Origin of the sequence: Tardiphaga sp. vice154, from assembly GCF_007018645.1 — a bacterium.
Classification (GTDB): Bacteria; Pseudomonadota; Alphaproteobacteria; order Rhizobiales; family Xanthobacteraceae; genus Tardiphaga.
The window spans coordinates 340,449-787,845 of the sequence record NZ_CP041399.1 but is presented as its reverse complement, the minus strand read 5'-3'; the positions used below and the strand labels follow the sequence as shown (position 1 = coordinate 787,845).

Annotated in this window: 433 protein-coding genes, 5 tRNA genes, 8 pseudogenes and 1 riboswitch (2 of these 447 only partly in view); of the genes and pseudogenes, 205 read left to right on the top strand and 241 right to left on the bottom strand. The window is 64.0% G+C overall.

Going from position 1 to position 447,397, the window contains the following annotated elements; translation table 11 throughout:
• The 3 genes in view from FIU28_RS03720 to FIU28_RS03710 are tightly spaced (at most 56 nt apart) and all read left to right on the top strand, a layout consistent with a single transcriptional unit that may run on beyond the window.
• On the top strand, window positions 1-652 hold the 3' portion of the coding sequence (locus FIU28_RS03720; RefSeq protein WP_143571747.1) for a fumarylacetoacetate hydrolase family protein. It extends 236 nt beyond the left edge of the window; 652 of the gene's 888 nt are visible here — the last part of the coding sequence; its start codon lies off the left edge, out of view; its stop codon occupies window positions 650-652.
• Between the two features lie 28 nt (window positions 653-680).
• A complete protein-coding gene (locus FIU28_RS03715) occupies window positions 681-1,577 on the top strand; it encodes a polysaccharide deacetylase family protein (protein ID WP_143571746.1) in 897 nt (298 codons plus the stop codon).
• Between the two features lie 56 nt (window positions 1,578-1,633).
• A complete protein-coding gene (locus FIU28_RS03710) occupies window positions 1,634-2,608 on the top strand; it encodes a Bug family tripartite tricarboxylate transporter substrate binding protein (RefSeq protein ID WP_143571745.1) in 975 nt (324 codons plus the stop codon).
• Window positions 2,609-2,617: 9 nt separating this feature from the next.
• Here the strand turns inward: FIU28_RS03710 and FIU28_RS03705 are convergent, their stop codons facing one another.
• The 10 genes from FIU28_RS03705 to FIU28_RS03660 form a co-directional block, all read right to left on the bottom strand.
• Window positions 2,618-3,589: a S1C family serine protease gene (locus FIU28_RS03705; protein WP_143571744.1), complete on the bottom strand. Its 972-nt coding sequence runs from the start codon at window positions 3,587-3,589 to the stop codon at window positions 2,618-2,620.
• A 117-nt stretch (window positions 3,590-3,706) separates the two neighbouring features.
• Window positions 3,707-4,414 carry an ABC transporter ATP-binding protein gene (locus tag FIU28_RS03700; protein ID WP_143571743.1) on the bottom strand — a complete coding sequence of 236 codons (708 nt, stop codon included), beginning with the start codon at window positions 4,412-4,414 and terminating at the stop codon, window positions 3,707-3,709.
• Complete coding sequence (locus FIU28_RS03695) at window positions 4,401-5,144, bottom strand: ABC transporter ATP-binding protein (protein WP_143571742.1); 744 nt, start codon at window positions 5,142-5,144, stop codon at window positions 4,401-4,403. Before FIU28_RS03695 ends, FIU28_RS03700 begins: the two co-directional genes overlap by 14 nt.
• Window positions 5,141-6,070 (bottom strand): branched-chain amino acid ABC transporter permease, encoded by a 930-nt coding sequence (locus tag FIU28_RS03690; protein ID WP_143571741.1) that lies wholly within the window; start codon window positions 6,068-6,070, stop codon window positions 5,141-5,143. Before FIU28_RS03690 ends, FIU28_RS03695 begins: the two co-directional genes overlap by 4 nt.
• Before the next feature lies 1 nt (window position 6,071).
• A complete protein-coding gene (locus FIU28_RS03685; protein WP_143571740.1) occupies window positions 6,072-6,926 on the bottom strand; it encodes a branched-chain amino acid ABC transporter permease in 855 nt (284 codons plus the stop codon).
• A gap of 70 nt (window positions 6,927-6,996) precedes the next feature.
• The gene (locus FIU28_RS03680) at window positions 6,997-8,217 is read right to left on the bottom strand and encodes an ABC transporter substrate-binding protein (protein ID WP_143571739.1); all 1,221 of its coding nucleotides are present in this window, start codon (window positions 8,215-8,217) and stop codon (window positions 6,997-6,999) included.
• A gap of 400 nt (window positions 8,218-8,617) precedes the next feature.
• On the bottom strand, window positions 8,618-9,175 hold the full coding sequence (locus FIU28_RS03675) for an HNH endonuclease (protein WP_143571738.1): 558 nt from the start codon (window positions 9,173-9,175) through the stop codon (window positions 8,618-8,620).
• 229 nt (window positions 9,176-9,404) lie between these two features.
• Entirely contained in the window at window positions 9,405-9,956 is a 552-nt protein-coding gene (locus FIU28_RS03670) for an HD domain-containing protein (RefSeq protein ID WP_143571737.1), read from the bottom strand.
• Between the two features lie 154 nt (window positions 9,957-10,110).
• Window positions 10,111-10,815 carry an SDR family NAD(P)-dependent oxidoreductase gene (locus FIU28_RS03665; protein WP_143571736.1) on the bottom strand — a complete coding sequence of 235 codons (705 nt, stop codon included), beginning with the start codon at window positions 10,813-10,815 and terminating at the stop codon, window positions 10,111-10,113.
• A gap of 115 nt (window positions 10,816-10,930) precedes the next feature.
• Entirely contained in the window at window positions 10,931-11,569 is a 639-nt protein-coding gene (locus FIU28_RS03660; RefSeq protein WP_143571735.1) for a DNA-3-methyladenine glycosylase family protein, read from the bottom strand.
• Window positions 11,570-11,606: 37 nt separating this feature from the next.
• Between FIU28_RS03660 and gluQRS the strand changes: the two genes are divergently transcribed.
• Both gluQRS and FIU28_RS03650 read left to right on the top strand, forming a co-directional pair.
• Window positions 11,607-12,482: a tRNA glutamyl-Q(34) synthetase GluQRS gene (gene gluQRS, locus FIU28_RS03655; protein WP_143571734.1), complete on the top strand. Its 876-nt coding sequence runs from the start codon at window positions 11,607-11,609 to the stop codon at window positions 12,480-12,482.
• Window positions 12,483-12,575: 93 nt separating this feature from the next.
• The gene (locus FIU28_RS03650) at window positions 12,576-13,826 is read left to right on the top strand and encodes an ATP-binding protein (RefSeq protein WP_143571733.1); all 1,251 of its coding nucleotides are present in this window, start codon (window positions 12,576-12,578) and stop codon (window positions 13,824-13,826) included.
• Here FIU28_RS03650 and FIU28_RS03645 read toward each other — a convergent pair.
• Window positions 13,753-14,646, bottom strand: a complete 894-nt coding sequence (locus tag FIU28_RS03645; RefSeq protein ID WP_143571732.1) for a YihY/virulence factor BrkB family protein — start codon at window positions 14,644-14,646, stop codon at window positions 13,753-13,755. The genes FIU28_RS03650 and FIU28_RS03645 overlap by 74 nt on opposite strands.
• A gap of 144 nt (window positions 14,647-14,790) precedes the next feature.
• Between FIU28_RS03645 and FIU28_RS03640 the strand changes: the two genes are divergently transcribed.
• The 5 genes from FIU28_RS03640 to FIU28_RS03620 all read left to right on the top strand — a co-directional run bounded on the left by FIU28_RS03640 (window position 14,791) and on the right by FIU28_RS03620 (window position 18,506).
• The gene (locus tag FIU28_RS03640; RefSeq protein ID WP_143571731.1) at window positions 14,791-14,985 is read left to right on the top strand and encodes a twin transmembrane helix small protein; all 195 of its coding nucleotides are present in this window, start codon (window positions 14,791-14,793) and stop codon (window positions 14,983-14,985) included.
• A 121-nt stretch (window positions 14,986-15,106) separates the two neighbouring features.
• Complete coding sequence (locus FIU28_RS03635) at window positions 15,107-15,679, top strand: cob(I)yrinic acid a,c-diamide adenosyltransferase (protein WP_143571730.1); 573 nt, start codon at window positions 15,107-15,109, stop codon at window positions 15,677-15,679.
• Window positions 15,680-15,816: 137 nt separating this feature from the next.
• A complete protein-coding gene (locus tag FIU28_RS03630; protein WP_143571729.1) occupies window positions 15,817-16,566 on the top strand; it encodes an electron transfer flavoprotein subunit beta/FixA family protein in 750 nt (249 codons plus the stop codon).
• The gene (locus tag FIU28_RS03625) at window positions 16,566-17,510 is read left to right on the top strand and encodes an electron transfer flavoprotein subunit alpha/FixB family protein (protein WP_143571728.1); all 945 of its coding nucleotides are present in this window, start codon (window positions 16,566-16,568) and stop codon (window positions 17,508-17,510) included. The genes FIU28_RS03630 and FIU28_RS03625 overlap by 1 nt, the downstream gene beginning before the upstream one ends.
• Before the next feature lie 114 nt (window positions 17,511-17,624).
• On the top strand, window positions 17,625-18,506 hold the full coding sequence (locus tag FIU28_RS03620) for a 3-hydroxybutyryl-CoA dehydrogenase (protein ID WP_143571727.1): 882 nt from the start codon (window positions 17,625-17,627) through the stop codon (window positions 18,504-18,506).
• A gap of 76 nt (window positions 18,507-18,582) precedes the next feature.
• Here the strand turns inward: FIU28_RS03620 and FIU28_RS03615 are convergent, their stop codons facing one another.
• Window positions 18,583-18,966, bottom strand: coding sequence for a tautomerase family protein (locus tag FIU28_RS03615; protein ID WP_143571726.1), 384 nt, complete (start codon window positions 18,964-18,966; stop codon window positions 18,583-18,585).
• Window positions 18,967-19,073: 107 nt separating this feature from the next.
• Here FIU28_RS03615 and FIU28_RS03610 point away from each other — a divergent pair, with 107 nt between their 5' ends.
• Together FIU28_RS03610 and FIU28_RS03605 are read left to right on the top strand one after the other, a co-directional pair.
• Window positions 19,074-19,925, top strand: coding sequence for a LysR family transcriptional regulator (locus FIU28_RS03610; protein ID WP_143571725.1), 852 nt, complete (start codon window positions 19,074-19,076; stop codon window positions 19,923-19,925).
• Window positions 19,926-20,049: 124 nt separating this feature from the next.
• Window positions 20,050-21,063: an LLM class flavin-dependent oxidoreductase gene (locus FIU28_RS03605; protein ID WP_143571724.1), complete on the top strand. Its 1,014-nt coding sequence runs from the start codon at window positions 20,050-20,052 to the stop codon at window positions 21,061-21,063.
• 3 nt (window positions 21,064-21,066) lie between these two features.
• Here FIU28_RS03605 and FIU28_RS03600 read toward each other — a convergent pair whose 3' ends face one another.
• The 9 genes from FIU28_RS03600 to FIU28_RS03560 all read right to left on the bottom strand — a co-directional run bounded on the left by FIU28_RS03600 (window position 21,067) and on the right by FIU28_RS03560 (window position 29,680).
• A complete protein-coding gene (locus FIU28_RS03600) occupies window positions 21,067-21,696 on the bottom strand; it encodes a hypothetical protein (RefSeq protein WP_143571723.1) in 630 nt (209 codons plus the stop codon).
• Window positions 21,697-21,788: 92 nt separating this feature from the next.
• On the bottom strand, window positions 21,789-22,034 hold the full coding sequence (locus FIU28_RS03595; protein WP_143571722.1) for a hypothetical protein: 246 nt from the start codon (window positions 22,032-22,034) through the stop codon (window positions 21,789-21,791).
• Between the two features lie 143 nt (window positions 22,035-22,177).
• Window positions 22,178-24,172 carry a hybrid sensor histidine kinase/response regulator gene (locus FIU28_RS03590; protein WP_246660852.1) on the bottom strand — a complete coding sequence of 665 codons (1,995 nt, stop codon included), beginning with the start codon at window positions 24,170-24,172 and terminating at the stop codon, window positions 22,178-22,180.
• A gap of 59 nt (window positions 24,173-24,231) precedes the next feature.
• The gene (locus tag FIU28_RS03585) at window positions 24,232-25,725 is read right to left on the bottom strand and encodes an ATPase domain-containing protein (RefSeq protein ID WP_143571720.1); all 1,494 of its coding nucleotides are present in this window, start codon (window positions 25,723-25,725) and stop codon (window positions 24,232-24,234) included.
• Between the two features lie 88 nt (window positions 25,726-25,813).
• Window positions 25,814-26,587, bottom strand: a complete 774-nt coding sequence (locus FIU28_RS03580; RefSeq protein ID WP_143571719.1) for a thioesterase family protein — start codon at window positions 26,585-26,587, stop codon at window positions 25,814-25,816.
• Window positions 26,588-26,809: 222 nt separating this feature from the next.
• Window positions 26,810-27,778, bottom strand: coding sequence for an NAD(P)H-dependent flavin oxidoreductase (locus FIU28_RS03575; RefSeq protein ID WP_143571718.1), 969 nt, complete (start codon window positions 27,776-27,778; stop codon window positions 26,810-26,812).
• Between the two features lie 139 nt (window positions 27,779-27,917).
• Window positions 27,918-28,490, bottom strand: coding sequence for a hypothetical protein (locus tag FIU28_RS03570; protein WP_143571717.1), 573 nt, complete (start codon window positions 28,488-28,490; stop codon window positions 27,918-27,920).
• Between the two features lie 46 nt (window positions 28,491-28,536).
• Complete coding sequence (locus FIU28_RS03565; RefSeq protein ID WP_143571716.1) at window positions 28,537-29,118, bottom strand: YqaA family protein; 582 nt, start codon at window positions 29,116-29,118, stop codon at window positions 28,537-28,539.
• A gap of 169 nt (window positions 29,119-29,287) precedes the next feature.
• Complete coding sequence (locus FIU28_RS03560; protein WP_143571715.1) at window positions 29,288-29,680, bottom strand: hypothetical protein; 393 nt, start codon at window positions 29,678-29,680, stop codon at window positions 29,288-29,290.
• A gap of 235 nt (window positions 29,681-29,915) precedes the next feature.
• On the opposite strand from FIU28_RS03560, the gene FIU28_RS03555 reads away from it, so the two are divergent.
• The 5 genes from FIU28_RS03555 to FIU28_RS03535 all read left to right on the top strand — a co-directional run bounded on the left by FIU28_RS03555 (window position 29,916) and on the right by FIU28_RS03535 (window position 37,009).
• Window positions 29,916-30,965, top strand: coding sequence for an ABC transporter substrate-binding protein (locus FIU28_RS03555; RefSeq protein ID WP_143571714.1), 1,050 nt, complete (start codon window positions 29,916-29,918; stop codon window positions 30,963-30,965).
• Between the two features lie 97 nt (window positions 30,966-31,062).
• On the top strand, window positions 31,063-32,856 hold the full coding sequence (locus FIU28_RS03550; RefSeq protein ID WP_143571713.1) for a glucan ABC transporter ATP-binding protein/ permease: 1,794 nt from the start codon (window positions 31,063-31,065) through the stop codon (window positions 32,854-32,856).
• 205 nt (window positions 32,857-33,061) lie between these two features.
• The gene (locus tag FIU28_RS03545; RefSeq protein WP_246660851.1) at window positions 33,062-34,498 is read left to right on the top strand and encodes a D-alanyl-D-alanine carboxypeptidase family protein; all 1,437 of its coding nucleotides are present in this window, start codon (window positions 33,062-33,064) and stop codon (window positions 34,496-34,498) included.
• A gap of 112 nt (window positions 34,499-34,610) precedes the next feature.
• Window positions 34,611-36,299: a long-chain fatty acid--CoA ligase gene (locus FIU28_RS03540; protein ID WP_143571711.1), complete on the top strand. Its 1,689-nt coding sequence runs from the start codon at window positions 34,611-34,613 to the stop codon at window positions 36,297-36,299.
• A 224-nt stretch (window positions 36,300-36,523) separates the two neighbouring features.
• Entirely contained in the window at window positions 36,524-37,009 is a 486-nt protein-coding gene (locus FIU28_RS03535; protein ID WP_143571710.1) for a peroxiredoxin, read from the top strand.
• Between the two features lie 202 nt (window positions 37,010-37,211).
• On the opposite strand, the gene rnhA is transcribed toward FIU28_RS03535, so the two are convergent.
• From rnhA to ispH, 3 genes are read right to left on the bottom strand one after another with little or no spacing between them, the layout of a single operon-like run.
• Complete coding sequence (rnhA, locus tag FIU28_RS03530) at window positions 37,212-37,655, bottom strand: ribonuclease HI (protein WP_168202852.1); 444 nt, start codon at window positions 37,653-37,655, stop codon at window positions 37,212-37,214.
• On the bottom strand, window positions 37,652-38,632 hold the full coding sequence (locus FIU28_RS03525) for a homoserine kinase (RefSeq protein ID WP_143571708.1): 981 nt from the start codon (window positions 38,630-38,632) through the stop codon (window positions 37,652-37,654). The genes rnhA and FIU28_RS03525 overlap by 4 nt, the downstream gene beginning before the upstream one ends.
• 5 nt (window positions 38,633-38,637) lie before the next feature.
• A complete protein-coding gene (gene ispH, locus FIU28_RS03520) occupies window positions 38,638-39,600 on the bottom strand; it encodes a 4-hydroxy-3-methylbut-2-enyl diphosphate reductase (RefSeq protein ID WP_143571707.1) in 963 nt (320 codons plus the stop codon).
• 259 nt (window positions 39,601-39,859) lie between these two features.
• On the opposite strand from ispH, the gene FIU28_RS03515 reads away from it, so the two are divergent.
• Window positions 39,860-40,558: a DUF1013 domain-containing protein gene (locus FIU28_RS03515; protein WP_143571706.1), complete on the top strand. Its 699-nt coding sequence runs from the start codon at window positions 39,860-39,862 to the stop codon at window positions 40,556-40,558.
• A gap of 211 nt (window positions 40,559-40,769) precedes the next feature.
• Here FIU28_RS03515 and FIU28_RS03510 read toward each other — a convergent pair whose 3' ends face one another.
• The 6 genes from FIU28_RS03510 to FIU28_RS03485 all read right to left on the bottom strand — a co-directional run bounded on the left by FIU28_RS03510 (window position 40,770) and on the right by FIU28_RS03485 (window position 46,056).
• Complete coding sequence (locus tag FIU28_RS03510; RefSeq protein WP_143571705.1) at window positions 40,770-40,988, bottom strand: alkylphosphonate utilization protein; 219 nt, start codon at window positions 40,986-40,988, stop codon at window positions 40,770-40,772.
• Between the two features lie 265 nt (window positions 40,989-41,253).
• Window positions 41,254-41,955, bottom strand: a complete 702-nt coding sequence (locus FIU28_RS03505) for an OmpW/AlkL family protein (protein ID WP_143571704.1) — start codon at window positions 41,953-41,955, stop codon at window positions 41,254-41,256.
• 168 nt (window positions 41,956-42,123) lie between these two features.
• Window positions 42,124-42,390 (bottom strand): hypothetical protein, encoded by a 267-nt coding sequence (locus FIU28_RS03500; protein WP_143571703.1) that lies wholly within the window; start codon window positions 42,388-42,390, stop codon window positions 42,124-42,126.
• 223 nt (window positions 42,391-42,613) lie between these two features.
• Window positions 42,614-44,539, bottom strand: a complete 1,926-nt coding sequence (locus tag FIU28_RS03495; protein WP_143571702.1) for a propionyl-CoA synthetase — start codon at window positions 44,537-44,539, stop codon at window positions 42,614-42,616.
• Between the two features lie 69 nt (window positions 44,540-44,608).
• A complete protein-coding gene (locus FIU28_RS03490; RefSeq protein ID WP_143571701.1) occupies window positions 44,609-44,995 on the bottom strand; it encodes a tetratricopeptide repeat protein in 387 nt (128 codons plus the stop codon).
• 116 nt (window positions 44,996-45,111) lie between these two features.
• Window positions 45,112-46,056 carry a TAXI family TRAP transporter solute-binding subunit gene (locus FIU28_RS03485; protein WP_143571700.1) on the bottom strand — a complete coding sequence of 315 codons (945 nt, stop codon included), beginning with the start codon at window positions 46,054-46,056 and terminating at the stop codon, window positions 45,112-45,114.
• Between the two features lie 200 nt (window positions 46,057-46,256).
• Between FIU28_RS03485 and FIU28_RS03480 the strand changes: the two genes are divergently transcribed.
• From FIU28_RS03480 to FIU28_RS03470, 3 genes are all read left to right on the top strand, one after another.
• Window positions 46,257-48,281 carry a TRAP transporter permease gene (locus FIU28_RS03480; RefSeq protein WP_143571699.1) on the top strand — a complete coding sequence of 675 codons (2,025 nt, stop codon included), beginning with the start codon at window positions 46,257-46,259 and terminating at the stop codon, window positions 48,279-48,281.
• Between the two features lie 87 nt (window positions 48,282-48,368).
• Window positions 48,369-49,337, top strand: a complete 969-nt coding sequence (locus FIU28_RS03475) for a TAXI family TRAP transporter solute-binding subunit (protein ID WP_210245461.1) — start codon at window positions 48,369-48,371, stop codon at window positions 49,335-49,337.
• Window positions 49,338-49,390: 53 nt separating this feature from the next.
• Entirely contained in the window at window positions 49,391-50,362 is a 972-nt protein-coding gene (locus FIU28_RS03470) for a TAXI family TRAP transporter solute-binding subunit (protein WP_143571698.1), read from the top strand.
• A 219-nt stretch (window positions 50,363-50,581) separates the two neighbouring features.
• Here the strand turns inward: FIU28_RS03470 and FIU28_RS03465 are convergent, their stop codons facing one another.
• Window positions 50,582-50,872 carry a HigA family addiction module antitoxin gene (locus FIU28_RS03465; protein WP_246660850.1) on the bottom strand — a complete coding sequence of 97 codons (291 nt, stop codon included), beginning with the start codon at window positions 50,870-50,872 and terminating at the stop codon, window positions 50,582-50,584.
• Between the two features lie 121 nt (window positions 50,873-50,993).
• Between FIU28_RS03465 and FIU28_RS03460 the strand changes: the two are divergent.
• Together FIU28_RS03460 and FIU28_RS03455 are read left to right on the top strand one after the other, a co-directional pair.
• Window positions 50,994-51,362: pseudogene (locus tag FIU28_RS03460) on the top strand (MFS transporter); the annotation flags it as partial.
• A gap of 186 nt (window positions 51,363-51,548) precedes the next feature.
• Entirely contained in the window at window positions 51,549-52,541 is a 993-nt protein-coding gene (locus FIU28_RS03455) for a Bug family tripartite tricarboxylate transporter substrate binding protein (protein WP_143571696.1), read from the top strand.
• A gap of 191 nt (window positions 52,542-52,732) precedes the next feature.
• On the opposite strand, the gene FIU28_RS03450 is transcribed toward FIU28_RS03455, so the two are convergent.
• On the bottom strand, window positions 52,733-53,215 hold the full coding sequence (locus FIU28_RS03450) for a hypothetical protein (protein WP_143571695.1): 483 nt from the start codon (window positions 53,213-53,215) through the stop codon (window positions 52,733-52,735).
• A 196-nt stretch (window positions 53,216-53,411) separates the two neighbouring features.
• On the opposite strand from FIU28_RS03450, the gene FIU28_RS03445 reads away from it, so the two are divergent.
• From FIU28_RS03445 to FIU28_RS03435, 3 genes are all read left to right on the top strand, one after another.
• Window positions 53,412-53,693: a hypothetical protein gene (locus FIU28_RS03445; RefSeq protein WP_441351655.1), complete on the top strand. Its 282-nt coding sequence runs from the start codon at window positions 53,412-53,414 to the stop codon at window positions 53,691-53,693.
• A 93-nt stretch (window positions 53,694-53,786) separates the two neighbouring features.
• Entirely contained in the window at window positions 53,787-55,028 is a 1,242-nt protein-coding gene (argJ, locus tag FIU28_RS03440) for a bifunctional glutamate N-acetyltransferase/amino-acid acetyltransferase ArgJ (protein WP_143571693.1), read from the top strand.
• Complete coding sequence (locus FIU28_RS03435; RefSeq protein ID WP_246660849.1) at window positions 55,025-55,423, top strand: (deoxy)nucleoside triphosphate pyrophosphohydrolase; 399 nt, start codon at window positions 55,025-55,027, stop codon at window positions 55,421-55,423. Before argJ ends, FIU28_RS03435 begins: the two co-directional genes overlap by 4 nt.
• 97 nt (window positions 55,424-55,520) lie before the next feature.
• Here FIU28_RS03435 and FIU28_RS03430 read toward each other — a convergent pair whose 3' ends face one another.
• Complete coding sequence (locus FIU28_RS03430; RefSeq protein WP_143571691.1) at window positions 55,521-56,366, bottom strand: methyltransferase domain-containing protein; 846 nt, start codon at window positions 56,364-56,366, stop codon at window positions 55,521-55,523.
• A gap of 75 nt (window positions 56,367-56,441) precedes the next feature.
• Here FIU28_RS03430 and FIU28_RS03425 point away from each other — a divergent pair, with 75 nt between their 5' ends.
• From FIU28_RS03425 to FIU28_RS03405, 5 genes are read left to right on the top strand one after another with little or no spacing between them, the layout of a single operon-like run.
• Window positions 56,442-57,251 (top strand): ComF family protein, encoded by an 810-nt coding sequence (locus tag FIU28_RS03425; RefSeq protein ID WP_143571690.1) that lies wholly within the window; start codon window positions 56,442-56,444, stop codon window positions 57,249-57,251.
• 33 nt (window positions 57,252-57,284) lie between these two features.
• Window positions 57,285-57,560 (top strand): glutaredoxin 3, encoded by a 276-nt coding sequence (gene grxC, locus FIU28_RS03420; RefSeq protein WP_143571689.1) that lies wholly within the window; start codon window positions 57,285-57,287, stop codon window positions 57,558-57,560.
• A complete protein-coding gene (locus FIU28_RS03415) occupies window positions 57,557-58,438 on the top strand; it encodes a carbon-nitrogen hydrolase family protein (protein WP_143571688.1) in 882 nt (293 codons plus the stop codon). The genes grxC and FIU28_RS03415 overlap by 4 nt, the downstream gene beginning before the upstream one ends.
• Window positions 58,435-58,908 (top strand): DUF1178 family protein, encoded by a 474-nt coding sequence (locus FIU28_RS03410; RefSeq protein WP_143571687.1) that lies wholly within the window; start codon window positions 58,435-58,437, stop codon window positions 58,906-58,908. Before FIU28_RS03415 ends, FIU28_RS03410 begins: the two co-directional genes overlap by 4 nt.
• A gap of 3 nt (window positions 58,909-58,911) precedes the next feature.
• On the top strand, window positions 58,912-59,352 hold the full coding sequence (locus FIU28_RS03405; RefSeq protein WP_143571686.1) for an EamA family transporter: 441 nt from the start codon (window positions 58,912-58,914) through the stop codon (window positions 59,350-59,352).
• Here FIU28_RS03405 and FIU28_RS03400 read toward each other — a convergent pair whose 3' ends face one another.
• Window positions 59,353-60,252 (bottom strand): EamA family transporter, encoded by a 900-nt coding sequence (locus tag FIU28_RS03400; protein ID WP_143571685.1) that lies wholly within the window; start codon window positions 60,250-60,252, stop codon window positions 59,353-59,355. It abuts the gene before it with no gap.
• A gap of 197 nt (window positions 60,253-60,449) precedes the next feature.
• Here FIU28_RS03400 and FIU28_RS03395 point away from each other — a divergent pair, with 197 nt between their 5' ends.
• Complete coding sequence (locus tag FIU28_RS03395; protein ID WP_143571684.1) at window positions 60,450-61,268, top strand: MBL fold metallo-hydrolase; 819 nt, start codon at window positions 60,450-60,452, stop codon at window positions 61,266-61,268.
• 10 nt (window positions 61,269-61,278) lie between these two features.
• Here the strand turns inward: FIU28_RS03395 and FIU28_RS03390 are convergent, their stop codons facing one another.
• From FIU28_RS03390 to FIU28_RS03355, 8 genes are all read right to left on the bottom strand, one after another.
• Entirely contained in the window at window positions 61,279-61,530 is a 252-nt protein-coding gene (locus tag FIU28_RS03390; RefSeq protein ID WP_143571683.1) for a hypothetical protein, read from the bottom strand.
• Window positions 61,531-61,589: 59 nt separating this feature from the next.
• Window positions 61,590-62,498 carry a response regulator gene (locus FIU28_RS03385; RefSeq protein WP_143571682.1) on the bottom strand — a complete coding sequence of 303 codons (909 nt, stop codon included), beginning with the start codon at window positions 62,496-62,498 and terminating at the stop codon, window positions 61,590-61,592.
• Window positions 62,499-62,627: 129 nt separating this feature from the next.
• Window positions 62,628-63,341 (bottom strand): response regulator, encoded by a 714-nt coding sequence (locus FIU28_RS03380; RefSeq protein WP_143571681.1) that lies wholly within the window; start codon window positions 63,339-63,341, stop codon window positions 62,628-62,630.
• Window positions 63,338-65,245: a PAS domain S-box protein gene (locus FIU28_RS03375; RefSeq protein WP_246660965.1), complete on the bottom strand. Its 1,908-nt coding sequence runs from the start codon at window positions 65,243-65,245 to the stop codon at window positions 63,338-63,340. The genes FIU28_RS03380 and FIU28_RS03375 overlap by 4 nt, the downstream gene beginning before the upstream one ends.
• On the bottom strand, window positions 65,238-65,885 hold the full coding sequence (locus FIU28_RS03370; RefSeq protein ID WP_143571679.1) for a LuxR C-terminal-related transcriptional regulator: 648 nt from the start codon (window positions 65,883-65,885) through the stop codon (window positions 65,238-65,240). The genes FIU28_RS03375 and FIU28_RS03370 overlap by 8 nt, the downstream gene beginning before the upstream one ends.
• Window positions 65,882-66,298: a response regulator gene (locus FIU28_RS03365; protein WP_168209927.1), complete on the bottom strand. Its 417-nt coding sequence runs from the start codon at window positions 66,296-66,298 to the stop codon at window positions 65,882-65,884. Before FIU28_RS03365 ends, FIU28_RS03370 begins: the two co-directional genes overlap by 4 nt.
• Before the next feature lie 595 nt (window positions 66,299-66,893).
• Window positions 66,894-67,652, bottom strand: a complete 759-nt coding sequence (gene ubiG / locus FIU28_RS03360) for a bifunctional 2-polyprenyl-6-hydroxyphenol methylase/3-demethylubiquinol 3-O-methyltransferase UbiG (RefSeq protein WP_143571677.1) — start codon at window positions 67,650-67,652, stop codon at window positions 66,894-66,896.
• A 14-nt stretch (window positions 67,653-67,666) separates the two neighbouring features.
• Complete coding sequence (locus FIU28_RS03355; RefSeq protein WP_143571676.1) at window positions 67,667-68,134, bottom strand: PH domain-containing protein; 468 nt, start codon at window positions 68,132-68,134, stop codon at window positions 67,667-67,669.
• A gap of 156 nt (window positions 68,135-68,290) precedes the next feature.
• Between FIU28_RS03355 and FIU28_RS03350 the strand changes: the two genes are divergently transcribed.
• The 4 genes from FIU28_RS03350 (at window position 68,291) to prmC (ending at window position 74,522) form a co-directional block, all read left to right on the top strand.
• Entirely contained in the window at window positions 68,291-69,544 is a 1,254-nt protein-coding gene (locus FIU28_RS03350) for an aspartate kinase (protein WP_143571675.1), read from the top strand.
• 489 nt (window positions 69,545-70,033) lie between these two features.
• Window positions 70,034-72,301: a phosphoenolpyruvate--protein phosphotransferase gene (ptsP, locus tag FIU28_RS03345; RefSeq protein WP_143571674.1), complete on the top strand. Its 2,268-nt coding sequence runs from the start codon at window positions 70,034-70,036 to the stop codon at window positions 72,299-72,301.
• Window positions 72,302-72,368: 67 nt separating this feature from the next.
• Entirely contained in the window at window positions 72,369-73,451 is a 1,083-nt protein-coding gene (gene prfA / locus FIU28_RS03340) for a peptide chain release factor 1 (protein ID WP_143571673.1), read from the top strand.
• Window positions 73,452-73,631: 180 nt separating this feature from the next.
• Entirely contained in the window at window positions 73,632-74,522 is an 891-nt protein-coding gene (gene prmC / locus FIU28_RS03335; RefSeq protein WP_143571672.1) for a peptide chain release factor N(5)-glutamine methyltransferase, read from the top strand.
• Window positions 74,523-74,670: 148 nt separating this feature from the next.
• On the opposite strand, the gene FIU28_RS03330 is transcribed toward prmC, so the two are convergent.
• Window positions 74,671-74,883: a hypothetical protein gene (locus FIU28_RS03330; protein ID WP_143571671.1), complete on the bottom strand. Its 213-nt coding sequence runs from the start codon at window positions 74,881-74,883 to the stop codon at window positions 74,671-74,673.
• Window positions 74,884-74,988: 105 nt separating this feature from the next.
• Here FIU28_RS03330 and FIU28_RS03325 point away from each other — a divergent pair, with 105 nt between their 5' ends.
• On the top strand, window positions 74,989-75,813 hold the full coding sequence (locus FIU28_RS03325; protein WP_143571670.1) for a DUF4167 domain-containing protein: 825 nt from the start codon (window positions 74,989-74,991) through the stop codon (window positions 75,811-75,813).
• Window positions 75,814-75,933: 120 nt separating this feature from the next.
• On the opposite strand, the gene FIU28_RS03320 is transcribed toward FIU28_RS03325, so the two are convergent.
• Together FIU28_RS03320 and FIU28_RS03315 are read right to left on the bottom strand one after the other, a co-directional pair.
• On the bottom strand, window positions 75,934-77,061 hold the full coding sequence (locus FIU28_RS03320) for a hypothetical protein (protein ID WP_441351649.1): 1,128 nt from the start codon (window positions 77,059-77,061) through the stop codon (window positions 75,934-75,936).
• A 247-nt stretch (window positions 77,062-77,308) separates the two neighbouring features.
• Window positions 77,309-77,935 (bottom strand): NUDIX hydrolase, encoded by a 627-nt coding sequence (locus tag FIU28_RS03315; protein ID WP_143571668.1) that lies wholly within the window; start codon window positions 77,933-77,935, stop codon window positions 77,309-77,311.
• A 99-nt stretch (window positions 77,936-78,034) separates the two neighbouring features.
• Between FIU28_RS03315 and FIU28_RS03310 the strand changes: the two genes are divergently transcribed.
• The 3 genes from FIU28_RS03310 (at window position 78,035) to FIU28_RS03300 (ending at window position 80,744) form a co-directional block, all read left to right on the top strand.
• Window positions 78,035-78,511, top strand: a complete 477-nt coding sequence (locus FIU28_RS03310; RefSeq protein ID WP_143571667.1) for a PaaI family thioesterase — start codon at window positions 78,035-78,037, stop codon at window positions 78,509-78,511.
• Between the two features lie 116 nt (window positions 78,512-78,627).
• The gene (locus FIU28_RS03305) at window positions 78,628-79,071 is read left to right on the top strand and encodes a response regulator (protein ID WP_143571666.1); all 444 of its coding nucleotides are present in this window, start codon (window positions 78,628-78,630) and stop codon (window positions 79,069-79,071) included.
• Window positions 79,072-79,142: 71 nt separating this feature from the next.
• Window positions 79,143-80,744, top strand: coding sequence for a response regulator (locus FIU28_RS03300; RefSeq protein ID WP_441351648.1), 1,602 nt, complete (start codon window positions 79,143-79,145; stop codon window positions 80,742-80,744).
• Window positions 80,745-80,827: 83 nt separating this feature from the next.
• Here the strand turns inward: FIU28_RS03300 and FIU28_RS03295 are convergent, their stop codons facing one another.
• The 3 genes from FIU28_RS03295 to FIU28_RS03285 all read right to left on the bottom strand — a co-directional run bounded on the left by FIU28_RS03295 (window position 80,828) and on the right by FIU28_RS03285 (window position 83,454).
• Window positions 80,828-81,613, bottom strand: coding sequence for an ABC transporter ATP-binding protein (locus FIU28_RS03295; protein WP_143571665.1), 786 nt, complete (start codon window positions 81,611-81,613; stop codon window positions 80,828-80,830).
• Entirely contained in the window at window positions 81,610-82,383 is a 774-nt protein-coding gene (locus FIU28_RS03290) for an ABC transporter permease (protein WP_143571664.1), read from the bottom strand. Before FIU28_RS03290 ends, FIU28_RS03295 begins: the two co-directional genes overlap by 4 nt.
• Before the next feature lie 126 nt (window positions 82,384-82,509).
• Window positions 82,510-83,454 carry an ABC transporter substrate-binding protein gene (locus tag FIU28_RS03285; RefSeq protein WP_143571663.1) on the bottom strand — a complete coding sequence of 315 codons (945 nt, stop codon included), beginning with the start codon at window positions 83,452-83,454 and terminating at the stop codon, window positions 82,510-82,512.
• 256 nt (window positions 83,455-83,710) lie between these two features.
• Between FIU28_RS03285 and FIU28_RS03280 the strand changes: the two genes are divergently transcribed.
• Entirely contained in the window at window positions 83,711-84,124 is a 414-nt protein-coding gene (locus FIU28_RS03280; protein ID WP_143571662.1) for a DUF1810 domain-containing protein, read from the top strand.
• Window positions 84,125-84,182: 58 nt separating this feature from the next.
• Window positions 84,183-84,617 (top strand): pyridoxamine 5'-phosphate oxidase family protein, encoded by a 435-nt coding sequence (locus FIU28_RS03275; RefSeq protein ID WP_143571661.1) that lies wholly within the window; start codon window positions 84,183-84,185, stop codon window positions 84,615-84,617.
• 39 nt (window positions 84,618-84,656) lie between these two features.
• Here FIU28_RS03275 and FIU28_RS03270 read toward each other — a convergent pair whose 3' ends face one another.
• Window positions 84,657-85,334, bottom strand: a complete 678-nt coding sequence (locus FIU28_RS03270) for a TetR/AcrR family transcriptional regulator (RefSeq protein WP_143571660.1) — start codon at window positions 85,332-85,334, stop codon at window positions 84,657-84,659.
• A 113-nt stretch (window positions 85,335-85,447) separates the two neighbouring features.
• On the opposite strand from FIU28_RS03270, the gene FIU28_RS03265 reads away from it, so the two are divergent.
• From FIU28_RS03265 to FIU28_RS03255, 3 genes are read left to right on the top strand one after another with little or no spacing between them, the layout of a single operon-like run.
• Window positions 85,448-86,710: an efflux RND transporter periplasmic adaptor subunit gene (locus tag FIU28_RS03265; protein ID WP_143571659.1), complete on the top strand. Its 1,263-nt coding sequence runs from the start codon at window positions 85,448-85,450 to the stop codon at window positions 86,708-86,710.
• 3 nt (window positions 86,711-86,713) lie between these two features.
• Window positions 86,714-89,869, top strand: a complete 3,156-nt coding sequence (locus FIU28_RS03260) for an efflux RND transporter permease subunit (RefSeq protein ID WP_143571658.1) — start codon at window positions 86,714-86,716, stop codon at window positions 89,867-89,869.
• A complete protein-coding gene (locus FIU28_RS03255) occupies window positions 89,866-91,416 on the top strand; it encodes an efflux transporter outer membrane subunit (RefSeq protein ID WP_246660848.1) in 1,551 nt (516 codons plus the stop codon). Before FIU28_RS03260 ends, FIU28_RS03255 begins: the two co-directional genes overlap by 4 nt.
• Window positions 91,417-91,435: 19 nt before the next feature.
• Here the strand turns inward: FIU28_RS03255 and FIU28_RS03250 are convergent, their stop codons facing one another.
• From FIU28_RS03250 to FIU28_RS03230, 5 genes are all read right to left on the bottom strand, one after another.
• Window positions 91,436-92,608, bottom strand: coding sequence for an NnrS family protein (locus tag FIU28_RS03250; protein WP_143571657.1), 1,173 nt, complete (start codon window positions 92,606-92,608; stop codon window positions 91,436-91,438).
• Between the two features lie 196 nt (window positions 92,609-92,804).
• Window positions 92,805-93,611, bottom strand: coding sequence for an NAD-dependent protein deacetylase (locus FIU28_RS03245; protein ID WP_143571656.1), 807 nt, complete (start codon window positions 93,609-93,611; stop codon window positions 92,805-92,807).
• A gap of 40 nt (window positions 93,612-93,651) precedes the next feature.
• Window positions 93,652-95,241: a gamma-glutamyltransferase family protein gene (locus FIU28_RS03240; RefSeq protein ID WP_143571655.1), complete on the bottom strand. Its 1,590-nt coding sequence runs from the start codon at window positions 95,239-95,241 to the stop codon at window positions 93,652-93,654.
• A gap of 88 nt (window positions 95,242-95,329) precedes the next feature.
• Entirely contained in the window at window positions 95,330-96,148 is an 819-nt protein-coding gene (locus tag FIU28_RS03235; protein WP_143571654.1) for an aspartate dehydrogenase, read from the bottom strand.
• Between the two features lie 74 nt (window positions 96,149-96,222).
• A complete protein-coding gene (locus tag FIU28_RS03230; RefSeq protein ID WP_143571653.1) occupies window positions 96,223-98,919 on the bottom strand; it encodes a bifunctional acetate--CoA ligase family protein/GNAT family N-acetyltransferase in 2,697 nt (898 codons plus the stop codon).
• Window positions 98,920-99,047: 128 nt separating this feature from the next.
• Between FIU28_RS03230 and FIU28_RS03225 the strand changes: the two genes are divergently transcribed.
• Window positions 99,048-99,881, top strand: coding sequence for a universal stress protein (locus FIU28_RS03225; RefSeq protein ID WP_143571652.1), 834 nt, complete (start codon window positions 99,048-99,050; stop codon window positions 99,879-99,881).
• A gap of 62 nt (window positions 99,882-99,943) precedes the next feature.
• On the opposite strand, the gene FIU28_RS03220 is transcribed toward FIU28_RS03225, so the two are convergent.
• The 3 genes from FIU28_RS03220 to phbB are packed head-to-tail and all read right to left on the bottom strand — an operon-like array spanning window position 99,944 to window position 103,068.
• Window positions 99,944-101,776, bottom strand: a complete 1,833-nt coding sequence (locus tag FIU28_RS03220; RefSeq protein WP_143571651.1) for a PHA/PHB synthase family protein — start codon at window positions 101,774-101,776, stop codon at window positions 99,944-99,946.
• Window positions 101,777-101,820: 44 nt separating this feature from the next.
• The gene (locus tag FIU28_RS03215) at window positions 101,821-102,303 is read right to left on the bottom strand and encodes a CBS domain-containing protein (protein ID WP_143571650.1); all 483 of its coding nucleotides are present in this window, start codon (window positions 102,301-102,303) and stop codon (window positions 101,821-101,823) included.
• Window positions 102,304-102,342: 39 nt separating this feature from the next.
• Window positions 102,343-103,068, bottom strand: coding sequence for an acetoacetyl-CoA reductase (gene phbB, locus FIU28_RS03210; protein ID WP_143571649.1), 726 nt, complete (start codon window positions 103,066-103,068; stop codon window positions 102,343-102,345).
• A gap of 414 nt (window positions 103,069-103,482) precedes the next feature.
• Between phbB and FIU28_RS03205 the strand changes: the two genes are divergently transcribed.
• Together FIU28_RS03205 and FIU28_RS03200 are read left to right on the top strand one after the other, a co-directional pair.
• Window positions 103,483-104,133, top strand: coding sequence for a BON domain-containing protein (locus FIU28_RS03205; RefSeq protein ID WP_143571648.1), 651 nt, complete (start codon window positions 103,483-103,485; stop codon window positions 104,131-104,133).
• Window positions 104,134-104,206: 73 nt separating this feature from the next.
• Entirely contained in the window at window positions 104,207-104,743 is a 537-nt protein-coding gene (locus FIU28_RS03200; RefSeq protein ID WP_143571647.1) for a hypothetical protein, read from the top strand.
• Window positions 104,744-104,795: 52 nt separating this feature from the next.
• Here the strand turns inward: FIU28_RS03200 and FIU28_RS03195 are convergent, their stop codons facing one another.
• The 9 genes from FIU28_RS03195 to hisD all read right to left on the bottom strand — a co-directional run bounded on the left by FIU28_RS03195 (window position 104,796) and on the right by hisD (window position 111,053).
• Window positions 104,796-105,200: a BA14K family protein gene (locus tag FIU28_RS03195; protein WP_246660847.1), complete on the bottom strand. Its 405-nt coding sequence runs from the start codon at window positions 105,198-105,200 to the stop codon at window positions 104,796-104,798.
• Window positions 105,201-105,380: 180 nt separating this feature from the next.
• Window positions 105,381-105,833 carry a baeRF12 domain-containing protein gene (locus FIU28_RS03190; protein WP_143571646.1) on the bottom strand — a complete coding sequence of 151 codons (453 nt, stop codon included), beginning with the start codon at window positions 105,831-105,833 and terminating at the stop codon, window positions 105,381-105,383.
• Between the two features lie 24 nt (window positions 105,834-105,857).
• Window positions 105,858-106,586 carry a CBS domain-containing protein gene (locus tag FIU28_RS03185; protein ID WP_143571645.1) on the bottom strand — a complete coding sequence of 243 codons (729 nt, stop codon included), beginning with the start codon at window positions 106,584-106,586 and terminating at the stop codon, window positions 105,858-105,860.
• Between the two features lie 161 nt (window positions 106,587-106,747).
• Window positions 106,748-106,823: transfer RNA gene (locus tag FIU28_RS03180), tRNA-Phe, on the bottom strand.
• Window positions 106,824-106,960: 137 nt separating this feature from the next.
• Window positions 106,961-107,134, bottom strand: coding sequence for a DNA gyrase inhibitor YacG (gene yacG, locus FIU28_RS03175; protein ID WP_143571644.1), 174 nt, complete (start codon window positions 107,132-107,134; stop codon window positions 106,961-106,963).
• Window positions 107,124-107,747 (bottom strand): Maf-like protein, encoded by a 624-nt coding sequence (locus FIU28_RS03170; RefSeq protein ID WP_143571643.1) that lies wholly within the window; start codon window positions 107,745-107,747, stop codon window positions 107,124-107,126. The genes yacG and FIU28_RS03170 overlap by 11 nt, the downstream gene beginning before the upstream one ends.
• Window positions 107,748-108,724: 977 nt before the next feature.
• A complete protein-coding gene (locus FIU28_RS03165; protein WP_143571642.1) occupies window positions 108,725-109,192 on the bottom strand; it encodes an arsenate-mycothiol transferase ArsC in 468 nt (155 codons plus the stop codon).
• Between the two features lie 74 nt (window positions 109,193-109,266).
• On the bottom strand, window positions 109,267-109,761 hold the full coding sequence (locus FIU28_RS03160) for a UPF0262 family protein (protein WP_143571641.1): 495 nt from the start codon (window positions 109,759-109,761) through the stop codon (window positions 109,267-109,269).
• Window positions 109,758-111,053 (bottom strand): histidinol dehydrogenase, encoded by a 1,296-nt coding sequence (hisD, locus tag FIU28_RS03155; protein ID WP_143571640.1) that lies wholly within the window; start codon window positions 111,051-111,053, stop codon window positions 109,758-109,760. Before hisD ends, FIU28_RS03160 begins: the two co-directional genes overlap by 4 nt.
• 228 nt (window positions 111,054-111,281) lie before the next feature.
• Here hisD and FIU28_RS26270 point away from each other — a divergent pair, with 228 nt between their 5' ends.
• Both FIU28_RS26270 and FIU28_RS27160 read left to right on the top strand, forming a co-directional pair.
• On the top strand, window positions 111,282-111,467 hold the full coding sequence (locus FIU28_RS26270; protein WP_168202849.1) for a hypothetical protein: 186 nt from the start codon (window positions 111,282-111,284) through the stop codon (window positions 111,465-111,467).
• A gap of 11 nt (window positions 111,468-111,478) precedes the next feature.
• Window positions 111,479-111,844: a transposase gene (locus tag FIU28_RS27160; RefSeq protein WP_168202848.1), complete on the top strand. Its 366-nt coding sequence runs from the start codon at window positions 111,479-111,481 to the stop codon at window positions 111,842-111,844.
• Window positions 111,845-111,897: 53 nt separating this feature from the next.
• On the opposite strand, the gene FIU28_RS03145 is transcribed toward FIU28_RS27160, so the two are convergent.
• The 5 genes from FIU28_RS03145 to FIU28_RS03125 all read right to left on the bottom strand — a co-directional run bounded on the left by FIU28_RS03145 (window position 111,898) and on the right by FIU28_RS03125 (window position 114,517).
• A complete protein-coding gene (locus tag FIU28_RS03145) occupies window positions 111,898-112,386 on the bottom strand; it encodes a F0F1 ATP synthase subunit B family protein (protein ID WP_143571638.1) in 489 nt (162 codons plus the stop codon).
• A gap of 3 nt (window positions 112,387-112,389) precedes the next feature.
• Window positions 112,390-112,959 carry a F0F1 ATP synthase subunit B family protein gene (locus FIU28_RS03140; RefSeq protein WP_143571637.1) on the bottom strand — a complete coding sequence of 190 codons (570 nt, stop codon included), beginning with the start codon at window positions 112,957-112,959 and terminating at the stop codon, window positions 112,390-112,392.
• Between the two features lie 62 nt (window positions 112,960-113,021).
• The gene (locus FIU28_RS03135) at window positions 113,022-113,249 is read right to left on the bottom strand and encodes a F0F1 ATP synthase subunit C (protein WP_143571636.1); all 228 of its coding nucleotides are present in this window, start codon (window positions 113,247-113,249) and stop codon (window positions 113,022-113,024) included.
• 59 nt (window positions 113,250-113,308) lie between these two features.
• Window positions 113,309-114,058, bottom strand: coding sequence for a F0F1 ATP synthase subunit A (locus tag FIU28_RS03130; protein WP_143571635.1), 750 nt, complete (start codon window positions 114,056-114,058; stop codon window positions 113,309-113,311).
• Window positions 114,059-114,145: 87 nt separating this feature from the next.
• A complete protein-coding gene (locus FIU28_RS03125) occupies window positions 114,146-114,517 on the bottom strand; it encodes an AtpZ/AtpI family protein (RefSeq protein ID WP_143571634.1) in 372 nt (123 codons plus the stop codon).
• Between the two features lie 274 nt (window positions 114,518-114,791).
• On the opposite strand from FIU28_RS03125, the gene FIU28_RS03120 reads away from it, so the two are divergent.
• From FIU28_RS03120 to FIU28_RS03110, 3 genes are all read left to right on the top strand, one after another.
• Entirely contained in the window at window positions 114,792-115,415 is a 624-nt protein-coding gene (locus FIU28_RS03120) for a 2-hydroxychromene-2-carboxylate isomerase (protein ID WP_143571633.1), read from the top strand.
• 28 nt (window positions 115,416-115,443) lie between these two features.
• The gene (locus tag FIU28_RS03115) at window positions 115,444-115,923 is read left to right on the top strand and encodes a hypothetical protein (RefSeq protein WP_441351266.1); all 480 of its coding nucleotides are present in this window, start codon (window positions 115,444-115,446) and stop codon (window positions 115,921-115,923) included.
• Between the two features lie 205 nt (window positions 115,924-116,128).
• Entirely contained in the window at window positions 116,129-116,416 is a 288-nt protein-coding gene (locus FIU28_RS03110; RefSeq protein WP_143571631.1) for a hypothetical protein, read from the top strand.
• 53 nt (window positions 116,417-116,469) lie between these two features.
• Here FIU28_RS03110 and FIU28_RS03105 read toward each other — a convergent pair whose 3' ends face one another.
• Window positions 116,470-116,634: a hypothetical protein gene (locus FIU28_RS03105; protein WP_246660846.1), complete on the bottom strand. Its 165-nt coding sequence runs from the start codon at window positions 116,632-116,634 to the stop codon at window positions 116,470-116,472.
• 76 nt (window positions 116,635-116,710) lie between these two features.
• Here FIU28_RS03105 and FIU28_RS03100 point away from each other — a divergent pair, with 76 nt between their 5' ends.
• On the top strand, window positions 116,711-117,184 hold the full coding sequence (locus FIU28_RS03100; protein WP_143571630.1) for a secondary thiamine-phosphate synthase enzyme YjbQ: 474 nt from the start codon (window positions 116,711-116,713) through the stop codon (window positions 117,182-117,184).
• Between the two features lie 221 nt (window positions 117,185-117,405).
• Here the strand turns inward: FIU28_RS03100 and FIU28_RS03095 are convergent, their stop codons facing one another.
• Window positions 117,406-119,097, bottom strand: coding sequence for an MFS transporter (locus FIU28_RS03095; RefSeq protein ID WP_143571629.1), 1,692 nt, complete (start codon window positions 119,095-119,097; stop codon window positions 117,406-117,408).
• 342 nt (window positions 119,098-119,439) lie between these two features.
• Between FIU28_RS03095 and FIU28_RS03090 the strand changes: the two genes are divergently transcribed.
• Window positions 119,440-120,114 carry a response regulator gene (locus tag FIU28_RS03090; protein WP_143571628.1) on the top strand — a complete coding sequence of 225 codons (675 nt, stop codon included), beginning with the start codon at window positions 119,440-119,442 and terminating at the stop codon, window positions 120,112-120,114.
• Between the two features lie 9 nt (window positions 120,115-120,123).
• Here FIU28_RS03090 and FIU28_RS03085 read toward each other — a convergent pair whose 3' ends face one another.
• From FIU28_RS03085 to FIU28_RS03060, 6 genes are all read right to left on the bottom strand, one after another.
• Window positions 120,124-123,642, bottom strand: coding sequence for a PAS domain-containing hybrid sensor histidine kinase/response regulator (locus FIU28_RS03085; protein WP_143571627.1), 3,519 nt, complete (start codon window positions 123,640-123,642; stop codon window positions 120,124-120,126).
• 375 nt (window positions 123,643-124,017) lie between these two features.
• Window positions 124,018-124,347, bottom strand: coding sequence for a GlpM family protein (locus FIU28_RS03080; RefSeq protein WP_143571626.1), 330 nt, complete (start codon window positions 124,345-124,347; stop codon window positions 124,018-124,020).
• 25 nt (window positions 124,348-124,372) lie between these two features.
• On the bottom strand, window positions 124,373-125,602 hold the full coding sequence (gene hemA / locus FIU28_RS03075) for a 5-aminolevulinate synthase (protein WP_143571625.1): 1,230 nt from the start codon (window positions 125,600-125,602) through the stop codon (window positions 124,373-124,375).
• Between the two features lie 194 nt (window positions 125,603-125,796).
• Window positions 125,797-126,861, bottom strand: a complete 1,065-nt coding sequence (locus tag FIU28_RS03070; RefSeq protein ID WP_143571624.1) for an MBL fold metallo-hydrolase — start codon at window positions 126,859-126,861, stop codon at window positions 125,797-125,799.
• A gap of 17 nt (window positions 126,862-126,878) precedes the next feature.
• A complete protein-coding gene (bioB, locus tag FIU28_RS03065) occupies window positions 126,879-127,907 on the bottom strand; it encodes a biotin synthase BioB (RefSeq protein ID WP_143571623.1) in 1,029 nt (342 codons plus the stop codon).
• A 199-nt stretch (window positions 127,908-128,106) separates the two neighbouring features.
• Window positions 128,107-128,838, bottom strand: coding sequence for an outer membrane protein (locus tag FIU28_RS03060; protein ID WP_143571622.1), 732 nt, complete (start codon window positions 128,836-128,838; stop codon window positions 128,107-128,109).
• A 372-nt stretch (window positions 128,839-129,210) separates the two neighbouring features.
• On the opposite strand from FIU28_RS03060, the gene FIU28_RS03055 reads away from it, so the two are divergent.
• Entirely contained in the window at window positions 129,211-129,696 is a 486-nt protein-coding gene (locus tag FIU28_RS03055; RefSeq protein WP_143571621.1) for a hypothetical protein, read from the top strand.
• Between the two features lie 110 nt (window positions 129,697-129,806).
• On the opposite strand, the gene selD is transcribed toward FIU28_RS03055, so the two are convergent.
• Together selD and FIU28_RS03045 are read right to left on the bottom strand one after the other, a co-directional pair.
• The gene (gene selD / locus FIU28_RS03050) at window positions 129,807-130,853 is read right to left on the bottom strand and encodes a selenide, water dikinase SelD (RefSeq protein ID WP_143571620.1); all 1,047 of its coding nucleotides are present in this window, start codon (window positions 130,851-130,853) and stop codon (window positions 129,807-129,809) included.
• A gap of 37 nt (window positions 130,854-130,890) precedes the next feature.
• The gene (locus tag FIU28_RS03045; RefSeq protein WP_143571619.1) at window positions 130,891-131,226 is read right to left on the bottom strand and encodes a hypothetical protein; all 336 of its coding nucleotides are present in this window, start codon (window positions 131,224-131,226) and stop codon (window positions 130,891-130,893) included.
• A gap of 643 nt (window positions 131,227-131,869) precedes the next feature.
• On the opposite strand from FIU28_RS03045, the gene fdnG reads away from it, so the two are divergent.
• The 13 genes and pseudogenes from fdnG to FIU28_RS02985 all read left to right on the top strand — a co-directional run bounded on the left by fdnG (window position 131,870) and on the right by FIU28_RS02985 (window position 144,264).
• Window positions 131,870-134,950 carry a formate dehydrogenase-N subunit alpha gene (fdnG, locus tag FIU28_RS03040; protein WP_143571618.1) on the top strand — a complete coding sequence of 1,027 codons (3,081 nt, stop codon included), beginning with the start codon at window positions 131,870-131,872 and terminating at the stop codon, window positions 134,948-134,950.
• A gap of 13 nt (window positions 134,951-134,963) precedes the next feature.
• Complete coding sequence (gene fdxH, locus FIU28_RS03035) at window positions 134,964-135,899, top strand: formate dehydrogenase subunit beta (protein WP_143571617.1); 936 nt, start codon at window positions 134,964-134,966, stop codon at window positions 135,897-135,899.
• Window positions 135,896-136,576 carry a formate dehydrogenase subunit gamma gene (locus tag FIU28_RS03030; RefSeq protein ID WP_143571616.1) on the top strand — a complete coding sequence of 227 codons (681 nt, stop codon included), beginning with the start codon at window positions 135,896-135,898 and terminating at the stop codon, window positions 136,574-136,576. Before fdxH ends, FIU28_RS03030 begins: the two co-directional genes overlap by 4 nt.
• A 94-nt stretch (window positions 136,577-136,670) precedes the next feature.
• Window positions 136,671-137,588 (top strand): formate dehydrogenase accessory protein FdhE, encoded by a 918-nt coding sequence (gene fdhE, locus FIU28_RS03025; protein WP_143571615.1) that lies wholly within the window; start codon window positions 136,671-136,673, stop codon window positions 137,586-137,588.
• 7 nt (window positions 137,589-137,595) lie between these two features.
• Window positions 137,596-139,008: an L-seryl-tRNA(Sec) selenium transferase gene (selA, locus tag FIU28_RS03020; protein ID WP_143571614.1), complete on the top strand. Its 1,413-nt coding sequence runs from the start codon at window positions 137,596-137,598 to the stop codon at window positions 139,006-139,008.
• Complete coding sequence (locus FIU28_RS03015) at window positions 138,998-139,777, top strand: tetratricopeptide repeat protein (RefSeq protein WP_143571613.1); 780 nt, start codon at window positions 138,998-139,000, stop codon at window positions 139,775-139,777. Before selA ends, FIU28_RS03015 begins: the two co-directional genes overlap by 11 nt.
• A pseudogene (gene selB / locus FIU28_RS03010) lies at window positions 139,774-141,606 on the top strand (selenocysteine-specific translation elongation factor); the annotation flags it as partial. The gene FIU28_RS03015 and the pseudogene selB, both read left to right, overlap by 4 nt.
• Before the next feature lie 123 nt (window positions 141,607-141,729).
• Window positions 141,730-141,825 (top strand) — tRNA-Sec (locus tag FIU28_RS26265).
• Window positions 141,826-141,841: 16 nt separating this feature from the next.
• Window positions 141,842-142,303 (top strand): hypothetical protein, encoded by a 462-nt coding sequence (locus FIU28_RS03005; protein ID WP_143571611.1) that lies wholly within the window; start codon window positions 141,842-141,844, stop codon window positions 142,301-142,303.
• Window position 142,304: 1 nt separating this feature from the next.
• Window positions 142,305-142,685, top strand: coding sequence for a hypothetical protein (locus FIU28_RS03000; protein WP_143571610.1), 381 nt, complete (start codon window positions 142,305-142,307; stop codon window positions 142,683-142,685).
• Window positions 142,686-142,842: 157 nt separating this feature from the next.
• Window positions 142,843-143,520, top strand: a complete 678-nt coding sequence (locus FIU28_RS02995; RefSeq protein ID WP_143571609.1) for a Crp/Fnr family transcriptional regulator — start codon at window positions 142,843-142,845, stop codon at window positions 143,518-143,520.
• A gap of 77 nt (window positions 143,521-143,597) precedes the next feature.
• Entirely contained in the window at window positions 143,598-143,789 is a 192-nt protein-coding gene (locus FIU28_RS02990) for a YgaP family membrane protein (RefSeq protein WP_143571608.1), read from the top strand.
• 127 nt (window positions 143,790-143,916) lie between these two features.
• Window positions 143,917-144,264, top strand: coding sequence for a carboxymuconolactone decarboxylase family protein (locus FIU28_RS02985; RefSeq protein WP_143571607.1), 348 nt, complete (start codon window positions 143,917-143,919; stop codon window positions 144,262-144,264).
• Window positions 144,265-144,332: 68 nt separating this feature from the next.
• Here FIU28_RS02985 and FIU28_RS02980 read toward each other — a convergent pair.
• Window positions 144,333-144,407 (bottom strand) — tRNA-Thr (locus tag FIU28_RS02980).
• Between the two features lie 260 nt (window positions 144,408-144,667).
• Here FIU28_RS02980 and FIU28_RS02975 point away from each other — a divergent pair.
• The 6 genes from FIU28_RS02975 (at window position 144,668) to FIU28_RS02950 (ending at window position 149,758) form a co-directional block, all read left to right on the top strand.
• Entirely contained in the window at window positions 144,668-144,856 is a 189-nt protein-coding gene (locus tag FIU28_RS02975) for a hypothetical protein (RefSeq protein ID WP_143571606.1), read from the top strand.
• A 37-nt stretch (window positions 144,857-144,893) separates the two neighbouring features.
• Window positions 144,894-146,585 (top strand): FAD-dependent oxidoreductase, encoded by a 1,692-nt coding sequence (locus FIU28_RS02970; protein ID WP_143571605.1) that lies wholly within the window; start codon window positions 144,894-144,896, stop codon window positions 146,583-146,585.
• 36 nt (window positions 146,586-146,621) lie between these two features.
• Window positions 146,622-146,927, top strand: coding sequence for an EthD family reductase (locus FIU28_RS02965; protein WP_143571604.1), 306 nt, complete (start codon window positions 146,622-146,624; stop codon window positions 146,925-146,927).
• Between the two features lie 64 nt (window positions 146,928-146,991).
• Window positions 146,992-147,870 (top strand): alpha/beta fold hydrolase, encoded by an 879-nt coding sequence (locus FIU28_RS02960; protein ID WP_168202847.1) that lies wholly within the window; start codon window positions 146,992-146,994, stop codon window positions 147,868-147,870.
• Window positions 147,871-147,987: 117 nt separating this feature from the next.
• Window positions 147,988-149,277, top strand: a complete 1,290-nt coding sequence (gene murA / locus FIU28_RS02955) for a UDP-N-acetylglucosamine 1-carboxyvinyltransferase (protein WP_143571602.1) — start codon at window positions 147,988-147,990, stop codon at window positions 149,275-149,277.
• 37 nt (window positions 149,278-149,314) lie between these two features.
• Window positions 149,315-149,758, top strand: coding sequence for a DUF2948 family protein (locus FIU28_RS02950; RefSeq protein ID WP_143571601.1), 444 nt, complete (start codon window positions 149,315-149,317; stop codon window positions 149,756-149,758).
• 69 nt (window positions 149,759-149,827) lie between these two features.
• On the opposite strand, the gene FIU28_RS02945 is transcribed toward FIU28_RS02950, so the two are convergent.
• The 13 genes from FIU28_RS02945 to FIU28_RS02885 form a co-directional block, all read right to left on the bottom strand.
• The gene (locus FIU28_RS02945) at window positions 149,828-150,493 is read right to left on the bottom strand and encodes a hypothetical protein (RefSeq protein ID WP_143571600.1); all 666 of its coding nucleotides are present in this window, start codon (window positions 150,491-150,493) and stop codon (window positions 149,828-149,830) included.
• 291 nt (window positions 150,494-150,784) lie between these two features.
• Complete coding sequence (locus FIU28_RS02940; protein WP_143571599.1) at window positions 150,785-151,372, bottom strand: GNAT family N-acetyltransferase; 588 nt, start codon at window positions 151,370-151,372, stop codon at window positions 150,785-150,787.
• 38 nt (window positions 151,373-151,410) lie between these two features.
• Entirely contained in the window at window positions 151,411-152,700 is a 1,290-nt protein-coding gene (locus FIU28_RS02935; RefSeq protein WP_143571598.1) for a M16 family metallopeptidase, read from the bottom strand.
• The gene (gene thrC / locus FIU28_RS02930) at window positions 152,700-154,115 is read right to left on the bottom strand and encodes a threonine synthase (protein WP_143571597.1); all 1,416 of its coding nucleotides are present in this window, start codon (window positions 154,113-154,115) and stop codon (window positions 152,700-152,702) included. Before thrC ends, FIU28_RS02935 begins: the two co-directional genes overlap by 1 nt.
• A gap of 118 nt (window positions 154,116-154,233) precedes the next feature.
• Window positions 154,234-154,986, bottom strand: coding sequence for an SURF1 family protein (locus FIU28_RS02925; RefSeq protein WP_143571596.1), 753 nt, complete (start codon window positions 154,984-154,986; stop codon window positions 154,234-154,236).
• The gene (locus FIU28_RS02920; protein WP_143571595.1) at window positions 154,983-155,378 is read right to left on the bottom strand and encodes a DUF983 domain-containing protein; all 396 of its coding nucleotides are present in this window, start codon (window positions 155,376-155,378) and stop codon (window positions 154,983-154,985) included. The genes FIU28_RS02925 and FIU28_RS02920 overlap by 4 nt, the downstream gene beginning before the upstream one ends.
• A gap of 218 nt (window positions 155,379-155,596) precedes the next feature.
• The gene (locus FIU28_RS02915) at window positions 155,597-156,454 is read right to left on the bottom strand and encodes a cytochrome c oxidase subunit 3 (protein WP_143571594.1); all 858 of its coding nucleotides are present in this window, start codon (window positions 156,452-156,454) and stop codon (window positions 155,597-155,599) included.
• An 81-nt stretch (window positions 156,455-156,535) separates the two neighbouring features.
• Window positions 156,536-157,159 carry a cytochrome c oxidase assembly protein gene (locus tag FIU28_RS02910; protein WP_143571593.1) on the bottom strand — a complete coding sequence of 208 codons (624 nt, stop codon included), beginning with the start codon at window positions 157,157-157,159 and terminating at the stop codon, window positions 156,536-156,538.
• Between the two features lie 4 nt (window positions 157,160-157,163).
• The gene (locus FIU28_RS02905; protein WP_143571592.1) at window positions 157,164-157,331 is read right to left on the bottom strand and encodes a CoxF protein; all 168 of its coding nucleotides are present in this window, start codon (window positions 157,329-157,331) and stop codon (window positions 157,164-157,166) included.
• A 4-nt stretch (window positions 157,332-157,335) separates the two neighbouring features.
• The gene (locus FIU28_RS02900; RefSeq protein ID WP_143576004.1) at window positions 157,336-158,277 is read right to left on the bottom strand and encodes a heme o synthase; all 942 of its coding nucleotides are present in this window, start codon (window positions 158,275-158,277) and stop codon (window positions 157,336-157,338) included.
• A 94-nt stretch (window positions 158,278-158,371) separates the two neighbouring features.
• Window positions 158,372-159,997, bottom strand: coding sequence for a cytochrome c oxidase subunit I (gene ctaD, locus FIU28_RS02895; protein ID WP_143571591.1), 1,626 nt, complete (start codon window positions 159,995-159,997; stop codon window positions 158,372-158,374).
• 89 nt (window positions 159,998-160,086) lie between these two features.
• Window positions 160,087-160,929, bottom strand: coding sequence for a cytochrome c oxidase subunit II (coxB, locus tag FIU28_RS02890; RefSeq protein ID WP_143571590.1), 843 nt, complete (start codon window positions 160,927-160,929; stop codon window positions 160,087-160,089).
• Between the two features lie 95 nt (window positions 160,930-161,024).
• On the bottom strand, window positions 161,025-161,276 hold the full coding sequence (locus FIU28_RS02885; protein ID WP_143571589.1) for a hypothetical protein: 252 nt from the start codon (window positions 161,274-161,276) through the stop codon (window positions 161,025-161,027).
• Window positions 161,277-161,385: 109 nt separating this feature from the next.
• Here FIU28_RS02885 and FIU28_RS02880 point away from each other — a divergent pair, with 109 nt between their 5' ends.
• Window positions 161,386-161,946, top strand: coding sequence for an invasion associated locus B family protein (locus FIU28_RS02880; protein ID WP_246660844.1), 561 nt, complete (start codon window positions 161,386-161,388; stop codon window positions 161,944-161,946).
• A gap of 16 nt (window positions 161,947-161,962) precedes the next feature.
• On the opposite strand, the gene FIU28_RS02875 is transcribed toward FIU28_RS02880, so the two are convergent.
• Window positions 161,963-162,457, bottom strand: a complete 495-nt coding sequence (locus FIU28_RS02875) for a GNAT family N-acetyltransferase (protein ID WP_143571588.1) — start codon at window positions 162,455-162,457, stop codon at window positions 161,963-161,965.
• Between the two features lie 25 nt (window positions 162,458-162,482).
• Complete coding sequence (locus FIU28_RS02870; RefSeq protein ID WP_143571587.1) at window positions 162,483-162,746, bottom strand: hypothetical protein; 264 nt, start codon at window positions 162,744-162,746, stop codon at window positions 162,483-162,485.
• Between the two features lie 254 nt (window positions 162,747-163,000).
• Between FIU28_RS02870 and tldD the strand changes: the two genes are divergently transcribed.
• A complete protein-coding gene (gene tldD / locus FIU28_RS02865) occupies window positions 163,001-164,425 on the top strand; it encodes a metalloprotease TldD (RefSeq protein WP_143571586.1) in 1,425 nt (474 codons plus the stop codon).
• Window positions 164,425-165,201, top strand: a complete 777-nt coding sequence (gene lepB, locus FIU28_RS02860) for a signal peptidase I (RefSeq protein WP_246660843.1) — start codon at window positions 164,425-164,427, stop codon at window positions 165,199-165,201. The genes tldD and lepB overlap by 1 nt, the downstream gene beginning before the upstream one ends.
• A gap of 147 nt (window positions 165,202-165,348) precedes the next feature.
• Here lepB and FIU28_RS02855 read toward each other — a convergent pair whose 3' ends face one another.
• Window positions 165,349-166,215, bottom strand: coding sequence for a caspase family protein (locus tag FIU28_RS02855; RefSeq protein ID WP_143571585.1), 867 nt, complete (start codon window positions 166,213-166,215; stop codon window positions 165,349-165,351).
• A 349-nt stretch (window positions 166,216-166,564) separates the two neighbouring features.
• On the opposite strand from FIU28_RS02855, the gene FIU28_RS02850 reads away from it, so the two are divergent.
• The 3 genes from FIU28_RS02850 (at window position 166,565) to FIU28_RS02840 (ending at window position 169,339) form a co-directional block, all read left to right on the top strand.
• Complete coding sequence (locus FIU28_RS02850) at window positions 166,565-167,290, top strand: thermonuclease family protein (RefSeq protein WP_143571584.1); 726 nt, start codon at window positions 166,565-166,567, stop codon at window positions 167,288-167,290.
• Window positions 167,269-168,096, top strand: coding sequence for an LssY C-terminal domain-containing protein (locus FIU28_RS02845; protein ID WP_143571583.1), 828 nt, complete (start codon window positions 167,269-167,271; stop codon window positions 168,094-168,096). The genes FIU28_RS02850 and FIU28_RS02845 overlap by 22 nt, the downstream gene beginning before the upstream one ends.
• Window positions 168,097-168,160: 64 nt before the next feature.
• Window positions 168,161-169,339 (top strand): pyridoxal-phosphate-dependent aminotransferase family protein, encoded by a 1,179-nt coding sequence (locus FIU28_RS02840; RefSeq protein ID WP_143571582.1) that lies wholly within the window; start codon window positions 168,161-168,163, stop codon window positions 169,337-169,339.
• A 55-nt stretch (window positions 169,340-169,394) separates the two neighbouring features.
• Here the strand turns inward: FIU28_RS02840 and FIU28_RS02835 are convergent, their stop codons facing one another.
• The 4 genes from FIU28_RS02835 to FIU28_RS02820 form a co-directional block, all read right to left on the bottom strand.
• Entirely contained in the window at window positions 169,395-170,633 is a 1,239-nt protein-coding gene (locus FIU28_RS02835) for an MFS transporter (RefSeq protein ID WP_246660961.1), read from the bottom strand.
• A gap of 81 nt (window positions 170,634-170,714) precedes the next feature.
• A complete protein-coding gene (locus FIU28_RS02830; RefSeq protein ID WP_143571580.1) occupies window positions 170,715-171,254 on the bottom strand; it encodes a PRC-barrel domain-containing protein in 540 nt (179 codons plus the stop codon).
• A gap of 198 nt (window positions 171,255-171,452) precedes the next feature.
• Complete coding sequence (locus FIU28_RS02825) at window positions 171,453-173,654, bottom strand: amylo-alpha-1,6-glucosidase (RefSeq protein WP_143571579.1); 2,202 nt, start codon at window positions 173,652-173,654, stop codon at window positions 171,453-171,455.
• Window positions 173,655-173,726: 72 nt separating this feature from the next.
• Window positions 173,727-175,493, bottom strand: coding sequence for an ABC transporter ATP-binding protein (locus FIU28_RS02820; protein ID WP_143571578.1), 1,767 nt, complete (start codon window positions 175,491-175,493; stop codon window positions 173,727-173,729).
• A gap of 295 nt (window positions 175,494-175,788) precedes the next feature.
• On the opposite strand from FIU28_RS02820, the gene FIU28_RS02815 reads away from it, so the two are divergent.
• Window positions 175,789-176,856: a glycosyltransferase family 4 protein gene (locus FIU28_RS02815; RefSeq protein ID WP_143571577.1), complete on the top strand. Its 1,068-nt coding sequence runs from the start codon at window positions 175,789-175,791 to the stop codon at window positions 176,854-176,856.
• A 368-nt stretch (window positions 176,857-177,224) separates the two neighbouring features.
• On the top strand, window positions 177,225-178,805 hold the full coding sequence (locus FIU28_RS02810; RefSeq protein WP_143571576.1) for a Na+/H+ antiporter: 1,581 nt from the start codon (window positions 177,225-177,227) through the stop codon (window positions 178,803-178,805).
• Here FIU28_RS02810 and ccoS read toward each other — a convergent pair whose 3' ends face one another.
• From ccoS to FIU28_RS02760, 10 genes are all read right to left on the bottom strand, one after another.
• The gene (gene ccoS / locus FIU28_RS02805) at window positions 178,806-178,985 is read right to left on the bottom strand and encodes a cbb3-type cytochrome oxidase assembly protein CcoS (RefSeq protein WP_143571575.1); all 180 of its coding nucleotides are present in this window, start codon (window positions 178,983-178,985) and stop codon (window positions 178,806-178,808) included. It lies immediately after the preceding gene.
• Window positions 178,985-181,177, bottom strand: a complete 2,193-nt coding sequence (locus FIU28_RS02800) for a cation-translocating P-type ATPase (RefSeq protein ID WP_143571574.1) — start codon at window positions 181,175-181,177, stop codon at window positions 178,985-178,987. Before FIU28_RS02800 ends, ccoS begins: the two co-directional genes overlap by 1 nt.
• A 9-nt stretch (window positions 181,178-181,186) precedes the next feature.
• Window positions 181,187-181,684, bottom strand: a complete 498-nt coding sequence (locus tag FIU28_RS02795) for a FixH family protein (RefSeq protein WP_143571573.1) — start codon at window positions 181,682-181,684, stop codon at window positions 181,187-181,189.
• A 19-nt stretch (window positions 181,685-181,703) separates the two neighbouring features.
• Complete coding sequence (ccoG, locus tag FIU28_RS02790; protein WP_143571572.1) at window positions 181,704-183,173, bottom strand: cytochrome c oxidase accessory protein CcoG; 1,470 nt, start codon at window positions 183,171-183,173, stop codon at window positions 181,704-181,706.
• A 109-nt stretch (window positions 183,174-183,282) separates the two neighbouring features.
• On the bottom strand, window positions 183,283-184,158 hold the full coding sequence (ccoP, locus tag FIU28_RS02785) for a cytochrome-c oxidase, cbb3-type subunit III (RefSeq protein WP_143571571.1): 876 nt from the start codon (window positions 184,156-184,158) through the stop codon (window positions 183,283-183,285).
• A gap of 7 nt (window positions 184,159-184,165) precedes the next feature.
• Window positions 184,166-184,330 carry a cbb3-type cytochrome c oxidase subunit 3 gene (locus FIU28_RS02780; RefSeq protein WP_143571570.1) on the bottom strand — a complete coding sequence of 55 codons (165 nt, stop codon included), beginning with the start codon at window positions 184,328-184,330 and terminating at the stop codon, window positions 184,166-184,168.
• Between the two features lie 10 nt (window positions 184,331-184,340).
• Window positions 184,341-185,075 carry a cytochrome-c oxidase, cbb3-type subunit II gene (gene ccoO, locus FIU28_RS02775; protein WP_143571569.1) on the bottom strand — a complete coding sequence of 245 codons (735 nt, stop codon included), beginning with the start codon at window positions 185,073-185,075 and terminating at the stop codon, window positions 184,341-184,343.
• An 11-nt stretch (window positions 185,076-185,086) separates the two neighbouring features.
• On the bottom strand, window positions 185,087-186,745 hold the full coding sequence (gene ccoN, locus FIU28_RS02770; RefSeq protein ID WP_441351647.1) for a cytochrome-c oxidase, cbb3-type subunit I: 1,659 nt from the start codon (window positions 186,743-186,745) through the stop codon (window positions 185,087-185,089).
• A gap of 245 nt (window positions 186,746-186,990) precedes the next feature.
• Window positions 186,991-187,821, bottom strand: coding sequence for a universal stress protein (locus FIU28_RS02765; RefSeq protein ID WP_143571568.1), 831 nt, complete (start codon window positions 187,819-187,821; stop codon window positions 186,991-186,993).
• Between the two features lie 45 nt (window positions 187,822-187,866).
• Window positions 187,867-188,298, bottom strand: coding sequence for a CBS domain-containing protein (locus tag FIU28_RS02760; protein ID WP_143571567.1), 432 nt, complete (start codon window positions 188,296-188,298; stop codon window positions 187,867-187,869).
• Window positions 188,299-188,577: 279 nt separating this feature from the next.
• Between FIU28_RS02760 and FIU28_RS02755 the strand changes: the two genes are divergently transcribed.
• The 7 genes from FIU28_RS02755 to FIU28_RS02725 all read left to right on the top strand — a co-directional run bounded on the left by FIU28_RS02755 (window position 188,578) and on the right by FIU28_RS02725 (window position 193,718).
• Entirely contained in the window at window positions 188,578-190,044 is a 1,467-nt protein-coding gene (locus tag FIU28_RS02755; protein WP_143576000.1) for a sensor histidine kinase, read from the top strand.
• Window positions 190,034-190,651, top strand: coding sequence for a response regulator FixJ (fixJ, locus tag FIU28_RS02750; protein ID WP_143571566.1), 618 nt, complete (start codon window positions 190,034-190,036; stop codon window positions 190,649-190,651). The genes FIU28_RS02755 and fixJ overlap by 11 nt, the downstream gene beginning before the upstream one ends.
• Window positions 190,652-190,726: 75 nt before the next feature.
• On the top strand, window positions 190,727-191,146 hold the full coding sequence (locus tag FIU28_RS02745; RefSeq protein ID WP_143571565.1) for a response regulator: 420 nt from the start codon (window positions 190,727-190,729) through the stop codon (window positions 191,144-191,146).
• 81 nt (window positions 191,147-191,227) lie between these two features.
• Window positions 191,228-191,923, top strand: a complete 696-nt coding sequence (locus FIU28_RS02740; RefSeq protein ID WP_143571564.1) for a helix-turn-helix domain-containing protein — start codon at window positions 191,228-191,230, stop codon at window positions 191,921-191,923.
• 160 nt (window positions 191,924-192,083) lie between these two features.
• Window positions 192,084-193,040, top strand: coding sequence for an iron exporter MbfA (gene mbfA, locus FIU28_RS02735; protein WP_143571563.1), 957 nt, complete (start codon window positions 192,084-192,086; stop codon window positions 193,038-193,040).
• Between the two features lie 15 nt (window positions 193,041-193,055).
• Window positions 193,056-193,286, top strand: a complete 231-nt coding sequence (locus tag FIU28_RS02730; RefSeq protein ID WP_143571562.1) for a hypothetical protein — start codon at window positions 193,056-193,058, stop codon at window positions 193,284-193,286.
• A 117-nt stretch (window positions 193,287-193,403) separates the two neighbouring features.
• Window positions 193,404-193,718, top strand: coding sequence for a c-type cytochrome (locus FIU28_RS02725; RefSeq protein ID WP_143575999.1), 315 nt, complete (start codon window positions 193,404-193,406; stop codon window positions 193,716-193,718).
• Window positions 193,719-193,748: 30 nt separating this feature from the next.
• Here the strand turns inward: FIU28_RS02725 and FIU28_RS02720 are convergent, their stop codons facing one another.
• The 4 genes from FIU28_RS02720 to FIU28_RS02705 form a co-directional block, all read right to left on the bottom strand.
• Window positions 193,749-194,852, bottom strand: a complete 1,104-nt coding sequence (locus FIU28_RS02720; protein WP_143571561.1) for an ABC-type transport auxiliary lipoprotein family protein — start codon at window positions 194,850-194,852, stop codon at window positions 193,749-193,751.
• 3 nt (window positions 194,853-194,855) lie between these two features.
• The gene (locus FIU28_RS02715) at window positions 194,856-195,632 is read right to left on the bottom strand and encodes an ABC transporter ATP-binding protein (RefSeq protein ID WP_168202846.1); all 777 of its coding nucleotides are present in this window, start codon (window positions 195,630-195,632) and stop codon (window positions 194,856-194,858) included.
• 2 nt (window positions 195,633-195,634) lie between these two features.
• A complete protein-coding gene (locus tag FIU28_RS02710) occupies window positions 195,635-196,771 on the bottom strand; it encodes an MlaE family ABC transporter permease (protein ID WP_143571559.1) in 1,137 nt (378 codons plus the stop codon).
• A 127-nt stretch (window positions 196,772-196,898) separates the two neighbouring features.
• Window positions 196,899-198,239, bottom strand: a complete 1,341-nt coding sequence (locus FIU28_RS02705; RefSeq protein WP_143571558.1) for an EAL domain-containing response regulator — start codon at window positions 198,237-198,239, stop codon at window positions 196,899-196,901.
• Between the two features lie 79 nt (window positions 198,240-198,318).
• On the opposite strand from FIU28_RS02705, the gene FIU28_RS02700 reads away from it, so the two are divergent.
• Together FIU28_RS02700 and FIU28_RS02695 are read left to right on the top strand one after the other, a co-directional pair.
• Entirely contained in the window at window positions 198,319-198,837 is a 519-nt protein-coding gene (locus FIU28_RS02700; protein ID WP_246660842.1) for a response regulator, read from the top strand.
• Window positions 198,834-201,473 carry a hybrid sensor histidine kinase/response regulator gene (locus FIU28_RS02695; protein ID WP_143571557.1) on the top strand — a complete coding sequence of 880 codons (2,640 nt, stop codon included), beginning with the start codon at window positions 198,834-198,836 and terminating at the stop codon, window positions 201,471-201,473. The genes FIU28_RS02700 and FIU28_RS02695 overlap by 4 nt, the downstream gene beginning before the upstream one ends.
• A 48-nt stretch (window positions 201,474-201,521) precedes the next feature.
• Here FIU28_RS02695 and FIU28_RS02690 read toward each other — a convergent pair whose 3' ends face one another.
• Together FIU28_RS02690 and FIU28_RS02685 are read right to left on the bottom strand one after the other, a co-directional pair.
• The gene (locus FIU28_RS02690; protein ID WP_143571556.1) at window positions 201,522-204,683 is read right to left on the bottom strand and encodes a PAS domain S-box protein; all 3,162 of its coding nucleotides are present in this window, start codon (window positions 204,681-204,683) and stop codon (window positions 201,522-201,524) included.
• A 194-nt stretch (window positions 204,684-204,877) separates the two neighbouring features.
• Window positions 204,878-205,501, bottom strand: a complete 624-nt coding sequence (locus tag FIU28_RS02685) for a response regulator transcription factor (RefSeq protein WP_143571555.1) — start codon at window positions 205,499-205,501, stop codon at window positions 204,878-204,880.
• Window positions 205,502-206,024: 523 nt separating this feature from the next.
• On the opposite strand from FIU28_RS02685, the gene FIU28_RS02680 reads away from it, so the two are divergent.
• From FIU28_RS02680 to FIU28_RS02645, 8 genes are all read left to right on the top strand, one after another.
• Window positions 206,025-206,543 (top strand): hypothetical protein, encoded by a 519-nt coding sequence (locus tag FIU28_RS02680; protein WP_143571554.1) that lies wholly within the window; start codon window positions 206,025-206,027, stop codon window positions 206,541-206,543.
• A gap of 167 nt (window positions 206,544-206,710) precedes the next feature.
• Entirely contained in the window at window positions 206,711-206,989 is a 279-nt protein-coding gene (locus tag FIU28_RS02675; RefSeq protein WP_143571553.1) for a ribbon-helix-helix domain-containing protein, read from the top strand.
• A gap of 189 nt (window positions 206,990-207,178) precedes the next feature.
• A complete protein-coding gene (locus tag FIU28_RS02670) occupies window positions 207,179-207,901 on the top strand; it encodes a CBS domain-containing protein (RefSeq protein WP_143571552.1) in 723 nt (240 codons plus the stop codon).
• A 22-nt stretch (window positions 207,902-207,923) separates the two neighbouring features.
• A complete protein-coding gene (locus FIU28_RS26260; protein WP_168202845.1) occupies window positions 207,924-208,091 on the top strand; it encodes a hypothetical protein in 168 nt (55 codons plus the stop codon).
• Between the two features lie 46 nt (window positions 208,092-208,137).
• A complete protein-coding gene (locus tag FIU28_RS02665) occupies window positions 208,138-209,694 on the top strand; it encodes a bifunctional aminoglycoside phosphotransferase/ATP-binding protein (protein WP_143571551.1) in 1,557 nt (518 codons plus the stop codon).
• Entirely contained in the window at window positions 209,691-210,524 is an 834-nt protein-coding gene (locus FIU28_RS02660; protein WP_143571550.1) for a CHAD domain-containing protein, read from the top strand. Before FIU28_RS02665 ends, FIU28_RS02660 begins: the two co-directional genes overlap by 4 nt.
• 175 nt (window positions 210,525-210,699) lie before the next feature.
• Window positions 210,700-211,248 carry a hypothetical protein gene (locus FIU28_RS02655; RefSeq protein ID WP_143571549.1) on the top strand — a complete coding sequence of 183 codons (549 nt, stop codon included), beginning with the start codon at window positions 210,700-210,702 and terminating at the stop codon, window positions 211,246-211,248.
• A 586-nt stretch (window positions 211,249-211,834) separates the two neighbouring features.
• Complete coding sequence (locus tag FIU28_RS02645; protein WP_143571547.1) at window positions 211,835-212,536, top strand: hypothetical protein; 702 nt, start codon at window positions 211,835-211,837, stop codon at window positions 212,534-212,536.
• Here FIU28_RS02645 and FIU28_RS02640 read toward each other — a convergent pair.
• From FIU28_RS02640 to FIU28_RS02625, 4 genes are all read right to left on the bottom strand, one after another.
• Complete coding sequence (locus FIU28_RS02640; protein ID WP_143571546.1) at window positions 212,523-213,668, bottom strand: hypothetical protein; 1,146 nt, start codon at window positions 213,666-213,668, stop codon at window positions 212,523-212,525. The genes FIU28_RS02645 and FIU28_RS02640 overlap by 14 nt on opposite strands.
• 39 nt (window positions 213,669-213,707) lie before the next feature.
• Window positions 213,708-214,604: a hypothetical protein gene (locus FIU28_RS02635; RefSeq protein ID WP_143571545.1), complete on the bottom strand. Its 897-nt coding sequence runs from the start codon at window positions 214,602-214,604 to the stop codon at window positions 213,708-213,710.
• A gap of 10 nt (window positions 214,605-214,614) precedes the next feature.
• Complete coding sequence (locus FIU28_RS02630; RefSeq protein ID WP_143571544.1) at window positions 214,615-214,824, bottom strand: hypothetical protein; 210 nt, start codon at window positions 214,822-214,824, stop codon at window positions 214,615-214,617.
• A 221-nt stretch (window positions 214,825-215,045) separates the two neighbouring features.
• Entirely contained in the window at window positions 215,046-216,200 is a 1,155-nt protein-coding gene (locus FIU28_RS02625; protein ID WP_143571543.1) for a hypothetical protein, read from the bottom strand.
• Window positions 216,201-216,355: 155 nt separating this feature from the next.
• On the opposite strand from FIU28_RS02625, the gene FIU28_RS02620 reads away from it, so the two are divergent.
• A complete protein-coding gene (locus FIU28_RS02620; protein WP_168202844.1) occupies window positions 216,356-217,027 on the top strand; it encodes a thymidylate kinase in 672 nt (223 codons plus the stop codon).
• A gap of 91 nt (window positions 217,028-217,118) precedes the next feature.
• On the opposite strand, the gene asnB is transcribed toward FIU28_RS02620, so the two are convergent.
• The 9 genes and pseudogenes from asnB to FIU28_RS02575 all read right to left on the bottom strand — a co-directional run bounded on the left by asnB (window position 217,119) and on the right by FIU28_RS02575 (window position 228,521).
• Window positions 217,119-219,056, bottom strand: coding sequence for an asparagine synthase (glutamine-hydrolyzing) (gene asnB / locus FIU28_RS02615; protein WP_143571541.1), 1,938 nt, complete (start codon window positions 219,054-219,056; stop codon window positions 217,119-217,121).
• Window positions 219,057-219,059: 3 nt separating this feature from the next.
• Entirely contained in the window at window positions 219,060-219,755 is a 696-nt protein-coding gene (locus tag FIU28_RS02610) for a phosphocholine cytidylyltransferase family protein (protein WP_143571540.1), read from the bottom strand.
• 51 nt (window positions 219,756-219,806) lie between these two features.
• On the bottom strand, window positions 219,807-220,736 hold the full coding sequence (locus tag FIU28_RS02605; RefSeq protein WP_168202843.1) for a TauD/TfdA family dioxygenase: 930 nt from the start codon (window positions 220,734-220,736) through the stop codon (window positions 219,807-219,809).
• Window positions 220,737-221,032: 296 nt separating this feature from the next.
• Window positions 221,033-221,980, bottom strand: a complete 948-nt coding sequence (locus tag FIU28_RS02600) for a methyltransferase (protein WP_168204632.1) — start codon at window positions 221,978-221,980, stop codon at window positions 221,033-221,035.
• Between the two features lie 186 nt (window positions 221,981-222,166).
• The gene (aepY, locus tag FIU28_RS02595) at window positions 222,167-223,306 is read right to left on the bottom strand and encodes a phosphonopyruvate decarboxylase (protein WP_143571537.1); all 1,140 of its coding nucleotides are present in this window, start codon (window positions 223,304-223,306) and stop codon (window positions 222,167-222,169) included.
• A gap of 1 nt (window position 223,307) precedes the next feature.
• Entirely contained in the window at window positions 223,308-224,606 is a 1,299-nt protein-coding gene (aepX, locus tag FIU28_RS02590) for a phosphoenolpyruvate mutase (protein WP_143571536.1), read from the bottom strand.
• Between the two features lie 396 nt (window positions 224,607-225,002).
• Window positions 225,003-226,397 (bottom strand): annotated as a pseudogene (locus FIU28_RS02585) (ISL3 family transposase); the annotation flags it as partial.
• A gap of 132 nt (window positions 226,398-226,529) precedes the next feature.
• On the bottom strand, window positions 226,530-227,069 hold the full coding sequence (locus FIU28_RS02580; protein ID WP_143571535.1) for a hypothetical protein: 540 nt from the start codon (window positions 227,067-227,069) through the stop codon (window positions 226,530-226,532).
• Between the two features lie 9 nt (window positions 227,070-227,078).
• Window positions 227,079-228,521 carry an LVIVD repeat-containing protein gene (locus tag FIU28_RS02575; protein ID WP_143571534.1) on the bottom strand — a complete coding sequence of 481 codons (1,443 nt, stop codon included), beginning with the start codon at window positions 228,519-228,521 and terminating at the stop codon, window positions 227,079-227,081.
• A gap of 874 nt (window positions 228,522-229,395) precedes the next feature.
• On the opposite strand from FIU28_RS02575, the pseudogene FIU28_RS02570 reads away from it, so the two are divergent.
• Window positions 229,396-229,671: pseudogene (locus FIU28_RS02570) on the top strand (terminase TerL endonuclease subunit); the annotation flags it as partial.
• Between the two features lie 70 nt (window positions 229,672-229,741).
• On the opposite strand, the gene FIU28_RS02565 reads toward FIU28_RS02570, so the two are convergent.
• Both FIU28_RS02565 and FIU28_RS26255 read right to left on the bottom strand, forming a co-directional pair.
• Window positions 229,742-230,713, bottom strand: a complete 972-nt coding sequence (locus tag FIU28_RS02565; protein WP_143571532.1) for a Bug family tripartite tricarboxylate transporter substrate binding protein — start codon at window positions 230,711-230,713, stop codon at window positions 229,742-229,744.
• A gap of 459 nt (window positions 230,714-231,172) precedes the next feature.
• Complete coding sequence (locus FIU28_RS26255) at window positions 231,173-232,174, bottom strand: DUF6538 domain-containing protein (RefSeq protein ID WP_168204631.1); 1,002 nt, start codon at window positions 232,172-232,174, stop codon at window positions 231,173-231,175.
• Between the two features lie 926 nt (window positions 232,175-233,100).
• Between FIU28_RS26255 and FIU28_RS02555 the strand changes: the two genes are divergently transcribed.
• Window positions 233,101-233,700 carry a recombinase family protein gene (locus FIU28_RS02555; RefSeq protein ID WP_368039457.1) on the top strand — a complete coding sequence of 200 codons (600 nt, stop codon included), beginning with the start codon at window positions 233,101-233,103 and terminating at the stop codon, window positions 233,698-233,700.
• A 136-nt stretch (window positions 233,701-233,836) separates the two neighbouring features.
• Here the strand turns inward: FIU28_RS02555 and FIU28_RS02550 are convergent, their stop codons facing one another.
• The 9 genes from FIU28_RS02550 to FIU28_RS02510 all read right to left on the bottom strand — a co-directional run bounded on the left by FIU28_RS02550 (window position 233,837) and on the right by FIU28_RS02510 (window position 246,038).
• Window positions 233,837-234,826 (bottom strand): hypothetical protein, encoded by a 990-nt coding sequence (locus tag FIU28_RS02550; protein ID WP_143571530.1) that lies wholly within the window; start codon window positions 234,824-234,826, stop codon window positions 233,837-233,839.
• 99 nt (window positions 234,827-234,925) lie between these two features.
• The gene (locus FIU28_RS02545) at window positions 234,926-235,300 is read right to left on the bottom strand and encodes a hypothetical protein (protein ID WP_143571529.1); all 375 of its coding nucleotides are present in this window, start codon (window positions 235,298-235,300) and stop codon (window positions 234,926-234,928) included.
• Between the two features lie 1,064 nt (window positions 235,301-236,364).
• Window positions 236,365-238,215, bottom strand: coding sequence for a DUF2357 domain-containing protein (locus tag FIU28_RS02540; RefSeq protein ID WP_143571528.1), 1,851 nt, complete (start codon window positions 238,213-238,215; stop codon window positions 236,365-236,367).
• A 111-nt stretch (window positions 238,216-238,326) separates the two neighbouring features.
• On the bottom strand, window positions 238,327-240,330 hold the full coding sequence (locus FIU28_RS02535; protein ID WP_143571527.1) for an McrB family protein: 2,004 nt from the start codon (window positions 240,328-240,330) through the stop codon (window positions 238,327-238,329).
• A gap of 11 nt (window positions 240,331-240,341) precedes the next feature.
• The gene (locus FIU28_RS02530; protein WP_246660841.1) at window positions 240,342-241,367 is read right to left on the bottom strand and encodes a DNA-methyltransferase; all 1,026 of its coding nucleotides are present in this window, start codon (window positions 241,365-241,367) and stop codon (window positions 240,342-240,344) included.
• Window positions 241,368-241,745: 378 nt separating this feature from the next.
• Complete coding sequence (locus tag FIU28_RS02525; RefSeq protein WP_143571526.1) at window positions 241,746-243,119, bottom strand: DUF6538 domain-containing protein; 1,374 nt, start codon at window positions 243,117-243,119, stop codon at window positions 241,746-241,748.
• Between the two features lie 125 nt (window positions 243,120-243,244).
• Window positions 243,245-243,334, bottom strand: a tRNA-Ser gene (locus tag FIU28_RS02520).
• A 219-nt stretch (window positions 243,335-243,553) separates the two neighbouring features.
• Window positions 243,554-244,693, bottom strand: coding sequence for an ROK family protein (locus FIU28_RS02515; protein ID WP_143571525.1), 1,140 nt, complete (start codon window positions 244,691-244,693; stop codon window positions 243,554-243,556).
• Window positions 244,694-244,784: 91 nt separating this feature from the next.
• Window positions 244,785-246,038 carry an ATP-grasp domain-containing protein gene (locus FIU28_RS02510; RefSeq protein ID WP_143571524.1) on the bottom strand — a complete coding sequence of 418 codons (1,254 nt, stop codon included), beginning with the start codon at window positions 246,036-246,038 and terminating at the stop codon, window positions 244,785-244,787.
• A 364-nt stretch (window positions 246,039-246,402) separates the two neighbouring features.
• Here FIU28_RS02510 and rplU point away from each other — a divergent pair, with 364 nt between their 5' ends.
• The 4 genes from rplU (at window position 246,403) to FIU28_RS02490 (ending at window position 248,258) form a co-directional block, all read left to right on the top strand.
• The gene (gene rplU / locus FIU28_RS02505; protein WP_143571523.1) at window positions 246,403-246,795 is read left to right on the top strand and encodes a 50S ribosomal protein L21; all 393 of its coding nucleotides are present in this window, start codon (window positions 246,403-246,405) and stop codon (window positions 246,793-246,795) included.
• Window positions 246,796-246,894: 99 nt separating this feature from the next.
• Window positions 246,895-247,167, top strand: a complete 273-nt coding sequence (gene rpmA / locus FIU28_RS02500; protein WP_143571522.1) for a 50S ribosomal protein L27 — start codon at window positions 246,895-246,897, stop codon at window positions 247,165-247,167.
• 125 nt (window positions 247,168-247,292) lie between these two features.
• Complete coding sequence (locus FIU28_RS02495; RefSeq protein WP_143571521.1) at window positions 247,293-247,886, top strand: GNAT family N-acetyltransferase; 594 nt, start codon at window positions 247,293-247,295, stop codon at window positions 247,884-247,886.
• Window positions 247,887-248,075: 189 nt separating this feature from the next.
• Window positions 248,076-248,258, top strand: coding sequence for a hypothetical protein (locus FIU28_RS02490; RefSeq protein ID WP_143571520.1), 183 nt, complete (start codon window positions 248,076-248,078; stop codon window positions 248,256-248,258).
• 46 nt (window positions 248,259-248,304) lie between these two features.
• Here the strand turns inward: FIU28_RS02490 and FIU28_RS02485 are convergent, their stop codons facing one another.
• Window positions 248,305-249,216, bottom strand: coding sequence for a DMT family transporter (locus FIU28_RS02485; RefSeq protein ID WP_143571519.1), 912 nt, complete (start codon window positions 249,214-249,216; stop codon window positions 248,305-248,307).
• Between the two features lie 168 nt (window positions 249,217-249,384).
• On the opposite strand from FIU28_RS02485, the gene obgE reads away from it, so the two are divergent.
• The 3 genes from obgE (at window position 249,385) to FIU28_RS02470 (ending at window position 252,086) form a co-directional block, all read left to right on the top strand.
• A complete protein-coding gene (obgE, locus tag FIU28_RS02480) occupies window positions 249,385-250,434 on the top strand; it encodes a GTPase ObgE (RefSeq protein ID WP_143571518.1) in 1,050 nt (349 codons plus the stop codon).
• Window positions 250,435-250,665: 231 nt separating this feature from the next.
• Window positions 250,666-251,796, top strand: coding sequence for a glutamate 5-kinase (gene proB, locus FIU28_RS02475; protein WP_143571517.1), 1,131 nt, complete (start codon window positions 250,666-250,668; stop codon window positions 251,794-251,796).
• Window positions 251,797-251,870: 74 nt separating this feature from the next.
• Entirely contained in the window at window positions 251,871-252,086 is a 216-nt protein-coding gene (locus tag FIU28_RS02470; protein ID WP_143571516.1) for a hypothetical protein, read from the top strand.
• Here the strand turns inward: FIU28_RS02470 and FIU28_RS02465 are convergent, their stop codons facing one another.
• Window positions 252,087-253,772: an MFS transporter gene (locus FIU28_RS02465; protein ID WP_143571515.1), complete on the bottom strand. Its 1,686-nt coding sequence runs from the start codon at window positions 253,770-253,772 to the stop codon at window positions 252,087-252,089.
• Between the two features lie 156 nt (window positions 253,773-253,928).
• Here FIU28_RS02465 and FIU28_RS02460 point away from each other — a divergent pair, with 156 nt between their 5' ends.
• The 5 genes from FIU28_RS02460 to FIU28_RS02440 all read left to right on the top strand — a co-directional run bounded on the left by FIU28_RS02460 (window position 253,929) and on the right by FIU28_RS02440 (window position 259,819).
• Window positions 253,929-255,308, top strand: coding sequence for a hydrolase (locus FIU28_RS02460; protein WP_143571514.1), 1,380 nt, complete (start codon window positions 253,929-253,931; stop codon window positions 255,306-255,308).
• Window positions 255,309-255,350: 42 nt separating this feature from the next.
• Window positions 255,351-256,727, top strand: a complete 1,377-nt coding sequence (locus tag FIU28_RS02455) for a cytochrome P450 (protein ID WP_143571513.1) — start codon at window positions 255,351-255,353, stop codon at window positions 256,725-256,727.
• Between the two features lie 197 nt (window positions 256,728-256,924).
• On the top strand, window positions 256,925-258,334 hold the full coding sequence (locus FIU28_RS02450) for an adenylate/guanylate cyclase domain-containing protein (protein WP_143571512.1): 1,410 nt from the start codon (window positions 256,925-256,927) through the stop codon (window positions 258,332-258,334).
• A gap of 113 nt (window positions 258,335-258,447) precedes the next feature.
• The gene (locus FIU28_RS02445) at window positions 258,448-258,921 is read left to right on the top strand and encodes a TerB family tellurite resistance protein (protein WP_143571511.1); all 474 of its coding nucleotides are present in this window, start codon (window positions 258,448-258,450) and stop codon (window positions 258,919-258,921) included.
• 118 nt (window positions 258,922-259,039) lie between these two features.
• Window positions 259,040-259,819 (top strand): SDR family NAD(P)-dependent oxidoreductase, encoded by a 780-nt coding sequence (locus FIU28_RS02440; RefSeq protein WP_143571510.1) that lies wholly within the window; start codon window positions 259,040-259,042, stop codon window positions 259,817-259,819.
• 119 nt (window positions 259,820-259,938) lie between these two features.
• On the opposite strand, the gene FIU28_RS02435 is transcribed toward FIU28_RS02440, so the two are convergent.
• Window positions 259,939-260,014, bottom strand: a tRNA-Ala gene (locus tag FIU28_RS02435).
• Window positions 260,015-260,207: 193 nt separating this feature from the next.
• On the opposite strand from FIU28_RS02435, the gene FIU28_RS02430 reads away from it, so the two are divergent.
• Genes FIU28_RS02430 through folD form a run of 3 tightly spaced genes read left to right on the top strand, consistent with a single transcriptional unit; the run spans window position 260,208 to window position 261,734 of the window.
• Complete coding sequence (locus tag FIU28_RS02430) at window positions 260,208-260,498, top strand: YggT family protein (protein ID WP_143571509.1); 291 nt, start codon at window positions 260,208-260,210, stop codon at window positions 260,496-260,498.
• 7 nt (window positions 260,499-260,505) lie between these two features.
• Window positions 260,506-260,853 carry a DUF167 domain-containing protein gene (locus FIU28_RS02425; RefSeq protein WP_143571508.1) on the top strand — a complete coding sequence of 116 codons (348 nt, stop codon included), beginning with the start codon at window positions 260,506-260,508 and terminating at the stop codon, window positions 260,851-260,853.
• Window positions 260,850-261,734 carry a bifunctional methylenetetrahydrofolate dehydrogenase/methenyltetrahydrofolate cyclohydrolase FolD gene (gene folD / locus FIU28_RS02420; protein WP_143571507.1) on the top strand — a complete coding sequence of 295 codons (885 nt, stop codon included), beginning with the start codon at window positions 260,850-260,852 and terminating at the stop codon, window positions 261,732-261,734. The genes FIU28_RS02425 and folD overlap by 4 nt, the downstream gene beginning before the upstream one ends.
• A gap of 121 nt (window positions 261,735-261,855) precedes the next feature.
• Here the strand turns inward: folD and ppa are convergent, their stop codons facing one another.
• Window positions 261,856-262,392, bottom strand: a complete 537-nt coding sequence (gene ppa, locus FIU28_RS02415; protein ID WP_143571506.1) for an inorganic diphosphatase — start codon at window positions 262,390-262,392, stop codon at window positions 261,856-261,858.
• Between the two features lie 103 nt (window positions 262,393-262,495).
• A complete protein-coding gene (locus FIU28_RS02410) occupies window positions 262,496-263,005 on the bottom strand; it encodes a GNAT family N-acetyltransferase (RefSeq protein WP_143571505.1) in 510 nt (169 codons plus the stop codon).
• Window positions 263,006-263,340: 335 nt separating this feature from the next.
• On the opposite strand from FIU28_RS02410, the gene FIU28_RS02405 reads away from it, so the two are divergent.
• Window positions 263,341-263,748, top strand: a complete 408-nt coding sequence (locus FIU28_RS02405) for a thiol-disulfide oxidoreductase DCC family protein (RefSeq protein ID WP_246660839.1) — start codon at window positions 263,341-263,343, stop codon at window positions 263,746-263,748.
• Window positions 263,749-263,755: 7 nt separating this feature from the next.
• On the opposite strand, the gene FIU28_RS02400 is transcribed toward FIU28_RS02405, so the two are convergent.
• On the bottom strand, window positions 263,756-265,009 hold the full coding sequence (locus FIU28_RS02400; protein WP_143571503.1) for a flavin monoamine oxidase family protein: 1,254 nt from the start codon (window positions 265,007-265,009) through the stop codon (window positions 263,756-263,758).
• Window positions 265,010-265,150: 141 nt separating this feature from the next.
• Here FIU28_RS02400 and maiA point away from each other — a divergent pair, with 141 nt between their 5' ends.
• The gene (gene maiA, locus FIU28_RS02395) at window positions 265,151-265,813 is read left to right on the top strand and encodes a maleylacetoacetate isomerase (protein WP_143571502.1); all 663 of its coding nucleotides are present in this window, start codon (window positions 265,151-265,153) and stop codon (window positions 265,811-265,813) included.
• Window positions 265,814-266,010: 197 nt separating this feature from the next.
• Here maiA and typA read toward each other — a convergent pair whose 3' ends face one another.
• Both typA and FIU28_RS02385 read right to left on the bottom strand, forming a co-directional pair.
• Window positions 266,011-267,834, bottom strand: a complete 1,824-nt coding sequence (gene typA / locus FIU28_RS02390) for a translational GTPase TypA (protein ID WP_143571501.1) — start codon at window positions 267,832-267,834, stop codon at window positions 266,011-266,013.
• Window positions 267,835-268,062: 228 nt separating this feature from the next.
• A complete protein-coding gene (locus FIU28_RS02385; protein ID WP_143571500.1) occupies window positions 268,063-269,616 on the bottom strand; it encodes an alkaline phosphatase D family protein in 1,554 nt (517 codons plus the stop codon).
• 181 nt (window positions 269,617-269,797) lie between these two features.
• Window positions 269,798-270,006: riboswitch (cobalamin riboswitch) on the top strand.
• Between the two features lie 106 nt (window positions 270,007-270,112).
• Here FIU28_RS02385 and FIU28_RS02380 point away from each other — a divergent pair.
• Together FIU28_RS02380 and FIU28_RS02375 are read left to right on the top strand one after the other, a co-directional pair.
• On the top strand, window positions 270,113-272,383 hold the full coding sequence (locus FIU28_RS02380; protein WP_143571499.1) for a TonB-dependent receptor: 2,271 nt from the start codon (window positions 270,113-270,115) through the stop codon (window positions 272,381-272,383).
• A gap of 1 nt (window position 272,384) precedes the next feature.
• Window positions 272,385-273,833 carry a PepSY domain-containing protein gene (locus tag FIU28_RS02375; RefSeq protein WP_143571498.1) on the top strand — a complete coding sequence of 483 codons (1,449 nt, stop codon included), beginning with the start codon at window positions 272,385-272,387 and terminating at the stop codon, window positions 273,831-273,833.
• Between the two features lie 127 nt (window positions 273,834-273,960).
• On the opposite strand, the gene FIU28_RS02370 is transcribed toward FIU28_RS02375, so the two are convergent.
• A complete protein-coding gene (locus FIU28_RS02370; protein ID WP_246661054.1) occupies window positions 273,961-275,289 on the bottom strand; it encodes a TAXI family TRAP transporter solute-binding subunit in 1,329 nt (442 codons plus the stop codon).
• 294 nt (window positions 275,290-275,583) lie between these two features.
• Between FIU28_RS02370 and FIU28_RS02365 the strand changes: the two genes are divergently transcribed.
• From FIU28_RS02365 to FIU28_RS02355, 3 genes are all read left to right on the top strand, one after another.
• A complete protein-coding gene (locus FIU28_RS02365; RefSeq protein ID WP_143571496.1) occupies window positions 275,584-275,889 on the top strand; it encodes a 4a-hydroxytetrahydrobiopterin dehydratase in 306 nt (101 codons plus the stop codon).
• 86 nt (window positions 275,890-275,975) lie between these two features.
• Window positions 275,976-276,356 carry a YkvA family protein gene (locus FIU28_RS02360; protein WP_143571495.1) on the top strand — a complete coding sequence of 127 codons (381 nt, stop codon included), beginning with the start codon at window positions 275,976-275,978 and terminating at the stop codon, window positions 276,354-276,356.
• A 104-nt stretch (window positions 276,357-276,460) separates the two neighbouring features.
• Window positions 276,461-276,856, top strand: a complete 396-nt coding sequence (locus FIU28_RS02355; protein WP_143571494.1) for a host attachment family protein — start codon at window positions 276,461-276,463, stop codon at window positions 276,854-276,856.
• A gap of 162 nt (window positions 276,857-277,018) precedes the next feature.
• On the opposite strand, the gene FIU28_RS02350 is transcribed toward FIU28_RS02355, so the two are convergent.
• A complete protein-coding gene (locus FIU28_RS02350; protein ID WP_143575995.1) occupies window positions 277,019-277,993 on the bottom strand; it encodes an NADPH:quinone oxidoreductase family protein in 975 nt (324 codons plus the stop codon).
• 232 nt (window positions 277,994-278,225) lie between these two features.
• Between FIU28_RS02350 and FIU28_RS02345 the strand changes: the two genes are divergently transcribed.
• The 6 genes from FIU28_RS02345 (at window position 278,226) to FIU28_RS02320 (ending at window position 285,072) form a co-directional block, all read left to right on the top strand.
• Window positions 278,226-278,810, top strand: coding sequence for an invasion associated locus B family protein (locus tag FIU28_RS02345; RefSeq protein WP_246661053.1), 585 nt, complete (start codon window positions 278,226-278,228; stop codon window positions 278,808-278,810).
• A 191-nt stretch (window positions 278,811-279,001) separates the two neighbouring features.
• The gene (gene rlmN / locus FIU28_RS02340; protein WP_143571492.1) at window positions 279,002-280,258 is read left to right on the top strand and encodes a 23S rRNA (adenine(2503)-C(2))-methyltransferase RlmN; all 1,257 of its coding nucleotides are present in this window, start codon (window positions 279,002-279,004) and stop codon (window positions 280,256-280,258) included.
• Window position 280,259: 1 nt separating this feature from the next.
• Entirely contained in the window at window positions 280,260-280,727 is a 468-nt protein-coding gene (locus FIU28_RS02335; protein ID WP_143571491.1) for a hypothetical protein, read from the top strand.
• A gap of 115 nt (window positions 280,728-280,842) precedes the next feature.
• On the top strand, window positions 280,843-281,640 hold the full coding sequence (locus tag FIU28_RS02330; protein WP_143571490.1) for a phosphatase PAP2 family protein: 798 nt from the start codon (window positions 280,843-280,845) through the stop codon (window positions 281,638-281,640).
• A gap of 72 nt (window positions 281,641-281,712) precedes the next feature.
• Window positions 281,713-283,050: an argininosuccinate synthase gene (gene argG, locus FIU28_RS02325; RefSeq protein WP_143571489.1), complete on the top strand. Its 1,338-nt coding sequence runs from the start codon at window positions 281,713-281,715 to the stop codon at window positions 283,048-283,050.
• A gap of 267 nt (window positions 283,051-283,317) precedes the next feature.
• Complete coding sequence (locus FIU28_RS02320; RefSeq protein WP_143571488.1) at window positions 283,318-285,072, top strand: alkaline phosphatase; 1,755 nt, start codon at window positions 283,318-283,320, stop codon at window positions 285,070-285,072.
• A gap of 248 nt (window positions 285,073-285,320) precedes the next feature.
• Here FIU28_RS02320 and FIU28_RS27260 read toward each other — a convergent pair whose 3' ends face one another.
• From FIU28_RS27260 to FIU28_RS02305, 3 genes are all read right to left on the bottom strand, one after another.
• The gene (locus FIU28_RS27260) at window positions 285,321-286,244 is read right to left on the bottom strand and encodes an OmpA family protein (protein ID WP_368039456.1); all 924 of its coding nucleotides are present in this window, start codon (window positions 286,242-286,244) and stop codon (window positions 285,321-285,323) included.
• Window positions 286,245-287,491: 1,247 nt separating this feature from the next.
• Entirely contained in the window at window positions 287,492-287,713 is a 222-nt protein-coding gene (locus FIU28_RS02310; protein ID WP_143571486.1) for a hypothetical protein, read from the bottom strand.
• A complete protein-coding gene (locus FIU28_RS02305; RefSeq protein WP_143571485.1) occupies window positions 287,713-288,198 on the bottom strand; it encodes a pyridoxamine 5'-phosphate oxidase family protein in 486 nt (161 codons plus the stop codon). The genes FIU28_RS02310 and FIU28_RS02305 overlap by 1 nt, the downstream gene beginning before the upstream one ends.
• A 115-nt stretch (window positions 288,199-288,313) precedes the next feature.
• On the opposite strand from FIU28_RS02305, the gene FIU28_RS02300 reads away from it, so the two are divergent.
• Window positions 288,314-288,688, top strand: a complete 375-nt coding sequence (locus FIU28_RS02300) for an MAPEG family protein (RefSeq protein ID WP_143571484.1) — start codon at window positions 288,314-288,316, stop codon at window positions 288,686-288,688.
• Between the two features lie 110 nt (window positions 288,689-288,798).
• Here FIU28_RS02300 and FIU28_RS02295 read toward each other — a convergent pair whose 3' ends face one another.
• From FIU28_RS02295 to FIU28_RS02220, 16 genes are all read right to left on the bottom strand, one after another.
• Window positions 288,799-289,383, bottom strand: a complete 585-nt coding sequence (locus FIU28_RS02295; RefSeq protein WP_143571483.1) for a DUF1989 domain-containing protein — start codon at window positions 289,381-289,383, stop codon at window positions 288,799-288,801.
• Complete coding sequence (gene gntA, locus FIU28_RS02290; RefSeq protein ID WP_143571482.1) at window positions 289,380-290,054, bottom strand: guanitoxin biosynthesis heme-dependent pre-guanitoxin N-hydroxylase GntA; 675 nt, start codon at window positions 290,052-290,054, stop codon at window positions 289,380-289,382. The genes FIU28_RS02295 and gntA overlap by 4 nt, the downstream gene beginning before the upstream one ends.
• Before the next feature lie 124 nt (window positions 290,055-290,178).
• Complete coding sequence (locus FIU28_RS02285; protein ID WP_143571481.1) at window positions 290,179-292,134, bottom strand: ABC transporter ATP-binding protein/permease; 1,956 nt, start codon at window positions 292,132-292,134, stop codon at window positions 290,179-290,181.
• A 250-nt stretch (window positions 292,135-292,384) separates the two neighbouring features.
• The gene (locus tag FIU28_RS02280; protein WP_143571480.1) at window positions 292,385-293,155 is read right to left on the bottom strand and encodes an ABC transporter permease; all 771 of its coding nucleotides are present in this window, start codon (window positions 293,153-293,155) and stop codon (window positions 292,385-292,387) included.
• The gene (locus FIU28_RS02275; RefSeq protein WP_143571479.1) at window positions 293,152-293,940 is read right to left on the bottom strand and encodes an ABC transporter ATP-binding protein; all 789 of its coding nucleotides are present in this window, start codon (window positions 293,938-293,940) and stop codon (window positions 293,152-293,154) included. The genes FIU28_RS02280 and FIU28_RS02275 overlap by 4 nt, the downstream gene beginning before the upstream one ends.
• Window positions 293,941-293,967: 27 nt before the next feature.
• The gene (locus FIU28_RS02270; protein ID WP_246660838.1) at window positions 293,968-295,017 is read right to left on the bottom strand and encodes an ABC transporter substrate-binding protein; all 1,050 of its coding nucleotides are present in this window, start codon (window positions 295,015-295,017) and stop codon (window positions 293,968-293,970) included.
• Window positions 295,018-295,348: 331 nt separating this feature from the next.
• Window positions 295,349-296,239, bottom strand: a complete 891-nt coding sequence (locus FIU28_RS02265) for a LysR substrate-binding domain-containing protein (RefSeq protein WP_143571477.1) — start codon at window positions 296,237-296,239, stop codon at window positions 295,349-295,351.
• 188 nt (window positions 296,240-296,427) lie between these two features.
• The gene (locus FIU28_RS02260) at window positions 296,428-299,658 is read right to left on the bottom strand and encodes an efflux RND transporter permease subunit (protein WP_143571476.1); all 3,231 of its coding nucleotides are present in this window, start codon (window positions 299,656-299,658) and stop codon (window positions 296,428-296,430) included.
• A 3-nt stretch (window positions 299,659-299,661) separates the two neighbouring features.
• On the bottom strand, window positions 299,662-300,774 hold the full coding sequence (locus FIU28_RS02255; protein ID WP_168202841.1) for an efflux RND transporter periplasmic adaptor subunit: 1,113 nt from the start codon (window positions 300,772-300,774) through the stop codon (window positions 299,662-299,664).
• Between the two features lie 109 nt (window positions 300,775-300,883).
• Window positions 300,884-301,216: a hypothetical protein gene (locus tag FIU28_RS02250; RefSeq protein ID WP_143571474.1), complete on the bottom strand. Its 333-nt coding sequence runs from the start codon at window positions 301,214-301,216 to the stop codon at window positions 300,884-300,886.
• Between the two features lie 690 nt (window positions 301,217-301,906).
• Window positions 301,907-303,424, bottom strand: coding sequence for a methyl-accepting chemotaxis protein (locus FIU28_RS02245; RefSeq protein ID WP_210245604.1), 1,518 nt, complete (start codon window positions 303,422-303,424; stop codon window positions 301,907-301,909).
• Between the two features lie 558 nt (window positions 303,425-303,982).
• Window positions 303,983-304,765, bottom strand: coding sequence for a succinate dehydrogenase iron-sulfur subunit (locus tag FIU28_RS02240; protein WP_143571472.1), 783 nt, complete (start codon window positions 304,763-304,765; stop codon window positions 303,983-303,985).
• A 21-nt stretch (window positions 304,766-304,786) separates the two neighbouring features.
• Entirely contained in the window at window positions 304,787-306,610 is a 1,824-nt protein-coding gene (sdhA, locus tag FIU28_RS02235; protein WP_143571470.1) for a succinate dehydrogenase flavoprotein subunit, read from the bottom strand.
• Window positions 306,611-306,613: 3 nt separating this feature from the next.
• Window positions 306,614-306,988, bottom strand: coding sequence for a succinate dehydrogenase, hydrophobic membrane anchor protein (gene sdhD / locus FIU28_RS02230; RefSeq protein WP_210245509.1), 375 nt, complete (start codon window positions 306,986-306,988; stop codon window positions 306,614-306,616).
• A gap of 41 nt (window positions 306,989-307,029) precedes the next feature.
• A complete protein-coding gene (sdhC, locus tag FIU28_RS02225; protein ID WP_143571467.1) occupies window positions 307,030-307,428 on the bottom strand; it encodes a succinate dehydrogenase, cytochrome b556 subunit in 399 nt (132 codons plus the stop codon).
• Window positions 307,429-307,494: 66 nt separating this feature from the next.
• The gene (locus FIU28_RS02220) at window positions 307,495-307,743 is read right to left on the bottom strand and encodes a hypothetical protein (RefSeq protein ID WP_143571466.1); all 249 of its coding nucleotides are present in this window, start codon (window positions 307,741-307,743) and stop codon (window positions 307,495-307,497) included.
• A gap of 2 nt (window positions 307,744-307,745) precedes the next feature.
• On the opposite strand from FIU28_RS02220, the gene FIU28_RS02215 reads away from it, so the two are divergent.
• The 6 genes and pseudogenes from FIU28_RS02215 to FIU28_RS26745 all read left to right on the top strand — a co-directional run bounded on the left by FIU28_RS02215 (window position 307,746) and on the right by FIU28_RS26745 (window position 311,438).
• A complete protein-coding gene (locus FIU28_RS02215; RefSeq protein WP_143571465.1) occupies window positions 307,746-308,708 on the top strand; it encodes a cation diffusion facilitator family transporter in 963 nt (320 codons plus the stop codon).
• Between the two features lie 45 nt (window positions 308,709-308,753).
• Complete coding sequence (locus FIU28_RS02210; protein ID WP_143571464.1) at window positions 308,754-309,116, top strand: ferrichrome ABC transporter substrate-binding protein; 363 nt, start codon at window positions 308,754-308,756, stop codon at window positions 309,114-309,116.
• Between the two features lie 122 nt (window positions 309,117-309,238).
• Window positions 309,239-309,418: a hypothetical protein gene (locus tag FIU28_RS02205; protein ID WP_143571463.1), complete on the top strand. Its 180-nt coding sequence runs from the start codon at window positions 309,239-309,241 to the stop codon at window positions 309,416-309,418.
• Window positions 309,415-309,726 (top strand): hypothetical protein, encoded by a 312-nt coding sequence (locus tag FIU28_RS02200; RefSeq protein ID WP_143571462.1) that lies wholly within the window; start codon window positions 309,415-309,417, stop codon window positions 309,724-309,726. The genes FIU28_RS02205 and FIU28_RS02200 overlap by 4 nt, the downstream gene beginning before the upstream one ends.
• 179 nt (window positions 309,727-309,905) lie before the next feature.
• Window positions 309,906-311,053, top strand: a pseudogene (locus tag FIU28_RS27415) (efflux RND transporter permease subunit); the annotation flags it as partial.
• A 34-nt stretch (window positions 311,054-311,087) separates the two neighbouring features.
• Window positions 311,088-311,438 carry an efflux RND transporter permease subunit gene (locus tag FIU28_RS26745; protein WP_246661052.1) on the top strand — a complete coding sequence of 117 codons (351 nt, stop codon included), beginning with the start codon at window positions 311,088-311,090 and terminating at the stop codon, window positions 311,436-311,438.
• Between the two features lie 70 nt (window positions 311,439-311,508).
• Here the strand turns inward: FIU28_RS26745 and FIU28_RS02190 are convergent, their stop codons facing one another.
• Window positions 311,509-313,032, bottom strand: a complete 1,524-nt coding sequence (locus tag FIU28_RS02190) for a malonate--CoA ligase (protein ID WP_143571461.1) — start codon at window positions 313,030-313,032, stop codon at window positions 311,509-311,511.
• A 291-nt stretch (window positions 313,033-313,323) separates the two neighbouring features.
• On the opposite strand from FIU28_RS02190, the gene FIU28_RS02185 reads away from it, so the two are divergent.
• From FIU28_RS02185 to FIU28_RS02175, 3 genes are all read left to right on the top strand, one after another.
• Window positions 313,324-313,911, top strand: a complete 588-nt coding sequence (locus FIU28_RS02185) for a fasciclin domain-containing protein (protein WP_143571460.1) — start codon at window positions 313,324-313,326, stop codon at window positions 313,909-313,911.
• A gap of 206 nt (window positions 313,912-314,117) precedes the next feature.
• A complete protein-coding gene (locus FIU28_RS02180; protein ID WP_143571459.1) occupies window positions 314,118-314,747 on the top strand; it encodes a cytochrome b/b6 domain-containing protein in 630 nt (209 codons plus the stop codon).
• Between the two features lie 10 nt (window positions 314,748-314,757).
• Entirely contained in the window at window positions 314,758-315,540 is a 783-nt protein-coding gene (locus FIU28_RS02175; RefSeq protein ID WP_143571458.1) for a molybdopterin-dependent oxidoreductase, read from the top strand.
• A gap of 51 nt (window positions 315,541-315,591) precedes the next feature.
• On the opposite strand, the gene FIU28_RS02170 is transcribed toward FIU28_RS02175, so the two are convergent.
• Window positions 315,592-316,764: a YbfB/YjiJ family MFS transporter gene (locus FIU28_RS02170; RefSeq protein ID WP_246660837.1), complete on the bottom strand. Its 1,173-nt coding sequence runs from the start codon at window positions 316,762-316,764 to the stop codon at window positions 315,592-315,594.
• Between the two features lie 141 nt (window positions 316,765-316,905).
• Between FIU28_RS02170 and leuB the strand changes: the two genes are divergently transcribed.
• Complete coding sequence (gene leuB, locus FIU28_RS02165; RefSeq protein ID WP_143571456.1) at window positions 316,906-318,012, top strand: 3-isopropylmalate dehydrogenase; 1,107 nt, start codon at window positions 316,906-316,908, stop codon at window positions 318,010-318,012.
• A gap of 176 nt (window positions 318,013-318,188) precedes the next feature.
• On the opposite strand, the gene FIU28_RS02160 is transcribed toward leuB, so the two are convergent.
• Complete coding sequence (locus tag FIU28_RS02160) at window positions 318,189-318,605, bottom strand: hypothetical protein (RefSeq protein ID WP_143571455.1); 417 nt, start codon at window positions 318,603-318,605, stop codon at window positions 318,189-318,191.
• A 170-nt stretch (window positions 318,606-318,775) separates the two neighbouring features.
• Window positions 318,776-319,045, bottom strand: a complete 270-nt coding sequence (locus FIU28_RS02155) for a hypothetical protein (protein WP_143571454.1) — start codon at window positions 319,043-319,045, stop codon at window positions 318,776-318,778.
• 168 nt (window positions 319,046-319,213) lie between these two features.
• Here FIU28_RS02155 and FIU28_RS02150 point away from each other — a divergent pair, with 168 nt between their 5' ends.
• Window positions 319,214-320,248, top strand: a complete 1,035-nt coding sequence (locus FIU28_RS02150; protein WP_143571453.1) for an aspartate-semialdehyde dehydrogenase — start codon at window positions 319,214-319,216, stop codon at window positions 320,246-320,248.
• Window positions 320,249-320,434: 186 nt separating this feature from the next.
• On the opposite strand, the gene FIU28_RS02145 is transcribed toward FIU28_RS02150, so the two are convergent.
• On the bottom strand, window positions 320,435-321,070 hold the full coding sequence (locus tag FIU28_RS02145) for a carbonic anhydrase (protein ID WP_143571452.1): 636 nt from the start codon (window positions 321,068-321,070) through the stop codon (window positions 320,435-320,437).
• A gap of 131 nt (window positions 321,071-321,201) precedes the next feature.
• Here FIU28_RS02145 and FIU28_RS02140 point away from each other — a divergent pair, with 131 nt between their 5' ends.
• Window positions 321,202-322,077: an HpcH/HpaI aldolase/citrate lyase family protein gene (locus FIU28_RS02140; RefSeq protein ID WP_143571451.1), complete on the top strand. Its 876-nt coding sequence runs from the start codon at window positions 321,202-321,204 to the stop codon at window positions 322,075-322,077.
• 157 nt (window positions 322,078-322,234) lie between these two features.
• Here the strand turns inward: FIU28_RS02140 and FIU28_RS02135 are convergent.
• The 3 genes and pseudogenes from FIU28_RS02135 to FIU28_RS02125 all read right to left on the bottom strand — a co-directional run bounded on the left by FIU28_RS02135 (window position 322,235) and on the right by FIU28_RS02125 (window position 324,169).
• A pseudogene (locus FIU28_RS02135) lies at window positions 322,235-323,024 on the bottom strand (hypothetical protein).
• A 67-nt stretch (window positions 323,025-323,091) separates the two neighbouring features.
• Window positions 323,092-323,697, bottom strand: coding sequence for a 3-isopropylmalate dehydratase small subunit (gene leuD / locus FIU28_RS02130; protein WP_143571450.1), 606 nt, complete (start codon window positions 323,695-323,697; stop codon window positions 323,092-323,094).
• Window positions 323,698-323,767: 70 nt separating this feature from the next.
• Entirely contained in the window at window positions 323,768-324,169 is a 402-nt protein-coding gene (locus FIU28_RS02125) for a metallopeptidase family protein (RefSeq protein WP_143571449.1), read from the bottom strand.
• 116 nt (window positions 324,170-324,285) lie between these two features.
• Between FIU28_RS02125 and FIU28_RS02120 the strand changes: the two genes are divergently transcribed.
• The 4 genes from FIU28_RS02120 (at window position 324,286) to FIU28_RS27245 (ending at window position 326,593) form a co-directional block, all read left to right on the top strand.
• Window positions 324,286-324,594 carry a hypothetical protein gene (locus FIU28_RS02120; protein ID WP_143571448.1) on the top strand — a complete coding sequence of 103 codons (309 nt, stop codon included), beginning with the start codon at window positions 324,286-324,288 and terminating at the stop codon, window positions 324,592-324,594.
• 182 nt (window positions 324,595-324,776) lie between these two features.
• Entirely contained in the window at window positions 324,777-325,076 is a 300-nt protein-coding gene (locus FIU28_RS02115; RefSeq protein WP_143571447.1) for a hypothetical protein, read from the top strand.
• Between the two features lie 189 nt (window positions 325,077-325,265).
• Window positions 325,266-325,790, top strand: a complete 525-nt coding sequence (locus tag FIU28_RS02110) for a hypothetical protein (RefSeq protein ID WP_143571446.1) — start codon at window positions 325,266-325,268, stop codon at window positions 325,788-325,790.
• Between the two features lie 200 nt (window positions 325,791-325,990).
• Complete coding sequence (locus FIU28_RS27245) at window positions 325,991-326,593, top strand: hypothetical protein (protein WP_168202840.1); 603 nt, start codon at window positions 325,991-325,993, stop codon at window positions 326,591-326,593.
• A 65-nt stretch (window positions 326,594-326,658) separates the two neighbouring features.
• On the opposite strand, the gene FIU28_RS02100 is transcribed toward FIU28_RS27245, so the two are convergent.
• Both FIU28_RS02100 and FIU28_RS02095 read right to left on the bottom strand, forming a co-directional pair.
• Entirely contained in the window at window positions 326,659-327,306 is a 648-nt protein-coding gene (locus tag FIU28_RS02100; protein WP_246660836.1) for an NrsF family protein, read from the bottom strand.
• A gap of 2 nt (window positions 327,307-327,308) precedes the next feature.
• Window positions 327,309-327,878, bottom strand: a complete 570-nt coding sequence (locus FIU28_RS02095; RefSeq protein WP_143571443.1) for a sigma-70 family RNA polymerase sigma factor — start codon at window positions 327,876-327,878, stop codon at window positions 327,309-327,311.
• A 135-nt stretch (window positions 327,879-328,013) separates the two neighbouring features.
• Between FIU28_RS02095 and FIU28_RS02090 the strand changes: the two genes are divergently transcribed.
• The 4 genes from FIU28_RS02090 to FIU28_RS02075 all read left to right on the top strand — a co-directional run bounded on the left by FIU28_RS02090 (window position 328,014) and on the right by FIU28_RS02075 (window position 330,204).
• Window positions 328,014-328,391 carry a thioredoxin family protein gene (locus tag FIU28_RS02090; RefSeq protein ID WP_143571442.1) on the top strand — a complete coding sequence of 126 codons (378 nt, stop codon included), beginning with the start codon at window positions 328,014-328,016 and terminating at the stop codon, window positions 328,389-328,391.
• A gap of 1 nt (window position 328,392) precedes the next feature.
• The gene (locus FIU28_RS02085) at window positions 328,393-329,118 is read left to right on the top strand and encodes a cytochrome c biogenesis CcdA family protein (RefSeq protein ID WP_246660835.1); all 726 of its coding nucleotides are present in this window, start codon (window positions 328,393-328,395) and stop codon (window positions 329,116-329,118) included.
• 35 nt (window positions 329,119-329,153) lie between these two features.
• Window positions 329,154-329,399, top strand: a complete 246-nt coding sequence (locus FIU28_RS02080) for a hypothetical protein (protein ID WP_143571440.1) — start codon at window positions 329,154-329,156, stop codon at window positions 329,397-329,399.
• Window positions 329,400-329,487: 88 nt separating this feature from the next.
• A complete protein-coding gene (locus FIU28_RS02075) occupies window positions 329,488-330,204 on the top strand; it encodes a DUF6969 family protein (protein WP_143571439.1) in 717 nt (238 codons plus the stop codon).
• Between the two features lie 135 nt (window positions 330,205-330,339).
• Here the strand turns inward: FIU28_RS02075 and FIU28_RS02070 are convergent, their stop codons facing one another.
• Window positions 330,340-331,506 carry a winged helix-turn-helix domain-containing protein gene (locus tag FIU28_RS02070; RefSeq protein ID WP_143571438.1) on the bottom strand — a complete coding sequence of 389 codons (1,167 nt, stop codon included), beginning with the start codon at window positions 331,504-331,506 and terminating at the stop codon, window positions 330,340-330,342.
• Between the two features lie 163 nt (window positions 331,507-331,669).
• Window positions 331,670-333,085: a 3-isopropylmalate dehydratase large subunit gene (gene leuC / locus FIU28_RS02065; protein ID WP_143571437.1), complete on the bottom strand. Its 1,416-nt coding sequence runs from the start codon at window positions 333,083-333,085 to the stop codon at window positions 331,670-331,672.
• A 51-nt stretch (window positions 333,086-333,136) separates the two neighbouring features.
• On the opposite strand from leuC, the gene FIU28_RS26245 reads away from it, so the two are divergent.
• On the top strand, window positions 333,137-333,385 hold the full coding sequence (locus FIU28_RS26245) for a hypothetical protein (RefSeq protein WP_168209926.1): 249 nt from the start codon (window positions 333,137-333,139) through the stop codon (window positions 333,383-333,385).
• An 8-nt stretch (window positions 333,386-333,393) separates the two neighbouring features.
• Here the strand turns inward: FIU28_RS26245 and rplS are convergent, their stop codons facing one another.
• The 5 genes and pseudogenes from rplS to ffh form a co-directional block, all read right to left on the bottom strand.
• Window positions 333,394-333,792, bottom strand: coding sequence for a 50S ribosomal protein L19 (rplS, locus tag FIU28_RS02060; RefSeq protein WP_143571436.1), 399 nt, complete (start codon window positions 333,790-333,792; stop codon window positions 333,394-333,396).
• Between the two features lie 109 nt (window positions 333,793-333,901).
• Complete coding sequence (gene trmD, locus FIU28_RS02055; protein ID WP_143571435.1) at window positions 333,902-334,657, bottom strand: tRNA (guanosine(37)-N1)-methyltransferase TrmD; 756 nt, start codon at window positions 334,655-334,657, stop codon at window positions 333,902-333,904.
• A gap of 201 nt (window positions 334,658-334,858) precedes the next feature.
• A complete protein-coding gene (gene rimM / locus FIU28_RS02050; RefSeq protein ID WP_143571434.1) occupies window positions 334,859-335,389 on the bottom strand; it encodes a ribosome maturation factor RimM in 531 nt (176 codons plus the stop codon).
• A gap of 137 nt (window positions 335,390-335,526) precedes the next feature.
• Window positions 335,527-335,850, bottom strand: a pseudogene (gene rpsP / locus FIU28_RS02045) (30S ribosomal protein S16); the annotation flags it as partial.
• A gap of 46 nt (window positions 335,851-335,896) precedes the next feature.
• Complete coding sequence (gene ffh, locus FIU28_RS02040) at window positions 335,897-337,414, bottom strand: signal recognition particle protein (protein WP_143571432.1); 1,518 nt, start codon at window positions 337,412-337,414, stop codon at window positions 335,897-335,899.
• Window positions 337,415-337,811: 397 nt separating this feature from the next.
• On the opposite strand from ffh, the gene FIU28_RS02035 reads away from it, so the two are divergent.
• Together FIU28_RS02035 and FIU28_RS02030 are read left to right on the top strand one after the other, a co-directional pair.
• Window positions 337,812-338,726 (top strand): hypothetical protein, encoded by a 915-nt coding sequence (locus tag FIU28_RS02035; protein WP_210245456.1) that lies wholly within the window; start codon window positions 337,812-337,814, stop codon window positions 338,724-338,726.
• 289 nt (window positions 338,727-339,015) lie between these two features.
• Window positions 339,016-339,993: an MBL fold metallo-hydrolase gene (locus FIU28_RS02030; RefSeq protein WP_143571431.1), complete on the top strand. Its 978-nt coding sequence runs from the start codon at window positions 339,016-339,018 to the stop codon at window positions 339,991-339,993.
• 100 nt (window positions 339,994-340,093) lie between these two features.
• On the opposite strand, the gene FIU28_RS02025 is transcribed toward FIU28_RS02030, so the two are convergent.
• Together FIU28_RS02025 and FIU28_RS02020 are read right to left on the bottom strand one after the other, a co-directional pair.
• Window positions 340,094-340,795 (bottom strand): SIMPL domain-containing protein, encoded by a 702-nt coding sequence (locus FIU28_RS02025; RefSeq protein WP_143571430.1) that lies wholly within the window; start codon window positions 340,793-340,795, stop codon window positions 340,094-340,096.
• Between the two features lie 54 nt (window positions 340,796-340,849).
• Window positions 340,850-341,635, bottom strand: a complete 786-nt coding sequence (locus tag FIU28_RS02020; RefSeq protein WP_143571429.1) for a GyrI-like domain-containing protein — start codon at window positions 341,633-341,635, stop codon at window positions 340,850-340,852.
• Window positions 341,636-341,831: 196 nt separating this feature from the next.
• Here FIU28_RS02020 and dapF point away from each other — a divergent pair, with 196 nt between their 5' ends.
• Window positions 341,832-342,698: a diaminopimelate epimerase gene (dapF, locus tag FIU28_RS02015; protein ID WP_143571428.1), complete on the top strand. Its 867-nt coding sequence runs from the start codon at window positions 341,832-341,834 to the stop codon at window positions 342,696-342,698.
• A gap of 126 nt (window positions 342,699-342,824) precedes the next feature.
• A complete protein-coding gene (locus tag FIU28_RS02010) occupies window positions 342,825-343,526 on the top strand; it encodes a hypothetical protein (protein WP_143571427.1) in 702 nt (233 codons plus the stop codon).
• Between the two features lie 26 nt (window positions 343,527-343,552).
• On the opposite strand, the gene FIU28_RS02005 is transcribed toward FIU28_RS02010, so the two are convergent.
• Window positions 343,553-344,311, bottom strand: coding sequence for a pseudouridine synthase family protein (locus FIU28_RS02005; RefSeq protein WP_168202838.1), 759 nt, complete (start codon window positions 344,309-344,311; stop codon window positions 343,553-343,555).
• Window positions 344,312-344,339: 28 nt separating this feature from the next.
• Here FIU28_RS02005 and ftsY point away from each other — a divergent pair, with 28 nt between their 5' ends.
• Window positions 344,340-345,284, top strand: coding sequence for a signal recognition particle-docking protein FtsY (gene ftsY / locus FIU28_RS02000; protein WP_143571426.1), 945 nt, complete (start codon window positions 344,340-344,342; stop codon window positions 345,282-345,284).
• A gap of 13 nt (window positions 345,285-345,297) precedes the next feature.
• Entirely contained in the window at window positions 345,298-345,909 is a 612-nt protein-coding gene (locus FIU28_RS01995; RefSeq protein WP_143571425.1) for a septation protein A, read from the top strand.
• A gap of 56 nt (window positions 345,910-345,965) precedes the next feature.
• Here the strand turns inward: FIU28_RS01995 and FIU28_RS01990 are convergent, their stop codons facing one another.
• The 6 genes from FIU28_RS01990 to ccmA form a co-directional block, all read right to left on the bottom strand.
• A complete protein-coding gene (locus tag FIU28_RS01990) occupies window positions 345,966-346,337 on the bottom strand; it encodes a ComEA family DNA-binding protein (RefSeq protein WP_143571424.1) in 372 nt (123 codons plus the stop codon).
• Between the two features lie 306 nt (window positions 346,338-346,643).
• Window positions 346,644-347,228, bottom strand: a complete 585-nt coding sequence (locus tag FIU28_RS01985; RefSeq protein WP_143571423.1) for a DsbE family thiol:disulfide interchange protein — start codon at window positions 347,226-347,228, stop codon at window positions 346,644-346,646.
• Complete coding sequence (ccmD, locus tag FIU28_RS01980; RefSeq protein WP_143575993.1) at window positions 347,225-347,404, bottom strand: heme exporter protein CcmD; 180 nt, start codon at window positions 347,402-347,404, stop codon at window positions 347,225-347,227. The genes FIU28_RS01985 and ccmD overlap by 4 nt, the downstream gene beginning before the upstream one ends.
• The gene (locus FIU28_RS01975; protein WP_143571422.1) at window positions 347,404-348,141 is read right to left on the bottom strand and encodes a heme ABC transporter permease; all 738 of its coding nucleotides are present in this window, start codon (window positions 348,139-348,141) and stop codon (window positions 347,404-347,406) included. The genes ccmD and FIU28_RS01975 overlap by 1 nt, the downstream gene beginning before the upstream one ends.
• A 92-nt stretch (window positions 348,142-348,233) precedes the next feature.
• On the bottom strand, window positions 348,234-348,905 hold the full coding sequence (gene ccmB, locus FIU28_RS01970; RefSeq protein ID WP_143571421.1) for a heme exporter protein CcmB: 672 nt from the start codon (window positions 348,903-348,905) through the stop codon (window positions 348,234-348,236).
• A 199-nt stretch (window positions 348,906-349,104) separates the two neighbouring features.
• Complete coding sequence (ccmA, locus tag FIU28_RS01965) at window positions 349,105-349,707, bottom strand: heme ABC exporter ATP-binding protein CcmA (RefSeq protein WP_143571420.1); 603 nt, start codon at window positions 349,705-349,707, stop codon at window positions 349,105-349,107.
• Window positions 349,708-349,935: 228 nt separating this feature from the next.
• Here ccmA and acnA point away from each other — a divergent pair, with 228 nt between their 5' ends.
• From acnA to FIU28_RS01950, 3 genes are all read left to right on the top strand, one after another.
• A complete protein-coding gene (acnA, locus tag FIU28_RS01960) occupies window positions 349,936-352,653 on the top strand; it encodes an aconitate hydratase AcnA (RefSeq protein WP_143571419.1) in 2,718 nt (905 codons plus the stop codon).
• A 171-nt stretch (window positions 352,654-352,824) separates the two neighbouring features.
• Entirely contained in the window at window positions 352,825-353,577 is a 753-nt protein-coding gene (locus FIU28_RS01955) for a DUF1223 domain-containing protein (protein WP_143571418.1), read from the top strand.
• A gap of 488 nt (window positions 353,578-354,065) precedes the next feature.
• Complete coding sequence (locus FIU28_RS01950) at window positions 354,066-354,425, top strand: DUF2794 domain-containing protein (protein WP_143571417.1); 360 nt, start codon at window positions 354,066-354,068, stop codon at window positions 354,423-354,425.
• Here the strand turns inward: FIU28_RS01950 and FIU28_RS01945 are convergent.
• From FIU28_RS01945 to FIU28_RS01930, 4 genes are all read right to left on the bottom strand, one after another.
• Window positions 354,422-354,970: a GNAT family N-acetyltransferase gene (locus FIU28_RS01945; protein WP_143571416.1), complete on the bottom strand. Its 549-nt coding sequence runs from the start codon at window positions 354,968-354,970 to the stop codon at window positions 354,422-354,424. The genes FIU28_RS01950 and FIU28_RS01945 overlap by 4 nt on opposite strands.
• Window positions 354,971-355,264: 294 nt before the next feature.
• The gene (locus tag FIU28_RS01940) at window positions 355,265-356,053 is read right to left on the bottom strand and encodes a Bax inhibitor-1/YccA family protein (protein ID WP_143571415.1); all 789 of its coding nucleotides are present in this window, start codon (window positions 356,051-356,053) and stop codon (window positions 355,265-355,267) included.
• Between the two features lie 282 nt (window positions 356,054-356,335).
• Window positions 356,336-358,906: an ABC transporter permease gene (locus tag FIU28_RS01935; RefSeq protein WP_143571414.1), complete on the bottom strand. Its 2,571-nt coding sequence runs from the start codon at window positions 358,904-358,906 to the stop codon at window positions 356,336-356,338.
• On the bottom strand, window positions 358,906-359,616 hold the full coding sequence (locus tag FIU28_RS01930; protein ID WP_143571413.1) for an ABC transporter ATP-binding protein: 711 nt from the start codon (window positions 359,614-359,616) through the stop codon (window positions 358,906-358,908). Before FIU28_RS01930 ends, FIU28_RS01935 begins: the two co-directional genes overlap by 1 nt.
• On the opposite strand from FIU28_RS01930, the gene FIU28_RS01925 reads away from it, so the two are divergent.
• The 7 genes from FIU28_RS01925 (at window position 359,615) to FIU28_RS01895 (ending at window position 367,664) form a co-directional block, all read left to right on the top strand.
• Window positions 359,615-360,313 carry an arylesterase gene (locus FIU28_RS01925; RefSeq protein WP_143571412.1) on the top strand — a complete coding sequence of 233 codons (699 nt, stop codon included), beginning with the start codon at window positions 359,615-359,617 and terminating at the stop codon, window positions 360,311-360,313. The genes FIU28_RS01930 and FIU28_RS01925 overlap by 2 nt on opposite strands.
• 203 nt (window positions 360,314-360,516) lie before the next feature.
• A complete protein-coding gene (thpR, locus tag FIU28_RS01920; RefSeq protein ID WP_143571411.1) occupies window positions 360,517-361,053 on the top strand; it encodes an RNA 2',3'-cyclic phosphodiesterase in 537 nt (178 codons plus the stop codon).
• 140 nt (window positions 361,054-361,193) lie between these two features.
• Complete coding sequence (gene zapE, locus FIU28_RS01915; RefSeq protein ID WP_143571410.1) at window positions 361,194-362,378, top strand: cell division protein ZapE; 1,185 nt, start codon at window positions 361,194-361,196, stop codon at window positions 362,376-362,378.
• A 234-nt stretch (window positions 362,379-362,612) separates the two neighbouring features.
• Window positions 362,613-363,581 carry a malate dehydrogenase gene (gene mdh / locus FIU28_RS01910; protein ID WP_143571409.1) on the top strand — a complete coding sequence of 323 codons (969 nt, stop codon included), beginning with the start codon at window positions 362,613-362,615 and terminating at the stop codon, window positions 363,579-363,581.
• Window positions 363,582-363,775: 194 nt separating this feature from the next.
• Window positions 363,776-364,972: an ADP-forming succinate--CoA ligase subunit beta gene (gene sucC / locus FIU28_RS01905; protein ID WP_143571408.1), complete on the top strand. Its 1,197-nt coding sequence runs from the start codon at window positions 363,776-363,778 to the stop codon at window positions 364,970-364,972.
• Between the two features lie 4 nt (window positions 364,973-364,976).
• Window positions 364,977-365,861 carry a succinate--CoA ligase subunit alpha gene (gene sucD / locus FIU28_RS01900; protein ID WP_143571407.1) on the top strand — a complete coding sequence of 295 codons (885 nt, stop codon included), beginning with the start codon at window positions 364,977-364,979 and terminating at the stop codon, window positions 365,859-365,861.
• Between the two features lie 681 nt (window positions 365,862-366,542).
• A complete protein-coding gene (locus FIU28_RS01895) occupies window positions 366,543-367,664 on the top strand; it encodes a sensor histidine kinase (protein WP_143571406.1) in 1,122 nt (373 codons plus the stop codon).
• A 237-nt stretch (window positions 367,665-367,901) separates the two neighbouring features.
• On the opposite strand, the gene FIU28_RS01890 is transcribed toward FIU28_RS01895, so the two are convergent.
• The 3 genes from FIU28_RS01890 to FIU28_RS01880 form a co-directional block, all read right to left on the bottom strand.
• Window positions 367,902-368,783: a sulfurtransferase gene (locus FIU28_RS01890; protein WP_143571405.1), complete on the bottom strand. Its 882-nt coding sequence runs from the start codon at window positions 368,781-368,783 to the stop codon at window positions 367,902-367,904.
• Between the two features lie 70 nt (window positions 368,784-368,853).
• Window positions 368,854-369,975, bottom strand: coding sequence for an acyl-CoA dehydrogenase family protein (locus tag FIU28_RS01885; RefSeq protein ID WP_441351646.1), 1,122 nt, complete (start codon window positions 369,973-369,975; stop codon window positions 368,854-368,856).
• 96 nt (window positions 369,976-370,071) lie between these two features.
• Window positions 370,072-370,614, bottom strand: a complete 543-nt coding sequence (locus tag FIU28_RS01880) for an OsmC family protein (protein WP_143571403.1) — start codon at window positions 370,612-370,614, stop codon at window positions 370,072-370,074.
• A 231-nt stretch (window positions 370,615-370,845) separates the two neighbouring features.
• Here FIU28_RS01880 and FIU28_RS01875 point away from each other — a divergent pair, with 231 nt between their 5' ends.
• From FIU28_RS01875 to FIU28_RS01845, 7 genes are all read left to right on the top strand, one after another.
• The gene (locus FIU28_RS01875) at window positions 370,846-371,529 is read left to right on the top strand and encodes a TetR/AcrR family transcriptional regulator (protein ID WP_143571402.1); all 684 of its coding nucleotides are present in this window, start codon (window positions 370,846-370,848) and stop codon (window positions 371,527-371,529) included.
• Window positions 371,530-371,689: 160 nt separating this feature from the next.
• Window positions 371,690-374,659, top strand: a complete 2,970-nt coding sequence (locus FIU28_RS01870) for a 2-oxoglutarate dehydrogenase E1 component (RefSeq protein WP_143571401.1) — start codon at window positions 371,690-371,692, stop codon at window positions 374,657-374,659.
• A gap of 116 nt (window positions 374,660-374,775) precedes the next feature.
• Entirely contained in the window at window positions 374,776-376,026 is a 1,251-nt protein-coding gene (gene odhB / locus FIU28_RS01865; protein ID WP_143571400.1) for a 2-oxoglutarate dehydrogenase complex dihydrolipoyllysine-residue succinyltransferase, read from the top strand.
• A gap of 93 nt (window positions 376,027-376,119) precedes the next feature.
• Window positions 376,120-376,866 (top strand): SDR family oxidoreductase, encoded by a 747-nt coding sequence (locus FIU28_RS01860; protein ID WP_143571399.1) that lies wholly within the window; start codon window positions 376,120-376,122, stop codon window positions 376,864-376,866.
• 42 nt (window positions 376,867-376,908) lie between these two features.
• Window positions 376,909-378,312, top strand: a complete 1,404-nt coding sequence (gene lpdA, locus FIU28_RS01855) for a dihydrolipoyl dehydrogenase (RefSeq protein ID WP_143571398.1) — start codon at window positions 376,909-376,911, stop codon at window positions 378,310-378,312.
• A 34-nt stretch (window positions 378,313-378,346) separates the two neighbouring features.
• A complete protein-coding gene (locus tag FIU28_RS01850) occupies window positions 378,347-378,880 on the top strand; it encodes a hypothetical protein (protein WP_143571397.1) in 534 nt (177 codons plus the stop codon).
• A gap of 20 nt (window positions 378,881-378,900) precedes the next feature.
• Entirely contained in the window at window positions 378,901-379,785 is an 885-nt protein-coding gene (locus FIU28_RS01845) for an alpha/beta fold hydrolase (RefSeq protein ID WP_143575992.1), read from the top strand.
• A 172-nt stretch (window positions 379,786-379,957) separates the two neighbouring features.
• On the opposite strand, the gene FIU28_RS01840 is transcribed toward FIU28_RS01845, so the two are convergent.
• Together FIU28_RS01840 and FIU28_RS01835 are read right to left on the bottom strand one after the other, a co-directional pair.
• Window positions 379,958-380,548: a DUF4337 domain-containing protein gene (locus FIU28_RS01840; RefSeq protein WP_143571396.1), complete on the bottom strand. Its 591-nt coding sequence runs from the start codon at window positions 380,546-380,548 to the stop codon at window positions 379,958-379,960.
• Window positions 380,549-380,634: 86 nt separating this feature from the next.
• Window positions 380,635-381,615 carry a tyrosine recombinase XerC gene (locus FIU28_RS01835; protein WP_143571395.1) on the bottom strand — a complete coding sequence of 327 codons (981 nt, stop codon included), beginning with the start codon at window positions 381,613-381,615 and terminating at the stop codon, window positions 380,635-380,637.
• A gap of 182 nt (window positions 381,616-381,797) precedes the next feature.
• On the opposite strand from FIU28_RS01835, the gene FIU28_RS01830 reads away from it, so the two are divergent.
• On the top strand, window positions 381,798-384,011 hold the full coding sequence (locus FIU28_RS01830) for a primosomal protein N' (protein WP_143571394.1): 2,214 nt from the start codon (window positions 381,798-381,800) through the stop codon (window positions 384,009-384,011).
• 265 nt (window positions 384,012-384,276) lie between these two features.
• On the opposite strand, the gene FIU28_RS01825 is transcribed toward FIU28_RS01830, so the two are convergent.
• Window positions 384,277-384,816, bottom strand: a complete 540-nt coding sequence (locus FIU28_RS01825) for a septal ring lytic transglycosylase RlpA family protein (protein ID WP_143571393.1) — start codon at window positions 384,814-384,816, stop codon at window positions 384,277-384,279.
• 606 nt (window positions 384,817-385,422) lie between these two features.
• Here FIU28_RS01825 and FIU28_RS01820 point away from each other — a divergent pair.
• From FIU28_RS01820 to FIU28_RS01800, 5 genes are all read left to right on the top strand, one after another.
• Window positions 385,423-385,983 carry a F0F1 ATP synthase subunit delta gene (locus FIU28_RS01820; RefSeq protein ID WP_143571392.1) on the top strand — a complete coding sequence of 187 codons (561 nt, stop codon included), beginning with the start codon at window positions 385,423-385,425 and terminating at the stop codon, window positions 385,981-385,983.
• Window positions 385,983-387,518 (top strand): F0F1 ATP synthase subunit alpha, encoded by a 1,536-nt coding sequence (gene atpA / locus FIU28_RS01815; RefSeq protein ID WP_143571391.1) that lies wholly within the window; start codon window positions 385,983-385,985, stop codon window positions 387,516-387,518. Before FIU28_RS01820 ends, atpA begins: the two co-directional genes overlap by 1 nt.
• Before the next feature lie 185 nt (window positions 387,519-387,703).
• A complete protein-coding gene (locus FIU28_RS01810; protein WP_143571390.1) occupies window positions 387,704-388,585 on the top strand; it encodes a F0F1 ATP synthase subunit gamma in 882 nt (293 codons plus the stop codon).
• Window positions 388,586-388,642: 57 nt separating this feature from the next.
• Window positions 388,643-390,082 carry a F0F1 ATP synthase subunit beta gene (gene atpD / locus FIU28_RS01805; RefSeq protein ID WP_143571389.1) on the top strand — a complete coding sequence of 480 codons (1,440 nt, stop codon included), beginning with the start codon at window positions 388,643-388,645 and terminating at the stop codon, window positions 390,080-390,082.
• A 139-nt stretch (window positions 390,083-390,221) separates the two neighbouring features.
• Window positions 390,222-390,629 (top strand): F0F1 ATP synthase subunit epsilon, encoded by a 408-nt coding sequence (locus FIU28_RS01800; RefSeq protein WP_143571388.1) that lies wholly within the window; start codon window positions 390,222-390,224, stop codon window positions 390,627-390,629.
• Between the two features lie 69 nt (window positions 390,630-390,698).
• On the opposite strand, the gene FIU28_RS01795 is transcribed toward FIU28_RS01800, so the two are convergent.
• The 11 genes and pseudogenes from FIU28_RS01795 to FIU28_RS01745 form a co-directional block, all read right to left on the bottom strand.
• Window positions 390,699-391,472: a tellurite resistance TerB family protein gene (locus tag FIU28_RS01795; protein WP_143571387.1), complete on the bottom strand. Its 774-nt coding sequence runs from the start codon at window positions 391,470-391,472 to the stop codon at window positions 390,699-390,701.
• A 100-nt stretch (window positions 391,473-391,572) separates the two neighbouring features.
• Window positions 391,573-392,093 (bottom strand): annotated as a pseudogene (locus FIU28_RS01790) (RNA pyrophosphohydrolase).
• Window positions 392,069-392,572 (bottom strand): RNA pyrophosphohydrolase, encoded by a 504-nt coding sequence (locus FIU28_RS01785; protein ID WP_143571385.1) that lies wholly within the window; start codon window positions 392,570-392,572, stop codon window positions 392,069-392,071. The pseudogene FIU28_RS01790 and the gene FIU28_RS01785 overlap by 25 nt, the downstream one beginning before the upstream one ends.
• A 78-nt stretch (window positions 392,573-392,650) precedes the next feature.
• Complete coding sequence (locus tag FIU28_RS01780; protein ID WP_143571384.1) at window positions 392,651-393,850, bottom strand: divergent polysaccharide deacetylase family protein; 1,200 nt, start codon at window positions 393,848-393,850, stop codon at window positions 392,651-392,653.
• A gap of 251 nt (window positions 393,851-394,101) precedes the next feature.
• On the bottom strand, window positions 394,102-395,487 hold the full coding sequence (locus tag FIU28_RS01775) for a S41 family peptidase (protein ID WP_143571383.1): 1,386 nt from the start codon (window positions 395,485-395,487) through the stop codon (window positions 394,102-394,104).
• Complete coding sequence (locus FIU28_RS01770) at window positions 395,484-396,863, bottom strand: murein hydrolase activator EnvC family protein (protein ID WP_143571382.1); 1,380 nt, start codon at window positions 396,861-396,863, stop codon at window positions 395,484-395,486. Before FIU28_RS01770 ends, FIU28_RS01775 begins: the two co-directional genes overlap by 4 nt.
• A gap of 30 nt (window positions 396,864-396,893) precedes the next feature.
• Complete coding sequence (rlmH, locus tag FIU28_RS01765; RefSeq protein ID WP_143571381.1) at window positions 396,894-397,376, bottom strand: 23S rRNA (pseudouridine(1915)-N(3))-methyltransferase RlmH; 483 nt, start codon at window positions 397,374-397,376, stop codon at window positions 396,894-396,896.
• A 229-nt stretch (window positions 397,377-397,605) separates the two neighbouring features.
• Entirely contained in the window at window positions 397,606-397,974 is a 369-nt protein-coding gene (gene rsfS / locus FIU28_RS01760) for a ribosome silencing factor (protein WP_143575991.1), read from the bottom strand.
• 376 nt (window positions 397,975-398,350) lie between these two features.
• On the bottom strand, window positions 398,351-399,001 hold the full coding sequence (locus tag FIU28_RS01755) for a nicotinate-nucleotide adenylyltransferase (RefSeq protein ID WP_246660834.1): 651 nt from the start codon (window positions 398,999-399,001) through the stop codon (window positions 398,351-398,353).
• 18 nt (window positions 399,002-399,019) lie between these two features.
• A complete protein-coding gene (locus FIU28_RS01750; protein WP_143571380.1) occupies window positions 399,020-400,312 on the bottom strand; it encodes a glutamate-5-semialdehyde dehydrogenase in 1,293 nt (430 codons plus the stop codon).
• Between the two features lie 140 nt (window positions 400,313-400,452).
• Window positions 400,453-401,241: an alpha/beta hydrolase gene (locus FIU28_RS01745; protein WP_143571379.1), complete on the bottom strand. Its 789-nt coding sequence runs from the start codon at window positions 401,239-401,241 to the stop codon at window positions 400,453-400,455.
• Window positions 401,242-401,510: 269 nt separating this feature from the next.
• On the opposite strand from FIU28_RS01745, the gene infC reads away from it, so the two are divergent.
• Window positions 401,511-402,050, top strand: coding sequence for a translation initiation factor IF-3 (gene infC / locus FIU28_RS01740; protein ID WP_143575989.1), 540 nt, complete (start codon window positions 401,511-401,513; stop codon window positions 402,048-402,050).
• A gap of 217 nt (window positions 402,051-402,267) precedes the next feature.
• Here infC and FIU28_RS01735 read toward each other — a convergent pair whose 3' ends face one another.
• Window positions 402,268-402,699 carry a hypothetical protein gene (locus tag FIU28_RS01735; RefSeq protein ID WP_143571378.1) on the bottom strand — a complete coding sequence of 144 codons (432 nt, stop codon included), beginning with the start codon at window positions 402,697-402,699 and terminating at the stop codon, window positions 402,268-402,270.
• A 309-nt stretch (window positions 402,700-403,008) separates the two neighbouring features.
• Between FIU28_RS01735 and rpmI the strand changes: the two genes are divergently transcribed.
• The 6 genes from rpmI to FIU28_RS01705 all read left to right on the top strand — a co-directional run bounded on the left by rpmI (window position 403,009) and on the right by FIU28_RS01705 (window position 408,600).
• Entirely contained in the window at window positions 403,009-403,209 is a 201-nt protein-coding gene (gene rpmI, locus FIU28_RS01730; protein WP_044405954.1) for a 50S ribosomal protein L35, read from the top strand.
• Between the two features lie 70 nt (window positions 403,210-403,279).
• Window positions 403,280-403,639 (top strand): 50S ribosomal protein L20, encoded by a 360-nt coding sequence (gene rplT, locus FIU28_RS01725; RefSeq protein ID WP_143571377.1) that lies wholly within the window; start codon window positions 403,280-403,282, stop codon window positions 403,637-403,639.
• Between the two features lie 72 nt (window positions 403,640-403,711).
• Window positions 403,712-404,359, top strand: a complete 648-nt coding sequence (locus FIU28_RS01720) for a hypothetical protein (protein WP_143571376.1) — start codon at window positions 403,712-403,714, stop codon at window positions 404,357-404,359.
• Window positions 404,352-405,434, top strand: coding sequence for a phenylalanine--tRNA ligase subunit alpha (gene pheS, locus FIU28_RS01715; RefSeq protein WP_143571375.1), 1,083 nt, complete (start codon window positions 404,352-404,354; stop codon window positions 405,432-405,434). The genes FIU28_RS01720 and pheS overlap by 8 nt, the downstream gene beginning before the upstream one ends.
• Window positions 405,431-407,836: a phenylalanine--tRNA ligase subunit beta gene (gene pheT / locus FIU28_RS01710; protein ID WP_143571374.1), complete on the top strand. Its 2,406-nt coding sequence runs from the start codon at window positions 405,431-405,433 to the stop codon at window positions 407,834-407,836. Before pheS ends, pheT begins: the two co-directional genes overlap by 4 nt.
• On the top strand, window positions 407,833-408,600 hold the full coding sequence (locus FIU28_RS01705) for a sulfite exporter TauE/SafE family protein (RefSeq protein ID WP_246660833.1): 768 nt from the start codon (window positions 407,833-407,835) through the stop codon (window positions 408,598-408,600). The genes pheT and FIU28_RS01705 overlap by 4 nt, the downstream gene beginning before the upstream one ends.
• 168 nt (window positions 408,601-408,768) lie before the next feature.
• On the opposite strand, the gene FIU28_RS01700 is transcribed toward FIU28_RS01705, so the two are convergent.
• Complete coding sequence (locus FIU28_RS01700; RefSeq protein ID WP_143571373.1) at window positions 408,769-410,142, bottom strand: flavin monoamine oxidase family protein; 1,374 nt, start codon at window positions 410,140-410,142, stop codon at window positions 408,769-408,771.
• Between the two features lie 187 nt (window positions 410,143-410,329).
• On the opposite strand from FIU28_RS01700, the gene FIU28_RS01695 reads away from it, so the two are divergent.
• Entirely contained in the window at window positions 410,330-411,223 is an 894-nt protein-coding gene (locus tag FIU28_RS01695) for a YiiX/YebB-like N1pC/P60 family cysteine hydrolase (protein ID WP_143575987.1), read from the top strand.
• 180 nt (window positions 411,224-411,403) lie between these two features.
• Here the strand turns inward: FIU28_RS01695 and FIU28_RS01690 are convergent, their stop codons facing one another.
• The 3 genes from FIU28_RS01690 to FIU28_RS01680 all read right to left on the bottom strand — a co-directional run bounded on the left by FIU28_RS01690 (window position 411,404) and on the right by FIU28_RS01680 (window position 414,701).
• Window positions 411,404-412,255, bottom strand: a complete 852-nt coding sequence (locus tag FIU28_RS01690) for a carbohydrate ABC transporter permease (protein ID WP_143575986.1) — start codon at window positions 412,253-412,255, stop codon at window positions 411,404-411,406.
• 16 nt (window positions 412,256-412,271) lie between these two features.
• Window positions 412,272-413,147, bottom strand: a complete 876-nt coding sequence (locus tag FIU28_RS01685; RefSeq protein WP_143571372.1) for a carbohydrate ABC transporter permease — start codon at window positions 413,145-413,147, stop codon at window positions 412,272-412,274.
• Between the two features lie 171 nt (window positions 413,148-413,318).
• Window positions 413,319-414,701 (bottom strand): ABC transporter substrate-binding protein, encoded by a 1,383-nt coding sequence (locus FIU28_RS01680; protein ID WP_143571371.1) that lies wholly within the window; start codon window positions 414,699-414,701, stop codon window positions 413,319-413,321.
• A 152-nt stretch (window positions 414,702-414,853) separates the two neighbouring features.
• Here FIU28_RS01680 and FIU28_RS01675 point away from each other — a divergent pair, with 152 nt between their 5' ends.
• A complete protein-coding gene (locus FIU28_RS01675) occupies window positions 414,854-415,606 on the top strand; it encodes a sulfate transporter family protein (RefSeq protein ID WP_143571370.1) in 753 nt (250 codons plus the stop codon).
• A gap of 127 nt (window positions 415,607-415,733) precedes the next feature.
• Here the strand turns inward: FIU28_RS01675 and nth are convergent, their stop codons facing one another.
• The gene (nth, locus tag FIU28_RS01670) at window positions 415,734-416,465 is read right to left on the bottom strand and encodes an endonuclease III (protein ID WP_143571369.1); all 732 of its coding nucleotides are present in this window, start codon (window positions 416,463-416,465) and stop codon (window positions 415,734-415,736) included.
• Window positions 416,466-416,487: 22 nt separating this feature from the next.
• On the opposite strand from nth, the gene FIU28_RS01665 reads away from it, so the two are divergent.
• Both FIU28_RS01665 and FIU28_RS01660 read left to right on the top strand, forming a co-directional pair.
• A complete protein-coding gene (locus FIU28_RS01665; protein WP_143571368.1) occupies window positions 416,488-417,006 on the top strand; it encodes a DUF2244 domain-containing protein in 519 nt (172 codons plus the stop codon).
• Between the two features lie 75 nt (window positions 417,007-417,081).
• Window positions 417,082-417,969: a methylated-DNA--[protein]-cysteine S-methyltransferase gene (locus FIU28_RS01660; protein ID WP_246660832.1), complete on the top strand. Its 888-nt coding sequence runs from the start codon at window positions 417,082-417,084 to the stop codon at window positions 417,967-417,969.
• Window positions 417,970-418,130: 161 nt separating this feature from the next.
• Here FIU28_RS01660 and FIU28_RS01655 read toward each other — a convergent pair whose 3' ends face one another.
• The 8 genes from FIU28_RS01655 to dnaK form a co-directional block, all read right to left on the bottom strand.
• Window positions 418,131-418,754: a 2,3-bisphosphoglycerate-dependent phosphoglycerate mutase gene (locus FIU28_RS01655; RefSeq protein ID WP_143571367.1), complete on the bottom strand. Its 624-nt coding sequence runs from the start codon at window positions 418,752-418,754 to the stop codon at window positions 418,131-418,133.
• 67 nt (window positions 418,755-418,821) lie between these two features.
• Entirely contained in the window at window positions 418,822-419,637 is an 816-nt protein-coding gene (dapB, locus tag FIU28_RS01650; protein ID WP_143571366.1) for a 4-hydroxy-tetrahydrodipicolinate reductase, read from the bottom strand.
• A gap of 73 nt (window positions 419,638-419,710) precedes the next feature.
• On the bottom strand, window positions 419,711-420,013 hold the full coding sequence (locus tag FIU28_RS01645) for a DUF1330 domain-containing protein (protein ID WP_143571365.1): 303 nt from the start codon (window positions 420,011-420,013) through the stop codon (window positions 419,711-419,713).
• Between the two features lie 18 nt (window positions 420,014-420,031).
• Window positions 420,032-420,742: an orotidine-5'-phosphate decarboxylase gene (gene pyrF, locus FIU28_RS01640; RefSeq protein WP_143571364.1), complete on the bottom strand. Its 711-nt coding sequence runs from the start codon at window positions 420,740-420,742 to the stop codon at window positions 420,032-420,034.
• 6 nt (window positions 420,743-420,748) lie between these two features.
• Window positions 420,749-421,327: an NADPH-dependent FMN reductase gene (locus FIU28_RS01635; protein ID WP_143571363.1), complete on the bottom strand. Its 579-nt coding sequence runs from the start codon at window positions 421,325-421,327 to the stop codon at window positions 420,749-420,751.
• Between the two features lie 220 nt (window positions 421,328-421,547).
• Window positions 421,548-422,150, bottom strand: coding sequence for a class I SAM-dependent methyltransferase (locus FIU28_RS01630; RefSeq protein ID WP_143571362.1), 603 nt, complete (start codon window positions 422,148-422,150; stop codon window positions 421,548-421,550).
• Between the two features lie 92 nt (window positions 422,151-422,242).
• Window positions 422,243-423,385 (bottom strand): molecular chaperone DnaJ, encoded by a 1,143-nt coding sequence (gene dnaJ, locus FIU28_RS01625; protein ID WP_143571361.1) that lies wholly within the window; start codon window positions 423,383-423,385, stop codon window positions 422,243-422,245.
• Between the two features lie 150 nt (window positions 423,386-423,535).
• Window positions 423,536-425,434, bottom strand: a complete 1,899-nt coding sequence (gene dnaK, locus FIU28_RS01620; protein WP_143571360.1) for a molecular chaperone DnaK — start codon at window positions 425,432-425,434, stop codon at window positions 423,536-423,538.
• Between the two features lie 360 nt (window positions 425,435-425,794).
• Here dnaK and FIU28_RS01615 point away from each other — a divergent pair, with 360 nt between their 5' ends.
• The gene (locus FIU28_RS01615; protein WP_143575984.1) at window positions 425,795-426,745 is read left to right on the top strand and encodes a hypothetical protein; all 951 of its coding nucleotides are present in this window, start codon (window positions 425,795-425,797) and stop codon (window positions 426,743-426,745) included.
• Between the two features lie 8 nt (window positions 426,746-426,753).
• Here the strand turns inward: FIU28_RS01615 and FIU28_RS01610 are convergent, their stop codons facing one another.
• Complete coding sequence (locus FIU28_RS01610; RefSeq protein WP_143571359.1) at window positions 426,754-428,265, bottom strand: hypothetical protein; 1,512 nt, start codon at window positions 428,263-428,265, stop codon at window positions 426,754-426,756.
• A gap of 135 nt (window positions 428,266-428,400) precedes the next feature.
• Between FIU28_RS01610 and pncA the strand changes: the two genes are divergently transcribed.
• The gene (gene pncA / locus FIU28_RS01605; RefSeq protein ID WP_143571358.1) at window positions 428,401-429,114 is read left to right on the top strand and encodes a bifunctional nicotinamidase/pyrazinamidase; all 714 of its coding nucleotides are present in this window, start codon (window positions 428,401-428,403) and stop codon (window positions 429,112-429,114) included.
• A 194-nt stretch (window positions 429,115-429,308) separates the two neighbouring features.
• Here the strand turns inward: pncA and grpE are convergent, their stop codons facing one another.
• Together grpE and hrcA are read right to left on the bottom strand one after the other, a co-directional pair.
• On the bottom strand, window positions 429,309-429,902 hold the full coding sequence (gene grpE, locus FIU28_RS01600) for a nucleotide exchange factor GrpE (RefSeq protein WP_143571357.1): 594 nt from the start codon (window positions 429,900-429,902) through the stop codon (window positions 429,309-429,311).
• 89 nt (window positions 429,903-429,991) lie between these two features.
• Window positions 429,992-431,080: a heat-inducible transcriptional repressor HrcA gene (hrcA, locus tag FIU28_RS01595; RefSeq protein ID WP_143571356.1), complete on the bottom strand. Its 1,089-nt coding sequence runs from the start codon at window positions 431,078-431,080 to the stop codon at window positions 429,992-429,994.
• Between the two features lie 156 nt (window positions 431,081-431,236).
• On the opposite strand from hrcA, the gene rph reads away from it, so the two are divergent.
• The 3 genes from rph (at window position 431,237) to hemW (ending at window position 433,863) form a co-directional block, all read left to right on the top strand.
• On the top strand, window positions 431,237-431,962 hold the full coding sequence (gene rph, locus FIU28_RS01590; protein WP_143571355.1) for a ribonuclease PH: 726 nt from the start codon (window positions 431,237-431,239) through the stop codon (window positions 431,960-431,962).
• 109 nt (window positions 431,963-432,071) lie between these two features.
• Window positions 432,072-432,713 (top strand): RdgB/HAM1 family non-canonical purine NTP pyrophosphatase, encoded by a 642-nt coding sequence (rdgB, locus tag FIU28_RS01585; protein WP_143571354.1) that lies wholly within the window; start codon window positions 432,072-432,074, stop codon window positions 432,711-432,713.
• On the top strand, window positions 432,703-433,863 hold the full coding sequence (gene hemW / locus FIU28_RS01580; RefSeq protein WP_210245508.1) for a radical SAM family heme chaperone HemW: 1,161 nt from the start codon (window positions 432,703-432,705) through the stop codon (window positions 433,861-433,863). Before rdgB ends, hemW begins: the two co-directional genes overlap by 11 nt.
• Window positions 433,864-433,917: 54 nt before the next feature.
• On the opposite strand, the gene FIU28_RS01575 is transcribed toward hemW, so the two are convergent.
• Complete coding sequence (locus FIU28_RS01575; protein ID WP_143571353.1) at window positions 433,918-435,117, bottom strand: penicillin-binding protein activator; 1,200 nt, start codon at window positions 435,115-435,117, stop codon at window positions 433,918-433,920.
• 233 nt (window positions 435,118-435,350) lie between these two features.
• On the opposite strand from FIU28_RS01575, the gene rsmI reads away from it, so the two are divergent.
• From rsmI to gshB, 3 genes are read left to right on the top strand one after another with little or no spacing between them, the layout of a single operon-like run.
• Window positions 435,351-436,298 (top strand): 16S rRNA (cytidine(1402)-2'-O)-methyltransferase, encoded by a 948-nt coding sequence (gene rsmI / locus FIU28_RS01570; protein WP_143571352.1) that lies wholly within the window; start codon window positions 435,351-435,353, stop codon window positions 436,296-436,298.
• Entirely contained in the window at window positions 436,285-436,707 is a 423-nt protein-coding gene (locus FIU28_RS01565) for a YraN family protein (protein WP_143571351.1), read from the top strand. The genes rsmI and FIU28_RS01565 overlap by 14 nt, the downstream gene beginning before the upstream one ends.
• A 33-nt stretch (window positions 436,708-436,740) precedes the next feature.
• A complete protein-coding gene (gshB, locus tag FIU28_RS01560) occupies window positions 436,741-437,682 on the top strand; it encodes a glutathione synthase (RefSeq protein ID WP_143571350.1) in 942 nt (313 codons plus the stop codon).
• Window positions 437,683-437,820: 138 nt separating this feature from the next.
• Here the strand turns inward: gshB and FIU28_RS01555 are convergent, their stop codons facing one another.
• A complete protein-coding gene (locus FIU28_RS01555; RefSeq protein ID WP_143571349.1) occupies window positions 437,821-438,855 on the bottom strand; it encodes a sensor domain-containing diguanylate cyclase in 1,035 nt (344 codons plus the stop codon).
• A gap of 174 nt (window positions 438,856-439,029) precedes the next feature.
• On the opposite strand from FIU28_RS01555, the gene FIU28_RS01550 reads away from it, so the two are divergent.
• The 4 genes from FIU28_RS01550 to FIU28_RS01535 all read left to right on the top strand — a co-directional run bounded on the left by FIU28_RS01550 (window position 439,030) and on the right by FIU28_RS01535 (window position 444,657).
• Window positions 439,030-440,568 carry a YifB family Mg chelatase-like AAA ATPase gene (locus tag FIU28_RS01550; protein ID WP_143571348.1) on the top strand — a complete coding sequence of 513 codons (1,539 nt, stop codon included), beginning with the start codon at window positions 439,030-439,032 and terminating at the stop codon, window positions 440,566-440,568.
• 155 nt (window positions 440,569-440,723) lie between these two features.
• Window positions 440,724-441,194, top strand: a complete 471-nt coding sequence (locus FIU28_RS01545; protein WP_168202835.1) for a hypothetical protein — start codon at window positions 440,724-440,726, stop codon at window positions 441,192-441,194.
• A 161-nt stretch (window positions 441,195-441,355) separates the two neighbouring features.
• On the top strand, window positions 441,356-443,593 hold the full coding sequence (locus FIU28_RS01540; RefSeq protein WP_246660831.1) for an ATP-binding protein: 2,238 nt from the start codon (window positions 441,356-441,358) through the stop codon (window positions 443,591-443,593).
• Window positions 443,594-443,712: 119 nt separating this feature from the next.
• Window positions 443,713-444,657, top strand: coding sequence for a GNAT family N-acetyltransferase (locus FIU28_RS01535; protein WP_143571347.1), 945 nt, complete (start codon window positions 443,713-443,715; stop codon window positions 444,655-444,657).
• Between the two features lie 134 nt (window positions 444,658-444,791).
• Here FIU28_RS01535 and coaA read toward each other — a convergent pair whose 3' ends face one another.
• From coaA to hisA, 4 genes are all read right to left on the bottom strand, one after another.
• Window positions 444,792-445,745, bottom strand: a complete 954-nt coding sequence (coaA, locus tag FIU28_RS01530) for a type I pantothenate kinase (RefSeq protein WP_143571346.1) — start codon at window positions 445,743-445,745, stop codon at window positions 444,792-444,794.
• Between the two features lie 32 nt (window positions 445,746-445,777).
• Window positions 445,778-446,101 carry a phosphoribosyl-ATP diphosphatase gene (locus tag FIU28_RS01525; protein ID WP_143571345.1) on the bottom strand — a complete coding sequence of 108 codons (324 nt, stop codon included), beginning with the start codon at window positions 446,099-446,101 and terminating at the stop codon, window positions 445,778-445,780.
• Between the two features lie 63 nt (window positions 446,102-446,164).
• A complete protein-coding gene (hisF, locus tag FIU28_RS01520) occupies window positions 446,165-446,941 on the bottom strand; it encodes an imidazole glycerol phosphate synthase subunit HisF (RefSeq protein WP_143571344.1) in 777 nt (258 codons plus the stop codon).
• A gap of 8 nt (window positions 446,942-446,949) precedes the next feature.
• Window positions 446,950-447,397, bottom strand: the 3' portion of a protein-coding gene (gene hisA, locus FIU28_RS01515) for a 1-(5-phosphoribosyl)-5-[(5-phosphoribosylamino)methylideneamino]imidazole-4-carboxamide isomerase (RefSeq protein WP_143571343.1). It continues 293 nt past the right edge of the window; the window shows 448 of its 741 coding nt (coding positions 294-741); its start codon lies off the right edge, out of view; the stop codon is at window positions 446,950-446,952.

Below are 447,397 nucleotides of genomic sequence, written 5' to 3'. Positions count from 1 at the left end.
GAAGAACGTGTTCTGCGTCGGCCGGAACTACAAGGAACATATCGACGAAGGCATGCGCGCGCAGGGCAAGGCCCCGGTGCCGCTGCCGGCCGTGCCGGAATTCTTCACCAAGCCGCCGACCGCGGTGATCGCCGACGGCGAGACCATTCCGCAGCACGCCAACGTCACCGCGCAGCTCGACTACGAGGTCGAACTCGCCGTCATCATCGGCACCAAGGGCTCCAACATTGCAGCCGCCGACGCCTATTCCCACATCTTCGGCTACTCGATCATCAACGACATCACCGGCCGCGACACGCAGCGCCGCTACGGCCAGTGGTTCAAGGGCAAGGGGCTGGACCGCTCCTGCCCGTTCGGGCCGGTGGTGGTGCACGCCTCGGCGCTGCCCAACGTCGAAGATCTCCGCATCTTCAGCACGGTCAATAGCGAGCTGCGCCAGGATAGCCGCACCAGCCGGATGATCTTCGATATTCCCGCCATCATCGAGCACCTGTCGCGCGGCCTGACGCTGGAGCCCGGCGACGTGATCGCCACCGGCACGCCGTCCGGCGTCGGCTATGCGATGGAGCCACCGCGCTTCCTGGTCGACGGCGACCGCGTCACCGCCGAAATCGAAGGCATCGGCATCCTCCACAACACGATCACCGCCTGAACAACAATAAAAACGAGAGGAAACGACCATGAGCAACGCCGAAACCTTTCGCATCAAGCGCGCGACGTCGGATTTTCGCTGGCCGAACGGCGCGAAGATCGCAGTCGTGTTCAACCTCGCTTATGAGGCCTGGTCGCCCGGCAAGGCGCCGGGCATCGGGCCGATGGGCAACGTGCTGCAGCCGGGCTATTTCGATACCAACGCGCATTCCTGGGCGAGCTATGGCGCGGTGCGCGGCATCCAGCGCCTGACGCGGATCGCCGCGGCCAACAAGGTCAAGACCAGCATCATGGTCAACGGCGTGCTGGCGGAGACGCATCCCACGGTGCTCGCCGAACTGCACGCTGCCGGCCACGAGATCGTGGCGCATTCCTACGGCATGGACGTGATCCCGGTGTATTTCGACGAGGCCGGCGAGCGCGCCAACATCCGCCGCACCGGCGACCTGATCGCGGGCATCACCGGCGAACGGCCGCTCGGCTGGATCAGCCCGCGCGGCACCGGCAGCCTGATCAGCCCACGGCTGCTCGCCGAGGAAGGCTATGTCTGGTTCGGCGACTGCAACGACGACGACCTGCCGGCGATCATCTCCTCGGGCGACGCCTCCGGTCCGTCGATCGTCGGCATTCCGCTGACCATGGACGTCAACGACCTGCCGCATTCGATCCGCTACGGCAATGCGCCGGCCGCTCTGGTCGAGCAATTCCGCGCCATCCTCGACAACGCCCCTGATGCCGACGATGCGCCGTTCATGCTCGACGTCACCGCGCATACCCATGCCTTCGGCCGCCCGGCCGGCGCCTGGGCCTATGACGCCATGATCAAACTGGCGCTCGCGCGCGATGACATCTGGATCGGCACCCGCATCGAGATCGCCCGCCACGCGCTCGCGCATGGTGAGTTGTTCAAGGACCAGACGACCTAAGCTCCCGACAAGACCAGCGGCGCCCAAGCGCCCGATCAATCCCAGGAGGAAACGCCATGTCATCCGCCGTCACCCGTCCGGCTTTCGCCGCTCTGCTTGCCGCTGTCACGATCGGCTCCACCCTGCCGGCCGCCGCGCAGCCCTACCCCTCGCAGCCGGTGAAGCTGGTCGTGGCCTTCGCGCCGGGCGGCCCGGCGGACCTGATCGCCCGCATCCTCGGCCAGAAGCTCAACGAGCAGTGGAAGCAGCCGGTGGTGATCGAAAACCGCGGCGGCGCCGGCGGCAACATCGCCGCGGGCGCGACCGCCAAGGCGGAGCCGAACGGCTATACCGTGCTGGTGACAACCAGCGCCTTCGCGGTCAATCCGAGCCTGTCGTCGAAGGCCGGCTACAATCCTGCCGATTTCACCACCGCGATCGTGGCGGCCACGACGCCGAACCTGATCGTCGGCGCGCCAAGCCTGAAGGCGAAGACGCTGCGCGACGTGATCGAGGCGTCGAAGACCGAGAACTACACCTATGGCACCGCCGGCGTAGGCACCACGCCGCACCTGTCGGCCGAGAAGATCTTCCGCCTCAATGCCAAGGTGACGATCGTACATGCGCCATTCACCGGCGCCGGCCCGGCGCTGAACTCGGTGATGGGCGGTCACACCGCGCTGGCCAGCGTGGCGCTGCCGGCGGCGATGGAACTGGTCAAGGGCGGTCAGGTCAAGGCGCTGGCCGTCACCAGCAAGGACCGCATGAAGTCTCTGCCGGACGTGCCGACCGCGCGCGAACTCGGCCTCAGCGACGACGAGGACGCCACCTGGGTCGCCTTCATGGTGCCGGCGCAGACGCCGCCCGCCGTGGTCGCCAAGCTGAACGACGACATCAACACCGCGCTGGCCGATTCGGGCATCCGCGAACAATTCGAGCGCATCGGCTTCAGCACGATCGGCGGCTCATCGTCGGACTCGCAGGGCTATGTGAAGTCCGAAATCACCAAATGGGGCGAGATCATCCGCAAGCTGGATCTGAAGCAGGAATAACCGCCGGCCTCAATGCATCCGCGGCGCCTTGAGCATCCGGTTGCGATCGGTCGAGACCAGCTCGACGTCGAACGTGTCGCCGCCACGGTACAGCGTGAGCGGCACGTCGATGCCGGCGGGGCCGAGCGCCCATAGCGCGCGGTAAAACTCCGCCGAATCCGTCACCTCCTCGCCATTGACGGCGAGGATGACGTCGCCGGTCTTCAACTCGGCGCGCGCGGCGGGGCCGCGGGCGGCGAGGCCGACCACGACCACCTTGTCCTCGACCTCGGCGGCATAGAGCCCGAGCCACGGCCGCGCCGGGCGGTTGACCTTGCCGAACTTCCTGAGGTCGTCGAGCACCGGCTTCAACAGATCGATCGGCACCACCATATTGAGGTGCTCGCTCCGGCCGCCGAGGTCGCGCTCGATCTGCAGCGACCCGATGCCGATCAACTCACCCTTGGCATTGATCAGCGCAGCGCCGCCCCAATTCGGGTGTGCGGGATGCGTGAAGATCGCGTCGTCCAGCAGATATTCCCAGTAGCCGGCGAATTCCTGCACCGCGGCGATCTTGCCGGCGACCGAGCGGGTGCGCCCGCCGACGCCGCCGACCACCACGGCATCGCCGATCTTCGCCCTGCCGGAAACGCCGAGCGGCAAGGGGGCAATATCGATCTCGCCGAGCGCCTGCACCAGGCCGAAGCCGCTCTCCGGATCGACGCCAAGCGCATGGCCGGGCACCACGCGGCCGTCGCCGAGATGCACCCAGATCGTCTCGGCCTCGGTGATCAGATAGCCGATGGTGAGGATCAATCCCTTGTCGATCAGCACGCCGTTACCGGCGCGCTCGGTGCCGAGCGTCTGCGCGGTGAAGGCGTCTTCCGGGACGATGCAGTGCAGCCCGACCACCGCCTCGAGCGTGGCCTCCAGATCGAACGCAAATTCGTCCGCGCGCGGCTGCACGGCGGCCGGCACCTTCCATTCGGTCAGGGATGGCATGCAGGGTCTCCTTCTGATCGCGGCGTGGACGTGCATATAAGATGCGATGGCAGCCTTGGAAGTCCAGCCCCGGCCGGATTTCCGCCGGGCCGCGCGCACCGCGATGGCCGGCCCGGCCTACACGCCGAGATAGACCTGACGGATATACTCGTCACCGGCGAGTTCGGCGGACTTGCCCTCGCGGATGGTACGGCCGTGTTCCAGCACATAGACCCGGTCGGCGATGCGCAGCGTCGAGGTGGCGTCCTGCTCGACGATCAGGATGGCGGTGCCGTCGCGACGGATCTGCTGGATCGAATCGAAGATCAGCCCCTTCAGCTTGGGTGCGATACCGACCGAGGGTTCGTCGAGCAGCAGCAGTTCGGGACGGCCCATCAAAGCGCGGCCGATCGCCACCATCTGCTGCTCGCCGCCGGACAGGGTGCTGGATTGCTGCCACTGCCGTTCACGCAGCACCGGAAACAGCGTGAAAACACGCTCCAGATCAGCGTTGATTTCGGCCTTGTTGCTGCGCAAATAGGCGCCGAGTTGCAGGTTCTTCAGCACCGACAATTCGGAAAACAGTTTCCGTCCCTCGGGGCAATGGCAGATACCGCGCGCCACGACATTGTAGGGCTCGACGTCATGCAGCGACTGGCCCTTGAACGCCAGCGTGCCGGAGGAAGCGATCGAGCGCGAGATCGCCTTCAGCAGCGTGGTCTTGCCGGCGCCGTTGGGGCCGAGCACACCGACCAGCTCGCCCTTCTCGACCCGGATCGAGACCGACTCGATCGCCAGCGCCTTGCCGTAACTGACCTTGAGATCGGCGACTTCAAGCAGAGGCATGTTCGTCCTCCGTCTTGCCGATATAGGCCTCGATCACCTTTGGATTTTTCACGATCTCGTCGGGCGGCCCGACCGCGATGATCTCGCCGAAATTCATCGCGATGACGCGCGACACCAAGGCCATGAACTCGCGCAGCTTGTGTTCGATCAGGAGGATGGTGAGGTTTTCCTCGCGGTGCAGCCGGCGGATCAGTTGCGCCAGCTGCTCGATCTCGCTGCTGCCGAGGCCGGCGAAGGGCTCGTCGAGCAGCAGGAGGTCCGGCCTCGTCGCCAGCGCGCGGGCGATTTCGAGCCGCCGCAGGTCGCCGTAAGGCAGCGTTTCCACCGGCTCCTTGTCGCGACCGCCGAGGCCGACCTGACCGAGCAGATAGCTCGCGCGGGCCTCCTTATCCTTGTCCTGATGCGCGCGTGGCGACATGCAGGCCACCAGCACGTTCTCCAGCAGGTTCATGCCGAGGAACGGGCGCGTGAGCTGGAAAGTCCGCGCCATGCCGCGATTGACCACCTTGTACGGCGCCAGCTCCCGCACCAACTCGCCGTTGAAGTGGATGGCGCCGGAGGTCGGCGGCATGAAGCCGGTGAGGATATTGAACAAGGTGGTCTTGCCGGCGCCGTTAGGCCCGAGAATGCCGGTGAATTCGCCTTTCTGCAGCGTGAAGCTCACGTTCTTGACGGCGGTCAGACCACCGAAGCGTTTTGTGACGCCATCGACCTCGAGCAGCACGGTCATCGCAGCCGCTCCGTCACCCGGCGCCACAGCGGCGCGATCAGCCCGTTGGGCAGGAAGAACAGGATCAGCATCAGCGTAAGGGTGTATATCCACAGCCGGTACTCGCCGAAACCGCGCAGCATTTCGGTAAGCAGCGTCAGCAAGATCGCCGCGACGGCGGCGCCGTAGATCGAGCCGATGCCGCCGACATAGACCATGATGATCACGGTGATGGAGACGACCACCGAGAACAAAGGCGGCGAGACCTGCAGCTGATAGTGCGCGTAGAGCGCGCCGCCGAGGCCGGCGAAACCGGCCGAGATCATCAGGGATGCTATTTTGTAGAAGGTGACGTTGATGCCGGCGGCCTGACAGGTCGCCTCATCGCCGCGAATGGCCCGCAGCAGCAGGCCCCAATGCGACTGCGCCAGCAGCGTGAGAACGATCACGGTGACCACCAGCACGCCGAGCACGAACCAGTAGTAGTGCAGCGGGTTCTTGATCAACGGGTCGAGGCCGTACAGCCCCTCCTCGCCGCCGGTATATTCCCAGAAGATCAGGCACAGCCGCTGCAGGATGGCCGAGGCCGACAACATCGCCAGCGCGAAATACGGGCCGCGCAGCCGCAGCGTGGGAAAGCCGACCAGCAGGCTGAAGGCCACCGCGATCACCACCGCCAGCGGCAGGCTGAGCCACGGATTGGTGAACCAGATGGTGGCGAGAAAACCCGCGGTATAGGCCCCGGCGCCGATGAACAGCGAGTGGCCGAAATTCTCCCGGCCGGTGAGGCCGGACATGAAGTCCCAGCTCGAGGCCCAGATGCCGTAGACGGCGCAGACCGTCAGCACGCCGGTGAGATAGTTGCTGGATACCAGCATCGGTGCCACCGCGAGGATGGCGACAAGCGCGATGCCGCCGGCGATATCGATCGGAGCGATGCTGCGCATATCAGAACGCCGCCCGTCGGCCGAGGATGCCGGAGGGCCGGATCATCAGGGTGACCACCACGGCGACCAGCGAGACCAGTTCGGTCCATGAGGTGGAGATCATGTAGGCGACGATGGTCTCGGAATAGCCGAGGATCAGGGAGGCGATGATGCTGCCCGGGATCGAGCCGAGCCCGCCGACGATGACGATGGCGAAGGCCTTGACCATCGGCAGCAAGCCCATGGTGGGCTGCACCGTCAGGAACGGCGACACCAGCACGCCGGCCAGCGCGGCGGTGCCGGCCGAAATCGCCATGACGATCGAGAAGATGCGGTTGGTCGGAATGCCCATGTACTGCGCGGCTTCCGGATCCTGCGACACCGCAAGAATGGCTGCGCCCAGCCGGGTGCGCTGGATGAACAGCCACAGCAGCAGCAGCACCAGCACGCCGGCGACCAGCGCCAGCAGACGCTGCCCGCCGATATCGACGCCGCCGATCGACAGCTTGTCGGCGACGAAGGACGGCACATTGCGGTATTCCGAGCCGAAGGTGATGAACAGCGCCTGCTCCACGGCCAGCGACACCGCCAGCGTGATCATCAGCACCGCCAGTTGCGAGGCGCGCAGCGGGCGCACCAAAAAACGCTCCATCAGCACGCCGAAGCCGGCAACCAGCAGCACGGCGATGGGGGCGGCGAGAAACAAGGGCACGCCCAGCAACGAGGTCAGCACGTAGGCGGCGTAGGCGCCGAGCGCATAAAACGAACCATGGGCCAGGTTGAGGATGCGGGCGACGCCGAAGATGAGGGTGAATCCCACGGCTAGCATTGCGTAGATCGCGCTGGAGACCGCGCCGTAAATCAGAATTTGAAGCATGAGGTCCCGCTGTTGGTGCCAGGAAGGGGGAGGCCGAACGTTACGGTTCGGCCTCCTGACTCGACGACAGCTAGTTGCTCATCCAGGGCGGCGAGATCATCGGGCCGGTGGCGGCTTCCTTCGGCCACACCACGACGCGTTCGCCGTTCTTCTGCCACTGCACGAACAGCAGGTTCTGCATGCCCGGCCCGGTTTTCACGTCGTGCAATTCATCGAACACGAGCTTGCCGGCGATGCCGACATGATCGGTCTTCTCCAGTTCCTTGATGACCGCGTCGGGCTCGATCGAATTGGCGCGCTTCACCGCATCGGCATAAATGTAGACCGCGTCATAGGCGCCGATCCCGGTATAGACCGGGGCGGTGCCGAAGCGCTTCACGAACTCGTCCCAGAACGGGATCGTCTTCGGCGTCAGTGGCGCGCGGATCGCGAACATGCCGACGGTTTCCGCATTGGCCTTGCCGCTGACGCGGGTGAAGAAATCGGCGTCCTGGCTCTTGACGTCGATGCCGCCGATCGGGATCGGCACCTGCGCGTCATGCCACTGCTTGACGAAAATGTCCGACGAGGCATGCGACAGCACGACGATGAGATATTGCGCGCCCGAGTCCTTGACCTTGGCGAACAGCGGCGAGAAGTCCGACGTCGAGGTATCGAAGAATTCCGCCAGCTTCACCTCGGTGCCGCCATCGGTGGCGCCCTTCTTCAGGATCGGGACCAGGTCCTGAACCCATTTGGCATTCTCGCCGACGATGGCGATCTTGGTCATCTTCAACTCGCCCTTCAGCTTGCCGTTGATGAAGTCGACCAGCGCGCGGGCCTGGTGCGCAGCGTTAATGGGAAATGCGCGGAAAATGTACTTGTAGTTGTCGTAGTCGGATTTCACCTTGGCGGTGATGGCCGGCGAGGCGGCTCCCACGCCGATATAGATCGTCTTGGCGCTCGAGATGTGCGGCAACTGGGCGAGGGTAACGCCGCTGGTGTAACCGCCGATCAGCACATTGACCTTCTCGTCGGCGGTGAGCTTCTTGATCGCGGCGATACCCTGTTCGGGGTTCTCGGTTTCGTCGGCAACGACGATCTCGAGTTTGCGTCCGAGCACGCCGCCCTTGGCGTTGATCTCCTCGGCGGCCAGTTTGGCGGCGTTCTGGGTATCGCGACCGACCTGCAGCTGCACCGAGGTGGGCACGCCGATCTTGATGGTCTGCTGCGCGGTGGCGGGATTGGTGATGGCAAGGGCGCCGGCAACGATCAGACTCGCAGCCGAAAGCGGCCTCATAAATGAGCTCATGACGTCTCTCCCTGATGCATCCGGATCGTTGTCCGATGCGTTCTTGGTCACGCCAGACTGCCTAGTTCCGTGATACCAAGTCAAGGAGGTTTGAAAGAGCGAACTACACTTCGCTGCAGAGGGCGCTGCAGCATGCGAATGGTGCGGGCATTGCTGCGACGCGGCCGGACGAGGCTACTGGCCGCCGCGCCCGTTGTTGCCGATCGACGCTGCAATCAACTCTGCGCAGCGGCTCAAATCGAAGTCCGGCGCAAGCAGATCGTCGAGACTAAGAGGGCATTCAGACGGCAACGTGAGCGCCGGCAGAGCGACCTGCTCCTGCGTCCAGGCATAAAAGTCGGCATCATACGCGCTGGCTTGCGCCGTCGCGTGCTCGAGAACAGATTTGAAGATGTCCTCCCTACGGATCCAGCTCAGTATCCCAGTACAGGTAGTCGACCCAGCTATCGTGCAGGTAGTTCGGCGGGAACAGCCGGCCGTTGCGGTGCAACTGGTGCACGGTGGGGGAGAACGCGGTCTGCCGCGGGAACATGCGAGCCTGCTGGGTCGTCATATCGGCCTTGCGCAGGTTGCAGGGCGAGCAGGCCGCGACGACGTTTTCCCAGGTGGTCTGGCCGCCCTTCGAGCGCGGGATGATGTGATCGAAGGTGAGGTCGTCATGTGCGCCGCAATACTGGCAGGTGAAGCGGTCGCGCAGGAATACGTTGAACCGGGTGAAAGCGGGGTGCGTTGTCGGCTTGACGAAGGATTTCAGCGACACCACGCTGGGCAGCTGGATCTCGAAAGACGGGCTGTGCACCAAGTGATCGTAGTGCTCGACGATATTGACGCGGTCGAGGAACACCGCCTTGATCGCATCCTGCCACGACCACAGTGACAGTGGATAATAGCTCAGCGGCCGGAAGTCCGCGTTGAGGACCAGGACCGGCCAACCACCCTGCGAGACGTGTGCGTTCAAGTAACGCTCCTGACCCCACCCGACGCTGCGACGCAGCCAACACTGTCATACTACAGGCAGCGTGACGGCGTTGTGAAGGGTGTTGAACGGGATATCCCGGAAGGTGGCAGGACCCCGGATGGTCGCCTTGCCCTCGGACCGTACCGGGCCACTCCCGGTCTGCACTTGCGTCGTATTCGCAGTCCTTGCAGCGGCGCGGATTCCCCGACGGCGCGTTGACCGGCGCCGCTCAGACAGCGTGGTCGCTGACCGACGCGATCGCCCGTTCCGCAGCCGCATCGAACTGCGCCTCCAGCCAGGGCGACACGCCACGACCCTGCGCAACCACCTCCCGTGCCCACTGCACGTAATCGAGACGTCGCTGAACCGACCAGTCGGGCGCAGGGCTAGCGCTTATCGTGCGCAAGTTGCTGGTCTTGTCGGCGAGCTTTATCATCTTGGCCTCGCGGCTCTTGTGGCTGGTGGACGCGACCTGCCGAAGCTTGCGTTCAGCCTTCGGCAGGCTCTTGTCGTCGGTCACCTCCATGACGATGCCGGCGATCCTGGCGCCGAACTGCTGCGCAACCTGCTCCTCGGTCACGCCGACATCTTCCACCGCGTCGTGCAGGAGGGCGGCAATGACCAGATCCGGCTCTCGCCCGCCGGTCGCCTCGGCGACCAGGCTGGCGACTTCCAGCAGATGGTTGAGGTAGGGCTCCTGCGCGGCCCCCTTGCGGCGCTGATCGACGTGCCAGCGTGCGGCGGCGTCAGCGGCTTTCATAACGCGTACGAGATCGTTCATTCAAACTCCCTTGGACAAACGCCGTCGGCCAGCAACGGAACGTTGCTGTTGTCAGGCTTTGCGATGTGATGATGCCGGCACTATACGAAGCGCACGATAGCGATGCAATGGCGTGACTACGCAAACGGCAATGAAATGCCTGAAACGCCAAGTCTCACCAGGGAATGGATTGGCCGAACCGATCGAGAAACCCGCCGGAATCGTCGGGTTGCAGCCCGTCGATCGCAGCCAGCAGGCAAGCGGCAGCGTCTGCCGGGGTTTGCACGTCGAGCCCGGTTTTCGAGAATGGTCCGGTGAGCGCGGTCGCGACGGTGCCTGGATGCAGCGCGACGCAGATCGCTTGCGGCCTGCGTCGCTTCAATTCGACCGACGCCGTTTTGACGAGCTGGTTGAGCGCGGCCTTGGCGGCGCGGTAGGCGTACCAGCCGCCAAGCTCGTTGTCGCCGATGCTGCCGACCTTGGCCGACAGCGTGGCAAACACCGCCCGGCCGTCAGCGGCGAGCAGCGGCAAAAAATGCTTCATCAGCAGCGCCGGGCCGATCGCATTCACCGCAAAGGATTTCTGCATGTGATCGGGATCGATCTCACGCCAGCTCTTTTCGGGCTGGAAGTCGTCGTCATGCAGGAAGCCGGTGGCGTCGAACACCAGACGCAGCTTGCCGCCGCGCGCTGCAACCGCCGCAGCGGCCTGTGCGATGCCCGGCTCCGACGTGATATCGAGCGCCGGCGTACCCGAGCGGCTGAAGCGGACAACCTCGGCAAAATGGCCGCTGCTCTCCAGCAGTTCTGCGAGGGCGCCGCCGATCCCGCCGGAGGCACCGATCAAGACTGCAATGCCGCCTGCGGGGAATGAGTTCACGTTGCTGCTTCCATTCTTGTCGCCCGGATGACAATCCGGGGTCGGCTCATTTACCAGCGTCTCCCCCCGGATTGCGTCGATGCGCGCGGCGGGCCGACTTCATCCGGGCTACTGATTACACGCCTTCGCGCTTCTTGATCGCGTGATAATAGCTCCACCACAGATGCGCCGCCGCACCCCGCAGCGGGCGCCAGGGCTCGGCGAGCGGGGCCATCTGCTTTTCGGTCGGGCGTGCCGCAAGACCAAGGCCGACCTTGATGGCTTCCTGCAAGGCGACGTCGCCGGCCGGCCAGGCGTCGCCATGGCCGAGGCAGAACAGCAGATAGACGTCCGCGGTCCACGGGCCGATGCCGTGCAGCCGGGTCAGCGTCGCATGCGCGGCGTCGGCGTCTTCTTCCGCCAGTACGTCGAGATTGAGCCGTCCGGCGACCAGTTCGCGCGCGATGCCCTTCAGCGTCCGGATCTTCGCCGCCGAGAGACCAAGGCGGCCGAGCCGGTCGGTGCGCGCGCGGCGCACGGCGTCGTGGTGAAACGGCACAAACGCGCCGGTCAGCCGGCCCCAGATCGCCGAGGCCGAGGCCACCGAGAGCTGCTGGCCGCAGACGATCTGCGCCAATCCTTCGAAGCCGGGGGCGCGGCGCCGCAACGTCGGCGGGCCGGCAATCTCCAGCACCGGCGCAAGGCGGGGGTCGAGCCTGACCAGCGCCGCCACGGCGTCGTCGAGATCGGCCTGGCTGTTGAGGTGCACGGTCATCGCGATCTAGGATCATCACGTCCCGGACAAGAGTTCAATGCCACCCGTTTTCAGATTTGCGCCGAGCCCCAACGGCTACCTGCATCTCGGCCACGCCTATTCGGCGCTGCTAAATGCCGAACTGGCGCGGCAATCCGGCGGCCGCCTGCTGCTGCGGATCGAGGATATCGACCGCGCGCGCTGCAAACCGGCGTTCGAGGCGGCGATCTATGAGGACCTCGCCTGGCTCGGCATCGAGTGGGAGACCCCGGTGCGGCGGCAGTCGGAGCATTTTGAGCAATACCGGGCGGCCACCGACCGGCTGAACGCGCAGGGCCTGCTGTATCCCAGCTTCGAGAGCCGGGCCGAAATCGCCAGGCTGGTCGCGGCCGAACAGATCAGGGGCAAGTGGCCGCACGATCCGGACGGCGTGCCGCTGTATCCCGGCATTGCCAGATCGCTGACGCCTTCGGCGGTCGCCGAATTGCGCCGGGCGGGTGCTCCGACCGCGCTGCGGCTCGACATGGCGGAAGCCAGCCGCCGCGCCGGCGCGCTGCAATGGACGGAGTTCGGCGCCGGCCCGTCCGGCGAGAGCGGCGCGGTGGCGGCGCGGCCGGAGGCGTGGGGCGATGTCATCCTGGCCCGCAAGGAAATACCGACCAGCTATCATCTCTCGGTGGTGATCGACGACGCCCTGCAGGGCGTCACCGACGTGGTCCGTGGCCAGGACCTGTTCTGGTCGACCAGCGTTCACCGGCTATTGCAGACGTTGCTCGGGCTGGAGCCGCCGACCTACCGGCACCACCCGCTGCTGCGCGATGAGGGAGGCGGCAAGCTGGCGAAGTCGACCGGCGCCACCGCGCTGCGCGAGCTGCGCGCCCGGGGGGCAGGCCCGGCCGACATCCGGCGAATGATCGGCCTGCCAGCCGCCTGACTCGCTGCAAGCTTTCCGGGGGACGCACGGGGTCGACTACGTGACTCTTGAAGTCCCGCCATGCATGGTGATCGGGGATTGGGTGGAAGATACATGGCGCCAGTAAAGCGCCCGCCGCAGCCGCTGCGGAAGCGCACCAAACGAGTTGTGAAAACGCGCGTCGCCAAGACGGCGGCGGCGAAGTCGTTCGCCAAGCGCGGCGCGGTGCGTTCCGGGTCGATGGTCGAGGCCGCGCTTGCCGCCTTCGCCCACGAGGTTCGCACCCCCCTCACCGGCATCCTCGCGGTCAGCGACCTGCTCGCTACCTCGGATCTCGGCGAACGCGAGCGGCGCTGGGTCGACACCATCAAGGCCGGCGCCGAGCATCTGGCCGGGCTGGCGACGCTGTTCGTCGATGCTGCGCGCAGCAGCAATTCGCGGCTCGAGGTGCGCCAGGACTTCTTCGACCTGCGCTCCCTGGCGCGTAATTCCGGCGACTCGCTGGCCGGCCGCGCCGCCGCCCGCGGCCTGCAGTCCACCGTCACCATTTCCGAAAAATTGCCGGTCTTCGTGATCGGCGACCCGGTGCGGCTGCGCGCCGCGCTGGAGAACCTGATCGACAACGCCGTCAAATTCACCGATCGCGGCAGCGTCACGCTCAAGGTCGCGCCGGTGCGAGTGGCCGGCCGGGTCGGCGTCTCGTTCAAAATTGCCGACAGCGGCATCGGCCTGTCGCTGGCCGAGATCAAGAAACTGTTCCGGCCGTTCTCGCAAGCCAATGTCACCATCGCCTCGCGGTTCGGCGGCGCCGGGCTCGGCCTGTCCTCGGTGAAACAACTGGCGCGCGCGATGGGCGGCGACATCGTGGTGGCGCAGCGGCCGGGCGGCGGCACGATCTTTACCCTGACCGTGACGCTGGCCAAAGCGAGCGGCCCGGTCAGCGCGGCGTCGGACACCGACGATGACGACCCGTTCGGGCCGCGCGAGACGCTGCGCGTGCTCAGCGTCGAGGACAATCCGTTCGGCCGCGTCGTCCTGAACACGATCCTCACCGAGCTGGGCCATCAGGCCGAATTCATCGGTCGCGGCGAGGCCGCCGCCGAACGGGTGGCGCAGGGCGCGTTCGATGCGGTGCTGATGGACATGGTGCTGCCGGGCATCAACGGCGTCGAGGCGATCAGCCAGATCCGCGCGCTGGACACCCCGCAGGGCCGCGTCGCCATCATCGGGGTGTCCGGCCGCGGCGACGACGAGGCGGCCTCGCTGGCCGCCGGCGCCGATGCATTCCTGACTAAACCTGTGTCTCCACGGGGGCTAGCGACTGCGCTGCTTGAAGCGAGACGCCGCGCGGTAGCCGTGACTTGATGATGGCGGCGTTGAGTTCGCCGCCATAGACGAAGATCGCGGCGATGAAATACAGGAACACCAGCGCAATGATCACCGAGGCCAGACCCGCATACATCGTGACGTAATTGTTGGCGAAGCGCGCCAGATACAGGCCGAAACCGATTCCCGATACGAGCGACGCCAGCATCGTGAACACGATGCCGGGCAGGATCTGCATGAAACTGCGCCTTCCTGCCGGCAACCAGGCATGCAGCATGAACAGCACCACGATCATCGCCGTGATGGTAATTCCGTAGCGCGCGATGTTGAGCGGCGTCTCATTACTGGCCACCACCAACGGCACATAAAGCCGCACGATCTCCAGGATCAGCGGCCCGAGCACGATCAGAAACGCCATCGCCAGTGCGGTGACCGCGGCGAGCAGCGTGTAGCCGATCGATTCCAGCCGCAGCCAATACCAGCGCCGCGGCTCGATGACGGCATAAGCGCGGTTCAGCGCTACCCGCAAACTCTCGATGCCGTTGGAGGCGAAATAGACCGCCAGCACCAGGCCGATGGTCAAGGCGTCGCCGCGGGTGGTGGTCAGCACGTCATGGATCTGGCTGGACAGCGTGCTGGCGACCTGCTCCGGCCAGACCTGCAGCAACAGCCCGGCGGCCTGGTCGGCAAGGTCCTCGGAACCGAAGAATCCCGCCAGCGAGGCCAGCACGATCAGAAACGGAAACAGCGCCATCAGCGACGACAGCGCGATATGGCTGGCGATCGCCCAGCCATCATCGGCGAGAAACGTATAAAAGGCGTCCAGCCCGACATCGTAGACGTAGCGAATCTGCCTCACATATCACCTGGTTCGGGCGGCAGGGGCGCGCTGCCAGCATGACGCTAGTATTTGATAATTACGGATAAAACGCCAGATCGTTGCACTGCGGCGGGGATTTTCCGGGCGCTGGCGAAGCGCGGCTGGTGGTGATATGGAGCTGATATGACATCCTTCCTGAGCCAATTCCTGCTGCCTATCGCGGCCGGCGCGGTGGCCGTGGTGCTGCTGCTCGGCCTGTTCAACATGATGCGCGGCGGTTCGCCGAACCGCTCGCAGAAATTGATGCGCTGGCGCGTGGCGCTGCAGTTCGTCGCCATCGTGCTGACCATGGCCACGGTGTGGGCGATGGGAAGATAAAGCGAGATTTCGTAGTGTGGGCAAAGGCGCACTTGCGCCGTGCCCACCATCCCAGCGGCGAGCGCAACGGTGGGCACGCTGCGCTTTGCCCACCCTACAGCCTGCATTCCGGAATTCATTCATGGTCGTTCTCAACAAGATCTACACCCGCACCGGCGATGACGGCACCACGGCGCTGGGCTCCGGCGAACGGCGGCCGAAATATGATCTGCGGATCGAGGCCTACGGTACCGTGGATGAGACCAATGCCGCGCTGGGCGTGGTCCGGCTGCATCTGGCGGCGGCGCCCGCGCTGGACGCCATGCTGATGGCGATCCAGAATGATCTGTTCGACCTTGGGGCCGACCTCGCGGTGCCGCAGCGCGACGGCCGCGCCGAGCGGCTTCGAGTGCTGGCTAGCCAGGTCGACCGGCTGGAGCGCGATATCGACGCTTTGAACGAGTCCCTGACCGAGCTGACCTCTTTCGTGCTGCCGGGCGGCACGCCGGCTTCGGCGCATCTGCATGTCGCCCGCACGATCTGTCGCCGCGCCGAGCGGCTCATGGTGGAACTCGCCGCCCGGCCGAACGAGCCGGTGTCTGATGCCGCGATCCAGTACATGAACCGGCTGTCGGACTTCCTGTTTGTCGCCAGTCGGTCGCAGAACGACAACGGGGCCGGCGACGTGCTGTGGGTACCCGGCAAAAATCGATAAACTGCCGGCAAAAGCGGGCAGCTCCCACCCGCCCTTTTCGGTTTTCGCGCGTTGACCCCGGTTGGCCGGCGCTTTAGGTTCCGCGGCCAAGCTTCAAGTGCTGCGTCAAACGAAGAAACTCACACGAAAGAGGATCGATGAAGATTCTGGTGCCGGTCAAGCGAGTGGTCGATTACAACGTCAAGGTTCGCGTCAAGTCCGACGGAACCGGGGTTGAACTCGCCAACGTCAAGATGTCGATGAATCCGTTCGACGAAATCGCCGTCGAGGAAGCCCTGCGCCTGAAAGAGGCCGGCAAGGCGACCGAAGTGGTGGTCGTGTCCATCGGGCCCGCGCAGGCCTCGGAAACCATCCGCACCGGCCTCGCGATGGGAGCCGACCGCGGCATCCTGGTCAAGGTCGACGGACCCGTCGAGCCGCTGGCCGTCGCCAAGATCCTCAAGGCCGTCGTCGCGGAAGAACAGCCCGGCCTGGTCATTCTCGGCAAGCAGGCGATCGATGACGACTCCAACCAGACCGGCCAGATGTTGGCCGCCTTGCTCGGCTGGTCGCAGGCGACGTTCGCATCCAAGCTCGAAGTCGAAGGTTCGGATTTCCTGGTGACGCGCGAAGTCGACGGCGGCTCGCAGATCGTCAAGCTGAAGGGTCCGACGATCGTTACCACCGATCTGCGTCTCAACGAGCCGCGCTACGCCAGCCTGCCCAACATCATGAAGGCCAAGAAGAAGCCGATCGCCGACAAGACCGCCGAGGAATACGGCGTCGATGTCACGCCGCATCTTGAGATCATCAAGACCACGGAACCCGGGACCCGCAAGGCCGGCGTCAAGGTCAAGGACGTCGCCGAGCTGGTATCCAAACTGAAGACCGAAGCGGGGGTGATCTGATGACCACACTTCTCATTGCCGAACACGAACACGACATCCTCAAGGACTCCACCAACAAGGCGTTGACAGCCGCGACCGCGCTCGGCGCGGAAGTCCACGTGCTCGTCGCCGGTGGCGGCGAAGGCACCAAGGCCGCGGCCGAGAAGGCTGCGAAGCTGGCCGGCGTGACCAAGGTGCTGATCGCCGACGACGCTCTCTATGCGCATGACCTGGCCGAGCCGCTGGCCGCGCTGATCGTGTCGCTGGCTCCGGCCTACGACGCCTTCGTGGCGCCTGCCACCTCACGCTTCAAGAATGTGATGCCGCGCGTCGCCGCCCTGCTCGACGTGATGCAGGTGTCGGAAATCACCAAGGTGATTGCACCCGACACCTATGAGCGCCCGATCTATGCCGGCAACGCGATCCAGACCGTGAAGTCGAAGGACGCCAAGAAGGTCATCACCGTGCGTACTTCGACCTTTGCCGCAGCCGCCGGTGAAGGTGGCAGCGCGTCGATCGAATCCGCCACCGCGGCGGCCGATCCGGCGCTGTCGACCTTCGTCGGCGAGGAAGTCGCTAAGAGCGACCGTCCGGAACTGACCTCGGCGAAGATCATCGTCTCCGGTGGCCGCGCCATGCAGAGCCGCGAGAACTTCACCCAGTACATCGAGCCCCTGGCCGACAAGCTCGGCGCCGGCGTCGGCGCCTCGCGTGCCGCGGTGGATGCCGGCTACGCGCCGAACGACTGGCAGGTTGGCCAGACCGGCAAGGTGGTAGCGCCGGAACTGTACATCGCGATCGGGATTTCCGGCGCGATCCAGCATCTCGCCGGCATGAAGGATTCCAAGGTGATCGTCGCGATCAACAAGGATGAAGACGCGCCGATCTTCCAGGTCGCCGATTACGGCCTGGTCGCGGACCTCTACCAGGCAGTACCGGAACTGACCGCAGCGCTCGGCAAGTAACCGCGCTAAGGTCGATGAGAAACGCCGGCCGGGATCAGAGGACTTCGGCCGGTGTTTGTGCAATAACAGGGGGCGGTCGCGGTGACGCAGCCGGCCACCCGATCAGATGACAAGATGGCGGTTATGATCAAGAAAGTCGGCGTGATCGGCTCGGGCCAGATGGGCAACGGCATCGCACATGTCGCGGCCCTGGGCGGCTTTGACGTGGTGCTCAACGACGTCTCGGCCGAGCGGCTGAAGTCGGCGATGGCGACCATCAACGGCAATCTGTCGCGGCAGGTCGCCAAGAAGATCATCACCGAGGACGCCCGCAAGTCGGCGCTCGACAGGATCGTATCATCGGATGCGATGGACGGTCTGTCGGATTGCGACCTCGTGATCGAGACAGCGGTCGAGAAAGAAGAGATCAAGCGCAAGATTTTTCACGATCTCTGCGCCGTGCTGAAGCCGGAAGCGATCGTGGCCTCCAACACCTCGTCGATCTCGATCACCCGGCTGGCGGCGTCCACCGACCGCCCGGAAAAATTCATCGGCATTCACTTCATGAACCCGGTGCCCTTGATGGAGCTGGTCGAACTGATCCGCGGCATCGCCACCGACGACGCGACGTTCGACGCCTCCAAGGAATTCGTCAGCAAGCTCGGCAAGCAGATCGCCGTCTCCGAGGATTTCCCGGCCTTCATCGTCAACCGCATCCTGCTGCCGATGATCAATGAGGCGATCTACACGCTGTATGAAGGCGTCGGCAACGTCGAGGCGATCGACGCCGCGATGAAGCTCGGCGCGCACCACCCGATGGGCCCGCTCGAACTGGCCGACTTCATCGGCCTGGATACCTGCCTGTCGATCATGCAGGTGCTGCATGAGGGCCTGGCCGATTCCAAGTACCGCCCCTGCCCGCTGCTGGTGAAATATGTCGAAGCCGGCTGGCTCGGCCGCAAGACGCAGCGCGGCTTCTACGACTACCGCGGCGACAAGCCGGTCCCGACGCGGTAATCCGTAGCCCGGATGAAGTCGTCGCGCGCGCAGCGCGTGGCGACGCAATCCGGGGCAGCGAGCGCGCAGACCCCCATCACTTGACGTACTGCGCCTCGCCCATCCCGAACGACCAATTCTCCGGCAGCACCTCGACGAGATTGATGAACACGTCCTCGGGCCGCAGCCCGGGATCGGCAGCAAGTAACTCGACGATGCGCCGGTATAGCGCCCGCTTCTTCTCGCGCGTCCGGGTGTTGCTCACCGTGAGCTGGATGATGACGAAGTCGTCGCTGCGGTCGATGCCGAGATAGAAACGGTCGAAGATGAAATCCTCGCCGTCATGCTCCGTGATCGTGACAAAGCGGTCGCGGTCCGGCACGTCGAACGTATCGCGCAGCGCCTGATAGACCGCTTCGGCAATCGCCTGGCGATAGGCGGACGGCTTGCCCCGCAGCAGTGAAATACGAACCAGCGGCATGGTGGTCTCCTGTGATCAATTCCGATGCCGCAAACCTAGCCCCACATTGATCATTGGAAAACGATATGAAATGATATTTCAATGATACCAGATTTAAATGGTGGCCGATGAAGACGCTGGATGTCGAAGCCGTGCAGGCCTTTGTGCTGGTGGCCGATCTCGCCAGTTTCACCCGAGCGGCCGAGGCGATGGGCAGCACCCAGTCGGCCGTTAGCCTGAAGATCAAGCGGCTGGAAAGCGGGCTCGGCAAGCGGTTGTTGGAACGCACGCCTCGGCTGGTGCGGTTGTCATCGGAGGGGACCGCGTTCCTGGCGTCTGCCCGCCATCTGGTCGCCGCGCACCAGGCGGCGCTCGGCGCGTTTGCGGTCGAGCGCCGCCGCCTGGTGGTCGGGATCAGCCATCATCTGGTCGGCGCCGATCTGGCGCAGGTGCTGACGCGCATGAACGCGACCGATCCCGCGCTGGTCATGGAGCTGCATATCGAGACGTCGCGCCTGATGCTGGAGGCGTATGACAGCGGCACCCTGGACGCCGCGATCGTGCTGCGCCACGATTCCCGCCGCGGCGACGGCGAGCTGTTGCTGACCGAGGAATTCGGCTGGATGGCCTCGCCCGACTTTCGTCATCAGCCCGGCGAGCCGTTGCGGCTGGCCACCCAGGCCGAGCCCTGCAACGTGCGCGCGATGGCGATCGGTGCCCTCGATGCCGCAGGTGTCGCGTGGGAGGAAGTGTTCGTCGGGGGCGGGGTCGCGACCATCGGCGCGGCGATCTCGGCGGGCCTCGCGCTTGCCGCGCTGGTTCGCCGGGTGGCACCAGCAGGCAGCGTCGATGTCGGTCCACGGCTCGGCCTGCCGAAATTGCCTGATGGCGAGGTGATGCTGCATTCCAGCCTCACCGACGCCCGGGCGCGCGGCGCGCTGCGTACGCTGGGCGCCGCCTTTCGGTCCCATGCACGCTGAGGCGGCGACGATACGATCGCTCGGCACTGAGGTGTACGGCAATCCGGAATGGCACGGCTGCGCTGGCGATCCCGGCGCCTCGTGCCTAGATACCGTAGAACGGCAAGCCGCCCAGGAGCCACCCATGACCGTGCTTTCGATCCTCGACCTCGTCCGCGTCACCCAGGGAACCGACGCGCGCGGGGCGCTCGACAATGCGCGCGACCTCGCCGCGCATGCCGAGCAATGGGGCTACCAGCGGTTCTGGGTCGCCGAACACCACAACATGGCCGGCATCGCCAGCGCTGCCACCTCGCTGGTGGTCAGTCACATCGCGGCCGGCACCAAGACCATCCGCGTCGGCGCCGGCGGCATCATGCTGCCCAACCATGCGCCGATCGTCATTGCCGAACAGTTCGGCACGCTGGCGCGGCTGTATCCGGGCCGCATCGACCTCGGGCTCGGGCGCGCCCCCGGCACCGACCAGATCACCATGCGCGCGCTGCGCCGGACGATGACGAATTCCGACAATTTCCCGCAGGACGTGATGGAGCTGCAGGCCTATTTCGCCCCTGTCGGGCCGAACCAGAACATCCAGGCGGTCCCCGCCGCCGGCACCGACGTGCCGCTGTGGATCCTGGGCTCCTCGACCTATGGCGCGCAGCTCGCCGCCGCGCTCGGCCTGCCCTACGCCTTTGCCTCGCATTTCGCGCCGGAGGCCTTGATGCAGGCGCTGCAGATCTACCGCGAGCGCTTTGAGGCGTCCGAGCAGTCGGCGAAGTCACATGCCATGGTCGGCGTCAACATCATCGCCGCCGATACCGACAAGGAAGCGAACCGCCTGTGGACCACGCAGCAGATGTCGTTCACCAACATGGCGCGCGGCACCCGCGGCCTCAGCCAGCCGCCGATCGACGATATCGAAACCTACTGGTCGCCCACCGAGAAGATGCAGGCGATGCGGATGCTGTCGCTGTCCATCGTGGGATCGAAAGAGACCGTGCGCGCCGGCATCGCGGCCCTGGTCGCCAAAACCGGCGCGGATGAATTGATGATCGTGTCGGACGTCTACGACCACCAGGCGCGGCTGCATTCCTACGAGCTGATTGCGCAAGCCAACGCGCAACTCGCCGACGCGCCGGTCAGCGCGGTCGCCTAAAGCTCAGATCGCCGACGCGACGGCGTTGAGGCCGATCAGGCGGGCCAGCGATCGCACTTCGCGCTTCTGGTCCTCGCGCAGCTGAACCAGCAACGGCATCGCGGCCGACTTCAACTGCTGGACCTCGGCGCTGGCGGGATCGAGCGGCGCGCTGCCACCGGGATTGGCGAGACGCGCCGCGTGAATCTTCCGCGCGACGGCGCGCAGCGCGTCTTCCACGGCGGGCCAGTTCTGCTGCTGTGCGGCGGTGAGGTTGAGCCGGCCCTTGATGGCGGCGATCTGCGCGTCGCTGAGCAGCGAATAGTTTTTGTGGCCGGACGGCGCGGCCAGTTTCGGCCTGGCGGGCTGCTGCGAGGGGATCACGATCGGCGCCAGTACAGTATTGCCCGGGCCGGCCAGCGGACTATCCGACGCGAAGGCCTGGCGCAGCGAATCCTCGGCCAGCGCGAAGGGGGCCGTGACCAGCCGGTCCTTCTTGTTTTCGCGATTGGCCACCGGGCCGCGCGTCACCGCCACTGAACTGACGGCGGCCGGGTCCGGCGATGGCGCGCTGTCGCGGCCAAGGATCGCCGCCACGGCGGCGCCGACCACGATCACACCGACCAGCGCCAGAATGAGCAGCGTTCGCGTCAAGCCACTCCTCCGTTATCGACGAACCGCCTTTATCGCCGTGAGATGTGCCGGCGAATTGCGGCTGAACCATGCCGCGGCGGTATCGCGATACGTCAGGCGGCGACGAGACTATAGGCTTCCTGGATGTCAGAGACGATATCGGAAGCCTCCCACAGCGCTTCCGGTTCGACTCGCTCGATGCAGATGGTCCAGTTCGCGCCTTTCGAGCTGCGCGGGCTGGAAACGACGTCGAAAGCGACATCGCGGCACAGCGGATGGCGTTCGAATGCAAAGGCGACCCGCGCCTTGATCTCCTCGATTGACGCCGGTGTCTTCGCAGAAAAAACAGCGAGGTCCATGACAGCTCCCCGAGCCAGGCCGCGATATGCGGCCGATCCTGGGCTATTGATGGAACCAACATGGTTAACAGATGGTAAATTCCGCAGCCCGCTGCATTACGGCCCCGGACAAGCCGCCCACGACCGGGATGGCGTAGCGGCTGCTACCCCAGCAACTGGTCGAGCCGCTCGCGCAGCTGCTCCTGATGATATGGCTTGGCCAGCCGCGGCAGATCAAGCTGTGCCCCTTCGGGCAAATCGGCATAGCCGGTGGCCAGCAGGATCGGCAGCGACGGCCGCAGCTCGCGGGTCGCGGCCGCCAATTCGATGCCGGTCATGCCCGGCATCACATGGTCGGTCATCATCAGGTCAAGCGGCTCGCCGCTGTTGAGGATGTCCAGCGCGTGGCGGCCGGAATTGGCGCCGATGACGCGGTGGCCGAGGTCTTCCAGCATTTCCGTCGTCGACATCGCAATCAGCGGGTCGTCGTCGACGAACAGGATCACCGCCGACCGCGCGGCCTGGCGCGTGACCTCGGCGGGACCGACGGTTTCCAGCGCCTTGGTGGTCACCGGCAGGATCAGCGTCGCGGTGGTGCCGCAGCCGACCACACTGGACAATTCCAGCGTACCGCCGAGTTGCACGGCCAAGCCATGCACCATCGAGAGCCCGAGCCCGGTGCCCTTGCCGACCGGCTTGGTCGAAAAGAACGGTTCGATCGCCTTCGTCAGCGTCTCCGGCGACATGCCGCCGCCATTGTCGATCACCGAAACCTTGAGATAGTCGCCGGGGTTGAGGGCCGCGTCACCCTTGCCGGCGCTGTATTCAGACACCCGGATATCGATCGAGCCCCCGTCCTGCATCGCGTCGCGGGCGTTGATCGCCAGGTTGAGGATGGCCAGCTCGAGCTGGTTGGCATCGATCCGCGCCGGCGGCAGGCCATCGGGAATGTCGAGCCGCAGCGCCACGCGCGGCCCGAGCGAACGCTCCAACAGATCGATCATGCCCCGGATCAGGCCGCCGAGATCCACGGCGACGGCCTTGAGGTCCTGCTGGCGCGCGAAGGCGAGCAGCCGCTGCGTCAGCGAGGCGCCGCGTTCGGCGCCCTGCAGCGCGCCGTCGATCAGCCGATGCAGGCGCGGATCGTCGGGAATCCGCTTGCGCAGCAATTCAAGATTGCCCATCACGGCCATCAGCAAATTGTTGAAATCATGCGCGACACCGCCGGTGAGCTGACCGATGGTTTCCATCTTCTGCGCCTGGCGCAGCTGCTCCTGTGCACGCTCGCGGGCGGCGACCTCCTTCATCAGGTCGGCGGTGCGCTCCTCGACACGCTGCTCGAGCGTCGCCGTGAGCTCCGCCAGCGCCGAACGCTCGGACGTCAACTGGTCCAGCAGCGTATCGCGCTCGATATCGGAGGTCTTTCGCGCGGTAATATCGACGCAAACGCCGACCAGCGACCGCGCTTGGCCATCGGGATGACGGACAATGCGAGCGCGCGTCTCGACCCAGTGCACCGAACCATCGGGCCAGACATTGCGGTACTCGACATTGTAGTCGGCGCCGTGCCGCAAGGCGGCGTCGAGCTCGACCTGGCGACGCTCGCGGTCATCGGGATGAATGGAAGCCTGCAGATCGTCGAACGTGAAAGGCTCGGTCGGGCCGCGCCCGAAGAAGGACTTGCAGGTATCCGACAGCTCCAGCTCCATGCCCGGCAGATGCAATTCCAGCGCACCGAGGCGCCCGGCATTGAGCGCGGTCTGCAACAGCCCCTCGCTCTCGCTCAGGTTCTCGAGAATGGCGCGGGTCTGATACTGCCGGCGCCGGCCGCGCACGGCGGAGCCGATCACCGAGATCAGCGTCGTCGGGTGAAAAGGCCGCTCGATGAAGGTGACGTTGCCGAGCAGATGCCCGAGCCGTGCGGCGTCTGGATTTCGCTCCGGCCCGCCGCCCTGATGTGTCAGCAGCACGATCGGAAAATCCGACCATGACGGCTGTTCGTGCAGCCATTTGCCCAAACCGCGCAAATCGGCTGTCTTGATGGCTTCGTCGGCGATCACCGCGCAGCCGGCGCCGCCTTCGATCTCGTGCAGCAGTGTCGCGAAATCCGGACAGGCCTGTGCGTAATAGCCGGCCTCCCGGATCAGTGCTTCAGCCACAACGGCATCGCGCCCCTTTGGCGCGAGAATTACTGCACGCTCGGAGGACAGACCGGGTTTCACGTGGCCTGCTCCTCCAGCAATGCGGCGCCGCTATAGATCGGCACGCCACGCAGCACGCCCTGGAATTCGGTCAATGGCGCGCCGATGGTCAGTCCGCGATGATCGATCCGGTATTCGCGGATCGTGTCCTCATGGCTACCGGTGCGCTTCTTGATCACCGAGACGGCGCGCCGCACGCTGCCAGTGGCTTCAAAGTAGCGCAGCAGGATTACCGTGTCGGCAAGATAAGTGACATCGATCGGCGCCTTCATGTCGCCCACCAGCCCGTGCTGTGCCACCGTCATGAAGGTCGCCGCACCGCGTCGGTTCAGATACTGCAGCAGCTCGTGCATGTGCAGGATCAGCGAATTTTCCTCCGGCATCGCCGCCTGGTAGCCGTTGAGGCTGTCGATCACCACGGTCTTGATATCGTGCTCGTCGATCTGCCGGCGCACCCGATGGGCGAATTCGCCGGGCGACAATTCGGCGGCGTCGACCTGTTCGACGACCAGATGCCCGGACTTCTGCATCGCGGCGAGATCAATGTTCATCTTCTTCATGCGATCGAACAGCAGTCCCAGCTCCTCGTCGAATACGAACAGCGCAGCCTTCTCGCCGCGTCGGATCGCGGCGACGACATTGGTGATGGCGACAAGCGACTTACCGGTGCCGGCAGGCCCCAGCACCAGCGTGCTCGACCCGGTCTCGATGCCGCCGCCCAGCAGCTTGTCCAATTCGGCAATGCCGGATGACTTTGTCGAGCGCGCCAGCTGGCTGCGATATTCCGAGGCCACCAGGCGCGGAAACACGTTGAGGCCGCCCCTGGTGATGGTGAGGTCGTGATAGCCGCCGCGAAACTTGACGCCGCGATATTTGATGACGCGGGCGCGGCGGCGCTCGGCGCCGTAGGCCGGCGCCAGTTCTTCAAGCCTCAGCACCCCGTGCGCGACGCTGTGCACGGTCTTGTCGGCGACCTCGGCAGTGAGATCATCAAGCAGCATGACCGTGGTGCCGAACCTGGCGAAGTAATGCTTGATGGCAAGGATCTGTCGGCGGTACCGCAACGAGCTCTGCGCCAGCAGCCGGATTTCCGACAGGCTGTCGAGCACGACGCGCATGGGCTGCACGCGCTCAACGGCCTCGAAGATCTGCTTGGTGGTTTCGCCAAGTTCGAGGTCGGAAGAGTACAGCAGGCTTTGCTGCTGATCGGAATCCAGCAGGCTTTCCGGCGGCAGCAGTTCGAACACCTCGATGCCGTCACCGAGCGTCCAGCCGTGCGACGCCGCACCATCGCGCAGTTCGGCTTCGGTTTCCGACAGGGTGATGTAGAGCCCCTTTTCGCCCCGGCGTGCGCCCTCCTGCAGGAACTGCAGCGCGACGGTCGTCTTGCCGGTGCCGGGCGCGCCTTCGACAAGGAAGACATGACCGCGCGAAAAACCGCCCGAGAGAATATTATCCAGACCCCATATTCCGGTCTGGGCTCTGTCGGATAATGCTGGCATCGAACTCATACGGCCCCCTAACGGCCAATAACCTCCATGCAATCAGACGGTTCCATCGTCGACTGGATTTTTCGCATGTCTGGAAGCGTACCCAAGCCTATCGCTTTTCGATCACCAGGCTCTGCACCGCGCGGCCAAAATAGCCGTTGACGTCGGCAAGTTTCGAAGCCGCCAGACCGGTGCCGTCCGGACCGATCCAGCTTTCGGAATCCAGCAGGATCCAGTCACCGACCGGCGGTCGCGCCAGGCTGACGGTGAGGTCGGCATTGAGGAAGGTCCAGTGCTCGAACGGCAGCACCGCCGAAGAGCCGTTGCTGAAATCCGCGGCGACCACGGCGCGCATCACCTGCGAGGTGGCGGCGCCTTCGATCAGGGACCGGTCGAGCCGGTACCAGATCGCCCCCGGACCCGATGCCATCAATCCACCGCCGCGCACCACGCAGGTTGACAGGCCGCTCATGAAGGCATTGCCGGGCCGGCGGTTCAACGGCAGGCCGCTATCCGGCCCCGGCAGCGCAAGCGGCGGATCGGTGATCTCCGGCGGCAGCGGCTGCGGCTCGCTGCGCATCTTCAACACGCTGGCGCGCGCGACAATCACGTTATTGGCAAGCAGGGTGATACCGCAGAGCTGGATTTTCCGTCCCTCGCGCAGCACCTCGGTCTGATAGGTCAGCGGCGCCACCGGCACCGGCCGCAACAGATCGATGGTCACGCGCACCACCTGCATCGGCGATGCCGTCGGCATCTGCTCGGCCAGATAGGTCACCAGCGCCGATGGCGCGGAGCCGTGCTGCATGGTCGCATTCCAGGGACCGGCGGCATGCGGTGTGGTGAGGACGTGGTGGCCGTCGAGCTGGTAAATGAAGTCCATCGGAACGGGGAGCTTTCTTACTTCCTTCTCCCCTCGCGCGAAGCGAAGCTTCGCTAGGTGGGAGAAGGTGGCGCGGGCGAAGTCCGCGACGGATGAGGGGGAGCGACAGGCTCGGAGTCTGTGGCACCCCCTCACCCGTCTTCGCTTCGCGAAGCCACCCTCTCCCACCTAGCGAAGCTTCGCTTCGCGCGGGGGAGAGGGAAGGAAGAGCGGCGCGTTAAACTACAGCGCCGGATCGATCGCTTCGTCGTATTCCTTCTTCAATCGCGCGACCAGTTCGGCAACCGGTACCACCTTGGCTACGCTGCCGATGCCCTGGCCGCTGCCCCAGATTTCCTTCCAGGCCTTCGGCTTGGCGCGCTCGCCCGACGCATCGGTGCCGAAGTTCATCTTGGTCGGATCGGACTCCGGCAGGTTGTCGGGGTCCATGCCGGCGGCGACGATCGAGGGTTTCAGATAGTTGCCGTGCACGCCGGTGAACAGGTTGGAGTAGACGATGTCTTCGGCCGTCGAGGTGGTGATCATGTCCTTGTAGCCCTGCACCGCGTTGGCTTCGGTGGTGGCGATGAAGGCCGAGCCGATATAGGCGAAGTCGGCGCCGAGCACGCGCGCGGCGCGGATCGCGCGGCCGTTGGCAATGGCGCCGGACAATGCGATCGGGCCATCGAACCACTGCCGGGTCTCGGCGACGAAAGCGAGCGGCGAGATTTCGCCGGCATGGCCGCCCGCGCCGGCGCAGACCAGCACCAGGCCGTCCGCGCCCTTCTCGATCGCCTTGTGCGCGAACTTCTGGTTGATCACGTCGTGAAACACGATGCCGCCCCAGCCATGCGCCGCCTGGTTCAACTCCTCGCGGGCCCCCAGCGAGGTGATCATCATCGGCACCTTGTGCTTCTCGCACAGCGCCATGTCCTGCTCGAGCCGGTTGTTCGACTTGTGGACGATCTGGTTGACGGCAAAAGGCGCCGAGAGACGGTCGGGATGCGCCCGGTCGTGGGCGGCGAGTTCTTCCTTGATCTGCGACAGCCATTCGTCGAGCAGCGCCGCGGGACGTGCGTTCAGCGCGGGAAACGATCCGACGATGCCGGCCTTGCACTGCGCGATCACAAGCTCGGGCCCCGAGATGATGAACAGGGGCGAACCGATCACCGGAATCGTCAGGCGGTTCTTGAACAAAGCAGGCATCGACATGGGAATTCCTCGGTTGCTTTTCTTGGCGGGATCGCGGGCACGGCGTCTTTGCGCCGGCCGTTCTGGCGGGCGGACGATGCCAGAAGCGAGGCCAACATGGCAATCGCGCCGCAGCCAGATCGGCTGCCCGAAAAAGCAGCTATTGGCAGAGCGCCCGCGTGACGAAATTCTCGGTCTTGCAGTCGCCCTCTTCCGGCTTGCGGCCGGGTATCATCGCCTTCGGCGAGCAGCTCTGCGCGGCATCGGTATCCATGCTCTTGCCCTCCTTGAAGCCCTTGCTCTGGCACAACCGGTCGGAGGCGGTCTTGCAGTCCGGTGCACCATTGGCGGCAAGCGGGCAGGCCATGCGGCCTTTGACCATCGTGGTCATCTTCGGCATCACATCGAGGCTGTCGCCGGGCAGCTTCAGCGCCGGCAATGCCGGCCACATGGAGGTGGAGTTGTTGAACAGCTTGCCTAGTTCATGGATCAGGCCGGGATTTTCCGGCGGCGCGGCCGGTGGCTCCGGAGCCGCCTGCACCACGGCCGGCGGATCGGGCGGCACCACCGGTCCCGGCGCCGGCGCGATCTGGATGATCACCGATTTGGACGTCGCGGCAGGCGGCGTCTGCGACCAGGCACAGGCCACGGCCGCGGCAAGCACAAAGGTAGCCAACACCGCAACAAGGAAGCTGCGCAGCAGGAGGCTCAGCGGGTTCGCCTGATCAGACATGGTTGGAAACGTAGCCCGGTGTCGGCGCCGGGGGAAGCGCTTCGGATCAAACCAGGCGGAAGGCAAGGACGAAGCCGAGCACCAAGGCCATCGCTGCGAGGGTGACGACCAGACCCAGGTGCTTCTCGATGGTTTCACGGATCACGACGCCATAACGATTCAGCAAAACCGCGACAAGGAAGAACCGACCGCCGCGCGCGATCAGCGACATAGCGATGAACATCCAGATGTTATAATTGGCGAAGCCTGACGTGATGGTGACAAGCTTGAACGGGATCGGCGTCAGGCCCTTCAGCAGGATGATCCACGCGCCGTATTGCGCGTAACCCTCGCGAAACGCTTCGACCTTGTTGCCATAGCCGTAGAAGTTGATGACCCACTGCCCGACGGAATCGTACAACAGGGCGCCGATCGCATAGCCAACCAGGCCGCCCGCAACCGAGGTGATGGTGCAGAACGCGGCGTAGAACCAGGCCTTCGGCGGCCGGGCCAGCGACATCGGGATCAGCATGACATCCGGCGGGATCGGAAAGAACGAACTTTCCGCGAACGACACCATTCCCAGGATCCAGAGCGCATAGGGCTTGTGAGCGGCGTCGATGCACCAATCGTACATTTTTCTGAGCATGGCCGCGATGAACCATCCTCATCGCGATTTGTCCATGCCGGGGATATGACGATCTGCTGGATCGAGCTCTGAACCGCGACAATTGGTCGCCAGAATACGCACAGGCGACACGCAGCAACGCCGGCCGCGGGTGGGCGGCCGACGTTGTCCTCGACTTCAGGCTAGGCGATCAGTAATGGCCGTAGTAACCCGGACCATATCCGCCGCCGCCGTAATAGGCAGGGCCGCCGCCATAATAGCCGGGGCCGCCATGATAATAGCCGGGGCCGCGGTCGTAATAATAATCGCGGCGGTGCTGGGAGGCCGCAATCGCGCCGATCGTACCGACAATACCGGCAAACGCGGCCAGTCCGGCCGCATTACCGTTGCCCCGTCGGGCATAGTGCCGGCGACGTTGCGAACTGAAGTCGGTGGCGTCGCTGGCGCCCTGCGTCGTTACGCCCTGTTTGGCCGCCGGCGCGGCCATGACGGCCGTCGGCGCTACTGCCGCGATAGCCACCGCGGCGACGGTCGCCAGAACGGCGGCGCGGGCGGTGGTTGAAAACCTGCTGTGTGCGAACATCTGAATGTCCTTCCGTGGTCGCTGACCCCTGCGGGGTTCGAGCAGTCAACCCGCCGAAGCAATATGGGTTCCCGAACCCCAATGCAGGGTGAACGCTCGGTGTCGATTTCAAGGCAGTCACCCGCCGTTCAGCTTTGGACGATAGGGTGCGGGGCGGAAGATGTCGCATGCCGGCGACATCCATCGAACCTGTCGTCGTTGTGACACTTGGCACGGGTCCTGCTGTGGTTTGCCAATGACATCTTCCGCACCCCATCTCCCGAGACGGCTGACCTGGCTGGTCGGCATGCTGCTGCTGGCCGGTACCGCGCCGGGCCGCGCCGTGGAGCCGGCCAAGTCCCCGGCCACGATCCAGTTCACACTCGACCGGCCGATCGACGCGATCGCCGCTCCTTTTGTGCTCGCCAACGTCCGCGGACTGTACCGCGCCGAAAATCTGGTGGTCTCCACCAATGTGGCGGCAGGTAGCAAGGAGACGATCGCGCGCGTGGCCGCGGGCGCCAGCGACATGGCCCTGGCCGATCTCAACGCGCTGATCCGCTACCGCGACGCCGCCGATGCGGCGCCGGTCAAGGCGGTCTTCGTGCTGCTGAACAAGGCGCCCTATGCCGTGATCGCGCGGCGCAGCCGCGGCGTCACCGGGCTCGCCAGTCTCGAGGGCAAGACGCTGGGCATCGCCGACGGCGATCTGGCGATCCGGCTGTGGCCGGCGCTGGCGAAGCGCAACGACATCAAGCCGGCCAGCGTGAAGCAGGAAAAAATCAGCTCCGCCGTGCGCGAGCCGATGCTGTCGGCCGGCCAGGTCGATGCCGTCACCGGCTTCTCCTACGCCTCCCCGGTCAATCTGCGCGACCGCGGCGTGCCGTCCGCCGACCTTGCGGTATTTCGCTTCGCCGATTATGGCAGCGCCGCCTATGGCCTTGCCATCGTCGTCAATCCGAAATTTGCGGCGGAAAAACCCGACGCGGTAAGCGGCTTCCTGCGCGCCGTGACGGCCGGCACGCAACTGGCGATCCAGCAACCGGACAAGGCGATCGACGCCGTATTGGCGGAAATGGACAACGGAACGCGTGAACTCGAACTGGAGCGACTGCGTACCGTGCTGGCCGACAATATCCTGACCGACGATGTCCGCCGCGACGGCCTGGGCGGTATCGACGCGACACGTTTCGCCGCCGCGCTGGATGAGATCGCCGAAGACCACGTCTTTCGCAAGCGGCCGGCAGCCGCGGAGATTTTCGACGGATCACATCTTCCGCCGTTGGCCGATCGCACCATCGACTGACGAAATGAACTGGAACAAGGTGCCGGCGCGGGTGTATAGCGGCATCAACCGGCCCGGTTACGCCGCGATCTTTCCTTTCTAGCTGCGAGTGCATCCCATGATCCGCATCTACACTCGCGTGCTGCAATTGCTTGGCCGCGAGCGACGGCTCGGCTGGATTCTCGCCGCCGCCAATCTGCTGCTGGCCGGCGCGCAATTCGCCGAACCGGTCCTGTTCGGCCGTATCATCGATGTGCTCTCCAGCAAGGCCGCCACCGGCCCGCAGGACGCGTCGGCATCGCCATGGCCGCTGCTGGCCGCGTGGGCCGCGTTCGGGCTGTTCGGCATCGTTTGCGGTGCCATCGTCTCGCTCTACGCCGATCGGCTGGCGCACCGCCAGCGCCAGAAGGTACTGACCGATTATTTCGAACACATCATGCACCTGCCGCTGATCTTTCATACCGGCACCCATTCCGGCCGATTGATGAAGATCATGCTGCAGGGAACGGACGCGCTATGGCGGGTCTGGCTCGGCTTTTTCCGCGAACACTTTGCGTCGATCGTATCGCTGCTCGTGCTGCTGCCGCTGTCGGTCTACATCAACTGGCGGCTGGCGATCCTGCTGGCCGTGCTCTGTGTGGTGTTCTCGGTGTTGACCACGCTGGTGGTGCGCAAGACGTCGGGCATGCAGAGCGAGGTCGAGGCGCAATACAGCGATCTGTCGGCGCGTGCCTCGGACTCGCTCGGCAATGTCGCGCTGGTGCAGAGCTTCGCCCGGGTCGATGCCGAGGTTCAGGGACTGCGCACCGTCGCCGACCAATTGCTGATGGCGCAGATGCCGGTGCTGTCGTGGTGGGCGATGGTCACCGTGATGACCCGCGCCTCCACCACCATCACGGTGCTGGCGATCTTCACGGTCGGCATCGCCCTGCTGCAAAAGGGCCTGTGCACGATCGGCGAAATCGTGATGTTCATCTCGTTCGCCACCATGCTGATCCAGCGGCTCGAACAGGTCGTCGGCTTCATCAACAGCGTGTTCATGGAAGCGCCGCGGCTCGAGGAATTCATCAACGTGCTCGACACCGTGCCCGCCGTGCACGATCGCTCCAATGCGGTCGATCCGGGACGGCTGACCGGCGAGGTCGAATTCCAGAACGTGTCATTCTCCTACGAGCGCGATCGTCCGGCGATCGAGGACCTGTCGTTCGTGGCCCGACCGGGCCAGACCATCGCGCTGGTCGGCGCCACCGGCGCCGGCAAATCGACCGCGATCGCGCTGCTGCATCGGGCTTTCGATCCGCAATCCGGTTCGATCCGGATCGATGGCATCGACATCCGCGACATGACGCTGGCCGGGCTGCGCCGGAACATCGGCGTCGTGTTCCAGGAGCCGCTGCTGTTCAACCGCTCGATCGCCGACAATCTTCGCGTCGGCAAGCCGGACGCAACCGATGACGAATTGCGCATCGCCGCCACCCGCGCCCAGGCGATCGACTTCATCGACCGTGGCGAGCGCGGCTTCGAGACCAATGCCGGCGAACGCGGCCGTATGCTGTCGGGAGGCGAACGGCAGCGGCTGTCGATCGCCCGGGCGATCCTGAAGGATCCACCGATCCTGGTTCTGGATGAAGCGACCAGCGCGCTCGACGCGGTGACCGAAGCCAAGCTCAACGTGGCTCTCGACGAAGTGATGCGGGGTCGCACCACCTTCGTGATCGCGCACCGGCTATCGACCATCCGCAATGCCACGCATATTCTGGTATTCGATAGCGGTCGCGTCATCGAAAGCGGAACGTTCGATGAACTGGTGGCGCGCGGCGGGCATTTCGCCGATCTCGCCAACGCGCAATTCATGGTGCAGGACCATGCCCGCGCGAGCGTCGCCACGCCCGACGGTGCAACGACGCTGTAGCCGCCAGGCCGCGGTCGAAATTTGGCCCCTTTCATCGTCGAATTAGGGATCTTGACCACTGTTCTGATGATTTTAGCCGGTATAGGTTTGCAGCCGTCACCGTTTGATGGCCGGATCGTATGAAAATCCAGAACCTTCCACTCCAGGATGTCAGCCCGCGGCACAGCCGAGCGGCAGGCGACCGGACAACAATCGGAACCGGATAGTGCAGCTTCTTTCCGCCTCGTCTCGCCGGCTGTCCGCCAATTGGATCGTCCTCGTCGCAGCACTCGCGCTCGCGAGCTTCGCGCCGCGCGCCGTGCAGGCCGAGGCGTTGTTGGTGGTCGAAGTCGAGAGCGGCAAGGTGCTGCAGGCGGAAAACGCCACCTATCCGTGGTACCCGGCGTCCGTGACCAAGATCATGACCGCCTATGTGGTTCTGAAGGCGGTGAAGGAAGGCAAGATCAATCTCGACTCGCTGGTCACCGTATCGCCGATCGCCGCGGCACAGGCGCCGTCGAAGATGGGTTTCAAGGCCGGCACCCAGCTTACCGTCGAAAACGCGCTGACGATGATGATGGTGAAATCCGCCAACGACATCGCCGTGGTGCTGGCCGAAAATATCGGCGGCTCCGTCGACGGTTTCTCCGACATGATGAACGCCAATGCCGCGCGGCTTGGCATGACCCAGACGCATTACGTCAATCCGAACGGGCTGCCGGCCGATGGCCACGTCACCTCGGCACGCGATCTGGCGATCCTGGCGCGCGCCATCATTCACGACCTTCCCGAATATGAGTATTTCGTCCACATCCCGTCGATGAAGTTCGGCAAGCGCGTGACGCAGAACTTCAACCGGCTGATCGGCCGCTTCCCCGGCGCCGACGGCATGAAGACCGGCTTCATCTGCGCCTCCGGCTACAATCTGGTGGCCACCGCGACGCGCAACGGCAAGCGCCTGGTTGCGGTGGTGCTGGGCTCGAGTTCGGGCCAGGCCCGCGCCATAAAGGCCGCACAGCTCCTGGAGCGCGGTTTCGCCAACAACAATCTGACCTGGCTGCGCCCCGCACTCGGCACAGTCGATAATCTGGCGCCGATCGACGCCGCGCCGCCGAACCTGCGCGACGAGATGTGCGGCCCCAAGCGCAAGCGCCCGGCCTCCGACGCCGACGAAGAAACCGTCGCCAGCTCCGAGGCCGGCAGCGACAAGGTGATGACCTTCTTTGCCGCCGGCCTGCAGCCGCCCACGCTGCGGCCGGTCGACATGATCGCGGCGGCGCCGGCGCCGTCCGAGCCGGTCATCGTCTATATCGGCCCGAAAAAGACCGGCGCCGATCTGATCGCCGCCAATGCGGTGGAAGAAGCCAAACAGACCCCGAAGGCTAAACCGTCCAGGAAGCGGGCGGTCGCGGCGAAACCGGACGCGACCGACGGCAAGGATGCCAAGCCGTCCGCCGCCGGCAAGCCCGCGCTGAAGCGTGTCGTGATCCAGCCGGAGGCGCCGGCCAAGCCCGCCGCGGCGAAGCCTGCGGCAGCCGCCAAACCGGCGATAGCCGCTAAACCAGCGACGACATCGCCAGACAAGCCGAAAGCCGCAGCCCGGCCGGCGCCAAAGGCCACCACCGGCGAGGCCAAGCCGGCCGCGACCCCGCCGCGCAGCTAAGCCGTTGATCGCCCGCGACGAATGAACCGCCGCCAGATTGCGGCGCGGCTTGCTATCTGTTGCGGCTTTGCTCAATACTTCCCCAAAATAATCCAAGCCAAGGGGGAACGTCATGGAGCGAATCTGGCTCAAGCAATACCCGGCCGGCGTACCGGCCGATATCGACCCGTCGCAATATCCGTCGCTGGTCGCGCTGCTGGAAGAAAGCTTTGCCAAGTTTCGCGATCGCAAGGCCTTCATTTGCATGGACAAGTCGATCAGCTACCGCGAGCTCGACGAATTGTCGCTGGCGCTCGGCGCCTATCTGCAAAGCCGCGGCCTCGCCAAGGGCGCTCGCGTCGCCATCATGATGCCGAACGTGCTGCAACATCCGGTGGCCACCTCCGCCGTGCTGCGCGCCGGCTTTGCCGTCGTCAACGTCAATCCGCTCTATACGCCGCGCGAGCTCGAGCACCAGCTCAAGGATAGCGGCGCCGAAGCCATCATCGTGCTGGAGAATTTCGCTTCCGTCGTGCAGCAGGTGATCGGCAAGACCGCGGTGAAGCACGTCATCGTCGGCAGCATGGGCGACCTGCTCGGCCTCAAGGGCATGATCGTCAATCTGGTAGTTCGCCGGGTCAAGAAAATGGTGCCGACGTGGTCGCTGCCGGGCTCGGTGACGTTCAACGAGGCACTCTCCGCCGGCCGCAGCGTGAAGATGAACAAGCCGGCAATCGGCCCGGACGACGTCGCCTTCCTGCAATATACCGGCGGCACCACCGGCCTCTCCAAGGGCGCCACGCTGCTACACCGGAATATCCTGGCCAACGTGCTGCAGAACGACGCCTGGCTGCAGCCGGCGCTGCGCAAGCCGCCGCAGGTCGATCAGTTGTTCATCGTCTGCGCGCTGCCGCTGTATCATATCTTCGCGCTGACGGCCTGCTTCCTGCTCGGGATGCGCGCCGGCGGCGTCAACCTGTTGATCCCCAACCCGCGCGACATGGCGGGATTCATCAAGGAATTGATGAAGTATCAGGTCAACACGTTCCCCGCCGTCAACACGCTGTACAACGGCCTGCTCAACACGCCCGGATTCGATCAGGTGGATTTCTCCAAGCTGAAGATTTCCAATGGCGGCGGCATGGCGGTGCAGCGCGCGGTGGCGGAAGCCTGGGCGAAGCGAACCGGCTGTTCGATTGCCGAGGGCTACGGCCTGTCGGAAACCTCGCCGACGCTGACCTGCAACCCGGCCGACATGGACCAGTTCTCCGGCTCGATCGGCCTGCCGGTGCCGTCCACCTGGATCTCGATCCGCGACGACGACGGCAACGAAGTGCCGCTCGGCGAGCCCGGCGAGATCTGCGCCAAGGGCCCGCAGGTGATGTCTGGCTACTGGAACCGGCCGGACGAGACCGCCAAGGTGATGACATCAGACGGTTTCTTCCGCACCGGCGACATCGGCATCATGAACGCCGACGGCTACACCAAGATCGTCGACCGCAAGAAGGACATGATCAACGTTTCCGGCTTCAACGTCTATCCGAACGAGGTCGAGGAGGTGCTGGCCAGCCATCCCGGCGTGCTGGAATGCGCGGTGATCGGCGTCAGTGACGCCCGCACCTCGGAAGCCGTGAAAGCGTTCGTGGTGAAGAAGGACCCGAATGTCACCGCGGAGGACCTGATCAAGTTCTGCCATGCCGAACTGACCAACTACAAGGTGCCGAAGAAGATCGAATTCCGCACCGCGTTGCCGAAGACCAATGTCGGCAAGATCCTGCGCCGCGAATTGCGCGACGAGAAGCAGTCCGACGCGGCGGCGTGAGTCCTCCCACTCGGCCGTCATCCTGAGGTGCCGTCGCGCTTTGCGACGGCCTCGAAGGATGGCCGCAATCGCTAGCGCCCATGGCCGCATCCGTCGAGGCTCGCCCTTCGGGCGAGCACCTCAGGATGACGGGGACGGAGCTATTCAGCTCCCGCCCGCGTCAATTTCCTTCGATCACGAAAATGGTCTAAGAAACCCTCGCAAATTTCCTGGAGAGATCGACGATGACCATCAAAGTTGGCGACAAGCTGCCCGAGTCCAAGTTCCGCGTTATGACTGCCGAGGGTCCGGTCGAGAAAACCACCGACGACGTGTTCAAGGGCAGGAAGGTGGCGCTGTTCGCGGTGCCCGGCGCCTACACCGGCACCTGCCACAAGATGCACCTGCCCAGCATCTTCCTCAACGCCTACGCCATCAAGGACAAGGGCGTCGACTCGATCGCGGTGATTTCGGTCAACGACGCCTTCGTGATGAACGCCTGGAAGAAGGACACCGACCTGCGTGACGAGGCCATCTTCCTGGCCGACGGCAACGCCGATTTCGCCAAGGCGATCGGCATGGAAATGGACGGCTCCGGCTTCGGCCTCGGCATCCGCTCCAAGCGCTACTCGATGCTGGTGGAAGATGGAATCGTCACCAAGTTCAACCCCGAGCAGAGCTCGGGCAAGGTGGAAGTGTCCGGCGGCGATACGTTGCTCGGCCAGCTGTGAGCTGAAAGGCTCGCTTCTTTCTTCCCTCTCCCCCGCGCGAAGCGAAGCTTCGCTAGGTGGGAGAGGGTGGATCGAACGCGAAGCGTTCGAGACGGGTGAGGGGTAGCAGCAAGCTCCGCGCATTTTTGCTACCCCTCATCCGGCCCGGCCTTCGGCCGCGCCACCTTCTCCCACAAGGGGAGAAGGAAGAAGAGCCCCCTCGCTACTTCTTGTTCTTGTTCTCGATCAGCCCGTCGCGCGACAATTGATCGGCGCGTTCGTTCTCGACGTGGCCGGCGTGGCCCTTGACCCAGTGCCAGCGCACCTCGTGGGTCTGCAGCGCGGCATCCAACCGTTGCCAAAGATCGACGTTCTTCACCGGCTTCTTGTCGGATGTCTTCCAGCCATTGCGCTTCCAGCCGTGGATCCAGGTCATGATACCGTTGCGGACATACTGGCTGTCGGTGTGAAGATCGACGCTGCACGGCTTCTTCAGCGCTTCCAGCGCCGAGATCGCCGCCATCAATTCCATGCGGTTGTTGGTGGTGTGCGCCTCGCCGCCCTTCAATTCCTTTTCGGCATCGCCGAACTTCAGAATCGCGCCCCAGCCGCCGGGGCCGGGATTGCCGGAGCAGGCGCCGTCGGTATGGATCAGAACGGGGGTCATGCGGGCAATCCGGAAACTTCAACGCCGTAATCGGCCATGGTCTTCACCGATTGGTGGAAGCGCAGTTTCCGCACATATTCCAAGGGGTCCTTCAGCTGCACCAGGGCGCCGGGCGGCACGTTAAGCAGATCCACCAGCCGCGTCAGCAAGAACCGCAAGGCCGCGCCGCGCGCCAAGAGCGGCAAGGCTGCCTGCTCGGCCTCTGACATCGGACGCTCGCGGTTATAGGCCGCGAGAAACGCCCGCGCCTTGGTGACGTTAAAGGAGTGATCGGGCTCAAAGCACCAGGCGTTCAGGCATATCGCGACGTCGTAGGCGAACATGTCGTTGCAGGCGAAGTAGAAGTCGATCAGTCCGGACAATTCCTCGCCGAGGAACAGCACATTGTCGGGAAAGGCGTCGGCATGGATCACGCCGCTGGGCAGATCGCGCGGCCAGCGGCCTTCGAGATAGTTCAGCTCGGAGGCGAGGAATTCGCGCAAGCCCGGCTGCACGTCATTGGCGCGCGACGCGGCAGCGGCAAACAGCGGCCGCCAGCCCGACACGGACAGCGCATTCGGCCGGCTCATGGCGAAGTCCTGTCCGGCCAGATGCATCTTCGCCAGCGCGCCGCCGATGCCGGCGCAATGTGCAGCGTTCGGCTTGCGCGGCCACACGCCCTCGAGGAAGTCGATGATCGCGGCCCGACGCCCAGCGAGCGTGCCGAGCATGGTGCCGTCGCGCATCTTTACCGGCTCCGGGCAGGGAAGGCCGTGCGAAGCCAGATGCGACATCAGGCCGAGGAAGAACGGCAGATCGCCGACCGCCGTCCGCTTTTCGTACAGCGTGAGGAAGAACGATCCCGACGTCGTATGCATCAGGAAGTTCGAGTTCTCGACGCCTTCGGCGATGCCCTTGTAGGACAGCAGCTCGCCGATGTCATAGGCGGCGAGAAACTCCGACAATTCATCGGCGGTAACGTCGGTATAGACCGCCATGGAGATTACGCCGCGTCGGGACGCAGCGAGCGCGGCAGCGGGAAGAATTCGTTTTCTTCCGCGGCCGACACGGTCTCGACGTGCAGTTCGTAACGCTCGGCAAAGGCGCCCATGATCTCCTCGACGATCACTTCCGGCGCCGAGGCGCCCGCGGTGATGCCAAGGCTCTGGATGCCGTCGAACATCGACCAGTCCAAATCGGCAGCGCGCTGCGCCAGCACGGATACCTTGCAGCCCTCGCGCTCGGCAACTTCACGCAGACGCTGCGAGTTCGACGAATTCGGCGCGCCGACCACGATCAGCGCATCGACCACCGGCGCAACCTTCTTCACCGCAAGCTGGCGGTTGGTGGTGGCGTAGCAGATGTCTTCCTTGTGCGGCCCGTTGATGGTCGGGAAGCGGCTCTTCAGCACCTCGACGATTTCCGCGGTGTCGTCGATCGACAGCGTCGTCTGGGTCACGAAAGCGAGGTTGTTGGGGTCCTTCGGCGTGAAGGTCGCGGCATCATGCGCGGTCTCGATCAGTTCGACCGCGCCGACCGGCAGCTGGCCGAGCGTGCCGACCACTTCCGGATGGTGCGAATGCCCGATCAGCAGGATCTCGCGGCCGCGCTTGAAGTGGATCGCCGCCTCGCGGTGCACCTTGGTGACCAGCGGACAGGTGGCGTCGAGCGAGAAGAAATTGCGCTGCTTGGCGTCGGCCGGGACCGATTTCGGCACGCCATGGGCGGAAAACACCACCGGCGCCGAGGTATTGTCGGGAATTTCGGCCAGTTCCTCGACGAAAATCGCGCCCTTGGTCTTCAGGCTGTCCACGACATATTTGTTATGGACGATCTCGTGCCGGACATAGACCGGGGCGCCGTGGATCGCGAGCGCGCGTTCCACGGTATCGATGGCCCGTACGACGCCCGCGCAGAAGCCGCGAGGAGAACAAAGCACGATCTTGAGAGGCGGTTTGGCCGACATAAGGGGCAATCCAGGGGTTATCGAGGTCCGAAACACCGAAAACGGCCGGAACCGAGCGGTAAATTCGACAGGGATAATACGGCAAAGTGCCAGTTAGAGGAAGGACTTGGGGCCGTCCGGCCGCGCTGTCAAGGCTGAACAGTCTTCCATTGCGCGGTTCACCCCGGACAGACTATATACAGCCTGAATTCCCGTCATCCCCGATGACCAGACGGCTCCGCCTCTCGAAAAGGTGGGCGGAGCGTAAAGGAGATTTGCCATGAGCAATGCACCGCTGATGCCAAAGGCGACTGCCGTGTGGCTGGTCGACAATACCGCGCTGACCTTCGACCAGGTCGCCGATTTCACCAAGATGCACCCGCTGGAAATCCGCGCCATCGCCGATGGCGACGCCGCCCAGGGCATCAAGGGCAGCGACCCGATCTCGAACGGGCAACTGACCCGCGACGAGATCGAAAAGGGCGAGAAGGACAAGAATTATCGCCTCAAGCTCGAGGAGAGCAAGGTGATTCTGCCGCCGGCCGCCAAGAAGAAGGGCCCGCGCTACACCCCGGTGTCGCGCCGCCACGAGCGGCCGAGCGCGATCCTGTGGCTGGTGCGCAACCATGCCGAATTGAAGGACAGCCAGATCATGCGGCTGGTCGGCACCACCAAGACCACGATCGCCTCGATCCGCGACCGCACGCACTGGAACGCCTCGACACTGACGCCGATGGATCCGGTGACGCTGGGCCTGTGCTCGCAGATCGAACTCGACTTCGAAGTTCAGCGCGCGGCGAAGGAAAAGCCGACCGACACGCCCTATGGCGGCGCGACGCTGCTACCGGCTTCCGAGACCACCCGCAAGGACGAGTTCGAGGATAGCGAGCGCAGCAGCGACGACCTCAACGTCGATGCCGTATTCGCCAAGCTCAAGGGCATCGGCGGCGGCAAGAAGCACGACGACGAGGAAGAATAGGCACGCGCGCGGCTTTCGCGACGCGCCTCAACCATTTGAAAAAAAACGCGGCGAAGCCATTCGCCGCGTTTTTGTTGAAGGGTAGGGTGGGCAAAGGCCGGCGCGCGAAGCGCGACGAACGTGCCCACCATCAAGCGCAGCGCTGCACATGGTGGGCACGGCGCAACGGCGCCTTTGCCCACCCTACGCGACTACGGATCGACGATCAGGCTCACGCCTTCTTCAGAAACTCGACGCGCAGCACCAGGCCCTTGACCTTGTCGGTGCGACCTTCGATTTCGTCGGGGTCGTCGGTGAGGTGAATGTTCTTGATCACGGTGCCGCGCTTGAGCACGGTGGACGAGCCTTTCAGCTTCAGATCCTTGATCAACGTGACGGTATCGCCCTCGGCCAATTGCGCGCCGTTGGCATCCCTGACCTTGATGTCCATGATCTATCCTTTTTCTTCCTTCTCCCCTTGTGGGAGAAGGTGCCTTCGCGAAGCGAAGGCGGATGAGGGGGTGAGGATCGCGCATGCGGGCCCCCCCCTCACCCGTCTCAATCTCGCTTCGCTCGATTGATCCACCCTCTCCCACAAGGGGAGAGGGGAAGCAAGAAAGCGCGGCGCCCATCACAGGATAATAGCCCACCGCAGAGGCATCGACAAAAAAAACGCGGCACCGGTTCGCACCGGTGCCGCGCGTAAACTCGTCAGATCAGAACTTGTAGGTAATGCCGGTGCCGATCAGCCACGGATCGAGCTTGACCTGGCCGGTGATCGCCGCGCCGGAGGCCAACGTGCCGTTCCAGTCCGGGCGCAGCCAGAGCTTCTTCACGTCGACGTTCCAGCCCCAGTGCCTGTCGATCATGTAGTCGAAGCCGAACTGTACCACGGGCGCGAAGGAATCGTGCAGGTGGCTGTCGACGACGCGCAACCCGGCGCCGTTGGTCACATTGCCGGCGGACTGGCTGAAGAACCAGGTGTAGTTGACGCCCGCGCCGACATAGGGCTTGAACGCGCCGAATTCGGTGAAGTGATATTGCAGCGTCAGGGTCGGCGGCAGCAGCCAGGACTTGCCGACGTCGAGGCCGTCGATCGATCCGGTGCCGGTGACATGATGCTTGGTGACGCCAAGGATGAGTTCGGCCGCGATGTTCCTGGTGAAAAAGTAGGAGATATCCAGTTCGGGCACGACCTGGTCCGAGGTCTTCAGGCCGGAATTTGCCACGCCATTGACCGAACCGCCATCTTCCGGGATCACGCCGAGCACGCGCAGGCGGATCATCCAGGGATTCCAGGCCTCGACGAGCGGAGCCTTGTAATAGGGTGCTTTGGTGGCGAGATCGGCGGCCTGCGCGGTCGCTGCCGTGCCGGTTAGCGCCGTCGCCATCATCAGCGCAGTCACAACTTTCTTCATCGAATTTTCTCATCCCCTCAATGTCAGCTCGAACGTTTCAGCTGGCTCGGAGATGAAAGACGACAGGCGGTCTCTGGAAAAATTGATCTCAGTCAACTATTCGAGGACACGCGGCGGTTGCACGACGACCGTTGCCTTGAAGTCACAGCGGCCGTGGGCACAAGCGGCTCAGGGCCTGCCGGGATTGTTCAGCATGTATTCGCCGAGATTGCGCTGGGCGCGATCGGCCCGCTGAATCGAATTGCTGCGCTGAACATCGCGGTTCTTGCGGCATGCGGCATAGTCGGCCGAGCCGACGACTACGCCGTTGGCGCGGCAGATCGCGTCGTCATCCTCGCCGAGGCTCGACACCGGCACGTCGCTGCGCCGCGCGCAGGACGCCAGCGCCAGAGCGGCCAGCGTCAGCGCGATGAGATGGGTTCTGGTCGGGCGCATGCGGAAATCCTGGAGGCGAGAGATTAGCGCCGTGTTTAGCGCGAAATGCGGGGATTGTAAGGGGGGCCTTGGCTGTCATTCCGGGATGCGACAGACGGCGAAGCCGGTTGGCGCAGGCCTCAGCCACTCCAACTGGAGTGGCGGGGAATCCCGATGTTTTGCGCTGAACATTTCGGGATTCCGGGTTCGATCGCGCTGACGCGCTCTCGCCCCGGAATGACAATCAAACCCTGCCCTTCAGCGCGTCGCCGATCTCGTCGAGCACGCGGGCGTCTTCGATCGTCGCCGGCATCGCCCAGGCATCGCCGTCAGCGATCTTCTTGATGGTGCCGCGAAGAATTTTTCCCGACCGCGTCTTCGGCAGCCGGCCGACGGTGATCGCCAGCTTGAACGCCGCCACCGGCCCGAGCTTCTGGCGCACCAGCGCCACCACTTCCTTCTCGATCTCGGCATGGCTCTTGGTCACCCCGGCCTTGAGCACCAGGAAGCCGCACGGCGCCTCGCCCTTGATGGCGTCGCGGATGCCCAGCACGGCGCATTCGGCGACGTCGGGGTGGCTGGCGAGAATCTCCTCCATGCCGCCGGTCGACAGCCGGTGACCGGCGACATTGATGATGTCGTCGGTGCGACCCATCACGAAGACATAGCCGTCGGCGTCGAGATAGCCCGCGTCGGAGGTTTTGTAATAGCCGGGGAATTCGTTGAAATAGGCTTCTTTGCAGCGCTCGTCCTGCTCCCAGAGTGTCGGCAGGCAGCCCGGCGGCATCGGCAGCTTGATTACCAGAGATCCCATCGTGCCCGCGGGCAAGGGCTTGGCCGCCTCGTCGACCACTTCCACCTTGTAGCCGGGCATCGGCACGGTCGGCGAGCCGTGCTTGACCGGCAGCAGGCCGAGGCCGACCGGATTGCCGGCAATGCACCAGCCGGTCTCGGTCTGCCACCAGTGATCGATCACCGGCTTCTGCAACTGCTGCTCGGCCCACTCTACCGTCGGCGGATCGGCGCGCTCGCCGGCCAGGAACAGGGTGCGCAGATGCGACAGATCGTATTTGCGGATGAAGGTGCCGTCGGGGTCTTCCTTACGGATCGCGCGGAAGGCGGTCGGCGCAGTGAAGAAGGCGACCGCCTTGTGCTCGGCAATCACCCGCCAGAACGCGCCTGCGTCCGGGGTGCCGACCGGCTTGCCCTCATACATGACCGAGGTCGCCCCGTGCAGCAGCGGGCCGTAGATGATGTAGCTGTGGCCGACCACCCAGCCGATGTCGGAGCCGCACCACCAGACCTCGCCGGGCTTCACGCCGTAGAGATTCCACATCGACCATTTCAGCGCGACGAGATGGCCGCCATTGTCGCGCACCACGCCCTTAGGCTTGCCGGTGGTGCCCGAGGTATAGAGGATATAGAGCGGATCGGTCGCCAGCACCGGCACGCAAGGAGCGGATTTCTTCGCCGCGATCGCCTGGCTGCGTAGCTCCGCCCAGTCGTGATCGCGCCCCGCTATGAGATCGCAGGCGTGCTGCGGCCGCTGCAGGATGATGCAGGCGGCCGGCTTGACGCTGGACAGCGCGATCGCCTCGTCGAGCAACGGTTTGTACTGTACGAGGCGGCCGGGCTCGAGGCCGCAGCTGGCGGAGAAGATCAGCTTCGGCTGGGCGTCCTCGATACGGGTGGCGAGTTCTTTTGAGGCAAAGCCGCCGAACACCACCGAATGCACCGCGCCGATCCGCGCGCAGGCCAGCATAGCGATCATCGCCTCCGGCACCATCGGCATATACAGAATGACACGGTCGCCCTTGGCGACGCCGAAATCCTGCATGATGGCGCCGAGCGCCTCGACCTCGTGCAGCATTTCGGCGTAGGTGTATCGGGTGATGGTGGTTGGTCCGGTAGGATCGGCCAGTGGCGAATCGTGGATCAACGCGACCTGGTCGGCACGGCCGCCCGCGACGTGGCGGTCGAGCGCATTGTAGCAGGTGTTGACGACGGCGCCGGCGAACCAGCGGCCATACAGGCCCATCGAGGGATCGAATATCTTTCGCGCTGGCTCGATCCAGTCGATCTCGCGCGCCGCCTCGCCCCAGAACCCCTCGGGGTCGGCGATCGAACGGGCGTGGGTCTCCGCGTAGCGGCTCTGGTCGTGAATGGTCATGACGTATCTCCCGGCCCCGGTCGTTACGCCGGAGGCACGGCCGGCATTGTTACCCGATGAAGCATTATTTCAAGGGCGGTTTTGTCGACCTTTGATTGCCATATCGGCACCGATCTTTTCCAACTCCAGCGCCAGCGCCTTGAAATTGGCCCGCGCCGCGGCGTGCTGCGGGTCGATCTTCAGCGCAGCGCCGAAATCGGCGAGCGCGCGTGGCCGGTCCGCCCGGCTGCGATGCAACTCGCCGCGGGTGTTGAAGACGTCGGCAAGCTTCGGATCGAGCCGCAGCGCCACATCAAAATCGGCAATGGCGCGGTCGATGTCGCTGCGGCGCTGATAGGCCGCGCCCCGCGCCAGCAACGCCTTCAGGCGATCGGCGCGTTGGGTTTTGTCGTTGTCGATCAACGCATCACAGACAGAGATCACGGAATCGTCGATCCCGGAGGCGATCGCGGCCACGCAAGGCGCGGAATCGACAGCGGGATCGGCGGGCAGCCCGGACGGCGCGGCGAATGCGACGACCGACAACACGGAGCACGATGCCAGGATGAAGGCAAATTTCCCGCGACGCTGCATTATTTCAGCAACCCCTTTTCCCTGTAGTAACGGATCGCGCCGGGGTGCAGTGGCACCGGGCCGGGCTTCGCGGCCGTCTCGCGCCGGATGTCGCTGCCGACCATATGGGCGACGGCGAGTTCCGGCAGCGAGTCGAATACCAGCTTCGTCATCCGGTAGGCCAGGTCGTCCGACACCGCCGCGCTGGTGACGAGATAGTTCATCACTTGTGCGGTCGGCAATGCTTGATCCTGGCCGCGATAGGAGTTGGCGGGGATGACCCCGGGCCTGAACGGGGCGCCCATTTTCACCACTACCGGTTTCGGCACGGCGATGAAAACGATGTCGTTGTTGTCGCTCAATTCCTTCAGCGCGGTGACGCCAAGGCCGGCGGATTGCAGCGTGGCATCGAGCTTGTTCTGCGCCATCGCCTGCGCGGAATCGCCGAACGACCTGTGCTCGATCCGTCCGAGGCGGCTCTCCTTCAACCCGACGGCCGCAAGAATTACGCGTGCATTCAATTCGGTGCCGGATTTCTCGGGGCCGACCGACAGGCTTTTGCCCTGGAGATCCGGCAGCGTGCGAATTCCGCTGGCCTTGGTGGCGACGATCTGGATGAAGCTCGGATACAGCGCGCCGATCACACGCAGGCCGTCGAGCTTGCCATCGAAGCCGGCTTCCGTTCGGCCCTTCCAGGCGTCCTGCAGCGCGTCGCCGAGCGCGAAGGCGATCTGACCGGTGCCCTGCTGCAGCCGCATCAGGTTCTCCACAGACCCGTCGGTGGTCTGGACCTCGACCCGGCTGTCGGGGATGTCGGCGAATATCTTGGCGATGGTGACGCCGAGCGGGTAGTACACGCCGGACGCGCCGCCGGTCAGCACGATGATCGGCTGCCGAGCCTCCGCCGCCGACAGGCCCAGGATCACTGCCAACGCCATCGCTGCCGCGATCCACCGCATCTTCATGAGCCGCACTCCCGATCGAATCCGCCGGGAACGTGGACGTGGCCGCCGCGCCGGTCAAGCGACCGAGAAGCGGCGGAACCGCGCTGCTCGCGACCAAAGTTTCACGGCCCACCCCTTGCAACCCTGCGACAAAACGGCGTCAATGCCGGCGCTGCAAAAACAACAGCCGGCAAAGCCGGCGAAATTTCCCCGGGGGGAATATGACGGACGACAAAACCCGCGCGACAGTCGAGGCCGACGAAACCGTCGTCGTCTCCAACGAGGCGCTGCTCAAGGCGGAAGCCTATATCGAGGCGGACGAAGGCGCGACCAACCGGCTGCTCGGCTGGGCCGGGACGATATCGACCGGCATCGCCGTGGTGATGAGCCTGTTCCACCTCTATGCCGCCTATGCGATCGTACCGACCCAGGAACTGCGCTACGTCCACGTCGCCTTCACGCTGGTGCTGAGCTTCCTGCTATTTCCGCTGGCGACGCGATTCCGCAACCGGGTGCGCTGGTGGGACATCGTGCCCGGCATCGTGGCCGTCGGCACCATCGCCTATGCGCTGTGGGGCGGCGACGATTTCACCGATCGCGCCACCATGCCGGACCATCTCGACGTGCTGGTGGGCATCACCTTCATCGTGCTGCTGCTGGAAGCCACCCGCCGCACCACCGGACTGATCATGCCGGTGGTGTCGCTGTTCTTCATCGCGTACGCGATGCTCGGGCCGCATCTGCCGGCGCCATGGACGCATCGCGGCTACGACCTGCCACGGCTGGTCGGCCATCTGTTCATCACGCTGGAGGGCATCTTCGGCGTTGCGGTCGACGTCTCGGCGACGCTGATCATTCTGTTCACGATCTACGGCTCGCTGCTGGCGCAATCCGGAGCCGGCAAGTTCTTCATCGACTTCTCGCTGGCCATGATGGGCGGCAAGCCGAATGCCGCCGGCCGCACCGTGGTGCTGTCGTCGTTCCTGCTCGGCGGCCCCTCCGGCTCCGGCGTCGCCACCACGGTGATGATCGGCACCGTGGCCTATCCGATGCTGGCGAAAGCCGGCTTCGAGAAGAACGCCGCTGGCGGACTGCTCGCCGCGGGCGGGCTTGGCGCCATCCTGTCGCCGCCTGTGCTGGGCGCCGCGGCCTTCCTGATCGCGGAATTTCTCAAGATCAGCTATCTCGACGTGATCTGGATGGCTACCATTCCGACCTGCCTGTACTATTTGTCGCTGCTCTTGATGGTCGAGATCGACGCCAAGCGCTTCGGCTCGCACGACGTGCACTTCAAGCCGGAGATGAGCATCTGGCAGATGACGAAGCGCTACGGCTTCCATTTCATCTCGCTGATCGCCGTCGTGATCTTCATGGTGATCGGCTATTCGCCGTCGCTGTCGGTGTTCTACGCCACCGCCGTGACCTTCGCGCTCAGCTTCCTGCGCAAGGAAACCGCGCTGGTGCCGCGGAAGCTGGTGCGGGCGCTGGGCGACGGCTCAATCGGCGCGCTGAACGCCGCCACCACCTGCGCCTGCGCCGGCATCGTGGTCGGCGTCGTCACGCTGACCGGGCTGGGACTAAAATTCTCCTCGATCGTGATCGCCTATGCCGGCGGCAGCCTGCTCTTGACCGCGATCTACACCGCGCTGATCGTCTGGGTGATCGGCCTCGCGGTGCCGGTCACCGCCTCCTACATCATCTGCGCGGTGATCGCCGCACCCGCGCTGATCAAGCTCGGCGTTCCCGACTATGCCGCGCACATGTTCATCTTCTACTATGCGGTGCTTTCCGAAGTGTCGCCACCGACGGCGCTGTCGCCGTTCGCGGCTGCGGCTATCACCGGCGGCAGCCCCTACAAGACCACGCTGCAATCCTGGAAATATACGTTGCCGGCGTTCCTGGTGCCGTTCGTGTTCGTGCTCGACCCGCAGGGTGTCGGCCTGCTGCTGGCGATCCCGAAGGGCGGCTCGTGGGTGGATATTATCGAGATCACCTTCAAGACGACGCTGGGCCTGGTGGCGCTGGCCGCCGTTGCGCAAAACTGGGCACTGCGACAAACCACCCCGCTCGAACGCGGCCTGCTTCTGCTATCCGGTCTGTTGCTGGTTTTCCCGAGCCTGATCGAGGCGATCCTCGAATCAATCACCGGGCGTGACATCAGCTACACGTTCGTTCCGGGCCTGCTGATCGGCCTGGGCGTGCTGATGTGGCAGTACAAGACCGCGCCACGGCCGATACCGGCCTAGCTGGCCGGATGCCGATCCGGTCGGCGCGTGACGAGAGAACGATCGGACGCCGCAGATAAGCGGCGCCGGACACTGGGAGTACGCATCGTGAAGTGGACCACCTTCGGCATGGCCTTGCTCGGCATCGCTTGCGCGGCCGGCGGCGCCATGGCGCAAGACAAGACCCCGGAAAAAACCATCGCGATTGCGACCGGCGGCACCGGCGGCATCTTCTATCCGCTCGGCGGCGGCCTCGCCAACATGCTGTCGAAGAAACTGGATCACACCCAGGCCACAGCGGAAGTGACCGGCGGCAGCGTCGACAACATCAAGCTGCTGGAGAGCGGCCAGGCCGATCTCGGTTTCATGACCGGCGACGTCGCGGCCGACGCGGTGAAGGGCGAGGCCAAGTTCAAGAAGCCGGTGCCGCTGCGCACCATCGTCGCGATCTATTCCAGCCCGGTGCATGTCGTCACCATCGCCGGCACCGGCATCGAGAAATTCAGCGACCTCAAGGGCAAGCGCATCTCCAGCGGTGCGCCGGGCAGTGCCACGGAGTCGCAGACCTTTCGGCTGCTGGAAGCCGCCGGCCTCGACAAGGACCGCGACGTCAAGCGCGAGCGACTGTCCGTCGCCGAATCCGGCAGCGCGCTGAAGGACCGCAAGATCGATGCCTTCTTCTGGGGCGGCGGCGTGCCGACCGCCGCGGTCACCGACCTCGCCGCAACGCCAGGCGTCACCATCAAGCTGATCGATATCGATCACTTGCTCGAACCGATCGTAAAGAAATACGGCCAGATCTTCGCGCCGAGCGTCATCAAGGCCGGCAGCTATCCCGGCCAAACCACGGACAGCAAGGGCTTCGCCGCCTGGAACCAGGTGATGGCGACCGACAAGATGTCCGACGAGAGCGCCTATGCCATCACCAGGGCGATCTTCGAGAACAAGGCCGAACTCGTGGGCGTTCACAAGGAGGCCCAGAACATCAACCTGGCCACCCAGACCACGGCGGAGTCGCCGGCGCCCTACCATCCCGGCACGTTGAAATATCTGAAGGAGGCCGGGGCCCGCCCCTAGGCCCGATCCCATTTCCGCTATCCCATTTCATCCGACCACAGGAGACGAGACCGATGCTCAAGAAACTGCACCAGAAGACCGCGATCGCGCTGACGGTCGCCGCCGGCCTGCTCATTGCCGGCGGCGCCACTGCCCAGCAGAAGACCATGGCGATCGGCACCGGCGGCACCGGCGGCGTGTATTACCCGCTCGGCGGCGCGATCGCCAACGTGCTGTCGAAGGCACTGCCCAACACCCAGGCGACCGCCGAAGTCACCGGCGGCTCGGTCGATAACCTCAAGCTGATCGCGTCCGGCCAGAGCGAACTCGGCTTCAGCATGGCGGACGCCGCCCTCGACGCCTTCAACGGCCAGGACAAGTTCAAGGCCAAGGTGCCGCTGCAAACGCTGCTGGTGGTATATCCGAATCGCATGCATGTGGTGACGGTGGAAGGCGCCGGCATCGAGAAGATGTCCGACCTCAAGGGCAAGCGCGTCTCGACGGGATCGCCGGGCAGCGCCACCGAGGTGATGGCGTTTCGTGTGCTGGAGGCGGCCGGCCTCGACAAGGACAAGGACATGAAGCGCGAGCGGCTCGGCGTCGCCGAATCCGTCAACGCCATCAAGGACCGCAAGATCGACGCCTTCATGTGGGTCGGCGGCGTGCCGACCGCGGCGGTGACCGACCTCGCCGCCACGCCCGGCATGAAGATCAAGCTGATCGATCACAGCGATCTCGTCGAGAAAATGAACGCCAAATACGGCAAGCTGTATTCGCCGTCCAACATCGCAAAGAGCATCTATCCCGGCATGGACAAGGACAATGCCAACACCGAAGTCTGGAACATCATCGTCACCGGCGACAAGATGAGCAACGACGACGCCTACAACATCGTCAAGACGCTGGTCGAGAAGAAGGCCGACCTCGTCGCCGTTCACAAAGAGGCCGAGAGCTTCTCATTGACCAACCAGATCCAGGAACGCTCCCCGATCCCGTTCCACCCGGGCGCGCTGAAATACTTCAAGGAAAAGGGCATCGGCGGCTGATGCGAAGCCTTTAGCTGCGACCTCAACATTCGCAGCGTCCTTCTCGCGCTCCACGAGTCGTCCCGCGAACGCGCCGACCCATACGCCGCGGCCTCTCGGTTGAAACCGGGAAGCCGCGGCGTTTCTGTTTTAACGGACGGAGGCTGTGGGTCCGTGCTTTCGCGGGGACGACACAGAGGTTGTTGCGACGCCCAAGTCGAATGATGGCGCGGCGACCGATCAAGCCGCCTTGGCGTTCCGCTGTCTCGCAACGGCAAAATCATAATTCGATTGCAGGTTCATCCAGAATTCTCCGGGCATGCCAAGACGCTTCTCGAACAAGGCGGCCGTGTCTGCCGTCATAGCGCGCTTGCCGTTGATGATGCCGGTAATGCGGTTTGGAGGAACTCCCAGATCCCGCGCGAGGGCGCGTGCCGACATTTCATTGGGAAGCATGAATTCATGAAGCAGCATCTCGCCCGGGGTGCTCGGCAGGCGGTGCATTTGGATTTTTTCCCGTGCGATGCTCATGCTCTCTCCTAGTGATAGTCGGTAATTTCGACATCGTAGGCGTCGCCATTCTGCCCGACGAGGAACCCCCGGCCTCAAGCGTAGTTGGATCGCCGGCACCGACGTGCCGGAAGGATAGCCGGTGCGTACCGAAGCTGACACGATCAAGCGCCCTCTCGATGCGCTGAATTTCTTTCTGGCCGATGTGCGGGGCGGGCTTGGGCCCTATCTGGCGATCTATCTTCTCACCGAGCAGAAATGGGACGAGGCCTCGATCGGCGTGGTGATGTCGGTGGCGGCGGTGGCCGGCATCGTGGCTCAGACGCCGGCCGGAGCCTTTATCGACAGGACCACCGCGAAGCGCGCCGCGCTCATCCTTGCCGCCGTCGCCGTCACGCTCGGCTCGATCGTGCTGCCGCTGTATCCCGGCTTCCTGTTCGTCGCCACCGCGCAGGCGCTGACCGGTGTCGCCGCCGCGGTGTACGTGCCGGCACTGTCCGCAATCACGCTGCGGCGTTTCTGGTGCTGGCCGGGATCGCCGGCCTGGGGCTTGTACTTTTCCTTACCATGATGCCAGAGACCAGGACTTTTTAGCCGTTTGGCCACTGGTGCCGGGCGGCAATCCGGGCGACAACCCGCCAGCTTTCGGTCGAATGACCGCTACCCGCGCTGCCTGGCGCCGTCAGTGGAGAATATCATGTCCATTTCCCCGTCCCGCCGCTCGCTGATCCTCGGTGGCGCCGCCGCGCTCGGCCTGCCGCTGCTGTCGCGACACGCCCGCGCCGCCGATGCCTGGCCGACGCGGCCGGTGAAATTCATCGTGCCGTTCGCGGCCGGCGGCACCACCGATATCCTGGCGCGCGTCGTCGCCGCCAAGATTTCCGAGGAATTCGGCCAGCAGTTCATCGTCGAGAACAAGCCCGGCGCCGGCGGCAACATCGCCGCCGACTTCGTCGCCAAGGCGGAGCCCGATGGCTACACCTTCCTGGTCGGCACGCCTGGTACCCATGCGATCAACAAGTTCGTGTTCAAGGCGATGGCCTATGATCCGATCAAGGACCTGGCGCCGGTGATCATCATCGCCAAGGTTCCCAACCTGTTCTCGGTGACCAACTCGCTGCCGGTGAAGAACGTCGCTGAATTCATCGCGCTGGCGAAATCGAAGCCCGGCGAGTTCTTTTATGGCACCCCCGGCCTCGGCTCGACTGCCCATGTCTCCACCGAACTGTTCAAGTCGATGACCGGCGTCAACATCGTGCATGTTCCCTACAAGGGCAGCGCGCCCGCGCTGACCGACCTGATCGCAGGCCGTGTTCACCTGATGATCGACAACCTGCCGGCGGCGCAGCCTTTCGCGGAGTCGAATTCGATTCGCGCCATCGCGGTATCGACCGCGACGCGTTGGCCGCTGATGCCGGAGATCCCGACCATCGCCGAGGCCGGCGTCCCCGGTTACGAGGCGGCGTCATGGTTCACCGTCGCGGCGCCGGCGAAGACCTCGAAGGACATGATCACCAAGCTGAACGCCAGCATCGAAAAGTTCATCAAATCCGAGGACGGCACCGCACGCTTGCGCAAACTCGGCGCCGAGCCCGCAGGCGGTTCGCCGGAAGCGATGCAGGCCTTCGTGGTCTCGGAAATCGAGAAGTGGGGCAAGGTCGCGCAGTTCGCCGGCATCAAGCCGGAGTAGTCTGATCGCTATGGCAGCTTCACATGTCGTCCCCGCCTAGCACGCCGAAGGCGTGCGCGGAGCGGGGACCCATAGCCTCGGTCATTGAGGTTGGATCACCGTAGCCACCACGACCGCGTTCAAGCTATGTCTACAGCGTGTATGGGTCCCCGCGTTCGCGGCGACGACACGGAGTGTTGCGGCAGGCCACCTCACTCGAATTTCATATCCACGCACTTGCTGATATCGGAGCCCAGGCCTGAGGCGATGGTGATGCAGCCGCGCAGTTTCTGCGTGGTGATGTCGCTGGCCCAGATGGCGTAGCCGCCGGTTCCGAAGAAGGAGTTGGTGTTCGGCGGCTCGGTCTCAGTAGCGTCAAATGTGTAGTTGCCGTCGGTGTCGAAGATGCGAGGCTTCTTGACACAATTGCCGTCGCTTTGGGTATTGATGATCTCCTTGGTATCGCGGGTCATCGACAGGCTGACCGAGCAGCGGAAATATTCCGACGTCCTGGCATTGAACAAATAGGCGTAGGAGCGGCAAGTCGAGGTCGACAGCTTCCCGGCGGAGAGGCCGCGGCCGCACGTTATGCGCTGGTTGTTACTGAGCTTGAAATCATCGGCCACCGCGGCGCCCTGCGCCAGCGCCAGCGCCAGAAAACCGAGAACGGCCGCACCTTTGACGATCACTTGCATCGAACTGTCCCCATCGCCGGCCTCATGGGAGACCGACAAACCCGACGCAAAGATAGCCGGACCGCGACGATCGGCAACCCGCAACTTGCGACCGGCCTGTCGCATGCACCGTGCAACTTGACCACCGCGGACCGTTCGTGATTTGTTCAAGCTACCCGCGATACATGGAGATGGCAGCATGGCCAGAGTGATTTCGATGATCTGCGCAGCAGGGCTGACGGTGCTGGCCATGCCAGCCTTTGCCCAGTCGCCGCCGCCGACGCCATGGGTGCTGACGCCGGACATGGGCTATGGCTACGACGCCAACGGCAAAACCTTCGCTTACAAGATGGGCACCAGCAACGCCAAATTCCTGCTGAAGGGCGCACGGAAGGTGCCGAAGAACACGCTGTTCTTCATCGGCGAGAACGGCCAGCTCTACATGCGCAGCGGCTCGTTCCTGGAAGACGACGGCCGCTTCAAGTTCGGCCCTGGCTGAGCATGACGGCCGCATGACAGCGATCGCCCCTCCCGCCGACACCGCAGAGGTGATACAGAGCGCCTGATCTTTTCCAGCAAGCTGAAAGCGCTCATGGCCCTTCCCGTCTCCCCGCTCGCCCCGACCATTGTTCCCGAGATGCCTGCCATTGCCGGCGTGCGCCTGGCCACGGCCGCGGCCGGGATTCGCTACAAAGGCCGCACCGATGTGCTGCTGGCGGTGATGGACAAGGGCACCACGGCCGCCGGCGTATTCACGACGTCGAAATGTCCGTCGGCCCCCGTGGAATGGTGCCGCGCTAAATTGAAGGGCGGTTCTGCCCGAGCTCTGGTCGTCAATTCCGGCAACGCCAACGCGTTCACCGGCAAGAACGGCCGGGCCGCGACCAAACTGACCGGCGACATCGCGGCCAAAGCTGTCGGCTGCAAGGCGGACGATGTGTTCCTGGCCTCGACTGGTGTAATCGGCGAGCCGCTCGACGCCAGCAAGTTCGACGGCGTGCTGGCGACGCTGGCGGACAGCGCCACGCCGGATGGCTGGATGGACGCCGCGCGTGCGATCATGACCACCGACACCTTCCCGAAAGTCGCCACCGCCACGGTCAAGCTCGGCAAGGCCAAGGTGACCATCAACGGCATGGCCAAGGGCTCAGGCATGATCGCGCCGGACATGGCAACCATGCTGGCCTTCGTGTTCACCGATGCGCCGATTTCGGCTTCCGCGTTGCAGGCGCTGCTGAAGGCCGGCGTCACCGATACGTTCAATGCTGTCACCGTCGATGGCGACACCTCGACTTCCGATTCTCTGATGATGTTCGCGACGGGTGCCGCCGCGGCAAACGGCGCGCCGAAGATCACCAAGGCCGCAGACCCGCAGTTGAAGCCGTTCGTCAAGGCGCTGCAGGGGCTGCTCGCCGATCTCGCCGAGCAGGTCGCGCGCGATGGCGAAGGCGCGCGCAAGCTGATCGAGGTGATCGTCGAGGGCGCGACCTCCAAGGCCTCGGCGCGCAAGATCGCCCAGTCGATCGCCAATTCGCCGCTGGTGAAGACCGCGGTGGCCGGCGAGGACGCCAATTGGGGCCGCGTGGTGATGGCGGTCGGCAAGGCCGGCCAGCCCGCCGACCGGGACAAGCTATCGATCTCGTTCAACGGCATCCGCGTGGCGAAATCGGGCGCGCGCGATCCGGCCTATGACGAGAAGGAAGTGTCGGCGACGATGAAGAAGCCGACCATCCAGATCAAGGTTGCGCTGGGCTTGGGCACCGGCCGCGACCGCATGCTGACCTGCGATCTCACCAAGGAATACATCGCGATCAATGGCGACTACCGGTCGTGAAACTCGTTCTGGTCGTCGCCTGCGCCTTGGTCGATGCCGACGGCCGCGTGCTGATCGCGCAGCGGCCGGAAGGCAAGGCGCTGGCCGGGCTGTGGGAATTTCCCGGCGGCAAGCTCGAACCCAATGAGCGGCCGGAGGCGGCGCTGATCCGCGAGTTGCACGAGGAGATCGGCATCAATGTGCAGGAAGCCTGCCTGGCGCCGCTGACCTTCGCCAGCCACGCCTATGATGACTTCCACCTGTTGATGCCGCTGTACATCTGCCGGCGCTGGGAAGGCCTCGCGGTGGCGCGCGAGGGCCAGCAACTGGCCTGGGTGCGCGCCAACAAATTGCGCGACTACCCGATGCCCGCCGCGGACATCCCGCTGATCCCGCATCTGATCGATCTGTTGTAGCGGTTTGTAGCCCGGATGAAATCGACACGCCGCATCGCGGCGTGTCGATGCAATCCGGGAGCGGCGTCGACGGGCCGGCCCCGGATTAGCATCCGGGCTACGGCTTCAAACCCCGCACGGCATCGGCGAGACTGGCCTTCGCCGAGCCCGGCTTGAGCGGCTGCTGCTGGCTTTCATGCGGGGCCCAGCCGGACAGCCAGATCACTTCGAAGGTCGCGCGGATGCGGCCGTCGGGATCGCTGAAATGTTCGGCGTAGAACTGGGCCATCCGTAGCAGCGTGGCGCGGCGCAGCGGGGTGCGGCGGCGCTCCATCAGAACATTGGTGGCGCCCATCCGCCGGAGATCCTGCATCAGCGCGAAGGCGCTGTCGTAGCGCACGACGATGCGCTCGACATCGGTGACCGGCAGCGCAAAGCCAGCGCGCTGCAGCAGCGCGCCGAGGTCGCGCAGGTCGGCGAAGGGTGCCACGCGCGGAGACAGGCCGCCGTCGAGTTCGGCTTCCGCCGCGGCAAAACTCTGTCGCAGTTCGGTCAGCGTATCGCCGCCGAGCATCGCCACCATCAGCAGGCCGTCCGGCTTCAGCGCGCGGCGAAGCTGCGCCATCACGCCGGGCAGGTCGTTGACGAAATGCAGTCCCAGCGCGGAGACGGCGAGATCGAGCGATTCCGGCGCAAGGCCAAGGCCGTCGCCCTCGGCATCGGGCACAGCGACATGCGCGAGTGTGCCGACGCGGTCGGCGATCGCGGCCCGCAGGCCGTCGCCCGGCGTGGCGACGTCGGCGCCGTTGGTGAAGGTGCGCAGCACGGCGTGGAGGCGCTCGTCCATCTCCTCCGCCGCGCGGTCGAGCAGGAAGGTGGCAGCTCCCAGCTTTCTGGCGCGGGCCTGGCGGGCGCGCAGCAGCGCGCGGTCGAACAGGATCGGGGCGGAGGGATTCGGAGCCATGCCAGTTGGTACGCCGAACTCCGGGGCGATGGCAACGCACTTGAGCGCGGCAAAAGCCGGCGCTAGCCTTTGCCGATGGACACCGGACCTGCCCCCTCCCATTCCCTTGCCGCGCCATTCCTCGGCGCGCTGCGGCTCGCCCATCTGGCCTGGACCCACGCCGCCCGCGCGGCCCTCGATATCGCGCTGCCGACGTTGTGCGTGGCGTGCCGCGAACCGGTCGCCGGCGAGGGCGTTTGCGCGGCGTGCTGGGCCAAGCTGTCGTTCATCGCGCCACCCTATTGCGCACGGCTGGGGATTCCGTTCGTCTACGATCCCGGACCGGGCATCCTGTCGATGCAGGCGATTGCCGATCCGCCGGCCTATCAGCGGGCGCGGGCCGCCGTGCGCTATGACGACGTCGCGCGCACGCTGGTGCACCAGCTGAAATACCATGACCGCACCGATCTCGCGCCGTCGATGGGGCGCTGGATGGCCCGCGCCGGTAAGGAACTGCTGGATGAGGCCGACCTCCTGGTGCCGGTGCCGCTGCACTGGCGGCGCGGCTTTTCACGCCGCTTCAACCAGTCCGGCGCGCTGGCCCGCACCATCAGCCGGCACAGCGGCGTGGCGGTATCGCGGGATGCGCTGCGCCGGGTGCGGCCGACCGAGCACCAGGTCGGGCTATCGCGCGCCGAGCGGGCCGCCAATGTGCAGGGCGCCTTCAAGGTCGCCCCCTCCAGCCGCGCCGAGATCCAGGGCCGCCGCGTCGTGCTGATCGACGACGTGCTGACCTCGGGGGCCACCGTGGACGCCTGCGCCCGTGCGCTGCTGCGCGCCAAAGCGGCGCAGGTCGATGTGCTGGTGTTCGCCCGGGTTGTGGACGCCCTGCGCTCCCCCATATAATCGGGGACTTCTCCCGAACTGGAGCGCCCAAGCATGGCCGCCGCGATCGAAATCTATACCCGTCCCGGCTGTGGCTATTGCAGCGCTGCGATCTCGTTGCTGCAGCGCAAGAAGGCGGCGTTTACGCATTTCGACACCGCGAACGACCCCACTCTCCGCCAGCAGATGTTCGATCGCACCGAGCCCGGCGCGACCTTCCCGCAGATCTTCATCGACGGTACGCATGTCGGCGGCTGCGACGACCTCTACGCGCTCGACCGCGAGGGCAAACTGGACGGCATGATCGCCGGCGAAAAGGCCACCTCATGAGCGAAAACCAGATTTTCACCGCCGCGATGGTGCAGATGCGCAGCGGCCTGCTCGCCGGGCCGAACCTGGAACAGGGCCGCCATCTTATCCGCGAGGCGGCGCTGGCCGGCGCGCATTACGTGCAGACGCCCGAAGTCAGCAACATGATGCAGGAAAACCGCAAATCGCTATTCGAGCATTTGCGCACCGAGGCAGACGACGAATCGCTGAAGGCCTATCGCGCGCTCGCCGCCGAGCTGAAGATCCATCTGCACATCGGATCGCTCGCCGTGCTGGCGACGCCGGACCGCGCCGCCAACCGCTCGTTCCTGATCGGGCCGGACGGCATGGTGCTGGCGAGCTACGACAAGATTCACATGTTCGACATCGACCTGCCGAACGGCGAGACCTATCGCGAAAGCGCCAATTACCAGCCCGGCGAGACCGCCGTGATCTCCGACCTGCCGTGGGGCCGCATCGGCCTGACGATCTGCTATGACCTGCGCTTTCCGGCGCTGTACCGCGCCTTGGCCGAGAGCGGCGCGTCGTTCCTCGCGGTGCCCTCAGCGTTTACCCAGAAGACCGGCGAGGCGCACTGGCACACGCTGCTGCGCGCCCGCGCCATCGAGAACGGCGCCTTCGTCTTTGCGGCCGCACAAGGCGGCGTGCATGAGAACAAGCGCGCCACCTATGGCCATTCGATGATCATCGACCCCTGGGGCAAGGTGATCGCCGAGGCCACAGGATCCGACCCGGGCTTCATCCTCGCCGAGATCGACCCGGCCAAGGTCACGGCCGCGCGCGCCAGCGTGCCGTCGCTGCAGCACGGCCGCCGGTTCAGCGTCGCCGATCCCAAGGCCGGCCCGGATTATCTGCACCTCGTTCGTGAAGCGACATGATCCGCTACACACTGCGCTGCGACCGCGGCCACGGCTTCGAGAGCTGGTTCCAGAGCTCGGGCGCCTATGACAGCCAGGTCAAGCGCAAGCTCGTGAGCTGCCCGAACTGCGGTTCCGTGAGGGTCGAGAAGGCGATCATGGCGCCGCAGATCGGCCGGAAGGGCAAGGCCCGCGACGCATCGGAAACCACTGAGCCTGCGGCGTCCAATGAAGTCAGCACCGCCTCGACTCCGCTGATGATGGCGCAAGAGTCTGAACTGCGCGCCAAGATAAAGGAACTGCGCGACCACGTGACTAAGAACGCCGACAATGTCGGCGAGAAATTCCCCGACGAGGCGCGCAAGATGCATTACGGCGATATCGAGCATCGCCCGATCTACGGCGAGGCGAGCCCCGACGAAGCACGATCTCTGATCGATGAAGGTATCGAGGTGTCACCGCTGCCGGTTCTCCCTGGCGATCGGAACTAAAAAGTGGGCGCTGACACCGCGTGGTCGTGGCAGTTCTGGGCGCTGCTGTCCGCAGTGTTCGCGGCGCTGACCGCGATCTTTGCCAAGATCGGCGTCTCCGACATCGACTCCGATCTCGCCACCTTCATCCGCACCATCGTGGTCCTGACCAGCCTTGCGGCGATCCTGTTCGCTACCGGAAAATTTACTGGAGCGGGCCCCATCTCGACCAGGACCTGGATTTTTCTGGTGCTGTCGGGCCTCGGCACCGGCGCGTCCTGGCTGTGCTACTTTCGCGCCCTGAAACTCGGGCCGGCCTCGCTGGTCGCACCGATCGACAAGCTCAGCGTCGTGTTCGTCGCGCTGTTCGCCATAACGTTTCTCGGTGAACGGCCATCGCTGAACGGCTGGCTCGGGATCGCGCTGATCGCGGCAGGCGCCGTGCTGATCGCCTTCAAGGCCTGATCATACCGCCACCAGCAGCGCCACGCCGACCACGATCAGCGCAATGCCTGACAATTCCCGCGCTGAGAGCGGCTGTTTGAACGAATAATACGCCACGGCTTGCGCAAACAGCACCTCGACCAGCGCAAGCGTGCGGACATTGGCGGCGGCGGTCAGCGCGAAGGCGAGGAACCAGAATTGCGAGGCCGCGGCCCCCATGAAGCCGGCCAGCAGCGACGGCTTCCACAGCCGCAAGATATCCTGCAGCACTTTTGGCGCACGCATGACCAGATAGATCGTCAGCACCAAGGTCTGCACGAACAGGCCCCACACCAGCGTATAGGACGCCGCCGTCACGAACGACACGTCGGGCACCGCGAGGATGGCACCGCGAAAGCCGACTGCCGAGAACGCAAACGCCGCGGCCGCGACCAGGCCGAGCACCGTCGGGCGCCAACTGCCGATGTCGCGCACGGCACCGGGCCGCAGCGCCGTGACTACCACGCCGACGGTCGCGATCAGGATCGCGACCACCTTCAGCGCCGTCAGGTGATCGCCAAGAAAGATAAAGCCGAAGATCGCGGTCTGGATCGCTTCGGTCTTCAGATACGCCGTCGTCACCACGAAGGAACGGTCGTTCATCGCCGCCAGCATCAGGCCGGTGGCAAGGATCTGGCTGAGCGCGCCGAGCAGCAGCCACGGCCAGAACGCCGGAGTCGGCCACGGAACCCGGTCGCCGGTGGCGACGATGACCACCCCGAAAAACACGATCGAGAACGGGAAGCCGAACAGGAAGCGGATATTGGTCGCGCCCCAGGTGCCGAGCGGACCGGTCAGCGAGCGCTGCATGGCATTGCGTGCCACCTGCCCTATGGCGGCGAGAATGGTGAAGGGAATCCAGAGCGCGGCCGTGCTGAACATGAAATGGATTTCTGATCGAGGGAACGCGCGGCACCGTGACGGCCAAGGCCGCCCGGGTCAACATCGCGGGCGGCATGGCGGCATGCCCCCCGCGGCGGCGTGCCGCGTTTCTGCGCGGCCTCTGCCCATGATTGTCGCTAGGCCAAGGCCGGCGCTTGGAGCTAGGCTACAGCCTCCATCGATCGGAGGCCGCCCGGATGTTGCGATCCCTGCTTGCTGTCGTTGCGCTGCTAGGAGTGTGGGTCTCGCCGGCCGCAGCCCAACAGGCCGGACGCGGAAGCGAGTGTCTGGCGATGGCCAGCGCGCCGCCACGCGCGATTCCCGTCAGCCTGCGGCGCACCGCCGCACGGGCCGAGGAAGTCTCGATCACCTATGCCGGTCACTCGACCTACTACATCGACACACCGGGTGGCGTGACCATCGCCACCGACTACAACGGCGTCTACCGGCTCGACCGGGTGCCCGACGCCGTGACCATGAACCGCGCCCACAGCACGCATTACACGCTGTATCCCGATCCGGCGATCAAGCACGTTCTGCACGGCTGGACCGACAGCGGCCAGCCAGCCCAGATCCACCAGCGCGTCGGCGACGTGCTGATCCGCAACGTCACCACCGACACAAGGCGCTATTACAGCGACGACGGCAATGCCGGCATGGTCAAGGACGGCAATTCGATCTTCATCTTCGAGGTCGCCGGCCTGTGCATCGGCCATCTCGGCCATTTGCACCACAAACTCGACGAGAGCCATTTCGCGCAGATCGGCCGGCTCGACATCGTGATGGTGCCGATCGACGGCAGCTACACGATGTCGCTCGACGGCATCTCCGAGATTACCAAACGGCTGCGCGCCTCGGTGGTGCTGCCGATGCACCGCTTCGCCACGCCGCTCAGCGATTTCATGAAGCGGATCGGCCGGGACTTTGCGATCGACCAGCGTAACGAGCGAACGCTGCGGATGTCGCTCGGCGCGCTACCCAACGCGCCGACGGTGATTATTCTGGACGGCGTCTAAAGCCGTTGATCTAGTGCCCCTTCGGCGGCGCTGCGAGGTTGATCGGCTTGATCGTCAACGCGATGGGAATTATCACCGCGCCGACGATGGCGAGCGAGAAGACCACGCCGATATAGGCCAGCAAGTCGATCTGGCGCTGGATGGTCCAGCCGATCCAGCCGATCGCGCGACTGGCGGCATCTGCCGGGCTTGAGCCGTGATTGATGAAGTACTGCGTCACATGGTCCAGCATATGCTGGTAGGGCGTGATGTTTGTTCCCATACCGCCTTCCCGGCCTGATCCCTAAGCTGCGGGCAGAGGATAAGTCCTTTCCCACAACCTTAGTAAATGTTTCGGGCGTCGAGCTCAAAGCCACAGAAATTCTGCAGCATTCCGAACAGCTCCTGACAGTCGAGCGATTTTTGCATGATGGCGGCCGCGCCGGCCCGACCACAGATTTCGCGGCGTAGACCCTGCTTGATCACTTCCCCCAGATGCCGCCCGCTGACCACGATCACCGGGACGTTGCAGGTGGCGGGTGTTGTGCGCAACCGGATCAGGAGATGCTGCGCATCGCCATTTGGCATGAAGTAGTCGGAAACAATGACCGTCGGATCCTCGCGGCAGGCCATGCGATACCCCTGCGTCGCATCGCTGGCGCAAACCGTCTCGACGCCGTATTTCTTGAGGCGGCTGGCCAGGAATGCCCTGACATCCTGATCGTCATCGATCAGCAGCACGCGCGGGCGCGTCCTGATCTTGGCAGCCGCGGGGTGCGACCCGCAATGCTGGATCTTCGACGCCAGAGCCGGGTAGATCTCCGCGAGCGCGCCTTCGAGTTCACGCCAGAACGTGGGACCCTTATGGGCATAGAACGCGCCAAAGCCTTCGCAGCGCTCGGTTACCTCGAAGTCGCGACTTCCCGTCACCACCACCACATGGAGCGGTTTGCGAGTCGGGTCCAGCAGATGGGCGCATACCGAGAACCCGTCGACCTCCGGCATGCTGACGTCGACCAGGAGAATATCCGGCTTCGACCGGGACGCCTTGAGCATCGCCTGCATGCCATTGGTCGCGGTCTCGACGTCGAAACCCATCCGGGTACAGCGATCCGCCAGCGCCCTCACGACGGTCGGGTCATCATCGGCGATCAGCATTTTCGGCGCGGTACTGGGCAAATCGAGTTCGTCCAGCTCCACGGAGTTTCCAACCACGTCATCGCCTTCGGTGCTCAAAACCAATTGCGCCATAGTGCCCTCCTGTCGACCGCAGATTTTCGTTCGTGCCTTGTTTGGCAGTAGCGAGCGAACCGCAATCCCGTCATCTATGAAAACAAGGACTAACTAACGTCCCGCTAAGGAACGCTTCGGTAGCAATACCTAGATGGTTCTGCTTTCGGCATGCGCTAACTGCCCACGTAGCTCGGCTTGATGTTCGGTAATGTCCAGCAGGGCGTCGATGGCACGTACGATCGCATCGCCCGTGCCGGCCTGATCGGCGATGATCGCATCCTCGAGGGCGGCCGCTGCGTTGCTGATCGGTATATATCCGTAGATTCCGCTGGCGCCCGCCAGATTGTGCGCTAGATACCGCAGGCTTACCATCATATCGCTGGATGTATCCCCCGAGCGCAAATCGTCGCGCAGCTCCACCAAACGCCGGGCGTCACGATCGAGCCGCAGCAAGAACCCGTCCCGCAACTCCTTGAGCGGATCATCTGGTGGCGCGATGTAGTCACGCACCGTAACTGCCAAGGTCATTGGATCGAATGGCTTGGGCACCACGCCGATGGCACCAAGCGCCCGGAATTGATCGAGCTCGCGGGTCTGGGCGCGCGCCGTCATGAAGATCACCGGGATTCTGTTCGTCGCCGGATTTTCCCGCAGTCGCTCCAGCGTAGCGGGCCCGTCCATCGCCGGCATCATCACATCCATCAGGATGACGTCCGGCAGCCACTCCGTCGCCAACACCAGGGCCTCCGCCCCAGAGCCACAACTGCGAATAACGAAGTCAGGATCTATTCCAAGCGAGATTTCCACCACCTCGCGAATGTCGGGTTCGTCGTCGACATGGAGGATGCGAATCTGTGTCATACGGGCACCAGCGGAAAGCCTGCGGGCAGCAATGTGAGGCGATCGCTAACCGAGATCAGCAGATCCGACAGCGTCGTCCCCGGCATCTGAATCGCGACATCAACCTGATCGCCGCAAACCATTTCGCCGCTCAACGCCGAGAATAGAATGACGGGAATCCAATGGCCGAGGTCGTCGGTGAGCTCCGGCAGCAGATCGAGGCCGCTACTCCCGCGCAGTTCGGTATCGAGGATGGCGAGATCGATCCGGTCGGTGGCGATGATGTGCCGCGCACTTTCGATCGTGTCCGCCGATATTACATCGGCGATCGGGTGCAGCGTATGCATGACCATGGAAAGGATGTCATGATCGTCATCCAAGTGGAGGATGCGCGGCCGTTCACGGGTTTGCGGTGCAGTGAGGACCCGCAGCAACTGGATCAGCCGCGAAAAATCGATCGGCTTGCCTAACCAGTAGAGCACGTTGAGCCGGGACGACCTGACATCGCCGCGGCCGTGCTCGGTATCCTCCGACAGAACCAGGATAGGCGTGTTGCGATGGCTCGGAATCTCACGCATCCGGAGAATGAGATCAATGCCGTCGCCTCCGCGCAGACGCAGATCGACAAGCACCACCGCATACTTCGTCGCAGCGGAACGCGTCATCGCCATGTCCACCGTGTGGGCGAAATCCACGGCAAAGCCAGCGGCACCGAGACGCAATCGCACAGTGCGCGCCACCGCCCGGTCGTCGTCGCACAGCAGAATTCGCGGCGCCGCGGCGTCGTAGAGCAAATCGATTTCACCACCGGCGCTGTCGTCCCAGATCGGCAGGTCGACCCAGAACTCGGTGCCTCCGCCCGCGGCGTCAATGAATCCGACCTCGCCGCCGAGGCGCAACACGATCTGCTTGACGATGCTGAGACCGAGGCCGGTACCGCCCTTGTCCTTCGAAATAGTTCCGTCAGCCTGCGCAAATTTGCCAAAAATATGAGGGCTGAAGCTTTCCGGAACGCCGCTACCGTAATCGCGAACCGCGATCCGAACCATCGCAGCATAGCTGCGGACGCTGACAATGACATCGCCGGAGGACGGCGAGAATTTGGCGGCATTCGACAGCAGATTGGTGATGACCTGGCAAAGCCGGTCCGGATCGACGTTGAGTTCGCAATCGATCGAGGCCGGATCGAGTTGAATGCCTACTCCATATCCGAGCGCGAAGCCGCGATTATCCTCGATCGCCTGCTCAACGATGGATTTCGCCGATACCCTGACGCTGTTGAACACCACCCGGCCCGACTCGATTTTCTCGATATCGAGGATATCGTTAATCAGCCGCACCAGGCGCTGACTGTTCTTGTGGGCGATAGACAACAGTCGCGCGGCTGATTCCGGCAGCTTGCCAGACCATTGCCCTGCCAGCAGGCCAAGCGAACCGGCGATTGAGGTCAGCGGCGTGCGCAGTTCGTGGCTCACCGTCGAGACGAACTCCTCCTTCAGGCGCTCAATCTGCTTGCGCTGGCTGATATCGACGATCACGCCCAGCACCAGCAGATGCTCGCCAGCACGGATGGGATTCAGCCCGACTTCGACGGGGAACTCGGTACCATCTTTTCGCAGTCCGAACAGGTCGCGTCCCGCGCCCATTCTCCGCGTCTCCGGCTCGCCGGCGCCGGGCCGGTGCGTGAACGAGGCCCTGTGCAGCGCATGCTGCGCCTGCAACCGCCTCGGCACCAGTATATCCACGCGTTGCCCGATCAGCTCCTCGCGCTTGTAGCCAAACTGTTGTTCGATCTCGGAATTGGCCATGACAATCTCGCCATCGCTGTCCACCATGATCATGCCATTGGGGCAGGCCTCGACCGCCAGTCGGAACATCTCTTCGGCAAGGCTGCGCTCGCCGATGTAGCCCCGCAGACTATTCATCACAGAGCTTTCCGGCCAGGAGGGGCGGCAGTGCCGGGATTTCCAGCGGGGCGGCCCGGACGAGTTGCACGGTATTCCTGACGCTGAGCTTGCGCATAATTTTGGCACGGTGGGATTCGAACGTGCGCGGACTCATCTTAAGGGTGATGGCGCCCGCCTTGTTCGACGACCCACCGGCGATCAGCGCCAGCACCTCCCGCTCACGCGCGGTCAGACGTTTTCTTGGCAATACCGTGGCGTCAGTAGCGACACTTTCGCTTATGGTACGCTTTAACCAGTTGATGACGTCACAACCTCGCGCCACTGTCATTTCTAGGTCGTCAGCCCCCTCGAAGCGATCGCGGATCCGATCCATGATGGTGAAAACGCGAGTGATTTCGCGCAAGGCGCTCTCCAGCATCTCGTTCGCATGGGCTGGGATATCGCGAGGTTCACTCTCGAAGCTGCGCTTCAATTCCTGCACATATAGCATCAGCGCCGTGAGAGGCTCGGTGATCTCGTGAGAAATGGCAGCGCCAATTTCGTTGGCAGCAATGCGCCGCGCATCATCGGTTCTGGCGGAGGGTGCGCTCAGTTCTTGAGCGGTCTTCTCGCTGCCCAGTTGCAAATCTGGCTCCAATTCGATCTGGCACTCCGTCATGTCCGGTATTCCGCTTCAGGGGCAGGAGTCGGCTGAACCGGCGAATGTCCGGCAAGGCTCTCGCGGATAGCATGGCTCAACTGGTTGGGGCTGAAGGGCTTGAGGATTCCATATGTCGCGCCGCGTTGTATCGCGAGTTGAAGAAAGTCCATGCTTGGATTGCGGCTCGGGCGCAGCCGGAATCCGGTCATCGCGACGATCGGAATGCTAGGTAGCAATTGCCTGATCATCTGAATCGCATCGAGGCCACCCATGCCCGGGATGAAGATATCAACGATGGCGATATCGAAACTGGACTGCTTGAGAGCGTGAAGGCCCGCATGCGCGCGTGACGCTGTCACCACCTCGATTCCCTGCGTCGCCAGGATTGCCTGCAACGCAGCGCAGACACTTGCGTCGTCGTCCAGCAACAAAGCGCGCATTCCGACAGGGCGTTCGACCACATCACGGACGCATGGCGTCAACAGCTCACACGACCTTCTCATTTTTCAGTCCTTCGAGGCCCCGTTCGGGCGCATCATTCGAGGAAATTATCCATCAAGCAGATACGCTACTGACTGAGCGGCACCGCGCTCGTGGGCGCCGCAAAACCTACGCACTAAAGATGCTTCTTTGTTTTCTTGCTTGGATTACCGCGACTCTGGAAAGCTCCAGTGGACTCTCAAGGTACGAACAGTTTGTACGCTTGTCGCTACCCGCGAGTTAACCTGCAGGAGTGTAGAAATACGGGCGCGAAATGGTATCATCGGCCGCGAAGGCCGGCGTACGGATCTGCCGCGGATTCATGTACCTTTTGCGGGCGATCGGCCGATTCGCTCAGAACCTTCGGCTACCTCCGATGGTCGGCAGACCGAAATGGGCACGTTTCACCGTTCGGGCGGAAAGCCTTTGCGCGATGCGCTTGGCTCAAGGCTTGGCAGACGCACACGAAGACAGAAAAACTACCCACGCGACTCCCGTCTGATCCGCGCCTTCGGCGCAAACAAACCTGACGAATGATGCGCCGACTCAAATGCCTTCCGCGACCACCATGTAGTTGACGTCCATGTCGGGCGACAGGCCCCAGCGATCGGCGAGCGGATTGTAGGTCACGCCGCTCTGTTCGGTGATCGCCAGCTTGTTGCGCGCCAGGTACTGCGTGAGCTCCGCGGGGGTGACGAACTTGTCCCACTGGTGCGTGCCGCGCGGCAGCCAGCGCAGCACGTATTCGGCGGCGAGGATGCCGAGCGCAAAGCTCTTCCAGTTGCGGTTCAGGGTGGAGACCACCATCAGCCCGCCGGGCTTCAGCAGCAGCGCGCAACGATTCAGGAAGGCGCCGACATCGACGACATGCTCGACGACTTCCATCGCCAGCACGATGTCGAAGCGCTCAAGCGGATCCAGTTCCTCCACGGTGGTGCAGCGATAGTCGATAGAGAGCTGCGCGCGCTCGGCATGCAGTTTCGCGACCGCAATGTTGGTAGCGGAGGGATCGACCCCGATCACCTCGGCGCCGAGCCGGGCAAACGGTTCGCACAAAAGGCCGGCGCCGCAGCCGATATCCAGCATGCGCAGCCCGGCCAGGCTGTTCAGGCTTTTGACGTTACGCTCGAACTTGCGGCAGGCGGCATCGCGGATGTAGCTCAGCCGCAACGGGTTGATCTTGTGCAAGGGCGCCATCTTGCCCTTGGGGTCCCACCATTCGTCCGACAGCCTTGAAAACTTCGCGATTTCAGCGGCATCGACGGAGGAGGCGGAAGCGTCCTGGGGATTGGTTGTGGTGGTCATGGTCGGACCGTGTCCTATCGGGCGGTAATATTGCTGCGAAATGCGAGAGGTGACGCGATGGTCTCGATCTTCTGCTCGTCGTCGCCCATGTTTTCGATGATGACGTCGCCGTAGTTCAGAATACGTCCCATGATGCTCTGATCGACGCTGACGCTGGCGACCTTGTCGACGCTGATTTCGAAGGTCTTTCGGGTAATAAAGCCGGTCTTGTGCACGACCCGCAGATTGGTCACGTCGGTCTCGGTCGTCCAGCGCAGGAACCAGGCCCTCGCCGACCAGTATAATGCCGCAAGGGCCAGCACAGCGGCGCTGGCGAGGTAAAACAGGATCAGGTTTTCCTCCAGCGTGGTGCGCGACAGCACCAGCAGGGTGCAGGCGACGATCCAGGCCAGAATCGCTTTCCAATACACGACCCAGTGCAAATTGCTGGAATACAGCAGCTTTTCGCCGGGCTGCAGGATATCGTCGATATAGCGCCCCATGGCCGTCCTGAATGTCTGATCTCGGTACGTATCGCCGCTTTTGGGAACCGGGATGACTTGCCCCGGCCCGCGCCGCTCGGTATACGCGCCTTCTCGCTTGCGCGCACTCGTGCGCGGTATCTTTACCCACTGTCGCCAGGGAATGCACCACTCGTCATGGGCCGTCTCGTTATGAAATTCGGCGGTACGTCCGTCGCCAACATCGACCGCATCCGTAACGTCGCGCTGCACGTCAAACGCGAGGTCGACGCCGGCCATGACGTCGCCGTGGTGGTCTCCGCCATGTCCGGCAAGACCAACGAGCTGGTCGCCTGGGCGACCGACGCCTCGCCGCTGCACGACGCCCGCGAATACGACGCCATCGTCGCCTCCGGCGAGCAGGTGACCTCCGGCCTACTGGCGATCGCGCTGCAGGCGGTCGGCATCCAGGCGCGCTCCTGGCAGGGCTGGCAAATCCCGATCAAGACCTCGGACGCCCACGCCTCGGCGCGCATCCTGGAGATCGACGGCAGCGAGCTCATCTCGCGCTTCCAAGACCGCAAGGAAGTCGCCGTGATCGCCGGCTTCCAGGGCATCAACGCCGAGACCGGCCGCATCACCACGCTAGGCCGCGGCGGTTCCGACACCTCGGCGGTGGCAATCGCGGTGGCGATCAAGGCCGACCGCTGCGACATCTACACCGACGTCGACGGCGTCTACACCACCGATCCGCGCGTGGTGCCGAAAGCGCAGCGGCTCAACAAGGTGGCGTTCGAGGAAATGCTGGAACTGGCGTCGCAGGGCGCCAAGGTGCTGCAGGTCCGCTCCGTCGAGGTCGGCATGGTGCACAACATGCCGATATTCGTCCGTTCAAGTTTCGACAAACCCGAAGACATCGACCCGCACGGCACGCCGCCGGGCACGCTGATCTGCAGCGAGGAGGAAATCATGGAAAGCCACGTCGTCACAGGCATCGCGTTCTCGAAGGACGAGGCCCAGATTTCGGTCCGACAGATCGACGACAAGCCGGGAGTCGCCGCCTCGATCTTCGTGCCGCTGGCCGAGGCCAACATCAACGTCGACATGATCGTGCAGAACGTCTCCGAGGACGGCAAGACCACCGACCTCACCTTCACGGTGCCGGCCTCCGACTATGCCCGCGCCAAGGAGACCATCACCTCGGCCCAGGCCACAATCGGCTACAAGCGGCTCGACACCGCCACCGACGTTGCCAAGGTCTCGGTGATCGGTTCCGGCATGCGCAGCCACGCCGGCGTCGCCGCGGAGGCCTTTGCGGCGTTGTCCGAGCGCAAGATCAACATCCGGGCGATCACCACGTCCGAAATCAAGTTCTCGGTGCTGATCGACGCCGCCTACACCGAACTGGCGGTCCGCACGCTGCACACGCTGTACGGGCTGGACAAGGCGTAAAGACCGGCACGTCTCCAGAAGGTCGTCATGCCCGGCCTTGTGCCGGGCATCCACAGCCGCGCGGAACATCGTGAATGGCCGGACGAGCCCGGCCATGACGGGCTTGTCCATCTCCACAAGCTCTCCCTCATCCTGAGGAGCGGTCGTCTTCGACCGCGTCTCGAAGGATGGCGCCAAGCTCCCATGGTTCGAGACGCGCGCCAACGGGCGCGCTCCTCACCATGAGGACGGTGGGTGCGGGCGAATTCCAGTCGCTCTAGACACTCCCCAAACCATACCCGGCGTTTTGCTTGGCAAAGCAAGCTTCAATTCGCTATACGCCCCTTATCGGCGGCCATAGCGACCATGGGCGCCGTCTCAAGAACCCTGATCCGGTCGGGCTTTCACGCCGGTTGCGGTGTGATGGTGAAAATTCTATTGTTTTCTGAGGCTTAGTGCTGGCGCACGAAAATTCCTTCGACGCCGGCCCTGCGGGGAGAGGTTCGGCACATGCGGAGCACGTCGGGTGGCCCCCGCGTCCTGCTGAGACGGCTCCGCGAAACCATGGCGGAGCAGGTCTCCGCCCAGGAGCGGCTCGACAAGATCGTGGTGCTGATCGCTGCCAATATGGTGGCGGAGGTCTGCTCGACCTATGTGCTGCGCGTCGACAATACCCTGGAACTCTACGCCACCGAAGGCTTGAACCGCGACGCCGTGCATCGCACCGTGCTGACCGCCCATGAGGGCCTGGTCGGCCTGGTGTCGTCGGAAGCCACGCCGCTCAACCTGAACGACGCCCAGAGCCATCCGGCATTCTCGTTCCGCCCGGAAACCGGCGAAGAAATTTACCATTCCTTCCTCGGCGTGCCGATCCTGCGCGCCGGCAATACGCTCGGCGTGCTGGTGGTGCAGAACCGCGCCAAGCGCACCTATGTCGAGGAAGAAGTCGAGGCGCTGCAGACTACCGCGATGGTGCTGGCCGAGATGATCGCCTCGGGCGAGTTGTCGGCGCTGGCGCAGCCCGGCGAGGAGCCCGCCGCCCGACATTCGATCCACAAAACCGGCGCGATTCTCTCCGATGGCATCGCGCTCGGCCACGTCGTGCTGCACGAGCCGCGCGTCGTCATCACCAATTACATCGCCGAGGACCTGCCGAAGGAAATCAAGCGGCTCGACACGGCGCTGGCCAAGCTGCGCGCCGATCTCGACCGCATGCTGGAGCGCGGTGACGTCGCCGAGGGCGGCGAGCACCGCGACGTGCTGGAAGCCTACCGGATGTTCGCCAATGACCACGGCTGGTCGCACCGTCTGCACGAAGCCGTCGCCACCGGCCTCACCGCGGAAGCCGCGGTCGAGCGCGTGCAGTCCGACACCCGCGCGCGGATGCTGCGCTCCACCGATCCATATCTGCGCGACCGGCTGCATGATCTCGAAGACCTCGGCCACCGCCTGATGCGGCAGTTGGTCGGCCAGGATCACGCGCCGTCGCGCGACCAGATGCCCGACAACGCCATCCTGATCGCGCGTTCGATGGGACCGGCGGCGCTGCTGGATTATGACCGCAAAAAGCTGCGCGGCCTGGTTCTCGAAGAAGGCACCGCCAATTCGCACGTCTCGATCGTGGCGCGCGCCCTCGGCATTCCCGCGATCGGCGAAGTGGCCAACGCGCCGGGCATCGCCGACCCCGGCGACGCCATTATCGTCGACGGCACCTCGGGCTCGATCTATGTGCGGCCGTCGCAAGAGATCGAAGCCGCCTATGCCGAACGGGTGCGGTTTCGCGCCCGCCGCCAGGCGCAGTATTCCGCGCTGCGCGACCGGCCCTGCGTCACCCGCGACGGCCAGCCGGTCGATCTGATGATCAATGCCGGCCTGATCATCGACCTGCCGCACATCGAAGACACCGGATCGGCCGGCATCGGCCTGTTCCGCACCGAACTGCAATTCATGGTCGGCGAGAGTCTGCCGCGCTCCAGCGACCAGCTGGCGTTGTATCGCGCCGTGCTCGACGCTGCCGGCCCCAAGCCCGTGACCTTCCGCACGCTGGATATCGGCGGCGACAAGGCGCTGCCTTATATGGAGACCATCAGCGAGGAGAACCCGGCACTCGGCTGGCGCGCGATCCGGCTCGGGCTCGATCGCCCCGGACTGCTGCGCGGCCAGATCCGCGCACTGCTGCGCGCCGGCGGCGGCCGCGCGCTGCGCATCATGTTCCCGATGATTTCCGAAGTCGCGGAATTCGACCAGGCCAAGAGCATCATCGAGCGCGAACTGACCTATCTGCGCCAGCATGGCCATTCGCTGCCGGAGCGGATCGACGTCGGCACCATGGTCGAGGTGCCGGCGCTGCTCTACCAGATGGACGAATTGCTGGCGAAGGTCGACTTCGTCTCGGTCGGCTCCAACGACCTGTTCCAGTTCCTGTTCGCGGTCGATCGCGGCAATGCCAAAGTTTCAGAGCGCTTCGACACGCTGTCGGCGCCGATGCTGCGCGCGCTGCGCGAGATCGTGCAGAAGGCCAATGCGGCGAAGAAGCATGCGTCGCTGTGCGGCGAAATGGCATCGACGCCGATCGGCGCGCTGGCGCTGGTTGCATTGGGGTATCGCTCGCTGTCGCTGTCGGCCACGTCGCACGGCCCAGTCAAGGCGCTAATCCTCGAACTCGACGCCGCCCGGGCGGAGGCGATGATGAAGCCGCTGCTCGACGCGCCCTCCGGCAGCGTCTCGATCCGCCAGAAGCTGACGGAATTCGCCGAGGCCGAGGGACTGTCGTTGTAGCGAAGCTCCACTCGCTTGCCGCCGCGCTGCCCTTTCCGCGACTCCGAGACCTGCCCGAGACCTGCTCATGTCCATCCTGCCCGAAGCCAAACTCGACATTCTGCTGGCGCATCATGCCTCGCTCGAATCCCAGTTGCAGAGCCAGATGAGCGGCGAGAATTTCGTCAAGCTGACGCGCGAATTCGCCGAGCTCAACCCGCTGATCGAAGCCGTGAAGACCTATCGCGCCGCCACCCGGGAAGTCGCCGAACTCGACGCGATGATTGCAGATAGCACCACCGACGCCGAGATGCGCGAGATGGCGGAGGCCGAGCGCCCGACGCTGGAAGCGCGCGCGCAGGAATTGGCGCAGGAAATCCGCGTCGCGCTGTTGCCGAAGGACGCGATGGACGAGCGCAACGTGGTGCTGGAAATCCGTGCCGGCACCGGCGGCGACGAGGCGTCGTTGTTCGCCGGCGACCTGTTCCGCATGTATGAACGCTTCGCCGCGCTGCAGGGCTGGAAGGTCGAGGTGGTATCTGAATCCGAAGGCACGATGGGCGGCTACAAGGAAATCATCGTCGAGATCCAGGGCCGCGGCGCGTTCGCCAAGCTGAAATTCGAATCGGGCGTGCACCGCGTGCAGCGCGTGCCGGATACCGAGACCCAGGGCCGCATCCATACGTCGGCGGCGACCGTGGCGGTGCTGCCGGAAGTCGAGGAAGTCGATGTCACGATCCGCGACGAGGATTTGCGCATCGAGACGATGCGCGCGCAGGGCGCCGGCGGCCAGCACGTCAACAAGACCGAATCGGCGATCCGCATCACCCATATCCCGACCGGGCTGCAGGTGATGATGCAGGACAGCCGCTCGCAGCATAAGAACCGGGCGTCGGCGATGAACATTTTGCGCTCGCGCATCTACGATGCCGAGCAGCAGCGCATCGATTCGGTGCGCTCCGCCGAGCGCAAGGAAAAGGTCGGCTCCGGCGACCGCTCTGAACGGATACGGACCTATAATTTCCCGCAGGGCCGCGTCACCGACCACCGCATCAACCTGACGCTCTACAAGCTGCCGCAGGTGATCTCCGGCGAAGCGCTGCACGAACTGACCGAGGCACTGACGACCGAGCATCAGGCCGCGCAGCTCGCGGCACAGGGCAACGCGTGAGCAAGCGAGCGCCTCTCTTTCTTCCTTCCTTCTCCCCTTGTGGGAGAAGGTGGCGCGGACGAAGTCCGCGACGGATGAGGGGGATCGCTGGGCTCGGAGTTTGCGGCGCCCCCTCACCCGTCCGCGCTATCGCGCGGCCACCCTCTCCCACAAGGGGAGAGGGAAGAAAAGGCGGTGCGCGTGGCTGATTCACTCACCGGTCAAAGCGTCGAAAACGCCCGTCGTAAGCTCGCCGCGCAGTTGCGCGCGCATGATGTGGAGTCCGCAGACCTCGACGCTCGGCTGCTGGTCGGTGGCGTACTCAACCTCGATCTCACCGGCCTGATGATCGCTGCCAAGCGCATCCTCATTGAAGAAGAGGCCGCGCATCTTCAAGCCTTTGCCCTTCGCCGCATGTCCGGCGAACCGATTGCGCGCATCCTCGGCGTCAAGGAATTCTGGGGCCTGCCCCTGCAATTGTCCGCCGACACGCTGGTGCCGCGGCCCGATACCGAAACGATCGTCGAGGCCGCGCTCGAGGCGATCGACGCCGACCGGCGACGTGGTGCCCCGCTCCGCATCGCCGATCTCGGCACCGGCTCCGGGGCGATCCTTCTGGCGCTGCTGTCGGAGCTGCCGCAGGCGACTGGCATCGGCACCGATATCAATCTCGCAGCCCTGCTGACGGCGCGCCGCAATGCCGGCCTGCTCGGCTTCGCCGACCGCAGTTCGTTCGTCACCTGCGACTACGCCGCCGCCTTGCAGCCCGGCCTCGATTTGATCGTCTCCAACCCGCCCTATATCCGCTCCGCCGAAATCGACACCCTCGCCACCGAGGTGCGCGACCATGATCCACACCGCGCGCTGGACGGCGGCGCCGACGGGCTCGACGCCTATCGGATCATCGCGCCGCAGGCCGAGGCACTGCTGGCGCCGGACGGGTGGCTAGTGTTCGAGGTCGGACACAACCAAAGCAACGATGTGGAAAGCTTGCTGCAAGCGACCGGATTTCAGCTCAGCGGACCGGCGAAGGCCGATCTGGGAGGTATCCGGCGTGCCGTTTCGGCGCGAAAATCGCGCCAATCCCCCTAAAACGCCAAAAACTGCTTGGAATATCGCCGGGGAGAGACTACCTTCCGAACACAACATCGGCACAGGGTTGGCTATCCCCGCAATTCGTGGTGGACGCCAGAAATTCTCGCTAGAGAGCCCGTCCGGGTAATGGTTCCAACAGGCAGGTCTATTTGAGCGCGATGGCTGAGAAAGCTGCGCTGCTTGCGACCGCAAAGCGAACGAAAGCCTGAACTTGAACTTCAGAAATCACGCAGCAAAGCCTGACCTTGTTTCGGCAGGTTGAACGAATGGATCCGGCCAGCGCGATCGGCGGGCGGTTGGAGAACGCGTGTTTGTTGAGCGCGAAGGGCGGCAATTTCGGTGCAGCGATGACCTGCAAGGCGATTCGGGCGCATGGCGCGGCCCGCGTCCGGCAAACCTGTTCAACAATTTTCTAATCACTTCACGTTCGACGACAATCCTGGATCGGTAATAAAGGCGAGACATGAGAAACGGTCAGAATAATAACAACAAGCGGATGCGGAATAACAACAACCGCAGCAGCAATAGCGGCGGCGGCAGCAACAATAGCAACAGCAACAACAATCGGCGCGGCCAGAACCCGATGACCCGGGTGTTCGAATCGAACGGCCCCGATATCAAGATCCGTGGCACCGCCTCGCATGTCGCCGAGAAATACGTCCAGCTGGCGCGCGACGCGCGTTCTTCCGGCGACCCGGTCGCCGCCGAGAACTACTATCAGCACGCCGAACACTATTTCCGCCTGATCGCCGCCGCCCAGGAGCAGTTCCGGCAGAACCAGCCGCAGCCGCGCACCGAGAACGAGATGGCCTCGGAAGACGGTGACGATGACGGCGAGACGTTCTCGAATTTCGGCGCCGAACCGGGCTTCGTGACGCCGCCGCCGCAGCACTTCGTGCCGCGCGATCCGCAGCCGCCGCGCGAGCAGCAACCGTATCAGCCGCGCGAAAACCAGCAGTACCAGCCGCGCGAGCAGCGTGAGCCCCGCGATAACAACGCGCCGCGCGAAAACAACCATCGCGAACGGACCGAACGTCCGCAGCACCAGCCGCAACCGCAGCCGCAATTCCAGCCGCAGCCCCAGCCGGCGATGCCGGTCAGCGACAGCGTCGATCGGCTGCCGTCCTTCATCACCGGCCCGCAGCCGGTGGTGAACGGTCCGGTGCCGTTCGATGCCGCCGCCGGCGAACGCTTCCCGCCGCGCCGCCGTCGTCGTCCGCACGGCCCGCGCCCGGAAGGTGCCGCGCCCGTGCCGGTGACGCCGGGTGATGATTTCGGCAATACGTGATCCGTAGCCCGGATGAAGTCGTCGCGCGCATCAGCGCGCGGCGGCGCAATCCGGGAGCAGACAGGATAGGCCGGCCCCGGATTGTCATCCGGGCTACTTAGACTATCAGCGAAGACGCAATTAAAATGCCGACGCCAATTCCCTGGCGCCCGGCAGATTGCTGTTGGCGTCCATCCGGCTGTCGGTGATCGCCAGCAGCTTGGCCACCGTGTTGTGGCGGATCGCCACCGGATTTCGCTCATAGCCGCCGCGCTGGAAGAAATTCGCGGTCGGCACGCGCTCGCGCATCGCAATCGGCATCGTCACCATGTCCAGGCCGGTCGAGTCGCCGGTGAGATTCATCATCTCCAGCTCGGCGGCAGTCAGCGGCCTTGTATATCCCTTCGCCCGGGCGAAATGCACCGACGTCAACAGCTTGTGGGTCTGCAGCAACGGGCCGACATCGACATCCAGCACCAGCGCATGCACCGCCCAGCCCTGCGGCGTGCGCCCCAGCTTTTCATGCTCGCTCCAATTACCCGGAATGGAGCGCGAGAACGCCACCATCCGCTTCACCACCGCGATCTTCTGTTCCATTGCCTTGCGCTGCGGGCTCGGCAGGCTCGCCGCCCTGCCGGTCATTTCGCTGATGATATGGTGGCCCTGCTCCGCCAGCAGCACCAGCGTATTGGTGGTGAGCAACTGGTTGTAGCCGATCGCCGTCGAGATCGCGCGCGACCCCGGACGCGAGGCGCTGAGACCGGACTGCATGTCGTGATTGCCGTTGCCGCCGGTCTCGAACGCATAGACCCGTATCGCCTGCTCCCGGGTCAGCCCGGCTTCGATGGCCGCGCGGGCATAGGCACGCTTGAATTCGAGTTCGCTGGCCGGGCGCTGCGGCCGGAACTGGAATTGCTCGGCTGCAGCTTTCAGGAAATCGGCCACCACCGGCAGCGATTTGCGCGGCGCCCTGGGCTCTTCCGGCTCCGGCTGCGGATCGACCGGGCGCTTCGGTCCGTCATACAGCGGCGCCTGCTCCAGCACGTAATCATTTAGGCCGATCGCTTCGCCGCTGCGACGCTTGGCGTTGCGAATCTTGCGCTTCTCGGCGATCGCGCTCCAATAGGGCTCGGCTTCCGCATCGAAGGCCGCGCGGGCCTCCTGATATTCCTGCAGCTTCCGGCGGTAATCGGCGATTGCCTGCGGCGAGGCCTGCTGGGCCATCGCATTCACGACGCCGGGCGGCAGCGTGGAAACGTCGAAAGCCATGGCCTGCGGCGCGGTCAGCAGCAGGACAAGGGAAACCGAAGCAAGCCGTAAACAAAGCGAATGAAGCATGGGACCTGTCAGGCTGGCGCGCGGCGCGCATCGAATTCATGGGGCCGCACGGATTCTCCGTGCCGGCCCAATCCGGAAAAGTTGGTTCAAAGAGCTTGGCGCAGCATGGTGAAGAATGTGTTGCCAGTACGAGTTCCGGCACGGCCACGACACCGTGTCGCGGGCCGGGAGGCCACGGTCATTTCCAGGCGAATACTGGCTGCTCGAGGTCGGCAACGCGGGTGTCGCGGCCGGCGAGCAGCTCGCTGAACTGGTAGATCAGCGCCGCCGTCGGCGCGTGAATGAACTGGCCGGCATGGCGGTATCGGATGACGCGGCGCTCGCTCTCCGGGATCGTCACGAAATCGAACGCTTCCGTCCGCGCGATCTCGGACAGCGCGATGCGATGTACCGAGGCGACCTCGTGCGGATTGGGCAGGAGGCTGCGGCTGTCCTGTGCCCACGCCAGAACCGGCGTGATGAGGTAGCCCGACCGCGTCGGATAGTCGTCGAGCGTGCCGATGACATCGGCCGGCGTCAGCCGCAGGCCGAGTTCCTCATGCAGCTCTCGCAGGGCGGCGTCGATGACCGTCTCGCCGGGATCGCAGCGGCCACCCGGCAAGGCCCATTGGCCACCATGGGCGCGCAGCCCGGAGGCCCGCAAGGTCAGCAGCATCGCCGTATCGCGGCCATCACTGGCCTCGACCAGCACGATGGCGACGGCCGCTTGCTTCAGACCGGAAGGCGGCGCTTCCGCCGCGCGGACAAAGTCGGCACCGCGGACCGCAATCATCTGCCGCGTATGGGACGTGAATGGATGCGTCATGCGAATGGATTACACGAGCCCGGCGGCCGCCGCACTAGGCACCCTGCCCCGGCCTTTGTAGAACGGGCTCCCGTTCCGACGCTCCCCCAAGGACATTGCATGACCGAAGCCATAAATGCCGAGCTGCTGGAAGCCGGCTGGTCCATCATGGACGATGACGGCTTCATTCATCTGGTCGGGCCGGTATGGCACCGCATGGTCGGCACCGACCATGAGTTTGCGATCGTCGGTCAGGACAAGCACCGCAACCGCCGCGGCGTGGTACAGGGCGGTGTGCTGATGACGTTGGCGGATCGTAGTTGCGGGATGACGGCACGCGCCGTGTCCGGCGCCGATGCGCTGGCTACCGTACAGATGGACACGTTTTTCGTCGATGCCGCGCGGATCGGGGAGTTGATGATCTCGCGGCCGAAGGCGCTGCGCGCGACCCGCAGCCTGATCTTCATGAGCACCGAAGTTTGCGTCGGCGACCGTGTCGTCGCCACCGCGCATGGCGTGTTCAAGACTGTACGCGACCGTACCGATGCCGGGCATCCGGCACGAACAACGATACCACGGCACCACCCGGTCGATTAATCGGCCCCGGCTGGAACGATCGGTCGCTCAACGCCTTAGCCCGCGTACGTCACCGGAGATTTCTGCCGAAAGGCGCACGCCGATGGCTCGGATATCAAGCCAAGGCTATTTGAAAAATGACTTATGCGAAGCCACACGCCAAACCTGAAGGCGGAGTGCAATCACTCGACAATGACATCGTCGGAAACACGAGATCGCGGCCAGTGGTCCTGGTCGTCGAAGACGATACGCTGTTGCGGATGCACGCTGCCGAAATGATCGAAGAGGCCGGCTTCAAAGTTCTGGAAGCACCGAACGCCGACGAAGCGATCAAATTGCTGGAGACCCGTCTGGATATCGCCGTCATGTTTACCGATATCGACATGCCGGGTTCGATGAACGGACTGAAGCTGGCGCACGCCGTGGCCAACCGATGGCCGCCAATCCGGATCGTGGCAACGTCCGGCCATTTCCAGATGCGCGACGGCGATCTGCCGGCGGGCGGGGTGTTTATCGCCAAGCCCTATCTCTCCCATCAGATCATTTCCACACTTCGTGACCTGGCCAAGGCCGTCGCCTGACTGACGCGGGTTGACGCTCCATCGGCTCCCGTCCACGCTGCTTGCTCGACACCGTTCCAAAATTGAGCACGATGATGTGGGCCTTCTTCCAAAATCTTCTCGACACCTCCCTTTTTGCACCGCACGGCATCTGCCTGTTGTGGGAACCCGGCCTGATCTGGCTGCATGTCGGCTCCGATGTCTTGACCGCGCTGGCCTACTTCTCGATCCCCGTGGTGTTGACGATCTTCGTGATGCGGCGGCGCGACGTGGAGTTCGGCTGGATCTTCTGGGCTTTTGCGATCTTCATCATGGCCTGCGGCCTCACGCATGTGCTTTCGATCATCACGCTGTGGGTGCCGATCTACGGAATTCAGGGCATCGTCAAGGCGATCACCGCGGTCGCATCCGTGATCACGGCAGCAATCCTTTGGCCGCTGCTGCCGCGGCTGCTGGCGATTCCGTCGCCGGCGCAATTGCACGAAGCCCAACTGGCGCTGGTCGAGGAAGGCCGCTATCGCCGCGAGGCCGAGGACATGCTGCGTCAATCGCAGAAGATGGAAGCGATCGGCCACCTCACCGGCGGCGTCGCGCATGATTTCAACAACCTTCTGACCATCATCATCGGCAATCTCGAAATCGCCGAACGCACCGTCAACAACTGGACCGATGGCTCGCAAGCGCGCCTCAGGCGCGTGATCGCCAGCGCCGCGGGCGGCGCGCAGCGCGCGATCGTCCTGACGCAGCGCCTGCTGGCCTTCGCACGACGCCAGCCGCTCGATCCGAAGCCGATCAATGTCAACCAGTTGCTGCAGGGCATGTCGGACTTCTTCCAGCGCACGCTCAGCGAAAACATCGAGCTGGAAATCGTCGGCGGCGCCGGGCTGTGGCAGGTCGAGGTCGATCCCGGTCAGATGGAAGCCGGCATCCTCAACCTCGTCGTCAACGCGCGCGACGCCATGGCGGACCGCGGCAGCCTGACGATCGAGACCAGCAACGCCTTCATCGACGAAGCCTACGCGCAGCAGCATGCCGATCTGCCGGTCGGTCAATATGTCCAGATTGCCGTGAGCGATACCGGCCCCGGCATGCCGAAGGAGGTGCAGGAGCGCGCCTTCGATCCGTTCTTCACGACCAAGGAACCGGGCCTCGGCACCGGTCTCGGCCTCAGCCAAGTCTACGGCTTCGTCAAGCAGTCCGGCGGGCACGTCAAGATCTACAGCGAGGCAGGCCTCGGTACGACCATCAAGATCTATCTCCCGCGCAGCCGGAAAACGGCGGAAGCGGCGATCGAGACCGACAGCGTGGTGATCGGCGGAAGCGGCCATGAGACCATCATGGTGGTGGAAGACGATCCGGACGTGCGCGCCTACCTGGTCGAGACGCTGGAGGGGCTGGACTACCGCATCCGCTTCGCACCGAATGCCGATCAGGCGCTGTCCGACTTCGAACGCGACCCGTCGCCGATCGATTTGCTTCTCACGGACGTCGTGATGCCCGGCATGAACGGCCGCCAGTTCGCCGGAGAGATGCAAAAGCGCCAGCCGGGGTTGAGGGTGCTGTTCATGACCGGCTATTCCCGCAACGCCATCGTGCACAACGGGCGACTGGATGCCGGCGTGTCGCTGCTGCAAAAACCGATTCCGCAGGCGACGCTGGCGGCAAAGATCCGGGAGATGCTGGACAAGAAGTAGCGGCGCTCAGGTCACCTCTCACCAGCGGGGAGAGGTGGGATGAACTTGGCCGACGGCGATCAGCTCAAGAATAAGTCAACCGTCTAATGCGCTTCTGCGGCCAGCACGGCCTCGACGCGGATCTCTTCCGTCAACCTTGCCTTCAATGCCGAGAATTCCGGGCTGGTCTTGATCGTGTAGTGCCGCGGATGCGGCAGATCGACGGCGACATCGGCCTTGATGCGGCCGGGTCGCGCCGACATCACCACCACGCGGGAGGCGAGAAACACCGCCTCCTCGATATCGTGGGTGACGAAAATCACGGTCTTGCGCTCGCGCTCCCAGATGCCGAGCAACAGTTCCTGCATCAAGGCGCGGGTCTGGTTGTCGAGCGCGCCGAACGGCTCGTCGAGCAGCAGGATTTTCGGGCTGTTGGCGAGTGCGCGGGCGATCGCGGTACGCTGCTGCATGCCGCCGGAGAGCTGTTTCGGAAAATGATGCGCAAAGCTGGTGAGGCCGACCTTGTCGAGCCATTCGGCGGCGATCGCATTGCGTTCGCGCAACGAGACGCCGCGCTCGCGCAGCCCGAACGAGATGTTCTCCGACACCGTCAGCCAGGGGAACAGCGTGTAGGACTGGAACACCATGCCGCGGTCGGCGCCGGGGCCGGTAATGGCCTTGCCGTCGAGCAGGATGTGGCCGGTGGTCGGCGTGTCCAGCCCGGCCACCATGCGCAGCAACGTCGACTTGCCGCAGCCGGAGGGGCCGAGAATGGTGACGAAGTCGTTGTCGGCGACCGCGAGGTTGGCCGGCTCCAGCGCCCGCGTGGGCGTGCCGCCGCGCACCGCGGGGAAGATGCGCGAGACGTTCTCGATGACCAGCTTGCTCACAGGACGCTCCACGGGAACATCGCGCGGTTGGCGGCCTTGAAGGCGTAGTCCGAGATTAGCCCGATGATACCGATCACGATGATTCCGAAGATGATCTGCCCGGTCGCCAGCAGCGCCTGGCTGTCGATGATCATGTGACCGATGCCCGAGGACGAGCCGATCAGTTCGGCGACGATGACATAGGTCCAGGCCCAGCCGAGCACGAGGCGCAGGATCTCGGCGATGCCCGGCGCCGCCGAGGGAATCAGCACGCGCCGGAGCACGCCGACATCACGCGCGCCGAGCGTCAGCGAGGCCTCGACGAGGTCACGGCGCACGCTGCCTACGGTGACCGCGACCATCAGGATGATCTGGAATACCGAGCCGATGAAGATCACCAGCAGTTTCTGCAACTCGCCGATCCCGGCCCACAGGATCAGCAGCGGAATGAAGGCGGAGGCCGGCAAATAGCGGGCGAACGATACGAAGGGCTCGAGGAAGGCTTCGACCGGCTTGTAGGCGCCCATCAGGATGCCGAGCGGCACCGCGACCAGCGCCGCCAGCACGAAGCCGCCGATCACCCGCCAGATCGTCATGCCGATGTCGAACAGGAAGCCCTGTTTGGTCAGCAGCCACCAGCCGTCATTCAGCATGGTGAGAGGGTTGGCGAGGAAGGTTTTCGAGACGAAGCCGCCGAAGGTCGCATAGGACCACGCGGCGACGAACAGCACGAAGAACGAGATGCCGAGCACGACACGCGCGGAGGAGGAAACGGGGGCGAGAGGTTTCATGATTTATGATCTGCGGGTGAATTCGTCATTGCGAGGAGCCCTTGCGACGAAGCAATCCAGAAAGCAGCGAAGCGAAGCAACTGGATTGCTTCGCTTCGCTCGCAATGACGGCGATGGGGCCGGTGATTACTGGATGAACCGCGTGTCGACGATCTTGGTGAGATCCGGGATTTCCTTGATCACGCCTATCTCGAGCAGCAGTTCGGCGGCTTCCTTGGAGAAAGCCTGGAATTCGCCGGCGAAGAACTTCTTGTTCTGCTCCTGGTCCTGCCAGCGCAGGTACTGCGCAGAGGCGCCGAATTTTTCGCCGGACTGCTTCACGTCGGCGCCCATGATTTCATAAGACTTCGCCTGATCCGACTTGATCATGGCAACGGCCTCGAAATAGCTCTTGGTCAGCGCCTTCACCGCGGCCTCATTATCCGCGATGAATTTCGGCGTGCAGCCGAACGTGTCCATGATCATCGGGTAGTCCAGCGTGGTGGCGATGATCTTGCCGGCTTCAGGCTTCTCGCGCACCGCGGAGAGATAGGGCTCATAGGTCATCGCGGCATCGTTCTGCCCGGCGATGAAGGCCTGCGCGGCCGGGCCGGGCTCCATGTTGACGACGCTGACGTCCTTCACCGACATGCCGTTCTTCTTCAGAAACCAGGCCAGCGTGAAATATGGCGCGGTACCGGGCGCGGACGCGGCGACGGTCTTGCCTTTCAGGTCCTTGATCGAGCCGGTGGTGCCGCGTACGGCCATGCCGTCGGCGCCATAGGATTTGTCGAGCTGGAACAACTGCGTGGTGGCGACGCCGTTGGCATTCCAGACCACCCAGGTCTCGACCGTGGTCGCTGCGCATTGTACGTCGCCGGACGCGATGGCGAGGTGACGGCTGGCCTGCGGGACTTTCTTGATGGTGACGTCGAGGCCATTCCTGGCGAAAATGCCCGCCTCTTTGGCCAGCGTCAGCGGGGCGAAACCGGTCCAGCCGGAAATGGCGATGGTCACCTTGGTCTGCGCCATCGCCGGCGTGGCCACCAGAGCGGCGAGCATCGCCGCCGCGGAAATGCTAATCAACTTCATTATGCCGTCTCCCCAGCCGAATAATACTGTCATGATATTGCATGGCAGCATGGAGTTTCGCCAGAGTCAATTTCCAGGCTTTCGGTCGCAGCACCGGAAGCCGGGGCGGCCGTCGTGCGACCGTCGGGACGACCTGAAGCCGGGCGCGGGCGGAGGTCCACGCATGCGCAGCCTGGGTGGCGCCTGCTGCCCCTGCGCAGGAACGATTCATCTCATGCTACGTTCGAGCGTTGTTTGAGGATTTCACGGATTTCACATGACGGACGGCGACCTGCAGCGTTTCGTCGAGGCCCAGACGGACATATACGCCACCGCGCTCGGTGAATTGCGCGCCGGCCGCAAGCGTACTCACTGGATGTGGTTCGTGTTTCCGCAGATCGCCGGCCTCGGCCACAGTGCGATGGCGCGGCATTACGCGGTCGCATCGCGTGACGAAGCAAAGGCCTACGTCGCGCATGATGTTCTGGGCCCGCGGCTGCGCGAGTGCACGCAGGCCGTTCTCGCCGTGTCCGACAGCACCGCCAACGCCATCTTCGGCTCGCCGGACGATATCAAGTTTCGATCGTGCATGACGCTGTTCGATGCCGTCGCCGCGGACGGCATGTTCGACGAGGCGCTGGCGCGGTTCTATGGCGGCCAGCGCGACCCGGCGACGCTCGAGCGACTTTGAGCTTCACGGGAACCGGCGGGCTTCGGCGCCGTTGATCGGCGCAACATGGAGAACCGAGATGAACAAGAAGACGCTGGCCGAGGTCGCCGACAAGATGGCCGGGATCGACATCGCGATCCTGTCGACGCACACCGAGAATGGCGAAATTGCCAATCGGCCGATGAGCAATAACGGCGACGTCAGCTATGACGGCACGTCATATTACTTCACCTATGAGCAGGCACGCGCGGTGTCCGATATCACCGCCGACCCCAAAGTGGCGCTCGGATTTTCCGCACCAGGCGGATGGTTCAGCGGCTCCGGGCTCTACGTGGCCGTCGAGGGCAACGCCGAACTGATCCGTGACAGGGCCGCCTTCGAGAAGCACTGGACGCCCGATCTCGACAAGTGGTTCGAAAAGGGTATCGATACGCCCGGTATCGTGCTGATCAAGGTGAAGGCCCGGCGCATCACCTATTGGGAAGGCACCGAGGAAGGCGAAGTGACGCTGTAACAGCGTCTTTCGCATCATTCGCGGCCGAAGCCTTCGCCATCAGGCGTTGCTTCGGCCGCTGTCGTTTCCGCTGATGCCATACAGGAAGATCGAGATGCAGCGCCGGATATGATCCTGGCGTTTCGGTGGGCGTCTCCGCGCCACCGCCGCGTCGAGCTTGAGCACCATCGGACCGAAGATCATGTCGAGCAGGATATGGACCGCGCTGTTGGCGTCACGGAGTTCGATCCGCTCACGCTTGCACCGTGCCTTGAGCCATTTCGCGAGATCGGCGCGCGCCTTTTCGGCGCCGTAGCGGAACAGCAGTTCCTCGAGTTCCGGGTGCTGCTGCGATTCCACCATCACCAGCCTCAGCAAGGCGAGATTGTCGCGTTCCGACTGCGGATCGATGTCGATCCGGAAAATCTGCTGCAGGGCCTGATCGATCGGCAAGTCGTCGTAGTCGCCCGGCAGCGCCAGCATGCTGTAGCGATGCGCGTCCACCACCGCGGCGAAAAGCGCGGGCTTGCCGGGAAACAGCCGGTACAACGTCTGTTTTGAAATCTTGCAGCGTGCGGCAACGTCGTCCGTCGTGGTCCGGCCATAGCCCTTTTCAATGAACAATTGACGCGCACCGTCGGCGATCAACGACCGCTGCGTGTCGTCGGATACCAGCTTCGGCCGTCCGCGGTGACGGGGCACCGCAATCGCCGTGGGTGCTTTCGCATTCGTGTCCATTTCGTGACTCTAACAGCCTTGTGATACCGACAGCAATCAAACCTAGATTGACCCGGGCGCCTTCGGCCAATACTAGTACTGTACCGTACTGTAATCGCAAGGTCCTCCCGCGCATGGCCGCATATTTTCTGTTTATCCGCGGCCGATACGCCAAAGCCTGCATCGCCGGCCTCTCCTTGTTGCTGCTGGCCGGATGCGGCGATGGCGGCGACAAGGCCGCGAAGAACGCTGGCGCGCCGCCGCGCGCCGAGGTCAGCGTCGTCACGTTGCGCCCGCAATCGATCGCGATCACGTCGGAACTGCCGGGCCGCACCACGGCCTCGCTGGTCGCGGAGGTCCGCCCGCAGGTGAACGGCATCATCAAGGAGCGGCTGTTCAAGGAAGGCAGCGAGGTCAAGGCCGGCGACATGCTGTACCAGATCGATCCCGCCGCCTACCAGGCCGCGCTCGACAGCGCCGTGGCCGCCTTGCAGAAGGCCGAGGCCGCCGTGCCCAATGCCGAAGCCAAGCTCGAGCGCTATCGCACACTGATCAAGCAGAACGCCGTCAGCAAGCAGGACCTCGACGATTCCGTGGCCGCGCTGGCGCAGGCCAAGGCCGATGTGGCGTCCAACAATGCCAGCGTCGATACCGCGCGTCTCAATCTCGCTTATACCAGGATCGAGGCGCCGATCAGCGGCCGCATCGACCGATCGTCGCTGACGCCGGGTGCGCTGGTGACGGCCAGCCAGACCACCGCGCTGACAACCATCCGCACGCTCGATCCGATCTATGTCGATGTCACGGAATCCAGCACCAACCTGCTGAACTGGCGGCAGGCGGTCAGCGAAGGGCGCATCAAGTTCGACGGCGCCGATGTCAGCGTCAAGCTGAAGCTGGAAAACGGCACCACCTATAATCACACCGGCAAGATGGCCTTTGCCGAGTCGAATGTCAGCCAGACCACCGGCACCTTCGCGCTGCGCGCGGAATTTCCCAACCCCGATCGCATCCTGTTGCCGGGCACCTACGCCCGCGCCGTGATCGAGCAGGGCATCGCCGAGAACAGCTTTGCCATTCCGCAGCGGGCCATCACCCGCAACACCAAGGGCGAAGCCACCGGCATGTTCATCACCGCCGAAGGCAAGGTCGAACAACGCACACTCGCGGTCTCCAGCAATGTCGGCAACAACTGGCTGGCCACGTCCGGCGTCAAGGATGGCGACCGCATCATCGTCGAGGGCGCGCAGATGGTGAAGCCCGGCGCCGCCGTCACGGCCGTCGAGGTCACGATCGACAACAACACCGGCGAAGTGAAGGGCACCAAGCGGGGGAGCCTCGATACCGGCACCCGACTGGCGACGCGCGAGACCGCACCCGCCACGGGCGGGAACTGATCGATGTCGCGCTTCTTCATCGACCGCCCGATCTTTGCCTGGGTCATCGCCATCACGATCATGCTGGGCGGCCTGCTCGCGCTGACCGGGCTGTCGATCGCGCAATATCCGCAGATCGCGCCGACCACCGTCAAGATCAACGCCACCTATCCGGGCGCCAACGCGCAGACGGTAGAAAACTCGGTCACCAAGGTGATCGAGCAGGGCCTGACTGGCATCGACAACCTCGACTACATGACGTCGACCTCGACCTCGACCGGCTCCGCCACCATCACCATCACCTTCAAGAGCGGCGCCAATGCCGACATCGCGCAGATGCAGGTGCAGAACAAGCTGCAGCTGATCACCGCGCTGCTACCGCAGATCGTGCAGACTACGGGGCTTGCGGTCACCAAATCGGCCACCGGCTTCCTGATGGTGATCGGCTTCGTCTCCAGCGACGGCAAATTGTCGTCCAACGACCTCGCCGACTACGTCAACAGCACGCTCAACGACACCCTGAAGCGCGTCACCGGCGTCGGCGAGACGCAGCTGTTCGGTGCCGGCTATGCGATGCGTATCTGGATGGACCCGGACAAGCTCGCCAAATATGCCCTGATGCCGAGCGACGTTTCCGCCGCGATCCAGGCGCAGAACACGCAGGTTTCCGCCGGTCAGCTCGGCGGCGTGCCGGCTCGCCCCGGCCAGCAGCTCAATGCCAGCATCACCGTACGCAGCCGATTGCAGACCCCCGAGCAGTTCCGCAGCATCATCCTGAAGAGCGACACCAACGGATCCTTGGTGCGACTCAACGATGTCGCCACCGTCGAACTCGGCGCCGAGAGCTACACCACCAGCGCCACCTATAACGGCAAGAGCGCCGCCGGCCTCGCCATCACGCTGGCAACCGGCGCCAACGCGATCGCCACCGCCGAGGCCGTGCAGTCCACCATCAAGCGTCTGTCGACCACGTTCCCGCAGGGCGTCGAGGTGGTGTATCCCTACGACACCACGCCGTTCGTGCGGCTGTCGATCGAGGACGTCGTCAAGACGCTGATCGAGGCGATCGTTCTGGTCTTCATCGTGATGTATGCGTTCCTGCAGAACATCCGCGCCACCATCATCCCGACGCTAGCAGTGCCGGTCGTGCTGCTCGGCACCTTCGGCGTGCTGGCGATCTTCGGCTATTCCATCAACACGCTGACGATGTTCGCGATGGTGCTGGCGATCGGCCTCTTGGTCGACGACGCCATCGTCGTGGTCGAGAACGTCGAGCGCGTGATGGAAGAGGAAGACCTGTCGCCCAAGGAAGCGACTCGCAAATCGATGGACGAGATCACCGGCGCGCTGGTAGGCATCGCCACGGTGTTGTCCGCCGTGTTCATCCCGATGGCGTTCTTCGGCGGTGCGGTCGGCGTGATCTACCGGCAGTTCTCGGTGACCATCGTCTCGGCGATGGTGCTGTCGGTGATCGTCGCCATCATCCTGACGCCCGCACTGTGCGCCACGCTGCTGAAGAAGCCCGAGAAACACGCCGTGAAGAAAGGCTTCTTCGGCTGGTTCAACCGCACCTTCGCCCGCAGCTCACATGCCTACCGCAACGGCACCGCAGGCCTGATCTCGCGATCGAAGCGCTTTCTGATGCTGTTCGTGGCGATCACGGTCGCCACCGGCGTGATGTTCGCGCGGCTGCCGAGTTCGTTCCTGCCGCAGGAGGACCAGGGCATCCTGCTCACCACCGTACAGTTGCCGGTCGGTGCCACCCAGGACCGCACCTTGCGCGTCCTGAAGCAGGTGACGGACTTCTACACCCAGAACGAAAAGGACGCCGTGCAGGGCATCTTCGCCTCGGCCGGTTTCGGCTTCGGCGGCGCCGGGCAGAACATCGGCATCGCCTTCATCCAGCTCAAGCCGTTCGACGAGCGCAAGGGCGCGGCCTCGACGGCGCCGGCGATTGCCGGCCGCGCGATGGCGTTCTTTTCGAAGATCAAGGACGCCCGCGTCTTCGCGCTGGCGCCACCCGCAATCCAGGGCATGGGCAATTCCAACGGCTTCAGCTTCTATTTGCAGGACATCAACGGCGCCGGCCATGCCGCGCTGATCGAGACCCGCAACAAGTTGCTGGCCGCCGCGGGGCAGAGCAAGCAGATCGCCAATACCCGTCCGAACGGCCAGGAAGACGAGCCGCAATACTCGGTCGAGATCGACCAGGAGAAGGCCAGCGCGCTCGGCGTGTCGCTGGACGACGTCAACACCACGCTGTCGACTGCGTGGGGCTCGAGCTATGTCAACGACTTCATCGACCGCGGCCGCGTCAAGAAAGTCTATTTGCAGGGCGACAAGGACTTTCGCATGCAGCCGGACGACATCGGCCGCTGGTTCGTCCGCAATGCGTCGGGCGTGACGGTGCCGTTCTCCGCCTTCGCCTCCGGGCACTGGACCTTCGGCTCGCCGCGGCTCGAACGTTTCAACGGCTCCTCCGCCGTGGAAATCCAGGGCGAGTCGGCCGCGGGCATCAGCTCCGGCGCCGGCATGGACGAGATCGACCGCCTGATGACCGAACTGCCATCCGGCTACGGCCATGAATGGACCGGGCTGTCCGCGCAGGAGCGACTGTCCGGCAACCAGGCGGCGTCGCTGTATTCGATCTCGCTGGTCGTGGTGTTCCTGTGCCTCGCCGCGCTCTATGAGAGCTGGTCGATCCCACTGGCGGTGATGCTGTCGGTGCCGATCGGCATCTTCGGCGCCTTGCTCGGCGCGTTCCTGTTCGGTCAGACCAACGACGTCTACTTCAAGGTCGGCCTGCTGACCACGATCGGCCTAGCCGCGAAAAACGCGATTTTGATCATCGAATTCGCCATCGAACGCGAGGCCTCCGGCATGGGCGTGGTGGAGGCCACGCTGGATGCCGCGCGGCAGCGGCTGCGGCCGATCATCATGACCTCGTTCGCCTTCATCCTCGGCGTCACGCCGCTGGCGATCGCCTCCGGCGCCGGCTCCGGCGCGCAGAATTCGATCGGCATCGGCGTGATGGGCGGCATGATCGCCGCGACTCTGCTAGGCATCTTCTTCGTGCCGCTGCTGTTCGTCGCGGTCCGCCGCCTGTTCAAGCGCAAACAACCCGTGAAAACTGACGCAACCGCCGAGATCAAGCCGGCTTCACCCTCGGTGTCCCCATGAGCCATCCGTCCAACGCCTCCCGCCGCTCGCTGGCGACACGCCTCGGCGCCCTGCTGATGGTCGGCACCACTCTGTCCGCCTGCGCCGTCGGCCCGGACTATTTCGGCGCGCCGATCGCGCTGCCGACGCAGTGGGGCAATGCCAAGCCAAGCGCCGTGACCCGACCGGTGTCGCTGGCGCATTGGTGGAACAGGCTCGGCGACCCCACGCTCAACAGGCTGATCGAGGAGGCCGTCGAAGGCAATCTCGACGTCGCCTCCGCCAAGGCGCGCATTCGCGAGGCCCGCGCGACGCGGCGGCAGGCGATCGGCGCGCTGTTGCCGCTGGTCGATGGCTTCGGCTCCAGCACCTATAACCAGACGGGCACCAGCACCGCCACGTCAGGCAGTACTGCCGGCGCCGGCGCAACACCGTTCACCTATAATCTGCATCAGGCCGGCTTCGATTCGAGCTGGGAGCTCGACCTGTTCGGCGGCAACAAACGCGCCGTGGAAGCCGCGACCTATGGCGTCGATGCCGCCGAGGACGATTTGCGCGCGACGCTGCTGACGCTGGTCGGCGACGTCGCCGCCTATTACGTCGAGATGCGCGGCTACCAGGCGCGGATCGCGCTGGCCCGCCGCACCGCCGCCTCGCAGCGCCAGACCGCGCTGCTGACGCAGCAGAAATTCGAGGCCGGTTCGTCCTCGGCCGTTGACGCCGCCAATGCCGCGGGCCTCGCCGCGACCACCGAATCCTACATCCCGACCTACGAAGTCAGCTATGCCGAAGCGGTGCACCGCATCGGCGTGCTGCTCGGCCGCGAACCGACCGCGCTGGCGCTGCCATTCAAGCGCGTCGCGAAAATTCCCGCGCCGCGGCTGCCTCTGCCGACGGGAATTCCCGCCGACGTGCTGATCCTGCGACCGGACGTGCGCAAGGCGGAACGGCTATATGCGCAATACACCGCCCGGGTCGGCCAGGCCGAGGCCGCGCTCTACCCCAGCGTCAGCCTGACCGGATCGGTATCGACCTCCGCGCTGAACATCGGCGACCTCGGCAAGGCGTCCACGATCGGCTGGTCGGTCGGACCGAGCCTCTCCGTGCCGATTTTCAACGGCGGCAAGCTGCGCGCCGCGGTGGATATCGCCGGCGCCCAGCGCGACCAGTATTACCTGGCATGGCGTTCATCGGTGCTGACCGCGCTGGAGGATGTCGAGAACGCGCTGGTCTCGATGGCGCAGGAGCGCATCAAGATCCAGCGCCTGAGCGAGGCGGCGCGGCGCTACGGCGAGGCGACGCGGCTGTCGCGCGCGCTCTATACGTCCGGCTCGACCAGCTTCCTCGAAGCGCTGACGGCGGAGCGTTCGTTCTACACCGCCGAAGACAGCCTGATCATCAGCCGGGTGGCGATCGCGACGTCATACATCGCACTGGCCAAGGCGCTCGGCGGCGGCTGGGACGGCGCGATCATCAGTTCGATCCCCGCGGTCGTCGACGTCAATACCGGGCCGCACATCGTCGCCGGCGAAAGCGCCGGCACGCTGCGCCAGCTCGCCGCGCCGTAGACGGTCAGCGCAGACCTGCTCACTTCATGCGCCGGCACAGCGCCGGGCCATAGGCCGCAGCAAAGCCGGTGAAGGCGGCTGCCCAGGCCACGCCGGCGATGGCCAGCAACGGTCCGGCATGATCGGGCTGCAGCACCGCGCAGACCCGCGACAAGGCAGCAACGATCACCGCCGCATAGATCAGATGGGTCGCCGGCGATGCCCGCAGGGTCTGGCCGGTGTGGCCCAGCGTGGCGCGCGTCATGACGGCGAGCGTCATGGTGCCGATGGCGCCGCCGGTCCAGGCATGAATGCCGGCGCTTGGGGCGACCAGATCCCACGCACTCAGCGCGGCGAGGACGAAGCCCAGCGGCACGAAGGCGTAAGCCAGATGCAGAATCAGCACCAGCCGGTCGGACGTCGTGCGGTATCCGGTCCAGCGCGCGAGGCGCGCGATGTGCAGGCCGCTACATATCAACAGGGCAACGCCCGTCACGGGCTCGAGCGGGCGGACGATCCATCCGATCAACACCAGCGCGCTGATGCCCAGCGTGATCATGTCGAACCGCCCGAACGGGATCGACAGCCGTCCCGCTCCGCGCTTCGCCAGCCAGTTGCGCGTGAAGCTCGGGATGATGCGCCCGCCGATCAGCGAGATCAACATCATCACCACGGCGATGCCCGCGCGGCTGGCGTAGTCGGCCAGCCCGCTGACATGCGCTTCCAGATGGAAGAAGATATTGCCGGCCGCGAGCAGGCTGACCACGGCCACGATATTGAGATTGCTCCATTTGCGACCGGCGATGATTTCGCGCGCCGCGGCTGCCGCCAACAGGACGAGAAACGCGCCATCGATGACGGCCGCGGCACCCCAGCCGATCGTGGCCGACACGCTGACCGCGATGCGCCCGGCGACCCACACCGCGAACAGCACCATCAGCGGCCGGCCCTGCAGCGGCAATCTTCCGGTCCAGTTCGGGATCGCCGTCAAGAGGAAGCCCGCGAGCACCGCGGCGATGTAGCCGAACAGCATCTCGTGAATGTGCCAGTCGCGCGGCGCGAAGGCCGTGCCCAGCCCGAGCGTGCCGTAGAAAACCGGCAGCCAGACCAGCATGGCGGCGCCCGCATAGAGCGAACCGAACAGGAAGAACGGCCGGAAACCGAACGAGAACAGCGCCGGTCCGCGATAATTCTTCAGCTTGGGGCTCGGCATGACAGCACCTTTCAGGCCGCGCCGACTTTCGCTGCGGCACTCGACCGCGCGAAGCTATCCGGTTTCGACTGCTTCTCTTTGCGCAGGGACAAAGATCTATCCGTTCCGGCGCGGCCTCGAATGTCGGATGCTCCGATAGACGGAACGGTTCGAGCACTGCCGCAATGCCACACGCTGGCGGCGCCAGATTTCGCGCTCAGAGCAAAAACGCCAAAGCATCTTCGCAGCGCTGCTCGATCTTGAAAGCGAGTTGCTCGTCGGCGCGGGTGCGGCCGAGATTGATCGCGGCGATCGGAAGGCCGCCCCTGGCCGCGGTCTGCGCGAAGCGATAGCCGGAATAGACCATCAGCGAGGAGCCGACGACCAGCATGGCCTCGGCCTTTGCGAGATGCGCCATCGCGGTCTCGACGCGCTCGCGCGGCACCGTCTCGCCGAAGAACACGACATCCGGCTTGAGGATGCCGCCGCATTGCGCGCAGGGCGGCACGTCGAAGGCGGCGAAATAATCGCTCTCCAGATCGGCGTCGCCATCGGGCGCCGCCTTGGCGTCGAGCAGGAGCCAGCCCGGATTGCGCAAGCCCATCTCGTGCTGAAACTCGTCTCGGGGGATGCGGCGCTCGCAGCCCATGCAGCGCACCTGGTCGAGCCGGCCGTGCAGGTCGATCACGCCGGTGTGGCCGGCGGCGTCATGCAGGCCGTCGACGTTCTGCGTCAGCAGCGCCTCGCATTTGCCGATCTGCTGCAGCCGCGCCAGCGCGCGGTGCGCGTCATTGGGCTGCGCGCTGCCGAAGCGGCGCCAGCCGAGCAGGCTACGCGCCCAGTAGCGCCGCCGTGTGGCGTCGCTGCCCATGAAGGCCTGGAACGTCATCGGCTGCGTGCGCTTCCAGTTGCCGTCGGCGTCGCGGTAATCCGGAATGCCGGAATTCGTGCTGCAACCGGCGCCGGTCAGGACGAACAGCCGCTGGTGCCGGTCGACGAATTCTTCGAGAACGCTTGAAATCATCCGCCTCAGTTATGCCGCGGCGGACGATTCGCAAGAGCGCTCACCACGCCGCCACGGCACCATCGGAGCGTGGATCGGTGGCGCCTTCCAGCACGCCGTTGGCATGCTGCACGATCGCGCCGGCATGGCCCATCGTGCTCGTATAGCTGCCGAGCACCTCGACCTCGTGGCCGGCGTCCTTCAACTGCCGGATCAGCGCGGGATCGAAGCGGTCTTCCAGCTTCAGCGTCACGCTCTCGTCGCCCCAGGTCTTGCCGAGCAGCCAGCGCGGCGCGCTGACCGCCTGCTGCAGCGGCGTGCCGAACATGCCGTAGCGCGAGAACACTGCGGCCTGGGTCTGCGGCTGGCCCTCGCCGCCCATATTGCCATAGACCATGCGCCGGCCATCGTCGAAGATCGCCATCGCCGGGTTCAGCGTGTGGAACGGCTTGCGGTTCGGCTTCAGCGCATTCCACCCGGACGCTTGCAGGCGGAACGAGGCGCCGCGGTTCTGCCAGCAGATGCCGGTTTCCGGCAGCACCACGCCAGAGCCGAACTCGAAATAGACCGACTGGATGAACGACACCGAGCGACCCTGGCCGTCGATGACGCCGAGCCAGATCGTATCGCCGGGTTTTCGCACATGCGGCCACGGCAGCGCCTTGGTGCGATCGATGCGGCTCGCCATCTCATCGAGCAAGGCCTCGTCGAGGAACGAGGCGGGATCGACGGTCATGTAATCGGGGTCGCCGACATGCTCGTCACGAACCAGGAACGCCTGCTTGGTCGCCTCGACGAGGCCGTGAATGTGGTCGAAACCTTCGGCCTGCGTCACGCCGAGCCGGTCGAACAGCGCTAGGATCATCAGCGACGACAGACCCTGCGTCGGCGGCGCCATGTTGAACAGCTCTGCCCCGTGCACCGCGACCGACAGCGGCGGGCGTTCGCTGGCCTGATGGCGCAGGAGGTCGTCGCCAGTGACCGGCGCGCCGACGCGGACGAGATCCGCGGCAATGCTGTCGGCAAGCTTGCCCTCATAAAAGGTCTCGAAGCCGTCGGCGGCGAGCCGCTTCAGCGTCGCGCCCAGCGCGGCGAGCTTGAGCACGTCGCCTTCCGCCGGCGCCTTGCCGCCCGGCATGAAGGCGGCGGCGAAGTTCGGCTGGTCCTGCAGCTCCGGCGCCTTCTCGGCGGTGAGCTCGGACTGGCTGCGCGTCACCACGATGCCGCTCTCGGCATAGTAGATCGCGCTCTCCAGCAATTGCTCGCGCGACAGCGGCGTCTGCCAGTGTTTCGACAGATCGAGCGCCTTCTGCCAGCCCGACACCGTGCCGGCGACGGTATTGGCGGCCAGTGGCCCGCGGAACGGAATCGTCTGGCAGCCGTGCTTGGCGTAATAGGCCAGATCCACCGCGGCGCCGGCGCGGCCGCAGGCGTCCACCGTGGTCGGCGGCTTACCCGGCTCGGCGATCAGCCAGAAGCCATCGCCGCCGATCCCGGTCATGTGCGGATAGACCACCGACAGGCACGCCGCGACCGCGATCGCGGCCTCGACCGCCGTGCCGCCGGCCTTCAGGATATCGAGCCCGGCCTGCGACGCCAGATGATGCGGCGACGTGACCATGCCCCGGCGGGCGCGCGGTGTTTCAAGCATCAGGGGCTCCAGGAGTGCAGAGGGCGCCAGCGGGCGGAATGAACACGTCTGTAAGCATGTTCGCGCCGTTTCTCAATCCGCAACCGGATCAGGTGCCGACGCGCAACGCCGCGCCCTGCTTGCGCAGATAGGCGATCACCGAGAGCGCCGTGATGCGGCCGGTCTTCGGGTTCTCCGACGGGATGTTCTCGATCGTCATCGAGAAACTGGCGGAGTCCGCATCCACCTCGACGCGGTGGACGTTGCGGGTCAGCGCGGGATCCGCCCAGATTTCCAGCCGGGTGCGGTCCGGGCCGATGCCCGCCAGCGACAGCGCGACGGCGACGTTCAGATTGGCGGGGAAGCCCTTGGCCGCCTCGCGGGCGCTGCCATCAAAAATCTTCAGCGGCTCGGTGATGCTCTCGATGTCGATGTTGTGCTCGACGATATAGGGCGCACCCGCCAGGCCCCGGACCGGTTTGCGCGTTACCATGCGTACCGAATGGATCTCGCCCTCGGCGGCGGCGGTGACGGCGTCGAGACCGATCAGCGCGCCGGTCGGCACCACGATCTGGCCGCCATGGGCCTTGGCAATCGCGATCAGATCGTCGTTCACCAACAAGGCACCGACGCTGAGGATGATCGCCGTCTTGCCGCTCCTCACGAACGGTTCGACGATTCCGCGCAGCAGGGCGGCCGGCGCGCATTCGATCACGATGTCGGCCGCGTCCGCCAGGCCATCGATCGGCAGGATCGGCGGCGGAGTGGATAGGCCCGCGAGAAACTCCCGATGCTTGTCGGGATGGCTGACGGCAACCGCCGACAGCACCAGCCCGTCCATGCCGCGGTCCAGCGCCGTCGCGACGGCGCGCCCGATCGCACCCAGCCCCACCACCGCCACCCGCTTGCTCACCTGAACCGTCGTCATTGCGTTCCCCTGTCTATTCTCTGGCCTACCGTCGTACGGCATCCGGCGGGAATTCGACAAGGCCTGTGCTTCGCTCACCCCAGGGGTAGCACCACGTGGCACAGCGACGGCTCTTCCGCGCTGGTCTTCACCTCGAAGCCCAGTTCGCGGCACATCGCCAGCATCACGGTATTGTCCTGCAGCACGTCGCCATAGATCCGCTTCAGACCTTCGGATTTCGCATAGTCGATCAGCAATTGCATCAGGGCCCATCCCAGTCCGCGGCCCTTCAGGTCGGAGCGCAGCAGAATGGCGTATTCGGCGCTCTCATAGACCGAGTCGGAATGCAGCCGCACCACGCCGACCATGTCGCCGGAGGCCGCATCGAAGGCGACGAAGGCCATCGCGCGCGAATAATCGAGCTGCGTCAGCCGGGCGATGAAGGCGTGGCTGAACTCTTTCAGCGGCGCCAGAAAACGAAGCCGGCGGTCCTCGCTGCTGACATGGGTCAGAAACGCCTGGATCCCGGGCTCGTCGTCCGGGCGGATCGGGCGGACAAAGACATGCCAGCCATCCCGGACCTTGAGATGCCGCTGCCATTGCGAGGGATAGGGCCGGACCGCGAGATGGCCGGCCTCCCTGCCGCCGAATTTCGGAACGACGGCACCGATCGCCACGCGGGCATCGATCGCGATCACGCCATGTTCGTCGGCCAGCAGCGGATTAATATCGAGCTCGCGGATCTGTGGAAGATCGACCGCCATCTGCGCCAGCTTGACCAGCGCCAGCGCCACCGCATCGGGCTGCACCGCTGGCACATCGCGATAGGCCGGCAGCAACCGCGACACCTGCGTGCGCGCGATCAACTGCCGCGCCAGCGGCAGATCGAGCGGCGGCAGCGCCAGCGCCTTGTCGTTGACGACTTCGACGGCCGTGCCGCCGCGGCCGAACACCACCACCCGGCCGAAGGTCGCGTCGTCGGCCAGGCCCAGGATCAGTTCGCGCGCATTCGGCCGCTTCAGCATCGCCTGCACCATCACGCCGGCAATATCGGCCTCGGGGCGCGCCAATCGGACGCGCGCCAGCATATCGACGGTTGCCACACGCACCGCCTCCACGCTTGAGAGGTTGAGCACCACGCCGCCGACATCGGATTTATGCGTGATGTCGCGCGACAGGATTTTCAGAACGACCGCATCGCCCTCGGCCAGAATTCCCGCGGCGTTATGCGCGGCCTGCGCGGCATCGGTGGCGACGAAGGTCGCGATCATCGGGATCCGGTAGGCATCGAACAGCCGCTTGATCTCGATCGGACCCAGCCATTGCCGCCCCTCGTCGACGGCGGCCACCACTATATTTCGGGCGACAGCAAGATCCGGCTCGAATGCTTGCGGCAACGCGGGCGGCACCTGGGCCAGCGTTTCGACCAGCTCACGATGCAGCACCAGATGCATGAATCCCTGCACCGCGTCGCCGCCCGTCGCGTAGTTGGGAATGCCGGCCGCGCTCAGCGTTTCGCGCGTCGCCGCGTCGGCGCCGACCCATGCCGCCAGTACCGGCTTGGCGGAATCACCGTGAGCCCGTTTATCGGCGGCGACGACCTGCAACACCGCGGACGCAATGGCGTCAGCCGACGCGATGGCCGCCTCGACGTAAATCACCAGCACGGCGTCGCTGTCCGGATCGGCCAGCAGGATATCGACCGCGGCGGAGTAGCGCGCCGCATCCGCGTCGCCAATGATATCGACGGGATTGTCGCCGGACCAGGTCGGCGGCAGTATGGCATCGAGCCTTTGGCGGGTCGCGGCCGATAGCGGCGCGGCGACGCCGCCCAGCTCGACCAGCCGATCGACCGCCAGCACGCCGATGCCGCCGCCATTGGTCAGGATTGCCAGCCGCTTGCCGGCTGGCGCCGCAATCCGGCCGACCGCCTCGGCGCAATCAAACATCTCGCGCAGATCCGGCACGCGGAGCAGGCCGGCGCGGCGGAAGGCCGCGTCATAGACCGCGTCCGAGCCGGCCAGCGCCCCGGTATGGGTCGCGGCCGCCTTCGCCCCCTGCGCCATGCGCCCGGCCTTGACGACGATCACCGGCTTGACCCGGGCGGCGGCGCGCGCGGCCGACATGAACTTGCGGGCGTCCGTGACGGCTTCGAGATAGAGCAGGATGGCGCGGGTCTTGGGGTCCAGCGCGAAGAAATCGAGCAGATCGGCGATATCGACGTCGAGCTGATCGCCGACCGAGACAAGGCCGGAAAAGCCAACCGCGCGCTGCGCGGCCCAGCCGACCATCGCCGCGACGATCGCGCCGGATTGCGAGATCAGCGCCAGCCCTCCGGCACGCGGCGTGCCGGTGACAAAGCTGGCGTTGAGGTGAACATCCGGCATCGCCAGGCCGACGCAGTTCGGGCCGATCAGCCGCAGGTGGTGACGACGCGCGGCGTCTTCGGCCTCGGCGGCCAGCGAGCCGGGGCCATGCCCCAGCCCGGACGAGATGATCACCACCCCGGCGCTGCCGATGCGTCCGGCTTCCTCGACCAGACCGGGAATCGCTCTTGCCGGCGCGGTGATGACCACCAGCTCGGGCACAAAGGAAAGTTCGGAGAGGCTGCCGACGGTGACACGTCCGTCAATCTCGTGGCGGCGGGCGTTGACGACACCGAACGGACCGGGAAAGCCTGCATCCAGAATGTTTCGCAACACCGCCTGCCCGACCGACCCCGGGCGCGCGCTGGCGCCGACGAGTGCAACGGACCGCGGCGCAAGCAAATTGGCCAAACGATAGATCGACATCCGCCCTCCGCAATTCGCTTTAGATGTAGTATCAACTCCATTTAAAGATTTGACGAAAATCAACTCCGAAATCCTGTCGGCGTGCGACGGTTTGTTTTCGGGCTCGTCTGAAGCAATCGGGGCACGCCGTGATCAAGGATATCGCCGTTCATCTCCCGGTCGATCGGCCCATGGAGCCCGTGCTCGATTGCGCGATGTCGCTGGCGGCCAGCTTTGCCGCGCATCTTCAGGGGATCGTCGCGACCTATCAGGTGATCAACCCGGCCATCGATGTCGGCCCTTCGGCCGCCCGGTTTGCGCTATCGACCGAGTACAATACCGATCCCCAGGCGGCCAATGACAGGCTGGCCCGATTTGAGAAGGCCGCACGGGCGGCGCGCATTCCGGCGACGACCGGCTGCATCTCGGATACGCCCCGCCTGGCCAATCAGGCGCTGGCCGCGGTGTCGCGGATGGCTTATCTCAGCGTTGTGACGCAGCCTGACGCGGAGCACCCGAGCCACGACCGCCATCTCGCGGAGACCTTGCTGCTGCAGTCCGGTCGCCCGATGTTGCTGGTGCCCTACATTCACCGCGGGCCTCTCCATCTGACCCGTGCCCTGGTGTGCTGGGACGGCGGCCGGGCTGCCGCGCGCGCTTTGCACGATGCCATGCCGCTGCTACGCAAGGCGCGGACCATCGACGCCATCTCGGTCCAATCCACCCACGCTTCCGCCTGCGACACCAGCATCGATCAACTGTCGGCCCATCTCGATCGCTATGGACTGGCCGTAACCGTCCATCATGCGACCGCGGAGCCAGGTCAGGTTCACAACACGATCCTGTCGCTCGCCGCCGATCTCGGCAGCCATTATCTGGTGATCGGCGGCTACGGTCATTCGCCGCTCGGCGAACTACTCCTTGGCGGCACGACGCGCGAGATGTTTCACTCGCTGACGATTCCCGCTTTGATGTCGCACTGAGACAGCAGGGACAGATCGCCGCGCCCGGCAGGCTTGCCCGGCCGCATCGATGATGCACCCCGTCAGTGCTGGCGCACATACTCTCCCGGCGCGGCGGGCAGCGGCGTGCCGTCCGGCAGCGCCGCGGGAAACGCCGGCGGCGCCGTCCTTTCCTCCGAATGCGCCGCCAGGAATGCGGCCCAGGCGGGCCACCAGGAGCCCTCGTGGACGGGGGCTTCACTGCTCCACTGGTCGGGCCCGATATAGGGGCCCTCTGCCGCCTTGCTCATGATCTGATAAGAGCGCCCCTGCTGGCCGGGCGGCGCGACGATGCCGGCATTGTGGCCACCGCCGGCGAGCACGAAGGTCACGTCGGCATCGGCGAGAAAATGGATCTTGTGCACCGACCGCCAGGGCGCGACATGGTCCCTCGACGTTCCGACCACGAACATCGGCGCGCGCAGGTCGGACAGGGCGACTGGCCGGCCATTGGCGACATAGCGCCCCTCGGCTAGGTCGTCATTGAGGAACAGCTTGCGCAAATATTCGGAATGCATGCGGGCCGGCATCCGCGTGGCATCCGCATTCCATGCCATCAGGTCGTTCGGCGCCGAGCGCTCTCCCATCAGATAGCCGCGCACGATCCGGGACCAGACCAGATCGTTCGATCGCAGCATCTGGAAGGCCCCGGCCATTTGCTGCGAGGCCAGCACGCCGCTGTGATTCATCACGTCTTCCAGGAAACTGATCTGGCTTTCGTTGATGAACAAAGTGAGCTCGCCGGCATCGGTGAAATCGGTCTGCGCGGCCAGCAGCGTCAGCGTTCGAAGATGGCTGCGCCGCTCCGGCGTCATCGCGGCGGCGGCAATCGCCAGCAGCGTTCCCCCGAGGCAATAGCCGGCGGCGTGCACCGCGCGGCCGGGAACGATCGACTGCACCGAAGACAATGCCGCCTCGACGCCGAGCATGCGATAGTCTTCGAGCGAGAGGTCGCGGTCGGCCCGGGTCGGGTTGCGCCACGAAATCATGAACACGGTGAAGCCCTGCTGCGTCAGATAGCGGACCAGGGAATTATGTGGCGACAGATCCAGGATGTAATATTTCATGATCCAGGCCGGGACGATCAGCACCGGCTCCGGACGGACCGTCTCGGTCGCGGGCTCATACTGGATCAGTTCGATCAGATGATTGCGGAACACGACCCGGCCCGGTGCGGTCGCCACGCTCTCGCCCACGACAAAACGACCGTCGTGATCGACGCTGCCATCCTGCCTGAGTCCCTGAATATCCTGCAGCCAATTGTTGTATCCGTCGATGACGTTTTTTCCGCCGGTCTGGAGCGTTTTCCGTACCACTTCGGGATTGGTGAGCGGGGAATTGCTCGGCGCCACGGTGTCCAGGATCTGGCGCAGCGTGAACGCCGTGATCGCGGCATGATCGCGGGCAACGCCGCGCACATTGGTGGCGGCCTGCCACCATTGTTCGGCCAGCAGGAATCCCTGCGCCACCATATTGTACGGCGCCATATTCCAGTCTGCGCCGGCAAACCGCCGATCCACGGAGGTCGGCGCGATCACCGACCACGGCCTGAAATGCGGCGACAGCTGGCTGACCTGCTCGGCCAGCCGTGCCGCGCCCGAGGCTGCAGCCGCGGCCAGTTGCATCTGCTTTCCGGGAGAAGTGGCCAGATGGATCAACCAGTCGGCAAAGGCCAGCGTCAGCGCCGATGGCGACAGACCGCCGGTCAGGGCCGCAGCCGCCGCATGCAATTCGCGATCCAGCATATCGCTGGCCGCTTCGAGACCGGCAGGGCTTGCGCAGGGTTGCACCGGCGTGGCCGGCTCCACAGCCGGGGCCTGGGACGACGGCGCAACAGCCGTCTCGTCGGGTACTGGCGATGGCAAGCGTCCGGGCATGGCATATTACCTGATTTCTGAGACTGATACTTAAAACTTGATAGTTACGTTTGTGCCGGGCTGTCGTGGTCCGCCTGGGCGGCGCGCAGCACGCTCGCCACCGCCACGAGCAACTCGGCCCGGCCCACCACGCCGACCAGCGTATCGCCACAGACGACGGGCAATTGCGCGATGCGGCGTGCGGCCATCATCGCCACGACCTCGCTGACCGGCGCTTCATCGCTGATGCACAGCGGATGCCGGCTCATCACCTCGCCCACTACCAGGGCGCTCATTCGCCGCCGGGAAGGCTCATGCTTGTCGCCGCCGAGGATCTTGCCAAACCAGTTGTCCCGCGGCAGATCGACATCCAGTTCGGTCCGCCGCAGGAAGTCGCCTTCGGAGATCATGCCCAGCAGATTACCCTCGGCATCGACAACGGGCAGCCCGCGCTGGTTGGTCTCGATCAGCAGGTCGGCCGCCTCCAGCAACGAGGCGTCCGGACGGATCGACGCAAACGAGCGTCGCATGATATCGGAGACATTCATGGCACCCTCGACAGGCTCGTCATCGCTGTCCCTCCGCGGTCAACACATCAACTGGCCCCCATTGATCGCCAGCGTCGAGCCCGTAATGAAGCCGGCGTCGTCGGCGGCGAGAAACACCGCCGCGCGCGCGATGTCGGCCGGCGCGCCGAGGCGGCCGACCGGGATCAGCGGCAGGATGCTCTTGGTCAGGATCTCCGGCGCGACGGCATCCAGCATCTCGGTATGGATGTAGCCGGGACAGATCGCATTCACGGTGACGCCGCTATGGGCCGATTCAAGCGCCAGCGAGCGCGTGAAACCGAGTTCGCCGGCCTTGGCCGCGGCGTAATTCGACTGGCCGAACTGACCCTTCTGACCATTGACCGAGGAGATGTTGATGATGCGGCCGAATTTGCGGGCCCGCATGCCCTCGACCACCGGACGGCACATATTGAACAGGCCGCCGAGATTGGTCGCGATGACCGGGTCCCATTGCGATTTGCTCATCTTGTGGAGCGCGGAATCGCGGATGATCCCGGCATTGTTGACGAGGATCTCGATCGGACCGAGCGCGGCCTGCACCTTCGAAATTCCCTCGGCGCAGGCGTCGAAATCGCTGACATCCCACCGGAAAACGGGAATTCCGGTCCTGGCGTGAAATGCCGCGGCGGCAGTCTCGTTGCCGGCATAATTCGCCGCGACCCGGTAGCCCGCGGCCAGCAGCGCTTCGGAAATCGCACCACCAATGCCGCGCGTACCGCCCGAGACCAACGCGATCCTCGCCATTCCGAAACCTCACGATCGGTCACGACACAAGCTGTACGGGCAGCTTAGGACCAGACCGCTCAATGACCATTGAGATGAATCAACAACTTTGGCAGCGACAGTCGGCTACGGTCATATTGGTCATCTTGTTACTTCGAAGCGCCGCCCGCCCATCTTGCTGGATGGCCTGTTTATTCAGTATGACGCGCTGATCGCACGATGCGCCAAGGGTCGGCAAGCGAACGTAACGCCCGTCCCTTCGAAGCGGAGCGTCTTGCCGGATGGCCACTTCGCGCTTGATCAATATCAAGGTTTCCCGAGGCACCCACGTCTAGGGTGTTGGCCACTGGCGTCGCGCTCCAGTTAAAACCTGCTTTCTGATATGTCGAACATCAGTCGATCTGACACTTCACATCGAAATGGAGGAATCGTCAAATGACCGATTCACAACTGCGACAGGATGTGATCGACGAGTTCGAGTTCGACCCGCGCTTCAATGGCGAGCATGTCGGCGTCGCGGTCGATAAGAACGTCGTCAGCCTGAGCGGCCATGTCAACAGCTACGCGGAAAAGCTTGCAGCCATCGCGGCCGCCCGGCGCGTCAAGGGCGTTCACGCTATCGCCGAGAATATAGAGGTACGATATACCTACCAGGCCAAGATCGCCGATGACCAGATTGCCAAGCGGGCTATCGACATTCCGGAGTGGGATGTCGTGGTGCCGCCAGGCGCCGTGGATGTGCTGGTCCAGGACGGCTGGGTGACCCTGAGCGGCACCGTCAACTGGTACTATGAAAAGACCGCGGCGGAAGACGACGTACGCAAGCTGTCCGGCGTGCGCGGCATCACTAACAAAATCACGATCAAGCCGCATATCGACGCGATCGACGTGAAAAAAAAGATCGAGGCGGCGCTGAAGCGGCATGCTGAAGTGGAAGCCAGCGGAATTCGCGTCAGCGTGCAGAACGGCAGCAAGGTGGTGCTCGAAGGCAAGGTCGATAACTGGGACGAGCGTCGCGCCGTCGAGAATGCGGCGTGGTCGGCGCCCGGTGTTGCTGCCGTCGAGGACCGGCTGACGATCTCCTGAAACGTTTTGCCGCCGGACCGGCGCTGGCGGACGGTTTTTTCTCGCGCCGGCTGATACGCAGCAGGCCGTCCGCGTGGACGGCCTGCTGCGCTCGCGGTTGGAGCCTTCAGGTGAGATTCTGACGATGACCGATGCATCGCAACCCCGTCGTACCCTACTGGGCGCCGCTCATTTGCTGGAACGGACCGGGCTTGCGCTGACCGGCGGCCTGTCTGCGATGTTCGTCGCCATTCTCGAAGGGCGCGTTCACGTCGCCTTCGTCGAAACGGCCATCCCGTTTCTGGCCGTCCTCATCTATGGCTCGGCCGGCTTCTATACCGGAATCGATCTTCCCCGCGGCCCGCAGAAACCCGGGGCACGATCGGCGCATCTGCCGGCGACGACCAGGGTTCGGATTCAGCTGCTCAGTGCCGCCGGCACGTTTCTGGTCGCCATGACCTCGGGTATCTCGGCCGCTATTGTCGTTCTCGACCTTGCCGCAGGACCTGTCTCGGCCATCATGCTTGGCGTGTTCTGGTTTGCAGGGGCGACCATGCAGATCGCGGCCGGCATTACGGCCCGCCGACCTGCTACCGACAGCGCCGATCGCAAACAGCGGCCTAAGTTCTGACAAATGGACGCTTCGCTGGCATCCCGTGGCGGGGACGTCCGCCGGCGATCAGCTACTGGCAGAGATGCCGCCGCCCGTCATAGCCCAGATAAGTCCCGCTGATCGGATCAAACGATCGATAGCGCGAGAAGCAATATGCTTCCCAGCCCGGACCAGCGTAGCCGACCGGGCCATAATACGGCGGCGGATAGTAACTGCGACGATAGTACGTATACGGCCCGTCGTAATAATGCGGCACGCTGAGCAGGCCGCCAACGATGAGCCCGGTCGCGAGACCTGCCGCCAGTGCCGCCCCGCCGCGACCACCGCGGACCTGCACGATGTCGGCCGTGCTGGCCGAGGCCATCAAGCGCGCCGCCGGCGCCAGTGGAACCGCGGCCACCGGCTGCATCGAACCCATGATACCGAGAATTCCCGCCGCGACGAACGCACTTCGAATATAGGTATATCCGCGCATGATACAGTCCTCCATCCTGCTTGCATCGTAGAACGATTGTTCATCGATGCGTTTGATTGATATCAAGCGCGGCAATGCTGGCCATTCCCAGCGCAGGCACGGGTTCGTTTCTGCGCGATCACCGGCCGAGCGCATTGCGTCAGCGTTGCGGCAAAGATCGCACGCCGGCACGTCGCGATGTCAGACGGCTTCGGTCAGATACTTCTCGATATCGCCGATCGGATGCTTGGTGAGGTCCTTGTTGATCTCGGCAAGAATCAGGCCCTTGATGTCGGCATGGAATGCGTCCCGCAACTCGGCGAGGGTTCGCGGCGGCGCCACGACGACGAGCGCACGCGCTTTGCTCGACCGGATCAGTTGCTCCAGCGAGCCGGCGACGCGCCGCGCAAAATGCTGCTCTTCGATATCATGCCAGTCCGGCTGCCCGACGGCGCTACGCTGCTCGCCCGGAGCGGCCTGGTGCACCCGGCCCGGCCGATCGGCCCCCTGCTCGTGAGTCGGCGGATTGTCATCGAGAAAAACCTTCTCGGTCTTCAGGTTCGGGAATTTTTCATCGCCATCGTTGCGCAGAAACAGCGCCTTGCGGCCGTCGCCGACGAACACGAACGCACCATGCGGAATTTTCAGTTTCATGAGTTTAAATCCTGACAGAACCCGCTAGCCGACCTTGGCCCAATCTTCGTCTTCCGGCGACCGGAAGGAAATGCCGGACATCGCATCGAACCACGACAGATGGTCATGGACGAGCCGGACGCCCGCGACGTTTTCGGCGGCCACGATGATCGCCTTCCGGTAATCCTCATCGGGAATGATGCCGCTGATATGCACGATGCCTTCCCGCACGATCACGCCGAGTTGCATCGGCGTCCAGTCGTTGTTCTGGATGGCCGCGATCACGCGATGGCGGATATGATCATCATCGGCGGTCGGATCCGGCACATCGCGCGCCAGGCTGGCGACCGTGCGGAGCAGGTCGGACCGGGTCAGGATGCCGACCAGCGTCTCGCCGCGCACGACCGGCAGGCGTTTGACATTGCGGCGCTCCATCAGACGCACCGCGTCCTCGAGCGGCACCTCCTCCGTGACGGTGCACAGATCCTCGGTCATGATCTCGCCGACCTTGCGGCCATGCGCGTGAACGAAGTCCTTGGCGGAGCTGCCGGGACCGAGCAGGAATTTGAGCCAGCGGCCGCGCTTGCGCTGCGTGCCGATTTCGCTGCGGCGGATGAAGTCGCCCTCGGAGACGATGCCCACCGGCTTGCCCGCTCTGTCGACCACGGGCAGCCCGCTGATGTGATGCTGCAGCATCAGCTTGGCGGCCTCGATCAGCGGCGTCTCCGCATCGACCGTAATGACATGGCGGGTCATGATCTGATGCGTTCGCATGGCATCCTCCGGGAGAGATGTTTCCCCAAGGGTTACGCCAAGCGTCTCGCGGCCGGATTGATACAGGTCAAGAAAGGAAGGTGACCGCGCGATCCGTCAACCGCACGCTGCAGGCGGCGCGCCATCGGCTGGTTTCGTCGGAAGAAATGCGGAATTTAAAATGGTGCCCGGGGGCGGATTCGAACCACCGACACTGCGATTTTCAGTCGCATGCTCTACCAACTGAGCTACCCGGGCAGGGTCCCGAACGCATCCGGGAGCGCCGGTTTATAGGCAGGCTGGCGGCCCATGTCCACCCGCCCGTGGGCGATTGCTGAAAAAGCCGATTTCGCCGTGAAATCAACGCTCAGGGCGGCGTCGCGAGAGCGCGCGGGCTAGTCGGCGTCCTCGTCGTCGGTGGGTTTGCCGGGAATCGAATAGGAATTCGACAGCCAGCGGTTCAGATCGACGTCGCGGCAGCGCTCCGAGCAGAACGGCTTGGAGGCCTCGACCGACGGCTTGTTGCAGATCGGGCACGGTCTGGCTTTGGCGGAGGACTCAGCTGGCATTGAGCCACCCGTCGCGAGCCGGAAAGCCTTCGCCGGACAGCAGCGACACCGTCTCGTAGAGCGGCAGGCCGACGATGTTGGTGTAGGAGCCGACCATCTTGACCACGAAGGAGCCGGCAATGCCCTGCACGGCGTAGCCGCCGGCCTTGCCGCGCCATTCGCCGCAATCGATATAGGCGCGGATGTCGTCCTCGGTCAGCCGCCGGAACCGCACGCGGGTCTCGATCAGCCGCTGCCGGAAGCCTTCCTTCGGGGTCACGATGCACACCGCGGTATAGACGCGGTGGTTGCGCCCCGACAGCAGCCGCAGGCATTGCGAGGCCTCGTCGGCCAGTTCCGCCTTGGGCAGGATGCGGCGGCCGACCGCGACCACGGTATCGGCGGCGAGAATGAACGAACCGCGCAGATCGTCGTCGAGCTGCACAGCCTTCAGCGCCGCCTCGGCCTTGGCGCGCGCCAGGCGATTGGCGCAGCCGCGCGGCAGCTCGCCGCGCTTCGGCGTCTCGTCGACATCGGCGGGGCGCAGCGCATCGGGCTCGATGCCGGCCTGGTTGAGCAGGCTGAGGCGGCGGGGCGAGCCGGAGGCGAGAACGAGTTTGGGACGGCCGGGCATTGATTGATTGATCCTGGAGGGCGCGCGGAACGTATCGGAAGGGGGATGGCGCGGCAACCTGGCGAAGGCGGTCATTCCGGGGCGCCTCACACTGTCATTCCGGGGCGCGAGCGCCGCGAGGCGGGCGCGAACCCGGAATCCCGACATGATGGGGACAGCGCTGGAGCCGCACGGGATTCCGGGTTCGCATGCGGCTGGCGCCGCCTGCGCCCCGGAATGACAGTTTTGGATCACAGCCATGTTTCCGCGATCCCGCGGCGCCGAGGCGCCCGGGTTGTGGGTATTTCCAGCCCCCTCTTTCCGAAAAGAGGGCGCGCGGAACGCCGGACGCCAGGTGCGTCCGCAGCCTCGTGTGCAAAGTGTAGAAAGCACACGAGCCTAGTCACCACGAAAGCACCGAATCGTCCGGCGTTCCGCACGCGATGGTCTGTCGGCTTGCTTCGCGCTCTCCCCGGCAACGGTCGTAACCTGCTCGCCGTCGTCTCCGCCGGTTCCCGACGCCGCCCGGATTTGGACGCGTCGGCAGCAGACCTGATTTCGGTCGGGACCACACGATTTGGGCCGCCGCGCAAGGCGATACGAATGGGGCGCATCTCCACCCCGGTCCGCACCGCACAGCGTCGTCGTCCACCGCGATGCCCGTCCTCACGCGGCTGTGGGCGTCAAAGCGGCCCTTGTGGGCGCCGCTCATCTGCCGGGCCGCGCCCTGGCCAAAGCACCGCGGCGCGACGCTGCCGCGTCCACCGCATCCCGCCCCGCGAACCGTGACGATCGCGAAACGCCCCTCTCGATGGGGCGGGACGAACATAGGCATATGGTCTTATAGGAAGATTGTCAATATCGCTTTGGTGAAATTTCTTGCGGCTGGTCGAACCGCGTAGGGCGGGTTAGGCGTCCTTGCGCCGTAACCCGCCGCCCGTCGGATCATCGAGAGGCGGCGGGTTACGCGCTGCGCGCTAACCCGCCCTACGATGGCCTCACCCGCTCGCCGCGCCGCCCTTCGAAAATCGCTTCCTGATCCGCAGCAGCAATCCGTCCATCACCTCGCGATAGGCCGCGAGTTTCTGTTCGCGGTTGCCTTCGGTGCCGGAGGGGTCGGCAGTCGGCCAGTATTCGACGTCGGCGGCGTTGGTGCGGGTCAGTTCGAGCGCCTTGTGGTGCGCTTCCGGCGACAGCGTGACGATCAGGTCGAAGTTCAGCCCCTCCCAGTCGTCGAGCTCCTCGAAGGTGGTGGGCTTGTGCTTGGAGACGTCGTGGCCGAGTTCGGCCATCACCGCGACCACGAAGGGATCGAGCTCGCCCTTCTTCACGCCGGCGGATTTGACGTAGATCGCCTTCGGAAACATGTGGTGCAACAGGCTTTCCGCCATCACCGAGCGGATGCTGTTCTGGCCACAGGCGAACAACACAGCCTGCGGCATGCGGGCGCGGGGCGGTTCTGCCACGCCTCAAGCCCGCTTGTTCTGGCGCATGATGGGGTCCGAAAACCGGGTGACGCGTTTCGGAATCATGCGCCGGCTCAACCCTTCCAGTGCAGCACGGAGATCAGCGTGAACAGCCGGCGCGCGGTCTCGAAATCGATCCGCACCTTGCCGTCGAGCCGCTCCATCAGCGTGTTCGAGCCCTCGTCGTGGATGCCGCGGCGGCCCATGTCGATCGCCTCGATCTTGTCCGGGGTAGCGGTGCGGATCGCCTGGTAGTAGCTGTCACAGATCATGAAGTAGTCCTTCACGATGCGGCGGAACGGCGTCAGCGACAACAGGTGCACGACGACCGGCGTGCCATCCTCGCGGCGGATGTCGAACATCAGCCGGTTGCCGGTGATGCCGATATGCAGCGTGAACGGGCCGGCATCGGCGCCCTGCGGCGCGAACAGGTTTTTCTCCACGAGATCGTAGATCGCGATCGCGCGCTCGTGCTCGATGTCCGGTCCGGAGCGGCCGATCGATTCCTCATCGAGCGTCACCGCGCTGATGCGGTTCTCGGTGTCGTCCGAGGGGGGTGAGGTGCTCATCGCAGGTTCAGGCGCAATCCAACGGAACGTGCGTGGGCATCGAGGCCTTCGGCCTTGCCCAGCGTCATCGCAGCCGGGCCCAGCGCTCGAAGCTGGTCCGGCCCGCACTTCAGGATCGACGTTCGCTTCATGAAGTCAAGCACGCCCAAGCCGGAAGAGAACCGCGCCGAGCGCGCGGTCGGCAGAACGTGGTTGGAACCGCCGACATAATCGCCGATCGCCTCGGGGGTGTGGGCGCCGAGGAAGATCGCGCCGGCGTTGCGAATGCCCAGCGACAGCGCCTCGGGGTCGGCCGTCATGATCTCCAGATGCTCGGCGGCGATGGTGTTGGCGAGCGCCACGGCCTGCTCCAGCCGCTCCACCTGGATGATGGCGCCATAATCGTCCCAGGATTTTCGCGCGATGGCCGCCCGGGGCAAGGTCGTGAGTTGGGCCTCGACAGCGCGCGCGACGTCGTCGGCGAGCCGGGCGTCGTCGGTGATCAGGATCGACTGCGCGTTCACGTCATGCTCGGCCTGCGCCAGCAGGTCGGCGGCGATCCAGTCGGGATTGCCGGTCGCATCCGCAATCACCAGCACCTCGGAGGGGCCGGCGATCATGTCGATGCCGACTTTCCCGAACACAAGGCGCTTGGCGGCGGCGACATAGGCATTGCCGGGGCCGACGATCTTGGCCACCGGCGCGATGGTCGCGGTGCCGTAGGCGAGCGCGGCCACGGCCTGCGCGCCGCCGACGCGGTAGATCTCGGTGACGCCGCCGAGATGCGCCGCCGCCAGCACCAGCGGGTTGAGCTTGCCGTCCGGCGACGGCACCACCATCACCACGCGGCCGACGCCCGCCACTTTGGCCGGCACGGCGTTCATCAGCACCGAGGACGGATAGGCCGCGGTGCCGCCGGGGACGTAGAGCCCGACCGCCTCGATGGCGCTCCAGCGCCAGCCCAGCTCGACGCCGAGCGCATCGGTGAAACGGTCGTCCTTCGGCAGCTGGCGCTTGTGAAACAGCTCGATGCGGTCGCGGGCGAATTTCAGGGCGTCGACGGTCTCCGTGTCGCAGGCGGCAACCGCAGCCTCGATTTCGGACGGCGTGATGCGCAAGGAAGCGGCGTCAAGCTTCAACCGGTCGAATTTTTCGGTAGCTTCTAGCAGCGCCGCATCGCCGCGCGCGGCGACGTCATCGACGATGGCGCGGGTGGCGGTCTCGATATCCGCCGCGACCTCGCGCTTGGCGTTGAGGAAGGCATTGAAGGCGGCCGCAAAATCGGAGCTCTGCGAGGAAAGGCGAATTGGCATGGTGGTATCCCGGGGGGCCCTGCCGGCCAGAGCCCCCTGCTCAATGGCGCGGCAGGTGGAGGTCGTCAACCCCGGTGAGGCCCGTAGCCCGGATACCAATCCGGGACCGGCCCATCCGCCACGACGGCCTTCGCCGGATTACTGATTTTCACCCTCCCCGCAAGGGGGATCGTTGGGTAATTACCGATCTGTGATTCAGTGCTGGGATGCATTGATCGGAGACGGACGATGGCGGAACGGGATCAACTGAGCCTTGTGGAAGCGCTGGTTTCGCACAAGGTCGGGCATAACCAGACGCCTGAACGGCTGATCCGGGACGTGAAGTGGTACCGTTTCGAGAAGCTGCTGGCGCGGCTCAAGCCGGAGGGCGCGGGCCGGCCGCCCTGCGATCCGCTGCTGATGCTAAAGGCGTAGCTGCTGCAGCAGTGGTGCGGGCTGTCAGATGCCGAACATCAGCGCGGCTTGCTGCTGGCGGCCCGAAGGTCCGTGCCTCGCAGAAGCGGCACACCAGGCTGATCAGCAAGATCAGGGCCGAGGTCGAAGGCGTGTTCGCGACGCTGAAGCGATGGCTGGGTTTCGTCCGCGTCCGCTACCGCGGTCTGCCCAAGAACATCGCCCACTTCAACATGGTCGCGCTTGCCTACAACATGCGCCGTTCGCTGAACCGGACAGCGCAGGGCCTCAGAGCCGTCAAAACGAGCGCAAAGACCCCATTGAGCCAATTACGCGACGATCCCCCTCAGGGGAAGGTAAGAAAGCGGCGCCTGTCGCAACTGCACTTCACCACATAAAAAAAGCCGGCGCGATTTTCATCGCGCCGGCTTTTGAATGTGTAACCCGAGCCTCAGTTCAGCTTGGCGCGGACTTCAGTGATGCCCTTAGCGATCAGGTCGTCGGCGACCGAACCTGTAACCGACTGCGACAGGATGGTGGTCGCGGCGGTCACGGCGGCGTCGGCGGCGGCGGCGCGAACGTCGGCCACGGCCTGGGCTTCGGCGAGAGCGATCTTGCTCTCGGCGGTCTTGGTACGACGGGCGACAAAATCTTCCATCTTGGTCTTGGCTTCCGCGGCGATGCGCTCGGCCTCTTCCTTGGCGGAGGTAATGATGTCGGCGGCTTCGCGTTCCGCCGAGGCGTGACGCGCCTTGTAGCTGGCGAGCAGGGAAGCCGCTTCGTCGCGCAGGCGACGGGCGTCGTTGAGTTCCTGCTTGATGCGCTCGCTACGGATGTCCAGCGCCTTCAGGATGGTGCGGTGAATGCCGAACCAGCCGAACACGCCCATCAGGATGACGAAAGCGACCGCAACCCAGAATTCTGCTTGCAAACCGAACATGGGTTATCCCTTCAACGAAGCGTCGAGAGCTGCGTTGACGACGGCCGGTGCCGGGCTGGTGCCCGTCAGCCGTTCGACGATCGCCGCGGCGGTGTCGGCAGCGATGCCGCGAACATTGCCCATCGCCATTGCGCGGGTGCTGGCAATGGTCTGCTCGGCGGCGGTGAGCCGCGTCGCCAGATTTGCTTCCAGCTCCGCCTTGGCGGCGTCCTGCTGCGCGTTCAGCTTTTCGCGAACCTCGGCCGCCATCGCCTGCGCCTTGGCGCGGGCAGTGGCGAGTTCGGTCTCATAGGCCTTCAGCGCCGCATCCGAATCGGCCTTCAGCTTCGCGGCTTCGTTCAGGTCGGTATCGATGACCTGCTGCCGGGACGCCAGAACGCCGCCGACGCGGGGCAGCGCCAGGCGGGACACGATCAGATAGAGCACACCGAACGCGATCGCGAACGACACCAGCTGCGAAGCGAAGGTGTTGCTCTCGAACGGCGGGAATGCGGCCTTGTGACCACCGTCCGCCGCGGTGTGCGCGGCGGTACCGTGCTCCACGGCTTTGGATTTGCCCTGACCTTCAGCCACAGCAGACTCCTTATCGATCGGAAGCGCGCCCCGAAGGGGGCGCGACCGGATCAGTTTTCAGCTTAGACGGCGAACAGCAGCAGCAGCGCGATCAGCAGCGAGAAGATGCCGAGCGCTTCGGTCACGGCGAAGCCGAAGATCAGGTTCGCGAACTGGCCCTGCGAAGCCGAGGGATTGCGCAGCGCGCCGGCGAGGAACTGGCTGAAGATCATGCCGACGCCGATGCCGGCGCCGCCCATGCCGAGACAAGCAATGCCAGCGCCGATGTACTTAGCTGCGATGGGATCCATGGTAAAACTCCTTTGGGATAGGGATTAAGAGAGGTGAGGGGTGATTTCGGCCGGGTCGCTTAGTGTCCCGGATGAAGGGCGTCGTTGAGATAGATGCAGGTCAGGATCGTGAACACGTAGGCCTGCAGGAAGGCGACCAGCAGTTCCAGCGCGGTCAGCGCCGTGGTCATCGCCAGCGGCAGCACCGCGCCGAACACGCCGATGGCGCCAAGCGCGCTCAGCGACGTCACGAAGCCCGCGAACACTTTCAGCGTGATGTGGCCGGCCAGCATGTTGGCGAACAGACGCACCGAATGCGACACCGGGCGCGACAGGAACGAGATCACCTCGATCACGGTCACCAGCGGCAGGATGTACATCGGGATGCCGGAGGGCACGAACAGCTTGAAGAACTTCCAGCCGTTCTTATAGAGGCCGTAGATCAGCACGGTCAGGAACACCATCAGCGCCAAAGCGACGGCGACGATCAGGTGGCTGGTGACGGTGAAGGTGTAGGGAACGATGCCGATCAGGTTCGCGGTCAGGATGAACATGAACAGCGAGAACACGAAGGGGAAGAACTTCATGCCCTCTTCGCCGATGCTGGAGCGCACCGTATTGGACACGAATTCGTAGGACAGTTCGGCGACCGACTGGAACCGGCTCGGGATCAGCGCGCGTCCGGCGCTGCCGCCGAGCATCAGCACGGACACGATCGCCACGGCGCCGAACATGTAGGCCGACGAATTGGTGAACGCAATTTCCTGGTTGCCGATATGGCCCAGGCTGAAGATCTTGTGGATCTCAAATTGATGGATCGGATCGGCCATCCACGTCGGTCTTTCATCTCTGCCGGAACGCCCGGCATGTGTGCCGGACAACCCGGCGGTCTCAAACGCTGCGCAAATGCGCGAATCTCATGACTTCGGAGCGACGCCGGCCGAACGCATCACGTTCATCACGCCGGCGACGAAGCCGAGCAGCATGAATACGATCAGCCCCCACGGTGAAGTCGACAGCAGACGATCGAAGCCCCAGCCCAGAATCGTGCCGACGACCACCCCCGCGACCAGTTCCGAAGAAAGCCGGAGACCCACTGCCATCGCCGAAGCTCTGGATTGCGCGTTCCCGCTTCCGGTTTCGGATTGGTCAGCCTGGAACTTGCGGTCGTCCCGAATCTTGGACAACTTCTGATCCAGGCTTCCGAGCCTTGCGGACAGCGCGGCTTCATCGTGCGCCGGAAGTCCACCTCCGCTCTTGCCATCGTTGTCCGGTGTGTCGTCGGTCATGCTTTCGACACCCGAAATAACGCTGCAAATGCTGGAAATATCGCCCCGCAACCCTTCAAAGCCGGGCGGACCATACTTACCGCGTGTTGCCAAGTCAAGATTAGCTGATCTCCTGTTAGCGCCTTGATTCGCTTGAAGTTATTGATGAAATTGATTTCCCGCCGCGCGGGATCGCCGCACCGCAACAGCGCATTCGGCTGCCTCTATCTTGCACGGCACGGACGGCTCTGGTCAGGTGTCGCGCGTTCCCGAACTTTGATCCGCCGGAGTCTGCATGCCGCAACCGATCGACTACTATTTCTCGCTGCCGTCGCCATGGGCCTATATCGGCCACAAGCTGTTCATGGATCTGGTGAAAACCCACGATCTCAAGGTCAATTACAAGCCGGTCTTCCTCGGCGAATTGTTCGCAGAAACCGGCGGGCTGCCGCTCGGCAAGCGCCATCCGGTGCGGCAGCGCTACCGGATGCTGGAATTGCAGCGCTGGCGCGACAAGCGCGGCCTCGACTTTCACCCGCAGCCTAAACACTGGCCGTTCGACGGGCGGCTGCCGGACGGCATGGTGATCGCGGCGATCGAGGCCGGCTTCGATCCCGATCCGCTGCTGCGCCGCGCCTTTGCCGCCATCTGGGAAGCGCAGCTCGACCTTGCCGATTCCAACGTGCTCATCAAGCTGGCGGACGAATCGGGTCTGCCGGGCCGGCAACTGGTCGAGCGCGCGGCGTCGGCGGACATCGGCGCGGCCTATGCCAAGAACCAGGAGGACGCGCAGGCCGCCGACGTATTCGGCTCGCCGGCCTATGTGCTGAACGGTGAGGTGTTCTGGGGCCAGGACCGCCTCGAATTGCTCGCGGACGCATTGCAATCGAAGCGCGCGCCCTACACATCAGCGGTCTAGACCCCTGGTTCGACCGCGGAGCATGACCATGAAAATGGCTGTCGCGTTGTTTACGTCTCTTGTCATCACTGGCAGCGTCTGCGCACAGACGCTGCCGGATACCGAGAATGGCCGCTACGCGCTGTCGCCGATGGCTGACGGCGTGGTGCGGCTCGATACCCGCACCGGCACGGTTTCGACCTGCACGGGCAAGGGCAGTGGCTGGGCCTGCACGATCGTTCCGGACGAGCGCGCGGCCTATGACGCCGAGATCGGCCGGCTGCTCACGGACAACGCCGCGCTGAAGGCCGAGCTGGCGCAGCGCGATCCATCCGTCACCGGCAAGATCGACGAAGCCCTGCCCAAGCAGGATTCGCTGCAGCCCAAATCGGACGGCGAGCGCAAGCTGGAAATCCCGCTGCCGAGCGACAAGGACATCGATCGCGCGATGAGCTTTCTCGAAAGCGCCTGGCGCAAGCTGATCGACATCGCCACCCGCCTGCATCGCGATTCCGGCGGAAAGATCTGATAGTTGGAAAGGCCGGTAGCGGCGCGCTGTCGTCCCGGCTCGGCGCTCGCTGGGCCGGCATGGCGTGGAGGGAACCAGCAGGATCATCTGGTATCATCAAACTATCAAGTTTCGTTCCCGGAATTTACTTCATCCCCCGCAGGAACGGCTCTTGTCGCTTCTCGTTCTTCACCCGGACCACGAACAACATCAGTGAGGAACTTCCATGAAGAAGGCCATTATCGCCACCACGCTTGCTCTCGCGCTGTCGACCACGTTTGCTGCGGCGCAGCCGAGCTCCGGCCAGGGCGGCGCGGCTACCAGCCCGACCAGCAATTCTTCCAACAGCATGAACAACGGCACCACGACCAACCAGATGGACAAGAACTCGGCTACCACCGGTTCGTCGATGACCAGGCCCGGAACCACGGGCACCGGCATGAGCGGTTCGTCCGCCACCACCAATCCGAATCAGGCGCCGGGCACCGGCGCAGGCACTGCCGGCACCAAGTAAGCCGGCTTCAACGAAAAGGCCCCGGAGCGATCCGGGGCCTTTTGCGTTGTGCATTACTTCTTGTCGTCGAGCCCGATCTCGTCGCCGACGCCGTGGACGCGGTCCCAATCGGACTGTCCGGTCTTGTCGGCATCCTTGATGATAGCCTGCCGCTGCTCGCGCTCGCTGTCCTTGCGTGGCTCTTGCCCTGAAATGTCCCTGGATGTTTTCGGCTGCATGTTACTCTCCCTTTCCAAAGGGAACGCGGCAGCCGTGGTATGGTTCATCCCAGGCTCGACTTGCAGGCTCCCGATCATGACGTCGCCGAAATCCATCTCCCGATCCGCGCCATCGTCCGTCACCACCACGACGGTCACCTCCTCGATGCTGACGGTGCAGACAAGCGGCCCCGGCTTCGTCGATCTGACGCGCGAGGTTGCCAAATTCGTCGCCGAGGCGGGTGGGCGCGAAGGCGCGCTGACGCTGTTCATCCGCCACACCTCGGCGTCGCTGACCGTCCAGGAGAATGCCGATCCCTCCGTGCTGGTCGATCTGATGACGGTGCTCGACCGGCTGGCGCCGCAGGATTTCGGCTGGACCCACGACAGCGAAGGCCCCGACGACATGCCGGCCCATGTCCGCACCCTGCTCACCGCCACCTCGCTGCACATTCCGGTGCTGGCCGGCCAGCTCGCGCTCGGCACCTGGCAGGCGATCTATCTGATCGAGCACCGCCGCCGCCCGCATGCGCGCGAAGTGGTGCTGCAATTCGTCGGGTCGGCGGGGTAGCAGAACGCGCTGCCCTCTTCCCTCTCCCCTTGTGGGGGAGGGTGGCCGCGCGCAGCGCGGACGGGTGAGGGGTGCCACAAGCTCTGAGCTCAGAAACCCCTCATCCGTCGCGGACTTCGTCCGCGCCACCTTCTCCCACAAGGAGAGAAGGAAGAAAGGAAGCAACAAAAAACCGGCCGCGGATCGCTCCGCGGCCGGCTTGTTGAGGACAGGATGCGAGATCAGGTGTGACTGATGTCGACGTCCTTGGTCTCCGGCAGGAAGAAGAAGCCGACGACCGCGGTGATGGTGGCGAAGATGATCGGATACCACAGGCCGGCATAGATATCGCCGGTCGAGGCCACGATCGCAAAGGAGGTCGCTGGCAGCAGGCCGCCGAACCAGCCGTTGCCGATGTGGTAAGGCAGCGACATCGAGGTGTAGCGGATGCGGGCCGGGAACAGTTCGACCAACAGGGCCGCGATCGGGCCGTACACCATGGTGACGAACATCACCAGGATGAACAGCAGGCCGATCACCGCCGCCACCTGCGGACGGAAGATATCGAACGGGGTCGACATCTTCACGATCTGCGCGTCACCCGCCTTCGGATAACCCGCTGCCTGCACCGCCGCGAGGACCGCCGGATTGGAGGCCTTGGCGTCGGTATAGGGCGTGTCCTTGCCGTTGACGACGACCTTGACGCCGGAGCCGGCCGGACCGGGGGCGGAGGAGTACTTGACCGACGACTGTGCCAGATAGGCGCGCGCCGTATCGCAAGGCTTGGTGAACACGCGGGTGCCGACCGGATTGAACAGATCGCCGCACTGCGCGGGATCCGAGACGACTTCCACCTTGACGGTCTCGATCGCCTTTTCCAGCGCCGGATTGGCGTTAGACGTGATCATCCGGAAGATCGGGAAGAAGCTCAGCGCCGCGATCAGACAACCCGCCAGGATGATCGGCTTGCGGCCGATCTTGTCCGACAAGGAGCCCCAGAAGATGAAGAAGCCGGTGCCGAGCAGCAGCGACCATGCGATCAGCAGGTTGGCGGTGTAGCCGTCGACCTTGAGGATCGATTGCATGAAGAACAGCGCGTAGAACTGGCCGGTGTACCAGACCACGCCCTGGCCCATGGTGCCGCCGATCAGGGCGATCAGCACGATCTTGGCGTTGCTCCAGTTGCCGAACGATTCGGTGAGCGGCGACTTCGAGCTCTTGCCCTCTTCCTTCATCTTCTTGAAGACCGGGGATTCGTTCAGCCGCAACCGGATCCAGACCGATACGCCGAGCAGAACCACCGAGACCAGGAACGGAATGCGCCAGCCCCAGGCCGCGAATTCCGGCTCGCCGAGGATCGTTCGGGTAAACAGGATCACCAGCAGCGACAGGAACAGGCCCAGCGTTGCCGTGGTCTGGATGAACGACGTGTAGTAGCCGCGCTTGCCGGGTGGCGAGTGTTCCGCGACGTAGGTTGCGGCACCGCCATATTCGCCGCCGAGTGCGAGGCCCTGCAGCAGGCGCAGCGAGATCAGGATGATCGGCGCGGCAATGCCGATGGTCGCGGCATTGGGCAGCAGGCCGACGATGAAGGTCGAAATGCCCATCAACAGGATGGTGACGAGGAAGGTGTATTTGCGGCCGACGATGTCGCCGACGCGACCGAACACGATGGCGCCGAACGGACGGACGATGAAGCCCGCGGCAAAGGCCAGCAGCGCGAAGATGTCGCGCGTCGCCTGGTTGAACATCGGCTGGTTGGTGGCCGGATCGATCACGCCGAAGAACTGCGCGCCGATGATGCCGGCGAGCGAGCCGAACAGGTAGAAATCATACCATTCGAACACAGTGCCGAGCGAAGATGCGAAGATGACGAAGCGTTCGTCCTTCGTCATTCCGGCCGCCTTGGGCGATGTAGCTGCAATTGTAGACATGTTTGAATCGCTCCCCGAATTCGTTGCGGATGTCTCACTCGCTGCGCCGAACTGATGCCGGCTAGATGCAGGGAGCCCAATTCCAAGTTACATTGCAGCGAAAGTGGACCCAATACGACTTTAGACCCTGTGCAAGGGGAGTGCGCGGACTCGTCGCAGATGGACGGGTCTCATGCCTCGGATTGTTGCGCTGCAGCATGGGCGACAGCCGCCAAGTTGCGGCGTGGCAGCAATGCGCGCTTGCCAGATGCGAGACGGCAGACGACACTTGCCGGCAGAACGCATTATGGTGGAAATGGCAGTCGCTGCCACCGGATTGCCGAACCTTTTGCATGGATCTTGATGTCGGTCACAGCCACCACACGCCTCATCATTGCGGACGATCACCCGCTGTTTCGCGGTGCGCTGCGACAAGCCGTCGCGGGCGTTCTGCCGGAGGCCCGGATCGACGAAACCGGTACGTTCGAGGATCTGACCAAGCTGCTGGAACAGGATTCAGAGGTCGATCTGATTCTGCTCGACCTGTCGATGCCCGGCATTTCCGGGTTCTCGGGGCTGATCTATCTGCGGGCGCAATATCCGGCCGCCCCCGTGGTGATCGTGTCGGCCAGCGACGATGTCGGCACCATCCGGCAGTCGCTGGATTTCGGCGCTTCCGGCTTCATTCCGAAGCGGTTCGGCGTCGATACGCTGCGCGACGCCATCCTCAAGGTGATGGAGGGCGATGTCTGGGTTCCGCCGGATATCGATATGGCGGCGGCGGCCGATCCGGAAATGACCAAGCTTCGCGACCGCCTGGTGACGCTGACGCCGCAGCAGGTACGGGTGCTGATGATGCTGTCGGAGGGGCTGCTCAACAAGCAGATCGCCTATGAGCTCAGCGTGTCGGAAGCGACCATCAAGGCGCATGTGTCTGCCATCCTGCAGAAGCTCGGCGTCGAAAGCCGTACCCAGGCGGTGATCGCCGCCGCCAGGATCGCCGGCGGCCAATGGCGCCAGAGCGAACCGACGTCGTAACTCCGCTTGTCACTCCGCCGCCGTCATCTGCCGGGTGCGCCATTGCCCGAGCAGGGCGCGCAGCGAGGCCGGCTTGACCGGCTTGTTGAGCACCGCGATTTCCGACTGCCGGGCGGCTTCGCGGACGTGCGGGCTGCGGTCGGCGGTGATCAGGATCGCCGGAATGGCGGACCCGAAGCGGCTGCGGATTTCGCGGATCGCGGCGATGCCATTGCCGCGGTCGAGATGATAGTCGACCAGGAGGCCGGTCAACTGCCGGCCCGATGCTTCGATCTCCGCAATCGCCGCCATCGCAGCTTCCGGGTCGGCGACGGCGATCACGGTGGCATCCCAAGCCCTGAGCAGCGTCCGCATGCCATCGAGAATTGCAGGATCGTTCTCGATGCAGACGATCAGCGTGCCGGACATCGGTGATTTCGACAGCGGCGTCGCGCTGGTGACGGCGGTGGTGTGGTCGATCGCCGTGGCGATCGGCGCCGTCACCGAGAAGAACGAGCCGCCGCCGCGGTTGGCGTCCAGCGCGATGCCGTGATTGAGCACCGAGGCCAGACGTTGCACGATCGACAGGCCGAGGCCCAGCCCGCGTGCGATCCGCGCGCCCTGCTCGAGCCGGTGGAACTCTTTGAATATCTCGCCGCGCTTGAGGATCGGAATGCCGACGCCGGTGTCATAAATGCCGATCTGCAGCGATTGGCCGCGCCGCCGGCAGCCGACCAGCACCCTTCCATGCGGCGTGTATTTGATGGCGTTGGAGATCAGGTTCTGCAACAGCCGGCGCAGCATCAAGCGGTCGGATTTCACCGGCAGCGAGCACGGCACGAATTGCAGCGCGACGCCGCGGGCGCGCGCGATCGGCGCATATTCGATCTCCAGCGAGCGCATCAGGTCGCCGATCCGGAAGCTGGAGATCGACGGGTTCATCGCGCCCGCATCGAGCCGCGAGATGTCGAGGAGCGCGCCCAGGATTTCCTCGATCGCCTCCAGCGAGTCGTCGATGTTCTCGACCAGGCGCGCGTCCTCTCCGCCGCTCTGCCGCTCGACCAGGCTGGTGACATAGAGTCTGGCCGCGTTCAGCGGCTGCAGGATGTCGTGGCTGGCCGCGGCAAGGAATCGGGTTTTGGAGATGTTGGCGTCTTCGGCCGTGCTCTTGGCCAGCGCCAGCTCGGTATTCAGCCGTGTCAGTTCCTCGGTGCGGTCGCGGACGCGCTTTTCCAGCGTCGCATTGGCGCGCTCCAGCGCCTCGGCGGCCTCGAAGCTCGGCGTCACGTCGGAGAAGGTCAGCACCAGCCCGCCGTCCGGCATCCGGTTGGTGCGGACCTCGATGACGATCTGGCGGTCCGGCAGCCGCTCCAGATAGGGCTCGCCCTCGGTCGTATAGGCCAACAACCGCGCCTGCGTCAGCGCCTCGCTGTGGTTGCCCGCCGAGGCGCCCTGCAGGCCGATGAACTCGATGATTTCGCGCAGCGGGATCCCGATCTGCACGATCGGCGGCGGCAGCCCGAGGATGTCGCCAAAATGCCGGTTGGAGACGATCAGCTGCAGGTCGGGATTGAACACCGCGATGCCCTGGCGGACATGGTTCAGCGCGGTCTGCAGGATCTCGCGGTTGAAATGCAAGGCGGCATGCGAATCGTCGAGCAGTTTCAGCGCGGCTTTCGCGGACACGGTGCGCTTGCGCAGCAAGAGCGACATCACCATGCGCGAGGAGGCCGCGCCGATCGACGAGGCGATCAGATGCTCGGCGTGCTGCAGCAGTTCGAAATCGGCTGGCGCCGCCGGGTCGAGATCGACGCGGCGGCGGGTGGCGAAGGCCTCGAAGGATTCGCGGGCGCGCTCCGGCCCGAGATATTGCGTCACCGTGCCCTGGATGTCCTGCACCGTGACGGTGCTGCGCCAGCGCCGGAACGTCGGCGTGATCGGCGCCAGCGTCGGCGGCACGAACAACTCGCTCTGCAGCCGCTCGATCGACGACGGCGCCCGCATCAGCGACAGCACGATATAAGTGAGGATGTTGAGCGACAGGCTCCACAGCGTGCCATGCATCAACGGCGGCAGGTCGGCGCCAAACAGGCCCTGCGGTCGCAGCGCCTCGATGCCGAGCGGGCCATGCTGCAAAAGCATGAGACCGGCCGTACTGCCTTCAAGGAAGCTCGGAATGAAGAGCGTATAGGCCCAGACGATGAAGCCGATCACCATGCCGCCGATCGCGCCCCGCGCGGTGGCGCGGCGCCAGATCAGCCCGCCGAAGAAGGCCGGCGCGAACTGGGCGATCGCGGCAAAGGACAACAGGCCGATGGCCGCGAGCTGGGTGTTGCCGAGCGCCCGGAAATAGAAATAGGCCATCGCCATGATGGCAAATATCGAGAACCGCCGCACCTTGAGCAACAGGTTGCCATAGTCGGTCGGCACGCCGGCCGGGCGCGGGCCGCGCCGCAGCACCATGGGTAGCACGATGTCGTTCGACACCATGATCGCCAGCGCGACGCATTCGACGATCACCATGGCGGTGGCCGCCGATAGCCCGCCGATGAAGACGAGGACGCTGAGAAGACTGGCGCCGGCTTCGATCGGCAGCGCCAGCACATACATGTCGCTATCGACGGCGCCGAACGGGAAGGTGACAAGGCCGGCCAGCGCGATCGGTATCACGAACAGGTTGATCGCGATCAGATAGGTCGGAAACAGCCAGCGCGCCCGGCCGACCTCGTCGTCGCTGGAATTCTCCACCACGCTGACATGAAACTGCCGCGGTAGCAGCATGATGGCGCAGAACGACAGCAGTACCATGGTGAGGAAATTGCCGATCGAGGGCGTGTAGCTGATGGCGCGCAACGCCTCCGGCGTCTTTATCGCGCGCTCGATCAGTTCGGACGGCCCGAACATCCAGAACGTCACGAACAGGCCGGCGGCGATGAACGCCACCAGCTTGACGATCGATTCGGTGGCGACCGCCAGCATCAACCCGTGCTGGTGTTCGGTGGCGTTGGTCTGCCTGGTGCCGAACAGCACGGCGAAGGCGGCCATCGCAAGGGTGACGACCAGCGCCATGTCGCCGACCACCGGCACGCCGGCGATCGTCTTGTCGTCGCCTAGGATGGTTTCCAGCGACGATGCCACCGCCTTCAATTGCAGCGCGATGTAGGGCACCGAGCCGATGATCGCGATCACGGCGACGGTGGCCGCCACCGCCTGGCTCTTGCCGTAGCGTGCGGCGATGAAATCGGCGATCGAGGTGATGTTCTGCGATTTCGCCAGATGGATCACCCGGCGCAGGATCGGCGTGCAGAACGCAATCATCAGGATCGGGCCGAGATAGATCGCGAGGAATTCCACGCCGGTGCGACTGGCGAAGCCGACCGACCCGAAGAAGGTCCAGGAGGTGCAATAGATCGCCAGCGACAGCGGATAGATCAGCGCGCCCATCCGCGCACGCCGGAACAGCGCAATGCGGTCGCCATAGCTGGCGACGCAGAACAGAAAACCGATGTAGCCAAGGGCGACGAGAATCACGCCCCAGTCATGCAGCATCGCGCGCGCTCCCCGTGGAGCGTTGGCGCTCCGCGAGGGAAACTAGCGCGTCGGCAAGGCGCAAGCGATAGGGATTAGCGGGAGTGGCCAAGCGCGGCGGCCTCCTTCACCTCTCCCCATCGGGGAGAGGTCGGAGCCTTGCGACAGCAAGACTCCGGGTGAGGGGCACAGAACTATCGAGGGCGCCGCGTCTCCTCACCCGCCCGGCTTCGCCGGTCGACCACTCCCCGGCGGGGAGAGGTGTTCGAGCGTCGATGTGGGCAACAAAGTTTCAAGCGAGCTTGCTCTGCCGCCAGCCCCCCGACCGCGAGCTTCAGCTCGCGTTGCTCCCGGACCGCCACCATCCCCGGCGAGCCATCGATCACCGCATCATCGTCAGAGCCAGCGCGGCGCGAAGAATACCGCCAGGGCGACGGCGAGCCAGACGCCGAGGCCGGCCAGCAGCGCGATCCGGTAGTCGAAACGCTCGATGCCGAAATAGCATACCGCCAGGAACGCCAGATAGGCCGGGATGGTCTTGGCGCCGGCGAGGCAAGCCTCGCGGAAGCCGGCATTGTCATGCTTGGCGCCCACCACTAGCAGCGCGATCAGCCCGAAGGTCGGAAACAGCGGCAGGATGCCGGGCAGCGTATTGCCGCGCTTCGACAGCCAGACGATCGCGGCGGTCATCAGGCCCCCGACGATACCTTTCCAGACGATATCCATCGGCGGATTGTCCTGACGGCAGAGCCTATTCGGCCGCCAGCGCCCTGGCATTGAGCTTCAGCCCGAGCTGCTCCCAGACCACCACCATCGCCTCGGCAAGCCGGTCGATCAGCGCGTCGTCATGATATGGCGACGGCGTGATGCGCAGCCGTTCGGCGCCCTTGGCGACGGTGGGATAGTTGATCGGCTGGATGTAGATGCCGTGGTCTGCCAGCAAGAGGTCGCAGGCCTTCTTGCAGTGCTCGGGATCGCCGACGAAGACCGGCACGATGTGGGTGTCGCTCGGCATCACCGGCAGGCCGGCGGCGGTCAGGATCGCCTTGACGCGCGCGGCGCGGTCCTGGTGGCGCTCGCGCTCCCAGCTCGAGGTCTTGAGATGGCGTATCGCGGCGGTCGCGGCCGAACAGATCGCCGGCGGCAGCGCGGTGGTGAAAATGAAGCCCGGCGCGTAGGAGCGCACGGCGTCGATGATGTCACGGTTCGCCGCGATATAGCCGCCGAGGCAGCCATAGGCCTTGGCGAGCGTGCCTTCGAGCACGTCGATGCGATGCATCACGCCCTCGCGCTCGGCGATGCCGCCGCCGCGCGGGCCATACATGCCGACGGCATGAACTTCATCGACATAGGTCATGGCACCATAGCGCTCGGCGAGGTCGCAGATCGCGGCCAAGGGGCCTACATCGCCGTCCATCGAATACAGGCTCTCGCAGGCGATCAGCTTCGGCCGGTCGGGTCCGGCGGCGATCAGCAGTTCTTCCAGATGGGCGACGTCGTTGTGGCGCCACACCACGCGCTCGCAGCCGGACTGTTTGATACCCTCGATCATCGAATTGTGGTTGAGCGCATCCGACAGGATCAGGCAGTTCGGCATCAATTTGGCGATCGTCGAAATGCCGGCCTGGTTCGAGACATAGCCCGAGGTGAACAGCAACGCCGCGTCCTTGCCGTGCAAGTCGGCGAGTTCGGCCTCCAGCTGCACCAGCGGGTGATGATTGCCGGCAATGTTGCGGGTGCCGCCGGCGCCGGTGCCGACCCGCGTCGCGGTCTCGACCATCGCGCCGACCACCTTGGGATGCTGGCCCATGCCGAGATAATCGTTGGAGCACCACATCACGACGTTTTTGGCGCCGGTCGGCGTGTGCCAAACCGCATGCGGAAAGCGCCCGGCAATGCGCTCGAGATCGGCGAAAACGCGGTAGCGCCGCTCGTCATGCAGTACGGCGAGAGCGTCGGTGAAGAACTTGCTGTAATCCATAGCAAAATACCCGAAATGGAAGCCGGAAGGTTACATCCCCACAGCCGTTTTAGAAGGCTTCCAGCCCGAATGCGAGCCGAAACGGCCGTTTTCACGTCCGATTGAAGCTGCAAGGGTTGCGCGCGGAGCAGGGCTTATCCTTGCTCTGGATCAATCACGCGATGGTTTATTTACCGATCCGGGCCATTACGGCCTCAGCGGCTGCTGAACCGCAGCACCTGGTCGACTCCAAGTTCCGATGTCAGCCGCTTCTGCGCCAGCATGTAATTGACATGGGCGATCAGTTCGCCGGCGGCAAAGCCGGTCTGATGCGCGTCGAGCTTGTGTTTGGAAAACACCACCGGCACCAGTTCGGCCGAGGTTCTGGCGCTAGCCGCACACGCCGCGACGATCATCTGGCAGCGCTCCTCGTGGTGGTCGGCAAGCTGCCGGGTGCGGATCTTGAGCCCGTAGAACGGCACGCCGTGACCGGGCAGCACCAGCACGTCGTCCGGCAGCACTTCGCCGAGGCGGTTGAGGGAGTGCAGATAGGAGCCGAGCGCGTTTTCGTCGGGCTCGTGCGCCCAGACGCTGACATTCGGGGAAATCTTGCTGAGCACCTGATCGGCCGACAGAAACAGGCCGTCCTCGGCGCAATACAGCATCACCTGATCCGGCGAATGGCCGGCGCCGGTGATCACGCGGAAGCGGCGCTGGCCGATCGTGATGTCATCGCCGTCCGACAGCCGGACATAGGCGGCCGGCAGCGGCACGGTCTTCTTCAGATAATCCTGGCCGCGGCCAAGCAACTGCTCGGTGATCGCCTCGTCCATGCCGTGGCGGCGGAAGAAGTTGCGCGAGTTCACCACCCGCTCGTCGGTGCGGCGGTTCTGGTGATAGACGCCCTGCAGATATTCGACCTGCGACATGTAGAACGGGCAATGGAATCGCTGCACCATCCAGCCGGCCTGGCCGACATGGTCGGGATGTGCGTGGGTGACGATCACCCGGCTGATGGTCTTGCCGCGCAAGACGCCCTCGAACAGCGTCGTCCATGCCGCAATCGTCGCCTCGTTGCCGATTCCGGTATCGACCATCGCATAGCCGTCACCGTCGGCGATCAAATAGATGTTCACATGGTTGAGGCGGAACGGCAGGTCGAGCCGTACCCACAAAATGCCGGGCGCGACCTCGACGACTTGGTCGGCGCCGGGATGACTCTCCCACGGGTAACGCAGGCCGTCGGCGGATGCTTTAGTGGTGTGGGTTTTCGAATGCATGGCGATTGCAATCTGTCTCAGGCTGGATTGGCTGTCGCGGACGTTTTCACATGGTCGAGCGCGGAGGTGATGCCGAGGCGGCCCAGCAGCGCCGAATCGCGGTCGATCTGCGGATTCTTCGTCGTCAGCAGCACGTCGCCGATGAAGATCGAGTTGGCGCCGGCGAGGAAGCACAAAGCCTGCAATTCATCGGTCATGTATTGCCGGCCGGCGGACAGCCGCACCACGGATCGCGGCATCATGATTCGGGCGGTGGCGATCATCCGCACCAGCGCGATCGGGTCGGGACGCTCGGCCATGTCGTTGACCGGCACGCCACGGACCTCCTGCCACATGTTGATCGGCACGCTTTCCGGGTGATGCGGCAGGTTGGCCAGCAGCACCAGCATGCCCAGCCGGTCCTCGACCTGCTCGCCCATCCCGACGATACCGCCGCAGCAGACCTTCAAGCCGGCGTGGCGCGCATGCGCCAGCGTCTCGATGCGGTCTTCCATGGTCCGGGTCGAGATGATCTTGCCGTAGAATTCGCGCGAGGTATCGACGTTGTGGTTGTAGAAATCGAGGCCGGAATCCTGCAGGCGCTGCGCCTGGTCCGGCGTCAGCATGCCCAGAGTGGCGCAGGTCTCGAGGCCGAGACCCTTGACGGCGCTGACCATCTCGCAGACCCGGTCGAGATCCCGGTCCTTCGGGTTGCGCCACGCCGCCGCCATGCAGAAGCGGCTGGCGCCGGCCTCCTTGGCGCGCTGCGCGGTGGCGACCACCGATTCGCAATCCATCAGCTTCGTGGCCGTGACGTCGGTGTCGTATTTCGCGCTCTGCGAGCAGTAGCCGCAATCCTCGGCGCAGCCGCCGGTCTTGATGCTGAGCAGGCTCGCGGTCTCGACGTGATTCGGATCGAAATGGGCGCGGTGAACGCTCTGCGCCTGAAACATCAGGTCGGCGAAAGGCAGGTCGTACAATTCCTGCGCCTGGTCGCGCTGCCAGTCATGGCGCGGCAGATTTGCCGAATCGGCATGCCCGAGCGGGGCGGCAAATATCTGGTTCATAGTGCGATCCCTCGGACGCTCGTTGACGCCGCACGTTGATTTTCGACCCCAGCAGTCCACGATTTCGGCGGGAGTGGCAAGGCCGCCTTGCGCGCGCCGCCCTGCGCGTTGCGCGGTTGAAGGCCGACAAACAGAAAGGCCGGCGCAAAGCGCCGGCCTTTCCGAGATCAATGAAGCTTCGCGAGAAGCTTCGATCAGATCAATACTTGGCGGGAACCATGCCGCTGCCGAAGTTACCGAGGTTGAAGTGGTAGTTCAGGCCAGCCTTGACGGTGTGCTGTTCGCTGGTCGCCGAGCCATAGGCGGCGAGCGGAGCGGAGGCAAAGGTGGTCTTGCCGAAGTTGTAGTACTGATATTCGATGTTGCCCGACCAATTCTGGGTGAACATGTATTCCAGACCACCACCGACGGTGTAGCCATCGGTGTTGCCGTTGACGCCGACGGCGGGCAGACCGGTAACCGAACGGCTGCGGTCAGTGAAGGCGTAACCGCCCTTGGCGTACAGCATGGCCGGACCCCAGGTGTAGCCGAGACGGCCGGTCACCGAGCCGAGGCCATTGAGGCTGGTGTTGTAGGTGTAGGCCGGAGCCAGCGGGAACGTCACGGTAGCGCCGCTGTTGCTGGTCCAGTCGTACTGGGCTTCGACACCGATCACCCAGTTCGGAGCGAACTGATAGTTGTAGCCGCCCTGGACGCCGCCCATGAACTTGCCATTGCTGCTGCTGTTGTTGACAGCGCCGGTGAAGCCATTGCCGCCGCCGAATGCGCCGCCGATGTTGCCGCCGACGTAGAAGCCGGTCCAGTTGTAGATCGGGGCTGCGACGTAGGCCGGTGCCTTGGTGTAGCTGCGGGGAGCCATGTCAGCAGCGATTGCCGGAACGGCAGCGCCGAGAGCGATGAGGGCCACAGTACCGAGCAGGAAGTTCTTCATTGGGGTAGTCTCCAGAAAACTGTTTTGAATGAGCCGTGGTGGCTCTGTCCATGGCCGTGATTTAGACGGCTTCTGACTAAAATACTGTCACCCATTCGCCACAGGCCAAGACATCCGAACTATCTGCAAAGCCGCGATTTTTCGTGCTTAATACAGGCTTAATGAAACCTTAATACCGCCTTAATTTTCAGTGGTTTCGCGGACCGTGGTACCTTTTTTGTGCGCAAAAGGAAGCGACTTTATCTTCGCTAAATCTCAGGTGGTGTGAAAAAATCTTGCGATGGCGGTTTGGTGCGCGCTCCCGCAAGGTTCCGCATGATACATTCTCGGTTGGCAAGGGCCTGGAAGTCGCACCACTAGTTGAATCGGTGGATGGCATTCTGGCCGGATGGTTTGATGGTCCAGATGCCGGCTGCAAATAGCCGCCGCGTCTTGCATCGCGACGCCGGAAACAAAACATCGATGGATCGTTGTCGACAGCGGGCGCCCCCTCGGCGCTCTCCGCAGATGGAATCGCGTCGTATGCAGGTCGAGCGGGTTTTAAGGGAATATGGCCAGTTTCTTCGGCCGATGAGCGAAGCGCCACGGAGTGGACAGCGTATTCTGGGCCATGTCGGTCAGGGCCATCTGGTGTCGTGCTATTGGGAGACCTCTCCGGCACGGTTGATCGGACCCAATTGGGTCGAGGAGAAAGACAGTCAATCCGGCTATCTCGACCGTTATTTCGACGGCTGGATCGATCCGCGCCAGTTCCGGCTGCTCGATGCCACCGCGATCAATCGCCTGCTGGTGGCCTATATCGACGACGCCCGCGCGGCGGACAATCTCGAGGCCATCAAGGTGCTGGAGCAAGGGTAGCGGCTTTAGATTGCGATGCTTGCAACGACGCTCTGGCACCTCTCCCCGTTGGGGAGAGGTGCGGATAGGCCGTTGCCGGGTTGCTTTCCTTGTCGCCAATTGAGCGCGCCTCAATCCCGCATCTTGACCACGGCCTCGCCCTGCTCGATGCGGCCGATGATGCGGGCGTAGGGATAGCCGTCCTCCACGATCATTCGCAGGATCGCCTCTGCCTTGTCCGCGGCACAGGCGATCAGCAATCCGCCGGAGGTCTGTGGGTCCGTATAAAGATGGCGCCGCCACTCCGGGAAACCGGCAGCGAGCTCGATGCCATCGCCATAGCTGGCCCAGTTCCTGATCGAGGCGCCCGTCACGAATGCCTGCTGCGCCAGTTCGGCCGCCTCGGGCAGCAACGGGACGCGCGCGGCCTCCAGCACCACGGTCGCGCCCGAGCCGCGCGCCATCTCCATCGCGTGACCGAACAGGCCGAAGCCGGTGACGTCGGTCATCGCATGCACCGCTTCATGCTTTGCCAGCCGCGTGCCGACCTTGTTGAGCAGCGTCATCGAGCGGATCATGTCGGCATAGCCGCTGTCCGACAACGCGTTCTTCTTGAAAGCTGCGGCGTAGATGCCGACCCCGAGCGGTTTGGTGAGAATGAGAGCGTCGCCGGGCCGCGCGTCCTTGTTACGGCGAATGTCGGACGGCCTGCAGGTGCCGATCACCGCGAGGCCGTAGATCGGCTCCGGCGAATCGATCGAGTGACCGCCGGCCACGGGAATCCCCGCCGCCGTGCAAACGGCCTGACCGCCTTGCAGGATCAATGCGGCCATCTCGGCCGGCATCTTGTCGATCGGAATGCCGAGAATCGCCAGCGCCATGATCGGCGTGCCGCCCATCGCATAGATGTCGGAGATGGCATTGGTGGCGGCGATCCGTCCGAATTCGAAGGGATCATCGACCATCGGCATGAAGAAGTCGGTGGTGGCGATCACGCAGGTGTTGTCGTCGAGCTGCCAGACCGCGGCGTCGTCGCCGGTCTCGGTGCCGACCAGCAGTCGCTCGAACGGTTGCACCCCGGGCTTGCCTAGCAATTGCTGCAGCACAGACGGCGCCAGCTTGCAGCCGCAGCCACCACCATGCGCAAGACTCGTGAGGCGAAGGTTCTGGATGTTCATAAGATCGGCTCCGCGGCAACGCGCGGGCCGCTGTGGGTTACTCGGGGGTCTTGTTGGCCGGGAATTGCGCCGACGGGCCCTTGAGGTCCGCGCCGGTGGCCATCGCCGGCTGATCCTTGGCGGCTTCGGTATCCCTGGCGCTCGCGCCGGGGCCGCTGACGGTCGCAGAATCCTGGGTCTGGCCGCGGGTGGCGCCGGTCCAGCCGGTGGCGCCCATTTCCGCGGGCGAGGTGCCGCTGCTGTTGTTCGGCTGCTTCGCCGTGGTCGGTTGCTCCACCGTGGTGGCGGGCGGGGTGTTGTTCTGGGCCAGCGTTCCGGTTGCAACAACCATCAACATGGCAGCAGCAATTGGCATGAGAGCAAGGTTTTTCATCACCGCCTCCTGTTGGCAAGGGAACGAAAAACGGCCCGGACGGCGAAAAGGTTCCGAAGCGATTTGGACTCACAGCCTCCCGCGATAAAGCAGATCGCGTCATGCGCTCAGTTCCTTCGCGGTGATGGTGTAGTTGAACGTGTCCGGATCGAGGCAATCGAGCCGCAGGCTGGCGGTGGTTGAAGGATGGCTTGTGGCCATCGAAGTGCGCCAGTTCGTTGGCCATGGAGGTCGGCTGTGTCGCCGACACGAGGCATGTCGCCAGGGCCATGGCGCCCAGCGATCGCTTCGCATCTCCAAACTGTCCGCCCCGAACCTCGGGAGCCCTTCGCCGGATCACCCGGGGATATGAAGATCGCGATGGGACGACGTCAATTCAAATCGTCGCGGCTGCGATCAGCTAACCGTCATCGATTGTGCTGCGTCGCAGCGCAGATGCGGACTTGTAGTACCACAACGAAAGTTTTTGTTGCGTCGCGTCAAACAATTCACGCAGCCACCAAGACTGCGGAGTTGACTTGCATGATGACGCAATCCTATTTTGGAGAAGTTAGACGGATTCTACGTTGCAGTGGAATCGACTCCTGAAACCGCATGTCTTGAACCGCATGCGGTCTGGAGTCTGGCCTCGGAGGGGACACCGATGAACATGGAACTGTCGCGGCGCCATTTCCTGAAAGGGGCCGGTGCCGGACTAGCGGTCACCACCCTGGGGGCGTTCGGCTTCGGTGATATCGAAGCCGCCTATGCGGCGTCGATCCGCCCCTACAAGCTGGCCAGCCTGACCGAGACCCGCAATACCTGCACCTATTGTTCGGTCGCCTGCGGCATCATCATCTATGCCAAGGGGGATGTGAAAAAGGGTGAGCACGCCGACATCATCCACATCGAGGGCGATACCGATCACCCGACCAATCGCGGCACGCTGTGCCCGAAGGGCGCGGCGCTGCTCGACATCGTGCACGCCAAGACCCGCACGCTTTATCCGCAGGTCCGCAAGCCCGGCTCCGACAAGTTCGAACGGGTATCGTGGGATTACGCGCTGGATCGCATCGCGCGCTTCATGAAGGACGACCGCGACAAGAACATCGTCGCGCGCAACAATGATGGCGTCACCGTCAACCGCTGGACCACCACCGGCATGCTCGCGGCTTCCGCGACAACCAATGAGACCGCGTGGACGACCTACAAGGTCGCCCGCAGCGCCGGGATGGTCGTCTTTGACAATCAAGCGCGTGTCTGACACGGCCCTACGGTAGCCAGTCTGGCTCCAACATTCGGCCGCGGCGCAATGACCAATTCGTGGACCGATATCCGGAATACGGACCTCGTCGTGATCATGGGCGGCAATGCCGCCGAAGCACATCCGTGCGGCTTCAAATGGGTCACCGAGGCCAAGCAGAGCCGCGGCGCCAAGCTGATCGTCGTCGATCCGCGCTTCACGCGTTCGGCATCGGTCGCGGATTATTATGCGCCGATCCGCCAGGGCAGCGACATCGCCTTCCTGCTCGGCGTCATCAATTACTGCATGCTGAACGACAAGGTGCAGTGGGAATACACCAAGGCCTTCACCAACGCGTCCTATCTGATCAAGGACGGCTTCGACTATCAGGACGGCCTGTTCACGGGCTATGACGAGACCAAGCGTGATTATGACCGCTCGAGCTGGGATTACCAGATCGGGCCGGACGGCTACGTCATGACCGACCCGACGCTGCAGCATCCGCGCTGCGTCTGGAACCTGCTGAAGAAGCACGTTTCGATCTATACGCCGGAACTGGTGAGCCGGATCTGCGGCACGCCGATCGATAAATATGTCAAGATCTGCGAGATGATCGGCGAGTGTTCGTCGCCGACCAAAACCATGACGTCGATGTATGCGCTCGGCTGGACCCAGCATTCCAAGGGCTCGCAGAACATCCGCGGCATGGCGATGCTGCAGCTCATTCTGGGCAATATCGGCGTGCGCGGCGGCGGCATGAATGCCTTGCGCGGCCACTCCAACATCCAGGGGCTGACCGACATCGGGCTGATGTCCAACATGCTGCCGGGCTATCTGACGCTGCCGATCGAGCGCGAGCCGACCTTCGACAGCTACATGTCGACGCGCGGCTTCAAGCCGTTGCTGCCGAACCAGATGAGCTACTGGCAGAACTACAAGAAGTTCTTCGTCAGCTTCCAGAAGGCGATGTGGGGCGAGGCGGCGACGCCGGCCAACAACTTCGCCTATGACTGGCTGCCGAAGATGGACGTGCCGACCTACGACATCCTGCGCGCCTTCGAACTGATGAACGAAGGCAAGATGAACGGCTACATCTGCCAGGGCTTCAACCCGCTGATGGCGTTCCCGAACCGAAAGAAGATCACGGATTCGCTGTCGAAGCTCAAGATGCTCGTGATCATGGATCCGCTGCAGACCGAGACCTCGCGGTTCTGGCAGAACCACGGCGAGCACAACGACGTCGATACGGCGAAGATCCAGACCGAGGTGATCGAGCTGCCGACCACCTGTTTCGCCGAGGACGAGGGCTCGCTGACCAATTCCGGCCGCTGGCTGCAATGGCACTGGCCGGCCGGCTCGCCGCCCGGCGAAGCGAAGACCGACAACTGGATCATGGCGCAGATCTTCCTGCGCATGCGCGAATTGTATCGCAAGGAGGGCGGCGCGGTTCCGGAGCCGATCCTCAATCTCGACTGGCGCTACAAGGATCCGGGCGAGCCGACCGCGGACGAACTGGCGCGCGAGCTCAACGGCTCGGTGCTCGAGGACGTCATGGATCCCGTTGACCCGACCAAGGTGGTGCTGGCCAAGGGCAAGCAGGTGGTGTCCTTCGCGGCGTTGCGCGATGACGGCAAGACGGCGTGTGCATGCTGGATCTATTCCGGCTGCTACAACGAGGCCGGCAACAACATGGCGCGTCGCGACACCAGCGATCCCGACAACACCGGCGCCTATCTGAAATGGGCGTGGTCGTGGCCGGTCAACCGCCGCATCCTGTACAACCGCGCCTCCGCCGATCTCAACGGCAAGCCGTGGGATCCCAGCCGCAAGCTGCTGGAATGGAACGGCACGGCCTGGACCGGCTATGACGTGCCGGATATCGCGCCGAACGCGAAGCCGCAGGACGTCGGCCCCTTCATCATGAACCCGGAAGGCTCGGCACGGCTGTTCACGCGCGGCATGATGCGCGACGGGCCGTTCCCGGCGCATTACGAGCCGTTCGAATCCCCGGTCGTCAATGTCGTCGCGCCGAAGATTCGCGGCAATCCGGCCGCCCGCGTGTTCAAGAACGACATGGAGCAGTTCGGCACCGTCGCCGAATTCCCCTATGCGGCGACGTCGTACCGGCTGACCGAGCATTTCCATTATTGGACCAAGCACGCCGCGATCAACGCCTCGCTGCAGCCGGAGTTCTTCGTCGAGATCAGCGAGGAATTGGCCAAGGAGAAAAGCGTCACGCATGGCGGCTGGGTGCGCGTCTGGTCGAAGCGCGGCTCGATCAAGGCCAAGGCGGTGGTCACCAGGCGCATCCGTCCGCTGATCTGCGACGGCAAGGCGGTGCATGTCGTCGGCATCCCGATCCATTGGGGTTTCATGGGCGAAACCAAGAAGGGCTGGGGCCCGAACTCGCTGACCCCGTTCGTCGGCGACGCCAATATCGAGACGCCGGAGTTCAAGGCGTTCCTGGTCAATCTCGAAGCCATCGCTGGCCCCGTCGCTTAAGGAGGAGGATGCCGTGTTTCCACCGATCCCGAATCCTCCCCTGCAGGCGCAGCCGAAATTCGGCGAGCAGGACCTGGTGCGCCGCTCGGCCTCGAGCGTGGCCGCGCCCGCGCGTCAGCTCGAGCCGATCGCCAAGCTGATCGACGTCTCGAAATGTATCGGCTGCAAGGCGTGCCAGTCGGCCTGCCTGGAATGGAACGATCTGCGCGAGGAGGTCGGCGTCAATCAGGGCGTGTTCGACAATCCGCTCGACCTGACGGCGCAGAGCCTCACGGTGATGCGCTTCACCGAATGGATCAATCCGGAGTCCGACAATCTTGAATGGCTGATCCGCAAGGATGGCTGCATGCATTGCGAAGATCCGGGCTGCCTGAAGGCCTGCCCGGCGCCCGGCGCCATCGTGCAATACTCCAACGGCATCGTCGATTTCGATCACGACAAGTGCATCGGCTGCGGCTATTGCATCAAGGGCTGTCCGTTCAACATCCCGCGCATCTCCAAGGTCGATAACAAGGCCTACAAATGCACGTTGTGCTCGGACCGGGTCGCCGTCGGCCAGGGCCCGGCCTGCGCCAAGGCGTGCCCGACCCAAGCGATCGTGTTCGGCACCAAGGACGACATGAAGAAGTGGGCGGACGTCCGCATCACCGACCTCAAGTCGCGCGGTTACAAGAATGCCGGCCTTTATGATCCGCCGGGCGTCGGCGGGACGCATGTGATGTATGTGCTGCACCACGCCGACAAGCCGCAGATCTACGCCAATCTGCCCAACAATCCGAAGATCAGCCCGATCGTCGAAGCGTGGAAGGGCGTCACCAAATATGTCGGCATGGCGACGATCGGCGCCTTCGCGGCGGTCAGCTTCATGCACCATCTGGTCTCGGGTGCCAATCGCGTCCAGCCCGAGGATGAACAGAACGCCAAGAAGCTGGCCGGGGGTGATCGATGACGGCCTATGACGTCAATAGCGGTGATCAGGTCCACGCCGGCGACCCGGTCATCGTGGACCGTTACACCAGGAGCGCGCGGATCAACCACTGGATCACCGCGACCTGCCTCGTACTGCTGGCGCTGTCCGGTTTCGCGCTGTTCACCCCCGGCCTGTATTTTCTGACCGCCCTGTTCGGCGGCGGGCAGTGGACCCGCGCCGTCCACCCGTGGCTCGGCGTCGTGCTGTTCTTCTCCTTTGCCGGGCTGTTCCTGCGGTTCTGGCGCGCCAATCTGTGGCGCAGCGAGGACGGCACCTGGCTGGCACGGATTCGCGACGTGCTCGCCGGTCACGAAGATCGCCTGCCCGAGATCGGCAAGTACAATGCCGGCCAGAAGGGCGTGTTCTGGGGAATGTCGCTGCTGATCCTGGTGCTGATCTCAAGCGGTTTCGTGATCTGGGATCAATATTTCGCGTCCTACACCACGGTCGATCAGAAGCGCGTCGCCGTGCTGCTCCATGCGCTCGGTGCGGTGGCGATGATCTGCGTCTGGATCGTGCACGTCTATGCCGCGATCTGGGTACGTGGCACCATCAGCGCCATGACCCGCGGCCAGGTCACCGGCGGCTGGGCCTGGCGCCATCACCGCAAATGGCTGCGCGAACTGGTGAGTGGCAAGACCGACCGCGCCGGTTGATCGTCCTTGTGATCATCCTTGCTTGTCGCCGCTGCTTCGATAATTGTCCGTGTAATGCTCTGCACGTGGCCCGGGGGGTTCGTGAGGTCTTTTGATGAGTAAAATCGATTCGCTGCAGCCCGATCCGACCGTGATCGGCGAGGTGGCCGAGCCGCCTTTCGTGCGGCTTCCCGATCCGGCGACGCTTTTCAAGATCCGCGCCGAACGGTTTCAGGCGCTGGCCGCGCAGCATCCACTGGCGCCCTATTTGCAATTCCTGTCCGGCCTGTCGTCGTGCCAGCATGCGCTGCAGGAAGCGCTGCCCGCCATCGAGCTGCCCTCTGACGCCGAACGTCAGCGCGCCCATACGCATGCGATGCCGCCGCTCGGCGCCGCTCGGCAGGACGGCGATCCCGCCTTTGCCGCCACGTTGCAGCGGTTGCTGGAGCTTGCCTCACACCTCGACATGCCGGCCGCGGCGCATGCGGCTCTGGCGGCGGTCTGCGCCGCAGACGCCGCTGCCATCGCGGAAATGGCGCGCGCCGTTCTCGCCCATGAAATCCCGGTCGAACAGGTCGCCAGCCACGTCTTCGTCGCCGCAGCACTACAGGTGCATTATGCGCGGCTGGCGGCGGGGCTGGACGCCAAACAATTGGTGCCGGTCGGGGACGGCGTCTGCCCGGCCTGCGGCGGCGCGCCGGTGGCATCATTGGTGGTCGGCTGGCCGGGCGCGCATGGCGCGCGGTTCTGCGTCTGCTCGGGATGCGCGACGCAGTGGAATTACGTGCGTATCAAATGCACGCTGTGCAGCTCGAACGAGGGCATCTCTTATAAAGAGGTGGAAGGTGGCGACGGCACGCTGTGGGGCGAGACCTGCGCCTCCTGCCACGGCTATGTGAAAATCCTGCATCAGCACAAGAACCCGGGCCTCGATCCGGTCGCCGATGACGTCGCCAGTCTCGCGCTCGATCTGCTGCTGCGCGAGACCGGCTATCGGCGGGGCAGCGTCAATCCGCTCCTGCTCGGCTATTGAGGGCGCGATGGCGAAGACCGCGAGCCTGCTGCGCAAACTGCCCTCGGTCGATGTCGTGCTGCGGACGGCGGCGGCCCCCGTCGCGATCGAACGTTTCGGTCGTCCGGCCGTGCTCGGCGCCATCCGGCGCATCCTGTCGGACAGCCGCAGCGGCGGCGCCGATCCCGGCCAGCCCGAGGAGGTGATCGCCGAGGCGATCGTTCAGCTCGGCGCGCGCGACAGGCCCAGCCTCCGCCCGGTGTTCAATCTCACCGGCACCGTGCTGCACACCAATCTCGGCCGCGCGCTGCTGGCCGAACCGGCAATTGCTGCCGCCACCGCGGCGATGCGCTCGGCCGTGGCGCTGGAATTCGATCTCGGCGACGGCCGCCGCGGCGAGCGCGACGATCATCTGCGCGAACTGTTGTGCGAACTGACCGGCGCCGAGGACGCCACCACCGTCAACAACAATGCAGCCGCAGTGCTGCTGGTGCTGAACACGCTGGCGCTGCGCCGCGAGGCGATCGTCTCGCGCGGCGAACTGATCGAGATCGGCGGCGCGTTCCGGCTGCCCGAGATCATGTCGCGCGCCGGCACGAAACTGGTCGAGGTCGGCACCACCAACCGCACCCATGCGAAGGACTACATAGGCGCGATCGGGCCGAAGACCGGCATGCTGTTCAAGGTGCACACCTCGAACTACCGGATCGAGGGCTTCACCAAGGAGGTCGCCGCCCGCGACCTCGCGCTCATTGCCGCCGAACACAAGATCCCGCTGCTGCACGATCTGGGCTCTGGCACGCTGGTCGATCTAATGCCGTTCGGCCTCGCGCACGAGCCGACCGTGGCCGAAGCGATCGCCGACGGCGCAGACCTCGTCACCTTCTCCGGTGACAAGCTGCTCGGCGGCCCGCAGGCCGGCTTCATCGTCGGCCGCCGCGATCTGATCGCCGCCATCAATCGCAATCCGATGAAGCGCGCGCTGCGCCTCGACAAGATGCGTATCGCTGCGTTGGAGGCGACGCTGCGGCTGTACCGCAATCCCGACCGGCTGGCGCAGGAGCTGCCGACATTTCGCCTGCTGTCGCAGCCCATCGAAGACATCGAGGCCCGCGCGCGTCGCATGGCGCCGGTGCTGCAGGCCGCACTCGGCGACGCCTTCGCCGTCCAGATGGTAGCTTGCGCCAGCCAGGTCGGCTCCGGCGCGCTGCCCATGGTGGCGCTGCCGAGCGCCGGGCTGGCGATCCGGCCCATCGCCGCGCGCGGCGCGGGCGGCCTGCTGAAGCGGCTGTCGTCCGCCTTGCGCAGGCTGGATCGGCCGGTCGTCGGCCGTGTCGAGGATCAGGCCCTGGTCCTCGACCTGCGCTGTCTCGATGACGAGGCCGGCTTTGCGATGACGCTTGCCTCGCTCGATCTGTCGGAGGCGTCCGATGCCGCCTGAACCGGCGAGGCTCGATGCGGGCTCGGTGCCGGACCAGATGGAGTCCGCGCGCCAGGCCTTCGTGGCTGGCGACTATGCCAGCGCGCTGGAGATCTGGGGGCCGCTGGCGCATGCCGGGATCAGCGGCGCGCAGGCCTATGTCGGCGCCTGCTTTGCGGAGGGCTGGGGCGTCGAGCCGGATTATCCGCTGGCGGCGAAATGGCTGACGCTGGCGGCCGACGCCGGCGATCCCGAGGGCCAGCGCAATCTGGCGGCTTTGTATTTCCGCGGCGACGGCGTGGCGGAAGATTTCCGGCGCGCCGCGAAACTCTACCGCGCCGCCGCCTTGGCCGGCGACGGGCCGGCGCAGGACATGCTGAGCTGGATGCTGCTGGAAGGCGAGGTCATGGTGCATGACTATGCCGAGGCGCGGAAATGGGCGGAGGCCGCAGCCGCTCAGGGCGTGGCGTCGTCGATGACCCGGCTCGGCATGCTCTATCACAACGCGCTCGGCGTCGAACGCGATCCGGCATTGTCAGTGCAGTGGTGGCAGCGCGGCGCCGAGCGCGGCGATGCCGATGGCCAGGCGATGCTCGGCGCCGCCTGCTATCTCGGCGCCGGCATTGCGCGCGACTATTTGCAGGCATTGGTCTGGCTGCTGCGCGCCCGCGCCGGCAAGAGTTCGCTGGCGGCAAAATTTCTGGAGCCCACGCGCGCCGCTCTGACGCCGGCGGAAATCGCGGAGGCCGAGCAGCGCGCGCGCGAGCCGCTGCCCGAGCCCGCGCCATGATCATCGGCACCGCCGGCCATATCGATCACGGCAAGACCTCGCTGGTGCGCGCGCTGACCGGCGTCGAGACGGACCGGCTGAAGGAAGAGAAGGCGCGCGGCATCTCGATCGATCTCGGCTTCGCCTATCTGCCGGATGCCGACGGTTCGGTGCTCGGCTTCGTCGACGTGCCCGGCCATGAACGCTTCATCCACAACATGCTGGCGGGGGCCACCGGCATCGATTTCGTGATGCTGGTGGTCGCCGCCGATGACGGCATCAAGCCGCAGACCCGCGAACACCTCGCCATCATCGACCTGCTCGGCATCGAGCGCGGCGTTGTCGCGCTGACCAAGACCGATCTGATCGACATCGCGCGGCAGCAGCAGGTCGCAAAGGAAATCGCCGAAATACTGCAATCGACGAGGCTGGCCGGGGCGCGCATCGTTCCCGTCTCCATTGCGACCGGCGAAGGCGTTGCCGCATTGCGCACGGAGCTGCTGGAGATCGCGCGCCAGTTCGGCGCGCATGCCGCCAACGGCCGTTTCCGGCTGGCGGTGGACCGGTCGTTCACGCTGACCGGGGCCGGCACCGTGGTGACCGGCACGGTGCTATCGGGCGCGGTCGCGGTCGATGACCGCGTCACGATATCGCCGTCGGGCCTTGTGGCACGGGTGCGCTCGATCCACGCGCAGAACCGGCCGAGCCCGCGCGGCACGGCCGGCCAGCGTTGCGCGCTCAATCTCGCCGGCGACGGCATTTCGAAGGACGCCATTGCGCGCGGCGACGTCGTGCTCGATCCCGTGCTGCATGCGCCGAGCAACCGCATCGATGCCGAACTGCGCTGGCTGGCGTCGGAGCCAAAACCCGTCGTCCAGTGGATGCCGGTCCGGCTGTTTCATGCCGCGGCAGAAACAGGCGCCCGAATCGTGCTGCTGGAGGATCGCCCGATCGCGCCCGGACAAAGCGGCCTCGTGCAACTGGTACTGGAGCAGCCGATCGCCGCGGCTTCCGGGGATCGCTTCGTGCTGCGCGACACCACCGGCCAGCGCACCATCGGCGGCGGCCGCCTGCTCGATCTGCGCGCGCCGTCCCGCAAGCGCGGCACGCCGATGCGGCTCGCGCAATTGCAGGCGCAGGCGCAGGCGGTTCCGGCCGCCGCGCTGGCCACGCTGTTGGAGATCGCGCCGCATCATGTCGATCTGCCGGCATTTGCGCGCGACCGCGCGCTGTCCGACGCGCAGACGCAGGATCTCGTCGCGCAATTGTCGCTCGTCACGCTGGAGACGCCGCAGGGCAGCTTCGCGATGGCGGCGCGGCATCATCTCGCGCTGAAGCAATCCCTGCTCGGCAAGTTGCAGGCCTTTCACGCCGACAATCCCGATCTGCCGGGCATTGGCCTCGAGCGGCTGCGGCTGCAGCTCGAGCCAAGGCTGCCGGCGCCGGCGCTGCTGGCGGTGCTGCACGCTCTGGTGCGCGGCCGGGAGATCGCGCTGGACGGCGCCTGGGTGCGCCTCGCCGGCCATGAGGTGCGCCTGACCGATGACGACGAGCTTCTATGGGCCAGGCTCGCGCCGCTGCTGTCGGGCGCCGAGCGCTTTCGTCCGCCGCGGGTGCGCGATATCGCCAATCTGCTGGTCGTGAAGGAACAAGCCATTCGCCGCCTGCTGAAACTGCTCGGGCGGATGGGGCGGGTCGACGAAGTCGCGCACGACCATTTCTTTCTGCGCGGCACGGTGGCAGAAATGGTGGGCATCGTCGTCCGCCTCGGCGACAGCGAGGCGCACGCCGAATTCACCGCCTCGCAGTTTCGCGACCAGATGGACAATGGCCGCAAGGTCGCGATCCAGATCCTGGAGTTTTTCGATCGGCATGGCGTGACGATCCGGCGCGGCGATCTGCGCCGCGTCAATCGCCATCGGCTCGATCTGTTTCGCCCTTCGCAGGACGCGCCGCGTCCTGCCGCCGTTTCAGGAGGAGAATCGTCCCCGGTGGGGCGTCCGGACTTCAAATCCGGGAGGGGCCGCGAGACGGTCTCTGGTGGGTTCGACTCCCTCTCTCTTCCGCCAAGATGAGGCTTGCCCGATGAATGCCGAAGTCGCGTATCTCGAAGCCCTGCGCGCCGATGCGCAGCGCTGCACCGCCGCCGAGGACGAGTTTCACAGCAGCATCGCCGCGCGGCTCAAAGAGCTCGAGCAGGCGCGCGCGTTTTCGTATCGCCGCTTCAATCTGATCAATGAGGTCTCCGGCGCCGTCGCCAGCGCGGAGAGCGAGGAGATCACAGTCGCCGTCGCGACCGCCGTGCTGCGCGCCAGGCTCGGCTGGGTCAGCGATTCGGACGCGCGTGTCGCGGTGACCTCCGGCTTCGCGCCGGTGGCGCAGGCGATGTTTGCGAGCCTCGCGCCGGTCGAAAGCGAGGACGAACTGAGGCCCGACGTGATTGCGGCGCTGGCGCGTTTTGAGGCCTGGTATCTCGAAACTCACCCCGCCCCGTTCTGGATGTTGTTCGAGAACGTCATGCCGGAGACGCCCGTTGTCGATTTCTAGCATGACCTCCCACGACACCGATTTCGATCGCTGGATCGCCGAGGCCTTCGCCGAGCACGGCTCGTTCACGGCCTTCGCCGTTCTGGTCGAGATCGCGGGTCCCGCCGTCAGCCCGCTGCGCTCGACCTGGTTCAACGTGATCGGCGACGAGATCGACTGGGGGGAAATTACGCGGCTGTTCGCCGGCGCCGGCGTGGAGTGGGATGGCGCCGCCTTCTTCCCGCAGCCCTCTGCCGACGGGCCGCTCGGCACGCCCACCGCGCGCGCGCGGCTGCGGCTTCTCGAGGAGCGCCTCGACGACGACCGGCTGGTGCTCAACGAAGGCCACTTCTTCGATAAATGGGGCCGGCTCATGAAGATCGAGGAAGTCGATCCGAACTGACGAGCGGCGCGCAATCATCGCTGTGTGGACGTGACGCACCTTTGTCGGAAAATGGCTGCGATGGCGATATCGGCGGCATCCGGGATTGATCCGCATCAACGGTCCTCCGCGGCCGGTGCCGCATAGTCCAGCCGGTTTACCCGCAGGCAGGATCCCGATGACGCTGCCGGACCGCGACTGGCTGCAACGCTTCCCCGCCCTCGCCGGCGTGCCCGCTGGCGAGCGCGCGGCGTTGCTGGACAAGTCTGTGGCGATGAAGCTGCCGGCCGGCGCCTTCGTATTCGCGCCGGATCAGCCCTGCGCGCATTTCATCCTGGTCGCCGAAGGCCGCGTGCGGGTCTATCAGCTCGACGCCGACGGCAACGAGATCGTATTGTATCGGCTGGGGCCGGGCAGCATCTGCGTCCTGACCACGCTGGCGCTGCTCGCCGATCAGAACTACAGCGCCTTCGCCGTCACCGAGACGCCGGTCCAGGCGATCGGCCTGCCGGCCGCCACCTTCCACCAGCTGATGGGCCAGTCGGCGCAATTTCGCAGCTTCGTGTTCCAGTCGCAGGCGGCCCGGCTCGGCGATCTGATGCAGGTGATCCAGAACGTCGCCTTCGCCTCGATCGATTCCCGGCTCGCCGCGCGGCTCCTGGCGCTGTCCGCCGACGGCCACGACCTTTCGATCACCCATCAGCGGCTCGCGGCCGAGATCGGCACCGCGCGCGAAGTCGTCAGCCGTCATCTCAAGGCCTTCGAGAAGCGCGGCTGGGTCAGCCTCGGCCGCGGCCGGGTCGAACTGCGCAAGGCTGCGCCGCTGCGCGCCGCCGCCGCCCATCCCGGGCGGTGACTTGATCACAGACGGTGGCCGATCGGCTTCGTAGACCAGCCATTGCAGAGATTGCCCCGAACCATGAGGAAACGCAGATGACCATCAATGTTGGACTGATCGACCGCGCGTTGCGCGCCATCGTAGGCCTCGCCCTGATCGGCTGGGCGCTTACCGGCGGGCCGGTCTGGGCCTGGATCGGCGTCGTCCCGCTGTTCACCGCCGCCATCGGTTTCTGCCCGGCCTATACGCTGCTGGGCATCCGGACCTGCCCGGTCAAGCAGGGCTGAGACGCCTGCCAGCGAAGCCGACCCCCGCGCTGGCGGCGCCTGCCGCCCGGCCTGGGGCCGCGCGCGCTGGCACGGCCATGATCGTCGAACGACCGCGCACCGCGCTCATCTTTTCAGGATTATTCCCATGTACAAGAACTGGCCCGCGATGACCGCCGATCTGTCGGTGGCGCTGAAGGAAGTCCGCGGCGGCGCGCCGGATGTGATGAAGGGATTTTCGGCGCTGGCGCAGGCCGCGCTGAAGGCCAATGCGCTCGATACCAGGACCAAGGAGCTGATCGCGCTGGCGATTTCGGTCGCCACCCGCTGCGACGGCTGCATCGGCTTTCACGCCGAGGCCGCGGTGCGCAGCGGCGCCAGCCGCGACGAGGTGATGGAGACGATGGGCATGGCGATCTACATGGGCGCCGGCCCCAGCGTGATGTACGCCGCCCAGGCCATCGAGGCGTTCGATCAGTTCGCCGCGAAGAAGTAGCGCCGCGATCCCTCGATCGCGACGGAACGGCATCAGGCGGGAAGTCGGCTGTTCTTCAATGAAGAAAATGGTGCTGCCACACAGGGTCGAACTGTGGACCTCTCCATTACCAATGGAGTGCTCTACCACTGAGCTACGGCAGCGTGCTTGGGACGGGAATCAACCCCGCAGGGCCCGTCAAGCGGGGCGATCCTTGCCACATGGTTCGGACGGGCGCAAGCGCATCGGGCGCGGTCGGTCGATCAATCTGCATAAATCTGGCGCGAGGTCCGTTTTGCGGGCCGATCCGGCCGGTTGATGAAGCCCGGGCCCGCGCGGTTGCGTCGAGGCCGCGGGGGCTTATGTTGGGCGATAACGGTATTTGCACGCTCCCGACGGGGCCGGGCCGGCCGTTGGAGCCTGAATGACAGACCAACCGGACGAGGGCCGTAACGCGCAGGAACTGGCCCGGCGCAACCGGCTGGCGAAGGCGCTGCGGGACAATCTGAAACGGCGCAAGTCGCAATCGCGCGGCCGAGCCGAGCCGGCCGATGCGCCGGAACCCGATCCGGCGCCGGCCGATCGTTCAAGACACCCCGAACCCGATGCGTAATCCTGGGCGAGGTCCCTGCCAGATGGTGAGTTGAGAGATGTCGTCAGATCCTGCCGTCCCCGATCAGCCCTTGCCCAAGCCTCGCCCGGTGCAGCGCCACGACCAGACCTTCCCCGAACTGACGCCGGCCGAAATCGAGCGGATGCGCCGGTTCGGCGAGATCCGGCATTTCCGGGACGGCGAGCAATTGTTCGAGACCGGCAAGCCCGGCCCCGGCATGTTCGTGGTGCTGGCCGGCCATGTCGCCATCACCCAGCGCGACGGCTTCGGCCGGGTCACGCCGGTGGCCGATCAGGGCATGGGCCAGTTCCTGGCCGAGATCGGCCAGTTGTCCGGCCGGGCCGCTTTGGTCGATGGCCATGCCGAGGGCGCGGTGGAGACGCTGCTGATCCCGCCGGAACGGCTGCGCGCGCTGCTGGTGGCCGAGGCCGACCTCGGCGAGCGCATCATGCGCGCGCTGATCCTGCGAAGGGTGAATCTGATCCAGGGCGGCGTCGGCGGCCCGGTGCTGATTGGCGATCCCGACAGCGCCGGCGTGGTCCGGCTGCAGGGTTTTCTCACCCGCAACGGCTATCCGTACCATCTGCTCGATCCTGCCGTCGACAGCGACGCCGCCGATTTCGTCGCCCGCATTGCGCCCTCATTGGACGATCTGCCGCTGGTGGTGGCCCCCGACGGCACCGTGCTGCGCAATCCCTCCGCCTCCGAACTGGCGCGCGAGATGGGCATGATCGGCCAGGTCGAAAAGGGCAAATTATACGACGTCGCCATCGTCGGCAGCGGCCCGGCCGGGCTGTCCACCGCGGTCTATGCGGCCTCCGAAGGCCTGTCGGTGGCGGTGTGCGATGCCCGCGCCTTCGGCGGCCAGGCCGGCGCCAGCGCCCGGATCGAGAATTATCTGGGGTTTCCGACCGGCATTTCCGGCCTGGCGCTGACCGCCCGCGCCTTCAACCAGGCGCAGAAATTCGGCGCCGAGATCATGATCCCGGTCACCGTGCAGTCGCTGGACTGCACGCGCACCGACGGCGCCTTCACGCTGGCGCTGGAGGGCGGCGACACGCTGCATGCCAAATCCATCGTGGTGGCGTCCGGCGCGCGCTATCGCCGCCCGGATATCGCGCGGCTGGCCGAATATGAGGGCCGCGGCGTGTGGTACTGGGCCTCGCCGATCGAGGCGCGATTGTGCAAGGCGCAGGAGGTCATCCTGGTCGGTGGCGGCAATTCGGCCGGCCAGGCCGCGGTGTTCCTCGCCTCGCAGGCCCGCCGGATCCGGATGGTGATCCGCGGCGACGGGCTCGGCGCCAGCATGTCGCGCTATCTGATCGAGCGCATCGAGGCGACGCCGAATATCGAGCTGCTGTTCAACACCGAAGTGGCAAGCCTGGATGGCGATGCGACGCTGGAGCGCGTCGTGCTGAAGGACCGTTTGTCCGGGGAGCACACGTCGCTTGAGATCCGCAACCTGTTCCTGTTCGTCGGCGCCGAGCCGGCCACCGCCTGGCTCGACGATTGCGGCATGTTGCTCGACCGCGCCGGCTTCGTCGTCACCGGCGCGCCGGTCGCCGGACGCAGCGTGCCGGCGCTGGAGACCTCGGTGCGCGGCGTATTCGCGGTCGGCGACGTGCGCGCCGGTTCCGTCAAGCGCGTCGGCGGAGCGATCGGGGAGGGCGCGCAGGTGGTGGCGGCGCTGCACGGATTTCTGGGCGACACCGCCAGCCCCGGCGCCTAGGATCTCGCCTGCGACCAAAAATCAGGGAGGAATGCGATGGCCCAACTCTTGGTACTCTACAAGACGCCGACCGACTCCGCTGCCTTCGATGCGTACTACGCAAAAACCCATATCGCACTGGCGAAGAAGATTCCCGGTGTCAGGAAATATGAGATCAGCCAGGGCAGCATTGCCGGTCCGTCGCCGACCGGCGTCTATCTGGTCGCGACGCTCACCTTCGACAGTCTCGCGGCGATCCAGTCCGGCCTCGCCAGCGCCGAAGGACAGGCCGCCGCAGGCGATGTTGCCAATTTCGCCACTGGTGGCGCCGACATGCTGATGTTCGATACTAAAGCGCTGTGACCCTGGGGACAGGCAGGGCGGCCGGTTCGCCGGCCGTCTCTGGCCTGCCATGAAAAGATTGCTGATGAACGGATCCGACACGGCCGCGATGGCCGGCTTCACGCACCACCGCATCGCCGCCTGCGGCATCGAGTTGCACGCCGTCGAGGCCGGCACCGGGCCGCTTTTGGTGCTGGTCTCGGGCTGGCCACAGACCTGGTATTCCTGGCACAAGATCATGCCGGAGCTGGCGAAACATTTTCGCGTCGTGGCCGTCGACCTGCCAGGTCTCGGCGACAGCGACTACCCGAAACACGGCTACGACACCGGCTCGATCGCGCTGCATCTCGACGCCGTGCTCGAGGCCTTCGGCGCGCCCGATTGCATCCTCGTGACGCACGATATCGGCGCCTGGATCGGCTACGCCTATGCCGCGCGGCGGGCGCCGCGCGTGCGGCGGCTCGTGCTGATGGACGCGGCGATCCCCGGCCTGGTGCCGATGGAGGTGTTCCGCTTCGCGCCGGAGACCGTCGGCCGGGTCTGGCACTTCTATTTCAACTTCATGGACGGGTTGCCGGAAAGCCTGATCGGAGGCCGCGAGCGCGAATTCCTCGACTGGATGTTCCACGCCAAGACCGTCGATCACGACACCGCCTTCGATGCCGACGCGCTCGATATCTACGCCCGGGCCTATGCGGCGCCGGGCCGCTGGAGCGGCGGCATGGGCTATTACCGGGCGATCTTCGACTCGATCGCCCAGAACCAGGCCAGTGCTTCCACGCCGCTGACCATGCCGGTGCTGGCGATCGGCGGCTCGGCGGGGCTGGGCGAGGCGATGGGCAAGACCATGGCGCAGGCGGCAGCCGACGTGCAATCGGCGGTGATCGACCGCTGCGGCCATTATATCCCGGAAGAGCGGCCCGCCGAACTGCTGGCCGTGCTGCTGCCGTTCTGCCGCGCCTGAACAGTTTTACCGCCGGTTCCCATCGAAAAGCCGCAAATCTCTCAGCTTTTGCGCTAGAGAGGGCGTTCGCCCCGTCCAGGGGCCACCCCCTCCGCGTAAATTCGGCAAGGAATCAGTATGGATCGCATTCGCATCGTTGGCGGCGCACAACTCAATGGCACGATCCCGATTTCGGGCGCGAAGAACGCTGCGCTGCCGCTGATGATTGCGGGCCTCCTGACCGACGAGACGCTGATCCTCGACAACGTGCCGCGGCTCGCCGACGTGGCGCAGCTGCAGCGGATCATCGGCAACCACGGCGTCGATATCATGTCGGCCGGCAAGCGCCCCGGCGACCACGAATATCAGGGCCAGACCCTGCACATCACGGCGAAAAACATCGTCGATACCACCGCGCCCTACGAGCTCGTCTCGAAGATGCGGGCGTCGTTCTGGGTGATCGCTCCCTTGCTGGCGCGGATGCATGAAGCGAAAGTCTCGCTGCCCGGCGGCTGCGCCATCGGCACCCGACCGGTGGATCTGCTGATCATGGCGCTGGAGAAGCTCGGCGCCGAACTGACCATCGACGGCGGCTATGTGATCGCCAAGGCCCCCGGCGGGTTGAAGGGCGCCGTGATCGACTTCCCGAAGGTGACGGTGTCCGGCACCCATGTCGCGCTGATGGCGGCGACCCTGGCCCGCGGCACGACCATTATCAACAATGCCGCTTGCGAGCCGGAAATCGTCGATGTCGCCGACTGCCTGAACAAGATGGGCGCCAAGGTCAGCGGCGCCGGCACGCCGACCATCACCATCGAAGGCGTCGCCAGACTGCACGGCGCCCGCCATCCGGTGCTGCCGGATCGCATCGAGACCGGCACCTATGCGATCGCGGTGGCGATGACCGGCGGCGACGTGCAATTGTCCGGCGCGCGCCCCGAACTGCTGCAATCGGCGCTCGACGTGCTGACCGCGGCCGGCGCCACCATCACGCCGAACAATGACGGCATCCGCGTCACCCGCAATGGCGCCGGCATCCGCCCGGTCAACGTCTCGACCGCACCGTTCCCGGGCTTCCCGACCGATCTGCAGGCGCAGCTGATGGCCCTGATGGCCTGCGCCAAGGGTACCTCGCACATCACCGAGACGATCTTCGAAAACCGTTTCATGCACGTCCAGGAACTGGCCCGGTTCGGCGCCCAGATCCATCTCGACGGCGAGACCGCAACCATCGACGGGATTGCCCGTTTGAAGGGCGCGCCGGTGATGGCCACGGATCTGCGCGCGTCGGTGTCGCTGGTGATCGCCGGCCTGGTCGCCGACGGCGAGACCATGGTCAATCGCATCTACCATCTTGACCGCGGCTTCGAGCGGCTCGAAGAAAAATTATCCGCCTGCGGCGCCACCATCGAGCGCATCAGCGGCTAAGGGTTTCGCACCATTTTCAGGAAGGTCGGGAACGGCCATGACGGGTCAACGCAAGCTGATTGCTCTGGATGCCGACGATCTCGCGGTGATCTCCGCCCATGTGCAGGACGCCGCGGTGCGGGTCGCCGACATCATCTGGCGGCAGGGCGAAAAGCGGCTGGTGATCGGCATGAGCCGGATCGACTGGGACCAGAGCATCGAAGGCGAGGTTACGCCGCGCCGCCTGCTGGCCGCTTTGCGCTTCGACCGGGTGCTGGCCTGTAAATCCCGCGACATCGACCTGGAGGCCGCCGACGTCGGCCTGGAGCTGCTCGGCATCGAATTCCACGCAGCCGACGCCCCCTCCGGCAGCGCCGTCCTGATCTTCGCGGACGGCGGCGCGCTGCGGCTCGACGTCGAATGCCTGGAAGTCGAACTCGCCGATCTCGGCCCCGACGATCTCGGCGTCAGCGCCGACGCCGCGACCGATCTGAACGCGTAATTTTTGGTGCTCCCACGGCACTGTCCTTCACCCTCCCCCTCCAGGGGAGGGTAAGAAAGGGCTCCCGCTCTATCGCCTGCCTTTGGCCCTTGGCTCGGGCTTCAGTGCCTGCGGGTCGAAGCCGATGTAAAACACGTAGCTGTCGCCCACCGCCGCTGAGGGCGCGGGATAGACGAGATCTTCGCCGACCAGGCTGAACGGCACGCTGGTCTCGCCGCCGATCTGCACCCTGGTCTGGAACACTTTGGTAGCGATGGTCTTCGGGCTGACGCCTTCCTGCACCACGGCGACGCGCAGCGGCACATCGACGACGTCGGGCGCGCCGGAGGGGCCGACGATGACGCGGCCCTGGATGCCGATCCGCACGGTGATCTGTCCGGCGTTGAGGTTACAGTCGCGCGCGGTGCGAGTGATGGTCGCCTGGTAGCGCAGATCATTGCCGACCGCCTGCTTGCCGGGCGCGGCCACCGCATAGGTCGAGGCGCCCGGCCGGATGCTGACGCTGGGACAGGTCAGGTCGCCTTCCTGCGCCGGCGGCGGCGCCTCGCCGGGCTGCTGCGAATTGGAGCCGAACAACTGGCCGAAGCGGTCGCCGACCGCCGAGGTGGCATTGCCGATCGTGCTGCCGGCCCCGAACATGCTGCCGCCGCCGCAGCCCGCCAGCGTCAGGCTTGCCACCGCCAGCAAGAGCCACGGCGCACGCGCCCTCGCCTGCCTCACATCGATCTTGCGCATGATGTCGATATCCCCGGAAATTCAGTAGTTTGCGCCAGCCGTCCCCCGCCGGTGCAGCGCCTTATAGCAGCGCAATGGCGGCAAACCCAAGGCATTCGGGTGCGTTCGCGCCTCGTTCGCCGCAAGCCCGGCGGCGCCCAGCACCTCTCCCCGTTGGGAGAGGTCGGATTGCGCAGCAATCCGGGTGAGGGGGCGCAGCACCATCGATGGCATTGAAGGCCCCTCACCCGGAGCCTTGCTCACGCAAGGCTCCGACCTCTCCCCTGCAGGGAGAGGTGAAAAAAGTGAGTCCTACCCCCTGAAATCCTCGTGCAGCATGCCGTACAGGAAATGGTCCTGCCAGACGCCATTGATGCACAGATAGCGGCGCGCCAGGCCCTCTCGGGTGAAGCCGCATTTCTCCAGCACGCGGACCGACGCCATGTTGGTCGGAATGCAGGCGGCCTCGACGCGGTGCAGATTGAGTTCGCCGAACAGCGACGGCAGCAGCACCCGTAACGCCGCGGTCATCACCCCCTGCCCTGCATAGGGCTGGCCGACCCAGTAACCGACGGTACCCGCCTGGACGATGCCGCGCCGGACATTCGCCAGCGTCACGCCGCCGACCAGCACGTCGTCGGATTCGCGAAACACCAAAAAGGGGTAGGCGCGGTCGGCCGCGGCGTCCTCGGCGTAGCGGCGAAGCCGGCGGCGAAAGCCGGTACGGGTCAGGTCATCGGACGGCCAGATCGGCTCCCACGGTGTGAGATAGGCGCGGCTGTGTTCCCGCAAATCGGCCCATTGCGGGAAGTCGGCCATTGCGGGCGCGCGCAATTGCAGGCCGTAGCCGCGCGGCGCCAGCGATGCCGGCGCGCTGGATGGCAATCGAAACAAGGCCATGGGCTTCCCCGAAACCTTCCTGCTCTCCAGGAGCGGCCTCAGTGTAGCAGCGTTTTGTCGCGGGCGCGGGTCAAACCTTCGGCAAAGGCGACCGCCGCGTCGAGCCCGCGGCCGGTGCCCAGCGCGCACACCGCCGGACGGCTGCGCGTCAGCAGCCCCCTTGCGACGTCGCGGGTAGACTCGATGCTGACGGCATCGATACGGGCGACCAGTTCCTCGACGCCCAGCGGCCGGCCGTAGTTCAGCATGTGGCGGGCGAGCTGTTCGGCGCGCGAGCTGCAGCTTTCCAGCGCCATCAGGAGGCCGGCTTTCATCTGCGCCTTGGCGCGGGCGATCTCGCTCTCGGTGAGCGTCTCGACCGACTCGTTGATGACATCGACGATGACTTCCATCATCTCCGGCGCGTCGGCTGGATCGGTGCCGGTGTAGAGCCCGAAAAAGCCGGTGTCGGAATACGGCGCGTGGAAGGTGTAGATAGAGTAGCACAACCCGCGCTTCTCGCGGACTTCCTGGAACAGCCGCGAGGACATGCCGCCGCCGAGGATGTTGGTGAACACCTGCAGGCTGAACAGCGAGAGATCGGACTGCGGCAGGCCTTCCAGCGCCAGCGTCAGATGCGCCTGCTCCAGCTCGCGGTGCACGACGCGCGAGCCGCCCTTGCCGAACATCGCCGGCTGCGGCTTCGGACCGGCGGCGCCGGCAAAGCTGGAAAAGCGGTCGGAAGCCTCGTCCACCACCTGGCGGTGGCTGACAGCGCCGGCGGCGGCGACCACCATCTCGGGGCCACGATAATGCGTCGACAGATAATTCTGCAGCATGTCGCGGTCGAACGCCTTCAGCGTCTTGGCGGTGCCGAGCAGGGAGCGGCCCATCGGCTGGTCGGGATAGCAGAGCTCGTTGAGGTGCTCGAACACGACGTCGTCCGGCGTGTCCTGCGCCGCGCCTATCTCCTGCACGATCACGCTTTTCTCGCGTTCGAGCTCATCCGGCACGAAGGAGGGATTGGCGAGGATGTCGGAGAGCACGTCGAGCGCCAGCGGCACGTCGGCCTTCATCACGCGGGCATAATAAGCGGTGGTCTCGGTCGAGGTGCCGGCATTGAGATCGCCGCCGACCGCCTCGATCTCCTCGACGATCTCGCGCGATGAACGCTTCTTGGTGCCCTTGAACGCCATGTGCTCGAGCAGATGCGAGATGCCGTGTTCGTTGGGCTTCTCGTCACGGCCGCCGACGCCGGTCCAGACGCCGAGCGCAGCCGTTTCCAGATGCGGCATGGTGTCGGTGATGACCGTCAGGCCCGAGGGCAGCTTGGTGACTTCGACGCTCATCAAATAGCTCCTTGCTTCGCGGCACGGCTGACCGACAACACGAACCGCTCAATATCGCTTTGGTCATTCTTCATGACCGTAATGTGCTCATGCTTTTCCATCAGCCCCGCGAGATAGACGGGCAACGCCGGGCGCACGCCGCAAGCGGCTTCCACCGCATCGGGAAATTTTGCCGCATGCGCGGTGGCCAGCACGATGTTCGGCACGTGCAACTCGGTGGCGTCGCGATCGGCAACCGCCAGCGCCACCGCGGTATGCGGATCGACGAGATCGCCGGTCTCGCGCCAGGATGCGCGAATCGCCGCGTCGGTCTCCTCGGCGTCGGCACTGCCGGCCTCGAAATCCGCGCGGATCGCGGTGAGCAGCGCTTCCGGCAGCACGAAGCGGCCGGACTGTTTCAGCGAGTCCATCAGCCCGCGCACCAAGGCGGCGTCGCGGTTGGAGGCCTCGAACAGCAAGCGCTCGAAATTCGACGACACCTGGATGTCCATCGACGGCGACGCCGTCTCGTGCACTTCGCGGACTTCGTAGATGCCGGTGGCGATGGTGCGCGCCAGGATGTCGTTGATGTTGGCGGCGACGCGCAGTTTTCGCACCGGGAGCCCCATCCGCTTGGCGACGTAGCCGGCAAAAATGTCGCCGAAATTGCCGGTCGGCACGGTGAAGTCGACTTCGCGGTACGGCGCGCCGAGGGCGACGGCCGAAGTGAAGTAGTACACCACTTGGGCCACGATCCGCGCCCAGTTGATCGAGTTGACGCCCGACAGCGACACCGCGTCGCGGAAGGCGTGGTGATTGAACAGGCCCTTCACCAGCGCCTGGCAGTCGTCGAAATGTCCTTCGATCGCCAGCGCATACACGTTCGACGCACCGGAGGAGGTCATCATCAGGCGCTGCACGTCGGAAATCTTGCCGTGCGGAAACAGCACGATGAGATCGACATTGTCGCGGCCGGCAAAGGCGTCGACGGCGGCGCCGCCGGTGTCGCCGGAGGTCGCGACCACGACGGTGGTGCGCTCCGCGCGCTTCGCCAGCACATGGTCCATCAGCCGCGCGATCAACTGCATCGCGACGTCCTTGAACGCCAGCGTCGGGCCGTGGAACAGTTCGAGCACGAACTGGTTCGGCGCGGTCTGGTCGAGCGGCGCCACGGCGGGATGGCGGAACGTGGCATAGGCCTCGTTGGCCATGCGGCCGAGATCCTCGTCCGAGATCTCGCCGGCTACGAAGGGGCGGATCACCTCGACGGCGACTTCCCAATAGGGCCGGCCGAACAGAGCGGCGATTTTGTCGGGCGAGAGCTGCGGCCAGACCAGCGGCACATAGAGCCCGCCGTCGCGGGCCAGGCCCGCCAGCATCACATCGCAGAAGCCCAAAGTGGGGGCCTCGCCCCGCGTGGAAATATACGTCGTCAAGGCGTCCTCCAAAGGCGCGGGATCCCGCCAAGCCTTTGATCATGATGGATTAATATTTCGCATGGAGCGAAATCAGGCGGCACCATAAAGGGTTTTACGATCAAGGGGAAATGCCGGGTCAAACCCGGCGCTGCCCCTTCACCCACACCCCGAACGCACCTGCCACTGCGGCGGCGAGGCCGAACCAGGTAATGGCATATTGCAAATGGTCGTCCTTGATACGGACCTCTAGCGGGCCGGGCTTCGGCACGCCGCTCGGCGGCACCGGGGATTCGAGGTCGATGTAGAACGGCGCGACCTCGCCCCAGCCGAGCTGGTCGGCCATCGCGCCGATGTCGCGGGTGAACCACAGCCGCTTGCCGGCATCGGCGGTCGCGGTCAGGGAGCCTGCGGCTTCCGGGAAGCGCAGATAGCCGGTCATCGCAACCGGCGCGCCGGTGATCAGGCGCTGAACCGCGCGGTCCTGCTGGGCGCGGTCCTGCATGGTGTTCTGCACGAAGCCGGCATTGATCGCGATGGTTTCGCCGGACGGCAGCTGGGCCGGCAGGAAGGCCCAGGTGACCGGGCCGACCGCGTCCGGCCGCACCGCGGAGCCGGAGCCATAGACCATCGCATCGGGCAGCGGCTTCAGCACCGCGGTGAACGTCACGCGGCGGAACTCGTCGGTCGCGGGTGTCAGTGATGGCCAGGTCGCGGCGGCCGGCAATGCGCCGGGCGAAGCCGTTAACCGCTCGGAAAGGGCGGCGAGCAGCGCGTGCTTGGCGGTGCGGCGCTGCAATTGCCAGACGCCGAGACCGATCAACAGGCCGACGATGGCGAGCGAAAAAAGGCTGAGACCGATCAGGCCGCGGCGGCGGGCGAGCACCGTCATTTTGGGGCGCGATCGATCAACTGGCCTTCGGAGGCCTTGTGGTGGAATTGCAGCGCGATCAGCAGCGACTTCATCGGCCGCAGCGGCCCGATCGTGGTGAGCAAAATCAGCGGCAGCCACATCGCGGCGTGCAGCCAGAACGGCGGCTGGTACTTCACCTCGACCACCAGTGCGCAACCGACGACCAGCGCGCCGGCGATCATGATGAGAAACACCGAGGCGCCGTCGCCGACATCGATGAAGGTGTAATCGAGCCCGCAGGAATCGCAGGACGGTTTCAGGTCGATGAAACCCGCGAACAGTTTTCCCTTTCCACAACGCGGACATTTGCAGGCGAGACCGCGGAGGACGGTCTGCGAGAGCGGGACAACAACCGGGACACTATCGACCATGGGCTCTTCCTTCCTCTCCCCCGCGCGAAGCGAAGCTTCGCTAGGTGGGAGAGGGTGGACGCGCGAAGCGCGGCCGGGTGAGGGGTAGTGGTGCACTCGGCCCCCTCATCCGACGCGGACTTCGTCCGCGCCACCTTCTCCCACAAGGGGAGAAGGCAAGGAAGCCAGAAACAAAAAGGGCGGCCTTGCGGCCGCCCTCTTCTAGCACATCGCGCCGATCAGTGCGCGGCAGCGCCGGCGACGTGGCCGCCGTAGCCCCAGACGTAGATGCTGATGAACAGGAACAGCCAGACCACATCGACGAAATGCCAGTACCAAGCGGCGAATTCGAAGCCGAGGTGCTGCTTCGGCGTGAAGTGGCCGGCATAGACGCGGAACAGGCAGACCAGCAGGAAGATGGTGCCGACCAGCACATGGAAACCGTGGAAGCCAGTCGCCATGAAGAAGGTCGCCCCGTAGACGTTGCCCGAGAAGGCGAAGGCGGCGTGGCTGTATTCATAGACCTGCACGCAGGAGAACAGCGCGCCCAGCACGACCGTGAGGATCAGGCCGTACTTCAGACCCTTGCGGTCGCCTTCGAGCAGCGCGTGATGCGCCCAGGTCACCGTGGTGCCCGAGGTCAGCAGGATCAGCGTGTTGAGCAGCGGCAGGTGCCAGGGATCGAAGGTCTGGATGCCCTTCGGCGGCCAGACGCCGCCGAACAGGGCCTCGCGCGTCGCGTGCACGGTATCGGCGGGGAACAGCGAGGCGTTGAAATAGGCCCAGAACCAGGCGACGAAGAACATCACTTCGGAGGCGATGAACAGGATCATGCCGTAGCGGTGGCTGATCTGCACCACGCGAGTGTGGTCGCCCTTGTATTGCGCTTCGCGGACCACGTCGGTCCACCAGCTGGCGAAGGTGTAGAGCACGCCGATGGTGCCGACGCCGAACACGATCGGGGCCGCGGCATACATCTTGTGCATCCAGCTGACCGCGCCGACCGCCATGATGAAGGCGAACAGCGAGCCGACCGCCGGCCACGGCGAGGGATCGACGAGATGATAGTCGTGGTGCTTCGCTTGCGCCGTAGCCATTGTGTCTCTCCGTCAGCTGCCCCGGTTTGCGCCGGTGCGTTTTCTTTTTAGCCCAGAATCTCGAACGCTCAAAGATCGCGCTTATAGGTTACCCTTGCGCTTGTCCGTCTCGCTCGAGGCTACCGGCCTCGGCGCGGGGTCGCGCACCGGATAGAAGGTGTAGGACAGCGTAATCGAATTCAGGCCGTCGTTTTCGGAATCTGCGGCCAGCGCAGGATCGACGTAGAACACCACCGGCATCTCGCGGGTCTCGCCGGGCTCCAGCGTCTGCTCGGTGAAGCAGAAGCAGTTGATCTTCTGGAAGTACGACCCGGCGGTCAGCGGCGCGACGTTGTAGGCCGCCTGGGCGTAGGTGGTCCGCGCCGACTGGTTGGTCACGCGGTAGAACACGGTGACGACTTCGCCGATCCGGACAGTGATCTCGGTCTTTTCCGGGACGAACTTCCACGGCAACCCGCCGGATACGTTGGAATCGAACCGCACCGCGATGGTGCGCGCCAGCGGCCCGGTAGCCGGCGCGGCGCTTGCCACCATGGTGGTGCCGTTGAAGCCGGTGGCGCGGCAGAACCAGTTGTAGAACGGCACGGCGGCGTAGGACGCGCCGACCATGAAGGCGACCAGCAGCCCGCACAATGCCGCAACCCTGGCGTCCCGGCCAAGGCCGCGGCGCTTTTGGGGAACTTCAAGCTGCGGCTTGACGGTCATGTCATCACATCGGCCGGACGAGAACGCCCGGCCCCTTGACGAGGGTTACAGCGAAGAACAGCACGACGAGAATGCCGAGTGCCCAGGCGATCGCCAGCGAGCGCTCGCGCTGGCGCTTCTTCTGCGTGTCGGTGAGGACGATGCCGTCCAGCTTGGGCTTGTTGCTATCCATAGCGCTACCAGACCAGCGGCAGGATGGCCTTCACGACCACCTCGAGAAGCAGGATGGCGAACAGAGCGAACAGGTACAGGATCGAGAACGCGAACATCTTTCGCGTGGCGCGCAAGGCGGCGCTGCCGGTGCGGCGGGTGTAGACGTTGACCGCGCACAGCATCATGCCGGCGCCGAGCACCAGCGACGCCACGCCGTAGACCGCCGAGAAATAACCCATCGGCCACGGCGCCACGGCGACCGCGACCAGCACGATGGTGTAGAGCAGGATCTGCAGCCGCGTCGCATCGGGACCGGCGACCACCGGCAGCATCGGCACGCCGGCGCGGGAATAGTCGTCGTTGCGGAACAGCGCCAGCGCCCAGAAATGCGGCGGGGTCCAGAAGAAGATGATGAGGAACAGCAGGATCGGCTCCATCGAGAGCGTTCCGGACGACGCGGCCCAGGCGACCACCGGCGGCAGCGCGCCCGCGGCGCCGCCGATCACGATGTTCTGCGCGGTCCAGCGCTTCAGCGCGATGGTGTAGATCACGACGTAGAAGAAGATCGTGAAGGCGAGCAGCGCGCCGGCCAGCCAGTTTACGAGAATGCCGAGCGTCATCACCGAGAAGAACGCCAGCACCAGGCCGAAGGTCAGCGCCTCCGGGCGGGTGATGCGGCCGCGCGGGATCGGGCGGTTGGCGGTGCGCGACATCAGCGCGTCGATGTCGCCCTCGTACCACATGTTCAGCGCGCCGGAGGCGCCGCCGCCGACCGCGATGCACAGGATCGAGGTGAAGGCGAGGACCGCGTTATGATCGCCGGGTGCGAGAAAATAGCCGACCATCGCGGTGAACACGACCAGCGACATCACCCGCGGCTTGAGCAGCGCGAGGTAATCGCGAACTCCGGCTTCGGAAATCCGCGGCAGCGTAAGGTCGATGGCGTTGTGGTCGATGACGGACAAGAGCGTTCTCATTTCTCAAATTCGACTTCGCCCCTTGTGAAGGGCGAAGTCGTCAGGCGAGCGCGGCGCCGAGGGGCGCCGCGCTCGGTCGAGCTTACTTGATGCGCGGCAATATTTCGAACTGGTGGAACGGCGGCGGCGAGGTCAGCGTCCATTCCAGCGTGGTGGCGCCGACGCCCCACGGGCTGTTGGCGGCCTTTTCCTTGCGGATGAATGCATCGACCACGCCGTAGAGGAAGATCAGCACGGCGAAGCCGGAGATGTAGGAGCCGACCGACGACACCAGGTTCCAGCCCGCGAAGGCGTCGGGGTAATCGACGTAGCGGCGCGGCATGCCCGACAGGCCGAGGAAGTGCTGCGGGAAAAAGGTCAGGTTGACGCCGACGAAGGTGACCCAGAAGTGCAGCTTGCCGATGAAGTCGGAATACATGTAGCCGAACATCTTCGGGAACCAGTAATACCAGCCCGCGAAGATTGCGAACACGGCGCCGAGCGACAGCACGTAGTGGAAGTGCGCCACGACGTAATAGGTATCCTGCAGCACGCGGTCGACGCCGGCATTGGCCAGCACGACGCCGGTGACGCCGCCGACGGTGAACAGGAAGATGAAGCCCACGGCCCACAGCATCGGCGCCTTGAACTCGATCGAGCCGCCCCACATCGTGGCGATCCAGGAGAAGATCTTCACGCCGGTCGGTACCGCGATCACCATCGTGGCGGCAACGAAATAGGCCTGCGTCGCCGAGGACATGCCGACAGTGTACATGTGGTGCGCCCAGACGACGAAGCCGATGCCGCCGATCGCGACCATCGCATAGGCCATGCCGAGATAGCCGAACACCGGCTTCTTCGAGAAGGTCGAGATGATCTGCGAGATCATGCCGAAGCCCGGCAGGATGAGGATGTAGACTTCCGGGTGGCCGAAGAACCAGAATAGATGCTGGAACAGCACCGGATCGCCGCCGCCTTCGGCCGCGAAGAAGGTGGTGCCGAAATTGCGGTCGGTCAGCAGCATGGTGATGGCGCCGGCCAGCACCGGCAGCGACAGCAGCAGCAGGAATACGGTGACCAGGATCGACCACACGAACAGCGGCATCTTGTGCAGGGTCATGCCCGGCGCGCGCATGTTGAAGATGGTGGTGATGAAGTTGATGGCGCCGAGGATCGACGAGGCACCGGCCAGATGCAGCGCCAGGATCGCGAAGTCGACGGCAGGGCCGGGATGGCCCGAGGTCGAGAGCGGCGCATACATCGTCCAGCCGGAACCGACGCCGTTATTGCCGGGCGCGCCTTCGACGAAGGTGGAGATGATGAGCAGCGCGAAGGCGGCGGGCAGCAGCCAGAACGAGACGTTGTTCATGCGCGGGAACGCCATGTCCGGCGCGCCGATCATCAGCGGCACCATCCAGTTGCCGAAGCCGCCGATCATCGCCGGCATCACCATGAAGAAGATCATGATCAGGCCGTGCGAGGTGACGAAGACGTTGTAGGTGTGGCTTTCGGTGAAGATCTGGACGCCGGGATACATCAGCTCGATGCGGATCAGGATCGACATGATGCCGCCGATCACGCCGGCCGCGATCGCGAAGATCAGGTACATCGTACCGATGTCCTTGTGGTTCGTCGAATAGACGTAGCGCCGCCATCCGGTTGGATGGGCATGCGCGTGGTCATCGTGCGCGTGAGCGTCGTGAGCCGGTGTTGCCGCGGTCGTCGCCATGTTCAAATCCTGCTATGTCGTCTCTTGGCAGTCTCTTTGCGCAGTATCGGGCGTGTCAGCCCGCAACCTCGCGGTCCCGTCGCCGGCGGTTACTGCGCCGCGGCGTATGAATTCGTCTTGTCGCTGGCGAACTTCTTCTTCGCCGTCTCTAGCCAAGCGGTGAACTCCTGGTCGCTGACCACCCGGACGGCGATCGGCATGAAGGCGTGGTCCTTGCCGCACAGTTCCGAACACTGGCCGTAATACATGCCGACCTTGGTCGCCTTGAACCAGGTCTCGTTGAGCCGGCCCGGCACCGAGTCGATCTTGATGCCAAACGACGGCACCGCGAAAGAATGGATCACGTCGGCGCCGGTGGTCTGGACGCGGACCACCTTGTTGACCGGCACCACCATCTCGTTGTCGACGCCGAGCAGGCGCGGCATCTTGTCGGCGGCCAACAGCGAGTCGAACTCGAACGGACCATTATCCGGGTAGCTGTAGCTCCAGTACCACTGCTTGCCGGTGGCCTTGACGGTCAGGTCGGCCTTGGGAATGTCGAGCTGCAGGAACAGCAGGCGGAACGACGGGACCGCGACGGCGACCAGGATCAGCACCGGGATCAGGGTCCATGCGACCTCGATCATGGTGTTGTGGGTGGTCTTGGAGGGGACCGGGTTGGCCTTGGCGTTGAACTTGACCACCACAAGGACCAGCAGCACCAGCACGAACAGCGTGATGCCGATGATCAGCCAGAGTAGGAAATTATGGAACCAGGTGATGTTCTCCATCACCGGCGTGGCGGCTTCCTGCAGCTTGTATTCCCAGGGCGCGGGCTGCCCCATGATTTTGGCGGACTCTTGCGCTGACGCCGTTCCGGCAGCAGCGAGCCCGGCTCCCAACATCGCGAAACCCAGCAACCGGCGGCCAATCTGGCCCTTCGACATCTTCATGCCGCGCGCGCTCCCATGTAATCGTCTGGCATTCCGGCCTGTTGCCGTGATCTGCCGATCCGTCCGCATCCTGACAAACGGCGAGTGCCGCGTGGCTAGAATGCGTCGAAATCCAGCTTCTCAAACCATAATTCTTGATCCGTCGCAATGCAGTAATGGTCGATGATGGAATGCAATCGACGAGGTTGCGCCACGACGGTAATTCGCGCTTCAAATCGAGCGAAATGCGCCCCCTGCCGCCGGGCCGGCTTGACAGAAGCAACGCCCGATGTACGCACAGGGCAGGCGCGCCCTGCGAGGTTGATTCGGCGCTTCGGGCGCTCGCCGCCCGGCGAAGATGCCTTCAAGGCGCCGTCATTGCCGTATCAGTCGTCGCGACGGACATTTGCCGGATCTAGCGTCAATTCACCTGCAGCCTAGTCGACTGCCGAGCCACCTGCCAAGGGATCGACCCAGATGGGCCATTTGAGATTGCAGCACGGACCGGTCGCGGACCGCAATGACCGCATCGGCGCGGCGCCGCGCCGGCTGGCGCTGGCCGTCGCCGCCCTGCTCGCGCTGGCAGTTCCGGCGGGCACCGCCCACGCCCAGGGCGCGGTGCGCTCGGTGCATGGCGACTGGCAGATCCGCTGCGACACGCCGCCCGGCGCCCAGGCCGAGCAATGCGCGTTGATCCAGAGCGTGGTCGCCGAAGACCGCTCCAATGCCGGCCTCACCGTGATCGTGCTGAAGACCGCCGACCAGAAGAGCAAGCTGATGCGCGTGGTCGCTCCGCTCGGCGTGCTGCTGCCCTCCGGCCTCGGGCTCAAGCTCGACAATCAGGACGTCGGCCGCGCCGGCTTCGTGCGCTGCCTGCCGAACGGCTGCGTCGCCGAGGTGGTGATGGACGACAAGCTGCTCGGGCAGCTGCGTACCGCCAAGACCGCGACCTTCATCATCTTCGAAACCCCCGAAGAAGGCATCGGCTTCCCGCTAAGCCTCAACGGCATCGGCGAAGGCTACGACAAGCTGCCATAGGGGCTGGTCCCGACAGCTAGAGCAGCAACGCCATGAACAGGACGTTCTCGTGGCTGCCATCGACACATACCGCATCCATGTGCATGCCCTCAGTCAAAAAGCCGAACTTCCGGTAGAGGGAGATAGCACCGGCATTGGCTTCGCGGACAGTCAGTTCGATTCGGTGAAGCCCTTTGGCGCGGGCGGCGTCTAATGTTGACCGGATAAGTCGGGTTCCGATGCCCTGCCCTCGAAACGCTGGCAAGAGTCCCATGCCGAGAATTGCGCTGTGGGCATAGATCGGCTTGCTGTTCGGCCTTGCGTCGCACCAGCCAACGACGTGCTCGTCCCCTGCCACGGCAACGAATTGAGGATGGCCATGCTCGATATTGTCGAGCACGAATGCGCGCACGGCTTCGGACGTCGGGCCCTCCAGAAACGACAGGTAACGCTTTTCACGGGCAACGCTGTCCAATGCCCGGGCGAAACCGGAAATGTGGGATGCAGTGATCGGCAGAACCTGAACAGTCATGAAGTTTGCTGCATCGGATGCAATTCTATTTTGGCGTAGCCGCAACGAGCCATCCGAGGCGCGACAGCACGGTCAAAGCCGCAACGGCAACTGTCAACCCGCCTGAAATCCAGCAGCCGATATAACTCTTGGTAGGAAGGTGGCTGATGCGCTCCGTCAAGGTGGCCTGACTGACCTTTAAATCGGTCAGGTCTTTTCCCGCCTCCCTGAGGGCGATCTTCATGTCACCGACGTTTTCACGAATGTTCTTTACGTCGGCTTCGAGACTGGCGACCCGAGCTTCGATCATGCCGTCGAATGTGCCTGCTCCGCCATGCGCCTGCAAGGCGGGCCAGGGGGTTTGGGAGCAAGGATCTGATCGGATTCATCGGCCATGCCCAATTTAGCCACACTCCCTTGAGGTTGATAAGTTATTTTTCACAATCTTTCAGGGAGCCGGGCATGAGCTTTCGGCGATTTCAGCCGAACGCAACGCGGTCCCCTCCCCTTCTTCCGCCGCAATGCCTATCTTCAGTGTCACCGCGCCATTGCCCCGGAGCTTCCATGACCAGTCCCGCCACCACTTCCCTGATCGACCGCGCCAATCTCGACCGCGACCAGGTGCGCCAGCAGTTGATCCGGGGCCTCGAGGGCGCCGACGACGGCGAGCTGTTCCTGGAATACAGCCAGAGCGAGGCGCTGGGCTTCGACAATGGCCGGCTCAAGCAGGCGACCTATGATACCGCCCAGGGTTTCGGCCTGCGCGCGGTCAAGGACGATGCGGTTGGCTATGCGCATTCCTCGGACGTCTCGATCCCGGCGCTGATCCGCGCCGCGGATGCCGTGCACGCCGTGCGCGGCGGCTACAGCGGCACATTTGCGGCGGCGCCGGCGCACACCAATGTGCGGCTCTATGGCGACGACAACCCGCTCGATGCCCCGGGCTTCGAGGCCAAGGTCAAGCTGCTGGCCGAGATCGACGCCTATGTCCGCGACAAGGATCCGCGCGTCCGCCAGGTCTCGGTGTCGCTCGGCGCCACCTGGCAGGTGGTCGAGATCCTGCGCCCGGACGGCGAAAGCTACCGCGACATCCGACCATTGGTCCGCGTCAACATTACGGTGGTGGCCGGATCCGGCGACCGCCAGGAAAGCGGCAGCAAGGGCTATGGCGGCCGCGAGGGCTATGCGCGCTTCATCGAGAGCGGCACCTGGCGCACGGCTGCCGACGGCGCAATTCGCGAGGCGCTGGTGAACCTCGAATCGATCCCCGCCCCCGCCGGCGAGATGGACGTGGTGCTCGGGCCGGGCTGGCCCGGCGTGATGCTGCATGAGGCGGTCGGCCACGGCCTCGAAGGCGACTTCAACCGCAAGCAGACCTCGGCCTTCGCCGGCCTGATGGGCCAGCAGGTCGCGGCCAAGGGCGTTACCGTGGTCGATGACGGCACGATTTCGTCGCGCCGCGGCTCGCTGTCGATCGACGACGAGGGCACGCCGACCAACCGCACCACGCTGATCGAGGACGGCATCCTGGTCGGCTACATGCAGGACCGCCAGAACGCGCGGCTGATGGGCATGAAGCCGACCGGCAACGGCCGCCGGCAGGGCTATGCCCATGTGCCGATGCCGCGCATGACCAACACCTACATGCTGGCCGGGCAGCGTGACCCCGCCGAGATTCTCGCTTCGGTAAAGAACGGCATCTATGCCGTGAACTTCGGCGGCGGCCAGGTCGACATCACCTCCGGCAAATACGTGTTCCAGTGCACCGAGGCCTACAAGATCGAGAACGGCAAGATCGGCGCGCCGCTGAAGGGCGCGATGCTGATCGGCAACGGCCCGACCGACCTCCACCGGATCAGCATGATCGGCAACGATCTGGCGCTCGATGACGGCATCGGGACCTGCGGCAAGCACGGCCAGGGCGTGCCGGTCGGCGTCGGCCAGCCCACGCTGCGCATGGACAAGATCACGGTGGGAGGCACCGGTTAGTGACCGACGCCAGCACCCCGTCGACCTTTGCGTCGAATGCCAAGCGCTGGTCCGGGCAACTGGCCCAGCTCGCTTCCATCGTGATGCTGGTGTTTCTCGCCAAGGGCGCACTGGCCGAGCCGTTTTACGTGCCGTCGGCATCGATGGAGCCGACGCTCTTGATCGGCGACGCGCTCTTGGCGTCGAAGTTCCCCTACGGCTACTCGACGGCATCGCTGCCGATCCATGTCTCGCTGCCCGAGACCGGCCGCGTGCTGGCATCGACGCCGAAGCGCGGCGACGTCGTGGTGTTTCGCTGGCCCGGCGACCGCTCGCAGGTCTGGGTCAAGCGCGTCATCGGCCTGCCGGGCGACCGCATCCAGGTGCAATCGGGCATGGTGTATATCAACGGCCTGGCGACGCAGGTGAAGCCCGACGGCATCGGCGCCGCGGAAGATGACAATGGCGGCTCGGAGCCCGCGCGGCGCTATGTCGAGACGCTGCCCGACGGCGTGTCGCATCCGATCTTCAAGCTCTACGACCATGGCCGGCTCGACAATACCGAGGAAGTTTTGGTGCCGCCCGACCATCTGTTCGTGATGGGCGACAACCGCGACAACTCCGCCGACAGCCGTGTCCCGGTGCGCTCCGGCGGCGTCGGGCTGCTGCCGATGGACAACCTGGTCGGCCGCGTCGATGCCATCGTGGGATCCTGGGACCTCGGGGTCCGCAACCAGCCGGTCAGCACCTGGCTGTCGGGTTTTCGCATGGCGCGGTTTTTTACCAAGGTGAATTGAGAACAGCTGGATCGAGAAGCGAAAGCCTCTCAGCCGTCATTGCGAGGAGCCCTTGCGACGAAGCAATCCAGTTCTTTCGTGTATGAGGCCTCTAGATTGCCGCGTCGCTTCGCTCCTCGCAATGACGACTGAAGCTACGGCGCCTCCTTAGCTGCCAGCCTTAATTGCAGCAGCCGTGCCGAGCGGGAGTTCTTCGACCAGCGACGACGACACCGCGGGGACCTGCTCGCCGTTCGAGGCGCGGGTGACCGCAAGACGGGTTCTGGTGAACACGGCTTCGGCGCCGGTCTTCGCCGTGTCAGGCGTATCGAGATTCTTCAGGAGTTCGGTGACCAGGAGGCTGGTCGGGCCATCGGCATCGTCGGCGACCTTGCCGGGCGTCGCCGATGACAGGACCAGCGCATTCCCGTTCGCAGCGATCGGGGCCAGGCCGTGCGAATAGAAGCGGAAACGGCGCTCATAGGGGTTGCGGCGCGAGGCGTCGATCACGGCAAGGCGGACCTTTGCGCCGCGCTCCTGAATGGCAGCGAGCACGCCCTCGACGCTGGTTCCTTCGCGGCGGACATCGGCTTCCCGCCAGATCGCGGCGTCGATCGGCAGCAGGTAGCTCTGGCGGCCAGCCTGAATACCAAAGCCGCCGAAATACAGCATCACCACCGAGTCCGACGTGATCTTCGCCTTCAACCGATCGACCGCGCGGACCATATCGTCTTTGGTGGCGTCCTCGACGACATCGACCTCGAAGCCGTCGCGACGCAGCGCGCTGGTCAGCGCGCGGGCATCGTTGATCGGTTGGGCGAGCGGCGTGGCGGCGTCCGGATAATGGCCATTGCCGATCACCAGCGCGAGCCGGGCGTGCTTGCCGACCGCCGCCTGTTCGAGCGTGGCGTTGGCGGCCTCGGGCGAGCGAGCGTTCAGCGCGGCATGGGCGGCCAGCGCCAGCGACACCAGGCCGAAAAAGGCCGCGGCGAAGGTCATCGAGCGGCGCGACACATGCATCTGCAGAACGTTCATGACATCATTCCCGGTCATCGCTCGCGCCCGCATGGGGCGCGCCGCCGTCGATTAAGGTTTGAAGGGTGAGAGGCTTTTGGACAACCATTACGATTAATTTGCGGCACCGCAGCGAAAGGTTACGAGTTACCCCGGTCGCGACAAGTCGGTAACGGCCACAATTTAAGACGGTGTTACGGGCACAGTACAGGCCTGCTCCCGGTTCCACTTTCGGAACAAAAGCAGTCCGGCTGTCGCGGTCGCGCAAGTTTCCTCATCGCGGGAAGTTGAAAGCGGTGCGCTGGCGCCTTCAATTGAAACCGCTCACAGTCCCTATAGCCATTCCTTCTGCGACGACGGGGCCCGCTTCATGTTGCCAAACTTCCGTGTCGTCCTGCTGATGCTGTGCTGGCCGGCGCTGGTGCAGGCCGCCGATGTGACCGGCGTGCCGAAGATCCGCGACGGCGATCAGGTCGCGTTCGGCGCCACAAGGATCCGGCTCGCCGGCATCGACGCGCCATCCAACGACCAGCTTTGCCTCAGCCCGTCGGGCGAGCGATGGACCTGCGGCGCCGCGGCGCATGAGGCGCTGGCGACCTTCGCCGGCGACAAGTCCTGGACCTGTCGCGTACAGCGCACCGACCGCTTCGGCCGCTCGGTCGCCAATTGCGAAATCGATGGCGTGGACGTCTCGCAATGGATGGTGAAGAACGGCTGGGCGTTGTCCTACGTGAAATACTCACAGGCCTATAGCGCCGACGAACAGGCCGCGCGCGAGGCCCGGGCGGGGATCTGGGCCGGCGCCTTTATCGCGCCGTGGGACTGGCGGGTGCGCAACAAGAAGACCGCCATCCTCGGCGCCACCAAGCCGCCGGACAACGCGCTGGCGATCCTGCTCGCCTCGGCCTCCGGCGCCAAGGCGCCATCGCCGAATTGCACCATCAAAGGCAACGTCAACCGCGCCGGCGTCTGCATCTATCATACGCCGGCAAGCCGCTGGTACGCCAAGATCAGCATGAAGGTCAGCAAGGGCACGCGCTGGTTCTGCTCGAAGGAGGAGGCTGAAGCCGCCGGATGTCGCGAGACCCGGCGATAAAGCCGCCCCGCCGCGGGCGGGTGCATCGCGGCTTGCGGCTGACGTTGCTGCTGTTGGGTATCTACGGCGTCACCGCCTATCTCGTGCTGCCGACCTTCTGGACGCATCACGACCGGCAGGCCCGGCTGGCCGGCCTGCCGATGACGACCATGACGCCGCAGGGCATTGCCGGCGACCCGATCAATGTCGGGCTGATCGGCGACCGCGCCGAGGTGCTGTGTGCGATGCAGGCCGCCGGCTGGTATCCCGCCGACGCGGTGACGTGGCGGTCTTCGCTGGAGATCGCCGGCAGCGTGCTGCTCGACCGGCCGTATCGCGATGCGCCGGTCAGCCCGCTGGTCTATCTCGGCCGCCGCGAGGATCTGGCGTTCGAGAAGCCGGTCGGCCACAGCGCCGACCATCGCCACCATGCCCGGTTCTGGAAGGTGCTGGACAAGGGCGAGGAAGACCGCCCGGTCTGGCTCGGCGACGCCACCTTCGACCGCAGCGTCGGCATCAGCGACTACACCGGCGCCATCACCCATCACATCGCGCCCGACATCGACGCCGAGCGCGCCGTGATGTCCGATGACCTCCGGGCTGCCGGGATGGTCGAGGCGAAATACCAGGTCACCGGCATCGGCCCGACGGTGGCCGGCCGCAATGGCGGCGGCGACCTTTATTTTACCGACGGCGAAGTGTGGATTTTCCGCCTCGTCGTCGCCTGCCGGAAGCGCGACGATCCCGCGGTCACCATCCCCTCGCCGCCGGCGACCGAGATCAAGGACCAGATCTTTGCGGCGATCGCGGCGGCTCTGAAGAAGTGACAAGCTTTGATTCCGTCGGGCTCCCATGTCACAAGGCAACTAGCTGCCAGCAAGGGAATTCATAATGGTCGTTCGCGCAGGGCGTGAGTTTCTCGCCATCCCCGGCCCCACCACGATGCCCGACGAGGTGCTGCGCGCGATGCATCGCCCGGCACTCGACATCTATTCCGACACCATGGTGGAATTGACCGACAGCCTGCTGCGCGATCTGAGCCGCCTGTTCGGCACCACGGCGCAATCCTACATCTACATCGCCAACGGCCACGGCGCCTGGGAGGCGACGCTCAGCAATGTGCTGTCGCGCGGCGACAAGATCCTGGTGCTGGAGAGCGGCCGCTTCGCGATCGGCTGGGGCCAGGCTGCGCGCGCGATGGGCGTCGATGTCGAGGGCCTGAAGGGCGACTGGCGTCGCGCGATCCGCCCGGACGAAGTCGCGGCACGGCTGCGCGCCGACACTACGCACGAGATCAAGGCGGTGCTAGCGGTGCAGGTGGATACGGCGTCGGGCGCCTGGAACGACATCGAGGCGATCGGCCGCGCCATCAAGGCTGCCGGCCATCCGGCATTGTTCATGGTCGATGCGGTGGCGTCACTCGCCTGCATGCCGTTCGAGATGGACAAATGGGGCATCGACGTCGCGATGTCCGGCTCGCAGAAGGGCCTGATGGCGCCGCCCGGCCTTGGCTTCGTGGCGGCCTCCGACCGCGCCCGCAAGGTGCATGAGACCGCCGGGCTGCGCACGCCGTACTGGGACTGGACCGCGCGCGGCGGGCCGGAGCACTACAACAAATATTCCGGCACGGCGCCGATCCACCTGTTGTTCGCGCAGCGCCAGGCGATCGACATGCTGCTCGACGAGACGCTGCCGAACGTTTTCCGTCGGCACAGCCTGCTGGCCGAAGCGGTGCGCCGCGCGGTAACGGTATGGTCGCAGGACGGCGTGCTCGGCTTCAACATCGCAGCCCCCGCGGAACGCTCCAACACCGTGACGACGGTGACGATGACCGACCCCGCGCCGCTGCTGGCCTATTGCAAGAACAAATGCGGCGTGATCCTCGGCGTCGGCATCGGCGATCTCTCCGGCAAGGCGTTCCGCATCGCCCATATGGGCCACATCAACGCGCCAATGATTTTGGGCACGCTCGGCGTGATCGAAATGGGGTTGCAGGCGCTCGGCATTCCACACGGCCGCGGTGGCACGACGGCCGCGATCAACTATCTCGGCGACAGTGTGAAGGCGTAACGTCGCTCCGTTCACTCGGCTGTCGTCCCCGCGAACGCGGGGATGACACGAGAAGTTATGCCGTTTCGCTTCTGCGCGTTTCCGGCATGATGCTCCAGATCATCGCCAGCCCCAGCGCGGCGACGCAGGCGAGTCCCAGAAATGCCGTCGGTGCGCCGAAGCGGTCTGCGACGAAGCCGGCAAGAATGGTCGATACCGAGGCACCGATACCGCTGGCGGTGCCGATGATGCCCAGCGCCAGCGAATATCGGCCGCTGCCGAAGGCGAGATCGGCGACGATCAGAGGAATCATCACGCTGAACACCGCGGCGGTGACGCCATCGAACAACTGCACCGCCACCAGCAAATAGGGATCGGTCACGGTCGCGAACAGCACGCCGCGAATGGTCAGCGCGGCAAAGCCGAGCAGCAGGAACGGCCGACGGCCCCATTGCTGCGCCTTGCGGCCGACCGTCGGCGAGGTCAGGGCGACGATCGCCTGAGGCACCACGATGCAGAACGCGATCAGCACCGGCGCCCAGTCGGCCGAGCGCGTGGTGACGACGCCGGCCATCAGCGGCAGCATCGCGGCGTTGGCGAGTTGCAGCAGCAGCACCGCACCGGCGAAGATCAACAGCGGTCGCTGCCGGATCAGGTCGCGAAACCGCACCGGACTGTAGTCCGCCGTCTTGAGGGCAGCGCCATGCGCCTGCGCCGCATCGATGTCTCGGGCGCGGATTCGCGACAGCGCATACAATGTCGGCAGCGCCAGCAGGAAAGTGACGACAAACACCGAACGGCTGGAGAGATAATAGCCGCAGGTGCCCATCACCGCGGCGGCGACGCCGTTGCCCAGGGATGCGAAGCGCGCGTTGCGGCCGAGCCGTTCGCCGATCCGCAAGGGACCTACGAGGCCGAGGCTGACGGCGGCGATCGCCGGGCCCAGCACGCAGCTCGCCATCGCATGCAGCGTGGCGGCGGTGACGACGATCGGAAATACCGGAAAGGCGGCGTAGCCGAGCGCACAGAAACAGATCGTGAGCACCGCGGCACCGGCCACCAGCCTGGTCGAGCGCGCGGCATCGACGATGGCGCCGCCTGGCATCTGGCCGAGCAGCCCGACGATGCCGCCGATCGACAATACGAAGCCGATCTCGACCTGGGTCCATTTCTGCGTCGTCAGATACACCGCGATGAACGGGCCGAAGCCGGTCTGCACGTCGGCGAGAAAGAAGATGAACCAGTCGAGCCCGCGCAGGCTCTGCCGCGACGGCTCCGGCTTGCCGGGCTCGCCGCCGTCGTGCTCCGGCGCGATGCCGGGCGCGCAGGCAACCTGCCGCACCTCGTCGCCATCGGCGCGTGGCCGATCTGGGGCATAGATGGTCGCGGGCGCCACCTATCTGTCCTGCGCAGCGGGCGGCGGCGGGAAACGCAGCGGATACAGCGCACCTGAAGCGCCGAGCGCCACGATCGGCGCATCGTCCTTGTATTCCGGCGCGGCGCGGACCTGTTCACGACTCAGGTCGAGCGTAATGCTTTCGCTCTTGTTGGCGACGTTCCAGAAATGCAGCGCCGCCCAGTCGACCACGATCTTCCGGCTCCCGACGCCGAGAAATCCGCCGAAATCGATCACCGCCGCGCGCACGACGCCCGCGCGGTCGACGATCACGTCGGCGATGCGGCCCATGTTCTCGTTGGCGGGGCTGCGTACGTCGCGGCCAAGAATGCCGCGCGCATCGAAGGCGTCGATCACCGTGACAGACGGCGGCTTGGTGACCGCCACCGGCGGCGTTGCAGCCGGCTTTGGTGCTTCGACGGCGGGAGCAGCCGGGGCCGGCGTCGCCGCGGGCGCCGGGTCGTCAGCGGCCCAGCTTGGGCTCACCGAGAGTAGCGCGCAGCTAACTGCCGCGATAAGTCTCACTTGAACTAAATTCATTCCGCCTCTTTCATTCTTGTTCGTCACCGAACTCTCCGCCTGTCGTCCCCGCGGAAGCGGGGACCCATAGCCACCGTCAAAGCGGATCAGCCACTATCATTCGCCTCGCGCGTCGATACGGCGACAGCGTGTATGGGTCCCTGCGTTCGCAGGGACGACACGAGAGAGCTTTTGTCCCACGACCATTTCGGTCACCGATCAATGCGTCAGTACGATCGAAACCTGGATCCTGCCGCGGGTGCGCAGCACTTCCAGCGAGACGTCGTCGTTATGCCGGCGCAGCCGCAGATCGACGGTGGAGTTGCCGAGCCGCAGGTCTCGCAAAATGACTTCGTTGAGAAACGCCGGCAGCCGCGGATTGCGGAAACGGATTTCGCCACGCGCGGCGTCGAACTCGATTCCCAGCGCTGCCTCGAGCAGCGTGAACGGCGTGGCGCTCGCCCAGGCCTGCGGCGCGCAGGCGACCGGATACAGCGTCGGCCCGCGACGCTTCTCGCGCTGGAAGCCGCAGAACAATTCCGGCAGCCGGCGCAGGTCCATATAGGTCGCGGTATCAAACAGGCCCTTGAACACCGCCTCCACCGAATGCTTGAGGCCGTAGCGCGCCAGGCCCAGCGTGATCAGCGCGTTGTCGTGCGGCCAGATCGAACCGTCATGATACGACATCGGATTGTAGCGCGCCTCGCCGCGCGCCACGGTGCGGATGCCCCAGCCCGTGAAGAAATGCGGGCGCATCAGGTCGGCGGCGACCAGCCGCGCGCGGTCCTCCCGCGCGATGCCGGTGAACAGCACCTGCCCGGCATTGGAGGTGCGGACCTCGCACGGCATCTTTGCGCCGTCGAGCGCGATCGCATAGGTGCCGAGTTCCTCGCACCAGAACGCCTCTTCGAAATTTTTCCGCAGCGTCTCGGCCTGGGTTTCCAGTTCGCTGGCGCGGTCCGGCAGGTTCATGCGCAGCGCGAGCCTGGCTGCCAGCTGCTTGGCAGCGAACACATATCCCTGCACCTCGACGAGCGCGACGCTGCCTTCGGCGAGCTTGCCGTCGGCGTGGAAGATGGCGTCGTAGGAATCCTTCCAGCCCTGGTTCTGCAGGCCCTCGTCGGTGGCGCGCTGGTATTCGACAAAGCCGTCGCCATCGGGATCGCCGGGACCGTCGATCCATGCCAGTCCGGCCTCGATCGCCGGCCATAGCTCGCGCAGCGTTTCGTCATCGCCGGTGCGCTCGACATAGAGGCCGGCCAGCAGCACGAACAGCGGCGTGGAATCGACGCTGCCGTAATATTGCGCGAACGGTACTTCGCGCAAAGCAGCCATCTCGCCGCCGCGCATTTCGTGCAGTATCTTGCCGGGCTCGGCATCCGACAAAGGATCTACGCGCTTCGCCTGGAAGGCCGCTAGCCGCTTCAGCACGCCGCGCGCAATCCGCGGATCGACCCACAGCATCTGCATTGCCGTGATCAGGCCGTCGCGACCGAACGTCGTCGAGTACCAGGGGATGCCGGCGTAGGGATACCGGCCCTGCGGCGTCTCCGTCATCAGCATGTTGAGGTCGGCCATCGCCTGGCACAGCACCTCGTTAAAGATGTTGTTCGAGGTCTCGATCGACAGCGCGCCCTTGGAAAAGTTGCGCATCTCGCGGCGATGCGCCAGCAGCGAACGGAAGAACGGCGCCGGCTTGACGCCGACCTGTGCGTTGCACGAGGCGGCGACGAACAGCGACGTAACCTGCTGCGGCTCGAGGTCGAAATGATAGGTCGCGGTGTTGGGGCCGAGCCGCGTCGGCTTCGGGTCGAAATGCACCGCGGTCGAGCGGCTGACATCGTCAAGCCCGGTATATTCCAGCGCGACCTCGGTCGGGCCGACCACCCGGCTGGTGGCTGTGCCGCGCCGCGTGCGCCTGGAGCCGCGAACCTCGAATAGGTCGGCAAAGTCATTGTCGAACGACAGCGTGAGGTCGAAGCTGGCGGCCGCTTCGCCGTGGTTCTGCAGCCCGATGCGCTGATAGGCGGTGCCGTGCCACAGAAAGAAGGTGCGCACGATGTGCAGCATGTCCTTCGCCAGCACCAGCTGGCCGTTGCGATAGATATCGGGATTGGTCAGGTCGACGGTGAGCGATGAATTGTCGTCACGCAGGTTGGAGCCGAGCAACAGCGGCTGCACGTCGTCGAGCGCCAGTTCGAGCCGCGCCAGATAGCGGGTGTCGGCGTTGAACAGCCCGTCGGGGCCGCCGGCGGAAGCGCCGATATCGCCGTGGCTGTCCAGCACGACGAAGGTGTCATCATGCTTCAGCGCGCGACGCGGCCGCGACGCCGGCCCAGTCATCGGAATGTAGAAAGGCGACTCAACGATCTGACCGGCAGTGTGGAGCGGGGCGATCTTGGCAGCGGCTTCGATGGGCATGAGGGACCTCGACCGGTTGTTGGTGCGCGGAGGATTCTCCGCAGGGCGACTCAGCGCAGAATGCTAAAACGGTCAGGCCGCGTGTTGCGCGAGCCGGTTCATTTCCTGAGTCACGAGTTCGCGATACGGCCCGCTGCCTTGCATCAGGCTGCCCGGTTTGCCGTCCTCGATGATCTTGCCGCCCTGCAGCATGACGACGCGGTCAAAATTGCGCAGCGTAGCCAGACGATGTGCGATCGCAATCACGGTGCGGCCGCGCATCAGGCGCTGCAGCGCCTCGCGGATCGCTTCCTCGGATTCGCTGTCGAGCGCGGCGGTCGCCTCGTCCAGTAACAGGATCGGCGCGTCCTTGAGGAACGCGCGGGCGATCGCGATGCGTTGCCGCTGGCCCCCCGACAGTTTGACGCCGCGGTCGCCGACCTGGGTGTGCAGCCCCTCGGGCAGCGTCTCGACGAAGTCGCATCGCGCGGCAATCGCGGCGCGCATCACTTCCTCGTCGGTGGCGCCGGGGCGGCCGTAGCGAATGTTTTCCATGATCGAGCGATGGAACAGCGAGATATCCTGGGGAACCACGGAGATCGCCTGGCGCAGGCTGTGCTGAGTTACCCGCGAAATGTCCTGTCCGTCGATGGTGATGCTGCCGCTCTGTACGTCGTAGAAGCGCTGCAACAGCACGAACAGGCTCGACTTGCCGCCACCGGACTGACCGACCAGACCGACGCGCTGGCCGGCGTGCAGGCGCAGGGTGAACTTGTCGAACACCGGCAGGCCGCCTGGATAGGTAAAAAAGATGTCGTTGAAGGCGATCGCCGCGCCGGATTTGACCAGGTTCTCAGCTTCCGGATGGTCGCTCAGTTCATGCGGCACCAATAAGGTGGCGAGCGCTTCGGAGAGACGTGCGACATGTTGGGTGACGTCGACCAGAGCGACCGCGAGATCGCGTGTCGCGTGCAGGATCGAGAGACCCAGCGTGCAGATGAGAACGACGTCGCCGGTCGAGGCGCCGCCACGCTGCCACAACAGGATCGCCCAGCCGAGCAGGCCGATGGTCAACACCACGGTAATCGCTGCGTGGGTCAGGCGCAGCTTTTCCAGATAGCGCAGGCTGCGGCCGCGGGCGTTCAGTTCCTTGTCGACGGTGGCGTCGAAGCGGGCGTGCTCGAAACCCAGCCCGCAGAAGGCGCGGACCAGCGGCATGTTGTTGATGACATCGACCATCTCGCCGTCGACCGCAGCGGCCTTGTCGGCGAAGTCGTCATGCAACGCCTTGCCGCCCGCGGCCATCTTGAACATCATCACCACGACGCCGCCAGCGACCACCGCAAGGCCCAGCGCCATCGGCAGGCTGACCGTGCCGATCAGCGCAATCGCCGCAATTGTGGCGACGCATGGCGGCATCACATTCCACACGAACATGTTTTCAACGGTGAACACCGCGTTCGATGTGGCGGTAATGCGGCTGGTCAGCATGCCCGGCAGTTTTTCGGTGAAATAGCTCGGCGCATGCCCGGTGAGGTGGCGAAAAATATCGCGGCGAAGATCGCCGGTCACGCCGACAAAGGTGAAGCTCGCCGTCCAACTCGCCACCCGCCACAAGAACATATCCGCGGAAATCAGCGTCACCAGTAAAATAAAGGCAAGCCAGACGCCGTTGCCGGACGAATTCGGCCCCGCCGACAGCCCGTCGACCAGAAATTTGATTCCGTATTGAGTTCCCACCGAACAGGCGACGGCTGCAAGCACCGAAAGCAGGATGATGAGATGCGATGCAGAGCGTCGCTGGATGTAGCGCATCACAAAAGCAAACGGCCGCTGCGCGTAGCCGGAAAGACTATCCATCGTGCTGTTCGAACCTGTTGGAGGAGAACCGGAATCTAGCGGCGACGCGGGTACGCTCGCCGGTGTCAACAACGCCATTCGCAAAATTCCATGCTCTCGCCATCACTGCGCAACAATTTGGCAGCATCGTCAGTGTCGGGAAGTTGAACGGACGAAATGGCATCAGCAAGACCACAGTGTGGACGAAGTGCGCATGTCAGTCAGGAACTTCGCATATGCGAGAACGTTCCCGATCAGGCAATGCCGGTGCCGGAGACGAGCTCTCATCATCAACCCGATCACAGGAGAAGTTTAGATGCGCATCGCGCAGGTTGCTCCGCTTACCGAAGCCGTTCCCCCGAAACTCTATGGCGGCACCGAACGGGTCGTGCACTGGTTGACTGAAGAGCTGGTAGCTCTCGGAAATGACGTAACCCTCTTTGCCAGCGGCGATTCAGTGACATCCGCAAAACTCGACGCCGGCTGGCCGAAAGCGCTGCGGCTCGACGGATCGGTTCGCGATCCCAACGCGCTGCACATGGAGATGCTGGAGCGTGTGCGCCAGAAGTGTGACGACGAGGAATTCGATTTCCTCCACTTTCATCTCGACTACTATCCGTTCTCACTGTTCGCGCGCCAGCCGACGCCGTTTCTCACCACGCTGCACGGCCGGCTTGATCTGCCGGAACACCAACCGGTGTTCACCACCTTCAACAAGGCGCCGGTGGTGTCGATCTCGAATGCGCAGCGCCGTCCGGTGCCGCAGGCGAACTTCGTGCGCACGATCTATCACGGCATTCCGGAAAACCTGCTGACGCCGCAGGACATTGTGCCGAGCTATCTGGCGGTGCTTGGCCGCATCGCGCCCGAGAAGGGCGTCGACCGCGCCATCAAGATCGCGATCCGCGCCGGCATTCCCTTGAAGATCGCCGCCAAGATCGACCGCGCCGACCAGGAGTACTATGAGGCCGTGGTGCGTCCGCTGATGGATCATCCGCTGATCGAATACATCGGCGAGATCGGCGACCACGAGAAGCCGCAGTTCCTGTCAGGTGCGATCGGCCTGCTGCTGCCGATCGACTGGCCGGAGCCGTTCGGCTTGGTGATGATCGAATCGATGGCCTGCGGCACGCCGGTGATCGCATATAACCGCGGCTCGGTGCCGGAGATCATCGACCAGGGGCTGACCGGTTTCATCGTCGAGGACGAGACCAGCGCAGTGGCGGCGGTTGGGCGTCTGCAGGGCGTGGACCGCACGGCGATACGCAAGCAGTTCGAAACGCGCTTCACCGCGCGACGAATGGCGCTGGACTACATGGCCTGCTACCGCGACCTGACGGATACCGGCGTGCCGAAGATCAGGCTGGTGCAGAGCGCGGAATAACGCGGGCGATTGATAGCAGCACACAAGGGGCGGCCGGAGGGTCGCCCTTTTTGTTGTGTTGTATTCCCAGCATCGTCCTTCAAGTCACAAACACCGTCAGCAGTGTCCCCTCCCCTTGCGGGGGAGGGTCAGGTAGAGGGGAGCCGCAATCGACGTCGCTTGTGGCGCCCCCCGCTCCCGTCCGCGCTTTCGCGCGGCCACCCTCCCCCACGAGGAGGGAGGGGACGATGGAGCCGAGGTGTCGGCAATTCAGGCAAGCTGCGTACAACGAAAGCCGCCGGGCCGAACCTGTACAGCCAGCCGAACATTTGCGAAAAATGACGATCGCGGGCGCATTTCGTCCCGCCGCATCTTCTCAAAAGGCTCGCATGTCCCCTGTTGCCCGCTTCGAACTGATCCTGCTCTTGATGGCCGTGATCGTCGCGCTCGATATTGTCGCGCGTCGGCTGAAGCTGCCGCCGGCGGCGGCGCTGATCCTCGGCGGCGTCTGTTTCGCACTGATTCCCGGCGCGCCGGATGTCGAGATCGATCCCGACCTGGTGCTGGTGCTGTTCCTGCCGCCGCTGTTGATGTCGAGCGCGTGGTTTACCTCATGGCGGGATTTTCGCGCCGATATCCGCATCATCCTGCAGCTTGCGGTCGGCGCGGTGTTCTTCACCACGCTGGTGGTCGGCGTCGTCACGCATTGGGTGATGCCGTCGCTGCCATGGGCGGTGTGTTTCGCGCTCGGTGCCATCGTCTCGCCGCCGGATGCGGTGGCCGCCAAGGCGGTGCTGTCCTCGGTGCCGCTGCCGCGACGGGTGGTCGTGCTGCTGGAGGGTGAGAGCCTGGTCAACGACGCTTCCGGCCTTGTGCTATTCCGCTTCGCCGTGGCCGCCGCATTGACCGGCAGCTTCTCGATCGGTGAGGCGTCGCTGTCCTTTGCCTGGCTCGGCATCGGCGGCATTGCCATGGGCGTCGCTTTCGCCGTCGTGTCGATCTTCGTCATGAAGCGCATCCGCGACAGCGACCTGATCATCGTCTGGACCTTCCTCAATGCCTGGATGTCGTACATCGCGGCCGAAAAGCTCGGCGTGTCCGGCGTGCTCTCGACCGTCGCCTGCGGCATCATTCTGGGCTGGAAGCAGCATGAAGTGATCAACGCCGCGACGCGGACCCGCGCTTTGGCGGTGTGGGGCGTCGTGGTGTTCGCGCTAGAGTCGCTGGTGTTCATTCTGATCGGGCTGTCGCTGCGCGGCATCCTGTCCCGGCTGGGCAATACAGACGCGCTGCTTGGTCTGTTGCCCGCCACGGCGGCGATTGTCGGCACGGTGATCCTGGCGCGTTTCGTCTGGATCTATCTGGGGACCTATCTGCCGCGGCTGCTGCTGCCGTCGCTCCGCGCGCGCGACCCCTATCCGCCGCTGGCGGTGCCATTCATCATGGGGTGGGCCGGCATGCGCGGCGTGGTCAGCCTGGCCATCGCGCTGTCGCTGCCGGAAGGATTCCCCGGTCGGGATTTTATTCTCGCCGTCACCTTCGCGGTGATCCTGGTCACCGTGCTGCTGCAAGGCACCACGCTGGCGCCACTGGCGAGGCTGCTGGTGAAGGAGGACTTCACGCTGGCGCATGGGCCGCAACTGACCGAAGCGCAGGCTCGCGCGCGCGTCGCTGCGGCGCAACTCGCTGCCCTCGAAAAAGAGTCGCTGAAGCCGGACGGCACCCATCGCCACCCACGGCTGATCGAGCAGTACAATTATCGGGTCAACGCCGCGAAGCGCTTTTCAGAAGAGAGCGAAACGCTGGCGCCGCATCGCACCGACCATTACAACGCGGTGCTGGCGGCCAACGCCGCCGGCCGCACCGAACTGCTGCGGATGCACCGCAGCGGCGAAATCCACGATTCAGTGCTGCACGAGATCGAGCGGGGGCTCGACCTCGAAGAGGTCAATGTGCGGCGGTTTGTGTAGTTACGGCCGATCCGCCGGATGCGCAGGGGTCGGGGTGGCCGGCTCATCATCCGCCAGAGCGCGCCACGCGGCGCCGTCGAGATCGTCATATTGCCCTGATTTCAACGACCACAAGAAGCCGCCGAGCCCAACCAGGCCAAGCGCGAGCGCCAGCGGCACGAGGATGACCAGTACTTCCATCAGACGCTCTCCTTTGCCACGCGGCGTGCGCGCACCGCATTGAGCATCACCAGGATCGACGACCCCGACATCGCGATTGCGGCGATCAGCGGCGTCACCAGTCCGGCGATCGCGATCGGCACCGCCAGCGCGTTGTAGATCACCGCCAGCCACAAATTCTGCCGCATGATGCCAAGCGCCTTGCGCGAATAGTCGATCGCGGCCACTACCGGCGCCAGCGGCTTGCCGAGAAAGACGAGATCGGCGGTGGCCTGGCTGAGATGCGCGGCCGAGATCGGCGACATCGAGACATGCGCCGCGGCCAGCGCCGGCGCGTCGTTGAGGCCGTCGCCGACCATCATCACCTTGACGCCCTGCGCCTTCAATTCGCTGATGCGCGCGATCTTTTCGGCCGGCGTGACGCCGGCGCGCCATTCCACGATTCCGAGGCTTTCTGCCGCGGCTTCCACTGCAGGTTCGCGGTCGCCCGACAGGATTTCCACTTTGATGCCGCGGCGGTGCAGCGCCGCCACCGTCGCCTGCGCATCGGGGCGAAGCTGCTGGCGGACCGCAAAGACGTAGCGGGTGTCGCCATGGCGGAACGCTACCGCGGACATTTCCGGATCGTTGCTGAGAATGGCATTGGCCATGTCGTCGGCGTCGCAGAACGACGGCCGGCCGAGCCGGACCTCGACGCCATCGACGACGCCGTGAACGCCCTGGCCCGGCTGTTCGACGATGCCCGTGAGCGGCAATCTGGCGCCGGACGCGCGCGCGACCGCGGCCGCCACCGGATGATGGCTGGCCAGCGCCAGCCGGCCGGCGAGCTCCAGCATCTCCGGCGGGATCTGCGCGCCGTTGGTGAGGTCGAGATCCGGCATCGTCAGCGTGCCGGTCTTGTCGAACACGACGTGATCGACCGCCGCGGTGCGCTCGATGGCGTCGCCGGAATTGAGCAGCACGCCGGCCCGGAACATGGCGCCGGCCGCTACGGTCTGCACGGTCGGGATGGCGAGGCCGAGGGCACAGGGGCAGGTGATGATCAGCACCGCGACGGCCGTGACGATCGAATCATGCCAGCTCGCCCCCGCCAGCACCCAGCCGAACATCGTCAGCAACGCCGCCGCATGCACCACCGGCGCATAGAGGCGCGAGGCGCGGTCCGCCAGCATCACGTAGCGCGAGCGCGCCTGCAGCGCGTGGTCGAGCAACCGGGTGATCTCGGCCAGCAGCGTGCCTTCGGTCGCCGCCGAGACCCGGATCCGCAGCGTACCGGAAATGTTCATGGTGCCCGCATAGACCGCAGTGCCGCGCTCGGCCGGGGCATACAAGGTCTCGCCGGTGATCAGGCTCTGGTCGATCTCGGAATGACCCTCGATCACCGTGCCATCGACCGCGCAACGCTCGCCGGGGCGCAGCAGCACGATATCGCCGACACTGAGTGCGGCCACCGGCACGTCGCTGATCTCCTGGTCGGAGATGAATTTGGTCGCGGTCTCGGCCTTCAGCGCCGCCAGATTGCCGGCCACCGCGCGGGTACGGCGGCGCATGTTCTGGTCGAGGTAGCGGCCGAACAAGAGGAAGGTCAGCAGCATGATCGCCGCATCGAAATAAGCGTGCTCGGCGTGGTGGATGGTCTCTACCACCGACATCGTCAGCGCGGTGATGACACCGATCGAGATCGGCACGTCCATATTGGTGGTGCGGGCGCGCAGCGCGCGCCAGGCCGAGATGAAAAAGGGTTGTCCGGCATACGCCGCCGCCGGCAACGCGACGATGGCCGACAGCCAGTGGAAGAAGTCGCGCTGCTCCGGCATCATGTCGCCGGCACTGCCCGACCACACCGGTACCGACAGCATCATGACATTCATGGTGGCGAAGGCGGCGACGCCGAGGCAGCGCATCAGGAATTTCGACTGCTCGGTCTCGACCGCTTCGGCGCGTACCGTCTCGAACGGATAGGCCTTATAGCCCAACTCGGCGAGGCGATCGATGAAGCGGCCGGGATCCAGCGCTCCGCGCTTCCACTCCAGCGCGATGCGCTTGTCGGTGAGGTTGACGCGCGCCAGCGTCACATGGGGGATCGCCGACAGGCCGCGCTCGATCTTCGCCATGCAGCCGGCGCAACTGACGCCCTCGACCGCAAGGTCGATATGCGACAGGCCGGGCTCAAGGTCCCGGATGTAATGCGAGAAGTCGCGCGTGGCTTGCATGGGCCGTCCCTAGTTCAGCACGATGCGGTTCTTGGACAAAAACAGGCGCTTGCCGGCGACGTCGCCTTCCAGCACCAGATCCCACAATCCGGGCGCCAGCGCCGCCACTTCGCCGCGATACGCCGCAGTGCCGGAGGTGGCGAGTTCGACGGCGCGGTCGGCACGCCGATCCGCCGGGCGCTCCAGCCGGCTCGAGAAATTCAGTCCCTGGATCGGCGCGCCATGGCGGTCGCGGGCCTCGACGCGGACCTCGGCTCGGCCATCGGCGCCGCGCGCAACATGGGCATTGACCTTCCAAGCCCGCGAGGCCTGCTCGTGCGCTGCAACGATCTCTTTTTCGTAAGCGAGGCTGGCACTGTAGGCGCTATCGACCTCGGTACCCGGCAGCGTATCGATCGCGAATTTCGCCAGGGTGAGGTTGACGCCGATGATCACGCCGAAAAACGCGATCAGGCAGATCAGGACGGTGCGGCCGGTCAACGGTCGGACAGTAGTGGTCGTGCTCATGCGGTGGTCCTCGGAACGCTCATGGAGAAACAAAATTATCGGTGCCGGTTGCGACTTCGCCGAGCCCGAGATCCGTCACCCGCATTTTCAACGGGATCGATTTCTCGGGATTGCTTGCCGCAGGCGCCGTGACCAGCACGCGCAATTCGGTCGTGCTGTCGCGTTTCACCACGATCATCGGCCGATCAGGCGTGACCGAATCCGCGCCTACGACGTGAACCACGGCGTTGGTGGGCCCCTCGATGTCGAGGGCTACGACGCGATCGAAGCCACGCTTGTTGAGCAGCCGCACCGTATAGGCATTGCGGATCGAGCCGTCGCTGAGCCGCACCGCGATCGGGTTGCGGTCGTGCAGCACGTTGACGTCGAGCAGCGAGCGATTCAGCAGCGCATAAAGCATGATGCCGCCGACCACGGCGATGATCGCGGCGTAGACCAGCGTGCGCGGCCGGACGATCTTGTAGATCTCCGCCTTGCCCTCCGCGCGGCGCTGGATGTTGATGTCATTGTCGTATCCGATCAGGCGGGTCGGTCGGCCAACCTTGGTCATCACGGTATCGCAGGCGTCGATGCACAGCCCGCACTGGATGCAGTCGAGCTGCGAACCGTCGCGGATATCGATCCCGGTCGGGCACACCGCTACGCATTGATAGCAATCGATGCAATCGCCGGCGGGCTGTCCGGCGGCGCGCAACTCGGCGGCCTTCTTCAGCGAGGTCCGTTCTTCGCCACGATCGCGCTTGTAGGTGACGTTGAGCGCCCATTCGTCAGTGAGCGCCGCCTGGATGCGCGGCCACGGGCACATGTAGACGCAGACCTGCTCGCGCGCGAATCCGGCCAGCAGATAGGTCGTGCCGGTCAGGATGGCGATCCAGATATAGGCGATCATCGGCGCCTGGAAGGTAACGAGCTGCGTCACCAGCGTCGGCGCGTCGTTGAAATACAATACCCAGGCGCCGCCGGTCCACCACGCGATCATCAGCCAGATCGAGTGCTTCAGCAGGATTTCCGCGAAGCGCTGCAGCTTCAGGCCGCCCTTGTCGGTATCGGCATCCTTCTTCATGCGCTCGCGGCGGTCGCCTTCGACCAGGCGCTCGACGGCATAGAACACATCAGTCCACACCGTCTGCGGGCACAGATAGCCGCACCAGATCCTGCCGCCGATGGCGTTCATCAGAAACAGCGTCAGCGCCGCAAGAATCAGCAGGCCGGTAAAATAGTAGACTTCCTGCGGCCACAGCTCGATGAAGAAGAAATAGAAACGGCTGTTCGGGAGATCGACCAGCACCGCCTGGTTGGGCGCACCGATACCGCGATCCCAGCGCACGAAGGGCAACAGGTAATAGACGCCGAGGCAAAATGCCATCAGCCCCCATTTGATGCGACGGAAGGTGCCCGAGACATGCTGCGGGTAGACCTTCTTGTGAGGCGCATAGAGCGGGCCGAGATCGTCCGATGCCATTTCGGAAGTGGTCAGTGGCTTGTTCATGGGGTCATCTCTCGTCTTGGAATGACCCTAACCTCAAATGCCGCGGCTGATTTGATCCACCTCAATCGCCTTCGCTGTCTGCCCCCATCCGCCCCCCCCCGCCGACGGCCTATTGGCCGCCGCCCAGCGTATGCACGTAGACCGTCAACGCCTTGATGGTGGCGGGATCCAGCCGGCCGATCCAGGCCGGCATTACGCCGTTACGCCCATTGGTCACGGTCTCGATGATGGTCGCTTCATCGGAGCCGTAGAGCCAGATATTGTCGGTCAGATTTGGGGCGCCCATCTCCGGGTTACCCTTGCCGGCGTCGCCGTGGCAGGCCGCGCAATTGTCAGCGAACAGTTTGGTTCCCGCTGCGGCATCGTAACCCTTGGCGGTCGGCAGGCCCGCCAGTGAGCGCACGAAATTGGCCACCGTGACGATTTCCGGCTTCTTCAACGTACCGTCGCGGCCGAAGGCGAGCATCTGGCCTTCGTGGGCTTCGGCATGGCCCGAACGGATGCCATATTGCAGCGTCTTCTGAATCTGGTCGAGCGAACCGCCCCACAGCCAGTCGTCGTCGTTCAGGTTCGGATAGCCCTTGGCGCCGGCGGCGCCGCTGCCGTGGCAGGGCGCGCAATTATCGCCGAATACCGCCTTGCCGCGGGCCCGTGCCAGTGCCAGCAGAGCGGGATCCTTCTCGATCTCGGCCAAAGGTGCCGCGCCCAGCGTGACCATCTTGTCGCCGCGGATCTTTTCCAGATTGGCAAGCTCGACGGCCACATCGGCACGCGACGAATATTGGATGACGCCCGTCGTATGGCCCGTCAGCAGCGGCCAGGCCGGATAGACGATCCAGTAGCCGAACGCCCATATGATGCACGCATAGAAGGTCAATACCCACCAGCGCGGCAACGGCGTGTTCAGTTCCTTGATGCCGTCCCAGGAATGACCGGTCGTGGTCTTGCCAGTGGCGGCGTCGAAGTTTTCGTCATGATGAGCCATGATACGGTCAATCCTCTCGCAGCGGCATGCGGGCCGCCGCATCAAACGTCGCCTTGTTGCGCGGCCAGAGGGCGTACACGACGATGGCAATAAAGATTCCGACGAACAGCGGCGTCCAGAGCGAGACGACGAGATCCGAAGCGAAGTTTTGAACGGTCAATATCGCGCGCATGGGCCTCTCCTCAGCGGAGGTTTGCTTTTTCGTTGTAGAGCTTGAAGTCGACCAGCGTGCCCAGCATCTGCAGGTACGCGATCAGCGCATCCATCTCCGTGGGCGCGCCGGCCTTGCCGTCGAAGTTGCGCGCCACGGCCTTGGGATAGCGCTTGGCAAAGGCATCGGCTTCGGCACTGTCGGGATCGGTCTGCGTCTTTAGATCGGCGACGGCGTTCAGAATCTGATCTTCCGAATAGGGTACGCCGATCGCGCGGTTGGTGCGCAGGTGGTCCGCGATCTGATTGAGGTTGACCTCGGTTTCAGCGAGGAACCTGTAGCCCGGCATGACCGATTGCGGAACGATGGCGCGCGGATTGCTCAGATGCGTGACGTGCCATTCATCCGAATATTTGGCGCCGACCCGCGCCAGGTCCGGCCCGGTGCGCTTGGAGCCCCACTGAAACGGATGGTCGAACATGCTTTCTGCGGCGAGCGAATAGTGCCCGTAGCGCTCGACCTCGTCGCGCAGCGGCCGAATCATCTGCGAATGGCAAAGGTAGCAGCCCTCGCGGACATAGACGTTGCGCCCGGTCAGTTCCAGCGGCGTGTAGGGACGCACGCCGTCCACGACCTCGATCGTGCTCTTGAGATAGAACAGCGGCGTGATCTCGACGAGACCGCCGACGGCGATGACCAAAAGAATACCCACGATCAGGACGATCGAGTTCTTCTCGAAGATTTGGTGTCGGGTCCAGAATGACATCGATCAGTTCCTCACTCGGCCGCTTGCAGGGACGGGCCGGCTGGCAGATGCACTTCGGATTCGGCTTCGCCCACGCGCACCGTCATCCACAAATTGTAGGCCATGATCAGCGCTCCGATCAGGAACAGCCCGCCGCCGATTGCGCGGATGATGTAGAAGGGATGCATCGCCTCGACACTTTCGATGAACGAGTATTCGAGGAAACCCAGCGAGGTGTAGGCACGCCACATCAGACCCTGGAGAATTCCGGATACCCACATCGCGGAGATGTAGAGAACGATACCGAGCGTCGCGACCCAGAAGTGCCAGCTCACCAGACGCAGGCTATAGAGCTGCTTGCGCTGCCAGATCCACGGCACCAGGCAATACAGCGCGCCGAACGAGACGAAGCCGACCCAGCCCAGCGCGCCGGAATGCACGTGCCCGATGGTCCAGTCGGTGTAGTGGCTGAGCGAATTCACCACCTTGATCGACATCAGCGGGCCTTCGAAGGTGGACATGCCGTAGAATGCGACCGATACGACCAGCATGCGCAGCACCGGATCGGTCCGCAGCTTGTCCCAGGCGCCCGACAGCGTCATCAGGCCGTTGATCATGCCGCCCCATGACGGCATCCACAGCATGATCGAGAACGTCATGCCGAGCGTCTGCGCCCAGTCCGGCAGTGCCGTGTAGTGCAGATGGTGCGGGCCGGCCCAGATATAGAGGAAGATGATCGCCCAGAAATGCACGATCGACAGCCGGTAGGAATAGATCGGCCGCTCCGCGCGCTTCGGAATGAAGTAGTACATGATGGCGAGGAAGCCGGCGGTCAGGAAGAAGCCGACCGCGTTGTGGCCATACCACCACTGGAACATGGCATCCTGCACGCCGCCCCAGGCGACGTAGCTCTTCGAGCCGAAGAACGAAACCGGCAGCGCGGGATTGTTGCCGAGATGCAGCACGGCGATGGTGACGATGAAGGCGAGATAGAACCAGTTGGCGACGAAGATGTGCGGCTCTTTACGCTTCATCAGCGTCGCGACGAACACCAGCAGATAGGTCACCCAGACGATCGTCAGCCAGAGGTCGGCGTACCATTCCGGCTCGGCATATTCCTTCGACTGGGTGACGCCGAGCAGATAGCCGGTGCCGGCGATCAGGATGAAGAAATTGTAGCCCAGCACGACGAACCACGGCGCGAGGTCGCCAGCGAGTCGGACCCGGCCGGTCTTCTGCACGACATAAAAGGACGTGGCGAGCAGCACGTTTCCGCCGAAGGCGAAGATCACCGCCGAGGTGTGCAGCGGACGCAGCCGGCCGAAGCTGGTCCAGGGCAGATCGAAATTCAGCGCCGGCCATGCCAGTTGCAGCGCGATCAGCAACCCGACCGTGAAGCCGGCGATGCCCCAGAACATCGCCATGAACGAGGCGAACTTGATCGGGCCGAGGTTATAATTCGGAACACCGTTGATTTCCTGCGGTGGCAACGCCGAGCGCTCGAAATAACGATTGAAGATCGCAAAGACGGCCACCAGGCTTGCCGCGCCCCCCAGCGCGGCATGGAAGGCAAACGGCGCATCCTCTGCCCTGGCAGCTCCGAGGATACAGAGGAACACCGCTGCGGTGAATAGCGCGGCCAGTCCTGACTCGCCGAAGGTCATCCATTTAACGTCGCTGTTTGGCTGCATCGCGATTTTCCTCGTGGTGTCGTGAGTTCAATCACGAGAAAGCCGCAAACGATTTGATGAAGGTCAAAGTCGGGGGCCTTGCCCAGGAAATTTTCAATCGAGCCAGCAGCCGGGATCCCGATCGAGGCGAGCGCCCATGCGCTGTACCCGACAGTAAAGCGCCAGGCTGCATCCGGATTCGATGCATCCTGGCGTCTTTGACTGAACCGCGGCTGACGCAGCGGATACGGATCGTGGCCCGCCGCTCAGTGCGACATCAGCACCCAGCATGGCGGCTCGTTGAGGATCGAATTGCTGGCGCCGCCCCAGACCCACTCGTTGAGCCTGGAATGATGGTAGGCCCCCATCACCAGCAGATCGATCGCATGCGCCTTTACCTGCGTTGCAAACACCTTGCCGACCGGACCGCTGCCGCGCTTCACGATCTCGAAGCTGGCGGTGACGCCATGCAGGGCCAGATGCGTCACCATGGCGGCGCCGGATTCGCGCTCGGCCGCTGTCTCGGCGTCGGTCACGGTGAAAATGCGGACCGTCGCGGCCGCCTGCAACAGCGGAATCGCGTCGGCAATGGCGCGGGCGGCCGGTGCGGAGTGGTCCCAAGCAATGGCAATATGTTTGACGTTCGACACCAGCCCATCCGCCAGATTTTCGGGGCACAGGATGATCGGACGGCCGGATTCGAAAATCAGCCGCTCGACCAGGCTTTCGAGGTTGGCATGATGCGGCCGGCTCGGCAGCAGCGTCAGATCGGCGAGCCGCGCGGTCCGGGCGAAATACGCCGCCACGTCGCGCTGCGGCAGCCGCTGGATGGCGTGCACGCTGCGCGCGCCCAGACGGACCGTGGCGGCCTCGAACGCGGCGACCAGACCCGTGACGTTCGCCAGGGCTTCAGCCGCCTCGGTGGCGCCGGAAATCATTACATGCGGTCGCACCGCGACGCCGACATCGAGTTCGATCGCCACGGCGGTGATGCGCGCGCCGACATCCACGGCCAACGCGATACATTTTTCGATCGCCGCAATCGCCGCGGGGCTGGGTTCGCCGACCAGCGGCAACAGAATGTCCTTGATGGCCACGTTCGTCTCCTTTGAAGTAATGTCAGCTGAAAAATGCGCTGCAGTTCAGACCGCCTCGCCCGCGCTGCGCACCAATGCGCGCATCACGTCGTCGCGCGAAATGACGCCGGACAGCCGGCGATCGGCCTCGATCACCGGCATGCTGCGGATGCGGTGATCGACCATCAACTGGAGCACCCGCGTCAGTTTTGTTTCCTTGCCTACATAGATGAATTCGGTGGTCATGACCTCCGCGACGGTCCGCTGCATCAATTGTTCGTAGCGCGGCAGGATATGGTCGGGCGTAAAGACGAAGCAGGCCAGGTAGTCGAATTTCGAGACAAGCCCGACGACGTGCTCGTTTTCCTTGACCGGATAGGCATTGAAATTATCCTGGTCGAACATCTTGCCCAGCTCGCGCATCGTCAGCCCACCGGTCACGGTCTTCACCGCGGTGGTCATGTTTTCGCCGGCGGTTTGTTCAAGAAATTTGTACAAGAAGCTGTCCTATTCGGTGTACGGCGCGGCCCGCTGTCGCGCCGTGAACTCCCCCGATTGCTGCATTCCATCACAACGGGGCAGACCTGCTGTTGACCAAAGTCAAAAAAACGCAGCGGTTGTGGCCAGGCCGGCTTGCCTGCCACTGACCTTCATGTTTCGGTCGCGCAATGGAACATGCTAGAACCGCTTCAGGCGCAGGGCCTAGCCGCGAACGAAGGCGCAGAATTGCAGCACCAGACACGACTTCCGAGTGACACCAAGCAGCGTGGCTTCGCCATGTCGGGCGTCGGCACGTGGGAGATCGACCTGGCAACCCGCGAAATGACGTGGTCCTCGATCACCCGCGCTCATTTTGGCGTGACGTCATCCGAAACGCTTTCTCTCGCACGGTTTTTGGCCCTGCTGGAGCCGGAAGACCGCAAACGCACCCGACAGGCGATGCAACGCTGCTTCAAGACCGGTTGCCATTTCGATATGGAATACCGGATCGTCCGGCCGGATACGGGTCCGCACTGGATCCATATCAAAGGCGGCATGATCGGCGGGCCGGACGGCGCGATGACCCACCTCAGCGGCGTCGTGCTCGATATCGACGAACAGAAGCGACTGGAGGAGAGGCTGCGCACCCGGGAGGCGCATCTGATCTCCATCCTGGACACCGTGCCCGACGCGATGGTCGTAATCGACAAGACCGGCACGATTCAGTCCTTCAGCCTGGCGGCGGAGCACATGTTCGGCATCAGCGGCCTTGAGGCGACCGGCCAGAACGTCAGCATGTTGATGCCGGAGTCGGACGGCTCTCACCATGACCAGTACTTGAAGCGCTACGACAAGACGCGGGAGCGGCACATTATCGGCATCGGCCGGATCGTCACCGGCCGCCGCCACGACGGTACGAACTTCCCGATGCACCTGTCGATCGGCGAGATGCAATCCGGCGGTGAACGCTTCTTCACCGGCTTTATCCGCGACCTGACCGAACAGCAGCAAACCCAGATGCAACTGCAGTCCCTGCAGTCCGAGCTCATTCATATGTCACGCCTGACCGCGATGGGCGAGATGGCCTCGGCGCTGGCCCACGAGCTGAACCAGCCGCTGGCCTCGATCAGCAATTACATGAACGGTTCGCGTCGCCTGCTGGAGGCCAGCACCGATCCCGCCGTGCTGAAGATCCAGAACGCCCTCAACAAGGCGGCGGAACAGGCGGTGCGCGCCGGGCAGATCATCCGCCGGCTACGCGATTTCGTGTCGCGGGACGAATCCGAGAAGCGCGTGGAGAGCCTCGCCAAGCTGGTCGAGGAATCCGGTGCGCTCGGCCTGACCGGATCCCGCGAACAGGGCGTTCTGTTGAATTTCCACCTCGATCCCCGGTTCGACCGCGTGATAGTCGATCGCGTGCAGATCCAGCAGGTGCTGGTCAACCTGTTTCGCAACGCCGTGGAGGCGATGCAGAACGCGCCGAAACAGGAATTGTCCGTGACCAATGGACGGGCGCCCGACGACATGATCGAGATCGTCGTCACCGACACCGGCAGCGGCTTCAGCAATGAGGCCGCCGCCAAGCTGTTTCAGACCTTCTTTACGACCAAATCCACCGGGATGGGCGTCGGGCTGTCGATCAGCCGGTCGATCGTCGAGGCCCATGGTGGAAAATTATTGGCCGAAAGCAATCCCTTGGGCGGCGCCACGTTCCGCTTCACCCTGCCCGCCGCACCTTCCCAGGATCTTACCCATGTCACTTGAAGGCACGGTCTACGTCATCGACGATGACGCAGCGATGCGCGAATCGCTCGAATTCCTGCTCGATTCGGCGGGTTTTACGGTGACGCTGTTCAGCGACGCCTCGGTGTTCCTGGAGCAGATGCCCGGACTTTCGTTCGGTTGCGTCGTGTCGGATATCCGGATGCCGGGGATCAACGGAATCGACCTTCTTCGCAGCCTGAAGATGAAGCGCTCGGAATTGCCGATCATCATCATGACCGGCCACGGCGACATCCCGCTGGCGGTGGAAGCGATCAAGCTCGGGGCTTTGGACTTTCTCGAGAAGCCGTTCGAAGACGAGCGCCTGATCGGGGCGATCCGCACCGCCTTCAAGCAGGGCGAAGACAGCGCCAAGAACAAGGGCGCCGCGATCGATCTGGCGGCGCGCATTGCCAGCCTCAGCCAGCGTGAGCGCCAGGTGATGGACGGTCTGGTCGCCGGGCTCTCCAACAAGCTGATCGCCCGCGACTATGCGATCAGCCCGCGGACCATCGAGGTCTACCGGGCCAATGTCATGACGAAAATGCAGGCGCGCAACCTGTCCGAGCTGGTCCGGCTGGCGGTGCGGGCCGGCGTGCTCGGGGATTGAGGCAGATCAACGGGCGGCTGGCGATTTCGGTTATGTTTGCCGATCATATTTGCTCGTGCAGCGGCATTATTTTCAATGAGCATCCCGAAACCGACCATCCTGGTCCTTGATGACGATGTGCCTGTGCTCAGCTCGCTGCAATTCCTGCTGGAAACGCACGACTTTGCAGTCCGGACGTTTCGCAGCGGCGCGTCGATGCTGGACTGGGCCACGCTACACCCCTCCGATTGCATCGTGATCGACTACAAGATGCCCGAACTCGATGGTCTGCAGGTCGCGGCGCAGTTGCGCGCCCGCGGTGTTGCGACGCCGGTGATCCTGGTGACCGGCTTTCCCGACGACTCGATCTACATCAAGGCAGCGGCAGCCGGCATCCAGCAGGTCCTGCTCAAGCCAGACCTGGAAGACAGCCTGATCTCCCGTATCACCAGTATGCTGCCGGCCGCCAATGCTGGAGCGGACGCGCATACGAAGGACATCCGTAAACCTACTTAGGGCAATGCCCTTAAGATAACGGACCAAATATCGGGAGGCGCCTGTTACCGCTTACAAGTGGCCATCAACAAGGAGATGGCCATGCTCAACCAATCAGCTGCACTGACCGAACCAAAATCGCTTTTTGCACGGGCGATGTGTCCAGCCGTCCCGGATGACCAGTTCGCGACCGTGATGGGCCTGGCGAGCATGGTGGCGACCAGCTTCCGCTACCAGAAGGAAGAGGAGATCTTCGGCGAAGACGAGACCGCCGAATATGTCTACCAGGTCGTGCACGGCGCCGTCCGCACCTACAAGCTTCTGTCCGACGGTCGCCGCCAGATCGGTTCGTTCCATTTGCCGGGTGACGTGTTCGGCCTTGAATACGGCTCAAAACACCGCGCTACCGCGGAAGCCCTGTGCGCCACCGAAGTCCGGCTGATCCAGCGCCGCGCTTTGGAAAATGTCGCGAAGGTCGATGTCCAGGTGTCGCGCCTCCTCTGGAACGTGACGTCCGGCGAGTTGCGTCACGCCGAGGACCACATGCTGCTGCTCGGCTGCAAGACGGCCATGGAGCGGGTTGCCGCCTTCCTGCTGGAAATGGACCGCCGTCTGGCCGTCGCCAAAATGGTGGCGCTGCCGATGTGCCGCCGCGACATCGGCGACTATCTCGGCCTGACGCTCGAAACCGTGTCACGGGCTTTGTCACAGCTCCATGAACAGGGCGTGCTGGACTTTTCCGGCGCCCGCCAGATCGTGATCAAGAACCGCCAGCGCCTGCGCGACATCAGCGAGTGATCGGGAACGGCAATGGCGCCCAGACAGCCGATCTTGCCGGGTGGCCGGTAGGTTACTGAAAAGGCTTGGCTTTGTTCTTTTCGGCCTTCCCGGTCGTCGGCTTGACCGCTACGTCGCTACGCCCTAGAACGCTTCCTTAGAATCGTTCTAAGGAATTGCCATGAAGTCCTTGATCAAGCTTACAGCGGCAGAGATCCTTGCCCTTGCCATCAACAGCGAGGAAGAGGACAGCCGGACCTACTCCGACTTTGCAGAAGGGTTGAGGGCGGAGCATCCCGACACCGCTCGCATCTTTTCCGACATGGCCGCCGAGGAGAATGACCATCGGCGCGCGCTGATCGATCTCTATGTTTCCAAATTCGGCGAGCACATCCCGCTGGTGCGGCGCCAGGACGTCCAAGGCTTCGTTCCACGAAAGAAGCTCTGGCAGGTCCGGCTGAGCGGCATCGACGCTGTACGGCAGCAAGCCCGGCAGATGGAACAGGACTCCCAGCGATTCTATCAAAACGCCGCCAACCAGACGACGGATGCCGATATCCGCAGGCTGCTCGGCGACCTCGCCGCTGTCGAAGCCACGCATGAGCGCCGGGCAGCCGACATCGAGCGCAAGCGTTTGCCCGACGAGGCCCGCGGCCGGGAAGACGAGGAGGCCCACCGCAGTTTCATCCTGCGTATCATCCAGCCCGGCCTGGTCGGTCTGATGGATGGGTCGGTCTCGACCCTCGCCCCGGTATTCGCGGCGGCGTTCGGCACCCATGATCCCTGGACCGCCTTCCAGGTCGGCATCGCCGCGTCGCTTGGCGCCGGCATCTCGATGGGCTTCGCCGAAGCGCTCGCGGACGACGGCAAGCTGTCGGGCCGAGGCACCCCCTATCTCCGGGGTACGGTGTGCGGGCTGATGACCATCGCCGGCGGTATCGGCCATACGCTCCCCTACCTGCTGCCGGATTTTTACACCGCGACCATTCTGGCGGTCGTCGTCGTATTCCTGGAATTGCTGGCCATTGCCTTCATCCAGTGGCGCTACATGGACACCTCGCCGTTCTCGGCCGCGGCCAAGGTGATGCTCGGCGGCGGGCTGGTGGTCGCAACCGGCATTCTGATCGGAAGCAGCTAGGAGCGCCGCATTCCGATGAAACCGAAGAAGACGGTCGCCGAACTGCAAAAGATCATCCGGCAAGCTTCGCGGGACATCGGCCCCTGGCCGGCGAACATGGCCCTCCTCATCTATCCGCTCGATAACAGCTGGCGGATCATGGTGAGCTATTCGGATGCCGCGCAAACGCCGTTTCGCGACCGGCTGATGGAGCTCAGTCGGCAACTCGCCGAACTGTACGATCTGGACGCTGCCGCGCAGCGATGATGGCGCCGGCCAGCAAGGTTTTGCACGGAGCCGGAACGACGACGTCTTTGATGCAGGTCAACTCGCGACCAGGCAGTACGACTTACTGAAGTGATCCGTCAGAAGGACACACCGCTCATGCGACAGCCTTTCGTCCAACTCGTACTTGCCGTCGTCCTGATCACGCCAGCGCTTGCTATGTCACCGGCGGAACAGCGCGGCAGGACTTTTGCGCTGACAAATTGCGCCGAGTGCCATTCGATCGATCGCGTGACGTCCAGTCCGCTCAAGATCGCGCCGCCCTTCCGCACCCTGCACACGCGCTATCCGATCGAGACACTGGCCGAAGCCCTGGCGGAAGGAATCGTGACCGGCCATCCGACCATGCCGCAATTCCAACTGGAGCCGGACCAGATCAACGATTTTCTTTCCTTCCTCAAGACGCTCGAATAGACCCGCCCCCCCGCAGCGCGACCGGGACCCCTACATCGACACAACCGTCCAACCGATCACGTCTCTGGACAGCCGCCCGAAGGCGTCGTTATAGGCGGCAACCGCCGCGGCGGGTTCGAGCGTGTCGAGCTTCTGGCGTTGCTCGAACAGCCGCGACGCCTTGACCTTGCCATCCTTGTCGAGGAGGCGCGCCGACAGCGCGATCACCGCCATGGGCTCGCCGTCCGTCGTGATCTCGAAACGCCTGACGTCGAGCACCAACTGGATATCCGGCGGCGGCGCATCCGCCGCGCGCAATGGCGCGTGCGCGATATCGTAGTTCTCGAACCCCTCGATCAGCCGCGCCTGCAACAATTTTGGAAGGCTATCGGCCCACATCGCATCCGCGAACGCCGGCATCTCCTTTGCCGGCGAGAACAGAAAACGCTGGGTTTGCAGCATCGCGACGGCGGTCGGCTCCGGCAGGCCGAGTTGGGCTTTCAGCGTGCGGCCGGGTGCTGCGGCATCCTGCACCGCGTGCAGATCGTAGGTGGTCTTGGGCGCAGCGGCCCCGCCGCCGGTCATTTTCTCGAGACCGGCGACGATGCCGTCGAGCTTTCCGGTGTTGCGCGCCAGGCCGTCCGTAAAAACCTGCAGGTTGGAGATCGTCGTCTTCAGCGCGCCCGCATTGTCCGCCAGTACGCCATCGACCCGACGCAGCGTATCGCGCGCCGCCTGGGTCATGCTCTGGCCGGCACCGGGATCAGCGATCAAGGTGGTCACCTTCGCACCGCCGGCTGTGAGCTTGCCACCTTCCAGCGCCACCACCGGCACGCCCGTCAAACCCTGGAATTCGAGGCCAACCTTGGTATCGGCCCGCACCGGCGTGGCGGCGGCAACAGAGATCGTCACATTGACGCGACGCGCATCTTCGGACGCCAGTGCCAGATCGGTGACCTCTCCGACGCGAATGCCGTTGAACAGCACGCCGGCGCCGACCAGCAGGCCGGGCACCGAGCCTTCGAACTGCACATGATAGTCGGTGCGCGGCCCGAGCCCGCCGGTGTTGTGCAGCCAGTAGACGAAGCCGAACACGGCGACGATGGCCGCCAGCACGAAAGCGCCGACAATAGTGAAGGGGGCACGGGTTTCCATGGCTCAACTCGCTTTCGGCTGCAGCATCAAAGAGCGCTTGCCGTGGAAATAGGCCCGCACCCAGGGATGTTCGGATTGCATCAGCTCGGACATCGGCCCGATGGCGACGATCTTGCCGTCGGCCAGCGCCGCCACGCGGTCGCAGACGGTATTGAGGCTGGCGAGGTCGTGGGTGACCATGAACACGGTCAGTCCCAGCGTCTTCTGCAGGGTCTTGATGAGGGCATCGAATTCACCGGCGGCGATCGGGTCCAGACCGGAGGTCGGCTCATCCAGAAACACGATGGCCGGATCGAGCGCCAGCGCGCGCGCCAGTGCCGCGCGCTTGGTCATGCCGCCGGACAGTTCGGAGGGAAACTTGTCGCCGTCCTCCGCCGTGAGCCCGACCATTTCCAGCTTGGCATTGGCGATCTCGTCGAGCAGCGCGTCTGACAGCACCAGATTCTCGCGCAGCGGAAACTGCACGTTCTGGCGCACCGTCAAGGACGAGAACAACGCACCCTGCTGGAACAGGATGCCCCAGCGGCCCGCCGCCGCCTGGGTGCGGCGCTCATGCGTCGAACCGATCGTCACCCCCATCACCTCGATCGCGCCGCTCTGTGGCGGGATCAAACCGATGATGGTCCGCATCAGCACCGACTTGCCGCCGCCCGACGCGCCGACCAGGCCGAGGATCTCGCCGCGGCGCACATCCAGCGCCAGGTGATCGATCACCACGCGCTTGCCGAAGCCAACCACGAGGTCGCGGACACGAATGGCGAAGCTGGCGGGATCCGGCATCGTCACATCCCGACCGATGCGAAGAAGATCGCAAACAGGCCGTCCAGCACGATCACCAGGAAGATCGACTTCACAACCGATGTCGTCGTCTGCTTGCCCAGCGACTCCGCGCTGCCTTTCACCCGTAGCCCCTCGCTGCAGGCAACGATGCCGATCACCAGCGCCATGAACGGCGCCTTGATCATGCCGACCTCGAAACTGGCGATCGACACCGCATCGTGCAGCCGCGCGATGAAGATCGCCGGCCCCATGCCGCCGTAGAACCACGCCACCAGGCCACCGCCATACAAAGCGGCCATCGAGCCGATGAATGTCAGGATCGGCAGCGCCAGCACCAGTGCCACGATGCGCGGCAGGATCAATACATCGACCGGGTCGAGCCCCATGGTGGAAAGGGCGTCGATCTCCTCGCGCATTTTCATCGAGCCGAGCTCGGCCGTATAGGCGCTGCCGGACCGGCCGGCCACCATGATGGCCACGATCAGCACGCCCAGTTCGCGCAATACCAGGATGCCGACCATATCGACGACATAGGAATCCGCGCCGAACTTGCGGAAGTGGAAGATGCCCTGCTGTGCAATGATGGCGCCGATCAGGAAGGTGATCAGCACGACGATGGGAATCGCCTGCCAGCCGACCCGGTAGAACTGATAGGTCAGCGAGGTCAGCCGCAACGTCCGCGGCCGGCGCAGCACGCGAAGGCTGGCCGCGCAGAGCGCGCCCAGCATCTGCAGGAACACGGCCATGTCTTCGCTGGTGCCAAGCGCCGCGCGCCCGAGATCGTCCAGTCGGGCCGCGACAGGATTGCGCGCCGCAGCGGGCGCCGGCGTGGTGCGGTTGACCTGATGGACCTCGTCGAGCAACCCGGCATAGTTTTCCGCGACGCCGGTCATGGCGGCCGGGTGTCCCTCATGCGCCCCGCGTCGCGCGATCTTTTCGAGCAACCAGGCGCCCAGCGTATCGAGTTCGCGAACGCCGGACATGTCCAGCCGGACAGCGGTTGCAGCATCGACCTTTGGCGCGACATCGGCGGAGAGCCGTTCGAGGACTGCCGCATTGGCAGCGATCCACGAACCGGCCGGACGCAGTTCGAGGCCACTGTCATTCGATAGGGCGGTCAGCACGGGTGCAGTGGTCAAGGCGACGTCCCTCGCGGGTTCAGTCGCCTATCCTATCCGTTGGCCCTGCCGCACCGTTGACCTGAATCAACTCGGCAGCGCCATTACAGTGCTCGCAGGCTCCAGCGCCGTTGTGATCGACCGAGGGTCATGACCGACGGCCGCCCCACGCCAGCAGATCTGCCGTGGATAGCGGGGGCGCATAAAGATAGCCCTGGCCGATGTCGCAGCCGAGATCGCAAAGGAAGCGGGCAATTTCGGCGGTCTCGACGCCTTCTGCCACGACGTCCACGTTGAACTGATGCCCGATCTCGATCGACCCGGTGACGATCTTGCGCATGCTGTCATCGACCAGGCAGTTGGCAACGAACGATCGATCGATCTTCAGCTCGGTGAAGGGAATCCGTGTCAGCAAGGCGAGCGATGCATAGCCGGTTCCGAAATCGTCGATCGAGATACCGATGCCCTTGATCCGAAGACGTAACAGAATATCGACGGCCTTGGCATGATCGGCGATCGCGAGGCTTTCCGTGACTTCAACAATAAGATTGTTGGCCGGCAAACCATGCTTCTGCAACAGATCCTCGATCTCGTCGGGCAGTGACAGATCCGACAGCAAGGCCGGCGAAAGATTCACGGCCAGCTTGAAGCTGGCATCACGCCTTGCCATCATCGCGGCCATTGGAAATGAGTGTTCCATGACCGATTCCGTGATGCGCCCGATATGACGAGATGCCTCCGCCGCCGGGATAAATTCCACAGGCGGGATCCGGCCATGGCCGGCTTGGTCCCACCGCGCCAGGGCTTCGCAGCCGACCAGACGGCCATCGGACAATGCCACCTTGGGCTGAAACTGGGCATAGAATTCGGACCCGCACAGTCCGCGTTCGATCATGGCCTTGGTCACCGGCTCGCTTCTGACCGGAACTGCGACAATTGCCCGCCCGACGGAGTCTTCGAAAAGACGGCGCAGATCGGCCGGCCTGAACGGCTTCTGGATCGAACAGGCATCCGTCACGCCGATGATCTCCGCCATCCGGACAGCGGCCTCAAGAATCCCGTCGTCACATCCGCTGATGAAAATGATGCGCGGGGCGCCTGGCAGGCTGGCAGCTAACCGAAGCACCTCGATACCGTCGTGGCTGCCGAGCGCGAGATCGATCGTGATGCATTGGAACGGCTCGCTTTCGAGCGCGACCACGGCGTTGTCGAAGCATGTGACGTTCGTCACCTGATAGCCATTGCTCGCCGCAATCGAGGCAATGATCAGGCCCTGCGCCTTGTCATCGTCGATGATCAAGGCGCGGCGCAACGACGGGGTGGATGGGTGCATCATTCGATAGTCAATTCCCAGGTAACCCGCTTTTGTAACATTAGATTCAAATGAAACCGTAAACAGGAACGCAGAAAGTTGGCCAACGAAAACCGTAGTCCTACGGAGCCGTGAAAACACCGATTGGGTAATATCGAAGGTAGTACACGAGATCAAGCTGCCGTCCTTCGAACTTTCGCCGGCCGGATTATCGCATGGTTAACCGTTCGCCCGCTCAACGGTTGCCATCGATATCATGACGCTGGAGAACGCTGCCACGCGGGCATCGGCATTCAACAGAAGAAAGATCGTTATGTTCGCCAACGGCAGTCCGGAAAAGTCCAGCGTCGCTCGCCCTGGCCACCTGGAAGACAATGACGCACCACGCCTGCTCGTGATCGACGACATCAAAGTTCATCGCATGATCATCTGCCGAATCGCCGAAAGAGCGGGCCTCAATCCGGTCGAAGCTGACGGTTGCGCCGCCGTGATCAGCGTTCTCTCGGTAGCCTCATACTGCGGCGCGACGCTCGACCTGTCGCTGGGAGAACGGGCCGGCACCGAAGTGCTCAGCGAACTCGCGCGCTATGATTTCCGGGCACCGATCATCATCATCAGTGGTTCTGACCCACGGACGGCGGAGGAAGCGCGGCAGATGGGTATCGCGCTCGGACTCGACATGCGCGAGCCTGTTCCGAAACCGGCGGACCTGGCCAGTCTCCGCCGCCGCTTCGTCGAACTCCGCGCCACCGCCGAGATCGGTCTGCGTTCATGACGAGCGCGCAGTGGCGGCTCGGGCCGGGGCGTCCGATCTGGATTCTGGCCACGGCCACCATCTTTCTGGCGGTCGCGATCAGCACGATGAGCATTTTTCTTGTGCTCAACCTGCGCGATGAGACGATGCGGGCTGCGGAGACCAGCCTGAAGCGTCACAGTCTCACGCTGGCGGGCCAGGCGGAGCGCTCTTTCCAGTCGATCCATCTGATCCTGTCGAGCATCGGCGATCATCTCGCGCTGCAGGGCGTTTACGACAATGATAGCTATGTTGCCGCGATGCGCCACAAGGAGACCTTCGAATTCCTGCGCGCCAAATTGGCCGGCTTGCCGCAGCTCGAGGCGATCACGATGATCGATGCCTCCGGCACACTAATCAATTTTTCCAGATACTGGCCGATTCCTGACGTCAACGTTGCCGACCGGGATTACTTCAAGGCGCTGAGCCGCGATCCGACGCTATCGACTTTTATCAGCGAGCCAGTAAAGAATCGCGGAAGCGGCACCTGGAACATCTACATCGCGCGCCGGGTGAATTCGATCAACGGCGAGTTCGCCGGGCTGATCCTCGCGGCCATTTCGCTGCAATATTTCGAAGATTTCTATCGCTCGATCTCGCTCGGCGCCGGCAGCAGCCAAGCGCTGCTGCGCGACGATGGCACGTTGCTGGCCCGTTTTCCGGCGTCGTCAGAGATCGGCAAGATCGTCGCAAGCGAGGACGTCAAGCGGCTCGCCGCGGCGGGCAGCGGATCAGCCCGCGGAGCCAGCCCGTTGGACGGCCTTGAACGCATCAAGGCCGTCAAGAAGCTGGCGGGCGTCCCCCTGACCATCATAACCACCCAGACGGAAGACAGCGTACTCGCGGGATGGCGCAAGACCGTCAAGCTGGTCGCGGGATTTACGGGAGGCATGGTTCTGGTGCTGATCCTGGCGGCGATGGTCGTTGCGCGGAAGTGGCAGCAGCAGGAATTGTTGCGGCGGGTGCAGGCGGAGAAACAGGACGCCGAAAGCGCCAAGGTGCTGGCGGAGACCGCGCTGCTGCGGCAACAGGAGCGCGCGGCCGAGGCCGCCAATCGCGCCAAATCCAACTTCCTGGCGGTGATGAGCCATGAAATCCGCACCCCGATGAATGCGGTGATCGGATTGACCAGTAGCCTGCTCGATTCCGACCTGGCGGCCGACCAGCGGGAGGTCGTTCAAGCGATCCATACGGCGGGTGACGGTCTGCTCGAGATTCTCAACGACATTCTGGATTTCTCGAAGCTGGAGACCGGCAACTTCACGCTGGAGAACATCCCGTTCGCGCCGATCTCCGTGCTCGACAACCTGGTCGGCGTGGTCCGGGCGAGCGCCGGCGCCAAAGGTCTCCAACTCCGATTCGAGGGTGCCGCGGAGATGCCGCCGGGGCTGCTCGGAGACGCCGGTCGGATCCGCCAGATCCTGCTGAACCTGACGTCGAACGCGATCAAATTCACCGCCAAGGGCGAGATACGCGTCACCTTCGAGTGCCTCCAACGCACCGAGACAAGCGCCCGGATGCGCTGGACGGTTACCGACTCCGGGATGGGCATCGCGGAAGACCGGCTGGGAAGCGTTTTCGATGATTATACCCAGGCCGACAGCTCGGTCAGCCGCCGGTTCGGCGGGTCCGGCCTCGGGCTGTCGATCTGCCGGCGGCTGGTCGAGCAGATGGGCGGCGAAATCCGCGCCGCGTCGCAGCCGGGCCACGGCTCGACGTTCCAGTTCGAGCTGACCTTGCCGATCTGCGATGCCCCCTCGCTGCAGGCGGGCGAAGAAGATTGCTCGATCGCCCTGCTTCGCATGCGGATCGATGAATCCGGGCGCCCGTTGCGCATCCTGATCGTCGATGACAACCGCACCAACCGGCTGGTGGCGTCACGCATGTTTCAGGAGTTCGATGTCGTCATCGTCGAAGCCTGTGATGGGCTCGAGGCAATCGACGCCGTCGAGACGCACGAGTTCGACATCATCTTCATGGATATGCGGATGCCGGAGATGGATGGCTTGACGGCGACCAGCATCATTCGGGCGTCGGGCGGCCGTCTGGCCCGTGTCCCGATCGTCGCCTTCACGGCCAACGCGTTTGCGGACGACCAGGAGGCCTGCATGCGGGCCGGCATGAACGACTTCGTCGCCAAGCCGGTGCGCAAGAAGTTTCTCGTCCAGGCGGCGCTCCGGGCGCTGTGGGGCGCCGACATCGAGAATCTGCGCGGCAGTGCTGCGCAGATGTCGGATACGTTCGGCAGCGCGCCCGCAGGCATGCCGTCCGACGACACCGAGGTGTTCTGTCGCCGGCCGTTCGACGAACTGGTCGCAGAAATCGGCGCCGGCGATGCGTTGGAAGCCTACCAGGCCTTCATCGACGATACGGTGGAGCGCCTCGACCGGCTGCAATCAGGCGTTCCGCCGGGACACGACGTGGTCAAGGTCGATGCCCATTCGTTGAAATCAACCTCGGCCACCTTCGGTTTCGACCGCATGTCGGAGCTCGCAACCCGCCTGGAAAGAGAAGCGGAGCAACTGGAAGCCGCCGACGCCCGCGCCATTCTGGCGGCCCTCCGGCGGGCGTTCGACGACGGCGTGGCTCAGTTCGCCGCCCTCAAGCAAGCGGCCTGATCGTGCAGCCGATCGACAACATCCCCGCGGCAGCCTGGCGTGCCGCCGTCAGGCCAGCAGCGCATGTCGGATCATTTTGGCGAGTTCGCCGACCCGGTAGGGCTTGATCAGCAACAGCACGCCGCTGTCCTGGAGTGCGTCGCTATTGAAGGCGTCGTCGGTGTAGCCGGACGTGAACAGAACCTTCAGCCCCGGTCGCTGCTGTACCGCGGTTTCCGCAATCTGGCGTCCGTTGCGCGGGCCGGGCAGAACGATGTCGGTAAACAGCAGATCGATTGTTTCGGAACTATCCAGCACGGCCTGCGCCTCCTTCGCATCGGTTGCCGAGATCGTCTGGTAGCCCAGGCCTTCGATCTGCGCGACGACATAGTCCCTGACCAGACTGTCGTCCTCGACAATCAGAATGGTCTCGTCGCCGCGTTGCACCGGAGTGACGCCGGCCACCTCGTCGGCGACCGGCTCGGCCGACAGCGAGCGCGGCAGATACAACGTCACCAGCGTTCCGGCGGGCGTACTCGAGATCGATACGTGCCCTTTGGACTGTCGGGCGAAGCCATACACCATGCTGAGCCCGAGTCCCGTGCCCTTGCCGACTTCCTTGGTCGTGAAGAACGGTTCAAAGGCCCGGCCGAGCGTCGCGCGATCCATCCCCTCGCCGGTATCGCTCACCTCGATCGTGACGTAGTCGCCAGGCGCGATGTCGGAATCGGCGGGCACATCTGAAGCGTCGAGATGCAGGTTTCCCGTCGAGATCGTCAGCGTGCCGCCATGCGGCGATGCGTCCCTGGCATTCAATGCCAGATTGAGAATCGCGGTGGTCAACTGGCTCGGATCGACGATGGCGGACCAGGTGTCTGCGAACATCTCCAGATTGACGCGGAGCTGCTCGCCCAGCGCCGCGCGAAGCAGCTTCGCCGTCTCCAAAGCGAGATCGTTGATATCGACATCCCGCGGCCGCAACGGCTGTTTACGGGAGAAGGCCAGCAGGTGTTTGGTGAGTTCGGCGCCGCGGCTCGCCGCCGAATCGATCATCTGCGTGATGCTGTGAAGTTGCGGACGGTCGGCGACGCCGTCCGCGAGGATCTGGATCGTTCCGGTAATGACCGTGAGGATGTTGTTGAAGTCGTGCGCGACGCCGCCGGTCAATTGCCCGATCGCTTCCATCTTCTGCACCTGACGAAATTGCGCTTCGGCTGCCCGCTGTTCCGTGACGTCCCGGATGAAGGCGTTGAACAGCACGCCGCTGTCGCGCAAGAATTTGGTGAGGCTCAGCTCGACAGTGATGTCGTGGCCTGCCCTGGATCGCGCCGGGAATTCAAATCGCGTACCCGTCGTTTCGTGTTCATGGCAATCGAGGTAGGCCATGAAGGCGACCCAGGAGACGCTGTCGGTTTCAACATTGGCAAATATTTCAAGGATCGACGCCCCCACGGCATCCTGCCTCGTCCAACCGAAGATCTCCTCGGTCTGGCGATTGAGATCGGTCACGACCAGACTGGAATTGAATTGCAGAAAGCCATCCAGCGCGGTGTTCAGAATGCCCTGCGCCATCTGCTCGCTCTCGCGCTGCGCCTTCTCCGCTCTCTTGCGTTCCGAGATATCGACGATGGCCGCCAGAATCAGTGTTCCCTTGCGGGTGGGAATGGGATTGAGACTGATTTCGACAGGAAACCGGTCGCCGCGGCTGCTTTGCCCGTAGAGATCGATCCTTGCGCCCATGCGCCTGGCCGACGGGTTGGCGGTGTAGGCCGTGCGCGAATGGGCGTGCGCAGTCCGAAGATCGACCGGAACCAGCGTTTCGACGGATCGTCCGATCAACTCTGCCCTGGGATGGCCGAACAACCGTTCGGTCTCGGCATTCACGAGCATGATCACGCCGTTGACGTCAATCAACACCAACCCATTCGGACTGCTGTCGATCGCGAGCCTGAACATTTCCTCGCTGAGTTTGCGGTCGGTGATGTCGCGCACAACCTTTGCCGCACCGACGGTTTTTCCTGTGCCCGACAGAATCGGCGACACGCTCACCGAGACGTCGAGCAGGCGCCCGGCTTTCGATTTTCGCACTGTCTCGTGATTTTCGACGGCGATTCCGCTTTTCACACGGTTGAGAATGCTGAGGGCGTCGTTCCGGCGGTCTTCCGGAACGATCATATCGATGCTTTGCCCGACGGCTTCCGACGCCGTGAATCCGAAAAGCCGCTCGGCGGCCTCGTTCCATCCGGTGATGGTTCCGGTCAGCGATTCGGTGATGATCGCATCGTTCGAGGACCTGACCGCCGCGCTATACAGCCGTTCCCGGTCGGCGTAGGCGTTGAGCTCGCTGTCCGCGTCGCGCGCCTGCTGCCGCATCAGCAGCGCCAGACGAAGCTGGATGCGTGCGGTCTCGGCGAGAAGAATGGCGAGGATCGCGCCGGCCGCAATCAGGCCATAGAGGCGCCCGACGTAATATCCGAAATCAAACCGCGCCGCATTGAACACGGCGGATAGCGAAATCTCGAAGACCCAGGCGCACAGGATGGCCCCCATCCACACGTCGAGAACGGAGGGTTGCTTCCGTTTCAACAGAAGGCCGATCGACAGGAAGCAGGCGAGAAAAACGAGCCCAACCGCCGACATCGTCGCCAGCGTGAATTTCGAGTTGACGATCAGGACGGGCAGGATGGGGTGCCCGACGGTCAGGACACACAACAGGATGACGGCCGCCAGAAAGACGCCTGAAATGCTCAGAGCGATAGCCCGGTTGCAGGCGCGGCGCGTCCTGAAGGGACGGCGACCGGGATCGGAGATCGCGTAAAGCAGCGTGAACAACGGCAATCCGGCGTGCCAGACCATGTAGAGCCACGCCGTGGTTTCCGGGCCGGGAAAGAACAGGCCGTCATTGGCGAACAGGTCATCATAGGTCAGCGCATAGCCGGCGACCGCGAGCGCCGTAAACAGATAGCCGCACGCGAGGTACAGGATCCCGATGGAGCGCAGAACCGCGAATTGCGAGAACAGCAGGACAGCCGTGATGATGTAGACGACGGCCAGGGAGGATTGATAGCTGGCGATGAAGGCCGGCACCGACGGGAATGTAACGCGAACGAATGGCAGCGCGGCCACGACCAGCAGCAGAGAGCCGATCACCGCATACAAGACGGCGGTCCGATCGGCCGGAGAACTGGGAAGCGTCGAGAGATAGACGCGACGATTGCAACGCTCAATCATGCATACCTCGTTGTTGAGTCATGCCGACCGGCAGGAATGGTGGAAAGAGGGTCAGGTTCCGACCTTCGACGGGTTGCGCAGGACCGACCGGAAATGACCGCACCTGGATGGGAAGCGGCGGGGCAAGCCGGTAAAGGCCGCCCTCGTCGTTTCAATGGCCGCGTATGCGGAACAGCGGCCGGTGGTCGCGTCGATCAGGTTCGTGCGGCATCCAGAACCATCCGCACCAGTTCGGTAGCATTTCGGGCGCTGAGTTTCTTCATGATATTGGCGCGATGATCCTCGATCGTGCGCGGGCTGATCCCGAGTTCCCGTCCGGCTTCCTTGTTGGAACAGCCCGCAGCAATCAGCTCGAGCACTTCGCGCTCGCGGCGGGTCAGCGGCTCGCGTCCTGGAAAATGCATCGACTGCGTTTTCGAAGGCGGTGCATCGCGGCGTCGTGAGAACGCGCCGATGGCTCCTTCAATCCGCTCGATGATTTCACTTCCCCGAAACGGTTTCTCGATGAAATCGAGGGCGCCGGACCGGATGGCATCGACGGCCATCGCGATATCGCCGGATCCGGAAATGATGAAGATCGGCGCCGGATAGTCCTGCGCCCGCAACTCCTTCAGGATATCGATCCCTGACTGTCCTGGAATATGAACGTCGAGCAGCATGCAGATCGGGCTGCGTGTGCGGGCGACAGAAAGCAACGCAGCTCCGTCGGCAAAGCAGATCACGTCATAACCGGCCGCCCCAAGCACCAGAGACAACATTTCTCTGATTGCGGGATCGTCGTCGACGACGAAAATCTCGCCGTGGGCCAGTTCACCCATTCCATCCTCCAATTGGCGCGGCGCATCTGCACATCGGCGCTTGACAGTAGTGGTACGGCCTTTTGCCTTAACGCCCAAGTAAAATGACGGGACTACTCATTAGATGACCGGAAGCGGACTTATAAAACGCTAGCAAATCATTCGGTGAAACCATGATCTCTTCCATACTCGTTAGTTCGAATTATCCAATCGAAATTTCGCAATCAATAACGATGCGCAACGTTTCTTCCGCAGTGACTGGAAAGGAATGCCGCCGGAGCCGCACGCGCGACCATCGCGCGGTATGATGATGCTATCGACACCGACGATCGGCATGATCGGCGCCGGCTGTCACCGCGACTCATTCGCAGCTGAACGGTGGATTCCACGCTCGACATGAGCAGATCTCGACGGGGCCGCTGACCGGCGTCGCGATCTCCGACTTCTCGCAGAACTTTCGCCAGCCCTCCGATATCACTCATCGTTTCCGAATGTCGCCTGGCTGGTGCGAGCGCGCCGCGAGCTTCTAGAATAGGGCAGACATATGCGACATCTTCCCCTCGATGGACAAAAACGCGGGCGTTCCGACCAGCTATCTGCCAAAACGCTGGCATTGCTGATGGGGCCGGTGCTGATCGTGAACCGCCACTTCGAAAAAAGTCGCGTGGTGGAGCGGGCGGTTCGCAGCATCTGCCAGGAGACCGTGGTCGTGGAGACCTGCGAAGACGCCCGGGTCTGGCTCGACTGCGCGCGATCGCATTGCGTGATCATATGTCCGACCGACGGCGACAGATCCCATGTCGAGCTGGTGACCTATATCGGCGCGGTCGGCTATCCGCTGCCGGTGGTCATCCTGGGAGAAAAGGACCAGCAGCTACGTGGATTATTGCGCGACATCGCCACCGAACGGAAGATGACAGTCCACACCTTTCCCTATCCCGTCGAACTCGGCCTGCTTCGCGTGTTGCTCGCAGACCAGAGGGCGAAGACGGCAGGGCTTCCCGCCGCGCACATGTGGGGCGGCGTCAAGGTTGACACGGTCGTTGCGCGGCACCGCCCCTAGCGAAATGCCGAGACGTGCGGCGGACGGCATGGCGGATGTGGCTCAGCCGGTATTCATACGGGGCGCATTCCTAAGGTTTGCATACACCTTACCAGCTAATATCGAGTGCACCGATTCGACAAAACAGGCCGCTTAACAAAAATGATTTAATGACAGAGGAGCATTCCATGGAAAAGCACGCCGTAAAAAAACGTTCGGTTGTTGTCAGCGGACGCCGGACCAGCGTCAGTCTCGAAGATCGCTTCTGGGATAGCCTGCGAACGATCGCGGAAGCCGAGGGCAAGACCATCGGCGTTTTCGTTTCGGAGATTCACGCCCGCGGCGATGCTGTCAACCTGTCCTCGGCGATCAGGATCTCGATTCTGGATTACGTCCAGCAGAAGGGTTTCGATAAGTGGCGCAATGCGATGCGCTCGCCCGCAGCCGTCGCCGGCGCGCCGAACTAGGCCAATCGCGTCGGCAGGGTTCGACTGTTCCCTGTCGACGCCTCTCTGCATCACGCAACAGGGCGCGACCTATTGCTGCAGGTCCGCTATCGGACCCGCTGCGCTGCATTATATTGCGCCAGATCAACCTGCCTTCGCTGGCCGAGTGATAGCCTCTCGTTCATAAGCCATGAACATCGAGAGATTGCCATGCGTGCGCATCAGATCATGACGCATCGTATCATTAGCGTGACGCCGGAAACTTCGATCGCCGACGCCGCAGAAATCATGCTTACCAATCACATCAGCGGACTGCCCGTGCTCAATGCGTCCGGCGAGTTGGTCGGGATCGTCTCCGAGGGAGACTTCCTGCGACGCTCCGAAATCGGCACGCAGCGGAAGCGGCCGCGCTGGCTGCAATTCTTCACCAGTACCGGACGCCTCGCGGACGACTTTGTCACCGAGCGCGGGCGCAAGGTCGAAGACGTCATGACCCGCGATCCCGTCACGGTCCATGAAGAGGCCCGGCTCGAAGAACTGGTCGCGCTGATGGAGCGTCGCGGCGTCAAGCGACTGCCGGTTCTGCGCAACGGGCAATTGGTGGGAATCGTGACCCGCTCCAACATGCTGCAGGCGGTCGCCGGCCTGGCGAAGGAGGTCCCTGACCCCACCGCAGACGACGACCACATCCAGGCCCGCCTGCTGCGCGCCTTCGATGCGGCCGATTGGCGGCCGATCGGGCTGCAGGTAGCGGTCCGCAACGGCGTCGTTCACCTGTACGGCCTGATTGGCGACGACCGCGCACGCCGCGCGGCGGTAGTGGCCGCCGAGAACACCGAGGGCGTCAAGGAGGTGCACGACCACATCTGCCTGGTCGATACCTGGTCCGGCTTCTATGTGGAATCGCCGGAAGACATCAAGGCCGCCGGCTGACCTTGCGTCAGGAGGACGTGTCATGGCCTGGGCGTTACGGCTGATCGGGATCGTTGCTGCGGCAATCACCTCGTTGTTTGTCGCCCGCGAGGCCATGAACTTCGGCTTCGTGGAAACGTTGGTGACAGTCGTGCTGGTTGTCGGCCTCATTCTCGCCGCCGTCGGCTGGACCATGCGCCACGAGGCCTGAATTGGCTCTGTCCGGGAAACCGTGGCCGGCGCCGCGGAGAACCCCGATGACCATCGAAGTTAACGCGCCAGACGAAGCACGCGAGCAGGCCGCAATCCTCGACTTCCTGCAACAGGCCGAGCCTGGCATGCAGCGCATCGACACCCACGCCTCGATCGTCTTTCTCGGCCGCTCCCGCGTGCTTAAAATCAAGCGCGCGGTGCGGCTGCCGTTTCTCGATTACTCGACCCTCGCCCGGCGCCGGCTCGCCTGCGAGCAGGAACTCGATGTCAACAAACCATTCGCGCCGCAGATCTACCAAAGGGTGCTTCCCATTACGCGCGACCCGGCCGGACTACATATCGATGGCAGCGGGCCGGCGGTGGAATGGGCCGTCGAGATGGCGCGCTTCGACGAAACGCTGGGCTTCGAGCGGCTGGCGGCCCAAGACGACATCTCGACGCCGATGGCGATCGCGCTGGCCGATGCCATTGTCGCGGCGCATAAACAACAGCCTGCGCTGCGAACTACCGGCTGGGTGGCTTCCATCTCCGGCATCATCGCGCGCAACACCGACAGGTTTCGCAGCCTCGCGGGCATCGCCGCCCCGGATATCGAACGCCTCGATGCGATGAGCCAGGCGGCCCGGCTCGCGCGTCAGCCTACGCTGTCGGGGCGCAGCGAGGCGGGCTTCGTCCGTCGCTGCCACGGCGATCTGCACCTCGGCAATATCGTCCTGATCGACGGCCGGCCGGTGCTGTTCGATGCCATCGAATTCGATCCCGCGCTCGCCACGACGGACATCCTCTACGACCTCGCATTTCCGCTGATGGATCTGATCCGCTACGGCCGCACGGCAGCCGCCAACGCGCTGTTCAACCGCTACATGGAGCGCAGCGCCGACGCCAACCGCGATGCGCTGGCGCTGCTGCCGCTGTTCCTGTCGATGCGCGCGGCGATCCGCGCCAATGTGCTGTTCACCAGGAGCGAGCAGGGCGGCGACAACCGCACGGCCGATTGGAACGAGGCCAGGCTTTACTTCGATCTGGCCCTTACACTGATCGATCCCGCGCCGCCCCGGATGGTGGCGGTCGGCGGCATGTCCGGCACCGGCAAGAGCGAGTTGGCGCGCCGGCTGGCGCCGATGCTGGGTCCCGCCCCCGGCGCCCTGGTGCTGCGCTCCGATGTCATCCGCAAGAAATTGTTCGGCGTAATCGAGACCGAGCGGCTCCCGGAAGAAGCCTATACGCCCGAGGTCACCGCGCGAGTCTATGACCGGCTGATGAGCGGCGCGACGCAGGTGGCGGCGCAGGGCCATTCCGCCATTGTCGATGCGGCCTTCTTGCGCGACAGCGAACGCGCCTCCTTCGACACGGGAGCGCCGCGGGCCGTTCCCCGTGACGGGCTTTTCCTGCGCGCCGATCTTGTGGTCCGCGTCGCGCGGATCGGGCCGCGACGCGACGACGCCTCCGATGCCACGGCCGCGATCGCGACCCTGCAAGAAGGCATGTTGCTGGGCAGCGTCGAATGGCCGGCCATCGACGCCGGCGGATCGCCTGAGCAGACGCTCGCCCGGGCCTGCAGCCGCCTGGGGATCGACGAGACGATCGGAAGCCAGGCATGACCGCGCTTCACGCGAAAACGACGGGTGCGCGGCGCTGCCAGGACGCCTTTCAGCAGATCGCGCGCGGCTGCCTGCGTTCGGTCCGGCAGCACCGCGCCACAGCCTGCCGCGGCCATCCGGAGGCCATCCATCAGATCCGTATCGCGCTGACCAGGCTGCGCGCCGCGCGAAAATTCTTCGCCGCGATGACGCGGGACGCGGTCTGGCCGAAGCTGAAGATCGACATCCGCTGGCTGAACGCCGCGCTGGGCGCCGCGCGGGACGACGACGTGACGACCGCCTGTGCCAGCACCGTTGAGGACAGCCGCCTCGCCGTCAAAGACGACACGCAACTCGCCGGCGCGACCGCGCGCTCCCACCGCCAGCTCGCGACGGCCTTGCGCTCGGCCCGCTGCGACCGGCTTCTCGCCGGTCTTGCCCGCTGGGTCGACAAGGGCCCGTGGCTGACGACGACCGCTCCGGCCGCAGCCCGGCGACGCACACGCTCGCTCGCCGACTACGCCCCGCAGCATCTGGAGCGATGGCAGCGGCACCTGGCGCGCAAGACCGCGCATGGATTGGGCCATGGCCGGCGGCTGCACCGCCTGCGCATCGCCGCCAAACGCTACCGCTACATGCGCGAGGCACTCACCGCGATCGGCCTGCCGGAAAGCCGCGCCGAGCGCCGCAGCCGCGAGGCGGCACATTCCGCCCAGCACGCGCTCGGTGAACTCCGCGATCTCGCCCGATTGCGAAAGTGGCAACCCGCGAAACGCGCGGCGAGAAACTATACGAGGCAGAAGAAAAGACTGCTGCACAAGGCAACGAAGGCGTTCGAGAAGTTCGGCTGATACGGCGGTACGCGGGATCACCTGACGGCACGGCCACAAAAGATACCGCGGCGGCGACGCGACGCTGGCCGACCTCGTGATGCACGGCTTGACGACGGTTGGAGCGTTTTAAATGGTTTGAAAGGGAGTGGCGGAGAGGGGGGGGCACCCTGCTCTCCTCCGACATGGCCAGACGATGAAACGACGCGACCTCGGACGCCATCTCGAATGGCACGGCGACCGCATTCGCGTGGTTATGAAGGTCCCTCCCAGTCAACGGGCAGAGTTCGGCACCAAGGTGCGCGAGGTGCTCATCACGCGCGATCAACTGGAGGCTGAGCGGGAGAAGTTGGATGTGATCCGCCGTATCAAGGCCAAGCTCAAGGGCGTGAAGACTCTCGCCACACAGAAGCCCCTGATCGAGGAGGCGCTGCGCTGGCGGCAAGCGGCGCAAGATGAGGCTGTTGCGACCGGGTTGACCGATGAGCAGACTACCGTGGCGGAAGCCCTCAGCAACCGCGTGGCCCGCATCGAGGCTATTCACGGGCCGCAGGAGGCTCAGCAGTTCGCCGCCGTCGCAAGCGGCACAGGCACACCGCTCCGCGCCTTGCTCGACATCTGGTTCGAGGAGCACTCTTTCACCAACGGATACCAAGAAGATGTTCGCCGGGTGCTGGGCCGCTTGGAGGCTTGCTGTCGGCACTCAGCGGCTTGCGGATCGACGAGATCGGCAGTCTGCGCGTGAAGGACTGCTAAGGCTGCAAGATCGCGGTCGTGAAGTCGAAGACGCCCAGCGGGACGAATGCTCGCTTGCGTGATCCAGAACCATCCGAACCGCACGGGCCCGGACCTCGGGTGAAAACTTGTTTGTCGTCTTGCTTGTCATGGCTCCATCCTCTCAGAAGTTGGAGCCTCCGATCAATCCGGGGCGGTTCAATCGCTGGGATCGCAGACATCTAGTCGTTTGCCGACCTTCACGATCATTTACTTTGGAGGAAGCGGCCGAGCGGCATTTTCCTGATCAACCATTAGTCCTTCATCGGCTGCAGTTTCTATTTCACCATGATTGTGTGGCGCCAGAGAGAAACACGGCTCCGCACTACGATCTCCAGCTAGCCCTTGGCAAGAAAACGCATTAAGGTTGAATAGCTTTGATGTGGAGATCAATAGCTGCGATGGAATGCTGCGTCCGCGTCCATGATCTGACGCCCAAATGCTGCGCCGAGCGAAGGCTTTCCGTTGTCTCCGGACTCTGTCCCGCGGGCGAGTCGATATCCGACGGAGGTGCCGGCTTTCTGCCGGACGCTGTCGCGCCGCGCGGCGAATGGCGCATGCCGACGCCCGATGAACTTTCGGGGCTCGTCGGAAGCCCCGGCGTGCACAAGGATCCGGAAGTGCTTGTCGTGCCGCTGCCGCGGTTGTCACGCGTGCTCGAAGCGCATATCGCATCGCGGCGCAAGGCCGATTTGACATTTCTGCCCGAGGCCGTGCGCGAGGGCATCGAAGACATCGCGCGGTTCTGCGGTCGGCTCGACGGTCTCATCTGCCAAGGCGCCTGGGTCGGCCCGGGGGGCCTGCGCTTGGTGACGCATATTCCGGACCCGGTGGCGCCCGTGCGGATCGGGCTGCACATCGACAACTGGGACAAGATTCCGCTGATCGAACGATCCCGCGCGCGACGCCGGCTCTGCATCAACCTCGGATTAAACCCGCGCTATCTCGTCTTCTTGCCGACGCCCGTGTCAACCCTGGTGGCCGCCAGAAAGCTCTCTGGCGAACTTCCGCCGAACATGTCGGCACCGGACGCGGTTCGCGCGTATCTCAGCCGGAATTTGAACCACCCTGCGGTCCGTGTCCGGATCGATCCCGGCGAGGCCTATGTCGTCAATGCCGACGACGTGATTCACGACGGGGCTTCAGATTCGCCGGATGTGCCCGATGCGGCGCTTCACTTTCTGGGGCATTTCGAGCGGCCGAACGAGGTGGCGAATCGTGCCGGTGATGAGGCTCGGGGGACGATCAGCGGGCGATGACGAAGCCGGATTGCTCGACTTGATCTGCCATCCGCTCGACGGTGCGCAATCCGAAACCGACGCCATTGACGCTATCGCCAACGATCGCCGCCTCATGGGAGGTCGTGGTGTTATCGAACAGCAGCATCATGGCGAACTCGGCAAACGACAATTTCAGACTCGCGCCGAGCTCATTCAAGCGGGCAACCGCGACGCCGTCCTCCATCAAGCAGAAGTCGACGTCGAGCTCCAGATTCGGCAACGGCGTTCCCCCGCGCCTGACTGAAGCAGGCCATTTATATCGATCGAATTTCGTCTCTGCACCGCCGATAAGCTCACACTCGGCCCATGTGAAGGCCGAGCGGGCAAATGTCGCGATGCGGCAAGCATGGTCGAGCGCCAATTTCTTCGTCGGCGCTGCCGGCGCACGGTGTAACTGCCAGACAAGTTCACTGGCGCTCAAGCCGGTCGGACGAAGCATCAGCCGCTCTCCCCAGTCGACTGGCAGCCTTTCCAGCAATCTGCTGCGCCATTTCGGTGTCGGATTGGTGAGGTGGAATCCAGCCAGAAATCCGTCCACCGCATGGCCAAGCAATTCCTGCGCCGCAAATACCATTGAGCGATGGTCCCCGGCGTCGCGGTATCCGACCATGTCGACCTGGATCGTCCGGGCCATATGCCGCGCCACATGCAGCTTCAGGCGTGCGATGTTGGCGCAGGCCGGCCTGCTGCTGCTGACGTGATCGGCTTCAGCGTCACGCGGCCACAGCAATGTCCCGGCGTACAGTCGGTGCAGCAACAGAAGCTCATTCGCGGTGAAGTCGGCTGCGCGGGTGACATTCCAGGCCGAACGCGACCAGCTTTCGATGCGGTCGATAATCGAGACGACCTGGGTTCGCGGCAATATCCGCATGTCGATGATGCATGTCCCGGAAACCCACGACACGACTTCATCAGGCGAGACCCGCGCAAGCTCTTCACGGGGGGTTATCAGGATCAGATCGACGTCTGATTTTGTCGTTCCCAATCCCTCGGCCAGCGAACCGACGGCAAGAAGAACATCGTCTTCTCCGATCGATGCGACAGCCTGCGCGCCCTCGACCAGCGCACCGAGATCTATCAAATGAAGGCAGAGAAACTCTTCAAGAGTCATTCCCGACACCTGTAGCGGCAAACCGGCGCGTGGGGCCTCTCACCCATCGTAGAAATTCGGCTCTGTCTTCTTGGCACGGCACCAATCCCGCCGGGCGCAACAAGCGAGCGAGCAATCGAAAGCATTGTCGCCGAGCTCTTCCGTGGTGATCCGGTTGAAATCGCTGAATCGCTTACAAAATAGCGCGGCGACGTTGCACTGGTCCGCCCCCTCGGAAAGCTTTTCGATGAGGAAGGCCGTGTAACCGACATGAGCCAGCTCATCATTCAGAAGGCTGTCCTGAATTCTTTTCATCGCCTGGCGGTTTCTTGGCGGGCAATGGGCCTCGAGCGCGCGACGTTGCATAACGTGATGAATCGTGGTGCGGATTTCCGCGATATTCATCTGGAGAAAATCGTCGATGGTCGGAACCTTTGCATAAGGCGACCCCTTCACCGGAAAAAGCTTCATGTGCATTGAGAAGCCTGGAGACAGTTGCCGCAATTCATTGCGGAACTCGACCGAAACCGAATTGGGAAAGGCAAGGTCCAGCAACGCCAGATACATCAGAGAGTGCTTCGACTCATCGACGGCGTGACGCTTCAGTTGACGCTGTTCGTCCTTGTCCGGCGCACAGGCGGCCAATGACCACAGACGTCTCGAACCATCGCCTTCCCGCTCGGAATTAGTCAGGAGCGACGTTGCCATCCACCGAGGGTCTGTGGCGGATTCTTGATATAGGGTGGCATAGGGTTCGGCGTCGAACGGCGGCGGCTCTCGTTCGAGCGCCTCGCCGATCGCCGCTGAATATTTCCGGCATTCGCCAAGGCCGCCATACAGATCAACCGCAACCTGTGCGATCCTGGCGACCTTGTTTCCGAATGCTTCCGCCGACACCAGAGCGCTGACATGGTCAGCTATCTCTCTGATTCGCTCTGCCGAATTCGGGCTGCGCATGGAGGTCGCGCTAGACCGACTGGGAAGCCGGATCGAATGGCGAATTCAGCGCCACAAACGCCGTATCAGCCTTGGCGAATTTGCGCGCTATTTCGTCCTGCGTCGCCTGGTCCAGCACCAGCTTTCCGTCTTTGATGCGGCCGGTGAGTACAAGGCCAGTCCGATGTTCGTGCAGGACTTTCGCTGCTTGGGATAAACGCTCGACTTCATGATCAGTCATCGTGTCTTCTCCTCATCCTTGGGCAGAATTCACTTACAGAGTGTATAACGATAATTTACTACCTCAACGCACCAGTTCCGTCAATGCCCTACGGCGCATCACACAAATTCGTGCGCTACACTTCGTTCAACCCGTCGCGTTGAAGTGTCGACCGTTGGTTCCGGCGACGACGGCGTTCTTTGTGCGCTGCACGAGCCTCATGTCGACGGACAGTGCAACTATCAAATGCGGTCGAACGCTTCGTCGATCTCGTCCCATGACAGCGATTTCTCTTTGCCGAAGTGGAAATCGAACGATCCGGCATTCACGTCGTCATGGCTGAACTTTTTTCTTATGTCTGCCTCGGCCTGTTTTCGGCAGGACAGATCGAACGGCAGCCAGTCCGCGAGCGGCCGGTCGTTCTCGATACTGTTGAGGAGCCGTTCCGTCCCCATGGAGTCCGGCATGCGCAGGATGGCCTGCCGGGTTGTTTCCACGGCGAAATGCGGAAACAACAGCGCGTCGACCTTCATCGACGCAATACAAACTTTCCTGCCAAACACCTGGTTGAGCGAGGGTTCATACAACTCGTACTTGCCATGCGAAAGCAGGGGCCCGGCGAGATAGCAGCTGTTGTGGTCATCGGACGGTCCGATCCTGCTATCAAGCGAGCCATTGTCCAGAACCGTTTCCGGCGTGATCCGGCACATATGGGGTATGGCTTTCGCCGCGAGATCGCCTCCGGCATCTACGCGCAGTTCCGCCATGTCGCTGCCCAGCAATTCGCCGCCCTTTTGCAAAAGATGCATGGCCAGCGAGGTTTTTCCGGCTCTGCGCGTACCGATCAGCGCCACACCCTTGCCGCGATAGCGTACGAAGGCGGCGTGTACGTCCACGTAGCCTCGCTGCCAACAGGCGAGCCGCAGCACATAGGCAACGAGATGCTCAAAATGCGGGATGAACGGCCGCGTCCCCAGCGGGTAGACGTAGACAAGAAGCTTGCGGTCGCGCCGCAGGATCGTCAGCCCATCGAACGGCTGAACATGGCGAACCACCGCCCGTTGCGCCGAGCGGCTGAGCGGTTCGGCAATAAAATCGCCGCGCCAGTAGTCAGCCAATCCCGGGGCCGACAGGTCCTGCGCTTCATCGGCAAACGCTTGCAGCGTTTCGCCATATCGATCACTCGCGACAGCCGCCACGGTCCAATCGGCGGCGGCCTCCGCCGGGCCGACCAGTGTCAGGTTCGCCGGACCGAAAACGTGCTCCAGCACAGTTCCCGCGCGTTCATCATCCGATCGCACATCGACCCGTTCCGGTTTCAGATCGACGCGGAAGCGATGGGCCGCCGATCCTGCCGCCGCCAAAAACGCCACATCCAACCGATCCATAACTGTCACGTGCACCTCGTCATCCCGGTCAGCTACAATAATCTTGGCTTGACCAAATTATCGTACAGGATGCATGTTAAGACAACACAACTTTGAGATTTCGGTCAAAATTGCGCGGTTCGGGGTCTCAGTCGACGCCACTGGCAGGTCTGGAGGAGTCGAAAGTGCTGGTGGCAATCGCGGGCGCGGACGGCGCGGGCAAGACGACACTGAGCAGGCAGGTCGAGCAGGCTTTGCTACACATGGGGGTGGAGGCCGTGCGCCTCGATCGCTTCGATATCTTGAACCCAACCCTTTCCCCTGCGTCGGCGTTCATTGACACCGACGTGCAAACACTACGCAATAGCGTGCTGCAAATGCCGACAGCAACGGCGCGCCTTCTCTTCATGCTGTGGTCGATGGCGGTTACGGTGTCGTCTCATCTGGATCAGGCCGACGCCAGCCGGGTAATCATTTACGACAGCTACTGGATGAAGCACACTGCTGCCGAGATCATCTTCGGGGCGGACGAGAAGGCGGCATTGGCCACTGCGAGTCTGTTGCCGCAGCCGGACATCACGCTTTACATCAAGCTGCGCCCCGAGGAAATGTACCGGCGCAAGCACGACGATCTGGTCGCCTATGAGTGCGGCATGGATCCGGCCTGCCATCCCGAAAGTTTCCTGCAGCACCAGCGACGCATTCTGGAACGACTAGACTCCTGGTCGCAGCGTCTGGGATGGCAGGAAATCGATGGTACGCAGTCCCTCGATGCGCTGGTCGCCGAATTGGTGCGGCGGATCGGGGAGGCCCGTGCGACCTGGAAATGTGGCGAACCGGCGACGCTCGCGCTCTAGATGTGAGCTTTCAATAGGTTGTCCATTCGGACGGGACACGCTTCCATCCATTGAATTCGCTCTCGACTGTCTTTCCGCGCTTCACGCCGCGCTACATGGATACGGCCCGGTCAATATGCGCGCGGAACCACAACTCGACATTCAGCAGCATCCAGATCCGCTTGCCGTAGAAATCGTACGCCAGGTGCTGCGGGTTCAGCAGAAGATCTTCGACATTCTTCATATTGAAGATTCCGCGCCGCCGCGTGCAGCCGTCAAGCAGGATCTCACGCGCGAAATTCTGCAGCGAACCACCGAACCAGGCATCAAGCGGCACCGGAAAGCCAAGCTTTTTACGGCGCGAAATCTGCGGCGGCAGCTTCCCATCGGCGACCCTGCGCAGGAGATATTTGCTGACGTCGAGGTGCTCGCTAGCATTCTCGCTCTTCGTAAAGCAGGCCCTGAGCCTGTGCAGCGGCGATTTCCAGCGCATTTTGTACTTGAGTGGAATGGACCAGACAAACTCCACCAGCTCGTGGTCGACAAACGGCACCCGCGCCTCGACCGAGGCGGTCATGCTCTGCACATCCAGACGGTCGAGCAAGTTCAACAAATGGATTTTCTCGAAGAAGTAGAACACGCGGTCATACGCATCGTCGCTTCGCGTCGCGTCAAGAACGGCGTGACAGCGGGACAGGAATGCGCGGTCGAAATCGAGTTCCGCATTGACCTGGTCGCTGAATATATCCCACTTCGCAGCGAGCGGCCACCAGTGATAGACATGGAGGAGATGCGCCACGTCGTCCTTCAAGCCAAGACGCTGAATGACATCGGGATCATGAAGGGTTAATTTGATCAGGGCCTGCAGCGGCGTCGGCAGCCGCTGGTAGAACGCCAGCTTCCGGTAGTCCATCGGCGACCTCTGGACGCGGCCATAGCCGCCGAACAGTTCGTCCGCCCCCTCCCCGGACAGACATACGGTGACGTCCTTCTTCAACTCATGCGACAGCGCGCACAACGCCACTTCGTGAGGAATCGACAGTGGCTGGTCGCGGTGCTGGATCATGCCGTCCATCATCGCAATATATTTATCGGCACCAAAAGTCAGATGCCGGTGCTGGGTTCCGAGATGTTGACTTACTACCTCGGCATGAGCACCCTCGTCATAACCTTCGACGTCGAAGCCGACCGAATAGGTCCTGAGCGGTCCGGCGTGGTATTCGGCCATGATAGCAACCATCAGACTGGAGTCGAGGCCACCGCTGAGGTATGCGCCAACGGGAACATCACTGACCAGATGACGCCTGATCACCTGCGACAGCTTCTCCGTCAGCGTCGTCAGATAATAGTCTTCGCCCTTGTCTGTCCGTGGAAGCGAATGCGGGATGTCCCAATATTGCCTGATACCGACACGACCGTCGGCAAAGAGCAGGTGATGACCCGGCTGCAAGGATTTCAACCCGACAAAGACGGTATCTTCACCCAGCACGCTGCGAAAGCTCAAATAACTCGACAGGGCCGCCAAGTTGGCGCGCTGCTGAAAATCAGGGTGCGCCGTGATCGCTTTCATTTCCGAGGCAAAAACAAGCCGCTGCCCTATGACGCTGTAGTAAAGCGGCTTGATGCCGAGCCGGTCGCGGGCCAGAAACAACGCTCGCTTTAGCCCATCCCAGATGGCAAAGGCGAACATGCCATTGAAGCGCGTGACGCACGCCGCGCCCCACTCGGCAAAGGCGCGAAGGATGACTTCGGTGTCGCTTTCGGTCTTGAATCGATGCCCGCGATTTTCGAGCGCGGCACGCACCTCCCTGAAGTTGTAAAGCTCGCCATTGTAGACAATGACATATCGACCGTCACATGCCGTCATCGGCTGACGGCCGCCCCGCAGATCGATGATGGACAAGCGGCGGTGGCCGAGGAATACGGTGTCATCGAGGTAGCTGCCGCGCTCGTCGGGTCCGCGGTGTTGCAGTCGATCGGTCAGCGCCTCCAATAGGCACCGGGATTCAGCGAGCGCGGAAACGGACGCGATTCCGAAAATGCCGCACATCCATCACGCCCATTCACGGCGAGCGCGTTCCAGATCCTCCGGGAAGTCAATCTCAAGCCACTTTCGACCGCTGATATCGACCGGAACGACCGGATAGCCCCGTGTCATAAGCGACCTTGCGCCGATGATGTAATACTGGTCCGTCTTGCCGGCCTTTACCGCGCTTTCGATCTCCGGAAGCATCGCGTTCAGACCATCGGTCGAATATTTCGCGATGCCGATGAAGCGGGCATGGGCCTCGCTTTCGCCGAGCTCCGTGCCAACGCGCGTAATCTTTCCATTCTCAACAGACACCAGGGCGTGTCCACGCTCGACCGCGTTGCGGTCCACGACCATTCCGATATCAGCAGTAGAATTGAGCGCCGCATCCAGTATCGCGGGCTCGTAGATCAGATCCGCATATAGCACGACGAGATCGCCATCGATCCAGTCACGCGCGAACATAAAGCTCACGATATTGTTGCCATGCTCGAAAAACGGATTGTAACGATAGTCAACCCGCTCGCCATAGCGCTTCTCAATCAATTCGTAATTATAGCCGGTCGCGATGCAAATCCGGTCAACGTCCAGCGACTCCAGCAGCTCTATTTGCCGATCGAGTATCGGTTTTCCGCCAACCTCGACGAGCCCTTTCGGGAGGCCTCCATTGACCGCCTCAAGCCGTGTGCCCCTGCCGGCCGCAAGGATCAGCGCTCTCATCCGATGCGCCTTCCGCTTCGGGCGTTTGCGTTTGTGGATGAGCAGGGGATCTCAATCAAAGCGGTGCATCCAGACCCGGCGCATCAATCTTCGCCGCTCGGGATCGGACTTTGCCGGATTGTCTGAAAGGCGATGATCGAAGAACGGCGTCCTGCCGTGGGCCAGCACACGGTTGTTGACCAGCTGAATGTCGCCCGGCTGCATGGTCATGCAGACTGTGATGGCACCGGTGCGGTCTTCGAGCAGGCCTTCCAACAGATGCAGCGCCAGCCGCTGCTTCTCGTTCAGCGGGGGGACGCCCGCCAATTGTGGGGCTCCCCAGACATATTCTGGCTGCCAACGCAGCTTGAGGCCGCGATCGCCCAGCGCGGGCTCATAGGTGAAGATCGGCTCCAGCAATAGCGCCGGGTTCTGCGGCGATACGTCGGTCACCTTGATCCGGCGGTCAAAGTAAAACGGCTGATAAAGCTCCGCCAACAGATCGCTGGCGTGCTGCAAGAGGATATTGTGCACCCGCGCGACACTGACGAACTTGCTCTGCCCCCCTTGAATAGCCACTCTGACACAAAGAAGGCCGACAAAGTCGGCCACCCGCGGCATGATGGGGCTATCGGTATGGATCGAGCCACCGGTCCCGGTCTCATGATAACGCGGACGCGCCTCCTCCGACAGGCTCAGATCTTCGACACGGCCAAATCTGACATTGTGCGCCTTCTGAACAAATGGCGTACCGAGTTCGGCGCAAATGCGCCAATAGGCATTTTCCAATTCTAGCTGAGTGTAGGACGTTGGATCCAGCCCGCGCAGAATGGCGAAGCCAAATCCGCGCTCGATCAGATTTTTTCGGATGTGCTCCGTCTCACGCCTCAGCACCGGAAACGCAGTGTTGTCGACGTCGCACCCTTCGAGCGGAATCTCCTGATCAAGGAGCCGCCTGTTTTTATTCAGCTCCCGCAGGAAGTCCGCACTCAGGGCGTACAAGGCGGCGTCCCGCGAAATCGTATTGATATCCCATGCAACCGATGGGTCTCTGATTAAAGACCGCAGGCGCGGATAGTCCTGTTCAATTGATCTTCCAGATTGATGCATCGCGGCTCACGCTAAAACCGTAAGGTCGCACTTCTTACAAACTAAACCTGTGCGGGTATTTTTGTCAATGCGGAGTCAAAGGCATTTGGCGAGCAGCGGCCGACTTTTCGCCTGATATTCTGGGATTGCGAGGTCGCGGCCCGTTCACAACCATCGCCAGGCAGCCACCACAACGGCCGGCGAGAACGCTAGTTCCTAGTGTACCATTGCCCGCTCTGATTCCAACGCGCCGCGTCGATCAGACGCAATTGCCCGTCGCCATGGACCGCGTGAATGAAGAAATTGCACAAGTGGCTTGCGCGAGCGCGCATCAGCAACGCGGAATAGGATTGGCGTATGATCGCTTCCCTCTCGCTGGCGATCGCGGCAACAGTCGCGATGAGGGCGTGCAAAAACGGATCCGCTGCCGACAAAGCGTGATGCGACAGGATGCTCACTGTGAGGTTCAACCGTTTGCCGCCCGCGGCCCGCAATTGTTCAAGGCCGATCGGGGTCGCGCCGTCGCTGAGACATGTTCCGATCATTTGCGCCGTTCCGGTTTCGCTCAACGCTTCAGGCAGTCCTGCCAGTATGCGACGGGTGACGCGGAGCCCATCGGGGCCACCATGGCCGATCGAGGGACCGGCCAGTTCTTCCGGATAGGGCAACATCGGCGGGTTGGCGATGACCGTGTCGAACTGCCGCCCCCGCACCGGCTCAAAGAGGTCCCCCTGAAGCACTTCCACACGATGCGACAGCCTGTTGAGCGCGGCGTTGAATTGTGCGAGCTGCACAGCGTCAGGATCGGATTCGACCGCGGTCACGCAACCCGCAACGACGGCGCTGTGCAAAGCGAGCAGGCCCGGACCGGCGCAGAGATCGAGGCACCGCCCGCCGGCCCGTGGCAGGATACGAGTCAGCAGTCCCAGTGAGTCGTCGCCGAAATAGAATTTCGGATTGGGCCCCGGCGGCTGGCATAACAGCCATTTGCCGAAAACCGGGAAGACGACCAGCCCACACGTCATCCAGGCGTGCCCGCGGTCTTCGGTGGCAATGCCTAGACTGACCATACCGGGGATGAGATTTCCGATATTCTCCGGCAGCGCCTCGCGCTCCACGGGTCTGTTCAAGAGGAACAGATCGACCAGCGGCCGCATCTCCGTTGGAACTCGGTCGCGGTAGAGATCCCATGCGGACGGCCTGGGGCACAACGGATCGAAGCATGCGACCCATTCGCCCAATGCCGATCGGGAAAGCGCGTCCCCCAGAGCTGCAAGGTCAAAGTCCTGACCGGTGCCGAACCTGCCGCTTCGCCCCTGCACCATGGCCGAATCAGCTCCAATTCAATCAGCGACGGGCTCAAAGCAGCGCATGAATTCCTGCTTGGCAAGACGAGGCGCAGTCTTGGGGCGCGCGAGATCAATCCGGGACTGCAAGTTGGTGCGAATCTCAACAAAGGCTGAACCGCGCGCGGCAAGCGCGTTTCGTACGGCATAACCAACCTCAGCGCCGCTGGTCGCTTGCTGAACGGTAGTGTAGCCGCAGGCGCGCGCCACAGCCGGCAGATCGATCGCAAACCCCCTGGTCGGCGCGCCGCCGACGGATTCATGCGCGCCGTTGTTCATGACAACGTGCAACAGGTTCGGTATCGCGGCGCTGGTTGCCATTCCCCCCATATGCATGATCAGGGCGCCATCGCCGTCAATGCAGACGATTGTTTTGTCCGGTCGCGCCAGAGCGATACCGGATGCGATCTGCAATGCGTGTCCCATGGAGCCGACCGTCAGAAAATCACGCGTCGGATCGGCCCCGTCGATGACCCGCATTTCATAAAGTTCGCGCGACACCTTTCCGGTGGTCGATACAATGACCGCGTCTTGCGGGAGGCCCTCCAGCACCGCTTTCACGCCGTCTGCGCGCGACAAGGAATATGGCGACATCGGGAGATCGGCTTTGCTACCGCTGAACGTGTCACGGCGCACGACCAAAGCGACGGGGCGCGATTCCGCACCTGCCCGATCGACAAGCTCGCCGACGACCTGCTCGACCCCCGTGGTCTCCGCTTGCAGCACGACGTAAGGGATGTCGAGGCATTCCAGCAGGCCGAGCGTTATTCGACCTTGCTTGGCGTGCTGCGGCTCATCTTCGATTTGCTTTCCGTCACGCATTTCGCCGCGCCAACCGATCAGCAACAAGGCCGGTATCGCGTAGACCTCCGCATCCATGAGCGAGGTCAGCGGATTGATCGCGTTGCCCAGCCCCGAATTCTGCATGTAGACGCAGCCTATGGCGCCGGTGGCCAGATGATAGCCGGCAGCAAGCCCTATGGCGCTGCCCTCGTTGGCGGCGATCACATGACGCTCACCGGGCACGGCTCCGGCCAGGCAGGCGCTAAAGGGCAGCAAAAGCGAATCCGGCACGCCGACAAAAAAAGTAACCTGACAGTTTCGCAGGAATGCGATGAAAGCCGATGGGTCGATCATCTCATGCGGTTCCAGGAATGAGCCGCAGAATGCTGTCGACCGACATACACAAGGAATCGGCCTCCCGACAGCGGCTATTTTCCAGGATAGCCCTTGCCACCTGCATCATCGCTGGATAGGCGGCGCGTAGAAGATGGTTGGCATAGATCACAACATTTATCCCGCGCGCCCTGAGTTCATGCTCATAGACGCCGCTGTAACTTGTCGGTACCGCAACCAGGAATGTTTCAGTATCCGCTTTGCGGAATTTTTCGCAGAAGGCGAAGATTTCATCGGGCTCCTTGCTGCGGCTGTGAATCATGATCCCGTCGGCACCGGCCGCGACATATTCCCTTGCCCGAAAGAGCGCGTCATCGAGCCCGGCATTGAGAATGAAGCTCTCTATCCGACCGATAATGGCGAAGTCGCCGGTCGCCTGCGCCGCCTTTCCCACGCTGATCTTGTGGCAGAAATTCTCCACGCTCTCGCGGGTCTGCGTCACGTCGTTGCCGAGCAACGAATTGCGTTTCAAGCCGATCTTGTCTTCGACGATGACGGCGGATACACCCAAGCGTTCGAGTGAGCGTACGGTGAATGCGAAGTGTTCGGCGCGCCCACCGGTGTCGGCATCGTAGATGAGCGGCTTGGTGGTGACCTCGAACAGATCGTTGATCCCGGCAAAGCGCGCGCTGTGGTCCACTGCTTCAGTATCGGGCTTTCCCCTGACTGTGGAATCAACGAGGCTCGATGACCACATCGCATCGAACCCGACCGACCGACCGTCGCGCTCGGCGGCGATAGATTCGACAATCAGTCCGGATAGAGGGCTGTGCACTTCCAGTACGCGCACAAAGCCAGATCCGGCCAGTTGTCGGCGCAGCTGGCGTAGACGGACCGTCGGAGTGGTTCCCAGCACGACGTCGAAAACGGGAAGACGGTCACTGGCTCCACTGGCGTAAGCGATCTCGATGATCTGTCCACGCCATTCGAGCATCGCCGCCAACGCTTCCTCCCGATGGCTGCTGTGCACTTCGCCATGCCATTCGTCGCCGCAGATCAGATAGTCCGGCCTCAACCGCCGCAAGGACAGAAGGTAATCCGAATTCTGCTGTGACACGACTTCCTTGACGCCTGCGATATTTTCCAGAATTCGCTTGCGGTACTGGTAGTTCGGATGCAGCACACCGTCAACTTTCGTACGCGCTGGATCTGTCAGCAGGCCTATCACCACATCGCCATAGCGGCGGGCGGTTTCGATGACGTTCATTTGGCTTTCAAGAGGAACCTCCGCGACCATTGTGACGTAGACGGTCTTAGGCATGATGCTCGCTCATCGGCCACTGCGATCAATGGCATCCTGCCGTAAAATTATTGCACGCACAACCTCCGCGAGCGAACTATTTAATCAACAATTTGCTTTCGCACGTCGCACGTCCGCGAAGCCGGATGACGGCAAACGTCACGGGTGAGATATAATGCGGCCACCGGGCCGATGCTGCGAGTATGTGTTCGCGTTTCCGCACGCGGGACCGAAGGAACAGCGGTTTCGTTTCCTTGATGCGTGTCAGAGCAACTCGCCCTTCACAGACCAGTCCGCCTACACCTCGCCCTGAAACAGTCGTCCAAAGAGGTTATCCTGTCAATCGGCATCGGATCGGGACCCTGGATCGGCGCCCAAAAGGGGCTCTGACGCAATCTCGATGATACTCACCGCCGCTTAGGTCGCGCCGATCAATCTTGCCTGAAGGAGATCGATCTTTGCTCTACCGTACATCTGTCGCTTAACGAGTTTGAGCTTGGTGATCTGGCCTTCGGTCTGGCCATTTGACCACGGCTGGACCAAGGCAGCATGGACCGCGACGACGTCTTTGGTGATCCCCGAGGCGAAGGTGGCGAGCAGGCTTTCGCTTGCGGCAGCAATCCAGGGGAAGAGATCGGCCTCGGTCCTTTTTCGGATCATGGTGTGAAAGCGATCGGTGAGTGTTCGCGCGGCGACCAGCGTCGGCACGCCGGCCTCGATAGCTGCTATGGTGACGGTATCGGCTTTGCTCATGTGATCACGCGCCAACGTCATCAGCCGTGCGATCGTTCGGGCCGAGGGGACCTTCTGCAGTTGCTGATCGCTGGCTTTTTCGGCGCGACGGCGCCGGGTCGCCCACTCGCTGACCACCCGCTGCGAACCGCGGAAGCCATCTGATTTTAGCCGCCGCCAGAGTTTGGCGCCGTTCCGACAGCCTTCAGCCCATTGGGCATCGAGCAATGGTAGGTGTGCATCGAGCTAGCTTTGCCGTGTCCTGAATACGTCGCCTCTATCGCCCAGAAGGACCTGGCGGACACGATTGCGACTGTGGCCTGTTTTGCGAACGATCTGCTTGATTGCCGCACCGTCCTTGGCGAGCGCCAAGATGGTGGAGATGGTCTCCTCGCGTCGCAAGTAACCCTCGTATTGCAGTCGTTCCGCGCAGCTCAATAGTTCTGGATTGATCGTCGTCGCGCCGATCGCTGCACGGATCGGACGCATCGATTTACGGACGGCGCTCAAGAAAGCCGCGCTCGCGTTCTCCATAAGATGCCAGCGATCGGCAACCTGGGCGGCGCAGGGTAATGCCTTTGAAGCTGCGTCGCCGTATGCGCCACCACGATCGCGAGATAGGACGGTAATGTCGGGATGACCAGCGAGCCAAGCCTCAACTGTTGCCATCTCTCGATCCGGCAAGAGTGCCACGATGCGTCGTCGCTCCAGGTCGCAGACGATTGTTCCATAGCTGTGGTTACGTCGGAAGGCTCAGTCGTCGATACCAACAACGTTCAGCGGTTCGGTGCGAGAGCAAGCGCGAGCTCGTACCACGCGGAGAACGGTATCATTGCTGACTGGTAGCATCAGTCGTTTGGCGAAGCTCGCTGCCGGCCTGCCGCCGAGAGCTAATCCGAGATGATGGACGACGAAGTCCAGCCGGCTGGTACGGCGTGACCGAAGGAGAAGAACGGTCTTGTCAAAGCGTTCGGCGAAGATCCTTCTCCGGCAATGCGGAGTGTCGCAACAAAACCGGCGGGTCACGACCCGTAGCCGTACGCTCCGACCTGAGCACGGCAGGTCCGACACTTCACGAAGCACGCCGAGCATCGTCTTGCTGATCCGGAACGCCATTCCCACTTCGATCTATGTTGCACTTTCATCCGCCGATGAGAGCGCTATTCTGTTTCAATCAACACGCGAATGTGCGTTCGGCTGCGGTGTCGAGCTTCATCCGCCCGTCATTGCCCATTTCATCCAGACATCGGCCGGCTGCGACGCCAGGTGATGCAGCGCACGGCTCTGCAATTCCGCCGCGCCGGCTCGGCCCTGCACGACGGCGACCATCAAATCGCATTTGCGGGAAACGGCCATGCCGACGGCTTGTCGCCGTGTTCCGTCGGCGAGATCGTAGTGTCGCGCCCGGCCCGGCATGTCAGCAATCCGCACTACATCGCCATGTTGCAGCGGGCGAAACCGTGGACTGATCAGATCAAGGTCTGCAACGCGGTCGACCTCATCATCGTCTGCAACACCACTATCGCAATTGCAGAAGCCGATCTTGGGACGAATGTAAAGCTCCATCTCGGCGCCGCAGGAAGCGGCTGCGCAGCGATAGGCGCGGCCGGGCGGCCAGCCGTCGCGCGGAAACGGCCAGGCGATATCCTGCCAGCCCTCCCCGCGCGCCGGCGCGGCGACATAGGCCGCGATGGCGGCGGGCGTCGCCAGCCCAAGCACCACAGCCGCGATCATCGCCATTCGTTGTGCCATCCGTCGTGCCTACTTCAGCCCCGCCGCTTCCCGCGCAGCTCCGGTCAGCTCGAGGATGTGCAAACCGGTATTGGCGCGATCGACAGCGTAAATATAGCCGCGCTCGTCGGTCTCCAGATTGTTGGTTTGGATGGCAACGCGACAGCGCTCCTTGCCTTCCACGGTGACACAGCGCTTGTCAGTCGCCGCGGTGATCGACGGGATGAAATAGCCGACCTCCTTAGGATGGTAAGGATCTCGGATGTCGAGCGCGCGCACGCCGGCGTTGAAGAATGATATAAAGGCCATCTTTTTGTAGTAAATCGGCGCCATGTTTTCGTTGGAAGAGTGAGCTCCAAACCTGCCGCCCCGCTCGCAAAAGGAGCCGCTGGCTTCCGGCACCGTATAGCTCGAGATCACCATCGGCCGATTCTCCACCGTTACGTCGGCAAACCACACCATCTGCCGCGGCTCGGCACATTCGTTGAGGATCGCTTCGTCGACGATCATCACGATGTCGCGGTTCTTGCCGTCCTTGTCCTTAGCAAATTCCGCGATCGGCATCTGCAGCATCGGGAACGTAGTATGCGCGCCGTTGAACGCCGACAATGCCATCCGCGAAATTTCCGGGTAGCGCAGATTGTCCGGCGTCGGTTCCTTCGGCCCGTTGATCAGCTTTTCACGATCAATGATCTGCATAAAGCCACCCTTGTTGGTGCCATAGCCGAAATAGACTCGGTTGCCCTGCGGCCCAGCCGAGATGGTGCCGTGCGCTTCGGTCGGCACTGTGCCGGTCGCGCCGGGCTCCTGCCCTGGCAGGCCGAAATCGCGGATCTTGACGGGATGTGCGGGATCGCTGAGATCGTAGACCTGCGTCATGCGCCGGGTCCGCCAGTCGGGCGCGCCCGAGATCAGGAAGGCGATGCCGGTGTCGCATTCCCACCAATTCTTGTGTGTGTCTTTCAGGCCAGCGATGCGCGTGATCAGCACCGGGTTGATGGGATCGGCAACGTTCCAGATTTCGTGCGCTTCGCCACCGAAAGTGCGAAGCATGTAGACAGCATTCTTGTCGCCCTTCGGCAGCGCGGTGCCGTCGCAGACCCGGACCATCTGCGCGCCGCCGGCCTCATATTTGCCTTCCTGTCCCGGAATGTGCCGCAGATATTTTGGCCGAGTGGGATCGGTGACATCAACAATGGATGTTCCATTAGGCTCCGTCTTGCCGGTCATCGGATTGACCGGTGCGGGGATTTCATCGCTGCCGCCATGATGTCCGATGTAAGCGATCCAGCGATCACCCTGATTGTGTATGGTCGGCTGATAAGCACTGCGCGCCTGCAGGTCGTTTATGCCCACGAGCTTCATGTTGGAAGACTCCGGCGGCGCGCCTATCACCTGTTGCTGCGCGTTAGCTGAAGTAAAACTTAGCGTCGCCGTCAAAAAGAACGCGGCAAGTGGTTGGACGAATTTCATTCTTCTTCTCCTTAAGGTCGTCAGATCGCGGCAGATAATCGTGATGGAAATCAAAACGTTGCGCAAGCTAGTAATGATCGGTTTCCACTGACTGATACGGTTGGGCTGTTAGCGCATGAGCTTCGGTGCCAGCGCGGTCGGCGTAGCTGGTCGGGCTTGCGAAGCCGACCGCGCGGTCATTGCGGGCACGAGAATGGCGGGGGCTGGTGTCATATCACGCAGCGAGCCGTGAGGGCGGACGGTCTTTTAATGCCGGCACCAACTTTCAATCGCGATCCTAGACTCGGCCAGTGACGTCCACTAACATGAGAGGACCGAAAACGTCACACCTGCCGACGTTTACTTTAGCAGAACGCAGACGCGTTAAACTTGCCACCATCGCGAACCGAACGCCAGCAGCACCGACTGCAGGCCGCTTAAACTATAACCCTGATGTGCCAGAGCCTCTCTTCTCGGAACATCTGATCAGTCTCAAATTGCCTGACGACGGACAACTGGGCACCTGCGCGGCACCATCACCTATGACTGGGTAAAAGAAGGACTTGTGGTATCACTGAACGTGAGCCCGGAGCGCCTCGCTAAATAGAAAGTCTCGGGTCGGAGGGTAGCTTAAGTCGACTTACAGGTGACTATCTACTGTAGTGGCCTGTGATCCTCACCAGCCGGGGCCAGCGCCCGTTGTAGCCCAACATGCGGTAGTTCCAGGCTTCACACGCCGGCACGTCGGCATGGCCCCAGGCGATATTGGCGCGTTCCGCCGATGCCCTAATCGTGCTGCCGTACAATGCTCGCGTGGCCTGGTGCCCATCGCTCACCTTAGAGCTGACGGGCGGATGACGCTTAACTAAGCTTCAACCATACCTGGCGGTTACAAGAAACGATGCAATCTGAATCCACGGCCCCGGCGATCAAAGAGCTAGAACGCGCAATCGTCGGCCCGCGATTGACCTACGGCGGTCATGAAGTGCTGCGCTGGAATTTCAGCAACATTAAGGTCGAGACCGACAAGGCCGGTAACAAGTCCTTCCACAAGGGTAAGAACCTCGATCGCATCGACAGTGCTGTGGCAGCCGCAATGTACGTGGCGCGTGCATCTCCCGGCGACAGTGGACGTTCTAATTGGACGACGACGACATGGCTGAACGGCTGAGGGTGCTTTGATGACGAAGCCGAAGGCTGCACCCATCGACGTAAAACGGGCGGGTGAAGCCTAACGACGATCAGTTCGGCTTCAGGCCCGCCTCGCGGATGAGCGCGCTGGTTTCCTCGAAATCTGTTTTCTGAAACGCCGCGAAGGTCGCCGGATTGTCCGAGCCGGCTAGTGACATTCCCTCCTGGGCGAGCGCTTTTTGCAAGGCGTCCTGCTTCATGACCGATTGAATGGCCGCGTGCAATTTTTTGATGATCGGCGGCGGCGTCTTAGCGGGCGCGTACAAGCCGAACCAGTTGGTCGAATGCAGTCCGGTCAGGCCGACTTCCTCCGCGCCGGGAATGGTTGGCATCACCGACGAGCGTTGCGGGGTGGTGACACACAGCGCCACTAAGGCGCCGGATTCCACATGCGGCAAGATTGAAGGCGGCGTACCGAGAACCATCGGAATGCTCCCGCCCAGCACGGCCGCCACAGTCTCTGCGCCGCCTTTAAAGGGCACGTTTTCCAGCTTCACGCCCGACAGTTTCGAGATCTGAAACATCGGAATCTGAAAACCGACATTCGAGGTGCCGCAGAAGACGCTCTCGTTTCCCACCTTCGCCTTAGTGACGAACTCGGCCCAGGTCTTCACGCCGAAATCTTTCGAGATCGCGACGACACTGGCGTTCGACGTCATTTGCGAAATCGGGAGCAACGCGGTCAGTGGATCATACGAGAGCTTTAGCATCGCCGGCGCAATGGTCTGCGATGTGTTCGAGCCGAGATAGAGCGTGTGCCCGTCGGGCTCGCCGCGCACGACCGGCAAGGCGGCCAGCGTGGACGATGCGCCCGGCACGTTTTCAATGACATGTTTTGCGCCGAGCGCCGCATTGAGATGATAGGCGTATTGCCGCATTGTTAGATCGGCCGAGCCACCCGGCGGAAAGCCGACAAAATAGCGGATAAGCTTGGTGGGATATTGCTGCGCGTGAGCCACGCGAGGGGTTGCAAGAACCGCCATGCCACTGGCAGCACATTGAAGAAATCGACGGCGATCCATAAAGCAATCCTTGCAAGAGGCTAACCGGCTCGACCGTTATCTCGCTATGTTTCGTCCGGCCCGCGCTGTACTTTGTTTGCAGCTTAAACGTTGTGTTCCAGCTCGTCTTAGGTTGACGGCGCCATGTCTGGTTCGTTTTGCGCCCACGTTAACTCAACCTCGACGCTCGCGAAAGCGCCTAGGAAGGGTCTCGGCTGGCTAGGTCGTGAGCCCATAAATTTGATGGGCTTACGCCGCGCCAGAGTCCGATACCCCGAGAGCCGACATATTGCTGCATAGCAGCGCAACGACGGCATGTGCCAAAAGCGGCGGTTGGTAGAACTGGACCCGCAAGTAGAAATCGGGTCGCCATCGAACCGTTGTAAAGCTAACAGTTCATTCTATTAAGCGGCGGGCTCAGATGAATGGATATAATCTGAACGATGATTATCGCCACCTGCTTGGAGAGGTCCTAATCCTTTATTTCGGTACTCCAGTCGTACTCATCAGTTCGATGAATGAAGACACTTCGATAAATCTAGCTCCAGAAGTCTGCAACAAGATCTGCCAATTGCAGATTTTGAGCACACCTACCCGGACGACTATCGGGTAATCCTGACCATGCCCGACGGCTATGAGCTGGATGTCGGTGGGATTAGCAGGCAGACCGGCGCACCGAGGCGGGGGGTTCTGGCAGTGGTCCTGCCCCGGCGTAATGGGGCAAGCCGACAGCCGCGACAAGGCCATGGTGGCGACCCGTGTCCAATCGTAGATCGTTTTATCTGCCGGGCGACGTTCCGCAGACCACCCAATGATAAGCTTGGTGACGGAGACAGCTTCGAGCGAGGCTTTTTTGGACGGCCCGAGGGATAAGGAATGTCCTGAGAATTGAAGCACTACGTCCTCTCGCTCACCCTCTGCGAGGCGTTTTAACTTCAGTGCTGCTGCTTGCATGATCCGAGCAATGCATCGGGCAACCAATTGGAGCGCGGTCTCGTCGAGTTGTAATCCGCGAGCGCTCGAGAGCTCGACCGCAGCGTTTTTGCACCACTGCGTCATTTGTATGATGTCAAAATCGCCATCTCGAATGGCGAAAGCGGCTTTGAGATCGCTATAGTCCCCCGAGAATACCGCGGGCTTGTTCAGAAATGGTGCGGCGCCGTATTCCGTCCGCCAGAGTGTTTGCTCGCTCGGGTTGTTGCGATATTGGGAGATCAGCCACTCGCCCACGGGAGCAGCTAAATCCAATGCTTCTCTCTCCGAGAGCTGCTTCGGCCAAGCACGAAGGGTCGCCCACCTGGCTTCGATTTCGGCGAGCGCAGCGGCATGCCTTACCTTCGCTTCGGCCGGGTCTCTCGTGCCGAGCGTGCGCAGTTCTTCGCGCTTTCCGACAAGCTTCAGCAACCCATCCGGCACGCGCTTACGCAGCCAATAGATTCCGGTCTTCGGGTGCTTCCAAGGACGTGACCTTGCTAAGGGCATGTGTATCACCCGTGTGTATCAAACGGGCAGCCCTAAGTCATTGAATTCGCTAAAAAGCTCTGGATATCAGAGGCTTGGAACGTGTTTGGCGGAGAGGGGGGGATTCGAACCCCCGATAGGCTTGCACCTATGCCGCATTTCGAGTGCGGAGTGTCATAGCGGAATCAATAGCTTAGATAAGGTTTTAGCGGCGTTACGGATGTTATTTAGCGGCATAACGTTGCTGCTTTGCGGGCGAAATATTCGATGACGTGGACGGCAACTTTCGTCCAGGGCAGGAATGGCGACTTGAAGTGCAGGATCACGAGCGGCGGCTGCTCTATTCGATCAAAGTTAGGTCGCAGAAATTAGCGTGACGCGCTCTCGGGCGTATCGGCCCACGCGGATCGCGTGACGGGAAGCTGCGACTTGAACTGGAGAAATTGAACAGGATCACGGCGGATCACCGTTCTCGAAAATCTGCTTCTGCTTAGCATGGACCTTTCGAGCACAAACCTCGCGAGCATCTTGCGCTTGAGCCGCCAACCGTGCCTTACGGGCCTGCTCGCGTCGCGCTTTGGCTGCTGTGAGGGGCGGCGAGGGTTTCGTTGGGGTACGCTCCGACAGAAGTTCTGTATTTCTTGTCTCTCGATGAACGGTTTCTGCGGGGCTCGTTCGTCGTGCCATGATTTCTTGGTATCGCATCTCAGTATTTAGGTCGGTAGCTTCACCGGTCGTTCAACCACCTCGAACACCGAATGCGTCTGCCCTAGTTGAGCGTCGAGGCGGCTCCATGGCCAACGGAATTCTGGAATTGGTTGGTAAGAACGCTGCCGCTGCTTGTGTCGCAATTCAACATTCGTGAGACGATCCCGAAGACCCACAATTTCAATGACTTGACTGTCTCATATTATAGTCTCATAATGCAGCTTCCAGAAGCGGAATGAGTGAGTGAAAAAATGAAGATTGGATACGCTCGCTGCTCGACGGACAGTCAGGACCTCCGTCCCCAGGTCGAGAAGTTGCGTGCCGATGGATGCGACAAGGTGTTCAGCGAGAAGATGTCCGGTGCTCGCACGGACCGGCGCGAGTTAGCCAAGGCCGTCGCGGCTCTCGAACCGGGCTTTACCCTCGAAGTGACCGCGCTCGACCGTCTGGCTCGATCTTCTCGCGACCTGCTGAACATCGTCCACGCTGTGACCGAAAGAGGAGCCAATTTCCGGTCGCTTCGGGAAAGCTGGGCCGACACGACCACACCGCACGGCAAGCTGATCCTGACCGTCCTCGGCGGCATTGCCGAGTTCGAGCGCGAATTGATACGCTCTCGGACCAGCGAGGGGCGCGCACGTGCCGCAATACGCGGGGTGAAATTCGGGCCGAAATTTAAGCTGACGCCAGCGCAGCGCAAATACGTCGCCGCTGAGCGGGCGAAGGGCGAAGGAGTCCGTCAGATCGCGAAGGTCATGGGCGTCTCCCCCGCAACTATCGGACGAATACCAGCGGCCGGTGATGCTCCCATCTGTGCCGCATCACCATCCTCGCACTGATCCTGCCTGCGGTTGGCCGCCATCGCATGAAAGCATTACCGACGTGCGGCCGGGCTAGGGAGTGTGGTAAAAATTGAGGCACGCCACGCAAACTGAGACTGCGCGGCGATCATGCCGCGCAGTGACACAATTCAGCTTACTTAGCGTTCAGATCAGCAATAAGCTGGCTCGCGCTGCTCGGAAGCAGGCCCCTCTCTTCGAGTGCTTCGATCACCAGAATGGCTTCTGCCTTCAGATTGGCCTCGGGCATCCGCAAAAACTTATTCGAAACAGTCTCCGCCCGAGCTTCGGTTTCCCGATCAAGTCGCATGTCTTGGCGGTGCAGCAAAGTGAACCGCTTCATCCCAGAATAAGCCGGACCGCCCGGCCGAACCTCCCCGCTCGTTGCAAGCTCAGTCTGCACATCAGAAGAGGTGATGTTGCGCTTTGTAAGTGCCGCCAATGCAGCACCGTACTTGCTTACTCGGTCGGCTCGCGTGCCTTTAGGGAAGCACACCTTGGAGAGGCGCTGCATGGAGGTCTTGACGTTGCCATGCTTCTTGGCCCCGTTTTTGATCAAGAACGCCTCAAATGCGACCTCGTTCAGCCTTTCAGTGCTTGGATTAACGAAGGTCTCCCTGACCCTCAACATCATTCCGATCAGCTTCCAACCAGCTTTATCAGCCACGTCTTCGTCGTCGTCCAGCGACTTCGAGACTCGACCCGCTTCTTCAAGCGCAGCTTGATGAAGCTGTTCAACGGCTAAGGGAAGCTCTGCCTCGGCATTGCCTGCAACATTCGTTGCCAGGGCAATGTTTTCAAGTGCACCAGTATTGCGGTCTGCTTGAGTGTCGGTGAGCGGCGGGAAGGGGCGAGTGATGACGTGATCAGAAGAAGAGGTCAGAGCGAAGGCCCTTTTGTCGGGGTTACCATCCGAGCGATTTGCTCTGGAGGGTGACCGTGGCCAACAAAGACCCGTCTTCACTAAAGACAAATATACACCAATTATCATTTTTTGCGAGCGGAATCTTAGTGCCTTGAGGGGAGCACCACCAAAGTGGCGCTCACCCTTTTGATGTTGATCAGCACGCTCGACATGCTCGCGGCAGATCAACATCAAAGTATTCAATGTGATTGTTTTAGGCATAGAGATTCTAATGCACCGCTTTTGAAAAGCAGCACTTAAGTCGGTTCTAAGCATTGAATGAAGCGTCCGTGCGGGTTCCGCCCCGGCCTGTCAGTTCAACTATGCCGCCACAGTCGTGCTTGCGACGAAGAGCGCTGCGTCGCCGTAGACGACATCGTTGGCCACCTTGATCATGTAATTCGCCCAGCCTTCGTTTCGCACGGGCTTTACGTCAATTGTACCGATTGCATGAATTGCTGACCACTCGTCTGTAACAACCTCGCTAAACTCGTTCGTGCGGTCTTCCGGCACGTGCCACGCCAAGTGCACGTGAATATTGCTGTTCTGGTGCTCAATGAAGCCGATGTAACCTGTTCGCCTCATCGCGGGGCGTCGGTGATATCTGGAGCCGTAAAGAGTGTGATCGATGCGGGCGTGAAGGCGGTTGAGGTCCGAATGCACTGTCTCAAGTGGCACCTTCAGAACGGTCGGCATTCTATAAGTCTCTCGCTTACAGAGTTGCTTCGCCTCAGCGCCGCGCCTTTCAGCACGCATCGAGAACGATCCGTGCCTATTCGTTCTGGGTACCAGCACAGGTTCGCCCTGAACAATCCGATAGCCTGGGAAAGATGTGCCGCCGTACACTGGATTGTAGTTTAGCGTAACAGCGTGAGTACCTCTACGGGATACCATGAACTCCCTCCAAGCCTGGATCAACGTTTTGGGCACCGAACCGCTCATAGGTACAAGCTCTGCAGCCACTCGTTCACAAGAGCAGAGATTTCTTCCGCGCTGCGACCTCCCTCTGCTTCTATCGGCTCTATGATCACGTGTGATGAGGGACGAAAAAGCTGTCCCTGGCGCCACACCGCGCGGAAGATCAGTGTCCAATCCTGATCGGGGTGTTCGATAACGTATCGGTAGCTCGTTGCATCAGCGGGCACACCAGACCTGCTCCAACACTTTCGTGCCGTCACGCAGGCATCTTCGATGGTCCACAGCAGAGCTTCGTTAGGAGCTAAATATTGAGTAGCGAGCCGCTGCACCGCTAAACAGTTCGCGTCATATACAATAGTTCGTTCGTGCATGTTTCTCCTGACAGACAGAACCGATGTACGTTCCGCCTGCACTATTTAGTTTGGAGACATACATGCTTGGAAAAACGCTGATCGATTTGTACTATTCGCTGTCCGCATTAGGAATGGTCAGATCAAAACGAGACTTCTCTCGGCGGTTTTTGAATCGGGGATTGACCTATTTTCGAGATTTCGAACAACGAAATCGTTTGAACGTAAGGGTTCCTTTTAAGTCTGTTAATGCGCTACGAACCCGTCTTCAGGCGATCTCTCGACTGTTACCAAAGGCAACTGAGTCCGAGGTGTCAAAACTGCTCGACCAGATCGACCGCGCATGCAGGATTGCTGATCAACTCGGGTATGGGCGGAAAGGGCGCTGAGCGTGAGCGGATCGACAACCAAATCAACAGCAGTCATGAGCTTCGAGAAGCCATCTCGCCATGCGCCCTTCAACCATGAAGTCCATTGAGACGGACAGGTCCACTAAAAGAGCGCTCGCTCTTCAGAATATGGTTCCCCTAAAGAGACCGCATCAAAAACCCCCCGCAAGAATTCAACAATCACAGGTATCTGCGCTGCCTCTCGCCCAGGGCAAAACTCAAAAGCACCAACGCTTGGGAATAAATATCGAGGGTTAGCGCCAAACGCCGAGGGGTGCCTAACGAAAAGATTTTGAGTGGAGCCTGCCATCCTCACGCCTGCGGCATCCCCTGGAAAAAGAATGTAGGCGCCACGACTTCCTAAGATGCCATCACGATATGTGTGCATCTTGAAAAGATCGTCCTGTTTATGGAAGCGAGCCATTTCAGAAGTGTAGTCAGAGCCTTGCATATCGACCTGCGCGTCTTGCAATTCTTCCAAGGCGGCGGCTCCAAGGGCGACCATCTTCGTTCGGTACTTGGCGTCAAAATGTAACCAGTGGCGCCGAGCCTCCCCTTGTCCGCCGACAATAAGTTCTAGGCTATAATCGGGATCGAACCGCGATGTGTAACTGCCCTGCCAACCGGCATCTCGATTGGGGCGAGGGAAGACACGGTTGTAAAAAAGATTTATATTGAGAGGCGTTGCACTGTCTGAATAAGTAAAGCGGACCCGACTACGGCGCCCCTTTTGCAAACGAATCTCTAGCTTGCCGTTAGAGGTGTCAAAAGCAGCACCAGGAATTGAAATGTCCTCTGTTGCGAGGCTCGCAATTGCCTTACGCAACATGAAGAAGCACCAATACTCATAGAGTTCACTAACTGGACGGATATCGCCAACAAGGCCATCCGCAAAAACCTCAGCCCTCTTCCATGGTAATTGAAGCCCCATTCGGAGCGACATGTCATAGTGAAGGATATCCTTATATCCTCTGCGCTTCTGAAGCACCTGGGAGTTACCAGGGTAGATTCGCATCGGGCTGATAGGACGCCAAACGTTTTCGCTCAGCACTTCATCCAAATAAGTGATCCATGACTGAATTTCACGATGAGTGGATGGACGATTTGCCTTCTCCATGGTCAACGCTAGGCGTTGAGCGACAAGATGCAATTCCTCGAGAAAATTACGAACATATCTGTTCTCGGCTGTATCTGTACTCTCCCGCATTTCAAGCTGAGGAAAGCTGAGAGGTGTATGGCCCCGGAACATTGCCGACAACGTTCCGCCTCTTGCAAAATTTGCTTCATCCAAATCGCCGATGAACGCTGCAATATCGGGATCATAGGCAACATCAAGAGTGTCGTTCTCACGATGCTCCTGCAACACGCTGTGAAACGAGCGGCGCACCTCATCAAGCGCTACCGGAAGATTGCGCTCTGCCATAATATACCTCATTTGAAAAATGAGCGCAGCCTCGGTCGCATCGGACAGATCGGAGAAATCGAACTCTGAGCTAGTTGGATTATCGAACTGCAGGAGCAACTCAGCAAGCTCCTCCGCGATTGCGTCTAACAGAGCCCTAAATTCATCGAGATAGCCGATTTTCTTGCAGACCACCTCGGCTCGAACGGACATATTCGCGCCCAAGCTTAAATCCAGAACCCCTGCGTGATCACGGAGACTCAGGCGACCCTGAATAGTCGTCGTCGCGTTGCCGTTACGAAGCCAGCGTCTGCTTGGATCAGCTTTAAATATGGTCGAAAAACGGGAACTAAAGGGCCAGCCTGGAGCGGTCGAGCAACACTGCACGGCTTCATCAAAACTTATAGGCAAAGTCACATCGATTAGATATTCGGTATTCTCACAAAGCTGAAACACTTCAAATAAAGCCGGAGCATCATTACGCCAACACATTGCCGGAACGCCCTGAAGTCCCTGCAAAGCGGATTCTTCCTCCGCGTCTGAAAGATTCATTATCTCAGGAAGCTGCTCGATAGGCTTGCCACTTCCGCGAGCCCACTCGATTTGAAGGCGAGCGTTCGAAGGCCAAGAGAACGTGGCACTATGTAACCGGACCGTCACGGCTTAATTTACAAACGAGACAAAGCCAGCCGCACTTAGCTTATCGTGCATGGCACTCAGTTTCTTCCTTGATAGGGGAAATTGATTTTCAACTATCATGACTTTTCGATCTTGCGAAATTGAGACACGCTTGCTGATCCCAATCGAATAGGCAGCAGCAGGATTATCCTGCCCTCCGTTTCCGGCAAGGAATGCAGAAAGCGCGATCAAGCTATCTCCTATCGTTCTTCTATTTCCGTGTATCTTGGGCAATAACTTTTGAATGATTGCTCGATCTAAACCATTTGCCCAAGACGCAAGAATTTCTCCTTTGTCGGCCCCGTTCGCAATTCGAGAGCCGATCCATATCGATAGGTAGACAAAAATTTCCTTGGAAGCCCTATAACCGAACGAAAAGCCTATTGGATCGAGCAAATCATAGCAGCCGTCAAGAACGGCGATTGTGTTGCTACGAATTGCGTCGATCTCATCGGCCGTAAATCCGTGTGAGCTTAAGCTGTCGAGCACTGTTGCCGGATTAGTCAGTGCATTCTTCTTACCCTCGCGATCCGCAATTGCAGACTTTAGAATTTCGTCCGCAACTGAAATGCTCAAACTCCCGCCCGGCTCGCCGCGCTCTTCGGATAAGAGGTACGAGCTTGGCTTCTCCGAATTGAGTTCGATTACATGCGCGCGATCCAACACTTTCGGAGAAAACATGTACGTCGTATCATCGATGTTAACTGTGCCAACTATGAACAGATTAGCGGGGAATATAACGCTGCGCCCTTCTGCAAGGATTGCTTTTGCAGCCTCGGCCTCAGGAGTAGTAGCGTCGTCAGCGTCCAACACCATCGAAATAATTTTGAGGTCATCGCTAGAAATCAAAGCAAGATTGCCCTCGGCGTCAACCATCGCTGACGCCTCCATCAGCGACAAAAACGGAGCAAAATAGCGCTCAACGTGCGAGAGGTTCATCTCATCGAATATAAGGAAATGCGGTGTATCCGCCGCATCGGAATGGCTTGCGCGAAGGACCAGACGCACAGCCTCAGTGATATCGTAACTGTCGAAACTCGACAATCCGTCCGCCGTTTTGCGTTCTTTACCGAAAGGAGATCGAAAACCCATCAGTCGCTTGGGAGATGTCCAATCCGGCCCAACAGAAATGAATGCGAACAAAGAACCCTTGGCTGATTCGATGTAATATCTTTGCAGACCTTCGGCTAACTTTAGCGCGGCGCGTGATTTACCTGTGCCGGACGGTCCCGTTAAAATCGTAAAGTTTTTTGCAGCGAGAGCCGTTACGAGATCGAACGACACTTCGGTTAGGTTCTCCTGAGCCGGTTGAGTGGACTGCACTTTGCCGGGCAGATAACTGTCCGGAGTAGGCTCATCCGGTGAAAACATCGTCACCCCGACTTCACTGAGATGCGTATTCGTGTCGAAGATTTCGGCAATTTCGGTCGGTGTAAGTCTAAGCCTGTTCACGAACTCAAGTGAAAGTTTGCTCATTCGCTCCTGATCGTTGCCCAAACCGGCAACTAATGGCTCGATGTCCAGGGAGCGCCAGTACCATGATGCAATGTCTGCGAGCCGTGGTAACGGCTTGTTATTGGCCGCGTGTATCAACCTCTTAAGATGTTTTTCATATCCGGGCTGAAGGCTTGCTAGCCGGGGCTTAGCGTTGGTGAGCCGTATCACCGACTGCCAAGGAACGCCTGAAATTGTCGAATTTGTTCCGTTCGACCTGTATCGTTCTGGCCTGAACCCCGATTTGCTTTCCTCCATTACGGCAAAGGGGTTGAAGAAATAGCGGTCGGCATCAGCTATTCGTGTCCGTCCCAATTCGTCCAATGCGGACGCGAAGGCGGGCTCAGATTCGGCAATGGCCGCCTCATCACTTTGCTTGATTGCAAGACTTCGCTTTACAATTAGAAAATCAAACAGCGTTGTTCTTTTAGAACGAGAATTACCTAAGCGGTCGATGGCCGCTTTAATTCTCTCGGCGGAAACATACAAAGCCATAATTTAATTCCTTAGTCTGCTTCCTCTTCGGTCGCCTCTTCTCGGGCAACCTCTAACAGCCTATCGACCATCAGCTTGCAAAACTGTTTCTTGATATCAATTCCGATGGACCTAAAACCGTGCTTGCGTGCGAAGATCAGGCTTGTGCCGCTACCGGCGAATGGATCAAGTACAATGCCGCGCGGCGGTGTCGTAGTGAGTATCGGGATGCGAACGAGGTCTTCAGAAAACCGCGCCTTGTGGCCGTTGGCTGTACCTCGGACTGCCGCTACCTCCCATGTATCAAGCGGGGGAAGCACTGACCCCGATTCAGCGGTGCGCCCAACCGAGTTTTTGTCGAAGAAATACCAGCGCTCTTTGACGAAGTGAAAAACATACTCGTGCGAGATTGAACAGCGATCACGAACTTGGTCCGGTATCGGATTTGGCTTCAGCCAAACGTTGTCATTGCGTACGGTCCACCCCTTGTCCTGCATAGCGATTGCAAGACGATGAGGGATAAGCAGCAATTGTTTTGGAACACACCACTTGCCATCTCCCTTCCGATCTTGTGGTCTTAAACCAAATCTCCGCGCGTTTTGTTTGGTCTCGCCACTTTTGTGTTCACCCTTTCCGCTCCAGTACGTATCTCCGATATTGACCCAAAGACTGCCATTCGCGGCGAGCACCGGCCTGCAATCCTCGAAAACTGAAATTAGCTTGGTCACAAAATCGGAAGGATGCGCCTCCAGTCCAATTTGCCCGTTTACCTCGTAGTCACGCTGGCCGTAGAAGGGAGGCGAAGTAACGATACAATTTACAAGTATGCCATTTTCGGCCAGCAGCCTGAGTCCGTTATGTACGTCGGTATTCAGGATGATCGTGGTGTCGTCGGCGTAATAAGCGTGCTTTCGCAAATCTTCCGAGAGGAATGCTTCTTCGGACAACACCATGGGGTGCATCGCGTCGTTGGCTTTGGTTTTCGGCGGCTGCTTGACTTTGGCTGTTTCGGGACCGCGCGCATTATTGACCACCAATTTAACCGATGATCTTTTCATAAAGCGTTCCCTTTTATTTAAGACTATCATGTACACCCGGCATCGCTCAATTGCGGGCGAGTCGACGGTAGCATACCTCAGCCCACGCTGGGGTGGCCGACACAGAATTTTGCATTATTGTAGCCGTCGCAATTCAAGTGCGTCTTGCGCTTCCTAGGAGGCGTTCTGCTAATGGCCTTGCATTTGCTACGTTGCGCGTGCGCACAAGCGACTGTTCTTTGGTCAAAGTCTGCGGCGTGAATTTTTCAGGGCGAGAATGCTCAACGGGCGCCGTTGTTACCGGAGTAAATGAAAAACGATAGCGGGACCATCGCCAAACAAGTCTCTAGTGGTTGGTGTCACTTAGAGACGCAATCGAATTGCTCACCAGTCTGGCCATCAACCGCCGATCTTGTCCATTTCGAGCTTGACCCGCCACATCGCGTGACCGTGGCCATATCTATCCCCAATATCCGGCCTTGAATGGCCAAGGATCAAGGTCATCATCTTTCCGGGCATTCGATCCCGCATTCTGTCTGCGGCCCGATGCCGGGCACTGTAGAGCGTTTTGGTGCCCGTATTGACGTTGAATTCTTTAGAGGCAAGCTTGCCATTTAAGGCTACGAGCAGCGGCTTTAGCTGACGTTTGAACAGCGGTCCACTAATTTTCTCTGGCAAAAGACCGCTGTCCAAGACCGCCTGTGGCACCGGCAGATTTCGTGGGCCGAACTTTCGGCTCTTGTCTTTCAGAATGCGAACGTGGCGAGTCCGATGAATAGTTCCTGGCTGATCGGGGTCTTCAGCCAATTCCCATTCGTCCTTGACGATGGAGTAAATGCCACCCGGCCGGATGCCGCTCGACACGTGCCATAGCCACATCAAGCGCTCTTCGGCATCGAGCTTGTCGAGGTTCGCTCGGACCGTCTGTACATCCGCCTCTGTATAGGGGTCGCGCTTCTCGGCTCCCTCGTCGCCGTCAATCGAAACGGTCGAAAACACGTTACGAGTCAGTCGGGGATGGTCGGCGTTTAGTTGTTCGAGGTTCACAGCCGCTTTCAATTGAGCTATCGCCCGCCGAATCGTCGCGTACTTGATGCCTGTGCCATTCTTTCCGCCCTTCTCAAAAAGATGCGTCACAAGCGCCTTAACGTCAGCCCTGCTCGAGGCCGCAATCGTCTTGCCGCCGTTTACGACCTTGAACGTGGCCAACGTATCGCGAGCGAGTTTCGCGTCCTCGGCATTTTTGTTTTTCTCCCGAATGAAATTTTCGATGATTTCGCTATCGCCCTGGAGCTTCGCCGCCCGCTCCTTCCCACCAGCCTCGCTCCAAGCCCTTCGTAATGGAGGAGGCAGTTTCGCTGCGTCGAGTTGAAAATCGTCCCGGACCTTTAGGTTGCGACGCGTAATCATGGACCCGTCAGCCTGGAAGACTGTGATCTCGCTTTGTGTGGCTACGGTCATAGAGCCATCGGAATGAGTGTACTTTCCAGGCTCGATCTCAAGCCGAAGTACCTCGCGACGAAAGCTGCTCGCTTGGCGAGTACGGGCAGCGTGAACGACGAGCAGCCTTTTGTGCTGCGCAATTAACGGAGCGGCGATTGCTTCAGCCTCTCGACGGTCGGCTGTACCGAGGCTCTTCTCAACTGCCCGTTTCACGTCTTTCTTGTCTGAGATCAGCGCAAGCGTTTCACGAAGCGCCAATGGATACTGAAGTCTGATGTGCCAATTTTGGCTGCCGGGCCGCCGATAGAGGTAAGTTCCCCGTCTCGCCATCGCTTCGAACTCCTCGATTGAAGCCGAGGGATTTAATGGCGACCATTAGCGGCAGTCAATAGCGGCAGGGAAACAAGTCCAAACCTCAGAAGATATCGAGCAAAAATACAATTGGATCAACAAGTTGGCGGAGAGGGGGGGATTCGAACCCCCGATAGGCTTGCACCTATGCCGCATTTCGAGTGCGGTACGTTCAACCACTCTGCCACCTCTCCAGGCCGTTCAGAATCCGCGGTCGCCCGCGGGTGGTTGGGCGGTGTTCTAGGCGAGGTTGGCGCGGCAGACAAGCCGCCCGGCAGGAAATTTGGCGAATAGAGGCGAAGGCTGGCATGCCTGCGGATAGGCGTGGCGCCAGAGGGCCCCGGCGGGCCGAAATGGCCCCTCATCCAGGACGGCACGTTCCGAAGGAGCGTGCCGTCCTGGCCGGGCCTGCCTCAGGCCTTGGCCTTCTTGGCCTTCTTTTCTTCCTTCGTGTCGTCTTTCTTGTCGCCCTTGGCGTCGTCCTTGTCCTTCTTGTCGCGATGTCGGTTGGTAAAGCGGGCATTGCCGAGGCCGGTGCCGATGGTCAGCACGCCCCAATGGTCGAAGTCCTGCATGAAAGGAATCTCGCTCAACCCCTGCGCGACGCCGTCATTGTGCATCAGTACCGCGGTATCGTGGCCGCCGATCTCGGGGATGCCCTCGGCGATCAGACCCGGCAGGTTGAACTTGCTGCTCTCCCAATTGCCCGGCAGGTTCTGCGCGCCCTTCTCGATGGTGCCGTCCTCGTTGATCACGCCGGGGCAGGAAATGCCGATGAACGGCGCCAGCTTGAAGCCCTCGGCTTCGGCCGCCGTCAGCAGGTCCTTCAGCATCTTGACCAGCCGCTTCACCGCGCCTTCGCGGGTCGGTTCGTCATCGGCGTGGCGCCACAAATCGGACTTCCAGACCGACGCCTTGGACAGGTCCGGCGCCTTCTTCCACTGCGTCCCGACGACGCCGCAGCGGATGTTGGAGCCTCCGATGTCCACCGCCAGGATGCTGTCATGGCCCTCGAAGATCCACGACGGCGCCAGATGCAGGCAGCCGAGCAGCCCGGCTTCATCGGGGTGGAAGCGGATCGGCACCAGGTCGACCTCGATGCCCTCGGCCTTCAGCAGCAGGTCGGTGCGGGCGATCGCCATCTCGCCGACCCGGCTTTGCCGGAAGCCGCCTCCGACCACGATACATTCGGTGCCGGCCCAAGCCTTGCTCTTTAGAAAGCGCCGGGTGACGTAGGCCAGCTCCTGCGCGAAATCCTCGATCGCGCCGTGCACCAAGGCTGCCGCCGCGATGTCGTCGCCGACCAGCGCCTCGGAGAGCGTCGACTTGCCGATTTCCTCCGTCGCCTTCTTGCCGAGCGGGTCGTCGCCGTTCTTCTGCAGCGGTTTGCGCAAGCCATCGAGAATGCGCTGGAACGCGCCCTTGCTGGCGCGGTCGCCGAGAAAGCCGTCCTCGTCCTTCAGTTCGATATTGAAGCTGTCTATTTCCACCGAGGGCAGGCGCGTTGCACCATGCCGGGCGATGCCCGTCGTCGTTCCGTTGTCGTCAGCCATTTTGCCCCTGGGGTTCGAAAATCGTGTGACAATGCGCAGGGAACCGGTTGGTTGCATGGCGCCTTTTGTCACGCCCGAACAGGGCGCACGGCTACGCGCGGGTGCGCCAGGCTTCGGCGCGCTGCGTCAGCATGGCCGCGAAGGCGCAGAAGATCGCGCGCATCTGCGGCGGCTTGTAGGGAAACAGCTCCGGCGAATCCATATTGTGGACCACCGCGGTATTGTCCGCCTCGAAGATCAGCAGCCGGCCATCTTTGGTCTCGGCGACGTCGGCGGTGAAATAGTCCAGCGCGACGCGCTCAGCCATGCCGTCCAGCGCGGCGCGGTGCCGGGCGCCGAAGCCTTCATCGAACTCGGTCAGAAAGCCGGCCTCCTCCTGCCGCTTGCTCTCGCTGAACGACATGCCGGCGTTGAGATACCAGATCTTCCACTGCTCGGAGATCGCCATGTGGCAGGCGAACACCCGGCTGTCGACGAACACGATGCGGTATTTGCGGAACTGGCCGTCGGCGCTGGAATAGTCCACGAAGCGCGAGATGAAGAATTCCGGCTCGCGCCGCGCGGGCTCGGCGAGATAGGCACCGAGCGCTTCGGCGTCCTCGAGCTTCGCGAGGCCAACGCCGGCATGCGAGCCGCGCGGCCGCACGATCACCGGAAAATCGGTACCGTCCGCCACCGAGGCCAGCCGGGCGCGGCCGGCCGCGACCTCGTCGAGCCGCGCGCGGGCGACGCCGACCGTCGCGGGAATGTCGATGCCGGCGATGTCGTGCAACAGCCGGTACAGCTTGTCGCGGTCGAGATTGCCGATCCGGCCGGGCGGGTTTAGCAGCGGGCGCGGCCAGCGCGGTGCGAGACGATCGATCTCGGCCAGTGCTGCGCGGCATTCCTCGGAGTCGGACGCCACCACGATGGCCACGTCGTGCTCCGGCAGCGGCGACGGCAGCTCCGTGCCCTCCACCACATAGAGCGTCGTCAGCTCGATGCCGGAATCCTCCAGCAGGAAATCGATCGGTGTGTTGCCGCCCATGTCGATCGCGGCGGCCAGCGCCAGCACGCGCAGCCGCGGCGGCTGCGTATCGCACGGCGAACGAAACAGCCGGTGCTGGGCCAGCACCTCGTCCTGGATCGCCAGCCCGTTCGGCTTGTCGCCGAGCAATTGCGTCAGCAGCGACAGGTCGATGCCATGGCCCGCATCGGCGGTGCCGTTGGCGACCTTGTCCATCAATTCCTGCCACAAGGGCCGCAAATCGACGCCCTCGAACGCCATCTGGGTCAGGGTCGCAAAGCCGATGCGGGGAACCGGAAGGGTGGCGGAAGCGCCGATCGGGAGCGGATCAGATGTCATCGGATGTCTCTCGGAATCGCGGGGCGCACGAACGACGCCAGATTCCTTGGTAGGGCGGGTTACTTAACGTTGCGTTTACCATGTCCCGCGGGCGTGCCCGCGAAGGGTTCGACGCCCCCCGGGCCGCGAGAAGCCCCCGTTTTGCCGCGATTTCCCGGACTTTTCCTTGACTCGCCGACCTCGCCGGCTATAAGTCCCGTATCCGGCGCAGGTTTTCCTCGCGCCGATTGTTTTTGCGCGTCGGCGGCAACGTCCGTCCTTCCGCAGAAATTCGCCGAAATCCTTCAGGACCCGGCGATGCCCTTAACAAGAACAACAAAAAGCCGACCCATCGAGGTTGGATCGAAAACGAAGGAATATACTGATGTTCGCAGTCATCAAGACCGGCGGGCGGCAATACCGCGTTGTCGCTGAAGATGTGCTCGAAGTAGGCAAGATCGAAGGCGAAGTTGGAACGATCATCCAGCTCGGCGAAGTTCTGGTGCTCGGCGGCGATACGCCGGTGCTCGGACTGCCGATGGTCGCAGGCGCCACCGTGGCGGCCGAGGTGCTGTCGCACAAGCGCGGCCCGAAGATCATCTCGTTCAAGAAGCGCCGCCGCAAGAATTCGCGCCGCAAGCGTGGTTACCGCGACGAGATCACCGTGCTGCGGATCACCGAGATCCTGGCCGATGGCAAGAAGCCGACCGTCGGACCGCGCCCGAAGCGCGAGAAGGTCGTCAAGCCGGCCGCCGTCGAGGCTGAAGACGCCGCATAAGAAACCCTGGCGCGGCATCACGCCGCGACAAGTTGAAAATATGTGAGATCGCGCCCCACAGGGATGTGATCTGGAAAACCTCAAGATTGGAGACGGGCTATGGCTCATAAAAAAGCAGGCGGTTCATCGCGAAACGGTCGTGATTCGGCAGGCAAGCGCCTCGGAATCAAGGCGTATGGCGGCGAGCGCGTGATCCCCGGCAACATCATTGCGCGTCAGCGCGGCACCACCTGGCACCCCGGCCTTAATGTCGGCATGGGCACCGACCATACCCTGTTCGCCAAGGTAGAAGGCCACGTCCAGTTTCGCGCCAAAGCCAACGGTCGCACCTTCATTTCGGTTCTGCCGATTCTTGAAGCCGCGGCCGAGTAACACGGTGGACACATTGGAGTCCGCCGGGTCCTGTTGAACCCGCGGACGCCACAGAGGCTCCAAAGGGGAGGCGGGAAACCGGCCTCCCCTTTTCGTTTGGTGCGCAAAGCGCCAAGGAGCCCGAGATGCTGCAGGATATCCCGACCCCGACGCGGCTGGAACCGCACGCCGCCGGTTGCGTTCTCGAGACCGCGCGCCTCGCGCTGCGCAAGCCCACGCTCGCCGACGCCAAAGCGATTGCCCATCTCGCCAATGATCGCCGCATCGCGGAGATGACCCGCCGGCTGCCGCATCCTTATTCGGAGGCGCACGCGGTCGACTTCGTCCAGTCGCTGCATGGCGGCAGCGACACGGTGTTCCTGATCGAACAGGATCGCCGGCCGATCGGCATGGTCGGCGTCGACTGGCGCCAGCCGGACGCGCCGGAGCTCGGCTACTGGCTCGGCGTCGATCATTGGGGCCAGGGTTTTGCGACCGAGGCCGCGCGCGCGGTGATCGACTTCACCTTCGAGGAATTCACCATCGAGCATCTCGCCTCCAGCGCCCGCGTCGCCAATCCGGCGTCGCGCAACATCCTGGAGAAGTGCGGCTTCCAGTGGATCGGCGTGCAGTTGCACCGCTTCGAGGCGATCGGCTCCTCGACGCCGGTGGACTGCTTCAAGCTCAGCCGCTCGGTGTGGTCGTCGCTTAAGCACTGGGGTACGTCGACGAGACGGTGATCACTCCGCAACGTTCCGTCGGCAGCCAGGCGGCGCAAGGGAGTGGTACTCGCCACCCACCTTGCGCCCGTTAGCCGCCGTTAATCGATCGCTCACCAACAATTCGTATTGTCGCCAAACCGGGTAGATCCCCGGATACGCGAACTTCTCTACCTGCCGTACTAATAGATATCAGACAGGGAGATCGACATGCCGGACTCATCAAATCAGTCGCTGGTCGAAGGCCGTGACGTGCCGAACGCTTTCCAGCATGTGCTGGACCGTTTCGAGCGCGACGAATTGAAGTTGCTGGCCGACGACCGCAAGGATCGTGAGCAACGGATGATGGAGCGCTTCGCCACCGCCAGGCTGGAACTGACACCCCAGAAATAGGCCCATCCCGTCGCAGGCAGGCACGACCGTTCGGCGCGCCCCGCGTTCACGCCACCGGCGGACTCACTTCCGGGACGTGACCGAGATTGCGTTCGCGCAGGAAGATATAAAGCCCGGCCGCGACGATGATCGCGGCCCCGATCAGCGTCGCCATTGACGGCAGGTCACCGAACGCGACGTAGCCGAACAGCACCGCCCAGATGATCATCGTATATTGATACGGCACCACCACGCTCGCCGGCGCCAGTTTCAGCGAGCGGTTGACGCATAATAGCGCGCAGACCGACGTCACGCCGCCGAACAGGAACATGGCGGTGTCTCCGAGGCCTGGCGTCACCCAGCCGAACGGCGCCATCACCGCGCCGAAGGCGAGCGAGCCCATGAATTGCGTCGAGGCCAGCACCACGTCGGGTGCGGCGCGCAGCGTGCGCGTCAGCAGCATCAGGGCGGCAAACGACGCGCTGCCGCACAACGCGATCAGCGCCGGCCAGGTGAAGCTCTCCGGTGACGGCTGCAACGCGATCAGCACGCCGCAGAAACCGACCGCCACCGCGCTCCAGCGCCGCCAGCCGACCTGCTCGCGCAGGAAGATCGCCGAGCCTGCGGTGACGAAGATCGGTACCGCGAGATAGAAGGTGATGACGTCGGCGAGCGGCAGATACACGGTGGCGGCGAAGAACGCGGCGACATCGACGGTCGAGAGCACCATCCGCACCAGTTGCAGCCGCGGCCGCTCGAGCCGGAAGAACTCCGCGCGATACCGCCAGATCGACGGCGACAGCACCAAGAGGGCCGCGATCGCGCGCAAAAACAGCAACTGCCCGACCGAATGGTCGATGACGAGGTATTTGCCGATCGCGTCGCCGAGCGAGAACAGCCCGATCCCGGCCAGCATCAGGCCGATGCCGGCGAGACGCGCGGTCCGCTCGTCGGCGGCAGTGGAAATGGTCGCAAACATGCCTAGATGGACCTGTAGAAGAGCCCATCACGACAGGGCTTGGTTAACAGCGGCACGCGTCCTCTACGACGCAGCGCGCGCGGCAGCAAGGCCCGCAAATGCGGGCTTTTCACGGCTCAAAGCCATGAAACGGTTGCCGCCACCACCCCCCTGCGATACGGATACACCATGAAATTTCTCGATGAAGCCAAGGTTTACATTCGCTCCGGTGACGGCGGCAACGGCTGCGTGGCGTTTCGCCGCGAGAAGTACATCGAGTTCGGCGGCCCCTCCGGCGGCAACGGCGGACGCGGCGGCGATGTCATCATCGAAGTCGTCGATGGCCTGAACACGCTGATCGACTATCGTTACCAGCAGCATTTCAAGGCGCCGAAGGGCACCAACGGCATGGGCAAGGACCGCCACGGCGCCAACGGCAAGGCCGTGACGCTGAAGGTCCCCGTGGGCACGCAGATCTTCGACGAAGATCGCGAGACGCTGATCCACGACTTCACCAAGCTCGGCGAGATCTTCGTACTGGCCGAAGGCGGCAATGGCGGCTTCGGCAACGCGCACTTCAAGTCCTCAACCAACCGCGCGCCGCGCAACGCCAATCCCGGCCAGACCGGCGAAGAACGCTGGATCTGGCTGCGCCTGAAGCTGATCGCGGATGCCGGCCTGGTCGGCCTGCCGAATGCCGGCAAATCGACCTTCCTCTCGGTGGTGTCGGCCGCCAAGCCGAAGATCGCCGACTATCCGTTCACGACGCTGCATCCTCAGCTCGGCGTGGTCGATGTCGACAGCCGCGAATTCGTGCTCGCCGATATTCCCGGCCTGATCGAGGGCGCCCATGAAGGCGCCGGCCTCGGCGACAGATTTTTGGGCCATGTCGAGCGCTGCCGCGTGCTGCTGCATCTGATCGACGCGACCAGCGAACATGCCGGCAAGGCGTACAAGACTGTCCGCACCGAGCTCGAGGCCTATGAAGGCGACCTCGCCAACAAGGTCGAGATCGTCGCGCTCAACAAGATCGACGCGGTGACGCCCGAGCAGTTGAAGCAGCAGAAGGATCGCCTGAAGCGCGCCGCGAAGAAGACGCCGCTGCTGATCGCGGGCGCCACCGGCGAAGGCGTCAAGGAGGCGTTGCGCGCGCTGGTCGCCGAAATCGGCGAAGCGCCGGTATCGGACAAGGCCAAGGCCATGAACGCCTCCGCGCCCTGGGCGCCGCTGACGAACTAGAGTTCAAAGATGAATCCGAATGCGAGCAGCGACGCTCAGTCACCTCTCCCCGTGGGGGGAGGTCGGATTGCGGAGCAATCCGGGTGAGGGGCCGGGGCGCCATCGATAGGCCGGTGTCCCCGCACCCCAGCCCTCTCCCCAACGGGGAGAGGGAGCGCGCCGTCGGCGCTTCGCATTGATCGTTGGTCAGCTTCATCTACTGTCGGCATTCCGAACCAACAAAGCCCCGCCATGTCCTCCCCGTCACTGAACAACTTCCGCCGCATCGTCATCAAGGTCGGGTCGTCGCTGCTGATCGATTCGGCCAAGGGCGAGGTGAAGTCGGCCTGGCTGACGGCGCTGGCCGCCGACATCGCCAAGCTGCATGCCGATGGTCGCGACGTGCTTGTGGTATCGTCCGGCTCGATCGCGCTCGGCCGCAGCCGCTTGAAGCTGCCGCGCGGCGCGCTGAAGCTGGAAGAGAGCCAGGCCGCCGCCGCCGTAGGCCAGATCGCGCTGGCGCGGATCTGGTCGGAAGTGCTGGGCGCTCACGGCATCGGCGCCGGCCAGATTCTCGTGACGCTGCAGGATACCGAAGAGCGCCGCCGCTATCTCAATGCGCGCTCGACCATTGCCAAGCTGCTGGAATGGCGCGCGGTGCCGGTGATCAACGAGAACGATACCGTGGCCACCAACGAGATCCGCTATGGCGACAATGACCGCCTTGCTGCCCGCGTGGCCACGATGGCCTCGGCCGACCTGCTGGTGCTGCTGTCGGATATCGACGGGCTGTACACCGCGCCGCCCGGCTCCAATCCCGACGCCAGGCTCATTCCAGTCGTCGAGTCCGTCACCGCCGAGATCGAGGCCATGGCCGGCGCCGCAGAGTCCGAATTATCGCGCGGCGGGATGTATACCAAGATCGAGGCTGCCAAGATCGCCACCACCGCCGGCACCCACATGGTGATCGCCTCCGGCAAGGTCGATCATCCGCTGCAGAAGATTGCCGATGGCGGCCTCTGCACCTGGTTTCTCTCGCCCGCCAATCCCGTCACGGCGCGAAAACGCTGGATCGCCGGATCGCTGGAGCCGAAGGGCACGCTCACCATCGACGCCGGCGCGGTCAAGGCGCTGCGCGCCGGCAAAAGCCTGCTGCCGGCCGGCGTGATCCGCGTCGAGGGCCATTTTTCACGCGGCGATGCGGTGCTGGTGCGCGGCCCCGATACCCACGAGATCGGCCGCGGGCTCGTGGCGCATGACGCCGAGAATGCCGAGCGGATCAAGGGCCACACCTCGCCGGACGCGATGCGAATCCTGGGGATCACCGGCCGCGCCGAGATGATCCACCGCGACGATCTGGTGATCGGCGTCGCGCCGCATTGAGCTATTTCACGTGTAGCAACGAGATCCCCGGTCGTGCATTATCGCCGGATTGCATTGTTGAACGGATAGTTGCCATGACAAGAATCGTATTGATGATTCCGCTACTGCTTTTCGCATCTGCGGCGGCGGCGCAGGACAATACCCAGCAGTCGGCCTGCGCGCGCGACGTTTCCAGGTTCTGCCGCGCCAAGATGAACGACGGCGACATGGTCGTGCTCGGTTGCCTCAAGGAAAACCGCAGCAAGCTCAGCAAGGCCTGCTCGAAAGTGCTGGCCGACAACAACCAGTAATCAGCCACTGGAGCCGGCAGGCGTTGCCGCCGGCAGCACATCGCCGGCGACGCGGTCCGGGGTTTCATCCTTCCAGCGCACCGAACCGAACGGCCGTTCCAGCATGCGGCGAACGCGGATCGGATCCGGGCCGAGATGATAGTCCGCGGCGCGCTGGTACAGTGCGCGCTCCGACTGCGTCGAGCGGTTGCGCTGCCGCAGGAAGTCGAGCCAGGTCGGACAGTGATAGCGCTCGGTCCATAATTCGGGATCGGCGATGTCGCGGGCGATCGACCAGCCATAGGCGCCGTTGCGCTGCCGCGAGAGCTGGACATCCTGCATTACCCCGTGGAAGGCGCGGGCCCGCTCCTGATCGATACGGTACTCGATCTCCACCACCAGCGGTCCGCTGCGCCCGGTGAGGTGCAGTTGCACCTCGGGATCGTCGAGCATGCCGGCGTCCTCGTCGCGGACGCCGATCGGCGGCATCTTCAGCCACAGCCCGAGCAAGGGTGAAGCAAACATCGCCGCGCCCGACGCCAGCAACGCGAATTCGACGCCGAACATGTCGGTCAGAAAGCCCCAGCCCCAGCTGCCGATCGCGATGCCGCCGGCAATCGCGGCCTGGAAGGCGGCGAGCGAGCGCCCCGCGACCCAGCGCGGCGCCGACAGTTGCACGCCGATATTGAACAGCGCGATGGCCATCATCCATACCGATCCCGCCACCACGAGCGCCGCAGCCGTGAGCACCGGGTCGCGGCTGACGGCGATCCCGGCGATGGCCACGCCCATGACCAGCGCGCAGGCGCGGATCGAGGCCTCGCCGCCGAGATATTTTCGCACCGAGCCGATGTTCAGCGCGCCGATCACCGCGCCCATGCCGAACGCGCCGAGCATGATGCCATAGGTTTGCGCGCCGCCGTGCAACAGGTCCCGCGCCACCAGCGGCATCAGGGCCGAGACCGAGCCCCCGCAGATGCCGGTGATCAGCGTGCGCATCAGCACGATGCGAATCGACGGCGAATTGGCGATGTAGCGCACGCCGGAGACGATCGCCCGACTCAACCGCTCACGCGGCAGCCGCGACGCCTCGGTGTTGCGCCGCCACAGAAACAGCACCACCAGCAGCGGGATGTAGAGCACCGCATTGGCGGCAAAGGCCGCGACGGCACCGGCGGTCGCGACGACGATACCGCCGATCGCAGGGCCGAAGCTGCGCGCGATATTGTAGCTGATGCCGTTCAGCGCCACCGCGGATGGCAGCACCTCCGGCGGCACCTGCTCGCCGACCGAGGACTGCCAGGCCGGGCCGAACAGCGCCATGCCGCTGCCGATGACGAAGCAGAACGCCAGCAGCAGGTTCGGCGTCACCGCGCCGCTCCAGTCCAGCAGCGTCAGCGCCGAGGCGCCGAGCAGCGAAACCGCCAGCGACGCCAGCGAAACGAGGCGGCGGTCGTACATGTCGGCGACCGCACCGGCCGGCATCGCGATCAGCATGATCGGCAGCATCAAGGCGGTCTGCACCAGCGCCACTCTGTCGGCCGACGCCGTCATCTGGGTCATCGCCCAGGCCGCGCCGACGCTCTGGATCATCAGGCCCAGATTGGACAACAGGCTGGCCAGCCAGATCCGGCGGAACACGGGAAAGCGCAATGGCGCCGCGATGCCGTCGGTGGCGACGATTGGTCTGGACACCGGCGTCTTCATCCCCTGCCGCTTTCTGAGAAGCTTCCGGCGCGTTGGTCATCCGCCGGTCATGACACTGTGATGCCTGCAAATCCGAGCGGCTGTCCAGTAGCGCCGCGTCTAGGCGGGCCTGCGCGATGCAGATACCGTCGTCTAAAATACGATTCGGGAGGTTGCATGATGATGTCGCGGCGAACGATCTTGTTGGGAGCAGCGGCGCTGCCGCTGGCGGCCACGGCGCTGGTCTCGAAGGCCGCGGCCCAGACCGGAACCGGCACCATCACTTCCCCTTCCGACATTCCGCCGATCCTGTTCGTGCATGGCAATGGCGATCACGCCGCGCTGTGGATGACGCAGCTCTGGCGCATGGAATCCAACGGCATGGCGCGCGACCGCCTGATGGCGATCAATTTCACCGACCCGCTGTCGCGGAGCGACGACGGCGTGGAGCAGCCGAACCGTTCCTCCACCACGCAGCAGCGCCGCGAACTCGGCGAGGCCATTGCCGAGCTGAAGCGCCGCACCGGGGCTGCGCGCGTCGCCCTGGTGGCCAATTCGCGGGGCGGCTATGCCGTGCGCAACTACATCAGGAATGGCGGCGCTGCCGATGTCAGCCATGCGGTGCTGTGCGGCGTGCCCAATCATGGCGTCTACGCCTGGAGCGACAATCCCGGCAGCGAGTTCAATGGAAACGGCCCGTTCCTGCGGGAGCTGAATGGTGGCGAAGGCCAGGAGGTAACCGACGGCACCGCCTTCCTGACCCTGCGCGGCGACGGCACCGACAAATACGCCCAGCCGGACGGCCGCTTTGCCGGCAAGCCGGGGACGTCGACCGGCATCACCTCCGACGGCCCGGCGCTGCGCGGCGCCACCAATCTGGTACTCGGCACGCTCGACCACCGCGAGGTCGGCTTTCACCCGCGCGCGTTCCGCGAAATCTACAAATTCATTGCCGGTCGTGAACCAGCCCGCATCGCCGTCGAGGCCGAGCCAGCGGTGCGGCTCGGCGGTCTTGTCACCGGCATGGCCGGCGGCGTGCCGACCAACCGGCCGGTAGCCGGCGCCACCGTCGAGATTTTTTGCGTGGCGCCCGAGACCGGTGAGCGGATCGGCGGCGCCGTGCATCGCGCCACGACCGGCCCTGACGGCCGCTGGGGAACAGCGCAGGTCGAGCCGACCTGGCCGCTGGAAATCGTGCTCGCCGCACCCGGCGCACCCATCACCCATTTCTATCGCTCGCCGTTCCCGCGCTCGTCGGATGTCGTGCATCTGCGCCCCGGCCGGGCGCTGGGGCCCGCCGACGCCGGCGTCGGCGCCGTGGTGATGATGTCGCGGCCGCGCGGCTATTTCGGCCTGCCGCGCGACATCGTGGCGCTCGACGGCAAGGAGCCGGCCGACATCAAGGCTGGCGTGCCGACGGACTCGCTGGCCACCGTTCGACTTCCCGCCGCCGAGATCGGCCGGCCGGTGGTCGCCCTGTGCAACGAGGAGCGCCTCGTCGCGCGGGCCTGGCCGGCGGCGGAAAACCGCGTCACGCTGGCCGAATTCACCCTCTGAAGGCGCCATCATGGCGCCTGGATTGATAGCTTCACTGGGGCCATGAGCATCGCCGAGACGATCGACATCCCTGCCCGCGCGCCGCTGGTACCGCCGGCGCCGCCGCGGGCGCCGGAAAATATGGGGCCGTTTGGCCGGATGGCCTTGATGCGCAAGAGCGCCATCGACACCTGGGGTCAGCGCGCCTACGAGGACGACATCGTCAAGGGTCGCTTCTTCGGCCATGCCAGCTTCATCCTGAACGCGCCAGACGACATCCGCCATGTGCTGGTGGACAATTACGAGAACTACACCCGGACCCCCGCCGGCATCCGCGTGTTGCGGCCGATGCTCGGTGAAGGCCTGCTGCTGGCCGAAGGGCGCGCCTGGAAGCACCAGCGCCGCACGCTGGCGCCGGCCTTCACGCCGCGCGCGGTCAGCACACTGATCCCACACATGCTCTCGGCAATCGACGAGACGGTCGCCGAACTACACAAGGTGCAAGGCACGGTCGATCTCCGCGAGGTGATGCAGCGGATGACGCTGGAGATCGCCGGCCGCACCATGTTTTCCACCGGCATGGCGCGCCATGGCCGCGCGCTGCGCGACTTCGTGATCGACTACGGCATGAATTTGGCGCGGCCGCATTTCCTCGACCTGCTGCTGCCATTGGGCTGGCCGACGCCGCAGGACATTTCGCGGCACTTCTTCCGCAAGCGCTGGACCCGCTTCGTCGCGATGCTGATCGCCGAGCGTCGCGCCGCCGGCAAGCTTGAGGGCGCCCCGCCGCGCGACTTGTTCGACCTGATGGTCGCCGCACGCGATCCGGAAACCAACGACGCCTTCTCCGATGCGCAGCTAGGCGACCAGGTGGCGACCATGATTTTGGCCGGCCACGAGACGACGGCCACGGCGCTGTTCTGGGCGCTGTATCTGCTGGCGCTCGATCCGGAGACGCAGGATCGCGTCGCCGCGGAAGCCCACGCCGCCGGGGATGGCGCCGGATTCGAGGCCTTGAAATTCACCCGCGCGGTGATCGACGAGACGATGCGGCTATATCCGCCGGCCTTCCTGATTGCGCGTGCAGCCGCCGGCCCGGATTCACTCGGCGGCGAGGCTGTTGTCAAAAACGACGTGATCCTGATCGCGCCGTGGCTGCTGCATCGCCACGAGCGGCTGTGGGAGCAGCCCAATGCGTTCATGCCGGACCGCTTCATGCCGGGCGCGCCGGCGCCGGACCGCTATGCCTATCTGCCGTTCGGCGTCGGCGCCCGGGTCTGCATCGGCGCGCATTTCGCGCTGGTCGAGGCGACGCTGGCGCTGGCTAAACTGGTCGGCGCGTTTCGCGTCGAACTCGACGAGACCGAGCCGGTGCTGCCGATCGGCATCGTCACGACGCAGCCGAACCGCTCGCCGAAGTTTAGAATTTCCCGGCGCTAGCGAGAAGCACCGCCCTCTCCTGTCGTCCCGGCGAACGCCGGGACCCATACACGCCAGCAATCCAAGTAGAGCGTGATTGCCGTCGCTCTGCAGCTTCTCTTTCACTGACGGAGGTTATGGGTCCCGGCGTGCGCCGGGACGACACCGGGTTGTGAAGCCGTCTTTGACACGTTACCGAACAATCCTATCTATATCCGATGAGCGATATCCAAGCCCAACTCGACGCCCTTCAGAAGACTAGCGATCCCACCGTCGTCGCAGCGATCGGACAACTGATCGCGGAGGGCGCCGACGATGCGCTGAACCGCATCAACCTGCTCGACTTCGCCTCCCGGACCGGGCTGCCGGAGGAGCGCGTGATCTCCGGCTTCCTGCAGGCCTCGCGGCTCGGCCTGTTCGACCTCTCCTGGAACGTGCTGTGCCCGGGCTGCCGCGGCGTGCTCGATGCATTCGGCACGCTGAAATCGCTGCGCGACGATGACTATCATTGCGGCCTGTGCGGCAGCGACCATGCCGCCTCGGTCGATGACCAGGTCGAGGTTGCCTTCACGGTGTCGCCAAGGGTGCGCCGGATCGCGGCGCATGATCCGGGCGCGCTGCCGATCTGGGACTATTTCAAGCAGGTGTTCTGGAGCTCGGGCGTCGATTTCGATGCGGCGGCCTTCGCCTCCCTGGCCGACGAGATCGTGCTCGATCACCGCGAAGTCCCGGCCTATCGCCAGAACGAACTGACGCTGACGCTGCCCGAGCAGTTCATGATCGTGTTCGAACCGGTGACCCACGCCGCCACGTTCATCGACGTGCAGGGCGAGCCGACCGACGAGATCCGGCAGCTATCCCTGCAGTATGACGGCGCGCATCGGCCGACCGAGACGATCACACTCCGGCCGGGGCCGCTGCATGTGTCGTTCGACAACCAGACCGATGTCCGCGTGCTGCCGGCGGTGTTCGTCGCCGCCGACGCGCTCCATCATCTGCTCGGCCGGCGCAAGTCGTTCCTGACCGCCAAGCGGATGCTGACCAACCAGACCTTCCGCGATGTCTTCAAGGCCGACAATCTGACCATCGACCAGCGGCTTAAGATCACCTCGCTGACTTTCCTGTTCACCGACCTCAAGGGCTCCACCGCATTATATGACCGGGTCGGCGACCTCGCCGCTTTCGATCTGGTCCGCGCGCATTTCCACGCCCTGCTGGAGATCATCGCATCGGAAGGCGGCGCAGCGGTGAAGACGATCGGCGATGCCGTGATGGCGACCTTCACCCGGCCGGAGCAGGCGCTCGCGGCGGGCCTGCGGATGCGCGCGGCGATGGAGCAGCTCAACGACCAACGCGGCACCCGCGACCTGATGGTCAAGATCGGCATTCATGAAGGACCCTGCCTGGCCGTGATGCTGAACGAGCGGCAGGATTACTTCGGCCAGACGGTGAACATCGCAGCAAGGGTGCAGGGCGTCTCGAATGCGCCGGCGATCCATATCACCGGCACGGTGCGCTCCGCGCAAGGCGTCGAGCAGATGCTGCGCACGGCCGATATCGTGCCGATCGAAAAACACGCGGCCTTGCGCGGCATCGCCGACAAGGTCGTGGTCTACGAGATTCCCTGAATGTGCCTGTCGTGCAGGCATTGCGGAATCGTAATTTGCGGATCGGGAACCCGGGTGGCACGCTTACGTTCCTTACCCACGCTCCGACCGGGGCTATTCGACGGGGAATTTAGATGCTCGAAAAATTGCGTGACTTCATTGCCGAGGTCGTATCGCCGGGCTCGCAGACCCAGGAGTTTGATGATACCGGCTACCGGCTCGCTGCCACGGCCTTGATGATTCATGTGATTTCCCTGGACGGCGAACCCTCCGCGGTCGAGAAGGCCAAGTTGCACAGCCTGATCGAAACCCGGTTCGGGCTTGATCCCGGCACGGCCGACAGGCTGATCGCTGCTGCGACTCTGGTCGAGGGCGAGGCCGTCGATCTCTATCACTTCACCAGCGTGATCATGCGCGCGGTGGATGAACCCGGTCGGATCCGCATCATCGAGATGATGTGGGAGCTGGTGTTCGCCGACGGCCGGGTGTCGGAATTCGAGGAGAATGTGGTGTGGCGCGCCGCCGACCTGCTCGGCGTATCGTCGCACGACCGCATCGAGCTGAAGCGCCGCAGCGCCGGCGGCGCCGCGTTGGACGTGACGGCCTGACGCTCGGTCGGTACCTTGGTGCGCCTTCGCACTTGCGGTTGTTCCGTATCCCTATATTAAAAGAGGATCGTTCATTTCGAGACCCTGCCTGTGATCGTTTTCGCAAGAGCATCGCATTGTGACTGAGCGCGTGGCGTTGATCACCGGAGCCTCGTCGGGCATTGGCACCGAACTGGCCCGAGTGTTCGCGTCACATCGTCATAGGCTGGCATTGGTTGCCCGCCGCGCCGACCGACTGCAGGCGCTGGCCGACGAAATTGTCGCCCGGGGCGGCACGGCCCCGCTCCTGATTACCTGCGATCTCGAAGCGCACGATGCCGGCGACCAGATCGCCGCCGCCCTGACGCAGGCAGGGGTCGAGGTCGAGTATATCGTCAACGATGCCGGCTTCGGCATGTTCGGCCTCGCCACCGAGATGGACCGCACGCAGCAACTCGGCATGGTGGACGTCAATGTCCGGGTGCTGACCGACCTGTCGCTGCGATTTGCCGATAGCATCATCCGCAACAAGGGCGGCATCCTCAACGTCGCCTCGATCGCCAGCTTCATGCCGGGTCCGGGGATGGCGGTGTATTACGCCAGCAAGGCCTATGTGCTGCATTTCACCGAAGCGCTGCATCAGGAGCTCGGCTCCAAGGGCGTCCGCGTCACCGCGCTGTGCCCGGGGCCGGTCCCGTCCGAATTTCAGAAGCGCGCCGGTTTCGAGCCGGGGCTGGATTCGGCCATCCTCAATGTTTCGGCGGCCGACGTCGCCGAGGCCGGTTATCGCGGGCTGATGGCGGGCAAGCGCGTCGTGTTGCCGGGCCTCGGCATCAAGATGGTGCCGTTCCTGCTGCGGTTCTTTCCGCGGGGATTTGTGGCGGGGGCGGTGGCGAGATTGCAGTTGCGGAGGGCGTGAGGCGATTGAGCCGAGGTCCGCCTGCGCCCTTCGGGCTACGGCGCGACATCCTTCGCTTGCTTCGCTTTCGATGGGACTGAGTGGCTTGCCGAGCCGGAGCTTGCGAAGCAAGCGAAGGATGGTGGAGCCAGGCGGGATCGAACCGCCGACCTCGTCATTGCGAACGACGCGCTCTCCCAGCTGAGCTATGGCCCCGATGCGGACCGGCTGCGCACCGCGCGGTCTGCAATCGGCGCCATTTACAATCCCTGTTAACGGCAAGTCAAGAACGACCGCAATCGCCCGTTGTCATGGCGCTTTTGCCGCCCGGTTCCCTTGTTTGCAGGGGGCCGAGACGATATTTACCGGACAGTCGAATCCACGACCAACCCCGCGAGTCCTCCCCATCATGCGTGCCGTTCTCGATATCGTGCTGATCGTTCTCGATCTCTACGTCTGGCTGCTGATTGCCTCGGCGATCCTGTCCTGGCTGATCGCCTTCAACGTGGTGAACACCCGCAACCAGTTCGTTTCGGCGATCGCCGAATTCCTGTTTCGCATCACCGAGCCGGTGCTGGGTCCGATCCGCCGGGCGCTGCCGAGCCTCGGCGGCCTCGACATTTCGCCCATCGTGCTGATCCTGATCATCATGTTCCTGCAGCGGGTCATCACCTATTATATCTACCCGAACGTGATCTGACCTCGCCATGGCTGATCCCTGGCGCTACTCGGCCGACGGGATCAGCATCGCCTTGCGCGTGACGCCACGCGGCGGCCGCGACGACATCGACGGCATCGAGACGCTGTCCGACGGCCGCCCGGTAGTGAAAGTGCGGGTCCGCGCCATCGCCGAGGGCGGCGAGGCCAACCGCGCCGTCACCGACCTGCTCGCAAAGGTTCTCGGCGTGCGAAAACGCGACGTCCGGGTGCTTTCCGGCACCACCTCGCGGCAGAAGCAGGTCGCCGTAGACGGCGATCCCCGGAAACTCGGCGAATTGCTGCGCAGCATTACCGCAGCAAAGCCTGCAAAATCCAGCGAACAGGACCCGACATGACCGCCCGCATCATCGATGGAAAGATCATTGCCGCTGAACTGCGCGAGCGCGTCGCCGGCGAAGTCGCGCGGGTCAAGCGCGACCACGGCCTGACGCCGGGCCTCGCGGTGGTGCTGGTCGGCGCCGATCCGGCCTCCGAGGTCTATGTCCGCAGCAAGCACAAGCAGACCCAGGCCGCCGGCATGGCGTCATTCGAGCACCGGCTGCCGGCCGACGTGAAGCAGGCCGACCTGCTAGCGCTTGTGGCCAAACTCAACGCCGATCCCACCGTGCACGGCATCCTGGTACAGTTGCCGCTGCCCAAGGGGCTCGACACCGACGCCGTGGTCAACGGCATCGATCCCTCCAAGGACGTCGACGGGCTGCATCCCAACAATGCCGGGCGGCTGGCCGGCGGGCTGCCGGCGCTGTCGCCCTGCACGCCGCTCGGCTGCATCATCCTGACCAAGAGCGTGCATCCCTCGCTGGAAGGCATGAATGCCATCGTGATCGGCCGCTCCAATCTGGTCGGCCGGCCGCTGGTGCAATTGCTGTTGAACGAGAACGCCACCGTGACCATCGCGCATTCGCGCTCGCGCGATCTGGCGAAGCTCTGCGCGCAGGCCGATCTGGTCTATGCCGCGGTCGGCCGGCCGGAAATGGTGCGCGGCGACTGGATCAAACCGGGCGCCACCGTGATCGATGTCGGCATCAACCGGCTGCCCGGCGAAGACGGCAAGACGCGGCTGGTCGGCGATGTCGCTTATGCGGAGGCGCTGGAAGTGGCCGGCGCGATCACGCCGGTGCCGGGCGGCGTCGGCCAGATGACGGTGGCCTGCCTCCTGGTCAACACGCTGCGCGCCGCCTGCGCGATCCACGGGCTGGCCAAGCCGGCGGTTTGAGCGTAGCCCGGATGAAACCGTCACGCCGCTTCAGCGGCGGGACGATCCAATCCGGGGATAGCGGACAGGCCGGCCCCGGATTGCCATCCGGGCTACCGACCGCGCTTTCGAAGAGTGAAACCTACTTCTTCGCGGCCTTGGCTCGCTCCATGCCTTCGAGGATCAGGCGGTGGGCGTCGGCAGCATCGCCCCAGCGCACCACCTTGACCCACTTGCCGGGCTCGAGATCCTTGTAGTGCTCGAAGAAGTGCTGGATCTGCTGCAGGGTGATTTCCGGCAGGTCGCTGTAATTCTGCACCTTGTCGTAGCGCTGGGTGAGCTTCGAGGTCGGCACGGCGATGATCTTCTCATCCTGACCACCTTCGTCTTCCATCAGCAGCACGCCGACCGGACGGCAGGCCATCACGGCGCCGGGCACGATGGCGCGGGTGTTGGCGACCAGCACGTCGCACGGGTCGCCGTCGCCGGAGAGGGTGTGCGGAATGAAGCCGTAATTGCCCGGGTAACGCATCGGCGTGTAGAGGAAGCGATCGACGAACAGCGCGCCGGATTCCTTGTCCATCTCATATTTGATCGGCTCGCCGCCGACCTGGACTTCGATCACAACATTTACTTCGTGCGGCGCCTTGGCGCCGGTCGGGATTGCGTCAAGGCGCATCGGAAACTCCGGATCTGGAAACAATGATTGCGACAGGCGTAGCCCGCCACGCGGCCGGATTCAACGCCCGCAAAGGGCTGAATGGCCGAATAGATTTAATGGCTTAATTGGTCCAGGCGAAGGCGACCTTGTCGAGCGACTTGGCCCCGAAACGCTCCGAGGAGCGCGCCACCATGCGCCCGCCGAGGGCGCGGTAGAATTCGGTAGCGCCTTCATTGTCGGACAGGGCCCAGATCACCATGCTCTTCAGCCCGCTCTGCGCCAGATCGCGCTTGGCGGAGGTGAACAGCCGGCGGCCGAAGCCCAGGCCCTGGAATTCCGGACGCAGATAGATCTCGTAGATCTCGCCCTCGAACTGCAGGCTGCGGGCGCGGTTGCGGCCGTAATTGGCGTAGCCGGCGACCTTGTCGCCGAAGCACAGCACGCTGACGCGGCTGCCCTTACGGATCGCCGAATCCCACCATTGCGGACCGCGGCGGTTGATAAGCTTTTCCAGCTCGGCACCGGGGATCAGTCCCTGATAGGCCGAACGCCAGGCTTCATCATGCGTGGACGCCACCGCGGAGGCATCCGCAGCTTTGGCCGGTCGAACCTCGATCAGGGTTGTGCTCATGAGCCAATCAAAGCAAGTCAGCGCGCCGTGTTCAAGCTGTATCGTTAATTATAGGTTACCGTGTGGATTTCACGCATCAGTGTGCAATGCGAATGTTTCAAAAAAATACACTCCGGGTCCCAGCCGGGCGCTCGGGACAGTTCCGGCGGGCCGATGTGTCCAATTGCGAAACGGGCCATCGCCATGTCAGCGAATCAGACCGCGGCGGCGCAGGTGATTCGCGGTCGTGCGGCGCGCCAATTTCGTCCTGCGGACGGATGGCTTAACATCGGAATTCGGACGACCGCTGAGCACCGGTACGCCCGGCTACAGATGCAAATGCGATGGGACCGACCGTGACCGAGCCATGGCCTGACGACGACGTGATCCTGTATGACGGCGTGTGCCTGTTCTGCTCGCACTGGATCCGCTTCATTGCGGCCCGCGACCATGGCCATTTCCGTTTTACCGCGATCCAGTCCGACTACGGTGCCCGCCTCGCCCGCCATGTCGGCATCGATCCGGCCAACCCCGACACCAACGCCGTGATCCATGGCGGCATTGCGCATGTGAAATCCGACGACGCGCTGACCGCGCTGTCGCTGCTGCCGGGCTGGCGCTGGGTGCGGGTGTTGCTCTCGCTGCCGAAGGCGCTGCGTGATCCCGTCTACAATCTGTTCGCGAAAAACCGCTACCGGATTTTTGGGCGAAGCGATGTGTGCATGATGCCGGATGCAGCATTGCGGGCGCGGGTGATCGGGTAGTGCGCAACTACACTTCGCGCGTTACCAGAGTAGCCATGATTTCCCTCGCCGCCCGCTCGCCGGAATCCCTGGCGCCATGCGCGGTCGAGAAGAAGTTCGCCGACGTCGCTTCGCCTGCGAAGAACAGCCGGCCATCCACCGGGGCGGCGAGGATGGCGCGGGCGCCGGCGTGGCCGGGGCGTGCTGCCGAATAGGCGCCTTGCGCGAACGGATCATGCGCCCAGCGCGATTCGGCGAGCGGCGACAGGCGCGTGCGAAAATCCGAACCGAGCAGCGCCACGACTTCATCGATGGCCTGTGCCGACAGCGCGCCGGGCCCGGCGTCTTCCAGCTCGCGCGCAAACGTGCCGCCATAGAAGCCTTCGATCGTGGGCGTGCCGAACGGCCGGATCTGGAAACTGCCGACGCGCGCGCTGACCGTCGGCCCGCGCAGGCCTGAATCGCCCGGCAGCGCGTCGGCGCCAGCAAGCGCCAGCAACACCTTGTTGTTGGTGCCGAGCGGCAGGCCGCGCGCGGCATCGACCTTCGCCGGCAGCGGCGGATCGAAGCGGATGGTTTCATCGGCCAGCAGATTGGTCGGCACGGTGACGATCACCCGGCCGGCGTTGAGCGTGCCCTTCGATGTCTCGATCCGGATGCGCGGGCCGGCATGATCGATCACACGGACCTGCGTAACCAGCGACACCGGACATGGCGCGCCGTAGGCGGCGATCAGCGCGCCGTAGCCCGCCTGCACCCGCCAATTGACCTCGGTATCCTCATAGGCGTCCATGTCGTGCAGCGACACATCGTCGAGTTCGAAACCGTTGATGTAGGTGCTGACGGCGTCGATCATCGGATTCCAGCGGTTGCCTGGTTCGAGGCAGCTAGCGGCCGGGCCGTCCGTGTCGTTTTCCGCGGCAGTTTCGGCGCGGTCGTAGAACGCATCCATCGCACGGAAAAAATCGATCCGGTCGGCCGTGGGAAAGGTGCTGTCGTAGCTCTGCTCGCGCCACGGCGCGCGGGCCTTGTTGATCGCGAAGCCGAGCTGTTGCGAAATACCGACAAACGAGTTGCGGTCGGCGGAATGCAGCCAGCCGCAGCCCATGTCGAACGGGATGCCGGGCGCAGCCATCACGGTATGCGCGCGGCCGCCGATGCGGTCGCGGGCTTCCAGGACGATCACCGACAGGCCGGAGCCCTGCAGCGCCCGCGCCGCGCCAAGCCCCGCGGCGCCGGCGCCGACGATGGCGACATCTATCTCGGAAGGCATGCGGGTCATGGCCGTGGTTCAAATCCCGGATTGCTGCGCGTTGCCTATTGGTCGGTCACGCGTGATTGTATCGACAGCTGGATATCGGCTTGCTTGGATTATTCAAGCGGCGGAATCCGACATCCAAGCCAAGCCAAAGGGAAACGTTCCATGTCTGACACACCCGACTATGCGCTCTACGGGTTCTGGCGCACGTCAGCGACCTATCGGGTCCGCGTCGCGCTCAACCTCAAGGGGTTGACGGCGCGCGAGCACGACATCAACCTCGATACCGGCGAGCAGCTCAGCCCGGAGTTTCTGAACATCAATCCGATGGGTGCGATCCCGGCGCTGGTCGAGACCGGCTATCCGCCGCTGACGGAATCGCTGGCAATCCTCGAATTCCTCGACGACACCCACCCCACCCCGCCTCTGCTGCCGGCCGATCCGCACGGCCGCGCGCGCGTACGCGCGATCGCCCAGATGCTGGCGGTCGATACCCATCCGCTGATCGTGCCGCGCGTGCGCAAATATCTGGCGGGGGTCGGCGGCTTCGACGACGCCGCGGTCAAGGCCTGGATGACGCACTGGTTCGCCACCGGCCTCGCGGCAGTAGAGAAGCGGCTGTCGTCCGAGCCCGGGACCGGCACGTTCTGCCACGGCGACGCGGTGACGATGGCCGATATCTGCCTTGGCAGCATTACCGTGCTGGCACGGGTCAACAAGCTCGTGCTGCCGCCAACGCCGACGATCGACGCCATCATGGCACGCTGCGAGGCGACGGAGGCATTCGCCAAGGCGGACCCGCTGAAGCAGGCGGGCGCGCCGGTTTAGGTTGTCATTCCGGGGCGCGAGGGCGTAGCCCGAGCTAACCCGGAATCTGGAGATGTTCAGCGCAAAACATGTCGGGATTCCGGGGCGCGGTCGGCTGGCGCCGTCCGCGCCCGGAATGACAAGGGCGGAGGCACAACAAACAAGAATGCCCGGCGTGAGCCGGGCATTCTTTAAAGCGCAGCAAAAGCAGCGTGGCGTTACGCCACCACTTCCTTCGACTTTTCAGCGCGCTTGCGGTCGGAAGCGTCGAGGAACTTCTTGCGCAGGCGGATCGACTTCGGCGTGATCTCGACGAGTTCGTCACCCTCGATGTAGGCCAGCGCCTTTTCCAGCGTCATGCGGATCGGCGGGGTCAGGCGAACCGCTTCGTCCTTCGACGTGGTGCGGATGTTCGACAGCTGCTTGCCCTTGAGAACGTTGAGTTCGAGATCGTTCTCGCGGGTGTGCTCGCCGATGATCATGCCCTTGTAGACCTTCACGCCGGGCTCGATCATCATCGGGCCGCGATCTTCCAGCTTGAACATCGCGTAGGCCACGGCCTCGCCGGCATCGTTCGAGATCAGCACGCCGTTGCGACGACCGGCGATCTCGCCCTTGTAGGGCAGGTAGGCATGGAACAGGCGGTTCATGATCGCCGTGCCCTTGGTGTCGGTCATCAGGTCGCCCTGATAGCCGATCAGGCCGCGGGTCGGCGCGTGGAACACCAGTCGCAGGCGGTTGCCGCCGGACGGGCGCATCTCGATCATCTCGGCCTTGCGTTCGCTCATCTTCTGCACGACGACGCCGGAGAATTCCTCATCGACGTCGATGACGACTTCTTCGACCGGCTCGAGGGTCTGGCCGTTCTCGTCCTTGGTCAGCACGACGCGCGGACGCGACACCGAGAGCTCGAAGCCCTCGCGGCGCATGTTCTCGATCAGGATCGCGAGCTGCAATTCGCCGCGGCCCGACACTTCCATCGCGTCGCGGTCGGCGGTTTCGACAACCTTGAGCGCGACGTTGCCTTCGGCTTCGCGCAGCAGGCGGTCACGGATCAGGCGGCTGGTGACCTTTGTACCTTCGGTGCCGGCCAGCGGCGAGTTGTTGACGATGAAGGACATCGACACGGTCGGCGGATCGATCGCCTGGGCCTGGATCGGGGTATCCACCGAGGGGTCACAGAACGTATCAGCCACGGTGCCCGTGGGCAGGCCGGCGATGGCGACGATGTCACCGGCTTCCGCCAGTTCCACCGGCTGTCGCTCGAGGCCGCGGAACGCCAGGATCTTCGTGATACGGCCGGTTTCCACGGTCTTGCCGTCGCGCGACAGCACCTTGACCGTCTGGTTCGGACGCACCGAGCCGGACGAGATGCGGCCGGTGATGATGCGGCCGAGATAGGGGTTGGCCTCGAGGATCGTGCCGAGCATGCGGAACGGGCCTTCTTCCACCACCGGCGGCGGAACGTGCTTGATGACGAGATCGAACAGCGGCTTCATGCCGACGTCATGCGAGGCGTCCGGGCTGTCGGCCATCCAGCCGTTGCGACCGGACCCGTACAGGATCGGGAAGTCGAGCTGGTCGTCGGTGGCATCGAGTGCGGCGAACAGGTCGAACACTTCGTTCACGACTTCGGTGATGCGCGCGTCCGAGCGATCGACCTTGTTGATCGCGACGATCGGGCGAAGGCCGAGCTTGAGCGCCTTGCCGACCACGAACTTGGTCTGCGGCATCGGGCCTTCCGCGGCGTCGACGAGCACGATCACACCGTCGACCATCGACAGGATGCGCTCGACTTCGCCGCCGAAATCGGCATGGCCCGGGGTGTCGACGATATTGATCTGGACATCTTCCCAATGCACCGAAGTGCACTTGGCGAGAATGGTGATGCCGCGCTCTTTTTCGATGTCGTTCGAATCCATCGCGCGCTCAACCTGGCGCTGGTTGTCGCGGTAGGTGCCGGACTGCTGCAGCAGCTTGTCCACCAGCGTCGTCTTGCCGTGGTCAACGTGGGCGATGATAGCAATGTTGCGAAGGTTCATAGGTCTTCTTCTGGTTTTACGGTCTGGGTGCCCGGAGCGGTTCAACAAGACAAGTTCGACAAACGGCTTCAAGCCTCACGCTCCCGCGTCGTCGGTTCTGCCTCGTCTGAAAACGCGCTGGGGCAATCCCTCCAAAAGCAAACCCGGCCAGAAGGGGCCGGGTACTCGGACGCGTTGCGGCGCAATATAGTCAGAACGCGCCGGAAAACAAGCAAATCCACTGTTCCGTTACGTGATTTTCGGGTCCAGAACGGTCGCCCACAGCGCCGTATCGTCCCGATCACGCAGAGTCACGGTCATTTGGCCGGTTTGGCCGTCGATTTTGACGTGTCCGAAGAACTGCATCCCGGCCGAGGGCGGCAGGTTCTGCTGGCCCGGACCCGGCGCCTTCACGAATTTCACCTCCGGACCGAAGGTATTGTCCATTGCGCCGGGCCCGAAAGTACCGGCGTGGAACGGGCCGGAAACGAACTCCCAGAACGGCTCGAAATCCTGGAACTGGGCCTTCTCGGGGCTGTAGTAGTGGGCTGCGGTGTAGTGCACGTCGGCCGTAAGCCACACCGTGTTGACGATCCCTGCCGTCTTGATGAAGCGCAGGATGTCGGCGATCTCCAGTTCGCGGCCGCGCGCCGGGCCGTCGCCCTGCGCGATTGCCTCGGAGCCGGTGTGATTCACCGCATCGTTCTCGACGATGATGCCGATCGGCATGTCGGAGGCGATCACTTTCCACGTCGCCTTCGAGGCCAGCAAGGCGCGCTTCAGCCAGGCCATCTGCTCCGGTCCGATGAAATACGCATCCGGCCCATAGCTGTCCTGCAGGTTCGGGCCGTTGGGACCGCGATAGCTGCGCTCGTCGAGCATGAAGACGTCGAGTTGCGGGCCATAGTTCAGCGTGCGGTAGACCCGGCCGGGCTCGGTCGGGTTTGCGCGGATCGGATACATCTCGTGAAAGGCGCGGGCGCCACGCGCGGCGAGCAGCGAGATGTCGCGGACCTTGTAAGAATCCGACAATTGCTTCGACAGCGACCAGTTGTTGGTGACCTCGTGATCGTCCCACTGGCCGAACACCGGGACCGCCGCGTTGAAAGCGCGGACATGCTCATCGAGCAGATTGTATTTGTGCGCGGCACGGAATTCATCAAGCGTTTCGGCGACCTTGGCTTTTTCCGGAACGGTCGTGGTGTTGTTCCAGACCTTGCCATCGCGCAGTTTGGTCTCTGCGGTGATGACGCCGTCGGCATAGATGGTATCGCCGGAATGGATCAGGAAATCCGGGCTATGCTTGCGCATGGTAGCGAAGGTTCTCATGCCGCCGTCCTCGGCATTGATGCCAAAGCCCTGACCTGCCACGTCGCCGCCCCAGACGAAAGAAACGTCGCGCATGTCGGCCGGCGCGGTACGGAAGCGGCCAATGACGGGCTCGCCGACGATGTCGGTGTGCGACAGGTCGCGGAAGTTGACGCGGTAGAAAATGTCCTGCCCGGCCGGCAGATTGTCGAGCAGTAGTTTTGCGGCGAAGTCGCTTTCCGGCAGAGCCGCGATCGGCGGCAGCGCGCGAACGTTCTTGAAGGACTCCGTGGTGGAGACCTCGACCATCATCTGCGCGGCGCGGTCGGCGCGCGACCAGATCATGCCGCTATCCATTCCGATGTCGCCGGACTGCACACCATGCGACACGATCGGCCGATCGGCGGCGCGGCTGAGATAGGGCATCGCGACCAGCGATGCGCCGGTTGCCGCGGCGGTGGAGAGAAAGCGGCGGCGCGAAAGGCGAATGGTCATGCCGAACTCCTGACGCAAGGCTCTGATGAGAACGGCTCTAGGGAAGTTGATTGACGTGGCTGTGACAGGGGGCCGAGCTGCGGTCGCCGGAGTTTGCATGGCGTTGCGGCAACGCCGGCCGGCAATCGCGTTCGCTGGGCAGTGCTGCCCGCCAAGCGCGTTGACTCGTATCGATCGCTCACCCTATCGTGATCGAGACGGTTCCCCTCGGGGATCAAAAGGGAATGCGGTGAGGGCGGAGTTCTTCGGACCGAGTCCCGATTCCGCGGCTGCCCCCGCAACTGTAAGCGGCGAGCCTTTCGCCATCAGCCACTGGACCTCGCGGTCTGGGAAGGCGGTGACAGGCATTGACCCGCGAGCCAGGAGACCTGCCGCCAGTCGTGGTCACACGCGAAGCGCATTGGGCGGGGTGTCCTGGTGGGTGTCGAGCCGTATTTCCCTGGAAGTATGGATCGACCTCGTTCGCGGTGACGTGCCACGTAACCGCGAGTCGATCATGATCTCCGCCCGTTCTGCATCCAGTCGATGCCATCCTTTCCTGTATTCCGTCGCGTTTTCCTGCCTGCTGGTGCCTGCCGCGGGCTGGGCGCAAAGCTCTCCTCCGACCCAATCGCTCGATCCCGTCGTGGTGCAATCGCCCGCCGCCGCCGCAAAACGTCGCGCCGCCACCGGCACCCCCGTCCGCGCCACGCGATCGCGGTCCAACCGTTCGGCGGCGACAAACGCCGCGCCCGTCGAGGCGCCGCGCGGGCCGGCCGGCTTCGCCGCGCCGACACTGAACCTCACCGGCACGACCTCGACCGGCAGCCGGCTCAATTTGACGCGGCTGCAGACCCCGGCCAGCGTCGAGATCATTACTTCCGAGACCTTGGCCGAACGCGGCCAGCAGAACCTGCTCGACGCGGTCACGCAGAACGCCACCGGCATCACGGCGATCGGAGAGCCCGGCAATGGCGGCGTCGCCTTCAGCAGCCGCGGCTTCACCGGCGTCGATTCGGTGAAGACGCTGTATGACGGCACGCGTCTTTATGTCGGATCGGGCACCGTCACCTTCCCGTTCGATACCTGGTCGGCCGAGCATATCGAGGTGCTGCGCGGCCCGGCATCGGTGATGTATGGCGAGGGCGCGATCGGCGGCGCCATCAACGTGATCTCCAAGATGCCGTCGTGGATCCCGCGCAACCAGGCCGAAATCTCGTTCGACAGCAATTTGACGCGCCGCATCGCGGTGGACTCGGGCGGCCCGATCAACAAGGACGTCGCCTACCGCCTTACAGCCACCGGCAACATGTCGGACGGCTGGGTCGACCGCGACAACAATTCGAATGTCGCCATCCACGCGGCGGTACAGATCAAGCAGACCGAGGACATCGTCTGGACGCTCTCCACGGATTACGGCGATCGCAACCCGTCGCGCTATTTCGGCACGCCGTTGATCAATGGCCAGTTCGACGAACGCCTGCGCTTCAAGAACTACAATGTTGGCGACAGCACCATCCGCTTCCAGGACAGCTGGAATCAGGTCAAGACCGAATGGCAGGTCGCCGACGGCGTCTCGATCCGCAACACGCTGTATTATCTGTACAGCAAGCGGCACTGGAAGGAGGCCGAGATCTATACGCACAATCCGGCGACCGGCCTGATCGATCGCGGTGACTATCTCGAGATTTTCCACGATCAGCAACAGATCGGCGACCGCATGGACGCGAGCTTCAAGGGCCATGTGCTCGGCATGGCGAACGAGTTCGTCGCCGGCTTCGACGTCAACCGCATCGAGTTCAAGCACACCAACAATTCGCCCTACGGCGGCTCGTCGTCGGTCAATCCGTTTAGTTTCGACCCCGGCGTGTTTGTCAGCCCGGATCCGACCACGCCGGGCTTCTCCAGCGTCGCCACGCAATATGCCTTCTTCGCCGAGAACCGGCTGGCCGTGACCGAGCAGCTCTCGCTGATCGCAGGCGTCCGGCAGGACCAGCCGAGCGTCGAGCGCACCGATCTGCGCAACCCCGCCAACAGCTACAACAAAGACTATTCCGCGACCTCGTGGCGCGCCGGCGCCGTGTTCACGCCGGTCAGGGATCTCGCCTTCTACGGCCAGTATTCCACCGCGACCGATCCGATCGGCGGACTGCTCACCGCCAGCAATGCCAATTCGAAATTCGAACTGGCCACCGGCAAGCAGGCCGAGATCGGCGTCAAGCAATCGTTCTGGGGCGGCCGCGGCGAGTGGACGCTGGCGGCCTATGAGATCGTCAAAAACAATTTGCTGACGCGCGATCTCAACAATCCCGGCCTCGTAGTGCAGGTCGGCCAGCAGTCGTCACGCGGCATCGAGGCCTCGCTCGGCCTTGCGCTCGACCACGGCTGGCGGATCGACGCTAATACCGCATTCCTGAAAGCGAAATACGATAACTTCCTGCAGCCGGGCAACGGCGGCACGGTAAATTATGCCGGCAACGTGCCGGTCAACGTGCCGCAGAACGTCTCCAACGTCTGGCTGGGCTGGGCCTTCGCGCCGGACTGGTTCGCCAATGCCGGCGTGCAGATCGTAGGCAAGACCTTTGCGGACAACGCCAACACGCTGGAGATGCCGGCCTACACGCTGGTCAATGCCGGCCTGCAATGGAAGCCCGACGTCAACACCACGGTGTCGCTGCGGGTCTACAATCTGTTCGACAAGATCTACGCGACGTCGAGCTACAGCGACAACCAGTGGATCCTCGGCATGCCGCGCACCGCCCGGCTCGCCGTCAACGTGAAGTTCTAGGGTGCGGCGCGCGGTCACGCGAAAACTGCGGCGGTGGCTGTATATCGGCCACCGCTGGATCGGCATCGTCACCTGCCTGCTGTTTGCGATGTGGTTCGCCTCCGGTGTGGTGATGATGTATGTCGCATTTCCCGGCCTCTCCGATCAGGAGAGGCTGGCGGCGCTGCCGGAAATCGAGTGGTCGAAGGTTGCGCTGTCGCCCGACCAGGCCATGGCGGCGGCCGGCGCGACGCGATATCCCCGTGACCTGCGGCTCACCATGCTTGCCGCCGTGCCGGTGTATCGGCTGACGGGCTGGGACGACAAGCGGCTGACGATTTCCGCCGTCGATGGCCGCGTGATCGACGGCATTACAGAGAACCAGGCGCTGGCGGTTGCGCGCCACTATCCCGGCGCAGCCGACGTGCGCCTGATCGAAATGGTCGATCGCGACCAGTGGAGCGTCACCGCGCGCTACGATGCGCTGCGGCCGCTGTACCAGATCGCGCTGAATGATGCCGCCGGCACAAGGCTCTACGTGTCGTCGCGTTCCGGCGAGGTCGTGCTCGATACCACCGCGACCGAGCGGGTCTGGAACTGGCTGGGCTCGATCCCGCACTGGATCTATCCGACTGTGCTGCGCCGGGACGGCGCGTTGTGGCGTCAGGTGATTTTGTGGGTCTCCGGCATCTGCCTGGTGGTGGCGGTGAGCGGCATCTGGATCGGCATTTTGCGGGTGCGGCTGCGGCTGCGCTACCATGGCGGCGCCATCACGCCCTACAGCGGTTGGATGGCCTGGCACCACGTCACCGGGTTTTTCGCCGGCATCTTTGTGCTGACGTGGATGTTCTCCGGCTGGCTGTCGGTCAATCCCGGCGCGTGGTTCACGGCGCGCGGTCCGTCGCCGCAGATGCTGCAGCTTTATGCGGGGCATGATGCGCCGACGATTGCGGCCGTCTCGCCGGCAACGCCTTCGATGGCGGCGGTCGAGGCGCGCTACGTCTGGGTTGGCGGCACGCCCTTGACGTTGCTGGCGGATCGGCGTGGCGCGCAGAGCGTCCGGGACCCCGTCAGCGGCGCCGCTGCGCCATTGACCGACGCCCGCCTGTTCACTGCTGCGCGCGCGTTGCTGCCGGAGGTGGCGATGCCGATGCAAGCGCGGCTGACGCAGTACGATTCATACTGGTACGCGCATCACGACACCCGGATATTGCCGGTGCTGCGCGCGGGCTTCGACGACGAAGCGCAGAGCTGGTTTCACATCGATCCCGTGACCGGCGACATTCTCGGCCGCAGCGATAGCAACCGGCGCTCCTACCGCTGGCTGTTCGATGCGCCACACCGGTTCGATTTTCCGTGGCTGCTGGCGCATCGGCCGGCCTGGGACATCGTGGTGTGGCTGCTGTCGCTGCTGGGGATGACGATCTCGGTCAGCGGCGTCGTGATCGGCTGGCGGTATTTGAAGAAGTGAAAAATTGTCATTCCGGGGCGTGTACGGCGACAGCCGGACGCGAACCCGGAATCCCAGATTGTTCATCGTCCCATGTCGGGATTCCGGGTTCGCTCGCGCTGGTGCGCTCGCGCCCCGGAATGACAGGTCAGGCCACCTGAACCCGGTTCAGCCGCGCCGGCTCGGGCGGCACCATGTCGATCAGCGCCTTGCGATCGGCGACCGCATTGTGGAACTGCTCGAGCGCGATGTTGAAAGCGGTCAGCGTGCCCTCCTCGATCGCGCCATATTCGTAGCAGTTCAGCGTATCGCGCAGGATCTGGTCGGCCTCGGTCTGCATGCGGTCGAGGTCTTCCAGCGAATTGCTCTTGCGCGCCACCGCCAGCATGTCGAGCAGGCGATCGCGCTGCGAGGTGTTGGCGTTGCGTTCGTCGCGCCGCATGAAGCTGGCAAACCAGGCGCCGGCCGAACCCATCGCGGAAAGCCCCATCAGGCTCCACCAGATGTAATCGCTGTAGCGATCGAGAAAGGTCTTTTCCTCGCCATCGACATAGGCCGCCGCGCCGGGATGCACCGGGATCACGGCGTCCTTGTCGGTATCCGGCGTCTCGATCTTCGCCGCCAGCGGAAAGTCGGCGATCAACTGCTGGCGGATGGAAAACAACTGCCGGGTGAACACCGACACCACGGCATCGGTCAGGCCCTGCCGCGCCACGATGTGGTGTGAGAAACTGATCGTCTTGATTTCATCGTCGGGCCGCGCCGGCGAGCCGCCGAATACGCCGGCGGGAATTTCCGACGCCTCATACACCGGAAAGTTCTGTGCGATCGCCGCGGCCGCATCGATGGCCAGGAAGGTCGGCGCGCCGTCGCGCGACGAGGCGGCGATGGCGTCCGAGGTGATCTTGCTGTTGACCGGGCCTGCCGCGAGGAAGGCATCGACCTTCTGGTCCTTGACGGCTTCCGCCACCTCGGTGGTCGAGAACTGTACCGTCTGCACCTTCTCGGGCTCGATGCCGTATTGCCGCAGCACCATGTTGAGCAGGTTGATATTGGCAGGCGTCCTGCCGATCACGCCGATCTTGCGGCCGGACAGTTGCGCGATCTTGGTGATCTTCGGCGCACCCTTCTTTCCCTTCGCCACGGCCGGCACCCACAGCACGGCAACGTTCTTGCGCAAGGTGGCGACCGCGCGGGCGTTCTTCGGTACTTCCAGATCGCCGCGAATGATGGCGAGATCGGCCTGACCGTCCGCCAGCGCCTTGGCGCTCGCGGTGGCGCCGTCGGTGAACATTGGCCGCAGCCGCACCTTGGAGTGATCGCGCGAGAAAGCCTGCACCAGCGCCTGCACGACCTTGACGTCATCGCTGTTGGTCGGCCCCACCGCGATGCGCAGCGGCACCGGCTTCATGGCAAAGTAATAGGAGCTTGCGACGGCCGCTACGATGGCGAGCATACCGGCGATCACGACCAGCATCATCTTGCGGCGCCGGTTGGTGCGCGGCGACGGCGGGGCTTCCGGCCCGATCACTTCGGGACCGTCCACGATCGATCTGGAAAACAATCGTTTCAGGCTCAAGGTCATCCCACCGTGCGGTTCAGTCGCCGTGTAACAAAGTTCCATCGTCCCCGGTCGGTTCCGTGGGCGGCATGGTGACCGTGCAGCTAGGTCTACAGGGTGAATGTTCCCTGCGCCGGCATTGCTGCCTTATTGTGGCATGGATCCGAACGATGTCATCGGATGTTGGGTTCTGGTAACAGGAGAGTGAGCATGGCTGAGAAACTGACGGCAACGGCCCGGGCGAATGCGCTTCAGGAACTGAGTGGCTGGAGCGAGGTCACCGGCCGCGACGCCATTGCGAAGACCTTCGTCTTCAAGGACTTCAACGAGGCCTTCGGCTTCATGGCGCGCGTTGCTCTGGTCGCGGAGAAGCACGACCACCATCCGGAATGGCGCAATGTTTACAAGACGGTGGAGGTGGTGTTGACGACCCACGACGCCAGCGGCGTGACGGCGCTGGATGTCGATCTGGCCCGGGCGATGAACAGCATCGCAGCCCCGTTCGGCGCGAAGTAACTCTGCCGGCGCTTGCAGCGGCGGGACAACATCACCAAATTGAACACGGACCGCCGCGCAGCGCGGCACTTCTTCTGAGGAAGCCGATGCCATTCGACCATAGCGTGGGTTTCGAGCCTGCCGACCGGCTGGCGGAGGACCAGGAAAGCGTTCGCCGCCGGTTCTGGCACAAATTGAAGCGTTTGGCGGTGAAGCTGCCATTCGCCGAGGATTTGCTGGCAGCGTATTATTGTGCCTTCGACCGGCAGACGCCGCGCCATGTCCAGGCGGCATTACTCGGCGCCATCGCCTATTTTGTCCTGCCGTTCGACTTCGTGCCTGACATGTTGCCGATCCTCGGCTTCGGCGACGACGCCGCGATTCTTGCGACCGCTTTGCGCATGGTCGCAACGCACATCACCCCCGAGCACCGCGAAGCGGCGCGGGCGGCGATGGAACGTGGCCTCGACAAGGGCGACGTGGCCTGATTGCCGCAGCCGCAGACCGGAACTTCGGGGGCTCCGATTTATTGGTGCTGTGAGCCGTACGGGTGAACTCGCCCCGGCACTCCATCGCATCACAGGAAATCCCCATGATCCTTCCCACGGATACTTATGTTGCCGTAGCCGACGGCGAAAAGCTCAACCTGTTCCGCAACACCGGCACCGAGACCGAGATGAAGCTGACCGCAGCTTCGGATCAGGATGTCGAGGTGGTTGCGGGCATGGGCGCAGGCAGCAGCGCCGGCAATCCGGAGGAGAGCCGCGTCGAGGAAGCCGGCTTCGCGACCGGTATCGTCGACATGCTGAACAAGCGCGTGCTGGCAGGCAAATTCAGCAAGATCGTCATCATCGCCGCGCCCAAGACGCTCGGCGAGATGCGCAAGCACTATCACAAGAAGCTTGAAGAAGCCCTGGTCGGCGAGATCGCCAAGGATCTGACGGGCCATTCGATCGCGGATATCGAAAAGTCGATCCACGCCTCGTAAGACACTTCGGAACGAACGGCCTCTCAGCCGTCATTGCGAGGAGCGAAGCGACGCGGCAATCCAGAAGCCACTAACTCGGCAAGGACTGGATTGCTTCGTCGCAAGTGCTCCTCGCAATGACGGTTGAGGGTTGGCGTCGTTTTGACGACGCAACAGTTGCGCCTACGGCTTCAGGATCACCTTGCCCATCGCCTGACGACCGCCAAGTACCTTCATCGCTTCTGCCGTCTGCGCCAGCGGGAAGGTGCGATCGACGTGGGAAGATATCTTTCCCTCCGCCGCCCATTGCACCAGCTTCTCCAGATTGGCGCGGTTCTTTGCCGGGTTCTTCTTCACCCAGGCGCCCCAGAACACGCCGCGGATGTCGCAGCCTTTCAGCAGCGCCAGATTAAGCGGCATTTTCGGAATGTCGCCGGCGGCAAAGCCGATCACCAGGAAGCGGCCTTCCCAGGCGATCGCGCGCAAGGCGGCCTCGGCATATTTGCCGCCGACCGGATCGAAGATGATATTGGCGCCCTCGCCTGCCGTAATGCGCTTCAGGCCTTCCTTGAGATCTTCCGTAGCGTAGTTGAGGCCGAGCTCGGCGCCGTGCTGCTTGGCGAATTCGATCTTCTCGTCGGATGACGCGCAGGCAATCACCTTCAGCCCCATCAGCGCGCCCAACTCACAGGCCGCAAGCCCGGTGCCGCCAGCGGCGCCGAGCACGGCCAGCGTCTCGCCGGGCTTCGGCGAAGCGCGGTCTTCCAGCGCATGCAGCGCGGTGCCATAGGTAATAATGCAGCCGGCCGCGCGATCGAAATCCAGATTGTCGGGAATCTTCACCACCGAGGCCGCCGGCACCGCGATCTTTTCGCGGGCGCCGTTGTGGCCGACCGACGCGATGACGCGATCGCCGACGCGCAGATCGGTGACACCGTCGCCGACGCTGTCGATCACGCCCGCCACTTCGGCGGCCGGCGAGAACGGGAATGGCGGCTTGATCTGGTACTTGCCCTGGATCATCAGGATGTCGAAGAAATTCAGCGCCGCAGATTTGATCGCGATCACCACCTGGCCTTCGGCGGCGACGGGATCCGCGATATCGGCGAGCACGAGATCGTCGGGTTCGCAAAATTGCGAGCAGAGAATAGCCTTCATCGACATTCTGACCTTCTGATCGAGACAGTTGAATCCTTCTTGCCGGATTTGCGCCCGCGCGACAATCTGATTCAGTCGGCGACGCGTACGGTTGCTTTCCAAGCTGGGCTTTCCCGGTTAAGTCAAACGCCGTGACGGCGGGGATTCGGGCATCTTTTCGGGCCATCTTGCAGTCACAATGATAGGGGATCGAGACTTCATGTCCTTCAGGCTAATCCTGACAGTTGTATCGATGAGTGTGGCGTTTGGCGCGGGCGCGAGCTTCGCGCAGGCGCAGACCCCTGCGTCCAAAGGCGCCAAGGCCGCGCCGGCGAAACCCGCCGCAGCCGCCAAGCCGAGCGCCCCCGCGGGCGCCGCGGGCGGCAATGCCGAGCCGACCCTGATCGGGCAGTTCGGCACCTGGGGGGCGTACACCGCGACCCCGAACGGCAAGAAGGTCTGCTTCGCGCTGGCCAAGCCGTCCTCGTCGAAGACCACCCCCGCCGGTCGCCCGCGCGACCCGGCCTATGCCTTCATCTCGACCCGCCCGGCCGAGAAGGTCACCAACGAAGTCTCGATCATGATCGGCTATCCCTTGAAGCCCGGCTCGGAATCGACGCTGGAAGTCGGCGGCGCGCGCTATGCGATGTACACCCAGGGCGACGGGCTGTGGATCAAGAATGCGGCCGAGGAAGAGCGCATGGTCGAGGCCTTGCGCAAGAGTGCCGACGTCACCGTCAAGGGCGTCTCCGCCAAGGGCACCGAGACCTCCGACACCTTCGCCTTGAAGGGCCTGGCCCAGGCGCTCGACCGCCTGGCGCAGGATTGCCGCAGATAGATCGTAGCCCGGATGGAGCGTAGCGAAATCCGGGACCAGCCAACGTCGGACACGCTGAATCCCGGATTGCGCTTCGCTCCATCCGGGCTACAGACCGACCGCCGTTAATATTGCCGCATTTAGCGCCTTTTCAGGGGGCGCCGGACAGCCTATTTGAGGCTGACCTTTCCGCGACATCACAGATCGACGCCATGAATCTTGTTTCAGCGACCCCTGTTTCCGCCGAGGCCGGTTCCATCGACGCCCCTGCGCATGTCCTGCCGCAGGACGCGCCGCTGGAGAAGATTGCGCTGGAGACCTATGTGGCGCTGGCCAAGCCGTCGCTGATCGGCCTGTCGCGCGCAGAAATCGCCGCCGAGCTTGGCCGGATCGGCGTCGCACCCGCCCAGCGCAAGATGCGCAGCCAGCAGCTATGGCACTGGATGTATCTCCGCGGCGCCCGCGAATTCTCGGAAATGTCCAGCATCTCCAAGGACATGCGGGCCGAGCTGGAAAAGCACTTCACCGTCGCGCGGCCCGAGGTGGTGGCCGAGCAGATCTCGAATGACGGCACCCGGAAGTGGCTGCTGCGGCTGCCCTCCGGCACCCAGGGCGAGAAGGCCCATGAGGTCGAGTGCGTCTACATCCCCGAAACCGACCGCGGCACTTTGTGTGTTTCCAGCCAGGTCGGCTGCACGCTGACTTGTTCGTTCTGCCATACCGGCACCCAGCGGCTGGTGCGGAATCTGACGCCCGGCGAGATCGTCGGCCAGATCATGGTCGCGCGCGACCGGCTGAACGACTGGGCCGACCGGGATACCGCCAATGGCAACCGCCTCGTCACCAATGTGGTGATGATGGGCATGGGCGAGCCTTTGTATAATTTCGAGGCGGTGCGCGACGCGCTGCTGATCGTCGCCGACAATGAAGGCATCGGCATCTCGCGCCGCCGCATCACGCTGTCGACCTCCGGCGTGGTGCCGAACATCTATCGCACCGGCGACGAGATCGGCGTGCAACTGGCGATCTCGCTGCATGCGGTTCGCGACGAATTGCGCAACGAGCTGGTGCCTATCAACAAGAAATATCCGCTGGAGCAGTTGCTGCAGGCCTGCCGCGATTATCCCGGCGCGTCGAACGCCCGCCGCATCACCTTCGAATACGTCATGCTGCGCGGCATCAACGATTCGCTGGAAGACGCCAAGCTGCTGGTGAAGATGCTGAAGGGCATCCACGCCAAGATCAATCTGATCCCGTTCAACCCGTGGCCCGGTACGCGCTACGAATGTTCGGACTGGGACCAGATCGAGAAATTCTCCGAATACGTCTTCAACGCCGGCTATTCCTCGCCGGTCCGCACCCCGCGCGGCCGCGACATCCTCGCCGCCTGCGGCCAGTTGAAGTCGGAGACCGAAAAACTCTCCGCTAGGGAACGCCAGGCGCTGCGCGCAATGGCGATGACGGACTAAGATGTCCCTGATCGGCCGCCTGTTCGTCATCGCCTTTGCGTTTCTGCTGGCCTGCTTCATCGCCGGCGCCATTGTCGTGGTCGCGATCCTGTTTCCGGAAGTCAGTTCGATCGACGTCGCCGGCATCGATCCCGCGGCGCTCAACGTCATTCTCGGCTTCGGCTTCATCTTCGTCAGCGGCTTTGCACTTATCCCGGCGGTCGCGGTGGTGACGATTACCGAGGCCTTCGACGTCCGCGGCGTGCTGGCCTATGCGATCGGCGGCGCGGCGGTCGGGCTGGCCTGTTATCTGGGCCTCGTTCCGTTCGATACCGAGGCGATGCGCTTCGACGGCATCGTACGCCGCCATCTCGAAGTGGTCACCGGCGCCGGCATCGTCGGGGGGCTGATCTACTGGCTGATTGCCGGCCGCAATGCCGGACGATGGAAGCAGCCGCGCGCTTTGCCGCAGGCGCCACCGCTATCGTGAGGCCTCTTCCTTCCCCTCTCCCCCGGCGCAGCGAAGCTGCGCGCCGCTGGAGAGGAGAAAAGGACGCGGCTCGCCAGTCTTTTCATCCCCACCCCCGTCGGCTAAACCGCGCGCCATGAACTGTACCGGACTCTATATCGCGCTGGCCCTTAGCCTCGTTATCGGCTTGACCTTCGGGATCTATCCCGAACTCGACCTCAAGCTGGCAGCTTTGTTCTACGACGCCGCCAGCAAAACCTTTCCGGTCAAGGAAGGCGCGCTGGCGATGTTCGCGCGCGATGCGGCGATGTGGATCTGCTGGGCCTTCGCGCTACCGTCCATCGCGGCTTTGATCATCAAGCTGATCTGGCCGAACCGGAAGCTCCTGATCTCCGCCAATACCATCGCCTTCCTGCTGATCACCATCACGCTGGCGGCCGGCATCCTGACCAACCTGACCTTCAAGACCCATTGGGGACGGCCACGGCCGGTGATGGTCACCGAATTCAGCGGCCCCTGGCAGTTCAAGGCGTGGTGGGACCCGACCGGCCAGTGCGGCCGCAACTGCTCGTTCTTCTCCGGCGAGGGCGCCACCGCCTTCTGGACCTTTGCGCCCGCCGCGCTGACGCCGCCGGCGATCCGACCCGTCGCCTATGTCGCCGCCTTCGTGTTCGGGTCGCTGACCAGCGGGTTGCGAATGGCGTTCGGCGGGCACTTCTTCACCGACGTGGCGATTGCCGGGCTGGTGACGTTTCTGGTGATCTGGCTGGCGCATGGCTGGATCTATCGCTGGCCGGCCACCCGCAAGACAGACGCCGAGGCCGAAGCCCGTCTGACCCGCTTTGCCTGGCCGGGCTATCGCTGGCGCCGGAAACTGTTGAGCGGCCAGGACGTTGGCCCGGCGCCCGAGCCTGATACGGCCCACCGCCATTAAACGGGTGCCCGTCCGCGGGAAGTTTGATAGCACAGCCCCCATGCAACCGAAATTGCCCCGATTGGACGTTCGATGACCACGATTCTGAAGAGCCTGCCCCAGGGAAAAAACGTCGGCATCGCGTTTTCCGGCGGGCTGGACACGTCAGCCGCGCTGCTCTGGATGAAGCAGAAGGGCGCCCGCGTCTTTGCCTATACCGCCAATCTCGGTCAGCCTGACGAGACCGACTACGAGGAGATCCCGCGCAAGGCGATGGAGTTCGGCGCCGAGAAGGCGCGGCTGGTCGATTGTCGCGCGCAACTGGTCCATGAAGGCATCGCCGCCATCCAGGCCGGCGCCTTCCACGTCTCGACCGGCGGCATCGCCTATTTCAACACCACGCCGCTTGGCCGCGCGGTGACCGGCACCATGCTGGTCTCGGCGATGAAGGAGGACGGCGTCAACATCTGGGGCGACGGCTCGACCTACAAGGGCAACGACATCGAGCGGTTCTACCGCTACGGCCTGCTGACCAATCCGGAACTAAAAATCTACAAGCCTTGGCTCGACGACGCGTTCATCGACGAACTCGGCGGCCGTGCCGAGATGTCGGCGTTCATGACCGCGCATGGCTACGCCTACAAGATGTCGGCCGAGAAGGCCTATTCGACCGACAGCAATCTGCTCGGCGCGACGCACGAAGCCAAGGATCTCGAAGATCTCGGCACCGGCATGCAGATCGTCAAGCCGATCATGGGCGTGCCGTTCTGGCGCGACGATTGCGCCGTCAAGGCTGAGCGCGTCGTGGTACGGTTCGTCGAAGGCCAGCCCGTGGCGCTGAACGGCCAGACCTTCGCCGACAGCGTTGCTCTGTTCCTCGAAGCCAATGCGATCGGCGGTCGCCACGGCCTCGGCATGAGCGACCAGATCGAGAACCGCATCATCGAAGCCAAGAGCCGCGGCATCTACGAGGCGCCGGGCATGGCGCTGCTGCACATCGCCTATGAGCGTCTCGTCACCGGCATCCACAACGAGGACACCATCGAGCAGTACCGCATGAGCGGCATGAAGCTTGGCCGGCTGCTGTATCAGGGCCGCTGGTTCGATTCGCAGGCCTTGATGCTGCGCGAGACCGCGCAGCGCTGGGTCGCCCGTGCCATCACCGGCGAAGTCACGCTCGAACTGCGTCGCGGTAACGACTACTCGCTGCTCAACACCGAGAGCCCGAACCTGACCTATGCGCCGGAGCGCCTGAGCATGGAAAAGGTCGAGGACGCCCCGTTCACGCCGGCCGACCGCATCGGCCAGCTCACCATGCGCAACCTCGACATCACCGACACCCGCGCCAAGCTGGACCTCTACGCGAACGCCGGCCTGCTGAGCGCCGGCGCGGGCTCGAACATTCCGAAGCTGGAGAACGACAAGGGCTAAGCGATCGACGAGTTATCAGTCGTCATTGCGAGGTCAGGGAAAGCCTTTGGCTTTCCCCTTAGCGAAGCGACGCGGCAATCCAGTAAGCCACGAGTGAAGACTGGATTGCTTCGTCGCAAGCGCTCCTCGCAATGACAGCTGCGGGGCCCGGGAATCGGCATGCTCGCCGCGAGAATAGGATTGCCGGGATGCCCGACCGTCATTGACGCGTCATCCTGTCGTCGTATTGGATGCCACCTGCCCGTGACGGGCGCCGGGGCACTCATCATGAAAAATTCGGTCACCATCGCACTCGCGCTGGCCCTTTCCAGCGCGCCGGCATTTGCGCAAGCCATTTATCCGATCGACCGCGCCGACATCCTCGCCGGCGCCACCTTCGATTTCAAGGTCGAGTTTCCCGGCCTTGTTGATCCCACCAATATCAAGGTCACCGTCAACGGCGCCGACCACGCGAGCGCCTTCGGCAAGCCCGCGACCTATATCGCGCGCGAGGACGGCAAGGACCAGTCCGCGCTGTTGCTGCGCCAGGTCGCGCTTACAAAGCCCGGCGCCTACACGATCGAGGTCAGCGACGGCAGCACCAGCCGCGCGGTCTCGTGGAACGTCTTTGACACCGGCCCGCGCAAGGCGAAGAACGTCATCCTGTTCATCGGCGACGGAATGTCGCCGGCGCACCGTGTCGGCGCACGATTGCTGTCGAAGGGCATTTCCGAAGGCAAGAGCCTCGGCAGACTGGCGATCGACGACATGCCCTACATGGCATTCGTCGCCACCGCCGGTTCGGATTCGATCATCACCGACTCCGCCAATGCCGCCAGCGCCTATGCCACCGGGCACAAGACCGCGGTCAATGCGATGGGCGTCTATGCCGACCGCACCAGTAATCCGTTCGACGATCCGCGCGTCGAGACCATCACCAGCTTGATCCGACGGCAGCGCGACATGGCGATCGGCATCGTCACCAATACCGAGATCGAGGACGCTACGCCGGCGGCGATGGTCGCGCATACGAGGCGCCGCGCCGCCTATGACCAGATCGTCGAGCAGTTTTTTGCCGCCAAACCCGACGTGCTGCTGGGCGGCGGCGCCGCTAACTTCCTGCCGCAGGCCGAGGCGATCTCGAAGCGCAAGGACGACGTCGACTACATCGCGAAATTCCGCGACTCCGGCTACGCCTATGCCGCCACAGCGACCGAGCTCGACGCGCAGGCCGCGAAGCCCGAGACGCGGAAACTGCTCGGACTGTTCGCGCCCGGCAATATGGACGGGGTACTCGATCGCAAATTTCTCAAGGGCGGCGGCGTGAAGAAATCGCCGGATCAGCCCGATCTGACCGTGCAGCTACAAAGCGCGCTCAACGTGCTGTCGCGCAATGACAACGGCTTCTTCCTGATGGTGGAATCCGGCATGATCGACAAATACGCCCATGCGCTCGACATGGAGCGCGCCGTGTATGACACGATCATGCTCGACAATGCCGTGAAGCTAGCCAAGGACTGGGCCAAAGCGCGCGGCGAGGACACGCTGATCCTGGTGCTGGCCGATCACAACCATCCCAACAGCCTGGTCGGCACCGTCAATGACGACATGGAGACGCTGCCGAACACGCCGCTGCGCGAACGGGTTGGCGTCTATGAGAAGGCCGGCTTCCCGAACTATCCGAAGCCGGATGCCGAGGGCTATCCGTCGCGCGTCGATGTCAGCCGCCGGCTGGCGATTTTCTCCGCCAGCATTCCCGATCATTACGAGACGCTGCGGCCGAAGCTCGACAACCCCAACGAGCCCACGCAGAAGGGCGACGAGCCGGCCACGTTCAAGGCCAACGCCAAATACAAGGACGTGCCCGGCGCGGTGTTGAGGCTCGGCAATCTGCCGGCAATGATGAATGCCAGCGTACATTCCGGCGAAGACGTGATCCTCACCGCGACGGGACCGGGCAGCGACCGCGTGCACGGGTCGATGGACAACACGGAAGTGTTTCGCGTGATCGCCGATGCGCTGGGGCTGGCGGAGAAGAAATAGCCGCTCACGCACGCGATACTCTCCGATGTCATCCCGGACAAGTGAGCCTTGGCGAACGCAGATCCGGGATACATTGACTCCGAGCTCATAGCCAACCCGGGACTACTGCCACAGCACATCACGCGGACAGCGTTTATGGGTCCCGGCTCGCGCTCGCAAAAGCTCGCTTGGCCGGGACGACAGCGGAGAGAACTATCAAAAAAAGTGGCCGGGATTGCTCCCGGCCACTTGCATTTGTGTAGCTACCCTCAGCGTCGCGGCGGGGCGGTGCCCGGGGGCGGCGGCGGCAGCGCGGCCGATCCGCCGTTCAGCAGCGGCGTGATGTTGCGGATGGTGACGCGGCGGTTTTGACGCTCTGCGGCATCGGTCGGGATCTTCAGATACTGCTCGCCATAACCCTGCGACGTCAGGTTCTCCGCCGGCACCTGGAATTGCTGGGTAAGCAATTGCGCCGCCGATTCGGCGCGGCGATCCGACAACGACAAATTATCGATGTCCGAGCCGACCGCGTCGGTATGGCCTTCGATCAGAAACACCAGCTTCGGATTGCGCGAGATCGCCTTGTTGAGGCCATCCGCGATGATCTGCAGCTTCGAGGCCTGGTCCGGCGGGATTTCCCACGAGCCTAGATCGAAGTTAATGGTGTCGAGATCGATTGACGGCATGCGCTGGCGCACCGTCTGGCTGTAGCGGATTTCATCGAGCGAATAGCGGCGCTCGATGCGCTCCACCGGCGGCGCCAGCAAGGTGTCGTAGACCAATTCGGGCGAGGCCTGATCGTAGTCGACGATGTAGCGGTTCTGCGGAATCCGGATCACGGGCGGCGGCAGATCGACGTAGAAACCGCCGGCACCGCGCGGACCGCGGAACGAGTTGTCGATGATGATGATCTCGCGACCGCCACGATCGCGACGTACCCGGCGCAGCAGCTGGCCGTCGCGGCCGACCACGGTGATGATCTCGGACCCGTCGGGACGCACGACGATGGTGCGGCTCTCGTCGCCGACCTGCTGGGTGCGGATGTCACGCGCGCCGTAGCGGAAGCGATCGACCTCATTGTGCCGGATGAAGGACTGGCCGGAGGGGTCCTGCACGATGATGCGGCCGGGCTCCGTGAACACCTTGCGACCGCCGACATCGCTCTCGCGACGCTGGCCGCGGAAGTCTTCCATGCGCTGCGGACCCGGAGCCTGGGCGCCCGGTGCGATCGGAGCCAGTGCGGCTGCCGGCGGCGGGGCGGGCGGGATCGGGGCGGCAACGGTCGGCGGGGCGACGCGCGCGGCCGGAGCAACGGCAGGTGCCGCGCCTGCGGCAGCAGGTGCGCCTGGCGCAGCGCCGGGGACCGGAGCGGCGCCGGGGACCGCGTTAGGAGCGACTGGATTCGGTGCAGTGACGGGCGCGCCCGGGGTACCAACGACCGGAGCACCGGGACCACCCGGTCCACGCTGACCATCGGGACCACGCTGGCCTCGTTCACCGTCGCCCCGCGGACCACGTTCACCTGGAACACGCGCGCCGGGAGGCGTGCCGGCTGCCGGAGGTGTGGCGGCGGGAGGTGTCGCAACTGGCGGCGTTGCCGCCGGAGGCGTAGCGGCCGGTGCCGGTGGCGTGGCCGTCGGCGCGCTGCGGGCTGCCGGAGGAGTGACTACCGGCGGCGTTGCTTCGGGCGCCTGTCGTGCCGCGGGGGCGGCCGGGGCCGGAGTCGGAGCGGGTGCCGTGGTCGGAGCGGGACGTGCGCCAGCCGGCGGTGCACCGGGCTCGCGGCGCTCTTCGCGACGTTCCTGCTTTGCAGCCGGAGGGGTCGGCGCGGCGGGGGCTGAGGCAGGCGCGGGTGGCGTCGGACGCACAGCCGGAGCGGCGGCCGGGGGAGTCGGAGGGGCTGCCGCCGGCGGTGGCGGCGTAGGACGTGCAGGCGCCGCGGCTGGCGGAGCAGGAGGGGCCGGACGCGGCGGCGGAGGAGCGGCAGCCGGCGGCGGCGGAGCGTCAGGGCGCGCCGCGGGCGGCGCGGCCGGCGGTGCCGCGGCAGGCGGCGCGGCGGGGCGCGGCGCGGCAGCCGGCGGCGGTCCCTTTGGCTCAGCCTTCGGTGGAGCCTTGGGCTCGCCCTCGGGAGCAGGCGCGGCCTGCGCTACGCGGAACGACGCATCGGCCTCCAGCGCGTGCGACACGGGCGCCGTGAACTGCGCAACGCTGAGCGTTGTCGTGGCCAACAGCAAAAGACGAAGTTTGGTCATGATGGCTCTAAATCCCCGGAAAAATTTTCGACGAAACATTGTTGGCCAAGGCGTGGCGGGACGATCAACTGATATCCTTAGGGCCGCATTGTGGCGGCCCGCACACCCTGCGAACGCTTTATTTTCAACGGCGCGATGGCCGGATCGCGCTTTATTCATTGCGCGTTCAGGCCATCGATCGTTGCAGCTTACATGGTCGGCGACGGCGGCATGTCAGGCTGGCCCGGATTGACGTCCGGCCCTGTCGGCAATTCCTCCGGCGTATAGCCCGGCAGTTCGTCGGGCTGTGACGGCGCATCCGGCTCGCGCACCGGCGTCGGAATTTCCGGGCGCGGGCTACCGGGCGGGCTTTCCTGCGGCGGCTCAGTTGGCTGACCGGGCTTGATCGGCGGATCTTCGATAGGCGACATCAGATTGCGACCTTTCGGTTAGTGCCGAGATCGGGGCGCGTGCCCGATACGGCGGCGGCAGCCATCTTCACATAGCTGATCACGGTGCCCGGCGAATCCCAATACTCGGCTTCCTCTGGCGTGAATTTGAGAACGCGGATGTTCGGATCCTCGGCGCTGTCCCACCACGCCTTGGCCGGCGTCGAGAACAACTCCTTGATCTTGGCGCGATCGTTCGAGACCGCAGCAGTGCCGCTGACGGAGACGAACTTCATGTCGCCGGCGTCGGCGAAGGACAGGTTGACCTGCGGATTGGCTTCAATCTCGTCGTCCTTGTGACGGCGGGCATCGGTGAGAAAGAAGATCGTATTGGCGTCGCGGTCGAGATAGGCCGCCATCGGCCGGGCGCGAAGCTTCTCGCCATCGCGCGTCACCATCATGGCGAAGCCGATCTTCTTCATCAGCTCCCAGGTGCGATCGATATCGTTGGCGTGATCGTCGGTCATGTTTCACTCCTTGAACATTATGACGTTAACGGCCGCGACAGGGTGGAGTTCCATTTCGGTCCAATTGACACGCGGGAGCCGACACCGCATCAAGGCGTTTTCGCAGGAGGGTTCGATGCCGATCGCCTATTGGTGCATTCTCGTGGCCGTTGTGATGCCGCTCGTTCTGGCCGGCTACGCCAAATCCGGCTCGCATGACAACAACACGCCGCGCGATGACGCCGAGAAGCTCTCGGGCGCCAAGCGTCGCGCCTATGCCGCGCACCAGAATGCGATCGAGAATTTTCCGTTCTTCGCCATCGCCGTTGTCGCCGCCATCAGCTTCGGCGCGACGACCTCGACGCTGAACCTGCTGGCGCTGCTCTATCTGGCATTCCGCATCGCACACGCGCTCTTGTATATCGCTGACAAGGCGAGCTTACGCTCGATGGCCTATGCCGGCGCGCTCTTCACCAATATCGCGATCTTCGTGCTGCCGGCGTTCAAGTAGCGCGTAGCCCGGATGGAGCGAAGCGCAATCCGGGGAAAGCCTAGCGGATCAAGCGAGTACTGATTTGCGCGCCGGCCCCGGATTGCGCTTCGCTTCATCCGGGCTACGGATCAAGTGATCTCGTAATGGATCGGCTTGAAGGCGAAATTGTTGGACTGCAACGCCGAACAGGCTGTGAGGCCGATCAACAGATCGGTCTCGGCCACGAAGGTGATGTGATCGCCGGCCTTGCTGAGCGGCGGATCGACTTTCATCGACCAGTCCTTGGGATCCAGCACCACATTCATGAAGCAGTTGAACGCGACCGGGATCTGGTCGGGCTCGATCCCGTAGGGCTTGAGCGCCTGTTCGAGATTGCCGAAACAGCCCTGATGCGGATGCTCGTCGCCATAGATGATGCGGAAGGTGTCGCGCGAACACGGCGTCAGCAGGAAGTCGTGACGTCCCACGGTATCCTCGACGATCCGCAGCATGACGTTGCTGCGGTTCGAATAGATCGGGTCGCCGGTCGTCAGATACAGCTTGCTGGCATAATCGAGGCTGCGGCCAGACGAGATCACCTCGCGTCTGTCGGCGAGATCGAATGCCACGAGGTCGGCGACCTGCTCGCCCTGCGGATCGATCACCGTCAGGCGCTGGCCCTTGTTGAGCGTGAAGCCCGTACCTGATCGCGGCGCGATCGTCAGGGTCGTCATGTTCTCTCCACCGGGTGGAACGGACATTTCCAGTTTTCATCGACCGGCCGGCCGCTGTACTGCCGCGCTTCGGAAATGGTGCCGTGCTGCGCCAGCATCGGATTGATCGAGCCGGAGATCGCGACGTCGCGGCTCAGGATGGTATCGCGCAGTTTTTCGTATTTGCCGAGCTCGCGCAATTGCTCGAACTGGTCGTGCAGGTTGAACACCAGTACCGGACGTTCGAAGCGTCGCGCCAGCCGGCTGGCATGTGGGTGCATGCCAACGATGAAGAACGCCTCGCCTTCAAAGCTCAATGAGAAATGCGGATCGCCGGGATCGCTCGAGACGCGGCGGTCATATTCCTGACCGAGCCATGCGTCCTTGTTCGACAGCGACTCGGCACGCTTCCACAGGAAGTGCTCGAAGGACTCCTCATTGAGATCGCCGGGGCCTTCGAAGATCACTGCGAAACTCTGGAACAGCGCGCGATTGCCGCGGTATTTTTCGACGATCTCCGAAATGCCGTCATAGATGCGGCGGTCGTCCCAGTTGGAACGCATGTCACGCGCGACGATGACGTTCATCTGACCCTTGGCGAGCGCCGATTTGGCGCCGACACAGGGAAACGGAGCAGAAGCAATCAACTCGCGGAACTTGTCCGCGATACGCGAACTCTCATCAACCATCATGGCAGGGCCTCGTTGCAGGTACCCCTCAACGAGCCAATTCGACGTTGGTGCCGCCGACGGAAAAATAAGTTGCATCAGGGTCTTGAGTCGCAATTCCGACGCATCGAGTGCTCCGGCCACAGCGTTATTTCGCCGTTTTTCGTCCTCGCAAGAACCGTCCAAGCAGCTTGCGCTTGCCCTTGCGGGGGATCAGGTCGATGTCGCTGACCAGCTTGGCGCCGCCCTTGCGGCGTTCGAGCACGATCTTGCGGCTGTGAAACACTTCGAGCTCGGCGCGATGCGCCACCGAGACCACGGTGGCGCTGGGCAGCTCCTGCGTCAGCAGCTCCATCATCCTGTCCTGACTCTTGGCGTCGAGCGCCGAGGTCGCCTCGTCCAGCACGATGATATCGGGCTTGTGCAGGAACAGCCGCGCGAAGGCGAGGCGCTGCTTTTCACCGCCGGACAATGTCTGGTCCCATGGCGCGTCTTCCTCGATCTTCTCCTTGAGATGGCCGAGCCCGACCTTGTCGAGCGCCACGCCGATTTCCTCGACGCTCCAGTCTTCCGCGGCGGCCGGATAGGCGGCTGCGCGGCGCAGCGTGCCGGACGGCACGTAGGGTTTCTGCGGCAGCATGAACAGCCGGCGGTCGGGATGGAAATTGATACTGCCGCCGCCCCATGGCCACAGCCCGGCAATGGCGCGCACCAGCGTGCTCTTGCCGGTGCCGCTCTCGCCAGCGACTAGCAGCCGCTCGCCGGGCTCGATCGCGACTTCGGCGTCACCGACCACGGCCGTGCCGTCGTCGAGCGTCACCGACAGATTGTGCAGGCTGAGCATGGTGTCGCCGGTGGTCTCGCCGCGCGTGATACGGCCGATGCCGTCGCCGCGCTCGGCGCGCTCCAGGCCGTCGAGCGACATCATCAGCGAGGAAATCCGCCGCGCACAGGCATTCCAGTCGGCCAGCCGCGGATAGTTGTCGACCAGCCAGCCGAACGCCGCCTGCACGATAGTAAAGGCCGATGCCGCCTGCATCACCTGGCCGAGCGACATGCTGCCGTCAAGAAATTTCGGGGCACACAACAAAAGCGGCACCACCGGCGCAATCAGGCTGGAGCCCTGCGACACCAGCGTCGTCCGCATGTGCTGGTGCGCCAGCCGCGCCCACTGCTTCAGCACAGATCCGAAGGTGCGGTCGATGCCGGCGCGCTCTTCCTCCTCGCCGCCGAGCAGCGCGATGCTTTCGCCGTTTTCACGCACGCGCGTCAGCGCATAGCGGTACTCGGCCTCGGCCTGATTCTTGTCTTCCGAGGTCTGCACGAAGGCGCGGCCGATGGTCATGATCGAGCCGGAGGCAATGCCGGCATACAGCACGGCAGCGATCACGAGGAAGCCTGGGATGGTGACGACCGAGCCGCCGATCGACAACGTCAGCGCGCCGCCGATGGTCCACAGCACGACGATGAAGGTGGTCGCCGACAGGAACGCGGAGATCACGCCGGCGGCGAAATCGACCGGCGAGTCGGTGGCGATGCGCAAATCCTCGGCGATGCGGTATTCCGGGTTCTGGTGGTCGCCGCCGACCAGATTGAGCTGGTAGTAGCGTCCTTGGGTGAGCCAGCGCGACACGACTGAATTGGTCAACCAGGCCCGCCAGCGGCGCTGGATGCCCATCCGGGCGTACACCTGCGCCACGCCGAGCATCACGCTGCCGATCGCCAGCGGAAAGAACACGCCCGTGAGATGCCAGACCGAGGCGGCATCGCGCTTCTCGATGGCATCGAAGATCGCGCGATTCCAGACGTTGATGCCGTATTGGAAGCCGACATTGGTGATGATCAGCAGCAACAGCCCGATCGAGAACGCCCAGGCGAGTCTGTCGCCGGACTTACTCCAGAAGCCGCGGGCGCTGATCCAGAACCGCGTCAGCAGGTAGTCGCGCCGCGCCTGCTCGGCTTCTTCGGGCGTCAGATCCGGATCGGGCTCGACGAGCTCCGGCGGCGGCGGCTCGATTTGCTTGCCGGTCTCGGCGACGACTTCGACGATGGAGGACGTGGTGGAGTCGTGAGCGGCCGATTCGCCCGGGGCATGCTTGTTCATCGCATCATAACGCCAGCGATATCAGAAGGTTCCCTAGAGTTCCCGAAGTTCCATGGCACCTCTGCTGGCGTCATCCTGAGGTGCGCCCCCTTGGCGAGCCTCGAACGAGGCCGTCGCTTGCGCGACTGCGCCTCAGGATGACGGCTGGGTCTGCGGCAAGCTACGCTGGTCCGGCCGACATTGACGAGCCCTGCCGGAGACGGAAAGGCATCACGGATACCGCTCCGAGTCCGTGACAGGTGTCATCGCATCAGCCCGCGTTCATCTGCGATCGAAAGGCCCACTTGGTGAAACGCTGCTCGACCCAGGCAAATACCGCGTACATCAGCACGCCTTCGAAGGCGAGCAGCAGCAATGCTGCGTAGACATTGGCCATGCGGAACGAGGCGCCTTCCAGCGCGATCAGATAGCCGAGGCCGGCATTGGCGCCCAGCGTCTCCGACACCACGGTGCCGACGAAGGCCAGCGTGATCGCCACCTTGAGCGAGCCGAAGAAATACGGCAGCGCGCGGGGAATGCCGACCTTGAGCATGATGTCGAGCTTGCCGGCGCCGAGCGCGCGCAGCACGTCCTCGAGTTCCGGTTCGGTGGTGGCCAGCCCCGTGGCGATGTTGACCACGATCGGGAAGAACGAGATCAGGAACGCGGTGATGATCGCCGGCAATTCGCCGATGCCGAACCACAGGATCAGGAGCGGCACGATCGCGACCTTCGGGATCGTGTTGAAGCCGACCATCACCGGATACATGCCGCGATAGATCGTGCGCGACCAGCCGACCAGCAGACCCAGCATGACGCCGAAGCCGACCGCCAGCGCGAAGCCGACCATCGTCACCCACAAAGTAACCCATGAATTATAGGCGAACACTTTCCAGTATTTGAACATCGCGGCGAACGCCGCCGACGGCGGCTGCAGCACTGAAGAGTTGATGTTGAAGATGATGCACGACACTTCCCAGATCAGGAAGATGATGACGGTGAAGACCCAGGGCGAGGCCCTTTCGAGAATGCGGGAATTCATGCCTGCCGAACCTCCGCGATCTTCATGCGCAATTCGTAGACGATGTCGCCGAAGTCCTTATCGTAGGTGACCTTGAGATCGCGCGGACGCGGAATATCGACCGACTTGACCTGCACGATCTGGCCGGGGCGCGCGCTCATGACATAGATGTTGTCGGCGAGGAACGCCGCCTCGCGAAGGTCGTGCGTCACCAGGATCACGGTGAAGCCGAGCCGCTGCCACAGGTCGCGCAGTACGCACCACAGCTCCTCGCGGGTGAAGGCATCGAGTGCGGCGAAGGGTTCGTCGAGCATCAGGAGCGCGGGTTCGTGAATCAGCGAGCGGCACAGCGAGACTCGCTGCTGCATGCCGCCCGACAATTCCCACGGAAAACGGTCGCCGAAGCCGGCGAGGCCGACGGTGGCCAGCAACTTCTCCGCCATCGCGCGGAATTCTTTTCTGTTGCCGCGGAACTGCGAGCGGTAGGGCTCGACGATCTCCAGCGGCAACAGCACGTTGTCGATCACCTTGCGCCACGGCAGCATGTTGGCGTTCTGGAACGCCATGCCAGCCATCTTGACGGGGCCGGTGACTTCCTTGCCGTCGATCGCGATGGTGCCGGCGGTCGGCTTGTGCAACCCGGTGACCAGCCGCATCAACGAGGACTTGCCGCAGCCGGACGGCCCGACCACGGCGGCGAATTCGCCACGCTCGATTTTCAGCGTGGCATCCTGAAGGGCGACGATGTCCCCGGTGGCGCCACGGTATTTCAGCGTGACGCCATCAATGTCTACGAATGCGACCATGCGCAGTGATCCCCCTCCCCGCGCCGATCAGAACTTCCGGTCGGCGGCAGGAGGAAGGTATTGCGAGGTGAACAGGTCGGAGCCCTTGGGCTTCGCGCTCTTGAACTCATAGGTCACGGCGATCTGCTCGATGGCCTGATCCATGCGCTTGTCGTCAATGCCGCCGACGCCATTGGCCTTCGCCCAGGGGGTGGCGATATTGTCCTTCAGCGACATTTTGAGCCGCGCCAGTTCGATCTTCTCGTCGGCGGTCTCGTTGCGCTTCATCACCGATTTGATCGCGCTGTCCGGATCCTTGATGGTGTCAACGATGCCCTTGACGGTGGCGCGCACGAAGCCTTCGACCACCTTCGGATTGGCCTTGGCGAATTCCGGGTTCACCATGATGGCGTTGCCGTACAATACGATGCCGTAGTCCGACATCAGCATCACCTTGATGTCCTTCTCGGCGATGCCCTTGGACATCAGGTTGAAGTAGGACGAGAACGAGAAGCCGGTGATGGCGTCGACCTTGCCGTCGGCGAGCATCGGCTCGCGCACCGGGAAGCCGACATTCTCGATCTTGACCTTGCTGTCGTCGATCTTGTTTTCCTTGACGAAGGCTTTCCACTGCGCGAACGCGCCATCCGGCGCCGGCGCACCCAGGATCTTGCCTTCGAGGTCCTTCGGCGCGTTGATGCCCGACTTCGCGAGGCTGACGATCGAGAACGGCGGACGGTCATAGACCATCAGCACGCCCTTGATGTCCTTGTCCGGGTTCTGGTCGCGGAAGCGCGCCAGCGAATTGATGTCGAAGAAACCGATCGGATAGGTGCCCGCCGCGACGCGCGCGATGCCGGCGACCGAGCCCGGGCCGGAATCGACGGTGACGTTGAGGTCTTCGGCCTTGTAGTAGCCCTTGTCGATGGCGACGAAATACGGCGCGGAAGGACCTTCGAATTTCCAGTCGAGGGCGAATTTGAGATCGGTTTCGGCGCTGGCCGAGAGGGTGGAGGCGGCGAGGAGCGCGCCCGCGAACGCGGTGAATGCCAGCTTGCGAAACATCTCGGAGATCCCCTGTGGTGGTGTGTCGGCCATAGCTAGCACGCAGCGTGCCAGTTATGAGCGCTGCGGAAAAGTGGCTGTATCAACACGGTCGAGGACCGCGAATGAGAGATCTGCACATGCAAGCCCTCCCGTCCCGCCTCCACATCGAAGGCCGCGCGTCCCGGGAGCGTCGGGCGAAGAGAGGCGATAGCCGCTTATCGGCGGATATCAGGAAAGATCAGTGGCACTTCGCAGCTTGCGCGGGCAACAATCCTACCGAAAGAATAGGCATATGATTATGTTTTAGGCAACATCGCGAAACTGCTTTATCGGCTGCTTCTGAAGCATTCCCTGTGATGCAATCCAGGCCTTCTATGCCAGGCTAGGTGGCGTTGCCGCGTCCGGCCGCAATTTCCAGTGAATGGGTAATATGGTCTGCAAGGAGCTCAGCAGCGCGGGATAAGGTCCCAGGCGCCCGATACAATGCGATTTCGGCATCGAGCATTGTTGGAAGGTTATGTTCTGCGCCCAACATGATCAGGCCTTCCGGCGCCATATCCTTCGACAGCACCGTCACTCCCAGGCCGGCGCGGACAGCAGCCTGAAGGCCCTCGCTGCTCGGGCTGGTATATACGATCCGCCATTCCCGTTTGGCAGCTTGAAGGGCCGCCAGAGCCCGCTTGCGATAGACATCGGGCGCGGGCGCCAGCACCAGGGGAAGGGGACGGGTGGCGTCCAGCACCAGCTTGGGTCCACTCACCCAGACCAAGGTGTCGCGCCAGACGGAAATTCCGCCTGACGGCCCCTGGGGCTCGCGTTTTACCAAAACGAGATCGTACTCCCCCTTGGAAAAGCCCTCGAGCAGATTGAAGCTGAAATTGCAATTGACCTCCAAGGCGACGCGCGGATGGGTTCGTGCAAATCGCGCCAATATGTCCGGAAGGTAGACGGTCGCGAAATCTTCGGGTGTCCCAAGACGAACATCGCCTTCGACGTCAGGCTGGAGGATGCGTGAAGTTGCTTCGTCGGCAAGATGGAGCAACTGCCGCGCATAATTCAGCAGGATCTCACCATCTGGCGTCAGCAGGAAGTCGCGGCCGTCGCGTTCGAACACCTGACGTCCAAGGTTCTGTTCAAGCTTTCTGATCTGCAGGCTGACGGTGGATTGCGTGCGGCCAACGCGCTCAGCAGCGCGGGTGAAGCTGGCATTGTCCACCACCGCGATGAACGTGCGGAGCAGATCAAAGTCGAACGGCGGCAATGGTGTGCTCAAAGCTGCCGCCCGGGTTTACTTGAGGGTGAGGCTGAATGCATCAAACCAATCCCGCTTCATTCACGTTGTGAACCGGTCGGGACGGCACCTTCGCATCGTCTCTGCTTCCACCCCTGGATGAGTATTTACCGTATTCCTTACGGCGAGGCCATAGGCGCTCCAGGATGACGCTGGCTGCCAGGGCGTAGTCAGCCCTCGGCCGTCGCCCGATCGTCAGCAGCCGCAGGCCTGGGGAAAGCGGCCCGATGCGCCGACACGTCCTGCGTGATGATCTGCGCAGGCCGATGCGGGGTGTCCGACGCCTCTCCGACCTGTTCGAGGTCTGGTTCCTGTTCGGCCAGCTTTCGGCGTTCAGCCCGAGGCAACGCAAAGCGGTCGTAAAGGATGGGCAGCAGCAGCAGCGTCAACGCCGTTGCGGTGATCAATCCGCCGATCACGACGATCGCAAGCGGGCGCTGGATTTCCGAGCCCGGCCCATCGGCGAATAGGAACGGCGTGAGGCCGAGCGCCGCGATCGACGCCGTCAGGGTGACGGGTCGCAGTCTGCGTCGCGCTCCCTCCATCACGGCCTCGCGGAACGGCAGTGTACCGCGGGCGCAGACCTCGTTGATGTAGGATACCAGCACCACGCCGTTGAGAACGGCAATGCCCATGAGAGCGATAAAGCCGACGGAGGCAGGTACCGAAAGAAATTCGCCTGACGCCCACAGCGCGACAACGCCGCCGATCGTCGCAAACGGAACGTTACAGAAAACCAGCGCAGCCTGTCTTAACGACCCGAACGTCAAATACAGCAACAGGAAGATGGCGCCTAGTGCAATCGGCACCACGATCGTCAGTCGCGCCGCCGCCCGCTGCTGGTTTTCGAACTGGCCGCCCCAGACCAGCGAATATCCTTTGGGCAGCTCGATGCGCGCCGCGGCCGCCTTGGCGTCGTTGACGAAGCCGACGAGGTCGCGCCCGCGCACGTTGGCCAGTACGGTCGCGAACCGCTGACCGTCCTCCCGGATCACCTGAATGGGTCCGTCCTCGACCTTGATGTTCGCGACCTGGGCCAGTTCGACCGTGCCCCCGCCAGGAAGCACGACCGGCACCCTCGCAAGGTCGGCGGCCGACACGCGGAGACGCTCCTCGCCGCGGACCACCAGTGGCGTGCGCACCTGACCCTCCAGCACGATACCAAGGCGGCGCCCGTCAACCCAGACCCTGAGCGCCTCCTGGACCTCCGCGGCGTTCAATCCGAAGCGGCCCGCCTGAGCGCGATCGACCGCGACCGTGAAGTAGCGCATTCCGGCGTTGCGAAGTGCGAACACATCAATCGCGCCCGGGACGGAGCGGATCGCCGCGGCGACGTCGCGGCCCACCCGGTTCAAGGTAGCGATGTCGTCGCCGAACACTTTGACAACGACGTCGCCGCGCGCGCCGATGATCATTTCCTGAACCCGCATGTCGATCGGCTGGGTCAGCGCGTAGCTTATGCCCGGAACACTGTCGAGCACGCGCCGCAATTCGCCGAGAAACCAGCGCATGTCGTCGCCACGCCACTCGCGGCGCGGCGCCAGTGTCATGAACATGTCGGTCTCGTTGAGGCCGACTGGATCGATGCCGAGTTCGTCGGCGCCGGCGCGGGCGATGACCCGCCGAATTTCGGGAATCTCCGCCTTGAGGGCTTGCTGAATGCGTAGATCTGTCTGCGCCGCTTCGTCGACCGAGATGGTTGGAAACTTGCGGATGGTAATGACAGGCGTGCCCTCATCCATGACGGGCATGAAGGTGCTGCCTATGCGCGGAAAGACGACGACAGCCGCTGCGATGCCGATCGCGACTGCCACGACAACGCCAATGGGCCGCCGCATCACATAGGCGAGCAGCGGATCGTAGCCGGCGTGCAACTTGCGCACCAGCCACGGCTCGGCATGCGCGCCGGCGCGCAGCAGATGGGCGGAGAGCGCGGGCACCACGGTCAGCGAGAGCAGCAGCGCAGCGATCAACGCGACCACGATGGTGAGCGCGACCGGACTGAACAGCCGACCTTCCAGACCCTGCAAGGCGAGTAGCGGCATGAACACCAGAATGATGATGGCGACGCCCGATACGAGTGGCACGGCAACTTCACGCGTGGCCTCAAGGGCGAGGCGCAGACGCGCGGCAAGAGTGGGCTTCTCGACAGTGGAAAGGCGGTGCTCCACATTTTCCACGACCACGACGGCGCAATCGACCAGCAAGCCTATGGCGATGGCAAGACCGCCGAGCGACATGATGTTTGCCGACCACCCCAGCATGCGCATCACGCCGAAAGTCGTCAGCACCGCCAGCGGCAGGATCAGCGAAACCACAAGCGCCGAGCGCAGATTTCCGAGGAAAAGCAGCAGCAGGACGACGACGAACAAGATGGCCTCAAGCAGCACTTTCTGCACGGTCCAGACCGCCTTGCCGATCAGTTCGCTGCGATCGTAGAAAATCACGATGCGGGCGCCCTCGGGTAGCTGCGGCTCAAGAGAAGCGAAACGCGCCTTCACGCCGTCCACTACGGTGCGCGCATTGGCTCCACGCAGGCCGAGCACCATGCCCCACACGGCCTCACCAGCCGCGTCTGCCGTCACGACACCGTTGCGGGCAAGTGAGCCGAACCTTACGTCGGCAATGTCGCTGACGCGCACGGTCACGCCGTTGCGCGTCGCCACCACGGTGTTGCGGATATCGTCCAAGGTCTGGATACGACCTTCCGACCGGACCAGCAACGCTTCTTCGCCGCTGCGGATGCGGCCGGCACCGTCATTGCGGTTGTTGACCTCGACAGCTTTCTCCAGCATCTGCGTGGTAATGCCGCGCGCGGCCATTGCAGAGGCCGCAGGGATTACTTCGAAGGTGCGCACATGGCCGCCCAACACATTGACGTCGGCAACGCCCGGAAGGCTGCGCAGCGCCGGCCGGATCGTCCAGTCGAGCAGCGACCGCTTTTCCTGCGCCGACATGGTCGCCGCCTCGATCGTGAACATCACCATTTCAGCAAGGGGGGTCACGATCGGGGCGAGGCCACCGTCGCTACCGGCGGGAAGCTGGTCGCGCACTTCCTGCAGGCGCTCATTGACCTGCGCGCGAGCCCAGAAAATATCGGTTCCGTCGGCAAACTCGAAAGTCAGCAGCGCGACCGCGTAGCGTGTCGTGGATCGCATGCGCACAAGGTTCGGAATGCCGCGCGCAGCCAACTCGATTGGCGTAGTGACCCGGCTCTCAAGTTCCTCGGGTGTGAGGCCGGGCGCCTGCATCGAAACCAATACTTGGATCGGTGCGACATCGGGAAAGGCGTCGATTGAAAGCTTCTGATAGGCAACCGTTCCCCAGACGGCCAATGCGATTGCCCCGATGAACACGATGAGACGCTGCTGCAGCGCGATTTGAACCAGACCGGACATCATTGCTTAATCCTTGTCTGCAGCCGCGAGTTCGGCGAGCAGCGCGATGATCCCGCGATCGGCCACCTCATCGCCGGTAGCGAAAGCACCGCGAACCGAAGCGCTGTGCGCGGTTTCCGAAATCACCTGTACGGGGCGCGCCAAGAATCCTTGCGGGGCTTTCACGAATACCCAGGCCCGGTCGCGGTGACGTACGACCGATGTTGCCGGTACCGACCATTGCGCCTCGCCGTTCTGGCCGATGCGGATCGTGACGAGAACGGCAAGCCCAGGTCGGATCGCGCCATTGGCAGAGCCGATTTCGGCGACCGCGACGGCTGATTGCGTCGAAGCGTCAACAGTATGTCCGACCCGGACGATGCGGCCCTGCACGCCATAAGCCGGCATCACGACAGCCTGCCCGGCGGAGAGCGCCGGCAAGCGGGCCGCCGGCACCTGGATGTTGATCCACAAGGGGTCGAGCGCCGCAAGAGATATTACGGGCGCTGCAGCCTCTACACGCTGGCCGGGGCTGGCGTCGCGCCGCACCACAGTGCCGGAGATTGGCGCGTGGACCGTAACGGAGCTCTGTATCCGCCGCGAGTTGCGCAGCGTCTCAATGTCGGCCTCCGACATTTCCATCAGGCTCAGGATCTGTGCTCGCTCGTCGAGACGCGACTTGGCATTGATCGCTTCCGTCTCGACGACACGTAGTTCGCGCTCCGGCGCCGCCCTGCTTTCAAAAAGAAAGCGGATGCGACGGAGGCGATCCGCGGATAGCGCCTCGTCGGCGATGGCAGCCAGGTACTGCCGCTGCGCCTCGACGAGGTCGGGCGAGCGCAGGCGCGCGATTGGCTGGCCGGCCGTTACGATTTCGTCGGTGGCGACAAGTACCGCTTCGACGAGGCCGTTTGCGGGCGCAGCGACGACCCGGAGTTGGGAGGGTGGAATTGCCACCGTACCGGGCAGCGACAATTCGGTCTCGCCGCGCTCCGGCACGACAGGCACCGCACCGATCCCCGCCGACCGGATCTCGCGATCTTCGAGTGGGATGACGATGTCATTGGATTCACCGGCGGCAGGGCCCGCCTCGACAGAGGTCGCGGCGCCCAACGACAGCGAGCCAAGCAAGACTATCATGACGATTCGTTTTACAGTAGTAGGCGCACTCATGATGCTGGTCTGGTCCGGATTTCCTGGCGCGTTCCTTGAAGCGGTTTGTCGCCTGCGACTTGCAGACCGACGGCTCTTACTGGTGCTCTCGTGCGCCGTCCGTGACGGGATGACGCATAACCGGATGCAAGAGGCTCGGTTGAAGCCCCGCCGCGTGCGGGTTGCTTGCGCGGCACGCGGGGACGGCTGCACCTGTAGTTTGCCGACTATCGTCGGACGATCTTTCTAGTTCATTCGGAATATCCATCGGCTCCTGCGCGTCGCGCACAGCCGGCAGTCTGGAACGGCGATAGACTTCCACGACAATCGACTTGGATTGTCCGCCGCGCACCGGCATTTCAAACTGGCGAAGTTCTGCTCTCATGATCCGGGATTGAACTTCCATGGGTCGCAGACTGCTCTTCATCATTGCTCCTCCTCTGAACCTGAGTTGTTATCGACTCGGAGGATCAGATTTGGAAACGAGTTTTTCCGCTGTTTCCCATTGAGAAAACCGATGAACGAGCTTCACGCTTGGCGCTCGGGCCCGCGAGAGGCGCCGACCCGCAGGAGCCAAAGACTTCGTATCAGTGAAGCCGCTTCTCCCTCTATCGACCGCAATGATCGATCCAATCGGGTGAAGCTGCACCTGAACGCGAGCAGCAGCGCGATGCGCGCGGATTGGTAAAGACCCGTGTGACGCTCGGTCGCGGCTGACAGCCGCTTTATGGCGATCGGCAGGTCGGCATGCGGCGTGCCGGCAGCCGACGAGCGATGCTGGATTGCGCATCTACTTGCGAGAGATGGCGCCTGGAGTCGGTTTGCTTCTCTCAGCCCACATCGCGCGTGGGCAGGTCGCAATAATGATATCGAGAAGCACCAGGATGATTTCAGAACTGACGCCTGATGCTCCAAGATTGAACGGCAGGAGCTTCCGCGACGCGGACCTGTCCACTCAGGTTTTCCACTCGGCGCGCTCGAACCGGCGGGCGACCGGGTTGTCCGATGGCAGGGAGACCTGTCACCGGACCGGATCGTCGGGATGTTTTCCTGCCTCGGCTAGCGTCACGCCAACGCCGCAGGTCCTAGGGGCAACTTCCGGCAGCCTCGATAGGCAGGCTCAAGCCGCCCGTACCGTGCTAAGGAACTTAGCGACTTCGGTGCGCAGCCTGCCGCTTTCGCCGGAAAGCGACTGCGCGGCCGACAACACCTGCGCCGACGCCGAGCCGGTATCGCCGGCGCCACGCTGAATATCGCCGATGTTCGACGACACCATATGTGTGCCCTGCGCCGCCTGCTGGACATTGCGGGAGATTTCCTGGGTTGCCGCGCCTTGCTCTTCGACAGCCGAAGCGATGGTCGAGGCGATCTCGGACATCCGGCCGATGGTCGCGCCGATTTCCTGAATCGCGTCGACCGACTCCTGGGTCGCGCCCTGAATCCCGTTGATCTGCTGGCTGATCTCACCGGTAGCCTTGGCGGTCTGCTCGGCCAGCGCCTTGACCTCCGACGCCACCACAGCGAAGCCTCGCCCGGCCTCGCCGGCACGCGCCGCCTCGATGGTCGCGTTCAGCGCCAGAAGGTTTGTCTGGCCGGCGATCGTGTTGATCAATTCGACGACATCGCCGATGCGCGTCGCGGCCTTTGCAAGCTCGCTGACGCGGTTGTTGGTCTTGCGAGCCTGCTCGACGGCATTGTTGGCAATGCGTGCCGACTCCTGGACCTGGCGGCTGATTTCATTGACCGAGGAGGCCATTTCCTCGGTGGCCGAGGCGACCGACTGAACGTTTGCGGACGCTTCATCCGATGCGGCCGCGACGGCCGAGGTCTGCTGCTGCGAACGTTCGGCAGTGGTCGATAGTTTGCTCGCCGAGCTCTCGAGCTGGCTGGACGCGGCGGACACGGTATGCACAATCTGGCCGACGGCGCCTTCGAAGTCTTCCGCAAGCTTGTGCATTTCGGCCTTGCGTTGGGCCGCGGCGGCCAGCTCGGTTTTTTTCTGGTCGGCTTCCAGAGCGACGACGCGAACTGCGTTGTCCTTGAAAACCTGAACAGCCTTCGCCATCGCGCCGATTTCGTCCCGGCGTTCCGATCCGACGACGTCGACCGTCAGGTCGTTATCGGCAAGCTTCGCCATCGCGCCGGTCATGCGGATGATCGGGCGGGCAACGCCGCTGTTCAGGACGAGCAGACCGATAATCGCGATAGCGAGCATGCAAACGCCGCCCACGATGATCATCGTATAGGATGACGAAGTTGCTGCAGCGGCTGCCGCGGAACGCGCGCCCATCAACGAGGATTCCTCTTCGGCGGCCTTGTTGGCAAGCTGCCGAATTCCGTCCATGTATTTCTTGCCCGCGCCGCTGGACTCGAGCTGTCGCGCTTCGGACTGCGTCTGCGGATTCTTCATCAGCGCAATTTCCTTTTCGGCGACGTCGACACGCCATCCCTGCGCGGCTTTGGAAATCTCGGCAAAGCGCTGCTGCTGTTTCGGGTTGTCGGAGGTCAGGCGGCTAGCCTTTTCCACGGCCGCCGAGAATTTCTTTTCATGGGCAAGGTACGGTTCGAGAAAACCCTCATTGGCCGAAACAAGATAGCCGCGCACGCCGGTTTCGCCATCGACCATGGCGGCGACCATCAGATTGATTTGTTCGACGACCTTATGTGTGTGGGTCGATTCGCTCTGACGCGTGTTCCGACGTTGCAACGTTGCGCCAGATCAGGCCGCTCGCCGTGAGCGAGACAAGCGTCATCAAAAGGAAAACGACAGCGATCTTCTGGGCAATCTTCAAGTTTGAAAAAAAACTTGGCATCGATCATTTCCTGTAATGGGCCTGGAGCGGCAGCAATAATCGCGCGCTCAAACCGTGGCGGGCTCGCACCCGCCAGAATCCATGAAAATGATTGCCGAGATGTTGCGTCAGACAGACCGGAAAACTACGGAGCGTCCCACCGTGGCAAAGCACCACGGCGGACACCCGAGGCTGTCCGATCATGATGTCAGCGGATGCGGAGAATTATCGGAGTCCGCTCGCTGACGGACGATGTCCGCAGGTCGCGGAGGACATGAAATCGGCGCTTCGCGCCGCAGTCCAATATTAACGGAATATGATACCAGGCGCGGCGCTAGCAGCGCCGCGCGACTTTCTGTCTTTCGTATCGTGCCGCGCTATCGGCGCACGATACACGCCACGCCTCAGATCTGACGCTCGACCATCTTGAGCTTGAGCTCGGCGATCGCCTCGGAGGGGTTCAGACCCTTCGGACAGGCCTTGGCGCAGTTCATGATGGTGTGGCAGCGATACAGCCGGAACGGATCCTCGAGATTGTCGAGCCGCTCGCCGGTCGCCTCGTCGCGCGAATCCTTGACCCAGCGCGTTGCCTGCAGCAACGCGGCGGGACCGAGGAAGCGCTCGCTGTTCCACCAGTAGCTCGGGCACGATGTCGAGCAGCAGGCGCAAAGGATGCACTCGTAGAGGCCGTCGAGCTTGGCGCGATCGTCGTGGCTCTGCTTCCATTCCTTCTGCGGCGTCGGCGTGGTGGTCTTCAGCCACGGCTCGATCGACGCATACTGCGCATAGAAGTTGGTCAGATCCGGCACCAGATCCTTCACCACCGGCTGATGCGGCAGCGGATTGATCTTCACCGCGCCGTCCTTCACGTCGTCCATCGCCTTGGTGCAGGCGAGCGTGTTCTGGCCATCGATGTTCATGGCGCAGGACCCGCAGACGCCTTCGCGGCAGGAGCGACGGAAGGTCAGCGTCGGATCGATGTTGTTCTTGATCCAGATCAGGCCGTCGAGGACCATCGGACCGCAATCATTGGTGTCGATGTGATAGGTATCGACTGCCGGGTTCTTGCCGTCGTCCGGATTCCAGCGATAGACGCGAAACTCACGCGTCTGCGTGGCGCCGGCCGGCTTCGGCCATTCCTTGCCGCCGGTGATCTTGGAATTCTTCGGAAGTGCGAATTCGACCATATTCTCAAGCCTTCGCTGTCATCAGTACACCCGCGCCTTCGGCGGGATGTACTGAACATCATTGGTCATCGTGTAATCGTGCACCGGACGGTACTGGATGTCGGTCTTGCCGCTGGCATCGAGCCAGGCCAGCGTGTGCTTCATCCAGTTGACGTCGTCGCGCGCCGAGAAGTCCTCGCGGGCATGCGCGCCGCGGCTCTCGGTGCGGTTCGCGGCCGAGTCCATGGTGACGACGGCCTGAACGATCAGGTTGTCGAACTCGAGCGTCTCGACCAGGTCGGAATTCCAGGTCAGCGAACGATCGGTCACGCCGACATCGACGATGCCGCTGTGCACCTTCGCGATCAGATCCTTGCCCTCGTCGAGCACTTCGCCGGTGCGGAACACGGCGCAGTTGGTCTGCATGACCTGTTGCATGTTTTCGCGCAGCTTAGCGGTCGGCGTGCCACCCTTGGCATAGCGATACTTGTCGAGGCGGCTCAGCGACTGCTCGGCCGAGTTGGCCGGAAGGTCCGGCTGCTTGGCGTTGGGGGTCAGCTTCTCGGCGCAGCGCAGGGCTGCGGCGCGGCCGAACACCACGAGATCGATCAGCGAGTTCGAACCGAGACGATTGGCGCCGTGCACCGAGACGCAAGCGGCTTCGCCCACGGCCATCAAGCCCTGCACTACCGCATTGTCGTCGCCGTCCTTCTTGGTGACGACTTCGCCGTGATAGTTGGTCGGGATGCCGCCCATGTTGTAGTGCACGGTCGGCGTGATCGGGATCGGCTCCTTGGTGACATCGACGCCGGCGAAGATGCGCGCGGAGTCTGAGATGCCCGGCAGGCGTTCCGCCAGCACGGCGGGATCGAGATGGTCGAGGTGCAGGAAGATGTGATCCTTCTTCTTGCCGACGCCGCGGCCTTCGCGCATTTCGATGGTCATCGCGCGCGACACCACGTCGCGCGAGGCGAGATCCTTCGCGGAGGGAGCATAGCGCTCCATGAAGCGCTCGCCTTCGGAATTGACGAGATAACCGCCTTCGCCACGCGCGCCTTCGGTCACCAGGCAGCCCGCGCCGTAGATGCCGGTCGGGTGGAACTGGACGAACTCCATGTCCTGCAGCGGCAGGCCGGCGCGCAGCGCCATGGCGCCGCCGTCACCGGTGCAGGTATGCGCCGAGGTGCAGGAAGCGTAGGCACGGCCGTAGCCGCCGGTAGCCAGAATGGTGGTCTGCGCCTTGAAGCGGTGCAGCGTGCCGTCGTCGAGCTTGAGCGCGATGACGCCGCGGCAGACACCGTCTTCATCCATGATCAGGTCGATGGCGAAGTATTCGATGAAGAACTCGGCGGCGTGGCGCAGCGCCTGGCCGTACATCGTGTGCAGCATGGCATGGCCGGTGCGGTCGGCCGCGGCGCAGGTGCGCTGAGCCTGACCCTTGCCGTAGTCCAGCGTCATGCCGCCGAACGGGCGCTGATAGATCTTGCCTTCCTCGGTACGCGAGAACGGCACGCCCCAGTGCTCAAGCTCATAGACAGCGGCGGGAGCGTTGCGCACGAGATATTCGATGGAATCCTGGTCGCCCAGCCAGTCCGACCCCTTGACGGTGTCGTACATGTGCCAGCGCCAGTCGTCCTCGTGCATATTGCCGAGCGAGGCGGAGATGCCGCCCTGGGCTGCCACGGTGTGCGAGCGCGTCGGAAACACTTTGGTGATGCAGGCGGTGCGCAGGCCCGCTTCGCCGGCGCCGACAACGGCGCGCAGACCGGCACCGCCGGCGCCCACCACAACCACGTCATACGTATGATCTTCAATCGGATAGGCTGCGATGCCCGTTCCGTTTGCGCCGTTGCCGATTGCGGCCATGCGCTACACTCCCGATGACAATTTGAGGATGGCGTAGATCGAAGCGAGACCGACAACGGACGCGAAGAAGTTGTTGGCCATGATCGTGATCAGCTTCAGCTTCTCGTTGATCACGTAGTCTTCGAGGATGACCTGCATGCCGATTTTCATGTGCCAGACCGAGGCAATGATGAACATGATCAGCAGCAGCGCTACCAGGGGCGAGCCGAGGATCTGTGCGGCGCCGGCCTGATTGCGGCCGAGCAGCATCATGATGATCACGATCACCGGGATCATCAGCAGGATCATCGCCACGGCGGTGATGCGCTGGCGCCAGAAATCCGAGGTGCCGGAATGCGACGAACCGAGATTGCGGACGCGCCCGAGCGGGGTTCGCATCGATGTCGATTTGCGGCCGGAGCCGCCGGATTGTTCGACGCTCATCGTCCGCCCCCGATCATGTAAGCCACGATCCAGAGCAGGACCGTCAGGCTAATACCGCCGATCAGGGCGGCCCAGGTTAGCCATTCCCGTTCCGTCGGCTTGAAGCCGTAGCCGATGTCCCAAACCAGGTGGCGGACGCCGGACAGCATGTGGTGCATCAGCGCCCAAGTGTAACCGAAGGCGATCAGCCGCCCGAAGATGCTGCCGGTGAAGGCCTGCACATGGGCGTAGGCGGAGGGGCCGGATGCGGCGGCGATCAGCCACCACACCAGCAGCGCGGTTCCGGCATAAAGCGCTACGCCGGTGGCGCGGTGCACGATGGAAAGCGCCATCGTCAGTGTCCAGCGATAGACCTGAAGATGGGGCGAAAGCGGGCGTTCGATCCTGGCGGTCATTCAGCAACTTTGACAGGTTGGCGGGCGAAAGGTGGCCCGGAGAGGGATCGCGTAGAGCAATTCTATTTACGTACTCGAAACCGCCAGTGCAATCGCGAAATGATTATTTTTGAACACAGATTCAGAACTTACAAACAACGTTGCGTGTGCAGGTATTGGCAGCTTGGGCTTGCGGCACACGGCTTTCGATGAAGCATGATTCATGAAATTTTCGTTAAGTGATTTGAAACGGTAATCGTTGCTGCAAGGGGTGATAGTATTGCGGCGGGCTTTGCCTTTAATGGTCACTCCACGTGCCCATGCTGTCGAGACCATAGATGAATCCAGCCAGCCCCGACGACGCTCATGGTCATCCTCACGAACATGGCCACGCGCATGGTCATGGCGGCGGGCATTCCCATGCCCCCGTCAGCTTTGGCCGCGCCATCGCCATCGGCATCGCGCTCAACAGCGGCTTTGTGGTGGTCGAGGCGATCTATGGCTATGCCAGCGGCTCGATGGCGCTGGTCGCCGATGCCGGGCACAATCTGTCCGACGTGCTGGGGCTGGTGGCGGCCTGGACCGCGGCGACCCTGTCGAAGCGCGCGCCGACGCCGCGCTTCACGTATGGACTGCGCGGCTCCTCGATCCTCGCCGCCTTGTTCAACGCGGTGTTCCTGTTGGTCGCGGTCGGCGCGATCGCCTGGGAGGCGGTGTTGCGCCTGATCGACCCCGAACCGGTCGCCGGAATTACGGTAATGGTGGTGGCGGGCATCGGCATCGCGATCAACGGGATCACCGCCTGGCTGTTCGCCTCCGGCCGCAAGGGCGACCTCAACATCCGCGGCGCCTATCTGCATATGGTCGCCGACGCCGCGGTCTCCGCCGGCGTCGTGCTGGCCGGCTTGGCGATTCTCTGTACCGGCTGGAGCTGGCTCGACCCGCTGACCAGCCTCATCATCTCGGGACTGATCGTGTGGGGCACCTGGGGCCTGCTGCGCGATTCCACCGCGATGTCGCTGGGCGCGGTGCCATCAGGCATCGATCCCGCCGCGGTGCGCTGCTATCTCGAACAATGTTCCGGCGTCACGCAGGTGCACGACCTGCACATCTGGCCGATGAGCACGACCGACGCCGCGCTGACCTGCCATATGGTGATCCCCGCCGGCCACCCCGGCGATGCCTATCTGGCCGGCGTGGCGCAGCGGCTGCATCGCGAATACGGCATCGAACACGCAACCGTCCAGATCGAGACTGCGCCTGCGTCACCATGCTCGCTGGCGCACGGCCATCCGATCTGATTCAAACTTGAAAGTGCCGCATCACAGCGGTTCATTGAAAGCACGATGACAAAGGCCCGCCACAGCGCCAGGACTTCGGCACCCGGACGCCGGCTGCGACGGCTGCCGTTCGTGCTGGCGCTGACGCTTGGCCTGCTGTTGTCCCTGATCCATTGCGCCGGCGACGGCTTCGCTCTGGCCGCTGGCGGCCCGGCCGCGATGACGACGCAGGACAACGGCATCGCGCCGGACATGCCCGACCAGCAATTGCCGGCGCATAGCGGCCATTGCCTGTCGCATGTCACGGCGCCCGCGCTGAGCCACATCAGCTCACCCGCCGAGCAGCCGCTCTGCGCGCTCGCTTTCGCGCGCAGCGAGCCCCCCGCCTCGCTCGCCGGCCTGCCGCCGTTCAAACCACCCCGCGCCTGATGCTTGCTGCGGCCCGCTGAGGCCGAAGGCATGCCCGCCGTCGTGACGACGGCGCGGCAGCCGTTTGCATCGACATTGGATCAACACGACGCTGGCGGCGAACGCCGGCGCGGGACACGCACATGATCAGGATAATTCTGGCAGCAGCCCTGCTGCTCGGCAGCGCATGGCCGTTGCAGGCGCATGACGACACTACGGCGCATGCCGACGAGGCCGACGTCAAACTCAGCACGCAGCAGATCGACGCGGGCAAATTTGCGGTGCAGGAGGTGCGGCCCGGCACGATCGCGCGACGCGCGTGATTGCCACGGTCGACAACGCTGCGCGGCTGTGGCGGCCCGGAGCCTTCGTCACGGCGGAGATTCCTGTCGAGCAAGGCGCCGCCGATCTGGTGGCGCCGCGCACGGCGCTGCAAACGGTCGCGCGCGAGGACGTGGTGTTCGTCCACACGCCGGAGGGTTTTGCGGCGCGCCACGTCACGCTAGGCCGGCAGGATAGAAGCGTGGCCGAGATCAAGGCCGGCCTGAAGCCCGGCGACCGCATCGCCACCGCCAACAGCTTCGTCCTCAAGGCCGACCTCGGCAAGGCCACCGTCGAGCACGCGCATTAGCAACCCGTTGTCATTCCGGGGCGCGAGCGCGCCAGCAGCGAGCGAACCCGGAACCTCGAAATGTTCAGCGCAGAATACTCCGGGATTCCGGGTCTGCATCAGCCGGCTACGCCGTCTGCTGCATCCCGGAATGACAGGGGTGTGGCGCGCCGATCCCCATCCGATGAGCGAAGGTCACGATGATCAAATCCATTCTCGCCTTCGCGATCCAGCGTCGCTGGCTCGTCGTCTGGCTCAGCCTCGGCGCGACGCTGTTCGGCGCGTGGTCGCTGATGCGACTGCCGATCGATGCGGTGCCCGAGATCACCAACAAGCAGGTGCAGGTCAACACGACGGCACCCGCGCTGTCGCCGGCCGAGATCGAGAAACAGGTGACGCTGCGGATCGAGACGGCGCTGGCCGGCATCGCCGGGCTGGAGAGCACGCGCTCGATCTCGCGCAACGGCTTCTCGCAGGTCACCGCGGTATTCACGGAGGCGACCGACATCTATTTCGCACGCCAGCAGGTGGGTGAACGGTTGCTCGAACTGCGCGCGATTCTCCCCGCCGAGGTCGATCCGAAGATGGGACCGATCTCCACAGGGCTCGGCGAGATCCTGATGTGGTCGGTCGCATACGCGCCCCTGCTGCCGGCGTCTACGTCACGCCGGAGGGCGAGCGGCTGACCTCCGACGTCGCCCGCGCGGCCTATCTGCGCAGCGTCCACGACTGGATCGTCAAGCCGCAGATCCGCGGCGTTGCGGGCGTTGCGGGCGTCGATTCGATCGGCGGCTTTGCCAAGCAATATGTCGTGCAACCGGATCCGATCCGGCTGATCGGGCTCGGCCTGTCGTTCGCCGACCTCACCCGCGGCATCGAGGCCAGCAATGTCAGCCGCGGCGCCAGCGTCATCGAGCGCAATGGCGAAGGCATCGTGGTGCGAGCCGGCGGGCGGCTGCAGGATGCCGCCGACATCGAAGGGGTCGTGGTGACGACGCGGGGCGGCGTGCCGATCCGCATCAGCGACGTGGCGTCAGTCGAGATCGGCGGCGAGATCCGCACCGGCAGCGCCAGCATGAATGGCAACGAGGTAGTGATCGGCACCGCTTTAATGCTGGTCGGCAGCAACAGCCGTATGGTAGCCACCGCCATCGAGGCGCGCCTCGCAGACGTGCGCCGGACGCGGCCTCCCGGCATCGAGCTCACCACGGTGCTAGACCGCACCATTCTGGTCGATGCGACCGTGAAGACGGTTGCCAGCAATCTCGGCGAAGGCGCATTGCTGGTCATCGTCGTGCTGTTCGCTCTGCTCGGCAATTTTCGCGCGGCGCTGGTGATCCCGCTGGCTGACCGGCGGCGTGCTGACGTTGTGGGCGCGCGGCATGCCGTTCTCTGTGTCGGCCGCGGTCGGCTTCATCGCGCTGTCAGGCATCGCCGTGCTCAACGGGCTGGTGATGCTGACTTACGTGAAGCAGTTGATGGCGCAAGGCCTGGCGCGGCTCGATGCGTTGCGCGAGGGCGCGCTGACGCGGCTGCGGCCGGTGGCGATGACCGCGCTGGTCGCGTCACTGGGCTTCGTGCCGATGGCGCTCGCCACTGGCACCGGCGCCGAAGTACAGCGCCCGATCGCCACCGTAGTGATCGGCGGGTTGATCAGCGCAACGCTGCTGACGCTATTGGTCCTGCCGGCGTTGGTGGCGTGGTGGGGAAAGGATGAAGCGGAAGCAAGATGAGCAGAACTCAATGTCGTCCCCGCTTTCGCGGGGACGACACGGTGTTTGTGGCGCGTATGCTTCGCAAAACCTACTTCTCGTAGATCTTGCCATATTCGTCGCGCAGCACGTTCTTCTGCACCTTGCCCATCGTGTTGCGCGGCAGGTCGTCGACGAAGAACACGCGCTTGGGCATTTTGAATTTGGCGACACGGCCATCCAGCGCGGCGATCACGCCGGCTTCGGTGAGTTCGGCCTTGCGGTCCGACACCACCACGGCGACCACGCCCTCGCCGAAATCCGCATGCGGCACGCCGATCACCGCGCACTCGACAACGCCGGCCATCGCGTCAATCTCGCTCTCGATTTCCTTCGGATAGACGTTGAAGCCGCCGGTGATCACCAAATCCTTGCCGCGACCGAGAATGTGGACGTAGCCCTTGGCGTCGATCTTGCCGAGGTCGCCGGTGATGAAGAAGCCGTCGTCGCGGAATTCCGCCTTGGTCTTTTCCGGCATCCGCCAGTAGCCCTTGAACACGTTGGGGCCCTTGACCTCGATCATGCCGATGGTTTCCGGCGCCAGTTCCTTGCCGGTCTCGGGATCGGTGACGCGCACCGACACGCCCGGCAGCGCCTGCCCGACGGCGCCGGGGACGCGCTCGCCATCATAGGGGTTCGAGGTGTTCATGTTGGTCTCGGTCATGCCGTAACGCTCGAGAACGGCATGGCCGGTGCGCGCGAACCACTCGCGATGCGTATCGGCCAGAAGCGGCGCCGAGCCGGAGATGAACAGCCGCATATGCGCGGCCGATTCTTTGGTCAGGTTCGGGCTCTGCAGCAGCCGCGTATAGAAAGTCGGCACGCCCATCAGCACGGTGGCGCGCGCCATCAGTTTGATGATCAGTTCGGGATCGAGCTTGGGCAGGAAGATCATCGAGGCGCGGGCCAGCAAGGTGACGTTGCTCGCCACGAACAGGCCGTGCGTATGATAGATCGGCAACGCGTGGATCAACACGTCCTTGTCGGTGAAGCGCCAGAAATCGACCAGGCTCAGCGAGTTCGATATGAGGTTGTCATGCGTCAGCATGGCGCCCTTGGAGCGGCCAGTGGTGCCGGAGGTGTAGAGGATCGCGGCGAGATCGTTATCGGCGCGCACCACCGTGTCGAACGCCGACGTCTGCTGCGCCGCCGCGTCCGTCAGCGAGCCCTTGCCGTCGGCGCCGAGCGTCTCGACCTTCGCGCCGACCTTGGCGGCGATCGCCGCCACGCCTTCGGCCTTGGAGGGGTCGCAGACAATCAGCGTCGGCTCGGCATCGGTGATGAAGTAATCCAGTTCGTTCAGCGTATAGGCCGTGTTGAGCGGCAGATAGACCGCGCCGGCGCGAACGGTGGCGAGATACAGCACGAGCCCCGGCACCGACTTCTCGGTCTGCGCGGCAACGCGGTCGCCCGGCCGGACGCCGCGGGCGACCAGCACATTGGCGATCTGCCCGGCGAAGGCGATCAAATCGCCGTAGCTGATATGACGGCCTTCCGGCGTTTCGATCGCGAGACGCGACGCGTCGTCGAGATCGTCGAACAGGCGGCAAAACAAATTGGCATTGGTGGTGGTCATGAAAGGTCACGCAGTTCCAGGGCGGGGACGCGATGTGGAGCACGTCGCGTCATTAGGACGCGCTTTTTTAGCAACAATGCCCGCCCGAAGGCAATTTTCCTCGCGCGAAACGCAGCTGAGCCGCAAAAGTTTCGCCCTGCGGCAAAATAGATTTCTGAAACTGCCCTGAAACGCTCACGTAACTCGGGCATCTGCGGCACAGACTGGCTCCAAACAGTGTGCGTCGCGGTGTGTGCCCCTTTTAACGCGCCGGCCTTGAGCCGGTCATTTCAATCCAATGGGAGACGATCCATGTCCAAGCGCATTGCACTTTTGTCGGCCGTAGCCTTCAGCACCCTGGCCATCACCGGCGCCCTGCTGGCCCCCGCATCGGCTGAAGACAAGATGATGAAGAAGAGCGAAATGTCCGGCGAGAAGACCGTCATGGTCGGCGGCGCCCCGATGTATCCATCGAAGAACATCATCGAGAACGCCGTGAACTCCAAGGATCACACCACGCTGGTCGCCGCCGTGAAGGCCGCCGGTCTGGTCGACACCCTTTCGGGCAAAGGTCCGTTCACCGTGTTCGCCCCGACCAACGCCGCTTTCGGCAAGCTGCCGGCCGGCACCGTTGACACCTTGGTGAAGCCTGAGAGCAAGGCAACGCTCACCAAGATCCTGACCTACCATGTCGTCGCCGGCAAGCTGAACGCCGCCGACCTCAAGGACGGCCAGAAGCTGAAGACCGTCGAAGGCGAAGAGCTGACGGTGAAGGCTTCGGGCGGCAAGGTCATGATCGTCGACGCCAAGGGCGGCTCCTCGACCGTCACCATCGCGGACGTCAACCAGTCGAACGGCGTCATCCACGTCATCGACACCGTGTTGATGCCGAAGGCCTAATTCGGGCTTCTGAAGCACGAAGCACTTCGCGCACCCTGAAGCGTCCCCACAGGGTGCGCGCGCGCCCCCACGGGCGCAACGAGCGAGTCGGGGAAACCCGGCTCGCTTTTTTGTGATCGGTATCATCCGCAGGATTCGCGTCGATGGTAACGAAATCAGGATTTTGCCGTATAGCTGGCAGAGCCATTTCACAACGGATCATAGCGATGTCGAGCATCCCCTTCAGCGAACAGCAGGCGACGCCTGACAAGGACCGGGTGATCCAGCCCGCCTGGGTGCGGATCGTGCACTGGATCAACGCGGTGGCGATGGTGCTGATGATCATGTCCGGCTGGCAGATCTACAACGCCTCGCCGCTGTTCAATTTTACCTTCTCGCCGATGCTGACGCTCGGCGGCTGGCTCGGCGGCGGCATCATGTGGCACCTGGCCGCGATGTGGCTGCTGGTCGCCAACGGCCTGGTCTATCTCGTCACCGGGGTTGCCACCGGGCGCTTCCGCAAGAAGCTGCTGCCAATCTCGGCAACCGGCGTGATCGATGACGGCAAGGCGGCGCTGACCGGCAGGCTGTCGCATGACGATCTCACCATCTACAACAACGTGCAGAAACTGCTCTATGCCGGGATCATCGTGGTCGGCATGCTGGTGGTATTATCCGGCCTGTCGATCTGGAAGCCGGTGCAGTTTCAATATCTCACGGCGCTGTTCGGCGGCTACGACTTTGCCCGCTACGTGCATTTCGCGATGATGGCGCTGATCTGCGCGTTTCTCGTTATCCATGTCACGCTGTCCTTGCTGGTGCCGAAAAGCCTGCGTGCCATGATCATCGGCCGCTGAGGAGACGATCATGATCAGCCGCATCCGTTCTCTCATCATCCCCGGCGTCGACAAAGAACTGCTGGTGCGCGACGCCGCCAGGATGCTGCCCGATCCGTCGCGCCGGCGTTTTCTCACCGGCGGCGCCAGCCTGGGCGCGCTGACCCTGCTCACCGGCTGCAACGTCTCGGACAGCCTGTCTGCGGAGAATCTCCTGGTGCAGATGTCGAAATTCAACGACGCCGTGCAGGCCGCGATCTTCAATCCGAATACGCTGGCGCCGACCTTTTCGGAGAAGGACATCAAGCGCCCGTTCCCGTTCAACGCCTTCTATTCGGAAGACGAGGCGCCGCGCGTCGACGCCGCCGACTGGAAGCTCGAGGTCACGGGCCTCGTGCAGAACAAAAAGTCCTGGACGCTGGCCGAGCTGCACAAACTGCCGGAGGTGTCGCAGATCACCCGCCACATCTGCGTCGAGGGTTGGAGCGCGATCGGCTCCTGGCAGGGCACGCCGCTGCGCGATTTCCTGAAACTGGTCGGCGCCGATACGTCGGCCAAATGGGTCTATTTCCGTTGCGCGGAAGACTACGCCTCTTCGCTGGACATGCCGACGGCGCTGCATTCGCAGACCCAGATGACCTTCAAGTTCGACAACCAGATCCTGTCCCGCGCCTATGGCTTCCCGATGAAGATCCGGGTGCCGACCAAGCTCGGCTTCAAGAACCCGAAATATGTGACGTCGATGGAAGTCACCAACGACTACAAAGGCGGCTACTGGGAAGACCAGGGCTATAATGATTTCAGCGGAAGCTGAGTGCTTTGCTCCCCACCTTCTCCCGTCGAGGGAGAAGGTAGAAAGAAAAGTTCATCCTACCGGCTTCTGGAACGTCGAGCCGATCGCACCGATCGCCAGCGTCGCCGCCGACGCCACCAGAGCCGATGTCAGGCTGCCTGTCGCATCGGTGATCGCCCCTACCGCAATCGGCCCGAGGGTCTGGCCGATGCCGAACGCGATGGTGACGACGGCGATGCCTTTTGGCCAGGCCTCGGGCGGATAGTTGAAGCGCACGAACGCGGTGGTCGATGCCACCACCGCAAAGAAGGCAACGCCGAAAACCAGCGCTGACGCGCCGAGCAACAGAGGACCATGGCCGAGCAGCGGCATGGCGGCGCCGACCGCATTGACGCCGAGAATGATCGCCATCGCCGATCCGCTGCGACCGCGCGCCAGCACGCCGCGCCACACCCAGGGCGACGCAAAGGCGCTGACACCGATCAGGCACCAGAATGCGCTCTGCGCCCCCGGCCCGCCGCCGCCGTCGCGCACATAGGCGATCATGAAGGTCATGTAGGCAATATAGCCGGCGCCGAACATGAAATAGCTGACGAGGAATATCCATATCGGGCCGAGCGCGAACGGCGCCGGTCCAGCCTGTGACAGCCCGGCAGAGGCCGCGATCGGCCGCAATAACGGCACCGTCATCAACGCCGCAGCCGCGCCGACCGCCAGCCACACCATCCACCACGAGCCCGCCCCGAAACCTTGCAGCATGAACGGCGCCAGCAGGCCCGACAAAATGATGCCTACGCCGGGGCCGGAATAAAACAGGCTGAGCAGAAAGCCGGAGCGCTCCGGCTGCGCATGTCCGATGGTGGCCGCCAACGCCCCGCCGGCCACAAATGCGACGGCGGCGCCAAATCCAGTGATGAGCCGCGCCAAGCTCAGCGCGGCGAAGTTTGCGGTCATGCCGCAAAGCAGCAGCGACAGCACGCAGGCGATGGTCCCCGCGCGAACCACCGCGAACAGCCCGAAGCGCCGGCTCAGCCGCGCCGCCACCAGCGCGCCGGCGAGGTAGCCGGCGGCATTGACGGTGTTCATGAAGCCCGCGGCCGAATACGACCAGTGCAGCGTGTCGCGCATGTCCGGCAGCACCAGCGAATAGACGAACCGGCCAATACCGAGGCCAACGCAGGGCGCCAGCGACAAAATCAGGATCAGCCGCGCGGGGTGCGGCTGCGGGATACTCGGCTTGGTCAAAGTGGAAACTCCGGCAGGGCCTGCACTTTGGCCGTTATTCGCCGCAGACGGCAATACGGCTCGCCGCAACGCTGTCTTGCCATTCCAGCAACAGCGCTTTAGCACTCCGCCCGCATCAAGACATTTCAAGGAACTTCGATCATGGCAACGCACAAACTGCTGCTTCTCCCCGGCGACGGCATCGGCCCCGAAGTGATGGCCGAGGTGGAGCGCCTGATCGACTGGTGCAATGCCAAGGGCGTCGCCCGGTTCGAAACCGAGACCAGCCTGGTCGGCGGCGCCGCCTATGATGCGGACCAGCTCCCGATCACCGACGCCACCATGGCGAAAGCGGAAGCGGCCGATGCCATCATTTTCGGCGCGGTTGGCGGGCCGAAGTGGGACAGCGTGCCCTATGAGCATCGCCCGGAAGCCGGGTTGTTGCGGCTGCGCAAGGATCTCGGCCTGTTCGCCAATTTGCGGCCGGCGGTGTGCTACCCGGCGCTGGCGGAGTCTTCCAGCCTCAAGCGCGAGGTCGTCGAGGGCCTCGACATCATGATCGTGCGCGAGCTCAACGGCGGCGTGTATTTCGGCGAGCCGAAGACCATCACCGATCTCGGCAACGGCCAGAAGCGCGGCATCGATACCCAAGTCTACGACACCTACGAGATCGAGCGCATCGCCCGCGTCGCCTTCGATCTCGCGCGCAAGCGCGGCAACAAGGTGACGTCGATGGAAAAGCGCAACGTCATGAAGTCCGGCCTGCTGTGGAACGAGGTCGTCACGCAGGTGCACGCCCGCGAATATCCCGACGTCAAGCTCGAGCACCAGCTCGCCGATTCCGGCGGCATGAACCTGGTGAAGTGGCCGAAACAGTTCGACGTCATCGTCACCGACAATCTGTTCGGCGACATGCTCTCCGACATCGCGGCGATGCTGACGGGCTCGCTCGGCATGCTGCCCTCGGCCTCGCTCGGCGAAGTGAACGCCAAGACCGGCAAGCGCAAGGCGATGTATGAGCCGGTGCATGGCTCGGCGCCGGATATTGCAGGCCAGGGCAAAGCCAACCCGCTGGCCATGATCGCCTCGTTCGGCATGGCGCTGCGCTATTCGCTGGACCTCGGCGAACTCGCCGACAAGGTGGATGCAGCCGTCGCCGCGGTGCTGGCGAAGGGCCTGCGCACGGCGGACATCATGTCGGATGGCATGACCGCCGTGAGCACCGCGCAGATGGGCGAGGCGGTGGTGACCGAATTGCAGGCGCTGTAGGAAGTCCGTAGCCCGGATGAAATCGGTGCGCCGCATCGCGGCGCGGCGATGTAATCCGGGGCAAGCAGTTCAGCGGATGAGGCGACCCCGGATTTCGCTTCGCTCCATCCGGGCTACATTCCCAAACAAAAATGCCCGGCTGAGCCGGGCATTTTCGTCGATCGATCTGGCTGCGCTCAGAACAGCGAGGGAATCGGGAAGCCGCGGGTCTGGTAGTCGTCGCCATAGCCGAAATCCGAGGCCGGGTTCAGCGGCTGGCGATCCAGCGGGCGGTTCAAATTGCCGCGCGCGAAGGTCTGGCCCTGGGGGAAGGCATAATCGGTGAATTTGCGGTCGCCCGGCAGCACTTCGACGCCGGCATCGAGCCAGGAACGCTTGGTGACATAGACCCGGGTACGCGGACCGGCCTGATAGGAGGCGTTGGGGTTGCCGCGCACCCCATAGGCGGCGTCGCGATCATAGACCCGCGCCTTGCGCTTGGTCTGGGCATCGGCCGGCGACGCCGCGAGGCTGACCGCCAGCACGGCAACCGCCGAAAGCAGCACTGCAAACGTCTTCGCAGCCGAGGTCTTGGCGGGGAATTTCACGGTCATCATGTCCTCATTGGCATTCGGATGGGCAGGCGAAGCAGCATGCCCATGATTTGGTGGCAGTTTAGCTGCCGCATAGGCGCCGCGACAAGGTGAATCGGGCCACACTTGGGCAGATAATGTCGGCCAGGGCCAAATGTTGCATGCGGTCCAGCACCTTGTGGTGCTGGCCCTCACAGGCTGCCGCGCAAAAACAGGCCCGGCACACCGGCAATCGGGATTGCCGGCGACCGCGAACCCGGCTGTTTGGCCGGCTGAACCGAAGCGGGCGCCGGCATGAGCCGGCTGAGCTGGCTCACAAGCTCCGGCCCGACCCGGTCGGCCAGGCCGTCGAACGATTGCAGGGCGCCGATGATGATCAGCCCCAGCACGCCCACATAGGCCAGCAGACGCGCCACCAGCGCGCCGCCGTCATCCACGATGCGGCGCAACGCCGGGGACATCCAGGTCTGGGAGGGGTAGCGCGATGTCGGAACAGGATGCATTTAACACACGGGTACGCGGGATTGGGCCGCCGATCATTGTCTCGACGGGGTTTTTCGCATAGAAGCCGTGCCGCTACCCTATCCGCAGCTTGCGGGGGCCAAGCATATTTCTTCGGAGAGTGAACGATGGGTTACAAAGTCGCGCTGGTCGGAGCGACCGGCAATGTCGGGCGTGAAATGCTCAACATCCTGGACGAACGCAAATTCCCCGCTGACGAGGTGGTGGCGCTGGCCTCCCGCCGCAGCATGGGCGTCGAAGTCTCCTATGGCGACCGTACCCTGAAATGCAAGGCGCTGGAGCATTACGATTTCAGCGACGTCGATATCTGCTTGATGTCGGCAGGAGGCGCGGTGTCCAAGGAGTGGTCGCCGAAGATCGCCGCGGCCGGCGCCGTTGTCATCGACAATTCGTCGCAGTGGCGGATGGACCCGGACGTGCCGCTGATCGTGCCGGAAGTGAATGCCGACGCCTGCGCCGGCTTCACCAAGAAGGGCATCATCGCCAATCCGAACTGCTCGACCGCGCAGCTCGTCGTGGCGCTGAAGCCACTGCACGACAAGGCGACCATCACCCGCGTCGTGGTGTCGACCTATCAGTCGGTGTCCGGCGCCGGCAAGGAAGCGATGGACGAACTGTTCCAGCAGACCAAGGCCGTCTACACCAATTCGGAACTGATCAATACCAAGTTCCCGAAGCGGATCGCCTTCAACGTCATCCCCCAGATCGATGTCTTCATGGAGGATGGCTACACGAAGGAAGAGTGGAAGATGATGATGGAGACCAAGAAGATTCTTGATCCCAAAATCAAGATGTCGGCGACCTGCGTGCGGGTGCCGGTATTCGTCGGCCATTCCGAAGCGGTCAACATCGAGTTTGCGAATCCGATCTCGGCCGACGAAGCCCGCGACATCCTGCGCAACGCGCCGGGCTGCCTGGTGATCGACAAGCGCGAGGCCGGTGGCTACGTCACGCCGTATGAAGCGGCCGGCGAGGACGCCACCTACATCAGCCGCATCCGCGAGGATGCCACGGTGGAGAACGGCCTGGTGCTGTGGTGCGTGTCGGACAATCTGCGCAAGGGTGCAGCGCTCAACGCCGTGCAGATCGCCGAGTGCCTGATCAACCGCAAGCTGATCACCGCGAAGAAGAAGGCGGCATAAGTAGCAACGAACGCTGTAGTCACCCTCCCCCTTGCGGGGAAGGTCGGCAATCGGCGCGCGCAGCGCGATGATTGCCGGGGTGGGGGTAGCCGCAAACGCCGTCGCCTGCGGCTACCCCCACCCCGGCCCCTCCCCGCAAGGGGGAGAAGAGCTACAGCGCTCCGCTTCTAAGCGGTCGCCCTCTCGCTATCTGACCGCCAGGAATTCCTTCGCGTCCTGATCCAGCACCGACAGCGACCCCATCGCGACGCCGAAATAAGCGCCGTGCAGCTGCAACTCGCCGCGCGCGATCGCGGCCTGCACGAAGGGGAAGGTGCCAAGATTTTCCAGGCTGCGCATCACCGCGGCCTTCTCGATCCGTGTCGCAAAATCCGTCATCGTCTCGTGGTCGCGGATTTCCACCGTCTCGCCCGGCTTGACGAACATCGACATCCAGCGGCCGATGAAATCGCCCGGCGACAGCGGCGCGGCATTGTCGACGAAGGCGCGGATGCCGCCGCATTGTGCGTGGCCGAGCACGACGATGTGCTTCACCCGCAAAACCTGCACGGCATATTCCAGCGCCGCCGAGACGCCGTGGGCACCGCCATCGGGCTGATACACCGGCACCAGATTGGCGATGTTGCGCACCACGAACAATTCGCCGGGGCTGGCATCGAAGATGACCTCCGGCGACACCCGCGAATCGCAGCAGCCGATCACCATCACCTCCGGTGACTGGCCACGCTCGGACAATTCGCGGAACCGCGATTGTTCGGTCGGCAGCCGCTGCGACGTGAAGGTCTGGTAGCCAGAGATGAGGTTTTGCGGAAATTCGGTCATAGGTTCGCCTCTTAGGTTTCCCCGGATAACCATAGGACGCCGCCTCGGACAAGCCTTTCGGGCGAAGGCCTGAAATGTTATCGCGACAGCCATAACCGCCCTCGGGGCGCAATATCACAGGGAATGACGCCATGATCCGTCCGCGCCGCAGTGTCCTGTTCATGCCGGGCTCCAACCCGCGCGCGCTTGAAAAAGCCCGCACGCTGCCGGCCGACGGCATCATCCTCGACCTCGAGGACGCCGTGGCACCCGACGCCAAGGCGAGCGCCCGCGACGCCATCGCGCAGGCGGTCAGCGCCGGCGGCTTCGGCCAGCGCGAGGTCATCATTCGCATCAACGCGCTGGATTCGCCGTGGTGGATCGACGACGTCACCATGGCCGGGCGCGTCAAGCCGGACGGCATTCTGGTGCCGAAGATTTCCAGCGTCGCGGACCTGGCAGCGATCGCCGACCGGCTCGGCGACATCAATGCCGACATGTCGATCAAGGTGTGGGCGATGATCGAAACCTCCGGCGCCGTCCTGCATGCCGAAGAACTGGCGGCGGCGTCGCGGGATTCCGAGATGCGGCTGGCCGGCTTCGTGTTCGGCCCCAACGACATCGCGCGCGAAACCCGGATCCGCATGCTGCCCGGTCGCGCGGCGATGCTGCCGATGATCATCCACTGCATTCTCGCCGCGCGCCTGCACGGGCTGGAGATGCTCGACGGCCCCTATAGCGGCATCGGCGACGCCGAAGGATTCCGGGCCGAAGCGACGCAGGGCCGCGACATCGGCTTCGACGGCAAGACGCTGATCCACCCCGGCCAGATCGATGCCTGCAACGAGATCTTCACGCCGCCGCCGGAAGAAGTCGCTTACGCCCGCCGCGTCATCGCCGCGTTCCAACAGCCGGAAAACCAAAGCCGCGGCGCGATCCAGCTCGACGGCAAGATGGTCGAGCGGCTGCACGCCGACATGGCAAAGCGCACCATCGCGATTTCGGATGCGATTGCCGCGATGGGCTGAGCGTGTTCACCCTCCCCTGGAGGGGGAGGGTCGCTCGCTGTCGGCGGAGCCGAAGCGAGCGGGGTGGAGTGACGGCCCCTCATTGCTGCAATAGCTGAAACAAAGCACCGCAAAGTTATTTCGGATGAGCGCGTGGTTCACCCCACCCCGAACTTCATCACGCTTCGCACGGTGTCATTCGACCCTCCCCCACCAGCAGAGGGTAAACGGGTTTCGCGATCCGCTCCATCGCCCACGCATAGAAACTGCCCGCGATCGGCCGCTCCTTGCCTCTGCCCTTGGGCGAGACGTGGAAGCCCAAAATCTCCGGATCCGCAACCAAAGCGGAAAAATCCGACGGCTCGAAGAATAATCGTGGTTCGGCGTGCACCGCGTAATACGACTTTCGCGGCAGCGCATGCTTTGCGTAGCAGAACCGCTTCGACAGTGCCGTGAGCGAGGCCGGGCCGAAGATCGCGACGCGAATGTCGGCGAGGCGCGTGGTGATCCCGCGCATGCTGCGCCAGGCAAACGACAGCCGATGCCGCCACGCCAGCCAGTCCGGCGTCAGTTCGTCCTGCGCCATCAACGCGGCGAAGGCCTTCACGATCGAATCGTCCGGCGGCAGATACAATACGGAGTTGCCTAGCTGGCGCGGCTTCTCCCAGGCGAAATAGGGTTTTGCCGGATCGATCTCGACAGGCCTGAGCAACAGCACGTCAGCGTCGAGCCACAGCCCCGCGCCCAAAGCCATCAGCCGCATCCGGAAGAAATCGCTGAACTGCAGCGTGGTCCAGTCGCGCCACGCACCACCTTTGCCGGAAGACCGCAGCCGTTCGGCGAAAGCGCGCGGCAAAACGGCTGTGGCATCGGCATTTACGACGCCGTGCGGCAGGCCCCGCAGCGGCGCGAAGCTGTACAGCGTGACGCGATGCCCTGCCCTGCGACCGCAGGCACAGCAGCCGCAGCGCATCGAGCCGCCCATCTCAGAAGGTGACGACGTCGGGAATCACACGCGTCACTTGGCAGCTACGATCACGCCCAAGCGCGTGCGGTCTTGGCTTGTTCTTCGTAGGCGTCAATCGAACCCTGCTTTTCCTTGGTCAGGCCGATATCGTCGAGGCCGTTGAGCATGCAGTGCTTGCGGAACGCGTCGATCTCGAAGTGCACAACGCCACCATCGGGACCGCGGATTTCCTGCTTCTCGAGATCGATCGACACCGTCGCATTGGCGCCGCGCTCGGCATCGTCGAACAGATGGTCCAGCGTTTCCTGCGAGACACGGATCGGCAGTACGCCGTTCTTGAAGCAATTGTTGTAGAAGATGTCGCCGAACGAGGTCGAGATCACGCAGCGGATACCGAAATCCAGGAGCGCCCACGGCGCGTGCTCGCGGCTCGAGCCGCAGCCGAAATTGTCGCCGGCGACCATGATCTTGGCATTGCGATAGGCCGGCTTGTTGAGCACGAAATCGGGATTCTCGCTGCCGTCGTCCTTGTAGCGCGCTTCGGCAAACAGCCCCTTGCCCAGCCCCGTGCGCTTGATGGTCTTGAGGTACTGTTTGGGAATGATCATGTCGGTATCGACATTGATCACCTTCATCGGCGCCGCGACGCCTTCCAGCGTGGTGAACTTTTCCATCGTGCTCGTCCCTCGATTGTGGCCGCGTTCTAGCCCGATCGGACGTGGCGTCCAAGGGCGATCTGAGCCCCTAATCGGCCACCTGCGCCTCGATCGCCTCCATGTCGTCGTCCGACAGGCCGAAATGATGCCCGATCTCGTGGATCAGCACGTGGCGGACGATGTGACCGAGGGTTTCGTCGTGTTCGGCCCAGTAATCCAGGATCGGGCGGCGGTACAGCCAGATCATGTTGGGCATCTGGCCGGTGGTGTCATGGCCCTGGAACGGCAGGCCTATGCCCTGGAACAGGCCGAGAAGGTCGAATTCGGTCTCCGCCTGCATCTCCTCCAGCACCTCGTCGGTCGGGAAATCATCGACCCGGATAATGACGCCCTCGCATAATTTGCGAAAACCGTCCGGCAGCAGCGCCAGCATGGCGTGCGCCATCGTTTCCATCTCGGCAAGATCGGGGGCTTTGGCGGAGGACCACATCCATCCTGTGTAGAAGATTGCGCCGGATTGGGCAAAGCCTGGACGCCGCGGCGGTTGACGGGCGGGCGGCAATCGGGGACGTTGCGGCTCGATTTGGACGGTTTGGGGCGTTGAAGATGCGGATTTCGATCGGGGCGATGGGTTTGGCTGCGGCGCTTTGCGCCCTGCCGGCGGCCGGCACGGCGCAGGCGCAATCTGCCCCACGCGTGACGCAGGCTCAGTCCGGCTCAGACCTGTCGGCGCAGAGCCGCCGCCCGCGCGCCCGCGTCCGAATCTACCGCAATGACGAGGTGCGCGGCGTCTATCCGCAATACAATCCCGGCCCGAACGCGGTGCGTGATTGCACGGCCACGCTGGTGCAGGAATTCCGCCCGAGCGGAACCGTGATCGTTCCGCGCATGAACTGCTTCTGGCGCCGCGGCTGATCGCAACAGCGTCGCGCGGATCGTTTGCCGGTCGGCAATTTCGTTTTTGTTTCAGCGACAGGATGTCCGAAACGACATCGCCATCATTCACATCGCGTTCACCGCAGCTGTCCTAGCGTTACTTCAAGCGCGGCGTGTCCTGCCGTGCGGCATCATAACGGTGCCGAAATGAGGAAACGAAAATGAACATCAGGAAGATCTTTGGTTTTGCGGCGATCGCAGGATTGCTGTTCGTCGCGACGCCCGGCCAGCGCGCCGAGGCGATGTCGCTGAACAGCCCCGGCATCGCGGCCACCGTGCAGAGCGGCGTCGGCGCCGGCGTGACCGAAGTACAGTACCGGCGGCACCATCGCGGCTACCGTGCACACCGTGGCTATGGCCGCCCGCATCACGGTTTCCGCCATCACCGCGGCTATTATCGCGGTCCGCACTTCGCGCCGCGCCCGCATTACGGCCATCGCCGCGGTCACTACCGGTTCTGATCGACGCCAAACTGTACTCCGAACAGGCCCGCTCCCGCGGGCCTGTTCACAAACAATTGTCTCGTTCGCGTGTTCGCGGATGGCCTTGTGCCGGAAGATCCGACCTCTCTGCCGCGTCGCTGTGTCGCGGGAAACCGCGTGGCAAATATGAGTTAGCGTGGCGTTGGGGCATCACTGAAGGAAAGCACTATGAAAACATGGATTAGCGCCGCCGTCATGACGGCCGCCGTCGCCTTCGGCGGAGCCTTGGCAGGCACGGCAGCCACCGCCGCGCCGCAGTCTTCGCAGCAAGCCGCGCCCGGCAAGTCCGGCATTACTGATTTTAGCGCCCAGCGCCGTCATCATCACGCACGTCGTCACTATATGCGCGGCCATCATGTGTACCGCGGCTATCATCGTGGCTTCGCACCGCGTTACGTCTATGGGCCGCGTTACGGTTATGCGCCGCGCTATGGCTACGCACGGCCGTATCAGCGCTCCTACTACCTGCCGCCGGCCTATTCCGGTAGCCCCTATGGCTACGGCGGCTATCGCCCGGCCTATTACGGCAGCCCGTATTACGGCAGTTCGTTCGGCGGTTACGGCCGGCCCTATGGTTATAGCGGCTACGGCGTCGGCTTCGGCCATCGCGGCTATGGCTATGGCCATGGCGGTCCCGCGATCAGCGTTGGTTTCGGCTTCGGTGGTCCGGGCTTCGGCTTCGGTCGCTGGTAATCATCCACCCGCGAGTGATGAACATGACGGGCGCCTTCGGGCGCCCGATTTCGTTTGGTCGACCGCATGGCGGTTTCATTCATGAGGCGTTCAGATCGTCCTTCGTAATTTTCACGCAAGGTTAAAGGGAATAGCACCCACGACGCCGGTTCGGCTCGGCGCAGGTGTCCCATGCACCCATGATCGGGAGGACGTCTGCCATGACGACAGGTCAAGGTTTTGCGCGTGGTCTGGTGCACTCGCTCGGCGTGGTCGCCGCGGCAGCGATCCTGCTCTCGACGGCGCCCGCACGCGCCGTCTCGCTGATCGGGCCGGGTACGGCGCCCGCGACGAGACAGGCGCCGGACGGTACGACGCAAGTCCAGATGAAAGTACTGGGCGGCGGCGGGGCTCCCGGCGGCGGTGGCGGCTTTCGCGGCGGCGGAGGTGGTCCTGCCTTTCACGGCGGCGGCGGGTTCCGAGGCGGCTTCCATGGGGGAGGCGGCGGATTCCGCCCGGCCCCGGCGTTTCGCGGCGGCGGCATGGCGATCGGCCGGCCGGCCTTTGCCGGCGGCGGCATTCGTTATGCCGCGCCCTTCATCGCGCGCCGCCACGTCTACGCGCCGGTGCGCTATGGCTACCGCCACCATTACCGACCGCGCTATTACGGCTACGCGCCGATCTATTACGGCCCGCGCTATTATCATCCGCGACGTTTTTGCCGCGTCGTGATGACCTATTACGGCCCGCGAAAAATCTGCCGCTACAAACCCTGGCATCATCGCCACTGGCGCCGCGTTCATCGTTTCAACGTTTCCTGGTAGCAGCAGATACAGCGGTCGTAGCCGGCGCCTGTCCCCGACCCGATCGGGAATGGGCGCCGGCGCCGTTATCGCGGTTGGTCAAGATGCCGCCATCGCAGCAGGCTCGGCCCGGCGCGCCCGGCGATCCAGGTCAGGACGGCAACACTGCCGAGTTGCCAGACGAGCACCATCCAGCCGCCGTCGGCGTTGTGAAAAAGCCGCAGGCCAAAATCACCCAGCGCTGCGGCCGCGAGACCGCCGAGCGCAACGCTGGTGCGGGGCAGCAGGGGCGCGCCTGCACGCAACATCGCCACCATCGCCACGGCGGGAATGGCGCCGACCGCGGCAATGGCGGGCAGGCATAGCCAGTCCGACTGGAAACCGGCGCTTCCACTCAACCATTCCGCGACGCAACCGTAACCGACGCAACTCGCCCAGACCGCAAGCGGAATGGCCGGCAGCACGATCCACGCCCGCGAACGGCCGGGGATGGTGGTAGCGAACGCCGCCAGCGCCGCCGTCGCCGCCGTCAGCAACGCCGAGACCTGTTCGATGACGAAGCGGGCATCGCTCATCTTCATCGCGAGATCGGCCCGCAGCGACATTGCATACACGACGGCACCGACCGAGATCAGCGCGACTGATATCCACAACGCGGCTCTCGCCACCGGACCCGGCAGCCGGCGTGCGGGCGCGTCTTGTGCAAGTCGCGCGATGATCTGGTCGGTATCCATCCTCAGCTCATCCCTCTCATGGTCTTGCGCAGCGAATGCACCGCGCGATGCACCGCGACCTTCAACGCGGCGATGCTCAGGCCACTGGCGGCGGATGCCTCGCGCAGCGAAAGCCCTCTGACCTTGAGCATCTCGATTGCCTTTTTCTGTCCCGCCGGCAGCGCATCGATGGCAAGCGCCATGGCCTCTTGGTCAATCAGATCCCCAAGTGTGTCCTTCGTTTCGACCGGCGAAAAGGTTTCAGGGAATTCCCCGGCATCGACCTCATTTTCGGTGCGCCGCGCATAGCGCCTTGCCGCGTCGGCCATCCGGTTGCGGACAATCGCCATCAGCCACGGTATGAACGGACGGCCGGGATCGTAGGACGACCGAACCGAATGCAACGACAGCAGAACATCCTGCACGATGTCCTCGACATCCGCGAGCTGCAGAAACGGACGCCTGCGGCGAATGACGGAGCGCAGGCCGGTTGCGAGCGTCTTCAACAGCCTGTCATAGGCGGCGTAATCGCCATCCTGCGCCGCGCGCATCCAAGCCGTCAGTTCGCGCTCCCCATGTTCATCGAAGATCATGTCGGCAACCCAGGGTCACAAAGGCGTGAGGAACGCCAACAATCATTGCAGCTCTGTAACTTTTTACAACGCCGCCGAGAATAACGGTCCGAGGGTGCAACGGCGCCCTCGTGTTCACAACGGGGATCAAGCGCCATGTCAAATCTATTCTCGAAGGTCGTTCTCGCCGCCGGCCTGCTGCTCGTGTCATCCATCGCGCAAGCGGCCCAACCCTTTAGCGCCGACGGATTCCAGGCCGCGCAGCGCGCCAACAAGAGCATCCTGGTGGACGTCACGGCGCCATGGTGCCCGACCTGCAAGGCGCAACGGCCGGTGATCGCAGCCCTGGAGAAGAGCAACCCGCAACTCGTGGTGATGGAAATCGACTTCGATACGTCGAAGGATCTGCTGAGGAAGTTCGGCGTGCAGACGCAGAGCACCTTGATCGTCTACAAGGGTGACAAGGAAGTCGGCCGGTCGACCGGCGTAACCGATGCTACCGCCGTCTCCAATATGGTCAAGAAGGCCCTGTGAGTTGACCGACCTGGCCAGCCTTGCATTCAGCTACGGCGCCGGAACGCTGTCCACGCTGTCGCCCTGCGTGCTGCCCTTGCTCCCGATCGTGATCATCGGCGCCATCGAGCAGCACCCGCTCGGCCCGGTCGCGCTGGCGACCGGTCTGGCGGGGTCGTTTGCCGCGACGGGCCTGTTCGTCGCGGCCATCGGGCTCAACCTCGGCATCGATTCCGGTGTGCTGCGCCATGCCGTGGCCGTGCTGATGATCGTGTTCGGCGTGGTTTTGCTGGTACCTGCGTTGCAGATGGCTCTGACGTCGGCGGCGGCTCCGCTGACGGCAGGCGGCAACAACCTGTTGGGGCGCCTGTCATTCACCGGCATCCCCGGCCAGTTTCTGCTCGGGATCTTGCTGGGAGCGGTGTGGTCGCCTTGCGCAGGCCCGACGCTCGGCGCCGCCATCGGACTCGCGGCCCAAAGCACCACGATGATGAGCGCGCTGCTGTTGATGCTGGTGTTCGGCGCCGGCGCTGCGACGCCGGTGTTGGCGCTCGCCTACGGCTCGCGGCAGGCGATGCTGACCCGCCGCAACCGGATGGCCGAGGCATCGCGCTTCCTGAAGCCGGTCGCGGGAGCGGCTTTGCTCGCGGTCGGCCTGTTCGTGATCACCGGTCTCGACAAGATCGTCGAGGCCTATCTGACGAACGCCATGCCGGACTGGCTGGTGAACGTAACGACGCGACTATAAGCGTCGTCAATTCAACCTATCCCGGAGGAAGTCCAATGAGTTCTCTCAAGAAGTCGCTCCAGATGCTCGGTTCGATCGCGGCCGTCAGCGGCATGGTCGCCGCAACGGCGGCACCGGCCCGGGCCCAGGCTGCCAATCCCTGCGCGGCCAAGACTGGAAGGAATCCCTGCGCGGCCAAGGCAGCCAATCCGTGCGCTGCGAAGGCCGCCAATCCTTGCGCCGCCAAGGGTAGCAATCCTTGCGCGGCCAAGGCGGCGAATACCGGCGGAATGAAGAAATAACTTTCGACCGCAGCACGCACCGCTGATTCCGAACCGCGCCGGCGGACGACAAGCCCGCCGGCCTGACACCGAGTACGTGGAAAAGCCGATGGACAATGCACCGGGCCGGGCGGAAGTGATATCCGCCGCACAACTGCGGCTAATGACCGAGGCCGCTGTCAAGGCTGCCGACTGCATCCGCGTGCTTTCCAAGAGCGGGCAGAACCTGGTCGGCGAGGTGTTGCGCTGCGACGAATTCACCGAGTGGGAGCACTATCCGCCCGATGACGTACATGACTCGGAGACACACGCGCATTATTATTTTCACGCGCACGCACCGGATGAGACGCGGGACGGCGACTTCGGACATTTCCATACGTTCCTGATGCAGGATGGATTCCCCGACCATCTGCGCCCGGCCGTGCATTCTGATAGCGCGTCGCCCGCCGGCGTATCCTGTCATCTCATCGCGATTTCGATGACGCCGCAAGGACTGCCGGAACGGCTCTTCACCACCAACCGCTGGGTGACCGGCGAAACTTGGTACGCTGCGCGCGACGTGATCGCGATGCTGGATCGCTTTGACATAGACCTCGCCTCGCCGTCCTGGCCGCTCAATCAGTGGCTGTCGGCGATGCTGGTGCTGTTTCGTCCGCAAATCGAACAACTCATCCTGCAGCGCGATCAGGCCATTGAATGCTGGCGCGCCCGACATCCGGAGCGCGACGTGTTCGAGGATCGCGAGCTCGAAGTCACGTCGTCAATGGCCATATCTCTTGTCGGTCAGATCGAATGGCTGGACAGCCTGGGCAGTCCCGATCCATAGGCGATCCCAATCCCGCGCCAGATCTGCCGCTCCGAATTCCTGGCGCGGATCGATCCATCGTGATGAGCAGCGTGCTCGCTATTGTCCGGGACCCAGCGGGTACAGTTGTGCGGCAGCATCCGTGAAGCGAATGCCTCACCGGCCAAGCTGGAATTTTTCAAATCGCGCGAGCTCTTCCTCGATGCGGCGCTTCCATTGCTTACGCGGCGACTTGTTCGCGCCGTCGCCGACCCAGCTCCATTTCTGCATCAGCAGTTTCCCTGCCTCGCGGTCGGTCTTCAGATCGAGCGCGGCGACGATCGCGCCATGGACCAGCACCGGCAATGCGAAGTAACCGAGCTGGCGTTTCTCCTTCGGCACATAGGCTTCGAAGCGGTGGTCGTAGCCGAAGAACAGGTTGGTGCGCTTGCGCTGGATGATCAGCGGATCGAACGGCGACAGAATGTGTACCAGCTTGCTGTCGCCTTCGCTTGAATCCTCGATCGCCGCGGGCGCGGCCCAGTGCTCCTGCTTGCCGGCCCCGTCGAGCGCCACCGGCACAAGCTCGCCGCGCCGTATCCGCGCCTCGATCAGCTTTCGCACGGCGGCTTTGGACGGCGCATCGAGATGGCAAATCGAATCCAGGCTGACGATGCCCTGCGAACGCAGTGCTCGGTCGAGCAAATAGGCGATCTTCTCCGGCGCGCTGGCCGCCTTTGGCAGCTTGTCCCAGCCGAAATGACGGAGTGTGAGATCATAGGTCTTCAGCATGCCGGTACGCTCGGAGATCGTCAGCACGCCTTCGTAGAACGCCAGCTGCAGCGCCCGCTTCGACGGCTTGCGGCTGGCCCATTCATGGTCCTTGTCGCGCAGCACGTCGTCATCGATGTCGCGGATCGACAGCGGCCCGGCCCTCGCCAGCCGCAGCACTTTTCGCATGTCGGCCGGCGTCACCGTCGCAAAGAACGAATGCCCGTTGCGACGGTAGTACGTCATGTCCGGCACGAAGTAGCGCAGGTCCGCCGTCGGCACGTAAGACAGAGCGTGGGTCCAGTATTCGAACACGCTCTTGTCGTGCGTCTGCGCCTGCTTGAGATATTCGCGCCGGTAACCGGGCATCCGCGAAAACAGGATATGGTGATGGCTGCGCTCGATGACGTGGATGGTATCGATCTGCACATAGCCGAGATGCGCCACGGCCTCCGCGACGGCCTGCGCGCCGTCGCCAAACGGCGCGCGCACATCGAGCCGCTGTGCGCGCAACCAGATGGCGCGGGCGGTGGTGGGTTCGATGGGGATCGGGCTGGCAGGCTTGCGGAGCATGGCCGCAACTTTAGCAGAATTCGCAGCTGTGCTCACACCGGCCTATCCCCGTCATTGCGAGGAGCCCTTGCGATGAAGCAATCCAGTATTGCCGAGTTTGTGGCTTTCTGAATTTCCTCTTCGCTTCGCTCCTCGCAATGACGGCTGAGAGGTTCGTGCTAACTCAGCGCCACTCGCGAATATCCACAAAGTGTCCGGCAATCGCCGCCGCTGCCGCCATCGCGGGCGACACCAGATGGGTGCGGCCCTTGTGGCCCTGGCGGCCCTCGAAATTGCGGTTCGAGGTGGCGGCGCAGCGCTCCTCCGGCAGCAGCTTGTCGGGATTCATCGCCAGGCACATCGAGCAGCCGGGCTCGCGCCATTCGAAGCCGGCTTTCAGGAAGATCTTGTCCAGCCCCTCGGCTTCGGCCTGCGCCTTCACCAGGCCGGAGCCCGGCACGATCATCGCGCTCAGATTACCGTTGACGGTGTGGCCCTCGACGACCTTCGCAGCAGCCCTAAGATCCTCGATACGGCCATTGGTGCAGGAGCCGATGAAGATGCGGTCGAGCTTGATGTCGGTGATCTTCGTACCCGCCTTCAGGCCCATGTAATCCAGCGCGCGATGCTTGGAGATCCGCTTGGCCTCGTCAGCGATCCGGTCGGGGTCCGGCACCACGCCGGAGATCGAGACGACGTCTTCCGGCGAGGTGCCCCAGGTGACGATCGGCGGCAGTTTGGCCGCGTCCAGCCGCAATTCATGGTCGAAGAAGGCGCCCTCGTCAGAGCGCAGAGTCTCCCAATAACGCATCGCCTCGTCCCACATCGCGCCCTTCGGCGACATCGGCCGGCCCTTCAGGAATTCATAGGCCTTCTCGTCGGGCGCGATCAGGCCGGCGCGGGCGCCGCCTTCGATCGACATGTTGCAGACCGTCATGCGGCCTTCCATCGACAGTGCGCGGATCGCCTCGCCGGCATACTCCATCACATAGCCGGTGCCACCGGCGGTGCCGATATCGCCGATGATCGCCAGGATGATGTCCTTGCCGGTGACGCCGTCGGGCAGAACGCCATCGACGGTGATGCGCATGTTCTTGGCTTTCTTCTGGATCAGCGTCTGCGTCGCCAGGACGTGCTCCACTTCGGAGGTGCCGATGCCATGCGCCAGCGCGCCGAACGCGCCATGCGTCGAGGTGTGGCTGTCGCCGCAGACGATCGTGGTGCCGGGCAGCGTAAAACCCTGCTCCGGGCCGATGACGTGGACGATGCCCTGACGAATATCGAACTCGTTGTAGTACTCGATGCCGAACTCGCGGACGTTCTCGGCCAGCACGGCAATCTGCTCGGCACTTTCCGGATCGGGATTGGGCTTGGAGCGATCGGTGGTCGGCACGTTGTGATCGACGACGGCCAGCGTCTTCGACGGCGCATGCACGTTGCGGCCCGCGGCGCGCAAGCCTTCGAACGCCTGCGGCGAGGTGACTTCATGTACCAGATGGCGATCGACATAGAGCAGGCAGGTGCCGTCATCGGCCTCGTGCACCAGATGGTCGTTCCAGATCTTGTCGTACAGGGTGGTCGGCTGGGAGGCGTCGGTCATGGGATCATGCCTTGAGGAATGTGAACCGGAAACGCTGCGCGGGGTGTCGGAATGCGGCGGGCAGCCAAAGCGAACGATCGGACGGCGTCAGAGCTATCAAAGCTCAGCCGCAACCCCCGTCGTGAAGCGACCGAAGAATCGTCCGGGCAGCCGGCTGTGATCGTCGATCACGATGCGGGCCATCAGTTGGTACAGATCTGGAAACATTGCAGCCATATAGCACCGGCGCAGGCTTTCGCCAATGCGCGGCACAACGCAAAAAAGCGCGGCTTGCGCCGCGCTTTGATTGCAATTCCGTAACGCGAAGTTTACTTCGCGGCAGCCACGGCGGCGCCCTTGACGGGACGCTCGGTCTTCTTCTCGACGATGCGGGCCGACTTGCCGCGCAGGTTGCGCAGGTAATACAGCTTGGCGCGACGCACCTTGCCGCGACGGACCACCTTGATCGAGTCGATCATCGGGGACAGGGTCGGGAACACGCGCTCGACGCCTTCGCCGTAGGAGATCTTGCGAACCGTGAAGCTCTCGTTGATGCCGCCGCCGGAACGGCCGATGCAGACGCCTTCATAGGCCTGCACGCGGGAACGCTCGCCTTCGACAACCTTCACGTTGACGATGACGGTGTCGCCGGGGCCGAATTCCGGGATCACCTTGGTGGCCGAAAGGCGGTCGAACTGCTCTTTTTCGAGCGTCTGGATCAGGTTCATCGAAATCTCCATCGGCGGCGCGCCCAGACGACGGCGCGGGCTGCGCACGAAACTTATACCCTGCCATTGCACGGATTTGGCGCTGCTATACGGGAAAGCGAAGCCCTTGTCACCCATCCGTCGCGATTTTTGGCGGTTTTCGTTTTTTGCCCGATTCGGGCGGCTTTGGACGGGCTGCCCAGAGATCCGGTCGACGGCTTTGGGTCAGCGCTTCGGCCTCGGCCAGCCGCCAGCTGGCGACTTTCGCATGGTCGCCGGACAGCAGGATGTCTGGGATCTGGCGGTCTTCGAAGAGTTGCGGGCGGGTGTATTGCGGGTATTCCAGGAGGCCGTCGGAAAAACTCTCGTCGGTACCGGAGGACAGCTTGCCCATGACGCCCGGCAGCAGCCGCACGCAGGCGTCGATCAGGGTCATCGCGGCGATCTCGCCGCCTGACAGCACATAGTCGCCGATCGAGACTTCCTCGAGGGCGCGGGCGTCGATGACGCGCTGGTCGATGCCCTCGAAGCGGCCGCAGACAATCAGCGCGCCCGGCCCTGCCGCAAGTTCCGCAACCCGCGCCTGGGTCAAGGGACGGCCGCGCGGGCTCATGACGAGTTTCGGTCGGTCCTGCGCGTCGGCGGCGTCTATCGCCGCGGCCAGCACGTCAGCGCGCAGCACCATGCCGGGGCCGCCGCCGGCCGGGGTGTCATCGACGCTGCGGTGGCGGTCGGTGGCAGAAGCACGGATGTCACGGGCCTCCAGCGCCCAGACGCCCGACGCCAGCGCTCGGCCCGCCAGGCTGATGCCGAGCGGCCCGGGAAACATCTCGGGAAACAGGGTGAGCACGGTGGCACGCCAGGTTTTAGAAGTATCTGAGGTCATACGCTGCGGCCTCTGCTCCCCTCCCCCTTGCGGGGAGGGGTTGGGGGTGGGGGTGCCGCAAACGCCGGAGCCCGTGGCACCCCCACCCCGGCCTCCACTTCGCCAATGCTGCGCATCGGCTCGTTCGGCCGACCCTACCCGCCTAGCGAAGCTTCGCTTCGCGCGGGGGGAGGGAGACCATGAACGACGCAGGTATCCTTACTATTCTTCCGCGGTCTTGGGGTCTTCGCCGTCGATCTCTGCAGGCATCTCGATCACCACGTGACCGGCCTTGAGGTCCACGGTCGGCACCACGGCGTCGGTGAATGGCAGCAGCAGCGTGTTGCCTTCGACCGGCGCGATTTCGATGATGTCGCCGGCGCCGAAATTATGGATCGCCAGCACCTTGCCGATCGCGGCACCCGCGGCGTCGATCGCGGCAAGCCCGATCAGGTCGGCATGGTAATATTCGCCGTCCTCGGTATCGGGCAGCCGATCGCGTGGGATGTAGAGTTCGATGCCGTTGAGGCGCTCGGCGTCTTCGCGGCTGGCGACGCCCTTGAAGGTCGCGACCAGATGGCCATTGGCCTCACGCACGGTGTCGACTTCCAGCGTGCGACCGCCGTCCTTGGTCTTCAGCGGGCCGTAGTCGGTCACCGCCAGCGGATCTTCCGTGAAGGTCCATAATTTCACGGCGCCGCGTATGCCATGCGGCGCGCCAATCCGCGCGACGCATATTTTTGCGGTGGTCATGACGCCACCTCACGCCGGACTGCACGGCACAGGCCGCAAACTACCAGGCATGAGGTGTCGTGCATCAATGCTTACTTCGCTGCTGCGGCGGCTTTGGCGGCGGCGGCGGCGGCCGACTTGGCGGCAGCAACTTCAGCGGCCTTGGCTTCCGCAATCACCTTGCGCTCCTTGCGCGGGATCGCCTTCTCGGGATTGCTGCGGGTCTCGCGCTTGGCAACGCCGGCGGCATCGAGGAAGCGCGACACGCGGTCGGACGGCTGCGCGCCCTTGGCGAGCCAGACCTTGACCTTCTCCATGTCGAGCTTCAGGCGAAGCTCGTTGTCCTTGGCGAGCAGCGGGTTGAAGTAGCCGAGACGCTCGATGAAGCGGCCATCGCGGGGGAAGCGCGAGTCGGCGACGACGACGTGATAGACGGGACGCTTCTTGGTGCCGGCGCGGGCGAGACGGATGACGACGGACATGGGATTCTCCTAAAGTGTTCGTTGAATGCGAGTGAATGAGCGGGTGTTATTTCTTCTTCCCGAAGCCGGGAAAACCACCGAGACCCGGTAGCGTCGGTTTGCCTGGTCCCGTGAGACCCGGAAATTCTTTCGGCAGCGACGGCATGCCCTGCGGCATTCCGCCCGGCATCTTTTCAGCCATGGCCTTCATCTGCTCTTGCGACGGCATGCCGCCACCGCCAAAGCCCATCGCTTGCGCAATGCCGGCCATCGGGCCGCGCTTGCCCTGCCCCATGGCCTTCATCATGTCGGCCATGTTGCGATGCATCTTCAGCACCTTGTTGACTTCCTCGACCTTGAGGCCGGCGCCTGCAGCGATGCGCTTCTTGCGGCTGGCTTTCAGAATATCGGGGTTCTTGCGCTCAGCCCTCGTCATCGAATCGATGACCGCAATCTGGCGCTTGACGACACGGTCGTCGAGATTGGCGGAAGCGAGCTGGTTCTTCAGCTTGGCGATGCCGGGCATCATGCCCATCAAACCGCTGAGACCGCCCATGTTGGTCATCTGGATCAGCTGTTCGCGCATGTCCGCGAGGTCGAACTGACCCTTGCGCATCTTCTCGGCGGTGCGCGCGGCCTTCTCGGCGTCGATATGGGCTGCGGCCTTCTCGACCAGCGAGACGACGTCGCCCATGCCGAGGATGCGGCCGGCGATCCGGCTGGGGTGGAAGTCTTCCAGCGCGTCGGTCTTTTCGCCGGTGCCGATCAGCTTGATCGGCTTGCCGGTAACGGCGCGCATCGAGAGTGCCGCGCCGCCGCGGCCGTCGCCGTCGACGCGCGTCAGCACGATGCCGGTGAGGCCGACGCGCTGGTCGAAGGAGCGCGCGAGGTTGACGGCGTCCTGGCCGGTCAGCGAATCCGCGACCAGCAGAACTTCATGCGGGTTGGCGGCGGCTTTGATTTCCGCTGCTTCCGACATCATGTCTTCGTCGAGCGTGGTGCGGCCGGCGGTATCGAGCAGCACGACGTCGTAGCCGCCGAGCTTGGCGGCGGCGAGCGCGCGCTTGGCGATCTCGGCGGGCTTTTGCCCCGCGACGATCGGCAGCGTCTGAATGTCGAGGTCGCGGCCGAGCACCGCGAGCTGCTCCATCGCCGCCGGGCGATAGATGTCGAGCGAGGCCATCAGCACCTTGCGCTTGTCGCGCTGGGTGAGGCGGCGGGCGAGTTTCGCGGTGGTGGTGGTTTTGCCGGAGCCCTGCAGGCCGACCATCATGATGGCCACGGGGGGCACGGCGACAAGGTCGATGCCGCCTTCGCCATCGGCGCCGAGCGTCCGGACCAGCTCGTCATGAACGATCTTGACGACCATCTGGCCGGGGGTGACCGACTTGACGACGGTAGCGCCGATCGCCTGTTCGCGCACGCGCTCGACGAAATCGCGCACCACGTCGAGCGAGACGTCGGCCTCGAGCAACGCGCGGCGCACTTCGCGCATCGCGGCATCGACGTCAGCTTCCGACAGCGAACCGCGACCGGTCAACCGGTCGAGAATTCCGCCAAGCTTTTCCGACAGATTGTCGAACATCAGATCATCGTTTCCAGCGTCGCCATCCGGATGATGGACGAGTAATCAACAGCCTCGTAACCAACCACTTTTGCGCCCGAGGGCGCATCGCGCTGTCGGGCGTTGACCTCCGGTCTCAAGGGCCGGTCGGCGGGTCGAAAAGAGAACTTTCCGAGATTTGCCGGGTGTTTACAGTCGTTCGACGCTGCAAGTCAATAAAACAAAGTGCGCTGGTAGCTGCTTCGCTACGCGCCGACAGATCCATGCGGCGGCGTCGCTAAGGTCAATTTCCCGTTTTGTCCTACCCGCTGGCGCTTTGCCGCTTGCGTTTAAGGCCGAGTTCCATGCAAATACAGGCGCCACTTTAGATAGTATATTACATCCCAGCAATCTTAAATAAACGGATGGGGATAACGCCATGGGAATTGAAATTCACGTCATCACCGGACTGGACGGGCAAAGTGCCTCGGTTAGGGCCTCCGGCAGCGTTCAGCACATCATCACCGATGCCGAACGCAACACCTTCGGGATCAACGACGCCGCGCTGAAAAATGCCGTCGCCCGGTATTTCGGGCAAGCGCCCGATGACGCCTTCCTGCACAGCGACACTCCGTGGGGCGATCTGTACCGCACCTATGGTTGGTCACAAGTCCAGACGGTTTTGACCGTCGCGAGCGCGACCGTCACCGGCATTACGTCGGATCCGGTGATTGTGGCCCAGAATGTTCTGCGCAATGACAGCAAGGTGCCGGGCACGTTCAGCGCCAGCGCGTCGGAATCCGTCAGCGACACGACGTCGAACACCTGGTCGTCGAGCGATTCCATCCAGGTGTCAGAAAAATTCAGCTACGAGGTGTCGTTTCTCGGTACCGGCGGCAAAGGCGAGACTTCACTCGCCTACACGCACAGCTGGGGAGAGAGCAAAACCGAGAGCAAACAGGTCACCGTCGGATCCACCCAAGGCGTCACGGTGACGTTGGCGCCGGGCCAAGCGGTGAATGCCCAGATCACGGCGTCGCGCGGCGTCATGAAGGTCCGGATTGTCTACAACGCGACGCTGACCGGCTTGGTGGCGATAAACTACGGCAACCGATACAAAGGTCACCACTTCTGGGGGCTTCCACTCTCCGGCGCGATGGCAGCGGCAGGATTGTCGATCAACAAGACCTTCACCGAAGACATCGAGATCGGCTTCTATGCCAATGACCAGGTCATTCTGACCGATCCGGTTTCCCAGCAGGTGATGAGCCTGCATCACGGTGCGGCCATGCCCGGCATCGGCGGGGTGCCCACTGAAAGGAAGGCGCTCACTTTTGAGCGCATCGGAGACTGAGCGGAAGGAACCGGGGGGCTGGCGCATCGCGCCCATTGCCGATCGCTGAACGCTGTGGCTTGGAACGCTGTGGCTTGGAACGCTGTGGCTTGGAACGCTGTGGCTTGGAACGCTGTGGCTTGCGGAACCCGCCGGCGCAATCCATTTGAGAGAAACCGTGCCCGACCGGGCGCGGCTGGTTTTCGTTCAGGCTTGCCCCGCTGCAATTATGATTTCCCGCCGCCACCTTCTGAGCTCGCTAGGCGGTCTCGCCGCCACGGCCGGGCTATCGGCCTTCTGGGCTTCCCGCATGACCTCCTATGACGGCCCCGTCTCCGACCATTTCGACGGCCGGACCTTCTTCGATCCCGACGGCGTGCCGCCGAAGTCGCTCGGCGAGGTGCTGCGCTGGCAGTTCGGCGGCGACCGCCAGCGGCAGGCCTGGCCGGACTGGGTCGAGAACGAACACGCTGACATCCCGCCGCCGCGGGTCACGGCCGGGGTGCGGCTGAGCTTCGTCGGCCATGCCAGCTGGCTGATCCAGACCGCGGGCCAGAACATCCTGATCGATCCGGTATGGTCGGACCGGGTTTCGCCGGTCTCTTTCGTCGGGCCGAAGCGGCACAATGCGCCGGGCATCGCCTTCGACCGGCTGCCTGCCATCGACACCGTGCTGGTGTCGCACGGCCATTACGATCATCTCGACCTCGCCACGCTGTCGCGGCTGGCGGCAACATTCAACCCGCGCGTGGTGACGCCGCTCGGCAATGACAGCACCATGCGATCGGCCGACCGCGCGATCCGGGTCGAGGCCTTCGACTGGAAGGATCGCGTCGACCTCGGCGGCGGGCTGGCGGTGACTTTGGTGCCGACCCGGCACCGGACCTCGCGCGGCCTGTTCGACCGCAACAAGGCGCTGTGGGCGAGCTTCGTGCTGGAGACGCCGGCGGGCAAGATCTACATCGTCTGCGATTCCGGCTACGGCGACGGCATCCACTTCCGCCGGGTGCGCGACGCGCATGGGCCGCTGCGGCTCGCGATCCTGCCGATCGGCGCCTATGAGCCGCGCGGGTTCATGAAGGACCAGCACATGAATCCGGCGGACGCCATGAAGGCATTGGCCGATTGCGGCGCCGGGCAGGCGCTGGCGCATCACCACGCCACGTTCCAGCTCACCGACGAAGCGATGGACGCGCCGGCGAAAGAACTGGCGGTCGCACTGGGCGCGGCAGAAATTCCACGAGAGCGGTTCGTCGCGCTAAGACCGGGACAGATTTTTGAGATTTAGCTCCGTCATTGCGAGGAGCGAAGCGACGCGGCAATCCAGAAGGCCACAAGGAAGAGCTGGATTGCTTCGTCGCAAAGGCTCCTCGCAATGACAGCAACAGCTACTGCGCCGGCTTGATTTCCCAGGCCACGCTGACCGTGACCCGCAGCGTCTCCTCGCCCTGTGCGACGGGCGCGGAGGCGGCAACGCCGGCCATCTTGCGAAATGTCATCGGCGCCGGCGCGCCGCCGCCGTCTTCAGAAATGCTGACCGGCATCCCCAGCGAGACGCCTGCGGCTTTGGCATAGATCTCGGCCTTGCGCCGCGCATCGGCCACGGCTTCGAGGCGGGCCTCGTCGAGCAGCTTCGACGCCTTCTCGACCATGAAATTGATGCCGCCGATCTCGTTGGCGCCGGACGACACCAGCGTGTCGATGGTGGCCGCGACCTTGGTGACGTCGCGCAGCCGGATGGTGACGCGGTTGCTGGCGCGATAGCCGGAGATCACGTTCGGCCCGGGCTTGGTCTGCTGCGCATATTGCGGCTGCAGCGAAAGCCGCGCGGTCTGCACGTCCTTCTCGTCGAGCCCACCGGCCTTCAGCGCCAGCAGCACCTTGCCCATCGCGGCATTATTGGCCTCGGAGGCCTCGCGCGCGGTCTTTGCCTCGCTGCTGACGCCACCGTCGATCAGCGCCATATCCGGCGGCACCGACACGGTGCCCTCGCCGGAGACCGAGATCGTCGGTGGCGGCACGACCTGCGCCAGAGCCGGTGAACCGATGAGTGTGCCGGCGAGTGCGAAGAGAATGACAGGATGTTTCATTCCCGAACCCTCTGAACTGTCCAAGGCTTCTTTATGTCCGACGCAGCCGCGCCGTTACTTCAGCGGGACGTAGACATTGATGACCAGCCGGTCTTCGGCCGTCTTCAACGGATCGGTCATGTACTCCTCGATGAACGTGTCCTTGGCTTCCAGCTTCTTGTCGTCGAGGTGATTGGTGATCGCCTCGTAGGTGTTGTCCATGTTGTCGTAGGAGCCGCGGTGCACAAATTTCAACGCGCGGCCTTCCGGTGACTTGCTGACGCTCATCGCCTTCGGCAGGCCCTTGGGCTCCTGATCGACCGGGATCTCGGCGAGGAACGTGAAGCCGGTATCGTCGGTCGAGGTGTAGACGATCATCGGATTGCCGGAGGGTTTGATGCTTTGCTTGTCGAGCAGCGCCGTCATTTGCTTGAAGGCATCCATCAGGGTCTCGAACGCCGAATCCCAATTGGCCTTGCCGCTGAAGGCCAGCACCTGCTTCGGGGCCAGCGTGATTTCCTCGCCGAACGGATCGGCGGCCTGCACCGCCGGCGGCGGCGTGACAGGTGCCGGAGCGACCGGCGCCGGCGTTTCGACGACGACCGGCGGAGTGACCGGTGCGGCCGGCGTGGCGGCGGAAGGCGCCGGCGCGGCAGGGGGTGCCGGCGTGGCAGGGGGTGCCGGCGTGGCAGGGCTCGGCGTAGCCGGGGCGACGGGCGCCTGGGCCGGCGTCTGGGTGCTGGGAGTGGTCGCCGCCGGCGGGGTGGCGGGTGGCGCCTGGGCGACGGCTGCAAAGTTCAGCGACAGCGCGGCGGCCGGGATCAGCGCCACGGTGGCGAAGCGGAGCAGGGAACGGTTCATCGAAAACTCTCCATCGGCAACGGCACACACTTAAGTGGCACCGTGACATGCGCAATCGGCCATCATGGTAACACGCTGCCGCGCAATTCGTCCCCGCGCAAACCGCCGGCGCCGCACGAAAGTCGCACATGGAACGGCTGCACTGGCCAACGTCCGCCGACTTCGCCATATAGGCAAGGTAACATCGGGACCTGACATGAGCGCGCTGGCTAACCACAGCTTTGCCAAGATGAACGGTATCGGCAACGAGATCGTCGTCATCGACCTGCGCGACGGCGCCGCCGGCATCGCGCCGGACGACGCCCGCACGGTCGCAGCCATCGTGCCCTATGACCAGTTGATGGTGCTGCAGAGACCGGGCCTGGCCGGCACCGAGGCCTTCGTCCGGATCTACAACAATGACGGCTCGGAAGCGGGCGCCTGCGGCAATGGCATGCGCTGCGTGGCGCAGCGGGTGTTTGCCGGCAGCGGCAAGGATGCGCTGACCTTCGAGACCCGCGCCGGGCTGATCAATTGCTGGCCCGGCCCGTCGCCGGACACCTTCACCGTGGACATGGGCGCGCCGAAATTCGGCTGGCAGGATATCCCGCTGGCGGAGGAGTTTCGCGACACCCGCGGCATCGAGCTGCAGATCGGCCCGATCGACGCGCCGGTCTTGCACACGCCCTCGGTGGTCTCGATGGGCAATCCGCATGCAATCTTCTGGGTCGACGACATCGAGGCCTATGATCTCAGCCGCTTCGGGCCGCTGCTGGAGAACCACCCGATCTTCCCGGAGCGCGCCAACATCACGCTGGCCCATGTCGTGGACCGCGATCATATCGTTATGCGAACCTGGGAACGCGGCGTCGGCCTGACCCGCGCCTGCGGCTCCGCCGCCTGCGCCACCGCGGTCGCCGCCGCCCGCCTGCGCCGCACGGGCCGCCTCGTCCACATGACGCTGCCCGGCGGAAAGCTCACCATCGACTGGCGCGAACGCGACGACCATGTGCTGATGACCGGGCCTGCCGAGCTGGAATATGAGGGCCGGCTCGATCCGAAGCTGTTCGGAGCGGCGGTTTAAGCGCGCGAAAGGCCCTACCCGTTTGTGGCACGCTGCGGCTACCTCTCGCCCTTGTCGCAACTAAAGATAGTGATACCTTTCCCCCGGCTGCAGCCGCCATTGGGCCAGCGCAACGGGAGGACGAAGATGCCGCCGGAAATTACGGTCGATTTCATCAACCGAAGCACCGACACCGGAAATAGCCAGGTCGTGCTTTTTGAAACGGCGGAGGGGCCACCGCGGCACACGCTGCGTTTCCATAACCGGAGCGGCAGGACCCAGACCTTCGTATGTTTCCAGCCCACGGAGCACAATTCCGCGAACGGCTATCCCATCGCATGGTTCGCCATGCCCGTGGCCAGCGGCGTCCAGGTCAATTTCAGATGGCAGCCGACCTTCGACCTGGTCTGGATGGAGACTGGCAAACTTGCGCCGGGCATTCAGGCGATGGCGTCCCAGGTCATCCCGGCATCGCTCGGCAGCAGCAACATGGCCTATCTCAGCTATATCGACGAAGCCTTTGCCTTCCATAATCAGGGGCCGGGCGATCCGCCGGCCGACCTGATCATCCGCACCGACACCACCATCCCGCAAAACACCGTCAGCGTCGGGATCGGAATGGCGGGAGCACCGACCCAGGTTCTTCAGACGCAGGCCAATCTGAACACTGTCTTCACCGCCGTTCCGAACTACTGGGTGGCGATTGCAGATGTGGTGCAAGGCGAGGTGCTGGACGAATCGGAATTGGCCGCCAAGGCGCCGGTAGTGTTTCCGCCCAACGTCACGGCGATGACCGCGACCCTCGATGCGGATCAGAAGTTTGTCGTGCAGCAGGGACTTGTGGTCTGAACCTCCGGTCGCCGCGCCCGGGTCGCTTACTCCCCGTTCCAGCCACAGATCCGCAGCCGCGCGTGCAGATGCGGCGGCGCCGGGGCCACAACCCGGATCGGATCCTTGTTGCGCGAGATCGGGATCACGATCTCCCGGGCGTGCAGATGTAGCGTCGGCTCGCCGAAGCGCGGGCCGGAACCGTAGATATTGTCGCCGACGATCGGCCAGCCCGACGCCGAACTGTGCACCCGCAACTGGTGGGTCCGGCCGGTCACCGGTTCCAGCGCCATCCAGACCAGGCCCTCGCCCCGCCCCAACACCCGGAAATTGGTCACCGCCTTCAACCCCTCGGCGTCCGGCTTCATCCACCAGCCCCGCTCGGCATTCAGCCGGCCGAGCGGCATGTCGATGGTGCCCTCGTCCTCGGCCGGACCGCCCTCGACCACCGCCCAATAGGTCTTGGAAATCCGGCTGTGCTTGAACAAAAGGCCAAGCGAGGCCGTGGCCTTGCGATGGCGGCCCAGCACCAGGCAGCCGGACGTGTCGCGGTCGAGCCTGTGCGCCAGCACCGGGGCGCGCGGCAGGCCGTAGCGCAGGAATTCGAACGCGGTTTCCAGATTGGCGCCGCCCTTGGGGCCGCGGTGCACCGGCAGACCGGCCGGCTTGTCGATCACCAGCATCAAGCCGTCACGGTGCAGCACCCGGGACAGGATCTCGGCCTCGGTCAGTTCGACCGCATCGGTGCGCGGCAGCCGGGCTTCGGGCTCGATGTCGTCGTTGATATCGTCGTGGCTTTCGTTCATGGCGCGAAACGGCTAACACAGCCCCGACATGAACGACACTCCCGAAACGCCGAAACTGAGCTGGTGGCGGCGGCTCTCCAGCGGATTGAAACGTACCTCGAGCTCGCTGGGGACCGCGGTCGCCGACCTCGTCACCAAGCGCAAGCTCGACCGCGCCATGCTCGAGGACATCGAGGATGTGCTGCTGCGCGCCGATCTGGGCACCGAGGTTGCGGCGCGGATCGCCGCCGCGGTCGGCCATGGCCGCTACGACAAGGCGATCTCCGCCGACGACGTGAAGGCCGTGGTGGCCAGCGAAGTCGAGAAGGTGCTGTCCGCCGTCGCCAGGCCGCTGGTCATCGACGCCGCGCAAAAGCCCTTCGTAATCCTGGTGGTCGGCGTCAACGGGTCCGGTAAGACGACCACGATCGGCAAACTCACGCAGAAATTCAAATCCGAGGGCCGTAGCGTGATGCTCGCCGCCGGCGACACGTTTCGCGCCGCGGCCATCGAGCAGCTCAAGGTCTGGGGCGAGCGCAACAAGGTGCCGGTGATCGCGGGCGCCCAGGGCTCGGATTCGGCGAGTCTCGCCTTCACCGCCGTCACCGAAGCGCGCGCTGCCAAGACCGACGTGCTGCTGATCGACACCGCCGGCCGCTTGCAGAACAAGTCCGAGCTGATGATCGAGCTGGAAAAGGTCGTGCGCGTCATCAAGAAGGTCGATACCTCCGCGCCGCATGCGGTGCTGCTGGTGCTGGACGCCACGGTGGGACAAAACGCGCTGTCGCAGGTCGAGGTGTTTCATCGTATGGCTGGCGTCACGGGCCTCGTGATGACGAAGCTCGACGGCACCGCGCGCGGCGGCATCCTGGTCGCGCTGGCGGAGAAGTTCAAACTGCCGGTGCATTTCATCGGCGTCGGCGAGGGGATCGACGATCTCGCGCCGTTCACCGCACGGGATTTCGCGCAGGCGATTGCGGGAATCGACAATTGAATCGAGAGCTGAGATGACCGAGATCCTCGACAGGAAACAGCCACACCCGCTGTTCAAGTTCGCCACCGAACTCGGGCCGCTGCTGGTCTTCTTCGTCGCCAACGCCAAGGCCAATCTGTTCGTCGCCACCGGCGCCTTCATGGTGGCGGTGATCATCGCGATGGTGGCATCCTATGTGGTGACGAAGCACGTACCGATGATGGCGATCGTCACGGCCGTCGTGGTCATCGTGTTCGGCTCGCTGACGCTGTTGCTGCACGACGAGACCTTCATCAAGATGAAGCCGACCATCGTCTATGCGCTGTTCGCCGCGACCCTTGGCGGCGGGCTTTTGTTCGGCCGCTCTTTCATCGCCATCATGTTCGACCAGGTATTCAATTTGACGCCGCAGGGCTGGCGCGTGCTGACGTTGCGCTGGGCGCTGTGGTTTGCCGCGATGGCTGTTCTCAACGAGCTGATCTGGCGCACCCAGACCACCGAGTTCTGGGTCGCCTTCAAGGTGTTCGGCATGGTGCCGCTGACCATGATCTTTGCGCTGACTCAGATGCCGCTGGTCAAGCGCCACGCGCTGGCACCGGTGTCGCTGGAAAAAAGCGCTGCCGACGAAGGCGAAGTGACGAAGTAAAAACGCACCGGCGCGACTGCGCCGATGCGTCTGTCTTCATGCGATCAAGGGGTCGCTCAGCTCTTCTGCTTGGCGATCACCTTGTCCTTGATGCCTTCATAGGTCTTTTCCGGCACGATCTTCTTCTGCACCAGCTCGTCCTTGCCCTTGTAGGGACGGCCCTTCACGATCGCCGCGGAATAGGCCTTGCCGATGCCCGGCAGCGTTTCCAGCGACTCGATGCTGGCGGAGTTGAGATCGAGCAGTTCGGCCTTCGGCGCCGGCGCCATCTTGGATTCGGTGGCAGGTGCCATCTTGCCAGGCGCGGCGGGGGCCATCTTGGTGGCAGGCGCCGCGGGCTGCGCGGTCTGAGCCATCGAGGGCGAGGCGGCGAGCAGGCCAAGGGTGAGTGCAGCGGCGGTGAGTGAAGCAATCGAGAAATGACGCATCGAAATGTCCCTCCAAGGACGGTTTAAGTAACGATGCAAGCTAGCTGTCGATTCATGGCGGACGCAAGGCGCGAAAATGAACGGCAGCTAAAGGCGGAAGTTTATTTAGCTGTCATTCCGGGGCGCGAGCGACGCCAGTTGCGAGCGAACCTCAGCTACTCCAGTAGGAGTGGCGGGAAATCTCGAAATGTCCAGCGCAAAACACTTCGGGATTCCGGGTCTGCATCAGCCGGCTACGCCGTCTGCTGCATCCCGGAATGACAGTGTTGGATCGCTCGCCCTCGCCGGGCCGGGACGACGCCGGGTTTAACTTCCCTTGTTCAGCGCCTTCTCGATCTCGACCTTCAGCACGCTGTCGAAATTCGCCGCCGTCACGCCGCCGACCAGTCTGTAGCTGATGCGGCCGTCGCGGCCGACGACGAAGGTCTCGGGCACGCCGTAGACGCCCCAGTCGATCGAGGCGCGGCCGTTGCCGTCGACGCCGACGATGCCGAACGGGTTACCGTAGCGGCCGAGGAAGCGGCGCGCATTGTCGGCGCCGTCCTTGTAGTTGATGCCGACGATCTGGAGGCGCTTGTCCTGCGCCAGCGTCATGAATAGCGGCGCCTCGTCGTGGCACGGCACGCACCACGACGCCCAGACGTTGACGACGCTGACGCGGCCCATGAACAGCGCGGGATCGAGCCCCGGCACCGGCGCGCCATTCGCCGTCAGGCCTTCGAGCGCCGGCAGCGCGGTGGCCGGCGCCGGGCGGCCGATCAGCGCGGAGGGCAGCCTGGCGGGATCGCCGGCGCCGAGCTTGAACCAGAACAGAGCGGCGACCACGGCAAAGCCGAGCAGCGGCAGCGCCATCAGCAGCGGGCGGCGTTTGGGGGCTGCGGTGTCGCTCATGATACGTCCGTGGCGCTGCGGCCGGAGCGGCGGCTGACGCCGGAGGCCTCGAGCTGATGCAGCCTGGCCTTGACGCGGCGATGGTCGATCGCGATCCAGACGATCAGGATCGCAATCACGGCCGCAACCAGCGCGTAGGACGTCACGATGAAGCTGGCATAGGGACCGAGGCTCATCATGGCAGCGCCGGTCGCTGGCTGGCCTGCAGCATCTGCAGCGAGCGCACGCGGCGGCGCAGGATCTCGTTACGCATCGCGGCCAGATGCAGCGTCAGGAACAGCAGCGAGAACGCCACCCCCATCACCAGCAGCGGATAGAGAAACGACTTGTCGAGCGACGAGCCCCCCATCTTCAGCACCGAGGCCGGCTGGTGCAGCGTATTCCACCAGTCGACCGAGAATTTGATGATCGGGATGTTGATGGCGCCGACCAGCGTCAGCACGGCTGCGGCGCGCGCCGCGCGCGACGGATCCTCTACCGCGCGCCACAGCGCGATCAGGCCGAGATACATCAGGAACAGGATCAGCATCGAGGTCAGCCGCGCGTCCCATTCCCAATAGGTGCCCCACATCGGCCGGCCCCATAGCGAGCCGGTAACCAAGGCCAGAAAGGTGAAGGCGGCGCCGATCGGGGCTGCGGCCTTGGCGGCGACGTCGGCCAGCGGATGCCGCCACACCAGCGTGCCCAGCGACGCCACGCTCATCGCGCCCCAGACGAACATCGCCAGCCAGGCGTTGGGGACGTGGACGAACATGATCTTGACGGTGGCGCCCTGCTGATAATCGTCCGGCACCATCGCCGACTGGTACAGGCCGATCGCCAGCAGCAGCGCGGTCAGTCCCGCCAGCCACGGCAGCACGCGCGTGGTCAGCGACAGGAACCGGGTAGGATTGGCGAGTTCACTTAAGCTCATGGCACTTCCAATAATCGCCGCGGCGGCTGCAGGCAATGCGACTGGCATAGCATCGTGCGGCCATGCGGAGAGTTGATCGGGCGCAACACCGGTCAATCCAGTCCGTGGCGCAGGCTGGCGGCGGCGGCGAACGGGCCGATCACCAGGCTCGCCAGCGACAGCGCGCACAGGATCGAGAACGGCGTGCCGAACGACAATTGTCCGGCGTCGATGGCGGCATTCGCCGCGGCGACGCCGAAAATCAGCACCGGGATCGACAGCGGCAGCACCAGAACGGCGAGCAGCAGTCCGCCGCGCTGCAGCGAAACCGCGAGTGCTGCGCCGATCATGCCGGTGAAGGTCAGCGCCGGGGTGCCGGCCAGCAGCGTCAACGCCACGGCCAGCGTGGCAGTGCCGTCGAGATTGAGCAGCAGGCCGAGCACCGGGGTGGCGACGATCAGCGGCAGGCCGGCGGCGATCCAGTGCGCGAAGGCCTTGGCGGCGCAGGTCAATTCCAGCGGCGTCCGGCTCATCAGGATGAGGTCGAGCGAGCCGTCGTCCTGGTCGGCCATGAACAGCCGGTCGAGCGTCAGGAGGCTGGCCAGCAGCGCGCCGATCCACAGGATCGCCGGCCCCAGCCGCGCCAGCAGCGCGAGATCCGGGCCGAGCGCGAACGGCATCAGCACGACCACGGTGAGGAAGAACAGCACCCCGATCAAAGCGCCCCCGCCGACCCGCATGGCAATGCGGATGTCGCGGCGAATCAGCGCGCCGAGGGCGGTCATGAGGGGCGCCCCCTTCTTCCTTCTCCCCTTGTGGGAGAAGGTGGCGCGGCCGCAGGCCGCGTCGGATGAGGGGTAGCTAGGCGACGTCGGTTGCGGCACCCCTCACCCGTCTCGAACATGCTCCGCATGTTCGATCCACCCTCTCCCACAAGGGGAGAGGGAAGGAAGAAGGCCGGTCGAGTTGCCAACATTCGCCCCCTCACGACGCTCCCCCGATGCGCAATTCCCGCGCGTCGATCCCGAGCGGCGCGTGGGTCGCAGCTATAATCATGCCGCCGCGGCCGAGATGCGCGGTCATCAGGCCGGCAAACACCCGCTGGCTGGCCAGGTCCAGCGCTGAGGTCGGCTCGTCGAGCAGCCAGATCGGGCGGTGCACGGCGAGAAGCCGCGCGATCGACAGCCGGCGGCGCTGGCCGGCGGAGAGAAAGCCTGCCGGCAGCGCGGCGGCGTGGCTCAACCCCACCGCGGCAATGGCTTCGGCGGGATCGCCCGGCGTACCACCAAAGAACTCCGCCCAGAAAATGAGATTTTCCGTCACCGTCAGCGCCGGCTTCATGGCGTCGCGGTGGCCGAGATAATGCGCCTGCTCGGGCAGGGTCAGCTCGGCATCGCCGCCGGTGAGCGCGACCGTACCGCCCTCCATCGCCAGGAGGCCGGCGATCAGCCGCAGCAGCGACGTTTTGCCCGCCCCGTTGGGGCCGACCACGGCCAGCGCCTCGCCGCCCTCGGCGTCGAAATCGAGCCCGGCGAACACCTCGCGGCCGCCCCGCACACATCGCAAACCGCGTCCCGAGAGCCGCATCCTTGTCCTTTCACGGCCCTCTGCTAGGTGAAGGGCGCGTTGCCACGTTGCCTGATACCGCATTGCTGCGAAACGATTGTCGGTGTGGCGGCGCCTCTAGAAAGATTCTATAAGCCGGAACTTGATGCAGCACACAATCGAGACCCGCAAGCCACTCAGGCTGCCCTGCTGCGGTGTATTGATACCTTTTACCGGGTATCCTGTAACGAAGAATTGGGACCGCTCCATATGACCTCGCTCGACAGCTTCAAATGCCAGACGACCCTCAAGGTCGGCGACAAGACCTATGTCTATTACAGCCTGCCTCTGGCCGAAAAGAACGGCCTGGCCGGCATTTCGAAGCTGCCCTATTCGATGAAGGTTCTGCTGGAGAACCTGCTGCGCTTCGAGGACAACCGCACCGTCAAGAAGGCCGACATCGAAGCCGTCGCGGAATGGCTGAAGACCCGCAAGCTCGAGCACGAGGTCTCGTTCCGCCCGGCACGCGTGCTGATGCAGGATTTCACGGGGGTCCCCGCCGTGGTCGATCTCGCCGCGATGCGCAACGCGATGCAGGCGCTCGGCGGCGACGCCGAGAAGATCAACCCGCTGGTCCCGGTAGATCTGGTCATCGACCACAGCGTGATCGTGAATTTCTTCGGCAACAACGAAGCCTTCGGCAAGAACGTCGCCGAGGAATACAAGCAGAACCAGGAGCGCTACGAGTTCCTGAAATGGGGCCAGAAGGCATTTTCGAACTTCTCGGTCGTCCCCCCCGGCACCGGCATCTGCCACCAGGTCAATCTCGAATACCTCGCCCAGACGGTCTGGACCCGCGTCCAGGAAATGACCGTCGACGGCAAGCCCGGCTCCTATGAAGTCGCCTACCCCGACACGCTGGTCGGCACCGATTCGCACACCACCATGGTCAACGGCCTCGCCGTGCTCGGCTGGGGCGTCGGCGGCATCGAGGCGGAAGCCGCGATGCTCGGCCAGCCGCAGTCGATGCTGCTGCCGGAAGTGATCGGCTTCAAGCTCGATGGCGCGCTGAACGAAGGCGTCACCGCCACCGACCTCGTGCTCACCGTCACCCAGATGCTGCGCAAGCAGGGCGTGGTCGGCAAGTTCGTCGAATTCTACGGCCCCGGCCTCGATGTCATGTCGGTCGCCGACAAGGCCACGATCGGCAACATGGCACCGGAATACGGCGCCACCTGCGGCTTCTTCCCGGTCGATGCCTCGACCCTGGAATACCTCACCACCTCCGGCCGCAAGCCCGAGCGCGTGGCCCTCGTCGAGGCCTATGCCAAGGCGCAGGGCCTGTACCGCACCGCCGGTTCGGAAGATCCGGTGTTCACCGCGACCCTGTCGCTCAACCTCGGCGACGTCGTCCCCTCGATGGCCGGCCCGAAGCGTCCCGAAGGCCGCGTCGCGCTGCCCGCCATTGCGGAGGGTTTTGAGGCCGCGATGACGGCCGAATACAAGAAGGCCACCGACCACGGTATGCGTTTCAAGGTCGACGGCCGCGATTTCGACCTCGGCCATGGCGACGTGGCGATCGCCGCGATCACCTCCTGCACGAACACCTCGAACCCCTCGGTGCTGATCGGCGCCGGCCTGCTGGCCCGCAACGCGGTCGCCAAGGGCCTGACCTCGAAGCCGTGGGTGAAGACCTCGCTGGCGCCGGGCTCTCAGGTCGTCGGCGAATATCTCGCCAATTCCGGCCTGCAGAAGGACCTCGACAAGATCGGCTTCAACCTGATCGGTTTCGGCTGCACCACCTGCATCGGCAATTCCGGCCCGCTGCCGGAGGAGATCTCGAAGTCGATCAACGACAACGGCATCATCGCCGCCGCCGTGCTGTCGGGTAACCGCAACTTCGAAGGCCGCGTCTCGCCGGACGTGCAGGCGAACTATCTGGCCTCGCCACCGCTGGTGGTCGCCTATGCGCTGGCCGGCTCCGTGACCAAGAACCTGGCAGTCGAGCCGATCGGCGAAGGCACCGACGGCCCGGTCTATCTCAAGGACATCTGGCCGACGACGCAGGAGATCAACTCCTACATGAAGGAATTCGTCACCGCGGAGATCTTCAAGAAGAAGTACGCCGACGTGTTCAAGGGCGACGTCAACTGGCAGGGCATCGAGACCGTCGAGAGCGAGACCTATGCCTGGAACATGGCATCGACCTACGTGCAGAACCCGCCCTACTTCGAAGGCATGAAGATCGAGCCGGAGCCGATCGTCGACGTCGTCGATGCACGGATCCTCGCGATGTTCGGCGACAAGATCACCACCGACCACATCTCGCCGGCCGGCGCGATCAAGCTGACCTCGCCCGCCGGCAAGTACCTGTCGGAGCATCAGGTGCGCCCGGCCGACTTCAACCAGTACGGCACGCGGCGCGGCAATCACCAGGTCATGATGCGCGGCACCTTCGCCAATATCCGCATCAAGAACTTCATGCTGCAGGGCGCTGACGGCAACGTGCCGGAAGGCGGCATGACCAAGCACTGGCCGGACGGCGAGCAGATGCCGATCTACGATGCCGCCATGAAGTATCAGGCCGAGAAGGTGCCATTGGTGGTGTTCGCCGGTGCCGAATACGGCAATGGCTCGTCGCGCGACTGGGCGGCCAAGGGCACCCGCCTGCTCGGCGTCCGCGCCGTGATCACCGAGAGCTTCGAGCGCATCCATCGTTCCAACCTCGTCGGCATGGGCATCCTGCCGCTGACCTTCGAGACCGGCACGACCTGGAAGTCGCTCGGCCTCAAGGGCGACGAGACGGTGTCGATCCGCGGGCTTCAGGGAGATTTGAAGCCGCGCCAGAAGCTGATCGCCGAAATCACGTCGGCGGACGGCACCAAGCGGGAAGTTTCGCTGCTGTGCCGCATCGATACGCTCGACGAGCTCGAATATTATCGCAATGGCGGCATCCTGCAGTACGTGCTGCGGCAGCTCGTCGCCTGAGGCGTTTGATCTGGATCATGCGACGTCGCGCCTCACTGCGAAGTGAGTGGTGAGTGAACGGAAGGCGGCCTATCACAAGGCCGCCTTCCGGCGTTTAGGGCATCTGTACAAGTGGCACTTCCGTATCGAGACACCGTCTGTTACGTGTCGCTATTAAAGCGTGGCAAACCAATGAAAACCTCTCATGGCATTACCCGATGGACGGGCGCAGCCAGCGTCTGCCTCGCTTTTGCTATGAGCGGTGTCGCACACAGCCAGCCCATTGCTGTCGTCGAACTGTTCACCTCGCAGGGCTGTTCGTCGTGCCCGCCAGCCGACAAGATCATCGGCGATCTCGCCCGCGATAGCCGCGTGATCGCGCTCAGCATGCCGATCGACTACTGGGACTATCTCGGCTGGAAGGACACGCTGGCAGATTCCCGCTTCAGCGCGCGGCAGAAATCCTACTCGAACATGCGCGGCGACCGCGACGTCTATACGCCGCAGGTCATCGTCAACGGCACACGGCAGGTGATCGGCAGCGACCGCGGCAAGATCGACATGGCCATCGACGAGACGCGCAAGGGCGCGGTGATGTCGGTGCCGGTGTCGCTGACGGTCTCGGGCAAGCAGGTCAACGTGGCCGTCTCCGCCTCCGAGAAGAGCCCTCACGCCGCGCGTGGCGAGGTCTGGATCTGTTCGGTATCGAAAGCGGTGCCGATCGCCATCGGCCGCGGCGAAAATCGCGGCCAGGCGCTGACCTACTACAATGTGGTGCGTAACTGGCTGAAGGTCGGTGACTGGACCGGAACGGCGGCGACCTGGACCGTGCCGCTGGAGAACATCAGCCGCGACGGCGTCGATGCCGCGGTGGTCTATCTCCAGGACGGCACGCGCGACCATCCCGGCGCCATGCTCGGGGCAACGATGACGTCGCTGCCGTAGCAGCTTGTCGTTCCGGGATGCGGCAGACGACCAAGCCGTCTGACGGAGACCTCAGCCTCTCCAATTGGAGTGGCGGGGAACCTCGATGCGTTCACCCACTTTCCGGGATCGAGCTGTCGATCGAAAACTCGGGGTTCCGGGTTCGCTCGCGCTGGCGCGCTCTCGCCCCGGAATGACAGACACTACTATCCCAAAAGAAAAGGGCCAACTTGCGTTGGCCCAGTGGGATAACCCTGCGCAGGCCCGATCCTTACAACCCCGGGGGGCTGGGGGCTGAGGAATCCAGGATCGAAAGAACCGGGCCCGACGCAGTATCTGTTTTTCGCAACCCGAAAAGGCTGCGGCTGGGCGGAAATCTGGCGGCAATAAGATTTGCCTAACGATCCCGTGACAGCAGGTTTCCACCGGTCAGTCATGCAACGCATCGCGCCCCTTGCAGCCTGCGCCCGACGGGGCGATCATGTGGAATATGTGACAGGAGGCGCTGCATGAGTTCGATCCCAGGGGATAGCGATCCCGGCGAGAACCGCGGGGCGGAGCGCAGTGCGACCGTCTCCGCCGTCACCTTCAACCGCATCGAACTGAACCGAATCCTGAATCTGTATGGCCGCATGGTCGCCAACGGCGAATGGCGCGACTATGCGATCGACTTCTTGAAGGACCGCGCGGTGTTCTCGGTATTCCGCCGCGCCTCCGAAGTGCCTATCTACCGGATCGAGAAAGACCCTCGGCTGGCGCGGAAGCAGGGCATCTACAGTGTGATCTCCGCCAGCGGCCAGATTTTGCGTCGCGGCCATGAGCTTGACCGCGTGCTGCTGGTGATCGACCGCAAGCTGGCGGTGGTCTAGCCGCCGGCAGCCGGATCGGCTGTCGGCAACGTTCGGCCGCCACCGCCGATCGCGCGCTGCATCATCACGACGTCGAGCCAACGACCGAATTTGTAACCGACATCGGGATGCAATCCGATCATCTGGAAACCGGTTTTGGTATGGACGCCGATCGAGCCCGCGTTCGCGGAATCGCCGATCACGGCGATGATCTGCCGGAAACCCAGTCTCTCGCAATCCTCGATAAGCCGCTGCAGCAGTTCCGTGCCGACGCCGCGGCGGTGACTGTCCGGCGCGAGATAAATCGCATTCTCCACGGTGAAGCGATAGGCCGGGCGGGTCCGATAAAGTGACGCATAGGAATAGCCGACCACCCGGCCCCCCAGCAGCGCCACGAGATAGGGAAAGCCGGCGGAAGTGATCTCGTTGAAGCGGCGCGTCATCTCGGCTGCGTCCGGCGGGTCCAGCTCGAAGGTCGCGGTGCCGTGCAGCACGGCTTCGCGGTAGATCGCGGTGATGGCGGGCAGGTCGGCCGATGTGGCGGGGCGGATTTGGGGTTCTGACATACCGCCGAAGGTAGAATCTTTTTACGCGAAGGCAAATCGCGGATTTACGCGAACGCTCTTCGTCCCTCTCCCCCGCGCGAAGCTTCGCTTCGCTAGGTGGGAGAGGGTGGATCGAACCGCGAAGCGGTTCGAGACGGGTGAGGGGTAGCCTCAAACGCCGTTGCCCAGAGCCCCCTCATCCGACGCCGACTTCGTCGGCGCCACCTTCTCCCACAAGGGGAGAAGGAAGGAAAAAAGCAAAGAAAAAGCCCCGGCTTTCGGCCGGGGCTTCGATCTCTTGGAGCAACCGGTAGGTTACTCTTTCTGTCCGAGCAGCTGCAGCAGCAGCGTGAACAGGTTGATGAAGTTCAGGTACAGCGACAGCGCACCGGTGATCGCCGCACGTTCGGCGACGTCGCCACCCTGCGAGGCGTAGCCGTAGATGTAGTCGTTCTTCAGGCGCTGGGTATCGTAGGCGGTGAGGCCCGCGAAGATCAGCACGCCGACCACCGAGACGATGAACTGCAGCATCGAGGAGGCCACGAACATGTTGACCACGCTCGCGATGATGATGCCGAACAGGCCCATGATCAGGAACGAACCCATGCCCGTCATGTCACGCTTGGTGGTGTAGCCGTACAGGCTCAGCGCACCGAACGAGGCGGCGGTGATGAAGAACACCCGGGTGATCGAGGTGTGCGTGTACACCAGGAAGATCGACGACAGCGAGATGCCCATCAGGGCCGCGAAAGCCCAGAACATCAACTGCGCTGTCGCCGGCTTTAGCCGGTTGATGCCGAACGAGATGGCGAACACCATCGCGAGCGGCGCCAGGATGAAAACCCACTTCAGGGGGCTGACGAACATCGTGTAGCCGAAAGGCGTCAGGAACGAGTTGCCGATCTTGGCCGCGGCACCCGACGGGTCGGTGGTCACGGCTGCCATGTACACGCCGAGCGCGGCCAGACCGGTGATGGCCAGGCCGATCGACATGTAATTGTAGATGCGCAGCATGTAGGAGCGCAGGCCGGCATCGACCGCAGCGGTGTCACGCGCAGCGGCCTGGCCGAAAGGAGAAGCATAGTTTCGGTCGAAGTCCGACATGGTCGAAGTCCTGTGTTGTCCGACTGGCCGCAAAGGGTTTGCGCCGTCGGTGCGAATTTATCCCAGATCCGGTGCCCTGAGCCATTAAATCGATGTCACGATCAATGGCTGTTGCGCCGGTCGTCTGACCCAGAGGGTATTTGGTAAACTAACACATTCCGTGCAAGCTTCCATGCGTGGCGGAATGTCGCCCCACCCCTGCATGTCCGTGCGCTTTGGTAAATCTCGCGCAACTGCTTTTGCCGGGATTTCCGGATCTGGCGCTATTCGTGCCAAATCGGGTCACAAATTGCGCAATACGGTCGCCGGCTTCTGATTCAGTGCGACAAGGGTACCTGCCAGGCCCAGCCCCACTGTGACAATTAGCGCGGCCAGCACGACGCCCAGCGCGCTGACGGCCTGCCATTCGAAGCCCAGCGTCATCAGTCTTGTGACGATCAGCCAGGCCGCGACCGATCCGGCGAGCACGCCGAACACGGCGGTGGCCAGGCCGATCATCAGATATTCCAGCGCATAGGCGCCAAGCAGCCGGGCGCGGGTGGCGCCCAGCGTCTTGAGAATCACGGCGTCATAGACGCGGTGGCGATGCCCGGCGGCGAGCGCCCCGCCCAGCACCAGAATGGCGGACAGCAGCGTGACCGCGCTGGCGCCGCGAATCGCCAGAACGAGGTTGGTAACGACGCCGCCGATGGTATCGAGCGCCTCGCGAACGCGGACGCTGGTGACCATTGGAAACGCGTCCGCCACCGCCTTGACCAGCGGGGCATCCTGGGTCGGATCTGGATGTGCCTCGGTCAGGGTGGCGATATGGGTGTGCGGCGCGCCGCGGAAGGTGTTGGGCGAGAACACCAGCACGAAATTGATGCCCAGGCTCTGCCAGTCCACCGTCCGCATATTGGCGATCTTGGCCGAGATGTCGCGGCCGAGCACGTTGACGACGACGACGTCGCCGATCTTCAGCCCGAGCCCGTCGGCGAGCTTCTTCTCGAACGAGACTAAAGGCGGGCCGGCATAATCCGGCGCCCACCAGTCGCCTTCGACCAGCTTGGAGCCCTTCGGCACCTCGTTGGTGTAGCTGAGGCCGCGGTCACTCTGCAGCACCCATTCGGCATCAGACGACGGTTTCAGGTCCTCGGCCTTGACGCCGCGCGCCGAAACGATCCGGCCGCGCAGCATCGGCACGTCCTCGACGGTCGATTGCGGCGCCTTTTCCTTCAGGAACGCGCCGAAGCGGTCGGCCTCGGTGGAGGGGATGTCGATGAAGTAGAACGACGGCGCCTTCTCAGGCAACGCGGCCATGAACTGGCGGCGCAGATTACCGTCGATCTGGGTGATGGTCACCAGCACGGTAAGGCCGAGCCCGAGCGACATCACCACCGACGGTGTCAGCGCCCCCGGCCGGTAGACGTTAGCGAGCGCCAGCCGCAGCATGGTGGCCGTCGGCCGCGGTAGGCGCCGAGCGAACGCCATCATCACCGAGGCAATGCCGCGCAGCAGCGCGAAGATCACCATCGACGACACCACGAACACCGCCGCGACGCGCTTGTCGTAGGCCAGGCCGATCACCACCGCTACCAGCAGCACGATTACCAGGCCCATCCAGAGGAGATAGATCCGCTTGGGACGGTGGACTTCGCCGGACACCTCGTCGCGAAACAGGGCCGCGACCGGCACGTCATGGACCCGCGCCAGCGGCCACAGCCCGAACGCCAGCGCCGTCAGCAGGCCGTAGACCAGCGACAGCGCCAGTTCGCCGGGATGCAGCGACGCCACGATCGGCAGCGGCAGCAATTTGCCGAACAGGCCGACGATCGCAAACGGCAGGCCGGCGCCGAGCAGCAGCCCGATCAGCGAGCCGATCGCAGCCAGCACCAGCACCTGGGTGAGATAGATCGCGAACACGTCGCGGCCGGTGGCGCCGAGCGCCTTCAGCGCGGCGATGACGTCGCGGCGGCGATCGATATGGCTCTTCACCGCGTTGGCGACGCCGACGCCGCCGACCAGCAGCGAGGCAAGGCCGACCAGAGTCAGGAACTGGGTGAAGCGGGTGATGGTGCGCTCGAGCTGCGGCGACGCATTATCGCGGGTACGGATTTCCCAGCCGGCCTGCGGCAGGGCCTTGCGCGATGCATCGGCGAGCGCGCCGGCGGCACGGTCATCGGCCGCGCCATCCGGCAATCGCACGCGATAGATCCAGCGCACCAGGCTGCCCGGCTGCAGCAATTGCGTCGCCCGCAGCGCGTCCTCACTGGCGAGAAAACGCGGCGCGAAGCCGACGGCGCCGGACAGCTTGTCCGGCTCGGACGAGATCACGCTGCGGATCTGGAAGGTTGCTGAGCCCACCGTGACGTGGTCGCCGAGCTTGAGGTCGAGCCGCGCCATCAGCGTCGTATCGGTCGCCGCGCCAAAGACACCGTCGCGTTCAGCGACGAGATCGCGCACCGCCATGTCCGGCGCCATCGTGACCTGGCCCAGCATCGGATAGGAATCGTCGATGGCCTTGATCTCGACCAGCGCCAGATTTCCGTCCGCAGCCTTGGCCATGCCGCGCAGCGACGCCGCCACGGACACCTGGCCGCGCGAGCGCAGGAAGGCGAGTTCGTCGGGGCTGGCCTCGCGCTGCATCAGCGAGAACGCCGCGTCGCCGCCGAGCAGCGTGCGGCCCTCGCGCGCCAGGCCTTCGCTCAGCGACGCCGCCACCGAGCCGACGCCGGCGATCGCCATCACGCCGAGCGCGATGCAGGCAATAAATACGTAGAAGCCGCGCAAGCCGCTGCGCATCTCGCGCAAGGCGTAACGCAGCGCCAGCGACGGGCCGCGGCTGGCCGGGATGGTGTCAGAAATTGTCGTCATCAGGCAGTTTCGATGCGGCCGGAGCGCAGCCGCACCACGCGGTCGCATTTATGCGCCAGCGCGGTATCATGCGTGACCAGCACCAGCGTCATGCCGCGGCTGGCGTGCTGCGCGAACAGAAGATCGACAATCTGGCTGCCGGTGGTCTCGTCGAGATTGCCGGTCGGCTCGTCGGCGACCAGGATCGCCGGATCCGGCGCCAGCGCGCGCGCCAAAGCGACGCGCTGCTGCTCGCCGCCGGACAATTGCGTGGGGTAGTGATGCAGCCGGTGGCCGAGCCCGACGGCTTCCAGTTCCTGCGTCGCCCGCGCCATGGCGTCCGTGCGGCCGGCCAGTTCGAGCGGCACCGCGACGTTCTCCAGCGCGGTCATGGTCGGGATCAGATGAAAGCTCTGGAACACGATGCCGACATGCCGACCACGAAACCGTGCGAGACCGTCCTCGTCCAGTGCATTGAAAGAGGTGCCGTTGACCACCACCTCTCCGCTATCAGGACGTTCCAGCCCCGCCATCACCATCAGCAGCGTCGATTTGCCGGAACCCGACGGGCCGATCAGCCCGATGGCTTCGCCGGATCCGACGCGCAGGCTGATATCCCGCAGGATATGCACGCGTGCGGCGCCGGTGCCGAGCGACAGGTTGACGTTCGAAATGGCAATGGTGTCCGGGCTCAGCCCGGCCGATGATGAGGTCTCGATGAAAGTATCCATGCAGGCTTCATATGGCACTTGGCGACGAAGGGTCGAGGGGCTGTCGTGCACATTTGCGTGGCTGATCGCCGCCGGGCTGGTCCTGTCGGCCCCGATCGCGCCCGCCGCGGCACAGGATGCCGCAGCCAAACCGGTCAGGCTGGTGGTGCTGGGCGACTCGCTGAGCGCGGGCTACGGACTGCCGGCCAATGCGGCGTTTCCGGTCCGGCTGCAGGCCGCACTCAAGGACAAGGGCACCGCGGTCGAGGTCATCAATGCCGGGGTGTCCGGCGATACCACCTCGAGTGGGCTCGGCCGGCTCGACTGGTCGGTTCCGGACGGCACAAAGGGGGTGATCCTGGAGCTCGGCGCCAACGACGCGCTGCGCGGCATCGACCCGAAAGTGCCGCGCGAGGCGTTGAGCGAGATCATCCGGCGGCTGCAGGCGCGCAAGATCGCGGTGCTGCTGGCCGGCATGGTCGCACCGCCGAATTACGGCGCCGACTATGCGCAGAAGTTCAATTCGATCTATCCGGATCTGGCGAAGCAGTTCGGCGTGCCGCTGTATCCGTTCTTCCTCGAAGGCGTCGCCGGCAATACGAAGCTGGCGCTGCCCGACGGCATGCACCCGACCACCGAAGGCATCGACATCGTGGTGAAGAACATCCTGCCCAGCGTCGAGGCATTCATCGGTTCGATCCCTAAGCAACCCGGTTGAAATTGCGGCGCCGGCAACCTTAACATGAAGTTTTCCCGGAGCATTTTCCCGTTCCGGGCGTCGAATGCTTCGCGCTGTCACTGAACTACGCTAGAAATTTATATCGGTGATTCGTCACCGGCCCTGTTGTCAGGACATGATCTTCGCCGAGCAGCGCACGCGCTGTTCGGCGAAGATCGGGTCCTTGCAGTGAGGAGCTTTCAATGCCGCGTTTGTTCACCGGACTGGAAATACCGGCCGAGATTGGCCAGACCCTTTCCCACTTGCGTGGGGGCCTCCCCGGCGCCCGCTGGGTCGATCCCGAAAACTATCACGTCACCCTTCGCTTCATCGGCGACATCGACGGCGTCTCCGCCAACGAGATCGCGTCCTTGCTGGACCGCGTCAACCGCAAGCCGTTCGAGGTGGCGCTGCAGGGGCTGTCGAGCTTCGGCGGCAAGAAGCCGCGCGCCGTCGTCGCCCAGGTGGTGCCGAGCCGGCCGCTGATCGAGTTGCAGGCCGAGCTGGAGCGCCTGGTGCGCCGTGTCGGGCTCGATCCGGAGGGGCGCAAATTTATCCCGCATGTGACGCTGGCCTGGCTGCGCGACGCCTCCAACCAGGACGTCGCCGACTATCTGTCGATGCGCGGCTATTTCCCGACCAAGACCTTCAAGGCGCAACGCTTCGTGCTGTATTCCTCGCGCGCCTCGACCGGCGGCGGGCCCTATGTGGTCGAGGATGCCTATGCGCTGAGCGCGTAGCGCTCTTCCTTTCCCTCTCCCCCAGCGCCGCGGGAGAGGGTGCCTGATCGCAGCGAAGGCAGGAGAGGAAAAGAAGGCGCATATCGGCCCTCCCGATTTCGCACCTTGCATTTTGCGCCCGCGTGGGGCCGTTAGACGCCATGTCATCTGCCCCGCCCCTGTCTTTTCGCCAGCAATACCAATCCCTCGTCGCTTCCGGCACGATCGAAGCCGATCCGGCCCAGGCGCGCGCCGTGGAGGCGATCGCGCAACTCGACGCCGTGCTGTCGGCCTACCGGCCGCCGCGCAAGCAGGGCTTCCTCAGCCGGCTGTTCGCCGACAAGAAGAACGGTGCCCCGCCGCGCGGGCTCTACGTGTTCGGCGAGGTCGGCCGCGGCAAGACCATGCTGATGGACCTGTTCTTCGACGCCAGCCCGGTCGAGCACAAAAAGCGCTGGCATTTCCATGAATTCATGGCCGAGGTGCATGAGCGCATCTACGGCTTCCGCCAGCAGGTCGCGAAGGGCGAACTGCCCGATGGCGACGTCATCGCGCTGACCGCCAACTCGATCTTCGAGGAAGCCTGGCTTTTGTGCTTCGACGAATTCCACGTCACCGACATCGCGGATGCGATGATCCTCGGCCGGCTGTTCTCGCGGCTGTTCGAACAGGGCACCGTGGTGTTCGCGACCTCCAATGTCGAGCCGGTCAATCTCTACAAGGGCGGGCTGAACCGCGCGCTGTTCCTGCCCTTCATCAAGCAGATCGAGCACCACATGGCGGTGATGCGGCTGGATTCGCGCACCGACTTCCGGCTGGAAAAGCTGGCCGGGCTGAAGACCTGGCTGGTGCCGGCCGACCAGGCGGCCGAGCGCGCGCTTGATGCGGCTTTTACAAAGATTGCCGGCGGCGCGGGCCGACCGCGCGACATTTCGATCAAGGGCCGCACGCTGCACATCCCCTGCGAGGCGCATGGCGTCGCGCGGTTTTCCTTCGCGGATCTCTGCGAGAAGCCGCTCGGCGCCTCCGACTATCTGCGGCTGGCGCATGATTATCACACGCTGGTCATCGACCGGATTCCGATGATGGATTATGGCGACCGCAACGCCGCCAAGCGCTTCATCGCGCTGATCGATACTTTGTACGACAACGCGGTGAAGCTGATGGCCTCGGCCGCCGGCGAGCCGCACGCGCTGTACAAGGCCAGCGAAGGTTTCGAGGCGATGGAGTTTGACCGGACCGCTTCGCGATTGTTCGAGATGGGCTCGGAAACCTATCTGGCGCTGCCCCATGGCCGCAGCGACTCGACCGCCGGCGGGGCATCGACCGGGCTGGTGGAGACGTAACGCTCCGGCATCTCCCTGTCGTCCCCGCGAACGCGGGAACGACAGCCGTAAACGCCGGTGCGGCCGCCCGCGCCCCGGAATGACAGGGGGGGGCGCAATCCAATTTTGCAATGCAGCCCGTCGCCCGACATTTGCTCCCGCCGCGACTTGAACGGTTTCGGCGAAAGGGATAACCAGCCACTCGGCAAGTCCTGCTCCCACCTTCACTCCTTCGGCTTCAAAGGATCAACTCCCATGGCGCGTAACAAGATCGCACTGATTGGCTCCGGTCAGATCGGCGGAACGCTGGCTCACCTGATCGGCCTGAAAGAACTCGGCGACGTGGTGATGTTCGACATCGCCGAAGGCGTGCCGCAGGGCAAATCGCTCGATCTCGCGCAGTCCTCCCCGGTCGACGGCTTCGACGCCAAGATGACCGGCGCCAATTCCTACGAGGCCATCGAAGGCGCCAATGTCGTCATCGTCACCGCCGGCGTGCCGCGCAAGCCCGGCATGAGCCGCGACGACCTGCTGTCGATCAACCTCAAGGTGATGGAGCAGGTCGGCGCCGGCATCAAGAAGTACGCCCCCGACGCCTTCGTGATCTGCATCACCAACCCGCTCGACGCCATGGTCTGGGCGCTGCAGAAGGCCTGCGGCCTGCCGCACAACAAGGTGGTCGGCATGGCCGGCGTGCTGGATTCGGCGCGTTTCCGCTACTTCCTGGCCGATGAATTCAACGTCTCGGTCGAAGACGTCACCGCCTTCGTGCTCGGCGGCCACGGCGACACCATGGTGCCGCTGGTCAAGTATTCGACCGTCGCCGGCATCCCGCTGCCCGACCTGATCAAGATGGGCTGGACCTCGCAGGCCCGCCTCGACGAGATCGTCGACCGCACCCGCAATGGCGGCGCCGAGATCGTCAACCTCCTGAAGACCGGCTCGGCGTTCTACGCCCCCGCCGCCTCGGCCGTCGCGATGGCCGACAGCTATCTCAAGGACAAGAAGCGCGTGCTGCCCTGCGCCTCCTATCTGAACGGCGAATACGGCGTGAAAGACATGTATGTCGGCGTGCCCGTCGTGATCGGCGCCAAGGGCGTCGAGCGCATCGTCGAGATCGAACTGTCCGGCAAGGACCGCGAAGGCTTCGACAAGTCGGTGGCCTCGGTCGTCGGCCTGATGGACGCCTGCAAGAAGATCGCCCCCGACCTGCTCGGCGGCTAAGTCCACCCTCTTACCGGCACCCTTTGGGTGCCGGTTTCGGTTCTGACCATCGCTGCAGGCCCCCAACCCCGGGCCGACCAGCATTCGATATTGGATCCCGCCGGGCTTGAATTGTCGCTTCCGTGGTATACGGTATGCCAATTCAAAAACGACGGGACATTCAAGTTCCACCATCCGGGGTTCGGGAGCGACTTATGAACATTCATGAATATCAGGCGAAAGCCGTGCTGAAGGAATTCGGCGTGCCCGTTTCCAGGGGCGTGCCGATCCTCAAGGCCGAGGAAGCGGAAGCAGCCGCGAAGGAGCTCGGCGGCCCGCTGTGGGTCGTGAAGAGCCAGATCCATGCCGGCGGCCGCGGCAAGGGCAAGTTCAAGGAAGCCTCGGCCGGCGAGAAGGGCGGCGTCCGCCTTTCCAGGTCGATCGAAGAGACCAAGCAGTTCGTCAAGGAAATGCTCGGCGCGACTTTGGTCACCGAGCAGACCGGCCCGGCCGGCAAGCAGGTCAACCGGATCTATCTGGAAGACGGCTCCGACATCGAGAAGGAATTCTATCTCTCCCTCCTCGTCGATCGTGAAACCTCGCGCGTGGCGTTCGTGGTGTCCACCGAAGGCGGCATGAACATCGAGGACGTCGCCCACTCGACGCCCGAGAAGATCATCACCTTCTCCGTCGATCCGGCCACTGGCGTGATGCCGCATCACGGCCGCACCGTCGCCAAGGCGCTCGGCCTCACCGGCGACCTCGCCAAGCAGGCCGGCAAGCTGATCACCCAGCTCTATACCGCCTTCATCGCGAAGGACATGGACATGCTGGAGATCAATCCCTTGATCGTCTCCAAGACCGGCGAGCTGAAGTGCCTGGACGCCAAGATGTCGTTCGATTCGAACGCGCTGTATCGTCATCCCGAGATCGTCGCGCTGCGCGACACCACCGAGGAAGACGCCAAGGAAATCGAGGCCTCGAAATATGACCTCGCTTACATCGCGCTCGACGGCACCATCGGCTGCATGGTCAACGGCGCCGGTCTCGCGATGGCCACGCTGGACATCATCAAGCTGTACGGCGAAAGCCCGGCGAATTTCTTGGACGTCGGCGGCGGTGCCACCGAGGAGAAGGTGACCGCGGCGTTCAAGATCATCACCTCGGACCCCAGCGTGAAGGGCATCCTGGTCAACATCTTCGGCGGCATCATGAAGTGCGACATCATTGCCGCCGGCGTCGTCGCCGCGGTGAAGACCGTCGGCCTCAAGGTGCCTCTCGTGGTCCGCCTCGAAGGCACCAATGTCGAGGAAGGCAAGAAGATCATTCGTGAGAGCGGCCTCAACGTTTTGCCGGCGGACGACCTCGACGACGCCGCGCAGAAAATCGTCAACGCCGTGAAGGGAAAGTAAGCCGATGTCAGTTCTCATCGACAAGAATACCAAGGTGATGTGCCAGGGTTTCACTGGCAAGAACGGCACCTTCCACTCCGAGCAGGCGATCATCTACGGGACCAAGATGGTCGGCGGCACTTCGCCCGGCAAAGGCGGCTCCACCCATCTCGACCTGCCGGTGTTCGACACCGTGGCCGAGTGCCGCGACAAGACCGGCGCCGATGCTAGCGTGATCTACGTGCCGCCGCCGGGCGCAGCCGACGCCATCTGTGAAGCGATCGATGCGGAAATCCCGCTGATCGTCTGCATCACCGAAGGCATCCCGGTGCTCGACATGGTGCGCGTCAAGCGTTCGCTGTCCGGCTCCAAGTCGCGCCTGATCGGGCCGAACTGCCCGGGCGTCGTCACTGCCGGCGAGTGCAAGATCGGCATCATGCCGGCCAACATCTTCAAGCCCGGCAATGTCGGCATCCTGTCGCGCTCCGGCACGCTGACCTATGAAGCCGTGTTCCAGACCACCATGGCCGGCCTCGGCCAGACCTCGGCGGTCGGCATCGGCGGCGATCCGGTCAAGGGCACCGAGTTCATCGACATTCTCGAGATGTTCCTGGCCGACGACGCGACCCATTCGATCATCATGATCGGCGAAATCGGCGGCTCGGCGGAAGAAGACGCCGCGCAGTTCATCAAGGACGAAGCCAAGCGCGGCCGCAAGAAGCCGATCGTCGGCTTCATCGGCGGCGTTACCGCCCCTCCCGGCCGTCGCATGGGCCATGCCGGCGCGATCGTGTCGGGCGGCAAGGGCGACGCACAGAGCAAGATCGCGGCGATGAAATCCGCGGGCTTCGCCGTCTCGCCGTCGCCTGCGCGCCTCGGCACCACGCTGGTGGAATTGCTGAAGGGCTAGGGTTTAGCGCTGGTATCAAAATGAAAAGGCCCGCTCGTAAGAGCGGGCCTTTTTGTTGTGGTGGTCATTCCGGGGCGCGAGCGCGTGAGCGGCGAGAGAACCTCATGCACTCCAATCGGAGTGGCGGGGAACCTCGACATGTTCAGCGCGCCTCATCTCGAGGTTCCGGGTCTCCATCAGCCGGCTTTGCCGTCTGCCGCATCCCGGGACGACAGTTCTTGTGTCGGCCTATTGCAGCGCCGTTGATGGCTCGATCGGGCATGAATCGCCGGTACCCGGGGGAAGATCAGACCAAGCGCGAATTAAATGTCATAAAGCGACCAGGGTACGGAACCGGACGCAGACTCGCATGTTGTTGGAAATTACCGTAGTCTCTTGGCCATTGACGGTGCCAGAGAGTCCGGTAGCGCTCACGCTTTCGAAAAGAGCGCCATGTCCAAAGTTCCTTCATTTTCAGGCTGCTGTCCCAGGCATTTGCCGGACAGCCTTCCATCGACGATCCGGGACGGTCAGACCGCGGCTCATCTCTGCGATCGCCGCGAAGCCTCGACAACATCCGGATATCAGCGGACACGCCAATCGGCATTTGCACGGGATCGCCGACGATCGCAGCACCCGATGCGCGGGCGATCGTTGTGTCAGCGCACCGTTGCCTGCCCGCGTCCTACTTGAAAGCTAGTCATGCGCCTGTCGACCTTCATCCGCGAGAATTCCGCTCCCATCATCGCCGAATGGGAGGCCTTTGCCGGTACGCTTGACCCGTCGCCGGAAGCGGCGAGCCCGCTATCGCTGCGCAACCACATCGCGTACATCCTGCGATTCGTGGCCGACGATATCGACAGCCCGCAGACCGACGCGGAGCAGGTCGACAAGTCGCAGGGCAAAAACGCTAGGCGTTCGACAAACAGCGTGGCCGAAGTTCACGCCGCGTTGCGCCAGGCCGGCGGCTTCAACATGGATCAGATGGTCTCCGAGTACCGGGCATTGCGGGCGAGCGTGGTCAAGCTGTGGAGCGCACAGACCACGGAAACGACATTGCAGGATATCCACGACCTCACGCGGTTCAACGAAGCGATCGATCAGGAACTGACCGAGTCGATCAGCTACTATTCCTTGAAGGTCGAGCGCTCCCGCAACCTGTTCCTCGGCATTCTCGGTCATGATCTTCGCAATCCAATCGGTGCCATGACGATGTCGGCTGAACTGATCGGTCGGATCGGGTCGCTCAGCGAGCGCCAGACGATGCTGATCTCACAGATCTCCGTTAGCGCAAGCCGCGTGATGGAAATCCTCGATCAGTTGCTCGACCTCACCCGGGCTCGCCTCGGATCCGGCCTGCAGATCATTCGTGAAACAATGGATATGGCGTTCGTCGCGCGGCAGCTCGTCGATGAAATGCGAACAGCTCATCCTGGGAACAGCTTCACCGTCGAAGTGTCGGGCGACACCGAAGGAGCGTGGGACAGGCCCCGTATTGGTCAGGTGTTTTCAAACCTGCTCGGCAACGCCGTGCAGTACGGGTTCAAGGATCTCCCCATCAATGTATCCATCAGGGGCGAGACGCATGATGTTTCGGTCTCGATTCACAATGATGGTGTTCCGATCCCTCCAAACGCCGTGGCCGGAATTTTCGAAGCGCTGGTTCGCAGCGGCGACGGGGAAGACGCCCATTTGCAGTCGAACAATCTGGGGCTGGGATTGTACATTACCAAAGAGATCGTCGTGGCCCATGGCGGGAGCATAAAGGTTACCTCGTCCGAAAAGACCGGGACGACTTTCACCGCCCGCTTTCCCCGCGCCTAGACCAGGTGACGGAAGGTCTGTTCAGCCAGAAGGGCACGGCAATAGCGGCTCGCTCTAACGAACGGGCCTTTTTGTTCAGCTTGTCCTTCACGGCCGCGCGTATGTCAGCGGAGGTCTAAGCCCGCCCTCCCATTGGAAGGGCGGGAGATCGAGATGTGACGCGATGAACATTTCGAGGTTCCGGGTCTGCGCCATCCGGCGTTGCCGTCTGTCGCATCCCGGAGCGACAGCTGCTCTCTACTCCGCCGCCTGCAACTGCTTGTCGCCGACAACCGGCAGGCCTTCCTCGATCGGGTATTTGCTATCGCGGCTCCATTCGTTCCAGGAGCCGAAATACATCCGCACGTCCATCACGCCGGCGTTCTTCAGCGCCAGGAAGGTGTTCGAGGCACGCGCGCCCTTGAAGCAGTAGAGGTAGACGGTCGTGCTCGGCGTGATGCCGACCGTGGCGCATTCGGCCAGAATCTCGTTCTTCGACTTGAAGCGCGGGCCCTCCGAGGTCGGCTTCATCATGCGGTACCATTCGATCCAGACCGCGCCGGGGATCCGGCCCATCCGCGGGCAGAAATCGCGACCGTAAGGCGATGAGCTCTCGCCGATCCATTCATCGACGTCGCGAACGTCGAGCAACGCGATCGAGGGATTGCCGAGTGCCGCCTGCATGGTCACGGCATCGATCAGGATGGAGCCGGCCTCCGGTCTGACCTTGAACGCGGCGGGCACGGGGGTGGGCATGTCGGTGGTGGTCGGCAGGCCCTTCTGGGTCCAGGCGTCATAGCCGCCGTGCAGCACCTTGATCTTCGGGTAGCCCAAAAATTCCAGCAGGAAGTAGCCGCGGCAGGACTGGCCGAAGCCGGAGTTCATGGACTGCTCGTAGATCACCGCGGTCTCGGCGCCCGACAGGCCGGCGCCGCCGAAGGCGTCGGCGAATTTCTTCTTGAGTTCTTCCATGCCCTCGGGGGTCGAGGTCGCGAGGAAGGTGAAGATCTCGTGCAGATTGACGGCGCAGGGGACGTGGCCGGCGGCGTAGGCGTCAGGATTGCGCGTATCGATGATCACGCAAGGTTCGGACGTCATGAAGGGGACGAGTTCGTCTGCGGAAATCAGGATGTCAGCCATTAGCAAAGCCTCCACTGGGTTGTCGGGGGGTTGTCACGCGTCGTCGCTTTCGAATCACAGTCGCTTGGCCTCAGGTCTCTCCCGGATGTTCGCGCGCATTGTCTGCGAGCATTTTTCTGAGTTGCGTGGTGGCGGGGGTGACGATCGCCACGAAATACGCTTCGCGCAGCCGCCGCTGGGCGGCGTGCGATTTCAGATAGCCGCGCGCGCCACAATGCAGCATCGCGGCATGCGCCGCGGCCACCGCGGCATCGCCGGCACGCAGCCTGAGCTCGACCACCTCGCGCCAGTAGGCGTTGCTGGTATCAAACGGCGTGGCGGCGAGCCGCATCGTCGCGCCTTCGAGTTCGGCCAGCACGGCGGCGAAATCCTCGGGCTGCTGCGGCAGATAGCAGTTGACGTGTGCCAACGCGGGCTTCACGCCCTGCATCAGTTCGATGCAGTCGCGCACCAGCCCCAGCCCCATGCCCATCTGCATCAGGATGAAGCCGGCGCGGATTTTCTTGACGAACGGCATCGCGGAGGCGGCCAGCACCTGATCGTCGGGAATGAAGACGTCGCGGAGCTGCACGCCGTAGGTGCCGGTGCCGTCCATCGCCAGGAACGGCTGGCATGGCGTCAGCGTGACAGCGGGATCGGCACAGTCGACCAGGAACATCACCTTGTCGGAGCCATCCTCGAGTTCGAAGATGGTGCCGAACAGATGGTCGGGGCCGAGATTGGACACCCACGGCAGCGCGCCGCGCACGATGTAGCCGCCGTCCACGCGGCGGCCTTTCAGCTTGAGCTTCTCGATGCCGAAGAAGCTCTTCATCGGATTCGACAGCCCGGTGCCGCCGAGCAGTTGGCCGCTTTCGGCGCGGTCGAGAAATTTCGCCTTCAGCGCGGCATTGTCGGAATTGAGGATGTACCAGACCAACGTGTCCTGGCACCACGCCATGAAGGCGGTGGCGCCGCAGATTTCGGCGATCGCCGAGATGCCGCCGATGGTGTCTCGCAGGTCGGCATGCGCGGACCAGGCGCCGATCTCGCCGAAGCAGCGCATCGCTTTGTCCGGAAAGATTTCGCCGTCGTCGATCTGCTGCAGGATCGGCGTCAGCTCGGACCGTGCCAGCGACGCGACCCCTTCGAAGAACGAAACGGTCTGCTGCTCAACCTTGTCGGCGTTTCGCAGCGCAGCCATCGTGGTCATGATCGTCTCCGTCACGGGGGATAGAGGCGCAACCGCATCGCTGCGGTTGATGGCTTTCTTCCCTCGCCCCGCTCTGGCGGGGAGAGGTGAAGAGCCTTACGCGGAGACCTCGAGATTGACCGGGCGGGTGAAGGTGTTGGCGACCGGGCTCCATTTCTTGACGTGGTCGATCAGCGCGTCGATCTCGGCCTGCGGAACGCCATCGCATTCCATGTCGACCTTGATGCGGACGTCGGTGAAACCGACCGGCTTCTCGCTGACGTCGCCGGTGCCCCACACCGCGGTGATGTTGAGGTCGCCCTCGAGCTGCAATTCGAGCTTGTTGACGATCCAGCCGCGGTGCACGGCATTGGCGTGCAGGCCAACCGCGATGCACGAGCCCAGCGCGGCCAGCGAGGCTTCCGACGGATTCGGCGCGGTGTCGTCGCCGAGCAGCGCCGGCGGCTCATCGACGATATAGGGCGGCAGGTTGCGGATATAATTGGCGTGGCGGAACTTGCCCTCGGCCACCGTCTTGCACTTCAGCGTCTTGATGACGTTGGGATTGGCCTTGCCGTTGGCGATCAACTGTTCGAGCCCGCCTTTGTCGATCGGCGCCAGGCAGCCGGTCAGCACGGTCTTTGCGGCAACAGCGGTCATGGTGTTTCTCCCTGCAGGTCGGATACGGAACGTTCTGTAGCTTTGCAGGATGCGTGCCATCGCGGCTGCCGGAGGAAAGTCGAGCGTTATGAAGCCGTTAACTGCACGGCGCGAAAACAGGCGCCGGAAGATCTGCCGCCAAATGCGCCAAACTTCGGTTTTGCCGCCTGAATGTTCGCCACGAGCCGATGATCGCTTGCACCGGTCGAGCCGCCTGACATATGAAAGGGCATGACCGATGCGATCCCGCATGACGCCGAGATCACCGTCCCGCATGTGTCGCCGCGCGGCCGGCTGATGGATGCGGCGACCCGGCTGTTCTGCAAGAACGGCATCAATGCCACCGGGATCGACGCCATCGTCGCCGAAGCCGGCACCGCCAAGACCACCCTTTACAAGATCTTCAAGTCCAAGAGCGATCTGGTCGAGGCCGTGCTCGAAGCCGAGGGCAAGGTCTGGCGCAACTGGTTCATCGCCAGCATCGAAGCCGCGAAAACACCGCGGGCCAAGCTCGATTCGATCTTCCCGGTGTTGAAGAAGTGGTTCGGCGAACAGGGTTATTACGGCTGCGTCTTCATCAATGCGGTCGGCGAACACCCCAAGGACGAGACCCGGTTGCGCGCCCTCACCGTGACCCATAAAGCCTTCGTGCTCGGCCACATCGCCGGCCTGGCCCGCGCCGCCGGCGCCGCGCGACCGGAGGCCCTGGCCCATCAGATCGGCCTGTTGATGGACGGCGCCATCGTGGCCGCCATGGTGACCCGCGACCCCGGCGTGGCGGACGCCGCCGGGATGGCCGCGCAGGCCCTGCTCGATGACGCCTGCGGCCGCGTGTCAGCCAAGCGTTCCCGGCGCAGTGCGCTGCAGGGCGACGCTGCAGCATTGGCCCGCGAAACCCTTAGCCCGGTTGAGTAAACAGCTCCGCACGTATGTTTGACTCGGCATTCAGATCTTCGCATTTTCCGGGCGCAACTTTTGCCTATATAGGGTAGAAGGTCCGCGCTATTCAGGCTGCTCCGACGAACGGATCGGCCCTCGCCCATTATCGCGCGACGCCAAAAATCAGGAAGCAATCATGTCTCGCCAGGACGCGAATGCCGCTTTTGCCCTCTCTTCATTTTTGCAGGGCGCAAATGCCACGTATATCGACGAACTGTATGCCCGTTACGAAAAGGACCCCTCCTCGGTCGATACCGAGTGGCAGGAGTTCTTCAAGAGCCTGAAGGACGCGCCCGCCGACGTCCAGGCGAATGCCGAGGGCCCGTCCTGGGAGAAGGCCAACTGGCCGGTGCTTCCCAATGACGACCTGACCTCCGCGATGGACGGCAACTGGGCGCAGGTCGAGAAGGCCGTCGGCGCCAAGCTGGCCGCCAAGGCGTCGGCGGGTTCCGCCAAGCCCGGCGCGGCAGCCCCGACCGGCGACATCAACCAGGCGACCCGCGATTCGGTGCGCGCCTTGATGCTGATCCGCGCCTTCCGCATGCGCGGCCACTTCCATGCCAATCTCGATCCGCTGGGTATCGAAGGCCAGAAGGACCATGAGGAGCTCGATCCGCGCTCCTACGGCTTCACCGATGCCGACTATGATCGCAAGATCTTCCTCGATCACGTGCTCGGCCTCGAATACGGCACGCTGCGCGAGATCGTCGCGATCTGCCAGCGCACCTACTGCCAGACGCTCGGCGTCGAATTCATGCACATCTCGAACCGGGCGCAGAAGGCCTGGATCCAGGAACGCATCGAAGGCCCGGACAAGGAAATCTCCTTCACCCGCGAAGGTCGCCGCGCCATCCTGCAGAAGCTGGTCGAGGCCGACGGCTTCGAGAAGTTCTGCGACGTCAAGTTCACCGGCACCAAGCGGTTCGGCCTCGACGGCGGGGAATCGCTGATCCCGGCGCTGGAGCAGATCATCAAGCGCGGCGGCAATCTCGGCGTCCGCGACATCGTGGTCGGCATGCCGCATCGCGGCCGCCTCAACGTGCTGACCCAGGTGATGGGCAAGCCGCACCGCGCGCTGTTCCATGAATTCAAGGGCGGCTCTGCCAATCCCGACGAGGTCGAAGGCTCCGGCGACGTCAAGTATCATCTCGGCGCGTCGTCCGACCGCGAGTTCGACCAGAACAAGATCCATCTGTCGCTGACCGCCAACCCGTCGCATCTCGAGATCGTCGATCCGGTCGTGCTCGGCAAGGTCCGCGCCAAGCAGGACCAGAACGGCGATCCGCCGGATGCGCGCATCTCGGTGCTGCCGCTGCTGATGCATGGCGACGCGGCGTTCGCAGGCCAGGGCGTGGTCGCGGAATGTTTCGCATTGTCGGACCTGAAGGGCTACCGCACCGGCGGTTCGATCCACTTCATCGTCAACAACCAGATCGGCTTCACGACCTATCCGCGCTATTCGCGCTCCTCGCCCTACCCGTCGGATGTGGCGAAGATGATCGATGCGCCGATCTTCCACGTCAACGGCGACGATCCGGAAGCCGTGGTGTTCGCCGCCAAGATCGCGATCGAATTCCGGCAGAAATTCCACAAGCCCGTCGTCATCGACATGTTCTGCTACCGCCGCCACGGCCATAACGAAGGCGACGAGCCGGCATTCACCCAGCCGGTGATGTACAAGAACATCGCGACGCATGCCTCGACGCTGGAGCTATATTCCAAGCGGCTCGTCGCCGACGGTGTGATGACGCAGGGCGAGATCGACAAGGCGAAGGCCGACTGGCGCGCCCGTCTCGATGCCGAGCTCGAAGCCGGCGCCGGCTACAAGCCGAACAAGGCCGACTGGCTCGACGGCAAGTGGGCGGGCTTCAAGTCCGCCGACCAGGAAGAAGATCCGCGCCGCGGCATCACCGGCGTCGACGTCGCCAAGCTGCGCGAGATCGGCACCAAGATCACCAAGGTGCCGGACGGTTTCCGCATCCACAAGACGGCGCAGCGCTTCCTCGACACCCGCGCCAAGGCGATCGAGAGCGGCAACAACATCGACTGGGCGACCGGCGAGGCGCTGGCGTTCTGCACCCTGATCGAGGATGGCCATCACGTGCGTCTGTCCGGCCAGGATTCGGAGCGCGGCACCTTCTCGCAGCGCCATTCGGTGCTGTTCGACCAGGAAGACGAGAGCCGCTACACGCCGTTCAACCATCTCGGCCCCGATAAGGGCCATTATGAAGTCATCAACTCGCTATTGTCGGAAGTCGCGGTGCTCGGCTTCGAATATGGCTACTCGCTGGCCGAGCCGAACGCGCTGACAATCTGGGAAGCGCAGTTCGGCGATTTCGCCAACGGCGCGCAGGTGGTGTTCGACCAGTTCATCTCGTCCGGCGAACGCAAGTGGCTGCGCATGTCGGGCCTGGTCTGCATGCTGCCGCACGGCTATGAGGGCCAGGGGCCGGAGCATTCCTCCGCGCGCCTCGAGCGCTTCCTGCAGATGGCGGCGGAAGACAACATGCAGGTGGTCTACGCCACCACGCCGGCGAACTTCTTCCACGTGCTGCGCCGCCAGCTCAAGCGCGAGATCCGCAAGCCGCTGATCCTGATGACGCCGAAGTCGCTGCTGCGCCACAAGCGCGCGGTCTCGAAGCTCGACGAACTCGGCGCCGGCACCACCTTCCACCGCATCCTGTTCGACGATGCGGAGAAGCTGCCGGACGAGAAGATCAAGCTCAAGCCCGACGCCAAGATCCGTCGCGTCGTGCTGTGCTCCGGCAAGGTCTATTACGACCTCTACGAGGAGCGCGAGAAGCGCGGCGCCGACGACATCTATTTGCTGCGCATCGAGCAGCTGTATCCGGTGCCGCTCAAGGCGCTGGTGCAGGAGCTCAGCCGCTTCAAGGGCGCCGAGGTGGTGTGGTGCCAGGAAGAGCCGCGCAACATGGGCGCGTGGCACTTCATCGAACCCTATCTCGAATGGGTGCTGAACCAGATCAATGCCACCCACAAGCGCCCGCGCTATGCCGGACGCGCGGCCTCCGCGGCCACTGCCACCGGCCTGATGTCGAAGCATCTCGCCCAGCTCAAGGCCTTCCTCGACGACGCCCTGAGCTAACACCACCGCACCACCGCCATGCCCCGCTCGCGCGGGGCATTCGCGCACTTGTATCACTCCAGGATTTTGGCGCGGTTGGCTGCATCGGCCGCCCTGCCGCTAGAGGAAAATAGACCATGACTGAAATTCGCGTTCCCACGCTCGGCGAATCCGTGACCGAAGCCACCATCGGGAAATGGTTCAAGAAGGCCGGTGATGCCGTCGCTGTCGACGAGCCCTTGGTCGAACTCGAAACCGACAAGGTGACGATCGAAGTGCCGGCGCCGTCCGCAGGCATTCTCGGCGAGATCATCGCCAAGGACGGCGAGACCGTCGCGGTCGGCGCCCTGCTCGGCCAGATCACCGATGGCGCCGCTGGTGCCAAGCCGGCTGCTGCGCCTGCCGCCGCACCGGCACCCGCCAAGGCCGCTGCTGCAGCGCCTGCGGCTGCTACTCCCGCGCCCTCCCAGAAGAGCCCGCCGGCCGATGCGCCGCTGGCGCCGTCGGTTCGCAAGATTTCCGCCGAGAGCGGCGTCGATGCCGCCGGCGTGGCCGGCTCCGGCAAGGACGGCCGCGTCACCAAGGGCGACATGCTGGCCGCGATCGAGAAGGCCGCGTCGGCGCCGACCCCGGTCAGCCAGCCGGCGGCCGCCGTGCAGGTCCGCGCGCCGTCGCCTGCCGACGACGCCGCCCGCGAAGAGCGCGTCAAGATGACCCGGCTGCGCCTGACCATCGCACGCCGCCTCAAGGAGGTGCAGAACACCGCCGCCATGCTCACGACCTTCAACGAGGTCGACATGAGCCACATCATGGCGATGCGCAGCCAGTACAAGGATGTGTTCGAGAAGAAGCACGGCACCAAGCTCGGCTTCATGGGCTTCTTCACCAAGGCCTGCGTGCAGGCGCTGAAGGACATCCCGTCGGTGAACGCCGAGATCGACGGCACCGACCTGATCTACAAGAACTACTATCACGTCGGCGTCGCGGTCGGCACCGACAAGGGCCTGGTAGTCCCGGTGGTGCGCGATTGCGACGGCAAGTCGATTTCGGATATCGAAAAGACCATCGCCGATTTCGGTCGCCGGGCCCGCGACGGCCAGCTCAAGATTGACGAAATGCAGGGCGGCACCTTCACCATCACCAATGGCGGCATCTACGGCTCCTTGATGTCGACGCCGATCCTGAACGCGCCGCAATCCGCCATCCTCGGCATGCACAAGATCCAGGAGCGCCCGGTGGTGGTCGCCGGCAAGATCGAGATCCGCCCGATGATGTATCTGGCGCTGAGCTACGATCACCGCGTCATCGACGGCAAGGAAGCCGTCACCTTCCTGGTCCGCGTCAAGGAAAGCCTGGAAGATCCGGCCCGTCTGGTGCTGGATCTCTGATCTCTCCGCATTCCCTACCATCAGCCGGCAGCGGTAACGCTGCCGGCTTATGAATACGCAGTCACGGTCAATAACGCCAAGCTGGAGCAGATAATGACCGACATGGTCGTCATCATCACGGGCGGGAGCCGAGGCATCGGCCGCGCCGCTGCGCTGAAAGCCGCCGCTGCCGGCTTCAAAGTGGTCGTCGGCTACGCCAGCAATGAAGCCGCCGCCAACGACGTCGTTGCCGCCATCGAAGCAACCAACGGAAAAGCCATCGCCGTGAAATGCGACGTCGGCGTCGAGGCCGACATCCTCGCGCTGTTCAAGTCGGCCGACGCCTTCGGCCCGCTCGGCGCGCTGGTCAACAATGCCGGCATTGTCGGCCCCTCCATCCGCGTCGAGGACATGACCGCCGAGCGCATCACGCGCATGCTGGCGGTCAACGTCACCGGAAGCTTCCTGTGCGCGCGCGAGGCGGTGAAGCGGATGTCGACGAAACATGGCGGCGCGGGTGGCGTGATCGTCAACCTGTCGTCGGCGGCCGCCAAGCTCGGCTCCGCCAATACCTATGTCGACTATGCCGCCTCCAAGGGCGCTATCGATACGTTCACCGTGGGCCTTGCCCAGGAAGTAGCCGCCGAGGGCATTCGCGTGGTCGGCATCCGGCCCGGCCTGATCGATACCGAGATCCACGCCTCCGGGGGCGACGCCGACCGCGCCCGTCGCCTCGCCCATAACGTGCCGATGCAGCGCGTCGGCACCGCCGACGAAGTCGCCAATGCCATCGTCTGGCTTTTGTCCGACGAGGCGTCCTACGTCACCGCTTCCATTCTCGACGTGTCCGGTGGCCGCTAGGCCATCGACACCCCATATCTACTGAAACTGCAGGAATCTCCCATGGCCACCTATGATCTCGTTATTATCGGCACCGGTCCCGGCGGCTATGTCTGCGCGATCCGCGCAGCACAACTCGGCATGAAGGTCGCGGTCGTCGAAAAGAACGCCACGCTCGGCGGCACCTGCCTGAACATCGGCTGCATGCCGTCGAAGGCGTTGCTGCACGCCTCCGAAATGTTCGAAGAGGCCGGTCACGGCTTCGCCAAGATGGGCATCAAGGTCGCCGCGCCGGAAATCGACCTGCCGCAGATGATGGTCTTCAAGCAGCAGGGCATCGACGGCAACGTCAAGGGCGTCGAGTTCCTGATGAAGAAGAACAAGGTCGACGTGGTGATGGGCCTTGGCCGCGTGCTGGGCACCGGCAAGGTCGAGGTCAAGGCGGCCGACGGCAAGACCCAAGTGCTGGAAACCAAGAACATCGTGATCGCCACCGGCTCCGACGTGACAAGGCTGAAGGGAATCGAGATCGACGAGAAGCGCATCGTGTCGTCGACCGGCGCGCTGTCGCTCGACAAGGTGCCGGAGAAGATGATCGTGGTCGGCGCCGGCGTGATCGGCCTCGAACTCGGCTCGGTGTGGCGCCGGCTCGGCGCCGAAGTGATCGTGGTGGAATTCCTCGACCGCATCCTGCCCGGCATGGACGGCGAGGTAGGCAAGTCGTTCCAGCGCATCCTGGAAAAGCAGGGTTTTGCGTTCAAGCTCGGCGCCAAGGTCACCAGCATCGATTCGTCGGGCCAGCGGCTGAAGGCACAGGTCGAACCGGCTGCCGGCGGCGCCGCTGAAACCATGGAAGCCGACGTCATTCTCGTGGCGGTTGGCCGCATCCCCTACACCGAGGGCCTCGGGCTCAAGGAAGCCGGCGTGGCGCTCGACGAGCGCGGCCGGATCAAGACCGACGCGCATTTCGCCTCCAGCGTGCCCGGCATCTTCGCCATCGGTGACGTCGTGGTCGGCCCGATGCTGGCGCACAAGGCGGAAGACGAAGGCGTCGCTTGCGCCGAGATCCTGGCCGGCCAGGCCGGTCATGTTAATTACGGGGTGATCCCCGGCGTCGTCTACACGACGCCGGAAGTCGCGTCAGTGGGCAAGACCGAGGAGGAGTTGAAGCAGGCCGGCGTCGCCTATACCGTCGGCAAGTTCCCGTTCACCGCCAACGGCCGCGCCAAGGTCAACCAGAGCACCGACGGTTTCGTGAAAATTCTTGCCGATGCCAAGACCGACCGCGTGCTCGGCGTTCACATCATCGGCCTCGAGGCCGGCGAGTTGATCCACGAGGCCTGCGTGCTGATGGAATTCGGCGGTTCCGCCGAGGATCTGGCGCGGACCTGCCATGCTCATCCGACCCGCTCCGAGGCCGTTAAGGAAGCGGCATTTGCAGTGGCCAAGCGCGCTATCCATATGTGAGGCACGCCCGGCGCACCGCCCGGCCGGGAGTTGCGTGATGCGCCGCCTGTTGCAGCCGCTCTGGGTCCTGCTCGCTCTGATCTTCCTGATCGAGGCGTGGCTGTGGGACCATCTCGAACCGGTCGTCGCCCGCCTTGTGGCGATGATCCCGCTGCGCGCGTTCAAGGCCTTTGTGGCCGCGCGCGTGGCGCGGCTGTCGCCGAGGTGGACGCTGCTGGTATTCCTGGCGCCGGTGGTGCTGTTGTTTCCGTTGAAGCTTCTGGAAGTCTGGCTGATCGCGAACCATTCCTGGATCAGCGCCATTGCACTGATCCTGGCCGGTAAGTTCATCGGCGTCGGCATCGTCGCCTTCATCTTCGACGTGACGAAACCGAAGCTGCTGCAGATGCCGTGGTTCGTTCGCGTCTATGAGTGGGTGCTCGACATCCGCCGCCGCGCCGGCGAAATCGTCGCGCCAATGATGCTGCGCATCAAGGCGATGGTCGCGCGAATCCGCAACCGCTCGTCATCGCGCGGGATGCGCCTCGTCCACCGTCTGCGCAGCCGCGCATTTGCCCGCAAGGTTTGACGGAGTCTGCCATGGCCGAACTGTCCCGCGTGAAAACCTCGCTGCTCGATGTCGCTTATGAGCAGTCCGGCCCGGCGAATGGCGTGCCTGCCATCCTGCTGCACGGCTTTCCCTATGACATCCGCGGCTATGACGACGCGGTGGCGCTGCTCAATGCCGCGGGCATCCGGACCATCGTGCCGTATCTCCGCGGCTATGGCCCGACGCGGTTTCTGACCGACGCCACCCTGCGCTCCGGGCAGCAGGCCGCGCTCGGCCAGGACCTGCTGGATCTGATCGACGCGCTACGGATCGAGAAGGCCGTGCTCGCCGGCTACGACTGGGGCGGCCGTGCCGCCTGCGTCGTGTCGGCGCTGTGGCCGGAGCGCGTGCATGGGCTGGTGAGTTGCACCGGCTACAACATCCAGGACATTCCGAACTCGGCCCGCCCGGCCGATCCCGCCCAGGAAGCGCGGATGTGGTACGTCTGGTATTTCCACACCGAACGCGGCCGCAACGGGCTGACGCAGAACCGCGCGGCGCTGGCGAAGCTATTGTGGAAAATGTGGTCGCCGTCGTGGGCGTTCGACGACGCCACGTTCGATCGCTCGGCGGACGCCTTCGACAATGACGAGTTCGTCGATGTGGTGATCCACTCCTACACGCACCGCACCGGCAGCGTCGCCGGCGATGAGCGCTATGCCGCGATCGAGGCGCAACTTGCGGCGCAACCGGCGATCGACGTGCCAACCATCGTGCTGCACGGCGCCGACGACAACGTCACGCCGGTCGGCGGATCGGAGAATCACGGCCGGCATTTCACGGCGGATTATCAGCGCCGCGTGCTGCCCGGCGTCGGTCACAACGCGCCGCAAGAATCGCCGAAGGCGTTTGCGGAGGCGGTGATGGCGTTTTATCGAAAGTGAATCTCTCTCTTCACCTCTCCCCTTTGGGGAGAGGTCGGCGCGTAGCGCCGGGTGAGGGGCCTTGCTCCGGTTGAAAGGTCCCTAACACCTCACCCGCCCGGCTTCGCCGGTCGACCTCTCCCTATGGGAGAGGTGTTGAGCGCCGTCGCGCCTCCCGGGAATGACAGCTACTTCACATCAAATGCACGGCGTGCGGGGCGAACAGGCCGATCAGCGTGAAGCCGATGCCGGCGACGGCCAGCGCGCCTGACACCCAGGCCAGCGCGATCATGCCGGTGATGATGGTCGCCGAGGCCAGCACGATGCCGATCTGGAACGCGGCCGAGGCCACCTCGTAATGGTGATAGCGCGCCATCGCCAGATCGCGGGCGTGCTCTGCCTCCTTGGCGCGGGCGGCGAGCTGTTCGGAGCCTTCGCCGGTCTCCGGCTCGGAGCGGTAGCGGTCGGCGGTCTTCTTCCAGTCCTCGATCTGCTTGGCGAGCGTCGCCTTGGCGGCCTCGTCACCCATCTGGCCGAGGCTGAGACGGGCCTGGTCCGAGGTCGCCTGCACCACGGTACGGCGGATGCTCTTGGCCTGGAAGAACGCCCACAGGTTGGACGCCTCGACGTTCTTGCTGATCGATTCGGTCTGCGCGCCCTTGCCGAAGGTTTCCGACAGCGCCAGGAACAGCGCCAGCACCGCAATCAGCAGCGCGATGTTCTTGTTCGAGCCGGACGCATGCTCGGCATGCTCCGCGTGCTCCATGCTTTCATGCGCGCCCATCGTAACAATCTCCCTGCTGACAATCCGCGAGCTTTGGCCGAACGGATTGTTCCATGCAAGCGCTATGTCATGATGACAGGGGCCGCTCACGCCCGGGGATGCGCGGTCTTGTAGACCTCGAACAATCGCTCGGTGTCGATCCCGGTATAGATCTGCGTCGTCGACAGCGAGGCGTGGCCGAGCAATTCCTGGATCGCGCGGAGGTCGCCGCCGCGGGTCAGGAGATGGGTGGCGAAGGAGTGCCGCAGCGCGTGCGGGGTGGCGCTATCGGGCAGACCGAGCGCGCCACGCAGCCGTTCCATGGTGAGCTGGATGATCCGCGGCGACAGCGGCCCGCCGCGGGCGCCGACGAACATCGGACCCTCCGGCGGCAGCGGATGCGGGCACATTTTGGCGTAGTCGGCGATCAGCGCCAGCACGTTTTGCAGCACCGGCACCATGCGGGTCTTGTTGCCCTTGCCGTTGACGATCAGCACGTCGCCGGCGCCCGGCTGCGGCACCTCGCGGCGCTTCAGGCCGAGCGCCTCGGAAATGCGCAGACCGGAGCCGTACAAGAGCGCCATCACGGCGGCGTCGCGCGCCCAGATCCACGGATCGCGGTTCTCGCCGGCACGCTCGTCGGCGTCGGTGAGGCGTTTGGCGGAGGCCATCTGGATCGGCTTCGGCAGGCTCTTGCCGATTTTCGGCGCGCGGATGCCCGACAGCGCCCCGACATTGCCGAAGCCCTCGCGCTCCAGGAAGCGGCCGAACGAGCGCATCCCGGCCAGCGCCCGCATCAAAGAGCGGCCGCCGATGTCGTCGGCGCGGCGCGACGCCATGAAGGCGCGGACATCGGTTGCCTGCAGCTTGGAAAATTGCGCAAGCGAGACCCGCGCGCCCCAGTGCTCGGCGAGAAACATCAGGAACTGGCGCACGTCGCGCGAATAAGCCTCAGAGGTCTTCGGCGACAGCCGCCGCTCGGCGCGTAGATGCGACAGCCAGCGCGTCATCTGCAGCGAGACGTCCTCGGCCGCGCAGGGCAGATCGATCGGCGCGGCAGCAGGTTTGGCTTGTGTCGGTCTGGCCATCGGATGCCTTCCAGCGCGCAAAGCGCGAACAGGCAGATATTATCACACCCCGGCGTTTCGCATTGGTGAACTCACCCCTCCGCATGTCGTCCCCGCGAACGCGGGGACGACATCGAGTTCGCGGCTTCTCTTTGGCCCTGCCAGTCCCTAGATTAGCCCCACCTCCCGCAGAGCCGATCTTCATGGACCATTCGTCGCGCGCCGATTCGCTGTTCCCACCGACGACCTCGGGCGTGGTCGACGTGCTGGTGCCGGTCGCGCTGAACAACGCCTATTCCTACAAGGTGCCCCGCGGGCTCGACCTGCGACCCGGCGACGTCGTCACCGTGCCGCTCGGCGCCCGCGACGTGATCGGCGTGGTCTGGGCGGACAATCCCAATCCCGCGCCGGGGCTGCACAACCGGCTGAAAGAAGTGGGCTGCAAACTCGACGTCCCGCCGCTGAAGCCGGAATTGCGCACGCTGGTCGACTGGGTCGCCAATTACACGCTGTCGGCCAGGGGCATGGTCATGAAGATGACACTGCGGATGGGCGAGCATCTGGGCCCGGAGCGCATCCGGCTCGGCGTGCGCCTTATCGGCGAGGTGCCCAAGCGGATGACGCCGGCGCGCGGCCGGCTGCTCGAGATCTTGTCCGACCGGCTGCTGCACGGCAAATCCGAGGCCGCCAAGCAAGCCGGCGTCAGCGCCGGCGTGATCGACGGGTTGGTCGATGAAGGCACGTTGGCCGTCGAGCCGATGGCCGCGACGCTGGCGGCCCCTGCGCCCGACCCGACCTTCAGCGAGCCGGATTTTTCTCATGAGCAGCGCACCGCCGCCGACCAGATGCGGACCTTTGCGGCCCGCGGCGACTTCCATGTCGCGCTGATCGACGGCGTCACCGGCTCCGGCAAGACCGAAGTGTATTTCGAGGCGATCGCCGAAACGATTCGGCGCGGCGAGCAGGTGATGATCCTGATGCCGGAGATCGCGCTGACCGGGCAGTTCCTCGACCGCTTCGCGCTGCGCTTCGGCGTGCGCCCGCTGGAATGGCATTCCGAGATGACGCCGCGCAGCCGCGCCCGCAACTGGGCCGCGGTCGCCTCCGGCGAGGCGCATGTCGTGGTTGGCGCGCGCTCGGCGCTGTTTCTGCCTTTCGCCAAGCTCGGGCTCATCATCGTCGATGAAGAACACGACCAGGCCTACAAGCAGGCCGAGGGCGTACATTACCATGCCCGCGACATGGCGGTGGTGCGCGCCTCGATCGAGAAGATCCCGATCGTGCTGGCCTCGGCCACGCCGTCGGTCGAGACCGAGGTCAATGCGCGCCGTGGACGCTACCAGCGCATCGTGCTGCCCGGCCGGTTCGGCGGCCAGCACATGCCGCACATCGAGGCGATCGACCTGCGTACCGAGGGCCCGATGCGCGGCCACTTCATCGCGCCACGCCTTGCCGAAGCCGTGCAGATCGCCATCGACCGCAAGGAACAGGCGCTCTTGTTCCTCAACCGCCGCGGCTATGCGCCGCTGACGCTGTGCCGCGGCTGTGGCCATCGCTTTGCCTGCAACATCTGCGACGCCTGGCTGGTCGATCACCGCTTTCGCGCGCGGCTGGTCTGCCATCATTGCGGCTTCTCGACACCGCGCCCGCATCTCTGCCCGCATTGCGGCGCCGAGGAATCGCTGGCCGCGATCGGCCCCGGCGTCGAGCGCCTGCAGGAGGAAGCGCAAAAGCTGTTTCCCGACGCGCGCACCATGGTGCTATCGAGCGACCTCATCACCTCGATCGACGCGATGCGCGCCGAGCTGACGGAAATTGCCGAAGGCCGCGTCGATATCATCATCGGCACCCAGCTGGTCGCCAAGGGCCACAATTTTCCGCGGCTGAATCTGGTCGGCGTGATCGACGCCGATCTCGGACTCGGCAACGGCGACCCACGTGCCGCTGAGCGCACCTTCCAGCAGCTCAACCAGGTGATCGGCCGCGCCGGCCGCGAACAGGGCCGCGGCATCGGCTATCTGCAGACCCACCAGCCCGAGCATCCGGTGATGAAGGCGCTGATCGCCGCCGACCGCGAGGCGTTTTACGGCGCCGAAATCGACGCCCGCGAGCGCGCCGGCTATCCGCCGTTCGGCCGGCTCGCCAGCCTGATCATATCGGCCGGCGATCGCCCGACCGCCGAAGGGTTTGCGCGCAAGCTGGCCGCCGTGGCGCCACTCGACGAGCGCGTCCAGGTGCTCGGCCCCGCCGAAGCGCCTCTCGCGGTGATCAAGGGCCGCTACCGCTTCCGCATCCTGGTGAAGTCGCCGCGCAACGTCGATCTCTCCTTCTATCTGCGCGACTGGCTGGCGCATGCGCCGAAGACGACCGGCAATCTCAAGCTCCAGGTCGATGTCGACCCGCAGAGTTTTCTTTGAACCAATCTGTCATCCCGGGGCGCGAGCGCGCCAGCGGCGAGCGAACCCGGGATCCCGACATGGGACGATGAACATCTCGGGATTCCCCACCACTCCAATTGGAGTGGCTGAGGTTCTCGCTCAGTCGGCTCCGCCGCCCGCGCGAGCCCCGGAATGACAGTTTTATTTCACCAAAAAAAGCCTGCCGTCATCGCTGACGGCAGGCTTCTTTACTCCACGCTACTCGAACGCAACGCTACTGAACTTCAGTGCGAAGCGCCGATGCTTACATCACCTCGGCGACGACGCGGCCGACACCGCGGCTGGTCAGGCCGATGACGGAGGCCGCGCCCTTCGACAGATCGAGCACGCGACCGCGGATGAACGGGCCGCGGTCATTGATGGTGACGACGACGCTGCGGCCGGCGTGCGTCACGCGCAGCTTGGTGCCGAACGGCAGCGAGCGATGGGCCGCCGTCATGGCGCCCTGGTTGAAACGCTGGCCGGATGCGGTGCGGCTGCCGGATTCGCTGCCGTAGAACGAGGCCATGCCGGCAAAGCTGCGGCCGACGCCGTTGGCGATGGCGCGGACCGGCGCCTGCACGGTGGTCTCGAACAGCGACGGGATCGACGCATTGGCATCGAGCACCGGCGCCTTGATGACGCGCTGGGCGTGGTGATGGCCGTGGTGACGATGATGGTGATGGCGGGATTTGGCCGAAGCCTCTGAAATCGTTCCGCCCAGCATGATGGTTGCGGCGATCAGCGCCAGGGCAGTACGCGGGCGGGCAACGGCGCCCAGCATCGAATTTCTGTTTCGCAGCATATTTGGTAGTCCCTCAGACAGTATTGCCACATATATGACAAGTGGAACCCCCGTCCCATTTTGATGCGGCCACCGTTGAAGGCTTAATAAGGCGTAAAGTGGGCAAGCAGATCGTTCCTGCGTCAATCGAAATATCTTGTGATAGGTACTATTATAGCTGGCGTTGCTAATTAACCAATTTTTAACTAGATATTATACTGTCGAATACGATCTATTACTGAATAGACAAGTGATCGCCGGACATGGCCAGCATTCGGCAAGTAAATCTCAAGCAGAGGATTTTGGGGGAATGCGCCGGGCGGGTCTGCCTTGCGGGCGAGGCGCGGATCACAAACCGGGCCTGGCCGGGAAGCCGCAGCATTCCATGTCGCGATCTATTCCAGCCGCAAGGCTCCGACGGCCTGCGACAAGGCATCGCCAATCGCTTTCATCGCGTTGCACACCTGCGCGGCCTATGTTAGCAAAGCCGCGATTTGAACGGGACACAATGCTGTGTTGTGGCCTGAGAATCGAAGTCCCGCTTGAATTCCAAGGACTTGGATCGCTAGCGCCGAATTCGGGCGATGGTTTTTCCCTTGTGGGTTCGACAGCCTGAAGAGCGTATTCGTGGCAGCAGAAGATCCGTCCGTTTCGGGAATGTCCGGTCGTTACGCAACAGCCCTGTTTGAGCTGGCGCGCGACGAGAAATCCGTCGATGCGGTCAAGGCCGACCTCGACAAGTTCGAAGCCATGCTGAATGGCAGCGCCGACCTGAAGCGGCTGGTGCGCAGCCCGATCTTCGGCGCCGACGTGCAGGGCAAGGCGCTTGCCGCCATCCTGGACGACGCCAAGATCACCGGCATCAGCGCCAAGTTCCTCAAATTGCTCACGGCCAACCGCCGGCTGTTCGCAGTCAGCGACGTGATCCGCGCCTTCCGCGCGCTGGTCGCCCGCTTCAAGGGCGAAGCCACGGCCGACGTCACCGTCGCCGAGCCGCTCAGTGACAAGAATCTCGACGCCCTGAAGACCGCGCTGAAATCAGTGACGGGCAAGGATGTCGCGCTCAACGTGAAGATCGATCCGGCCATCATCGGCGGGCTTGTCGTCAAGCTCGGCAGCCGCATGGTGGACAGTTCGCTTCGCACCAAACTCAACTCGATTAAGCACGCGATGAAAGAGGCAGGCTGATGGACATCCGCGCCGCGGAAATTTCCGCGATCCTCAAGGATCAGATCAAGAACTTCGGCCAGGAAGCTGAAGTTTCCGAAGTTGGACAGGTTCTGTCCGTCGGCGACGGCATTGCCCGCGTCTTCGGCCTCGACAACGTCCAGGCCGGTGAAATGGTCGAGTTCGAGAACGGCACGCGCGGCATGGCGCTGAATCTCGAAACCGACAATGTCGGCATCGTGATCTTCGGCGCCGACCGCGAGATCAAGGAAGGCCAGACCGTCAAGCGAACCCGCGCCATCGTGGACGCGCCGGTCGGCAAGGGCCTGCTCGGCCGCGTCGTCGATGCGCTGGGCAACCCGATCGACGGCAAGGGTCCGATCGAATTCACCGAGCGCAAGCGCGTCGACGTCAAGGCGCCGGGCATCATTCCGCGCAAGTCGGTCAACGAGCCGATGGCGACCGGCCTGAAGTCGGTCGACGCCTTGATCCCGGTCGGCCGTGGCCAGCGCGAGCTGATCATCGGTGACCGTCAGACCGGCAAGACCGCGATCGCGCTCGACACCATTCTGAACCAGAAGTCGCTCAACGTCGCCGGCGCGCCGGAAGGCCAGAAGCTGTATTGCGTCTATGTCGCGATCGGCCAGAAGCGCTCCACCGTCGCGCAGTTCGTGAAGGTTCTCGAAGAGCAGGGCGCGCTGGAATATTCCGTCGTCGTCGCCGCCACCGCGTCCGATCCGGCCCCGATGCAGTACATCGCGCCGTTCACCGGCTGCACGATCGGCGAGTACTTCCGCGACAACGGTATGCACGCCGTCATCATCTATGACGATTTGTCGAAGCAGGCCGTCGCCTACCGCCAGATGTCGCTGCTGCTGCGCCGTCCGCCGGGCCGCGAAGCCTATCCCGGCGACGTGTTCTATCTTCACTCCCGCCTGCTCGAGCGCGCCGCGAAGCTCAACGACTCGCAAGGCAACGGTTCGCTGACGGCGCTGCCGATCATCGAAACGCAGGCCAACGACGTGTCGGCCTACATCCCGACCAACGTGATCTCGATCACCGACGGCCAGATCTTCCTCGAAACCGACCTGTTCTTCCAGGGCATCCGCCCGGCGGTGAACGTCGGTCTGTCCGTCTCGCGCGTCGGTTCTGCCGCGCAGACCAAGGCGATGAAGAAGGTCGCCGGCAAGATCAAGGGCGAGCTGGCGCAGTACCGCGAAATGGCGGCGTTCGCGCAGTTCGGCTCCGATCTCGACGCCTCGACCCAGCGCCTGCTGAATCGCGGCGCCCGCCTGACCGAACTCCTGAAGCAGCCGCAGTTCTCGCCGCTGAAGATGGAAGAGCAGGTCTGCGTGATCTGGGCCGGCACCAACGGCTATCTCGACGCGCTGCCGATCAACAAGGTGCGCGGCTTCGAAGACGGTCTGCTCTCGCTGCTGCGCGGCAAGAACATCGACATTCTCGAAGCGATCCGTGACAGCCGCGATCTCAAGGACGACACCGCCGCCAAGCTCAAGGGCGTGGTCGAAGGTTTCGCCAAGAACTACGCTGCTTAAGCTTTTGGCCGGCTGAAAGGCCGGCCGCAAACTCTGTAGTCCCCTCCCCCTAGCGAAGCGAAGCTTCGCTAGGGGGAGGGCTAGGGTGGGGGTAGCCGCGAGCGACGTCGCTTGTGTCACCCCCCTCCCCGACCCTCCCCCGCAAGGGGGGAGGGAGCACACCGACGTAGTGGATCAGGGCTGAGATGGCTTCACTTAAAGACATGCGTGTCCGCATCGCCTCGACCAAGGCGACGCAGAAGATCACCAAGGCCATGCAGATGGTCGCGGCGTCCAAGCTGCGCCGCGCGCAGATGGCCGCCGAAGCCGCACGGCCCTATGCCGAGCGGATGGATGCGGTGATCGCCTCGATCGCAGGCGCCGCTGCCGGATCCGGCACCGGCCCGGCACTGCTGGGCGGCACTGGAAAAGATCAGGTTCACCTGCTGCTGGTCTGCACCGGCGAGCGCGGCCTGTCCGGCGCGTTCAACTCCTCGATCGTCCGCCTGGCACGTGAACGCGCGCTGGCGCTGATCGCGCAGGGCAAGGAAGTCAAATTCTTCTGCGTAGGCCGCAAGGGTTACGAACAGCTGCGCCGCACCTTCGACAAGCAGATCGTCGAACACATGGAATTGCGTTCGGTGAAGCAGCTCGGATTCGTCAATGCCGAGGGCATCGCCAAGAAGGTTCTGGCGCGCTTCGACAATGGCGAGTTCGACGTCTGCACGCTGTTCTTCGCGCGCTTCAAGACCGTGATCGCGCAGATCCCGACCGCGCAGCAGATCATCCCGCTGGTGGTGCAGGCCAAGCCGGCCGCCACCGATGCCGCGGCGCCGGTCTATGAATACGAGCCCGGCGAGGACGAGATCCTCACCGGCCTCCTGCCGCGCAATCTCGCGGTGCAGATTTTCCGCGCGCTGCTCGAGAACAACGCTTCGTTCTACGGCGCGCAGATGAGCTCGATGGATAACGCCACGCGCAACGCCGGCGACATGATCCGCAAGCAGACCCTGATCTACAACCGCACCCGCCAGGCGATGATTACCAAGGAGCTGATCGAGATCATCTCCGGCGCCGAGGCGATCTAATCCAGCATTTGGCCCTCTGGGCCGCGTTCAAGTTTCGGACTTCAAGGAGAAGTTTTCATGGCTACCCCCAACCAGACCGGCAAGATCACCCAGGTCATCGGCGCCGTCGTCGACGTGCAGTTCGAAGGCCACCTGCCCGCGATTCTGAGCGCGATCGAAACCATGAACGGTGCCAACCGTCTGGTGCTCGAAGTCGCCCAGCATCTCGGTGAGTCGACCGTCCGCACCATCGCGATGGACACCACCGAAGGTCTGGTCCGCGGCCAGCCGGTCAGCGACACCGGCAACCCGATCATGGTTCCGGTCGGCGTCGGCACCCTCGGCCGCATCATGAACGTGATCGGCGAGCCGATCGACGAAGGCGGTCCGATCGAGTCCGAAGGCCTGCGCGCGATCCATCAGGAAGCGCCGATGTACACCGAGCAGTCCACGGAAGCTGAAATTCTCGTCACCGGCATCAAGGTCGTCGACCTCCTGGCGCCCTACGCCAAGGGCGGCAAGATCGGCCTGTTCGGCGGCGCCGGCGTCGGCAAGACCGTGCTGATCCAGGAACTGATCAACAACGTCGCGAAGGCGCATGGCGGCAACTCGGTGTTCGCCGGCGTCGGCGAGCGTACCCGCGAAGGCAACGATCTCTATCACGAGTTCATCGAGTCCAAGGTCAATGCCGATCCGCACAATCCCGACCCTTCGGTGAAGTCGAAGTGCGCGCTGGTGTTCGGCCAGATGAACGAGCCCCCGGGCGCCCGCATGCGCGTCGCGCTGTCGGGTCTCACCGTCGCCGAACATTTCCGCGACCAGGGCCAGGACGTGCTGTTCTTCATCGACAACATCTTCCGCTTCACCCAGGCGGGTTCGGAAGTGTCGGCGCTGCTCGGCCGCATCCCCTCGGCGGTGGGCTATCAGCCGACGCTGGCGACCGACATGGGCGCGCTGCAGGAACGCATCACCACCACCCACAAGGGTTCGATCACCTCGGTGCAGGCGATCTACGTGCCGGCCGACGATTTGACCGATCCGGCGCCGGCGACCTCGTTCGCGCATCTTGACGCGACGACCGTGCTGAACCGCGCGATCTCGGAAAAGGGCATCTATCCCGCAGTGGATCCGCTGGATTCGACCTCGCGCATGCTCTCCCCGCTGATCGTCGGCCAGGAGCATTACGAGACTGCGCGCATGGTCCAGCAGGTGCTGCAGAAGTACAAGTCGTTGCAGGACATCATCGCCATTCTCGGCATGGATGAGCTGTCGGAAGAGGACAAGCTGGCCGTGGCCCGCGCCCGCAAGATCGAGCGCTTCCTGTCGCAGCCGTTCTTCGTCGCCGAAATCTTCACCGGTTCGCCGGGCAAGTTCGTCGACCTCGCCGACACCATCAAGGGCTTCCGCGCGATTTGCGAAGGCAAGTACGACCACCTTCCGGAGGCCGCCTTCTACATGGTCGGCGCCATCGAAGAGGCCGTCGAAAAGGGCAAGAAGCTGGCTGCCGAAGCCGCTTAACTCTGTAACCCTCCCCCTTGCGGGGAGGGTCGGCGCACTTGCGCCGGGGTGGGGGTGCCACAAGCACCTTCGCCTGTGGTTACCCCCCCACCCCGACCCTCCCCCGCAGGGGGGGAGGGAGCAGTAAGCGGATTGCACCATGGCCACCTTCCAATTCGACCTCGTCTCGCCGGAACAGCTCGCCTTCTCGGGTGCAGTCGATCAGGTTGATGTGCCCGGTCGCGAAGGCGACTTCGGCGTGCTGGCGGGTGCCGCCCCGATGGTGGCAGCACTTCGTCCGGGCATCATGACGATCTACAGCGGCACCACCAGGCACACGATCATCGTGCTCGGCGGCCTCGCCGAGGTGAACGACAAGGGCCTCACCGTGCTGGCCGACGTCGCCACCTCGCTGCAGGATCTCGACCGCACCGCCTTCGCCGCCGATATCGCGGCGATGGAAGAGAAGCTGTCTGAGAAAGAGGGTTCCGTTCTCGACCTCGCGATCGCGCGTCTCGACCACTTCAAGGTCATCCAGCTGCACATCAATTCGACGGCGATGCATTAAGCGCTTCTCGCGCGCCACGAAAAAAGCCCCGGATCGAACCGGGGCTTTTTTGTTGGACGAACGGACAGCTCAGACGGACGGCTGCGCCACCTTCACCGGCTCCGCGGTGAAGCCATCCACGGTCGCATGCAGATGCGCGACGAGTTTCTCATCGAGAGAAAGCCGCGCCGCCAGCAAACCGAGATAGGCCCGCTCCGAAGCGCTGTCGAGGTCGATGGCCAGCAGCGAGACCGTATAGATCTCCGCGGCTTCCTCGGGCGTCCGCACGCCGCTCGCCACGGCATCGACATCGAGCGGCCTGCGCAATTCATCCATCACGAACACCTTGTCCTCGGCAGTGACGTTGAGCCGGTCCATCTGCGCGAAGATGTTGGTCTGCTCAGTGCTGTCGAGATGGCCATCGGCCTTGGCCGCCGCAATCATCGCCCGCAACAGGTTACGGCTGAGTGATTGCTGATCTGCCGGCTGCAACGGATTGAACGGCGTATCACTCGGCGGCGGCAGCAAAGGGGTCTCGACCGCGCCGGCGGGCGAGGCCTGCTTGCCCGCCTGATAATTCTGATAGGCCCGATAGGCGAGCGCACCGGCCACCGCCATGCCGCCATAGGTGAGCGCATTCTTGGCGATCTTGCGCCCGCCCTTCGAGCCGAGCAACATGCCGGCCAGGCCGCCGGTCATCGCGCCGCCGCCAAAGCCGCCAAGAAAGCTGCCGGCCTGCTGCAGCAGATCGCCGCCACCCTTGCCGAGAAGCCCGCCATCCGGCCGGCCGCCCGCCTGCTGATTGGGACCACCCTGATTCAGCCCGCCGATGAACTGGTCGAGCATACTTTTGGGATCGAACATCGCGTCATTCCTCGTTTGATGGAGATCACGAGGTAGGGTCGGAACGCGACGATGTAAGGACACAAAGCTGCGGCGTGATGTCCTGCGACCGGATGGACCTTCAGGCGAAGCGCGCGAATTCGGCGGCCACCGCGCGGTAGACCTCGCGCCGGAATGGCACCACGAGATCCGCCACGCGGTCCAGCCGTTCCCAGCGCCAGGCGTCGAATTCCGCCGGCTGGCCGTTGCGCGGCGTCAGCGGATCGACTTCCTCATCCTTGCCGGTAAAGCGCAGCGCGAACCATTTCTGGCGCTGGCCGCGATACCTTGCGAAGCGATGCGTCGGATCGTCGAAGGCGATGAAATCGTAGGTCATCCAGTCGGTCTCATCGAGATAGTCGGCATGCACCACGCCGGTCTCCTCAAAGAGCTCGCGCATCACCGCGACACGAGAATCCTCATCCGCATCGATGCCGCCCTGCGGCATCTGCCATTCCAGCCCCGGGAGAACGATCTCCGGCCCGTCATCCCTGAAGCGCCGGCCGATCAGGACGCGGCCTTCAGCGTTGAACAGAGCGACGCCGACATTGGGCGATAGGGTTTGTCGGACACGAGCGTTACTCGCCAGACAACCTGGAAAATTCCTTCACCACGCGCTCATAGACCGGGCGCTTGAACGGCACGATCAGGTCCGGCAGGTTCTTCATCGGCTCCCAGCGCCACTTGATGAATTCCGGCTTGTGTCCGCCACCGGGCGCCACCACGTTGATCTCGGTATCGTCGCCGGTGAAGCGCACCGCGAACCATTTCTGGCGCTGGCCTCGGTAACGGCCCTTCCAGGCGCGGCCGGCGACCGTGCGCGGAATGTCGTAGATCAGCCAGTCTGGCACTTCGCCGAGTTTCTCGACGGATTTCACGCTGGTTTCTTCGTAAAGCTCGCGCTTGGCAGCTTCCCAGGCATCTTCGCCGGGATCGACGCCGCCCTGCGGCATTTGCCAGACATGGGTCTCATCGACATGCTCGATGCCGCCGGAGCGGCGACCGATAAAAACCAGGCCTTGCGGATTGATCAGCATCATGCCGACGCAGGTTCGATAGGGCAGATCTTCGTAGCGCGCCATTCCGTCAATGCCTCTCGCGTCTCTTACGCCGTTCACGCAGCGATTCGGCTGTGTCGAACTCACCCTAGACCAAAGACGCTAGCTTGATTTTGATTTCAGCATCGCGGTTGTCAATGGCACCAGCATCACGCCGCGGCTCTCCAGCGTTTTAGCCCAGGCCGCAATGCGTTCGATCGAGATCGGCAGCGCTGACGCGGTGCCGACCGCATAGCCGCGTTCCCTGGCCAGGCTTTCCAGCCTCGCCAGCGCCTTGTCGATGTCGGCCGAGGTGGGCGACGTGTCAATGCCGAGATCCGCCCGCGCGAATGGAACTGCCGTGCCCTCCGCGACGGCCTGCCCGACGCTGCGCGGCGCGGTGCCATCATCGAAATAGGCCAGACCGCGTTTGGCGGCGTCGCGCAGCACCGGCTGCATCGCGGAATCCGCGGCCACGAAACGCGCGCCCATGAAATTGGCCAGGCCGACATAGCCCTGGAACCGGCTCATGTGCCACAGCAGCCGATCGAGGTTCTGTTCAGCCGAGGCCGTCGCCAGCAGCGTCTGCGGGCCGGGGTCGTTGTCAGGATAATCGAACGGCTCCATCGGAACCTGCAAGAGCACTTCGTGGCGCTGCGCGCGGGCCCGCTCGACCAGTTTGCCGGGATCGGAACCGTAGGGCGTGAAGGCCAGCGTCACCGCGGCCGGCAGCTTCATGATCGCTTCGGTCGTCTTGGCGGCACCGACGCCAAGGCCGCCGATCACGATCGCGATGCTCGGGATTTTCATGGCCCGGGCGCGCTCGGCGTCGGAGCCCGCAGCATAGGCCGATACCGGCTTCATGCCGTCGGCAGCGATGGGCACCATGCCGTAGCGGGCTTTTTCCAGCAGCTTGGGATTGCTGCCGGCCATCACCGGCACGGCGGCAGACCCCGCCGGTTCCGACGCGTTTTCCGCCCCGTCGCTGGAGACAACGACATCGCGCCGGGCCCCGGAGGAGCCGTCGATAATGGTGATGGTCTTCTGGCCCCCGACCTCCGGTGCCTTCTCGGCCGCTTTGGCGGGGCCTCGCTTGACCTCGACGGGCGGCTTTTCCTCCGACGGCGCCGGCGGCTTCAGGGCGATGCGCGCGACCGGTTCGCCGCCCATCGGATCGTTGCCGAAGATCGCAAACCCGAGAAAGCCGAGCAGCACCACGCCCAGCACGGCCGCGATCGCCTGCGGCGGCGACACCGGCAACCGGAACCTGCGCTTGCGGGGCTCTGTCTGTCCGAGCGGGGCGCTCAGATCGTCGCTCGACACGATTCATCGACCTCCCGAATCAGTGGCCGAAGATACCACGGCGGGGCAGGGGCAACGGAAGGGATTGGAAGCACACTCGCAGGTAGCGGATCCATCGTCCCATCTCCCCTCCGCGCTGCGCGCGGCCACCCATGGCGAACGAATTGGTTCGCCAGACCCCACGAGGGGGGAGGGGAACCGGTGCGCCTCCGATCGACCAATAAAAAGGGCGACCCGAGGGCCGCCCTTTCGTCATTCCGTGGGTCAAACCGTCAGTTCGACTTGGTCGCGGGCTTCGCGGCATCCGGCTTGGCGGAGGCCTTTTCGTCCGGCTTCGCCGCGGGCTTGTCGTCCGTGGTGTTGGCGGTGACCTTGATGCCGTGCAGCAGGTCGGCGGCGGCCTTGAGGGCCTTGTCGTCCTTGGCATCCGGCGGCACGTAGGACTGCGAACCGGTCTTCTCGTCGCCGTCGTTCTTCAGATGGCCGCGAAGCGAGGCTTCGCCCTTGGTGTCGGTACGCGACTTCAATTCATCCGGCACGTCCTGGACGATCTCGATGTCCGGCACGATGCCCTTGGCCTGGATCGACTTGCCGGACGGCGTGAAGTAGCGCGCCGTGGTCAGCCGCAGCGCGCCGTTGCCGGAGCCGAGCGGGATGATGGTCTGCACCGAACCCTTGCCGAACGAACGGGTGCCGATGGTGGTGGCGCGCTTGTGGTCCTGCAACGCGCCGGCGACGATTTCCGATGCCGAGGCGGAGCCGCCATTGATCAGCACGACCACCGGCTTGCCCTTGGTGAGGTCGCCCTGATGCGCGGTGCGGCGCTGGGTTTCCTCGGCGTTGCGGCCGCGGGTCGAGACGATTTCGCCGCGCTCCAGGAACGCATCCGAAACGGTAACGGCTTCTTCGAGCAGGCCGCCCGGGTTGTTGCGGAGATCGATGATGAAGCCCTTGAGCTTGTCGGCGCCGATCGCGGCGGTCTGGGCGGCGATCTCGCGCTTGAGGCCTTCGGTGGTCTGTTCGTTGAAGGTGGTGATGCGGATATAGGCGATGTCATCGCTCTCCACGCGCGCGCGCACCGAGCGGACGCGGATGTTGTCACGCACCAGGGTCACGTCGAGCGGATCGTCCTTGCCCTTGCGGACGATCTTCAGCTTGATCTTGGTGTTGACCGGGCCGCGCATCTTTTCGACGGCCTGGTTCAAGGTCAGGCCCTGCACCGCCTCGTCGTCGAGGCTGGTGATGACGTCGTTGGCCATGATGCCGGCCTTCGACGCCGGCGTATCGTCGATCGGCGATACCACCTTGATCAGGCCGTCTTCCATGGTGACTTCGATGCCGAGGCCGCCGAACTCGCCGCGGGTCTGCACCTGCATGTCGCGGAAGCTCTTGGCGTCCATGTAGCTGGAGTGCGGATCAAGGCCGGTCAGCATGCCGGAGATCGCGGACTCCACCAGCTTGCTGTCGTCGGGCTTCTCGACATAGTCGGAGCGCACGCGCTCGAACACGTCGCCGAACAGATTGAGCTGGCGATAGGTGTCGGAGGTCGCAGCGCGGGCGCTGGTTCCCATGAACACCGCGCGCGGTTGCGTGACGAAGAGCGTCAGGGCGGCGCCGGTGGCAGCACTGAGCAGGATTATCGAAGTCTTGCGCATCATCCGCGAACCTTTTCGCCTTCGTTTGCGGCCCACCATGGGCCAGAGTCGATGGGAGTGCCATCCTTACGGAACTCGATATAAAGCACGGGCTGGCTGGCATTGGCCGCCAGAACAGACGCTACCCGGGATGTCGATCCCATGACAGCGACCGGTTCACCCGTCAGAACGAACTGGCCGATATTGACGGAGATGCGTTCCATTCCGGCAATCAACACATGATACCCGCCACCGGCGTTTAGGATCAAGAGTTGTCCATAGGAGCGGAACGGCCCGGAATAGACAACCCAGCCATCACACGGGGTTGTGACCTGGGCGCCGGCGCGGGCGGCCAGCGAAATACCTTTTTCGACGCCGCCGACACCATCGGAACCGCCGAAGTCGCGAATCCGGATGCCGTTGACCGGCAGCGCGAACATGCCCTTCGCCGAGGCAAAGGCGATCGCCGGGCTCATCCGCGCGGAATCCTTCAGGGCGCCGAGGTTCGGCTTGCCATTGCCGAGCGCGGCCGGCGCGCCCTGCAGGCTGGCGGTCTGCGCGGCCTTGGCGGCCGCCTTGGAGTCCTGCTCCATCTTGGCGATCAGGCCCTGCAGGCTGTCGACCTGCTTCGACAGCGACAGCGCGCGCGCGGCCTCGGACGCCATGTCCTTTTCGGCCGCCGCCTGCTGCTTCTGCCGTTCCTCGGTGAACGAGGACAGCCGGGTCTGGTCGTCCCTGAGCCTGTCGCGATCGGCGGCCAACTGGTCGCGCTCGCCGGCGATGGTCTTGCGCAAGGCGACCAGTTCGCTGAGGTCGGCGATCAATTTGTCGGCACGGACGCGCATGTCCGGCACCACGGAGCCGAGCATCATCGCGGTGCGCAGCGATTTCAGCGCGTCTTCCGGACGCACGAACAGCGCCGGCGGCGCGCGACGACCGGCGCGCTGTAACGCCGACAGCACTTCGGCGATTTCGGCGCGGCGCGATTGCAGCGAACCGCGGATCTCGCGCTCGCGTGCGTCGAGCGGGCCGAGCCGCGCTTCGGCATCGTCGATGCCCTTCTCGACGCCGCGCACGCGGGCGGCAATGTCGATCAGTTGCTGGTTGAGCTTGCCGCGGTCCTGGCCTAGCGCAGCGATATCGGCCTTGAGCTTGTCCTGCAGTTCGGCCGCCGCCTTCTGCTGCGCACGCGCGGCCTGCAGCTCCTGCTCGCGCTGCCGGATGATATCGGTGGTCGGCGCAATGGCCTGCTGGATCGGTGCGGCGGCGAGCTGCGCGCGCGCCGGCTGCGCGCTCACGCCAGCCAGGCTTGCCAGCACGGCGATGGGCAGTGACGACGCCTGCAGCCAGCCGCGGCGAGCGGTGTGGATTTCACCAGAATTGGGCCGCGGTGCGTGCATCGAGCGGATCGTCGCTTTCGCTGGAAGAACCTAAACGCGGTGATACGGATGTCCGGACAAAATCGTCGCCGCCCGGTAGATCTGTTCGAGAAGCATGACCCGCACCATCTGATGCGGCCAAGTCGCTGCGCCGAACGCAATACTCATCTTGGCTCTGCGCCGCAATTCGGGCGAAAGTCCGTCCGCGCCGCCGATCACGAAAATAGTGTGCCCCACCTGCTCGTCGCGCCAGCGGCCGAGATGGCGGGCAAAGCTCGGGCTGTCGACGCTGGTGCCGCGCTCGTCCAGCGCGACGATCACGGCCTTTTCCGGGATCAACGCCGTGATCGCGGCGGCCTCCTCGGCGATTCGGGTCGCCGCATCGCGGGCGCGGCTTTCCGGAATTTCATGGATCGCGAGGCCGCGAAAACCGAGCTTGCGGCCGATATCGTCGAAGCGATCGCGATACCGCTCCGCCAGCTCGCGTTCCGGACCCTGCTTGAGCCTGCCGATGGAAATGAGAACCAGATGCATAGGGGCTAGGGTCTGACTTGTTCAACTAAAGCGCATCGACGCACTGTCGCTGCGCCCCTTCTCCCCATTGGGGAGAGGGCTGGGGTGAGGGGGCACCGGCCTATCAATGGCACGAAACCCCTCACCCGGATTGCCCAGTCGATGCTACGCATCGCCAGGCAATCCGACCTCTCCCCAAGGGAGAGGTGACAAAACATCATCGGCACGATCCGGTGAAAGAGCCTCGATATCAAACCGCCTTGAGTTCGATCTTGTCGTCGCCGGGGCTCTGCGTCCACAACCGTTCGAGATTGTAGAATTCGCGCACTTCCGGGCGGAAGACGTGAACGATCACCTCGCCGGTATCGATCAGCACCCAGTCACAATTCGGCAGCCCCTCGATGTGGAGCTTCTTGTTGCCGGATTCCTTGAGCCCCTTGGCGACGGTCTCAGCCAATGAGCCGACATGACGGTTCGAGCGACCTGTGGTGATGACCATGTAGTCGGAGAACGCCGACTTGCCGCGCAGGTCGATGGTGACGGTCTCTTCCGCCTTCATGTCGTCGAGCCGCTTGAGAATGAGGTCGAGCACCACATCGGCGCTGTCGCGCGGCTGCAGGCCGGCCAGCGCGGCCTTCTTGGCCTTCGTCACCTTGGGCGTGACAACCTTGGCGACGGAAGCTTTAGCAACCGAAGCCTTCTTCGGCGCTACTGCCTTCTTGGCGACAAGCGCCTTTTTCGGCACGACGGCTTTCTTCGCAGCAGATTTGGGAGCAGCAGCTTTCGCTGGAGGCTTGGAAGCGGCCTTGGAGGCTGCCTTGGCCGGGGCCTTCTTTTTGGCGCCGGTTTTCGTCGATACAGAAGTGGCCAGGGACCATTCCTTTCACGGGTCGGGGCGCCTGATCCGGCGCCCGATGAAGAGACTATGATGAGGGAGTCGTGGATTCAATATTCCAGGCCGTTCCTATAGCACTTATCGACGCGGTGTTGTGGAATTACGTCTTCCAGCTGCCATCGGCGTTGCGCAGCCGGGTCGAGGACATCGCAAGCTTCAGCCCGGTGAGGAACACCCAGGCCGGCGGGTCGAGGTCGGCCAGCATCCCGGCGTCGCGTTCCGGGATCCGGTCCCGCGACAACGCCTGCGCCGCCGGGGACGCCAGGCCGCGCAGGGTCAGCGGCGGGCGGTCGATCACCGCAAACGGCACCTGCGCGGCGATCTGCTGCCAGTTTTCCCATTTGTGGAACTGGGCGAGATTATCGGCGCCCATGATCCAGACAAAACAGGCGCTGGCGCAACGCCTTCGCAGATAGGTGATGGTATCGACGGTATAGCGGGTGCCGATCGCGGTCTCCAGGCAGGTGACGTCGATGCGCGGATGGTTGGCCATGGCCCGCGCCGCGGCCGCGCGCTCGGCGAGGTCATGCAGATTGCTGCGGTCTTTCAGCGGGTTGCCCGGCGACACCAGCCACCAGACGCGATCCAGTTGCAGCCGCTTCATCGCAAACAGCGAAATCGCCCGGTGCGCGGCATGCGGCGGGTTGAACGAGCCGCCGAGCAGCCCAATCCGCTGGCCTGCGCTGTGAAACGGGATGGCGTGGCCCGCAGAAGCCCGGCCGGGGACTGCAGGCTCCAGTTCAGTCGCCACGCGCGCGCGCCATGTTCATCACGGCCGGGTCTGACCGGTGCCGTGGATGCGGTATTTGAAGCTGGTGAGCTGTTCGGCGCCGACCGGGCCGCGGGCGTGGAATTTGCCGGTGGCGATTCCGATCTCGGCGCCGAAGCCGAACTCGCCGCCATCGGCAAACTGCGTCGAGGCATTATGCAGCACGATGGCGGAATCGACCTCGTTGAGGAAGCGCGTCGCCGCTGCCGCATTTTCGGTCACGATCGCGTCGGTATGGTGCGAGCCGTGATCCCTGATATGCGCCAGCGCCTCGTCGAGGCCATCGACGACCCGCGCCGAGATGATGGCGTCCTCGTATTCGGTATCCCAGTCCGCGTCGGTCGCCGGATTGACACGGCCGTCCACCGCCTGCACGGCGGCATCGCCGCGGACTTCGCAGCCGGCCTCGATCAGCATTTCCACCAGCGGCTTGAGATGCGTGGCCGCCACCGCGCGGTCGACCAGCAGCGTCTCGGTGGCGCCGCAGACGCCGGGCCGGCGCATTTTCGCGTTCAGCACGATCGACTTGGCCATCTCCAGCGAGGCGGCACGATCGACATAGACGTGGTTGACGCCTTCGAGATGCGCGAACACGGGCACCCGGGCCTCGGCCTCGACGCGCGCCACCAGGCTCTTGCCGCCGCGCGGCACGATGACATCGACGCCGCCGTTCAGGCCTGACAGCAGCAGGCCCACCGCGGCGCGGTCGCGGGTCGGCACCAGAGTGATCGCGGCCTCGGGCAATCCGGCCTCGCGCAGGCCCTGCACCAGGCATTCGTGGATCGCGCGGCAGGATCGGAAACTGTCGGAGCCGCCGCGCAGGATCACGGCATTGCCGGACTTCAGGCACAACACGCCAGCGTCCGCTGCGACATTGGGCCGGCTCTCGAAAATCACCGCGACGACGCCGAGCGACACGCGAACCCGCTCGATGGTCATGCCGTTCGGCCGCTGCCAGCTCTCGGTGACGGCGCCCACGGGATCGGCAATGTCATGGATCACGCGAATGCCGTCGGCCATCGCGCTGACGCGGGCCGGTGTCAGAGTCAGCCGGTCGATGAAGGCGGAGGTTGCGCCATTGGCGCGGACCTCGGCGACATCCTCGGCATTGGCGGCCAGGATCGCCGTTTCGCCGGCGCGGACGGCGCGCTCCATCGCCGCCAGCGCGCGGTTTTTCTGTTCCGTCGGCGCTATCGCCAGCGCCCGCGCCGCCGCGCGGGCGGCCAGCGCGAGGTCGTTCATCAGCAACGGCAGATCGGCCGTGCCGTCGATGGCTTTCAGCGAGGCGGTCATGTCAGGCCCGGGCGGTCAGGAGAAACTCGCCATAAAATAGGGACTTCGGCCCGCAAGGTCAAAGGGAGCGGCGCCGCGGCCGGTCGGCGACAAGGCCGCTCAACCGAATTGGTAGTTCGATCGAGGACGGACCCAGCGGCCTACTTCGAGATGTCTTCCACCGCCGCAATGATCCGCGCCAGATCCTGCGGCCGCGACAGCCGATGGTCGCCGTCCGGGATCACCGTCAGCACGACGTCGTCGACTGGCAGTCGCTCGGTGAGGCGAAAGGCGTGCTTCCACGGCACGTCGGGATCGAGCCGACCCTGCAGGATGCGAACCGGGCAGCCGAGCTCGATGCTGCCGCCGAGCAGCAGATGGTCGCGGCCTTCCTCGATCAGTTGCCTAGTGATCGGATAGGGCTCGCCATATTCCGACGGCCGCATCCAGCAGCCGTCGCGCATGATCTGTTCGCGCACTTGCGGCGAGAAGCCGTTCCACATCAGCGCTTCGGTGAAGTCCGGCGCCGGCGCGATCAGCACCAGGCCTTTCAGCGTGGCGCGGCCGATCATGCCGCGGCGGGCCAGTGCGCGCGCCAGCAGCAGCGCCATCCAGCCGCCCATCGACGAGCCGATCACCACCTGCGGGCCCTGGCATGCCGCGTCGAACACCGCGAGACTGTCCTCGAGCCAGCGACCGATGGTGCCATCGACAAAGGCGCCGCCGGATTCACCGTGGCCGGAATAGTCGAAGCGGACGCAGGCGCGCCCCTGCTCCGCCGCAAACGCATCCAGCGCCAACGCCTTGCCGCCCTGCATGTCGGACTTGAAGCCGCTCATCCAGAACAGCCCGGGCGACGTGCCCTCGCGGATCCGCAGCGCGATGCGCCGGGCGGCGGGGCCGCTGCCGACCGTGATGAAAGTGGGGGCTGTTGACGCCGGGCTGCTCATGGATGACCTCGTTTCGAAGCTGTTTGAGCGAGCGGCACAGCCCCGTCAACGCCGATACCGCGTGGCGTTTGCGGCCCGGTGCGGCTTGCGCAACGTCCGCGGGCGCTCTATTTGAGCTTGGTCGGCGCCATTTGCTGCGTTTTGCGCGTTTGCCCGGCCCAAATGCCGCGTATTTCCGCGTTTTGACCTGCATCATTGTGAGTTTGCTTGCTCAAAACGCTCACTTCCTGCAAACTGTCGCCTTCCTTCACAACATTGGAGAGTTACCCATTCGCCGTCCCAACAGAGCCCCGCCCGCCCAGACCAAAGACGGGCCGCGCACCAACGATGAAATCCGCAACGCCCAGGTTCAGCTGATTGATCAGACAGGCCTCAACCACGGCACTGTCGAAACGACGATCGCTGTGAAAATGGCGATGGAAGCCGGCATGGATCTGGTCGAGATTTCGCCCAATACCAGCCCTCCCGTCTGCAAGATCATGGACTACGGGAAGTTCAAATATTCGGCCCAGAAAAAGGCCGCGGAAGCCCGCAAGAAGCAGAAGATCGTCGAGATCAAGGAGATCAAGCTCCGTCCGATGATCGACGACCACGACTACGAAGTGAAAATGCGCGCGATGCAGCGCTTCTTCGAAGAAGGCGACAAGGTCAAGATCACGCTGCGTTACCGCGGCCGTGAAATGGCGCATCAGGAAATCGGCACCAAGCTGCTCGACAAGGTGAAGGCGGACGTCGCCGAATACGCCAAGGTCGAACAGGACGCGCGTTTCGAAGGCCGCCAGGTGGTGATGGTTCTGGCGCCGCGCTGATCGCTATTTGGTTAGATTATAAATGATTTCGGCCCGTCAGGTTTCTGGCGGGCCTTTTTCTTTAGCTACGCCGTCATTCCGGGGCACCAGGGCGAAAGTCCGAGCGAACCCGGAATCCCGAAATGTTCATCGTCCCATGCCGAGGTTCTCCGCCACTCCAATTGGAGTGGCGGACGTTCGCTCGCGGCTGACGCCGCTCTCGCCCCGAAATGACAGCCTAGCTCTTGCTGGCTTCCCAGCGGCCGGTGCAGGTCGTGGTCGCGGACTTGCCGCTCCATTGCCCTGTGCCGGCGTTGCCGGAGATCTTGCCAGAGGCATTGGCCTTTTGATCGCCGCGGGCGATCGATACGTTGACGGAGCCCGCGTCGGCGACGTTTCCGGAGATCTCGAAGCTGCCGTCGCCATTGTAGCTGACTTTGCCGCCGACGACCTTGACCGGATAGCTGTAGGCCGGATCGCAATTGCCGGATTCGGTGATGATCGTGACTTTCCAGTTGCCGTCATGGGAGGTTGCGGCATGCGCGGCACCTGCCAGCGCGATGGCGGCGGCGACGCCGGCCGCGGCGAACAGCCACTTCAGCGTTGTGATGCGCTTGGCGTCCTGCTTGATGGCGATTGCCTTGGGTGACTTGCTGGAATTGCTGGCCATGGTGTCGTCCCGATTTCGTTTCGTGCCGTTTGTTGGTCATGCAACAGATAAGGATCATGAAACGTTCCGGCCAGTGCGGCGCAGCCGCGCAGCAAACGACTCTTAAGCAGCGTTAATCGTTGCCAATTCCCCTATCCTCTGCCATAAGCCCAACCTTCATCGGCCGGCTCATCAAGGGCTGCCGTGCCGATGTCCGTGCTGACTTCTTCCGTGAGGCAATAAGTCGAGCACTTTCAACGCTCTAGCGAGCATTTTAGCCGGCGCAGCGCCCCTCGGGCGCAACAGGCGTGCGGGCCATAGGAGAGCCAAATGCCCAAGCTGAAGACCAAGTCGGGCGCCAAAAAGCGCTTCAAAGTGACCGGAACAGGCAAAGTGATGTCGGCCCATGCCGGCAAGCGCCACGGAATGATCAAGCGGACGAAGAAGCAGATTCGTCAGCTCCGCGGTACGCGCGTGCTGTTCAAGACCGACGGCGACAACATCAAGAAGTATTTCTTGCCGAACGCCTGACGTTTTCACGTCATCACGGCTGCGTTCGCGCGGCACCCTGTTTTTCATTTTGAATTGAAGGAGACCAGTCATGGCTCGCGTCAAACGCGGTGTGACAGCTCACGCCAAGCACAAGAAAGTCTACAAGGCCGCCAAGGGTTTCCGTGGCCGTCGCAAGAACACGATCCGCACCGCCAAGCAGGCCGTCGAAAAGGCAGGCCAGTACGCCTTCCGCGACCGCAAGCGCAAGAAGCGCACGTTCCGCGCTCTGTGGATCCAGCGCATCAACGCCGCCGTCCGTCCGCTCGGCATGACCTACAGCGTGTTCATCAACGGCCTCGCCAAGTCCGGCGTGCTGGTTGACCGCAAGGTGCTGTCGGATCTCGCGATCCACGAGCCCGCGGTGTTCACCGCGATCGCCGAGAAGGCCAAGGCCGCTCTCGCGGCTTAATGACTTTATGCCGGCAGACCGACTCTGAGCCTGCCGGCATCGCCTGGCAGGCTTTTGGTTGGTGCGGCTGGCATGAACACTGTCATCGATTCAGGCACATGGACCGGGATCTCGACCGATCCTTACGCCGCGCTCGACGCGCAAGAGCGATCCGGCGAACTTCGCTTCGATGAAAGCCGAAAACTCTGGTGGTGGGGCGCCCTTGGCCTCCCATCGCTTGCTGCTTTCGGAGCTTGGCTCATTTACGCCGAATATGCAGGGGACCAGTCGACCGGTCGTTATTCAGCTCTGCTGAACCTGCCCTATTACAAGACGATCATGGGCCTGCTCATGATGGCAGTCGCCATCGGCGCTATTCCCCGCTGGAGACGTCGCTTGGCCGATCGAAGCAAGACAGCGCCGCTCTTCATCAACGATCGCGACCTTCGCTTTGGCATCCCCTCGCAAAGCATCAAGTTGAGTGCGATCAAACAGCTGACGTTCACCGGCGCTTCGGGGACGGTGGATGAACTGGCCGAGAAGCTGAGCCCGTGGGCCGAGCCCGGACATGGCAACAGGGGTGGCTCGATGGCGTTTGCTATCGTAAGTCTCATCATTAATGAACGAACAACCCCCGTCCAACTCGACCTCGCCACGCTGAAAGGCCATCCGCCCCGTATCGGCCTTATCCTCTGCGACCGAATCCAGAAGCAACAAGCCTCCGTTGGTAGCCATGTCTGATCTTCAAACTCTCCAAACCGAAATCCTTGCCGCCATCGCAGGCGCCTCCGACGAGGCCGCCATCGAGGCGGTGCGCGTCGGTGCGCTCGGCAAGAAGGGCTCGATCTCGGCGCTTCTTTCCACGCTCGGCAAGATGACGCCGGAGCAGCGCAAGACCGAGGGTGCCGCGATCAACCTCGCCAAGGATGTGGTGACGCAGGCACTGACCGCGCGGCGCGACATCCTGAAGAACGCCGCCCTCGACGCGCGGCTCGCCTCCGAAACCATCGACGTCACGCTGCCGCTGCGCGACGCTCCGGCCGATCTGGGCCGCGTGCATCCGCTCAGCCAGGTGATGGACGAACTCACCACCATTTTCGCCGATATGGGATTTGCCATCGCCGAAGGTCCGGACATCGAGACCGACGACTACAATTTCACGAAGCTGAACTTCCCCGAGGGCCATCCGGCCCGCGAGATGCACGACACGTTCTATTTCAATCCTGATTCGGACGGCGTGCGAAAGCTGCTGCGCACCCACACCTCGCCGGTGCAGGTCCGCACCATGCTCACGCAGGAGCCGCCGATCCGCATCATCTGTCCGGGCCGCACCTATCGCAGCGACTCTGACCAGACGCACACGCCGATGTTCCACCAGGTCGAAGGCCTGGTGATCGACAAGACCGCGCATCTTGGCCACCTCAAATGGATCCTGCACGAATTCTGCAAGGCGTTCTTCGAGGTCGACAATATCAACATGCGGTTCCGGCCGTCGTTCTTCCCGTTCACCGAGCCGTCGCTGGAAGTCGACATCCAGTGCCGCCGCGGCAATGGCGAGATCCGCTTCGGCGAAGGCGAGGACTGGCTGGAGATTCTCGGCTGCGGCATGGTGCATCCCAACGTGCTGCGCGCCTGCAACATCGATCCCGATGTGTACCAGGGCTTCGCCTGGGGCATGGGCATCGACCGCATCGCGATGCTGAAATACGGCATCGGCGATCTCCGTCAATTGTTCGAGGGCGACGTGCGCTTCCTCAATCACTACGGCTTCAAGCCGCTGGAAATGCCGACGCTGGCCGGAGGATTAAGCTCGTGAAATTCTCCCTTTCCTGGCTGAAAGAACATCTCGACACCGACGAGTCGCTCGAGACGCTCGCCGACAAGCTCACCATGATCGGGCTCGAGGTCGAGCACATCGCGGACACTGCGAAGCTGTTGCAGCCGTTCACGATCGCCGAGATCGTCGAGGCCGTGCAGCATCCCAATGCGGACCGGCTGCGCGTCTGCACCGTCAATGTCGGCGAGGCCTCGCCATTGCAGATCGTCTGCGGGGCGCCGAATGCGCGCGCGGGATTGAAGACCGTGCTCGCCCGCCCCGGCACGTTCATTCCGGGCAAGGACTTCACCATCGGCCTCGGCAATATCCGCGGCGTCGAGAGCCAGGGCATGCTGTGCTCGGCCGGCGAGCTCGGACTGCCCGACGCCATCGACGGCATCATCGAGCTGCCGGCTGACGCGCCGGTCGGCAAAGCCTATGCCCACTGGGCGAAGCTCGGCGACCCCGTGATCGAGATCAATCTCACGCCGAACCGGCAGGACTGCACCGGCGTGTTCGGCATCGCGCGCGATCTTGCCGCCGCCGACATGGGCAAGTTCAAGAATCCCGCGATCAACCCGATCAAGGGCGAATTCCCCTGCCCGGTGAAGGTCACCGTCGAAGACGCGACGTTGTGCCCGGGCTTCGCGATGCGCCTCGTGCGCGGCGTCAAGAACGGCCCGTCGCCGGAATGGCTGCAAAAGCGCCTGACCTCGATCGGGCTGCGCCCGATCAACGCGCTGGTCGACATCACCAACTTCCTCACCTTCGATCGCGCCCGTCCGCTGCACGTGTTCGATGCCGCCAAGGTGCATGGCGACATCGTGGTGCGCCGCGCCCGCGACGGCGAGACTTTGCTGGCGCTGGACGGCAAGACCTACAGACTCGACGACAAGGCCTGCGTCATCGCCGACGACAACGGCGTGGAATCGCTGGCCGGCATCATGGGCGGCGAGGCCTCCGGCTGCGACGAAGGCACCACCGACGTGCTGATCGAATCCGCACTGTGGAACGAGATCAACATCGCGCAGACCGGTCGTCGGCTCGGCATCAATTCGGATGCGCGCTATCGCTTCGAGCGCGGCGTCGATCCGGCCTTCATGCTGCCCGGCCTCGAACTGGCGACGAAGCTGGTGATGGAATTGTGCGGCGGCACGCCGTCGGAGAACATCGTCATCGGCAAGGCTTTCGCCGATGACCGCGTGATCGATTTCCCGGTCGCCGAGGTCAAGCGGCTCGCCGCGATCGACGTGCCTCCGGCCGAGATGCGCCGCATCCTCGGCCATCTCGGCTTCATGATGGCCGGCAGCGGCCCCGTCGTGAAAGTGGCGATTCCGCCGTGGCGTTCCGATGTCACGGGGAAGGCCGACATCGTCGAGGAGATCATGCGGGTTCACGGCGTCGACAAGGTGCCGATGACGCCGTTCCCGCGCGGCGACGCGCCGCGCAAACCGATCCTGACCCAGATCCAGCTCCGCACCCGCCGCGCCAAGCGCGCCCTCGCCGCGCGCGGCATGGTCGAGGCTGTGACGTGGTCGTTCATCTCGAAGCCGCACGCCGAATTGTTCGGCGGCGGCGCGCCCGAGCTGGCGCTGGCCAATCCGATTGCGGCTGATCTCTCCGACATGCGGCCGAGCCTGCTGCCGGGTCTCGTGCGCGCCGCGCAGGCCAATGCCGATCGCGGCTTCTCGGATCTCGCGCTGTTCGAAGTCGGCCAGGTGTTCAAGGGCGACCGCCCGCAGGACCAGTTTGTCGCCGCCGCCGGCCTGCGCCATGGCATGGCGTCCTCGAAGGGCATGGGCCGGCACTGGTCCGGCGCCGTAACCGCCGACGCGCTCGACGCCAAGGCCGATGCCTTCGCCGTGCTGGCCGCCGCCGGCGCGCCGATGCAGGCGCTGCAGATCGTCTCCGGCGGGCCGTCGTGGCTGCATCCCGGCCGCTCCGGCACCATTCAGATCGGCCCGCAGAACATTCTCGGATATTTCGGCGAATTGCATCCGCGTGCCGCGGAAGCGCTCGGCGCCGACGGCCCGCTGCTGACCTTCGAAGTGATCCTCGACCGCATCCCCGACGCCAAGCAGAAGGCGACGCGCGCCAAGCCGGTGCTGGAATTGTCCGCGTTCCAGCCGGTGTCGCGCGACTTCGCCTTCATCGTCGATCGCAGCGTGAAGTCGGGCGATCTCGTCCGCGCCGCGCAGAATGTCGACAAGAAGCTGATCTCGGGCGTCACGGTGTTCGACGTCTATGAGGGCAAGGGCATCGACGACGGCAAGAAATCGGTCGCGATCGCGGTCACCATGCAGCCGCGCGAGAAGACGCTGACCGATGTCGAGATCGAGGCGGCGGCGGCGAAGATCGTGGCGGAAGTGACGAAGAAGACGGGTGGAACGTTGCGGGGATGATGGCCACTCTTGGCCTTGCCTCCTATTCCACCGGCTCGCTTCTCCTCGTCGTCATCACCGCCTTTGTCGCGGGGCTTGCCCGCGGCTTCTCCGGCTTCGGCTCGGCGCTGATCTTCATGCCGATTGCCAGCAAAATGATGGGCGCGCAGGTTGCGGCACCCCTGCTGCTGCTGATCGATTTCCTCACTACGCTGACGCTGATCCCGAATGCCTGGCGCCGCGCCGACCGGCACGACGTCGGCATCATCTCGCTCGGCGCGCTGGTCGGCGTGCCGCTCGGCACGATGATGCTGGCGTGGGGCGATCCGCTCACGATCCGCTGGATCATCGTCACGCTGATCGGCCTGATGCTGGCGCTTCTGGCCTGCGGCTGGCGCTTTCCCGGCAAGCCCACGCCGGCACCGACGATCGGCGTCGGCAGCATCGCCGGCTTCTTCGGCGGACTGGCGCAACTCGGCGGCCCGCCGGTGGTGATGTACTGGCTGCGCGACGCCGCCGTGGCTGCGGTCACCCGCGCCAACATCATCCTGTATTTCTTCATTGCGGACCTGCTGATCATCGTCAGCTATTCGATCGGCGGGCTGTGGACCACGGCGATCCTCGGCCTCGCGGTGATCACCGGACCGGTATTCGCGCTCGGCCTGTGGCTCGGCTCGAAGCTGTTCGGCAAAGCCAGCGACGAAACCTTCCGCCGCATCTGCTATGTGCTGGTCGTGGTATCGGCGCTGATCAGCCTGCCGCTGTTCGATGGGATGTTTCGATAGACTTCGTCTACCGCCATACCTGCGGAATCATCCCCTCACTGTCATTCCGGGGCGCGTGCGGCGGTAGCCGAACGCGAACCCGGAATCCCGAAATGTTCATCGTCCCATGTCGAGGTTCCGGGTTCGCTCGCGCTGGTGCGCTCGCGCCCCGGAATGACAGTGTGGGGCCTAATTCCGCTTCGTCCGCGCCTTCTTCTCCGGTTCGGCCGGCTTCACCGGCGCCAGCTTCGCCAGCGCGGCATCGGCGGCGCGTTCGCCGCTTTCCCAGGCGCCGTCGACAGTGCCCCACAGCGTCTCATGCGTGGCCTCGCCGGCGATGAACAGATTGCCCATCGGCTCGATCAGGACGCGCCGCGACTCCTGACCGCCGGGGACCGCCGCCGACATCGCGCCCTGGATCAGGGGCTGCGCGTTCCAGTTGGTCGCGGTCGACTTCTTCACCGCGTTCTTGATATCACTGCCGAACAGTTTGGTCAGCCACTCCACCGCGAACGCCACCATCGCAGGCTCACCCTGCGCCGCCAGCCCGCGACCGAAGGCGCCCGCGACATCGACCGTGCAGAGCGAGGTGCCGCCGATATTGGCGAACAGCGCAGCGGTGCGGGCGTCGCTGCTTTGCTCGATCATCAGCTCGTCGCGGCCAAGGCCGAGCGGATTGCCGGAAAATTGCAGCGCGATCCGGTCATAGCTGCCGAGACTGAGTTTCGCCGCGGCATCGAGCTGCCGCTTCGGCAGGTCCGGCGTGAATTTGATCGCACCCGACGCCAGCACGTTGGAGGACACCGTGACGATGACGCCGCGCGCGGCGATCCGGCCCATCGGTGTCTCGACGCCGATGTCGCGCCCGCTCCAGATCACCCGCGTCGCCGGCGTCGACAACGCCACCGGGACGCTTTCGCCGAGTTTGAGCATCAAGGCGCCCAGCCCCTGGCGGCTGGCGACATCGATGGCGCGGTCCTGCGCGCGAAACTGGTCGAGCGCGGAGAGGTCTTTCAGATCCTTGCCGGTGGCATAGGCGCCGAGAATGAAATCGATCGTGCCTGACCAGTCGCCGAGATCCTTCGGCAGCACCGCGGCGCAGGACATGTCGCCACGGCGGGCGCCCTCATCGATCGCGCGATTGGCGCGCACCAGGGTTGCCAGCAGGTTCTCTGTCTCGCCGGCGCGCGCATTGCGGCGGCCGATCCGCAGCTTCTGGCTCGGCGGCGCGGGTGCCACATCGATGCCGGCCGGCCGTGCCAGCCGGACCAGCGCATTGCTATCCGGCGTATGCAGCCAGCGCGCGCCGCGATCGAACGGCGCCTCGAAGCTGGAGGCGTCGGTCAGGCAGCGCCCGCCGATCTGGCCGGCGGCTTCCAGCACGATCACACGGCGACCCGCCGCCATCACCCGCCTAGCTGCGGCAATGCCGGCGGCGCCCGCGCCGATCACCACGATATCGGCCTCGCGCGGAAGCGTCGCAGCCCGCGCCCTAGCGCCGAACAACGGCAGCAGCGTCAATGCCGCCGACGCCGACAGCAGATCGCGGCGGGAAATTGTCATGGCATGGTTTCCGAAACTTTGCGGGACGCAAGAACATCTGGCGAACTTGCCGTATCCCGCTAGGGGTGCGCAACTCTCATGGTGAATCAGGTGTAAGCAATGCCACGAAGGCATGAACCAATTTGAAATGGCTGGCGCGCAGGATCATGTCAGAAGCGGTCGGGACGAGCCGCAGGGGGTAAGCATCATGGGCGTCGTGCTCGATACGGTCGGACAATGGATCGCGGCCTATCTGCAAAAGGAAGTGCCGGGCTACGAGCCGTTCACGCCGAGCGATCCGGAGCGGTTGCGCGACGTCATCCTGGAAGGTGACGTGCTGCTGGTGGAGGGCAACAACCGGGTTTCCGGCATCATCAAATATCTCACGCAGTCGACCTGGTCGCATGCCGCGCTCTATGTCGGGCCGATCGACGGCGCCACCGAGCCCGACGGCGAACCGCATGTGCTGATCGAGGCCAATATCGGCGAGGGCGTGACCTCGGCGCCCTTGTCGAAATATTTTCCGTATCACACGCGGCTGTGCCGCCCGGTCGGGCTGTCGTTCGAAGACCGCCACACCGTCTGCCGCTATGCCATCAACCGGATCGGCTTCGGCTACGACACGAAAAATATTGTAGACCTGATGCGCTTCCTGATCCCGCTGCCGGTGCCGCAGCGCTGGCGGCGGCGCATGATCGCGTTCGGCTCCGGCGATCCGACCAAGATCATCTGCTCGGCATTGATCGCGCAAGCATTCGACGCGGTGCGCTATCCGATCCTGCCGAAGATCACGCAGGCCGGCAGCCGGCAGGCACGCCGCGAGATCCTGCATATCCGCGATTCCTCGCTGTATATGCCACGCGATTTCGACATCTCGCCGTATTTCGAGGTGGTCAAGCCGACCATCGCGCTCGGCTTCGACTACACCGCCCTGCACTGGGCCGACAAGCAGAAGCCGCTCCGGGAGGTAGCGGACGCCTTCGGTCCATTTCCCGGCACGGAAACACCATCGCCGCCGCTCGTTCCTGAAGCGACTGACGCGCAAGCGGCGGTTGTTGGCGAAGGGGTGAGTCTGTCGCCGAGGATCAGGCTGGTGGCTTAAACACTGTCGTCCCGGACAAGTGAGCGAAGCGAGCGCAGATCCGGGACCCATACGCTCCGAGTCTGCTGCCGCCCCGGAACGGCGCCCCAGCGATTCATGACGACAGCGTGTATGGATCCCGGCTCGCGCTCGCAAGGGCTCGCTTGACCGGGACGACAGGTGGAGAGGTTGAAACTTTGATTACGACTTCACCGCGCCTGCCGTCAGCCCGCCGACCATGTAGCGACGGAACGCGTAGTACATCGCGGCCGGCGGCAGCGCGTAGATCAGGCCCGTGGTCATCAGCAATTCCCACGGCGAATCATCCGCCGCCAGGAAATTGCCCAGCGCCACCGGCAGCGTGATCTCGGTATCCTTCGACAACAGCAGGAAGGCATAGAGGTACTCGTTCCAGGCCAGCAGCACGGCATAGGTGCCGATTGCCACCAGCGACGGCAGCATCAAGGGCAGGTAGACTAGCCGGAACAATTGCATCGGCGTGGCGCCGTCCATGATCGCGGCCTCGTCGAGTTCGACCGGCAATTTGTCGGACGCCTGCTTGAGCACCCAAATCGCATAGGGCGAGGCGATCGTCACCATCGCGAAAATCAGCGACCAGTGGTTGTTGAGCAGGCCGTAATTGCCCATGGTGCGGTACATCGGCACGGCGAGGAATGCCGCCGGGATGAAATACGTAAACAGCGCGAGGTTCATCACGGTGCGGCCGCCGGGCACGCGCAGCCGCGAGATCGCGAACGCCGCGCAGGTGGCGATGAACAAGGTCAGCGCGCCGACCGCCAGCGCGATCACTGTCGAATTCCAGAACTGCGCCCAGAAATCCCGCAGAAAATAATGCTGCTGGCGAAACACGATGCCGAAATTATGTAGCGTCGGATGGTCCGGCCACAGCTTCCCGGCGAAGGCATCCTGCTTCGGGGAGATCGCGAACAGCACGAGATGATAGATCGGCAGCAGCGTCCAGATCAGCACCGGCAAGCCGATCAGCAGCAGTTTTGCTTCATTGCCGACGTCACGCAGCGAGAAGGACTTCATCATCGCGCAGGTCTTTTCATCGTGAAAGCCGTTTCATCATGAAATACACCAGCGGCAGAACCAGCGGCAGCGCGCAGACAATCGCGGCCATCGACAGATCGAGCTGGTCGAGGCGGAGATAGCGGATGCCCAGCGTCGCCAGCACATGGGTGAGGTCGGCGGGGCCGCCGCCGGTGAGGAGATAGACGCTGTTGAAATCCCCCAGCGTCCAGATCATCGAGAGCAGCGTGCAGGTCATATACAGCGTTCGCATCGCGGGCCAGGTGACGAAGCGGAATTTCTGCCAGCCGGAGGCGCCATCGACCTCGGCGGCCTCGAACTGGTCCTGCGGAATCGCCAGCCGTCCGGTCATCAGGATCAGCGTCCAGAACGGCAGCGACTTCCAGATATGCATGCCGATCGCCATCGTCAGCGCGATCGCGGGATCGTTGAGCCAGTTCGGCCCGTCCTCGCCGGTGAGCTTGAAGATCAGGTGATTGACCACGCCCCATTCCGGATTGAACATGAAGCGCACCGACAGGATGGTGGGGATCGACGGCACCGCCCACGGCAGGATGAACAGCACCGACAGCCAGCGGATCCAGGCGCGCTGCTGGATGAAGAAGCCGGACAGCGCCAGCGCGATCAGCATTTTCAGATTGATGCCGACGATCAGGAAGATCAGCGTGTTGACCGCGGCGCGCGCGAAGATCGGGTCGTTATACAGCGCGACATAGCTCGCCGGATGCCGCGCCAGCCACAGCCCGTAGCTGACGGGATAGACGACGAAGGCCGCGAACACGAGAATATACGGCGCCAGCAGCGCCAACCCCCAGACCTGCGTCGTCGTGAGCCGTGACGTCCACGGCCGTCGCGGGGTGGCTTCGGGAGACGAGAGCGTGATGGCGGTCATGGCTTGCCTATCGTCGTTTCGGCCGACCCCAATCTGTCATTCCGGGGCGCAAGCGCCGCGAGGCGATTGCTAACCCGGAATCCCGAGGTGAGAGGGACAGAGATAGAGCCGTTCAAGGTTCCGGGTTCGCTCGCAGCTCGCGCTGCTCTCGCCCCGGAACGACAGCGACTGCTACCCTGCCACCTGCTTGATCCTGGCGATCAGCTCGTCCACCGCCTTGTCTACCGGCACCTTCTCCGAGACCACGCGGTTCATCGCCTTGGCCCAGACGTTCTCGTTGTTCAGGATCGTGAACTTGTAGTTCTTCACGAAATCGAACGTCGAGGTACCCGCGGTGAACTGGTTGTAGACCGCCTTGCGGTGGCGGTCGGCCTGCCAAAACGGGCTGGCCTGGCCGGCGATCGTCACCGGAAACCAGCGGCCCAGCGCGCCTTCGACATAGGGCTGCAGATTTTCCTCCTGCAGCAGGAATTTGACGAATTCCTTGGCCTGCGGCTTGTTCTTCGAGGCGCTGAAGATCATGCCGGTCTTGACGTCGGAGCGATATTTGATCGGCGTGCCGTCCGGCTTGGCGGGAAACGACGCCGTGATGATGTTCTCCTCATAGGCCTTCTTGCCGGCGGCGCGCTGCTCGGGCGTCAATGCCTGGTTCTGCGAATCCTCGAACCATTTTCCGGCGATCGAGATGGTGAAGTTGTGCGTCATCAGGATCGTCTTGTTGTGGAAGGCGACGTTGTTGTCGGGGTCCTTCCACGTCGTCGAGGACGGCGGCGAGCAGCCCTTGATGTAGGTGTCGGTGTAGTCCTTCAGCGCGCCGATCAGACCTTCGCGGACCTTGGGATCGTCGACCAGGAGCTTGCCGTCATCGTCCACGAGCTTGACGTTGTAGGCGTCCATGAAGGTGTAGAAACTCTGGAAAGAGTCGGTCGACTCCACGCCCATCGGCTGGCCGACGCCATAGGCGCGCGAGCCCGACGCCTTGCGATAGGCCGGCTGCACCTTGTCGCACCAGAACGACCAGTAGCCCTTCCAGTCGGTCGGGATGTCGCTTGGCTTGAAGCCGGCCTGCTCCAAGAGGTCGCCCCAGATCTGCACATGCATCGACTGCTGCTTCAGCGGAAAGCCGTAATAGGCCTTCTTCTTGGTGACGTCGTTGTAGAGCAATGCAGTCTCGACGGTGTTCGGCGCGAAGGCCTGCTTCATCGGCGCGAGAATGTCGGTGAGGTCTTCCAGCTTGCCCTCGAAGGCCCATTTTCCGGACGCCTGCACGTCGTAGGTGTCGGCATAGGCGACATCGGGCGGGGTGCCGGAATCCAGTGCCGCGACCGTCTTCGGGATCATGTCCTGGATGGCGTATTGCGACAGCTCGACCTTGATGCCGGTCTTGGCCTCGAATTTCTTGATCGCCGCAATCAACGAATCGTCTTCGGAACGGTAGAAACCCTTGCTGAACCAGACGGTGATCTTGTCCTCCGCGAAGGCGGGTGCCGCGGCATGCAGCAGGCCGACGGCGGCAACGGCCAATGCTAGCGGACGCGTGAACCTGAGTACCACGATGTTTTCTCCCCTGACGTTTCATTTTTTGTCAGACTACTGCAATCGCGCGCGCCGTCCACATAACTCGTTGCTGCGCTGCGAGCGGCGGCCCTTGCCGAAGCCGCGCGCTATCGCTAGTTCTGCAGAGATATCAACGCCGAGGATACCCCATGCTGACCGCCGCCACCCGCGCGCTTTCACAAATCCTGTCGCCGCCGATGCGCAGCATCCTGTGGAAGTCGATCGGGCTGGCGCTCGTGTTGATCGTCGTGCTGGGCATCGGCCTGCAGCGGGCGCTGAGCTGGCTGGCCACCTCCGGCGAGATCTGGGCCGAGTCGATGCTCGGGCCGGGCTTCCACGCCACGCTCGATGTACTCGCCTGGATGCTGTCGATCGCCGCCGGATTGGGCGTGCTGGCCGGCGCGATCTTCCTGATGCCGGCGATCACCTCGCTGGTCGCCAGCCTGTTCGTCGACGACATCGCCGAGATCGTCGAGCGCGAGCACTATCCGGCGGAGCACCCCGGCGCGGCGCTGCCGTTCGGCATCGCGCTGACCGAAGGCGTCAAGACGGCGCTCCTGACCATCGTGGTCTACCTGGTCGCGCTGCCGTTCGTCTTCCTCGCCGGCGCCGGCTTCGTGGTGTTCTACCTTGCCACCGCCTGGCTGCTCGGCCGCGAATATTTCGAACTCGCCGCGATGCGGTTTCGCACGCCGGCCGAAGCCAAACTGATGCGCCAGGCCAACGGCATGACGGTGTTCATCGGCGGGCTGATCATCGCCGCCTTCGTCTCGATTCCGATCGTCAACCTCGCCACGCCGTTGTTCGGCATGGCCTTCATGGTGCATCTGCACAAGAGACTGAGCGGACCGCGGCCCGAGCTGATCGAGCCGACACGACGCGCGCGGATGCCGGTGAGCTAGGATCGGACCCCACCGCCGTCATTGCGAGGAGCCCTTGCAACGAAGCAATCCAGTTCTTTCGGCGCGTGCGGCCTTCTGGATTGCCGCGTCGCTTCGCTCCTCGCAATGACGTTGATAGGACGGCGCGTCACGCCTGCACCGTCTTCTCCGGCCAGCGGCACAGATCGTTGATCAGGCACAATTCGCAGCGCGGCTTGCGCGCCAGGCAAGTGTAGCGCCCGTGCAGAATCAGCCAATGATGCGCGTGCATCATGAACTCGTCGGGAATCACGCGCATCAGCGCGAGCTCGACGTCCAGCACGTTCTTGCCCGGCGCCAAATTGGTGCGATTGCCGACGCGAAACACATGCGTATCCACCGCCATCGTATGCTCGCCGAACGCCATGTTGAGCACGACGTTGGCGGTCTTCCGCCCGGCGCCCGGCAGAGACTCCAGCTCGGCACGCGTGCGCGGCACCACGCCGCCGAATTCGGCGATCAGCTTTGCCGACAGCGCGATGACGTTCTTTGCCTTAGTGCGGTACAGGCCGATCGTCCTGATGTAGTTGCGGACCTCCTCCTCGCCGAGCTCCAGCATCTTCTGCGGCGTGTCGGCGATGGCGAACAGCGCGCGCGTCGCTCTGTTGACGCCGGCGTCGGTGGCCTGCGCCGACAGCACCACGGCAACCAGCAGCGTGAACGGGTTGACGTGCTCCAGCTCGCCCTTCGGCTCCGGATTGGCCTCCTGGAACCGGGAGAATGCCTCATGTACCTCTGCGGCCGACCAGGGCTTCAGCTTTTTGGGCTTTTTGGCCGGTGCTGGTTTCGGCAGCGATTTGCCGGCAGACTTCGCCGGCAGCTTGCGGATGATTTTTGCCATCAACGGGGTATACTGACAGGCCATGACATCGGGCAACGATTTTGACGCCGAGGCCGAACCGGAATTGTTCTCGGCACTGCTCCGTCCGCACCGCGCATTGAGCCGCACCGGCTTTTTCGTGCTGATGGGCTTCGTCTGCACGGTCTCCTTCGCCGCCGGGCTGACGTTCCTGATGATGGGCGCCTGGCCCGTGCTCGGCTTCTTCGGCCTCGATGCGCTGGCGATCTGGTGGGCGTTCCGCGTCAATTACCGCCGCGGCGACGCCACCGAGGAGATCACCGTCACGCCGTCCGAAATCCGGGTACGGCGGGTCAGCCATCGCGGCCATGTCGTGCAATGGGTGCTCAATCCGCTGTGGGTGCAGCTCGAACAGATCAGCCACCCGGAATTCGGCATCGAGCAACTGTTTCTGGTCTCGAAGGGTCGCCGCATTTCCATTGCGCGGTTTCTCGGCGCCGAGGAAAAGGCGAGCTTCGTCAAAGCTTTGCTCGCGGGGCTACAGGCCGCCAAACGGGGCCCGACGTATAATCCCGTCGCATGAGCGGGAATCGGAAATCGGGTGGTTCACGGGCAACGCCGGGGCTACATCCGACGCATGATGAACCCCGCCAGCACCATGCTCATGACTGAGCCGCAGCCGACCCGGCCGGGCGCGCAGGACGCAGCCCTGCGCGACTACGACAGCGTGCGACGCGCGATCGGGTTCATCTCCGAGCACTGGCGCGCGCAGCCGGCGATCGAATCCGTCGCCGAGGCCGCCTCGGTCACGCCGGACGAGTTGCATCACCTGTTCCGGCGCTGGGCCGGCCTGACGCCAAAGGCCTTCATGCAGGCGCTGACGCTGGATCACGCCAAAAGCCTGCTGCGCAATTCCGCCAGCGTGCTCGATGCCGCGCTGGATTCCGGCCTGTCCGGGCCGGGCCGGCTGCACGATTTGTTCGTGACCCATGAGGCGATGTCGCCCGGCGAATGGAAGACCGGCGGCGCCGGCATGGAGTTGCACTACGGCTTCCACCCCTCGCCGTTCGGCACCGCCATCGTGATCGCCAGCGCGCGCGGCCTGGCTGGCCTCGCTTTCTCCGATCCCGGCGAAGAAAAGCCGGCATTCGAGGACATGGCGCGGCGCTGGCCGCGCGCGACCCTGATCGCCGACCAGTCCGGCACGGCGGCGATGGCACGGCGCATCTTCGACGCCAGACTATGGAAGCCGGAGCAGCCGCTGCGGGTGCTCTTGATCGGTACCGATTTCGAGGTCCGGGTGTGGGAGACGCTCTTGAAGATCCCGATGGGCCGCGCCGTCTGCTATTCGGACATCGCGAGCAAGATCGACAGCCCGAAGGCCTCGCGCGCCGTGGGTGCTGCGGTCGGCAAGAACCCGATTTCCTTCGTGGTGCCGTGCCACCGCGCGCTCGGGAAATCCGGCGCGCTGACCGGGTATCACTGGGGCATCACCCGCAAGCAGGCGATGATCGGCTGGGAGGCGGGGCAGGTGGGGGCGGGATGATGTCGCCACAATCCAACCGCCGTCATCCTGAGGTGCTCGCCGATTTCGGCGAGCCTCGAAGGATGCGGCCACGGGCGACGGCAGTTGCGACCATCCTTCGAGGCCGCCACGTACCGGCTCCGCCGGTTCGTGACGGCACCTCAGGATGACGGCAGAGTTTTTTAGCCCGCCAGATCCAGCTTCGACGCGACCGTCGAATCCGCGTTGAGCCGGTAGATGATCGGCACGCCGGTCGCGAGTTCGCGGGCCAGGATGCCTTCCGGCGACAGCTTCTCCAGCACCATGATCAGCGCGCGCAGCGAATTGCCGTGCGCCGCGACCAAAGTCCGTTCGCCGCGCAGCACGCAGGGCAGGATTTCCTGAACGTAGTACGGCAGCGTGCGGGCCAGGGTGTCCTTCAGGCTTTCGCCGCCGGGCGGCGGCACGTCGTAGGAACGGCGCCAAATGTGCACCTGTTCCTCGCCCCACTTTTCGCGGGCGTCGTCTTTGTTGAGGCCAGAGAGATCGCCGTAGTCGCGCTCGTTGAGCGCGAGATTGCGCGTGATCGGCAGGCCGGTCTGGCCCATCTCTTCCAGCGCGAGATCGAGCGTGTGCTGCGCGCGCGACAGCGCCGAGGTGAAAGCGACATCGAACACCAGCCCCTGCGCCTTCAGCTTCTGCCCGGCGGCCTTGGCCTCAGCGATGCCCTTCTCGGTGAGACCGGGGTCCTTCCAGCCGGTGAACAAGTTCTTCAGATTCCATTCGCTCTGGCCGTGACGGACGAGCACGAGAAGACGGTCGTTCATTCCAAATTCCGTTTCTTGTTAGAGGTCGCCAGCCCAAGACATCGCCAAGACATCGCCTAGAGATCACCTAGAGATCGCCGAGTCCGAGCACGTCGGCCATCGAATAGTGACCGGGGTTCTTGCCGTGCGCCCACATCGCGGCCTTGAGCGCGCCGTGCGCGAAGATCATGCGATCCTCGGCCTTGTGCGAGATCTCGAGACGCTCATAGGGGCCAGCGAAGATCACGGTGTGGTCGCCGGTGACGGTGCCGCCGCGCAACGATGCAAAGCCGATATCGCCGGTCTCGCGCGCGCCGGTGATGCCGTCGCGGCCGCGCGCGGAATGTTCGTCGAGCACGATGCCGCGGCCGGCCGCGGCAGCTTCGCCGAGCATGAAGGCGGTGCCCGACGGCGCGTCGATCTTGGCCTTGTGGTGCATTTCGAGGATTTCGATATCGAAGCCGTCGCCGAGCGACTGCGCCATGCGCTTCACCAAAGCGGCCATCAGGTTGACGCCGAGGCTCATATTGCCGGCCTGTACCACGATCGCCTGCTTGGTCACGCTCTTGATCACCGCATCGTCCGACGCCGACAGGCCGGTGGTGCCGATCACATGGACGATGCCGCGCTGGGCGGCGATGGCGACATTGGCGATGGTCGCGGCGGGCACGGTGAAATCGAGGATGCCATCGGCCTCCTTCGACATCGTCCACAGATCGCCCGACAGCTTGACGCCATTGGCCGGCAGGCCGGCCAGCGTGCCGCAATCCTGCCCGAGCAGTTCGGACGTCGGCGCTTCCAGCGCGCCCACGACCACCGCGCCGTCGGTTTCGGAAATCGCGCGGATCAGAGCGCGCCCCATCCGCCCGCCGGCGCCTGCCACGATCAATCGCATATCGGTCATGTCACGCCTTTCAAGCTGTAGGGGCGATATAACGTTGCAACGCCCCTGCGGCAACCGCTCGTCGCCGTCGTGGTTACGGCTGTGCGCCGTCATAGCCTTCGATGATCACCATCTCGCCTTCGGAATGCGGGCTGCGCATCGCCACCAGGCGCTGGTATTCCGGGGAATTGTAGCAGGCCAGCGCGGTCGCGTAGTCCTTGAATTCCAGCACCACGTTGCGCGAACGCGACGAACCCTCGCGCGCCTCGTGCTGCCCGCCGCGCACCAGGAATTTGGCGCCGAACTGGTGAAACACCGCGCCGTTCTGCGCGACGTAGTCCTTGTAGCCATCCATGTTGTGCACATCGATGCGCGCGATCCAGTAGCCCTTGGCCATCATTATCCCCCTGTGTTGTTAACCGAGCGCCGCCGTGATCTCCGCCACGATTGCTTCTGCTGCCGCCTTCGGATCGGCCGCGGCCATCACCGGTCGGCCGACGACGAGATAGTCCGAGCCTTCCTGGATCGCGCGGGTCGGTGTCATGATGCGCTTCTGGTCGCCGGTGTCGGAACCCGCCGGCCGGATGCCGGGGGTGACCAGGCACATTTCCGGCGCGATGATCTTGCGCAAATTAGCCGCCTCTTCGGCCGAGCAGACGATGCCGTCAACCCCGAGCGCCTGCGCCTGCTGGGCTCGGACCTCGACCAGATCGCGGACGCCGAGCTGATAGCCGGCCGCCTTGAGGTCGTCATTGTCGTAGGAGGTCAGCACAGTGACCGCGAGGATCTTCATGGCGGTGCCGCGGCTGGCCTCGACCGCCGCCTGCATGGTCTGCGGATAGGCATGCACGGTGAGAAATGTCGCTCCGAGCTTCGCCACGCTTGTGACGCCGCTGCCCACGGTATTGCCGATGTCGTGCAGCTTGAGGTCGGCGAAGACTTTCTTGCCGGCGTCGGCGAGCTTGCGGATCAGCGGAAGGCCGCCGGCGTAACCCAGCTGGTAGCCGATCTTGTAAAACGTCACGGCATCGCCGAGCCGGGCAATCATCGCCTCGGCGGCGTCCACATCGGGCAGATCCAGCGCGACGATCAGGCGGTCGCGCGGATCACTGACTTGGATCGTCATCTCGTCTCACTTCATCTGCTGCGCGACATCGACCAGTTGCCGCAGCATCGCTTGCAGCGCGTCGATGTCGCCGGAATGTTTCAGCCGGTCACTGTCGTCATAGGCGTCATCGGCATGCGACAGCGCAAGCTGGTTCGGGATCACCAGCGCGCGACAGGACGACAGCACCAGACGCAGCGCCTGTAGGCAGCGTGTGCCGCCGAGCTTGCCGCTGGACGCCGCGGCGATCGCAAACGGTGTTTCGCGGTAGACCTGCCCGGGGGTTTCGCCGGAATCCTGCACGCGCGACACCCAGTCGATGGCGTTCTTCAACAGCGGCGGCAGCGAGGCGTTGTATTCGGGGGTGACAATCAGCACGCCATGATGCGCCGATATCATGCGCTTCAATTGGACCGCGGGCTTCGGCACGCCGGACGCACTCTCGAGGTCGCCGTCATAGATCGGCAGCGGGAAATCGCCGAGCGAGATTTTCGTGGCGTCGACATCGAGCCGCGCGAGCCCGTCAACGGCCGCCGCCGCCAGCCGTGCATTGAGCGAGCCGGTGCGCAGCGAGCCGGGAATCACGAGTATTTTCAGCGCAGCCATGGGTCCGATCGCATTCGCGGGGCAGGATTGAACTCGTAATCGATTGTTGAAGTCTGGCACCGCCCGTGCGCCCCCTCTCCCCATTGGGAAGAGGGCTGGGGTGAGGGGGCACCAGCCTATCGATAGTCCGCAACCCCTCACCCGGCCGGCTTCGCCGACCGACCTCTCCCTACGGGAGAGGTGACAAAACGTCGGCGCTGATGCCAATCAGCAACCAGAACTAGCCCTTGCGATACACCCAGACGCGGGCCGGCGGAAGGTTCATCCAGATCCGCTCGGACGCTTCTGTGGATACGCCGGGCAGGGTCTTGGGGATCGGCGGGGCCACCGAATAGGTGAACTGCACAAAGGGTGCGCCGGGCGACATCGCCGCAAAGGCATCGCGGATCAGCTTCAACCGCGTCATCATCGGCTTGGTCACCAGCGGCAGGCCGGAGACGACGGCGGCGGCCGGCTCTTTCAGGACCTTCCACAACGTGTCGCGCAGCGCATAGGCGTCGCCCTGCACCACGGTCGCTTCCGGATAACGCTCGCGCAGCAGCGCGCAAAAGGTGGGGTTGAACTCGACCAGCACGAGCCGCTTCTGGTCGATGCCATGGGCCAGCAGCGCGGTGGTGATGGCGCCGGTGCCGGGGCCAAGCTCGATCACCGGCCCCTTGCCATCCCGATCGACATATTGCGCCATGGTACGGGCCAGCACCTTGCCCGATGGCATCACCGCGCCCATGTGCAGCGGTTTTTCGATCCAGGATCTAAGAAACCGAACCTCATCGTCGAGACGGGGGGGTTTCTTCAACGCACGCGCGGACGATCGCTGTGGCATGTCGCTTCCAGGCGGTCCGCGGGACGGCGGATAGTCAGAATTTTGTCATACAGAGGTACAGCCCGCCGCTGACACGGTCAAGCATTGCGATCTCAGGAGCCGGCGCGAGCGCCGAAGAAGTCCTTGACCTTAGTAAAGAAACCAGCGGCTTCTGGTTGCGTTGCACCCGAAGAAAGTTTGTCGAATTCGGCAAGCAGCTCCTGCTGCTTCTTGGTCAGGTTCTGCGGCGTCTCGACCACGACCTGGACATACATGTCGCCCATCTGGCGCGAGCGCAGCACCGGCATGCCCTTCGACGCCACCCGGAAGCGGCGCGCCGACTGGGTGCCGGACGGCACCTTGACCTTGGTGCGGCCGCCTTCGATGGTCGGCACTTCGAATTCGCCACCCAGCGCCGCGGTCACCATCGAGATCGGCACGCGGCAATGCAGGTCGGCGCCGTCGCGCTGGAAGAAGTCGTGCGCGGCCAGTGACAGGAAGATATAGAGGTCGCCCGCGGGCCCGCCACGGGTGCCGGCCTCGCCCTCATTGGACAGGCGGATGCGGGTGCCGTCCTCGACGCCCTGCGGAATATTGACCGACAGCGTGCGCTCGCGCTCGACGCGACCCGCACCTTCACACGCCTTGCAGGCGTCTTCGATGGTCTGGCCGCGACCCTGACAGGTCGGGCAGGTGCGCTCCAGCGTGAAGAAGCCCTGCGCCTGACGGACCCGGCCCTGGCCGCCGCAGGTCGCGCAGGTCTTCGGCTTGGTGCCGGGCTTGGCGCCGGTTCCGGAGCAGACCTCACAGGTCACCGCGACCGGGATCTCGATCTGAGCGGTCTTGCCGGCGTAGGCCTCTTCCAGCGTGATTTCCATATTGTAGCGCAGATCGGCACCGCGCTCGCGGCCGCCGCCACCGCGCCCGCCGCGCTGTCCGGCCATGCCGAACAGGTCCTCGAAGATATCCGAGAACGACGAGGCAAAGCCGGTGCCGAACCCCGCGCCGGCGCCGCCATGTCCCTGCTCGAAGGCGGCGTGACCGTAGCGGTCATAGGCAGCACGCTTGTCGCCATCCTTGAGCACCTCATAGGCCTCGGCGATTTCCTTGAACTTGGCTTCGGCGGAGGAGTCGCCCTGATTCTTGTCGGGGTGCCACTTCATCGCCAGCTTGCGGAATGCGCTCTTCAGCCCCGCATCGTCGGTGGTGCGCTCGACTTCCAGGGATTCGTAATAGCAGCGCTTGATGGTGGACATCGATCAGATCGCCTTATTGGTCCTCATCGCGAGGAGCACGCAAACACTATGCGTCAAGCCAGATTGCATTCTGGGGCTTCACAAAAATGGCCCCCACCCGACGTGACGCATGATGCGAAACGGGGGCGGGAGCCATGATTTGTTCGCCTATCAGGCCGACTTCTTCGGCTTGTCGTCATCGACTTCCGTGAACTCGGCGTCGACCACGTCGTCCTTCGCCGCATCCTTGGCCGCGTCGGCCTCGGCCTGCTGGGTGTACATCGCCTCGCCGAGCTTCATCGACGCCTGCGCCAGCGTGCTGGTCTTGGTCTTGATCGCCTCGGCGTCGTCGCCCTTCAGCGCTTCCTTCAGGTCGGCCATCGCATCCTCGATGGCCTGGCGTTCGGGCGCGGCGACCTTGTCGCCATGCTCGGACAGAGCCTTCTCGGTCGAATGGACCAGCGCATCGCCGTGGTTCTTGGCATCGACCGCTTCACGACGCTTCTTGTCGTCGGCGGCGTTGGCTTCGGCGTCCTTGACCATCTTCTGGATGTCGGCTTCCGAAAGACCACCAGACGCCTGAATGCGGATCTGCTGTTCCTTGTTGGTCGCCTTGTCCTTGGCCGACACGTTGACGATGCCGTTGGCGTCGATGTCGAACGTGACCTCGATCTGCGGCATGCCGCGCGGCGAGGGCGGAATGCCCATCAGGTCGAACTGACCGAGCGCCTTGTTGTCTGCCGCCATTTCGCGCTCGCCCTGGAAGACGCGGATGGTGACGGCGTTCTGGTTGTCCTCGGCGGTCGAGAACACCTGGCTCTTCTTGGTCGGGATCGTGGTGTTGCGCTCGATGATGCGGGTGAACACGCCGCCCAAAGTCTCGATGCCCAGCGACAGCGGGGTAACGTCGAGCAGCAGCACGTCCTTGACGTCGCCCTGCAACACGCCGGCCTGGATGGCGGCGCCGATCGCGACGACCTCATCCGGGTTGACGCCCTTGTGCGGCTCCTTGCCGAACAGCTGCTTGACGACTTCCTGGACCTTCGGCATGCGGCTCATGCCGCCGACCAGCACCACTTCGCCGATCTCGGCGGCGGTCAGGCCGGCATCCTTGAGCGCCTTGCGGCACGGCTCGATGGTCTTCTCGACGAGGTCCTGCACCAGCGCCTCGAACTTGGCGCGGGTCAGCTTCATCGTGAGATGCTTCGGACCCGACGCGTCGGCGGTGATGAAGGGCAGGTTGATTTCGGTCTGGGTGGTCGACGACAGCTCGATCTTGGCCTTTTCAGCGGCTTCCTTCAGGCGCTGCAACGCCAGCTTGTCGGAGCGCAGGTCGATACCCTGCTCCTTCTTGAACTCGTCGGCGAGGTAGCTGACGAGGCGCATGTCGAAATCTTCACCGCCCAAGAACGTGTCGCCGTTGGTGGACTTCACTTCGAACACGCCGTCGCCGATCTCGAGAATCGAGACGTCGAAGGTGCCGCCGCCGAGATCGTACACCGCAATGGTGCCGGCCTTGGTCTTGTCGAGGCCGTAGGCCAGTGCGGCTGCGGTCGGCTCGTTGATGATGCGCAGCACTTCGAGTCCGGCGATCTTGCCGGCGTCCTTGGTGGCCTGACGCTGGGCGTCGTTGAAATAGGCCGGGACCGTGATGACGGCCTGATCGACCTTCGCGCCGAGATGGGCTTCGGCGGTCTCTTTCATCTTCTGCAGGATGAAGGCGGAGACCTGCGAGGGCGAATACGACTTGGCATCGGCCTCGACCCAGGCGTCGCCGTTCGATGCCTTGACGATCTTGTAGGGGACGAGCTTCTTGTCCTTCTCCACGGTCGGATCTTCGTAGCGGCGGCCGATCAGGCGCTTCACGGCGAAGATGGTGCGCTCGGGATTGGTCACCGCCTGGCGCTTGGCCGGCTGGCCGACGAGGCGCTCGCCATCGTCGCTAAAGGCGACGATGGACGGCGTCGTGCGCATGCCCTCGGCGTTCTCAATGACTTTCGGAGACTTGCCATCCATCACAGCCACGCACGAATTCGTGGTGCCGAGATCGATTCCAATGACCTTTCCCATGGTCCTCATACCCTTCTTTTTGCGGCAGGTTGGCTGGGCCCTGACGGCGCACCAATCCAGACCCCCAATAATCAAATGCTCGCGATATTGCGACGGTAGGCCTCATATAGGAGGGGGGGTGGGGGCTGCAAGGCACCCGACAGGCCCAAAGCCCATGAAACCATGACTCAAAGTGGAAATTAATGTGCCTGCCCCGGGCTGATTTACCTTGCCACGCGACCGATCGGCGCGGGCTGCGAACGGGAACGGTTTTGTGGCTTGATCTGTTGCTGGAACGGGGCGACCGTCGGCTGTCGGGTCCCGGCCCTGTGCCGCCATGCGGTTATGTCGATCAGCCTCCATAGAAACCAGCAGATCACCATGAAACATCAAGCGCCCCTGTTTGCCCTCGTCCTGATCGCCAGCGCGATCGGCCAGGTCTTTTCATCCGCGCGGGCCGCCGATCCGGTCTACCCGCGCGGCATCCGCGTCGGCATCACGCCGCTGGTCGGGATGGCCCCGGCCAAGGCCTTCGTCGGCTTCGAGACCTCCGACCAGGGCGTCAAGGTATTGATGACCGAACTGCCGGCCGCGGCCTTCGCCGAAGTCGACAATGCGCTGAAGACCAATCCGGCGGCCATGCCCGTCAAGCCCGAGGGCATCGAGACCGGCGCGGGCCGCGGCTACTACACCGTCGAGAACGCCAAGGATCCGACCGGGAATGTCCGTCGCTATTCGATGATCGTTGCCGGCCCCACCTTCTCCGGCTACGTCGCCGTGCAGGTGCCGGAAAACGCGATGCGGATCTACACCGACGAGGCAGTTCGGCAGATGTTTGCCTCCGTCACCGTGCGCAAGGACGTGCCGGTCGACGAGCAAATGGCGCTGTTGCCGTTCAAGGTCACCGAGATAGGCGAATTCAAGAATATACGAACGCTGCCGCCGGGCGGCGCCCTGCTGCTGGCCGATGCTGCGGACGAAACCAAAACCGAGGCTAGCCCCTATATCGTGGTCGGCACCGTCAGCTCCGCGCCGGAAAAGGCCGAAGACCGCGTTCGCTTCGCGCAGCAGGCGGCAGGGATGATCCCCGGCCTGCGCGATGGCCGCATCACGATGTCGGAGCCGATCCGGATCGACGGCGCGCCGGGCTTTGAGACCCGCATCGAGGCCATCAGCGGCAAGGACAATACCCCGGTGACCGTTGTGCAGTGGCTGCGTTTCGGCGGCAGCGGCGGCAATGCGATGCGTATCGTCGCCTCGTCGCCGCGCGACGAATGGCCGAAGGCGTTTCCGCGCTTCCGCGCCGTGCGCGACGGCATCGAGCCGCGCTGAATCTTGCATCAATCGCGTCGGGTGAGAATCGCGACGCGATTGACGGTGTCGGCGAGGCGATAGTCTTTCAGCAACAGCGCGACATCCGGATGCGCGGCAAGCCAGGCGCTGCCGCGGCCGGTGAGGTCATCGACCAGCACCACGGTGGGCTTCATCCGCCTTATATCCTCGACCAGCATCGCGCGTTCGCGCGAGGCATGGGCATCGAGCGCCGCTTCACGATCCGGCGACAAGGGCCCGTTGCGGCGCAGATAGTCGGCATAGGTCGCGACCCACAGGCCCTGCTGCCGCGACACCCACCTGCCGCCGAGCGCCCGGACCAAAGGATGGCCGATGCCCGGTTCGCCGGAGATCGCCAGCACCGCGGGATGCGGCCCGAGCCGCGCCACCGCCGCCTGCAGCGGCCGTGCGTCGAAGGCGACGTCGAACCACAGCATCGACCTGGCAAAGACGGCCGCCAGCAACAGCAGCGCCGCGCCGCGCCAGACGCGACCGAAACGACCATCCGGCACGTAAGCCGCCAGCCCAAAACCCAGGCCGAGCAACGCCAGCGCCAGCATCGGATAGGAATGATACGGCCAGCCCTTGCGCTGCAGCAGATAGACGACGGCAAACCCGGCAGAGCTCGAGAGCAGCACCAGCAGCGCCGCGCCGGACCGGCGGCGGCCAAGCAGTCCGGCCGCCAGGATCGCAATCGCCCACAATGACATCGCCGGCCGGTCGGGCATTTCCGATAGCGACAACCCGACCGGCAAATAGACGTCGCGCAGCAGCGGCAGGATCACCGTGACATATTCCGGATACAGCACGACCGTGCCGGCCAGATACAGCGCCGCAAAAGCCACGGCGAGCAGGTTCTCCGGCGTCGCCACCAGGCGCCAGTTGCGGGCATGAACACATGACGCCGCGACGGCACAGCCCAGTCCGATCCCGAATTGCGGCTTGAACGCCAGCGCCACCGCCGCGCCGAGCCCGCCGACCAGCACCGCCCACCTCCGCGGCGCCTCCTGCTGCATCCGCCGCGCAATCAAAGCCAGCATCGGCAGCAGCACGATGACCGCGATATGTTCGCGCTGCCCGAATGTCTGCGCCGGCAGGATCGCCAGTACCGCAAAACCAAGCCACGCCAGCGGCCAGCGCGGCAGGCCCTGCAAGACCGCAGAGGTTCTCAGGATCTTTGCGACGATGGCCAGGGATCCCAGGATGGCGGCAAACACCAGACCGTCGACGACGATCTCTGCCTGCACGCCGAGCGCCCCAGCCAGCCACACTGCCGGCAGATAGGCCAGCACCGCAATCGGCGGATTGGTCTCGATCACATCGACATAGAGCCGCCCGCCGGACAGCATTTTTCCGGCGGCGGTGAGCAACCAGCTCACATCGGTATTCGCCGCCACCGCATGGCGAAGCCACAGCGCGGCGGCGAACAGCAAGGCCAGCGCCAGCCACGGCAATACCGCGGCAGCGATGGCCGGATCCTTCCGCTTGGTGCGGGTTTCAGCTTCGATCTGGATGGTCATGGCGGCGTCCCGCGGAACTGTGAAAACGCTAGTGACGCGCCGTTAACAAGCTGTTGCGCCGCGCTGCAGGCCCGGCGATCTTTACGGCACCGCGGCGAGGTGATTTGCTGCGCTATCCGACAGGGGAGAGCCAGCATGATCGACAGACGTCAGCTTGTTGCAGGGATGGGCGCGGCCGCAGCATTGGCGATGGCGCCGAAGGCGCTGTGGGCCGCCGGCAAGATCAGCCTCGATCGCACCTCGGTGCTCTTGGTGATCGACGTGCAGAACTGCTTTCTGCCGGGCGGCAGCCTGGCGGTGAAGGACGGCGACAAGGTCGTCCCGGTGATCAACGCGCTGGCGAAGAAATTCCCCGACGTGGTGCTGACGCAGGACTGGCACACGCCGGGCCACGCGTCGTTCGCGTCAACGCACGCCGGCAAGAAGCCGTTCGAGACCATCGACCTGAAATACGGCAAGCAGGTGCTGTGGCCGGACCATTGCGTGCAGGGCACCGACGGCGCCAGCCTGTCGAAAGACCTCGCGATTCCGCAGGCCGGGCTGGTGCTGCGCAAGGGCTACAATAAGGACACTGACAGCTATTCGGCTTTCAACGAGGCCGACGGCCACGCCACCGGCCTCGCCAGCTATCTGAAGGCGCGAAAACTGCAGCGGGTGTTTCTGGCGGGGCTGGCCACCGATTTCTGCGTAGCATGGTCGGCGCTGGATGCCCGCAAGGCCGGCTTCGACGTCTATGTGATCGAAGACGCCTGCCGCGGCATCGACACGCAGGGCTCCTTGGCCAAGGCCTGGGCGGACATGACCAAAGCCGGCGTGAAGCGGATTCAGTCGGCGGATCTGGTGGGATAGAAGCTAAGTATCATCCCGCGCGACGGAGGCAATGCTCCCCTCCCCCTTGCGGGGAGGGGTCGGGGGTGGGGGTGTCGCGGGCGACGGCGCTTGTGGCCCCCCACCCGACCGGCCTTCGGCCGGCCACCCATGGCGGACGAATTCGTCCGCCAGACCGCAAGGGGGAGGGGAAGAAAGCACGCGTTTTGTAGCGATTACTCCGACGCGGCGGTCTTGGCGCCGCCCTTCGACACCGCGACCAGGGCCGGGCGCAGCACGCGCTCGCCGATCGTGTAGCCGGCCTGCACGACCTGCACCACGGTGCCGGCGGGCACCGACGTATCCGGCACTTCGTACATCGCCTGCTGGAAGTTCGGATCGAACTTCTCGCCGGCCGGATCGAATTTCTTGACGCCGTTCTTTTCCAGCGTGTTGTGCAGCGAACGCTCGGTGAGTTCGACGCCTTCGATCAGTGCCTTGATGCCGGACTCGGCCTGGGCCTTGGTCTCGGCGGGCAGCGCATCCAGCGCGCGCTGCAGGCTGTCGGCGATATCCAGCACTTCGCGGGCGAAATTGGTGATCGCATAGGTGCGGCCGTCGGCGATCTCCTTCTGCGTTCGCTTGCGCAGGTTTTCCATCTCCGCCAGCGTGCGCAGCATCTTGTCGCGCGATTCAGCGGCTTCCTTGGTCAAGGCCTCCACCGAGTTCGGCTCCGGATCGTCCGGCATGATGTAGGGCTTGGAGACCACCGGTTCGGCGGGCTGGGCCTGCTTTTCGGGATGCTCGTTGGACCCGTTGGAATCAGTCATCACGCTGCCTTCTCAAAAAACGCTCGAATTGTGGGGTGCTGCGCCGGATATCGTGGTTTGCAGGGCAAAAATCAAGCTTAACCAGCCGGTCAGCCGCCCAGCATGCGGCTGACGATGCGCGCGGCGTAGTCCACCATCGGGATCACGCGGGCATAATTCAGCCGCGTCGGCCCGATCACGCCGAGCACACCGACGATATGGCCGGCGCCGTCGCTGTACGGCGCGATAATGGTCGAGGAGCCCGACAGCGAGAACAGTTTATTTTCCGAGCCGATGAAGATCCGCACGCCCTCGGCGGTCTCGGCGCGGCCCAGAAGGTCGATCACCTCACGCTTGCTCTCCAGATCGTCGAACAGCGACCGGACCCGCTCGAGGTCCTCCAGGGCATGGAGATCCTCCAGCAGATTGGCCTGGCCGCGCACGATCAACTGGCGCTCGTCATTATTGCCACCGGACCAGCTGGCGATACCGGCGGAAATCACCTTCTGGGTCAGTTGATCCAGCTCGGCACGGTTCTGCGCCAGCGAAGTCTCCAGCTCCAGCCGGGCCTCGGCCAAGGTGCGGCCGCGAATCCGCGAATTGAGGAAGTTCGACGCCTCCGTCAGCGCCGAGGACGGCACGCCGGGCGGCAGCACCAGCACGCGGTTCTCGACCTGGCCGTCCTCAGCCACCAGCACCACCAGCGCCTTTTCCGGCTCCAGGCGGACGAATTCGATGTGTTTGAGCCGCGAATTGGACTTGGCGGTGAGCACCACCGCCGCGGCGCGCGTCAGGCCGGACAACCGCGTCAGCGCCTCGCCGAGCGCGGTCTCGACCGATTGCGGACGGTCAGCGGAACTGAGCTGCGCCTGGATTGACTGCCGCTCCGGCTCGGTGAGGTCGCCGACCTGCATCAGCGCATCGACGAAAAAGCGCAGCCCCAGCTCGGTCGGCAGCCGGCCGGCGGAGGTATGCGGCGCATAGATCAGGCCGAGCTGTTCGAGGTCCGACATCACGTTGCGGACCGAGGCCGGCGACAGCGGCACCGTGATCAGCCGCGAAATATTGCGCGAGCCCACGGGCTCGCCGGTAGCCAGGTAGCTTTCGACAATCTGGCGGAAGATCTCGCGCGAGCGCTCGTTGAGCTGGGCGAGGCCGGCATGCGGCGAGATCAGGCCGATCGGATCGTGATGGGCCAAGGGGCAACTCCTGTGATGGACCCTAATTTGTCGCTCCGGAGCCCGACTTACAAGCACCCATTGCAGCAGAAGGTCTGCGGCGCCCTTGCTGCCGCCGCCCCACCCACCTAAAAGCACGCCAACCTACGTTTTTAACGATTTGAGAAGGATTTTCCCATGCGGCCAAGCCGTCGTGCGCCCGATGAACTGCGCGCCGTGTCGCTGGAACGCGGCGTGGTGAAATACGCCGAAGGCTCCTGCATGGTGAAGTTCGGCGACACCCATGTGCTGGTGACGGCGACGCTGGAAGAGCGCTTGCCGCCATGGCTCAAGGGTCAGGGCCGCGGCTGGGTCACCGCCGAATACGGCATGCTGCCGCGCGCCACGCTGGAACGCACCCGGCGCGAGGCCGCCTCCGGCAAGCAGGGCGGCCGCACCGTTGAGATCCAGCGCCTGATCGGCCGCTCGCTGCGCGCCGCGGTCGATCTCGAAGCGCTCGGCGAACGCCAGATCACCATCGATTGCGACGTCATCCAGGCCGACGGCGGCACCCGCACCGCCTCGATCACCGGCGCCTGGGTCGCTCTGGCCGAGTGCATCGGCTGGATGAAGGGCCGCAACATGTTCAAGAACGGCAATGGCGACAAGGTGCTGCGCGACAACATCGCGGCGATTTCCTGCGGCATCTACAACGGCACGCCGGTGCTCGACCTCGACTACGCCGAGGATTCCGAGGCCGACACCGACGCCAATTTCGTCATGACCGGCGACGGCCGCATCATCGAGGTGCAGGGCACCGCCGAGAAGACGCCGTTCTCGCAGGACGAGTTTCTGGCGCTGATGGCGCTGGCGCAAAAGGGCATCGGCCGGCTTGTGGATTTGCAGAAGATGGCAGTCACCTGACTGCTGTAGCCCGGATGGAGCGAAGCGAAATCCGGGATTCCATTCACCCCATGCACGCTGGCCCCGGATTGCGCTTCGCTCCATCCGGGCTACGGACTAAGATTCTCCCATGGCCCAGCATCGCCGAATCACCGGCCGTCTCGTGATCGCCACGCATAATCCCGGCAAGCTGGCCGAGATGCGCGAACTCTTGGCGCCCTATGGCATCGAGGCGGTATCGGCCGGCGAGCTCGGCCTCGCCGAACCCGACGAGACCGGCGACACCTTCCAGGCCAACGCGGCCATCAAGGCGATTGCCGCAGCTAACGTCGCAAACCTTCCCGCCTTTGCCGACGATTCCGGCCTCTGCGTCGATGCGCTGGACGGCGCGCCGGGCATCCTTTCCGCGCGCTGGGCCGGCGAGAGCAAGGATTTCGCGGCCGCGATGGCGCGGATCGAGCGCCTGCTGCAGGAGCGCGGCGCCACCACGCCCGACCGGCGCAAGGCGCATTTCGTCTCCGCTCTGTGCGTCGCCTGGCCGGACGGCCATCTCGAGCAGGTCGAGGCGCATGCCCATGGCACGCTGGTGTGGCCGGTGCGCGGCGACGCCGGCTTCGGCTACGACCCCTCGTTCCAGCCCGACGGCCATACCCGGACCTACGGCGAAATGACCGCCATCGAAAAGCACGGCCTGCCGCCGCAAGGCCAGGGCCTGTCGCATCGCGCAAAAGCCTTCGTCAAACTCGCGGAGATCTGCCTTGATCCAAGCTGAGGGACTGCAGCCCGCCTTCGGCGTCTATGTGCACTGGCCGTTCTGCCTGTCGAAGTGCCCGTATTGCGATTTCAACAGCCATGTGCGGCATCAGCCGATCGACGAGGAGCGTTTTGCCCGCGCGTTCGAACGCGAGATCGCGACCACCGCGGCGCGCACGCCGGGCCGCGAAGTGACCTCGATCTTTCTCGGCGGCGGCACGCCCTCGCTGATGCAGCCGAAGACGGTTGGCGCCATTCTGGAATCGATCGGCCGCCACTGGCGTGTCTCCCCCGACGTTGAAGTATCAATGGAGGCCAATCCGACCTCGGTCGATGCCACGCGGTTTCGCGGCTACCGCGACGCCGGCGTCAACCGCGTCTCGCTCGGCGTCCAGGCGCTCGACGACGCCTCGCTGAAATCGCTCGGCCGGCTGCACAGCGCGCGCGAGGCGCTGGACGCGGTCGCGATCGCGCGCAGCGTGTTCGATCGCTATTCGTTCGACCTGATCTATGCGCGACCCGACCAGACCGCTGCGATGTGGACCAGTGAGCTCAAGCTGGCGATTTCCGAGGCCGCCGAACATCTGTCGCTGTACCAGCTGACGATCGAGGAAGGCACGCCGTTCTTCGGCCTGCACGCCGCCGGCAAGCTGAAGACCCCGAACGAGGACATGTCGCGCATTCTCTACGACGTGACGCAGGATGTCTGTGCACAGATGGGGCTGCCGTCCTACGAGATTTCCAACCACGCGCGCCCCGGCGCGCAGTGCAAGCACAACCTCGTCTACTGGCGCGGTCAGGAATATGCCGGCGTCGGCCCCGGCGCGCACGGCCGGCTTGATATCGACGGCCTGCGCCACGCCATCGCCACCGAGAAGCGCCCGGAGACCTGGCTGATGCGCGTCGAGGCCACCGGCCACGGCGTCATCACCGACGATATCCTCAACAGCGAAGAACGCGCCGACGAATTTTTGCTGATGGGGCTGCGGCTCGGCGAAGGCATCGACCCCGCGCGCTACAAGGCGTTGTCCGGCCGCGCCCTCGATCCCGACCGCATCCGCATCCTGCGCGACGAAGGCGCCATCGTGGTCGATGACAACGGCCGCCTGCGGGTGACGCAGGAGGGCTTTCCGGTGCTCGATGCGGTGGTCGCGGACCTGGCGGCGTAACTCGTTCTGTCAGCGACTCGCGTCCCCTCTCCCGCAAGCGGGAGAGGGAGCAACCTACGCCCCGAAACTCTTCGGCGAACCGGCCACCGATTGCCCACTACCGCTGGCCACGCGCATGACGGCGAGGCCGCGATCGTTGCTGCCGTCGGAGCGGAAGCGGAACAGGCCGTCGATGCCGGCGAAGCCTGAAGGATTGGTCAGCACGTCCGGCGCGAAGCGCGTGCCGCCCTGGGTACGCGCCAACGCGGCGACCAGCGCCACCGCGTCATAGGCCAATGTCGCGGTACGAACCGGCTCGGCGCCGAATTTGGTGCGGTAGCGGCCGGCAAAGGCGCGGAAGCCCGCCGGATCGGGCGCGGCATAGAGACCGCCCTGCAGCGACGCGCTGGCGAAAACCCGCGGATTGTCCCACAGGCCGGTGCCGAGCAACTGGATGTTGCGCAGATTGGCGCCGGCCGCGGTCAGCGCGTCGGCGGTGGCGACCACCGCGTCGCCGTCGTCGGCCAGGAACAGCGCGTCGGCCCCGCCCAGCGCCGCGGCAATGCGGCCCGCGACCGCCGAGCGGTCTGCGCCATATTTCTCGAAGGCGACGATGCGGCCGCCCTTGCGCGCCACGGCCTGCTTGAAGGCGGCTTCCACCACATTGCCATAGGCATTTTCCGGCAGCATCGCGGCGAAGGATTTCTTGCCGGTGCCGGCGGCATAATCGACGATGCGGTTGACGTCGGATTCCGGCAGGAAGCTCAGGAGATAGACGCCGCGCCCGGCGACGCTGGCGTCGGTCGAGAAGGCGATCACCGGCACGTTGCGGGCGCGGGTCAGATTGGCGGTCGCCGGCACCGAAAGCGCGAACAGCGGGCCTAGGATGATCTCGGCGCCTTCATCGAGCGCCTGCTGGGTGCCCTGCCCCGCGCCCTGCGCCGAGCCGGCATCGTCCTTGATCAGAAGCTGGATATTGGGATTCTGGAATTCCGCCAGCGCCATTTCGGCGGCGTTCTTCATCGATTGCGCGGCGACGCCGGCATTCCCCGACGCCGACAGCGGCAGGATCAGCCCGACCTTGACCTGGCCGGTACCGACGGCCAGCGGCTGCTGGGCCGGACCCGCCGGCGTGGCCGGACCGCCGAAACCGCTGGTCAGCGATGACTGCACGCCGGCGCAGGCGCCGAGCAGGGGGGTGCCGAGCAGCAGGCCGAGCGCCGTCCGCCGGGTCGCGCCCATGCGCGGGGTTATGGGAATGAACGGATCGGCCATCGCTGCTCTTCTCTTGGCCGACCGCGGTCGGCCATCCCCCGCCGCCATCGGAATGGCGCCGGATTCAGATATATTGTCGGTGATTAGTTAACCAAAACAAAAGCGTATGTTCAGCCCTACCCCGTAACCGTCCGTTTCTGGCATAGGGGAGATGAACGCCGGCATAATGGCCTCTTTCGGGCGGGCCACCGAGAGGGCTGCCTTTACCCGGCATTTCGCTCTACATTGCCGGGATGCATCCCACACCGCTTCCAACCACCCCGCCCGACGACGTCCCGGCCTCCGCCGGCCGGACCTTCGCCATTGCCGGCCATCTGCTGACCGCGCCGAAGGCGGCGCCCGGACTGCATCTGGTCGCCACCCCGATCGGCAATCTCGGCGACATCACGATCCGCGCGCTGGAGACGCTCGCCGGCTGCGACATCATCGCCTGCGAGGACACAAGGATCACGCGCCGGCTGACCGAGCGCTATTCGATCTCGGGCCAGCTCAAGCAATATCACGAGCACAATGCCGAACAGGCGCGGCCGAAAATCCTGGAAAAGCTGGCGCAGGGCGCCTCCATCGCGCTGGTGTCGGACGCGGGCACGCCGCTGATCTCGGACCCCGGCTTCAAGCTGGTGCGCGAGGTCGCCGCCGCCGGCTTCAGCGTGATCGCCCTGCCCGGCCCGTCCTCGGTGCTGGCAGCCTTAGCCGTGGCAGCGCTGCCGACCGACCGGTTTTTCTTCGAAGGCTTCCTGCCGTCGCGGCAGATGGCGCGCCGCGCGCGGCTCACCGAGCTGTCGCGAATCGACGCCACGCTGGTGATGTTCGATTCCGGCAACCGGGTGCAGGACACGCTGGCCGATCTCGCCGGCATCATGGGCACGCGCGACGCCGCGATCTGCCGCGAACTCACCAAGATGCATGAAGAGGTGCGGCGCGCCAAAATCTCAGAACTAGCTGCGGTCGCCGGCGAGCTGGAGACCCGCGGCGAGTTCGTGCTGGTGATCGGCCCGCCGGAGGCCGGCGCGCAGGCGATGACCACCGACGACCTCGACGCCTTGCTGCGCGCCTCGCTGCAGCATGACAGCGTCAAGGATGCCGTGGCCAATGCGGTCGAACTGTCCGGCCGGCCGCGCCGCGAGATCTATGCCCGCGCCCTGGAGATCCAGAAGGAAGGCGGCGATGGCGAAGACTGACGACGCCGCGCCTGCCAAGGCCGCGCCCAAGGTCAAGAAGGCGGCCGCGCCCGAGCGCGTCGCCGCGTTCAACACCGGCCTCTCCGCCGAAAGCCGCGCCGCGGCGATGCTGCTGGCCAAGGGCTATCGCATCCTGGCGCGACGGTTTCGCACCCCCTATGGCGAGATCGACATCGTCGCCCGCAAACGCGACCTGATCGCCTTTGTCGAGGTCAAGGCCCGTGCCACGCTCGATGAAGCCGCCTATGCCGTGACGCCGCGGCAGCAGGCACGGATCAGCGACGCTGCTTCGGCCTGGCTACAGGCCCATCCCGAACATGCCGAATTAGAGCTGCGCTTCGACGTCATGATGATTGCGCCCGGCCACCTGCCACGCCATCTGTTAGCGGCATTCGACGCCAGCTGCTGACCCCCGCCCCGATCACAACCCCGGACTGACCCCATGCCCTTGAACATCGCCGTCCAGATGGACCCCATCGCGCGCATCAACCACAAGGGCGATTCGACCTTCGCGATGCTGCTGGAGGCGCAGAAGCGCGGCCACGCGCTGTCCTATTACACCCCGGACCGACTGTCGCTGCGCGGCAATGATCTGGTGGCGCCGGTGCAGAAGTTGACCGTGCGCGACGCCGAAGGCGACTACTTCACGCTCGGCGAACCCGTCCGCACCGCGATGGAAAGTTTTGACGTGGTGCTGCTGCGGCAGGACCCGCCATTCGACATGGCCTACATCACTTCGACGCATCTCCTGGAGCGGATTCATCCCAAGACGCTGGTGGTCAACAATCCGGCGAGCGTGCGCAACGCGCCGGAAAAGATTTTCGTGATGGGCTTTTCGGATCTGATGCCGCCGACGCTGATCTCGCGCGACATGGAAGAGATCAACGCGTTCCGGAAAGAGCACGGCGCGGTGGTGATGAAGCCGCTGCACGGCCATGGCGGCGCTGCGGTGTTTCGCGTGCTGCCGCAGGACATGAATTTCGGCTCGCTCTACGACATGTTCGCCGTCACCTTCAAGGAGCAGTGGGTGATCCAGCGCTTCCTCCCGGAAGTGAAGCACGGCGACAAGCGCATCATCCTGATCGACGGCGAATTCGCCGGTGCCGTGAACCGCGTGCCGGCCGAAGATGATCTGCGCTCCAACATGGTGCGCGGCGGGGCGGCGAAAGAGACCGAGCTGTCGCCGCGCGAGCGCGAGATCTGCGAGCGCGTGGGACCCGCACTACGCGAGCGCGGTCTGCTGTTCGTCGGCATCGACGTGATCGATGGCCACCTCACCGAGATCAATGTCACGTCACCGACCGGCATCCGCGCCATCGCCAAGCTCGGCGGCCCGAACGTCGCGGCGAAGTTCTGGGACGTCGTGGAAGCGAAGCGTCGCTGAGTAGATCGCCGCCTCCCCCCCCTTCAAAAGGGGAGGGTGAAGAAGCAGCGTCATCGCAACGCCGATAAACGTGAATATGCGGGTACGCACGGAATCGGGAGCCGGTGGTCGTCCCGTCGCGGCGCACGCCGCGCCGCCTCAGGCGGCGTGAGGCTGGCAGGGTCGGCTGGCGCGCTGGCCGGAGCCGGGCTGGTGGATCCGGAACGTGCCGCGGCCGGCGTTCTTGGCGGCGTAGAGCGCGGCATCGGCCATCGCGAATAGCTGCGTCGGCGTGCAGTCGTCGACCATTGCGACGCCGACCGAGGCGCCGAGCTGCAGCGGGCGACCGCGAAACAGCACCGGGCGTTCCATCTCCGCGACGATCGCCGCGGCGATCTGCGATATATCTGCAAGAGAAAGCTGCGTTCCGAGCATGACGGCGAATTCGTCGCCACCGATCCGCGCCACGAGGTCAGCGCCGGCGCAGATGTCGCCGATGCGCTCAGCCGCCTCGCGCAGGCACTCGTCGCCGGCGGCGTGGCCGCAACTGTCGTTGACCGACTTGAACTCGTCGAGGTCGATCAAGAGCAGCGCACCGAATGGCTTGGTCGCCCGGATGGCGCCCAGTTCGGCCAGTTTCGCCTGAAACCGGCTGCGGTTCGCCAGCCCGGTCATGGCGTCGAACTCGGCGAGGTAGCGGTTGCGGTCCGCCATGATCTTCTCTTCGGTGATGTCCTGCTTCATGCCGAAGATCCGCACCGCGACGCCATCGACGCATTCCACCGTGGCGGTGATCCGGATCCAGCGCCGGTTGCCGCGGGGGGTGACGATCTCGGTCTCCAGGCTGAAGCCAGTGCGGTCCTCGATCGCCTGGTTGCGCGCCTGGCTCAGCGCGCGCAGCGACTCCTCCGGATAGCATTGCAGCGTCACGGCGCGGTCGAGCGGCGTGCCGCGCTCCTGGTCGAAGAGATCGTAGACGACGTCGGTCCAGACCAGCGATTCATCGGCCAGCGTGCATTCCCAGACCCCGATCCGGGCCGCCTTGGAGGAACGATCGAAGATCTTCTGGCTGTGCGCGAGCGAGGCGGCTTGCTCGGCAATCAACGCGTTCTGCGCCGCCAATTGCTCCCGCAGGGAAGCAATCAGCTCGGCGTCACCGGCGGTATCCGAAGGCCTGGGCAATGGATCGGACATTTCAGTAGGGCTTCAGGGAGGTGCTATTGTCCGGCGAGCGTCGCATGGCCGCTTTAACAAAATCTTTACAAAATGATCGCGCGACTCCGCGCCGCACCAATCTCTGAACGTTCACTCAACGTTCTTGCCAACCCGCAACCTTCGGTTACTATTGCCTTGGCTGGGGAGCTTGAGATGGTACAGCGCGTATCTACCGTCGCATTCGAGGGCATCGAGGCCCGCGCCGTCGACGTTCAGGTCCAGGTCGTGCCCGGCCTGCCAAATTTCCTGATCGTCGGGCTGCCGGACAAGGCAGTGTCGGAAGCGCGCGAGCGGGTGCGGGCGGCGCTGGTCGCCTCCGGGCTGGCGCTGCCGGCGCGGCGCATCATCGTCAATCTGGCGCCGGCGGATCTGCCGAAGGAGGGCAGCCATTACGACCTGCCGATCGCGCTCGGGCTGATGGGCGTGATCGGCGCGATTCCGGCCGACGCCCTGGCCGGCTTCACGGTGCTCGGCGAACTCGGCCTCGACGGGTCGATCGCGCCGGTCGCGGGCGTACTGCCGGCGGCGATCGGCGCCAATGCGCGCGACGAGGGCCTGATCTGCCCGGCCGCCTGCGGCGCCGAGGCGGCGTGGGCGAGCCCCGATATCGAGATCATCGCGGCCTCCTCGCTGATCCAGCTCGCCAACCATTTCAAGGGCACCCAGGTGCTGTCACGGCCACAGCCGAAAATGTATGAGCGCGAAACCGCGCTACTCGACCTGCGCGATATCAAGGGCCAGGAGAGCGCCAAGCGCGCGCTGGAAATTGCCGCGGCAGGCGGCCATCATTTGCTGATGGCCGGCTCGCCCGGCGCCGGCAAGTCGATGCTGGCGGCGCGATTGCCGTCGATCCTGCCGCCACTGTCGCCGACCGAATTGCTGGAAGTATCGATGATCGCCTCGGTGGCCGGCGAGATCAAGGACGGCGCGCTGACCGCGCGGCGGCCATTCCGCGCGCCGCACCACTCTGCGAGCATGGCCGCGCTGACCGGCGGCGGCATGCGCGCCCGGCCCGGCGAAATCTCGCTGGCGCATCACGGCGTCCTGTTTCTCGACGAACTGCCGGAATTCGATCCGCGCGTGCTGGATTCGCTGCGCGCGCCGATGGAGAATGGCGAGGTCGCGGTGTCGCGCGCCAACCACCGCGTCACCTATCCCGCGCGCTTCATGCTGGTCGCGGCGATGAATCCGTGCCGCTGCGGCCACGCCTTCGAGCCGGGCTACGCCTGCCACCGCGGCCGCATCGAGCGTTGCACCGGAGACTATCAATCGCGCATTTCCGGGCCCTTGATGGACCGCATCGATCTGCGCATCGAGGTGCCGGCCGTGACCGCCGCCGACCTGATCCTGCCGCCGCCGGCCGAAGGCTCCGCCGAAGTGGCCGCCCGCGTCAAAGCCGCGCGCGATATCCAGGCGGCGCGCTATGCCGCGGCGGGGCTGAGGAACATCCGCACCAATGCGACGGCACCGGCCGCGGTGCTGGAAGCGGTGGCGCAGCCGGATGCGGCGGGGCTGGCGCTGCTGCGCGATGCCGCCGTCACCATGAAACTGTCTGCGCGCGGCTATCATCGCGTGCTGCGCGTCGCCCGCACGCTCGCCGATCTCGACGGCGCCGACATGATCGGCCGGCTGCATCTCGCCGAATCGCTGTCGTACCGCGCGCTCGCCGACGATTCCCGCCGCGCGGCGTAACGCCGGAACACGCGACCTGTGGAATGCACCACCGCTTGCGAGGGCAACCCGATCGAGGTTGAGGCGGAGTTACCGTCAACTCGATGGTAACGAGTTTCCTTTACGCTTCGCTCACCATAGCCCGCATTTCCGGGGCCAAGGGCGAGTGCCGCGTCATGTTGCGTTTGAAGATTCTGGCTTCCACCCTTCCGCTGCTGCTGGCCGCGGTTTTTGCGCGCAGCGATTTCGCGGCCTCGCATCCCTGTATCGCCACCGCCGAAGGCTCGGTGCAGCTGGCGACCGTGCCGTGGCAGGCGGCAAGCTACGTCGCCTTCACCGACGATCCCGGCCAGGCGACCGTGCGGGTGCAGATCGTCGACAGCGCCGACGCCGCAGACTTTGCCATGGTCGATGATATCGACAGCGCGGATGCGGGCGCCTGCGCCGTCACCGCCGCGACGCGCTTCATCGCGATTTCCCCGGCCATCGCCGCAACCGCGACCGCGCCGGTGATCTATCTGTCCGGCGACGGCGACGCCGACTACCGGATCTTCGTGCAGTCCCGCAGCTTCACGCCGCGCGATGCCGCGGCCCTGATCGTCGCCGCCCGTGCCGGCCACGGCCGGATGGCGCAGGCCGCGCTGTAGCCCGTTAGCCAATCGCTAACCACCCTGTCATCGGTTGGTAGCGGCGGCTGCGCTCCGCAAGCACTTGGCAAGGTCATCCGCCCATTGTCCCCAAGTCCGTGCGCCGTGTCCCGCGTGCGCGCGGAGGCCGGCCCATCGATGCCGGCAGGTGGGGTGGATCGGTGACAGGACGGGTTTTTCGGATCAAGGCTCGGTGGCGCCGCTTTGCGCGACGCCATCCCCGGCTGGTGGCCGCGGTCCGCAGCTTCCTGATGTTCTCGGCCGCGTTCGGTGGCGCTTATGGTTTCATTGCCGGCAGCACGGCGGAGAATTCCGGCTACGATCCGCACGCTTTCGCGATCGGCGCGAGCTTCCTGTTCGCGGTCGCCTGCGTGGCGCTGGCGACCTTGAGCATGAAGCTGCGCTTCATGGCGAGGCGGCTGCGCCTGCTCGCGGCACATAATGAATCGCTGGTCGATCGCAATTGGGAACTGCAGGAAGCCGAACAGCACGCGCGCTATCTGTTCGAGGCGCAAGGCGACCTGATCGTAATCCGCGACTCCAACGACCGCATCAGCTTTGCCAACGACGCCTATTGCAAGCTGGCGGCGCGGTCGCGCGACGAACTGCTCGGCAGCGCCTTCACCATGGATGTGCAAGAGCAGGGCGAGCTTGCCACCGAGCCGAACGGCACCCGCATCCACGACCAGAAGATCGCGACTGCGCAGGGGTCGCGCTGGATCGCCTGGCGCGAAGGCCTGGTGCGCGCCGATGCCGGTCAACCCGCCGAGCTGCAATGCGTCGGCCGCGACGTCACCGATCGCACCGAACGCAAACGCGAGATCGCCGAGGCCCGCGATCTCGCCACCGCCGCCAACCATGCCAAATCGCGTTTCCTGGCGATGGCCAGCCACGAAATCCGTACACCGCTGAACGGCATCATCGGCATGAGCGGACTGCTGCTCGACACCTCGCTCACGCCGGAGCAGGCGACCTACGCCCGCGCGGTAAAGACCTCGGGTGATGCGCTGCTGGCACTGATCGAGGAGCTGCTGGACTATTCCAAGATCGAGGCCGGCAAAATCGACCTCGAACATCGCCCGTTCCAGCTCGCCGCGCTGATCGAGGACATCACCGAACTCCTGGCGCCACGCGCCCAGGCCCGCGCGCTGGAGATCGCGGCCTATGTCGACGAGCGGCTGCCGCTGCAGGTGATGGGCGACGCCGCGCGGCTGCGCCAGGTGCTGCTCAACCTCGCCGGCAACGCCATCAAGTTTACCTCGGAGGGCGGCGTCGCGCTGATCGTCGAGCGAGGCGAGCTTCCCGGCGAAATCAGCTTCCTGGTTCGCGATACCGGCATCGGCATCGCGCCGGAGGCGCAGCAGCGCATCTTCCGCGAATTCGAGCAGGCCACCGAAGCCACCGCGCGAAACTATGGCGGCACCGGGCTCGGCCTCAATATCAGCGAGCGTATCGTCAAACGAATGGGCGGCCGCATCACGCTGCAAAGCGAGCCCGGCGTCGGTTCGACCTTTGAAGCGTCGATCCCGCTCGCGGCGGCCACCGAGGGCGACGCCGCCCCGTTCGACGCGCCGGACCTTGCAGGCCAGTCGGTCCTGCTGGTGGCGCCGCAAGGTATCGAGGCCGCGCTGACCGCGCGGCGGCTGCAGCGCTGGGGCGCCCAGACCTGCCTGGTGTCGGATCTCGCGGTGGCGCAGGCATTGCTGCCGGAGCGGCCGTGGCACGCGATGCTGATCGACCGGGCGCTGGGCCCCGCCGAGGTCGAGCGCCTCGCCGCCGCAGCTACCGTCCATGCGGCGCAGCGCATCGTGATGTTCACCCCGGCGATGCGCCACGAATTGCCGCCCGCCGAGGCCACCGCGCTGACCGGCTACCTCGTCAAGCCGCTGCGCGCCGCCTCGCTGGCGGCACGGCTGACGCTGCAGGCCGATCCCGCGCCGCCTTCCCTGATCGACGATCCCGCCCCGGTCACGGCGACCGCAACGCCCACGGCGCCGAGCCTGTCGATCCTGGTCGCCGAAGACAATGAGATCAACGCGCTCTTGATGCGCGCGCTGCTGACGCGGCTCGGGCACCGCGCCCTCATCACCAGCAATGGCGAAGACGCGCTGCAAGGCTGGCTCGCCGCGCAGAGCGACGGCACGCCCTACGACCTCGTGCTGATGGACATCCAGATGCCGCGGCTGGATGGCATCGAGGCGACGAAACGGATCCGCGCTTGCGAGTCCGGCGAAGGCCGGCGGACGCCAATCCTGGCGCTGACCGCCAACACCCAGGCCGAGGACCGCTCGGCCTGTTTCGAGGCCGGCATGGACGGCTTCCTGGTCAAGCCGCTCGACCGCGACAAGCTCGCCCTCGCGCTGGCCGAACTGGCGATAGCGCGGCCCGTGGCGGCGTAGTACCGCGCGCCGTCACATGCCGTTGATGCTGCCGTCATACGGCTGTTCAGCCGGCGTGATGTTGCTGTCCTGAAGGCCGCGCCGACGTGATTCGGCAGTCGCGGCCACGAGGAATGGCCATGCACGGCGACCAGACGACGCCCGCGAAATCCGGCTTCATGCAGATGCTGCGGCCTCACACCATGGGCGCCGCCGCGCATAGCGCGATCACCTGGTTCAAGCCACCGCTTGGTTTTGCATCGCCGATCCGCTTTCCGCACCCGCCGGTGTCGCTCGGCCGGATGGGACCGCTGGAAGTCCGCCTCGCGCAGGACAAGCGCGACGTCAAACGCGCCCAGAAGCTGCGCTACAAGGTGTTCTACAAGGACGGCAGCGCGATCGCCGACGCCGCCGCGATACTGGCGCAGCGTGACAAGGACGCCTTCGACAAGATCTGCGACCATCTGATGGTGATCGATCACGCGGCGAAGCCGACTCTGTCCGGCCGGCAGCCGGTGGTCGGCACCTATCGCCTGCTGCGCCACGAGACCGCGATCAAACATGGCGGCTTCTACACCGACAACGAGTTCGACCTCTCGGGCATGATCGAGCGTCACGCCGGCCTGCGCTTCCTCGAACTCGGCCGCTCTTGCGTGCTGCCGCGCTACCGCAACAAGCGCACCGTCGAGCTGTTGTGGCAGGGCATCTGGAGTTATGTGAAGCAGAACCACTTCGACGTCATGATCGGCTGCGCCAGCTTCGAGGGCACCGACCCGGACCGCCTGGCGCTGCCGCTGTCGTTCCTGCATCACCACGCCCGCGCTCCGGAAGCCTGGCGCGCGCGGGCGCATCCGCAGCGTTACGTCGAGATGAACCGGATGCCGAAAGAGGCGGTGGACGCCAAGGCGGCGATGCGAATGCTGCCGCCGCTGATCAAGGGCTATCTGCGGCTCGGCGCCCATATCGGCGACGGCGCGGTGATAGATCACCAGTTCGGCACCACCGACGTGCTGATCGTGATGCCGGTGGCCGCGATCGGCGCGAAATATATCGAGCATTTTGGCGGCGAGGCGAGGGCGGCTTAAAAACTGTCATTCCGGGGCGAGAGCAGCGTCAGCTGCGAGCGAACCCGGAATCTCCTCGTGGGACGATGAACATGCCGGGATTCCGGGTTCGTGTTCAGCCGGCTTCGCCGTCTGCACACGCCCCGGAATGACAGTCAGAGTCGCCGCAGCGCCACGTTCTCCACGACATGGTCCGCGCCCTTGGTCAGGATCAGCGTCGCCCTTGGCCGTGTCGGCAGGATGTTGTCTTCGAGATTGGCCAGATTGGTGCGTTCCCAGATCGCCAGCGCGGTCGCCGTGGCTTCCTCGTCCGACAGCGGCGCGTAGCGGTGAAAGTAGGAGCGCGGGTCGTGGAAGGCGGTATCGCGCAGCGCCAGGAAGCGCCGCACATACCAGTCGCGCAGCACCGGCTCCTCGGCGTCGATGAACACCGAGAAATCGAAGAAGTCCGAGACCACCGGCACCGCGCGACCGTCGCGTGGCAGGCGGCCGGTCTGCAGCACGTTGACGCCCTCGACGATCAGGATGTCGGGCTGATCGACCTCCTGCCACTTGTTCGGAATCACGTCATAGGTGAGATGCGAATACAGCGGCGCGCGGACCGGCGAGCGGCCGGCCTTGATGTCGCTGAGGAAGGCCAGCAGCGTCGGCAGGTCGTAGCTTTCCGGAAAGCCCTTCTTCTGCATCAGGCCCTGGCGCTCCAGTACCGCATTGGGAAACAGGAAGCCGTCGGTGGTGACGAGGTCGACCTTCGGCTTGGCGCCCCAGCGCGCCAGGAGCGCCTGCAGCACGCGCGCGGTGGTCGACTTGCCGACTGCGACCGAGCCGGCGACGCCGATGATATAGGGCATCTTGCGGTCCTCGATGCCGAGAAACCTGCGCTGCGCGTAATACAGCCGTTGCGTCGCGGTGACGTAGATCGACAACAGCCGCGACAGCGGCAGATAGATCTCCTCGACCTCTTTCAGATCGAGCCGGTCATACATCGAGCGCAATGCGGCGATCTCGCCGGCTTCCAGCGTCATCGGCGTATCGTCGCGCAACGCTGCCCATTGCTCGCGCGAGAAGGTCCGGTACGGATTGTATTGCTGCTCTGCCCGCATATCCATGAAGCAGTTTCCTCGTGTGGTGATCTCTTGGATCAGTCGCTTGGACGCGACGCTTTTTCTTGCAGGCCGGACATCTTGGTGCGCTCGCCGAGCGCCGCCTCGACCTCCGCGAGGGGGATGTCGCGCGACTTCAGCAGCACCAGCAGGTGAAACAATACGTCGGCGCTTTCATTGACGAGATGCGTGCGATCCTCCGCCACCGCGGCGATGACGGTCTCGACCGCTTCCTCGCCGAACTTTTTGGCGCAATGCGCGCTGCCCTTGGCGAGCAGCTTGCTGGTATAGGACGCTTCGCTCGCCGATGCGGCGCGGGCGTCGATGGTGGCGGCGAGATCGTGGATGGTAAAGCGGGCCATTGGCGCTTTCTGTATCAACCGTTGACGTCGCAGGACTGTTGCGACGTCGTGCCGGAGTTTCGGTTACGGGTCGAGCCGCATCGGCAGACCGGCGCGGACCATGTGGTCCTTGGCCTGCCGGATGGTGAATTCGCCGAAATGGAAGATCGACGCCGCCAGCACCGCGGTGGCATGGCCGTCCTTGATACCATCGACGAGGTGGTCGAGATTGCCGACGCCGCCGGAGGCGATCACCGGCACGTTGATGCTGTCGGCCACCGCCTGGGTCAGCGGAATGTCGAAGCCGGAGCGGGTGCCGTCGCGGTCCATCGAGGTCAGCAGGATCTCGCCGGCGCCGAGCGACACCACTTCCTGGGCGAATTCGATGGCTTCGATGCCGGTCGCCTTGCGGCCGCCATGGGTGAAGATCTCCCAGCGTGAGCTGCCGCCGGGGCGCGCGACCTTCTTGGCGTCGATCGCCACCACGATGCACTGGTCGCCGAATTTTTCCGCGGCCTCTTTGACGAATTCGCGGTTGGCGACCGCTGCCGAATTGATCGAGACCTTGTCCGCGCCGGCGCGCAGCAGCGCCTTGATATCATCGATGGTGCGCACGCCGCCGCCGACCGTCAGCGGCATGAAGCAGGCCTCGGCCGTGCGCCGCACCACATCCATCATGGTGCCGCGATTTTCATGCGTCGCGTTGATATCGAGAAAGCATAATTCATCGGCGCCGGCGGCATCATAGGCGATCGCCGCCTCGACCGGATCGCCGGCGTCGCGCAGGTCAACGAAATTGATGCCCTTGACGACGCGGCCGTCCTTGACGTCGAGGCAGGGGATGACACGCATCTTGAACATGGTCGTTCCTATGCCGCCGCGCGGGCGGAGGCGATCAGCGCCAGCGCCGCCGCGGGGTCGAGCCGGCCATCGTACAAAGCGCGGCCGGAGATCGCGCCTTCGAGCTTTTGGGCACGCGGCTTGAGCAGGGCTTTCACGTCCTCGATCGAGGCGAAGCCGCCGGAGGCGATCACGGGAATCGCAATCGCTTCGGCCAATTCGATGGTGGCGTCGAGGTTGAGGCCCTTGAGCAGACCATCGCGCGCGATGTCGGTGAAGATGATCGCGGCGACGCCGGCATCTTCAAAGCGCTGCGCGATTTCCAGCGCGGTGACGGTCGAGGTCTCGGCCCAGCCTTCGACGGCGACGTTACCGTCACGAGCATCGAGGCCGACGGCGACACGGCCGGGAAATTTCTTCGCGGCTTCCTTCACCAAAGCGGGATTGCGCACCGCGGCGGTGCCGATGATGACGCGG

What these genes read in the sequence shown, in the direction of transcription:
- FIU28_RS03715 (WP_143571746.1), top strand. Translation starts at nt 681, where the DNA reads ATGAGCAACGCCGAAACCTTTCGCATCAAGCGCGCGACGTCGGATTTT.
- FIU28_RS03710 (WP_143571745.1), top strand. Translation starts at nt 1,634, where the DNA reads ATGTCATCCGCCGTCACCCGTCCGGCTTTCGCCGCTCTGCTTGCCGCT.
- FIU28_RS03705 (WP_143571744.1), bottom strand. Translation starts at nt 3,589, where the DNA reads ATGCCATCCCTGACCGAATGGAAGGTGCCGGCCGCCGTGCAGCCGCGC.
- FIU28_RS03700 (WP_143571743.1), bottom strand. Translation starts at nt 4,414, where the DNA reads ATGCCTCTGCTTGAAGTCGCCGATCTCAAGGTCAGTTACGGCAAGGCG.
- FIU28_RS03695 (WP_143571742.1), bottom strand. Translation starts at nt 5,144, where the DNA reads ATGACCGTGCTGCTCGAGGTCGATGGCGTCACAAAACGCTTCGGTGGT.
- FIU28_RS03690 (WP_143571741.1), bottom strand. Translation starts at nt 6,070, where the DNA reads ATGCGCAGCATCGCTCCGATCGATATCGCCGGCGGCATCGCGCTTGTC.
- FIU28_RS03685 (WP_143571740.1), bottom strand. Translation starts at nt 6,926, where the DNA reads ATGCTTCAAATTCTGATTTACGGCGCGGTCTCCAGCGCGATCTACGCA.
- FIU28_RS03680 (WP_143571739.1), bottom strand. Translation starts at nt 8,217, where the DNA reads ATGAGCTCATTTATGAGGCCGCTTTCGGCTGCGAGTCTGATCGTTGCC.
- FIU28_RS03670 (WP_143571737.1), bottom strand. Translation starts at nt 9,956, where the DNA reads ATGAACGATCTCGTACGCGTTATGAAAGCCGCTGACGCCGCCGCACGC.
- FIU28_RS03660 (WP_143571735.1), bottom strand. Translation starts at nt 11,569, where the DNA reads ATGACCGTGCACCTCAACAGCCAGGCCGATCTCGACGACGCCGTGGCG.
- gluQRS (WP_143571734.1), top strand. Translation starts at nt 11,607, where the DNA reads ATGCCACCCGTTTTCAGATTTGCGCCGAGCCCCAACGGCTACCTGCAT.
- FIU28_RS03650 (WP_143571733.1), top strand. Translation starts at nt 12,576, where the DNA reads ATGGCGCCAGTAAAGCGCCCGCCGCAGCCGCTGCGGAAGCGCACCAAA.
- FIU28_RS03640 (WP_143571731.1), top strand. Translation starts at nt 14,791, where the DNA reads ATGACATCCTTCCTGAGCCAATTCCTGCTGCCTATCGCGGCCGGCGCG.
- FIU28_RS03635 (WP_143571730.1), top strand. Translation starts at nt 15,107, where the DNA reads ATGGTCGTTCTCAACAAGATCTACACCCGCACCGGCGATGACGGCACC.
- FIU28_RS03630 (WP_143571729.1), top strand. Translation starts at nt 15,817, where the DNA reads ATGAAGATTCTGGTGCCGGTCAAGCGAGTGGTCGATTACAACGTCAAG.
- FIU28_RS03625 (WP_143571728.1), top strand. Translation starts at nt 16,566, where the DNA reads ATGACCACACTTCTCATTGCCGAACACGAACACGACATCCTCAAGGAC.
- FIU28_RS03620 (WP_143571727.1), top strand. Translation starts at nt 17,625, where the DNA reads ATGGCGGTTATGATCAAGAAAGTCGGCGTGATCGGCTCGGGCCAGATG.
- FIU28_RS03615 (WP_143571726.1), bottom strand. Translation starts at nt 18,966, where the DNA reads ATGCCGCTGGTTCGTATTTCACTGCTGCGGGGCAAGCCGTCCGCCTAT.
- FIU28_RS03610 (WP_143571725.1), top strand. Translation starts at nt 19,074, where the DNA reads ATGAAGACGCTGGATGTCGAAGCCGTGCAGGCCTTTGTGCTGGTGGCC.
- FIU28_RS03605 (WP_143571724.1), top strand. Translation starts at nt 20,050, where the DNA reads ATGACCGTGCTTTCGATCCTCGACCTCGTCCGCGTCACCCAGGGAACC.
- FIU28_RS03595 (WP_143571722.1), bottom strand. Translation starts at nt 22,034, where the DNA reads ATGGACCTCGCTGTTTTTTCTGCGAAGACACCGGCGTCAATCGAGGAG.
- FIU28_RS03585 (WP_143571720.1), bottom strand. Translation starts at nt 25,725, where the DNA reads ATGAGTTCGATGCCAGCATTATCCGACAGAGCCCAGACCGGAATATGG.
- FIU28_RS03580 (WP_143571719.1), bottom strand. Translation starts at nt 26,587, where the DNA reads ATGGACTTCATTTACCAGCTCGACGGCCACCACGTCCTCACCACACCG.
- FIU28_RS03575 (WP_143571718.1), bottom strand. Translation starts at nt 27,778, where the DNA reads ATGTCGATGCCTGCTTTGTTCAAGAACCGCCTGACGATTCCGGTGATC.
- FIU28_RS03570 (WP_143571717.1), bottom strand. Translation starts at nt 28,490, where the DNA reads ATGTCTGATCAGGCGAACCCGCTGAGCCTCCTGCTGCGCAGCTTCCTT.
- FIU28_RS03565 (WP_143571716.1), bottom strand. Translation starts at nt 29,118, where the DNA reads ATGCTCAGAAAAATGTACGATTGGTGCATCGACGCCGCTCACAAGCCC.
- FIU28_RS03560 (WP_143571715.1), bottom strand. Translation starts at nt 29,680, where the DNA reads ATGTTCGCACACAGCAGGTTTTCAACCACCGCCCGCGCCGCCGTTCTG.
- FIU28_RS03555 (WP_143571714.1), top strand. Translation starts at nt 29,916, where the DNA reads ATGACATCTTCCGCACCCCATCTCCCGAGACGGCTGACCTGGCTGGTC.
- FIU28_RS03550 (WP_143571713.1), top strand. Translation starts at nt 31,063, where the DNA reads ATGATCCGCATCTACACTCGCGTGCTGCAATTGCTTGGCCGCGAGCGA.
- FIU28_RS03540 (WP_143571711.1), top strand. Translation starts at nt 34,611, where the DNA reads ATGGAGCGAATCTGGCTCAAGCAATACCCGGCCGGCGTACCGGCCGAT.
- FIU28_RS03535 (WP_143571710.1), top strand. Translation starts at nt 36,524, where the DNA reads ATGACCATCAAAGTTGGCGACAAGCTGCCCGAGTCCAAGTTCCGCGTT.
- rnhA (WP_168202852.1), bottom strand. Translation starts at nt 37,655, where the DNA reads ATGACCCCCGTTCTGATCCATACCGACGGCGCCTGCTCCGGCAATCCC.
- FIU28_RS03525 (WP_143571708.1), bottom strand. Translation starts at nt 38,632, where the DNA reads ATGGCGGTCTATACCGACGTTACCGCCGATGAATTGTCGGAGTTTCTC.
- ispH (WP_143571707.1), bottom strand. Translation starts at nt 39,600, where the DNA reads ATGTCGGCCAAACCGCCTCTCAAGATCGTGCTTTGTTCTCCTCGCGGC.
- FIU28_RS03515 (WP_143571706.1), top strand. Translation starts at nt 39,860, where the DNA reads ATGAGCAATGCACCGCTGATGCCAAAGGCGACTGCCGTGTGGCTGGTC.
- FIU28_RS03510 (WP_143571705.1), bottom strand. Translation starts at nt 40,988, where the DNA reads ATGGACATCAAGGTCAGGGATGCCAACGGCGCGCAATTGGCCGAGGGC.
- FIU28_RS03505 (WP_143571704.1), bottom strand. Translation starts at nt 41,955, where the DNA reads ATGAAGAAAGTTGTGACTGCGCTGATGATGGCGACGGCGCTAACCGGC.
- FIU28_RS03500 (WP_143571703.1), bottom strand. Translation starts at nt 42,390, where the DNA reads ATGCGCCCGACCAGAACCCATCTCATCGCGCTGACGCTGGCCGCTCTG.
- FIU28_RS03495 (WP_143571702.1), bottom strand. Translation starts at nt 44,539, where the DNA reads ATGACCATTCACGACCAGAGCCGCTACGCGGAGACCCACGCCCGTTCG.
- FIU28_RS03485 (WP_143571700.1), bottom strand. Translation starts at nt 46,056, where the DNA reads ATGAAGATGCGGTGGATCGCGGCAGCGATGGCGTTGGCAGTGATCCTG.
- FIU28_RS03480 (WP_143571699.1), top strand. Translation starts at nt 46,257, where the DNA reads ATGACGGACGACAAAACCCGCGCGACAGTCGAGGCCGACGAAACCGTC.
- FIU28_RS03470 (WP_143571698.1), top strand. Translation starts at nt 49,391, where the DNA reads ATGCTCAAGAAACTGCACCAGAAGACCGCGATCGCGCTGACGGTCGCC.
- FIU28_RS03465 (WP_246660850.1), bottom strand. Translation starts at nt 50,872, where the DNA reads ATGAGCATCGCACGGGAAAAAATCCAAATGCACCGCCTGCCGAGCACC.
- FIU28_RS03455 (WP_143571696.1), top strand. Translation starts at nt 51,549, where the DNA reads ATGTCCATTTCCCCGTCCCGCCGCTCGCTGATCCTCGGTGGCGCCGCC.
- FIU28_RS03450 (WP_143571695.1), bottom strand. Translation starts at nt 53,215, where the DNA reads ATGCAAGTGATCGTCAAAGGTGCGGCCGTTCTCGGTTTTCTGGCGCTG.
- FIU28_RS03445 (WP_441351655.1), top strand. Translation starts at nt 53,412, where the DNA reads ATGATCTGCGCAGCAGGGCTGACGGTGCTGGCCATGCCAGCCTTTGCC.
- argJ (WP_143571693.1), top strand. Translation starts at nt 53,787, where the DNA reads ATGGCCCTTCCCGTCTCCCCGCTCGCCCCGACCATTGTTCCCGAGATG.
- FIU28_RS03430 (WP_143571691.1), bottom strand. Translation starts at nt 56,366, where the DNA reads ATGGCTCCGAATCCCTCCGCCCCGATCCTGTTCGACCGCGCGCTGCTG.
- FIU28_RS03425 (WP_143571690.1), top strand. Translation starts at nt 56,442, where the DNA reads ATGGACACCGGACCTGCCCCCTCCCATTCCCTTGCCGCGCCATTCCTC.
- grxC (WP_143571689.1), top strand. Translation starts at nt 57,285, where the DNA reads ATGGCCGCCGCGATCGAAATCTATACCCGTCCCGGCTGTGGCTATTGC.
- FIU28_RS03415 (WP_143571688.1), top strand. Translation starts at nt 57,557, where the DNA reads ATGAGCGAAAACCAGATTTTCACCGCCGCGATGGTGCAGATGCGCAGC.
- FIU28_RS03410 (WP_143571687.1), top strand. Translation starts at nt 58,435, where the DNA reads ATGATCCGCTACACACTGCGCTGCGACCGCGGCCACGGCTTCGAGAGC.
- FIU28_RS03400 (WP_143571685.1), bottom strand. Translation starts at nt 60,252, where the DNA reads ATGTTCAGCACGGCCGCGCTCTGGATTCCCTTCACCATTCTCGCCGCC.
- FIU28_RS03395 (WP_143571684.1), top strand. Translation starts at nt 60,450, where the DNA reads ATGTTGCGATCCCTGCTTGCTGTCGTTGCGCTGCTAGGAGTGTGGGTC.
- FIU28_RS03390 (WP_143571683.1), bottom strand. Translation starts at nt 61,530, where the DNA reads ATGGGAACAAACATCACGCCCTACCAGCATATGCTGGACCATGTGACG.
- FIU28_RS03385 (WP_143571682.1), bottom strand. Translation starts at nt 62,498, where the DNA reads ATGGCGCAATTGGTTTTGAGCACCGAAGGCGATGACGTGGTTGGAAAC.
- FIU28_RS03380 (WP_143571681.1), bottom strand. Translation starts at nt 63,341, where the DNA reads ATGACACAGATTCGCATCCTCCATGTCGACGACGAACCCGACATTCGC.
- FIU28_RS03375 (WP_246660965.1), bottom strand. Translation starts at nt 65,245, where the DNA reads ATGAATAGTCTGCGGGGCTACATCGGCGAGCGCAGCCTTGCCGAAGAG.
- FIU28_RS03370 (WP_143571679.1), bottom strand. Translation starts at nt 65,885, where the DNA reads ATGACGGAGTGCCAGATCGAATTGGAGCCAGATTTGCAACTGGGCAGC.
- ubiG (WP_143571677.1), bottom strand. Translation starts at nt 67,652, where the DNA reads ATGACCACCACAACCAATCCCCAGGACGCTTCCGCCTCCTCCGTCGAT.
- FIU28_RS03355 (WP_143571676.1), bottom strand. Translation starts at nt 68,134, where the DNA reads ATGGGGCGCTATATCGACGATATCCTGCAGCCCGGCGAAAAGCTGCTG.
- FIU28_RS03350 (WP_143571675.1), top strand. Translation starts at nt 68,291, where the DNA reads ATGGGCCGTCTCGTTATGAAATTCGGCGGTACGTCCGTCGCCAACATC.
- ptsP (WP_143571674.1), top strand. Translation starts at nt 70,034, where the DNA reads ATGCGGAGCACGTCGGGTGGCCCCCGCGTCCTGCTGAGACGGCTCCGC.
- prfA (WP_143571673.1), top strand. Translation starts at nt 72,369, where the DNA reads ATGTCCATCCTGCCCGAAGCCAAACTCGACATTCTGCTGGCGCATCAT.
- FIU28_RS03325 (WP_143571670.1), top strand. Translation starts at nt 74,989, where the DNA reads ATGAGAAACGGTCAGAATAATAACAACAAGCGGATGCGGAATAACAAC.
- FIU28_RS03320 (WP_441351649.1), bottom strand. Translation starts at nt 77,061, where the DNA reads ATGGCTTTCGACGTTTCCACGCTGCCGCCCGGCGTCGTGAATGCGATG.
- FIU28_RS03315 (WP_143571668.1), bottom strand. Translation starts at nt 77,935, where the DNA reads ATGACGCATCCATTCACGTCCCATACGCGGCAGATGATTGCGGTCCGC.
- FIU28_RS03310 (WP_143571667.1), top strand. Translation starts at nt 78,035, where the DNA reads ATGACCGAAGCCATAAATGCCGAGCTGCTGGAAGCCGGCTGGTCCATC.
- FIU28_RS03305 (WP_143571666.1), top strand. Translation starts at nt 78,628, where the DNA reads ATGACTTATGCGAAGCCACACGCCAAACCTGAAGGCGGAGTGCAATCA.
- FIU28_RS03300 (WP_441351648.1), top strand. Translation starts at nt 79,143, where the DNA reads ATGATGTGGGCCTTCTTCCAAAATCTTCTCGACACCTCCCTTTTTGCA.
- FIU28_RS03290 (WP_143571664.1), bottom strand. Translation starts at nt 82,383, where the DNA reads ATGAAACCTCTCGCCCCCGTTTCCTCCTCCGCGCGTGTCGTGCTCGGC.
- FIU28_RS03285 (WP_143571663.1), bottom strand. Translation starts at nt 83,454, where the DNA reads ATGAAGTTGATTAGCATTTCCGCGGCGGCGATGCTCGCCGCTCTGGTG.
- FIU28_RS03280 (WP_143571662.1), top strand. Translation starts at nt 83,711, where the DNA reads ATGACGGACGGCGACCTGCAGCGTTTCGTCGAGGCCCAGACGGACATA.
- FIU28_RS03275 (WP_143571661.1), top strand. Translation starts at nt 84,183, where the DNA reads ATGAACAAGAAGACGCTGGCCGAGGTCGCCGACAAGATGGCCGGGATC.
- FIU28_RS03270 (WP_143571660.1), bottom strand. Translation starts at nt 85,334, where the DNA reads ATGGACACGAATGCGAAAGCACCCACGGCGATTGCGGTGCCCCGTCAC.
- FIU28_RS03265 (WP_143571659.1), top strand. Translation starts at nt 85,448, where the DNA reads ATGGCCGCATATTTTCTGTTTATCCGCGGCCGATACGCCAAAGCCTGC.
- FIU28_RS03260 (WP_143571658.1), top strand. Translation starts at nt 86,714, where the DNA reads ATGTCGCGCTTCTTCATCGACCGCCCGATCTTTGCCTGGGTCATCGCC.
- FIU28_RS03255 (WP_246660848.1), top strand. Translation starts at nt 89,866, where the DNA reads ATGAGCCATCCGTCCAACGCCTCCCGCCGCTCGCTGGCGACACGCCTC.
- FIU28_RS03250 (WP_143571657.1), bottom strand. Translation starts at nt 92,608, where the DNA reads ATGCCGAGCCCCAAGCTGAAGAATTATCGCGGACCGGCGCTGTTCTCG.
- FIU28_RS03245 (WP_143571656.1), bottom strand. Translation starts at nt 93,611, where the DNA reads ATGATTTCAAGCGTTCTCGAAGAATTCGTCGACCGGCACCAGCGGCTG.
- FIU28_RS03240 (WP_143571655.1), bottom strand. Translation starts at nt 95,241, where the DNA reads ATGCTTGAAACACCGCGCGCCCGCCGGGGCATGGTCACGTCGCCGCAT.
- FIU28_RS03235 (WP_143571654.1), bottom strand. Translation starts at nt 96,148, where the DNA reads ATGACGACGGTTCAGGTGAGCAAGCGGGTGGCGGTGGTGGGGCTGGGT.
- FIU28_RS03230 (WP_143571653.1), bottom strand. Translation starts at nt 98,919, where the DNA reads ATGTCGATCTATCGTTTGGCCAATTTGCTTGCGCCGCGGTCCGTTGCA.
- FIU28_RS03220 (WP_143571651.1), bottom strand. Translation starts at nt 101,776, where the DNA reads ATGCCCGGACGCTTGCCATCGCCAGTACCCGACGAGACGGCTGTTGCG.
- FIU28_RS03215 (WP_143571650.1), bottom strand. Translation starts at nt 102,303, where the DNA reads ATGAATGTCTCCGATATCATGCGACGCTCGTTTGCGTCGATCCGTCCG.
- phbB (WP_143571649.1), bottom strand. Translation starts at nt 103,068, where the DNA reads ATGGCGAGGATCGCGTTGGTCTCGGGCGGTACGCGCGGCATTGGTGGT.
- FIU28_RS03205 (WP_143571648.1), top strand. Translation starts at nt 103,483, where the DNA reads ATGACCGATTCACAACTGCGACAGGATGTGATCGACGAGTTCGAGTTC.
- FIU28_RS03195 (WP_246660847.1), bottom strand. Translation starts at nt 105,200, where the DNA reads ATGCGCGGATATACCTATATTCGAAGTGCGTTCGTCGCGGCGGGAATT.
- FIU28_RS03190 (WP_143571646.1), bottom strand. Translation starts at nt 105,833, where the DNA reads ATGAAACTGAAAATTCCGCATGGTGCGTTCGTGTTCGTCGGCGACGGC.
- FIU28_RS03185 (WP_143571645.1), bottom strand. Translation starts at nt 106,586, where the DNA reads ATGCGAACGCATCAGATCATGACCCGCCATGTCATTACGGTCGATGCG.
- yacG (WP_143571644.1), bottom strand. Translation starts at nt 107,134, where the DNA reads ATGCCAGCTGAGTCCTCCGCCAAAGCCAGACCGTGCCCGATCTGCAAC.
- FIU28_RS03170 (WP_143571643.1), bottom strand. Translation starts at nt 107,747, where the DNA reads ATGCCCGGCCGTCCCAAACTCGTTCTCGCCTCCGGCTCGCCCCGCCGC.
- FIU28_RS03160 (WP_143571641.1), bottom strand. Translation starts at nt 109,761, where the DNA reads ATGAGCACCTCACCCCCCTCGGACGACACCGAGAACCGCATCAGCGCG.
- hisD (WP_143571640.1), bottom strand. Translation starts at nt 111,053, where the DNA reads ATGCCAATTCGCCTTTCCTCGCAGAGCTCCGATTTTGCGGCCGCCTTC.
- FIU28_RS26270 (WP_168202849.1), top strand. Translation starts at nt 111,282, where the DNA reads ATGGCGGAACGGGATCAACTGAGCCTTGTGGAAGCGCTGGTTTCGCAC.
- FIU28_RS03145 (WP_143571638.1), bottom strand. Translation starts at nt 112,386, where the DNA reads ATGTTCGGTTTGCAAGCAGAATTCTGGGTTGCGGTCGCTTTCGTCATC.
- FIU28_RS03135 (WP_143571636.1), bottom strand. Translation starts at nt 113,249, where the DNA reads ATGGATCCCATCGCAGCTAAGTACATCGGCGCTGGCATTGCTTGTCTC.
- FIU28_RS03130 (WP_143571635.1), bottom strand. Translation starts at nt 114,058, where the DNA reads ATGGCCGATCCGATCCATCAATTTGAGATCCACAAGATCTTCAGCCTG.
- FIU28_RS03125 (WP_143571634.1), bottom strand. Translation starts at nt 114,517, where the DNA reads ATGACCGACGACACACCGGACAACGATGGCAAGAGCGGAGGTGGACTT.
- FIU28_RS03120 (WP_143571633.1), top strand. Translation starts at nt 114,792, where the DNA reads ATGCCGCAACCGATCGACTACTATTTCTCGCTGCCGTCGCCATGGGCC.
- FIU28_RS03115 (WP_441351266.1), top strand. Translation starts at nt 115,444, where the DNA reads ATGAAAATGGCTGTCGCGTTGTTTACGTCTCTTGTCATCACTGGCAGC.
- FIU28_RS03110 (WP_143571631.1), top strand. Translation starts at nt 116,129, where the DNA reads ATGAAGAAGGCCATTATCGCCACCACGCTTGCTCTCGCGCTGTCGACC.
- FIU28_RS03105 (WP_246660846.1), bottom strand. Translation starts at nt 116,634, where the DNA reads ATGCAGCCGAAAACATCCAGGGACATTTCAGGGCAAGAGCCACGCAAG.
- FIU28_RS03100 (WP_143571630.1), top strand. Translation starts at nt 116,711, where the DNA reads ATGACGTCGCCGAAATCCATCTCCCGATCCGCGCCATCGTCCGTCACC.
- FIU28_RS03095 (WP_143571629.1), bottom strand. Translation starts at nt 119,097, where the DNA reads ATGTCTACAATTGCAGCTACATCGCCCAAGGCGGCCGGAATGACGAAG.
- FIU28_RS03090 (WP_143571628.1), top strand. Translation starts at nt 119,440, where the DNA reads ATGTCGGTCACAGCCACCACACGCCTCATCATTGCGGACGATCACCCG.
- FIU28_RS03085 (WP_143571627.1), bottom strand. Translation starts at nt 123,642, where the DNA reads ATGCTGCATGACTGGGGCGTGATTCTCGTCGCCCTTGGCTACATCGGT.
- FIU28_RS03080 (WP_143571626.1), bottom strand. Translation starts at nt 124,347, where the DNA reads ATGGATATCGTCTGGAAAGGTATCGTCGGGGGCCTGATGACCGCCGCG.
- hemA (WP_143571625.1), bottom strand. Translation starts at nt 125,602, where the DNA reads ATGGATTACAGCAAGTTCTTCACCGACGCTCTCGCCGTACTGCATGAC.
- FIU28_RS03070 (WP_143571624.1), bottom strand. Translation starts at nt 126,861, where the DNA reads ATGCATTCGAAAACCCACACCACTAAAGCATCCGCCGACGGCCTGCGT.
- bioB (WP_143571623.1), bottom strand. Translation starts at nt 127,907, where the DNA reads ATGAACCAGATATTTGCCGCCCCGCTCGGGCATGCCGATTCGGCAAAT.
- FIU28_RS03060 (WP_143571622.1), bottom strand. Translation starts at nt 128,838, where the DNA reads ATGAAGAACTTCCTGCTCGGTACTGTGGCCCTCATCGCTCTCGGCGCT.
- FIU28_RS03055 (WP_143571621.1), top strand. Translation starts at nt 129,211, where the DNA reads ATGGCATTCTGGCCGGATGGTTTGATGGTCCAGATGCCGGCTGCAAAT.
- selD (WP_143571620.1), bottom strand. Translation starts at nt 130,853, where the DNA reads ATGAACATCCAGAACCTTCGCCTCACGAGTCTTGCGCATGGTGGTGGC.
- FIU28_RS03045 (WP_143571619.1), bottom strand. Translation starts at nt 131,226, where the DNA reads ATGAAAAACCTTGCTCTCATGCCAATTGCTGCTGCCATGTTGATGGTT.
- FIU28_RS03030 (WP_143571616.1), top strand. Translation starts at nt 135,896, where the DNA reads ATGACGGCCTATGACGTCAATAGCGGTGATCAGGTCCACGCCGGCGAC.
- fdhE (WP_143571615.1), top strand. Translation starts at nt 136,671, where the DNA reads ATGAGTAAAATCGATTCGCTGCAGCCCGATCCGACCGTGATCGGCGAG.
- selA (WP_143571614.1), top strand. Translation starts at nt 137,596, where the DNA reads ATGGCGAAGACCGCGAGCCTGCTGCGCAAACTGCCCTCGGTCGATGTC.
- FIU28_RS03015 (WP_143571613.1), top strand. Translation starts at nt 138,998, where the DNA reads ATGCCGCCTGAACCGGCGAGGCTCGATGCGGGCTCGGTGCCGGACCAG.
- FIU28_RS03005 (WP_143571611.1), top strand. Translation starts at nt 141,842, where the DNA reads ATGAATGCCGAAGTCGCGTATCTCGAAGCCCTGCGCGCCGATGCGCAG.
- FIU28_RS03000 (WP_143571610.1), top strand. Translation starts at nt 142,305, where the DNA reads ATGACCTCCCACGACACCGATTTCGATCGCTGGATCGCCGAGGCCTTC.
- FIU28_RS02995 (WP_143571609.1), top strand. Translation starts at nt 142,843, where the DNA reads ATGACGCTGCCGGACCGCGACTGGCTGCAACGCTTCCCCGCCCTCGCC.
- FIU28_RS02990 (WP_143571608.1), top strand. Translation starts at nt 143,598, where the DNA reads ATGACCATCAATGTTGGACTGATCGACCGCGCGTTGCGCGCCATCGTA.
- FIU28_RS02985 (WP_143571607.1), top strand. Translation starts at nt 143,917, where the DNA reads ATGTACAAGAACTGGCCCGCGATGACCGCCGATCTGTCGGTGGCGCTG.
- FIU28_RS02975 (WP_143571606.1), top strand. Translation starts at nt 144,668, where the DNA reads ATGACAGACCAACCGGACGAGGGCCGTAACGCGCAGGAACTGGCCCGG.
- FIU28_RS02970 (WP_143571605.1), top strand. Translation starts at nt 144,894, where the DNA reads ATGTCGTCAGATCCTGCCGTCCCCGATCAGCCCTTGCCCAAGCCTCGC.
- FIU28_RS02965 (WP_143571604.1), top strand. Translation starts at nt 146,622, where the DNA reads ATGGCCCAACTCTTGGTACTCTACAAGACGCCGACCGACTCCGCTGCC.
- FIU28_RS02960 (WP_168202847.1), top strand. Translation starts at nt 146,992, where the DNA reads ATGAACGGATCCGACACGGCCGCGATGGCCGGCTTCACGCACCACCGC.
- murA (WP_143571602.1), top strand. Translation starts at nt 147,988, where the DNA reads ATGGATCGCATTCGCATCGTTGGCGGCGCACAACTCAATGGCACGATC.
- FIU28_RS02950 (WP_143571601.1), top strand. Translation starts at nt 149,315, where the DNA reads ATGACGGGTCAACGCAAGCTGATTGCTCTGGATGCCGACGATCTCGCG.
- FIU28_RS02945 (WP_143571600.1), bottom strand. Translation starts at nt 150,493, where the DNA reads ATGCGCAAGATCGATGTGAGGCAGGCGAGGGCGCGTGCGCCGTGGCTC.
- FIU28_RS02940 (WP_143571599.1), bottom strand. Translation starts at nt 151,372, where the DNA reads ATGGCCTTGTTTCGATTGCCATCCAGCGCGCCGGCATCGCTGGCGCCG.
- FIU28_RS02935 (WP_143571598.1), bottom strand. Translation starts at nt 152,700, where the DNA reads ATGAGCGTCGAAGTCACCAAGCTGCCCTCGGGCCTGACGGTCATCACC.
- FIU28_RS02925 (WP_143571596.1), bottom strand. Translation starts at nt 154,986, where the DNA reads ATGACGGTGCTCGCCCGCCGCCGCGGCCTGATCGGTCTCAGCCTTTTT.
- FIU28_RS02920 (WP_143571595.1), bottom strand. Translation starts at nt 155,378, where the DNA reads ATGGTCGATAGTGTCCCGGTTGTTGTCCCGCTCTCGCAGACCGTCCTC.
- FIU28_RS02915 (WP_143571594.1), bottom strand. Translation starts at nt 156,454, where the DNA reads ATGGCTACGGCGCAAGCGAAGCACCACGACTATCATCTCGTCGATCCC.
- FIU28_RS02910 (WP_143571593.1), bottom strand. Translation starts at nt 157,159, where the DNA reads ATGACCGTCAAGCCGCAGCTTGAAGTTCCCCAAAAGCGCCGCGGCCTT.
- FIU28_RS02905 (WP_143571592.1), bottom strand. Translation starts at nt 157,331, where the DNA reads ATGGATAGCAACAAGCCCAAGCTGGACGGCATCGTCCTCACCGACACG.
- ctaD (WP_143571591.1), bottom strand. Translation starts at nt 159,997, where the DNA reads ATGGCGACGACCGCGGCAACACCGGCTCACGACGCTCACGCGCACGAT.
- coxB (WP_143571590.1), bottom strand. Translation starts at nt 160,929, where the DNA reads ATGAAGATGTCGAAGGGCCAGATTGGCCGCCGGTTGCTGGGTTTCGCG.
- FIU28_RS02880 (WP_246660844.1), top strand. Translation starts at nt 161,386, where the DNA reads ATGGGCCATTTGAGATTGCAGCACGGACCGGTCGCGGACCGCAATGAC.
- FIU28_RS02875 (WP_143571588.1), bottom strand. Translation starts at nt 162,457, where the DNA reads ATGACTGTTCAGGTTCTGCCGATCACTGCATCCCACATTTCCGGTTTC.
- FIU28_RS02870 (WP_143571587.1), bottom strand. Translation starts at nt 162,746, where the DNA reads ATGATCGAAGCTCGGGTCGCCAGTCTCGAAGCCGACGTAAAGAACATT.
- tldD (WP_143571586.1), top strand. Translation starts at nt 163,001, where the DNA reads ATGACCAGTCCCGCCACCACTTCCCTGATCGACCGCGCCAATCTCGAC.
- FIU28_RS02855 (WP_143571585.1), bottom strand. Translation starts at nt 166,215, where the DNA reads ATGAACGTTCTGCAGATGCATGTGTCGCGCCGCTCGATGACCTTCGCC.
- FIU28_RS02850 (WP_143571584.1), top strand. Translation starts at nt 166,565, where the DNA reads ATGTTGCCAAACTTCCGTGTCGTCCTGCTGATGCTGTGCTGGCCGGCG.
- FIU28_RS02845 (WP_143571583.1), top strand. Translation starts at nt 167,269, where the DNA reads ATGTCGCGAGACCCGGCGATAAAGCCGCCCCGCCGCGGGCGGGTGCAT.
- FIU28_RS02840 (WP_143571582.1), top strand. Translation starts at nt 168,161, where the DNA reads ATGGTCGTTCGCGCAGGGCGTGAGTTTCTCGCCATCCCCGGCCCCACC.
- FIU28_RS02830 (WP_143571580.1), bottom strand. Translation starts at nt 171,254, where the DNA reads ATGAATTTAGTTCAAGTGAGACTTATCGCGGCAGTTAGCTGCGCGCTA.
- FIU28_RS02825 (WP_143571579.1), bottom strand. Translation starts at nt 173,654, where the DNA reads ATGCCCATCGAAGCCGCTGCCAAGATCGCCCCGCTCCACACTGCCGGT.
- FIU28_RS02820 (WP_143571578.1), bottom strand. Translation starts at nt 175,493, where the DNA reads ATGGATAGTCTTTCCGGCTACGCGCAGCGGCCGTTTGCTTTTGTGATG.
- FIU28_RS02815 (WP_143571577.1), top strand. Translation starts at nt 175,789, where the DNA reads ATGCGCATCGCGCAGGTTGCTCCGCTTACCGAAGCCGTTCCCCCGAAA.
- FIU28_RS02810 (WP_143571576.1), top strand. Translation starts at nt 177,225, where the DNA reads ATGTCCCCTGTTGCCCGCTTCGAACTGATCCTGCTCTTGATGGCCGTG.
- ccoS (WP_143571575.1), bottom strand. Translation starts at nt 178,985, where the DNA reads ATGGAAGTACTGGTCATCCTCGTGCCGCTGGCGCTCGCGCTTGGCCTG.
- FIU28_RS02800 (WP_143571574.1), bottom strand. Translation starts at nt 181,177, where the DNA reads ATGCAAGCCACGCGCGACTTCTCGCATTACATCCGGGACCTTGAGCCC.
- FIU28_RS02795 (WP_143571573.1), bottom strand. Translation starts at nt 181,684, where the DNA reads ATGAGCACGACCACTACTGTCCGACCGTTGACCGGCCGCACCGTCCTG.
- ccoG (WP_143571572.1), bottom strand. Translation starts at nt 183,173, where the DNA reads ATGAACAAGCCACTGACCACTTCCGAAATGGCATCGGACGATCTCGGC.
- ccoP (WP_143571571.1), bottom strand. Translation starts at nt 184,158, where the DNA reads ATGGCTCATCATGACGAAAACTTCGACGCCGCCACTGGCAAGACCACG.
- FIU28_RS02780 (WP_143571570.1), bottom strand. Translation starts at nt 184,330, where the DNA reads ATGCGCGCGATATTGACCGTTCAAAACTTCGCTTCGGATCTCGTCGTC.
- ccoO (WP_143571569.1), bottom strand. Translation starts at nt 185,075, where the DNA reads ATGTCATTCTGGACCCGACACCAAATCTTCGAGAAGAACTCGATCGTC.
- ccoN (WP_441351647.1), bottom strand. Translation starts at nt 186,745, where the DNA reads ATGCAGCCAAACAGCGACGTTAAATGGATGACCTTCGGCGAGTCAGGA.
- FIU28_RS02755 (WP_143576000.1), top strand. Translation starts at nt 188,578, where the DNA reads ATGTCGGGCGTCGGCACGTGGGAGATCGACCTGGCAACCCGCGAAATG.
- fixJ (WP_143571566.1), top strand. Translation starts at nt 190,034, where the DNA reads ATGTCACTTGAAGGCACGGTCTACGTCATCGACGATGACGCAGCGATG.
- FIU28_RS02745 (WP_143571565.1), top strand. Translation starts at nt 190,727, where the DNA reads ATGAGCATCCCGAAACCGACCATCCTGGTCCTTGATGACGATGTGCCT.
- FIU28_RS02740 (WP_143571564.1), top strand. Translation starts at nt 191,228, where the DNA reads ATGCTCAACCAATCAGCTGCACTGACCGAACCAAAATCGCTTTTTGCA.
- mbfA (WP_143571563.1), top strand. Translation starts at nt 192,084, where the DNA reads ATGAAGTCCTTGATCAAGCTTACAGCGGCAGAGATCCTTGCCCTTGCC.
- FIU28_RS02730 (WP_143571562.1), top strand. Translation starts at nt 193,056, where the DNA reads ATGAAACCGAAGAAGACGGTCGCCGAACTGCAAAAGATCATCCGGCAA.
- FIU28_RS02725 (WP_143575999.1), top strand. Translation starts at nt 193,404, where the DNA reads ATGCGACAGCCTTTCGTCCAACTCGTACTTGCCGTCGTCCTGATCACG.
- FIU28_RS02720 (WP_143571561.1), bottom strand. Translation starts at nt 194,852, where the DNA reads ATGGAAACCCGTGCCCCCTTCACTATTGTCGGCGCTTTCGTGCTGGCG.
- FIU28_RS02715 (WP_168202846.1), bottom strand. Translation starts at nt 195,632, where the DNA reads ATGCCGGATCCCGCCAGCTTCGCCATTCGTGTCCGCGACCTCGTGGTT.
- FIU28_RS02700 (WP_246660842.1), top strand. Translation starts at nt 198,319, where the DNA reads ATGACGCTGGAGAACGCTGCCACGCGGGCATCGGCATTCAACAGAAGA.
- FIU28_RS02695 (WP_143571557.1), top strand. Translation starts at nt 198,834, where the DNA reads ATGACGAGCGCGCAGTGGCGGCTCGGGCCGGGGCGTCCGATCTGGATT.
- FIU28_RS02690 (WP_143571556.1), bottom strand. Translation starts at nt 204,683, where the DNA reads ATGATTGAGCGTTGCAATCGTCGCGTCTATCTCTCGACGCTTCCCAGT.
- FIU28_RS02685 (WP_143571555.1), bottom strand. Translation starts at nt 205,501, where the DNA reads ATGGGTGAACTGGCCCACGGCGAGATTTTCGTCGTCGACGACGATCCC.
- FIU28_RS02680 (WP_143571554.1), top strand. Translation starts at nt 206,025, where the DNA reads ATGCGACATCTTCCCCTCGATGGACAAAAACGCGGGCGTTCCGACCAG.
- FIU28_RS02675 (WP_143571553.1), top strand. Translation starts at nt 206,711, where the DNA reads ATGGAAAAGCACGCCGTAAAAAAACGTTCGGTTGTTGTCAGCGGACGC.
- FIU28_RS02670 (WP_143571552.1), top strand. Translation starts at nt 207,179, where the DNA reads ATGCGTGCGCATCAGATCATGACGCATCGTATCATTAGCGTGACGCCG.
- FIU28_RS26260 (WP_168202845.1), top strand. Translation starts at nt 207,924, where the DNA reads ATGGCCTGGGCGTTACGGCTGATCGGGATCGTTGCTGCGGCAATCACC.
- FIU28_RS02665 (WP_143571551.1), top strand. Translation starts at nt 208,138, where the DNA reads ATGACCATCGAAGTTAACGCGCCAGACGAAGCACGCGAGCAGGCCGCA.
- FIU28_RS02660 (WP_143571550.1), top strand. Translation starts at nt 209,691, where the DNA reads ATGACCGCGCTTCACGCGAAAACGACGGGTGCGCGGCGCTGCCAGGAC.
- FIU28_RS02655 (WP_143571549.1), top strand. Translation starts at nt 210,700, where the DNA reads ATGAAACGACGCGACCTCGGACGCCATCTCGAATGGCACGGCGACCGC.
- FIU28_RS02645 (WP_143571547.1), top strand. Translation starts at nt 211,835, where the DNA reads ATGCCGACGCCCGATGAACTTTCGGGGCTCGTCGGAAGCCCCGGCGTG.
- FIU28_RS02640 (WP_143571546.1), bottom strand. Translation starts at nt 213,668, where the DNA reads ATGACTCTTGAAGAGTTTCTCTGCCTTCATTTGATAGATCTCGGTGCG.
- FIU28_RS02635 (WP_143571545.1), bottom strand. Translation starts at nt 214,604, where the DNA reads ATGCGCAGCCCGAATTCGGCAGAGCGAATCAGAGAGATAGCTGACCAT.
- FIU28_RS02630 (WP_143571544.1), bottom strand. Translation starts at nt 214,824, where the DNA reads ATGACTGATCATGAAGTCGAGCGTTTATCCCAAGCAGCGAAAGTCCTG.
- asnB (WP_143571541.1), bottom strand. Translation starts at nt 219,056, where the DNA reads ATGTGCGGCATTTTCGGAATCGCGTCCGTTTCCGCGCTCGCTGAATCC.
- FIU28_RS02610 (WP_143571540.1), bottom strand. Translation starts at nt 219,755, where the DNA reads ATGAGAGCGCTGATCCTTGCGGCCGGCAGGGGCACACGGCTTGAGGCG.
- FIU28_RS02600 (WP_168204632.1), bottom strand. Translation starts at nt 221,980, where the DNA reads ATGCGGCCGCTGGTCGATCTGTTCCTCTTGAACAGACCCGTGGAGCGC.
- aepY (WP_143571537.1), bottom strand. Translation starts at nt 223,306, where the DNA reads ATGATCGACCCATCGGCTTTCATCGCATTCCTGCGAAACTGTCAGGTT.
- aepX (WP_143571536.1), bottom strand. Translation starts at nt 224,606, where the DNA reads ATGCCTAAGACCGTCTACGTCACAATGGTCGCGGAGGTTCCTCTTGAA.
- FIU28_RS02580 (WP_143571535.1), bottom strand. Translation starts at nt 227,069, where the DNA reads ATGGCACAACGAATGGCGATGATCGCGGCTGTGGTGCTTGGGCTGGCG.
- FIU28_RS02575 (WP_143571534.1), bottom strand. Translation starts at nt 228,521, where the DNA reads ATGAAATTCGTCCAACCACTTGCCGCGTTCTTTTTGACGGCGACGCTA.
- FIU28_RS02565 (WP_143571532.1), bottom strand. Translation starts at nt 230,713, where the DNA reads ATGGATCGCCGTCGATTTCTTCAATGTGCTGCCAGTGGCATGGCGGTT.
- FIU28_RS26255 (WP_168204631.1), bottom strand. Translation starts at nt 232,174, where the DNA reads ATGCCCTTAGCAAGGTCACGTCCTTGGAAGCACCCGAAGACCGGAATC.
- FIU28_RS02550 (WP_143571530.1), bottom strand. Translation starts at nt 234,826, where the DNA reads ATGCCTAAAACAATCACATTGAATACTTTGATGTTGATCTGCCGCGAG.
- FIU28_RS02545 (WP_143571529.1), bottom strand. Translation starts at nt 235,300, where the DNA reads ATGCCGACCGTTCTGAAGGTGCCACTTGAGACAGTGCATTCGGACCTC.
- FIU28_RS02540 (WP_143571528.1), bottom strand. Translation starts at nt 238,215, where the DNA reads ATGAATCTTTCAGACGCGGAGGAAGAATCCGCTTTGCAGGGACTTCAG.
- FIU28_RS02535 (WP_143571527.1), bottom strand. Translation starts at nt 240,330, where the DNA reads ATGGCTTTGTATGTTTCCGCCGAGAGAATTAAAGCGGCCATCGACCGC.
- FIU28_RS02530 (WP_246660841.1), bottom strand. Translation starts at nt 241,367, where the DNA reads ATGAAAAGATCATCGGTTAAATTGGTGGTCAATAATGCGCGCGGTCCC.
- FIU28_RS02525 (WP_143571526.1), bottom strand. Translation starts at nt 243,119, where the DNA reads ATGGCGAGACGGGGAACTTACCTCTATCGGCGGCCCGGCAGCCAAAAT.
- FIU28_RS02515 (WP_143571525.1), bottom strand. Translation starts at nt 244,693, where the DNA reads ATGGCTGACGACAACGGAACGACGACGGGCATCGCCCGGCATGGTGCA.
- FIU28_RS02510 (WP_143571524.1), bottom strand. Translation starts at nt 246,038, where the DNA reads ATGACATCTGATCCGCTCCCGATCGGCGCTTCCGCCACCCTTCCGGTT.
- rplU (WP_143571523.1), top strand. Translation starts at nt 246,403, where the DNA reads ATGTTCGCAGTCATCAAGACCGGCGGGCGGCAATACCGCGTTGTCGCT.
- rpmA (WP_143571522.1), top strand. Translation starts at nt 246,895, where the DNA reads ATGGCTCATAAAAAAGCAGGCGGTTCATCGCGAAACGGTCGTGATTCG.
- FIU28_RS02495 (WP_143571521.1), top strand. Translation starts at nt 247,293, where the DNA reads ATGCTGCAGGATATCCCGACCCCGACGCGGCTGGAACCGCACGCCGCC.
- FIU28_RS02490 (WP_143571520.1), top strand. Translation starts at nt 248,076, where the DNA reads ATGCCGGACTCATCAAATCAGTCGCTGGTCGAAGGCCGTGACGTGCCG.
- FIU28_RS02485 (WP_143571519.1), bottom strand. Translation starts at nt 249,216, where the DNA reads ATGTTTGCGACCATTTCCACTGCCGCCGACGAGCGGACCGCGCGTCTC.
- obgE (WP_143571518.1), top strand. Translation starts at nt 249,385, where the DNA reads ATGAAATTTCTCGATGAAGCCAAGGTTTACATTCGCTCCGGTGACGGC.
- proB (WP_143571517.1), top strand. Translation starts at nt 250,666, where the DNA reads ATGTCCTCCCCGTCACTGAACAACTTCCGCCGCATCGTCATCAAGGTC.
- FIU28_RS02470 (WP_143571516.1), top strand. Translation starts at nt 251,871, where the DNA reads ATGACAAGAATCGTATTGATGATTCCGCTACTGCTTTTCGCATCTGCG.
- FIU28_RS02465 (WP_143571515.1), bottom strand. Translation starts at nt 253,772, where the DNA reads ATGAAGACGCCGGTGTCCAGACCAATCGTCGCCACCGACGGCATCGCG.
- FIU28_RS02460 (WP_143571514.1), top strand. Translation starts at nt 253,929, where the DNA reads ATGATGATGTCGCGGCGAACGATCTTGTTGGGAGCAGCGGCGCTGCCG.
- FIU28_RS02455 (WP_143571513.1), top strand. Translation starts at nt 255,351, where the DNA reads ATGAGCATCGCCGAGACGATCGACATCCCTGCCCGCGCGCCGCTGGTA.
- FIU28_RS02450 (WP_143571512.1), top strand. Translation starts at nt 256,925, where the DNA reads ATGAGCGATATCCAAGCCCAACTCGACGCCCTTCAGAAGACTAGCGAT.
- FIU28_RS02445 (WP_143571511.1), top strand. Translation starts at nt 258,448, where the DNA reads ATGCTCGAAAAATTGCGTGACTTCATTGCCGAGGTCGTATCGCCGGGC.
- FIU28_RS02430 (WP_143571509.1), top strand. Translation starts at nt 260,208, where the DNA reads ATGCGTGCCGTTCTCGATATCGTGCTGATCGTTCTCGATCTCTACGTC.
- FIU28_RS02425 (WP_143571508.1), top strand. Translation starts at nt 260,506, where the DNA reads ATGGCTGATCCCTGGCGCTACTCGGCCGACGGGATCAGCATCGCCTTG.
- folD (WP_143571507.1), top strand. Translation starts at nt 260,850, where the DNA reads ATGACCGCCCGCATCATCGATGGAAAGATCATTGCCGCTGAACTGCGC.
- ppa (WP_143571506.1), bottom strand. Translation starts at nt 262,392, where the DNA reads ATGCGCCTTGACGCAATCCCGACCGGCGCCAAGGCGCCGCACGAAGTA.
- FIU28_RS02410 (WP_143571505.1), bottom strand. Translation starts at nt 263,005, where the DNA reads ATGAGCACAACCCTGATCGAGGTTCGACCGGCCAAAGCTGCGGATGCC.
- FIU28_RS02400 (WP_143571503.1), bottom strand. Translation starts at nt 265,009, where the DNA reads ATGACCCGCATGCCTTCCGAGATAGATGTCGCCATCGTCGGCGCCGGC.
- maiA (WP_143571502.1), top strand. Translation starts at nt 265,151, where the DNA reads ATGTCTGACACACCCGACTATGCGCTCTACGGGTTCTGGCGCACGTCA.
- typA (WP_143571501.1), bottom strand. Translation starts at nt 267,834, where the DNA reads ATGAACCTTCGCAACATTGCTATCATCGCCCACGTTGACCACGGCAAG.
- FIU28_RS02385 (WP_143571500.1), bottom strand. Translation starts at nt 269,616, where the DNA reads ATGACCATTCGCCTTTCGCGCCGCCGCTTTCTCTCCACCGCCGCGGCA.
- FIU28_RS02380 (WP_143571499.1), top strand. Translation starts at nt 270,113, where the DNA reads ATGATCTCCGCCCGTTCTGCATCCAGTCGATGCCATCCTTTCCTGTAT.
- FIU28_RS02370 (WP_246661054.1), bottom strand. Translation starts at nt 275,289, where the DNA reads ATGCTGGTCGTGATCGCCGGTATGCTCGCCATCGTAGCGGCCGTCGCA.
- FIU28_RS02365 (WP_143571496.1), top strand. Translation starts at nt 275,584, where the DNA reads ATGGCTGAGAAACTGACGGCAACGGCCCGGGCGAATGCGCTTCAGGAA.
- FIU28_RS02360 (WP_143571495.1), top strand. Translation starts at nt 275,976, where the DNA reads ATGCCATTCGACCATAGCGTGGGTTTCGAGCCTGCCGACCGGCTGGCG.
- FIU28_RS02355 (WP_143571494.1), top strand. Translation starts at nt 276,461, where the DNA reads ATGATCCTTCCCACGGATACTTATGTTGCCGTAGCCGACGGCGAAAAG.
- FIU28_RS02350 (WP_143575995.1), bottom strand. Translation starts at nt 277,993, where the DNA reads ATGAAGGCTATTCTCTGCTCGCAATTTTGCGAACCCGACGATCTCGTG.
- FIU28_RS02345 (WP_246661053.1), top strand. Translation starts at nt 278,226, where the DNA reads ATGAGTGTGGCGTTTGGCGCGGGCGCGAGCTTCGCGCAGGCGCAGACC.
- rlmN (WP_143571492.1), top strand. Translation starts at nt 279,002, where the DNA reads ATGAATCTTGTTTCAGCGACCCCTGTTTCCGCCGAGGCCGGTTCCATC.
- FIU28_RS02335 (WP_143571491.1), top strand. Translation starts at nt 280,260, where the DNA reads ATGTCCCTGATCGGCCGCCTGTTCGTCATCGCCTTTGCGTTTCTGCTG.
- FIU28_RS02330 (WP_143571490.1), top strand. Translation starts at nt 280,843, where the DNA reads ATGAACTGTACCGGACTCTATATCGCGCTGGCCCTTAGCCTCGTTATC.
- argG (WP_143571489.1), top strand. Translation starts at nt 281,713, where the DNA reads ATGACCACGATTCTGAAGAGCCTGCCCCAGGGAAAAAACGTCGGCATC.
- FIU28_RS02320 (WP_143571488.1), top strand. Translation starts at nt 283,318, where the DNA reads ATGAAAAATTCGGTCACCATCGCACTCGCGCTGGCCCTTTCCAGCGCG.
- FIU28_RS27260 (WP_368039456.1), bottom strand. Translation starts at nt 286,244, where the DNA reads ATGGAAGACTTCCGCGGCCAGCGTCGCGAGAGCGATGTCGGCGGTCGC.
- FIU28_RS02310 (WP_143571486.1), bottom strand. Translation starts at nt 287,713, where the DNA reads ATGTCGCCTATCGAAGATCCGCCGATCAAGCCCGGTCAGCCAACTGAG.
- FIU28_RS02305 (WP_143571485.1), bottom strand. Translation starts at nt 288,198, where the DNA reads ATGACCGACGATCACGCCAACGATATCGATCGCACCTGGGAGCTGATG.
- FIU28_RS02300 (WP_143571484.1), top strand. Translation starts at nt 288,314, where the DNA reads ATGCCGATCGCCTATTGGTGCATTCTCGTGGCCGTTGTGATGCCGCTC.
- FIU28_RS02295 (WP_143571483.1), bottom strand. Translation starts at nt 289,383, where the DNA reads ATGACGACCCTGACGATCGCGCCGCGATCAGGTACGGGCTTCACGCTC.
- gntA (WP_143571482.1), bottom strand. Translation starts at nt 290,054, where the DNA reads ATGATGGTTGATGAGAGTTCGCGTATCGCGGACAAGTTCCGCGAGTTG.
- FIU28_RS02285 (WP_143571481.1), bottom strand. Translation starts at nt 292,134, where the DNA reads ATGAACAAGCATGCCCCGGGCGAATCGGCCGCTCACGACTCCACCACG.
- FIU28_RS02280 (WP_143571480.1), bottom strand. Translation starts at nt 293,155, where the DNA reads ATGAATTCCCGCATTCTCGAAAGGGCCTCGCCCTGGGTCTTCACCGTC.
- FIU28_RS02275 (WP_143571479.1), bottom strand. Translation starts at nt 293,940, where the DNA reads ATGGTCGCATTCGTAGACATTGATGGCGTCACGCTGAAATACCGTGGC.
- FIU28_RS02270 (WP_246660838.1), bottom strand. Translation starts at nt 295,017, where the DNA reads ATGGCCGACACACCACCACAGGGGATCTCCGAGATGTTTCGCAAGCTG.
- FIU28_RS02260 (WP_143571476.1), bottom strand. Translation starts at nt 299,658, where the DNA reads ATGATGTCCGGTCTGGTTCAAATCGCGCTGCAGCAGCGTCTCATCGTG.
- FIU28_RS02255 (WP_168202841.1), bottom strand. Translation starts at nt 300,774, where the DNA reads ATGATAGTCTTGCTTGGCTCGCTGTCGTTGGGCGCCGCGACCTCTGTC.
- FIU28_RS02250 (WP_143571474.1), bottom strand. Translation starts at nt 301,216, where the DNA reads ATGATGAAGAGCAGTCTGCGACCCATGGAAGTTCAATCCCGGATCATG.
- FIU28_RS02245 (WP_210245604.1), bottom strand. Translation starts at nt 303,424, where the DNA reads ATGGTCGCCGCCATGGTCGATGGCGAAACCGGCGTGCGCGGCTATCTT.
- FIU28_RS02240 (WP_143571472.1), bottom strand. Translation starts at nt 304,765, where the DNA reads ATGGTCGAATTCGCACTTCCGAAGAATTCCAAGATCACCGGCGGCAAG.
- sdhA (WP_143571470.1), bottom strand. Translation starts at nt 306,610, where the DNA reads ATGGCCGCAATCGGCAACGGCGCAAACGGAACGGGCATCGCAGCCTAT.
- sdhD (WP_210245509.1), bottom strand. Translation starts at nt 306,988, where the DNA reads ATGCGAACCCCGCTCGGGCGCGTCCGCAATCTCGGTTCGTCGCATTCC.
- sdhC (WP_143571467.1), bottom strand. Translation starts at nt 307,428, where the DNA reads ATGACCGCCAGGATCGAACGCCCGCTTTCGCCCCATCTTCAGGTCTAT.
- FIU28_RS02220 (WP_143571466.1), bottom strand. Translation starts at nt 307,743, where the DNA reads ATGGTCTCGACAGCATGGGCACGTGGAGTGACCATTAAAGGCAAAGCC.
- FIU28_RS02215 (WP_143571465.1), top strand. Translation starts at nt 307,746, where the DNA reads ATGAATCCAGCCAGCCCCGACGACGCTCATGGTCATCCTCACGAACAT.
- FIU28_RS02210 (WP_143571464.1), top strand. Translation starts at nt 308,754, where the DNA reads ATGACAAAGGCCCGCCACAGCGCCAGGACTTCGGCACCCGGACGCCGG.
- FIU28_RS02205 (WP_143571463.1), top strand. Translation starts at nt 309,239, where the DNA reads ATGATCAGGATAATTCTGGCAGCAGCCCTGCTGCTCGGCAGCGCATGG.
- FIU28_RS26745 (WP_246661052.1), top strand. Translation starts at nt 311,088, where the DNA reads ATGCCGTTCTCTGTGTCGGCCGCGGTCGGCTTCATCGCGCTGTCAGGC.
- FIU28_RS02190 (WP_143571461.1), bottom strand. Translation starts at nt 313,032, where the DNA reads ATGACCACCACCAATGCCAATTTGTTTTGCCGCCTGTTCGACGATCTC.
- FIU28_RS02185 (WP_143571460.1), top strand. Translation starts at nt 313,324, where the DNA reads ATGTCCAAGCGCATTGCACTTTTGTCGGCCGTAGCCTTCAGCACCCTG.
- FIU28_RS02180 (WP_143571459.1), top strand. Translation starts at nt 314,118, where the DNA reads ATGTCGAGCATCCCCTTCAGCGAACAGCAGGCGACGCCTGACAAGGAC.
- FIU28_RS02175 (WP_143571458.1), top strand. Translation starts at nt 314,758, where the DNA reads ATGATCAGCCGCATCCGTTCTCTCATCATCCCCGGCGTCGACAAAGAA.
- leuB (WP_143571456.1), top strand. Translation starts at nt 316,906, where the DNA reads ATGGCAACGCACAAACTGCTGCTTCTCCCCGGCGACGGCATCGGCCCC.
- FIU28_RS02160 (WP_143571455.1), bottom strand. Translation starts at nt 318,605, where the DNA reads ATGACCGTGAAATTCCCCGCCAAGACCTCGGCTGCGAAGACGTTTGCA.
- FIU28_RS02155 (WP_143571454.1), bottom strand. Translation starts at nt 319,045, where the DNA reads ATGTCCCCGGCGTTGCGCCGCATCGTGGATGACGGCGGCGCGCTGGTG.
- FIU28_RS02150 (WP_143571453.1), top strand. Translation starts at nt 319,214, where the DNA reads ATGGGTTACAAAGTCGCGCTGGTCGGAGCGACCGGCAATGTCGGGCGT.
- FIU28_RS02145 (WP_143571452.1), bottom strand. Translation starts at nt 321,070, where the DNA reads ATGACCGAATTTCCGCAAAACCTCATCTCTGGCTACCAGACCTTCACG.
- FIU28_RS02140 (WP_143571451.1), top strand. Translation starts at nt 321,202, where the DNA reads ATGATCCGTCCGCGCCGCAGTGTCCTGTTCATGCCGGGCTCCAACCCG.
- leuD (WP_143571450.1), bottom strand. Translation starts at nt 323,697, where the DNA reads ATGGAAAAGTTCACCACGCTGGAAGGCGTCGCGGCGCCGATGAAGGTG.
- FIU28_RS02125 (WP_143571449.1), bottom strand. Translation starts at nt 324,169, where the DNA reads ATGTGGTCCTCCGCCAAAGCCCCCGATCTTGCCGAGATGGAAACGATG.
- FIU28_RS02120 (WP_143571448.1), top strand. Translation starts at nt 324,286, where the DNA reads ATGCGGATTTCGATCGGGGCGATGGGTTTGGCTGCGGCGCTTTGCGCC.
- FIU28_RS02115 (WP_143571447.1), top strand. Translation starts at nt 324,777, where the DNA reads ATGAACATCAGGAAGATCTTTGGTTTTGCGGCGATCGCAGGATTGCTG.
- FIU28_RS02110 (WP_143571446.1), top strand. Translation starts at nt 325,266, where the DNA reads ATGAAAACATGGATTAGCGCCGCCGTCATGACGGCCGCCGTCGCCTTC.
- FIU28_RS27245 (WP_168202840.1), top strand. Translation starts at nt 325,991, where the DNA reads ATGACGACAGGTCAAGGTTTTGCGCGTGGTCTGGTGCACTCGCTCGGC.
- FIU28_RS02100 (WP_246660836.1), bottom strand. Translation starts at nt 327,306, where the DNA reads ATGGATACCGACCAGATCATCGCGCGACTTGCACAAGACGCGCCCGCA.
- FIU28_RS02095 (WP_143571443.1), bottom strand. Translation starts at nt 327,878, where the DNA reads ATGATCTTCGATGAACATGGGGAGCGCGAACTGACGGCTTGGATGCGC.
- FIU28_RS02090 (WP_143571442.1), top strand. Translation starts at nt 328,014, where the DNA reads ATGTCAAATCTATTCTCGAAGGTCGTTCTCGCCGCCGGCCTGCTGCTC.
- FIU28_RS02080 (WP_143571440.1), top strand. Translation starts at nt 329,154, where the DNA reads ATGAGTTCTCTCAAGAAGTCGCTCCAGATGCTCGGTTCGATCGCGGCC.
- FIU28_RS02075 (WP_143571439.1), top strand. Translation starts at nt 329,488, where the DNA reads ATGGACAATGCACCGGGCCGGGCGGAAGTGATATCCGCCGCACAACTG.
- FIU28_RS02070 (WP_143571438.1), bottom strand. Translation starts at nt 331,506, where the DNA reads ATGCTCCGCAAGCCTGCCAGCCCGATCCCCATCGAACCCACCACCGCC.
- leuC (WP_143571437.1), bottom strand. Translation starts at nt 333,085, where the DNA reads ATGACCGACGCCTCCCAGCCGACCACCCTGTACGACAAGATCTGGAAC.
- FIU28_RS26245 (WP_168209926.1), top strand. Translation starts at nt 333,137, where the DNA reads ATGCGGCGGGCAGCCAAAGCGAACGATCGGACGGCGTCAGAGCTATCA.
- rplS (WP_143571436.1), bottom strand. Translation starts at nt 333,792, where the DNA reads ATGAACCTGATCCAGACGCTCGAAAAAGAGCAGTTCGACCGCCTTTCG.
- trmD (WP_143571435.1), bottom strand. Translation starts at nt 334,657, where the DNA reads ATGACCTCAGATACTTCTAAAACCTGGCGTGCCACCGTGCTCACCCTG.
- rimM (WP_143571434.1), bottom strand. Translation starts at nt 335,389, where the DNA reads ATGACCACCGCAAAAATATGCGTCGCGCGGATTGGCGCGCCGCATGGC.
- ffh (WP_143571432.1), bottom strand. Translation starts at nt 337,414, where the DNA reads ATGTTCGACAATCTGTCGGAAAAGCTTGGCGGAATTCTCGACCGGTTG.
- FIU28_RS02035 (WP_210245456.1), top strand. Translation starts at nt 337,812, where the DNA reads ATGGGAATTGAAATTCACGTCATCACCGGACTGGACGGGCAAAGTGCC.
- FIU28_RS02030 (WP_143571431.1), top strand. Translation starts at nt 339,016, where the DNA reads ATGACCTCCTATGACGGCCCCGTCTCCGACCATTTCGACGGCCGGACC.
- FIU28_RS02025 (WP_143571430.1), bottom strand. Translation starts at nt 340,795, where the DNA reads ATGAAACATCCTGTCATTCTCTTCGCACTCGCCGGCACACTCATCGGT.
- FIU28_RS02020 (WP_143571429.1), bottom strand. Translation starts at nt 341,635, where the DNA reads ATGAACCGTTCCCTGCTCCGCTTCGCCACCGTGGCGCTGATCCCGGCC.
- dapF (WP_143571428.1), top strand. Translation starts at nt 341,832, where the DNA reads ATGAGCGCGCTGGCTAACCACAGCTTTGCCAAGATGAACGGTATCGGC.
- FIU28_RS02010 (WP_143571427.1), top strand. Translation starts at nt 342,825, where the DNA reads ATGCCGCCGGAAATTACGGTCGATTTCATCAACCGAAGCACCGACACC.
- FIU28_RS02005 (WP_168202838.1), bottom strand. Translation starts at nt 344,311, where the DNA reads ATGAACGAAAGCCACGACGATATCAACGACGACATCGAGCCCGAAGCC.
- ftsY (WP_143571426.1), top strand. Translation starts at nt 344,340, where the DNA reads ATGAACGACACTCCCGAAACGCCGAAACTGAGCTGGTGGCGGCGGCTC.
- FIU28_RS01995 (WP_143571425.1), top strand. Translation starts at nt 345,298, where the DNA reads ATGACCGAGATCCTCGACAGGAAACAGCCACACCCGCTGTTCAAGTTC.
- FIU28_RS01990 (WP_143571424.1), bottom strand. Translation starts at nt 346,337, where the DNA reads ATGCGTCATTTCTCGATTGCTTCACTCACCGCCGCTGCACTCACCCTT.
- FIU28_RS01985 (WP_143571423.1), bottom strand. Translation starts at nt 347,228, where the DNA reads ATGAGCGACACCGCAGCCCCCAAACGCCGCCCGCTGCTGATGGCGCTG.
- ccmD (WP_143575993.1), bottom strand. Translation starts at nt 347,404, where the DNA reads ATGAGCCTCGGTCCCTATGCCAGCTTCATCGTGACGTCCTACGCGCTG.
- FIU28_RS01975 (WP_143571422.1), bottom strand. Translation starts at nt 348,141, where the DNA reads ATGAGCTTAAGTGAACTCGCCAATCCTACCCGGTTCCTGTCGCTGACC.
- ccmB (WP_143571421.1), bottom strand. Translation starts at nt 348,905, where the DNA reads ATGACCGCCCTCGGCGCGCTGATTCGCCGCGACATCCGCATTGCCATG.
- ccmA (WP_143571420.1), bottom strand. Translation starts at nt 349,707, where the DNA reads ATGCGGCTCTCGGGACGCGGTTTGCGATGTGTGCGGGGCGGCCGCGAG.
- acnA (WP_143571419.1), top strand. Translation starts at nt 349,936, where the DNA reads ATGACCTCGCTCGACAGCTTCAAATGCCAGACGACCCTCAAGGTCGGC.
- FIU28_RS01955 (WP_143571418.1), top strand. Translation starts at nt 352,825, where the DNA reads ATGAAAACCTCTCATGGCATTACCCGATGGACGGGCGCAGCCAGCGTC.
- FIU28_RS01950 (WP_143571417.1), top strand. Translation starts at nt 354,066, where the DNA reads ATGAGTTCGATCCCAGGGGATAGCGATCCCGGCGAGAACCGCGGGGCG.
- FIU28_RS01945 (WP_143571416.1), bottom strand. Translation starts at nt 354,970, where the DNA reads ATGTCAGAACCCCAAATCCGCCCCGCCACATCGGCCGACCTGCCCGCC.
- FIU28_RS01940 (WP_143571415.1), bottom strand. Translation starts at nt 356,053, where the DNA reads ATGTCGGACTTCGACCGAAACTATGCTTCTCCTTTCGGCCAGGCCGCT.
- FIU28_RS01935 (WP_143571414.1), bottom strand. Translation starts at nt 358,906, where the DNA reads ATGACGACAATTTCTGACACCATCCCGGCCAGCCGCGGCCCGTCGCTG.
- FIU28_RS01925 (WP_143571412.1), top strand. Translation starts at nt 359,615, where the DNA reads ATGCAGGCTTCATATGGCACTTGGCGACGAAGGGTCGAGGGGCTGTCG.
- FIU28_RS01930 (WP_143571413.1), bottom strand. Translation starts at nt 359,616, where the DNA reads ATGGATACTTTCATCGAGACCTCATCATCGGCCGGGCTGAGCCCGGAC.
- thpR (WP_143571411.1), top strand. Translation starts at nt 360,517, where the DNA reads ATGCCGCGTTTGTTCACCGGACTGGAAATACCGGCCGAGATTGGCCAG.
- zapE (WP_143571410.1), top strand. Translation starts at nt 361,194, where the DNA reads ATGTCATCTGCCCCGCCCCTGTCTTTTCGCCAGCAATACCAATCCCTC.
- mdh (WP_143571409.1), top strand. Translation starts at nt 362,613, where the DNA reads ATGGCGCGTAACAAGATCGCACTGATTGGCTCCGGTCAGATCGGCGGA.
- sucC (WP_143571408.1), top strand. Translation starts at nt 363,776, where the DNA reads ATGAACATTCATGAATATCAGGCGAAAGCCGTGCTGAAGGAATTCGGC.
- sucD (WP_143571407.1), top strand. Translation starts at nt 364,977, where the DNA reads ATGTCAGTTCTCATCGACAAGAATACCAAGGTGATGTGCCAGGGTTTC.
- FIU28_RS01895 (WP_143571406.1), top strand. Translation starts at nt 366,543, where the DNA reads ATGCGCCTGTCGACCTTCATCCGCGAGAATTCCGCTCCCATCATCGCC.
- FIU28_RS01890 (WP_143571405.1), bottom strand. Translation starts at nt 368,783, where the DNA reads ATGGCTGACATCCTGATTTCCGCAGACGAACTCGTCCCCTTCATGACG.
- FIU28_RS01885 (WP_441351646.1), bottom strand. Translation starts at nt 369,975, where the DNA reads ATGACCACGATGGCTGCGCTGCGAAACGCCGACAAGGTTGAGCAGCAG.
- FIU28_RS01880 (WP_143571403.1), bottom strand. Translation starts at nt 370,614, where the DNA reads ATGACCGCTGTTGCCGCAAAGACCGTGCTGACCGGCTGCCTGGCGCCG.
- FIU28_RS01875 (WP_143571402.1), top strand. Translation starts at nt 370,846, where the DNA reads ATGACCGATGCGATCCCGCATGACGCCGAGATCACCGTCCCGCATGTG.
- FIU28_RS01870 (WP_143571401.1), top strand. Translation starts at nt 371,690, where the DNA reads ATGTCTCGCCAGGACGCGAATGCCGCTTTTGCCCTCTCTTCATTTTTG.
- odhB (WP_143571400.1), top strand. Translation starts at nt 374,776, where the DNA reads ATGACTGAAATTCGCGTTCCCACGCTCGGCGAATCCGTGACCGAAGCC.
- FIU28_RS01860 (WP_143571399.1), top strand. Translation starts at nt 376,120, where the DNA reads ATGACCGACATGGTCGTCATCATCACGGGCGGGAGCCGAGGCATCGGC.
- lpdA (WP_143571398.1), top strand. Translation starts at nt 376,909, where the DNA reads ATGGCCACCTATGATCTCGTTATTATCGGCACCGGTCCCGGCGGCTAT.
- FIU28_RS01840 (WP_143571396.1), bottom strand. Translation starts at nt 380,548, where the DNA reads ATGGGCGCGCATGAAAGCATGGAGCACGCGGAGCATGCCGAGCATGCG.
- FIU28_RS01835 (WP_143571395.1), bottom strand. Translation starts at nt 381,615, where the DNA reads ATGGCCAGACCGACACAAGCCAAACCTGCTGCCGCGCCGATCGATCTG.
- FIU28_RS01830 (WP_143571394.1), top strand. Translation starts at nt 381,798, where the DNA reads ATGGACCATTCGTCGCGCGCCGATTCGCTGTTCCCACCGACGACCTCG.
- FIU28_RS01825 (WP_143571393.1), bottom strand. Translation starts at nt 384,816, where the DNA reads ATGCTGCGAAACAGAAATTCGATGCTGGGCGCCGTTGCCCGCCCGCGT.
- atpA (WP_143571391.1), top strand. Translation starts at nt 385,983, where the DNA reads ATGGACATCCGCGCCGCGGAAATTTCCGCGATCCTCAAGGATCAGATC.
- FIU28_RS01810 (WP_143571390.1), top strand. Translation starts at nt 387,704, where the DNA reads ATGGCTTCACTTAAAGACATGCGTGTCCGCATCGCCTCGACCAAGGCG.
- atpD (WP_143571389.1), top strand. Translation starts at nt 388,643, where the DNA reads ATGGCTACCCCCAACCAGACCGGCAAGATCACCCAGGTCATCGGCGCC.
- FIU28_RS01800 (WP_143571388.1), top strand. Translation starts at nt 390,222, where the DNA reads ATGGCCACCTTCCAATTCGACCTCGTCTCGCCGGAACAGCTCGCCTTC.
- FIU28_RS01795 (WP_143571387.1), bottom strand. Translation starts at nt 391,472, where the DNA reads ATGTTCGATCCCAAAAGTATGCTCGACCAGTTCATCGGCGGGCTGAAT.
- FIU28_RS01785 (WP_143571385.1), bottom strand. Translation starts at nt 392,572, where the DNA reads ATGGCGCGCTACGAAGATCTGCCCTATCGAACCTGCGTCGGCATGATG.
- FIU28_RS01775 (WP_143571383.1), bottom strand. Translation starts at nt 395,487, where the DNA reads ATGATGCGCAAGACTTCGATAATCCTGCTCAGTGCTGCCACCGGCGCC.
- FIU28_RS01770 (WP_143571382.1), bottom strand. Translation starts at nt 396,863, where the DNA reads ATGCACGCACCGCGGCCCAATTCTGGTGAAATCCACACCGCTCGCCGC.
- rlmH (WP_143571381.1), bottom strand. Translation starts at nt 397,376, where the DNA reads ATGCATCTGGTTCTCATTTCCATCGGCAGGCTCAAGCAGGGTCCGGAA.
- FIU28_RS01750 (WP_143571380.1), bottom strand. Translation starts at nt 400,312, where the DNA reads ATGACCGCCTCGCTGAAAGCCATCGACGGCACGGCCGATCTGCCGTTG.
- FIU28_RS01745 (WP_143571379.1), bottom strand. Translation starts at nt 401,241, where the DNA reads ATGAGCAGCCCGGCGTCAACAGCCCCCACTTTCATCACGGTCGGCAGC.
- FIU28_RS01735 (WP_143571378.1), bottom strand. Translation starts at nt 402,699, where the DNA reads ATGGCCAGCAATTCCAGCAAGTCACCCAAGGCAATCGCCATCAAGCAG.
- rpmI (WP_044405954.1), top strand. Translation starts at nt 403,009, where the DNA reads ATGCCCAAGCTGAAGACCAAGTCGGGCGCCAAAAAGCGCTTCAAAGTG.
- rplT (WP_143571377.1), top strand. Translation starts at nt 403,280, where the DNA reads ATGGCTCGCGTCAAACGCGGTGTGACAGCTCACGCCAAGCACAAGAAA.
- FIU28_RS01720 (WP_143571376.1), top strand. Translation starts at nt 403,712, where the DNA reads ATGAACACTGTCATCGATTCAGGCACATGGACCGGGATCTCGACCGAT.
- pheS (WP_143571375.1), top strand. Translation starts at nt 404,352, where the DNA reads ATGTCTGATCTTCAAACTCTCCAAACCGAAATCCTTGCCGCCATCGCA.
- FIU28_RS01705 (WP_246660833.1), top strand. Translation starts at nt 407,833, where the DNA reads ATGATGGCCACTCTTGGCCTTGCCTCCTATTCCACCGGCTCGCTTCTC.
- FIU28_RS01700 (WP_143571373.1), bottom strand. Translation starts at nt 410,142, where the DNA reads ATGACAATTTCCCGCCGCGATCTGCTGTCGGCGTCGGCGGCATTGACG.
- FIU28_RS01695 (WP_143575987.1), top strand. Translation starts at nt 410,330, where the DNA reads ATGGGCGTCGTGCTCGATACGGTCGGACAATGGATCGCGGCCTATCTG.
- FIU28_RS01690 (WP_143575986.1), bottom strand. Translation starts at nt 412,255, where the DNA reads ATGAAGTCCTTCTCGCTGCGTGACGTCGGCAATGAAGCAAAACTGCTG.
- FIU28_RS01685 (WP_143571372.1), bottom strand. Translation starts at nt 413,147, where the DNA reads ATGACCGCCATCACGCTCTCGTCTCCCGAAGCCACCCCGCGACGGCCG.
- FIU28_RS01675 (WP_143571370.1), top strand. Translation starts at nt 414,854, where the DNA reads ATGCTGACCGCCGCCACCCGCGCGCTTTCACAAATCCTGTCGCCGCCG.
- nth (WP_143571369.1), bottom strand. Translation starts at nt 416,465, where the DNA reads ATGGCAAAAATCATCCGCAAGCTGCCGGCGAAGTCTGCCGGCAAATCG.
- FIU28_RS01665 (WP_143571368.1), top strand. Translation starts at nt 416,488, where the DNA reads ATGACATCGGGCAACGATTTTGACGCCGAGGCCGAACCGGAATTGTTC.
- FIU28_RS01660 (WP_246660832.1), top strand. Translation starts at nt 417,082, where the DNA reads ATGCTCATGACTGAGCCGCAGCCGACCCGGCCGGGCGCGCAGGACGCA.
- FIU28_RS01655 (WP_143571367.1), bottom strand. Translation starts at nt 418,754, where the DNA reads ATGAACGACCGTCTTCTCGTGCTCGTCCGTCACGGCCAGAGCGAATGG.
- dapB (WP_143571366.1), bottom strand. Translation starts at nt 419,637, where the DNA reads ATGACCGATATGCGATTGATCGTGGCAGGCGCCGGCGGGCGGATGGGG.
- FIU28_RS01645 (WP_143571365.1), bottom strand. Translation starts at nt 420,013, where the DNA reads ATGGCCAAGGGCTACTGGATCGCGCGCATCGATGTGCACAACATGGAT.
- pyrF (WP_143571364.1), bottom strand. Translation starts at nt 420,742, where the DNA reads ATGACGATCCAAGTCAGTGATCCGCGCGACCGCCTGATCGTCGCGCTG.
- FIU28_RS01635 (WP_143571363.1), bottom strand. Translation starts at nt 421,327, where the DNA reads ATGGCTGCGCTGAAAATACTCGTGATTCCCGGCTCGCTGCGCACCGGC.
- FIU28_RS01630 (WP_143571362.1), bottom strand. Translation starts at nt 422,150, where the DNA reads ATGCCACAGCGATCGTCCGCGCGTGCGTTGAAGAAACCCCCCCGTCTC.
- dnaJ (WP_143571361.1), bottom strand. Translation starts at nt 423,385, where the DNA reads ATGTCCACCATCAAGCGCTGCTATTACGAATCCCTGGAAGTCGAGCGC.
- dnaK (WP_143571360.1), bottom strand. Translation starts at nt 425,434, where the DNA reads ATGGGAAAGGTCATTGGAATCGATCTCGGCACCACGAATTCGTGCGTG.
- FIU28_RS01615 (WP_143575984.1), top strand. Translation starts at nt 425,795, where the DNA reads ATGAAACATCAAGCGCCCCTGTTTGCCCTCGTCCTGATCGCCAGCGCG.
- FIU28_RS01610 (WP_143571359.1), bottom strand. Translation starts at nt 428,265, where the DNA reads ATGACCATCCAGATCGAAGCTGAAACCCGCACCAAGCGGAAGGATCCG.
- pncA (WP_143571358.1), top strand. Translation starts at nt 428,401, where the DNA reads ATGATCGACAGACGTCAGCTTGTTGCAGGGATGGGCGCGGCCGCAGCA.
- grpE (WP_143571357.1), bottom strand. Translation starts at nt 429,902, where the DNA reads ATGACTGATTCCAACGGGTCCAACGAGCATCCCGAAAAGCAGGCCCAG.
- rph (WP_143571355.1), top strand. Translation starts at nt 431,237, where the DNA reads ATGCGGCCAAGCCGTCGTGCGCCCGATGAACTGCGCGCCGTGTCGCTG.
- rdgB (WP_143571354.1), top strand. Translation starts at nt 432,072, where the DNA reads ATGGCCCAGCATCGCCGAATCACCGGCCGTCTCGTGATCGCCACGCAT.
- FIU28_RS01575 (WP_143571353.1), bottom strand. Translation starts at nt 435,117, where the DNA reads ATGGCCGATCCGTTCATTCCCATAACCCCGCGCATGGGCGCGACCCGG.
- rsmI (WP_143571352.1), top strand. Translation starts at nt 435,351, where the DNA reads ATGCATCCCACACCGCTTCCAACCACCCCGCCCGACGACGTCCCGGCC.
- FIU28_RS01565 (WP_143571351.1), top strand. Translation starts at nt 436,285, where the DNA reads ATGGCGAAGACTGACGACGCCGCGCCTGCCAAGGCCGCGCCCAAGGTC.
- gshB (WP_143571350.1), top strand. Translation starts at nt 436,741, where the DNA reads ATGCCCTTGAACATCGCCGTCCAGATGGACCCCATCGCGCGCATCAAC.
- FIU28_RS01555 (WP_143571349.1), bottom strand. Translation starts at nt 438,855, where the DNA reads ATGTCCGATCCATTGCCCAGGCCTTCGGATACCGCCGGTGACGCCGAG.
- FIU28_RS01550 (WP_143571348.1), top strand. Translation starts at nt 439,030, where the DNA reads ATGGTACAGCGCGTATCTACCGTCGCATTCGAGGGCATCGAGGCCCGC.
- FIU28_RS01545 (WP_168202835.1), top strand. Translation starts at nt 440,724, where the DNA reads ATGTTGCGTTTGAAGATTCTGGCTTCCACCCTTCCGCTGCTGCTGGCC.
- FIU28_RS01535 (WP_143571347.1), top strand. Translation starts at nt 443,713, where the DNA reads ATGCACGGCGACCAGACGACGCCCGCGAAATCCGGCTTCATGCAGATG.
- coaA (WP_143571346.1), bottom strand. Translation starts at nt 445,745, where the DNA reads ATGGATATGCGGGCAGAGCAGCAATACAATCCGTACCGGACCTTCTCG.
- FIU28_RS01525 (WP_143571345.1), bottom strand. Translation starts at nt 446,101, where the DNA reads ATGGCCCGCTTTACCATCCACGATCTCGCCGCCACCATCGACGCCCGC.
- hisF (WP_143571344.1), bottom strand. Translation starts at nt 446,941, where the DNA reads ATGTTCAAGATGCGTGTCATCCCCTGCCTCGACGTCAAGGACGGCCGC.